Source organism: Bradyrhizobium sp. CW1 (assembly GCF_023100665.1).
Lineage (GTDB): Bacteria > Pseudomonadota > Alphaproteobacteria > Rhizobiales > Xanthobacteraceae > Bradyrhizobium > Bradyrhizobium canariense_D.
In genome coordinates, this window is record NZ_CP064684.1 from 2,574,078 (window position 1) to 3,030,458 (window position 456,381).

The 456,381-nt window shown below is 63.3% G+C and carries 426 protein-coding genes, 14 pseudogenes and 1 riboswitch (1 of these 441 cut by a window edge); of the genes and pseudogenes, 241 read left to right on the forward strand and 199 right to left on the reverse strand.

Annotated features, from left to right (window positions below; translation table 11 throughout):
• Positions 1-1,203: 1,203 nt before the first annotated feature.
• Positions 1,204-1,509, reverse strand: a complete 306-nt coding sequence (locus tag IVB54_RS12450) for a hypothetical protein (RefSeq protein ID WP_247489107.1) — start codon at positions 1,507-1,509, stop codon at positions 1,204-1,206.
• Between the two features lie 342 nt (positions 1,510-1,851).
• On the opposite strand from IVB54_RS12450, the gene IVB54_RS12455 reads away from it, so the two are divergent.
• Positions 1,852-2,064 (forward strand): hypothetical protein, encoded by a 213-nt coding sequence (locus IVB54_RS12455; protein ID WP_247489108.1) that lies wholly within the window; start codon positions 1,852-1,854, stop codon positions 2,062-2,064.
• A gap of 61 nt (positions 2,065-2,125) precedes the next feature.
• Positions 2,126-2,335, forward strand: a complete 210-nt coding sequence (locus IVB54_RS12460) for a hypothetical protein (protein WP_247489110.1) — start codon at positions 2,126-2,128, stop codon at positions 2,333-2,335.
• A gap of 412 nt (positions 2,336-2,747) precedes the next feature.
• Here IVB54_RS12460 and IVB54_RS12465 read toward each other — a convergent pair whose 3' ends face one another.
• Positions 2,748-3,281, reverse strand: coding sequence for a septal ring lytic transglycosylase RlpA family protein (locus IVB54_RS12465; protein ID WP_247489112.1), 534 nt, complete (start codon positions 3,279-3,281; stop codon positions 2,748-2,750).
• Positions 3,282-4,072: 791 nt separating this feature from the next.
• Between IVB54_RS12465 and IVB54_RS12470 the strand changes: the two genes are divergently transcribed.
• The gene (locus tag IVB54_RS12470; RefSeq protein WP_247489114.1) at positions 4,073-4,465 is read left to right on the forward strand and encodes a hypothetical protein; all 393 of its coding nucleotides are present in this window, start codon (positions 4,073-4,075) and stop codon (positions 4,463-4,465) included.
• On the opposite strand, the gene IVB54_RS12475 is transcribed toward IVB54_RS12470, so the two are convergent.
• Together IVB54_RS12475 and IVB54_RS12480 are read right to left on the reverse strand one after the other, a co-directional pair.
• Entirely contained in the window at positions 4,441-4,782 is a 342-nt protein-coding gene (locus tag IVB54_RS12475) for a hypothetical protein (protein ID WP_247777242.1), read from the reverse strand. The two genes, IVB54_RS12470 and IVB54_RS12475, sit on opposite strands and share 25 nt — an antisense overlap.
• Positions 4,783-5,139: 357 nt before the next feature.
• Positions 5,140-5,343, reverse strand: coding sequence for a hypothetical protein (locus tag IVB54_RS12480; protein ID WP_247777243.1), 204 nt, complete (start codon positions 5,341-5,343; stop codon positions 5,140-5,142).
• An 826-nt stretch (positions 5,344-6,169) separates the two neighbouring features.
• On the opposite strand from IVB54_RS12480, the gene IVB54_RS12485 reads away from it, so the two are divergent.
• Both IVB54_RS12485 and IVB54_RS12490 read left to right on the forward strand, forming a co-directional pair.
• Positions 6,170-6,382 carry a hypothetical protein gene (locus tag IVB54_RS12485; RefSeq protein WP_247777244.1) on the forward strand — a complete coding sequence of 71 codons (213 nt, stop codon included), beginning with the start codon at positions 6,170-6,172 and terminating at the stop codon, positions 6,380-6,382.
• Positions 6,383-7,620: 1,238 nt separating this feature from the next.
• Positions 7,621-8,043 carry an HAD hydrolase-like protein gene (locus IVB54_RS12490; RefSeq protein ID WP_247777245.1) on the forward strand — a complete coding sequence of 141 codons (423 nt, stop codon included), beginning with the start codon at positions 7,621-7,623 and terminating at the stop codon, positions 8,041-8,043.
• Positions 8,044-8,260: 217 nt separating this feature from the next.
• On the opposite strand, the gene IVB54_RS41620 is transcribed toward IVB54_RS12490, so the two are convergent.
• Together IVB54_RS41620 and IVB54_RS12500 are read right to left on the reverse strand one after the other, a co-directional pair.
• Entirely contained in the window at positions 8,261-8,521 is a 261-nt protein-coding gene (locus tag IVB54_RS41620) for a hypothetical protein (protein ID WP_346658850.1), read from the reverse strand.
• A gap of 431 nt (positions 8,522-8,952) precedes the next feature.
• The gene (locus tag IVB54_RS12500) at positions 8,953-9,183 is read right to left on the reverse strand and encodes a hypothetical protein (RefSeq protein ID WP_247777246.1); all 231 of its coding nucleotides are present in this window, start codon (positions 9,181-9,183) and stop codon (positions 8,953-8,955) included.
• A 1,084-nt stretch (positions 9,184-10,267) separates the two neighbouring features.
• Here IVB54_RS12500 and IVB54_RS12505 point away from each other — a divergent pair.
• Entirely contained in the window at positions 10,268-11,233 is a 966-nt protein-coding gene (locus IVB54_RS12505; protein ID WP_247777247.1) for a TIGR03885 family FMN-dependent LLM class oxidoreductase, read from the forward strand.
• A gap of 526 nt (positions 11,234-11,759) precedes the next feature.
• On the opposite strand, the gene IVB54_RS12510 is transcribed toward IVB54_RS12505, so the two are convergent.
• Together IVB54_RS12510 and IVB54_RS12515 are read right to left on the reverse strand one after the other, a co-directional pair.
• Positions 11,760-11,972: a hypothetical protein gene (locus IVB54_RS12510; RefSeq protein WP_247777248.1), complete on the reverse strand. Its 213-nt coding sequence runs from the start codon at positions 11,970-11,972 to the stop codon at positions 11,760-11,762.
• Positions 11,973-11,974: 2 nt separating this feature from the next.
• Positions 11,975-12,259 (reverse strand): annotated as a pseudogene (locus tag IVB54_RS12515) (DNA ligase); the annotation flags it as partial.
• A gap of 440 nt (positions 12,260-12,699) precedes the next feature.
• Between IVB54_RS12515 and istA (IVB54_RS12520) the strand changes: the two are divergent.
• Together istA (IVB54_RS12520) and istB (IVB54_RS12525) are read left to right on the forward strand one after the other, a co-directional pair.
• A complete protein-coding gene (istA, locus tag IVB54_RS12520) occupies positions 12,700-14,232 on the forward strand; it encodes an IS21 family transposase (protein WP_247777507.1) in 1,533 nt (510 codons plus the stop codon).
• A gap of 11 nt (positions 14,233-14,243) precedes the next feature.
• Positions 14,244-14,987, forward strand: a complete 744-nt coding sequence (gene istB / locus IVB54_RS12525) for an IS21-like element helper ATPase IstB (protein ID WP_247454818.1) — start codon at positions 14,244-14,246, stop codon at positions 14,985-14,987.
• A 343-nt stretch (positions 14,988-15,330) separates the two neighbouring features.
• Here the strand turns inward: istB (IVB54_RS12525) and IVB54_RS12530 are convergent.
• A pseudogene (locus tag IVB54_RS12530) lies at positions 15,331-15,539 on the reverse strand (cold-shock protein).
• Positions 15,540-16,013: 474 nt separating this feature from the next.
• Between IVB54_RS12530 and IVB54_RS12535 the strand changes: the two are divergent.
• The 4 genes from IVB54_RS12535 (at position 16,014) to IVB54_RS12550 (ending at position 18,943) form a co-directional block, all read left to right on the forward strand.
• The gene (locus IVB54_RS12535; RefSeq protein ID WP_247777250.1) at positions 16,014-16,241 is read left to right on the forward strand and encodes a hypothetical protein; all 228 of its coding nucleotides are present in this window, start codon (positions 16,014-16,016) and stop codon (positions 16,239-16,241) included.
• A 270-nt stretch (positions 16,242-16,511) separates the two neighbouring features.
• Positions 16,512-16,985, forward strand: coding sequence for a transposase (locus IVB54_RS12540; RefSeq protein ID WP_247297715.1), 474 nt, complete (start codon positions 16,512-16,514; stop codon positions 16,983-16,985).
• The gene (gene tnpB / locus IVB54_RS12545) at positions 16,966-17,319 is read left to right on the forward strand and encodes an IS66 family insertion sequence element accessory protein TnpB (protein WP_148750250.1); all 354 of its coding nucleotides are present in this window, start codon (positions 16,966-16,968) and stop codon (positions 17,317-17,319) included. The genes IVB54_RS12540 and tnpB overlap by 20 nt, the downstream gene beginning before the upstream one ends.
• 52 nt (positions 17,320-17,371) lie before the next feature.
• Complete coding sequence (locus tag IVB54_RS12550) at positions 17,372-18,943, forward strand: IS66 family transposase (RefSeq protein ID WP_247384585.1); 1,572 nt, start codon at positions 17,372-17,374, stop codon at positions 18,941-18,943.
• A 206-nt stretch (positions 18,944-19,149) separates the two neighbouring features.
• Here IVB54_RS12550 and IVB54_RS12555 read toward each other — a convergent pair whose 3' ends face one another.
• The 4 genes and pseudogenes from IVB54_RS12555 to IVB54_RS12570 all read right to left on the reverse strand — a co-directional run.
• On the reverse strand, positions 19,150-19,302 hold the full coding sequence (locus tag IVB54_RS12555) for a hypothetical protein (RefSeq protein WP_247777251.1): 153 nt from the start codon (positions 19,300-19,302) through the stop codon (positions 19,150-19,152).
• A 404-nt stretch (positions 19,303-19,706) separates the two neighbouring features.
• Complete coding sequence (locus IVB54_RS12560) at positions 19,707-19,949, reverse strand: hypothetical protein (protein ID WP_247777252.1); 243 nt, start codon at positions 19,947-19,949, stop codon at positions 19,707-19,709.
• Between the two features lie 14 nt (positions 19,950-19,963).
• Complete coding sequence (locus IVB54_RS12565; protein ID WP_247777253.1) at positions 19,964-20,152, reverse strand: hypothetical protein; 189 nt, start codon at positions 20,150-20,152, stop codon at positions 19,964-19,966.
• Between the two features lie 695 nt (positions 20,153-20,847).
• A pseudogene (locus IVB54_RS12570) lies at positions 20,848-21,215 on the reverse strand (transposase); the annotation flags it as partial.
• A gap of 2 nt (positions 21,216-21,217) precedes the next feature.
• Here IVB54_RS12570 and IVB54_RS12575 point away from each other — a divergent pair.
• Positions 21,218-21,751 (forward strand): annotated as a pseudogene (locus IVB54_RS12575) (transposase); the annotation flags it as partial.
• Between the two features lie 94 nt (positions 21,752-21,845).
• Here the strand turns inward: IVB54_RS12575 and ftsZ are convergent.
• The 4 genes from ftsZ to IVB54_RS12595 all read right to left on the reverse strand — a co-directional run bounded on the left by ftsZ (position 21,846) and on the right by IVB54_RS12595 (position 25,956).
• Positions 21,846-22,910 carry a cell division protein FtsZ gene (ftsZ, locus tag IVB54_RS12580; RefSeq protein ID WP_247777254.1) on the reverse strand — a complete coding sequence of 355 codons (1,065 nt, stop codon included), beginning with the start codon at positions 22,908-22,910 and terminating at the stop codon, positions 21,846-21,848.
• Positions 22,911-23,484: 574 nt separating this feature from the next.
• Positions 23,485-25,134: a chaperonin GroEL gene (groL, locus tag IVB54_RS12585; RefSeq protein WP_247777255.1), complete on the reverse strand. Its 1,650-nt coding sequence runs from the start codon at positions 25,132-25,134 to the stop codon at positions 23,485-23,487.
• A 140-nt stretch (positions 25,135-25,274) separates the two neighbouring features.
• Positions 25,275-25,592, reverse strand: a complete 318-nt coding sequence (locus tag IVB54_RS12590) for a co-chaperone GroES (RefSeq protein WP_247777256.1) — start codon at positions 25,590-25,592, stop codon at positions 25,275-25,277.
• Positions 25,593-25,695: 103 nt separating this feature from the next.
• A complete protein-coding gene (locus IVB54_RS12595) occupies positions 25,696-25,956 on the reverse strand; it encodes a DUF1488 domain-containing protein (protein WP_247777257.1) in 261 nt (86 codons plus the stop codon).
• Positions 25,957-26,827: 871 nt separating this feature from the next.
• Here IVB54_RS12595 and IVB54_RS12600 point away from each other — a divergent pair.
• Positions 26,828-27,472, forward strand: coding sequence for an NYN domain-containing protein (locus tag IVB54_RS12600; RefSeq protein WP_247777258.1), 645 nt, complete (start codon positions 26,828-26,830; stop codon positions 27,470-27,472).
• Positions 27,473-28,881: 1,409 nt separating this feature from the next.
• On the opposite strand, the gene IVB54_RS12605 is transcribed toward IVB54_RS12600, so the two are convergent.
• The 4 genes from IVB54_RS12605 to IVB54_RS12620 form a co-directional block, all read right to left on the reverse strand.
• Positions 28,882-29,238 (reverse strand): response regulator, encoded by a 357-nt coding sequence (locus tag IVB54_RS12605; protein WP_247777508.1) that lies wholly within the window; start codon positions 29,236-29,238, stop codon positions 28,882-28,884.
• A 209-nt stretch (positions 29,239-29,447) separates the two neighbouring features.
• Positions 29,448-29,831: a hypothetical protein gene (locus IVB54_RS41625; RefSeq protein WP_346658851.1), complete on the reverse strand. Its 384-nt coding sequence runs from the start codon at positions 29,829-29,831 to the stop codon at positions 29,448-29,450.
• 43 nt (positions 29,832-29,874) lie between these two features.
• A complete protein-coding gene (locus IVB54_RS12615; protein ID WP_247488357.1) occupies positions 29,875-30,069 on the reverse strand; it encodes a hypothetical protein in 195 nt (64 codons plus the stop codon).
• A gap of 140 nt (positions 30,070-30,209) precedes the next feature.
• Positions 30,210-30,446, reverse strand: coding sequence for a PilZ domain-containing protein (locus IVB54_RS12620; protein ID WP_247361381.1), 237 nt, complete (start codon positions 30,444-30,446; stop codon positions 30,210-30,212).
• A gap of 468 nt (positions 30,447-30,914) precedes the next feature.
• On the opposite strand from IVB54_RS12620, the gene IVB54_RS41445 reads away from it, so the two are divergent.
• Positions 30,915-31,049 (forward strand): hypothetical protein, encoded by a 135-nt coding sequence (locus IVB54_RS41445; protein ID WP_256465323.1) that lies wholly within the window; start codon positions 30,915-30,917, stop codon positions 31,047-31,049.
• A gap of 204 nt (positions 31,050-31,253) precedes the next feature.
• Here IVB54_RS41445 and IVB54_RS12625 read toward each other — a convergent pair whose 3' ends face one another.
• The 3 genes from IVB54_RS12625 to IVB54_RS12635 all read right to left on the reverse strand — a co-directional run bounded on the left by IVB54_RS12625 (position 31,254) and on the right by IVB54_RS12635 (position 33,287).
• Positions 31,254-31,952 carry an outer membrane beta-barrel protein gene (locus tag IVB54_RS12625; RefSeq protein ID WP_247777259.1) on the reverse strand — a complete coding sequence of 233 codons (699 nt, stop codon included), beginning with the start codon at positions 31,950-31,952 and terminating at the stop codon, positions 31,254-31,256.
• A gap of 519 nt (positions 31,953-32,471) precedes the next feature.
• The gene (locus IVB54_RS12630; protein WP_247370328.1) at positions 32,472-32,726 is read right to left on the reverse strand and encodes a hypothetical protein; all 255 of its coding nucleotides are present in this window, start codon (positions 32,724-32,726) and stop codon (positions 32,472-32,474) included.
• Positions 32,727-33,077: 351 nt separating this feature from the next.
• On the reverse strand, positions 33,078-33,287 hold the full coding sequence (locus IVB54_RS12635) for a hypothetical protein (protein ID WP_247777260.1): 210 nt from the start codon (positions 33,285-33,287) through the stop codon (positions 33,078-33,080).
• Positions 33,288-33,711: 424 nt separating this feature from the next.
• On the opposite strand from IVB54_RS12635, the gene IVB54_RS41630 reads away from it, so the two are divergent.
• Positions 33,712-35,148, forward strand: a complete 1,437-nt coding sequence (locus tag IVB54_RS41630; RefSeq protein WP_345946531.1) for an alpha/beta fold hydrolase — start codon at positions 33,712-33,714, stop codon at positions 35,146-35,148.
• Positions 35,149-35,298: 150 nt separating this feature from the next.
• Here the strand turns inward: IVB54_RS41630 and IVB54_RS12650 are convergent, their stop codons facing one another.
• From IVB54_RS12650 to IVB54_RS12665, 4 genes and pseudogenes are all read right to left on the reverse strand, one after another.
• Positions 35,299-35,733 (reverse strand): hypothetical protein, encoded by a 435-nt coding sequence (locus tag IVB54_RS12650; RefSeq protein WP_247370331.1) that lies wholly within the window; start codon positions 35,731-35,733, stop codon positions 35,299-35,301.
• A gap of 260 nt (positions 35,734-35,993) precedes the next feature.
• The gene (locus IVB54_RS12655; protein ID WP_247541981.1) at positions 35,994-36,494 is read right to left on the reverse strand and encodes a hypothetical protein; all 501 of its coding nucleotides are present in this window, start codon (positions 36,492-36,494) and stop codon (positions 35,994-35,996) included.
• A 1,797-nt stretch (positions 36,495-38,291) separates the two neighbouring features.
• Positions 38,292-38,700: pseudogene (locus IVB54_RS12660) on the reverse strand (hypothetical protein).
• Between the two features lie 360 nt (positions 38,701-39,060).
• Positions 39,061-39,339: a hypothetical protein gene (locus IVB54_RS12665; protein ID WP_247372800.1), complete on the reverse strand. Its 279-nt coding sequence runs from the start codon at positions 39,337-39,339 to the stop codon at positions 39,061-39,063.
• Positions 39,340-39,568: 229 nt separating this feature from the next.
• On the opposite strand from IVB54_RS12665, the pseudogene IVB54_RS12670 reads away from it, so the two are divergent.
• A pseudogene (locus tag IVB54_RS12670) lies at positions 39,569-40,392 on the forward strand (ribonuclease HII).
• A gap of 30 nt (positions 40,393-40,422) precedes the next feature.
• On the opposite strand, the gene ligD reads toward IVB54_RS12670, so the two are convergent.
• From ligD to IVB54_RS12710, 8 genes and pseudogenes are all read right to left on the reverse strand, one after another.
• The gene (gene ligD, locus IVB54_RS12675) at positions 40,423-41,370 is read right to left on the reverse strand and encodes a non-homologous end-joining DNA ligase (RefSeq protein WP_247454832.1); all 948 of its coding nucleotides are present in this window, start codon (positions 41,368-41,370) and stop codon (positions 40,423-40,425) included.
• Between the two features lie 12 nt (positions 41,371-41,382).
• Positions 41,383-41,942 (reverse strand): annotated as a pseudogene (locus IVB54_RS12680) (MOSC domain-containing protein).
• A complete protein-coding gene (locus IVB54_RS12685; RefSeq protein ID WP_247777261.1) occupies positions 41,942-43,624 on the reverse strand; it encodes a DNA polymerase/3'-5' exonuclease PolX in 1,683 nt (560 codons plus the stop codon). The pseudogene IVB54_RS12680 and the gene IVB54_RS12685 overlap by 1 nt, the downstream one beginning before the upstream one ends.
• A gap of 1,553 nt (positions 43,625-45,177) precedes the next feature.
• Positions 45,178-45,420, reverse strand: a complete 243-nt coding sequence (locus tag IVB54_RS12690; protein WP_247372811.1) for a hypothetical protein — start codon at positions 45,418-45,420, stop codon at positions 45,178-45,180.
• Between the two features lie 66 nt (positions 45,421-45,486).
• The gene (locus IVB54_RS12695) at positions 45,487-46,440 is read right to left on the reverse strand and encodes a DUF72 domain-containing protein (protein WP_247372813.1); all 954 of its coding nucleotides are present in this window, start codon (positions 46,438-46,440) and stop codon (positions 45,487-45,489) included.
• Between the two features lie 199 nt (positions 46,441-46,639).
• A complete protein-coding gene (locus IVB54_RS12700) occupies positions 46,640-46,897 on the reverse strand; it encodes a hypothetical protein (protein ID WP_247372815.1) in 258 nt (85 codons plus the stop codon).
• A gap of 56 nt (positions 46,898-46,953) precedes the next feature.
• Positions 46,954-47,457, reverse strand: coding sequence for a ferritin-like domain-containing protein (locus tag IVB54_RS12705; RefSeq protein ID WP_247409418.1), 504 nt, complete (start codon positions 47,455-47,457; stop codon positions 46,954-46,956).
• A gap of 280 nt (positions 47,458-47,737) precedes the next feature.
• A complete protein-coding gene (locus IVB54_RS12710; RefSeq protein WP_346658852.1) occupies positions 47,738-48,124 on the reverse strand; it encodes a hypothetical protein in 387 nt (128 codons plus the stop codon).
• Between the two features lie 344 nt (positions 48,125-48,468).
• On the opposite strand from IVB54_RS12710, the gene IVB54_RS12715 reads away from it, so the two are divergent.
• Positions 48,469-48,714: a PilZ domain-containing protein gene (locus tag IVB54_RS12715; RefSeq protein WP_247409420.1), complete on the forward strand. Its 246-nt coding sequence runs from the start codon at positions 48,469-48,471 to the stop codon at positions 48,712-48,714.
• A gap of 96 nt (positions 48,715-48,810) precedes the next feature.
• Here IVB54_RS12715 and IVB54_RS12720 read toward each other — a convergent pair whose 3' ends face one another.
• On the reverse strand, positions 48,811-49,011 hold the full coding sequence (locus IVB54_RS12720) for a hypothetical protein (protein ID WP_247454836.1): 201 nt from the start codon (positions 49,009-49,011) through the stop codon (positions 48,811-48,813).
• 303 nt (positions 49,012-49,314) lie between these two features.
• Between IVB54_RS12720 and IVB54_RS12725 the strand changes: the two genes are divergently transcribed.
• Positions 49,315-49,725 carry a hypothetical protein gene (locus IVB54_RS12725; RefSeq protein ID WP_247454860.1) on the forward strand — a complete coding sequence of 137 codons (411 nt, stop codon included), beginning with the start codon at positions 49,315-49,317 and terminating at the stop codon, positions 49,723-49,725.
• Here IVB54_RS12725 and IVB54_RS12730 read toward each other — a convergent pair.
• The 4 genes and pseudogenes from IVB54_RS12730 to IVB54_RS12745 all read right to left on the reverse strand — a co-directional run bounded on the left by IVB54_RS12730 (position 49,617) and on the right by IVB54_RS12745 (position 53,711).
• Positions 49,617-49,931: pseudogene (locus IVB54_RS12730) on the reverse strand (PilZ domain-containing protein). The gene IVB54_RS12725 and the pseudogene IVB54_RS12730 sit on opposite strands and share 109 nt — an antisense overlap.
• The gene (locus IVB54_RS12735; protein WP_247454838.1) at positions 49,931-50,485 is read right to left on the reverse strand and encodes a diguanylate cyclase; all 555 of its coding nucleotides are present in this window, start codon (positions 50,483-50,485) and stop codon (positions 49,931-49,933) included. Before IVB54_RS12735 ends, IVB54_RS12730 begins: the two are co-directional and overlap by 1 nt.
• Before the next feature lie 441 nt (positions 50,486-50,926).
• Positions 50,927-51,757 carry an alpha/beta hydrolase gene (locus tag IVB54_RS12740; RefSeq protein ID WP_247454840.1) on the reverse strand — a complete coding sequence of 277 codons (831 nt, stop codon included), beginning with the start codon at positions 51,755-51,757 and terminating at the stop codon, positions 50,927-50,929.
• Positions 51,758-51,914: 157 nt separating this feature from the next.
• The gene (locus IVB54_RS12745) at positions 51,915-53,711 is read right to left on the reverse strand and encodes a POTRA domain-containing protein (RefSeq protein ID WP_247454841.1); all 1,797 of its coding nucleotides are present in this window, start codon (positions 53,709-53,711) and stop codon (positions 51,915-51,917) included.
• 130 nt (positions 53,712-53,841) lie between these two features.
• On the opposite strand from IVB54_RS12745, the gene IVB54_RS12750 reads away from it, so the two are divergent.
• Positions 53,842-55,128, forward strand: a complete 1,287-nt coding sequence (locus tag IVB54_RS12750; RefSeq protein ID WP_247454843.1) for a FecR family protein — start codon at positions 53,842-53,844, stop codon at positions 55,126-55,128.
• A gap of 59 nt (positions 55,129-55,187) precedes the next feature.
• A complete protein-coding gene (locus IVB54_RS12755) occupies positions 55,188-57,926 on the forward strand; it encodes an EAL domain-containing protein (RefSeq protein ID WP_247454845.1) in 2,739 nt (912 codons plus the stop codon).
• Positions 57,927-58,123: 197 nt separating this feature from the next.
• On the opposite strand, the gene IVB54_RS12760 is transcribed toward IVB54_RS12755, so the two are convergent.
• The 6 genes from IVB54_RS12760 to IVB54_RS12785 all read right to left on the reverse strand — a co-directional run bounded on the left by IVB54_RS12760 (position 58,124) and on the right by IVB54_RS12785 (position 62,112).
• The gene (locus IVB54_RS12760; protein WP_247372835.1) at positions 58,124-58,867 is read right to left on the reverse strand and encodes a hypothetical protein; all 744 of its coding nucleotides are present in this window, start codon (positions 58,865-58,867) and stop codon (positions 58,124-58,126) included.
• Positions 58,864-59,280 (reverse strand): phage holin family protein, encoded by a 417-nt coding sequence (locus IVB54_RS12765; protein ID WP_018454880.1) that lies wholly within the window; start codon positions 59,278-59,280, stop codon positions 58,864-58,866. The genes IVB54_RS12760 and IVB54_RS12765 overlap by 4 nt, the downstream gene beginning before the upstream one ends.
• Positions 59,277-59,876 (reverse strand): hypothetical protein, encoded by a 600-nt coding sequence (locus tag IVB54_RS12770; RefSeq protein ID WP_247296978.1) that lies wholly within the window; start codon positions 59,874-59,876, stop codon positions 59,277-59,279. Before IVB54_RS12770 ends, IVB54_RS12765 begins: the two co-directional genes overlap by 4 nt.
• A gap of 92 nt (positions 59,877-59,968) precedes the next feature.
• Positions 59,969-60,952: a DUF3618 domain-containing protein gene (locus IVB54_RS12775; protein WP_247361406.1), complete on the reverse strand. Its 984-nt coding sequence runs from the start codon at positions 60,950-60,952 to the stop codon at positions 59,969-59,971.
• 454 nt (positions 60,953-61,406) lie between these two features.
• The gene (locus tag IVB54_RS12780) at positions 61,407-61,592 is read right to left on the reverse strand and encodes a hypothetical protein (RefSeq protein ID WP_018454877.1); all 186 of its coding nucleotides are present in this window, start codon (positions 61,590-61,592) and stop codon (positions 61,407-61,409) included.
• A gap of 259 nt (positions 61,593-61,851) precedes the next feature.
• Entirely contained in the window at positions 61,852-62,112 is a 261-nt protein-coding gene (locus tag IVB54_RS12785) for a hypothetical protein (RefSeq protein ID WP_247335302.1), read from the reverse strand.
• Between the two features lie 267 nt (positions 62,113-62,379).
• Here IVB54_RS12785 and rocF point away from each other — a divergent pair, with 267 nt between their 5' ends.
• The 4 genes from rocF to IVB54_RS12805 all read left to right on the forward strand — a co-directional run bounded on the left by rocF (position 62,380) and on the right by IVB54_RS12805 (position 65,709).
• Entirely contained in the window at positions 62,380-63,357 is a 978-nt protein-coding gene (gene rocF, locus IVB54_RS12790) for an arginase (RefSeq protein ID WP_026232832.1), read from the forward strand.
• A 161-nt stretch (positions 63,358-63,518) separates the two neighbouring features.
• Positions 63,519-64,781, forward strand: a complete 1,263-nt coding sequence (gene soxC / locus IVB54_RS12795) for a sulfite dehydrogenase (RefSeq protein WP_247567119.1) — start codon at positions 63,519-63,521, stop codon at positions 64,779-64,781.
• Positions 64,768-65,310, forward strand: coding sequence for a cytochrome c (locus IVB54_RS12800; RefSeq protein WP_247335291.1), 543 nt, complete (start codon positions 64,768-64,770; stop codon positions 65,308-65,310). The genes soxC and IVB54_RS12800 overlap by 14 nt, the downstream gene beginning before the upstream one ends.
• A gap of 102 nt (positions 65,311-65,412) precedes the next feature.
• Positions 65,413-65,709, forward strand: coding sequence for a hypothetical protein (locus tag IVB54_RS12805; RefSeq protein WP_247469649.1), 297 nt, complete (start codon positions 65,413-65,415; stop codon positions 65,707-65,709).
• 6 nt (positions 65,710-65,715) lie between these two features.
• Here the strand turns inward: IVB54_RS12805 and IVB54_RS12810 are convergent, their stop codons facing one another.
• Entirely contained in the window at positions 65,716-66,930 is a 1,215-nt protein-coding gene (locus IVB54_RS12810) for a mandelate racemase/muconate lactonizing enzyme family protein (RefSeq protein WP_247777262.1), read from the reverse strand.
• Positions 66,931-67,097: 167 nt separating this feature from the next.
• Between IVB54_RS12810 and IVB54_RS12815 the strand changes: the two genes are divergently transcribed.
• Positions 67,098-67,286 carry a hypothetical protein gene (locus tag IVB54_RS12815; protein WP_247335286.1) on the forward strand — a complete coding sequence of 63 codons (189 nt, stop codon included), beginning with the start codon at positions 67,098-67,100 and terminating at the stop codon, positions 67,284-67,286.
• Between the two features lie 148 nt (positions 67,287-67,434).
• Here IVB54_RS12815 and IVB54_RS12820 read toward each other — a convergent pair whose 3' ends face one another.
• On the reverse strand, positions 67,435-68,721 hold the full coding sequence (locus tag IVB54_RS12820) for a divalent metal cation transporter (RefSeq protein ID WP_247335282.1): 1,287 nt from the start codon (positions 68,719-68,721) through the stop codon (positions 67,435-67,437).
• 274 nt (positions 68,722-68,995) lie between these two features.
• Positions 68,996-69,181, reverse strand: a complete 186-nt coding sequence (locus tag IVB54_RS12825) for a hypothetical protein (protein ID WP_247372849.1) — start codon at positions 69,179-69,181, stop codon at positions 68,996-68,998.
• A 256-nt stretch (positions 69,182-69,437) separates the two neighbouring features.
• Between IVB54_RS12825 and IVB54_RS12830 the strand changes: the two genes are divergently transcribed.
• The 5 genes from IVB54_RS12830 (at position 69,438) to IVB54_RS12850 (ending at position 71,848) form a co-directional block, all read left to right on the forward strand.
• On the forward strand, positions 69,438-69,653 hold the full coding sequence (locus tag IVB54_RS12830) for a hypothetical protein (protein ID WP_247454853.1): 216 nt from the start codon (positions 69,438-69,440) through the stop codon (positions 69,651-69,653).
• Positions 69,654-70,122: 469 nt separating this feature from the next.
• Complete coding sequence (locus IVB54_RS12835; protein ID WP_247335279.1) at positions 70,123-70,314, forward strand: SANT/Myb-like DNA-binding domain-containing protein; 192 nt, start codon at positions 70,123-70,125, stop codon at positions 70,312-70,314.
• A gap of 107 nt (positions 70,315-70,421) precedes the next feature.
• Positions 70,422-70,598 (forward strand): hypothetical protein, encoded by a 177-nt coding sequence (locus IVB54_RS12840; protein WP_166517529.1) that lies wholly within the window; start codon positions 70,422-70,424, stop codon positions 70,596-70,598.
• 565 nt (positions 70,599-71,163) lie between these two features.
• Positions 71,164-71,412: a hypothetical protein gene (locus IVB54_RS12845; protein WP_085350655.1), complete on the forward strand. Its 249-nt coding sequence runs from the start codon at positions 71,164-71,166 to the stop codon at positions 71,410-71,412.
• A 166-nt stretch (positions 71,413-71,578) separates the two neighbouring features.
• Positions 71,579-71,848 carry a hypothetical protein gene (locus IVB54_RS12850; protein WP_085361079.1) on the forward strand — a complete coding sequence of 90 codons (270 nt, stop codon included), beginning with the start codon at positions 71,579-71,581 and terminating at the stop codon, positions 71,846-71,848.
• Here IVB54_RS12850 and IVB54_RS12855 read toward each other — a convergent pair.
• Both IVB54_RS12855 and IVB54_RS12860 read right to left on the reverse strand, forming a co-directional pair.
• Entirely contained in the window at positions 71,842-72,048 is a 207-nt protein-coding gene (locus tag IVB54_RS12855) for a hypothetical protein (protein ID WP_085361080.1), read from the reverse strand. The genes IVB54_RS12850 and IVB54_RS12855 overlap by 7 nt on opposite strands.
• A complete protein-coding gene (locus tag IVB54_RS12860; RefSeq protein WP_018454858.1) occupies positions 72,045-72,245 on the reverse strand; it encodes a hypothetical protein in 201 nt (66 codons plus the stop codon). Before IVB54_RS12860 ends, IVB54_RS12855 begins: the two co-directional genes overlap by 4 nt.
• 474 nt (positions 72,246-72,719) lie before the next feature.
• Here IVB54_RS12860 and IVB54_RS12865 point away from each other — a divergent pair, with 474 nt between their 5' ends.
• Together IVB54_RS12865 and IVB54_RS12870 are read left to right on the forward strand one after the other, a co-directional pair.
• Complete coding sequence (locus IVB54_RS12865) at positions 72,720-73,556, forward strand: DUF4261 domain-containing protein (protein WP_247777263.1); 837 nt, start codon at positions 72,720-72,722, stop codon at positions 73,554-73,556.
• Between the two features lie 294 nt (positions 73,557-73,850).
• Positions 73,851-74,321: a DUF1629 domain-containing protein gene (locus IVB54_RS12870; protein WP_247454858.1), complete on the forward strand. Its 471-nt coding sequence runs from the start codon at positions 73,851-73,853 to the stop codon at positions 74,319-74,321.
• A gap of 208 nt (positions 74,322-74,529) precedes the next feature.
• Here IVB54_RS12870 and IVB54_RS12875 read toward each other — a convergent pair whose 3' ends face one another.
• Entirely contained in the window at positions 74,530-74,967 is a 438-nt protein-coding gene (locus IVB54_RS12875) for a hypothetical protein (protein ID WP_247777264.1), read from the reverse strand.
• A 38-nt stretch (positions 74,968-75,005) separates the two neighbouring features.
• On the opposite strand from IVB54_RS12875, the gene IVB54_RS12880 reads away from it, so the two are divergent.
• Positions 75,006-75,320 carry a hypothetical protein gene (locus tag IVB54_RS12880; protein ID WP_247361431.1) on the forward strand — a complete coding sequence of 105 codons (315 nt, stop codon included), beginning with the start codon at positions 75,006-75,008 and terminating at the stop codon, positions 75,318-75,320.
• A gap of 488 nt (positions 75,321-75,808) precedes the next feature.
• Here the strand turns inward: IVB54_RS12880 and IVB54_RS12885 are convergent, their stop codons facing one another.
• Positions 75,809-76,927: an acyltransferase gene (locus IVB54_RS12885; RefSeq protein ID WP_247777265.1), complete on the reverse strand. Its 1,119-nt coding sequence runs from the start codon at positions 76,925-76,927 to the stop codon at positions 75,809-75,811.
• A 593-nt stretch (positions 76,928-77,520) separates the two neighbouring features.
• Between IVB54_RS12885 and IVB54_RS12890 the strand changes: the two are divergent.
• Positions 77,521-78,002 (forward strand): annotated as a pseudogene (locus IVB54_RS12890) (transposase); the annotation flags it as partial.
• Positions 78,003-78,263: 261 nt separating this feature from the next.
• Here IVB54_RS12890 and IVB54_RS12895 read toward each other — a convergent pair.
• The 3 genes from IVB54_RS12895 to IVB54_RS12905 all read right to left on the reverse strand — a co-directional run bounded on the left by IVB54_RS12895 (position 78,264) and on the right by IVB54_RS12905 (position 80,673).
• On the reverse strand, positions 78,264-79,802 hold the full coding sequence (locus tag IVB54_RS12895; RefSeq protein ID WP_247452931.1) for an FAD-dependent monooxygenase: 1,539 nt from the start codon (positions 79,800-79,802) through the stop codon (positions 78,264-78,266).
• A 244-nt stretch (positions 79,803-80,046) separates the two neighbouring features.
• The gene (locus IVB54_RS12900) at positions 80,047-80,391 is read right to left on the reverse strand and encodes a response regulator (protein ID WP_085384639.1); all 345 of its coding nucleotides are present in this window, start codon (positions 80,389-80,391) and stop codon (positions 80,047-80,049) included.
• A gap of 81 nt (positions 80,392-80,472) precedes the next feature.
• On the reverse strand, positions 80,473-80,673 hold the full coding sequence (locus IVB54_RS12905; protein WP_247452929.1) for a hypothetical protein: 201 nt from the start codon (positions 80,671-80,673) through the stop codon (positions 80,473-80,475).
• A 352-nt stretch (positions 80,674-81,025) separates the two neighbouring features.
• On the opposite strand from IVB54_RS12905, the gene IVB54_RS12910 reads away from it, so the two are divergent.
• The 5 genes and pseudogenes from IVB54_RS12910 to IVB54_RS12930 all read left to right on the forward strand — a co-directional run bounded on the left by IVB54_RS12910 (position 81,026) and on the right by IVB54_RS12930 (position 85,294).
• On the forward strand, positions 81,026-81,325 hold the full coding sequence (locus IVB54_RS12910; RefSeq protein ID WP_247452927.1) for a hypothetical protein: 300 nt from the start codon (positions 81,026-81,028) through the stop codon (positions 81,323-81,325).
• A 62-nt stretch (positions 81,326-81,387) separates the two neighbouring features.
• Positions 81,388-81,817 (forward strand): annotated as a pseudogene (locus tag IVB54_RS12915) (GNAT family N-acetyltransferase).
• 238 nt (positions 81,818-82,055) lie between these two features.
• Positions 82,056-83,324: a CoA transferase gene (locus IVB54_RS12920; RefSeq protein WP_247452938.1), complete on the forward strand. Its 1,269-nt coding sequence runs from the start codon at positions 82,056-82,058 to the stop codon at positions 83,322-83,324.
• A gap of 185 nt (positions 83,325-83,509) precedes the next feature.
• A complete protein-coding gene (locus IVB54_RS12925; RefSeq protein WP_247452925.1) occupies positions 83,510-84,739 on the forward strand; it encodes an acyl-CoA dehydrogenase family protein in 1,230 nt (409 codons plus the stop codon).
• Between the two features lie 9 nt (positions 84,740-84,748).
• The gene (locus IVB54_RS12930) at positions 84,749-85,294 is read left to right on the forward strand and encodes a flavin reductase family protein (RefSeq protein WP_085349517.1); all 546 of its coding nucleotides are present in this window, start codon (positions 84,749-84,751) and stop codon (positions 85,292-85,294) included.
• A 25-nt stretch (positions 85,295-85,319) separates the two neighbouring features.
• On the opposite strand, the gene IVB54_RS12935 is transcribed toward IVB54_RS12930, so the two are convergent.
• A complete protein-coding gene (locus IVB54_RS12935; RefSeq protein WP_247452923.1) occupies positions 85,320-86,246 on the reverse strand; it encodes an NAD(P)-dependent oxidoreductase in 927 nt (308 codons plus the stop codon).
• 176 nt (positions 86,247-86,422) lie between these two features.
• Here IVB54_RS12935 and IVB54_RS12940 point away from each other — a divergent pair, with 176 nt between their 5' ends.
• The 6 genes from IVB54_RS12940 to IVB54_RS12965 all read left to right on the forward strand — a co-directional run bounded on the left by IVB54_RS12940 (position 86,423) and on the right by IVB54_RS12965 (position 92,775).
• Positions 86,423-87,406 carry an ABC transporter substrate-binding protein gene (locus IVB54_RS12940; protein ID WP_247335234.1) on the forward strand — a complete coding sequence of 328 codons (984 nt, stop codon included), beginning with the start codon at positions 86,423-86,425 and terminating at the stop codon, positions 87,404-87,406.
• 78 nt (positions 87,407-87,484) lie between these two features.
• Positions 87,485-89,179 (forward strand): dihydroxy-acid dehydratase, encoded by a 1,695-nt coding sequence (gene ilvD, locus IVB54_RS12945; RefSeq protein ID WP_247452921.1) that lies wholly within the window; start codon positions 87,485-87,487, stop codon positions 89,177-89,179.
• 120 nt (positions 89,180-89,299) lie between these two features.
• The gene (locus IVB54_RS12950; RefSeq protein ID WP_247452920.1) at positions 89,300-90,142 is read left to right on the forward strand and encodes an ABC transporter ATP-binding protein; all 843 of its coding nucleotides are present in this window, start codon (positions 89,300-89,302) and stop codon (positions 90,140-90,142) included.
• Complete coding sequence (locus IVB54_RS12955) at positions 90,142-90,927, forward strand: ABC transporter permease (RefSeq protein WP_247452919.1); 786 nt, start codon at positions 90,142-90,144, stop codon at positions 90,925-90,927. Before IVB54_RS12950 ends, IVB54_RS12955 begins: the two co-directional genes overlap by 1 nt.
• Positions 90,924-91,691 (forward strand): ABC transporter permease subunit, encoded by a 768-nt coding sequence (locus IVB54_RS12960; RefSeq protein ID WP_247452918.1) that lies wholly within the window; start codon positions 90,924-90,926, stop codon positions 91,689-91,691. Before IVB54_RS12955 ends, IVB54_RS12960 begins: the two co-directional genes overlap by 4 nt.
• A gap of 37 nt (positions 91,692-91,728) precedes the next feature.
• A complete protein-coding gene (locus tag IVB54_RS12965; RefSeq protein WP_247452916.1) occupies positions 91,729-92,775 on the forward strand; it encodes a peptidase M29 in 1,047 nt (348 codons plus the stop codon).
• On the opposite strand, the gene IVB54_RS12970 is transcribed toward IVB54_RS12965, so the two are convergent.
• From IVB54_RS12970 to IVB54_RS12990, 5 genes are read right to left on the reverse strand one after another with little or no spacing between them, the layout of a single operon-like run.
• Complete coding sequence (locus IVB54_RS12970) at positions 92,772-93,764, reverse strand: 3-hydroxybutyryl-CoA dehydrogenase (RefSeq protein WP_247452915.1); 993 nt, start codon at positions 93,762-93,764, stop codon at positions 92,772-92,774. The genes IVB54_RS12965 and IVB54_RS12970 overlap by 4 nt on opposite strands.
• Positions 93,765-93,767: 3 nt before the next feature.
• A complete protein-coding gene (locus tag IVB54_RS12975) occupies positions 93,768-94,856 on the reverse strand; it encodes an NAD/NADP-dependent octopine/nopaline dehydrogenase family protein (RefSeq protein WP_247452913.1) in 1,089 nt (362 codons plus the stop codon).
• Complete coding sequence (locus IVB54_RS12980) at positions 94,853-96,376, reverse strand: AMP-binding protein (RefSeq protein WP_247452911.1); 1,524 nt, start codon at positions 96,374-96,376, stop codon at positions 94,853-94,855. Before IVB54_RS12980 ends, IVB54_RS12975 begins: the two co-directional genes overlap by 4 nt.
• Positions 96,377-96,378: 2 nt before the next feature.
• Positions 96,379-97,668 carry an acyl-CoA dehydrogenase gene (locus IVB54_RS12985; RefSeq protein WP_247452909.1) on the reverse strand — a complete coding sequence of 430 codons (1,290 nt, stop codon included), beginning with the start codon at positions 97,666-97,668 and terminating at the stop codon, positions 96,379-96,381.
• 12 nt (positions 97,669-97,680) lie between these two features.
• A complete protein-coding gene (locus IVB54_RS12990; RefSeq protein WP_247398460.1) occupies positions 97,681-98,478 on the reverse strand; it encodes an alpha/beta hydrolase in 798 nt (265 codons plus the stop codon).
• A 214-nt stretch (positions 98,479-98,692) separates the two neighbouring features.
• Between IVB54_RS12990 and IVB54_RS12995 the strand changes: the two genes are divergently transcribed.
• The 4 genes from IVB54_RS12995 (at position 98,693) to IVB54_RS13010 (ending at position 104,086) form a co-directional block, all read left to right on the forward strand.
• The gene (locus tag IVB54_RS12995; protein ID WP_247375016.1) at positions 98,693-99,454 is read left to right on the forward strand and encodes an SDR family oxidoreductase; all 762 of its coding nucleotides are present in this window, start codon (positions 98,693-98,695) and stop codon (positions 99,452-99,454) included.
• 43 nt (positions 99,455-99,497) lie between these two features.
• On the forward strand, positions 99,498-100,334 hold the full coding sequence (locus IVB54_RS13000; protein ID WP_247452905.1) for an enoyl-CoA hydratase family protein: 837 nt from the start codon (positions 99,498-99,500) through the stop codon (positions 100,332-100,334).
• A gap of 94 nt (positions 100,335-100,428) precedes the next feature.
• On the forward strand, positions 100,429-102,780 hold the full coding sequence (locus tag IVB54_RS13005) for a bifunctional salicylyl-CoA 5-hydroxylase/oxidoreductase (protein ID WP_247452898.1): 2,352 nt from the start codon (positions 100,429-100,431) through the stop codon (positions 102,778-102,780).
• Between the two features lie 55 nt (positions 102,781-102,835).
• Positions 102,836-104,086 carry a flavin-dependent oxidoreductase gene (locus tag IVB54_RS13010; protein WP_247369609.1) on the forward strand — a complete coding sequence of 417 codons (1,251 nt, stop codon included), beginning with the start codon at positions 102,836-102,838 and terminating at the stop codon, positions 104,084-104,086.
• Between the two features lie 9 nt (positions 104,087-104,095).
• Here IVB54_RS13010 and IVB54_RS13015 read toward each other — a convergent pair whose 3' ends face one another.
• Positions 104,096-104,551: a cupin domain-containing protein gene (locus tag IVB54_RS13015; protein WP_247452890.1), complete on the reverse strand. Its 456-nt coding sequence runs from the start codon at positions 104,549-104,551 to the stop codon at positions 104,096-104,098.
• Positions 104,552-104,580: 29 nt separating this feature from the next.
• Entirely contained in the window at positions 104,581-105,756 is a 1,176-nt protein-coding gene (locus tag IVB54_RS13020; protein ID WP_247335202.1) for an ABC transporter substrate-binding protein, read from the reverse strand.
• A 250-nt stretch (positions 105,757-106,006) separates the two neighbouring features.
• Here IVB54_RS13020 and IVB54_RS13025 point away from each other — a divergent pair, with 250 nt between their 5' ends.
• The 3 genes from IVB54_RS13025 to IVB54_RS13035 all read left to right on the forward strand — a co-directional run bounded on the left by IVB54_RS13025 (position 106,007) and on the right by IVB54_RS13035 (position 108,838).
• Complete coding sequence (locus tag IVB54_RS13025; RefSeq protein ID WP_247777266.1) at positions 106,007-106,525, forward strand: MarR family transcriptional regulator; 519 nt, start codon at positions 106,007-106,009, stop codon at positions 106,523-106,525.
• Between the two features lie 143 nt (positions 106,526-106,668).
• Entirely contained in the window at positions 106,669-108,360 is a 1,692-nt protein-coding gene (locus IVB54_RS13030) for a benzoate-CoA ligase family protein (RefSeq protein ID WP_247541602.1), read from the forward strand.
• Positions 108,361-108,373: 13 nt separating this feature from the next.
• Entirely contained in the window at positions 108,374-108,838 is a 465-nt protein-coding gene (locus IVB54_RS13035; protein WP_247335199.1) for a RidA family protein, read from the forward strand.
• Between the two features lie 51 nt (positions 108,839-108,889).
• On the opposite strand, the gene IVB54_RS13040 is transcribed toward IVB54_RS13035, so the two are convergent.
• Both IVB54_RS13040 and IVB54_RS13045 read right to left on the reverse strand, forming a co-directional pair.
• Positions 108,890-109,861 carry a CHAD domain-containing protein gene (locus IVB54_RS13040; protein WP_247452885.1) on the reverse strand — a complete coding sequence of 324 codons (972 nt, stop codon included), beginning with the start codon at positions 109,859-109,861 and terminating at the stop codon, positions 108,890-108,892.
• A 12-nt stretch (positions 109,862-109,873) separates the two neighbouring features.
• Complete coding sequence (locus tag IVB54_RS13045; RefSeq protein WP_247452883.1) at positions 109,874-111,406, reverse strand: bifunctional aminoglycoside phosphotransferase/ATP-binding protein; 1,533 nt, start codon at positions 111,404-111,406, stop codon at positions 109,874-109,876.
• A 192-nt stretch (positions 111,407-111,598) separates the two neighbouring features.
• On the opposite strand from IVB54_RS13045, the gene IVB54_RS13050 reads away from it, so the two are divergent.
• From IVB54_RS13050 to IVB54_RS13070, 5 genes are all read left to right on the forward strand, one after another.
• Positions 111,599-112,429 (forward strand): universal stress protein, encoded by an 831-nt coding sequence (locus tag IVB54_RS13050; protein WP_247777267.1) that lies wholly within the window; start codon positions 111,599-111,601, stop codon positions 112,427-112,429.
• 69 nt (positions 112,430-112,498) lie between these two features.
• Positions 112,499-115,192: a bifunctional acetate--CoA ligase family protein/GNAT family N-acetyltransferase gene (locus IVB54_RS13055; protein WP_247452879.1), complete on the forward strand. Its 2,694-nt coding sequence runs from the start codon at positions 112,499-112,501 to the stop codon at positions 115,190-115,192.
• 103 nt (positions 115,193-115,295) lie between these two features.
• Positions 115,296-116,432: an ABC transporter permease gene (locus IVB54_RS13060; protein ID WP_247452877.1), complete on the forward strand. Its 1,137-nt coding sequence runs from the start codon at positions 115,296-115,298 to the stop codon at positions 116,430-116,432.
• A gap of 2 nt (positions 116,433-116,434) precedes the next feature.
• Entirely contained in the window at positions 116,435-117,202 is a 768-nt protein-coding gene (locus tag IVB54_RS13065; protein WP_247452875.1) for an ABC transporter ATP-binding protein, read from the forward strand.
• 3 nt (positions 117,203-117,205) lie between these two features.
• A complete protein-coding gene (locus IVB54_RS13070) occupies positions 117,206-118,309 on the forward strand; it encodes an ABC-type transport auxiliary lipoprotein family protein (protein WP_247452874.1) in 1,104 nt (367 codons plus the stop codon).
• 6 nt (positions 118,310-118,315) lie between these two features.
• On the opposite strand, the gene IVB54_RS13075 is transcribed toward IVB54_RS13070, so the two are convergent.
• Positions 118,316-118,633: a c-type cytochrome gene (locus tag IVB54_RS13075; protein WP_247452873.1), complete on the reverse strand. Its 318-nt coding sequence runs from the start codon at positions 118,631-118,633 to the stop codon at positions 118,316-118,318.
• A 148-nt stretch (positions 118,634-118,781) separates the two neighbouring features.
• Between IVB54_RS13075 and IVB54_RS13080 the strand changes: the two genes are divergently transcribed.
• Positions 118,782-119,492: a helix-turn-helix domain-containing protein gene (locus IVB54_RS13080; protein ID WP_247452871.1), complete on the forward strand. Its 711-nt coding sequence runs from the start codon at positions 118,782-118,784 to the stop codon at positions 119,490-119,492.
• A gap of 496 nt (positions 119,493-119,988) precedes the next feature.
• Complete coding sequence (locus IVB54_RS13085; protein WP_018454810.1) at positions 119,989-120,717, forward strand: Crp/Fnr family transcriptional regulator; 729 nt, start codon at positions 119,989-119,991, stop codon at positions 120,715-120,717.
• Here IVB54_RS13085 and IVB54_RS13090 read toward each other — a convergent pair.
• The gene (locus IVB54_RS13090; protein WP_018454809.1) at positions 120,714-121,490 is read right to left on the reverse strand and encodes a cyclase family protein; all 777 of its coding nucleotides are present in this window, start codon (positions 121,488-121,490) and stop codon (positions 120,714-120,716) included. The genes IVB54_RS13085 and IVB54_RS13090 overlap by 4 nt on opposite strands.
• Positions 121,491-121,813: 323 nt before the next feature.
• Between IVB54_RS13090 and IVB54_RS13095 the strand changes: the two genes are divergently transcribed.
• The 4 genes from IVB54_RS13095 (at position 121,814) to IVB54_RS13110 (ending at position 125,533) form a co-directional block, all read left to right on the forward strand.
• Positions 121,814-122,785: a TRAP transporter substrate-binding protein gene (locus IVB54_RS13095; protein ID WP_085349491.1), complete on the forward strand. Its 972-nt coding sequence runs from the start codon at positions 121,814-121,816 to the stop codon at positions 122,783-122,785.
• A gap of 86 nt (positions 122,786-122,871) precedes the next feature.
• The gene (locus IVB54_RS13100) at positions 122,872-123,420 is read left to right on the forward strand and encodes a TRAP transporter small permease (protein ID WP_026232817.1); all 549 of its coding nucleotides are present in this window, start codon (positions 122,872-122,874) and stop codon (positions 123,418-123,420) included.
• The gene (locus IVB54_RS13105; RefSeq protein ID WP_018454806.1) at positions 123,411-124,703 is read left to right on the forward strand and encodes a TRAP transporter large permease; all 1,293 of its coding nucleotides are present in this window, start codon (positions 123,411-123,413) and stop codon (positions 124,701-124,703) included. The genes IVB54_RS13100 and IVB54_RS13105 overlap by 10 nt, the downstream gene beginning before the upstream one ends.
• A 23-nt stretch (positions 124,704-124,726) precedes the next feature.
• Positions 124,727-125,533, forward strand: a complete 807-nt coding sequence (locus tag IVB54_RS13110; protein ID WP_247372927.1) for an SDR family oxidoreductase — start codon at positions 124,727-124,729, stop codon at positions 125,531-125,533.
• A gap of 9 nt (positions 125,534-125,542) precedes the next feature.
• On the opposite strand, the gene IVB54_RS13115 is transcribed toward IVB54_RS13110, so the two are convergent.
• Genes IVB54_RS13115 through IVB54_RS13130 form a run of 4 tightly spaced genes read right to left on the reverse strand, consistent with a single transcriptional unit; the run spans position 125,543 to position 129,812 of the window.
• The gene (locus tag IVB54_RS13115) at positions 125,543-126,241 is read right to left on the reverse strand and encodes a substrate-binding domain-containing protein (RefSeq protein WP_247452867.1); all 699 of its coding nucleotides are present in this window, start codon (positions 126,239-126,241) and stop codon (positions 125,543-125,545) included.
• The gene (locus tag IVB54_RS13120; protein WP_247452865.1) at positions 126,238-128,373 is read right to left on the reverse strand and encodes a molybdopterin cofactor-binding domain-containing protein; all 2,136 of its coding nucleotides are present in this window, start codon (positions 128,371-128,373) and stop codon (positions 126,238-126,240) included. The genes IVB54_RS13115 and IVB54_RS13120 overlap by 4 nt, the downstream gene beginning before the upstream one ends.
• The gene (locus IVB54_RS13125; protein WP_247452864.1) at positions 128,370-128,840 is read right to left on the reverse strand and encodes a (2Fe-2S)-binding protein; all 471 of its coding nucleotides are present in this window, start codon (positions 128,838-128,840) and stop codon (positions 128,370-128,372) included. The genes IVB54_RS13120 and IVB54_RS13125 overlap by 4 nt, the downstream gene beginning before the upstream one ends.
• Positions 128,841-128,855: 15 nt before the next feature.
• The gene (locus tag IVB54_RS13130; protein ID WP_247452936.1) at positions 128,856-129,812 is read right to left on the reverse strand and encodes a tripartite tricarboxylate transporter substrate binding protein; all 957 of its coding nucleotides are present in this window, start codon (positions 129,810-129,812) and stop codon (positions 128,856-128,858) included.
• Between the two features lie 250 nt (positions 129,813-130,062).
• Between IVB54_RS13130 and IVB54_RS13135 the strand changes: the two genes are divergently transcribed.
• A complete protein-coding gene (locus IVB54_RS13135; RefSeq protein WP_247777268.1) occupies positions 130,063-132,153 on the forward strand; it encodes a molybdopterin-dependent oxidoreductase in 2,091 nt (696 codons plus the stop codon).
• 131 nt (positions 132,154-132,284) lie between these two features.
• Positions 132,285-133,067, forward strand: a complete 783-nt coding sequence (locus tag IVB54_RS13140; protein WP_247452861.1) for an enoyl-CoA hydratase/isomerase family protein — start codon at positions 132,285-132,287, stop codon at positions 133,065-133,067.
• A 48-nt stretch (positions 133,068-133,115) separates the two neighbouring features.
• Here the strand turns inward: IVB54_RS13140 and IVB54_RS13145 are convergent, their stop codons facing one another.
• Positions 133,116-134,240, reverse strand: coding sequence for a hypothetical protein (locus IVB54_RS13145; RefSeq protein ID WP_247777269.1), 1,125 nt, complete (start codon positions 134,238-134,240; stop codon positions 133,116-133,118).
• Positions 134,241-134,348: 108 nt separating this feature from the next.
• Here IVB54_RS13145 and istA (IVB54_RS13150) point away from each other — a divergent pair.
• From istA (IVB54_RS13150) to IVB54_RS13200, 11 genes and pseudogenes are all read left to right on the forward strand, one after another.
• Positions 134,349-135,839: pseudogene (istA, locus tag IVB54_RS13150) on the forward strand (IS21 family transposase); the annotation flags it as partial.
• Between the two features lie 8 nt (positions 135,840-135,847).
• Positions 135,848-136,711: an IS21-like element helper ATPase IstB gene (gene istB / locus IVB54_RS13155; RefSeq protein WP_346658833.1), complete on the forward strand. Its 864-nt coding sequence runs from the start codon at positions 135,848-135,850 to the stop codon at positions 136,709-136,711.
• A gap of 33 nt (positions 136,712-136,744) precedes the next feature.
• Positions 136,745-137,206 (forward strand): porin, encoded by a 462-nt coding sequence (locus IVB54_RS13160; RefSeq protein ID WP_247777510.1) that lies wholly within the window; start codon positions 136,745-136,747, stop codon positions 137,204-137,206.
• 345 nt (positions 137,207-137,551) lie between these two features.
• The gene (locus IVB54_RS13165) at positions 137,552-138,010 is read left to right on the forward strand and encodes a cache domain-containing protein (RefSeq protein WP_247777270.1); all 459 of its coding nucleotides are present in this window, start codon (positions 137,552-137,554) and stop codon (positions 138,008-138,010) included.
• Positions 138,011-138,128: 118 nt separating this feature from the next.
• The gene (locus tag IVB54_RS13170) at positions 138,129-139,823 is read left to right on the forward strand and encodes a HAMP domain-containing methyl-accepting chemotaxis protein (RefSeq protein ID WP_247777271.1); all 1,695 of its coding nucleotides are present in this window, start codon (positions 138,129-138,131) and stop codon (positions 139,821-139,823) included.
• A 270-nt stretch (positions 139,824-140,093) separates the two neighbouring features.
• Entirely contained in the window at positions 140,094-140,294 is a 201-nt protein-coding gene (locus IVB54_RS13175; protein ID WP_247777272.1) for a hypothetical protein, read from the forward strand.
• Positions 140,295-140,378: 84 nt separating this feature from the next.
• A complete protein-coding gene (locus IVB54_RS13180) occupies positions 140,379-140,648 on the forward strand; it encodes a hypothetical protein (protein ID WP_247452635.1) in 270 nt (89 codons plus the stop codon).
• Positions 140,599-141,591 (forward strand): IS4 family transposase, encoded by a 993-nt coding sequence (locus IVB54_RS13185; RefSeq protein WP_247777512.1) that lies wholly within the window; start codon positions 140,599-140,601, stop codon positions 141,589-141,591. The genes IVB54_RS13180 and IVB54_RS13185 overlap by 50 nt, the downstream gene beginning before the upstream one ends.
• 673 nt (positions 141,592-142,264) lie before the next feature.
• Positions 142,265-142,506, forward strand: a pseudogene (locus IVB54_RS13190) (carbohydrate porin); the annotation flags it as partial.
• A gap of 1,183 nt (positions 142,507-143,689) precedes the next feature.
• The gene (locus tag IVB54_RS13195; protein WP_247452634.1) at positions 143,690-144,442 is read left to right on the forward strand and encodes an outer membrane beta-barrel protein; all 753 of its coding nucleotides are present in this window, start codon (positions 143,690-143,692) and stop codon (positions 144,440-144,442) included.
• Positions 144,443-144,643: 201 nt separating this feature from the next.
• Positions 144,644-145,225 carry an ATP-dependent DNA ligase gene (locus IVB54_RS13200; RefSeq protein WP_256465327.1) on the forward strand — a complete coding sequence of 194 codons (582 nt, stop codon included), beginning with the start codon at positions 144,644-144,646 and terminating at the stop codon, positions 145,223-145,225.
• A gap of 84 nt (positions 145,226-145,309) precedes the next feature.
• Here the strand turns inward: IVB54_RS13200 and IVB54_RS13205 are convergent, their stop codons facing one another.
• From IVB54_RS13205 to IVB54_RS13230, 5 genes are all read right to left on the reverse strand, one after another.
• Positions 145,310-145,555 carry a hypothetical protein gene (locus IVB54_RS13205; protein WP_247452632.1) on the reverse strand — a complete coding sequence of 82 codons (246 nt, stop codon included), beginning with the start codon at positions 145,553-145,555 and terminating at the stop codon, positions 145,310-145,312.
• Entirely contained in the window at positions 145,537-145,899 is a 363-nt protein-coding gene (locus IVB54_RS13210) for an SGNH/GDSL hydrolase family protein (protein WP_247452631.1), read from the reverse strand. Before IVB54_RS13210 ends, IVB54_RS13205 begins: the two co-directional genes overlap by 19 nt.
• A gap of 2,299 nt (positions 145,900-148,198) precedes the next feature.
• Entirely contained in the window at positions 148,199-148,777 is a 579-nt protein-coding gene (locus IVB54_RS13220) for a DUF2939 domain-containing protein (RefSeq protein WP_247455230.1), read from the reverse strand.
• Between the two features lie 1,034 nt (positions 148,778-149,811).
• Positions 149,812-150,240, reverse strand: coding sequence for a heme-binding protein (locus IVB54_RS13225; RefSeq protein ID WP_247455228.1), 429 nt, complete (start codon positions 150,238-150,240; stop codon positions 149,812-149,814).
• Complete coding sequence (locus tag IVB54_RS13230; protein ID WP_247455226.1) at positions 150,233-153,244, reverse strand: FAD-binding and (Fe-S)-binding domain-containing protein; 3,012 nt, start codon at positions 153,242-153,244, stop codon at positions 150,233-150,235. Before IVB54_RS13230 ends, IVB54_RS13225 begins: the two co-directional genes overlap by 8 nt.
• 212 nt (positions 153,245-153,456) lie before the next feature.
• Here IVB54_RS13230 and IVB54_RS13235 point away from each other — a divergent pair, with 212 nt between their 5' ends.
• The 6 genes from IVB54_RS13235 to IVB54_RS13260 all read left to right on the forward strand — a co-directional run bounded on the left by IVB54_RS13235 (position 153,457) and on the right by IVB54_RS13260 (position 159,895).
• Positions 153,457-154,656, forward strand: a complete 1,200-nt coding sequence (locus tag IVB54_RS13235) for an aminotransferase class V-fold PLP-dependent enzyme (RefSeq protein WP_247455225.1) — start codon at positions 153,457-153,459, stop codon at positions 154,654-154,656.
• Positions 154,657-154,699: 43 nt separating this feature from the next.
• Positions 154,700-155,497 carry an enoyl-CoA hydratase/isomerase family protein gene (locus IVB54_RS13240; RefSeq protein WP_247777273.1) on the forward strand — a complete coding sequence of 266 codons (798 nt, stop codon included), beginning with the start codon at positions 154,700-154,702 and terminating at the stop codon, positions 155,495-155,497.
• A gap of 139 nt (positions 155,498-155,636) precedes the next feature.
• The gene (locus IVB54_RS13245) at positions 155,637-156,611 is read left to right on the forward strand and encodes a tripartite tricarboxylate transporter substrate-binding protein (protein ID WP_247384946.1); all 975 of its coding nucleotides are present in this window, start codon (positions 155,637-155,639) and stop codon (positions 156,609-156,611) included.
• Positions 156,612-156,797: 186 nt separating this feature from the next.
• Positions 156,798-157,340 (forward strand): tripartite tricarboxylate transporter TctB family protein, encoded by a 543-nt coding sequence (locus tag IVB54_RS13250; RefSeq protein ID WP_247455222.1) that lies wholly within the window; start codon positions 156,798-156,800, stop codon positions 157,338-157,340.
• Positions 157,341-157,351: 11 nt separating this feature from the next.
• Complete coding sequence (locus IVB54_RS13255) at positions 157,352-158,869, forward strand: tripartite tricarboxylate transporter permease (protein ID WP_247455221.1); 1,518 nt, start codon at positions 157,352-157,354, stop codon at positions 158,867-158,869.
• Between the two features lie 177 nt (positions 158,870-159,046).
• On the forward strand, positions 159,047-159,895 hold the full coding sequence (locus IVB54_RS13260; protein ID WP_247455219.1) for an outer membrane beta-barrel protein: 849 nt from the start codon (positions 159,047-159,049) through the stop codon (positions 159,893-159,895).
• 129 nt (positions 159,896-160,024) lie between these two features.
• Here the strand turns inward: IVB54_RS13260 and IVB54_RS13265 are convergent, their stop codons facing one another.
• Positions 160,025-161,218, reverse strand: coding sequence for a CoA transferase (locus IVB54_RS13265; protein WP_247455217.1), 1,194 nt, complete (start codon positions 161,216-161,218; stop codon positions 160,025-160,027).
• Positions 161,219-161,352: 134 nt separating this feature from the next.
• Positions 161,353-161,667: a hypothetical protein gene (locus IVB54_RS13270; protein ID WP_247455216.1), complete on the reverse strand. Its 315-nt coding sequence runs from the start codon at positions 161,665-161,667 to the stop codon at positions 161,353-161,355.
• 199 nt (positions 161,668-161,866) lie between these two features.
• Between IVB54_RS13270 and IVB54_RS13275 the strand changes: the two genes are divergently transcribed.
• From IVB54_RS13275 to IVB54_RS13315, 9 genes are all read left to right on the forward strand, one after another.
• Positions 161,867-164,488 carry a M10 family metallopeptidase C-terminal domain-containing protein gene (locus IVB54_RS13275; protein WP_247777274.1) on the forward strand — a complete coding sequence of 874 codons (2,622 nt, stop codon included), beginning with the start codon at positions 161,867-161,869 and terminating at the stop codon, positions 164,486-164,488.
• 136 nt (positions 164,489-164,624) lie between these two features.
• Complete coding sequence (locus IVB54_RS13280) at positions 164,625-165,791, forward strand: acyltransferase (protein ID WP_247455213.1); 1,167 nt, start codon at positions 164,625-164,627, stop codon at positions 165,789-165,791.
• 327 nt (positions 165,792-166,118) lie between these two features.
• A complete protein-coding gene (locus IVB54_RS13285; RefSeq protein WP_247455211.1) occupies positions 166,119-167,666 on the forward strand; it encodes an oligosaccharide flippase family protein in 1,548 nt (515 codons plus the stop codon).
• 3 nt (positions 167,667-167,669) lie between these two features.
• Complete coding sequence (asnB, locus tag IVB54_RS13290) at positions 167,670-169,508, forward strand: asparagine synthase (glutamine-hydrolyzing) (protein ID WP_247455210.1); 1,839 nt, start codon at positions 167,670-167,672, stop codon at positions 169,506-169,508.
• A gap of 3 nt (positions 169,509-169,511) precedes the next feature.
• Positions 169,512-170,600, forward strand: coding sequence for a glycosyltransferase (locus IVB54_RS13295; RefSeq protein WP_247777276.1), 1,089 nt, complete (start codon positions 169,512-169,514; stop codon positions 170,598-170,600).
• Positions 170,601-170,640: 40 nt separating this feature from the next.
• The gene (locus tag IVB54_RS13300) at positions 170,641-171,246 is read left to right on the forward strand and encodes an acyltransferase (RefSeq protein ID WP_247777277.1); all 606 of its coding nucleotides are present in this window, start codon (positions 170,641-170,643) and stop codon (positions 171,244-171,246) included.
• A gap of 28 nt (positions 171,247-171,274) precedes the next feature.
• On the forward strand, positions 171,275-172,087 hold the full coding sequence (locus tag IVB54_RS13305; RefSeq protein ID WP_346658853.1) for a class I SAM-dependent methyltransferase: 813 nt from the start codon (positions 171,275-171,277) through the stop codon (positions 172,085-172,087).
• A gap of 3 nt (positions 172,088-172,090) precedes the next feature.
• Entirely contained in the window at positions 172,091-173,020 is a 930-nt protein-coding gene (locus IVB54_RS13310) for an SDR family oxidoreductase (RefSeq protein WP_247777279.1), read from the forward strand.
• Positions 173,017-174,183, forward strand: a complete 1,167-nt coding sequence (locus IVB54_RS13315; RefSeq protein WP_247777280.1) for a glycosyltransferase family 1 protein — start codon at positions 173,017-173,019, stop codon at positions 174,181-174,183. Before IVB54_RS13310 ends, IVB54_RS13315 begins: the two co-directional genes overlap by 4 nt.
• 12 nt (positions 174,184-174,195) lie before the next feature.
• On the opposite strand, the gene IVB54_RS13320 is transcribed toward IVB54_RS13315, so the two are convergent.
• Complete coding sequence (locus IVB54_RS13320) at positions 174,196-175,473, reverse strand: hypothetical protein (protein ID WP_247777281.1); 1,278 nt, start codon at positions 175,471-175,473, stop codon at positions 174,196-174,198.
• Positions 175,474-175,717: 244 nt separating this feature from the next.
• On the opposite strand from IVB54_RS13320, the gene IVB54_RS13325 reads away from it, so the two are divergent.
• The 3 genes from IVB54_RS13325 to IVB54_RS13335 all read left to right on the forward strand — a co-directional run bounded on the left by IVB54_RS13325 (position 175,718) and on the right by IVB54_RS13335 (position 177,793).
• On the forward strand, positions 175,718-175,912 hold the full coding sequence (locus IVB54_RS13325; RefSeq protein WP_247378132.1) for a hypothetical protein: 195 nt from the start codon (positions 175,718-175,720) through the stop codon (positions 175,910-175,912).
• Positions 175,909-176,325, forward strand: coding sequence for a hypothetical protein (locus IVB54_RS13330; RefSeq protein WP_247777282.1), 417 nt, complete (start codon positions 175,909-175,911; stop codon positions 176,323-176,325). The genes IVB54_RS13325 and IVB54_RS13330 overlap by 4 nt, the downstream gene beginning before the upstream one ends.
• 304 nt (positions 176,326-176,629) lie before the next feature.
• Complete coding sequence (locus IVB54_RS13335; protein WP_247547799.1) at positions 176,630-177,793, forward strand: O-antigen ligase family protein; 1,164 nt, start codon at positions 176,630-176,632, stop codon at positions 177,791-177,793.
• Positions 177,794-177,849: 56 nt separating this feature from the next.
• Here the strand turns inward: IVB54_RS13335 and IVB54_RS13340 are convergent, their stop codons facing one another.
• A complete protein-coding gene (locus IVB54_RS13340) occupies positions 177,850-179,157 on the reverse strand; it encodes a hypothetical protein (protein WP_247547798.1) in 1,308 nt (435 codons plus the stop codon).
• 214 nt (positions 179,158-179,371) lie between these two features.
• Here IVB54_RS13340 and IVB54_RS13345 point away from each other — a divergent pair, with 214 nt between their 5' ends.
• The 8 genes from IVB54_RS13345 (at position 179,372) to IVB54_RS13380 (ending at position 188,843) form a co-directional block, all read left to right on the forward strand.
• Positions 179,372-180,433, forward strand: a complete 1,062-nt coding sequence (locus IVB54_RS13345) for a Gfo/Idh/MocA family oxidoreductase (RefSeq protein WP_247378123.1) — start codon at positions 179,372-179,374, stop codon at positions 180,431-180,433.
• On the forward strand, positions 180,430-180,897 hold the full coding sequence (locus tag IVB54_RS13350) for an acyltransferase (protein ID WP_247378121.1): 468 nt from the start codon (positions 180,430-180,432) through the stop codon (positions 180,895-180,897). The genes IVB54_RS13345 and IVB54_RS13350 overlap by 4 nt, the downstream gene beginning before the upstream one ends.
• A 3-nt stretch (positions 180,898-180,900) precedes the next feature.
• Positions 180,901-182,001, forward strand: coding sequence for a DegT/DnrJ/EryC1/StrS family aminotransferase (locus IVB54_RS13355; RefSeq protein ID WP_247547797.1), 1,101 nt, complete (start codon positions 180,901-180,903; stop codon positions 181,999-182,001).
• A gap of 203 nt (positions 182,002-182,204) precedes the next feature.
• Positions 182,205-183,203 (forward strand): NAD-dependent 4,6-dehydratase LegB, encoded by a 999-nt coding sequence (locus tag IVB54_RS13360; RefSeq protein WP_247547796.1) that lies wholly within the window; start codon positions 182,205-182,207, stop codon positions 183,201-183,203.
• A gap of 47 nt (positions 183,204-183,250) precedes the next feature.
• Positions 183,251-184,450 (forward strand): LegC family aminotransferase, encoded by a 1,200-nt coding sequence (locus IVB54_RS13365; RefSeq protein ID WP_247777283.1) that lies wholly within the window; start codon positions 183,251-183,253, stop codon positions 184,448-184,450.
• A complete protein-coding gene (locus IVB54_RS13370; RefSeq protein WP_247378114.1) occupies positions 184,450-185,838 on the forward strand; it encodes a hypothetical protein in 1,389 nt (462 codons plus the stop codon). Before IVB54_RS13365 ends, IVB54_RS13370 begins: the two co-directional genes overlap by 1 nt.
• 49 nt (positions 185,839-185,887) lie before the next feature.
• Positions 185,888-187,225: a polysaccharide biosynthesis C-terminal domain-containing protein gene (locus IVB54_RS13375; RefSeq protein WP_247777284.1), complete on the forward strand. Its 1,338-nt coding sequence runs from the start codon at positions 185,888-185,890 to the stop codon at positions 187,223-187,225.
• Positions 187,226-187,283: 58 nt separating this feature from the next.
• On the forward strand, positions 187,284-188,843 hold the full coding sequence (locus IVB54_RS13380; RefSeq protein ID WP_247547794.1) for a hypothetical protein: 1,560 nt from the start codon (positions 187,284-187,286) through the stop codon (positions 188,841-188,843).
• A gap of 2 nt (positions 188,844-188,845) precedes the next feature.
• Here IVB54_RS13380 and IVB54_RS13385 read toward each other — a convergent pair whose 3' ends face one another.
• Positions 188,846-189,805, reverse strand: coding sequence for an NAD(P)-dependent oxidoreductase (locus tag IVB54_RS13385; RefSeq protein WP_247455188.1), 960 nt, complete (start codon positions 189,803-189,805; stop codon positions 188,846-188,848).
• 161 nt (positions 189,806-189,966) lie between these two features.
• Here IVB54_RS13385 and IVB54_RS13390 point away from each other — a divergent pair, with 161 nt between their 5' ends.
• Positions 189,967-190,761, forward strand: coding sequence for an FkbM family methyltransferase (locus IVB54_RS13390; RefSeq protein ID WP_247455186.1), 795 nt, complete (start codon positions 189,967-189,969; stop codon positions 190,759-190,761).
• A 23-nt stretch (positions 190,762-190,784) separates the two neighbouring features.
• On the opposite strand, the gene IVB54_RS13395 is transcribed toward IVB54_RS13390, so the two are convergent.
• From IVB54_RS13395 to IVB54_RS13405, 3 genes are all read right to left on the reverse strand, one after another.
• Positions 190,785-191,939, reverse strand: coding sequence for a hypothetical protein (locus IVB54_RS13395; protein ID WP_247378099.1), 1,155 nt, complete (start codon positions 191,937-191,939; stop codon positions 190,785-190,787).
• 89 nt (positions 191,940-192,028) lie between these two features.
• Positions 192,029-193,222, reverse strand: coding sequence for a UDP-N-acetylglucosamine 2-epimerase (gene neuC / locus IVB54_RS13400; protein ID WP_247777285.1), 1,194 nt, complete (start codon positions 193,220-193,222; stop codon positions 192,029-192,031).
• Positions 193,219-193,962: an acylneuraminate cytidylyltransferase family protein gene (locus IVB54_RS13405; protein ID WP_247547792.1), complete on the reverse strand. Its 744-nt coding sequence runs from the start codon at positions 193,960-193,962 to the stop codon at positions 193,219-193,221. Before IVB54_RS13405 ends, neuC begins: the two co-directional genes overlap by 4 nt.
• Positions 193,963-194,143: 181 nt before the next feature.
• On the opposite strand from IVB54_RS13405, the gene neuB reads away from it, so the two are divergent.
• Genes neuB through IVB54_RS13445 form a run of 8 tightly spaced genes read left to right on the forward strand, consistent with a single transcriptional unit; the run spans position 194,144 to position 201,070 of the window.
• Positions 194,144-195,226 carry an N-acetylneuraminate synthase gene (gene neuB, locus IVB54_RS13410; protein ID WP_247455184.1) on the forward strand — a complete coding sequence of 361 codons (1,083 nt, stop codon included), beginning with the start codon at positions 194,144-194,146 and terminating at the stop codon, positions 195,224-195,226.
• On the forward strand, positions 195,223-195,849 hold the full coding sequence (locus tag IVB54_RS13415; RefSeq protein WP_247378094.1) for a NeuD/PglB/VioB family sugar acetyltransferase: 627 nt from the start codon (positions 195,223-195,225) through the stop codon (positions 195,847-195,849). Before neuB ends, IVB54_RS13415 begins: the two co-directional genes overlap by 4 nt.
• A gap of 12 nt (positions 195,850-195,861) precedes the next feature.
• Positions 195,862-196,902 (forward strand): nucleotidyltransferase family protein, encoded by a 1,041-nt coding sequence (locus tag IVB54_RS13420; protein ID WP_063995627.1) that lies wholly within the window; start codon positions 195,862-195,864, stop codon positions 196,900-196,902.
• Positions 196,899-197,711, forward strand: a complete 813-nt coding sequence (locus IVB54_RS13425; protein ID WP_247378093.1) for an SDR family oxidoreductase — start codon at positions 196,899-196,901, stop codon at positions 197,709-197,711. Before IVB54_RS13420 ends, IVB54_RS13425 begins: the two co-directional genes overlap by 4 nt.
• Positions 197,712-197,748: 37 nt before the next feature.
• Entirely contained in the window at positions 197,749-198,930 is a 1,182-nt protein-coding gene (locus IVB54_RS13430; RefSeq protein WP_063995629.1) for an N-acetyl sugar amidotransferase, read from the forward strand.
• 44 nt (positions 198,931-198,974) lie between these two features.
• On the forward strand, positions 198,975-199,613 hold the full coding sequence (gene hisH / locus IVB54_RS13435) for an imidazole glycerol phosphate synthase subunit HisH (RefSeq protein WP_247378092.1): 639 nt from the start codon (positions 198,975-198,977) through the stop codon (positions 199,611-199,613).
• A 10-nt stretch (positions 199,614-199,623) separates the two neighbouring features.
• Positions 199,624-200,400, forward strand: coding sequence for an imidazole glycerol phosphate synthase cyclase subunit (locus IVB54_RS13440; RefSeq protein ID WP_063995631.1), 777 nt, complete (start codon positions 199,624-199,626; stop codon positions 200,398-200,400).
• Positions 200,401-200,404: 4 nt separating this feature from the next.
• Positions 200,405-201,070: a hypothetical protein gene (locus tag IVB54_RS13445; RefSeq protein WP_247378091.1), complete on the forward strand. Its 666-nt coding sequence runs from the start codon at positions 200,405-200,407 to the stop codon at positions 201,068-201,070.
• On the opposite strand, the gene IVB54_RS13450 is transcribed toward IVB54_RS13445, so the two are convergent.
• The 8 genes from IVB54_RS13450 to IVB54_RS13485 all read right to left on the reverse strand — a co-directional run bounded on the left by IVB54_RS13450 (position 201,071) and on the right by IVB54_RS13485 (position 209,139).
• Positions 201,071-202,384: an aminotransferase class III-fold pyridoxal phosphate-dependent enzyme gene (locus IVB54_RS13450; RefSeq protein ID WP_247455176.1), complete on the reverse strand. Its 1,314-nt coding sequence runs from the start codon at positions 202,382-202,384 to the stop codon at positions 201,071-201,073. It abuts the gene before it with no gap.
• A gap of 235 nt (positions 202,385-202,619) precedes the next feature.
• Positions 202,620-203,831: a glycosyltransferase family 4 protein gene (locus IVB54_RS13455; RefSeq protein WP_247378089.1), complete on the reverse strand. Its 1,212-nt coding sequence runs from the start codon at positions 203,829-203,831 to the stop codon at positions 202,620-202,622.
• Between the two features lie 22 nt (positions 203,832-203,853).
• On the reverse strand, positions 203,854-204,825 hold the full coding sequence (locus IVB54_RS13460; protein WP_276577067.1) for a GDP-L-fucose synthase: 972 nt from the start codon (positions 204,823-204,825) through the stop codon (positions 203,854-203,856).
• Positions 204,806-205,891, reverse strand: coding sequence for a GDP-mannose 4,6-dehydratase (gene gmd, locus IVB54_RS13465; RefSeq protein ID WP_247455175.1), 1,086 nt, complete (start codon positions 205,889-205,891; stop codon positions 204,806-204,808). The genes IVB54_RS13460 and gmd overlap by 20 nt, the downstream gene beginning before the upstream one ends.
• Positions 205,892-206,104: 213 nt before the next feature.
• Positions 206,105-206,623 (reverse strand): HAD family hydrolase, encoded by a 519-nt coding sequence (locus tag IVB54_RS13470; RefSeq protein WP_247777286.1) that lies wholly within the window; start codon positions 206,621-206,623, stop codon positions 206,105-206,107.
• Positions 206,624-206,713: 90 nt separating this feature from the next.
• On the reverse strand, positions 206,714-207,076 hold the full coding sequence (locus tag IVB54_RS13475) for a hypothetical protein (protein ID WP_247777287.1): 363 nt from the start codon (positions 207,074-207,076) through the stop codon (positions 206,714-206,716).
• A gap of 14 nt (positions 207,077-207,090) precedes the next feature.
• Positions 207,091-207,795, reverse strand: coding sequence for a hypothetical protein (locus IVB54_RS13480; protein ID WP_247777288.1), 705 nt, complete (start codon positions 207,793-207,795; stop codon positions 207,091-207,093).
• 120 nt (positions 207,796-207,915) lie between these two features.
• The gene (locus IVB54_RS13485) at positions 207,916-209,139 is read right to left on the reverse strand and encodes an AMP-binding protein (protein WP_247378082.1); all 1,224 of its coding nucleotides are present in this window, start codon (positions 209,137-209,139) and stop codon (positions 207,916-207,918) included.
• Positions 209,140-209,225: 86 nt separating this feature from the next.
• On the opposite strand from IVB54_RS13485, the gene IVB54_RS13490 reads away from it, so the two are divergent.
• The gene (locus IVB54_RS13490) at positions 209,226-210,365 is read left to right on the forward strand and encodes an AGE family epimerase/isomerase (protein WP_247547788.1); all 1,140 of its coding nucleotides are present in this window, start codon (positions 209,226-209,228) and stop codon (positions 210,363-210,365) included.
• 65 nt (positions 210,366-210,430) lie between these two features.
• On the opposite strand, the gene IVB54_RS13495 is transcribed toward IVB54_RS13490, so the two are convergent.
• The 6 genes from IVB54_RS13495 to IVB54_RS13520 form a co-directional block, all read right to left on the reverse strand.
• Entirely contained in the window at positions 210,431-211,270 is an 840-nt protein-coding gene (locus tag IVB54_RS13495) for an ABC transporter ATP-binding protein (protein ID WP_247547787.1), read from the reverse strand.
• Positions 211,271-211,450: 180 nt separating this feature from the next.
• Positions 211,451-212,734 (reverse strand): ABC transporter substrate-binding protein, encoded by a 1,284-nt coding sequence (locus tag IVB54_RS13500; RefSeq protein WP_247386204.1) that lies wholly within the window; start codon positions 212,732-212,734, stop codon positions 211,451-211,453.
• Between the two features lie 46 nt (positions 212,735-212,780).
• Positions 212,781-213,854 carry a branched-chain amino acid ABC transporter permease gene (locus tag IVB54_RS13505; protein WP_247547785.1) on the reverse strand — a complete coding sequence of 358 codons (1,074 nt, stop codon included), beginning with the start codon at positions 213,852-213,854 and terminating at the stop codon, positions 212,781-212,783.
• Positions 213,855-213,857: 3 nt separating this feature from the next.
• Positions 213,858-214,751, reverse strand: coding sequence for a branched-chain amino acid ABC transporter permease (locus IVB54_RS13510; protein WP_247386207.1), 894 nt, complete (start codon positions 214,749-214,751; stop codon positions 213,858-213,860).
• Positions 214,752-214,971: 220 nt separating this feature from the next.
• Positions 214,972-216,903, reverse strand: coding sequence for a long-chain fatty acid--CoA ligase (locus IVB54_RS13515; protein WP_247547784.1), 1,932 nt, complete (start codon positions 216,901-216,903; stop codon positions 214,972-214,974).
• The gene (locus tag IVB54_RS13520) at positions 216,900-217,721 is read right to left on the reverse strand and encodes an ABC transporter ATP-binding protein (RefSeq protein WP_007601963.1); all 822 of its coding nucleotides are present in this window, start codon (positions 217,719-217,721) and stop codon (positions 216,900-216,902) included. Before IVB54_RS13520 ends, IVB54_RS13515 begins: the two co-directional genes overlap by 4 nt.
• Positions 217,722-218,052: 331 nt before the next feature.
• Here IVB54_RS13520 and IVB54_RS13525 point away from each other — a divergent pair, with 331 nt between their 5' ends.
• The 3 genes from IVB54_RS13525 (at position 218,053) to IVB54_RS13535 (ending at position 222,899) form a co-directional block, all read left to right on the forward strand.
• Positions 218,053-218,730 (forward strand): Crp/Fnr family transcriptional regulator, encoded by a 678-nt coding sequence (locus tag IVB54_RS13525; protein ID WP_026233339.1) that lies wholly within the window; start codon positions 218,053-218,055, stop codon positions 218,728-218,730.
• A 143-nt stretch (positions 218,731-218,873) separates the two neighbouring features.
• Positions 218,874-222,197, forward strand: coding sequence for an adenylate/guanylate cyclase domain-containing protein (locus IVB54_RS13530; RefSeq protein WP_247455160.1), 3,324 nt, complete (start codon positions 218,874-218,876; stop codon positions 222,195-222,197).
• Between the two features lie 21 nt (positions 222,198-222,218).
• The gene (locus IVB54_RS13535) at positions 222,219-222,899 is read left to right on the forward strand and encodes a redoxin domain-containing protein (protein WP_085359998.1); all 681 of its coding nucleotides are present in this window, start codon (positions 222,219-222,221) and stop codon (positions 222,897-222,899) included.
• A gap of 16 nt (positions 222,900-222,915) precedes the next feature.
• On the opposite strand, the gene IVB54_RS13540 is transcribed toward IVB54_RS13535, so the two are convergent.
• A complete protein-coding gene (locus IVB54_RS13540; RefSeq protein WP_247455158.1) occupies positions 222,916-223,755 on the reverse strand; it encodes a uroporphyrinogen-III synthase in 840 nt (279 codons plus the stop codon).
• 141 nt (positions 223,756-223,896) lie between these two features.
• Here IVB54_RS13540 and purU point away from each other — a divergent pair, with 141 nt between their 5' ends.
• Positions 223,897-224,760, forward strand: coding sequence for a formyltetrahydrofolate deformylase (purU, locus tag IVB54_RS13545; protein WP_085348724.1), 864 nt, complete (start codon positions 223,897-223,899; stop codon positions 224,758-224,760).
• 39 nt (positions 224,761-224,799) lie between these two features.
• Here purU and IVB54_RS13550 read toward each other — a convergent pair whose 3' ends face one another.
• Complete coding sequence (locus IVB54_RS13550; RefSeq protein ID WP_247455156.1) at positions 224,800-225,084, reverse strand: hypothetical protein; 285 nt, start codon at positions 225,082-225,084, stop codon at positions 224,800-224,802.
• 442 nt (positions 225,085-225,526) lie between these two features.
• On the opposite strand from IVB54_RS13550, the gene IVB54_RS13555 reads away from it, so the two are divergent.
• From IVB54_RS13555 to IVB54_RS13580, 6 genes are all read left to right on the forward strand, one after another.
• A complete protein-coding gene (locus IVB54_RS13555; RefSeq protein ID WP_247378061.1) occupies positions 225,527-226,717 on the forward strand; it encodes an ABC transporter substrate-binding protein in 1,191 nt (396 codons plus the stop codon).
• A 165-nt stretch (positions 226,718-226,882) separates the two neighbouring features.
• Positions 226,883-227,752: a branched-chain amino acid ABC transporter permease gene (locus IVB54_RS13560; protein ID WP_007601971.1), complete on the forward strand. Its 870-nt coding sequence runs from the start codon at positions 226,883-226,885 to the stop codon at positions 227,750-227,752.
• A gap of 8 nt (positions 227,753-227,760) precedes the next feature.
• Complete coding sequence (locus IVB54_RS13565) at positions 227,761-228,789, forward strand: branched-chain amino acid ABC transporter permease (RefSeq protein WP_085348722.1); 1,029 nt, start codon at positions 227,761-227,763, stop codon at positions 228,787-228,789.
• Positions 228,786-229,541 carry an ABC transporter ATP-binding protein gene (locus IVB54_RS13570; RefSeq protein ID WP_085394522.1) on the forward strand — a complete coding sequence of 252 codons (756 nt, stop codon included), beginning with the start codon at positions 228,786-228,788 and terminating at the stop codon, positions 229,539-229,541. The genes IVB54_RS13565 and IVB54_RS13570 overlap by 4 nt, the downstream gene beginning before the upstream one ends.
• On the forward strand, positions 229,534-230,250 hold the full coding sequence (locus IVB54_RS13575) for an ABC transporter ATP-binding protein (RefSeq protein WP_247378056.1): 717 nt from the start codon (positions 229,534-229,536) through the stop codon (positions 230,248-230,250). Before IVB54_RS13570 ends, IVB54_RS13575 begins: the two co-directional genes overlap by 8 nt.
• A 19-nt stretch (positions 230,251-230,269) precedes the next feature.
• Positions 230,270-231,388, forward strand: a complete 1,119-nt coding sequence (locus tag IVB54_RS13580) for a cobalamin-independent methionine synthase II family protein (RefSeq protein WP_204511800.1) — start codon at positions 230,270-230,272, stop codon at positions 231,386-231,388.
• Between the two features lie 141 nt (positions 231,389-231,529).
• Here the strand turns inward: IVB54_RS13580 and IVB54_RS13585 are convergent.
• Positions 231,530-233,236, reverse strand: a pseudogene (locus IVB54_RS13585) (caspase family protein).
• A gap of 170 nt (positions 233,237-233,406) precedes the next feature.
• On the opposite strand from IVB54_RS13585, the gene IVB54_RS13590 reads away from it, so the two are divergent.
• From IVB54_RS13590 to IVB54_RS13605, 4 genes are all read left to right on the forward strand, one after another.
• Complete coding sequence (locus IVB54_RS13590; protein WP_247455153.1) at positions 233,407-234,762, forward strand: hypothetical protein; 1,356 nt, start codon at positions 233,407-233,409, stop codon at positions 234,760-234,762.
• Between the two features lie 59 nt (positions 234,763-234,821).
• Entirely contained in the window at positions 234,822-236,018 is a 1,197-nt protein-coding gene (gene metK, locus IVB54_RS13595; protein ID WP_018457295.1) for a methionine adenosyltransferase, read from the forward strand.
• Between the two features lie 126 nt (positions 236,019-236,144).
• Positions 236,145-237,566: an adenosylhomocysteinase gene (gene ahcY, locus IVB54_RS13600; protein ID WP_007601979.1), complete on the forward strand. Its 1,422-nt coding sequence runs from the start codon at positions 236,145-236,147 to the stop codon at positions 237,564-237,566.
• Positions 237,567-237,721: 155 nt separating this feature from the next.
• The gene (locus IVB54_RS13605; protein WP_247442476.1) at positions 237,722-239,182 is read left to right on the forward strand and encodes an NAD(P)/FAD-dependent oxidoreductase; all 1,461 of its coding nucleotides are present in this window, start codon (positions 237,722-237,724) and stop codon (positions 239,180-239,182) included.
• A gap of 19 nt (positions 239,183-239,201) precedes the next feature.
• On the opposite strand, the gene IVB54_RS13610 is transcribed toward IVB54_RS13605, so the two are convergent.
• Positions 239,202-240,437: a YbfB/YjiJ family MFS transporter gene (locus tag IVB54_RS13610; RefSeq protein ID WP_247455149.1), complete on the reverse strand. Its 1,236-nt coding sequence runs from the start codon at positions 240,435-240,437 to the stop codon at positions 239,202-239,204.
• A gap of 29 nt (positions 240,438-240,466) precedes the next feature.
• Positions 240,467-241,177: an SDR family NAD(P)-dependent oxidoreductase gene (locus IVB54_RS13615; protein WP_204511795.1), complete on the reverse strand. Its 711-nt coding sequence runs from the start codon at positions 241,175-241,177 to the stop codon at positions 240,467-240,469.
• A 214-nt stretch (positions 241,178-241,391) separates the two neighbouring features.
• On the opposite strand from IVB54_RS13615, the gene IVB54_RS13620 reads away from it, so the two are divergent.
• The 3 genes and pseudogenes from IVB54_RS13620 to IVB54_RS13630 all read left to right on the forward strand — a co-directional run bounded on the left by IVB54_RS13620 (position 241,392) and on the right by IVB54_RS13630 (position 243,682).
• Positions 241,392-242,315, forward strand: a complete 924-nt coding sequence (locus IVB54_RS13620; protein WP_247297099.1) for a LysR family transcriptional regulator — start codon at positions 241,392-241,394, stop codon at positions 242,313-242,315.
• Between the two features lie 146 nt (positions 242,316-242,461).
• Positions 242,462-242,617, forward strand: coding sequence for a hypothetical protein (locus IVB54_RS13625; protein WP_007612486.1), 156 nt, complete (start codon positions 242,462-242,464; stop codon positions 242,615-242,617).
• 134 nt (positions 242,618-242,751) lie between these two features.
• Positions 242,752-243,682, forward strand: a pseudogene (locus IVB54_RS13630) (aspartyl/asparaginyl beta-hydroxylase domain-containing protein).
• Between the two features lie 6 nt (positions 243,683-243,688).
• Here IVB54_RS13630 and IVB54_RS13635 read toward each other — a convergent pair.
• Positions 243,689-244,231 (reverse strand): hypothetical protein, encoded by a 543-nt coding sequence (locus tag IVB54_RS13635; RefSeq protein WP_247442479.1) that lies wholly within the window; start codon positions 244,229-244,231, stop codon positions 243,689-243,691.
• A gap of 130 nt (positions 244,232-244,361) precedes the next feature.
• Between IVB54_RS13635 and IVB54_RS13640 the strand changes: the two genes are divergently transcribed.
• Positions 244,362-244,820 carry a nuclear transport factor 2 family protein gene (locus tag IVB54_RS13640; RefSeq protein ID WP_247455146.1) on the forward strand — a complete coding sequence of 153 codons (459 nt, stop codon included), beginning with the start codon at positions 244,362-244,364 and terminating at the stop codon, positions 244,818-244,820.
• A 145-nt stretch (positions 244,821-244,965) separates the two neighbouring features.
• Positions 244,966-246,306 (forward strand): MFS transporter, encoded by a 1,341-nt coding sequence (locus IVB54_RS13645; protein ID WP_247455145.1) that lies wholly within the window; start codon positions 244,966-244,968, stop codon positions 246,304-246,306.
• Positions 246,307-246,370: 64 nt separating this feature from the next.
• On the opposite strand, the gene IVB54_RS13650 is transcribed toward IVB54_RS13645, so the two are convergent.
• From IVB54_RS13650 to galE, 3 genes are all read right to left on the reverse strand, one after another.
• Entirely contained in the window at positions 246,371-247,072 is a 702-nt protein-coding gene (locus IVB54_RS13650; protein ID WP_247455143.1) for a fumarylacetoacetate hydrolase family protein, read from the reverse strand.
• Positions 247,073-247,107: 35 nt separating this feature from the next.
• Positions 247,108-248,910: an ABC transporter ATP-binding protein gene (locus IVB54_RS13655; RefSeq protein WP_247455142.1), complete on the reverse strand. Its 1,803-nt coding sequence runs from the start codon at positions 248,908-248,910 to the stop codon at positions 247,108-247,110.
• Positions 248,911-249,028: 118 nt separating this feature from the next.
• Positions 249,029-250,042: a UDP-glucose 4-epimerase GalE gene (gene galE / locus IVB54_RS13660; protein ID WP_247455139.1), complete on the reverse strand. Its 1,014-nt coding sequence runs from the start codon at positions 250,040-250,042 to the stop codon at positions 249,029-249,031.
• A 125-nt stretch (positions 250,043-250,167) separates the two neighbouring features.
• Between galE and IVB54_RS13665 the strand changes: the two genes are divergently transcribed.
• Positions 250,168-251,205 (forward strand): glycosyltransferase family 4 protein, encoded by a 1,038-nt coding sequence (locus IVB54_RS13665; RefSeq protein ID WP_247455138.1) that lies wholly within the window; start codon positions 250,168-250,170, stop codon positions 251,203-251,205.
• A 173-nt stretch (positions 251,206-251,378) separates the two neighbouring features.
• Here the strand turns inward: IVB54_RS13665 and waaF are convergent, their stop codons facing one another.
• Entirely contained in the window at positions 251,379-252,449 is a 1,071-nt protein-coding gene (gene waaF / locus IVB54_RS13670) for a lipopolysaccharide heptosyltransferase II (RefSeq protein ID WP_247455136.1), read from the reverse strand.
• Positions 252,450-252,621: 172 nt separating this feature from the next.
• On the opposite strand from waaF, the gene rfaD reads away from it, so the two are divergent.
• The 6 genes from rfaD to IVB54_RS13700 all read left to right on the forward strand — a co-directional run bounded on the left by rfaD (position 252,622) and on the right by IVB54_RS13700 (position 260,586).
• Complete coding sequence (gene rfaD, locus IVB54_RS13675; RefSeq protein ID WP_247455134.1) at positions 252,622-253,602, forward strand: ADP-glyceromanno-heptose 6-epimerase; 981 nt, start codon at positions 252,622-252,624, stop codon at positions 253,600-253,602.
• 11 nt (positions 253,603-253,613) lie between these two features.
• Positions 253,614-255,098: a D-glycero-beta-D-manno-heptose-7-phosphate kinase gene (rfaE1, locus tag IVB54_RS13680; protein WP_247777289.1), complete on the forward strand. Its 1,485-nt coding sequence runs from the start codon at positions 253,614-253,616 to the stop codon at positions 255,096-255,098.
• Positions 255,095-256,381 (forward strand): O-antigen ligase family protein, encoded by a 1,287-nt coding sequence (locus IVB54_RS13685; protein WP_247455130.1) that lies wholly within the window; start codon positions 255,095-255,097, stop codon positions 256,379-256,381. Before rfaE1 ends, IVB54_RS13685 begins: the two co-directional genes overlap by 4 nt.
• Before the next feature lie 124 nt (positions 256,382-256,505).
• Positions 256,506-258,419, forward strand: coding sequence for a nucleoside-diphosphate sugar epimerase/dehydratase (locus IVB54_RS13690; RefSeq protein WP_247455129.1), 1,914 nt, complete (start codon positions 256,506-256,508; stop codon positions 258,417-258,419).
• A gap of 2 nt (positions 258,420-258,421) precedes the next feature.
• Positions 258,422-259,642 carry a glycosyltransferase family 4 protein gene (locus tag IVB54_RS13695; protein WP_247455127.1) on the forward strand — a complete coding sequence of 407 codons (1,221 nt, stop codon included), beginning with the start codon at positions 258,422-258,424 and terminating at the stop codon, positions 259,640-259,642.
• Positions 259,639-260,586: an NAD-dependent epimerase/dehydratase family protein gene (locus IVB54_RS13700; protein ID WP_247297116.1), complete on the forward strand. Its 948-nt coding sequence runs from the start codon at positions 259,639-259,641 to the stop codon at positions 260,584-260,586. Before IVB54_RS13695 ends, IVB54_RS13700 begins: the two co-directional genes overlap by 4 nt.
• Here IVB54_RS13700 and IVB54_RS13705 read toward each other — a convergent pair.
• Together IVB54_RS13705 and IVB54_RS13710 are read right to left on the reverse strand one after the other, a co-directional pair.
• A complete protein-coding gene (locus IVB54_RS13705) occupies positions 260,574-261,593 on the reverse strand; it encodes a glycosyltransferase family 4 protein (RefSeq protein ID WP_247297117.1) in 1,020 nt (339 codons plus the stop codon). The two genes, IVB54_RS13700 and IVB54_RS13705, sit on opposite strands and share 13 nt — an antisense overlap.
• Entirely contained in the window at positions 261,590-262,549 is a 960-nt protein-coding gene (locus IVB54_RS13710) for a lysylphosphatidylglycerol synthase transmembrane domain-containing protein (RefSeq protein WP_247297118.1), read from the reverse strand. The genes IVB54_RS13705 and IVB54_RS13710 overlap by 4 nt, the downstream gene beginning before the upstream one ends.
• Positions 262,550-262,849: 300 nt before the next feature.
• Between IVB54_RS13710 and IVB54_RS13715 the strand changes: the two genes are divergently transcribed.
• From IVB54_RS13715 to IVB54_RS13760, 10 genes are all read left to right on the forward strand, one after another.
• Positions 262,850-263,041: a hypothetical protein gene (locus IVB54_RS13715; protein ID WP_247297119.1), complete on the forward strand. Its 192-nt coding sequence runs from the start codon at positions 262,850-262,852 to the stop codon at positions 263,039-263,041.
• Between the two features lie 7 nt (positions 263,042-263,048).
• Positions 263,049-264,461: a mannose-1-phosphate guanylyltransferase/mannose-6-phosphate isomerase gene (locus IVB54_RS13720; protein WP_247297120.1), complete on the forward strand. Its 1,413-nt coding sequence runs from the start codon at positions 263,049-263,051 to the stop codon at positions 264,459-264,461.
• A 184-nt stretch (positions 264,462-264,645) separates the two neighbouring features.
• Positions 264,646-265,650 carry a Gfo/Idh/MocA family oxidoreductase gene (locus IVB54_RS13725; protein WP_247455124.1) on the forward strand — a complete coding sequence of 335 codons (1,005 nt, stop codon included), beginning with the start codon at positions 264,646-264,648 and terminating at the stop codon, positions 265,648-265,650.
• 39 nt (positions 265,651-265,689) lie between these two features.
• Positions 265,690-266,841, forward strand: a complete 1,152-nt coding sequence (locus IVB54_RS13730) for a DegT/DnrJ/EryC1/StrS family aminotransferase (RefSeq protein ID WP_247455238.1) — start codon at positions 265,690-265,692, stop codon at positions 266,839-266,841.
• A 43-nt stretch (positions 266,842-266,884) separates the two neighbouring features.
• The gene (gene murJ, locus IVB54_RS13735) at positions 266,885-268,411 is read left to right on the forward strand and encodes a murein biosynthesis integral membrane protein MurJ (protein ID WP_018457510.1); all 1,527 of its coding nucleotides are present in this window, start codon (positions 266,885-266,887) and stop codon (positions 268,409-268,411) included.
• Positions 268,412-268,574: 163 nt separating this feature from the next.
• Positions 268,575-268,991, forward strand: coding sequence for an SRPBCC family protein (locus IVB54_RS13740; RefSeq protein WP_085348818.1), 417 nt, complete (start codon positions 268,575-268,577; stop codon positions 268,989-268,991).
• A 285-nt stretch (positions 268,992-269,276) separates the two neighbouring features.
• Positions 269,277-269,555: a DUF1127 domain-containing protein gene (locus tag IVB54_RS13745; RefSeq protein ID WP_247455123.1), complete on the forward strand. Its 279-nt coding sequence runs from the start codon at positions 269,277-269,279 to the stop codon at positions 269,553-269,555.
• A 278-nt stretch (positions 269,556-269,833) separates the two neighbouring features.
• Positions 269,834-272,143: a xanthine dehydrogenase family protein molybdopterin-binding subunit gene (locus tag IVB54_RS13750; RefSeq protein WP_204511774.1), complete on the forward strand. Its 2,310-nt coding sequence runs from the start codon at positions 269,834-269,836 to the stop codon at positions 272,141-272,143.
• Between the two features lie 88 nt (positions 272,144-272,231).
• Positions 272,232-272,678 carry a cytochrome c gene (locus IVB54_RS13755; RefSeq protein ID WP_247297131.1) on the forward strand — a complete coding sequence of 149 codons (447 nt, stop codon included), beginning with the start codon at positions 272,232-272,234 and terminating at the stop codon, positions 272,676-272,678.
• Positions 272,679-272,966: 288 nt separating this feature from the next.
• On the forward strand, positions 272,967-274,262 hold the full coding sequence (locus IVB54_RS13760) for a cystathionine gamma-synthase family protein (protein WP_247455121.1): 1,296 nt from the start codon (positions 272,967-272,969) through the stop codon (positions 274,260-274,262).
• A gap of 78 nt (positions 274,263-274,340) precedes the next feature.
• On the opposite strand, the gene IVB54_RS13765 is transcribed toward IVB54_RS13760, so the two are convergent.
• On the reverse strand, positions 274,341-274,757 hold the full coding sequence (locus IVB54_RS13765) for a CHRD domain-containing protein (RefSeq protein ID WP_007602019.1): 417 nt from the start codon (positions 274,755-274,757) through the stop codon (positions 274,341-274,343).
• A 155-nt stretch (positions 274,758-274,912) separates the two neighbouring features.
• On the opposite strand from IVB54_RS13765, the gene IVB54_RS13770 reads away from it, so the two are divergent.
• Positions 274,913-275,842 (forward strand): cytochrome c, encoded by a 930-nt coding sequence (locus IVB54_RS13770; protein ID WP_247455118.1) that lies wholly within the window; start codon positions 274,913-274,915, stop codon positions 275,840-275,842.
• A gap of 24 nt (positions 275,843-275,866) precedes the next feature.
• On the opposite strand, the gene IVB54_RS13775 is transcribed toward IVB54_RS13770, so the two are convergent.
• Complete coding sequence (locus IVB54_RS13775) at positions 275,867-276,112, reverse strand: Lrp/AsnC family transcriptional regulator (protein ID WP_007602021.1); 246 nt, start codon at positions 276,110-276,112, stop codon at positions 275,867-275,869.
• Between the two features lie 129 nt (positions 276,113-276,241).
• Here IVB54_RS13775 and thiD point away from each other — a divergent pair, with 129 nt between their 5' ends.
• The 4 genes from thiD (at position 276,242) to IVB54_RS13795 (ending at position 280,165) form a co-directional block, all read left to right on the forward strand.
• Positions 276,242-277,042 carry a bifunctional hydroxymethylpyrimidine kinase/phosphomethylpyrimidine kinase gene (thiD, locus tag IVB54_RS13780; protein WP_247361715.1) on the forward strand — a complete coding sequence of 267 codons (801 nt, stop codon included), beginning with the start codon at positions 276,242-276,244 and terminating at the stop codon, positions 277,040-277,042.
• A 206-nt stretch (positions 277,043-277,248) separates the two neighbouring features.
• Positions 277,249-278,061, forward strand: a complete 813-nt coding sequence (locus tag IVB54_RS13785) for a UDP-2,3-diacylglucosamine diphosphatase (protein ID WP_085348823.1) — start codon at positions 277,249-277,251, stop codon at positions 278,059-278,061.
• A 13-nt stretch (positions 278,062-278,074) separates the two neighbouring features.
• A complete protein-coding gene (locus IVB54_RS13790) occupies positions 278,075-279,118 on the forward strand; it encodes a glycosyltransferase family 1 protein (RefSeq protein ID WP_247392539.1) in 1,044 nt (347 codons plus the stop codon).
• Positions 279,119-279,181: 63 nt separating this feature from the next.
• Positions 279,182-280,165: a threonine/serine dehydratase gene (locus IVB54_RS13795; protein WP_085348824.1), complete on the forward strand. Its 984-nt coding sequence runs from the start codon at positions 279,182-279,184 to the stop codon at positions 280,163-280,165.
• Positions 280,166-280,237: 72 nt separating this feature from the next.
• Here the strand turns inward: IVB54_RS13795 and IVB54_RS13800 are convergent, their stop codons facing one another.
• A complete protein-coding gene (locus IVB54_RS13800) occupies positions 280,238-282,040 on the reverse strand; it encodes a caspase family protein (RefSeq protein ID WP_018457524.1) in 1,803 nt (600 codons plus the stop codon).
• A 163-nt stretch (positions 282,041-282,203) separates the two neighbouring features.
• Between IVB54_RS13800 and IVB54_RS13805 the strand changes: the two genes are divergently transcribed.
• On the forward strand, positions 282,204-282,647 hold the full coding sequence (locus tag IVB54_RS13805) for an RbsD/FucU domain-containing protein (protein WP_018457525.1): 444 nt from the start codon (positions 282,204-282,206) through the stop codon (positions 282,645-282,647).
• Between the two features lie 30 nt (positions 282,648-282,677).
• Here IVB54_RS13805 and IVB54_RS13810 read toward each other — a convergent pair whose 3' ends face one another.
• Positions 282,678-282,995 (reverse strand): antibiotic biosynthesis monooxygenase, encoded by a 318-nt coding sequence (locus IVB54_RS13810; protein ID WP_007602028.1) that lies wholly within the window; start codon positions 282,993-282,995, stop codon positions 282,678-282,680.
• A gap of 88 nt (positions 282,996-283,083) precedes the next feature.
• Here IVB54_RS13810 and IVB54_RS13815 point away from each other — a divergent pair, with 88 nt between their 5' ends.
• Positions 283,084-283,479, forward strand: a complete 396-nt coding sequence (locus IVB54_RS13815) for a hypothetical protein (protein ID WP_247455116.1) — start codon at positions 283,084-283,086, stop codon at positions 283,477-283,479.
• 222 nt (positions 283,480-283,701) lie between these two features.
• Here the strand turns inward: IVB54_RS13815 and IVB54_RS13820 are convergent, their stop codons facing one another.
• Positions 283,702-285,084: a hypothetical protein gene (locus tag IVB54_RS13820; protein ID WP_247777290.1), complete on the reverse strand. Its 1,383-nt coding sequence runs from the start codon at positions 285,082-285,084 to the stop codon at positions 283,702-283,704.
• A gap of 75 nt (positions 285,085-285,159) precedes the next feature.
• Between IVB54_RS13820 and IVB54_RS13825 the strand changes: the two genes are divergently transcribed.
• Complete coding sequence (locus IVB54_RS13825) at positions 285,160-286,356, forward strand: major facilitator superfamily domain-containing protein 6 (RefSeq protein ID WP_247455114.1); 1,197 nt, start codon at positions 285,160-285,162, stop codon at positions 286,354-286,356.
• Here IVB54_RS13825 and dgcA read toward each other — a convergent pair.
• Positions 286,326-287,321, reverse strand: coding sequence for an N-acetyl-D-Glu racemase DgcA (gene dgcA, locus IVB54_RS13830; RefSeq protein WP_204511766.1), 996 nt, complete (start codon positions 287,319-287,321; stop codon positions 286,326-286,328). The genes IVB54_RS13825 and dgcA overlap by 31 nt on opposite strands.
• Positions 287,322-287,464: 143 nt before the next feature.
• On the opposite strand from dgcA, the gene IVB54_RS13835 reads away from it, so the two are divergent.
• From IVB54_RS13835 to IVB54_RS13845, 3 genes are read left to right on the forward strand one after another with little or no spacing between them, the layout of a single operon-like run.
• The gene (locus IVB54_RS13835; RefSeq protein WP_085348830.1) at positions 287,465-288,598 is read left to right on the forward strand and encodes an ABC transporter permease; all 1,134 of its coding nucleotides are present in this window, start codon (positions 287,465-287,467) and stop codon (positions 288,596-288,598) included.
• A gap of 2 nt (positions 288,599-288,600) precedes the next feature.
• A complete protein-coding gene (locus IVB54_RS13840; RefSeq protein WP_027518968.1) occupies positions 288,601-289,371 on the forward strand; it encodes an ABC transporter ATP-binding protein in 771 nt (256 codons plus the stop codon).
• Positions 289,372-289,387: 16 nt separating this feature from the next.
• Entirely contained in the window at positions 289,388-290,254 is an 867-nt protein-coding gene (locus IVB54_RS13845) for an MlaD family protein (protein ID WP_247338281.1), read from the forward strand.
• A gap of 260 nt (positions 290,255-290,514) precedes the next feature.
• Here IVB54_RS13845 and IVB54_RS13850 read toward each other — a convergent pair whose 3' ends face one another.
• Both IVB54_RS13850 and IVB54_RS13855 read right to left on the reverse strand, forming a co-directional pair.
• On the reverse strand, positions 290,515-296,355 hold the full coding sequence (locus tag IVB54_RS13850; protein WP_247455113.1) for a negative regulator of septation ring formation: 5,841 nt from the start codon (positions 296,353-296,355) through the stop codon (positions 290,515-290,517).
• A 143-nt stretch (positions 296,356-296,498) separates the two neighbouring features.
• Positions 296,499-296,753: a hypothetical protein gene (locus tag IVB54_RS13855; RefSeq protein ID WP_247566452.1), complete on the reverse strand. Its 255-nt coding sequence runs from the start codon at positions 296,751-296,753 to the stop codon at positions 296,499-296,501.
• A gap of 28 nt (positions 296,754-296,781) precedes the next feature.
• On the opposite strand from IVB54_RS13855, the gene IVB54_RS13860 reads away from it, so the two are divergent.
• Both IVB54_RS13860 and IVB54_RS13865 read left to right on the forward strand, forming a co-directional pair.
• A complete protein-coding gene (locus IVB54_RS13860) occupies positions 296,782-297,126 on the forward strand; it encodes an Hpt domain-containing protein (RefSeq protein ID WP_247777291.1) in 345 nt (114 codons plus the stop codon).
• A 165-nt stretch (positions 297,127-297,291) separates the two neighbouring features.
• Positions 297,292-297,612, forward strand: coding sequence for a 2Fe-2S iron-sulfur cluster-binding protein (locus IVB54_RS13865; protein ID WP_045008721.1), 321 nt, complete (start codon positions 297,292-297,294; stop codon positions 297,610-297,612).
• Positions 297,613-297,624: 12 nt separating this feature from the next.
• On the opposite strand, the gene IVB54_RS13870 is transcribed toward IVB54_RS13865, so the two are convergent.
• Positions 297,625-298,092: a thioesterase family protein gene (locus tag IVB54_RS13870; RefSeq protein ID WP_085357942.1), complete on the reverse strand. Its 468-nt coding sequence runs from the start codon at positions 298,090-298,092 to the stop codon at positions 297,625-297,627.
• Positions 298,093-298,271: 179 nt separating this feature from the next.
• Between IVB54_RS13870 and IVB54_RS13875 the strand changes: the two genes are divergently transcribed.
• From IVB54_RS13875 to IVB54_RS13885, 3 genes are all read left to right on the forward strand, one after another.
• A complete protein-coding gene (locus IVB54_RS13875; RefSeq protein WP_247455112.1) occupies positions 298,272-299,300 on the forward strand; it encodes an NAD(P)/FAD-dependent oxidoreductase in 1,029 nt (342 codons plus the stop codon).
• Between the two features lie 115 nt (positions 299,301-299,415).
• Positions 299,416-300,018 carry a DUF2147 domain-containing protein gene (locus IVB54_RS13880; RefSeq protein ID WP_204511761.1) on the forward strand — a complete coding sequence of 201 codons (603 nt, stop codon included), beginning with the start codon at positions 299,416-299,418 and terminating at the stop codon, positions 300,016-300,018.
• 378 nt (positions 300,019-300,396) lie between these two features.
• Entirely contained in the window at positions 300,397-300,753 is a 357-nt protein-coding gene (locus tag IVB54_RS13885) for a hypothetical protein (protein ID WP_247455111.1), read from the forward strand.
• A 55-nt stretch (positions 300,754-300,808) separates the two neighbouring features.
• On the opposite strand, the gene IVB54_RS13890 is transcribed toward IVB54_RS13885, so the two are convergent.
• The 9 genes from IVB54_RS13890 to IVB54_RS13930 form a co-directional block, all read right to left on the reverse strand.
• Positions 300,809-301,078, reverse strand: coding sequence for a hypothetical protein (locus IVB54_RS13890; protein ID WP_018457539.1), 270 nt, complete (start codon positions 301,076-301,078; stop codon positions 300,809-300,811).
• 260 nt (positions 301,079-301,338) lie between these two features.
• Complete coding sequence (garD, locus tag IVB54_RS13895; protein ID WP_247398549.1) at positions 301,339-302,880, reverse strand: galactarate dehydratase; 1,542 nt, start codon at positions 302,878-302,880, stop codon at positions 301,339-301,341.
• Positions 302,881-303,009: 129 nt separating this feature from the next.
• A complete protein-coding gene (locus IVB54_RS13900) occupies positions 303,010-304,458 on the reverse strand; it encodes an aldehyde dehydrogenase family protein (RefSeq protein ID WP_018457541.1) in 1,449 nt (482 codons plus the stop codon).
• A gap of 15 nt (positions 304,459-304,473) precedes the next feature.
• Entirely contained in the window at positions 304,474-305,817 is a 1,344-nt protein-coding gene (gudD, locus tag IVB54_RS13905) for a glucarate dehydratase (protein WP_247455110.1), read from the reverse strand.
• A gap of 24 nt (positions 305,818-305,841) precedes the next feature.
• On the reverse strand, positions 305,842-306,786 hold the full coding sequence (kdgD, locus tag IVB54_RS13910) for a 5-dehydro-4-deoxyglucarate dehydratase (protein ID WP_007602056.1): 945 nt from the start codon (positions 306,784-306,786) through the stop codon (positions 305,842-305,844).
• Between the two features lie 124 nt (positions 306,787-306,910).
• Positions 306,911-307,816 (reverse strand): LysR substrate-binding domain-containing protein, encoded by a 906-nt coding sequence (locus IVB54_RS13915; protein ID WP_018457543.1) that lies wholly within the window; start codon positions 307,814-307,816, stop codon positions 306,911-306,913.
• 122 nt (positions 307,817-307,938) lie between these two features.
• A complete protein-coding gene (locus IVB54_RS13920) occupies positions 307,939-309,279 on the reverse strand; it encodes an MFS transporter (RefSeq protein WP_247455109.1) in 1,341 nt (446 codons plus the stop codon).
• A 299-nt stretch (positions 309,280-309,578) separates the two neighbouring features.
• Complete coding sequence (locus IVB54_RS13925) at positions 309,579-311,531, reverse strand: hypothetical protein (RefSeq protein WP_247398560.1); 1,953 nt, start codon at positions 311,529-311,531, stop codon at positions 309,579-309,581.
• A gap of 154 nt (positions 311,532-311,685) precedes the next feature.
• Positions 311,686-312,768 (reverse strand): YbhN family protein, encoded by a 1,083-nt coding sequence (locus IVB54_RS13930; protein WP_247297161.1) that lies wholly within the window; start codon positions 312,766-312,768, stop codon positions 311,686-311,688.
• 416 nt (positions 312,769-313,184) lie between these two features.
• On the opposite strand from IVB54_RS13930, the gene IVB54_RS13935 reads away from it, so the two are divergent.
• Both IVB54_RS13935 and IVB54_RS13940 read left to right on the forward strand, forming a co-directional pair.
• The gene (locus IVB54_RS13935; RefSeq protein WP_007612365.1) at positions 313,185-313,691 is read left to right on the forward strand and encodes a ferritin-like domain-containing protein; all 507 of its coding nucleotides are present in this window, start codon (positions 313,185-313,187) and stop codon (positions 313,689-313,691) included.
• Between the two features lie 154 nt (positions 313,692-313,845).
• On the forward strand, positions 313,846-315,249 hold the full coding sequence (locus tag IVB54_RS13940) for an MFS transporter (protein ID WP_247455108.1): 1,404 nt from the start codon (positions 313,846-313,848) through the stop codon (positions 315,247-315,249).
• Between the two features lie 14 nt (positions 315,250-315,263).
• Here the strand turns inward: IVB54_RS13940 and IVB54_RS13945 are convergent, their stop codons facing one another.
• Positions 315,264-315,698: a hypothetical protein gene (locus IVB54_RS13945; RefSeq protein ID WP_018457549.1), complete on the reverse strand. Its 435-nt coding sequence runs from the start codon at positions 315,696-315,698 to the stop codon at positions 315,264-315,266.
• A gap of 79 nt (positions 315,699-315,777) precedes the next feature.
• Between IVB54_RS13945 and IVB54_RS13950 the strand changes: the two genes are divergently transcribed.
• Both IVB54_RS13950 and IVB54_RS13955 read left to right on the forward strand, forming a co-directional pair.
• A complete protein-coding gene (locus IVB54_RS13950; RefSeq protein ID WP_247455107.1) occupies positions 315,778-316,365 on the forward strand; it encodes a hypothetical protein in 588 nt (195 codons plus the stop codon).
• Between the two features lie 62 nt (positions 316,366-316,427).
• Complete coding sequence (locus IVB54_RS13955; protein WP_247455106.1) at positions 316,428-317,027, forward strand: YdcF family protein; 600 nt, start codon at positions 316,428-316,430, stop codon at positions 317,025-317,027.
• An 18-nt stretch (positions 317,028-317,045) separates the two neighbouring features.
• Here IVB54_RS13955 and IVB54_RS13960 read toward each other — a convergent pair whose 3' ends face one another.
• Complete coding sequence (locus tag IVB54_RS13960) at positions 317,046-318,389, reverse strand: PLP-dependent aminotransferase family protein (protein ID WP_247398570.1); 1,344 nt, start codon at positions 318,387-318,389, stop codon at positions 317,046-317,048.
• Positions 318,390-318,573: 184 nt separating this feature from the next.
• On the opposite strand from IVB54_RS13960, the gene IVB54_RS13965 reads away from it, so the two are divergent.
• Positions 318,574-318,810: a DUF1127 domain-containing protein gene (locus tag IVB54_RS13965; RefSeq protein ID WP_027566875.1), complete on the forward strand. Its 237-nt coding sequence runs from the start codon at positions 318,574-318,576 to the stop codon at positions 318,808-318,810.
• 913 nt (positions 318,811-319,723) lie between these two features.
• Here the strand turns inward: IVB54_RS13965 and IVB54_RS13970 are convergent.
• From IVB54_RS13970 to IVB54_RS13985, 4 genes are all read right to left on the reverse strand, one after another.
• On the reverse strand, positions 319,724-320,560 hold the full coding sequence (locus tag IVB54_RS13970; protein ID WP_247377958.1) for an outer membrane beta-barrel protein: 837 nt from the start codon (positions 320,558-320,560) through the stop codon (positions 319,724-319,726).
• Between the two features lie 202 nt (positions 320,561-320,762).
• Positions 320,763-321,158: a hypothetical protein gene (locus IVB54_RS13975; protein ID WP_247377955.1), complete on the reverse strand. Its 396-nt coding sequence runs from the start codon at positions 321,156-321,158 to the stop codon at positions 320,763-320,765.
• A gap of 71 nt (positions 321,159-321,229) precedes the next feature.
• A complete protein-coding gene (locus tag IVB54_RS13980; RefSeq protein WP_007602088.1) occupies positions 321,230-321,655 on the reverse strand; it encodes a universal stress protein in 426 nt (141 codons plus the stop codon).
• Positions 321,656-321,725: 70 nt separating this feature from the next.
• Positions 321,726-322,259 carry a histidine phosphatase family protein gene (locus tag IVB54_RS13985; RefSeq protein WP_247377952.1) on the reverse strand — a complete coding sequence of 178 codons (534 nt, stop codon included), beginning with the start codon at positions 322,257-322,259 and terminating at the stop codon, positions 321,726-321,728.
• Between the two features lie 194 nt (positions 322,260-322,453).
• Between IVB54_RS13985 and IVB54_RS13990 the strand changes: the two genes are divergently transcribed.
• The 9 genes from IVB54_RS13990 to IVB54_RS14030 all read left to right on the forward strand — a co-directional run bounded on the left by IVB54_RS13990 (position 322,454) and on the right by IVB54_RS14030 (position 336,530).
• On the forward strand, positions 322,454-323,911 hold the full coding sequence (locus tag IVB54_RS13990) for an FAD-binding oxidoreductase (protein ID WP_247377950.1): 1,458 nt from the start codon (positions 322,454-322,456) through the stop codon (positions 323,909-323,911).
• Positions 323,912-323,996: 85 nt separating this feature from the next.
• On the forward strand, positions 323,997-324,509 hold the full coding sequence (msrB, locus tag IVB54_RS13995; protein WP_026233843.1) for a peptide-methionine (R)-S-oxide reductase MsrB: 513 nt from the start codon (positions 323,997-323,999) through the stop codon (positions 324,507-324,509).
• Positions 324,510-324,687: 178 nt separating this feature from the next.
• Entirely contained in the window at positions 324,688-326,943 is a 2,256-nt protein-coding gene (locus IVB54_RS14000) for a flagellar hook-basal body complex protein (RefSeq protein WP_018459565.1), read from the forward strand.
• A 35-nt stretch (positions 326,944-326,978) separates the two neighbouring features.
• Positions 326,979-328,862 carry a flagellar hook-associated protein FlgK gene (gene flgK, locus IVB54_RS14005; protein WP_247377942.1) on the forward strand — a complete coding sequence of 628 codons (1,884 nt, stop codon included), beginning with the start codon at positions 326,979-326,981 and terminating at the stop codon, positions 328,860-328,862.
• 21 nt (positions 328,863-328,883) lie between these two features.
• A complete protein-coding gene (locus tag IVB54_RS14010; protein WP_247777292.1) occupies positions 328,884-331,286 on the forward strand; it encodes a flagellar hook associated protein in 2,403 nt (800 codons plus the stop codon).
• A gap of 71 nt (positions 331,287-331,357) precedes the next feature.
• Complete coding sequence (locus IVB54_RS14015; protein ID WP_018459568.1) at positions 331,358-332,140, forward strand: hypothetical protein; 783 nt, start codon at positions 331,358-331,360, stop codon at positions 332,138-332,140.
• A complete protein-coding gene (locus IVB54_RS14020) occupies positions 332,130-333,779 on the forward strand; it encodes a hypothetical protein (protein WP_247361793.1) in 1,650 nt (549 codons plus the stop codon). Before IVB54_RS14015 ends, IVB54_RS14020 begins: the two co-directional genes overlap by 11 nt.
• Before the next feature lies 1 nt (position 333,780).
• Positions 333,781-335,034, forward strand: a complete 1,254-nt coding sequence (locus IVB54_RS14025; protein ID WP_026233845.1) for a hypothetical protein — start codon at positions 333,781-333,783, stop codon at positions 335,032-335,034.
• The gene (locus IVB54_RS14030; protein WP_018459571.1) at positions 335,031-336,530 is read left to right on the forward strand and encodes an aspartate aminotransferase family protein; all 1,500 of its coding nucleotides are present in this window, start codon (positions 335,031-335,033) and stop codon (positions 336,528-336,530) included. Before IVB54_RS14025 ends, IVB54_RS14030 begins: the two co-directional genes overlap by 4 nt.
• Positions 336,531-336,634: 104 nt before the next feature.
• Here IVB54_RS14030 and flbT read toward each other — a convergent pair whose 3' ends face one another.
• A complete protein-coding gene (gene flbT / locus IVB54_RS14035) occupies positions 336,635-337,075 on the reverse strand; it encodes a flagellar biosynthesis repressor FlbT (RefSeq protein ID WP_018459572.1) in 441 nt (146 codons plus the stop codon).
• A 321-nt stretch (positions 337,076-337,396) separates the two neighbouring features.
• Between flbT and IVB54_RS14040 the strand changes: the two genes are divergently transcribed.
• The 5 genes from IVB54_RS14040 (at position 337,397) to flaF (ending at position 347,975) form a co-directional block, all read left to right on the forward strand.
• Positions 337,397-339,640 (forward strand): DUF1522 domain-containing protein, encoded by a 2,244-nt coding sequence (locus tag IVB54_RS14040; protein WP_247377939.1) that lies wholly within the window; start codon positions 337,397-337,399, stop codon positions 339,638-339,640.
• Positions 339,641-339,997: 357 nt separating this feature from the next.
• Positions 339,998-342,241 (forward strand): DUF1522 domain-containing protein, encoded by a 2,244-nt coding sequence (locus tag IVB54_RS14045; protein WP_247483142.1) that lies wholly within the window; start codon positions 339,998-340,000, stop codon positions 342,239-342,241.
• Positions 342,242-342,561: 320 nt separating this feature from the next.
• Positions 342,562-344,805 carry a DUF1522 domain-containing protein gene (locus IVB54_RS14050; protein WP_018456436.1) on the forward strand — a complete coding sequence of 748 codons (2,244 nt, stop codon included), beginning with the start codon at positions 342,562-342,564 and terminating at the stop codon, positions 344,803-344,805.
• 230 nt (positions 344,806-345,035) lie between these two features.
• A complete protein-coding gene (locus IVB54_RS14055; protein WP_018456435.1) occupies positions 345,036-347,321 on the forward strand; it encodes a DUF1522 domain-containing protein in 2,286 nt (761 codons plus the stop codon).
• A 285-nt stretch (positions 347,322-347,606) separates the two neighbouring features.
• Positions 347,607-347,975: a flagellar biosynthesis regulator FlaF gene (flaF, locus tag IVB54_RS14060; protein WP_007612319.1), complete on the forward strand. Its 369-nt coding sequence runs from the start codon at positions 347,607-347,609 to the stop codon at positions 347,973-347,975.
• A gap of 137 nt (positions 347,976-348,112) precedes the next feature.
• Here the strand turns inward: flaF and IVB54_RS14065 are convergent, their stop codons facing one another.
• The 4 genes from IVB54_RS14065 to IVB54_RS14080 all read right to left on the reverse strand — a co-directional run bounded on the left by IVB54_RS14065 (position 348,113) and on the right by IVB54_RS14080 (position 350,630).
• The gene (locus IVB54_RS14065; protein ID WP_026233177.1) at positions 348,113-348,472 is read right to left on the reverse strand and encodes a hypothetical protein; all 360 of its coding nucleotides are present in this window, start codon (positions 348,470-348,472) and stop codon (positions 348,113-348,115) included.
• A 159-nt stretch (positions 348,473-348,631) separates the two neighbouring features.
• Positions 348,632-349,129 (reverse strand): hypothetical protein, encoded by a 498-nt coding sequence (locus IVB54_RS14070; RefSeq protein ID WP_247361803.1) that lies wholly within the window; start codon positions 349,127-349,129, stop codon positions 348,632-348,634.
• A gap of 11 nt (positions 349,130-349,140) precedes the next feature.
• On the reverse strand, positions 349,141-349,506 hold the full coding sequence (gene flgJ / locus IVB54_RS14075; protein ID WP_247361805.1) for a flagellar assembly peptidoglycan hydrolase FlgJ: 366 nt from the start codon (positions 349,504-349,506) through the stop codon (positions 349,141-349,143).
• Positions 349,506-350,630 (reverse strand): flagellar basal body P-ring protein FlgI, encoded by a 1,125-nt coding sequence (locus tag IVB54_RS14080; protein WP_026233176.1) that lies wholly within the window; start codon positions 350,628-350,630, stop codon positions 349,506-349,508. The genes flgJ and IVB54_RS14080 overlap by 1 nt, the downstream gene beginning before the upstream one ends.
• Before the next feature lie 270 nt (positions 350,631-350,900).
• Here IVB54_RS14080 and IVB54_RS14085 point away from each other — a divergent pair, with 270 nt between their 5' ends.
• The gene (locus IVB54_RS14085; RefSeq protein ID WP_018456429.1) at positions 350,901-351,314 is read left to right on the forward strand and encodes a flagellar assembly protein FliX; all 414 of its coding nucleotides are present in this window, start codon (positions 350,901-350,903) and stop codon (positions 351,312-351,314) included.
• A gap of 5 nt (positions 351,315-351,319) precedes the next feature.
• Here IVB54_RS14085 and IVB54_RS14090 read toward each other — a convergent pair whose 3' ends face one another.
• Positions 351,320-351,691: a helix-turn-helix domain-containing protein gene (locus IVB54_RS14090; RefSeq protein ID WP_026233175.1), complete on the reverse strand. Its 372-nt coding sequence runs from the start codon at positions 351,689-351,691 to the stop codon at positions 351,320-351,322.
• A gap of 147 nt (positions 351,692-351,838) precedes the next feature.
• On the opposite strand from IVB54_RS14090, the gene IVB54_RS14095 reads away from it, so the two are divergent.
• The 3 genes from IVB54_RS14095 to IVB54_RS14105 all read left to right on the forward strand — a co-directional run bounded on the left by IVB54_RS14095 (position 351,839) and on the right by IVB54_RS14105 (position 354,328).
• Positions 351,839-352,450 carry an NAD(P)-dependent oxidoreductase gene (locus IVB54_RS14095; protein WP_247777293.1) on the forward strand — a complete coding sequence of 204 codons (612 nt, stop codon included), beginning with the start codon at positions 351,839-351,841 and terminating at the stop codon, positions 352,448-352,450.
• Between the two features lie 215 nt (positions 352,451-352,665).
• Positions 352,666-353,031, forward strand: a complete 366-nt coding sequence (dksA, locus tag IVB54_RS14100) for an RNA polymerase-binding protein DksA (protein WP_018456426.1) — start codon at positions 352,666-352,668, stop codon at positions 353,029-353,031.
• Positions 353,032-353,548: 517 nt separating this feature from the next.
• Positions 353,549-354,328, forward strand: a complete 780-nt coding sequence (locus IVB54_RS14105; RefSeq protein WP_018456425.1) for a fumarylacetoacetate hydrolase family protein — start codon at positions 353,549-353,551, stop codon at positions 354,326-354,328.
• Between the two features lie 292 nt (positions 354,329-354,620).
• Here IVB54_RS14105 and flgH read toward each other — a convergent pair whose 3' ends face one another.
• The 4 genes from flgH to flgF are packed head-to-tail and all read right to left on the reverse strand — an operon-like array spanning position 354,621 to position 358,108.
• Positions 354,621-355,388: a flagellar basal body L-ring protein FlgH gene (gene flgH / locus IVB54_RS14110; RefSeq protein ID WP_018456424.1), complete on the reverse strand. Its 768-nt coding sequence runs from the start codon at positions 355,386-355,388 to the stop codon at positions 354,621-354,623.
• 3 nt (positions 355,389-355,391) lie between these two features.
• Positions 355,392-356,531, reverse strand: coding sequence for a flagellar basal body P-ring formation chaperone FlgA (gene flgA / locus IVB54_RS14115; RefSeq protein WP_026233173.1), 1,140 nt, complete (start codon positions 356,529-356,531; stop codon positions 355,392-355,394).
• Between the two features lie 10 nt (positions 356,532-356,541).
• A complete protein-coding gene (gene flgG / locus IVB54_RS14120) occupies positions 356,542-357,330 on the reverse strand; it encodes a flagellar basal-body rod protein FlgG (protein WP_007602131.1) in 789 nt (262 codons plus the stop codon).
• A gap of 16 nt (positions 357,331-357,346) precedes the next feature.
• Positions 357,347-358,108 (reverse strand): flagellar basal-body rod protein FlgF, encoded by a 762-nt coding sequence (flgF, locus tag IVB54_RS14125; protein WP_018456422.1) that lies wholly within the window; start codon positions 358,106-358,108, stop codon positions 357,347-357,349.
• Between the two features lie 379 nt (positions 358,109-358,487).
• On the opposite strand from flgF, the gene fliL reads away from it, so the two are divergent.
• The 5 genes from fliL (at position 358,488) to IVB54_RS14150 (ending at position 365,258) form a co-directional block, all read left to right on the forward strand.
• On the forward strand, positions 358,488-358,988 hold the full coding sequence (gene fliL / locus IVB54_RS14130) for a flagellar basal body-associated protein FliL (protein WP_018456421.1): 501 nt from the start codon (positions 358,488-358,490) through the stop codon (positions 358,986-358,988).
• A gap of 19 nt (positions 358,989-359,007) precedes the next feature.
• Positions 359,008-360,210, forward strand: a complete 1,203-nt coding sequence (gene fliM, locus IVB54_RS14135; protein ID WP_018456420.1) for a flagellar motor switch protein FliM — start codon at positions 359,008-359,010, stop codon at positions 360,208-360,210.
• Positions 360,207-360,653 carry a DUF6468 domain-containing protein gene (locus IVB54_RS14140; RefSeq protein ID WP_026233172.1) on the forward strand — a complete coding sequence of 149 codons (447 nt, stop codon included), beginning with the start codon at positions 360,207-360,209 and terminating at the stop codon, positions 360,651-360,653. Before fliM ends, IVB54_RS14140 begins: the two co-directional genes overlap by 4 nt.
• 9 nt (positions 360,654-360,662) lie before the next feature.
• A complete protein-coding gene (locus IVB54_RS14145; RefSeq protein ID WP_247368200.1) occupies positions 360,663-361,421 on the forward strand; it encodes a flagellar protein FlbB in 759 nt (252 codons plus the stop codon).
• A gap of 102 nt (positions 361,422-361,523) precedes the next feature.
• On the forward strand, positions 361,524-365,258 hold the full coding sequence (locus tag IVB54_RS14150) for a tetratricopeptide repeat protein (protein WP_247777294.1): 3,735 nt from the start codon (positions 361,524-361,526) through the stop codon (positions 365,256-365,258).
• 277 nt (positions 365,259-365,535) lie between these two features.
• On the opposite strand, the gene IVB54_RS14155 is transcribed toward IVB54_RS14150, so the two are convergent.
• The 3 genes from IVB54_RS14155 to IVB54_RS14165 form a co-directional block, all read right to left on the reverse strand.
• Entirely contained in the window at positions 365,536-366,741 is a 1,206-nt protein-coding gene (locus tag IVB54_RS14155; protein WP_247368195.1) for a multidrug effflux MFS transporter, read from the reverse strand.
• Positions 366,742-366,939: 198 nt separating this feature from the next.
• Positions 366,940-367,701 carry a flagellar type III secretion system pore protein FliP gene (gene fliP / locus IVB54_RS14160; protein WP_026233171.1) on the reverse strand — a complete coding sequence of 254 codons (762 nt, stop codon included), beginning with the start codon at positions 367,699-367,701 and terminating at the stop codon, positions 366,940-366,942.
• Positions 367,698-368,669, reverse strand: coding sequence for a flagellar biosynthetic protein FliO (locus IVB54_RS14165; protein WP_247368192.1), 972 nt, complete (start codon positions 368,667-368,669; stop codon positions 367,698-367,700). The genes fliP and IVB54_RS14165 overlap by 4 nt, the downstream gene beginning before the upstream one ends.
• Positions 368,670-369,019: 350 nt before the next feature.
• On the opposite strand from IVB54_RS14165, the gene flgB reads away from it, so the two are divergent.
• The 9 genes from flgB to atzF all read left to right on the forward strand — a co-directional run bounded on the left by flgB (position 369,020) and on the right by atzF (position 378,062).
• Positions 369,020-369,424 (forward strand): flagellar basal body rod protein FlgB, encoded by a 405-nt coding sequence (flgB, locus tag IVB54_RS14170; RefSeq protein WP_247361815.1) that lies wholly within the window; start codon positions 369,020-369,022, stop codon positions 369,422-369,424.
• An 18-nt stretch (positions 369,425-369,442) separates the two neighbouring features.
• Positions 369,443-369,868 carry a flagellar basal body rod protein FlgC gene (flgC, locus tag IVB54_RS14175; RefSeq protein ID WP_247361817.1) on the forward strand — a complete coding sequence of 142 codons (426 nt, stop codon included), beginning with the start codon at positions 369,443-369,445 and terminating at the stop codon, positions 369,866-369,868.
• 16 nt (positions 369,869-369,884) lie between these two features.
• The gene (gene fliE / locus IVB54_RS14180; protein ID WP_007612285.1) at positions 369,885-370,193 is read left to right on the forward strand and encodes a flagellar hook-basal body complex protein FliE; all 309 of its coding nucleotides are present in this window, start codon (positions 369,885-369,887) and stop codon (positions 370,191-370,193) included.
• A 152-nt stretch (positions 370,194-370,345) separates the two neighbouring features.
• Entirely contained in the window at positions 370,346-370,609 is a 264-nt protein-coding gene (fliQ, locus tag IVB54_RS14185; protein WP_007612284.1) for a flagellar biosynthesis protein FliQ, read from the forward strand.
• 17 nt (positions 370,610-370,626) lie between these two features.
• Positions 370,627-371,397 carry a flagellar biosynthetic protein FliR gene (gene fliR / locus IVB54_RS14190; RefSeq protein WP_007602155.1) on the forward strand — a complete coding sequence of 257 codons (771 nt, stop codon included), beginning with the start codon at positions 370,627-370,629 and terminating at the stop codon, positions 371,395-371,397.
• Positions 371,398-371,408: 11 nt separating this feature from the next.
• Positions 371,409-372,488 carry a flagellar biosynthesis protein FlhB gene (gene flhB / locus IVB54_RS14195; RefSeq protein WP_247377919.1) on the forward strand — a complete coding sequence of 360 codons (1,080 nt, stop codon included), beginning with the start codon at positions 371,409-371,411 and terminating at the stop codon, positions 372,486-372,488.
• Positions 372,489-372,642: 154 nt separating this feature from the next.
• On the forward strand, positions 372,643-375,225 hold the full coding sequence (locus IVB54_RS14200) for a PAS domain-containing protein (protein WP_247377916.1): 2,583 nt from the start codon (positions 372,643-372,645) through the stop codon (positions 375,223-375,225).
• Positions 375,226-375,516: 291 nt separating this feature from the next.
• The gene (locus tag IVB54_RS14205) at positions 375,517-376,509 is read left to right on the forward strand and encodes a Tim44-like domain-containing protein (protein WP_085349406.1); all 993 of its coding nucleotides are present in this window, start codon (positions 375,517-375,519) and stop codon (positions 376,507-376,509) included.
• 152 nt (positions 376,510-376,661) lie between these two features.
• Positions 376,662-378,062 (forward strand): allophanate hydrolase, encoded by a 1,401-nt coding sequence (gene atzF / locus IVB54_RS14210; protein WP_247777295.1) that lies wholly within the window; start codon positions 376,662-376,664, stop codon positions 378,060-378,062.
• A gap of 10 nt (positions 378,063-378,072) precedes the next feature.
• Here the strand turns inward: atzF and IVB54_RS14215 are convergent, their stop codons facing one another.
• From IVB54_RS14215 to IVB54_RS14230, 4 genes are all read right to left on the reverse strand, one after another.
• Complete coding sequence (locus tag IVB54_RS14215; RefSeq protein WP_247297215.1) at positions 378,073-378,798, reverse strand: Crp/Fnr family transcriptional regulator; 726 nt, start codon at positions 378,796-378,798, stop codon at positions 378,073-378,075.
• 86 nt (positions 378,799-378,884) lie between these two features.
• Positions 378,885-379,724, reverse strand: a complete 840-nt coding sequence (locus tag IVB54_RS14220; RefSeq protein WP_247361826.1) for an ABC transporter ATP-binding protein — start codon at positions 379,722-379,724, stop codon at positions 378,885-378,887.
• A 20-nt stretch (positions 379,725-379,744) separates the two neighbouring features.
• Positions 379,745-380,383, reverse strand: coding sequence for an ABC transporter permease subunit (locus tag IVB54_RS14225; RefSeq protein ID WP_247377911.1), 639 nt, complete (start codon positions 380,381-380,383; stop codon positions 379,745-379,747).
• Between the two features lie 179 nt (positions 380,384-380,562).
• Entirely contained in the window at positions 380,563-381,576 is a 1,014-nt protein-coding gene (locus IVB54_RS14230) for an NrtA/SsuA/CpmA family ABC transporter substrate-binding protein (RefSeq protein ID WP_247361830.1), read from the reverse strand.
• 365 nt (positions 381,577-381,941) lie between these two features.
• Here IVB54_RS14230 and IVB54_RS14235 point away from each other — a divergent pair, with 365 nt between their 5' ends.
• The gene (locus tag IVB54_RS14235) at positions 381,942-382,619 is read left to right on the forward strand and encodes a lectin (RefSeq protein WP_247297222.1); all 678 of its coding nucleotides are present in this window, start codon (positions 381,942-381,944) and stop codon (positions 382,617-382,619) included.
• Positions 382,620-382,803: 184 nt separating this feature from the next.
• Entirely contained in the window at positions 382,804-383,511 is a 708-nt protein-coding gene (locus tag IVB54_RS14240) for a glutathione S-transferase (RefSeq protein WP_247297224.1), read from the forward strand.
• A gap of 78 nt (positions 383,512-383,589) precedes the next feature.
• On the opposite strand, the gene IVB54_RS14245 is transcribed toward IVB54_RS14240, so the two are convergent.
• The 3 genes from IVB54_RS14245 to IVB54_RS14255 all read right to left on the reverse strand — a co-directional run bounded on the left by IVB54_RS14245 (position 383,590) and on the right by IVB54_RS14255 (position 385,312).
• Positions 383,590-384,264 carry an isoprenylcysteine carboxylmethyltransferase family protein gene (locus IVB54_RS14245; RefSeq protein WP_247297225.1) on the reverse strand — a complete coding sequence of 225 codons (675 nt, stop codon included), beginning with the start codon at positions 384,262-384,264 and terminating at the stop codon, positions 383,590-383,592.
• A gap of 116 nt (positions 384,265-384,380) precedes the next feature.
• The gene (locus IVB54_RS14250; protein ID WP_007612258.1) at positions 384,381-384,554 is read right to left on the reverse strand and encodes a hypothetical protein; all 174 of its coding nucleotides are present in this window, start codon (positions 384,552-384,554) and stop codon (positions 384,381-384,383) included.
• Positions 384,555-384,838: 284 nt separating this feature from the next.
• Positions 384,839-385,312 (reverse strand): hypothetical protein, encoded by a 474-nt coding sequence (locus IVB54_RS14255; protein ID WP_026233168.1) that lies wholly within the window; start codon positions 385,310-385,312, stop codon positions 384,839-384,841.
• Between the two features lie 246 nt (positions 385,313-385,558).
• Between IVB54_RS14255 and IVB54_RS14260 the strand changes: the two genes are divergently transcribed.
• Positions 385,559-387,214 carry a fumarate hydratase gene (locus IVB54_RS14260; RefSeq protein WP_247361835.1) on the forward strand — a complete coding sequence of 552 codons (1,656 nt, stop codon included), beginning with the start codon at positions 385,559-385,561 and terminating at the stop codon, positions 387,212-387,214.
• A gap of 134 nt (positions 387,215-387,348) precedes the next feature.
• Here the strand turns inward: IVB54_RS14260 and IVB54_RS14265 are convergent, their stop codons facing one another.
• The 6 genes from IVB54_RS14265 to IVB54_RS14290 form a co-directional block, all read right to left on the reverse strand.
• A complete protein-coding gene (locus IVB54_RS14265) occupies positions 387,349-388,269 on the reverse strand; it encodes an SH3 domain-containing protein (RefSeq protein WP_018456403.1) in 921 nt (306 codons plus the stop codon).
• Positions 388,270-388,283: 14 nt separating this feature from the next.
• Positions 388,284-388,580 carry a hypothetical protein gene (locus IVB54_RS14270; protein ID WP_007602176.1) on the reverse strand — a complete coding sequence of 99 codons (297 nt, stop codon included), beginning with the start codon at positions 388,578-388,580 and terminating at the stop codon, positions 388,284-388,286.
• Positions 388,581-388,684: 104 nt separating this feature from the next.
• A complete protein-coding gene (locus IVB54_RS14275) occupies positions 388,685-389,239 on the reverse strand; it encodes a septation protein IspZ (protein ID WP_085349396.1) in 555 nt (184 codons plus the stop codon).
• A gap of 12 nt (positions 389,240-389,251) precedes the next feature.
• Entirely contained in the window at positions 389,252-389,827 is a 576-nt protein-coding gene (locus IVB54_RS14280; RefSeq protein ID WP_018456401.1) for a hypothetical protein, read from the reverse strand.
• Positions 389,828-389,904: 77 nt separating this feature from the next.
• Entirely contained in the window at positions 389,905-390,174 is a 270-nt protein-coding gene (locus IVB54_RS14285) for a hypothetical protein (protein WP_026233167.1), read from the reverse strand.
• Positions 390,175-390,214: 40 nt separating this feature from the next.
• A complete protein-coding gene (locus tag IVB54_RS14290) occupies positions 390,215-391,612 on the reverse strand; it encodes a carotenoid oxygenase family protein (protein WP_247361838.1) in 1,398 nt (465 codons plus the stop codon).
• Between the two features lie 107 nt (positions 391,613-391,719).
• Here IVB54_RS14290 and IVB54_RS14295 point away from each other — a divergent pair, with 107 nt between their 5' ends.
• Positions 391,720-392,445, forward strand: a complete 726-nt coding sequence (locus IVB54_RS14295; protein ID WP_018456399.1) for a TetR/AcrR family transcriptional regulator — start codon at positions 391,720-391,722, stop codon at positions 392,443-392,445.
• An 18-nt stretch (positions 392,446-392,463) separates the two neighbouring features.
• On the opposite strand, the gene IVB54_RS14300 is transcribed toward IVB54_RS14295, so the two are convergent.
• The gene (locus tag IVB54_RS14300; RefSeq protein WP_018456398.1) at positions 392,464-393,084 is read right to left on the reverse strand and encodes a hypothetical protein; all 621 of its coding nucleotides are present in this window, start codon (positions 393,082-393,084) and stop codon (positions 392,464-392,466) included.
• A gap of 165 nt (positions 393,085-393,249) precedes the next feature.
• On the opposite strand from IVB54_RS14300, the gene IVB54_RS14305 reads away from it, so the two are divergent.
• Complete coding sequence (locus IVB54_RS14305) at positions 393,250-393,810, forward strand: SET domain-containing protein (RefSeq protein ID WP_018456397.1); 561 nt, start codon at positions 393,250-393,252, stop codon at positions 393,808-393,810.
• A gap of 140 nt (positions 393,811-393,950) precedes the next feature.
• Here IVB54_RS14305 and IVB54_RS14310 read toward each other — a convergent pair whose 3' ends face one another.
• Together IVB54_RS14310 and IVB54_RS14315 are read right to left on the reverse strand one after the other, a co-directional pair.
• Positions 393,951-394,349, reverse strand: coding sequence for a hypothetical protein (locus IVB54_RS14310; protein ID WP_018456396.1), 399 nt, complete (start codon positions 394,347-394,349; stop codon positions 393,951-393,953).
• 38 nt (positions 394,350-394,387) lie between these two features.
• A complete protein-coding gene (locus IVB54_RS14315) occupies positions 394,388-394,618 on the reverse strand; it encodes a hypothetical protein (protein ID WP_026233166.1) in 231 nt (76 codons plus the stop codon).
• A 101-nt stretch (positions 394,619-394,719) separates the two neighbouring features.
• Here IVB54_RS14315 and IVB54_RS14320 point away from each other — a divergent pair, with 101 nt between their 5' ends.
• Together IVB54_RS14320 and IVB54_RS14325 are read left to right on the forward strand one after the other, a co-directional pair.
• The gene (locus IVB54_RS14320; RefSeq protein ID WP_018456394.1) at positions 394,720-395,541 is read left to right on the forward strand and encodes a helix-turn-helix transcriptional regulator; all 822 of its coding nucleotides are present in this window, start codon (positions 394,720-394,722) and stop codon (positions 395,539-395,541) included.
• Between the two features lie 40 nt (positions 395,542-395,581).
• On the forward strand, positions 395,582-396,406 hold the full coding sequence (locus IVB54_RS14325; protein ID WP_085384313.1) for a helix-turn-helix transcriptional regulator: 825 nt from the start codon (positions 395,582-395,584) through the stop codon (positions 396,404-396,406).
• Here IVB54_RS14325 and IVB54_RS14330 read toward each other — a convergent pair.
• Positions 396,394-397,194, reverse strand: a complete 801-nt coding sequence (locus IVB54_RS14330; protein WP_018456392.1) for a thioesterase family protein — start codon at positions 397,192-397,194, stop codon at positions 396,394-396,396. The two genes, IVB54_RS14325 and IVB54_RS14330, sit on opposite strands and share 13 nt — an antisense overlap.
• A gap of 168 nt (positions 397,195-397,362) precedes the next feature.
• On the opposite strand from IVB54_RS14330, the gene IVB54_RS14335 reads away from it, so the two are divergent.
• Complete coding sequence (locus tag IVB54_RS14335; protein WP_026233164.1) at positions 397,363-398,028, forward strand: DsbA family oxidoreductase; 666 nt, start codon at positions 397,363-397,365, stop codon at positions 398,026-398,028.
• A gap of 8 nt (positions 398,029-398,036) precedes the next feature.
• Here the strand turns inward: IVB54_RS14335 and IVB54_RS14340 are convergent, their stop codons facing one another.
• A complete protein-coding gene (locus IVB54_RS14340) occupies positions 398,037-399,200 on the reverse strand; it encodes a GNAT family N-acetyltransferase (RefSeq protein WP_018456390.1) in 1,164 nt (387 codons plus the stop codon).
• A 171-nt stretch (positions 399,201-399,371) separates the two neighbouring features.
• On the opposite strand from IVB54_RS14340, the gene IVB54_RS14345 reads away from it, so the two are divergent.
• Both IVB54_RS14345 and IVB54_RS14350 read left to right on the forward strand, forming a co-directional pair.
• Positions 399,372-399,800: a YeeE/YedE family protein gene (locus tag IVB54_RS14345; RefSeq protein ID WP_026233163.1), complete on the forward strand. Its 429-nt coding sequence runs from the start codon at positions 399,372-399,374 to the stop codon at positions 399,798-399,800.
• Between the two features lie 5 nt (positions 399,801-399,805).
• Positions 399,806-400,273, forward strand: a complete 468-nt coding sequence (locus IVB54_RS14350) for a DUF6691 family protein (RefSeq protein WP_018456388.1) — start codon at positions 399,806-399,808, stop codon at positions 400,271-400,273.
• Between the two features lie 57 nt (positions 400,274-400,330).
• Here IVB54_RS14350 and IVB54_RS14355 read toward each other — a convergent pair whose 3' ends face one another.
• Positions 400,331-400,660, reverse strand: a complete 330-nt coding sequence (locus IVB54_RS14355) for a hypothetical protein (RefSeq protein ID WP_018456387.1) — start codon at positions 400,658-400,660, stop codon at positions 400,331-400,333.
• A gap of 110 nt (positions 400,661-400,770) precedes the next feature.
• Positions 400,771-401,175, reverse strand: a complete 405-nt coding sequence (locus IVB54_RS14360; protein ID WP_018456386.1) for a hypothetical protein — start codon at positions 401,173-401,175, stop codon at positions 400,771-400,773.
• Positions 401,176-401,405: 230 nt separating this feature from the next.
• On the opposite strand from IVB54_RS14360, the gene IVB54_RS14365 reads away from it, so the two are divergent.
• Positions 401,406-401,639: a hypothetical protein gene (locus tag IVB54_RS14365; RefSeq protein ID WP_018456385.1), complete on the forward strand. Its 234-nt coding sequence runs from the start codon at positions 401,406-401,408 to the stop codon at positions 401,637-401,639.
• A gap of 33 nt (positions 401,640-401,672) precedes the next feature.
• A complete protein-coding gene (locus IVB54_RS14370) occupies positions 401,673-403,688 on the forward strand; it encodes a pyrroloquinoline quinone-dependent dehydrogenase (protein WP_018456384.1) in 2,016 nt (671 codons plus the stop codon).
• A 46-nt stretch (positions 403,689-403,734) separates the two neighbouring features.
• On the opposite strand, the gene IVB54_RS14375 is transcribed toward IVB54_RS14370, so the two are convergent.
• Positions 403,735-403,977 carry a PilZ domain-containing protein gene (locus tag IVB54_RS14375; protein WP_018456383.1) on the reverse strand — a complete coding sequence of 81 codons (243 nt, stop codon included), beginning with the start codon at positions 403,975-403,977 and terminating at the stop codon, positions 403,735-403,737.
• A 180-nt stretch (positions 403,978-404,157) separates the two neighbouring features.
• Between IVB54_RS14375 and IVB54_RS14380 the strand changes: the two genes are divergently transcribed.
• A complete protein-coding gene (locus IVB54_RS14380) occupies positions 404,158-404,451 on the forward strand; it encodes an HdeA/HdeB family chaperone (RefSeq protein ID WP_007602202.1) in 294 nt (97 codons plus the stop codon).
• 117 nt (positions 404,452-404,568) lie between these two features.
• Here IVB54_RS14380 and IVB54_RS14385 read toward each other — a convergent pair whose 3' ends face one another.
• Positions 404,569-405,033 (reverse strand): PaaI family thioesterase, encoded by a 465-nt coding sequence (locus tag IVB54_RS14385; protein ID WP_018456381.1) that lies wholly within the window; start codon positions 405,031-405,033, stop codon positions 404,569-404,571.
• A gap of 360 nt (positions 405,034-405,393) precedes the next feature.
• Here IVB54_RS14385 and IVB54_RS14390 point away from each other — a divergent pair, with 360 nt between their 5' ends.
• Complete coding sequence (locus IVB54_RS14390) at positions 405,394-405,705, forward strand: hypothetical protein (RefSeq protein ID WP_026233159.1); 312 nt, start codon at positions 405,394-405,396, stop codon at positions 405,703-405,705.
• Positions 405,706-405,810: 105 nt separating this feature from the next.
• Positions 405,811-406,065 carry a hypothetical protein gene (locus tag IVB54_RS14395; protein WP_007612182.1) on the forward strand — a complete coding sequence of 85 codons (255 nt, stop codon included), beginning with the start codon at positions 405,811-405,813 and terminating at the stop codon, positions 406,063-406,065.
• An 8-nt stretch (positions 406,066-406,073) separates the two neighbouring features.
• On the opposite strand, the gene IVB54_RS14400 is transcribed toward IVB54_RS14395, so the two are convergent.
• Entirely contained in the window at positions 406,074-406,307 is a 234-nt protein-coding gene (locus tag IVB54_RS14400; protein ID WP_018456379.1) for a hypothetical protein, read from the reverse strand.
• A gap of 140 nt (positions 406,308-406,447) precedes the next feature.
• The gene (locus IVB54_RS14405) at positions 406,448-406,636 is read right to left on the reverse strand and encodes a hypothetical protein (protein WP_026233158.1); all 189 of its coding nucleotides are present in this window, start codon (positions 406,634-406,636) and stop codon (positions 406,448-406,450) included.
• Between the two features lie 259 nt (positions 406,637-406,895).
• Here IVB54_RS14405 and IVB54_RS14410 point away from each other — a divergent pair, with 259 nt between their 5' ends.
• Entirely contained in the window at positions 406,896-407,153 is a 258-nt protein-coding gene (locus IVB54_RS14410) for a DUF2798 domain-containing protein (protein WP_018456377.1), read from the forward strand.
• 637 nt (positions 407,154-407,790) lie between these two features.
• Here the strand turns inward: IVB54_RS14410 and IVB54_RS14415 are convergent.
• Complete coding sequence (locus IVB54_RS14415; RefSeq protein WP_018456375.1) at positions 407,791-407,958, reverse strand: hypothetical protein; 168 nt, start codon at positions 407,956-407,958, stop codon at positions 407,791-407,793.
• Positions 407,959-408,222: 264 nt separating this feature from the next.
• Here IVB54_RS14415 and recA point away from each other — a divergent pair, with 264 nt between their 5' ends.
• The 3 genes from recA (at position 408,223) to IVB54_RS14430 (ending at position 411,403) form a co-directional block, all read left to right on the forward strand.
• A complete protein-coding gene (gene recA, locus IVB54_RS14420; RefSeq protein WP_026233157.1) occupies positions 408,223-409,311 on the forward strand; it encodes a recombinase RecA in 1,089 nt (362 codons plus the stop codon).
• A gap of 103 nt (positions 409,312-409,414) precedes the next feature.
• On the forward strand, positions 409,415-410,401 hold the full coding sequence (locus tag IVB54_RS14425; protein WP_018456373.1) for a hypothetical protein: 987 nt from the start codon (positions 409,415-409,417) through the stop codon (positions 410,399-410,401).
• Positions 410,402-410,410: 9 nt separating this feature from the next.
• Positions 410,411-411,403 carry a hypothetical protein gene (locus IVB54_RS14430; protein WP_018456372.1) on the forward strand — a complete coding sequence of 331 codons (993 nt, stop codon included), beginning with the start codon at positions 410,411-410,413 and terminating at the stop codon, positions 411,401-411,403.
• Positions 411,404-411,536: 133 nt separating this feature from the next.
• On the opposite strand, the gene gcvP is transcribed toward IVB54_RS14430, so the two are convergent.
• From gcvP to gcvT, 3 genes are all read right to left on the reverse strand, one after another.
• Entirely contained in the window at positions 411,537-414,401 is a 2,865-nt protein-coding gene (gene gcvP / locus IVB54_RS14435; RefSeq protein WP_026233156.1) for an aminomethyl-transferring glycine dehydrogenase, read from the reverse strand.
• A gap of 162 nt (positions 414,402-414,563) precedes the next feature.
• Positions 414,564-414,932, reverse strand: coding sequence for a glycine cleavage system protein GcvH (gene gcvH / locus IVB54_RS14440; protein ID WP_018456370.1), 369 nt, complete (start codon positions 414,930-414,932; stop codon positions 414,564-414,566).
• Positions 414,933-414,943: 11 nt separating this feature from the next.
• Positions 414,944-416,092, reverse strand: coding sequence for a glycine cleavage system aminomethyltransferase GcvT (gcvT, locus tag IVB54_RS14445; RefSeq protein ID WP_018456369.1), 1,149 nt, complete (start codon positions 416,090-416,092; stop codon positions 414,944-414,946).
• A gap of 143 nt (positions 416,093-416,235) precedes the next feature.
• Positions 416,236-416,325, reverse strand: a riboswitch (glycine riboswitch).
• Positions 416,326-416,547: 222 nt separating this feature from the next.
• On the opposite strand from gcvT, the gene alaS reads away from it, so the two are divergent.
• Together alaS and IVB54_RS14455 are read left to right on the forward strand one after the other, a co-directional pair.
• Positions 416,548-419,241, forward strand: a complete 2,694-nt coding sequence (alaS, locus tag IVB54_RS14450) for an alanine--tRNA ligase (RefSeq protein WP_247377908.1) — start codon at positions 416,548-416,550, stop codon at positions 419,239-419,241.
• 4 nt (positions 419,242-419,245) lie between these two features.
• The gene (locus IVB54_RS14455) at positions 419,246-420,472 is read left to right on the forward strand and encodes a cyclic nucleotide-gated ion channel (RefSeq protein WP_247377906.1); all 1,227 of its coding nucleotides are present in this window, start codon (positions 419,246-419,248) and stop codon (positions 420,470-420,472) included.
• Between the two features lie 4 nt (positions 420,473-420,476).
• Here the strand turns inward: IVB54_RS14455 and IVB54_RS14460 are convergent, their stop codons facing one another.
• Positions 420,477-420,971: a DUF3455 domain-containing protein gene (locus IVB54_RS14460; protein WP_018456366.1), complete on the reverse strand. Its 495-nt coding sequence runs from the start codon at positions 420,969-420,971 to the stop codon at positions 420,477-420,479.
• Positions 420,972-421,070: 99 nt separating this feature from the next.
• Complete coding sequence (locus IVB54_RS14465; protein WP_018456365.1) at positions 421,071-422,285, reverse strand: NADP-dependent isocitrate dehydrogenase; 1,215 nt, start codon at positions 422,283-422,285, stop codon at positions 421,071-421,073.
• A 359-nt stretch (positions 422,286-422,644) separates the two neighbouring features.
• Between IVB54_RS14465 and IVB54_RS14470 the strand changes: the two genes are divergently transcribed.
• Positions 422,645-423,844, forward strand: a complete 1,200-nt coding sequence (locus IVB54_RS14470) for a TrmJ/YjtD family RNA methyltransferase (RefSeq protein WP_018456363.1) — start codon at positions 422,645-422,647, stop codon at positions 423,842-423,844.
• A gap of 99 nt (positions 423,845-423,943) precedes the next feature.
• Positions 423,944-425,626: a tetratricopeptide repeat protein gene (locus tag IVB54_RS14475; RefSeq protein ID WP_247777296.1), complete on the forward strand. Its 1,683-nt coding sequence runs from the start codon at positions 423,944-423,946 to the stop codon at positions 425,624-425,626.
• 99 nt (positions 425,627-425,725) lie between these two features.
• Here IVB54_RS14475 and IVB54_RS14480 read toward each other — a convergent pair whose 3' ends face one another.
• The 4 genes from IVB54_RS14480 to mddA form a co-directional block, all read right to left on the reverse strand.
• Positions 425,726-426,475 carry a hypothetical protein gene (locus IVB54_RS14480; RefSeq protein ID WP_018455515.1) on the reverse strand — a complete coding sequence of 250 codons (750 nt, stop codon included), beginning with the start codon at positions 426,473-426,475 and terminating at the stop codon, positions 425,726-425,728.
• Positions 426,476-426,503: 28 nt separating this feature from the next.
• Positions 426,504-427,439 carry an NADPH:quinone oxidoreductase family protein gene (locus IVB54_RS14485; protein ID WP_018455516.1) on the reverse strand — a complete coding sequence of 312 codons (936 nt, stop codon included), beginning with the start codon at positions 427,437-427,439 and terminating at the stop codon, positions 426,504-426,506.
• 38 nt (positions 427,440-427,477) lie between these two features.
• Entirely contained in the window at positions 427,478-428,110 is a 633-nt protein-coding gene (locus IVB54_RS14490; protein ID WP_231190569.1) for a LuxR C-terminal-related transcriptional regulator, read from the reverse strand.
• Between the two features lie 65 nt (positions 428,111-428,175).
• Positions 428,176-428,979: a methanethiol S-methyltransferase gene (gene mddA / locus IVB54_RS14495; RefSeq protein WP_018455518.1), complete on the reverse strand. Its 804-nt coding sequence runs from the start codon at positions 428,977-428,979 to the stop codon at positions 428,176-428,178.
• 148 nt (positions 428,980-429,127) lie between these two features.
• Here mddA and IVB54_RS14500 point away from each other — a divergent pair, with 148 nt between their 5' ends.
• Both IVB54_RS14500 and cynS read left to right on the forward strand, forming a co-directional pair.
• Positions 429,128-430,672, forward strand: coding sequence for an alpha/beta fold hydrolase (locus IVB54_RS14500; protein ID WP_247377899.1), 1,545 nt, complete (start codon positions 429,128-429,130; stop codon positions 430,670-430,672).
• 138 nt (positions 430,673-430,810) lie between these two features.
• Entirely contained in the window at positions 430,811-431,299 is a 489-nt protein-coding gene (cynS, locus tag IVB54_RS14505; RefSeq protein WP_018455520.1) for a cyanase, read from the forward strand.
• Between the two features lie 55 nt (positions 431,300-431,354).
• On the opposite strand, the gene IVB54_RS14510 is transcribed toward cynS, so the two are convergent.
• On the reverse strand, positions 431,355-431,678 hold the full coding sequence (locus IVB54_RS14510) for a DUF1476 domain-containing protein (RefSeq protein ID WP_018455521.1): 324 nt from the start codon (positions 431,676-431,678) through the stop codon (positions 431,355-431,357).
• A 310-nt stretch (positions 431,679-431,988) separates the two neighbouring features.
• On the opposite strand from IVB54_RS14510, the gene purC reads away from it, so the two are divergent.
• Positions 431,989-432,756: a phosphoribosylaminoimidazolesuccinocarboxamide synthase gene (gene purC, locus IVB54_RS14515; protein WP_008974302.1), complete on the forward strand. Its 768-nt coding sequence runs from the start codon at positions 431,989-431,991 to the stop codon at positions 432,754-432,756.
• A 12-nt stretch (positions 432,757-432,768) separates the two neighbouring features.
• Entirely contained in the window at positions 432,769-433,011 is a 243-nt protein-coding gene (purS, locus tag IVB54_RS14520; RefSeq protein ID WP_026232966.1) for a phosphoribosylformylglycinamidine synthase subunit PurS, read from the forward strand.
• A gap of 10 nt (positions 433,012-433,021) precedes the next feature.
• Here purS and IVB54_RS14525 read toward each other — a convergent pair whose 3' ends face one another.
• A complete protein-coding gene (locus IVB54_RS14525; RefSeq protein ID WP_018455523.1) occupies positions 433,022-434,038 on the reverse strand; it encodes a magnesium and cobalt transport protein CorA in 1,017 nt (338 codons plus the stop codon).
• A 163-nt stretch (positions 434,039-434,201) separates the two neighbouring features.
• On the opposite strand from IVB54_RS14525, the gene purQ reads away from it, so the two are divergent.
• Complete coding sequence (purQ, locus tag IVB54_RS14530) at positions 434,202-434,903, forward strand: phosphoribosylformylglycinamidine synthase subunit PurQ (protein WP_018455524.1); 702 nt, start codon at positions 434,202-434,204, stop codon at positions 434,901-434,903.
• Positions 434,900-435,871, forward strand: coding sequence for a tripartite tricarboxylate transporter substrate binding protein BugD (locus IVB54_RS14535; RefSeq protein WP_018455525.1), 972 nt, complete (start codon positions 434,900-434,902; stop codon positions 435,869-435,871). The genes purQ and IVB54_RS14535 overlap by 4 nt, the downstream gene beginning before the upstream one ends.
• 45 nt (positions 435,872-435,916) lie before the next feature.
• Here IVB54_RS14535 and IVB54_RS14540 read toward each other — a convergent pair whose 3' ends face one another.
• A complete protein-coding gene (locus IVB54_RS14540; RefSeq protein ID WP_018455526.1) occupies positions 435,917-436,315 on the reverse strand; it encodes a RidA family protein in 399 nt (132 codons plus the stop codon).
• 154 nt (positions 436,316-436,469) lie between these two features.
• Here IVB54_RS14540 and IVB54_RS14545 point away from each other — a divergent pair, with 154 nt between their 5' ends.
• A complete protein-coding gene (locus IVB54_RS14545; RefSeq protein WP_085349363.1) occupies positions 436,470-437,066 on the forward strand; it encodes a TetR/AcrR family transcriptional regulator in 597 nt (198 codons plus the stop codon).
• A gap of 31 nt (positions 437,067-437,097) precedes the next feature.
• Here the strand turns inward: IVB54_RS14545 and IVB54_RS14550 are convergent, their stop codons facing one another.
• Both IVB54_RS14550 and IVB54_RS14555 read right to left on the reverse strand, forming a co-directional pair.
• On the reverse strand, positions 437,098-438,054 hold the full coding sequence (locus IVB54_RS14550) for a DMT family transporter (RefSeq protein ID WP_026232967.1): 957 nt from the start codon (positions 438,052-438,054) through the stop codon (positions 437,098-437,100).
• Positions 438,055-438,129: 75 nt separating this feature from the next.
• Positions 438,130-438,609, reverse strand: coding sequence for a PaaI family thioesterase (locus IVB54_RS14555; protein ID WP_085384292.1), 480 nt, complete (start codon positions 438,607-438,609; stop codon positions 438,130-438,132).
• 183 nt (positions 438,610-438,792) lie between these two features.
• On the opposite strand from IVB54_RS14555, the gene purL reads away from it, so the two are divergent.
• Positions 438,793-441,003, forward strand: coding sequence for a phosphoribosylformylglycinamidine synthase subunit PurL (gene purL / locus IVB54_RS14560; RefSeq protein WP_018455530.1), 2,211 nt, complete (start codon positions 438,793-438,795; stop codon positions 441,001-441,003).
• Positions 441,004-441,104: 101 nt separating this feature from the next.
• On the opposite strand, the gene IVB54_RS14565 is transcribed toward purL, so the two are convergent.
• Positions 441,105-442,283 carry an acyltransferase gene (locus tag IVB54_RS14565; protein ID WP_018455531.1) on the reverse strand — a complete coding sequence of 393 codons (1,179 nt, stop codon included), beginning with the start codon at positions 442,281-442,283 and terminating at the stop codon, positions 441,105-441,107.
• A gap of 188 nt (positions 442,284-442,471) precedes the next feature.
• Here IVB54_RS14565 and IVB54_RS14570 point away from each other — a divergent pair, with 188 nt between their 5' ends.
• A complete protein-coding gene (locus IVB54_RS14570; RefSeq protein ID WP_007602280.1) occupies positions 442,472-442,645 on the forward strand; it encodes a DUF1328 domain-containing protein in 174 nt (57 codons plus the stop codon).
• Between the two features lie 187 nt (positions 442,646-442,832).
• Here IVB54_RS14570 and IVB54_RS14575 read toward each other — a convergent pair whose 3' ends face one another.
• Entirely contained in the window at positions 442,833-443,192 is a 360-nt protein-coding gene (locus IVB54_RS14575) for a DUF427 domain-containing protein (protein WP_018455532.1), read from the reverse strand.
• A gap of 210 nt (positions 443,193-443,402) precedes the next feature.
• On the opposite strand from IVB54_RS14575, the gene IVB54_RS14580 reads away from it, so the two are divergent.
• A complete protein-coding gene (locus IVB54_RS14580) occupies positions 443,403-443,639 on the forward strand; it encodes a BolA family transcriptional regulator (protein ID WP_007602284.1) in 237 nt (78 codons plus the stop codon).
• Positions 443,640-443,663: 24 nt separating this feature from the next.
• Positions 443,664-444,857 carry a low temperature requirement protein A gene (locus tag IVB54_RS14585; protein WP_085358889.1) on the forward strand — a complete coding sequence of 398 codons (1,194 nt, stop codon included), beginning with the start codon at positions 443,664-443,666 and terminating at the stop codon, positions 444,855-444,857.
• Between the two features lie 25 nt (positions 444,858-444,882).
• On the opposite strand, the gene egtD is transcribed toward IVB54_RS14585, so the two are convergent.
• Positions 444,883-445,854, reverse strand: a complete 972-nt coding sequence (egtD, locus tag IVB54_RS14590) for an L-histidine N(alpha)-methyltransferase (protein ID WP_085384329.1) — start codon at positions 445,852-445,854, stop codon at positions 444,883-444,885.
• 52 nt (positions 445,855-445,906) lie between these two features.
• Positions 445,907-447,187: an ergothioneine biosynthesis protein EgtB gene (gene egtB / locus IVB54_RS14595; protein WP_247777297.1), complete on the reverse strand. Its 1,281-nt coding sequence runs from the start codon at positions 447,185-447,187 to the stop codon at positions 445,907-445,909.
• A 240-nt stretch (positions 447,188-447,427) separates the two neighbouring features.
• Between egtB and grxD the strand changes: the two genes are divergently transcribed.
• The 4 genes from grxD to IVB54_RS14615 are packed head-to-tail and all read left to right on the forward strand — an operon-like array spanning position 447,428 to position 450,906.
• A complete protein-coding gene (gene grxD / locus IVB54_RS14600; protein ID WP_007602294.1) occupies positions 447,428-447,754 on the forward strand; it encodes a Grx4 family monothiol glutaredoxin in 327 nt (108 codons plus the stop codon).
• Positions 447,755-447,757: 3 nt separating this feature from the next.
• On the forward strand, positions 447,758-448,309 hold the full coding sequence (locus tag IVB54_RS14605) for an O-acetyl-ADP-ribose deacetylase (protein WP_018455537.1): 552 nt from the start codon (positions 447,758-447,760) through the stop codon (positions 448,307-448,309).
• A 46-nt stretch (positions 448,310-448,355) separates the two neighbouring features.
• Positions 448,356-449,642, forward strand: coding sequence for a serine hydrolase domain-containing protein (locus IVB54_RS14610; RefSeq protein ID WP_247456848.1), 1,287 nt, complete (start codon positions 448,356-448,358; stop codon positions 449,640-449,642).
• A 1-nt stretch (position 449,643) separates the two neighbouring features.
• Positions 449,644-450,906: a serine hydrolase domain-containing protein gene (locus IVB54_RS14615; RefSeq protein WP_247456849.1), complete on the forward strand. Its 1,263-nt coding sequence runs from the start codon at positions 449,644-449,646 to the stop codon at positions 450,904-450,906.
• On the opposite strand, the gene IVB54_RS14620 is transcribed toward IVB54_RS14615, so the two are convergent.
• The 6 genes from IVB54_RS14620 to murI form a co-directional block, all read right to left on the reverse strand.
• The gene (locus tag IVB54_RS14620) at positions 450,907-451,974 is read right to left on the reverse strand and encodes a threonine aldolase family protein (RefSeq protein WP_247456850.1); all 1,068 of its coding nucleotides are present in this window, start codon (positions 451,972-451,974) and stop codon (positions 450,907-450,909) included.
• 90 nt (positions 451,975-452,064) lie between these two features.
• Positions 452,065-452,682 (reverse strand): 30S ribosomal protein S4, encoded by a 618-nt coding sequence (rpsD, locus tag IVB54_RS14625; protein WP_007602315.1) that lies wholly within the window; start codon positions 452,680-452,682, stop codon positions 452,065-452,067.
• Between the two features lie 196 nt (positions 452,683-452,878).
• Positions 452,879-453,646: an acyltransferase gene (locus IVB54_RS14630; protein ID WP_247777298.1), complete on the reverse strand. Its 768-nt coding sequence runs from the start codon at positions 453,644-453,646 to the stop codon at positions 452,879-452,881.
• Positions 453,647-453,751: 105 nt separating this feature from the next.
• Positions 453,752-454,135: a cupin domain-containing protein gene (locus IVB54_RS14635; protein ID WP_027518835.1), complete on the reverse strand. Its 384-nt coding sequence runs from the start codon at positions 454,133-454,135 to the stop codon at positions 453,752-453,754.
• Between the two features lie 62 nt (positions 454,136-454,197).
• Positions 454,198-454,971, reverse strand: a complete 774-nt coding sequence (locus tag IVB54_RS14640) for an aldolase/citrate lyase family protein (RefSeq protein WP_247456852.1) — start codon at positions 454,969-454,971, stop codon at positions 454,198-454,200.
• A gap of 61 nt (positions 454,972-455,032) precedes the next feature.
• Complete coding sequence (gene murI / locus IVB54_RS14645; RefSeq protein ID WP_247777299.1) at positions 455,033-455,830, reverse strand: glutamate racemase; 798 nt, start codon at positions 455,828-455,830, stop codon at positions 455,033-455,035.
• Positions 455,831-456,003: 173 nt separating this feature from the next.
• Between murI and IVB54_RS14650 the strand changes: the two genes are divergently transcribed.
• Positions 456,004-456,381: the 5' portion of a cytochrome b gene (locus IVB54_RS14650; protein ID WP_247456854.1), read on the forward strand. Its footprint extends 174 nt past the window's final position; only the first 378 of its 552 coding nucleotides appear in the window; it begins with the start codon at positions 456,004-456,006; the stop codon falls past the right edge of the window.

Genomic DNA, 456,381 nt, shown 5'->3' on the forward strand with positions numbered 1-456,381 from the left:
CGATGGAATTCCACCGCCCGCTGTTTCAGAGAAACTCTGGCCGCGAAGCCTGCCTGCAGCCACGCCATGGCCTGCGTGTGCCCCGCTTTGCGCGAACCTCATTTTCCCACCAGGCACTGAACTTGTAAGCTGACGGCGGTAACGGCCTCCCGAGAATTTCCTCGATGTCCGAGAACGTGAGCCGAATAGTGTGCGTCCTTGTGCGACCCAGCTCCCTCGATAGCGGATCGTAAACGGACATGACGCTCGGCTCGTCACGTCGGTCTGTCATCGCCGCTCGCGGGGATGTTGAAGCCCCGGGCGGCAACTTCTAGCTCGAGCTCAGTGATCCGTTCGAAGATGCGAGCAGTAATAGCCTCGCAATCTTCAGCGCTTATTGATCGAACGCCTGTTAGAGATAGCTCGTCCCTGAGAACCTTCGCCACAAGCAATTGGATTGCCATTGGATTAAATCCTAAAAAGACGATCCAACCGCAACCGACGGGCGAACGCAAGTGGTTAGGTGGTGCTGCCGTGCTTCGGCTAGTTGTCTCGGCCCGGAATTCTGAGCTGCGCAGCTGCTCGCACAAACTTTTCTGCCGCAGGATTAACAGCAAACCCGTGTGCCTCATCGGGTGTCCTACCCTGCGTGGTCTGTAGGCGATTAGCCGTCTCGCTTTGCTTGAGCACGAGTCGTTAGCTTATCCAGCTTCCATTGCTCCTCGCTCAGACGTCTTTCGACATACTGCCGTTCGAACTCCGTCAGAGTGGTTTGCAATAAGAGGTGGTAGCGTTGAATATTGTTGCGATGTGCCCGGACCAAATCGTCGTCAATCATCGTCGTCGGCTTTCCGGGAGTGAAACGGACAAAACAATTCATCATCAAGCGGGATGGGCAGGCGACCGAGCAAGAGCAGGCCGGAGCATCTCCGCCGCTCTCTCCATGGTAGTAAGCTTTTCTTTCCCAATCTGTGAACTATTTCACACGGCCTTGCGATCGTCGCCTAGGTGGCAGCAGACACAGTGCAGTGGTTTAACGGGCGTCGGTCGGCTTCATCCAGCCCGATGACCGCGGTATGGATGCCTAGCACAGTGGGGCGGCTCATCGAGCTTGGCTGAAGGCCGCAAGGTTTCTTATGGAGTCCAAGTCCATCAAAAGCGCAGGAAAAGAGCTGCCAAGTCTATGCGTCGGAAGACTGCGGCGACAATGGCATGGCGGTTTGATCACTGCATTTTATGCCCGAGGTCTCTCAGCCGCGTGCGAAGAAAGTCGCTGGCATGGTCGTATTGCGCGTTGCCGTTCGTGATTTGGCGGACGCGTGGATCCATTAAGCGACCAACGGTTTCGGAGCCGAGCAACTCAACTCTGTCCGACCACTGCCGTAGCAACGTATCGGGTATATCGTCCGCAGATCCAAACATCCGCAAAAGGGAATGTTCGGCTTCGGGCTTGTGGTCGTGATGAGTCTTCGCCGCATAGAAAGCGAATAGTCCCCGGAAGGCATCACGGGAAACGCCAGGTTTTCCCATCGCAATATCCCTGAAAAAATCACGTTCTCAATGGACGCAAGTTTGACGCCTCCGTTCGGGAAAAGCTAGAAAACCAAAACCCTGTGCCCACGTTTTTCGAAGAGTTTGCGGTTGGACGCTGAGTGGAATGCCAGCCCGTCAATGATCGTAACCAATTTTGACGAAGGCCAGGTTGGACCTTTGAGGCGCCCTCTGGCTCTTGTTGCTCCCCAGCCGCGCCATTGGCTGAAGCGCGAGCCGGCGGAGGGGCCAGCGTGTAGAAGCCAGCATAGAAGTTGCGCCGACCGCGCGGCTTGCACTAAGCTCATTCGATTGTACGAATTGTTTTTGTGGAGTAGCGTCATGTCGAGTGCGATTGAGTTGATTGTGGACGGCTACGCAAGACTTAAAGACCGCCAGTCGCTTGAAGAGCTGAAGATGCACCGCCGGCGCCTTGCCGGAGACCTGAAAGCCTGGGTGGGCTTTGACTGCAGGTTGTCGATCGCGCAGATCGAACAGGACATCGCGGCAATAGAGGCGGGACTGGAGACGTTGTCGGGGCCGGTCGGCGGCTAAGCTAAGGAGCCAGCCCGACGGCGGCGTGCGCGCAAGGAGGCAAGTGCTGCGATCTTTCGTCATGGCTGCCCTCATTGAGGTTTGGCCGTGCTCGTTTGCGCTGTGCCTGCCGTCGGAGGAGATTGTCGCTAAGCTTCGCGCCGCAGGCTACTCGCAGATCCAGGAGGTGCCGGCCGGAAAGATCAAGACTTACAAGGCCGTCAAAGAAGGTCCCGCGCGCTCGGTGGTCATCGACAGGACCGGCCACATCGCAGACGTGGGAGATAGCTAGACGGGCAGACGAAGCCAGACGTCTTTACTGGATAGCGTGCCGGTTGGCGTCGCATCTCCATATCGACGACGCGAAACGAGCCATGACTTTCGTAAACGTAGCGAAGGTGCCAGACCGGGCCGAGTTCCGGCGAGATGGCGAAGTCGTCTAAGGCAGACGCGACGTACCGAACGGCATCGCGTCGCTCAACCGGTGCGGAGAACATCGCCTCTATCAGCGCGGCCAGGCTCACGCCGCCGACTAGCAGGCTCGTGCAGCTTCGTCGCCGTCAGTAAGCCGGAGGGAGGTCACGATGACCCGCAATACCGGCGGGGTTCTTCAGAGCCACGGCACGGTTCAGACCCAAAACCGGACCGTTGATGTAAGGGCGCGGGGCGGCGGTTGGGTATTTTCGCAAGGTGATGGACGACTGCTACAACACTTCAGCACGAACCGGAGCCACGCCACGATCCGTAATCCCTAAGGTGCGCGCGGCGGCGAGCGAGAGGTCGAGGACGCGGCCTCGGACCCATGGTCCGCGGTCGGTGATACGAACCACCACCGACCTCTTAGTCTCAAGATCAATGACCCGGACTCTCGTGCCGAACGGCAGACGGCGGTGCGCCGCGGTTAGTGAATTCCGGTCGTACGATGAACCGTTCGCCGTCTTGCCCTTTGAGTACGAGTAGAATGAGGCCCTTCCGGAGAACACTCGGTCGAGGGAGCGAGAGGCTGAACGGTCTTTCAAGGGTTCTTGACGATCTTTCAATGTTTGTTGTCCGTTCGGAGCTTGCACTTGCGGCTCATCCTTCTTTGTCTGTTCGAGCCCATCAGGAGCCGGCTCAGCACGAGCCTTTGGAATGATGGACCACCGCTCATTGAAATCCTCTGCTGCAGCGGTGTTCGCATTCAATCCAATCCAAGCAGGGACTGTCGCAATCGCAACCATTCTGAGGAGAAGACGCATCGTTCGGCCTCATTAAACAATTGAAGCACAAGTCAACAATGCAACCCACCAGCCAGTGTTCCTGAACATGTATTCGCGTCTCGCACATAGGTGATTGCATACCGACGTTGCGAGGATGTGCGTAGGAGCACCGCAGCAAGTCAATTATCTCGCTGCGATGCATCGCGCCATTTAGCGCCACCGGCCGGGGCCTAGGGGCGGCCAGTCTTCCCAGCGCGCACTACATACGAGCGGCCCATGGGAAAGTTGCGTATCCCCAAAATGAGAAATTTCAACCCGCCTACTGACAAAGGGGCAGAGTTGTTGGTGGCCGTACGCCCGCCGACGCCAAGCCCGGCGAGCGGTGCTTCGCGCTGGTCTTAGTGGACGAGCAGCGGCCCCCAGCTTGAGGGGCAATCGCCAAGGCCGAACACGACGACCACGCCGCGGCGGGTGCCGAACGAACTGTGTCGGGCAGCTTGATTCGCGGCAGAGGGGGTTATTCGAGGTACTTAGGAGCCTACGGTTGGCGCTCGCTAAAGGACCCCGCAATCTTCTGTTCGGCGATTTCGAAGACCGGACGAGCGTTGGCAATTGACCACAGTACCTTCCCAAGACTTCCGATTGCTTGCTCGGCTTCCTCAGTCCGGTCAGCCGGCTCTTCCTTCAATGCCTCTCGCTCTGCACGCTTGGCTGCCGCAGACTTGCTCCTTTGAGCCCGCACAGCATGTTGCAGGCAACACAGGGGCGGCGGTCGCAACTAAGTCCGATTCAGGGTGTATGACGGAGTTGCGTTCCTCCTAGGAGCCGTGATGGAACCAACAGAATCTGCCCGCACGCACCGTCAGGTGTTGCCTTGGCTCGTGGTCGCGTTGATTGTTGTGTTGGCTGGAGGCATGTTCGTTTGGATGAGTAACAGAATTGATGCCCTACAGGCAGCGACTGCTATTCGTCAAGATTCTGGCGTCGAACAAACAAAGAGGGCGGTAGCAGCTCTTGAGCAGACGGTGAAAGACATTCAGTCAAGCCAGCAAAGCCTTGTGGACCGGATTGCGGAGGTCCAGCGCAAAATTGCCTCGGAAGGCAGTAATCGCAAGCTAATGTCAGATCAACTAGGCGCACTAGGCGCACGCGTTGATGGGCTGGCATCGGCGAACGCGGAGAGCGCCGCGACTGCCCGTCAGAACTCACGCACAAAGCGATAGATGTTGGCGCTTAGTTCAGTGCCGGAAATTTCTTTCCGAAAGTGGGAAAAACCTTTCGCGAACATCTTCAACACAGAGAACGAAACAGCGACGCGCGTCAACGTTAGTGGACCAATTAACCTGCCCTTGAGAGTGGTCCTCTCAACGCGATTTGGGACTCGCCTCCGGTCCGACGGCCAGTTGATCAGTACTGCGGGGTTCTCGCACTTCTTCCGCCGCTTGCGGTTTCTTTGAAACGCCCATCCGATCAATCGCGCCAGCCCGAGGACAGCTCCTGCGACGATCACCCAGTGGGGAGATCCGGTCTTGGAAAACATCGCTGTTCTCGCTAGTGCTCAGCGCTCACCCTCGTGCCGCAACGGCCTGGGTACGAACCGCTTTTGAGAGCAATTTTTCGACGACTGTTTGCTCTTTGGTCGGAAAGTACGTCGCAACCAACGACAGGACACCAGCGATGCAGACGGCCGTCAAAGCGGCGCCTGCAACGCTTACCGCACCTCGCAATAGCAACTGCCTCAACGCGTGAAACATGATATCTGCATAGTCGGAAATGCTTAACGAACATACTGCGCGCGATCGACGGCGCCCAGAAACGCACGTCGCATCGCGCGCATCCTGTCAGATCGAGGTTGCGTGGAGCGAGAGCACTGTCGGATGACCGAGTAGGTGCCGGTCTATTGCGTGAGCGACAAGCCAAGAACAAATGCCTTAGCCGCCGTCGCGCCCGGCGTTCGCTTCAATTTCTTTGCGATCTTCGTGACACCAGTCTTTTGCTTCGCAAGTAACTTCAGCGTCTTCAGGTCGTCTTTCGTCCACTCGCGACGAACACTTTTTTCTTCTTGGCCAACTTGGCGCTCCTTCGTTGATAGGAGCGCCAACACGTGTCGCGCAGTTCGCAAATGCCTCGTGAATGGCGCTGTTTGACGGACGCTGTCCTTTTCGACAGATGTAGGCCGTCCTGAGCCGTGTACATGATCGCGCTAAAGGACGAGGGCCGCGGTTATGCGACGTTACTACTTCCCGATTTTTCACAAGGGAGAGACACATGCGGACGATGTGGGGGAGCTATTTGGCTCGGCTCAACTAGCCGTCCAATACGGCGCGCGCGTCGCTCGGGACATCGCCAGCGACCTCGACTATGGTTTTAGCCAAGCGGCGTCGTCGTCAGAGTCAATCGTCAACGCTAGGGAAGCGCAACGTTGGCGAACAATGCCCACCAATTCGTGCCGGCGGGCCTCCTGCACACGGCTGTGATGCGCATTGTGTGAAGTAGTTCACAACCGGCAGGGTATCACCGAGCGTAGCGTGCGCGCTTCCACTGGAGGGAAGCGCAATGAAGTGGAACTTGGCAACCTATCGAATGCTCGCGCTGACCGCCGCTGTTCTGGCGGCGGCTGGTACTACTATGGCCATCGGTACTCCTCGTGGAGTCCCTGAACCAATGTTGGGATCCAATTGGCAATGCAGCCGGACCATGCTGCTCGTGACCACGTGTGCGCACTGAAGCATTGATCGGATAGCCGCAGACGCGCGCTCGGCAAAGCTAGCGGGTGCTCGTTCACACATCTCGGCCTTCACGAACGTCGGCCTAACAATCGGTTAACGAAGAACCCATAGCGTGTTCCGCCGTTGACCTGCATCCCGTCACGCATGACGAGGTAGGTCTAGGACGGGGCCGATACCATGGCGGACCTAAGGGAAAAATTGGACAAACTCCGCGCCGATGCCGCGGATTTGGTCCTTATGAGCAGACGATCGAGCGACCCGCAAAAGCGCGCACTTTTCGAACGCTTGGCAGATGAGCTCGCCATAGAGGCTCTCGAACTCGAGCAGGTGGTGAAGCTGCAAAGCCGGCGCTCCGGTCACAGCGACATGGATAAAGTCGTGCTCCTCCACGTGCGTCCAGATCGTCGCTGACCCAATCCCTTTCCATTTGTGGGCGTCGATACCAACCCCTCCGACCCATGCGGCGGCCGCCCGATCTATGTAAGGCCCGAGCTCGCCGCTCGAATGGCGCGACCAAGCAGATAGATAGCTCGCCGCCAAAAAGCCAATCCCCGGCTCGCTCCACTAGGGGATCGGCGGCTTGCAATCGTTGCAAATGTCGTCCGATTAACCATTAAATAATAAAACGGAAATTAAATAAATTAAATGATGGACGAGGTTTAAATTTGGATTAGGATGCGAATGCTTGGCGCCGGACGAACGCGTCAAGGACCTCCTGGAAGCGGCCCCATCATCGTGCCCCCTGCTTACGCCGTCCAAAGGATGTAGGGGCCGCTTCTTTTCTTTGGCAAATTGGGAGGCGAATCATGCAGTTCCTGTCATTAGGTGATTGGTTTTTCATCTCCGCAGCAACGGGTACGCTCCTACTGGTTGAGGTCGGAGTTTTGATCATTGTGGGCGTGATCTGAGCCGGACGTTTTCCCTCAATTTAATTTCAGCGCTCCCAGCGCGGACTGCACTTTATGCCCTCCATAGTGTCTACGCACTTCAGCACAGAGCTTTCCGAGCAACGCTCCCATGGTCGCGGGCGTGCGCCTGCTGCCTGCCTCTCTTCCACTCCTACTGAGGGGGCGAGTGGGCGGAGAACCATCAACGTCATGCCTGAGGTCGCGAATGACAACGCGGGCACCTGGCCTCTGCTACCGTTTTCGGATGGTTGGTACGCCACCTGTTGATCTGTGATGCGGCTCGGTCCTGCGGTTGCTCAGCACGTAGCAGGCGGGCGCATTTTGAAAGCTTTCGATTGCCCACCATCCGCCGGCTCCCAGGTCGGCGGGCTTTTCATTCGAGCGAAAGCCGCCCGTTGCACCCAGTAGAAGCACCTTGACGCCACTTAATGCAAAGGCTGTACTGGCTATATTCTACCGCGTTAGCGGCCTCGCAGTTTTTGTGTGTGATTATTTTAGGGGCGTTCCATGCGTAATTTTGCTCGCGCAGATGTCCTGCGCCGCCAGTATCTCGATGCACTCATCTCTGAACTTTCCGAACTCGAAGCCCTTCGCAACCGCGTGCTCGAAGCTGAGCAAAGAAGGATTGGCACGCCGCACCGACGGCGGAGAGGATCAGTCAGAAGAGCATATAAAGTTCGCGGGCGCCTCTAACCTTCCGCGCTCCGCAGACGATTAGTTGCCAGCTAAGGCGTTCGTGACGTGTTTCGCGTGCTCACGGAGATGGGTGGGCGCGTCGCGCTCGCGACCGACTGCAGGGGGATTCCGTTCAAGCGGTATCTCTCGCTTCTGGATGCGAATGACTACATCGCGGCGACTGCCTGCGGGGATGACGTCGAGCATGGCAAGCCAGACCCGCGCCTTGTCGGCATCGCGCTGCGCAAGCTTGCGCTGCCAAGCGCGCAGTCGGTGATGGTGGGCGATACGCCTTATGATGTCGAGGCCGGGCTCGAAGCTGGCGCGAAAGCGGCCGGCGTTCTTACAGGCGGCTTCAGCGAAGAGACTCTCTCGCAGGCCGGATGCTTTGCCGTCGCCCACGATATTCGAGCGTTGCTGGCGCATCTTCTGCGTGGCGAGCCCGAGCCGAAGCGGGTCCAGCTGGATCTGCTGCGAAAATCAGCCTGATGTCGGCGCGCGGGTAAACTCATACAATCGCTGATACTGCGCCGCAAATAGGCCACCGCGTCTCTAAAATAATGTTTCTCCTCACGGAAATGTCTGTCAGCTGGCGGGTTGTCAGGCATAAAACCAGGAGAGGAAAGTCCATGCGAATAGCAACCTTGACGATCTCCGTCCTTCTTGCGGCAACAGCGTTGCCAGTACATGCACAGCAAACATCACCTCAGGCAATCCAAGAAGAAGCGGACAAGGGCGTAAAAACGCGCAACTCCGGAGCATCCGGCGTTGTCGGCGAGCAGAAAGCGGGCTCCGCGAACATGCCCGGCCAGATGGGGACCGGCGATTCATCATCGCAGCCGAGCGCGCAGAATTCAGGGACGGGCGTCAGCGGCGCGCCGGGCAACAAGAACGGCCCGCCCGCCAACGCGACGACGACGGGGTCTTCCAACTCGGCTGTCCAGCAGCAGGACAGTTCGGGGGTCAAGGGTCTTCCTGGAAACAAGAGCGGCCCGCCTGCCAGGAGATAAGCCTCATCTCGCGCCTGCCTGGCGCAGCGCTGCTTTTGCTGCGCCGGGACCGCATCGAATGCAGCTGCTCCGCGCATTAGCGAGGCTGCCGTGAGGCCCAGGACGACGGCAACTTTCGAAGCTGCACGAACGAGGGGCCGCCGCTTCAGCGTGATTCCGGATCTAACCTATCCATCGACACTTAATATGCGAAGGAAGTTGCCGAGCCGCTCGCATCGGCCAAGATGTGCAGCACCGGACATTGCTCTCGTCCGGGACCAGCGTGGCGAGGCCGTCCGGGGATCATACTCCGCCCGGCGGCTCCGTTGCGATGGGGGACCTGCTGCAACTTACAGCGGGCTCACAGCTCTTCATGGTGGGATCCCGATGGGACAGCGTAATCGTTGATTTAGTTGACATCTATCGCTCGCAGACCCTGCTTTGTCGGCTCGTAGCGTTGGCCCTGCTGCTCGAGCCAGCCGCCTTCGACCATCTTCCGCGCCAGAGACATCGTGCATATCGGCTGAGTGCCGCCGGGATGGTAGAGCGCGTCTCCGTCCTGAATCAGGTAGCCGTATATGCGGGCCGCTCGCAGCGGCTCAATCATCCCGGGAAAGAGAACGAAGGGCTTGTCGGTCATTGCTTGTCTCAGGCGCGGGTACTCCCGCGTCGCGCTCCACTGACGCGTCGCGCCGCTCGTTCGATAGCCGCGCCCAAGGTCAGTCCAAGCACGACATCGGTCGTCCAGTGCGCAAGCACGGCCACTCTGGTTGCCGCCAACGCGCCCCCAATCGCCAGGAATACTGCAGCTTTTCCTGGGATAGGCCCAACTCAGAGCCGAGACGATCGCACCAATTTGCACACTATGGCCAGAGGGAAAGGAGTCATGCGGCTGGCCTGACGTCTTAACCCCACGCCGATCCGGGCCTACGACGACCCGGTCCGGTCGTGTTCGATCGAACACTCGCTTCATGATCTTCGGCAACATGACTGCTGCCGCGAGCGATATAGCTACGTGATCTGCGACAAGGCGTTGCCGCCGATCGCCTCCACGCGACATGATCCAACCTACGGCCGCCAACGTACCGAGGACACGAGCATCAGCAGCCCATGTCATAGATCTCCCAAAGTCCTGAATAACGGGGTTGGTGTGGCGGGCTGCTGAAGTCGCTATCGCTGCATCGATTGAGGTAGGCGGTATTAACAAATGTTTCATGGGCTCTGTTGGTTGATGGGGAGTGCGAGCAACGCGCACCTGTGACGACGCGCGCACGCACAGGCGTTCCTACTTGCCAGCGCCAGCAAGACGGTGGAGGGGAAGTAGAAGCGAACACCGCCTTCTATTCGCTGTGGACGCCCGGTGCGAGTGATCCGGTGCGCTGCTTACGCCGCGGATGGCGGCATTCCTCTTCTCGGAGGCATTTCGCCGCGAGACTGGCGACCAGCGGATGCCAGAGTGCCAGTTCCAGAACATCACCCAAGTTCAACGGGCGAGTGCGCGGTCACGTCCCAAATGCAAACCCGAACTCGCTGATTTCAACCAGGCAGGTGATATCGAATCCAAGAGTTCGCGCTCTCCCTGGCTTAGGAACGGCCGCTTTCGCTGATGAGTTGAAGGCTCACTCCGGCTGCACACGGTCCGCATCTGCATCAGGTCTGCTGTACCAGCAAACTGATGTCCTGCCGACGTGCCGACGGATCTCATCTGCAAGGACCGAGAAAAGATGGCGCGCTTCGGATACCACGTTTCGCACGAGCAGTTTGCGCCTTCGGATCTGCTGCGTTGGACCAAGCGCGCGGAGGAGGCGGGCTTCGACTGCGCGATGTCGTCCGACCATTTCCATCCGTGGAGCGAGCGACAAGGCCAATCCGGGTTCGCCTGGTCGTGGCTGGGGGCCGCTTTGGAAGGGACCTCGCTACCTTTCGGCATCATCTCGGCCCCCGGGTATCGTTATCACCCCGCCGTATTAGCTCAGGGCGCTGCAACGCTGGCGCAGATGTACCCTGGTCGCTTTTGGCTGGCGCTCGGCAGCGGTGAGGCGATCAACGAATCTATCACTGGTCTGCCATGGCCCGAAAAGCAGGAGCGCAACGCACGCCTTCTTGAATGTGTAGAGATCATCAGGGCGCTTTTCGCGGGCGAGACCGTTACTCATCGTGGCCGCGTCACTGTCATCGAGGCAACGCTCTACAGCCGCCCGGAAGAGCCGGTCACGTTGGTCGGTGCCGCCGTGAGCGAGAAGACGGCAGAATGGCTGGGCGGCTGGGCCGACGCTCTCATCACCGTCCAGGCGCCCCCAAAGCAGCTTGGAAAGGTGGTAGAGGCGTTCCGCCGTGGCGGCGGGCACGGCAAGCCCGTCATCTTGCAGGCGGCGCTATCATGGGCACCGAGCGAGGAGGAGGCTGAAGCCGAGGCACTCCACCAATGGGCTCCAAATATCGCCGGCGGAGAGGTGAACTGGGACCTCCGTCGGCCACAGGACTTCGACACAGTCGGCCGCCTTGTGAAGGGCGAGGACATTCGTCGGTCGGTCCTGGTCTCCGCGGACCTCGGACAGCACCGAGCGTGGCTGGCCGAGTACGCCGAGATGGGGTTCGCCGAAATCCACCTTCATCAAGTCGGGCGGCGGCAACTGAGCTTTATCGACGCATTCGGGGCGCACGTGCTGCCGGCCTTGAGAGAGGTTTAAGAGGGCTCGGCTTCGTGTCGGCTGCAGGCGTCATCGAGCTTCGAGAGTCACGGTACGCCAGGTCCTTGCCCCCGCACCGTTCGCCGCACCTGATGCATCGATACAGGTTCGACCACCTTGCCCCGCCCGGCGTTGAGCATGGGCGTGGACAGGCATGGGTGCGCAGCGCAACTCGGGCACGCGCGAGTTTCATCATCATTTGTGACCGTCATCGTAATGGCCGTCTCTCGCCTACAAATACTAAGCGGCTCATGCGGGGATGCGCATTCCATTAAGCCCAAAAATGAGACCACGCCGCCGCGTTGCGGGACTGCAGTATACCGACTGTCTGGTGCGGGGGTTAGGCCTCGAGACGCTATGCCACTGCTACGCTAACGGCGGCGTCGGTCTTGCTGCCCATACGCGAAGCGCGGGTTGATTTTACGATCGACAAGGCGACCCGATGCTGCGGCCATACATTGGCGGCGCGTCAGATGCGCAGCGCCTATCAGTTTCTTGCACTTATTCGGCATCCGCCTGGGGCGGCTCACACGGGTTCGTCCGACTTTGATCTCGGGTGAACCCGGGAGTCGACCAGGACCTCGGTAATTGCATCGCGGAGGGCGTCGCGATCGAGGATTCCGATAAGGCGGTCGACGGTTGCAGCAGCATCGTGCTGGTGCGTGAGGTAGTCAGCCAGAGCCATCATGGCCCGATCATAGCTCTGCTCGATCTTTTCAGCTGGTGTCTGGCGATCCATTGTCAGAGATCCTCCCGTTGGCCTTTGAAGAATGGATGCCCCACCTGGCCCTCGGCCGACTTGGCGCGATATTCGATCTCCGCGAGCAGCTTCGGTTCGACCGAGATGCCCTTGTGCGCGATGCGCTTTGTGTAGGGCTGCGTCTTCCGTTTGAGTGGCTCCAGACGCTTGCGGAGCTCGGCCGCCGACGTCTTGTCGAAGCCGTGGTCGACCTTGCCGGCATAGGTCAGCTCGTTGCCCTTGCGCCTGGCCAGGTACATTCCATCCCACTTGCCGTTGTCGAGGGAGCGCGAGATCCGCTCGTTCGCTGAAGCAGAGACAAATCGGTAGTGCTGCAAGCTCGCGATGCTTAGGACGAAAATTGCGCCGATGACCGTCGCGGCCATCACAAGAGTGAAGCTGGGGGTGCCTGGAAGCCCGGACGCGCCGCCGCCCTCATCTCTTGCGGTCACAGCGAAATCCATACTCCGGGGACAATCCCTCAGCTGAGTTCGCCCGTCCGCCGGCCATTCTCGTTCGCCCCCTGCGGATTTCGATCGATGTCGCCCAGGATTCCGAGATGATCTCGCCCACCATTCCGATTTGAAGTCGCCCACCCATTCCGAGATGATCTCGCCCACCATTCCGGGATGATGTCGCCCGGGTGACGAGGCCTCTTCTGGCTCCCATAGGGTCAACTCTTTCGGCTTTGCGAAGGGGACCCTGGATGCTGACGGAGAGGCTTGCGATGCGCCGTGTGCGCGATGTGATCAGAATGAAGGCGGCCGGGCTGCCGAGCCGCGAGATTGCGCGACGGGTGGGCGCGGCGCCCTGGACGGTGCGACTGGCGCTCCGGCGGTTCGAGGCCGCGGGCTTGAGCTGGCCGTTGCCAGACGACGTCACCGACACGGTTCTGGAACTTCGCCTGTTCGCGAAGACCGGCAATGGCAACCGTCAGGGTCACCGCCGCATCGCCGAGCCCGACTGGGCGACCGTGCACCGCGAGCTCAAACGCAAGCACGTGACGCTGTCGATCCTGTGGGAGGAATATATCGCCACCGAGCCCGGCGGATACCGGTACTCGCGCTTCTGTGAGCTCTACCGCGCCTGGGAGGGCCGCCTGTCGGTGACGATGCGCCAGGCCCATGCGGCCGGCGACAAGTTGTTCGTCGACTATGCCGGCGATGGCGTGCCGGTGGTGGTCGACCGCCTGACCGGTGAGCGCAGAACGGCGCAGATCTTCGTCGCCGTGCTCGGCGCATCGAGCTTCACCTACGCGCAGGCGACGTGGACGCAGGGGCTCGCCGACTGGATCAGCGCCCATGTTGGCGCCTTCGCGGCGATCGGCGGCATACCGGCGCTGGTGGTGCCCGACAACACCAAGGTCGCGGTCATTAAGGCGAGCCTGTACGACCCGCAGATCAATCGTACCTACGCGGAGATGGCGGCGCATTACGGCACCGCCATCTTGCCGGCGCGGCCGCGCAAGCCGCGCGACAAGGCCAAGGTCGAGCAGGCCGTCCTCATCGTCGAGCGCTGGCTGCTCGGCCGCCTGCGTCATCGCACCTTCTACAGCCTGGCCGAGGTCAATGCGGCGATCGGCGAACTGCTCACGAGGCTGAACGAGGAACGGCCGATCCGGCGGATAGGCGTGACACGCCGCCGGTTGCTCGAGGAGGTCGACCGGCCGGCGCTCAAGCCATTGCCGGGTTCCCCCTACGTCCCCGCCGAGTGGCGGATCCGCCGCGTCAGTCTCGATTACCACGTCGAGGTGGAGAAGCATTACTACAGCGTTCCGCATCGCTTCGCCCGCGCCGAGGTCGAGGTGCGGTTCACGGCCCGCACCGTCGAGATCTTCCACAAGGGCGAGCGGATCGCCGCGCATCAGCGCATGAGCGGCAATCACAAACACACCACCGTGCCGGAGCACATGGCCTCCAGCCATCGGCGCTACGCCGGCTGGACCATCGCGCGTATCCGCCAGGACGCCGCCGCGATCGGGCCGGCGACCAGCGCGTTGTGCGACCTCATTCTCGACGAGCGCTCGCACCCCGAGCAAGGCTTCCGCGCCTGTCTCGGCATCCTCAGGCTCGCCGCCTCCTATGGACGCGAACGGCTGGACGCTGCGGCTGCGCGGGCGATCGACATCGGCGCGCGCACCTATGGCTCGGTCAAGTCGATCCTCGCCAACAATCTCGATCGGCGTCCTGCTCACCAGCGCTCCGCGGACGATGCGCCGATCCTGCATGCCAACATCCGCGGACCGCGCTACTACAATTAGGAGATCATCCCTTGCTCACCCATCCGACCCTCGACCGCCTCAACGCCCTCGGCCTCCATGGCATGGCCAAGGCCTTCGCCGACATCGAAGCCACCGGTGAGGCCGCAAGCCTCGGTCACGCCGAATGGCTCGCGCTGCTGCTCGAACGTGAAGCCTCGCTGCGGCACGACAAACGGCTCGCCACCCGCCTGCGCTACGCAAAGCTGCGCCAGCAGGCGTGCGTCGAGGACATCGACTACCGCACCCCGCGCGGTCTCGACCGCCCGCTGTTCGCTAAGCTTGTCGAGGGCCGTTGGATCGACGACCACGTCAATCTCCTGATCTGCGGCCCGGCCGGCGTCGGCAAGAGTTGGCTCGCCTCGGCGCTCGGCCACAAGGCCTGTCGCGACAATCGCTCTGTGCTCTATCAGCGCGTCCCGCGACTGTTCGACGATCTGGCGCTCGCCCGCGGCGACGGCCGCCATCCACGCCTGTTGCGCGGCCTTGGCCGTGTCGATCTGCTGATCCTCGATGATTGGGGACTCGAGCCGCTCGACGCCGGTGCCCGTCACGACCTCCTGGAAATCCTCGAAGATCGCTACGGTCATCGCTCCACCATCGTCACCAGCCAGCTCCCCGTGGACCAGTGGCATCTGCTCATTGGAGATCCCACCTATGCCGACGCCGTGCTCGATCGTCTCGTCCACAATGCCCATCGGCTCGACCTCACCGGTGAGAGCCTGCGGCGAACCCGGCAATCCGCCCGAAAGACCTGAGCCCGTGGCGCTGTGGACATGCCGCTGCGCTTGGACGACGCAATCGCGTTGCCCACATGCCCACAGCAACCGCAGAAGAAGAAAACAGGTCGAAGTCGCGATTCCAGATTGACCACGCGGCTGGACCGATGCCAGAGAACCAGCCGGCCAGAACGCCTCGCCGCTGGGCGAGATCAAATCGGAAAAGGTGGGCGACATCGTCTCGGAATCCACGGGCGACTTCATATCGGTACGCCTGGGCGACTTCGTCGGAATCCGCACCCCGATGACCCGGTGGCGGGGCAGGACCACAAGCTCTGCCAGTACATCCGTGGCTGGACCGACAGGTCTGTTGTGCTCTTAATTAAGCAGCACGAAGATTTTCGGCAGCGGACTTGCCCGAACGACCGTCTGCGACGACGTCACGGACAGCGTCTGACCTTCGCTCAGAGTATCCATACCGACGCGTTCGACCGCGCTGATGTGAACAAAAACGTCATTGCTACCGTTTGTCGGCTGGATAAAACCGAACCCCTTTTGGGTGTTAAACCACTTCACTGTACCTGTGTTCATCAGGTCTGCCTTTCCTAAGCGCGCAGGACCCGGCGCGCATAGTTGCGGCCAGTGTTCCGGTTAGTCGATGTTGGAGGATGTCTGAAACGTGCGCGCCGCCAGGATCTGAGGCGAAGTTCGGCCAGTATCGATGCTTGAGACAATAGACCAGCAGTTGCGAGACTTCAAGAAGAACGCCAACGGTGCCTCCCATCATGGTTGGTGTATTCGTTGCGTAGTTAAGAGCCCGTCGAACCCGGCGACTGGATGACGCCAACCTGAGGGCTCCAGTATGGCGCCACAGACCAATAGCTGAGTCGTCCCTGGCAGACGCCACGAGGGTGCAAACCAGTGCGTCACGGTCCTTGACCAGGCATTCGACCGCTGGGCAGTTGCCGAATTGGTTGTGAACGTACTCCGTTCCGAGTTGCGGGACATCCCTCTCGAAAGCGCCCATTCGCCTTACTATATGAGCTGGGGCGGCTAGGAGGAAATATGTCAGACCGACGAGAACTATATCGCAGTCCAAATGGCGACACTTGGTTCATCGCGCGCGAGCCGACCAGCGGTCATGCTTTTATTATTCATCAGCCCAATGCCCCATCTGGTGGCCGCCTTTCTCACATTGAATTGGGCGACTTCTTGCGTGACGGAAATGGACCCGAACAGCAAGCGTTGTTGAGACTGATCGGAACACTGGTGGAGGTACCGCCGTTTGCCTAGGTCCGGAAGTGCTGCCAAGCTTAGCAACAGGCCCACCGTTGCTCAGTTCGCTAAATTTGAACGAAGCCAGTCCCGGAGTTTGGCGCGCTGAACAATCTCACCAGCTCAACAGCGGCTTCCATGCGTTTGTACCGGTTGTAAGTTGGATCCTCGGCAGCGCGCTCGGCAGTTCTCTGTATTGTCTAAGGGTAAGCGCGAATTTCCCTGCACCTTTTGCTTTTGAGTGCTCTGATGCATGAGGTGTCCACCAAAATAGGTGGACACCTTGTGATGGCAGACGATGATCAGAAACTGCGGGTCAGGCTTGTTGGTCGGAACGGTCGCCGGCGCTACGAGGCGGCATCGAAGGAGCGTCTTGTCGCGAGTTGTCTTGAGCCTGGCGTTTCGGTATCGAGACTTGCGCTCGAACACGGGGTCAACGCGAACCTGCTTCGGAAATGGATCAAGAAGCACACCGCGACCAGGTCTCTCCCGCGGTCTCCCCCATCGGCGTTCATCCCGGTTCAACTTGAGGGGGCTTCCGATCGCGCCCTGTCGCGGGGGAGCAGCGTGGCGATGGTGGGTTTGCCGGCGGCTTGCGATGAAGTGCGCGGGTCGGAACCCAAGGGGACTACAGCTTTTTGTTCTCCGGCCAAAGTGAGCGCGTCGCTGCCGAACGGCGTGAAGGTCGCGCTGGAATGCGGCGATGTGGATGCATTGACGGCGATCATCGGAGCCCTGGGCCATGTTCAGACTGGGCGGTGACCTGCAGGTCTATCTGCACCGTGAGCCGATCGACTTCCGGGCTGGCATCAACAGCCTTGCGGTTCTGGTCCAGGAGACGATGGCGCTCGATCCGTTCGCTCCGGCGGTTTTTGCGTTCTGCAATCGCCGTTGCGACCGGATGAAGTTGCTGTTCTTCGACCGGTCCGGCTTTGTGCTGGTCCTGAAGCGGCTGACCGAGGACAAGTTCCGATGGCCGCGCCGCCAGGAGGCGGTCGTCACGCTGACGACCGAGCAATTGCACTGGATCCTTGACGGCATCGATATCGATGCGATGGTCCGCCATCCGGTGCGGCAATATCAGGTTGCCGGCTGAGCTCTCGACTTGAGCGGTTGACGCGTCGGTACGGTTCAGATTCAAGAATCCGATGAATCGAACCGGCGAACCGAGTGTCGAAGCGCTGTTGGCGCGCATTGCTGCGCTGCAGGTGGAGAATCGTCAGCTCACGGAGCGCGTCGTCAGGCTCGAGGAAGAACTGGCGCTGGCACGCCTGCATCGTTTTGCGCCGCGCAGCGAAAAGCACGTCGACCGTCTGTTCAATGAAGCCGAGCAGGCCGCCGACGAGGATGATGCCGGCAGCGAAACGGACAATATCGCCGAACTTCCGGACACGGGCTTGCCACCCGTCGAAAGCACAACGGGAAAGAAGCGCGGCCGCAGACCGCTGCCGGCGAACCTGCCGCGTGAGCGGGTCGAGTATGACCTGCCCGACGATCAGAAGGCGTGTCCTTGCTGCCGTGGCCAGATGCATCGCATGGGCGAGACTGTCACCGAGCAACTTCATATCGAGGTGAAGGCGAAGGTTTTACAGAATGTGCGCTTCAAATATGGGTGCCGCCATTGCGATCGCACCGGGATCAATGCCCCTGTCGTGACCGCGCCGATGCCGACGCAGCCCTTGCCGGGCAGCGTTGCCACGGCCTCAACGCTGGCGTTCGCGCTGGTTCACAAATATGTCGATGGCACGCCGCTCTACCGTCTGGCGCAGGCCTTCGAACGCGCAGGTGTTCCTGTCAGCCGCGGCGCTTTGGGTCACTGGGTGATCGGCTCGAGCGAGAAGCATCTGCATCGCATCTCAGACGCCCTGAAGCTGCGGCTCAGACTGCAACCTCTCATCCATGGCGACGAGACGACGGTTCAGGTCCTCAAGGAGAAGGACAAAAAAGCCACCAGCACATCGTACATGTGGGCTTATCGCAGCGGCCAGGGCAGTCACGAGCCCATCGTTCTTCTGGATTATCAGCCGGGCCGCGGCCAGATCCACCCGCAGGCCTTCCTCGGCGATTACCGTGGCATCGTGATGAGTGACGGCTATACCGCATGGCGCACGCTGGAAGGGACCACCCACATTGGATGCATGGCCCACTCCCGACGGCGCTTTGTCGATGCCCTCAAGGCGAGGAAGAAGGGCGGCGGCCCGCCAGAGCAGGCGCTGCGGTTCTTCGAACAGCTTTACCGGGTTGAAAGGCAGGCGCGGGACGAAAAACCAGACAGAGGCGAAACGCCAGATCAATGCATTCGCCGCTTCCGCCAGCAACACAGCATTCCCGTCCTGAACGCCCTCAAGGAATGGCTCGATCAAATCGCCCCGAAGGTCTTGCCCGACAGCAAGCTTGGCGATGCCGTATCCTACACTCTGAACCAATGGTCATATCTGACGCGCTACACGCAAGACGGCAGGATGCCGATCGACAACAATCTCCTGGAGCGCGATATCAGAATCTTTGCCACTGGCAGAAAGAGCTGGCTGTTCAGCGACACCGTCGAGGGAGCCAGGGCCAGTGCCGTCGTCTACAGTCTGATGCTGACCTGCCGCGCCTCACGCGTCGAGCCGTTAGCCTGGTTGCGCCACGTGCTCACCGAATTGCCTCAGCGCGCCGACGACGCCGATATCACCGACCTGCTGCCCTTCAACTTCCCCAAAACCGCCGCTGCCTGAACGGGTCAGATGCCGCCCTCGATACGAAGGCCATCCGTCAAAAGCGCGGGCGTCATCGTGCGGAGAAAATCGCGCTTACGTCTAAGGAAGGTTGCGATTGCTTCATGCGTCCTCCGTTAGCATGGACATGGGATTCCAGCCCGCCATCAATGCAGTCCGGCCTGACCATTCTCCACATCAGGGGCAGTAGAATCGGCCGAGCGACGCTAGGTACGGAAGAAACCGAACCAGACAACGGCCATAGCGATCACCGCGACACTTTGGCTGATGAGAAGCAGCCAAAGGATCGAGGGCCCGGGTTCGGCTTGACGCGCTTCCGTGGGTGTTTCGATAATGATGCCGTGCTTTTTTCTCACCATGATTGCACCTAAATTTTCGGTGCTAAGTCGGCGCGGTCAAATACCGGGACAATCTCAACATCCTCCGGCAAGGCACCGATGGCGTGTCTTCCGCAGCATGGCGCAACGCTTCGGTGCTTGCATCGAATCCATCGGTAGTTTCGTTCGCGCCGCTACCCGCGTCGTGACGACCTGGCGGGACTTGATGGCCCGCATCGGATTCTGTGTTCGGTATCTTTGCGGACATAAGATATCCTTTCGTTTTGCATACCAAGCTGTCCCAACGGGTATGGTTCCTACCCTCGCTGAGCGTCGAGCAAGCGCAGGCGTCTTTGCGCACACGGGAGGTTACGCACAAGGTTGAGTACAAATACGTATCATGACACCTGTTGTGCGCTGCCAGCGCACGATGAAAGTCAGGTTGGCTACCGCCGAAGAAGCAATTCCTCATTGGCAGCAAGTGAGATTGTGCGCGTCATGAGTGTAGCGCGGATGAATTTGGTCTGCCTACCGGCGGGACCTCCCGTCCAGCCACTGGTGCTCCCCGGCAAGCGCGCGCCCGCCGCCTCCATGCGCTGATAGCGGCGCGCGGCGGGCGCCGTTTGGGCCTGCTCCGCGAGCTGCGCGCAGTTCTCGGCGCACTCAAGATATTCGCGGGTCCGGTACATGATGCTGCTCCTAACTAATGGGTGTTGCTCTCCTGCCATTTCTCCAGGTCAAAATCCGGTCGGTCGGGTGGGATTTGATCCTTCTCAGGATTGCCCTTCCACGGCTCGTTTGTCTGCCTGTGATTGGGTGCGTTAGTCTGCTGCCGGGGATCATCCAGCGGCGTCTCGCGTGGGTCTTCGTCTTGTGGGCGTTTGTTTTCCATGAAAGGTAACGGGCGCCGGGCGCTATCCGTTCCTAAGTAACACAGCAACAAAGGCTCCAAAAATGCGTTTAGGGGCATGCAGCGCATAGCCTATTCGCCTTCATCCGTGCCGCGGTGGTGATGCTCGCCCGCATGATCGGAGAGGGCGGCGCGCGTGTGGCGACCCCATACCGATGAAGGGCAAAAGTGTGGAGTAGCGGACTGCTTCGCCTCTCCCACTCTGGTGAATTGCGTTTGCAACAGCTCGCTCTGCGAGCGTGCATGCTTCAGTGAATATGTGGCGAGCTTCACTAACGTCAGCGATCCCGCCGTGAGCCTCTGTGACCAGAGCGCCGTTGACATTTGTATGGGTCGAGGATTGACCGCGCGATTTACTCAATCCGAAACACTGACCTCCACTGTCATCGTTGAGAAAGCCGATCCCGCATAGCTTCCAGACACCGGCTTGGCGGATACCGCTGCTGAGGTGCTGAAAGCCACGGGGCGCGACAGCATTCCCCAGCCCGCGCCGGGATGGTCAAATCTCGCAGTCTACATTCCGCAAAGACAGCGAGTTCCATTGAAACCTAAGGGGATCGCGGCTTTGGTCGATGGTTATCGCGGCTTCGGATTTGGCCCGAGCAGCTCGCCGGAAGCGCCCCGCGCTCGGTCATGCTGCTTCGGGGCTGGATGATATCCGATCTTGATCGGGCCAACGCGCTTACGGGATTCTTCCGACTGAGCTTGATGCCACGGATTGATCGTTCGACCGTGTTGTTGTCGAGTTTGATGCGGTCGTCATCGATAAAGCGCGTTGAGCCTTGCCAGCGCGAGAGGGCGTAGCGGATGGCCCCGGCGAGCTTGATCTTCTCGCTGATGAGAGCCAGCTTGGCGCGCAGCCATACCTCGAAGGCGTCGGCCAATGGTAGGCTCTTCTGCTGCCGCACGCGAGGCGCCGCTCCTCCGCACTGGGGCCGCGGATCTCCTTCTCGATCGCATAGAATGCGGCGATGTGCTTCAGCGCCTCACTCGCGATCGGAGCGGGGCCGGTTGTCGCGAGTTCGTAGAAGTTGCGCCGCATGTGCGGACGCCCAGTGGGCTTCAGGCCATTATAACGGTGCCGACCTGTGGCGTCGCCTTAAGGTGCTAGGCTTTAGGGGCTCTGAGCGAGTTATTAGAGAGTGGACGACACGCCCGCGCGCCGAAACGCCCGATGCTCAAAGTCTACAGCGCGTGCCGTCTGCCAGAACCATCGCCCGCCTGATGACCGATGGCCGCGATGCGCTATCAAAGTCTGAGACCGTTACCATCGCGGCGATCGAGAAGGGCGTTCCTCTGCTGGTGGAAGCTCGCGAAATCATCATCGCTTTCCACGCCATGATCCGCAAGAAGACTCACGTGGATCTTGATCCATGGCTGGAACGAGCATGCGCAAGTCTCGTCGCATCCTTCGCCAACGGCATCACCAAAGACAAGGCCGCCATCAACGCTGCGATTACAACATCTTGGTCTAACGGGCAGACCGAAGGTCAGATTACCAAGCTCAAGCTCGTCAAGCGTCAGATGTACGGGCGCGCCAAGCTCGATCTTCTTCAGGCGCGCTTGATCGGCGCTACATGATCACCAATGCACCAAAATTGCGTCAGAGCCAATGTTGGAAGCCGATGGGGGTCAAAGTTTGGCGCTTATTCCCAGCGAATGCGGTGCGCGTCGGTCAGCGGTGTATTATGCCCGATCCGGCGATCTGACGGCTGTCGTTGCGCAGCCTGCCGGCGAGTTCCGTAAGTGCGCTTTCCGCTGGTTGCGCGTGCGGCGCGGAGTCGAGATTATCGATGCCGGTCGCCACTACCGAGACGCGGACGATACCTTCCAAGCTTTCATCGAACGATGCCCCAATGATGATATTGGCGTCCTGGTCGGCCTCGTCGCGAATGCGGGTAGCAGCTTCGTCGACCTCGAATAACATCAGGTCCTTGCCGCCAGTGATGGAGATTATGAGGCCGCTGGCACGCTTGATCGAGGGGTCCTCGATCAATGGATTGGAAATCGCGGCCATGGCGGCGGTGAGCACGCGGTTTGCGCCAGAAGCCTCGCCCCTGCCCATCATGGCCTTGCCCTTCTCGCGCATTACGGCGAGAACGTCGGCAAAATCGAGGTTGATCAGACCTTCCTTGACTATGAGGTCGCTGATGCAGGCCACACCCGAATAAAGCACCTGATCGGCCAACGCGAAGGCATTGGCGAACGTGGTCTTCTCGTTGGCCACCCGGAATAGGTTCTGGTTCGGGATGATCAGCAGAGTGTCCACCACCTTCAGCAGTTCCGCGACGCCGGCCTCGGCAAGGCGCATGCGGCGCTGGCCCTCGAAGTGGAATGGCTTAGTGACTACACCGATGGTGAGAATGCCAAGCTCACGCGCAGTCTTGGCGATAATGGGCGCTGCGCCGGTGCCGGTACCGCCGCCCATGCCCGCAGTAACGAACACCATGTGTGCGCCGGTCAAATGATCCCGGATCGCGTCGATCGTCTCTTCGGCTGCAGCGCGCCCCACTTCAGGATGCGAGCCAGCGCCGAGACCTTCCGTCACCCGCGTGCCCATCTGGATGAGACGCTCGGCCTTCGACATGCTAAGCGCCTGTGCATCGGTATTGGCGACGATGAAGTCGACGCCTTGCAGCCCGGTCGCGATCATGTTGTTGACAGCATTGCCACCGGCACCGCCGACCCCAAACACGGTAATGCGCGCCTTCATCTCGCGAATATCGGTAATGCTGGTCATTTTTGCCTCGCAATTGCTCTACCGAGCTGGGGAATGAGAGGACACGGATTGCTATACGCCAGGACTTTGCTCCGAAAGTGAGCGCGGCAAGCGCAGTCGGCGACGAGCGACCACCGGCGAGATTTTCAGGCACGCACCTAGCGCGGCATATGCCAGCGTCTCGCCGGACACCGGCTGTTCTCCTAGAACGAACCGAGCGGCAATCAGCTGATGATGACCGGGCAATGACGGCAGGCTAGGCCGCGATGGTTAACGAACTCCTAAGGGCGAGCAGCGGTCTGCACTTGAGCGTAACCGGTTGTGAATGCTGATCGAACACTGACCCCCATCGGCGTCCTCGGGACCCCTTCAGGCCCTTGATTTCATGGAATTCAGATGATGGGACCCCACGCCGATCATGGCTGAGACCCCAGGCCGAAACACAGTTAGCGTGCGGGTCGGTCCTCATGCCCTCATGGTCGCCACCTTGGCTGGCTCTCGATCGAACTCAACAGCGTTGCGGCCGCTTCAAGACGTGGAGGGCCGGCTTCATCTTGTTGACGGAGTACAGGCGCAAGAATGAAGCCGGTCGCAACTAGAAATCCATACCACCCATGCCTCCCATGCCGCCGCCACCCGCAGGCACGCCGCCGCCTGCATTCCTCTTCGGCACCTCGGCCACCATGGCTTCAGTGGTAATCAAGAGAGCCGCGACCGAGGCCGCGTTCTGGATCGCCACGCGAACCACCTTGGTCGGGTCGATGATGCCCTTTGCGACCAAATTGCCGTACTCACCGGTCTGCGAGTCGAAGCCGTAGGAGTACTGCTCCTTTTCCAGGATCTTGCCGACGATGACCGAGCCGTCTTCACCGGCGTTGATCGCGATCTGGCGGGCGGGGTAGGACAGTGCCTTGCGCACAATCTCGACGCCGGTCTTCTGGTCGTCGTTCTTGGTGCGCAGGCCCTTGAGCTGCCCGGAGGCACGGAGCAGTGCGACGCCGCCGCCCGGGACGATGCCCTCCTCAACCGCCGCGCGGGTCGCATGCATCGCGTCATCAACGCGATCCTTGCGCTCCTTGACCTCGACTTCGGTCGCGCCGCCGACGCGGATCACGGCGACGCCGCCCGCGAGCTTGGCGAGACGCTCCTGCAGCTTCTCACGATCGTAGTCCGAGGTGGTTTCCTCGATCTGCGCCTTGATTTGATTAACACGCGCCTCGATGTCGGCCTTCTTGCCGGCGCCACTGACGATCGTGGTGTTCTCCTTGTCGATCATCACCTTCTTGGCGCGACCCAGCATTGCAAGCGTCACGTTCTCCATCTTGATACCGAGATCTTCCGAGATGGCCTCGCCGCCGGTCAGAATCGCGATGTCCTGCAGCATGGCCTTGCGGCGATCGCCGAAGCCGGGAGCCTTGACGGCCGCAACCTTCAGGCCGCCACGGAGACGGTTCACGACCAGGGTCGCAAGCGCTTCGCCTTCGACGTCCTCGGCGATGACAACCAACGGCTTGCCGCTCTGAACGACCGCTTCGAGCAGCGGAAGCAGCTCGTTGAGCTGAGACAGTTTCTTTTCGTTGATGAGGACGTAGGCGTCGTCCATCTCAACGCGCATCTTGTCTGCGTTGGTGACGAAGTAGGGCGAAATGTAGCCGCGATCGAACTGCATGCCCTCGACGACCTCGAGTTCGGTCTCGAGCGACTTGGCTTCCTCGACGGTGATGACACCCTCGTTGCCGACCTTCTTCATGGCGTCGGCGAGGAACTTGCCGATCTCCGCGTCGCCGTTGGCCGAGATGGTGCCGACCTGGGCGATCTCCTCGTTCGAGGTGACCTTCTTGGAGTTCTTCTGGAGGTCCGCAACGACGGCTTCGACCGCGAGATCGATACCGCGCTTGAGGTCCATCGGGTTCATGCCGGCGGCAACCGCCTTGGCGCCTTCCTTCACGATCGCGGCCGCGAGCACGGTCGCGGTGGTGGTGCCGTCGCCGGCCGCGTCAGCGGACTTGGAGGCGACTTCGCGCACCATCTGCGCGCCCATGTTCTCGAACTTCTCTTCGAGCTCGATTTCCTTGGCGACGGTGACGCCGTCCTTGGTGATGCGGGGAGCGCCGAACGACTTGTCGAGCACGACGTTGCGGCCCTTCGGACCGAGGGTCACCTTTACCGCGTTGTTAAGAATTTCGACGCCGCGCAACATGCGGTCACGGGCATCGACGCCGAACTTGACTTCTTTGGCTGACATAGTGATCTCCGTTTCAACTGGTCAAATCCCAAAGACCGCGCAACTGGCGAGCTTTTGAGGGATGAGATTTGAATTGCGGCCTCATCCTTCGGAGAGCCCGGCTACGCCGAATCCCTAGGGTAAGGAAAACTGGCTGGCGCTTACGCTGCCTTCTTCTTGGCAGCGGGCAGATCGTTGAGAACGCCCATGATGTCGCTCTCTTTCATGATCAGCAGGTCGACATTGTCGATCTTGACCTCGGTTCCCAACCACTTGCCGAACAGCACGCGGTCGCCGACCTTCAGGTCGATCGGGATCAGCTTGCCAGCTTCGTCGCGGCCGCCCGGGCCGACGGCAATGACTTCGCCCTGGGAGGGCTTCTCCTTGGCAGTGTCCGGGATGATGATGCCACCAGCGGTCTTGTCCTCGGGCTCAATGCGCTTGACCACGACACGGTCATGGAGCGGACGGAATTTCATGCGGTTCTCCCTGGCTTTTGTAATTATTTCTAAATTGGCGGTCGGAATGAACTACGTGGCGTAAATCGAGCCTTCCGCGTCCACTAAGACGTGGGTCTTCGTTTCAAAAATTAGCGGCGACCAGATCGTAAGAACCCCTGCTGCCGCGGACGTACACCCTGGCAGCGGCGACACATATCGCATCACGATTGAAATCGAATGCGTTCAGGAAACCCGATTCATTAGGGTGAGCATCCGGTTGAAGTCGCCTCAGCGCTTTTTCCTCTATGAAAAACGACGCCTCTAGCGCACTATCGTATCCCCAAAAACGCACGGCATGCCGCGTTCGGTCATATGAACGACTGTGATTTGGAAACTCGATCATGGTGGGTCCGATCAAGTTTGCGCACGGGGAAGAGATGCTGAAAGCAATCTGGCGGCGCTAAGCCTTAGATGGCTACTCTGGAATCGGATTACAACTGCCCGCGCCAATTAAGTCTACGACCAGCCTCGTGAATTGGGCCATGCTGCACGCGCTGGATCCGCCCTCCATGCTCGTCACCGTCAGTCTTGGCGGCGCCACCAACGCTCCTGCCCAAGCGCAGCCGACCGGGCGCTCTACGCGGCCAAGGAGGGCGGGCGCGATTGCCTGGTCATGTCCGGACCGGTGGTCGTCTGGCCGAGGACGAAGCGCGTCGTCGGGGCTTGGCTCAGTTGGCTGAACGGCTCCGCCGCGGGCCGGCTCGGCTCGTGTCGAGGCCACCGTCCGACTGAGGCTCGGCGAACAGCAGCACCTCGAATAGCGCCCGATTTGCCCGATATCTGGCTGCGGAACGCTTGCCTTCCGACCCGTGCATAAGCGTGCGGCCGTCGGCCGTGCACAAGAACCACCACCACGTGCGGCCGCGCTTTCGCACGTGGGTCTCGAAAACAGGAAATCGCATCGCACCGCCAACCGTCAGGGGGACTTCCCATTGTGCTTTGTCTTACCGATGTTGCCGCGGGTTCAGATCTGCGTGCCCAAGCTCGCTCCTGGCGATCGACGGATAATCCTTCGTTGAAGGAAAAATGCTTTGAGGCAGAAACAATTGCGCGTAGCCTCCGACCTGTCGGAGCTGGGATTCCGCCGGAATGAGGGTGAGCGGAAGCGAGACCCAGGCCGCCCGACCTTACCTAAACCTTTTTGCTTCAATGACCCAGAGCCCGGATGGAAGCGCCTGTTTCCGTCCTGGAAACCAATTTCCGGCAGCGTCCAAATGTCCGCACCGAGCAGGATCGCGTTCTTCATCGATGGCGCCAATCTCTACGCCACCGCAAGGACGTTGGGATTCGACATCGACTACAAGCGCCTGCTGAAGGCGTTTGAGGGCCGCGGCACCCTGGTTCGCGCCTACTACTACACGGCCGTCATCGAGGATCAGGAGTATTCGTCGATCCGCCCGCTCGTCGACTGGCTCGACTACAACGGCTACACCGTCGTCACCAAGCCGACCAAGGAGTTCGTCGACGCCGGCGGCCGCCGCAAGGTCAAGGGCAACATGGACATCGAGCTCGCGGTCCACGCCATGGAGCTTACCGGACACATCGACGAGATGATCCTGTTTTCCGGCGACGGTGACTTCCGCTCGCTGGTCGAGGCCGTGCAGCGCCGCGGCGTCCGGGTCACCGTTGTCTCCACCATGGCCAGCCGGCCACCGATGATCGCCGACGAACTCCGCCGCCAAGCCGACGTCTTCACCGACCTGGCGGAGCTGCAGTCCACGGTCGGCAGAGATCCCTCCGAACGCGGCGACGTGCGCCAGAATGGCGCGCCGATGAGGCGCGGCGCCTCGCGACCCGGCGGAGCTGAGGATTCGATCGTCAGCACGCGCGAGCCCAGCGAGAAGCCGAGCGACGACTAGCGGTGTACCCGTGAAGTTGATGACGCGACGATGTCGCGCCCGCATTGCTCGCCAGACGAACCGAGGCCATCCAGCGGCGTAACACTCGCGGCGAATTTCGAGAGAGATCGCGCCCCGGTGAGCGCGACCGAAGGCCGCCGATCTGTCATCCGAGAGCGAAGAGACGCCTAAAGACAGCGCACAAGCCCGACGTGGAGCAGCCGCAGAGCTGACCACTCCCAAGGGGCCGCCTCGGGCGGCCTCTTTCTTTTGCCGGTACACGCCCACGGCGTGCGGTGGGGCGACCAGCCTCTCACCTATCTCCGGAATGAGCGATCGATGTCGCGCAGGAGAGCCACGGCCGCATCCGTATAGCGCCCGTAGGACAACTGCTGATCTGCAAGACTGGCACACGCCAGTACAAGAGCAGCTATGGCCACGCCCTTGATCATGTCGGGATATGATGCCCGGAGCTGGTTAAGGACCGGCTAAATGGCCTTGCAGCCCCAGGCAGCCCCGGCCTGCGGTCCTCGTGGGCCTGCGCTCCGCCACTCGCCGCAAAGAGAGTGAACCTTGCCGCTGAGCGTCGAGACCAATGAATATCCGGGATTTTGCTTATCCCTCTCGGGGCTGGAACGCCGCCGCCTACGCTTCATTTTAAGCGGGCGGCGTTTTCCGGGGCGGATCCTTGCTAGCCTATTTCGGCGTGCTGAATGTGCTCCCCGTGCATTCGGCCCGACGGACCGCCGGCCCAACACCCGCCGCGATGCCGCCTAGGCCGGCGGTCCAGGCCTTTCCAGTCAGATGGGTGACCCGTTCGTGTAGCAGCAGCACCGATCAACGCTCTCGCCGACCAGTGGCCCGACCACGTCCGGCTCTCCGATCTCGAACCCCGCTTTGTCTGCAAGGCGTGCGGAGTCGCCCTGCCAATGTCAGGCCCGGCAGCGAGCCCAGTGAAGCTGAAAAACAACTCAGCCGATACGCAGCCAAGCTCGGAACGAAAGTGCGTCATGCGCCGTCGATCGCGCCGATGAGTCGATCGGGACATCTATGTGGTGCTGAGGCGAGAAACGCTGCGTGACATTGCCAAGAGTATGACGATCTAGCCCGCCGCGCCGAGCAAATCCGCACCGTCCAATCTGAGCAAGCAGCCGTAGGGCGAGTTCGGGAGCGTCCTGATTTCGATTGAAAGCCTTGTGTGCTGTTTGGTACGTAAGCGCCCGCAATGAAGCCGGATTTATCTCAGTGACTGATGACCGATTAGCATCCAGTGGAGCTGGGCGACCGCCCCCGATTACTTTCGTCCCATGCACACGGTGCCGAGGGGGCAGTTCACCCATGGCTATCCTTAATACCCGGCGAGACAAGACCGTCCAGCTATTCCGCTGCTCAAAATGCGAGAATATGGATCGGCGCGAAAACAAGTAAGGCTAGCCGTCACCTGGTGCTTTGGGACTCAAGCAGCCGTTGAGGAGGTCGGAAACTGCCGTCACGAGCTGCACGGGCGCGAACGGTTTATGAAGCATTATGCTGTTGGGAACCCCTAGTACCAGCCATTCGTCAGCGGCCACGCGGGACATATAGACCACGGGAAAGCTCGGATCGACCTCACGTGCTGCGCGCGCTACCTCCCAGCCGTTGAACCTTCCCAGCAGATTAATGTCAGTCACGAGGCCGCCGTATGTAACGAGCCCCCCTTTAAGGAGGGTCACGGCTTCCTCGCCGGTACTTGCGACGGCGGTCTCGAAGCCTCCCTCGTTCAGCGCATCCTCAACAAGGCTCTGGATCGCGTTTCATTAAGCCGGAGATTTCGTCGCCTTGGACTTTTGGCGAAGGAAGCTGACCTCCAATTCCTCGCCATTCAATCGGTCAAGCTGGCATCGGCGATAGGCAAGCCCCGTCGCGGAGAGCAGAAGAAAGAACTCCTTCAAGGCTAGCCCCTCAATCGCTTGGTTCAACTTGAAGGGTAGCACCTACTTCAGACACATCTTTGCGACTACACGAACGACGCCAAGGTGCCATCGATCGCCATCATTTGCGCTGGCAAGCTGTGCTCAAAGGTCACCCGTCGGCTTTCTTGTTCTTTGGTCTTGACGCATGGGCAACTGAACCGTTGCCTCGCAACGTAGTGAGAAGCAACCACAGTCGTAACCACGATGGGGAAATTCGGCAAGTTGGTACTAAGGCGAGAAAAACCAAAGATGAAGATGAGCTTGCCGCGTGAACGGTCTGCTTCTGGCCCGTCTTGGACCAACTGGGCCGGTTCGATTACCTCGGCGACAGTATCGCGCGGGCGGTCGTCCTGAACAATGCGGATCAGCCAGCCGCTCGTGGTGGTGCCCGCGTCACGCTCGCGCGTCAGGTGCGCCAGCACTATCACGGCGAGGTCGTAGCTCAGCTCGATCTGCTCGGCGGATCAGAGGTTAGCTTGCGAGCGGCTTCAGCCTTAATTGCGAGCCGGTAATCTCCGCGCGGCCACTGGCGAGGAGCCGCTCGACGATGGCATCGCTGATTACCTTGACACCGAAGCGCCAGCCTCCGCGCGGCCGCCGCTCAAACGGGCCATGTTGGAGCAAGCGCAGGAAGTAGCGCTCGTTGTAGTTCTTCTGGTCGTTCATCACTTAGCCCCGCCTCTTGCCGGCGAGGAGGACCGTGATTTAGAGCTTGCGATAAGTCAACGGGTTGCCGGATCATGGGCCAGCGTCTTGGCCTGAGCCCATATAGCCTCGGTAACCAACCGCCAGCACCAGGATGATGATCAGGAAAACGCAACCCCGATCCGTCGCTCCGAGCGCCACACCGCTCGACAGGAAAGCTGGGACTGCGCACTCGGAATGACGAGTGTGAACTCGTGCGGAATGCCAGATGCGCTGGGCACGTCCAGATTGGCGCCCAGGTCGGAGAAGTTTCGGACGACGCAACTGAAGGCGCCCCCGGGAAACTCGATGATTGCCGACTTAAATACACGTTGACGGCGTGCGGTTCGCTTTTCCATGGGGACAAAGTTTAAGCCAGATTTTCTTACAGATCGATAAAGCTGTCGTGGAAAGGCGGGAGTACATTCTGCGGGCAAATAGAGAAAGCATTTACCGTGGGCTGGCCCAGCGAGAGTCTCCTTCCAGTGGACCTGATGTCTTCACGCGGGCATCGGAGGTTGTGCGAGCGAGCGCAGAAAACCTTACGCCTGCAGTGTTCCGGAAGTGCAACGCCTTGTCCGCCGTCCAGGTCTGCTCACTAAGAGGGATTGGCAAGCTGGGGATGCCGGAGCGATGGCACAGTCACGGTTATCGTTGGTGCCAAGGGGGACGCCGCAGGAGCATCAACAACTGCTGGCGATGGCGGCGGCTAGGCGGCGACCAGATGAGATCGCCCGCGCGCTCGGCAGTACAGAGCCAGTCGTGCGAGGCCGCGCGCATCTCCATAACATCCCGTCGCGACTGGTCATGCAAAAGCGGAAGAGGCCATGATCAAGGGCGTGGCCATAGCTGGTCTTGTATTGGTGGCGGCCGGTCTTGCGGACCAACAACTATCCCAAGGACGTTATACTGACCGCGCCCTGGCTATGCTGCGCGAGATCGAGCATTCCTTCCGGCGATAGGTGAGAGCCGGCTAAACCCGCGCCACGGCACGAGCACGGCCTTGGTGCTCCAGTCCCGCCGGACGTCCGCCCCGCGCACCGCAGGGCGAGGAGACGAAGCGCCCCTCGATGTCCGATAAACACGCGATCCTGGCGCAAGTCATTCCGGCTCATGAAAAAGGGCCAGCCCCGAGGCTGACCCTTTTAAGTATATTATGTAAGCCGTCAGTAACGAGAAGCCGAGGCAGCACCCCAATTGAAACGATAGTTCAGGCCGGCCTTGATGGTGTGCTCGTCATTGCGGAAGCCGACGGCGGTAACAACACCAGCGGCGCTGGTGAAGAGAGCGTTCCGGGTGCCGAAGTCATAGTACTGGTATTCGACCTTGCCCGACCAGTTCTGGGCGAACAGGTATTCGAGACCACCGCCTACGGTGTAGCCGTCGCGACCACCGCCGTTGTTGGTGAAGGTGCCGCCGCCGAAGCCGTTCGTAAGGCGGGAGTCAGCCCAGGCATAACCGCCTTTGACGTACACCAGCGCCGGACCCCAGGTGTAGCCGAGGCGACCGGTGACCGAACCGAGCCCACGGTTGACGAAGGGATTGTTATTGGTGTCGAGGAAGCTGTAGTTCGCTTCAATGCCCAGCACCCAGTTCGGTGAGAACTGATGGTCGTAACCGACCTGCGCGCCGCCCATGAACACACCGTCGTTGCTATTGGTGCCGGTGAAGCCGGGGGCCAGAATGTTGTTGTTGCCGCCGAATGCGCCGCCGACGTGACCGCCGATGTAAAAGCCGGTCCAGTTGTAAATCGGCGAGGGCTGCATCGCCGGGGCTTTGGTGTAAGGACGCGCGGCCATATCAGCGGCCGATGCTGTACCCGCTAGGGCGGCAAAAGCGACAGTAGCGAGAAGGAACTTTTTCATTTCGAGTCTCTCAGGTTTCAAAAGCTGTGCCAAAAGCTACCCCAATCCACCGAATTTGCTGTAGCGCGGCAGACACACAGCGCACTGGAATGCTGAAGCGCACCATTTTTCGCGCGCGACCGCAGGCAACGGCGCCAGCTTGATTGCGGAACATTCCACCCTCAATCGCTGCCACTACACGCTTGCGAAGATCAAGAGAGTAAGGCTTGCCTATCCATGTTGGCCTCCGCCCAGCCAGCATGGCGGCGAGACACTCTGATTTGGGCATGCCAAATGGATTCCGCCTAACCCCGTCGCGCTTGAGTTTATCGAGTTATGCGCTTAACCATCTTAATGCCCGCAAGGCGATCACTGGTCATCCTCGAGCGGTTCTGACGATTTAATCGCTGCGCCTCTTCCGGGGTCAGGAGCACGAGACGAAAGTGCTTCTTCACAAAATGGCGAAGGCGTCGTCGTCTAGCTCATCGATCCTGTTGATTGCTATTCGCGTGAGGTCTCTGACCGGGGAGACGTGCTCGATCAGAACCTTGCCACCACGGTCGAACGCTGCTCGCGCGGCAACAGAGAACTCGGCTCTGTCATAGTTGCGGAGATGTTAATGTGGCTCAGCTCCGGGTAGACCAGATACTGGCCGAGGATGTTCAGTATCCGCTCGGCGCTGTGAATGGCTCCGCCGTTGTCGGCGAAGCCCGTCGCGCGCATTTGCTTGCACAGCTTCGAAGCCAGCCGGAACATCGGGATCAAGTTGCCGGGATGATACTTACGCCGCTTCATGGAGGGGGCTCTCTCGATGGAGCTGCTATCATGGGTCGTGATACTGAGGCACGCAGGGCGGCGGGACTATCTATTTCATCCGATAGGACAGCAGCACTGGCTTGATCCGCATCGTCGCCGCTGACACATCATAGTCCATCGGGGATACGTTGGCCCCGACATACAGGCAACGCATCGACTGCCTCATGCGATGACGTATCCACTGCCTCATTCATGAAGGTTGTGCGTCCTGTGGGTGGCAGGCTTGGGCCACGTTCGAGCACCGCTCGGCGCGGCAAACCTCTACGCAAACGCAACGCAACGACACAAGCCGCTGAGGGAAACCTTGGCGGCTTTTGCGTGGAGGCACTATCAGCGGTCGTCTTCATGGCCCAACAGCAGCTTGTGCGTCACGCGATTGATGAAATGGTTTTTGCCGCAGCCTTGGCATTGCACGAGGATGAAGGAGGCGCGTGCCGCATTCGACTCAGCGTCGAACCGGTGCTGAACGTACTCGCCGCTTGTCGCGCAACGAACGTGTCCATCATAGCCCAGCATCGGCCATGGCAGCGCCCGGCCCATGACCTAGGTCAATGTTCCCGGTGCACTTACCGCGGCCGCGCTTGCCACGGTTGATATCCTCCGCCTGTGCAGAGGCAGGTCCGGAGCCCCATCATGAGGTGATGGCGATCTAAGCCAAACCTCATCCGAGTTTGCGACAGAGAAAATGCATGGAACGGATCAATGACCGCATCCAGAGTCTGGCCCGTCGGCCGCATCGGCGATCGCGCCGTTACAACGAACTACCTCCGGCCTTTGTCAACGCAATCGGGCCTTTTGCGAAGTGGCCGCCGACACCGACTACGTCCGATCATCGGGATAGACCGGAAGTGCGCGGCAAAATCAAAACGGCGCTTTGATCCGAGGCGGATTCCACCGGCCCGCTTCAGCCTTGTCGCGGCCACTGATTGCGGGCAGACTAGCAGTGGCAGAAAGGGCAAGAGCTATGCAACGTCGGCTTGCGGCCATTCTAGCGGCGGATGTGGTCGGCTACAGCCGCCTCATGGGCGCCGACGAGGTGGGGACCCTCAATTCCCTCAAGTCGCACCGCCGGGAACTGGTCGACTGCGGCATTTCCGAGCACCACGGCCGCATCGTCAAAACCACCGGCGATGGGATGCTGGTGGAATTCGCCAGCGTCGTGGATGCGGTCGGCTGTGCGGTCAAGATTCAGCGCAGCATGGTGGGGCGCAACGCAGGGATCGCTGCGGAACGGCAGGTCGTGTTCCGGATCGGGATCAACGTCGGCGATATTATCATCGACGGCGACGATATCTTCGGCGACGGCGTCAACATCGCGGCACGCTTGGAAACGCTCTGCGAGCCCGGCGGCGTATGCATATCCAGGGCGGCGAACGACCAGATCCGGGACAAGCTGTCGATGGCTTTTGCTGATTTGGGCGAGCAGGCTGTGAAGAACATCTCGCGCGCGGTCGGCGTGTTCGGGCTCACTGCCAAGGACATCGAGGCAATTCCAGACGCCGCGATTCCCTCGTCTGCGGAAGACACCGTGGCGGCGTCAACCGTCCAACACAAGCAGGAAATTCACTTCTGCCAGACCGGCGACGGCGTGCAGCTGGCCTACGCCCGGATGGGCCAAGGGCATCCGCTGGTGAAGACAGGGCACTGGATGACCCACATCGAATTCGACTTCGAAAGTCCGATCTGGCGGCATCTCTACCAGGAATTTTCCCGCGAGCACCTTTTCATCCGATATGACGCAAGGGGAAATGGGCTTTCGGATCGTGACATCCCGGACGTAACATTCGAGCGGTTCGTCGACGACCTCGATGCGGTGGTCGACGCCGCGGGCATCGAACGGTTCGCGCTGCTCGGCATATCCCAGGGGTGCGCGGTCTCGATTGCCTACGCGGTCCGGCATCCGGAGCGAGTGTCGCATCTGATTCTCTACGGAGGTTATGTCGTCGGCTGGAAGAAGCGCGCCAGGACCGAGGCGGAGAAGGCGGCCGGGGATGCGATGCTGACGCTGATGCGGCTAGGATGGGGTCAGGAAAACCCGGCCTTCAGGCAGATGTTCACGTCCCAGTTTATTCCGGACGCTAACAAGGAGCAGGCCGACTGGTTTAACGAGCTACAGCGTATCTCGAGCTCGGCCGAAGACGCAGCGCGCAATTTACTGGCAAATGGCGAAGTGGAAATCAGTTCACTACTGCCGCAGGTCAAGGTGCCGACCCTTGTCATGCATTGCCGCAACGACGCGAGAGTGCCGTTCGAGTCGGGCCGTCGGCTGGCCGCGGGGATTCCCGGCGCCCGCTTTGTCCCGCTCGAAGGCCGGAATCACATCATGCTGGAGGGCGAGCCGGCTTTGGCACGCTTTCTCGACGAGCTACGATCATTTCTCGCCTCCGATACTCAACACTAAAGGTACTGGATACGGCGGCTCCGTTCGCCGACCAATATGCGCCACGGGTTTCCCCTTGATGTCTGTTCTAGGCCAAGCGAAGTGCACGATGTCCGCTATTTGGGTCGCTATCGGGGGAAAGCGGACGTCACACACAATCCGCGGACGGTCTTACTGCGCTAAAAATCCGAATGCGACAACCAGTGCCACCATGCTTGCGAAAATCAGCAGTGCCGGGAGGGATTTTCGGGTCATTGGCCTCGTCGAATGGCGCGCAGCCGATTGACCGGGTTGAGGTCTAGGCGGTCTCTGGGACCGCACGGCTTTGCCCTCTGTCGTTGGCGTCCGAGCCTTTGGTTCCGGCGCTGCGCCTACGCCTCCCATCTCGCTGTAATAAGCGCTGTAGACCTCGCGAACGGCTAGGGCCATGGACTCGGCCTCGCTCATTGTCTCGAGCCGAGTTCGATAGTTAGTCAGAAAGCTTTGGGCGCTGGACGGCAGGTCATCGAAACCACCGAGCTTGGCCATCATGAGCCAGGTGGCAAAATCCGCCTCAGCCTTCGTGCGCGCTCTCTTGGCGATACTGGCGTTGGAGCTAGAGGACATGGTGGTCCGATTGGTTTGAACCCGGCCGCGAAGCGCGGCGGGAAAGGCAATTGGCAATCCAATCACAGTAATGACGGCGCGGGAGAGTTCAAACGCAAACCTTACGAACTAGTCGGCTCCTGACCTGGTTGAAGGGACTAAGCAGGCTAACTAGGGACCCAACCAGCTGAAGTTGATTATCCATATTGGGACGTGAGCTATGTCGACGGTCGTCCCTGGCTTATGGCACGATTGGGCATGAACCCAACCCGCAAGAACCGTTAGACATCAGATGCAGCCGTCCAGCGCTCGATCAGGCGTAAAGCTATGCTGGCGAGCAAAATCCCGAGCAACCCGCCGACCACCTTTTCGGACGCATCCAGCAATCTAGCATGGCGATCTGGCGTCAGCTTTTGCAACAATTCCAGCACCACTGCGCTACCAAGCACGAGGCTGCACACCAGCGTCATCCGGTCCCGGTACGCGGCACAAAATGCCAAACCTAGGAACGCAAAGGCCGCGACGTGTTCGATATTGGCCGAACTGCTCAGTTGAGGCCTGTCGTGGATTGGAGACAGACTTGCGTAGGTGATAAAGGCAAGAGAAGCCCACGCCACGGCAACTGAAATTCTATACAGCATAGTAGCGACTGACCCCGAGTAGTTGCCGCAATATACTTCAGCGCCAACCGGATCCAGCGGCTCGCATTTGCCAGGGTGGTGGCTGCGGTTCTTCACCTGATCCAGAACTTCTGCCGCCGCGCGGCAGGGCAGTACGACCAATGGTAGGCGCACCAGAACGTAACTTTTCGTGATTGAACAATTAAAGGATTTAATTTATTTAATTTGCTTTAAGTTAAATAGTCGCAGTTAGCCCGAGGGGGAATACCTGATGCCCACAACAGAAGAAGACGAAGACCGCCGGGAGTTCTTGAAGATGTGTGGCAGGTTTGCTGCCATAACCCCGCCAGCGATGACTCTACTCCTGTCGACGTCGTTGACGTCAACAGCCATCGCACGTTCCGGCGCCCAAGACGGAGCAGGATATAGCGGCGGCGGCAGCAGTCATTCAGCCTTCGACAATGATCCACACAGCGCGACCGAGGATCACTCGACCAAGGAGTATTCATCAGCCGGCGGCGGTGGTGGGGGCTCTGGCGGGGTGGCGGCGAGAACTCCGGTGGCGCAAAGGGGTCCAAGGTCGCGCATTCCGGAGAGGAAGGCTCCCGATCTGGAGGTGGCGGCGGTAACAAGGGCTCCTCGGGCTTTGGCGGCCAGGATGGAGATGACAAGAAGAAAAAGAATGAGCGCGATTGAAAAGGACAAGTGGAGCGCCGCTTAGCTGCTGTCTGGTGGGGGAACATGCGCCGTCTCAAGGTGACAATCCTGGTCTTGGCATATGCGGTGATATCGCCCGCGTCTGCGCAAACCTGTTGCCCCACCGGCTGCGCGCCAGACGCCAATCGGTGCGTGAGCAGCGGTCCGCTGTGGACCAGATGCCTTCCTATCGCCTGCGCCGAAGATTCTCGAGGGCCGTCACGTGGGTCCGCGGTGAGCAAGCACAGAGCCGCCGTGCTCGCCCGCCGGCCAGCGCGTACCTACGTGGTCCCAGCTCAGATTCCCCCAGAGTGCCCATTGGTGAAACCGACCAAGGCGCAGGTCGGCGACGCGACCACTCAATGCGTGAACGTGTTGACTCGAAATGCGCAGTTGCGGGATTGCTTTTTTGAGGACGACGCCGGGAGGGCCGAAGACGAAAGAACCGGCCTGAACTGCCCCGATCGCCAAGCTGCGCTGGCGAGGCAGTGTCTAAAGCGCTGCGTCAACTATGCATCCGATACGACACATTTGGTTTGCGCCGGCAGCTATCCGAACACCGTCTGGCGTGTGTCTTTTGGAGCTATCTCGGGCTACGCTCTCGGTTCCGAGCATGTCGACCTTTGCGGCCCTCCGCTAAGAACGCTGCGGCCAGCTCCAACGCGCTGAGGTGCGCTGGACTGAGCCCTTGGCTGCCATCAGGGGCAGACAAGGGGCCGCCAACTGGCCCTGCTGGGAGCGCAGCGGCAGTGAAAGCCGCGGACGTCGCACAGTGCCGGGCGGCCCCAGCGCCGCGGCGAACGGCCTTGATGGCCCACGGCAGACCCTACATGATCTCACGGGGTCATGGGTTTGAGAGCTCCATGGTGTGATGACGCCCTGCATCCGCGACGGCTGCTCACCTCGGCGTGGTGCATTGATCGTGCGCGGACCGGCAGCCTCAGCAGCCGGATCAAGGCTGATGCGGCTCGATCGAATGGCGCGACCCGCGGGCACTTTTGTTGTCCACAGTGTGAGTTGCGACACACGGTATTGGCGCGACTCGTTATAAGTTTAACCCGCGCCTTCATGGCGCCTTTCCTCCCTGACCTTGAGCCCGTCGCAAATGACGGGCTTCCTTCTAGGGGCATTACAGGGACGCTAGATCTGCTGCGACGGAATCCGACTGGGCCTGGACAGTTGCAATCAAGTCCGTGCGGCATAGATCCCGCACGGACTTGATTCATTGGGAACTGGGCTACCCAATCATCAACTCCGCGGCCATCACAGCTCTCGATCGATTGCTGGGTGCCTGCGGTTCTTCACCTTGATCCAGTGCTTTTGCCTGCCGCCGCGGTAGGGCCGATCGCGATGCTTCGAGACGAGACCTTCAAGGCCCATGCGGCAGGCCGCCCGGAAAAGCTCCGGTCCGATAGTGCAGCCCATTGAAGTCTGAAACCCCATCAACGCCAAGGATCACCGCCTCGCCGTCAATGACGAAATGCTTCTGCCGGTTCTTCAGAGCGGCCTCGGCAATCCAGGCATAGCGCTTGGTCCAGTCGGTGCCATTGCGGGAGAGCAGGCGCACACGGTCGTTCTCCCGAATGACCAGCATCCGATAATACCCGTCGTGCTTTACTTCGTGGATCCAGTCCGGCTCCGAAGGGACCTGCTTGCACGGATCTCCTGGCAACGCGCTTCCTGGCCATGCACACCGGCTCGCCAACCACCTTTCAGCCGACCTAGGGTGGGATTGTCATTTGGCCTGCAATATTTGACCCCCCGTATTGCCGCATCTGCGAATGTTACCCTGATGGCGCCATTGTCCGTCCCATGACATCCGTCCAATGGGACACCAGACAAATTTGTCCGCCGTGCGTTGCGGGACGCCTTGCAAATCCTCTTTGCTGCTGCCGAGTGAGATGTAGGCGAGCGAGCCCAGCAATTCGAATTCTTCAAAGAAGGGGGTGTAACCTTCTGACGAAAACAAATAGTCGCCGGTCCAAGTCTGAAAGATATCATGCAGCGGTCGCTGAGGGCCGTCTTGCGCCGCTCAAGGCCGGGCACAATTTGCCACACGTTGTTCTCCCCGCCGGCTCATGCTGAGGAACAGGTGACCGACCACGTTTGAGGTGGTGTCGCGGTCGGTTACCAGCGGGAAGGTGAACAGTTTGAAGAGGTCCGCATATCGTCGAGCGGCCAGCAAGCCGAGGCCGTAAGCATAGCCGGGCGCGGAGTCGCTGACATGCCGAAGCCCTTCTTCCGCGATGGTGGCCGCCACTTCGGCGGTGCGGTCCAGAACCTGTTCTTCGTTGCCGGTCTCTCGGAGCATGGACCTGTCCCTCGGAAGCACCCTGGGATCGAGGCTCCACTTCTCCTAAAGGGATGAAGACACCAGTTAGTTCCGTTCTGAGATCGGTGGATGCAATCCATCTCAGGTGAAGGCCGGGCCGGTTCCTTTTCGACAACGCGCTGCCAGTCGTTGAGCGGCGTAGCTTAACTTCAGACAATCGCCACAAATTTCACCGACACCACCCCACAGTCAATTCACGATGGCCGCTATGTCCCAGTATTCACTAAACGTATTGCGTCAGCGCTATGTCGTTGAGAAAAGACCACTCGAGGCCAGCGTCGAGCAGATATTGCGGGCCGACACCCGCGCGGGAGCCGGTGCCATCCTGGCTTCAATCGATAAACGGCGTTTCGAAAACAGGTCCGAAGGGCAGCGCCTCCGCAAGATGCTCAGTTTCGAAACCTCTCTCTGGGAGAGCGGCCTTCATGCCGTGGCGGGCGTGGACGAGGCTGGAATGAGCCCTCTCGCCGGGCCAGTCTCCGCTGGCGCCGTGATCCTGAAGCCCGGTACGCGGATAGTCGGGATCGACGACTCGAAGAAACTCGACGCTGCCGCTCGCGAGGAACTCGCGAAGGAGATCAAGGCAAAGGCAGAGAGTTGGTGTGTGGCTTTCGTGGAGGTCGAGGAGATCGACGCGATCAACATTTATTGGGCGGGCATCCAGGCCATGCAGCGCGCGGTCAGGGGACTAGGATTGACGCCGCGGCATTTGCTGATTGACGCGAAGCGGTTGAAGGAAATCGACATCCCTCAGCAAGCCATCATCAAGGGCGACGCCAAGTCCGCCAGCATCGCTGCTGGTCGATCCTGGCGAAAGTCGAGCGCGACACGGTCATGCGGACGCTCGACGTGCGCCACCCCGGGTACGGATTCGCGGATCACAAAGGCTACCCGGTGCCGGCTCATTATGAGGCGCTCGCCAAGCTTGGTGCGTGCGCAGCTCACAGGAGGTCGTTCGGACCTGTACGCAAGGCTCTCGGGTTGCCGCCCCTGCCGCCGTGGTCGTCAGCATCCGAGCGCGAAGCCGGCTGAGCCCAAGTCTTTTGCTCCGCCGCAGCGGCCTTATTTTCGCGACCAACTCTTTTCGCGAACGATGTCCTTGGCCTTTTTGTCGGACCGCAGGCCGAGATAGACCGGCTGGCGCAGCTCGCCCTTGCTGGTCCACTCGGCGAACTTTACTTCCGCGACCAGCGAAGGCCGCACCCAGGTCGTGACCTGCTCATCTTTCACCTTCGCAGGAAAGGGCGATTTGGCCGTCTTGAGCCTCACGAGCTTGCCGTGAAGCTCTTCGAGAACCTGGTGGCTGAAGCCCGTGCCGACGTGGCCGATGTACCGCCATGCATCCCCTTCGCGTACCGCCAGCACGAGCGCGCCGAAGAAGGGCCGAGTTCGCCTCGGCGCCGTGAAGCCGGCAATCACGACCTCCTGCCGCTGCGCGGTCTTCACCTTCAGCCAATCGGCGGTCCGGCGTCCCGACGCGTACGGGCTGTCGGCGCGCTTGGCCATAACGCCTTCGAGATGTCTCCGCTCGGCTTCCGCGAAGAACTTCGTTCCCTTGCCTTTGCGGTGGTTGCTGAACGCGATCAGCTTGTGGCGCGGCAGGATGGCCTCTAGCCGCTTCTTGCGCTCAAGGAGCGGCAGCGCACGCAGGTCCTCGCCGTCTGCAAACATGAGGTCGAACGCGCAGTACAAGAGCTTGGCCTCATGGCGCAGGGCGTTCTGTAGCAACTGGAAATGGGATACGCCGTCCTCACCGATCGCGACCAGCTCTCCATCGATCACAGCGTTCGCCTTCACGCCCTCTAGCGCTTTCGCGACCTCCACGTAGGAGTGGCTGATGATCTTCCCGTTACGGCTGTAGAGCGCGACCTGATCACGCCGGATCTCCGCGACCATGCGGAAACCATCGAATTTGTCCTCGAAGACCCAATCTGGATCGTCGAATGGCGCATCCGTGAGCGTGGCCAACATGGGCTGCAGGCGACGAGGCAGGGTCGATTTGCGGGCCATGATAGGGTCTTTCTACACGGCCGGCAGTGGCCGAAAGGGGGAAGACGGGACGCGAGCCCGGGCGGTATCACCGGCCGCGACCATCCCGCCGGCCCGTACCACGCCGAGCACCCCGGATTTGAACGGAGGGCCCGTTTCCGCCGACGAGAGCACCTGTCGCTTCAGGCCGGCCCGAAAGCGGTCGATAAGGAGACAGGGCGTCCGGAGACCGGTCAGCTCGACGATGGCCGAGGGGCCCAACTCGATGAAGGTGCCGAGCGGCATCCGCTCCAGGTCCAGGCCAGTCGTTGTTTCTCACCCATATCCCCCGCTGACACCTCGAAGCCGGCTTCCGAGAGGAATGCAAAAAGCTCGGCCGGGATCAGGTGGACCTGCCGGAGATTGGGCAGGCGAGGTCGGCGGCGGGCGAGATAGCGGTGCCGGACGAAAGGGCCGGCGTGGGCGTCGCCTTGGACGCCGTGGCCCTCCACCAGAACGATATGGTCCTGGACTGGTTTGCTGAAGTGGTGCCCAGGGTCGGCGGCGACCGCCGTCACCTTTCCCTCGAGCGAGAGATCGTGCGCCTCCGGCATCAGGCGGCGCGGGCGAGCGAGCGCCGCTTCTGGCGGAAGTAGCGCGTGATCTCGGGAAGCTTCATCGCGTTCAGGACCCGGTCGGCAGGGACGCCGCCCTTTCGGGCCATCAGGACGCCCCAGTGCATGTGGTCGAGTTCGGGGATCGAGTGCGCGTCCGGATTGATGCTCAGCATGCAGCCGAACTCGAGGGCGGCCTGGTGCCAGCGCCAGTCCAGATCGAGCCGCCATTGATGAGCATTGATCTCGACAACGACGTCATGCTTGGCGCAGGCGCGCAGCACCTTCTCGACGTCGATGTCGTAGCCGGGCCGCCGCTGGAGCTGCCGCCCGGTCATATGACCGATGATGGTGGTGTAGGGGTTGGAAATAGCCCGAAGCAGGCGCTGCGTCTGCGCCTTCCGGTCCAGTTTGAAGCGACCATGGATGCTCGCGACCACGAAATCGAAGCGCTCCAGCACGTCGTCGTCATAGTCGAGCGACCCGTCCGCCAGGATGTCGGACTCGATGCCTTTGAGGATCCGGAAGTCCTTGCCGAAGCGCTTGTTCAGTCGATCCGCTTCGCGGTGCTGCTGCGCGATCTCCTCAACGGAGAGACCGCCGGCATAGTGGGCGGACTTGGAATGGTCAGCCACGCCGAAATACTCGAAGCCTCGCTGGCGCGTGGCCTTGGCCATGGTCTCCAGGGTCTCGGTGCCGTCGGAGGCATCGGTGTGGCAGTGAAGGATGCCGCGCAGGTCCTGGTCGGTGACGAGCTTCGGGAGCTTGCCTTTCAGAGCCGCCTCGACCTCTCCGCGCCCCTCCCGCAGTTCAGGATCGATGAACGGCAGGTCGAGGGCGCTATAGATCTCGGCCTCGTCGCCGGCGATCAGGGTGCGATCCTTGTGCAACCCGTCGTTCTCCAGCCGTATTCCTTTCTCCGCGGCCAAAGCCTGGAGCTGCTCAAGGTGAGCGGCAGAGCCGGTGGCGAAAAGAAGGGCGGCACCGAAGTGCTTGCGGTCGGACAAGCGGATTTGCAGTCCGTCCGCCGCCGAAGCATTCGGCGCCTTCTCGATTTTAGCAGCCTCCGCAACGATCGTGAGATCGCCGACGAGTTCGCAGCCGCGGCGGAAGTCGCCTGCAATCGTCACCCGCTTGAGCTCCGGCCAGGCCTTCCGAAGCGAATCCTTAGCGTGCGAGAGCAGGGCGGCCGCACGGTGCAGATGGAGGCGACCTTCTCCGCCTTTCGCGATGGCCAGGTTCTGCAGAATCTTGGTCTGCAGTGCCGCGCCGAGTCCTTTCGCCTTCTTGATGCGGTCGTCCTTCGCCGCCGCCTCCAATTCCGCAAGGGACGTGATGCCGAGATCCTTGTATAGACGCAGCACCTTCTCGGGGCTGAGGCCGGGCACCGACAGCATCTCGAGCACGCCCTCCGGAATCTCCTTGCGCAGCGTTTCGAGACTCGGATGAGTGCCGGTCTTGTGGAGCTTGGTGATGATGTCCGCTATCGCATCGCCGACGCCGGGGATCTCGGTGAGCCGGTCTTCGGCGACAAGTACATCGAGTGGGACGGCAAGAGCTGCCAGGCTGTCAGCGGCCCGGGAATAGGCTTTTGTCCGGTAGGGGTTGCCGCCACGCAGTGCCGTGCGCTGCGCGTATTCTCGCAGGAGGCTTGCTACACCGCGGGCATTGAGAGAAGGCACTCAACAAGCCTCCCGTCGCGCGTCCTGAAACCTCGGCGGACCAGAACGGTTTCCAGCGCTCGAGCCTTCCCCGGGAGGACAGTCGAGAGACCTCTCAAGCTTCTGGGCTGCCCGGAAGTCCTCAAGGTGCTGTGCATTCGGGCCGTAAGCGGCTTCTTTCTTGAGGAGATTAAACATCCGCCCGCCCGGCAGCTGCAGATGCCTCATCCTGCCGTGCGGAATGGATCGAGCCTTACACGGAGCGCGGACAGCATAAGCCCGGAAGTAATCGAAAGCGTCTGACATGATGTCGATAACGCCTGGTCTCGCCTATAGTTCGGTCGCCGGCCTTCACCCCCTGGGGCGCGCCCCCAAAAGTGTAGGCCTATCCCTTTTGTAGAACTGATGCTGCACCTTTGCACGACCGACTTGGCCCGTACTGGATCTCGGGCAGCGGAAACGGCTTCAACAACGCCTAGGAACGAAACGCAGCCGCGTGGCTTGGTCGCGAAAGGAGCCGCGCCATGAAACACTCCGGCATTGCACTTGCGTTAGCTCTCGTCATCCCCTGCGCAGCCTTTGCTCAAGGTGGGGGGGGTGGCGGTGGCGGCGGTGGCGGTGGCGGCGGGTCTGCCGGTGGAAGCGCTGGCGGTGCGTCGTCCTCTGCAGGTGCAGGTGGTTCGACTGCGGCATCTCCGTCCGCTACAGGAGCAGCGGGCGCTGCGAACTCGGGCGGGACTGTAAGCCCATCGGCTACCGCCCCAAATGCAAATACAAATCCAACGACGGGCACCACGAATGCGATAACCGGTATCGCCAATGGTACACCGGGCCCTCAATCCGGGCGCGATCAGGGGGCGGTCAACGGAAATAGCACGAACCCGGCAAGCCCCGGCACCAACGCTGCGGGAACCGCAACTTCATCGGGAACGCCTGCGACTAACACACAGGGAGCCGCCGCGGGCGGCATCGGTCGGCCGACGACCACTGATCAACACGATAGTGACGCCAAGATCGATCAGGAGAACAGCAAAGTCGACCAGACCGTCAAAAAGATATGCAAGAATTGCTAAATCAACGGCGACAAAGGTGATGGATACAGAACCTTGAGGTAGGGCGCGGCGATGGGAGGAACAGAGCGCAGCAATGGAACGCTCTCAATCTTTACCCCCAGAATAAGATAAGAATAGAATGACCGAGAAGTTTGATCCCGTCCCGCTGGACAAACACGCGCAGATCCCAAGCGCAACCCCGAGGTATTTTTGATAGATACGATTAGCATTCCGAACAGGCCGTCGCAGCTCACCACGGCCTCTAAAAGCAGGAAGGGCTGCCGGTCGAGCGGGCAAGAATATCGTACGCTCCGTTGGAACCGAGTAGCGCTAGTCGCGAGCGTAAGAAGAGACCATTCGGGTCACCTGGTATTTGGTACAGGCACCGCCGCGACCTCGTTGAGAAATCATCAATTGTAGGTCACGCGTTTCTTTGAGAACCCAAGAACAGACGGGTTTGGTCTCCCACTACTGTCATGAGCCGGAAAAGCGCCGGCGAGAAGTAAGACCCCACCCGGTTTGTTACCTGGCCGATAATCTCTCAATATTCGCGGCAACCACTTTGCGGTAGTGATCAAGGACGTGACTGCAATCGCCACCGCGGATGAAAATGGTGCGAGCCTCTGCAGCAGCCTCGAGCTTCTCCGTCACCATAAGAAACATTTCATCGGAGGTGCCATTACCCGCCGCAAGCTGGCGAAGCCGCATATCCATCACCTGGAGAGCATCGGCCATGAGTATCAGCGCTGAATACCAGAAAAACATGCGAACTCCGCTTGAACCCCTTGCGACCGAGGCGTTCGCGGAGGGCATCTTCGCGGAACGCCCAGGTTAAGCGTCCTTGGCGCCGCAGGTTCCTAGGTGGAAAGGGCGGTCTGCCGCTTGGGGGTGGGAAGAAGAGAGCATGCGGTGCAGCGTTCTTGCGTTTCGCGGCGCATGGGCGTCGTAGTCGTTGTTGAAATAAATCCACGCTCTCTTTGCGGCGCTCGATTTGATCCTGCTGGCCCACTTCAAAAGCTCCTCGTCTGAGTAATTGTGCCGGTACCAGCGCTCAGGTCCATGGAGGCGGACATAGACCTCGTCAGCCGTCTGGACGAGCTCGTCAGGGAGACGCGGACCGCTGCAAGAGCAGAAGATGATCCCCGCTTTGCGGAAGGCACCGTAGACATCTTCGTTCCACCAGCTCTTGTGACGGAACTCAACCGCATTGCGGCGGGCCGGATCGAGCTGGCTGACGATCGAATTCAACCGGGCTTTGGTATAGCGGAAGCTCGGCGGCAGCTGGAAAAGAAAGCAGCCCATCCGCTCGCCGAGAATATCCGCGATGATGCCGAAATCCCGGATCAGCGTTTTTGTACCTTTGAATTTTTTGACGTGTGTGATGAGCTCGCAGACCTTGACTGTGTAGACGATATCCTTGCCGCCCGGCTGACGGCGCCACGCCTGAACATTCGCGACGGTCGGCCATGAATAAAAGGAAGCGTTGATCTCGACCGTGTCGAAGGCAGATGCGTAATGCACGAACCAGTCCGGCTGTGGCACTTCCGCATAAAATGAGTCCCGCCATTTCCAGTAACGCCAGCCGGAACACCCTACGAAGACGGTCTTCTTCAAAGCCGGCGCGGACTTCAGTCCCTCGCTCTCCATTTTGAGCCGGCTTCGGTGCATCTTCGCTGCGCGAGCGATATTGCTTTCGCGCTGTTTCTCGCGCCGAAGCTGACGCCGTTCGCGTCTTTCCTCGGGCGTCAATTCTTTGATCACGGGAGCTGCAGCCGGACGCGGCATCGGTCAGTCCTCCTCCTTGGCTTCCAAGCGGCGCTGCACGGCTCCAGATCCTTCGCGAGAGCTCGGCCCTTTCCTCATGCTCCATTTCAGCTTCGAGAACTGCAGAACGATCGGCGCCTTGACGGAAGCAGGGGAAGCGCCGCTTGCCCGCTGCGACCGCCGACACAAAACAAGCCTGTCGATTAAAAGCGTCGCAGGTTTAGATCGCGCCGGCTTCCTTGCCAGCGCGCGGCAGCCAGCGCCACACGCCCAAAACGTTGATCAGGAGAAGCACGACGTTCTGGACGACAAGCGAGGTTTTGCCTTCAAGCACGCCGTCAGCAATCCAGGCAATGGAAGCCACAGTAAAGATGGCGAAGCCGCACACGGTAATCCGCGCGTTCAAATTAGCCGCGACCATCGTGGCCGCAATTATCGTGATGGCCGCAGCTGCCGCTCTGAGAATTTCGGGGTCCATCTTTTCCTGCTAAATGGCTAGCCGCCCGCATGCGGGCGGCCTCGCTTGCTAACGGCTCACGCTGCTTTCTGGTTCACGCTGCGCAGTGCCATAGTGTTAAGCTTCTGATCCGTCGCTTTCTCCTCGTCGAGGTTCTGCTGCAGGACCGCTGCGCAATCGTCGCGGCCCAGCATTTTGGCCCAGGCGATCAGAGTGCCGTAGCGCGTGATTTCATAGTGCTCGACGGCCTGCGCCGCCGCGATCAGGGCTGCATCGAGAACTTGTTTGTCGTCGATGTCGCCTGCGACTTCACTCGCTTCCTTTAGGATGCCATCGATGGCAGGGCAGTCGACCCCCTTGGTCTCGACTCGGTGCATCTCGAACACCTTTTCCAGCCGCGTGATTTGGCCCTTGGTCTCGGAGAGATGCATCTGAAAGCCGTTCCTGAGGCCTGAATCGGTCGCCTTCTCGATCATGTCCGGCAAGTTCTTCGCGATCTGCTGCTCAGCGTAATAGATATCCTGCAGCGTATGCACGAAGAGGTCGTTGAGTGTTTTGATGTCTTTAGTGAAAAAGCCCATGGCATCCTCCGGAGTGGTTTCCGGACAGGAAACACGCAGGGCTGTCCGGGGGTTCCCGGCGAACGATCGCGGGAGATGACTTCATCGGCGCGATAAAATCCGGTGGATGTCTCTCAATGTCAGTGCTCGTAATAGTGCGTCCACATGCTCGGGCCCTGGCCCGGCTTTTTGGGGGTGCCGCGGTTGCGCTTGACAATATTCGGAAGCACGCGCGGCAGCCGACGGCGTCTTCCATTGGCGTCACGGGGCTTCGCGATCTTCTTCTGCGACGCGGTTGGAGCTAAGCCGGCATTGTCGCTTTCAAAGTTTCGGGACCATGGATTGAGATCGCTGCTGGCGACCGGCTCTTAACCGGACGACCGATCAGGGTCCCGCGATCGTTCGAAGCTCGATGACGCCGGAAGTAGTCGCGGTCGCTGTTGTCGAGGCCGGCGAGGTCGACTTCTTCAGTCGTGGCAAGCCAGCGGCCGGTCTCGTCGTAGACGAAGATGCCGCGGATACGTTGCCGATTGTACTTCCTGGCTTGCAGGAAAGTCTGGATCTTGGCGACGGCCGCCGGGGTCGTTCCGCCGATCTCCATGCGGTCGACCATTCCTGTGAGGATAGTGTCCGCGAGATCGAATGTGTCCTCTGCGTGCTGCGTCAGCGACCTGGCGAGGTTGGCCATGTCGACTTCCGCGTTTCGAAGATCGACCTCCCGGGACTCCCACTCGCGCCATCCGCTGAGCGCCAGGATGGCGAGGCAAGCCAACGCCACGAATCCTGCGACCCGCAATGGGACTAGGGCTTTGCCGAGTTCGCGGCGGCGCATGCTCGCACGCAGGTCTTAATGGCGGATGGCGCTTCCCGGGCGCCACCGCTCGATAGTAAACAATCCATCACTACGTTGTGGAAAATCAGCGAAGCGACGGAACGACACATTAACCAGGGTCCGCGCAAGCTCGCCGAGGGAGAGCCCCGAACCAGCCAGCTCGCGCGTTAACGCGGGTCTCGGCAGTCCCGCACGTACCTATGCAAGAACATCGGGCGGCACAGCGGCGGCGAATCCTGAAAGCGGCTTCGATCTCGTTCGGCGGGGGCGCGATCGATTGCACCATCCGCAATCTGTCGGAGACGGGCGCCTCGCTCGACGTGATATCACCCGTCGGGATTCCGGACCGGTTCACGCTTATCGTGGACGCGGATCGAAGCAAGCTGCCCTGCCGCATCGTGTGGCGGAAGGAGATGCGCATCGGCGTTCGGTTCGAGGCGAGTTAGCGCTTCGACGCCTGAGCCCTGGCCCGAAAACCGTCCAAGAATCAACTCGGCAGTACGACGCGGAGCGCAGGCCGATTGACGGGGATTGCCAGCGTTTCAGGCTTCGCCAGCGCCGGAGAACAGCACCGTCGGTGGCGTGGCGCGCTGCGGCGGAAGGGACCACCCGCTCGCGGCGCCTGGTCGCCTCTTGAGATCGTACCGCTGGGCTAGGTCAAGCAGCCGCCGCTTAGTGAAGGGATCGGCATTCTCCGCCAGATCGCGCGCCCGTTGCGCGAAGCCCCTGTAAAACTCTTCCATGACGCACCCCCGCAACATCACCGAAAGCCCGATTTCAATGGCTTGCGGGACCCACGTCAAGCCTGATGGATGCAGTTGCGTAGATGTCGAGAGCGAGATTACGATTGGGCGGTAGGGAAATCCAATGGCAGTGCCCTATTCCGTCCGGAAGGCGTGCCCGGCGTGCGGTAGGCCGATGAAGATTGTGCCCGACGTAGCTCTGGAAGGGGGATGAGCGGATGCCTGGAGTATCCCGCAAGCAGCACCATCGCTATCTCATCAACACAGCCGGACGCGAGGCTTCAGCCTGTACGACGGGGATGATTGGGCCGGCTACGTTGCGTCGACACCGTCGGCCATATCGGACCAGTCGCGGTCCTGCAGTTCAGCGCCGCTGCCACCGCCCTCACGACAGCGCTCCGCCTGGCCGTCGAGAGTGGCGGACCGCAAGTATCGGCATTTCTGCCGGGCGCCAGCGAAGCCGGCCTGACGATGGCCTTCGAGCACGGCATGCGGCTTAAGTTTCCGATGCTGCTGATGTCATCCCGCGATTTCGGCAGTTGGGCCCAGTACCTGCCCCGGGCTTTATGTGAAGCGACCAAGCTTTCTTCGCCATCCAGGTTTGGTCAGCGGGTGCCAGTAGGTTGGGCTTTCATCGGTCTTTTGTGGTCCTGTCTGATGAAGGTCACGCCGACTTCGCCGCCGTTTACCCACCCCAGTTCGCATCGGCGATAAGCAATGCCCGGTGGACGAGAGCACCAGGAAAAACTCCTTCAAAAGCGGCCCCTCCACGGAGCCCTCAATGAAAGCTTGGCTCCGACGTCAGATACGTCTTTCAAAGTGCAAGCGCGCTGCCGCGTTCCGTCGATCGCCATCATGCTCGCCGAAATGGCCCGCTCGAACTCAACTCGCCATGTCCCTCGCTTGTCCGGTGCTCTCATCACGCGCCCTCCAGATCAGGCAGTGAGGGCACCAGCGACGGCATTTCCAGGCGCGAGGATACCAGCGAGGAGTCTGCGACCGAGCAGTCCCGGCCCTGTTCCTTTGCGTGGTACAAGGCGATGTCAGTGTCACGGGTGAGCGCCAACTCATCCGTGGTGGCGTCGCCCTTTTCGGCAACGCCCAGGCTTATCGTCACGTACTTTCGTGGCGAGCGCGGATGGTGGATCTGCAAACGAGCGACCAGCATCCGAATCGCGTCGGCCACCTTCACCGCCGTTTCTTCGTTCACGCCGGGCAGGATCACCGCGAACTCCTCGCCGCCATACCGCGCCGACAATCTTCCCGTGTTTGCGGTGGCGCTTCCGATCACCTCGGCAATGCGCTGGAGGCAACCGTGCCTGGCCTGGTGGCCCAGGGCGCCCTTGAACTGGTCGATGTCGATCAGCAGCACCGATAGAATGGCGTGCTTGACATAGGCCTCCCGCAGGAAGGCATCGAAGCTGCGCCGGTTCGCGAGCCTCGTCAGACCATTTGTGGTCGCGAGCTGCGCCAATCTGAGGTTGGCCGATGACAGCGCGCCAGAAGCGGACGGGACAAGAGTACTTCCTCCATTTCAAAATTACGCTAGGCAGGAGCGGACGACGTGCCCGCGCTTGAGGGCACTGCAACCAGCAGGTAAATTCGTCTTAAATGCCGGTGCATAGGGAAGCCCTGCGTGTTGTTGGCTCGCGACGCCGTCCTCATCCGCAACACGAACCCGGAAACTGCGAGAGGTCGATGCGGGCGATGATCGACCGCAGCAGCTTGCGAGCCGAACGATAGAGATGCCGGGCGAATCTCGGCGTCCTTGCCGCGGGCAGGCCAAAGCTTGTCGTATCGAGTCTTTTTGTATCAAGGCTTTCGATGGAGTGCGACACGTGCCTCTCCGAGATGGCGAGGCCCTTTCTATCGTGGTCGGCTCGCGGCAGCCTTGATCTGCCGCAAAGGGGCCGGACTAATAGTCGCCGGGGTTCATGATCATCGGGCTTCGTGTATCGGCCGGGGCGAGCGCGCTGCTGGCGCTGTCGCGCAGGAAGCGGTCGAGTGTCGCCTGGATCTTCTCCTTGACCGCATCGGGACCGCGATCGCTCATCTCGGTATGCTGTGCGCCAGTGTGGATAATGTCAATGCCGCGCGCCTTGGCCTCTTCCGGCGTCGGCAGCACGCCGGGATCGGTTACAAAATGCGGATCCTTCGAGCGGAACGACAGGATCTTCATGTTGTCGCTAAGCACGAACGGCACCCGCAGATTGTCCAGCGTGATCACTTTCGACACCAGCTCCGGGTGCTGATGGGCGACATACATCGAAACGTCGCCACCGTTGGAATGGCCGACGAGCGTGACGTGGTCGTAGTCGGCGTTCTCCTGCCGCCGCTTCAACTCGCCCAAGGTGAAGAGGATGTTGGCCTCGCAGCGGATATAGACATCGCGCCGGCCGACATATTGCTGACCGGCCTTGGTCATCAGCGGCGGATCGCTCGGCAGATCCTGCTGGATGCTGGCGACGAGATAACCGCGTGCGGCGAGCACGTTGGCTAGGAAGGAATATTCAGTGGCCTTGACGGTATTGCCGTTGCTGATGATGGCGAGCGGGAGCTTCCAGAGGCCGAGATTGGCCTTGGTCTCGTAATCGCGCCGTACAGCGATTTCGACCGCAATCGGCCGCTGGCGGGCGGCGTCGAACAGGGTCAACACCTCATGGCGGATCGCGAACCGGCTGACCACGAAATACTGGCCGACGCCGAGGACGCAGAGAAACGCCAGAACTGCAAACACCCTTTTCATGGTTCCGTCTCAAATCACTTTTGACTGAACATGGCCATTGGGAACTCCCGGATCGAGCGATCGTGAGCAGGTTACGGGATTAAATTTAGGCAAGGCTGTGGGCCTGGGCCCAAAAAGGGGCCGCATGTCGCGGGCGACAGCGCGAAGGACAAGGGGTTTACAGACAACCGCCCTTGCCGCGTTCGGAGCAGAGCCGCAACGCGCTTGACAGGGTAAACAGGAAGCGCGGGCTGCGGCGCTCGTTGTCGGGCGCCCGGTAGCTCAGGGGGACGGCCACGCCGAGATCGGCCTGGAAATCGTCCGGCAGGAAGAACCGTACGCCAGCTCCGGCGGAGGTCAGCGACAGGCCCTCGCTCAGGCGGTAACCGTGGTTCCAGACTGCGCCGGCGTCACCGAAGGCGTAGAGCTGATAGCCGGTCCAGTAGCGGAAATTGAGCTTCTGGTCGAAGCGCAGTTCGAGCGAGCCGGCAAGACCGTTGTCACCGCTGATCTCGGCTGCGCCATAGCCGCGCCCGAAGGCGGCGCCGCCGAGATAGAATTGCTGCGAGGTGAACAGCGGCCGTGACGCCGTCTGGCTCGCAGCCGAGAGCTTGAGCGACCAGACGTCGTTGAGCGTCTGGTAGCGCGTGAACCAGAGGTTCAGCACGGAGAAGTTCGATGACGCGCCGTCGCGCGACAACAGGTCGTCGTCGAAATGCGAGGCACCGAAGATGTCGAGCCCCTGACGGTAGGTCAGCGTCGCGAAATTGGTGCCGCCGAAATGATCCTGGAGCCGGTAGTCGGCGGTCAGGCTCGCGGTCCTGATGTGGTCGTTGTACCAGGGGCCGTAAAGGTCATGCTCGGACACGTTGCTGAAGGTCGTCGCCGTGGTCAGGGTCAGCGAGGAGGATTGCGACTGCAATGGGACGATGCTGGCACGCAGCTCGAACGCCTCGGTCGTGGTGATGTCGCTGTCGAGGCGGCGGGCATCGCCCGGCCTAACCGCGCTATACAGCACGGACCCGCCGAGACGCACGCCGTCGACACCGACCGGTGCATCGTAGGACAGCCGTGCGAAGCCGAGCTGGCGGGGGTCATTGGCGATGGTCGACAGGTTGACCCCCAGCGTGTCGCCGGGCGTGAGATAGGAATTGAACGCGCCGGTCGCGTAGGTCTGCCACGGACCGACTGATGATGAGCCGAGATTGTCCAGACCGAATGAGGAGAAGACGTGCCATGTCTTCAAATAGACGATGAGGCGGAAGCGGCCGGTTGCACCGCCGATCTCCTCCAGTGCGGTATCGGTGATCCGGACGCCAGGTCTGCCGCCAATGAGAAAGAGCTGGCGTTCCAGCGTTGCTAGGCGCGACGGTTGCTCGGCCAGAACCGGCCCAAGCATCGGTCTAACGCCGAACTGCTCGGCGCCGTCGCCTTTCAGCTCTGCCTGCACGATGGCGCCTTCGATCACCTGGATCCGGAGCAGGCCGTCGGCAATGTCCTGCGTCGGCACGATCGCACGGCTCAAGTGAAAACCATCGGCGCGGTAGAGATCACTGATCGCGCCGGCGATCGCGGCGAGATCCGCCTGCGAAACCTTCTTGCCGACATAGGGCTGGTAGACCGCGGCGATGCGATCGCGGGAAATGGCCCGGGCTCCGCTGACCTCGATGCCGCGCAGCACGAACTGAGGCTTGGTATCGCCGCCGGTGTTGGGCTGGTCGACTGTCGGGAGCCTGACCGGCGGACGGTTCAGCGATTCCCGCTCGGCTTGGTTTTCAAAATATTTCTGAGGTTGGCGCGGATCGAACCCTGGCTGGTTCGCCTGCTGCGCGAAAGCCTGAGGAACTCCCGCGAAGATCGGCGCCAACAGCACCGCTGTGGTAACGACATGCCGCTTCCCAACGCGCGCGACTCGCTTGTCCCCGTAGTTTGACGGAGATGCGCCCGTGAAGCGGTAGGGGTTCGTTAGCCACATGATTTTTCATAGTTTTTTATGGTCAACGAATGGTTAACGCGACCGCTCCGGTGGCCGCTTCCTGCTAACCCTATGTTGAGTGATTTCGGATACCCCTCAAGGCCGGCTGTAACGGGGACTGAGGATCGTCATGCTGAGCAAAATTGGAATGCGGTGCGCCTTCGCGGCTGCGCTGATCCTGGGAACGGCCTCCGTCGCATCCGCCGCGGACGAGGGCGTCTGGTCGGTCGGCAAGGCCAGCGGCGAGGTCTGGGTCGCCACCAGCGGCGCGCAGCAGGTTTCGCTGAACCAACAGGAGGCACTCAGGCCCGGCGATACCATTCGCACCGGACGAAATGGCCGCGTGCTGCTCGTCCGCGGCGAGGAAACGATCCTGATCTCTCCCAACTCGGTGGTGGGTTTACCGACCGAGAGCAAGGAAGGCCTTTCGACCACCATCATCCAGCAGGCAGGTTCGATCCTGCTCGAGGTCGAGAAGCGCAACGTCAAGCATTTCGAGGTCGAGACGCCCTATCTCGCCGCTGTCGTCAAGGGAACGCAGTTCAGCGTTACCGTGAATGCGGGCAGCACCAAAGTCGGCGTGCTCCGCGGCCAGGTCGAGGTCTCCGACTTCAAGACGGGACAGATCGCCCAGGTCCTGCCGGGGCAGGCCGCCACCGTCTTCGAGCATGGCAAGCCCGGCCTTTCTCTCAGCGGCTCCGGGACCTTCAATCCGATCGAGCACGGCAAGCCGCGCGCCTCGAGCATCGAGCGCGTCCCCGTGCCGAAATCGGGCCTGTCGGCCCCGCGCAACGCCGCGAACGGCCATGCGATCCATGCGCTCGGTCCGATCGACAAGGGCGCCAAGGCGGCCGCCGCGCCCAAGCCATCGCAACAGGCGGCCGGAGCTCACGCGCCCAAGGGCGGTGCTGCCAAGGCTGATGCTGCAAAGCCCGGCGTCGTGCGCATCTCGAGTTCGCTGGGCGAGGTCAAGCTGAACGTCCACAAGGTCACGCACGGGCTCGCCCACGGCGGCGGTGCCCCCGGACAGGCGCGCAACTCTTACGCCAGCACCGAGACGGTCTGGGGCGACTCGAAAGCGGGCACAACGGCATCCAACGGCACCGCCCAGACTGCGGTGACCACGAGCAGCGGCGTGACGGCTGGCACCAGTTCGTCGGCTGCGAGCACGACAATAGCCGCCACCACGGCCGGTGCATCCAGCGACGGCTCTGGCGGCGGCAACGGAGACTCCGGTGGCAAGACCAAACCGGACAAGGGCAAATCCGGTAACGGCAATTCCGGCAGTGGGAATTCCGGCAATGGTAACGGCAACAACGGCGCCACCGGTAACGGCCGGGGTAACAATGGCAACGGCAATGGCGGCGGCAACGGCAGCAATGGTCACGGCAATGCCCTTGGCCACAACAAGCACTGAGGCGATGTCTTAGGGGATGAGGGGGCGCACCTGCGGAAGCGGGTGCGCAGGAGGATCGGGTGGGACGCTTTCGGCCGCATATTCTTGTCGTGACAGCGCTGGCGATCGTGCTGTCCACGGGGTGGCATGGTGCGCTTCGCAACGCGCTGACCGACCTGCGGTTCGCCTGGCAATCGCGTGCCGCGACCGGCAATGTCGTCGTGGTGGCCATCGACGCGCCCTCGATCGATCAGATCGGGGTGTGGCCCTGGCCGCGCCGGCTGCACGCGGAACTGTTGCACAGGTTAGAGGCCGCGGGGGCGCAGGACGTCGCTTTCGACGTCGATTTCAGCTCGCCATCCGATCCGGCCTCCGACGAGGCTTTCGTCAAAGCGCTGCGTGAGGCCGGGGGCTCGACCATCCTGCCGTCCTTCAAGCAGCCCGCGCCGAATGGCGGCGCAGCTCACATCAATCGCCCCCTGAAGCCGTTCGGCAACCAGTCGTGGCCGGCGCTGGTCAATGTCGCGATCGAATCCGACGGGCTCGTTCGCCGCTATCCGTTCGGCGAGAAGCTCGGCGAGGCCGTGATGCCGTCGATGGCCGTCGTGCTGGCCGGGCAGGACGCCAATCGGCGGCCGCCTTTCCTGATCGATTTCAGCATTCGGGCGGGCTCGGTTCCGAGTGTCTCCTACGTCGACGTGCTCCGCGGCGAAACCGCCACTCTCGACAAGCTGAGAGACAAGAAGATTATCATTGGAGCGATGGCGCTCGAACTCGGCGACCGCTTCAGCGTTCCGAATGGCCGCATTATCTCCGGACCCATCCTCCAGGCGCTGGCAGCGGAATCGATCCTCCAGAACCGGATGCTGCGCTGGACCTCTGATACCGGCATGATCCTGGGTCTCGCTGGGATCTGCCTGCTGATGGTGTATTCGTGGCGCCGCTTGGGACCGGGAATTCGCGCCGCAATCCTGATCTCGGTCGGGGCGGTTTTCGAGCTGGTGGCGGTCCTCGTGCAGGCAAGATGGCCCTTCATCATCGACACATCGCTGTTCCACATCGCGATTGTCGCCTATCTGACGGCAATTGCACTCGACGAAATCGATTTCCGAGGTCTCCTGGGGCGCATCGCCGAAAGCCGCTTTCATCGTATCGCGATGTCACTCGGCGATGCCCTCATCTGCACCGACGAAGATCAGCTCATCACCGTGTGGAATCCCGGCGCCAGTGCGATCTTCGGCTATCTGCCCGCCGAGATCATCGGCCGCCCGTTCGAAACGTTGTGCGCCGTGGCGGGGGACGGTGACGCGAGGCCGTCCATGCGCGACGCCGCGCGCCAGGCACTCCTGGTCCCTGGCGGGGCGGTCGTCGTCGAGTTCGAAGGGCGGCGCAAGAACGGTGAAACTTTCCCGGTCGAGGCGAGCTTCTCGGGCTGGCAGGGAACGGACGGCTTCCAGTACGGAGCCATCCTGCGCGATATCTCGGTCCGCAAGCGTGAGGCCGAACGCGTCAGATATCTCGCCGAGTACGACGCGCTGACCGGTCTTGCCAACCGCAACACGCTGCATGCAGGACTGGTCGGCATGATCGCGGATGCGGGGCAGCGCCCTTGCGAGGTCGCGCTGCTCGTGATCGGGCTCGACGGCTTCCAGAGCATCAACGACATGCTCGGTCATTCCGCCGGAGATCTCGTGCTGCAGGCGGTCGCTGGTCGCCTGAGAGCCGAGGCGTGCGGCGCTGTCGTTGCCCGGCTTGGCGGAGACGAATTCGCCATTGCGCGCAAAGGCGCCGATGGCGACGAGCCGATCGCGGAGTACGCCGAGCGCATGGCGCGCGCCTTCGAAGCGCCGCTTGCGACCGGCACGCGGCAGCACCGCGTCAGGCTCAGCATCGGCGTCGCCATCCATCCGGAAGGTGGCCACAACGCCGACGATCTCCTGAGCAATGCCCATCTCGCTCTGAGCAAGGCAAAGCTGACGCGGCGCGGCGGCCATGTGATCTTCGAGAGCGCGATCCGGGAGGAGCTGGAGAACCGGCTGACGCTGGAAAGCGAATTGGCACTTGCCGCCGATCGCGGCGAGTTCGAGCTGTTCTATCAGCCCCAGGTTCGCCTGATCGACGCCAGCCTGGTCGGGGCCGAAGCGCTGATCCGTTGGCGGCATCCCGTGCGCGGCTACGTTTCGCCCGGAGAGTTCATGCCCGTGGTCAATAGCTCGGCCCTGTCCGAGCGGATCGGCAACTGGGTAATGGAGACCGCCTGCCGGCAGGCACGCGCCTGGGAATTGTCCGGCGACAGCGTGCGCGTCGCGATCAATTTGTCGCCCTCGCAGTTGCACTCCGGCGATTTGGCGCATTCGGTTGCGGGGATGCTCGAAGCGACGGGGCTCACGCCGTCGCTGCTGGAGCTCGAGGTCACCGAGGACATCCTGCTTCATGACGAAGCCCGCGTGCTCGACATGTTCAAACGCATCCAGCAGCTCGGCGTCCGCGTCCTGTTCGACGATTTCGGTACCGGGTATGCGAGCCTGAGCTATTTGAAGAAGTTTCCGCTCGACGGGCTCAAAATCGACCGCTCGTTCGTGCTCGGTCTGCTCGCGGATTCCGACGATGCCGCGATCGTCGGGTCGACCATCGGTCTCAGCAAACAGCTCGGTCTCACGGTCGTGGCCGAAGGCATCGAGAACCGCGCGACGGCCGATTTCCTGGTGAGCATGGGATGCGAGGAAGGCCAGGGCTATTTCTTCGGCCGTCCGATGCCGGCGGAAGCATTCGAGCGGCAATTCTTCGCAGCCGAGTGCGCCGCCGTCAGTGCCGCCTGAACACTTGAGCTTCGCGATCAAGATCCCATAAGGTCGCTTTCAACAGCCACTTCTGAGCGATGCGAAGCAGATCTACTGCTACGAGGAGCGCTGATCACGAATCGGGAGCGCGAGCTGGGCCCCTAGATGATGCGCTGATGTTGTACGCGGAATAATTCGGAAGAGTCGCCGCGGACGTCGCGACGACTCTTCAGTGGTCACAGCACATTAGGCGACTTGGCCCTTTCACGGGCTGCTTCGACTGCATCCATCCCGGTCTGCCTGATTCGATCCAGAGCCTCGCCGCCGGTATCGGAGACCTCTGCTAACAGCGTGTCGGAGTTTTCGCGCAACGCCTGCGAGACGGCACCAACACGGCTGTTCAGGTCGGCCTTCACAGCATCGCTGGTCTCTCCGACATACTCATTCTCAATGTCGGTGGTTCTAAATGCCCCTGCGACTGCGGCGCCAATGGCCAAGCCGACGACGCCAAGCACCAGCGGTTGCTTTTCGAGCACATCAGACAATGACGACTTTGCTTTTGAGACGGCTTCGCCGCCCGGAATCTGGTCGCGCACTTTAGCGAAGCCGTCCCGCGCCATCTCTAGGCCGTCCTCGAACTGAGCCCTCATCTTGTCCGCGGTTCCTGACAGAACGCCGGATGCAGCGTCCTTGGCTGACTGCAACGTGTCTTCGCCATCGAGGGACCCTATGTGATCCATTTCGGGCGCCGTGGGCGGCGCCGCAGTGCGCTGGATCGCCGATGCCGCAGTCCGCATCGTGCTCACCCCGCCATCGACCACACCGGACGCGGCGGCCGCCGTCGACCGAGCTGCGCCCTTGATCCTGTCGTCACCAGCCATAAGCCACAGCGCGCCGCCTCCAATTAGAACGGCGGCAAGGGGATTTTCCTTGGCCGCTGCGACCAGATTGTCGAAAAAGCCGGTTTGCGTGCTCCTCATCGGACCATTCCCTTCACGGTGTCCTTGTCCTTTTCCAGCTGCCGGATGGTCTCCCGCGGCGCAAGATTACGGGCGTCCATCCGATTGATGCCGACCGCAAACAGCACGCCCGCAATGGCGCCAGCGAGGATCGCGGATGTCAGGTAGGAAAGCGGTTGCGACCATCCCGCGGAGATCAACGCCGCCGACAATGCGAACAGCGCCATCACAATGGCGGGGGTCACCAGAAGGGCGCCACCGGCAATGAAGCCTGCTGCTCCCGTTATCTTCTGCACTCTGTCGCTGAGTTCAGCCTTGGCCAAGTCGATTTCGTTCTGGAACAGCTTGGCGAACTGCCCCATCGCGTCCGCTACAAGCGTGGAGATGGTCCGAAGATCGTTCTGGCTTGTCTTGATATCGTGCTGAATGGTCATGATACGCTGCCGCCTTTGAAGGACGTCGTTCGCTGCGGATTGTTGCCGGATACCGATGAGCCCTGCATGGAAGCCTGCCCGGCTCCCGTGGAAGACGTGCTTCCGCGCCACGTGTCGCCCTGCGTCGACGACGTTCCACTACTCATCCCAGGTCGCGATGAAGGCGAGTCACCGCCGGAGGCCTTCAGGAAACGGACGGCGGCGAAACCGGCGAGCACCGAAACGCCAAGGAAAGCGGCAGGCTGACGCTTTGCGAAATCGGTTGCGCCATCGAGGAGATCGCGGAAGCTGCCGTTGCGGATCTTCTCGGCGGTATCTTCAACATAGTCCGCGGCGGAGTTGATGCCGCGGGCGGCAAAAGGCACATCGCTCTCGAAGGCGCGAGCCGCTTCCCGAACATTGCCGGCAAGTCGCTCAATGAACTCGGCTCCAGTCCGCTGCTGCTCGCGTGCCTGGCCGCGAATCTGGTCCATGGTCCCCGAAGCGAGGTCCTTGGCCGCATCCCCGGCTTCCTTGAACTTGTCCTGGGCGATGTCAGCGGTTGCCCGGAAGGCCTCGTCGGCCCGCTGCTTCACAGTCGCTCCAGCCTCCGCCATTTGGTCCTTCAGGTTCTTCGGAGAACCCGCGTTCCGATCTTCATTTGAATTCGTGCCTCTGCTCAGGTCTAGATCGCTCATGGTGTGTTCCTTCAGGTATTGGAATTGCGGGAGGGATTGAAAGCGGCTCCGACGACGTCGTCGGCGGCTGTCTTGAGCGAGTCAGCGAGGTTCTGAGTCATGCGGCTGGCATGCTCACCGAGGCCGGCCTCGGCGACTCTGCTTGTTGCCGCGTCGGCTGCCGACATTGCGGCATCTTTGGCGGCGTCAAATCCGGACTGAGCGGCCTCGGCGGCGGCCCGCTTCACGCCGTCGCTCGCCTGGCTCATGGCCTTGGCTTCAACCTTGGTTTCCGGAAGAGCGGCTGCGATAATGGCTCCGATCGCCACCCCAAGACCGGCGATTAGCGCGGCATTATCGCTAATGATCGCGCGAGCTTGTTCGGGCGCCCTTCCGGCAGCGTCCTTAGCTGCGGAGGCACTGTCCTTCGCCGCATCCACCCCGCTCTTGAGCTTTTCGCCAATCGTCTCGGCGGCCTGGGAGGCCCGTGCGCGTAAATCCGCCGCGAGACCGGCAGTCGAATCTTGCGCCTCGTCGGCCATGCTCGCGGCCTGATTGCGGGCGGAAGATAGTTGATCCCTGAGATCGCCTTGCATGGCGCGCGCTCGATCCGCCATGTCCTCGAAAACCTCGTTCGCCTTGTCCATCGCAGGGCCGGAAACCTCGGCGGCGCGGTCTCGCACGGTTTTCGAGGTGAGCGCCAAGCCGGCACCGATCATCAAAAGCGGCAAGGGGACACCACGCGCCAAGCGTAGGAGTGGAACCACCACGGCGGTCCCGGCGGCCACGCTCCGCATCGGGTTGTCCATAACTTGCTGTTTCAGTCCGTCCACCCAGCTCTTCGTCGTGTGGGTGACATAGTCGGATACTTCCGACTTGATGTGCTGCGGCGACACCTTATGGCGGATGTCCTCGGCCGTCTCCGAGACCTGCTCTTTCAGCCGATCGACCGTAGCGGCCAACTCAGCGCGACTTCGCTCGGACTCACGCCTCAATTCTTCCACGGACCGCGTCATCACATCCCTCTCTCGCTTTTCGGATTTCTTGTATTCAAACTCACGGTTTTTTGAATTGTTCCTATGAGCCGCTTCGCAGTGGATTCGATCCACAGAGCGCACCTGGGATGGGCGAGAGCGCGACCTGATCTTCGTCAAAGTCGAGACCGCAATACAACTCAGGAGCCATTAGCGGCAGCTGCGATAGGAGTAGATATCAGCCAACGGGCGCAGGTGGCCTTATGGTCTACCCCACGTGCGGCCCGGGGCGTCGACCGTCGTCCGTGGTGTGCACCGCTACTGCAAGCCCTTCTTGTCATAAGCAGCAATTCTGGTGCCGAAGAGGATCGAAAGAGCCGGAGCTGTGATTGAGGACCCAACTGGCTGAGCGCCAGGAACGAACCAGCTGAACGACAGCCGATCTCCGGTCAGGAAGAGTGGCGCACATGAGCTCTGGACGATCGCCCAGCGGCATCTAGTCAGCTTCTGGACTCGCCGGATCGGGGGCAGAAATCTGCAGTCCCGCCTCGTTGAGAGCATCCGCAATTTGCTTCGCGAGCAGCTTGGCTTCTTCAATTCCTATTTTTGCGTCTGGGTAATGTGCAAAAAATGCGCAAATGGTCGTGGAGATAATCGTATTCACCTGGTGCGGATCAATCATTCTACGGCACTCGAAAATGCCGCTGCTTATCGGCGACAATTAGGATGAGATCAGTGAGGAAAAGTCCGGCTCTCATTGCGATGATGATCCCAATCGCGGCAGGTCGCCTCTTTCTGCGGTGACCGAAAGGGACACGCCTGCTGGGTGTTTCTGAAAGAACGCAATCCCACTCCCAGAAGCGCTATTTGCCCCCAACGCTAAAGACGTTGTGCGGAAGCTCTCAGGCGCCAAGCCGAAGTAGGGCAAGTTTGATGTCTTTCTAGCGCCGACGTGCCACCGCGACGCCGAACAGGAAAGCAACGAACAGGCTGGCAAGCGGTGCTTCGCGCGTGATCGCGGCGACGGTCGCGAGGGGTTTTCCGGGCTTGCGCGCGTCGTCGATTGCGGAGGTCATGCGGTCGACAGCTGCGTGCAGGCCACCTGCGACTTCACCGATGGTGCGGGATACGTCCGTCGCGACATCAATGGCGCGCTCGGCCATGCCGGGATGTGAGGTGGACTGCGGGATCTCCGTGCTCAAGTGCGCGACCTCCGGGCTGATCAAGTGACGGAGGCCGATACCTTTGGCTATCCGCGCGAGCGCTCGTTCTGAACAGCGGGTCGCATGACCTTTGGCTATCCGCGACAGGCGCCGTGGTTTTACGGCGGGTACCGGCCTTGCATGAGCAATTCGGCGCGCGGGCTTTTGTTCCGAGACGATGCGCCCCCCGCGCCGACCGCCCCCGTGAAACGACGGATGCGAATCTCTGTTAGGCTGGCTCAAGCTTGCTGATCTCAGGAGACAGCTGTGACCGACCGGACCACGACGGATCGAGCCCGGCGCATCGCCTTGCTCGGCGCTCCCATCGACATGGGGGCTTCGCAGCGCGGTACCCTGATGGGCCCTGCGGCGCTCCGCACCGCCGGCCTTGCGACATTGCTCGAGAGCCTGGATTTCGAGGTCGTCGATTACGGCGATCTCTCGGTGGCCGAGCTCCGGGACCTCGCAGACAGGCCCCCCGACAAAGCCAATCACTACCGCGAAATCCAGCGCTGGACACGCGTGCTGAGCCGCAGAGGCTACGAGATCGCGAAAACCGGCGCGCTGCCGATTTTTCTCGGCGGCGATCACACGTTGTCGATGGGATCGGTGAATGCCATGGCCCGTCACTGGCAGGAGCGCGGACGCGAGCTGTTCGTGCTCTGGCTCGATGCACATGCCGACTACAACACGCCGGAGACGACGATCACCGCCAACATGCACGGCATGTCGGCGGCATTCCTGTGCGGCGAACCCGGCCTCGACGGATTGCTCGGCGATGACCCCCGTGCTCCGATCGGTCCCGACCGGCTCGACTTGTTCGGCGCGCGCTCGATCGACAAGCTCGAAAAGGAGTTGATGCGCACGCGCCGGATCAGGGTTGTCGACATGCGCCAGATCGACGAGTTTGGCGTCGCCGTGCTGATCCGCCGCGTCATCGAGCGCGTCAGGGCCAGCAACGGCGTCCTGCATGTTAGCTTCGACGTCGATTTTCTCGACCCCTGCGTCGCACCCGGCGTGGGCACGACGGTGCCGGGCGGCGCGACCTATCGTGAGGCGCATCTGATCATGGAGCTTCTGCACGATTCCGGCGTGGTCGGATCAGTCGACATCGTCGAGCTCAATCCGTTTCTCGACGAGCGTGGCCGCACCGCGCGCACCGCGGTCGAACTGATCGGCAGTCTGTTCGGCCAGCAGATCGCCGACCGGCCGACCCCGAGCAATGCGATCGCGCCGGGCGAGTGACGGACGAGCCGTTTGTGCATTGCGAAGAAGAGAACTGCCGTCGCCGCCACCGGATTTAGATCAGTCCAGATGGAAATCGACTGTTTTTGAAACAGGTGCGAATTGCAAATGCTCGTCGCAGAATGTTTCATGCGGGTCGCGCTTCAGCCGAGGATCCGCCAATGAGCAGAACATTCGACAAACCCGCGGGGACGACTCGCCGCCGCTTTCTGCGCGGCGGTGCTGCGGTGGCGGGTGGTACCGTCCTGGGCGCCCGCGCATCGGTTGCCGCCGAGACCGACAACCTTCCACCCAACATTCCCGAATGGATGAAGGCGCCCGGCGAACCGATGGGAAGCCAGCCCTACGGCGCCCCGTCACCGTTCGAGAAAGGCGTCGTCAAGAACATCTCGAAGACGCTCAAGCAGTACATCTCGGCCTCCAGCCGGACGCCATTGCAGGAGCTCGACGGCATCATCACGCCGAACGGACTGTTCTACGAGCGGCACCATGGCGGCGTTCCGACCATCGATCCGGCCCAGCACCGGTTGATGCTGCACGGGCTGGTCGAGCGCCCACTGATTTTTACAATGGATGATCTCAGGCGTTTCCCGTCGGAATCGCGCGTCCACTTTCTCGAATGCTCCGGCAACCCAGGCTACAGCAAGCCTTACGGCAAGACCGCGTCGGACCTTGTAGGTCTGGTGAGTTGTGCAGAATGGACTGGCGTCAGCCTCAAGCTGGTGCTCCAGGAGGCCGGATTGAAGCCGGATGCCAAATGGATCGTCGCCGAAGGTGCCGACGCGGCTGCGCTGACCCGCAGCATCCCGATCGAGAAATGCCTCGAGGACGCCATGCTGGCCTACAGCCAGAACGGAGAGCGGCTGCGCCCGCAGCAGGGCTATCCGCTGCGGCTCTTCCTGCCGGGCTTCGAGGGCAATATGAGCGTGAAGTGGCTCCGCCGCCTGCATGTGACGGCTGAGCCGGTTTACTCGCGCGAAGAGACCTCGAAATACACCGACCTGCTGCCGGACGGCACCGCGCGTGAATTTTCGTTCTACATGGAGGCGAAGTCGATCATCACGCGGCCTTCGGGCGGCCAGCGTCTGAACGGGTCCGGCTTCCACGAGATCACCGGTATAGCCTGGAGCGGGCATGGCAAGATCGCGCGCGTCGAAGTGTCCGTCGACGAGGGAAAGAGTTGGCAATCCGCGCAATTGCAGGAGCCGGTGCTGACGCGAGCGTTGACGCGCTTTCGCCTGCCCTGGCAGTGGGACGGCAAGCCTGCCGTGATCCAGAGTCGTGCTATCGACGAGACCGGCTACGTGCAGCCGACGCTCTCCGAGTTGCTCGCGGTGCGCGGCGAGAACTATTTCTACCACAACAACGCGATCTGGCCTTGGCGCATCGCGGCTGACGGCGAGGTGACCAATGCGCTGGCGTGAGACTTGCGGCATTGCTGTCGTCATCGTGCTGTGTGCGTTCGCGAGTGGCGCGCAGGCGCAAGCCCCGTACGGCCTCGGACGGCCCGCGACGGCTGCGGAGATTGCGGGCTGGAATATCGATATCGGACGCGACGGCAGCACTCTGCCGAAGGGAAGCGGCTCGGTGAGCCAAGGGCGCGAGGTGTTCGCCCAGCAATGTGCATCATGCCATGGCGACAAAGGCGAGGGCGGGCTCGGTGACCGGCTCGTCGGTGGGCAGGGCACGATCGCAACGCCAAGGCCGATCCGCACGGTCGGTAGCTATTGGCCGTATGCGCCGACGCTGTTCGACTACATCCGCCGCGCGATGCCGCAGAACGCGCCGCAATCGTTGAGCGATGAGGAGGTTTATGCGGTGTCCGCGTACATCCTGAACCTGAATGGACTGGTGGGAGCGGATGCGACGCTCGATGCCAAATCGCTTGCGGCGGTCAAGATGCCGAACCGCGACCAGTTCGTCGGCGATGCGCGGCCGGATGTGAAACACTGAGCGCCTGGGGGCGATCAGGTTCCCGTATCGGCCTGGAACTTGCCTTGGCCAAGGGCGGAACTCGCAGGACGCGATTGCATTAACCTGTGAGAGGAAAAGCCTATGGATTCCACGATGGCAACGGATCGCTTCGCAAACTCCATGTCCTCAGCGCTTCGCCATCCCGGCGTAATCGCGTTGATTGTGGCCGCGGTGACGATTGCTGCGATGCTCATCGTCGATCACGGACCATGGAATCGCGCCAAGACGCAGCCCGCCCACGTTGCGATGTACGCAACCACGGGTGAAGCCGCGCGCGCCGCTGGTGCCAAAATTCTCCCGACCGAACCGCACTCCCCGATCGAGCCGGAGCGGCCGGGGCCGAAGACGTCCCCAACCGTCAATCCAGTGACGCCGTAAGACGCTCTAGCCCTTCCGGCCGTAGTTGAGCAATCCGCCGGTGGTCTTCGGCGGATGCGCGCGCAGGGCTTCCTCGTTCGGATCGGTGCCCCAGCCGGGCCGGTCCGGAATGACCAGATGGCCGTTCTGAATTTCGGGCTCATGCGTGAATAGTTCGCGGTCCCACGCCAGGCGATCGATGTCGATCTCCATGATGCGCAGGTTCGGCACGGCGGCGCAGAAATGCGCGTTCATCATCGAACAGAGGTGGCCGTAGAAATTGTGCGGGGCAACGTTGACTTCGAACGCTTCCGCGGCGGCTGCGATCTTCATCGACTGCCAGACGCCGTTCCAGGGCGTGTCGATGATCGCGACGTCCATGGCCTGCTCGCGAAAATAGGGCAGGAATTCCCGCAAGCCCAATAGCGTCTCGCAGGACGAGATCGGATGCGGGCTTTGCCTGCGGATGTAACCGAGCGCTTCCGGATTGAAACTGTCGATCTCGATCCAGAACATGTCGAGGTCCGCGATGGTGCGCAGGATCTCCAGATAGCCCTCGGTCTTGGCGTTGAAGTTGCAGTCAAGCAAGATGTCGACGTCGGGGCCTGCACCGTCGCGGATCGCTTCCAGATGCATGCGCAGATCGCGCAGGATTTTGCGATCGACGTTGATCTCGGGAGCGAAGGGCGAGCCGAAGCCCGGTCGCCAACCGGTCGGTTTGCCGTTATCATAGGAGAAGATGTTGGTTTTGAGCGCGGTGAACTTCTTCTCGCGGACCTCGCGTCCGATTGCCTTGACGCCGTCGAGGTTCTCAATCGGCGGCTTGTACCAGGACGGATGATTGATCCGCCACGTTGCGCAATGCGACCAATAGACCCTGACATGGTCGCGGATCTTGCCGCCGAGCAGTTCGTAGCAGGGAACACCGAGACATTTCGCCTTGGCATCGAGCAGCGCATTCTCGATTGCGCCGAGCGCCTGCGCCACCACGCCGCTGGCGGCAGGGCGGGTGGCCGCGAACAGCTCGGCGTAGATGCGCTCGTGCCGGAAAACGTTCTGCCCGATGACGCGGGCAGACAGGCGCTGGATCGCAGCACCGACGCCGGGCGAGCCGAAGCCCTCGTCGAACTCGCTCCAGCCGACGATGCCGTCCTCGGTCGTCAGCTTGACGAAGTGGTAGTTTCGCCAGCCGGCGTCGCAGGCGAGAATTTCGAGACTTGTTGCTTTCGACGATTGGGTCATGTCGCTCCCTGTTGCCCGGCTGGGCTTTTTTCTTTGGCCGGCGCAAGCCCGGCTCCAGCCACGATTGTTAGGCTAACGGCCCTGCGCAGTGAAGCCTGGCGAGGTGTGCAGGGAAGCCCCTTCCGAACGTTCTATTGGAAAACGCGGGGAATCCGGTGGGGACAGCCATGATCTTGCCCGGGATCGTCCTGAAAAGGCGCCATGCTCTGACTTTTTTGGCCACAATCGGCATCGACCCTCCGGCCATGAGATTTCTGGCTGTGATTTCGATCCTGGCGCTGCTCACGATGAGTGGAGCCGCCATTTCCGATCAGTTTCTGACGGCCGATCAGCACGCCGCGCACGGGGTGGAATAGCGCGGCGGGCGTATACGTTTTTGTCTTGGGGGAGACAGCGATGCTTTCGATCGACCAATTCCTGCGCTTCATCAGCGTGCCGGCTGTGTTTGCGACCTTCATCATCGCCTCGCAGATCTCGGCAGCCTTGTCGCAAGGCAAAGGCTAGTCAGCCGATCAATGACGAGCCGAGCAGGGCGAGCACAGCCAGCGCCATTAGCGCGGTGCCGAGCCAGCCCAGCGCGACGAGCCACGACCGGCCCTTGAAGCGACCCATGATCGCCTTGCTCGAGACGATCAGCATCATCATGGCCATGATCGGAACGGCGACGATGCCGTTGAGCACGGCGCTCCAGACCAGCATGTGGATCGAGTCGATGCCGGTGAACCCGAGACCGAAGCCGATGATGGTGGCGGCGGCGATGATGGTGTAGAAGCCGACCGCCTCGTCGGGCTTCGCCTCCAGCGTCGCGCGCCAGCCGAAGATCTCCGCCACGCCGTAAGCGGCCGAGCCCGCCAGCACCGGAATTGCGAGCAGGCCGGTGCCGATGATGCCGATCGCGAACAGGGCGAAAGTGAAGTCGCCGGCGAGCGGCCGCAGCGCTTCGGCGGCCTCCGTCGCCGAGTTGATGTTGGTCACGCCATTCGCGTGCAGCACCGACGCGGTGGTGAGGATGATGAAGAAGGCGATGCCGTTGGAGAGCAGCATGCCGGAGAGGGTGTCGGCCCGGATGCGCGCCAGTTCCGGACTGCCGCCGCGCTTCAGCTCGCGCAGCGGCTTGTCGCGCTTGCCCTGGTTCATCTCCTCGACCTCCTGCGAGGCCTGCCAGAAGAACAGATACGGGCTGATCGTGGTGCCGAGCACGGCGACGACCATCATGAAATAGTCGGCGCTGACATTCGTCTTCGGCCACACCGCCGCGAGCAGCGCCGTGCTCCACGGGATCTTGACGGTAAAGGCGGTCGCGACATAGGCGAACAGCGCCAAGGTGAGAAATTTCAGCACCGGCGAATAGCGCCGATAGGGCAGGAACACCTGCAGCAGGGTCGAGCCCGCCGCGAAGATCAGCGCGTGCTCGTGGTTGAGGCCGCCGATCACCAGCGAGAGCGCCTCCGCCATTGCGGCGATGTCGGCGGCAATGTTGAAGGTGTTGGCGGCAACGAGCATGGCGACGAGCGACAGCACCGCCCAGCGCGGCGCGATCTGCATGACGTTGGCCGCCAGCCCCTTGCCGGTGACGCGGCCGATCCGGGCGCTGACGAGCTGGATCGCAATCATGAACGGCGTGGTCAGAAATACCGTCCAGAGCAGTCCGTAACCGAATTGCGCGCCGGCCTGCGAATAGGTGGCGATGCCGGACGGATCGTCGTCGGCGGCCCCGGTGACGAGACCCGGCCCCAGCCTCTGCAACAGCGACGGTGCGGATTTCGTGGGGCTGACGGCATCGTCGGTCATGGCAGGAGGGTCTCGGTCGGGGCGCGTCCTTCACAAATGCTAATGAGGGAACAAGGTTCCCGGGCTGCGGGTAGGGCGCGCCTCGCTGATTTCTGATAAAGCTAATTTCGTTTGACCTCGTCGGGCAAAACACCTGTATAAGTGCATCATCGAAGAATATCCGGTGCAGCGTTTGCACGCATTCCGAGCGTGGCCGGACTGCGATGGCCGGCCAGTGCAACCCGCGCACCGGACACCGGCGAGATGTTTATTTCCTGAGCGCGTGCGGTCGGGACTATTTGATGCTGACGAACATGCCCCAGGCGCCGGCCAGCGCGGCGCCGGCAAAGACGATCAGCGGGTTGTTGCAGAACGCACTGCCATAGGTGCACATGGTGACGCCGAACGAGCCGATCTCGTGATGGCTCGCGGAGTAGAACAGTCCCGACAGTACCAGCAACGCGGCGGCGACGAAATACATCGACGATCTCTCCGAGTTATCCCCGTTGCGTTGGTCGCAAGGGACGTGTTCCAGCATGGCGCGAACCCATTGCATCCTGCCGAATCCGCCTTGCTGCATTTGAACTAAAGTCGACCGCCCGCGACATGCTGTCCAGCCGGCCGCGGTGTTTTGCAATCGGGACGTGTGATCGGAACCGAAACTCTGCGCGGGAACTCCTGGACGTGCTCATCATTAAGCGAACGCGAACGGTTGGACCAAATGCAGGGAGTGGCCCATGGGCGCCGAGCGGATGCACCCTCCGCGGTACTGGCGGATGCGGGCGGAAGAATTTCGCACCAAGGCGGACAATTGCGAGTATCCCGAGACGCGGGACGTGCTGCGCAAGGTGGCGGATAATTACGACGAACTGGCCCGCCGCGCCGCGCGCATCTGCACCGTCGAGAGCCTGGACGGACGCGGGGGGGAGCCCGCCAACACCAAGCCGGCTTGATCGTTCAGGACAAACCCGCTTGATGGTTCAGGACAAAGCCGACGACCACCGCGCGCGATCATGGGGCGTCTAGGTCCTCGCTTTTATCAGAAGCGCTGCCCGCGTGATTGGAACGAATGTCCACTTTGGTACTTAGGAACTCAGTCCTCCAACGAGGGATGAGATGAGCAGTGAACAGCAAGCAGGCCCGGCAACGCGGCCGGATCAGCATTACAGGCCCGGGCCGGCGTGCCCCAAATGCGAGAGGGGCACCCGCTGCCTGACCTCGATCTTCGACGTAAGGCGCGATTGCTCGATCCTGATCTATCGGTGCGATTCGTGCCGCGAGGACGTCTGGATTTGAGCGAGCGCCGTCGTCGGCCCTTCTGCGGGACGCCCATCGCAGATCATAGCAGCGTCGCATAGGAACTTCGCCTTTTTCGCCCGCTTGTCGCCTGCATCGACCACGCAGGCGAAACAACTTCTAACCATGCAATCACGCTACCCGTTGTTGAAGAAGTGGACAGCGGAAGAGCACGAGCGGCTGAAGGCGTTGGCCGAAGCCGGCTCGCGGCCGGACGAGATCGCCGGCGAACTTGGTCGCAGCGAAGCCGCGGTGAGGGTGCGCGCCTGGCAGCACGGCATCGCGCTTCGCCTGGTCACGCAGAAGCGCGGACCCTGAAGACCGGCTGGGTCGAAGGCGGGCATCCCGTCGTGTGTTCACTTATGAACGGTCCTCAATCGTCTCTCGACGTACTCTGCGGATGGGCAGCAACACGGGAGCTTGTCATGCTCACCCGCGAGGACTTCGAGACGGATCTCGACCGGCAGAAAATGCACCAGCTCGATGCAAGCCAAACGACACGACAATTGCTGCGCCGTTCGCGGGAGCAGATCGCGGCATCGATCTCACTGCTTCAGCAGCAAGTTCCGAAGATCTGGCACCCTGAACCTCCAGAACGATAGAAACCTCTGCCGCCGTTCCCGCGTTTGCGCGCATGGCGGATCAAGACACCAGGCAGCGGCCGATTTGTGCTGCGTGCAACAAACCCATGACATTCATCGACGCGGTGAGTTCACCGGACGGCGCGATGGCCATCTTTCGGTGCTCCCAGTGCAACAAGCTGTTCTGGGAGACGCCCAGGCGAGACCAAAGCCAAAGCCAAAGCCAAAGCCGAAACTAAGGCGTCGAAAAGAAACGGCCCCAGCCCGGGGGGCGAGCTGAGGCCGTGGGGGGCGCCGGTCGTGCATCCGGACCGACGCTCGAATAACTTTTTGATCCCAAAAGCTGTTCCTATTTCAGGCGAGCGTGGACATCGCGCGCCGCGACGAAACACGCCTGAAACAGTGCTGAAACCAGATTGTCTCGAACGCCCCGCCCATTGCGCCCGACCAACCTAGCGAAAAGGAGATCATCATGATCCAGGTCGGTTCGAAGGAAGAAGTCGCGTTTTTGCTGGCGCTGTTCGGCACACACACCCAGCCGGTGAAGCGGCCGGCGAAATCACGGCAGGCGTGAGGCGCTGATCCCATGCCAGGCTTGGCCGAATGCCAGAGCCTCTTGCGGCTTCTGATCGCAAGGGGCGACCCGAAGGCCATCCCGCTCGCGACCGGCGCCATCGATCAATATCTGAACACCGCGCCGGTGTGCATGCGCGGCCGTGGCCTGCGCGTGCTCCAGCGCGACGCGCTCGACCAGCATGGCACTGCGGTCGGCGTGCAGCGCTCGTTCGCGGAAACGGTGGATGCCTACATCGTCGGGAAGCTTGCGGAGGAGTGAGGGGCCGAATGTCGTTTCGCCCTGTCGCTTTCGGCTTCCTGAAGAGGCACGAACGCGGCAGGAGGGAACCGCGAAGTTCCCGGAACCCATTGATCCCCCATAGATTTTTTCGCGACTTCCGGAAACCTTTGTCCGCTTCGGACCTATTAGGGCAAAGGATGCTGCAATGCCCCGATATTATTTCGACCTGCGCGACGACACCGGTGTAGCGCTCGACGAGGAAGGCTTGGAGCTGGCCAGCTGGCGCGCCGTTCAGGCGGAGGCCGCCAAGTCGGTCGCGGACATGGCGCGCGATGCCATCCTCTCCGCGCCTGCCGCGGGCGGCAGGCAGACGATGGCGATCGACGTTCGCGATGCCAGGGGTCCCGTGATGCAGGTCAAGTTCTCGTTTGCGATCGAGACCTTCAGGACGCCTGCGGCATCACGCGATCATTGACGCGTGAGAACGCCCGGCGGGGATGACTCGGGCTCGAGCACGGCGATCTTGCGGCCGAGCTGCCAGACCTCGACCTTGCCGTGCCGCGTGAACTGCTGCGCGAAGGTGAGGGCGATCGCATCCGACGCGGCCTCGAACGCTTCGGCGGAGCGGAACACGCCGTTGTCGCCGACCAGGTAAGCGCGATATTGCTGGGTCATGTCGGCGGCCTCAGCCCCGGCGATTGCAGCCAGGCGGCAATATGCATGGCGGTCTCGTCCTGCCGCGCCTGGCGCAGCAGCATCTCGCGGCGGCGCCCCGGCGCGAGCGTGCGCGCCTCCTCGCGCAGCCGCGCGGCCTCCGCGGCGAGCCGTTCGTCGAGTGTCGTGGTCTGCTTGAATCGTCGTCGCTTCTGCATGCACGTCTCCCTCGTTCGCGTCGGGCGGGAGCGCTGTTGGGCGTTCTCATCACCGGCAGATGCCAATGGATAAAGCTTACAGCCGTCGTCTGAGAAGAAGACATATCATATGATATGTCGGTGGACTAAATTGCGAGAGCGGGTTCAGTGGTTTGAGCGGGTTACTCAAGTTGAGGCAATGTTCACTTTTGGACAGAAGCGAGCTGAGCTGGCGCGGGAAGGGACGCGCCGGATGATCAGCGTGGAATGTGTGGTCTCTGCGCCGGCTCGAGCGCTGCCCAGCTCAGCGCAGCAAAGCCGATGTCATCGTCACGCGCGAGAAGATTTCAGAACAACGTGCGTGTGGCTCGCCACCCGATGCGGGCGAGAGGATGAGTTGACAGTGTTCGCGTTTGTTCTAGCAAGGCAAAAATTCACCTCGGGGCGAAGAGCAGTGTATCTGATCTCGCTCCCAAAATTTGAGCGGGGTAGCCGATGAGCAATTCACTGCTCGCTTTGGTCCTTTTGGACACGCCGGCAACGCCGGACATGGCGGCGCTTGCGAAGGCCCTCCGCGCTCGACATCCTGAACTGGCAACTGAGGTTGCAGAGAATGGAGACGCGCAACAGGCTCAGGCAAACTCGCCGCTCATTCGCTGTGGCAACGAGCTTGTTGCCGTCATGTCGATGCCGGCGCCCATTCCTGACGATCTCGGCTTGTGGTCGCGCGCTTCCACGACATGGCCGCAGGCCAAGGCGGCCGCGGCGCGACATCGAGGGCATCTGATCGTCTCTGTGCTTGGCCAAAATCAGCGTCCGTTGCCCGCCGCTCGTCTCACGACTGCCGTTATCGGCGCATTGATTGCGACGGTGCCGGAATGTTGCGCTGTTGTATGGAATAGCAAGGTCGCACGATCCGCCGATCTATGGTTGGACATGTCCAGCCGATCGTTTGCGCCGTATCCAGACTATCCTTCCTCACTGTGGGTGGACATATTGCCGTTCCGATCAAAGACAGGCATCGGAGCGGTAACGATGGGGCTGTCAGCATTCGCTGAGCGTGAAATCGAGTTCGAGACCCACAAGCTGACACTTCCCACGCTGGTCAATAAGGTGGACGGTCTTGCCGTATATCTGGTTGAGCACGGGCTTGTGGTCAAAGACGGCGATACGTTTGGTCGCGACTCGCGCGAGCGCTTCTCGGCTCGTTATCAGGCCTCCGATCGATTCGAAGGCTTGCCCGTTCTTTTTTTGTACCGATGGTTCGGCATAATTGACTGTAACGATACGCGGAGAGAGTTGCGCGCGTCCCATTCAGGATACGTCATTTGACACGTCGGGCAAAACACTGGCAGAATGGCATGATCGAGATGAATTTGGATCGAGCCCGCGGGGGTTGCCGCGGGCTTTTTTGTTGGCAGTTGATGGCCGTTCTTCGTCGTGCCCCGATGGGCATGATGTTAATTGGGACGTAGTCATGGGCGCGGATAGGGCAGTTTCTATTGCGAAACGACCCAGAGCGCGAAACCACAGCTTTTACGAAATGGGTCGCTACTACAGCGTGGGAGGCAAAGGGGGTATTGGCTCGAGGACGAAAGTATCCTTCCTCCGTACAGGGTATTCCGTCTGCCGGCTTCTACCGCGCCTGCGCGGTTCGTGTTTGATAAATCGGCCGGCAGCTTGCCAATTGACCTGGAGCCCTACTACGGCTGGTGGCTCATTTCGGGTCGGACAAAAGCAGTATTGGAGTGGCTTGATCCGGAGGCCTTTGTGTTTGTGCAGTGCACGGTGCGAGTGCCGCATGGTAGCTACGATGGCCCGGACTATTGGCTCTGCGATGTTGTTCGCGTCCTTGATGCACTTGATGAAGCGCAATCGCGTTTGACCATCCGAACTGAGGACGATCCTCGCTCCCTCAAATTTGGAAAGAAGGTCTACTTGACCATGCTTGGCTCCAAGCTGGTCTTTACAGAGGCTGCAGTCGGCAAAACGATCTTTCGTATGGCTCATAGCGAGGCTGACGTCGTATGCGATCAAGACATGAAGGATGCCTGCAAGTCGGCCGGTCTGATGCATAGTCAGTGCAGGCCATACTAAACTGTCGGGGCAGCTCAATCCTGGGGACACATACCGTGCAGATTAAGCTACCCGAAACGGACCTCAAATCAGCCCAGAGCCTCCTAACCATTGAACTCAAGGATGGGAGCGGCCAGCACGTGGGCCAATACTTCTTCGGAAAGGGACACGGCCGAACGGTTTTCCTGTTCGGCAAGTACAAGGGCGCCTTCAAAACGCACGCTGAGTGTCAGGCCTTCGTCGACGGCGTTCTTGCAGTGCTCTTCCCCTGAGAGTGGGTAGCAGCGACTGCCCCGAAAGGAGTGGAATGCTGGCGAAGGAAGCTCGCCGAAGCGGAGATACCAGATCGATAGAGGTTTGACATGATGCCTCCAGAACAGACGGGTGCGAACCCTTTACTGCGCGACCACACCCTTGACGCCCACATGGCGGCTTCTTCGACCTTGGTCTTGGAAAGGTCGAGCTCGCGGATCGGGTTGCCATTGGGCGCGAGAAAGGCGATCAGATCGAGGAACGCGGCCTCGGCCGCCCTGATCTCGCCTATGCGCGGGCGCTTGCGGTCGTTGAGTTCGACGCCGCCCAGCTCGGTCACAGCCTCGCTTGCGTCTGCCGGCGGCGCCTGATCGGCCCGCATCTCCGGAGGCTTGGCGTTCGTCTTCGCGTTCATGGTTGCCTCTCGTGGGATTAGAGGAAGTCACCGCCGAAATGATCTTCGAGCTCGTTGTCGCGGCGGTCGTAGATCACCAGCGTTTTGAGTTTCTTGGGCCGGACTTACTTCTGACCAGCAGCGGATCGACGCGATTATCCAACGACGACGTGATGAAACCGGCGCGCATCGAATGTCCGGAGAAGGCCGCCTCGTCGAGGCCGGCGGCCACGATCGGGCTTCGCGATCCGCGCGACGGATCTGTGGGACTGGGCGCCGACGGGGCCGTGTCAATCGACTTCGCGGAAGACCGAGCTGCCATTGGCCGAAAGGCGGGCAATCTCGCATCGATCGTCAAGGAGAGCTGTTTGTAAGTCCGCCCCATGGCAACACCTCCAGATGGAAGTGTTGCACTTCGTTTGTGAACTCAGGAGACCTTTCCGCCTCGAGATAGGCCCGCACCGCGGCCATCGGGTCGACGAAAGCGCCAGGAACCACTAGTCTGCAACTTCAGTCGAGGATCTCACCGGGACCGCCCTCGGAAAGAAAATAGCCGTGAGGTTGCCGATCAACAAAGGACTCGATCTGACGCCTGCGCAGTGGACTGCAGCTGGTGCCGGGCTTTTTTAGTGGTCGTGGCTCGAATACTTGTCTTCGAAGGCTACATCCCGCGAAACTGGGCGATAATCCTGGTCATCATTGGATTTGGTGTGCCGCCCGCTTTGATCGGCTGGCCCAGGAAACGCACGATCTCCCAGGCTCAATGAGGCGGAGGCAGGCCACCGCCGCCGGCTGGAGTCCGTTAAGGGCGGACCCATAGCAGACCTCAGACATAGCTGCCCCTGAGGTAGCGGACAGGATTTCAATGCGTATGCGGCGCCGCCGAACCCGTTTTAGATCGCACGATGTAGGCCTTCCGCAGTCGTAGAAGCGGTTTCTCGAAGAACTCGAATGACAGCCCCGCCAACGGTGCGAATGCCGCGAAAAGCACGCTCGCAGCTGGGAGTGCCCACCAAAAATTGGCGTCTTGGCCGGCACGGTCTTCGATGAGGGGTATCGAGACTTCGCGCAGGAAAAAATGCAGGAGATAAATCGAATATGACCACTCTCCGACCTTGCGAAGGCAGAGATCAACCTTTGGAGGAACGCTTATTCCTGAGTTGTCGTACCACGCCACGAAACTGCCAAAGGCGACGGCCTGCGCCGACGGTATTATTATCCACAATGCTGAGGGAGACGGATAGGCCCCATCGAGGTTGAAGAAGCCGCCCTTGGCATCGAATATTTGCCAGAAGACCAGGAACAGCAGCCCACACGTGAAAGCCAAGATGCGACGTGCCTTTACGCCAAGTCCAGCCGTTGCGAAGAACATGCCCATAAGAAATTGGTCGATCGCCCCGACAATGGTCCAATACGCCACGAGCTGGACCTCTCCGTATTTTACCCAGAGGAGCGCACGCAGGCAGAGGCTTAGACAGATGCCGATGAGTAGGGCACAAGGCCCAAAGCGGTTGCTCAGCGCAAGTAGGTACGGGAACAGCAGGTAGAAGTGAAATTCGACCGTGATTGACCACGCTCCGTTCGGCAATGTCGGCAACAGGACTCCGCGCCAGATCTGATTAAAGTAAATTGGAGACCCAACGTGAAGCTTGCCAAGAATATACCAAGCGGCCAAAGACCCGGCGAGCAGAGGTACTAATCTTACTGCTCGACTCCAAAGAAACGCGGGATAGTTGATCGCTTGCCCGTTGACCAGCTTGGCGAATAGGTAGCCACTCAGTGTCATGAAGAGCCCAACGCCAACGTGGCCCTCTTCCACCAGCGCGAAAGGGAACGGCGGCACGGTCGAGAACGGCACCGGAAATTGAGTAGTTAAATGGGTGAAGTGCCACACGAAAACGAGGTAGGCCGCCAGAGCTCTTATGTGATCGAGGCGAGAAAAATATAAGCCACTGCTGGATTTCATGAAATCACGAACCATGCTCGGTCTAAATTGACCAGATATGCTAGAACCAAGTCTTCGGTCTGAGCCTGGAGTGCGGCGTTCCGATAGATGACAATCTCGGACTCGTCAGCCCTGCGAACTATCAACTTCGCCGTCGAGAAGCAAAGCGGCACGCCGAGTTCGTGGGCAACGTCTCGTTAGGCCTGATGCAAGAGGCCGGGATCGGCCGACGTGCCGATAGTGTCGTTTTTCACGCGATCGCTTTTGCTGTTGAGGTCTTTGAAGGCGCTGCGACTTCATTTTTGTGATCAACCTAGACGAGCAATCCTTCCAGTTTCATAAGGAGCGGTTCTGCCATGGGCAATTTCTCTCAGAATGGATTGTTTGGTTAGCAAAGCCTTAGTGGAACTGATGATCGTTTAAAGTGGCCGGCCGCAGGGACGCGAGTTCGCATTGGGCCGCCTTCATGGTCCTCTGGTCGCCGAATGCGCCCGTGGAAGATGCGTTGACTGCTTGGTCGCCGGTGAGCATTAGTTGCGCCTCCTCGTATGGATTAAAGGCCGCGCCGGTCGCAAGGCCGTTCGCGTGATCTCAGGGGCCATCGGCGAGCTACCGCGTATGTCTGCTCAATGAAGCGCTTTGTTAAAAGGGCAGATCGCGAGCAAAGCATGCTGTTTCCGGCATCGCTCGATGACTATGTGACCGTGGATAATCCAGTGCGGCGGTCGACGTGTTCGTCGAGAGTCTAGATCTCGGCAAGCTCGGGTTAATCGGCGTCCAGCCATGGGCCGACCCAGCCATCACCCGGGTACGATGCTCAAGCTTACATCTACGGCTATCTTAATTAGGTTCCGTCGAGCTGACGCTTGGAGCGGGAATGCCAGCGCAATATCGAGATGATCTGGTTGACTGGCCAGCTGGCGCCGGATTTCAAGACGATCTTTAAGTTCCGCAAGGACAATGGCAAGGCCATTCGTGAGGTCTGTCGCGAGTTCGTAGCGTTGTGCCGAAAGCTTGAGCTGTTCAGTGCGGCGGGCATCGCCATCGACGGGTCAAATTCAAGGCCGTCAATTCGCGGGACAAAAACCTCGCAGGGGCCAAGATGAAGAGGCATGAGCACGGAAGCGAAAGGGCGTCTAAATCGCGTTGAAGCAGGTAGGGGCACCGGATGGCCACAATGGATCGCCAATGGGCTAGCATATGAATCGGAAAGGCCAGCTCTGGAATTTGGCTTGCCCGGAAACGCAGCCGCACCGGAAGCCGACGAGCGGCGCAACATCCGAATCTTGAGTCGGGTTGCAAAAACCTGATACTCAACAGCCTGCGGCGAACCGCGGGCTGTTTGTTTCGGCGGCGGGTGCACTGCTTCTCGTTACGCCGCAGGCGCCCCGAACCACCTCGTCAGCGCGTCCGCAAGTCCGTGATGACTTTGATCTCTCACCCAGGCCACGTGCCCGTCCGGCCGCACCAGCACGGCGCTTGGTACTGCGACTTGTCCGATGTTCGGAAGCTCCCAGGCGCCGTCGTGTTCGACATCCACTGTTTTGATGCGATCAGCCCATGGTGCGGTATCGAAGCTATTCTTCTCGCCAAAATTGAACAGCAAGCCCCGCGCGTCGTGCAGCAGCGTGAATAGTCGCAGCGGACGCCCTTCGACTGTCAAATCGAGATCGGGGATGCGGCGCCCGAGCAGTGCGTGTCCTTTGCCGAGATCATAGTGCACGTCGAGCCCGCTCATCATCGCGCCAAAACGCTTACGCGGCTCGTCCATGCCGAGCAGTTCGGAGACGACCTCACGCGCGGCCTTGAGGCCGTCCTCGCCGCGGCGGAGCAAGGCGATTTGCGCCATGGTGTTGCGCAAGGTCCGCGCGCCGACGGGATGGCGCTCGGCATGGTAGGTGTCGAGCAGGGTTTCGGGCGATAGGCCCTTGACCACTTGCGCGAGCTTCCAGCCGAGATTGACGGCGTCCTGCACGCCGGTGTTGAGGCCTTGTCCGCCGACGGAGTGATGGATATGCGCGGCATCGCCGGCGAGCAGCACGCGTCCGCTGCGATAGGACGCGGCCTGCCGTGCCGCATCGGTGAAGCGGGAGATCCAGGACGGGTTTTGGAGCCCGAAGTCGGTGCCGTATACGGCGACGAGGGCTTCGCTGAGATCGCGGGGGCCGGGCGCGCCCGTGCGATCGAGCGTCGCTTCGGTCACGACCACCAGCACGCGCCCACTCGCGGTCTTGCTGAGGCCGTGAAAGCCGAGTGCGTCGTGGCGCAGGCCCCATTCCGGCTCCACTCGCATCTCGACTTCGGCCATGAGGTTGCTCAGCGTCGGACCTGTGCCGATGAAGTCGATGCCGGCGGCCTTGCGCACCAGGCTGCGGCCGCCGTCACAGCCGACCAGATAATTTGCGCGCAAGGTCTCGCCGCCGGAGAGCGTCACGTCGATGCCGGTCTCGTCCTGCGCAAAACCCGTCACCTCGCGGTTGCGATAGATCGGCACCGCGAGCTCGCTGACCCAGTCAGCCAGGATGCGCTCGATGTGGCTCTGCCGCAGGGCGAGCCCGTAAGCGTGGCGGGTGGGGAGGTCGCTGATGTCGAGCCTGGTCCAGGCGAAGCCAGCGAGCTGGGTGATCTGTCCTTCGCGCAGGAAGCGATCCGCGACGCCGCGCTGGTCGAGGATCTCGATGCTGCGCGCGTGCAAGCCGCCGGCGCGCGTGCCTGTTAGCTCCTGGTCGGCGCGCCGTTCGACCAAGGCGACGTCGACACGCGCGAGCGCGAGCTCCGCGGCCAGCATCAAGCCGGTCGGGCCAGCGCCGGCGATCACCACCGCGTGGTCTTTCACTTGGTCTTGCGCGTGGCGGGCGCCAGCCCCTTTGGCGTGGCCGCGCGTCCGGGACGTCGGAAGCAGTACAGGCATGTGATGACCCTTGGTGTTGAATGGTGTTCGGGTCGAGGGTTCTACGGCAGGGTCGGGGGCTTGAAGCAAGCCCGTTGCACACCACATATCTGAGTGGGGAGAGAGAATCCTTTGTCCGCGTTCGCCGCGTTGACACGTCGGGCAAAACACCGGCATAATGCCATCATCGAAAAAGAGTTTGGTTCAACCCGCGCGGACGCGATCCGCTGCGGGTTTTGTTTTGCGTTTTCTGGGCTTGCGACCTTCAGCAGATGCCGGTGGTCCGCTGCATGGTGCTGGCGAGTTCCTCGAACGAAAACGGCTTTCTGATCATGGGAAGGCCGTCGCGCCGGGGTTCACGCCCGGACAATTGCAGGATCTTCAGTTCCGGGCGGTCTCGCCTGGCCCGCTCGGCCAGTTCATGACCGTCCATGCCAGGCATGTTGATGTCGGTGATGAGGATGGAGATATCCTGGTTCTGCTTGAGCCGGTCGAGCGCATCGTGGCCGCTCCGGGCGCTGATGACTTCGCAGCCGAGATCTTCCAGCATGTCAACGATGACGTCGAGCACGCTGGGATCGTCGTCAACAACCAGTACGGTATGGCTCATCGCACAACGTTCCTTCTGAAGGAATAAACGCGGCCGCCGTGGCGTAAGTTCCGGCGAGATGCGCCCCGTCTGCGGAGCGGCCTAATCGTCCTTCGACAAATCGCCGGCCTTGGTGGGAAGGTCGATGGGGCCGCCCTCGCCATTCACGAGATCGCAGTCCTTGTCCTCCATGTCGCCGGCGTCCTCAACGACGGCTTCCTGCGTGTCCCGCTCCTTGTCGCTGCGCGGCTTTCGTCCAGGAAGATTTGGCGACGTGTTTTGTGAGGTCGTCTTGAGTGTCATCTGCCGGCCCTCCTGATCGCCTAACGCGGCTTAAGCGAATTCGTTCGTTTGACACGTCTGCGAAAACACTGGCAGAATGGCATCATCGAAACGAGTTTGGTTCACCCGCGCGGAAAGCTTCCGCCGCGGGTTTTTTCGTCTCGATCGAGATCGGACGGCCGCGGCGCGTTGCGGCCACGCACTCGTCGAACCTGGTGCGCCGCCGGCCGTACCATTGCTGGCCGCGTACGCGCGAACGTGCCGGCCCACGGCGCTGGGCCAGTGCTCGCGCCGCTGCGGTCTCCGGAGCCAATCTGGTTGTCTCCTACTTCGCTACGCGCGGCTTCGAGAACTTTGAAAGGATCATCAAGCGGTGAAGATGGCGGATGACGAAATCAGGGCGATCGTTGCCGAGACGCTGGCTGAGCAACAGAGGCTTCAGCAGGCGAACATCGATGCCATCGTATTGAGGACGGTGGCATCGGTGCTGGCGTCCTTCGGAATCGAGGATGACGACCGAAAAGAGCTGAGGGCCGATTTTCAGCACCTGCGCCGATGGCGAACGAGCGTGGAGCAGGCGCAGAGCTACACGCTCAAGGCCGTGATTACGGTGATCGCCACCGGTCTGATGGGTGTGGTTGGGCTAAGCGTCAAGGTCGTGCTCGGCAAGTGAGCCTCAGCCGCGACGACATTGCTGCATTCCACTCACGTCGTCCTTACCCAACGGACCGTCTCATGCACAGAATTCGCATCGTCGATGCACCGATGGCGACATCGCCGATACATTGGTTGACCTTCACCGGTTGACGTACTTCAATGCGGCTCCCTTGCCACAATTCAAGTTAGGGGCGTGGTGGCTTGCCTATCACGGCGATGAGCCAGTAGCCTTCGCCGGTTTCGTGAACGTCAACGCACATTCGAAATGGCGGCTATTTCTCCAGGGTCGGTGTGTTGCAGCGGCACAGGGGACGTGACCTCCAGTGCAGGATGATGCGGGTGATCGAGGCAAGGGCACGGCGTATTGGATGGGACAGCATCGTCTCGGATACGACGGACAATCCGGTGTCTGCCAATAATTTCATCCGGGCGGGCTATCGACTCTTTGAACGCCCATGTGCCCTGGGCTTGGCCGCATACGCTTTACTGGCGAAAGCGGCTTCGCTGAGCGAGTGGAGCCAGGTTTCCCGTGGTGCGGAACGCGATTCACGCAACGCAAAAATGGTTCGCGCGAGATGAAGCGCAACACGGAACGTTCAAGGGCCCGGCAGCTTGACAGCTGCCGGGCCCTTTTTGCGTATTGAAGCGATGCGGGCGAAGGACTTGCGAAGTCAGCGGTGCCGGGCTTTAAGTTTGCTCCTGCGGGAAATTCGGCAACCATAAGCCGATGTAAGGGAGCGCCGTCGATGCCCACCAAACCTCAATTGCCGGAACGTTCGTCGCGGGCGACGGGCGCGCCTACCGCGCTCGATGGTCTGCTGGTCGTCGATTTCACGCGTGTGGTTGCCGGCCCGGCCTGTACGCAGACGCTTGCTGATTTCGGCGCGCACGTCATCAAGATCGAGAATCCGGACGGGGGCGACGACACGCGCGCGTATGAACACGCCGAGATCGGTGGAGAGAGCGCTGCCTATCTCAGCCTGAATCGCAATAAGCGCGGCATCGCGCTCGACCTTACCGTGCCGGAGGCTCGTGAGATCGCGCTGGATTTGATTCGCAAGGCCGACGTGGTCGTCGAGAACTTCTCCAGCGGGGTCATGAAGAAATTTGGCCTCGACTATGAAGCTGTTGCGCCGCTCAATCCGCGGCTAGTCTATTGCTCGATCTCCGCCTACGGGCGCACCGGACCGTTTGCCTCGCGTCCCGGTTTTGATCCGATCACGCAGGCGGAAAGCGGCTTCATGTCGCTCAACGGATTTGCCGATGGCCCTGCGGTTCGCACCGGCCCGCCCATCGTGGACATGGCGACGGGGATGTCTGCCTGCAACGCCATCCTGATGGCGCTGTTGGCGCGGGATCGGCTCGGTCGCGGCCAGCATGTCGAGGTCGCCCTGTTCGACGTCGCGATGGGCATGACTGGTTTCTATGGCATGGCCTATCTGATCAACGGCGAAAATCCCGGTCGGTTTGGTAATTCGCCGAGTGGCTCACCTACCGTCGGCGTCTACGAGGCCTCCGATGGACCGCTTTACATGGCCTGCGCGAATGACCGGCTCTATCGCCGGCTGGTGGTTGAAGTGCTGAACAGGCCCGATCTCATCACCGATCCGCAGTTTGCAACGCGCAAAGCCCGCTCCGAGCACAAGGAGCTTTTGCGAGCAGCCATCGCGGAGGTCTTTGCAAGCGATACCCTCGAGAACTGGATGGCGAAGATGAAGCTGGCCAATATCCCGGTCGGCTATCTCCGGACGGTCGAGGAGGGGTTCAATGCACCGGAGGCGCGAGCGCGCCATCGCTTGAACCGGATTCCGCATCGTACGGCGGGGTGGGTCCCGAACATCGAGCCGCCGATTGCCATGAGCTTGACCGGCCCGGTTGATCCTGTGGCTGCTCCGTTGCTGGGCGAGCACACGGAGCAGGTCTTGCGTGATACGCTGGGTTATGACGAGCGTCGGCTATCGCAGTTCACCCAAAAGGGCGTCTTCGGATCGGGCAAACCCTCGACGTCGGGCTGAGCCTGGAGGGCGATCCTACAGGCCAGGCCTCGCGCGGCTGGCGGATCATGGCTTGGCAATGCCGCCACCTTCGCGGTATCGCATCCTTCCGGCGCCTTGTTCAGGACCACCATACTCCGACAGCGCTGCCTCGGCTTGATTTGGCAAGGGTCTCGCCGCATAAATGCATAAAGCGAGGGATATGAATGGCGCCTGGTCAAGAGCCGAGCGTGGGCCGGCCCGCGGCGGTGCAATCCGATGAACCTGCCCATGCGGCAATGGTCGCGAAGGCCCGGGCCCTTCTGCCGCGGCTGCGAGAGCGGGCGGCACGGACGGAGGAGTTGCGGCATTTGCCGCCGGAAACCGAGAAGGATCTGCACGACGCCGGCCTGTTCCGAATGCTTCAGCCCAAGCGCATTGGCGGCGCAGAACTCGATTATGTCGCCTTGATCGACTGCGCGGACCTGCTCGGACAAGCAGACGCCTCGGTGGCATGGAATCTGGCCAATCTGGCGAGCCATCATTGGATGCTCGGCATGTTCCAGCCGACGGCGCAGGATCTGGTCTGGGGCCGTGACCCGGACGCGCTAATCGCGTCCTCGTTCATTTTTCCGGCCGGACGTGCCACGCGAGTTGAGGGCGGATACCGGCTCCACGGCAGCTGGCCGTTCTCCTCGGGCGTTGCCTCCTGCGCGTGGAACATGCTTGCAAGCGTGGTCTACTCCGACGACGAGGCAGACGGCATCGAGTATCGGATATTTCTGCTGCCGAAAGCCGACTACAAGGTCCTCGACACATGGAATGTCGCGGGGCTGCGCGGGACAGGGTCCTGCGACGTGGAGGTCAGGGACGCTTTCGTGCCCGACGACATGACAGTCGCGGTCGGCGATCTTGACGGCGGTCCGACGCCGGGAAGCAAGCTCAATCCCAACCCGCTGTATGCGCTCCCGGTGTTCTCGCTGTTTCCCTACGTTCTCTCCGGCGTCGCGCTGGGGAACGCGCAGGCGTGTCTCGACGATTATGCGGAGGTCGTCCGTCATCGCATTTCCACCTACAACCACGCCAGGCTGAGCGACTTTCAAAGCACCCAGATCAAGATCGCTGAGGCCTCGGCGAAGATCGACGCTGCACGCCTGATCATGCGCTCGGCCTGTCTGAATGCCATGCAGGATGCAAGGCGGGGTCATATCCCCGATATGGCGACCAAGACCCGATATCGGCGCGACGGGGCTTTTTCAGTGAACTTCTGCACGGATGCGGTGTCGATGCTGTTTGCCGCGAGCGGAGCACGCGGCCTGTTCACGACGGGCGCGCTGCAGCGGCAGTTCCGCGATGCGCACGCGATCAATTCGCATCTCGCGTTCAATTTCGATGCAGCCGGGACCAACTATGGACGCGTGGCGTTGGGCCTGCCGTCCGAGAATCTCACGCTGTGAGGCCGGCCGATGAATGATCTGCCGAAGCAGCCGGCCGTTCCCGATCCGGCCAACGAACTCGCGAGCGACAGCTCGCCGATCGATCCCCGTGATTTCCGCAGTGCGCTAGGCACCTACGCCACGGGGGTGACGATCATCACAGCCGCGGCTCCTGACGGCAAGCCCTATGGCCTGACGTGCAATTCGTTTGCCTCGGTCTCGCTGAATCCGCCGCTGGTTCTTTGGAGCCTGGTCGTCTATTCCTCCAGCTTGACCATCTTCCAGAACGCCAGTCATTTCACGGTCAACGTTCTTGGCGTTTCGCAACAGGCGCTTGCGAGCAAATTCGCTAAATCGTCTGATGACAAGTTCACCGGTGTCGAGTGGACGCCGGGCCTCGGCAACGCCCCGGTGCTCGCCGAGAGCGTCGCCAATTTTCAATGCCGCTCGGTCAATCGCTACTACGGCGGCGACCACGTGATCTTTCTCGGTGCGGTCGAGGCCTATACTTACAATGCGAAGGAGCCGCTGCTCTTCGCGCGCGGCGCGTTCGGCCGATTTCTCGCCGACGGCTAGCGCAAGCAGTCACAGCCCGCGTGCTTCAGTTCGCGCTCGACGGTTCAGCGCTCCCCGCCGAAAGCTTGTAGATTTCGAGCGCATCCGCATCCGCGCCTCGCGCGGCCTTGGCGAGCCTGAAAAGTTGTCCGGCAAGCGAGGCCATGGGCACCGGGGTCGACGTCGTCTGCGCGACATCGGCGACGGAATCGAGGTCCTTGAGCATTGTAGCGATGTGACCAAGCGGGGGTGAGTGAATGCCCTGGACCATCCGCGGAACGAACAGCTGCAACGGAATGGAGTCAGCAAAGCCGCCGGCGAGTGCTTCGGGCAATCGGTTGGCATCGATTCCGGCGTTCACGGCAAGGCGTGTTGCCTCCGCAAGAACAGCCATCGCGCATCCGACGATCACCTGGTTGCACAGCTTTGTGGTCTGCCCCGCGCCGGTCGGGCCCATGTGGGTGAACCTGCGTGCCATAGCCAGCACGTAGGGGCGGACCCGCTCGATGTCGCTGGCTCTTCCGCCGGCCATGATGGCAAGCGTGCCTTCCTCAGCGCCCTTGCTACCACCGGACACCGGCGCGTCGATCCAGCCAGCGCCATTCGCTGCTAACAATCGCGTTGCAAGGTCCCGTGCGGCGTCAGGATGGATCGACGAGAAGTCGACCACGAGCTTGCCCGCGCCGGGCGCAGTTGAGATGCTCGCGGGCCCGAAGATCACCTCTTCCACGGCGGCCGCATCCGTCACGCACATGAAGACGATGTCCGAGCTCTCCATCAAGTCGTGTGGGCTGGCTGCGCGTCTGGCACCGGCCTCGACGAGCGCGGCCATCTTCCCTTCCGAACGGTTCCAGACAGTGATCTGATGGCCGGTGTTGAGCAGGCGCCGGCTCATCGGTGTCCCCATCAGCCCAAGGCCGAGATAGCCGAGCCGCTCGACGCCTTGCGGGTTTGTCTTGCTCCCTTCAGCCATAGGTTGCCTCCATCTATCCCTCCACGACGCCGCGCGACGTTGCACTACCATACATGGTGTATCCCACGACGAAACCGCGCGGCCTGCATGGCTTGCTTGATTGTTTGAACCATGAAACATTTGCCACGGTCGGGTTGGATGGCGCCGGTCGGCGCCTGGGCAGCGGAGTGGGCACGATGCGAACCGTTTCGAAGTGGATCCTGGCTTTGGGGGCGGCAGCCGCCGTGAGCGCGGGCGCAGGCTCGTCATGGGCGCAGCAGACAATTCGCGTCGGCTGGACGATTCCGGCCGAGGAATCCAAATACTGGATGATGCGCCGCCCGGCTGAGTTTCCCAACATCGGCAAGGCCTACAACATCGAATGGACCCAGTTTCAGGGCACCGCTCCGATGACGCAGGCGTTGGCGGCGGGCGCGCTGGATTGCGCGACCCAGGCGCCGCTGTCGCTCGCCAACGGCGTGGTTGGCGGCAACCTCAAGGCCTACATCGTGGCGCAGCATGTCTTCGAGAAGGCCGGTGGTTTCTCGGTCTACTGGGCTGTCATGGACGACTCCCCGATCAAGACGATCGCCGATCTCAAAGGCAAGACGGTCGGAATCTCCGTGATCGGCGGCGGCACCCAAGGCCCGTTCAATCTGTTGCTGAAGCAGAATGGCATCGATCCGGCCAAGGACATCAAGCTGGTCGAGGTCGGCTTTGCCGTCTCCGAAGATGCGTTGCGGCAGGGCCGCGTCGATGCGGTCAACATGAACCAGCCATTTGCCGCGCGCGCGGAGGCAAAGGGCGGCACGCGCAAACTGTTCTCGCTGTCGCAGGCGATGCCGAACATCGTGCACATCCTGGAAGCCTGCCGTGCCGATTTCGTCGACAAGAACCCGGAACTGGTCAAGGCTTACGTGCGTGACATTACCTCCGGCATGAAGAAAGCGCTGGCGAACCGCGAAGAGACGTTGAAAGTCGTCAACGAAGTTCTGAAGGCACCTATTCCGGTTCTCGAGACCTACCTGCTCAAGGACAATGATTTCGGCCGCGATCCCGGTGCGGCACCGAATTTCCCCGCGATCCAGAAGATGCTGGACATCTACGCGGAGACCGGGATGCTGCCAAAATTGGATGTCGCGCAATTCAAGCATCCGACGATTGTCGCTCCGCTTCAATAGGCGATCGGGCGAATGAACCGAGCGAGAAGGTCGCGGCGTCCGGGATGATCCGGGACGTTGCATGAAGAAGATGCACGTATGAAGAAGCTCCGATCTCGGATCACGACGGATGGTCTCGACCGGGCCCCGCACCGCGCATTCATGCGCGCGATGGGGCTCGACGACGCTGCGATTGCCAAGCCGATGGTCGGCGTCGTCAGCATGAAGGGGGAACAGACGCCCTGCAACATGACGCACGACTTTCAGGTCGCAGCGGCCAAGACGGGAATCGAGGAGGCCGGCGGCACGCCACGCGAGTTTTCGACCGTGTCGGTTTCGGACGGTATCAGCATGAATCACGAGGGGATGAAGTTCTCCCTTTTTTCGCGGGAGCTGATTGCCGACTCGATCGAAGCCGTCGTCCATGGTCTCGCCTACGATGCGCTGATCGGATACGGCGGATGCGACAAGACGCTTCCCGGCGTGATGATGGGCATGGTCCGCTGTAACGTGCCGGCTATTTTCATCTATGGCGGCAGCGCGCTACCGGGCCGCGTAGACGGGCGAACCCTCACCGTGCTCGACTCCTACGAGGCTGTCGGCAGCTTCATGACCGGAGAGATCGACGGCGCCACGCTCGAGCGGATCGAGCGGGCCTGCCTGCCGACCATCGGCGCGTGCGCCGGCCAATTCACTGCCAATACCATGGGGATGGTGTCGGAGGCGATGGGCCTCACCATTCCAAATGTGTCGATGGTGCCAGGTGTCTATGCCGAGCGCGCGCAGATATCCAGGCGGGCCGGTCGCCTCATCATGGAGATGCTGGAGCGCGGCGGACCGTTGCCGCGCGACGTCGTGACGCGGAAATCCCTGGAAAACGGTGCGGCGATCGTGGCTGCCACGGGCGGTTCGACCAATGCTGCGCTGCATCTGCCGGCGATCGCGAACGAGGCCGGCATCGCATTCACGATCGATGATGTCGGCGAGGTTTTTGCCAGGACGCCGCTGATCGGAAATCTGCGGCCGGGAGGCAAATATACGGCAAAGGATGTCTACGATATCGGCGGCGCTGCCGTGGTGATCCGGGAGCTGATCCAGAGCGGGCATATTGATGGCAGTTGCCTGTCGATCACGGGCCGTACACTTGCCGAAGAGTATGGCGCCGCCAACGCTCCTGACGGAGAGGTCGTTTACGCGGCTCGCGCGCCGATCATGCCAGATGGCGGTGTGGCCGTGCTGAAGGGAAACCTCTGTCCCGATGGTGCGGTGATCAAGGTCGCGGGCCTTAAGAACCAATTCTTTGAAGGCGTGGCGCGCGTTTTCGAAGACGAGGAGGCCTGCGTCGCGGCGGTTCGTGATCGCACCTATCAGGCGGGCGAGGTTCTCGTGATCCGCAATGAAGGGCCGGTGGGCGGTCCGGGCATGCGCGAGATGCTCGGCGTTACCGCGCTGATCTATGGCCAGGGCATGGGCGAGAAGGTGGCCCTGATCACGGATGGGCGGTTCTCCGGCGCCACCCGCGGAATGTGCATCGGCTATGTGTCTCCGGAGGCCTTCGTCGGCGGTCCGCTGGCGCTGGTACGCGATGGCGACAGGATCCGGATTGATGCCGCGAACCGGCGGATGGATATGCTGGTCGACGAGCAGGAACTCGCTGCTCGCCGGCACGATTGGAAGCCGCGTCCACCTCGTCACCGTGCCGGCGCGCTGGCGAAATATGCCCGATTGGTTGGCCAGGCACCGGGCGGGGCCGTGACGCATGAGGGGCCCGCAGAATGGCCCTGGTTCGGATGACGCGGCGAACCTGCCGGAAACAGCCACTGGTCTGGCAAGTTTCTTGCTAAGCTCGCGTCGCTGACGGAGGATGTTCAGTAAGCCTGTTGCGCAGGGGTCGCGCGAATGAAGTGAGACGAGATGAAGGTAGTGCCTTCGAGATCGAGCGAATGGGTGAGACCGGTGACGCCGCAAAAACCGGCTTCTGCAATCATCGAGATCGAGAACGTCTCGCAGGTATTTCAGACCTCGGCGGGCAAGGACCATGTGGCGCTATCGGACATCTCGCTGGCGATCGAGGAGGGAGCCTTCGTCTCCATCCTTGGTCCATCCGGCTGCGGCAAGTCGACATTGCTTTACGTCGTCGGCGGCTTCGTCAGCCCGACCAGCGGCTCAGCAAAGATCAGGGGACGGACGATCACGGGACCAGGGCCGGATCGCGGTCCGGTGTTCCAGGAGTTCGCGTTGTTTCCGTGGAAGACCGTGCTGGGCAATGTGATGTACGGCCCTCGCCAGCAGGGCGTGCGCACCACCGAGGCGGAAGCACAGAGCCGGGCTTTGATCGAAATGGTCGGGCTCAAGGGCTATGAGAACTTCTATCCCAAGGAACTGTCCGGCGGCATGAAGCAGCGCGTGGCATTGGCTCGAACGCTGGCTTACCATCCTGAGGTTCTGTTGATGGACGAGCCGTTTGGCGCACTCGATGCTCACACGCGAACGCGCCTGCAGAACGATCTGTTGAGTATCTGGGAGCGTGATCGCAAGACGGTGCTGTTCGTCACGCATTCTGTGGACGAAGCGGTTTTCCTCTCAGACAAGGTCGTGATGATGTCGAAGTCTCCCGGCCGCATCCGCGAGGTCATCGACATCGATCTGCCCCGGCCGCGCCGACGCCGCGAGCTGCTGCTCGACCCTCGCTACCAGAAATACGTTGTCGATATCGAGCGGATGTTCGACGAGGTCGAAGATACGGGATCGGCGTGATGACATCGCTGACGGCCCTTGCCAAGCGTGCCGCGCCGGTGTTTGCCTGCATCGGGCTTCTTGCGGCATGGCAGGTTGCGTCACTCGCGCTGAAGAACGACAGCTTCCCGACGGCGATCGAGGCAATCCGTGCAATCCCGGACATCCTCGGAGATAAGGAAGCGCTGATCAACATCCTGGCCTCGCTCCGCCGCATGGCGGTCGGGTTTGGCATAGCGGTATCGGTTTCGATCCCACTCGGCTTGTTGATGGGCCGCAGCCGGGCCGTCGCGGCTTTCTTCAATCCGCTCCTGATGGTGATCTACCCGGTGCCGAAGGCCGCCTTGATGCCGATCATCATGCTGTGGCTAGGCGTCGGTGACATCACGAAGACGCTGGTGATCTTCCTTGGCGTCAGCCTGCCCGTCATCTATCACAGCTTCGAGGGCGCCAGGGCGGTGGAAGAGAAGATGCTGTGGTCGGGCGCAGCGATGGGACTTTCGCCTGCGCAACGGCTGGTCCGGATCGTACTGCCGGCGGCGCTGCCGGAAATTCTGACCGGTTGCCGCACCGGACTCGTGCTGGCGCTGATCACGATGATTACCAGCGAGATGATCGCCCGTCAGTCCGGCGCCGGCAACATCCTGTTCAATGCACTCGACATGGGCCAATACGACACCGTCTTTGCCATGATCATCATCGTCGGCGCGATGGGAATTTACCTGGATGCGATCTTCGAGCGGGTCCGCGCAAGGCTGGTGCGCTGGTCTGAGCCTCAGTTCGACATGCCGCTGAGCTTCTCATGATGCCGCAGCTTCGCTCTACCAACGTCATCCTCGGGCTCGCGCCGATCGTGCTGGTGATCGCGCTGTGGCAAGGCCTCGTATCATTTGGCTTTGCGCCTGCGGTGTTGCTGCCGCCGCCGGGATACGTCTTCAGCAGGCTGCTTCAGCAACTCGTGACATGGTCGTTTCAGCAGGAGATCGCGGCGACCCTGATCCGGTTGTTTGCCGGCTTCGCGATTGCGGTCGTGCTCGGTGTCAGCATCGGCATCGCCGCCGCCGCCAGTCCGGCTATCAACGCCGTGGTCCGGCCGATCGTTCGCGTGCTCGCGCCGTTGCCCAAGGTCGCGCTCTATCCAGCATTGCTGCTGCTGCTCGGCTTCGGTCACGGATCGAAGATCACGCTGGTCGCGGCGGATGCACTCTTTCCCATTTTGCTCTCTACTTATTACGGCGCTTCAACGGTGGAGCAGAAGCTGATCTGGTCGGCCATGGCGGCGGGAACGCCGCGCTATGAGATTCTGTTCAAGGTGGTGCTGCCGGCAGCGATGCCGTCGATCCTGACCGGTTGCCGGATCGGCCTTGTCATTTCCTGCATCGTGGTGTTTCTGGCGGAGATGATCACGTCGAGCGACGGGCTCGGACATGTCCTCGTCACGGCGGCTCGGACCTTTCAGGCCGTCGATATGTTCGTGCCGCTGATCACGATCTCGCTGCTGGGCCTGATCCTCAATGGCCTGCTGGGGGCAGTGCGCGCGTATCTGCTGCGGGGTTTCCCCGAAGCATGAACTGACGAAGAAGAAACAGGAAGACCGGGAGTAGACCATGCTGGCTGATCGCATCGAGGCAAAATGGATCGACGCATTTTGCGAGATTTTTGAGCGATGCGCCGTCAAGGCCCGCGATACCGCGGCGATCCTCTCGGAAACCCAGTCACGTGCGTTGAATGTTCACCTGGCGGAGCTCGCGCTGCTGCGCATGGGCGCGCGACCGTTTCACGTGGTGATGCCGACCCCGCGTAACCGGAATATCGTTCCGGTTCGCTCGACAGGGGCGAGCGAGGCGATCCAGCGGCTTGGCCCGGTGATCACCGCGCTTCAACAGGCCGGCTTTGTTGTGGATTGCACCATCGAGGGCCTGATGCATGCGGTGGAGACACCCGAGATCCTGAAAGCCGGGGCGCGCATCCTGGTGATCTCCAACGAGCATCCCGAGGCGCTGGAACGTATGGTGCCGGATCCCGCACTCGAGAAGCGCGTTCGCGCGGCGGCGAAGATGCTGCGCGGGACCAAGCGGATGCGGGTGACTTCAAAGGCCGGCACGGCGCTCGACGTCGATATGGTCGGCGCGTCCACGGTCGGCGTGTGGGGGTGGACGGACAAGCCCGGTACGCTGGCGCATTGGCCTGGAGGCATCGTCGTCAGCTTCCCCAAGAGCGGAACGATCAATGGCACGCTGGTGATGGCGCCCGGCGACATCAACCTGACCTTCAAGCGTTACCTGACATCGCCGGTGAAGATGACACTGAAGGACGATTATGTTGTCGAACTGGAAGGCAAGGGCACTGATGCCGCAATGATGCGTGCCTATCTTGCCGCCTGGGGCGATCGGGAAGCCTATGCGGTCTCGCATGTCGGGTTCGGCATGAATCCGGGTGCGCGCTACGAGGCGCTGTCGATGTATGACCAGCGCGACACCAACGGCACCGAAATTCGTGCCGTCTCCGGCAACTTCCTGTTCTCGACCGGTGCCAACGAATTCGCCGGCCGCTACACGGCCGGCCATTTCGATCTGCCGATGATGGGGACGACGATTGAGCTCGATGGCGTCGCGGTGGTGCGTGACGGGGTGCTGCAGGACGTCTTCGGCTAGTTCCGATCGAGCACAGGCGGCCGCGCCAGATCGAAGTGACGGAGCAGGTCGACCATGGCCTGAAGCCGCTTTGTCCGGTAGGCGTCGACGTCCATGCCTGAATAATCCAGAAAGCCTGCGCCCGTGCGCAGGCCGATCCGGCCTTCGTGCATGTTGCGGCTAATGACGTCCGGTGCGCGATAGCGGTCACTGCCAAGTGCGCCCTCGAGATACCGGCTGGCGTAGTACAAAATGTCGCCGCCACCCCAGTCGATGAATTCGAGCAGCCCGAACACGGCGTAGCGGAAGCCGAAGCCGTAGCGGATCGCCTTATCGATCTCCTCGGCGCTGGCGACGCCTTCCTCGACCATGCGCGCGGCCTCATTCATCGCCAGCGCCTGAATGCGCGGGACGATGAAGCCGGGTGTCGCCGCGCAGACCACCGGCACCTTGCCGATGCCTTCGAGTAGCGCCTTGACCTCCTCGATGATGGCGGCGTCGGTGACCTTACCGGGCGAAACCTCCACCAGCGGGATCAGATAGGCCGGATTGAGCCAGTGCACATTGAGGAAGCGGCGAGGATTCACGATCGCGCCCGAGAGATCGTCGACAAGGATGGTCGACGTCGTTGATGCGATGATGGTATTGGGCCCGACTTGCTTTGAGGCGGCCCCCAGCACATTCCGCTTGAGCGCGACGACTTCGGGGACCCCTTCGAAGACTATTCCCGCATCGGACAGTGCCGCCGCGCTCTGGCTGCCCGGCACCACCGAGACCCGCGCGATCAGCGGATCGACGTCCGCCTCAGTCAGTAGCCCCAGCTTCGCCAGGCTGGCAAAGATCTTCCTGACTTCGCCGAGCGCATCTGCCTCCAGCCTGACGAAATCTTCCGCTGAACGGGCCTTGACGTCGATCATCGTGACCGTATGCCCCGCGTAGGCAAACGCGACGGCGATGCCGCGCCCCATGCGGCCGGCTCCGAGACAGGCGATGGTGGCTCGGCTGGCCATCGGTCAAAATCCCTTGCGAAGAAGCGTCTGCAAAGCGGCCTTGTCGAGATTGCCGAGCCCCAGCGTCTCGAGCGTCCGGCCGCCTTGCGCGAAATCCTCACCGCAGATTGCGCCGCCGATGGCCAGGAATGCCTTGGCCAGCGGCGTAGCCACGCCTGCCAGGCCGGCGACGGAGACCAGCAGCGACAGCCCAAGCCGCAAATCTTCTCTCATATAGCGGTGCTCGGTCAGTAGGATCCGCTCGCGCCAGTCGCCGGAATCGGTCAGCCGGTCATGCGAGCCGCGGCCATACATCCAGATCTCGCCTTCCCTGGCATAGTGATGGGCGAGCGGAAAATGCGGTGCGCCATATCCAAGCGCTTCGCGGACGGCGATCCGTTCGGCGTCGAGCGCGTCGGTGACCCGGCGGATCGCGGCTTGCGTTCCCTCCTTGTGAATGTCCCACTTTTCGAAATGCGCGATCGGGCCTGCATTCATCACGATCAGCGGCGGATGGATAATCGGGCCTGCGTTCATCAGCGCACCGGAGAGAGCATCTCCGCACGGCTCGATTGCGCCGGGGAAAGCCTGTCCAATCACCTCAAGTGCGCGCGGCGCCTGATCGAGCGGGAAAACGCCGACCGGCAGTCGCTTGGCGCGGATGGTGATCGCCACCTCGAAGGATCCGTGCTTGCGGGTCAGCCAGGGCAAGGTCCCGGTTTCGGCAAAGCACGCCTTGGCGTGGTTGCCGGAATCCCGCGCAGCCTGGGCGAAGATCATCGAGCCGAACGTGGCCGGCGGCAGAAACACGACCTGTCCATCCCGCAGATGTGGAGCAAGCAGGCGCGCGATATCAGGCTGCGCGAAGGCGGGGGCAGGGCACAGGATCAGCTCCGCGCCGTTGACGGCCTCGGCGATGCCGGTCGTCGCCAGCGCCAGTTTCACGTCGTGACGGCCGTTATGATCCTTCACCAGGACGCGCGAGCCGGCGGCGCGATGGGCTGCGACCTGACCCGCGTCGCGGCGCCAGAGCCGGACCTCATGTCCCGACAGAGCAAAATCGCCCGCGGCCGCGAAAGAGCCGTTTCCCCCGCCCAGAACCGCAATCTTCAAGATGCTTCTCCTTGCGCGCGCGATTGCGCATCAAGCTGCTTCAGCAGGAAATGCTGGACCTTGCCCAGCGCTGTGCGCGGCAGGTCCGTGACGAAAATGATGTCGCGCGGAACCTTGTAGCGGGCGAGCTGGGCCTGGAGATGCACTTTCAACGCGTCTGCTTCCAGTCGACCGCCGGACCGCGGGATCACGTAGGCGATGGGCACCTCGTCCCAACGTGGATCGGGCCGGGCGATCACGGCGCATTCGCTGACATCGGGATGTTCGAGCAGGACGCGTTCGACCTCCGCCGGATAGATGTTCTCGCCGCCGGAAATGATCATGTTCTTCTTGCGGTCGCGCACCCAGAAATAGCCGTCCGCGTCGCACAGGCCGATATCGCCGGTACGATACCAGCCGTCGTGCAGCGCATCGCGCGTGGCGTCCGCATTGCCCCAATATTCGAAGAACACGTTGGGGCCGCGCACCGCGATCTCGCCCGGTGCGCCCGCCGGCACCTCGTTGCCGGCCTGATCAATCACTTTCGCTTCGCAGCACAGGCCGGCAAGCCCGGTCGATCCCGCGCGCGAGAGATCGCCACCAAGCCGGGTGTAGACTGCAATGGGGCATGTTTCCGTCGAGCCATAGACCTGGAGCACCGGGACGCCACGCGCGACGAAACGGTCGATCAGATGCGGCGGCACGATGGTCGAGCCGGTCGCGACGGCTTTGAGTGATGAAAGGTCGGTCATGGTCCAGGCGGGATGCTCGCTTACGGCCTGGATGATCGCCGGCACCATCACGGTCAAGGTCGGCCGCTCCCGTTCGATGGCTGCAAGCGCGGTGACCGGCGTGAAGCGTGCGTGAACCGTGACCATCGCGCCCAGCTGGAGCGCCGCTGTGGTCTGGATGTTGAGGCCACCGACGTGGAAGAATGGCAGCAGTGTCAGCACATGGTCGTCAGACGTCATGTTGTGCATGTGTTGGCTCATGACGCCGTTCCACAACAACGCCTCCTGGCGCAGCACCGCGCCTTTCGGTCGTCCGGTCGTTCCCGATGTGTAGACAATGAGGAGCGGGCAGGAGAGATCGGTGTGCGGGTTGCGGCCGGTGCCCCGGCTCCGAGCCAACAAGTTTTCGAACGTCGTGCCGCGAGGCGGTTCGAAATCGAGCCCGACAATTGCAGTGCCCTCGAGTTCGGCAAGAATTCCCTCAAATGCCTGCTCGAGCACCAGGACCTTGGCGCCGGCATCATTGAGGATGAAAAGCTGCTCGGCGACAGCCAGACGCCAGTTCAGGGGCACCAGCATCGCGCCGAGCCGCGCGCAGGCATAGAGCAGAACCAGATAGTCCGGCCGGTTCAGACTGAGGATGGCAACGCGGTCGCCCCGGCCTACGCCAAGCTCCTGCTTCAATGTCGCGGCGGTCCGTTCGATCCGCGCAGCGAACGCTGCATAGCTCAACCGTTCGCCTTCGAAGGCAATGGCTGTCTTGTCTGGCGCGAACGCCGCGTTGCGATCGATCAGACTACAGAGGTCCACCGTCAGTCGTCCGTTTCGCCGGCCTCGTACAGTGCCTCGCGCCCGATCCGGTCGAGGCAGAGCTCGGCTGTCCAGGGCAGCATCAGCGAGCCGCAGCGGCTGTCGCGATAGATCCGCTCGAGCGGCAGCGAGCGGAGCATGGCCTGACCGCCGCAGGTGCGGATCGCGAGCGCGGCGAGCTCATTGGCACCCTCCATCACCGAATATTGCGCGGCATAGGCGCGCAGCACCTGCTCCTTGCTCGGGTTGGCGCGCGCCTCGGTGACCGCCTGGAACCAGATTGCCTTGATCTGCTCGAGCTTGATCTGCATCTGCGCGACCGCAATCTGCTTGGTCGGATACATCCTGCGCTTGACAGGCGGCATGCCCGGTACTTCGCCGCGCAGATATCGCACGGTGAAGTCATAGGCGGTTTGAGCAAGGCCCATATAGGTCGGCGACAGCGTCAGGAACATGTGCGGCCAGCGCATCGCGGCCTGGAAATAGACACCCCGCGGCATCAGCGCCGAATCTGCCGGCACGAAGACATCCTTGAACAGCAGCGTGCGCGAGACCGTTCCGCGCATGCCGAGCGGATCCCAGTCGCCGACGACCGAAACGCCTTCCGATTTTGAAGGAATGGCGAGGTAAAGCGTATTGCGGCGCGAAGCCTTTTCGCCTTCCTCGATCTCGGTGCAGAGAACACCGTAATAGTCGGCATGGCCGGAGAGCGATGCAAAGATCTTCTTGCCGTTGACGACCCAGCCGCGCTCGACCGGCCTTGCTTCCGTGCCGAAAGCGACGCCGCCTGCCGCTGCCGCACCGCCCTCCGAGAACGGCTGCGAATAGATCGCGCCGTCCTCGATGATGCGCTTGTAGTGGACTGCACGCCGCCGCTCGTGCTCGGCGCGGGTCTCTGCATCCATGTCGAGATCGTCGGCGAGTGGGCCCGACCACAGCGTCGAACAGACATGCATGTTCCATGTGAGCGCAGTCGCGCCGCAATAGCGGCCGATTTCGGCTGCCGCGAGGGCGTAGGTTTGATAATTCGCTCCGAGGCCGCCATGCTTCTTGGGCACGGCAATACCGAGCAGGCCGACGCGATGCAGGTCGCGATAATTCTCGGACGGGAAAATCGCCTCGCGATCGTAAGTCGCGGCGCGGTCGGCGAACACGCTCTGGCCGATCTCGCGCGCCCGGGCGATGATGCCGGCCTGCTCGTCGCTCAGTCGGAATGCGACGGGATCGAAGATCGGTGCATCCAGCGCGACCTTGTCACTCGCGCCGATGGTCTTGCTGACTTGCATGGTCATGGCGCAGTCATCCTACGTGTTGATCGCGACGGAGTTCAGGAACCGGCCGAGGGCCTCGTCAAAGGCATCGGGGCGCTCAAGGTTTGCAAGATGGCCGACACCGGCCAACTCGACATACTCGGCAGATGGAATGTAGGTCGCCGTCTTCGCCATCATTGGGGCTGGTGCGTTGTTGTCCTTAGAGCCGGACAGCAGCAGCGTCGGGATGGAAATGTCCTTGAGGGTGCTGCGTTGGTCGAAGCCAATCAACGCCAGCATCATGGCGCGATAGCTCGCCTCGGGCACGCTTGCCATGCACTCGCGTGCAAGCTCCATTCCCCTGGGATCAGGATCGTCGCCCACCAGTTCCTTCACCAGAGAGGGCGCCAGCGACTTCATCGTTTCGCCGCGATCGAGCGGCCCCAGCCGTGCGGCGATAAACGATGTCTGCCAACCGCCGTCGGCCTTGCCGAAGGCGGGGCTGGTCTGCGCCAGCACGACCGCGCGCGCCGGTTTCGCGGATTGCACCAGCCATTGCTGAACGATCATGCCGCCGATGGAATGCCCGACCAGAATTGGCTTGCTCGCACCAAGCTGCTCGATGAATCGCTGAAGCGCATCCGCCAGGGCAGCGATGCTGACGCTGGAGAGCGGCGCCGATCCGCCATAGCCCGGCATGTCCCATGCAATCGCGTGGAAGCGGTCGCCGAATGTGGCAAGCTGCTGCCGCCAGGCCCGTGCCGCACCCCCGATGCCATGCAGGAAAATCAGAGGTGTCCCGCCCGGATCGCCCGCTGCTTCATAGGCGAAGCGGCCGTCCTTTGTTATCATTGGCGCAGGCTGCGACACGCGACATCCTTTTGTCCGGCCCTTCGATGCTAACAGGCCTGTGAGGGATGGGAAGAGATAATTTTATACTTAAAGCAATTTTCGGGCCGGGGTCCGGCGTGCGGCTGTTTGCGGCCGAGTCGAGCTTTGTTTGCAAAAGTTTGAAGGTTAAAATATATCGAGAGAGCGATTAGCTGAATGCAAGGAAGGCCAGCGCATGTCCGGATTACCGCATTCGCCGCACGCGCTGGTGACCGGTGGCGGTCGCGGCATTGGTCGCGCCATCGCAGCAGCGCTCGTCGAGGCCGGTGCAACGGTGACCGTCCTTGGGCGGAACGCTGCGACGCTTGAAGAGGCTGTCAGCGCAGGGGCAGCGCATTTTGCGGCCGTCGCCGACGTCTCGGACGAAACCTCATTGAAAACGGCCATCGCTGACGCGAGCGCGCGGAAGCCGATCGATATTCTGATCGCCAACGCGGGAAGCGCCGAGTCTGCGCCGTTCTCCAAATCCGACAGCGCCCTGTTCGCGCGCATGATGGATGTCAATTTCATGGGCGTGGTCCATGCTGTCAGCGCTGTGCTGCCCGGGATGAAGGACCGTCCCTATGGTCGTATCGTCGCGATCGCGTCCACGGCGGGGCTCAAGGGATACGCCTATGTCAGTGCTTACACCGCGGCCAAGCACGCTGTGGTCGGTCTCGTGCGGTCTCTCGCTCTCGAGATGGCCGGCAGCAACGTGACCGTCAACGCGGTGTGTCCCGGTTTCACCGACACCGATCTCGTCGCCGGCAGCATCGAGAACATCATGAAAAAGACGGGGCGGAGCCGCGAGCAGGCCATTGCTGAGCTCGCGAAACATAATCCGCAAGGGCGATTGATCTCTCCTCGGGAGGTCGCGGATGCCGTGCTCTGGCTGTGCGGCGAGGGCGCCGGCGCAATCACCGGGCAGGCAATCGCTGTTGCCGGTGGTGAGATTTAGCGCGCATGGCAAAGGCGCGGAGCAAGGAAGTCAAGGAGATCGTATGAGCAGACCAGCCAATCCCGTGACCTTACCGCTTGCGGACTATTCGCCGCAGCACTTCCTGCTGGCCGTCGTCGATGGTGTTGCAACCGTGACGCTCAATCGTCCGGAACGAAAGAATCCGTTGACCTTCGAGAGCTATCGCGAACTGACCGATTTCTTTCGCGCCTGCGCGTTCGACGATGCGGTCAAGTCCATCGTCATGACCGGCGCTGGCGCCAATTTCTCGTCCGGCGGCGATGTGTTCGAGATCATCGGTCCGCTCGTGAAGATGGACACCAAGGGGCTGACGGCGTTTACGCGGATGACCGGCGACCTCGTCAAGGCGATGCGGGCCTGCCCGCAGCCGATCGTTGCCGCGGTTGAAGGCATCTGTGCCGGCGCGGGCGCGATCATCGCCATGGCGTCGGACATGCGGCTTGCGGCGAGCGGGGCCAAGGTAGCATTCCTCTTCAACAAGGTCGGCCTTGCCGGTTGTGACATGGGCGCCTGCGCGATCCTGCCGCGGATCATCGGACAGTCCCGCGCTTCCGAGTTGCTCTACACCGGCCGGTTCATGACCGCGGAGGAGGGCGAGCGCTGGGGCTTCTTCAGCCGCCTCGTCACCCCGGAGCAGGTGCTGCCCCAGGCACAAGTGCTCGCCAAGCAAATCGCGGAGGGACCGACCTTCGCCAACACCATGACCAAGCGGATGCTGGCCATGGAATGGGCGATGTCGGTGGAGGAGGCGATCGAGGCGGAGGCTATTGCTCAGGCGCTGTGCATGACGACGGCCGATTTCGAACGGGCCTTCGAGGCCTTTGCCAACAAGGTCAAGCCGGTCTTCAGGGGCGACTAAGCCGGGCTTTGCCGGCAGCCTGCCGCAATGGGGACTTGCGCGCAATTAGTTTAGGCTTAAAATAGTTTCGGCGGGTTGAATTGGCGAGGCTCCCATGAAAGTCGCGATCATCGGTGGCGGACCTGCGGGTCTCTACGCTGCAATCCTGCTCAAGAAGCAGCGACCGAGCGCCGAGATCGCGGTATACGAGCGCAACCGCGCCGACGACACCTTCGGCTTCGGCGTGGTGTTCTCGGACGCCACGCTCGATAATTTCGAGAAGCACGACCTTCCGAGCTATCGCCGCATCACCCAGGAATTCGCCTACTGGGACGACATCGCAGTGCACTTCCGCGGAACGGTCCATCGGGTCGGCGGCAACGGCTTTTGTGGCTGCTCGCGGCAGAAGCTGCTCCTGATCCTCCAGGCGCGCGCGCGCGAACTGGGCGTCGTCCTGAATTTCGAAGCGGACGTCGAAGACGAATCCCGCTTCGCCGACGCCGATCTCATCCTGGTCGCGGACGGCATCAACAGCCGCTTCCGTGACAAATACGTCGATCATTTCGCGCCGGAAGTCGACCTGCGTGCCAACAAGTTCGCCTGGATGGGCTCGACCAGGCCGCTGGATGCCTTCACCTTCATCTTCCAGGAGACGGAGTGGGGGCCGTTCATCGCCCATGCCTATCAATATGAAGCCGGCCACTCGACCTGGATTTTCGAGACCGATCCGGAGACGTTCGAACGCGCCGGGCTGACAGGGCTGAACGAGACCCAGTCGGCTACGCGAATGGCGGAGATTTTCGGCTGGTTCCTCGACGGTCACCAACTGCTCACCAACCGCTCGACGTGGCGCAACTTTCCGATGATCCGCAGCAAGCGCTGGGTCAAGGACAACATGGTTCTGCTCGGCGACGCCAAGGCGAGCGCGCATTTCTCGATTGGCTCAGGCACCAAGCTCGCAATGGAAGACGCGATCGCGCTGGCCGAGGCGATGGACAAGGCGCCCAGCATCAAGGCGGCGCTGGACGTCTATGAGCACGGGCGGCGCGAGGAGGTCGAGAAGACGCAGCACGCCGCCGACGTTTCGCTGGTCTGGTTCGAGCATGTCGACCGCTTCTGGGATTTCGATCCGGTGCAGTTCGCCTTCGGCGTGATGACGCGCTCGAAGGCGATCACCTATGACAATCTGAAACTCCGCGCTCCCGACTTCGTGGCCGAGGTCGAAAGATCGTTTGCCAAGCGTGTTCGTGACAGCGGTTTCGACGTCGACACCGAGAAGCCGATGGTGCCGCTGTTCCAGCCATTCCGGCTGCGCGAGATGGAGATAGCCAATCGCGCCGTGGTGTCGCCGATGTGCATGTATTCGGCGAAAGAGGGCGTGCCGACCGATTTCCACCTGGTGCATTACGGATCGCGTGCGATCGGTGGCGCCGGTCTGATCTTCACGGAGATGACCTGCGTTGCCCGCGACGCCCGCATCACGCCCGGCTGCACAGGACTGTGGAATGACGAGCAGGAGGCATCCTGGCGGCGCATTGTTGATTTCGTCCATGCCAATTCAGCCGCAAAAATCTGCCTGCAACTGGGGCACGCCGGGCGCAAGGGTGCGACCAGGCTGATGTGGGACGGCATGGATCGTCCGCTCGAGGAGGGTGGCTGGGAGGTGTTTTCGGCATCGCCGCTGCCCTATTTCCCCGACAGTCAGGTTCCGCGCGAGCTCGATCGGGCCGGCATGAACGTAGTGAGAGATGCTTTCGTCGCGGCGGCCGAGCGCGGCGAACGCTGCGGCTTCGACATGCTCGAATTGCACTGCGCCCACGGCTATCTGCTTGCGAGCTTCATCTCGCCGCTGACGAACACCCGCACGGATGAGTATGGCGGCTCGCTCGCCAATCGTTTGCGCTTTCCGCTCGAAATCTTCGAGGCGCTGCGGGCCGTGTGGCCGTCGCACAAGCCAATGTCGGTGCGCATTTCCGCGACCGACTGGGCCGAGGGTGGCATCGGCGGCGACGACGCGGTGGCGATCGCGCGCGCCTTTGCCGAAGCCGGCGTCGATCTCGTCGACGTCTCGACCGGGCAGACCGTGCGCGATGCGCAGCCGATCTATGGCCGCATGTTCCAGACCCCGTTCTCCGACCAGGTCCGCAATGAGGCGCGCGTGGCCACGATGTGCGTCGGCAATATCACGACGGCGGACCAGGCCAACACCATCCTGGCTGCGGGCCGGGCGGACCTCGTTGCGCTCGGGCGGCCGCATCTAGTCGATCCCTTCTTCACCATGCGGGCGGCGGCTTGGTACGGGGCGGACGACGCGTTCTGCCCGCCGCAATATCTTCCCGGAAAAGATCAGATTTTCCGCAACAGCGTGCGCGACCGGCAGGATCTCGAGGAGCTGAGAATTAAGGCTAAGCCCAAGACCCGGGCCGAGCTCAAGGCGGAGGCGACAAAGCCGCTTGCGGCGGAGTGACCGCCCGTGCGAATTTGGCCGCGTTGCCTGGTGTGTACCGAGTGGAGTGAGGGCGATGAAGGCGATTATCGTCGGTGGCGGTATCGGTGGTCTCACCACCGCATTGATGCTGCGCTCGCGGGGCCTCGCTTGCGAGATCTTCGAGCAGTCCGACACCATCCGCGAGCTTGGCGTCGGCATCAACACGCTGCCGCATGCCATGCGCGAGCTGGCAGGCCTCGGTTTGCTCCAGCAGCTTGACGATGTCGCGATCCGCACCGACCAGCTCTATTACCTCAACCGTCACGGCCAGGAAGTCTGGCGCGAGGCCCGCGGCATCGACGCCGGCCACGATGTGCCGCAATTCTCGATCCACCGCGGTCGCCTTCAGGGCGTCATCCATCGGGCTGTCGAGGAGCGGCTCGGGCCGGAGGCCATCCACACCGGCTGCCGCCTCGGTGCCTTCACGCAGGACGAGAGCGGCGTCACCGCGTACTTCTTCGACCGCTCAGGCGCGCACATCCATACCGCGCGCGGCGACATCCTGATTGGTGCCGACGGCATCCATTCGCGGGTCCGCGACACGCTGTTCCCGAGCGAGGGGCCGCCGTGCTGGAACGGTCTGATGCTGTGGCGCGGTGCGCGGGATTGGCCGCTATTCCTTACCGGCAAGTCGATGATCGTCGCCGGTGGCCTCAACGCCAAGGTGGTGATCTATCCCATTGCGGAGGGATCGAGTCCGGCGAGCCGCCTCACCAACTGGGCGGTGCTGGTGAAGGTGGGCGAGGGCAATGCCCCGCCGCCACGCAAGGAAGACTGGTCGCGGCCGGGCCGTCGCGAGGAGCTGATGCCGCATGTGGCGCGCTTCTCGGTGCCTTACGTCGACGTGAAGAGCCTGATTTCGGCCACGCCCGAGTTCTACGAATATCCGACCTGCGACCGCGATCCGTTGCCCTATTGGTCGTCGGGCAGAGTCACGCTGCTCGGCGATGCCGCGCATCCGATGTATCCGGTTGGCTCCAACGGCGCTTCGCAGGCCATCCTCGACGCGCGCTGCCTCGCTGACGCGCTGGTGCGCGCCGAGCATCCGCGCCAGGCATTACTTGAATACGAAAAGAAGCGCCTGCCGATGACCGCGGATATCGTCCGCTCCAATAGGCGTGGCGGTCCCGAAGGCGTCATCGACGCCGTCGAGCAGCTCGCGCCTGATGGTTTCGACAATGTCGACAACGTGCTGAGCTATTCCCAGCGCGAGGCGATCGTGCGCGGCTATGCCACCAAGGCCGGCTTCGCCGCAGTGCCGGGACTTGCGGCGGTGCGGGCTTAAGATGCCCTGCTAGCCGCCGGGAGGTGGCGGCAGGAAGTGGATGTTGAACTCGGCGGCCATCGCCACCACGTCCTCGGGCTTCTGTTCCTTCATGTTGTGGAGGCCCCAGAACAGGTCGAACAGCTTGCGGGTCGGTGACACCCAGAACAGCACCTTCGCGGTCTGCTCCGATTTGTTGAAGATGCCGTGCGGCACACCCATGCCGAGCCGGATCAGGTCGCCCGCGGTCGCCTGCGCCTCGGAATTGCCGAGCATGAAATCGAGCTTGCCCTCCAGCATGTAGAGATATTCATCCTGGTCGGGATGAATGTGTGGCGGCACGAACGTACCCGGCGGCAGCGTCGCATGCCAGGAGAAGCTGTGCTCCGTGTTGCTCTTCGGCACATAGGTCTGGCCAAGAATGTTCCAGGAGATGCCCTGGATTCCCTCATTGGCCCGTGTAATGCCGGTGATTTCGCTCTTCATTGTGATCCTCCCTCAACGAGACGTGCGGCTTAGTTCGCCGCCTTGCAGTCCTTGGCGTAGCGGTCGCCGTAATTCTCGAAGACTTTCTGAACGATCTCGGTCTGGAACTTGCCGTCCGCGCGCTTGGCGACCTTGGTCAGATAGAAATCCTGGATCGGATAACCATTGGTGTTGAACTTGAAGGCGCCGCGCAACGAGGTGAAGTCGGCCTTTTTCAGCGCGGCCGCGACCGCGTCCTTGTTCGAGAGGTCGCCCTTCACGGCTTTGACGGCGCTGTCGATCAGCATCGCGGCATCATACGCCTGGAAGGCGTAGGTGCCGGGCACGCCGTTATAGGCGGCCTCGTAGGCGGCGACGAACTTCTTGTTCTGGGGATTGTCGAGATTGGGCGCCCAGTTCGCGCCGCCGAACATGCCGACCGCCGCGTCCTGTTGCGCCGGCAAGGTCGATTCATCCACCGTGAAAGCCGAGAGCACCGGAATGCTGTCGGCGAGGCCGGCCTGCTTGTATTGCTTGACGAGATTGACGCCGAGACCGCCGGGCATGAACGTGAAGAGCGCATCCGGTTTCTGCGATGAAATCTTGGAAAGCTCCGGCTGGAAGTCCAGCGTGTTGAGCGGCATGTAGGATTCCTCGACGATCTCACCCTTGTAGTCGAGCTTGAAGCCGGCGACCGAGTCCTTGCCGGCCTGATAATTCGGCACCATCAGATACATGCGCTTGTAGCCGCGATCCTGCGCGACCTTGCCGAGGATTTCGTGCACCTGATCGTTCTGGTACGAGGTCACGTAGAAGAACGGGTTGCAATCCTTGCCGGCAAAAGTGGATGGGCCGGCATTGGGGCTGATCAGGAAGGTTTTCGATTCCGTCACCGGCCGGTGGATCGCCTGAAGGATGTTGGAGAAGATCGGGCCGACCACGAAGTCGACCTTGTCGCGCTCCAGCAGACCCTTGACCTTGGTGACCGCAGCGTCCGGCTTCAATTCGTCGTCGACCACGACGACCTCGACTTCGCGACCGCCCATCTTGCCGCCGAGATCCTTGACCCCGAGCGCAAAACCGTCGCGAACCTGTTGGCCAAGTGCAGCGGCGGGTCCCGACAGGGTCACGATCACACCCAGCTTGATTTTTTCCTGGGCGAGGGAAGGGCTCACCGCGGTGCCAAGCAGCAAGGCCGCTGCGGCCAACGTCATTTGCGTCTTCATGATCTGTCCCCCGTGATAACAGGACTTGCGCTGCAAGCCGCTACTTCAATCCAAGTTTATGCCGATGATTGCTGCCGCGGCAAGCGAGCTCAAAGTGTCGTCATCCGGCGGGCAGCGGTGCATGCAAGTGGCGCGCCAATTATTTGAAGCCTAAAGAAATCGGCATGCGGTCGATTGTTGCGGCTTTACGCTTGCAGCCGGCGTCGATTTATTTGAAGCTCAAAACGTGGGGGATCCGTGCCGGGCGCCAATGCCGGCCGTGAGTGACTGCATCAACATGCTCGATTCCGAGACCAAGGCCGTCGAAACTCCGGAGGATCACGCCGAAGAGCTTCGGCTGTGGCTACGCCTCTTGACCTGCACGACCCTGATCGAGGGCGAGGTTCGTGGCCGGTTGCGGCAGCGCTTCGACGTCACATTGCCCCGTTTCGACCTGATGGCGCAGCTCGACAAGGCACCCGACGGCATGACGCTGTCCGACGTCTCCAAGCGCATGATGGTCTCGAACGGCAACGTCACCGGTCTGGTCGAGCGCCTCGTGGAATCCGGTCATCTCGACCGCCGCACGTCGGAGACGGACCGCCGCGTCCAGGTGATCCGGCTGACTAAACTCGGTCGCGCCGAGTTTCGCAGAATGGCCGCGGAACACGAAACTTGGATCGCCGATCTCTTCGCCGATCTGACGCCGAAGGATGTGCGCGAATTGATGCGGCTGCTCGCCAAGACCAAGGCATCGGCGCAGAAATCGGCCGCTCGCCGCCCGATTTAGGTCCGCGGCTGAGGCACCCACCAATCCCGTTTGCCGCCGGAAAAAGCACGGGATGCCCAAAATCCGCTATTGCGCGAAATTGCTTTAAGCCTAAAATGTTTCCGAGTGCTGCCAGGTGCTTTCCATGCTGAAAGGAGCGTGCGATGGCCAACGCCGCCAAGGTTCAAATCTCGGGCTCGCATGGCGACAATGCCGCGACAGCCCATGTCGATGCGTTCGCGCGGCAGCATCTTCCGCCACGCGAGCTCTGGCCGGAATTCATCTTCACACGACCGGAACTGCAATATCCGCCCCGCCTGAACTGCGTCAGCTATTTCCTAGACCGCTGGGTCGAGCAGGGACATGGCGACGCTGCCTGCGTGATCAGCCCCGCCGTCAGCTACACCTATCGTGAGCTGCAAACGCTCGTGAACCGCATCGCCAATGTGCTGGTCGGCAAGCTTGGTCTCGTCACCGGCGGGCGCGTGCTGCTTCGCTCGGCCAACAATCCGATGATGGTCGCGACCTATCTGGCGGTGATCAAGGCCGGAGGCATCGTCGTGGCGACGATGCCGCTCTTGCGCGCCAAGGAGCTGTCCTATCCGATCCAGAAGGCGGAGATCACGCTCGCGCTCTGCGATGGCAAGCTCGCCGAGGAAATGGAGAAGGCGAAAGCCGCAGCCCCAGGCCTCAAGCGCGTGGTCTATTGGGGCAACGGCAGCGGCGACTCGCTCGAGGCGCTGATGGGGGATGCAAGCCCGGAGTTCAAAGCCGTCGATACTGCATCCGACGACGTCTGCCTGATCGCGTTCACGTCGGGCACGACCGGCGATCCCAAGGGCACCATGCATTTCCACCGTGACATGCTGGCGGTCTGCGATGGTTATGCGCGCAACATCCTGCGGGCGGAGCAGAAGGATCGCTTCGTCGGCTCGGCACCGCTCGCCTTCACGTTCGGCTTCGGCGGCGTGCTGTTTCCGATGCACATCGGCGCCTCCTTTGTCGTTCTGGAGAAGACGGCGCCCGACGACATTCTGAATGCGATCGAGCAGTACAAGACCACGGTCTGCTTCACCGCGCCGACCGCGTACCGGGCGATGATTGGCAAGCTTCCGGGCCGCGATATTTCCTCGCTTCGCAAATGCGTGTCCGCCGGCGAGACGCTGCCCAAGCCGACATTCGATGCCTGGCTAAAGGCGACCGGCATCAAGCTGATGGACGGCATCGGCTCGACCGAGCTGCTGCACATCTTCATCAGCGCGACCGAGGACGAGATCCGCCCCGGTGCGACGGGCAAGCCGGTGCCGGGGTATGAAGCGAAGATCGTCGACGATTCCGGCAATGATTTGCCGCCGGGCACGATGGGACGGCTCGCGGTCCGCGGGCCGACCGGATGCCGCTATCTCGCCGACGAGCGGCAACGCAAATACGTCCAGAACGGCTGGAACATCACGGGCGACACCTATCTGATGGATAGCGACGGCTATTTCTGGTATCAGTCGCGCTCGGACGACATGATCGTGTCGGCCGGCTACAACATCGCAGGCACGGACGTCGAGGCGGCGCTGCTCACGCATCCCTCGGTCGTCGAATGCGGGGTCGTCGGCGCGCCAGACGAGGCGCGCGGCATGATCGTGAAGGCCTATGTCGTTGCCGCGCCGGGCGTAACGCCGGATGCCGAGCTCGTGGCTGCGTTGCAGGAGCATGTCAAACGCGAGATCGCGCCCTACAAATATCCGCGCGCGATCGAGTTCGTGACGCAGCTACCGAAGACCGAGACCGGCAAACTAAAGCGCTTTGCCCTGCGGCAACTGGCGCAGACCGCGCTGCCGTCCTCCGGCGTCGCGGCGGAATGAGAAGGATAGAAAATTGTCAGTGACCACGCCGAAAGGCCCGCACCTCGCGGTGCTGCCGACAACAGCCGAGGATAAAACCCGCTCCAGGGCGCAGGTGCTCCAGCCGTCCGGTTGGCCGGTACCGAAAGGCTATGCCAACGGCATGGCCGCCGAGGGACGCATCGTCGTCACTGGCGGCGTCATCGGCTGGGATGACGAGGAGCGTCTCGCGGAGGGTTTTGTCGCGCAAGTGCGCCAAACCCTAGGCAACATCGCGGCGATCCTCGCGGAGGCCGGCGCGCAGCCAGAGCATCTGGTGCGCCTGACCTGGTACGTCGTCGACATGGACGAGTACCTGACGAACCTGAAAGAGCTCGGCAAGGCCTACCGCGCCATCTTCGGCGCGCACTACCCGGCGATGGCGCTGGTTCAGGTCGTCCGGCTCGTCGAGAAGGCGGCGCGCGTCGAAATCGAAGCCACCGCCGTCATTCCGCGCTGAACCGACGGCTTGTCCAGCTCGCCTTTTTTAGGTTCGCCTTGGCGAGATCACCTAGTCCTCAGGCTCCGCATCCGGCGCAAGATCGGCGGAGCGGAACGGCTTGGCCTTGTCGAGTTTCCGGTAGGCGCGCGAGGCGGTCCGCAACAGTTTCTTTTCGCGCTTGCGGTTGCGGAAGCGAATGCCCGCCTCGGGGACGGCCTCGTTCAATGACGCCGCCAAGGTTTGCCCTCGCGCATCGTCATTCAATCGCCCGAGGGACTTTTGCGCCTTGCGCAATTGCTTGAGGATCGACTGTTGCTTTGTCAGCGACTCGTCTGCGAACAGGTCCTCGAGCGACTCGATCGAATAGGTCAGCCGCTTGTTGAGAAGCCGCAGCTTGTGCCGTTTCTCGACGTCGAGCTCGCGCAATTTTCGCGCTTGCTTGAGCAGCGTCTTTTCCCATTCCGTGAGTTTCGCTGTTGCGTGGTCGGCGAGCGTGCAGCGGCGTAGCCTGATAGCTTCCTTGCTGCGCCGGGTCGACCAGGGGCCGCTCTCGATCCAGGCTGACGTCTGCGCGACGAGATGGCGATACCGCGCGGATTGCAGCGCGCGCGCCAACTGGCGATGGCTCTCGGCGCGCTTCTCGTCCCAGTGCTGGAGCTCGGCAATCACGGTCAACTCGCCGCCACTTTCGGCGATGACCCGCTCGATCGCCACGTCGAGGTCCCGCACCATGCCGAGCTGGCTATTCAGCCATTTCAGTTCGGTCCAGACCTCCGGGCGAAGGGCGTCATCGACCATCGGCGAGAAGAAGCGGATGGCGGTGCGCAGATGCGTCAGTGCAATCCGGATCTGGTGCAGTGCCTCGGGATCGCCGCGGCAAGTGCCGTCATGCTGGGCGCGAACGGCGGCGAGGTGACGGCGGGCGACGATCCGGAACGCCGTGTCGCAGACCATGCCCGGGCTGAGGCGGCCGGGCAGGTCATTGCGCCTCGCAGCAGGCTTGACGCGCGAGGCCGTCGAACTCGTGCTGGGTCGCGCCATTTGCAGATTGCCTTACTTGCTCTCGGCGATCGCGTCCCGGCAGTTCTGGAGCGTCTGCTCTTGCGTCCCGGATGCATCGATGGTCGCCCAACCGACATGGCCGATATTATAGTGCTCTTGCAGCGCGGCAACCTCTTGCGTGGCGTCGGATGCGTCGCCCCGGCGGCCCCCGATCCGCGCCTGCCGAGTCGCGAGGTCTGCAACCAGAAAGAGGCCGCTCAGCGGCACGTTGCGCTCGCGCGCCAGGGCGGTGACCGCGTCTCGTTCGTCCTCACGGGCGAACACGCCGTCGATGATCGCTGAGTGGCCTTGCGCCAGCACCCGCCCGGCGTGCTGAGCCAGCATGTCGTAAACGCGGGCCGTGACCTCCGGCGTGTATGCGGATGCCGGCAGGCGGCCCGTTTCCTCGACCCCTAACGTCTGCTTGCGGACGAGGTCGCTGCGCAGCACGACGGCCCCCGGCTGCGGCGTAACGTCCGGCGCGAGCGCGCGTGCCAAAATCGTCTTTCCGGTGCCTGACAATCCGCCGATTGCAATCAGTCGGGGAGCGGGAGGATGGATCAGCGCGCGGGCGAGGCCAAAATAGCGCCTTGCCTCGTCGAGAATACTGGGATCATCGGAATGCGGCGGCTTCAGCCGTGCCAGCGCGACCTGGGCGCGGATCGCCGCCCGGATAGACATGAACAGCGGCAGTGCGGAGAGCGCGTCGAGATTTTCGACTGGCGTCGCGGCGAGATAGCGGTTCAGCACGATGTTGGCCGCGCGTGCCTGATCGTGGTGCAACAGATCCATCAATCCGAATGCGAGATCGTAGAGCACGTCGGTGGTTGCCATCCGGGCGTCGAACTCGATGGCGTCGAACAGCACCGGCCGCTCGTCGATCGACACGATGTTCGCAAGATGCAGGTCGCCATGGCAGCGGCGCACGAAGCCTTGACGGCCGCGCTCTTCGAGCAAAGGCCGGAGGCGGAGGAACATTGCTTGCGAGTCTCTGCCGAGTTCTGCGATCTCTTCGGTTTCGAAATGATTGCCGGTCCGCAGGCCATTGCTGTTGCCATCGATCAGGCCGGGGATGGAGGAAACCCATGGGCTGCCGTCGGCGCGAACAGCCTGCGCATGCGAAGCGGCGATCGCGTCGGCGACAGCCGAAGCAAAAGTGTCATCCAGCGCTCCGGCCTTGGCCAGATGATCCAACGTCCGGCTTTCGTCGAAGCGCAACATCTCGACCGCATACTCGATCGGCCGGCCGCTTCCGTCGACCTTCACCGATCCATCGGGCTCTTCCGTGATCGCCACGACGCGGTGATAGATCTGCGGCGCCAGCGGCCGGTTGATCCTGATCTCCTCCTCACACGCCGCCTTGCGCTTCTCGAGCGTCGAATAATCGAGGAACGGAAACTGCACGGCGCGCTTGATTTTCAGAGCACGCCTGCCTTCGAGAAAGACCGAAGCTGCGTGCGTATCGATCCGCCTCACGTTCGGATGACCCGCGGAATTGGTGAGCGCCGCAAAGATCCGGTCCTGGGTCGCAGAATCGTCTGTCATTCCAGCTGGTGCGTCCAGATGCGTCGGAAGGCGGCCCGCCGGCAATCAGGGTAATCCATAGAAGCAGATCGCGACCAGTCCTTGACTTCGGTCAACGCCTGTCTCCTTCCGACCGCTCGGAGTTCCCGGGCTTGACGAGGATCAAGCGTCCCGACCAAAGCCGGCCTATTCTGGTGCCTGAGGAGAATCCCGATGCCCATCAAGGACGTCTTTCTGCCGCTCGTCGGCCAGCCACGCGGTCCGGCCCTTGCTGCGATCGAGACATGCGTGGCCGTTGCCGCCGACCTCGGCGCCAGGATCACCGCGCTGGCACTCGAGGAGGATGCTTTCGTGCGACCGACGGTGATGCTCCCCGATGCGGCCGAGGCAAACGGGTCGGTTGGCGCGGGCGACAGTCAGCACCTCCTGGATGCGTTCACCCGTGCAACCTCCCGCACCGGCATTCGCGCTCAAAGCCGGTCGGCCAAGGTGCCGGCAGACCAGATCGCGTCAGTCCTGGCCGAACACGGGCGCTTCAGCGATCTCACGCTGCTCCCCGTGACGCCACACGACAGCCGAACCGAGCACATCATCGAGACGCTCCTGTTCGAATCCGGGCGGCCAGTGCTGCTCTGCCCGGAGCAGCATGTGGACGAACTGCGCCCGGAATTCGAGAACGTCATGATCGCCTGGGATCACTCCGCGCGTGCGGCGCGGGCGGTCGGCGACGCGCTGCCTATCCTTCAGGCAGCAGCCCTAGTCCGCGTGGTGACCGTGGCGGACGACAAGTCCGACGCGATCGTGCAATCCGGCACGGCTCTCGTCGATCATTTGAGGGAACACGGGGTCTACGCCTCGTTCGAAACCGCGAAGGGCAACGGCAGCTCGATTGGCAAGGTGCTCGGAAGCTGGGCGAATTCCCATGCCATCGATGCGATCGTGATGGGCGCCTACCATCATTCGCGCCTGAACGAGATCGTTTGGGGCGGTGTGACAAAGACCGTCATTGGCGAACCACCGTGCTGGGTTATGCTCTCGTACTAGGCGGGTCGCCAGTTCATCAGCCTGATCGTCAACCATCGGAACCGCCACCGACCGGGCGCATTTGCTTTCATGTCAATCTATCGTCTGAAGAACCTGCTGTCGCCGCGTTCGGTCGCGCTCGTCGGTGCGAGCGCCCGCCCGGCCTCCGTTGGACGCGCCGTTCTGGAGAACATCCGTAAGGCTGGATTCACGGGACAGTTCGGCCTCGTCAATCCGCGCCATGCCGAGATCGGCGGCGTCGCGGCCGTAGGCAGCCTCGATCAATTGCCGTTCGTGCCCGAGCTTGTGATCATCACCGCGCCGGCGCGCGCGGTTCCCGGCATTGTCGATCAAGCCGGGCGGCGCGGCTCGGCGGGTGCCCTGATTGTCTCGGCTGGGCTCGGCCACGGACCGGGATCCCTGCACGAGGCTGCCATCACTGCGGCCCGCAAATACGGCATGCGGCTGATCGGGCCGAACTGCCTGGGCATCATGATGCCCGGCGTGAGCCTCAACGCGAGTTTTGCCGCGCACATGCCGGGGCCCGGGAATCTCGCGCTGATCTCGCAATCGGGCGCGATCGCGGCCGGCATGGTCGATTGGGCCGCGCAGCGCGGCGTTGGCTTCTCCGGCATCGTCTCGATCGGCGATCAAATCGACGTCGATCTTGCCGATCTGCTCGACTATTTCGCGATGGATCACAAGACCCGCGCGATCCTGCTCTATATCGAGGCCATCAAGGACGCGCGCAAGTTCATGTCGGCCGCGCGCGCCGCGGCGCGCGTGAAGCCCGTTGTCGTGGTGAAGTCCGGCCGAATGGCGCAGGGCGCGAAGGCGGCCGCCACCCATACCGGTGCGCTCGCGGGCGCCGACGCCGTCTATGACGCGGCGTTCCGCCGCGCGGGCGTCCTGCGGGTCTCCGATCTGCGCGAGCTGTTCGATTGCGCCGAGACGCTCGGCCGCGTCGAGTCGCCGGCGGGAAAGCGCCTCGCCATCCTGACCAATGGCGGCGGCATCGGTGTCCTCGCTATCGACCGGTTGGTCGAGCTCGGCGGCATTCCGGCGACCATCTCGGCGGATGCCCGCAAGAAGCTCGATGACGCGCTGCCGCCGACCTGGTCCGGCGCAAATCCCGTCGACATCGTGGGCGACGCCGATGCGTCGCGCTATGCGGCGGCGCTCGACGTGTTGCTCGCCGATCTCGACAACGATGCGGTCCTCGTCCTCAACGTGCAGACCGCGATCGCCTCGGCGGCCGATATCGCAACGATGGTGACCGAACGTGTCAAGGCATATCGCGAGAAGCACCGCAGTTGGGCCAAGCCCGTGCTCGCCTCGTGGATCGGAGCAGACCAGAACATCATCGAAACACTGTCCGGCGCGGGCATCCCGAACTATCCGACCGAGGATGATGCCGTGCGCGGCTTCATGTACCTCGTGAGGCACCGCGAAGTGGTGGAGGAACTGAGCCAAGTTCCACCGGCGATGCCCGAGACTTTCGTGCCGGACGCACGTGCTGCGAAGCAGATCGTAGCTGCTGCCATCGCAGACGGCCGCCAATGGCTCGAACCGGTCGAGATCAAGCACCTGCTCGAAGCGTACGATATCGCGATGGTGCCCACTTACGCCGCGGCGGATGTCGAGCAGGCGGTGGCCTACGCGAAAGAAATCTTCGCGCAAGGCGCCACCGTCGTGCTGAAAATCATGTCGCGCGACATCGTTCACAAATCCGATGTCGGCGGCGTCGTGCTCAATCTGACGACGGTCGAGGCGGTGCGCGCCGCCGCTACCGATATTCTCGCCCGGGCGCGCAAGCTGCGCCCGCAAGCCCGCATCGAGGGGGTCATCCTGCAGGCGATGGTCGTGAAGGCGAAGGCGCGCGAGTTGATTCTGGGCCTCGCCGACGATCCGACCTTCGGGACCGTCGTGGTGTTCGGCCGCGGCGGGACCGCGGTCGAGATCATCAACGACAAGGCGCTTGCGCTGCCGCCGCTCGATCTGCAACTGGCCCGCGACCTGATCGACCGCACGCGCGTGTCCCGGCTGCTTCGCGCTTACCGGGACGTGCCGGCGGTGAAGCCCGACGCCGTCGCCATGGTCCTAGTCAAGCTGGCGCAGATGGCCGCCGACATTCCCGAGATCCGCGAATTCGACATCAATCCGCTGCTGGCGGATGAAACCGGCGTGACCGCGGTCGACGCTCGCGTCGTAGTCGGGCCGCCGCAACGGAAGTTTGCCGGCTCCGGCGCCGCCAACTTCGCCGTTCGGGCCTATCCGTCGCAATGGGAGCGCCGCCTCAAGCTCAAGGAGGGCTGGCGGATCTTCGCGCGGCCCCTGCGTCCGGAGGACGAGCCGACCATCCACGCATTCCTGCGTCATGTCACGGCGCACGACCTTCGTCTGCGTTTCTTCGCGCCGATGAAGGAGTTCACCCACGAGTTCATCGCGCGCCTGACCCAGCTCGACTACGCGCGGGCGATGGCCTTTATCGCATTTGACGAGGCGACCGGTGAGATGGTCGGCGTGGTCCGGCTCCATTCGGACTCGATCTACGAGAGCGGTGAATATGCGATCCTGCTGCGGTCCGACCTCAAGGGCAAGGGTCTGGGATGGGCCCTGATGCAGCTGATCATCGACTACGCGAGATCGGAGGGCCTCAAAGCGATCTCGGGTGATGTTCTCAGGGAGAACACCACCATGCTGGAGATGTGTCGCCAGCTCGGCTTCGATGTGAAGCCGGATCCGACCGAGCCGGATATATGCGATGTCAGGCTGAAGCTCTGAGCGCGCCGCTACAGCTGGCCTTGAGACAGGTCAAGCCGGCCGCCCCATGCTGGCCTAGAACTGCCGGCTGAACGGGACCCGGTTGTCCCGATGAGGTGGAAGCGTGAATTCCGAACCGCTGTTGCTGGCAACGCCCTCCGGCGAAGAGCTGAAATTGTGCCCGGAAGGCCCGTGGATTGCCGCGAACGTGTCGATGCTTGAGACGTTGTCCCGGTCGGTCGGGGCGGATGTCGATCGATCCAGAGCCGTGACGCTGGACATGTCGGGCGTCAGCGCGCTTGACACGCTCGGCGCCTGGGTCCTGGAAAAGCTGTCGCGCAGGGCCTCATCATCCGGTCAAGCGGCCGAGTTTATCGGTGTCGCCGACCATTTCAGTGGCCTGATGGACGAGGTGCGTCAGGTCAACCGCCAAACGCCGCTGCCGGCGCCTGCACCCAACCCTGTTCTGCTCAGGCTGAACGATCTCGGCAAGTCCACGGTCGGCGCGCGCGAAGACATCACGATCTTTCTTCAAATGCTGGGCGCGCTGTTCATGGCCCTGATCGGCGTGCTGCGCCGGCCGCGCTCGCTGCGACTGACATCGCTGATCTATCAGCTCTACCGCATCGGCTGGCAGGCCATCCCCATCGTCGTGCTGATCACCTTCCTGATCGGCGCTATCATCGCCCAGCAGGGATTTTTCCATTTCCGCAGGTTCGGCGCGGAGTCCTACACCGTCGACATGGTCGGCATCCTGGTGCTGCGCGAGCTCGGCGTGCTGATCGTCGCCATCATGGTCGCCGGCCGCTCGGGAAGCGCCTACACCGCCGAGCTCGGCTCGATGAAGATGCGCGAGGAGATCGATGCGCTTTCGACCATGGGCCTCGATCCCGTCCACGTCCTGATCCTGCCGCGGGTTGCGGCCCTGGTGATTGCGCTGCCGATCCTTGCCTTCATCGGATCGATTGCCGCACTCTATGGCGGCGGCCTAGTCGCGCAGTTCTACGGCGGCATGGCGCCGGCGATCTACATCGCGCGGCTGCACGAGGCGATCTCGGTCACCCATTTCGAGGTGGGCATCCTGAAGGCGCCGTTCATGGCGCTGGTGATCGGAGTAGTCGCCTGCAGCGAGGGCTTGCGCGTGAAGGGCAGCACCGAATCGCTGGGACGACAGACCACGACGTCGGTGGTCAAGTCGATCTTCCTGGTGATCGTGCTCGACGGCCTGTTCGCGATCTTCTTCGCCTCGATCGGAATGTGATCATGGGCGAATCGCAAGAGCAGTTCGCGATCAGCGTCCGCGACCTCGTGGTCGGCTTCGGTCGGCAGACCGTGCTCGATGATCTGTCGCTCGACGTGCGCCGGGGTGAGATCCTCGGGCTCGTGGGGGCGTCCGGTGGCGGCAAGTCGGTGCTGATGCGAACCATCATCGGCCTCATCTCGCGCCAAGGCGGGACCATCGAGGTTACGGGACGGCCAATCGGCGGCCGCACCGAAGGCGCGGCCACGACCTGGGGCATCCTGTTCCAGCAGGGCGCGCTGTTCTCCTCGCTGACGGTCCGGCAGAACATCCAGTTTCCGCTCCGTGAAAATCTCGTCCTGTCGCAGGAGCTGATGGACGAGATCGCGATCGCCAAGCTCGAAATGGTCGGGCTGCGGCCCCAGGATGCCGATAAATATCCGGCGGAGCTATCCGGCGGCATGACCAAGCGCGTGGCGCTGGCGCGCGCGCTCGCGCTCGATCCGCCGATCCTGTTCCTGGACGAGCCGACCTCAGGCCTCGATCCGATCGCGGCGGGCGATTTCGATGCGCTGATCGGGACGCTGCAAAAGACCCTCGGCCTCACCGTGTTCATGGTCACCCATGATCTGGCGAGCCTGACCACGGTCTGCGACCGCGTCGCCGCTCTCGCTGACGGCAAGATCGTGGCGATCGGTCCGATGCGCGAGCTGCTGCAATCCGAGCATCCCTGGGTGCGCGCCTATTTCCACGGTAAGCGCTCGCAGATGCTGCAACACGAGATGAGATGAGACATGGAAACCCGCGCTCCCTACGTGCTGATCGGCAGTTTTGTCCTGGCCGCGATCCTCGCGGTGTTCGGCTTCGTCTATTGGCTGAACAACACCGGCGGGATCGGGCCGCGCACCAGCTATCACGTGCAATTCCAGGGCCCGGTGCCCGGTCTTCTGGTCGGCGCCGGCGTGCTGTTCAACGGCATCCGCGTCGGCGAGGTCACCCAGCTCGGGCTTGCGCCGGATAATCCACGTTTCGTCAATGCGACGATCTCGGTTGCTTCAACCACGCCGGTGCGTGCCGACAGCAGGGTCGGGCTCGATTTCCAGGGGCTGACCGGCGTGCCGGTGGTGACGCTGGAGGGAGGCGTCATCGTCACCAAATCCGGCGAGCCCCCGACCTTGATTGCCGAGGCCGGTGCGGGCCAGAGCATGACGCAGGCCGCGCGCGATGCACTGCGGCGGGTCGACACCGTGCTGGAGGACAATTCGGGCCCGCTGAAGGACACCATCGCCAATCTCAAGACCTTCTCCGACGGGCTTGCGCGCAACACCGGCAAGATCGACGGCATTTTGGCGGGCCTGGAGAAGATGACCGGCGGCGGAACGCCGGCGCAGAAAGTCACCTATGATCTGCGCACGCCGCAGAACCTCGGTCCGGGCGGCAAGACGCTCTCGGCGTCACTGGCCATCCCCGAGCCGACAGCGGTCGCCATGCTCCAGACCCAGCGCATGCTGTTCGCGCCGGGCGGCGATAATCCGGGCTTTGCGGACTTCCTCTGGGCCGACAGCATTCCCAAGCTGATACAGGCGCGTCTGATCGACAGTTTCGAGAACTACGACATCGCCCATGCGCCGTTGCGCACGGCCGATCTCGGGCAAGCGGACTATCAGCTGCTGATCGACATCAGGCGCTTCCGCATCGCCACCGAGGGAGAGACACGGGTCGAGATCGGCCTGTCGGCACGGATCGTCGACCAGAACGGCAAGGTGGTCGCCTCGCGTCTCGTCGAGACCAGCGAAAAGCTCGACAAGGTCGAACCGGCCGCGGCGGTCGCGGCGTTCGATACGGCCTTCACCCGCATCGCGAAGGAGCTGATCGGCTGGACGGTGCAGGCGGTATGAGGGCGGCTATTCCAGGGTCTTGAGGTAGGACAGGAGATCGTGAATCTGGTCCGGACTGAGCTCGAAGGCCGGCATGTCGGCGTGGCCGGTGTTGATGCCCTCGGCCAGCGCCTCCCCAAGGCTCTCGATCAGATAGCGCTGGTGCAGGGCTCGCAGCGGCGGTGCGATCTTGAGCGGACTGTTCGACGTACGGTCGATCGCGTGGCAACGAGCGCAATTGCCGCGCGCAAAGGCCTTGCCGCGTTGTTCGGCGGTCGGGGCCGCCAGGGCAGGCGTCATCAGAAGCAACCCGACCAACCCGTGACGCAGCGTGCCTTGCAGCATGTAAAGTGACCCCGTTTAAGCCCGGGAGAACAATAGGGCGGGGATTCCCTCCAAAATTGATCTGGGTCAACCGGCTTTGGCGCAGTGCAGTAAAATGCATCCGCGCGACGGAGTGGGCCTGATGGGCAGCCGGCGCTTGGAGCGGTCGATGAAGCCCGTAGTCACGATTGAGCCGAACTGGCAGCTCTGCAGCGATTGCGCCGTCCGCGCATCAGCGGTTTGTTCGTCGTTGGATGCGGTCGAGCTTCGGGAATTCGAGCATCTCGGCCGGCGCGTCCATTTTTCCTCAGGCGAGACTGTGTTCTCCGAGGAGGACATCACGACCTCGTTCTACAATCTCCTCGAGGGCGTCATGCGGCTGTACAAGCTGCTGCCCGACGGCCGCCGGCAGATCGTGGGCTTTGCCTTGCCCGGCGATTTCCTGGGGATGAATATTTCTGGCAGGCACAATTTTTCGGCCGATGCGATCGGCGCGGTGACCGTATGCCAGTTCGCGAAGTCACCCTTCGGCCGTTTCATCGAGGACCGGCCGCATCTCCTCAGGCGGATCAACGAGCTGGCGATTCGCGAGCTGAGCCAGGCCCGGGACCATATGGTCCTGCTCGGCCGCCGTTCGGCGGACGAAAAGATTGCGGCCTTTCTGCTCAGCTGGCGCGAGCGGCTGGTCTTGCTGAAGCGGGCGTTGGAGACGGTTCCGCTTCCAATGAGCCGCCAGGACATCGCCGACTACCTCGGTCTGACCATCGAGACCGTCAGCCGCACCTTCACCAAGCTGGAGCGCCACGGCGTGATCGAGATCATTCATGGCGGGATCAGCCTGCTCGATCCGGCGAAGGTCGAGGCCTTGGCCGCAGCCTGATTCCGACGCAGCGCGGCTCGATTTTGATCGGCATCAATGCATTCGGCCGGGTGCCCCGAATAATGCTCAAAATCACAGGGGAGAGCATCATGCCGGCTGACGCGTTGCTTATGAGCACCATTGTCGTGGCAATCTTTGTCACCTTCGCCGGGGCTCTGGCCTGGGCAGACCGGCAAACCAGTCCAGGCCGGCCTGAGTCGGATGTCAAGCGTCGAAGCTTCTGAGATCACCGTCCCATCTTGCGGCGTCCGCGGGGCGGGCTATGCCGTGCGAGTTCGGGACGGTTGGCAGCGCCTCAACGCAAGGTGGCGTGCGCACTTGCAACTCTGCATCGACTGGGACGCATTGGCTCATCCTTCGGCTGCTGGCTTCACCCCTGACCGCGGCATTTTCGCCGCGTTTGCCTCAAATGGGGCGCATGCTTTCCGGTTGAAAAACTGGGCTACACTGACTACGCAGGGACCCCAGTGCCTCGCAGTCTTAGGAGCCCAGTGGCGTGCCTCAGGACAAGACCGGCGACGACCCCCGACAAGCGGCGGGGAATAAATTATCGGTCCTGCGCAAGCACCCGATCTTTGCGGATCTGGAGCCGGAGGCGCTGGATCAGCTCTGCCGCTACGCCAAGCACACCACGGTGAAGCGCGGCGCGACGATCGCCGCCAAGGGCGATCCCGGCAACAATCTGTTCGCGGTGATCACAGGGACGGTGAAGATTTCCTCTTCGTCGCCCGACGGCCGCAACGCCATTCTCAATCTGATCGGGCCTGGAGAGATCTTCGGCGAAATCGCGGTGCTCGACGGCGCCCCCAGGTCGGCCGATGCGACCGCCAACACCAATTGCGAGCTCTACATCATCGATCGCCGGGACTTCCTGCCGTTCGTGAAGAGCCAGCCGGCGCTCGCAATGAAATTCATCGAGCTGCTCTGCGCGCGCCTGCGCTGGACCAGTCAGCAGGTCGAGCAGGTGATCCTGCAAAATCTGCCGGGCCGGCTTGCGAGCGCGCTGCTCGGCCTCACCGAAGAGCGCAAGTTCGACTCCGGCAGCGGCACGCTCGCCATCACGCAGCAGGAGATCAGCGAGATGGTGGGGATGACGCGCGAGAGCATCAACAAGCAATTGCGCGCCTGGGCGGGCCGCAACTGGGTTCGCCTCGAGCACGGCGCCATCGTCGTGCTCGACATTAATGCCTTGCGCGAACTCGCCGAGAGCGGGCTCGACAGCTAGCTGTCGATGATCGCGACGGCGCGGGTCCAGCCCGCGGAGGCCCGCTCGATCTTCACCGGAAAGCACGAGACCGTGAACCCGGTCGAAGGCAGCTGGTCGAGATTGTGCAGCTTCTCGAGATGACAATAACCGATGTGCCGTCCCGCCTTGTGGCCCTCCCAGATCAGACCGGCATCTTTCGTTTCGGCATATTTCTTCGCGGTGTGGACGAACGGCGCGTCCCAGCTCCAGCCGTCGGTGCCGGTCAGCCGCACGCCGCGTTCGAGCAGATACATGGTGGCCTCATAGCCCATGCCGCAGCCTGAGCTGACATAATCGGCTTGGCCGAACCTGGCGCCGGCGCCGGTGTTGACGACGACGATCTCCAGCGGCGACAGCGCATGCCCGATCCGCCTCAACTCCTTCTCGACGTCGTCGGCGCTTGCCACGTAGCCGTCGGGCAGATGCCGGAAGTCGAGCTTCACGCCGGGCTGAAAACACCATTCCAGCGGGACCTCGTCGATCGTCCATGACCGCTCGCCGCGATTCATGGTTGGATGGAAGTGCCAGGGCGCATCGAGATGCGTGCCGTTATGGGTCGACAGCGAGACCTGCTCGACGGCCCAGCCCTGGCCGTCCGGCAGGTCCTGCGCCGTGAGGCCGTCGAAGAACTGCAGCATCCGCGGCAGGCCCTGCTGGTGATCGATGTACTGGATCGTCGGGTGATTGCCCGGCGGATCCGCCGTCACGTCGTTTCTGAGCGGCACGGAGATGTCGATCAGCTTCCGCGGCATAGGCATTCCTCGGGATGGTCCGTTTTGCTTCGCAGCATCTTGAGGGGGCCGCACCGGCGGCGTCAAGCAACGCGCATGAGCGCTTGCCGCGTCAGACGACAGATGATTTCGGAAAAACTGGACGAGGAGCCGGCTGTCTGCCCAAAGCCGGTCTGATCCATCGATGCAACTCTAGCATTGATCGATGCCGGATTTGGCTTGGACAGAGAATGCCGCGCGCCCTAGGGACGACGATGGCGCTTGACTTCACACCGGAAGTGGAGCGACCCAAGGCGGCCCGCAGCATCTGCCCAACGATATAATCACCTCAGGAGGAAGCCCAGATGAAGATACTCACCGGCGTCATCGCAGCCGCTCTGCTGGCGGTCTCAGCCCCCTTGGCGACCGCACGCGATTTCCGTTCCGCCGACATCCATCCCGCCGATTATCCAACCGTCGAGGCCGTCAAGTTCATGGGCAAGCAGCTCGCCGCGGCGAGCGGCGGCAAGCTCGGCGTGAAGGTGTTCCCCAACGGTGCGCTGGGCTCCGAGAAGGACACCATCGAGCAGCTCAAGATCGGCGCCCTCGACATGATGCGGATCAACGCATCGCCCTTGAACAACTTCGTGCCGGAAACCATCGCGTTGTGCCTGCCCTTCATCTTCCGGGACACGCAGCACATGCGCACTGTCCTTGACGGCCCGATCGGCGACGAGATCCTGGCGGCCATGGCGCCCGCAGGCCTGATCGGCCTTGCCTATTACGACAGCGGCGCCCGGTCCATTTACACCGTCAAGGCACCGATCAAGTCGCTCGCGGACGTCAAGGGTCTGAAAATTCGCGTCCAGCAATCCGATCTGTGGGTCGGCATGATCCAGAGCCTCGGGGCCAATCCGACCCCGATGCCCTATGGCGAGGTCTATACCGCTCTCAAGACCGGTCTGGTGGACGCTGCCGAGAACAACTGGCCCTCTTACGAGTCCTCGCGCCACTTCGAGGCCGCCAAGTTCTACAACGTCACCGAGCACTCCTTGGCGCCCGAAGTTCTCGTGATGTCCAAGACGGTCTGGGACACGCTGAGCAAGGAGGACCAGGCGATGGTCCGCAAGGCGGCCAAGGAATCGGTGCCCGTCATGCGCAAGCTCTGGGACGAACGCGAGCAGGCCTCCCGCAAGACGGTCGAAGCGGCCGGCGTTCAGGTCGTGACGATCGCCAACAAGGCGGAATTCGTCGACGCGATGAAGCCGGTGTACGACAAGTTCGCGGGTGACGAGAAGCTGAAGAGCCTCGTCAAGCGTATCCAGGACACGAAGTAAGGCCATAGCGTCGGTCCGGCGTTGCCGACTGGCGACGCCTGACCAACGCATTGGAGCCGCGCAAGGAGACTTGCAAGGAGACTTGGATGACAGACCCTCACGTCGCAGACCACGAACTGGACGTAGCCGGACGCCCGTCCACCGGCTTGCTGTCCCGGATCAATGCACCCGTCGCTCGGCTAGGGATGTACCTGTCGGTGACCGGGCTGCTCGTCATCGTCACCATCGTCTTCTACCAGGTGTTCGGACGTTACGTGCTCAATTCCAGCCCGACCTGGACGGAGAACCTTGCGTTGGTTCTGATCCTGTATGTCACGTTGATCGGCGCCGCCGTCGGCGTGCGCGATGCCGGGCATATCGGCATGGACAGTTTGCTGGTGATGCTGCCGGATCGCGCGCGGGAGAAGATCGAGCTTGTCATCCACGTCCTGGTCGCCGGCTTCGGCGTCGCGATGGCCTATAACGGCTGGATCCTCGGAGCCTCGGTCGGAACCGTGAAGATCCCCAATCTCGGGCTGCCCGAGGTCATCCGCTACGTGCCGCTGATCGCCTCCGGCGTCCTCATCGTCTCCTTTTCAATCGAGCACATCATCGCTCTCCTGCGCGGCGAAGAGGTCGTCCCCTCATGGAATTGATCATCCTCGGCGCCACTTTCTTCGGCTTCCTGGTCCTCGGCGTCCCGGTCGCGTTCGCGATCGGCCTCTCGGCGATTTGCACCATCCTCTACGAAGGCCTGCCGGTCGCGGTCATCTTCCAGCAGATGATGTCGGGGATGAACATCTTCTCCTTCCTCGCCATCCCGTTCTTCGTCTTCAGCGGTGAGCTGATGCTGCATGGCGGCGTCGCCGACAAGATCGTGCAGCTTGCCAAGAATCTCGTCGGACACATCCGCGGCGGGCTCGGCATGTCGAACGTGGTCGCCTGCACGCTGTTCGGCGGCGTCTCCGGCTCGCCCGTTGCCGACGTGTCGGCGATGGGGGCGGTGATGATCCCCATGATGAAGAAGGAAGGTTTCGACACCGACTACGCCGTCAACGTCACCACCCATGCCTCGCTGGTCGGAGCGCTGATGCCGACCAGCCACAACATGATCATCTATGCGCTCGCCGCCGGCGGCAAGGTCTCGATCGGCGCGCTGATCGCCGCCGGCCTCCTGCCGGCCCTGGTGCTGATGGTGTGCATGCTGGTCGCCGCTTACGCGGTCGCGGTGAAGCGAGGCTATCCGGCCGGCAAGTTCCCGGGCTGGCCCGCGGTTTTTCGTTCGTTCGCAGCCGCTCTGCCCGGCCTTTTGATCGTCGGCATCATCCTGGCGGGCATCCTGTCCGGCGTGTTCACGGCAACCGAATCCGCAGCCGTCGCGGTCACCTATACGATCCTGCTGACGTTCTTCATCTACCGCACCATGACCTTGCCGAACTTCCTGCGCGCTGCGGCCAAGGCGGTGAAGACCACGGGCGTGGTGCTGCTGCTGATCGGCGTGTCCACCATGTTCCAGTATCTGATGGGGCTTTATGAGGTCGCCGACTTCGCCGGCGAGATGATGAGCAAGGTCTCGACGCAGCCCTGGGTCATCTTCCTGCTCATCAACGTCATCCTGTTCGTGCTGGGCACGTTCATGGACATGGCAGCGACCATCCTGATCTGCACGCCGATCTTCCTGCCGATCGCGATGAAGGCGGGCATGGATCCGGTGCAGTTCGGTATGTTGATGCTGATCAACTGCGCGCTCGGGCTGAACACCCCGCCGGTCGGGACGACGCAGTTCGTGGGCTGCGCCATCGGCGGCATCTCGGTGGGCGCGGTGATGCGCACCATCCTGCCGTTCTACGCCGCCCTGATCGCAGCTCTGATGTTCGTGACCTACGTCCCCGCCTTCTCGCTGTGGCTGCCGCGCCTGCTGATGGGCTACAAGGGATAGCAGCAATACAGGAGAATCTATCCGTGACTGACTATCGCAAGCTCTTCGATCTCACCGGCAAGACGGCCGTGGTGCTCGGCGCCGCCTCCGGCATCGGCAAGTCGTCCGCCGAGGCGCTGGCCGGGCTCGGCGCCCGTGTGGTCTGCGCCGATCGCGCGATTGACGCCGCCGAAGCAACTGCCGCCGGCATTCGTGAGAAGGGCGGCTGGGCCGAAGCGGCTGCGTGTGACGCCGCGTGCGCGGCCGACGTCAACGCGCTGGCCAAGACCGTGATGCAGAAATTTTCGCGGCTCGACATCGCGGTGACGACGCCCGGGCTCAACATCCGCAAGACCATCCTCGATTACACCGAGGAGGATCTCGACCGCGTCCTCAACCTCAATATCAAGGGCACGGTCTGGTTCTTCCAGGCCTTCGGCCGCATCATGGTCGAGCAGAAGGGCGGCAGCATCATTGCCTGCTCCTCAGTGCGGGCGGTGACGATCGAGCCGGGCCTCGGCGTCTACGGCTCGACCAAGGCGGCGATCGGCCTGCTGGTGAAGGGCTTTGCTTCCGAGGTTGGACGCTCCGGCGTGCGCGTTAACGCGATCGCGCCGAGCATCGCCGAGACCGCGCTGACCGGCCCGTTCAAGCAGCGTCCCGACATCTACAATCTCTACGCCGGCCACACCGTGTTCAACCGCTGGAGCAGCGCCGACGAGGTCGCGACCGCCGTCGCCTATCTCGCCTCGGACGCCGCGAGCTATGTCAGCGGCAGCACGCTGTTCGTCGATGGCGGCTGGACTGCCGTCGACGGGCCGCCGACCGGCCTCACCCAGTTGCACACGTAGGGCGCTTACCTACCCGGTGAAGCCGGCGCGCTGGCGAAGCCCCTTGCGGTTTGCGCCGGTCAGCAACGCGATCAGCGCGGCCGCCTCTTGCGGATGTGCGGCCCGCGTGGTCACGCCGGCCGTGTACATCGTCACGAGCTCGCAGCCCGGCGGCAGCGCTCCTGACAGTGCGATGCCGTCGGTCGCGATGATTTCGGTGGCCTGGGTGCAGCCGATCGGATGCGCGGCGCTGGATGCCGCAAGCTCCCGCATCGCGGTCGCGCCGTTGGAAAAGATCTTGAGGTGCGAGGCGACCTCGTAGGCGATGCCGAGCTGATCCAGCACCTTTGCGACATGCTGTCCGGCGGTCGAGGCTTTCGTGTCCGGTACGTAGATCGCGTCGGCGCTGCGCAGTACTTCGCGCAGATCGGCTTCAGTCTTCACTGTCACCCTGGGATCGCGGCTGCGGAGCGCCAGCGCGGTTTCGACTCGCCCGACATCCGAGATCGAGGCGGGGATGACGAGCTGCTCTTCGGCAAGCTTTGCAAGCAGCGCCTGCGTCAGGATCACCAGATCGGCCGCCGTCCCCGCGCGCAGCTTGTCGGCCATGATGCCGACCGCGCCGAACTCGCCGTCGATGCCGAAGCCGGTCTGCGTCTTGAAGGGATCGCTGAGGCCGCGCACCAGGCCTTGCGCCGCGCCTCCGCTCAAAATGCTCACTGTCGTCACGATGCCAGCTCCATGGCTGCAATGATCTTGTCGCGGGTGATCGGCAGGTCGCGCACGCGCGCGCCGACGCAATCGTAAACGGCATTCGCGATCGCCGCCGTCACCGGGCCGTGGGCGGCCTCGCCGGCGCCGACCGGCTCGATCTCCGGCCGCTGGACGATCTCGACATCCACCATTGGCACCTCGCTGAAGGTGAGGATCGGATAGTCGGTCCAGGACGTCGATGTGATTCGCGTCCGGTCGAAGCGGACGCGTTCCTTCAGCACCCAGCTCGTCGCCTGGATCGCGCCGCCCTCGATCTGGTTGATGACGCCGTCGGGATTGATGGCCTCGCCGACATCGACCGCAAGCGTCAGCCGCTTGACGCGAATGTCATCAGTGCCTTCGATCTCCGCAATGGCGGCGCAATAGGCCCCCATGTTCTTGTAGCGGGCGAAGCCGACGCCATGACCGATGCCGGACTGCTTCTGCGGTTTCCACTGCGCGCGTCGTGCCGCGGCGCGAATCACCTCCTTTGCCCGTTCGTCGCGCAGATGACGCAAGCGGAACGCGATCGGGTCTTCGCCGCGGAGGGTGGCGATCTCGTCGAGCAGGGACTCGATGGCGAACACATTGCCTTGTCCGCCAAGTGTCCGCAGCGCCGAGGTCCGCACCGGCATGGTCAGCAGCCGGTGGCTCGTGACCGTCCAGGCCTTGAGGTCATAGAGCGGAACGGAGTTGCGGTCGCCGCCGCCGCCATTGGCCGCGGGCGGATTGGTCGAGACCATGCGCGGCCAGGGAGTCGCAATCTCGGTTGCGGCGAGCAGCGCGGGCTGGGCCGCGCGCCCCGGCCGCGCCGCGTGACCGTTGCTCCAGATCGCATGGCGCCAACCGACGATCTCGTTGTCGGCATCGAGATCGGCCTCGATCTCGATCGCCATCGCCGCGCCAAACGGCGCGTGGGACATCTCGTCGTGGCGCGACCACTGCGCCCGCACCGGACGGCCGCCGGCCGCTTTCGCCAGCAGCACGGCATCGAGCGCGACATCGTCGGCAGCATTGTGTCCGTAGCAGCCCGCGCCCTCCATGTGCTCGACCACGATGCTCTCGGCTGGGAGCTTGAGCACGATCGCGAGATCGGCGCGCAGCAGGTAGACGCCCTGGCTGTGCGTCCACACGTGGACGCGATCGCCGTTCCATTGGGCCATCGCACAGGATGGAGCGATCGAGGCATGCGCGATGTAGGGACGGATGTATTGCCGGCGGAGGGTGCGAGCAGCTTTCTTTATCGTTGCCGCAGAGGTCCTGGTGTCGATGACAGTGGTCTCGACCGGCTGGCTCTTCAGGAACCCGGCGAGATCATCTTCATCGGGCAGCGGCTCGCCGGCCGACCATGTCGCCCCCTTGCGCAAGGCTTTCAGCGCGGCTTCCGCCGCTGCCTCGCTGTCGGCGACCACGCCGGAAAAACCGCCGTCGCGGATGATCGCGACGAGGCCGGGCACGGCTCGTGCAGCCGTCTGGTCGAGCGCGATCAGCCTGGCGCCCGCGATGTCCGGCCGCAGCACGCGTCCGTGCAGCAAGTCCGGCAGCGGACAGTCATGGATAAAGCGCGGCCGTGCGAACACCTTGTCTGGAATGTCGACGCGCTGGACCGAATGTCCGGCCACAGTGCGCATGGCGACGATCTTCGCCGTCGCGCCCGCAATGGCGTCGTGGTCGAGCGAAACGTCGCCGGCCAACTCCCAATAGCTGGTCCTGACATTGCCGGGGCCCGAGATCGTGCCGTCCTGGATCTCGAGCAGTGATGCATCGACGCCGAGACGTTCGGATGCCGCGGTGAGGAAGCGCCGGCGGACCTCGGCACAGGCGTGGCGCAGCGCGCGGCCGGACTGCTGAATCGAAAGGCTGCCCGAGGTGACGCCCTCGTTCGGGCTTGCCGCCGTGGAGGCGCGGATCATCTCGATGCGGCCAATATCGACGTCGAGCTCGTCGGCTGCGATCTGCGCCAGGGCCGTGACGATGCCCTGGCCGATCTCGACCTTGCCGGGCGAGATCGCCACACGGCCCTCGCCGATGAGCTTCACCCAGGATGACAGCTTTGGATTGGCCGCAAGGCTGACCGGCAGTGTCGGGGCAGGGGACGGCACAGTCATGATGTCGCCATCTCCGCGGCCGCCCGCAACACGGCGCGGACCATGCGGTTATGCGATCCGCAGCGGCACAGATTGCGGTCAAGCGCGGTTTTCACCTCGGCCTCCGTCGGCGACGGATTGCGCTTCAGCAGCGCCGCCGCGCTGATCAGGATTCCCGAGACGCAATAGCCGCATTGCATCGCCTGCTCGGAGATAAAGGCACGTTGCAGCGGATGCGGTTGCTCCGCCGTGCCGAGACCTTCCACCGTGACGACCTCCTTGTCGGCGACCGACCACATCGGCATGTCGCACGAGGCCATCGCGCGATCACCGATCATGACATGGCAGGCGCCGCACTCGCCGGCCCCGCAGCCGAAATGCGGACCGGTGAGGCCGAGCCGGCCGCGCAGCACGTCCAGCAGCGTCTGATCCGGATCGGCATCCACGGCCGCCGCCGTGCCGTTGAGCTGGAATTGAATGGTCGGCATTGTCGCTCTGCGGCCTCAGGACTTGTCGAACTTCTTGACCACGTCGGCCCATTTCTCGATGTCGCCGCGCAGGAACTTGTCGAATTCTTCCGGCGTCATCGACATGGGCACCGCGCCCTGCGCAGTCCAAAGTTTGACGATGTCGGGACGCTTCACCATTGCGTTCACGGCGGCATTGAGCTTGTCGATCACGGGTTTCGGCGTCCCGGCCGGCGCCATCAGGCCGAGCCAGATCGTGGCTTCATAGCCGGCTACGCCCGCCTCGATCGCGGTCGGCACGTTCGGCAGCACGGCTGAGCGCTGCTTGCCGGTGGTCGCGAGCGCGCGGACCTGGTTCTCGCCGATGTTCGGCGCCATCGCCGGCACCGCGTCGATCATCATCTGCACCTGCCCGCCGATCACGCCACTGCGGGCCTCGCCACTGTTGCGGTAGGGGACATGGACGAGATCGATGCCGGCCATCGCTTTGAACAGCTCGCCGGCCATGTGATAGGGCGTGCCCTGGCCGGAGGAGGCGTAGTTCAATTTGCCCGGCTGCGACTTGGCGAGGGCGACGAACTCCTGCAGCGTCTTCGCTGCGACTTGCGGGTTCACCACGATGACGAGATCGGAAGAGTTCACCGGTGCGATCGGCGCGAGGTCGCGCATCAGCTCGTATTTGCGCTTGTCCGGCGTCAACAGCGATTCGTTCGCGGTCTGCGTGTTGGACATCATCAACAGCGTGTAGCCGTCGGCGGGCGACTTCGCCGCTTCGACCGTGCCGATGACGCCGCCCGCGCCGGTGCGGTTCTCGATCACGAAGGGCTGGCCAAAACTCTCCTGGAGCGCATTGCCGATCTGCCGGGCGGCCACATCGGCCGGCCCGCCGGCGCCGAAGGGCACGACGATCCGGACCGAATGGTTGGGATAGTCCTGCGCCAGGGACGGTGCTGCGTAGCATGCGCTGAGCAGGCCGGCGGCCAGCGCCAGCATGAATTGTCGGGCCGTCACACCCACCTCCCTGTTGTCGTTCTTGTTGGCCGGCACTGTAGCGGGAGGGGAGGCGGACTGTCGACGCCTCACAAAGCCGATGGTACCTGGAATATCCGGCGGTTTTCGGTGTGGCGGCGCCGCTCTTCGCGGTCGCGGCAGGAACCGGCGGCGCGCGATTTGAGCAAATCGCATGGGCGTTGCCGGATAAATACCCTCGGCTGAGGGGTATTTTGGTGTTACCAAATTGGACATGAACCAGCACGCCAAGATCGAAATCCGCCATTCGACCTGTCCGCATGATTGCCCGTCGGCCTGTGCCCTCGATATCGAGGTGGTCGAGGGACGCAGTATCGGCCGTGTCCGCGGTTCGAAAAAGCAGACTTATACGGCCGGCGTGGTTTGCGCCAAGGTCGCCCGGTATGCCGAGCGCATCCATCATCCTGAAAGGCTGATGTATCCGCTGCGCCGTACGGGTGCGAAGGGCTCCGGCCAATTCGCGCGGATCAGCTGGGACGAGGCGCTGGACGAGATTGCGGATCGCTTCAACCGGGCCGAGCGCGAATTCGGCGCGGAGTCAATCTGGCCCTATTATTACGCCGGCACGATGGGGCTGGTGATGCGCGACGGCCTCAACCGCCTCACGCATGTGAAGAAATATTCGCGGTTCTATCAGACCATCTGCGCCAATGTCGGCCGCATCGGGTTCGCGATCGGCACCGGCAAGATCGCCGGTGTCGATCCGCGCGAGATGGCGCTGTCCGATCTCGTGGTGATCTGGGGCACCAACCCCGTCAACACGCAGGTCAACGTGATGACGCACGCCGCCCGTGCCCGGAAGGAGCGCGGCGCCAAGATCGCGGCCGTCGACATCTACGACAACGAGACCATGAAGCAGGCGGATATCAAGATCATCCTGCGGCCCGGCACCGACGGCGCGTTCGCCTGCGGCGTGATGCACGTCCTGTTCCGCGACGGCTACGCCGATCGCGCCTATATGGACAAGTACACCGATTGCCCTGATGAGCTCGAGGCGCATCTGAAGACGCGTAACCCCGAATGGGCATCCGCGATTTCAGGCGTGCCGGTGGCGGAGATCGAGGCTTTTGCCAAATTGGTTGGCCAGACTAAGCGGACCTTCTTTCGGCTCGGCTACGGCTTCACTCGATCGCGCAACGGTGCGGCGCAGATGCATGCCGCCAACTGCATTCCCGCGGTAACCGGCGCCTGGCAATATGAAGGCGGCGGCGCCTTCTTCAACAATTACGCGCTGTGGCACTTCAACGAATCCATCATCGAAGGCCATGACGCCATCGATCCAACCATCCGCGCGCTTGACCAGTCGCAGATCGGCCGCATCCTCACCGGCGATTCCAAGGCGCTGCACGGCAAGGGTCCGGTCAAGGCGCTGCTGATCCAGAACACAAACCCGATGACGGTGGCACCGGAACAGGCACTGGTGCGGCAGGGTTTTGCGCGCGAGGATCTGTTCGTCGCGGTGCACGAGCAGTTCATGACCGAGACGGCCGAGATGGCCGACATCGTGCTGCCGGCGACAATGTTCATGGAACATGACGATCTCTATTACGGCGGCGGCCACCAGCACATCTCGGTCGGGCCGAAGCTGATCGACCCACCCGGGGAATGCCGCTCCAATCATGAGGTGCTGCAGGCACTGGCGCCGCGGCTTGGCGCCAGCCATCCCGGGTTCGAGCTGACGCCGCGCGAGTTGATCGAGGCGACGCTGAAGCTGAGCGACCACGGCGACGTTGCCGGCCTCGAAGCCGACCTCTGGCGCGACCTGCAGCCGGACTTCCGCACGTCGCATTATCTCGACGGCTTCGCCCATGCCGACAGGAAATTCCATTTCAAAGCGGATTGGGCGCATCCGCCGTTCGGCCAGACGATGGGTGACTTCGACAAGATGCCGTCGCTGCCGGACCATTGGGCGGTGATCGAGCATGCCGACCAGGCCCATCCGTTCCGGCTTGCCACGAGCCCGTCGCGCAGCTTCCTCAACACGACCTTCAACGAGACGCCGTCCTCCCAGGCGCGCGAGGGCAAGGCGAGCGTGATGATCCATCCCCTGGATGCGGCCGCGCTCGACATCGCCCATGGCGACGCCGTGACGCTCGGCAACACCCGCGGCGAAACCACGCTGATCGCCACGCTGTTCGAGGGCGTGCGCCGCGGCGTGCTGATCGCGGAGTCCGTTCATCCCAACAAGAACCATATCGGTAACCGCGGCATCAACATGCTGACGGGCGCGGACACCATCGCGCCGATCGGCGGCGCCGCTTTCCACGACAACAAGGTCTGGATCAGGAAAGCGGTCGCGGGCTGAGCCCACGCTGCGATCGCGCTACAAGCTTGTGTCGAGGCGCTAAAGCGGCGCCGCGCCGCAGTTTGCCCTTGCACCTTCCGCCCGAGCTGCCGCAAATGGCTGCAAAACGGAGAGAAGGAAGCGAGGGTGCCATGACCGACACTACAGCTGTGATCACCGAGAAGCGAGGGCAGGCGCTCTGGATCACCATCAACCGGCCCGACAAGCGCAACGCGCTGAATGGCGAGGTCATCGCCGGCATCGCGCGCGGCTATCGCGACGCGCATGACGACAGGGATGTCCGAATCATCGTGCTGACGGGCGCGGGCGACAAGGCGTTCTGCGCCGGCGCGGACCTGCAGAACTCCGGCGCGGCCTTCGCGATGGATCATTCGAAGCCGAATGTCGACTATGCCGATCTGTTACGCTTGTCGCAGAACGCGACCAAGCCCGCGATTGCGCGCCTCGGTGGCGTCTGCATGGCAGGCGGCATGGGCCTGCTCTGCATGACCGACATGGCCGTCGCCGCCGATCACGTCGTCTTCGGCCTGCCGGAAGTGAAGGTCGGCGTGTTCCCGATGCAGGTGTTGAGCCTGTTGCAGTCGATCGCGCCACCGCGGCTCGTCAACGAATGGGCGCTGACCGGCGAGCCCTTCGACGCGAAAGCGGCATTGGCAGCAGGCCTGCTGAACTACGTCGTGCCCACGGCCGAGCTGGATGCCAAGGTCGACTGGCTGATCGGCCGCATCGTCGACAAATCCCCGACCGCGATCCGTCGCGGCAAATACGCGATGCGCGCCATCGCCTCGATGTCGTTCGACGAGAGCATCGCCTACACCGAAAGCCAGATCGCGCTGCTTGCCATGACCGAGGATGCCAAGGAAGGGCTGAAGGCGTTCAGCGAGAAGCGCAAGCCGGTGTGGACGGGAAAATAGACGAGCCTTTCAGCGCATTCATCGGTTTTGCCGTCGGCCGACGTGCCTTTATTCCGAGGGGAGATTGGCGTTTAGCCGAATAAGGAGAGATCTTGTCCGCTCTTCGCGACGCTTTTTTGTGGCAATGATCAACTGCCTGGCCGTACGCTTGGCGTAGGTTGGCAGTTGGCGACTTGATCTATGACGACCAGCCGCGCGCAACTCTGCATCCGTGAGATCGCTGTCGGCGCCCTCGGTAAATCCTCCGTGTCGGAAAGACCTAAAAGAAAGCTCCTGACGTAGGCCAGCCTCTGTGATGATGGTTTTTACCACACTACGTAGATAGCGGAGATCCTTGCGTGGGGTAATCCATGGTAGCGGGATTGCCGACTGACGATGCGCATGATCACGACGGAATACCAGACCGGAGAGGGTGGTCCTCTTGATCTCGTCGAGTTCCTCCATAAGCTCAGGAAAGAGAGGGGTGCCCGTTTCGTCCGATAGTGGCCACCAGGCCTCCTCTCCATTCTTCGGATGCACGATTCTGACGCTATTTGGCCGCTCGCGAGGTCGATAATGCGAAATGTCGAAGGCGCCAAACACGTGCTGCTCTCGTTGCAGCCACTCCCACGACAATAAAGCAGCTGTTGCGATCGAGCGGTAATCAAGCTTTATCGCGGCGGCTCTGAAGGCGACGAGCTCATCCCAAGTTGCGGTCGGTGTGGGCCGTATCGGCCGCCCAGGCGGATGAGATTTTAATCCCATCCGGGAAAACGGATTGGTCGCTGGTACGATCCTTTCTTGAGCACGCTGACCAACGAACCAAGCACGGCGACAGGCCGCCATAGCCATAGTTACATAGCGACGACGCTCGCGAACGACGACCTCTCCACTGTTATTGACTTTCGTCACAAACAATAATTTTCGATAAACTGCGTCGACGAACGCTTTGGTGAAATCGGACAACTGTTTAGACCCAACGCGACTTCCATCTTTCAGCTCGTGATTGGCGAACAGTGCGAGACTTTTTGTGTAGTGCCGCTGTGTAGCGCTTTCGATTTCGGTCCACTTCTGGTGAGCTTGGAAGACGCCGACGAGCCAATCGAACGTGCCGGGTTCGATCGTCGCCGGCATGATGTCGCTTAGACCCCGTGAGTGCCAACTGTCGAACGCCGGCAGGAGGACTTTTGTCATTCGGCCTGCAATATTGACCCCCTAAGCCGGGGGATCGGCGTCCAAAATTGACCCCCTACAGGTTGGTCTGTTGCGCTGCCTGCTTCGTCATGAAGCAGGTGGTCGGGGATGCTGATCGTGGAGACAATCGCCCGGATACGGCGCGAGCACTTCATCAAGGGCAAGACGATCAAGGAGATCGCCCGTGACCTGAAGGTGTCGCGGAACACAGTCCGGAAGGTGCTGAGATCGGGAGAGACCTCATTCGAGTACGAGCGTGTTGTCCAGCCGCGGCCGAAGCTGGGACGATGGGCAGCAGAACTCGACGGGTTGTTGTCAGGGAACGCGGGCAAGTCCGCTCGCGAGCAACTGACATTGATCCGGATGTTCGAGGAGCTGCGTGAGCGCGGCTATGACGGCGGTTACGACGCCGTGCGGCGCTACGCCAGGCGATGGAGCAAGGAGCGCGGACAATCCACGGCCGCTGCCTACGTCCCGCTTAGCTTTGCGCCCGGAGAAGCTTACCAGTTTGACTGGAGCCACGAGGTCGTCCTGCTCAATGGCGTGACGGTGATGGTGAAGGCCGCCCATGTCCGGCTCTGCCACAGCCGGATGCTGTTCGTGCGTTGCTATCCGCGCGAGACACAGGAGATGGTGTTCGACGCCCACGACCGGGCGTTCGCCCTGTTCAAGGGCACCTGCGTGCGCGGCATCTACGACAACATGAAGACGGCGGTGGAGACGATCTTCGTCGGCAAAGGGCGTCTCTACAATCGCCGCTTCATGCAGATGTGCAGCCACTACCTGGTCGATCCGGTTGCCTGCACGCCAGCGTCGGGTTGGGAGAAGGGCCAGGTCGAGAACCAGGTTGGGCTTGTCCGGGAGCGCTTCTTCACGCCGCGGCTGCGGTTCAAAACCCTCGACGAGTTGAACGCGTGGCTGCTGGACAAGTGCATCGCCTACGCCAAGGCGCACCGGCATCCAGAACTGGCCGAACAGACGGTCTGGGAGGTGTTCGAAGCCGAGCGGCCGAAGCTCGTTCCCTATGCCGGCCGGTTCGACGGATTCCACGCGGTGCCGGCATCGGTCTCGACGACCTGTCTGGTGCGGTTCGACAACAATAAATACTCGGTCACGGCCAACGCTGTCGGGCGGCCTGTCGAGGTTCACGCCTACGCCGACCGCATTGTGATCCGTCAGGACGGACGCATCGTTGCCGAGCATGCTCGCTCGTTCGGCCGCGGCGAGACGACCTATGATCCCTGGCATTACGTGCCGGTACTGGCTCGCAAACCCGGTGCCTTGCGCAACGGCGCTCCCTTCAAGGACTGGGTGCTTCCGGCTGCGATCGAACGTGTGCGGCGTAAGCTTACCAGTGCCGACGATGGCAACCGGCAGATGGTCGATATCCTCAACGCGGTTCTGACCGACGGCTTGCCGGCCGTCGAAGCAGCCTGCGCCGAGGCGATCGCTCACGGCGTTCATTCCGCCGATGTCGTGCTCAACATCCTGGCCCGCCAGCGTGATCCTGCGCCGCCAGCCAACATTCTCACCCCGGCCGCACTGACATTGCGCCACGCCCCGATCGCCGACTGTGCCCGTTACGACAACCTCAGGAGAACCATCTGATGGAACGTACTCAACTCTTCGACCTCATGGGCGAGCTCAAACTCTACGGCATGAAGGCTGCCTTCGACGAGATCATGGCGACCGCTGTCAAACGCCAGCACGAACCCCAGCGCATTGTCGGCGACCTGCTCAACGCCGAGATCAACGAGAAGCAGGCCCGCTCGATTAAGTACCAGCTCACCATCGCCAAGCTGCCGCTGGCCAAGGATCTCGAGGACTTCCAGTTCGAAGGCACACCCATCAACCAGACGCTGGTCAATGATCTCGCCGGCGGCGGCTTCATCGCCCAGCAACGTAACGCCGTGCTGATCGGCGGTACCGGCACCGGCAAAACACATATGGCCATCGCAATCGCCAGAAGCTGCATCCGATCCGGTGCCCGCGGCCGCTTCTACAACGTGGTCGACCTCGTCAACCGTCTGGAGATCGAGACCCGCAATGGACGGCAAGGTCGGATTGCCGAGCATTTGACCCGGATGGACTTCATCGTCCTCGACGAACTCGGTTATCTACCGTTCGCCCAATCCGGCGGCCAGCTCCTGTTCCACCTCGTCAGCCGGCTCTACGAGCGCACGTCCATCGTCGTCACCACCAATCTCGCGTTCGGTGAATGGCCCAGCGTCTTCGGCGACGCCAAAATGACCACCGCGCTTCTAGATCGCCTGACCCACCATTGCGACATCGTCGAGACCGGCAACGACAGCTGGCGCTTCAAAAGCCGCGACGACGATCACGCAACCCGCGCTCGCACCGTCTCCGCAACCCCGACCAGCTCCGACGGTGCGAGCGCTACCGCCAAAACCCGCCGCTCGAAGGGGTCAAAATTGGACGCCGATACGGGGTCAAATTTGAACGCCGATTGACATGCAGGATCCGCACAGGCCACCGGGACGGCCATTCAGAAAACCCAGTCATTTGGCTTCCGTGGCGCCTTTAACCACAATTGGAATCCACAATGGTCGACGTCCATGTTCGGTTCCGCATCGTGGGTCAGATATCCCGGCAACGGCAATACCGATCCGCTCAACGGCATCGTTAGCGCGGCCGGACTGGTCTGCAACAAAATGTTGAGCGGAGGCGCTCTTACGGGAGCCCCGTTGTTGGCCGCGGCCAGCGCAAACTATAGCTGCAACCCCAACTTCGCGATCTACCAGCTCGGTACGGTAACACGCTGGACTCCGGTGACGAACCTGACCTTCAGCGCGGAGGTCCTGTGGACCAAGCTCGACCAGAACATGCAGGGGACGGTCGTCCCGGCGGCCGTTCCGGCTACCTTGGCAAAGCCTGCAGGCGTTGCTTACGAATTCCGTGACCAGAATACGATGTCCCTCAACGTTCGCGTCCAACGCAATTTCTGATCCCATCCGCAGCAAAGGAGACGACAACTAACTACCGAACGTAAACCTCCAAGGCCTCCGGCAATGCCCTGCCGGAGGCTGTTCGGTTCGTGAGATCGGCCGAGGCGGGCCCTTTTTGAAGATCAAGGGATGACAGGACGATCCGCATACCGGCCCCTTCCATGACTGTGAGCTACGTCAATCCTGTGCCGCGGACGGCGGAGCTACTAGGCATCGGACACCAGTGATCGGATCCGCGCGCCCGAGCCTTCCGAGTCTTTCGAAGTGATCCGGCTTCGTCACCTGATCGCTCTTGATAAAAACGTTACGTCCACTTTTCACCCACACTGCTCTGAGGAGATCGACATGAAATCGATGTTGCTAGGTGCTGCCGGGCTCTTGTTGTTCGTTGCCTTGTCCTTCGGCGATGCGGCATCTGCAACTGACAAAGGAAGTACCGAACAGGCGAAGGCGATGGCGGAAAGGGCGGCGGACCTGCTGCGTAGAGAAGGGCCAGAAAAGGCCTACGCGGCGTTCTCCGAGCCGGCTGGGCCCTTTCGGGAGCGAGATCTCTACGTGTTTGTGTGGGATTCAGCGGGCAAGTGCGTTTTCAATGCCGGTCTTCCGACGATCGTAGGCAAAACCCTAATCGACCTGAAAGATCCCGACGGAATCATGTTCGTACGGAGCTTCATCGCCGTCAAGGAAGCCGGGTGGGTCGAGTTCAAGGGATCGAACCAGGTCACCCAGAAGATCGAGCGCAAACTCAACTATATCGTTGCTGTCGGCGATCTACGCGTCGGGGTTGGCGCATTCCCGGATTGAACCGGCGACGAATGCCGAGATGGCTTTGCATCCAAGCTAACCGAAACCCCGAGAGGGGGGTGGATCGTTCGCGCCAAAAGATTCACGTACATCTGACCAGATCGAAGAGGTCGCTGCCATGCTCTCACCACTGAGAGATCTTCCCATACTTCTCAAGTCGCTGCTAGCGCCGCTGTTCGCGGGGGTGGTACTCGGGGCGGCCATATTCGATCTATCGATTTCACGGCATCGCATAGAAGCGGCCGAAGCCGAGCTGCAGTCGGCGGCAGCATTGACCAGCGAAATCGACAAGGTCGTGCTGCAATTCTCGCAGGCGCACAACGCGGTATTCCGGGCTCTGACATGGGCCTCGCTCGGTCTCAGCGGTGAATCGCTGCAAAAGCACGTTCGTGCGGCCATCGAGAGGATTGGCGAGCTTCAGACCGCAGGAGACCACATTCACCACGGCAATTTGCGCATAGACCCGGAGCATGTTTCAGAGCTTGTAAGCCAGCTCCGTTCGTACGGAGACCACGCGATCCAGGCCGTAGATACGATCTCGATTGCCCCCAGCCTTGCAACCATGATGATCACAGAGGCGGACAGCCGCGCAGCCGCAGCGGAGGAGAGCGGCCGCACGTTGATCACCGAGGCCCAAACATTGAGACTCCAGCTCCAGACCAAAGTTGCAGCAGCGATCAGCGAAGGCATCGTACGGACGATTATAGGGGTTCTCGCGGCCTTGTTCATTCTCACAGGTGGGGCCGTCGTCAACGGTCTCGTGGTCGTCTCAAGACCAATCCTACGCATGACGAATGCAATGAAGGCGCTCGCCGGCGGCAATCTTGAAACCGAAGTCCCGGATAGCGGACGCACCGATGAAATCGGCGCCATGGCCGCGGCCGTGCAGGTATTCAAGGACAACATGTGTTCCCGGGAGAGCTTGAGCCGCGAGAAGGAGGCGGATGTCGAGGCACGAACGCATAGGACCGCGCAGATTGAGTCCATGGCTCAGACTTTCGAGCACAAGGTCGGAGCGCTGGTCGAGATGCTCTCAACGGCGTCGACTGAATTGGAGACTACAGCAAGATCGATGACGGCGACGGCTGCGCAAACGAGCGAGCGTGCAGCATCAGTTGCAGGCGCGGCGCAGGCAGCGAGCTTGTCCGTGAACAACGTCGCAGAAGCTACGAACGAGTTGACCAGATCCATTGATGAAATCACCAGGCAGTCGCAAGAATCTGCGGCAATTGCTGGGAAGGCCGTTCACGACGCTCACCAGATGGATCTGGCGGTGCGAACTTTGGCGCAGCGGGCGCAAAGGATTGGAGACGTTGTCGATCTCATCAGCGGCATATCGGGTCAAACCAATCTTCTGGCGCTAAACGCCACGATCGAGGCGGCACGTGCAGGTGAAGCTGGAAAGGGGTTCTCGGTCGTCGCTTCCGAGGTCAAAAACCTGGCAAAGCAAACCGGAGCGGCTACCGAAGACATCGGCCAGCAGATCGCCGAAATACAGGCAGCAACGCTCGAAGCTGTCAGTGCTATACAGCACATCGGCGAAACGATCCAGAATCTTGGAGCCAGCGCCGGAACAATCGCATCGGCTGTCGAATTGCAGAGTGTCGCTGCCGCGAACATCACAGCCAGTGTCAAGCAAACCGCTCGTTCTGCAAACGATGTCTCGACTACGATAGTCGACGTAAGCAGCGCCACCGAGGAGACGGGGGCCGACGCAGGCCAAGTGTTAGCCGCAGCGAGCGAGTTGGCAAAGCACGCCGTGCAACTCAATAGCGAGGTCAACCTATTTATTTCCGCGATCCGCGCGGCTTAAGCTAAGTCTTGTTCGCACGAGTGCCGACCTCGGGCGAGGCGAGGATCTGCTGATCAAACGATCATCTTGATTGGCAACTATACAAGTTTGATGCTGATCGACTGTCATTCGGCCCATGTTGCAGGCCGAATGACACCCCAGCCGCCAAAAGGCGGGGCCACGCTCAATCCTCTCCGTCTTTCCGCAGAATTTTTCGTTGACCATAACTTGCGTGAATCCCCGGCTGGCTGGGTTCAGGCAGAAGGCTGCTTTCGCTGGGGGAGACCTCCAATGTTCGATGCTGAAACCACCGCGCTTTTGCGCGCGGTCCTCGATGAGGTGTGCGAGAGCGTGTCTCGCTACGAGACCTCTGCCCGCACCTACGTAGCCTGCATGATCCTCGAAGCCGCCAGCAAGGGCGAGACATCGGTCGACGGGCTGAAGCAGATCGGCAGGAGTGCACTTCGGCAGGCCCCCATCCTGCGGAATTGACCTGCTCTTAACGCAGCGCGCCGCGGCCGCCCGGCCTCGAGATCGCACACGGTTTGCGGCATCCTGATGCACTCGAGCCTGGCGGTGACAACCGAAGGGCTGCCGCTTGGATTGACGGCCGTCAAGTTCTGGACCCGGAGGAAATTCAAGGGGACTGCCGCGCTTAAGAAGAAGATCAATCCGACGCGCGTTCCCATCGAGAAGAAGGAGAGCATTCGGTGGCTGGACAATGTCCGTCAATCCACAGAGCTGCTGGGCGATCCGGGACGATGCATCCATGTCGGTGATCGCGAGAGCGACATCTATGAGCTGTTCTGCGCGGCCCGGGAAGCTGGAACGCATTTTCGTGATTAGGACTTGCGTTGACCGTTTGGCTGGGGATGGAAATCACACGATCGCCGACGAAATGGACGAGGTTGCCGTCAAAGGACTGCATCGCATCAACCTCAGAAACAACAACGGCGATCCCGATGAAGCCATCCTCGAGATCAGATATCGCAAGCTTCGCGTCCTGCCGCCGATCGGAAAGCAGAAGCGCTATCCCGCGCTGACCTTGACGGTGATCCATGCCGAAGAACGCATGACGCCGAAGAATAGAAAGAAAATCGAGTGGAAGCTGATCACAAATCTGCCTGTTAGCTCCCGCACCGAGGCCATTGAGAAGCTCGAATGGTATGCTTTGAGATGGAAGATCGAAGTGTTCCACAAGATCCTCAAATCACGCTGCAAAGCTGAGGAGTCAAAGCTCAGGACCGCCCAGCGTCTGACCAATCTGATCTCGCTCTTTTGCATCCTGAGTTGGCGGGTCTTTTGGATGACGATGCTCAACCGTTCGGCTCCAAACGCACCGCCAATCCGCACGTTGACCGCGACTGAAATCGGCGTGCTCGATCGCCTCGTCAAAGACAGACCAAAAGCAAGACGGAAAACGCTGTCGCACTATCTGATCAAGGTCGCCCGGCTCGGCGGTTATCTCGCCCGCGCCAGCGATCCGCCACCCGGCAATACCGTCATGTGGCGCGGGCTGTCACGCCTCACCGACATAGCGCTAGGTGTCATGCTCAGCTGCCGAAGCGCACATCTGCAGAGTTCGTTAGCAGGCGAACTGCGGCAAACTTGCGCAGTTGAACTCGGTGTCCGCTTCTATAGCGCCGGCGTATCGCGGGATTCCTCGCTTCGTTACTGCGCAGGTGCGCAAGGCGGGGCCGAACGTAGCGCTTATGGTTCATCCAGTTCGACAAGATATGCGAGGACCAACGCATCGTCAGTTTGCGCTTGCAGCGCCGCGTCTCGATAGGTGAGCGTTTCGGCTTCGTCTGCTCTACGAACCGTCAACTTGGCATTTGCAGAGCAGAGGGGAACGCCATTCGAAGTGATCGTAGTCAAGTCATCTCGGACCCAACTCTCTTTGGTTAACTCCAGCGCTTGCCGGAAATTCTTTGCCTCGAACGCGAAAGCGGCTTTGCCATCAAGTTCCATCGCAAAGATGGACCCCTTGAATGTGGTCATTAGCTCTCCTGTTCACCTGGCAATGGGCTCGCTGCCTCGTGCCCGTCCAGCATACCAAAAATTGTATCGAGCACCGCGGACGGTTTCCGCCGCCGTGTTTGATCCGGGAGTATTTATAGACGCGTCGTGTCACTCAGGCCAGTGCCGGGCTGCAGACATCGGCCCGGTAAATTCGATGACAGCTTTGGCGGCGAGGTTCGAGACGTTATTGGCGCGGTGAAATAATCCTAGGCGGCCGAGCGCAATCGCAACGAACGTTCGAGTAGCTCGATGTCCCTCGGCCGAAGCGGAAGATTGTCGAAGATTCTGTGTGTAGTCATTGCCCCGGGTCCAAGCGACGCCCCAGACGTGTCGAATGGTGGACTTAGATCCTAAGATTAGGCAAGGCCGCTGAGCCACGTCCACTGTGAGGAGTTCCCGTGCTGCGGCCAAAGAGGGTATACCGGCAAGCGGCTCTTTCGATGTCGATCGTTTTGCTTCTTGCACCAATGTCATGGCGGAAGAGGACAAAAGGACCGACGACGACAAGCCGGCCGATCGCGACACGGGAGAGAGCGCCGTGGAGGAGAAGACGCTCGGTGTTCTGCCCAATCCGCTACAGAGATACGGCGTGAAATTTGCCGCGACCTACATCGGCGAGGTGCTCGGCAACGCGTCCGGAGGATTGAAGCGGGGCGCAATCTACGAAGGCCGCGCTTCTATTTTCGATGCGGGCACGCCGCCCTGATTCCGGCGGCACCCGCCGCGGATCTTCCCACCAGCCAGCTCACGCCCGAGCACCCCGTGCCGGCCCACGTTGACGTGGAGAAGCTTGCCGCGACCGCGCGAGCCGACTCACCTCCAGCTATGCCGCTGGGCGCGCGCAATGAAGAGGTGCGCGGCGAGCCGCGCAGCTGGACTAGGTATGTTGCTGATAACGCTGGGGGACTTTTCGACCTTAAGCTCGAGCCGCGCGCTTCGGCAGACGGTCAGATTACGCCAGTGGAGCGCGCTATACTGGGAGGTTAGCTGATGCGGCGGCCGCGATCGATGAGTTCACGGCGGTATAGCCGAATTGGCACACGTACAAGGGTTCCACGCGCGCGTCGAGCCGAGCAAATGTGTGGCGAGCACGACGTGGAGCTTTGGGAAGGTGATCGGTTCGTTGCTGTTTTTCAAGGTGCAATGTCGAACGCAAATCGCTGCGACCGCCCCGTCCGGAATAGCAGGCCGGTCTCGCCGCCGAGTTAATTCATGGCTCTTACTCTGCTGCCCGGCTTGCCACGCCGGCGTCTGACGATTGTTGTCGCTTCGACATGTCGGGGGCTTGCTTCGAAGCTTCTCCACCTCTCTAAGCTCCGCCACAAGCGCTTGGAGTCTTTCATTCAGAACAGCACAAGTATAAATCTGACGCATAGCAACACGAATATCCGGCGCTTGTGAGCAAGCATCGCAATGTCAGAATCCGAACCGACTAGACCCGAGAAATCTTCTCTACTTCGCCTGTTGCTGAGGACCTGAATCATATTGGCGATCAGCCCGGCGCAAATGCCGGCTATGTCGGTGTTCGCTGCCGTGGTGCTGCTTTCGGTTGGCATCTGGATGCATGGGTATTCCACCCGTGGCGTTGACAAGGAGTCTCGCGAAGTTGCGGCCGGCAATCCCACCCTTCAACCGCGCATGTCCGAGCCTGTCATGCAGGCGGGCGCCTGTTCCGGAAGACCACGAGACTTGGAACCCACTCAGGTTTCCCATGGAACCTAAGTACCTACTCTGCATCACGGATTTCCGTCGATCTTCACCGGGTGTTGCAGGCTCGCTACAGCAAAGACAGACGGAAAGGCTAAGGTTTTGGCGGTAGGTGGGGAATGCGCCGTGCTTTCAACTTTTCTTTGGGGAGACACTCTATGAAAAAACTTCTAGTTACTGCGGCGGCCGGGGCACTGGCCCTCGGCTTATCGGCTCCCGCCAGCGCGGCGGATATGGCAGCGCGTCCCTACACCAAGGCGCCTCCAATGGTCGCCGCGATTTATGACTGGAGTGGTTTCTACATCGGCGCCAACGGCGGTTGGGGCTCAAGCCGCAACAGCTGGGATTCGGTTGCCCCCTTCCTGGTGGGTCCTGAAGGTTCGCACGATGCAACCGGCGGGGTTGCTGGTGGCCAGGTTGGCTATCGCTGGCAGAGCGGCACCTGGGTGTACGGCCTCGAAGCGCAGGGCGACTGGGCCGACTTGCGAGGCAGCAACCTGAGCACCCTGTTCGGACCGGGCTTCCGCAACGATTCACGGATCAATGCGTTCGGTCTGTTCACGGGTCAGCTCGGCTGGGCCACCAACAACGTCCTGTTCTACGTCAAGGGCGGTGCTGCCGTGACCGATAATCGCAACCGGATCTATTCGACTGCGACTGGCGCTGTGCTTGCCACCACCGGCGATGACACCCGTTGGGGCGGCACCGTCGGGGTAGGCCTGGAATACGGCTTTGCCCCCGGCTGGTCGGCTGGTGTCGAATACGATCATCTGTTTATGCAGGATCGTACCCTCGCATTCACGGGTCCCGCGGGCGTAGCATTCGGTGCGGATCGCATCCGTCAGGACGTCGATCTCGTCACGGTTCGCGTGAACTACAAGTTCGGCGGCCCGAGCATCGGCCGGTACTAAACCGTTCAGCTCTCCCGTTCCAGTCAACTGGCCCGGCCGCACTGCGGTCGGGCTTTTTTCTTGCTGCTTGGTTGCTTGGGTTTGCCAATACAAGCCGAACTGAGCCGCCTTCAGATTCAGCAGCGAATTCGTCATCGTTGTACTACCGCGATCGTGCTCGGAGCCGGCTAGGCGGGCCTTGGTAGAGGCAACCAGGACCGGCTGGTTTACTTCGCCTTCGATCTCCTGTGGCTGGACGGCAAGGACCTTCGCAGAATGGCTCAGCATGCCCGCAAGGAGCTGCTGAAGCAGCTGATAGACGAGAACGGGCTGGAAGCACCGATTTTCTACAGTGAGCACCATGGGGGAGACGGGCAGGCGCTGTTCGAGGGGGCCAGCAAGCTCAACTACGAGGGCATCGTCTCCAAGCGGGTTGATGCGCCGTACCGGTCGGAGCGGTTTGAGGCCTGGCAGAAGATCAAGACGGTGCAGCGCGAGAAATTCCCGGCGGTTGGTTTCGTCAAGGACCCGTCTGGCGTCGCGGCGCTCTACCTCGGCAAGCAGCAGGGGAAGGAGCTGCGCTACATGGGGAAGGTCGGCACAGGCTGGAGCCGGACGAAATCAGCGGAGATTCGTAAGGCGCTCGATACCGTTGTCAGCCCGAAGCAGAAGCTGACCGAACCCGTCAAGAAACCGAAGGCCACATGGGTCGAGCCAAAGTTCTACGCCGACATCGAATACCGGGACATCACCTCTGAAGGCCTGCTTCGCGCCAGTTCGTTCAAAGGGTTATCCAAGAAATAACTCATGTACAATCGACACCTCTGCATGCGGGGCAGTGATACCTCCGCCTGAGCGATGAAGATGCTGTGGCCTTGCTATTCCAAGCTAATCTGGCCCGCCGTCATTGCAGCCAGTTGCACGTTTAGCGCCAGACACAAGCGCAGCCGTCCACAGTTTATAGCCATCGCCATTGAGGTGGATACCATCAACCGTGACGTCGCCAGAAACCGCGCGATGCAGGTCGATCAATGTCTTCCCAGCCGCAAGTTCACGGATCGCGCGGTTGAACTTCCCAACGGCGTTATTGTCGATGAGCGGACTGGTGGCGGCAACTACCGTGGCAAGGGCCATCGGAAAATGGATGGGCTGTAACGCGCCGCGTAGGCCGAGCGAAAGGCCTTTTCATCAGCACCCTTGCCGGCATCGTTGATTCCAACCGCCAAGACCACCAGGCTGGGATTAGCATCATCAGCGATGATTGAAGCGTACCTCGCGAAAAAGCCAATTGTCGCTCCGCCGACTCCCGCATTGATAATAGGTCGGCCGCATAATGAAGGAGGCAAAAGCGCCGATTCAACAAGACTGTCCCCGATGACGATGATGGGCTTCTCGACGCGCGAAAGCTGGGACCGGATCACAGCGAATCTTGCTTCAAAATGCTCGTGACTGGCCGAAATGCTGGGCAGTCGCGCCATGTCGGAGCTTAGCCCGGCCATCTGCCTACGAAGATTCTCGTAGGCGAACGCGAGTGCAACGACACCAGCAAGGGCGATGCAGCCACAACAAGGGCGAAAATGCTGACATGAGATCGGCGCATAGCCGTCCCTCGCACGGCGTTTGCTCAGTGCCCAATGAACCGCCTGCCGGTTCACGCCGGCGGGCCTTTCCTTCGTGCTTCCCCGGTCGATGTAGAGTCGCGAAGAATCGGCAATCGAGGGGCCATCCTGTCCAGCGCCGGGGAGTGCCTCGGGACGAGCTCCGAGCCGTGGGCGCCTAAGCTACGCACTATCACCGGCAGTAGAGTTCCAGATTCGGAATTCGTTAACCATGATCAGGCACACTTAAGTGCATGGAAAATCGCAACCCATTCCCCTCGACCAAAGAGCGGTTGGAGCCAAGAGTTAGATCCTCGTCTTGGCCATGAACGCAGCATAGCGGTTGGAGCCGCCAAGGCCCTGCGGCGGCGCGTTAGCTCAGTGGCGCAGGCAAGCAGGGGAGCTCGGGATTCTGCTCTACAGGAGCAAGGCTTCTTCTTAGGAACTCGGTTCCAGCTCCGGCGTTTCCGGACATGCCCGAGGAAATCAGGATAACATTGTGGTCATTGGCAGCCGCCTGCTTGGTGGTCTTTAGCGTGGCGGCTATCGTCTCTCCCCACTGACCTGCCTGCAGGCGTTCGAGGTCGCAAATTGCGGCGGCCTGCCGCTGCTAAAATCCGGTCTAACTTGAGCCCCTCGGTTGCCGCATCCGGCGCACACCAACCGCGGCTCGACATCAGAGAAGCGAACGTGGTCCGGCCCAACGATCGGCCCTTAGTGCAACGTGATGGCCGCAATGGCAGTGGACAGGACATTCGCGTAGGCCCATCTCGCGCATCTCGCCGAAGTTGCCTTCTGAAGCCGCATGCCGGTATCCAAGTGTCGTGGCGGCGAGCGTCAATTGGCCTGGCGCGGCCAGGGAAGGTATTCGGCTTCAGGTCTTTCCCGTCCTGGGGCCGCTTTTTGGCAAACCTGACCGAAAGCTGAGTCACACACTGAAATGCGCACCCGTGGAAGGGGGTGGCATCGCCCCGAATGTCGCGGCTTCGATGCTGCCACTCTGACGGATACCCTTGGTACGGAGCCCGCCGGCTCCTTGAATCCTGGCGTCCAAGGGGAGGGCTCCGGGGCGGGCTGGCGGACCGTCCTTGACGCGGCACGGAGGGCTTTCTTACGCAGCCGCCCTTCTCTCATTGGCGCACAAGCTTGGACCGCATACCGGTCAGCATCGTGTAGGCAAGGTGCCGCCAGATCAGGTTCATCAGGATTAGCATGTAGCATCCCCCGTGTTCGATGCCGGCACCTTCGACCCCCTCTGTTTCAGCGAGATTTCGCCGGGGCTGGGAAATGGCTTCGTGCAAGATTGCGATGGCGGCGGGTTCAGCTCTCACCGATATGATCTGTTCACAGCCGGCAGAAGGCCTTCACCCCAGGCAAGAGGAGCCCGGCGGTTTACGTTGCCCGGCCTTTCAGCTTGGGATTAGCTGTGCCACGACCGCCCCTCAAGGCCGCTTCGATGGTCTTGAGCCGCGTACCTCGGCGGGATCTTCCGCTTTGCTGCTTAGGCGCGGATGATCGGGACACTCGCGTAACTAGCCACAGATCGCTGCGGCAGCTGGCGCATTCATAACCCTTCAGTTCGTAGCCTTTGGTCACGGCGAAAACAGCTTTGAGGAGTCGAGTTTGGCTACAAACGGTGCATCCGGCTTCGCCGTTCACGATCACCCCCGCAAGCAATTTGGCCGCAATGATCGAAATCAGAACTGAGTCTCAGTTCAGGAGCAATAGCGGCTCACGCTGGTGGGGCCTATTTTCGATACAGCCGCCCGGTAGTCGTCCGGAGGTGTAAACGCCGGCCATTGGAATTACCGTTCTCACCTTTTGGCGGACCAGCCATGGCGCAAGGCGGTGGCACGGACAAGGTACCAACCCTCATCTGCAACAGATGTCAGCGTCCAATGGAGTTTCTCGCGTTCCTGCCGGCAATTGCAAACCTGCCCGCCGCCTACGCCTACAGGTGCATGCCCTGCCTGAGAGTTGAAACTATCATTCTGGGCTGAAGGAAGGCGCCGCCGGAGGACTACTTGGCTTGAGCTCGAAAGTCCGAGGCGAGCGTTTCATCTGCCAGGAGACGAACTCGTCTCCGGCATCAAAGGCCTTCCCCGCACACCAGCAATGGCTGGTTGTCGACGTGGCGCAAAGTAGAGCGCGAACCTCGTTCTTTCTGAACGTGGTTGGCTCAGCGCGTCGGTAGCCGGTCCACTATGCTGGACAAGACCTTTGGCGGCAACGTGATACCGGATAGCTTCCAGGTCGCCCCTTCATAATGCAGGCTAACGCTCCCGGCGTCCTGATTTTCTCCGAGCTTCACCGCAAACTCGACCGGCTTCACTGGCGTTATCCGTCCCGCGAAAACAAAGATGTTCGAAACGTCGAGCTCGGCCAACGACGACATCGTCCCAAACGTGATGTTTTCTGCCGCGGTGCGGACGTTGCCACTCCTCAACAGGACGGACAAGTTTTCTGGTGTCATGAGCTTGACCGCGAGATCGTCGGCAATTGTCGCACCGAATGCGTTGATTGCCATCCGTTCGAATGGCCGCACCGGCCGCCTTTGGCCAATCCGATCGAGGTAGGCGGACACAACCTGGTCGACGATTGAATGGCGGAGCCGCGGCAAATTCGTACGGACCATAACCTCAGCGGCGTCTCCGCTTCGCACGGCCGAAACAAGGCCCAAGACGGAAACGAAGGCGGACCCGGCATAGATGAAGAGGCAGATCAGGAACGCCGCCACGATGCCAATGAGCCACCTCATGGAGCGGCAATCATGGTGGAAGGGCATTGTTCCAAGATGCGATCGGCAAGGAGCTCTGACGCCTCTTGCGCGGCTGTCAGCCGAGAAGTTTAATCATCTCGATCGCTGGAGGTTGGCAATGCACAAACTGATCGCTGTAGCCGCAATGAGCGCTGCGTTCGCACTTGCAGCGTGTGGGAGAGACCCAGGGCCTAAAGGAGATCCAGGGGCGCAAGGTCCAGCCGGCCCGCAGGGAGCCCAAGGCATCCAAGGAGTGCCCGGACCCCAAGGTCCCGCCGGCGCGCAGGGGCCTCAAGGGCCGCAGGGTCCGAAAGGCGAAAAGGGAGACAAGGGAGATCCGGCGACGGTCAAAATCCGAGCGGTTCAGGCCGACGGCGCAATTAATTGCGACAGCAGCGAAGCCCTAGTGTCCGTGTTCTGCCCGAGTGGCGGTGCCGCGGACGGGGCGAAGTGCGGGACGTCCCCAACGATTGGGCTTTGCATGAAAAAGTGACTGAGCGTCGCCCACGATTATGGTGGAAGTACTTCGGCCAACCCCGCGATCGTTTTAGTCGCCGCCGGCGTCTCCCGCAAAAGGCTGCACCCGCAATCGATATTGCTATGTGCTCGACAGCCCGTCCGAGCTAGAATTGGCACGACCCGCCGGTGCTGCTCATAAGGTGGCGCGATGTGAAAGCCTTCAAGTTCGATGAAATTCCACCGCCCGCTGTTTCAGGGAAACCCTAGCCGCGAAGCCTGACTGCAGCCACGCCATGGCCTGCCTGTGCAAAGTTTTGCGCGAACTCTCGTTTCTGCTGACGGCGGTAACGGCCTGCCGAGAATTTCTTGATTTCCGAGAACGTGAGCCGAATGCGCTTCACTCTTTCCAGTGCAGCTTGGCGCAGTTAGGGCATTGGTACACCCCGACTTCGCGACTGGACTGGGTATCGAGAACGAAGGTTCTCAGAGTGGGTTGAGCCCCCGACAAGCGATCCTACGCGGCGCACTCCATAACGTCTTTTGAAGCGCAGGAGCTCTGGGTGCGTGGACGATCACTATCCCGCGTTGGCCTTCAACCCTGCGGCCTGGATGCCGGCCACCGCGCACGCCTCGTCATTGTCCGAGGTGTCGCCGGAGACGCCGACGGCGCCGAGCAGCGTCGCGCCGTCCATGATCAGCACGCCGCCGGGGACCGGCACCAGCGCACCCTTAGCCATCGTGTTCACGGCGTCAATGAAATAGGCCTGCTCCTGCGCGCGCTGGAATAGGGCGCGTGAACCCATGCCCAATGCGAGCGCGCCATAGGCCTTGCCGTGCGCGATCTCGGCGCGCATCAGGCTGGTGCCGTCCTGCGCCGCGGCGATCTTGAGCACCCCGCGGGCGTCGAGGATGGTAACCACCAGCGGCTTCAGCTTCAGCTCGGTGGATTTCGCGAAGGCGGCATCGAGGATCTTGCGCGCGGTGTCGAGGGTGAGGTCAGCCATGGCTGGTTTCCTTTGCAACGGGAGGGATGGTGGATTGGGTCTTCGCACGATCGAGGCTCACCGCCAGCACGCGCGCAACGTGAAGCGCCTCGCGCTGGGCGCCGTCGTGGATCTGGTGTCGGCAGGAGGTGCCGTCGGCAACGACGAGCGTATTCTGGTCCGCGCGCCGCACGGCGGGTAGCAGCGAGAGCTCGGCCATCTCGATCGAGGCATCGTAGGTGTCCGCGCCATAACCGAACGCGCCGGCCATGCCGCAGCAGCTCGACTCGATGGTCTCGACCTTCAGGCCGGGGACGAGGCGCAGCACCTGCTCGACCGGCTTGAACGCGCCGAAGGATTTTTGATGGCAATGGCCGTGCACAAGAGCTTTGTCGGCAACGCTGCCGAGCGGCAGTTGCAGCCGGCCGGCCTCGGCCTCGCTCACCAGGAATTCCTCGAAGGTCAGCGCGTGGGCGCCGACGGCTTTGGCGTCATCGTCCTTGCGCAGCGAGGCGAGCTCGTCGCGCAGCGTCAAAAGGCAGCTTGGCTCCAGGCCGACGATCGGCACGCCGCGCGCGGCAAAGGGCGCGAAGGCGGCGACGAGACGATCGAGCTCGGACCTGGCTTCGTCGACGAGACCCGCTGACAGGAAGGTGCGGCCGCAGCACAGCGGACGGCTGCCGCTTGCAGGTTTCGGCAGATGCACGCGAAAGCCGCCGGCTGTGAGCACGCGCAACGCGGCCTCAAGGTTTTCGCGCTCATAGATGCGGTTGAACGTGTCGGCGAACAGCACGACCTCGCGCCCGGTTTCCGGCCCGACCGCCTCGGCCGGCGGCACGAACACGTCGCTGCGGAACGCGGGCAGCGCGCGGCGCGCACTGATGCCGGCAAAGCGCTCGAACAGCTTTCGCAGCAGAGGGCTGCGGTTGCGCAAATTTGCCAGCGGCGCGAAGCGCGACGCGAGGCCGGCATAGCGCGGCAGATAGCCGACCAGGCGATCGCGCAAGGTCAGACCATGCGAGGCCGCGCGCGCGGCGAGCACCTCGATCTTCATCTTGGCCATGTCGACGCCGGTCGGACACTCGTGGCGGCAGGCCTTGCAGGATACGCAGAGCTTCAGCGTTTCCATCATCTCGTCGGAGGAGAGCGCGCCTGCGCCGAGCTGGCCGGAGATCGCGAGCCGTAGTGTGTTGGCGCGGCCTCGCGTCACGTCCTTCTCGCTGCGCGTCGCGCGGTAGGACGGACACATCACGCCGCCCTCGAGCTTGCGGCAGGCGCCGTTGTTGTTGCACATCTCGATCGCGCCCTGAAAACCGCCGCCGGCCCCGGGATAAGCGGACCAGTCGAGTTTTGTCTCGAGCTCAGCGACGCGATAGTCAGGCTTGAAGCGAAACAGCGATCGATCGTCCATTCTGGGGGCGTCGACGATCTTGCCGGGATTGAGCACGCCCTCGGGATCGAAGCGCTGCTTCACTTCCCTGAAGTCGGCGACCAAGCGCTCGCCGAACATCGTTGCGTGGAATTCGGAGCGCACCAGGCCATCGCCGTGCTCGCCGGAATGCGAGCCCTTGTATTCGCGCACCAGTTCGAAGGCTTCTTCGGCGATGGCCCGCATCGCCTTGACGTCCTTCTCCAGCTTCAAGTTCAGCACGGGCCGCACATGCAGGCAGCCTTCGGAGGCGTGAGCATACATCGTGCCGCTGGTGCCGTGCTTGGCAAACACCTCGCTCAGCCGCGCGGTGTAATCGGCGAGATGCGGCAGCGGCACGGCGCAGTCCTCGACGAAGGAGACCGGCTTGCCCTCCTGCTTCATCGACATCATGACGTTGAGGCCGGCGGCGCGGAAATCGGCGATCCCGCTCTGCAGCGCGGGCTTGGTGATTTCCACCACGCCGCCCCATTTTCGCTTGTCGTTGTTCCAGCCGAATCCGAGATCGCCCATCAGCTCGCCGAGCTGCTTCAGGCGCACGCGGTTGTCCGCCTGATCCTCCTCGGCGAACTCGACCACGAGCACCGCATCCGGATCACCCTTGATCGCGGTGGAGATGATGGGCCGGAACATCGCGATGTCGCGGCCGAGCGCCAGCATGGTGCGGTCGACCAGCTCGATCGCAATCGGCTTCAGCTTGACCAGATGCTGGGCCGCGTCCATCGCCTCGTAAAAACTGCCGAAATGGCAGATACCGAGCACCTTGTTGCGGATCACGGGCCACAGCTTCAGCTCGACCTTGGTTGTGAAAGCGAGTGTACCCTCGGAGCCGACGAGAAGGTGCGCCATGTTGTTGCGCGCATTGCGCGGCACCAGCGCATCGAGATTGTAGCCGCCGACACGGCGCTGCACTTTTGGGAAACGCGCCGCGATCTCCCCGGCTTCGCGGGCGCCAAGATCGAGCATGTCGCGGAACAGGGCGCGGGCGCTGTCGTTCGCATCGAGATCGGAGAGATCGCGCGAGACCTCGCCGAAGCGGCTCAGCGTGCCGTCGGCGAGCGCGGCCTCCATCGACAGCGTGTTGTCGCGCATGGTGCCGTAGCGCAGGCTGCGGCCGCCGCAGGAATTGTTGCCGGCCATGCCGCCGATGGTAGCGCGCGAGGCCGTGGAGACATCGACTGGAAACCAGAGGCCGTGCTTCTTCAGCTGGCGGTTGAGGTCGTCGAGCACGATGCCGGGCTCGACCACGCAGGAGCGCCCTTCGACGTCGAGCGACAGAATCCGGTTGAGGTGCTTGGAGAGATCGACAACGAGGCCGTCATTGACGGTCTGGCCGCATTGCGAGGTGCCGCCGCCGCGCGGGGTCACCTTCAGTCCCTCGTCGCGTGCGATCGCCAGTGCCTTGAGCGCCTCGTCCATGGTGCGCGGCACCACCACGCCGTAGGGCATGATCTGGTAGAAGGACGCGTCCGTGGCGTAGCGGCCCCGGCTGAAAGCGTCGAACAGGACGTCGCCGGTGATTTCCCGGGCCAGACGCGCCGCGAGGCCGTCCTTTTTGGCCGATTCCTGTGATTTTCCGGGCACTTCCGCCGCCATGGTCCGCTCTTGCCTGTTCGCTGCCCCCGTCTTGCCTCCGGTCACGGCCCTTGGCAAGGCGAGCCCTGCTTCTTGTGCATTGACGGACCCCGCCGGGCGAGGGACAAGCCCGGCGAATAGTGATATTCGAGCAGCTCGCTCAGCCTCCTTCAGCCAACGGGCTCGAAGTCGAGCTAGGCTCAAGACAGACTCAAAGACCGGGAAGGACGCCGATGACCGTGCATACTGGAAGGCATTTTCTCCAGATTCCAGGACCGACCAACGTGCCCGACCGGGTGCTGCGGGCGATGGATATGCCTACGCTGGACCATCGCGGTCCGGAGTTCGCCGAGCTCGGTTTCGCCGTCCTCGCCGGCATGCAGCGGGTGTTCCGCACCAAGCAGCCCGTGATCATCTTCCCCTCGTCCGGCACCGGCGCCTGGGAAGCTGCGATGGTCAATGTGCTGGCGCCCGGCGACAAGGTGTTGATGTGCGAGACCGGTCAGTTCGCCGTGCTGTGGCGCGGTATCGCCGACAAGTTCAAGCTCGACGTCGACTTCATCCCGGGCGACTGGCGCCATGGCGCCGATCTCGCCGAGATCGAGAAGCGCCTTGTGGCCGACAAGCAGCACACCATCAAGGCGGTCTGCGTCGTCCACAACGAGACCTCGACCGGCTGCGTGACGCCGCCGCTGGAGGTGCGCAAGCTGCTCGACCGCGTCAAGCATCCGGCGCTGCTGATGGTCGACACCATCTCCGGCCTCGGCTCGATCGAGTACGAGCACGATGCCTGGGGCATCGACGTCTCTGTCGCGGGCTCCCAGAAAGGCCTGATGCTGCCGCCGGGCCTGGGCTTCAACGCCGTCTCGGAGAAGGCGCTCGCGGTGGCCAAGGCCAACCCCGGCATGCGCTCCTATTGGGACTGGCAGGAGGTCATCGGCTTCAACAAGCTCGGCACCTTCCCCTATACGCCGGCCACCAATTTGCTCTACGGCGTGCGCGAGGCGATCAAGATGCTGGAAGAGGAGGGGCTCGAGAACGTCTGGACCCGCCACAAGCGCCACAGTGCGGCGACCCGTGCCGCGATCAAGGTCTGGGGCCTGGAGACGCAGTGCGCCGATCCTGCCGCGCATTCGCCGGCGCTGACCGGCGTGCGCGTGCCTGATGGCCACGATGCCGACGCCTTCCGCAAGGTGGTGCTGGAAAACTTCGACATGTCGCTCGGCACCGGCCTGAACAAGGTCAAGGGCAAGGTGTTCCGCATCGGCCATATCGGTCATTTCAACGATCTGATGCTGATGGGCACGCTCGCCGGCGTCGAGATGGGCCTCGATCTTGCAAAGATCCCGCACAGGAGCGGCGGGGTGTTGGCGGCCATGGACGTCCTGAAGGGACGCGACGCGGTGCCGATGTCCAAGGCTCAGGTTGCCTGAAGGCTCAGGTTGCCTGAGCCAACTCGAGAAAAGAGAGCGCGCGATGAACGCACCGACGACCGCCAACGAAGACCTGCTCTACTCCGTCACGGACGGCATCGCGCGGATTACCTTCAACCGCCCGCAGGCGCGCAACGCACTGACCTTCGCCATGTACGAGCGCATGGCGGAGATCTGCCAGGAGATCAACGCCGACCGCTCGATCAAGACGCTGATTCTGACCGGCGCCGGTGACAAGGCGTTTGCCTCCGGCACCGACATTTCTCAATTCCGTGCGTTCAAAACCGCGCAGGATGCGCTCGACTATGAAGCGAGGATCGACCGCGTGCTCGGCACGCTGGAGCAGTGCCGCGTTCCCGTGATCGCCGCGATCGCGGGGGCCTGCACCGGCGGCGGCGCCGGAATTGCGGCCTGCTGCGACCTCCGCATCGGGACTGAAAGGACGCGCATCGGGTTTCCGATCGCGCGCACGCTCGGCAACTGCCTGTCGATGTCGAACATCAGCCGCGTCGTCTCGCTGGTCGGCCCCGCCCGCACCAAGGATCTGATCTTCAAGGCGCGCCTCGTCGAGGCACCGGAAGCACTGGCCCTCGGCCTCCTCAACGAGATCGTTCCCGACGTCGAGACGCTGCAGCGCCGCGCCGACGAGACCGCCAGGCTCGTGGCGAGCCACGCCCCGCTGACGCTTGAAGCCACCAAGGAGGCAGTGCGCCGTATCCGCCGCACGCTGTCGCGCGAAGAAGGCGAGGATCTGATCCTCAAGGCCTATATGAGCGAAGATTTCCGCGAGGGAATGGACGCCTTCCTCAACAAGCGCACACCGAACTGGAAGGGCAAGTAGCGCATCTGCGGCTTGGCTTCGTCAGCCGAAAGTCATAGGCACCGGGATACCCGCGTGCTTGAACTCGCTCGCATTAGTCCGCACAATGCGTGGAGAAGCAAAGCTAATAATCCAGGGGACGAAACTCGTGCGAATTCTAATGCAAGCTGGTGGCGTCGCAGCGGCGCTATCGTTGAGCACGCCGGCCTTTGCGGGATGGGAGCCGACCAAACCGGTCGAGATCGTGGTCGCGGCTGGCGCGGGCGGCGCCTCCGACCAGATGGCGCGGATGATGCAGGCCGCGATCCAGAAGAACAGTCTGATGAAGCAGCCGATTGTGGTCTCGCTCAAGGGCGGGGCTTCCGGCGCCGAAGCGCTGATGTACATGAAATCCAGCGAGGGCGACCCCAACAAGGTGCTGATCGCCTATTCGCTGATCTACATGCTGCCGCTGTCGGCAAAGATCCCGTTCAACTGGCGTGAGCTGACCCCGGTTTCGGTGATCGCACTCGACCAGTTCGTGCTGTGGGACAACAGCGCGGGTCCCAAGACGGTGAAGGAGTTCGTCGCCGCCGCGAAGGCGGCGAGCGCACCGTTCAAGATGGGCGGCACCGGCTCCAAGCGTGAGGATCATGTGCTGACCGTGTTCCTCGAGCAGAAGACCGGTGCGAAATTCTCCTATCTGCCCTACAAATCCGGCGGCGAGGCCGCGACCCAGCTCGTCGGCAACCACACCGAATCCAACGTCAACAATCCATCCGAAAATCTCGAAGTCTGGCGCGCGGGCCAGGTGCGTCCGCTTTGCGTGTTCGACAAGGAGCGAATCTCCTACACCAGTAAGGTGACGGAGACGCAGTCCTGGGCCGACATCCCGACCTGCAAGGAGGAGGGTGTCGATGTGCAGTATCTGATGCTGCGCGCGATGTTCCTGCCCGGCAAGGTCACGGCGGAACAGCAGGCGTTCTATGTCGAGCTCTTCCACAAGGTGACGCAGACCGCGGAATACAAGGACTACATGGAAAAGCAGGCGCTGAAGCCGATCTTCCTCACCGGCAAGGACATGGTGCAATTCCTCGAGGAGGACGATGCAGTCAACAAGTCGCTGATGACGGAAGCCGGATTCGTCGCGAAGTAGCGGCCTCTTCTCGCTCGCCCCGTTCTTGCGGGGCGCGACGAGCTTCGCTCGCGCGGGAGGGTTGGGGCGACGGCTCTCTCCGCGAGTCCAATCCTCACCGTCATCGCGGACACTCCCCCTCACCCCAACCCTCTCCCCACAAGCGGGGAGAGGGGGGAATTGAACTTACTCCATCCCCAACGGCTCATGCCCCAAACCGATCTTGAAATCGTCGTCGACGATCCGACCGCGCCCGAAGACGACTCGCCTTCCGTCGTCTCCTCCGGCACGATCGAGGTACTCGTCTGTCTCCTGCTGCTCGCGCTGGCCGCCACGCTCGGCTACGACAATTGGCGCACCGGCGCCTCCTGGGATTCGACCGGGCCGGAGCCCGGCTATTTTCCATTCTACCTCTCCCTCATTCTCGGTGGTGCCAGCCTCTACGGCCTGATCGTGGCGCTGATTGCGCACCGCGCGGCACCCGAAACCTTCGTCACGCGCGCGCAGGCCCGCCGCGTCATGGCGGTGTTCGTGCCGACGCTGCTGTTCTGCCTGGCGACGCAATTTCTCGGCCTCTATGTCGCGAGCTTCCTGCTGATCGCCAGCTTCATGCGTCTCGTCGGCAAGATCGCGCTGTGGAAGTCGCTACTCACCGCTGTCGTATTCACGGCGATCATGTTCGTTACCTTCGACATCGCCTTCGACGTCATCATGCCGAAAGGGCCGCTTGAAGCGGCCTTCGGCTACTAGGCGGGCCCGCCATGGAAGCTTTCGGTCTGTTGCTTCACGGCTTTGCGGTCCTGCTGACGTGGAAGACGCTCGTGCTGATGATGGTCGGGCTGGTGCTCGGCATCTTCGTCGGCGTTTTGCCCGGACTCGGCGGACCCAACGGCGTCGCGATCCTGTTGCCGCTCACCTTCACGATGGACCCGACCTCGGCGATCGTGATGCTGTCCTGCATCTATTGGGGCGCGCTGTTCGGCGGCGCGATCACCTCGATCCTGTTCAACATCCCGGGCGAGGCCTGGTCGGTCGCGACCACTTTCGACGGCTATCCGATGGCGCAGCAGGGCAGGGCGGCGGAGGCGCTGACGGCTGCGTTCACGTCCTCTTTCATCGGCTCACTGGTCGCGGTGCTCCTGATCACCTTCCTCGCCCCGATGATCTCGTCCTTTGCCTTGAAGTTCGGCCCGCCCGAGTTCTTCGCGGTGTATCTGCTGACCTTTTGCTCTTTCGTCGGGCTAGGGCGCGAGGCCAAGCACAAGACCGTCATCTCGATGTCGCTGGGGCTGTTGCTCGCCGGCATCGGCATGGACACGGTGTCAGGCAATCTGCGCATGACCTTCGGCTCGTCCGAGCTTTTGCGCGGCATCAACTTCCTCGTCGCCGTCATCGGCCTGTTCGGCATTAGCGAGATCCTGCTGACGATGGAGGAGCGCCTGGCGCTGCGCGGACACGCGGCGAGCATTTCGTTGCGCGTCGTGCTGAGTGTGTGGAAGGATCTGCCGAAATACTGGGTGACGCTGCTGCGCTCATCCTTCATCGGCTGCTGGCTCGGCATCACCCCGGGCGGCGCGATCGCTGCCTCTTTCATGGGCTACAATCTCGCTAAGCGTTTCTCCAAGGATCCCGAGAGCTTCGGCAAGGGCCGCATCGAGGGCGTGTTCGCGCCCGAGACGGCGGCGCATGCCTCCGGCACCGCGGCGCTGCTGCCGATGCTGGCGCTCGGCATTCCCGGCTCCGGCACCGCCGCCATCCTGCTCGGCGGGTTGATGGTGTGGGGGCTCAATCCGGGACCGCTGCTGTTCGTCGAGCACAAGGATTTCGTCTGGGGCCTGATCGCCTCGATGTATCTCGGCAATGTCGTCGGCCTTGTGCTGGTGCTGACGACGGTGCCGATCTTCGCCTCGATCCTGCGCGTGCCGTTCGCCGCGGTGGCGCCGATGATCGTGGTGTCCTGCGCGATCGGCGCTTATGCGATCCAGAACGCGATGTTCGATATCTGGCTGATGCTGGGCTTTGGCGTCGTCGGCTACGTCTTCAAGAAGATCGGCATTCCGCTCGCACCGTTCACGCTGGCGCTCGTGCTCGGCAACCGCGCCGAGGATGCCTTCCGTCTGTCGATGATCGGCGCCGGCGGCGACCTCAAGGTGTTCTGGTCGAACGGCCTGGTGGGCTCGATCACAACCTTGGCGATCGTGCTGCTGTTTTGGCCTGTGATCGACGGCTTGCTTGCCCGTGTCGGATTGACGCAGCGGTCCAAGCAGGCGCCCAGCTAGGTAGAATATCCCCTGGATTCAGATACATAGCGGTGATGTCGCTCTTGGCTTGGGCGTTGCACGCCCCGATTGTTTCCGGTTGTTGCTGGCGCGGCACAGCCGTTGGGCGCTCCTCCGCGTATATTTTCATCATCAAATTGGGGCGGAGGAATTGCCACGAAGCGGATTGTGATTGGAATGGCGGCGGCGATGTCGCTGTTCGCGACCGGCGCATTGGCGGCCGATCTGGCCGCAAGGCCCTACGTCAAGGCGCCGGTCATGGTCGATCCGGTCTGGAGCTGGACCGGATTCTACGTCGGCGCCAGTGGCGGCTACAGCTGGGGCCGCTCGCGCACCGACGTCTCCTACTTCAACTCGGCAACCGGTGCTGCGATCGCGCCGCCGGTCGGCTCCATCACCAATGCGTCGTTCGACATGAACGGTGGCATCGCCGGTGGCCAGGCTGGCTACAACTGGCAGAGCGCCAATTGGGTCTACGGTATCGAGGGAGACCTACAATGGTCCGGTGAAAAGGGCAGCGCCGGTTTCAATTGCGCCCCCACCGGACCTGCAGGAGGAGCCTGTCTTCCGGGCCTTACCTTCCTTCCCGCCGGCGCCGCTGCCGGCACCTCGCTGACGATCGACCAACATCTTCAGTGGTTCGGTACGGTCCGCGGCCGCGTCGGCATCTTGGCGACGCCGAAGGTGCTGTTCTACGGCACCGGTGGTCTGGCCTTCGGAGAGATCAAGACCACCGGCACGATGTCCGGCTTCACGCCCGCGGGTGTGGCGGTCGGCTCGGTCGGCTCGAACTCGACGACGCGTGCCGGCTGGACCGCTGGCGTGGGCGTCGAAGGCAAGCTCACCCAGAACTGGAGCGCCAAGCTCGAATATCTCTACATGGACCTCAGACGCTTCGGCTCCGGTCCGTTCACGCTGGCACCGCTCTCCGCGATCAGTACCAACGTCTCGTCGCGCTTCACCGACCACATCCTGCGCGCCGGCATCAACTACCAGTTCGGTGGCCCGGTGGTGGCCCGGTACTAAGAACAACAGAGGCGTCAACAAGAAGCAAAGCCCGGCTCACGCCGGGCTTTGTCGTTTCCGGCCTGGTTATTCGACCCGGGTTGCCTGTTCATTGCTCCGCGAGTCGCCGGCCAACCTCTAACGAGGCACTCACACCACTTTGGCGTCCCTGAGCTTGGCGATCTCGTCCGCGCCGAAGCCGAACTCCTTCAGCACTTCGTCGGTCTGCTCGCCGAATTCCGGCGGCCGCGCCACCATCCTGCTCGGCGTGCGCGACAGCGTCACGGGCTGGCCGACCAGACGGATGTTGCGACCCTCCTCATTCGGCACCTCCTGCGCAATGCCGAGATGCTTGACCTGCTCGTCTTCGAACATCTGGTCGATGGCGTAGATCGGCCCGCAGGGCACGCCGGCCTCGTTGAGTTCACCGACCCAGGTCTCGGTGGACTTCGTCAAGGTACGCTTTTCGATCTCGGCATTGAGCGCGTCGCGGTTCTTGGAGCGGGCCGGCGCGGTCAAATAGTCGGGATGGCTGTAGAGTTCCGGCGCGCCGATCGCCTGCGCGCAGCGCTCCCAGATCCGGCCGCCCGTGGTGGCGATGTTGATGTAGCCGTCCGAGGTCTTGAACACGCCGGTCGGAATGCTGGTCGGGTGGTTGTTGCCGGCCTGCTTTGCCACTTCCTTCTCCATCAGCCAGCGTGCGGCCTGGAAGTCGAGCATGAAGATCTGGGCCTGCAGCAGCGAGGTCTGCACCCACTGACCCTTGCCCGAAACCTCGCGCTCCAGCAGCGCGGTGAGGATGCCGATGGCACAGAACAGACCGGCGGTGAGGTCGGCGACCGGAATGCCGACCCGCATCGGGCCTTCGCCCGGCGCGCCGGTGATCGACATCAGCCCGCCCATGCCTTGCGCGATCTGATCGAAGCCCGGCCGCTTGTGGTAGGGCCCGTCCTGGCCGAAGCCCGAGATGCTGCCGTAGACGAGGCGCGGATTGATCTTGGCGAGGCCCTCATAATCGATGCCGAGCTTCTTCTTCACGTCGGGGCGGAAATTCTCCACCACGACATCGGCCTTGGCGGCGAGGCGCTTGAACACGGCGAGCCCGCGCTCCTCCTTCAGGTTCAGCGTCATCGCCCGCTTGTTGCGATGCAAGTTCTGGAAGTCGGAGCCCCGCCGCGGCCCGCCCGGCTGCTCGCCGCCGGCATCCTCGGTGAGCGCGTCGATCTTGATCACGTTGGCGCCCCAGTCCGCGAGCTGCCGCACGCAGGTGGGCCCGGACCGGACGCGGGTCAGATCGAGCACGGTAAAGCGTGACAGGGCTTCCGAGGCATGCGGAAAGGGCATCTTGATGGGCTCCGGGACAGATTGCGGGCCTACCATAGTGCTGAAAGACCATGCAGCAAGACATCACGCGGCAGGTCAGGGCCGCGCGGATGCCGCCTGTCGAAATCCAATGCCTGCGGGGCGCCCGCGAAGGATCAGCGCGCCAGCTGTTTCAGCTCGGCGCGCGCCTGCTCGGCCAGCGGGTCATCGCCGTGGCGCGCAATGAACAGCTCGAACGCCTCCCGCGTTCCCTTGCGACGGGCGGATTCGTACTCCTCCGCGACCGCAGCCGAGGGGTCGCGGGCCATTGGAACGGAGGGCGCGCCCCCCCCTGTGCCGCCTCGTTTGCTGCTCTCATCCGCATTGGCTTTTCCGACCATGACAGGCAGTCCTCCGAACGAAAGATGGCTCGGCCCGGCGAGCGCCATCAGGGCGCCGAACAGACCGGCGGAGAGGGAACGTGGATTCATGATTTCACTCGCAAGAAGTAGTCGCTGGAACCGACATCCCTTGGTCTGGCCCGTATGACTACGGGACCTGATGGCTAACACGGCCTTATGGAAGGAGTCTGGATCGGTTCGTCAAAATTAAACCAAACGTTTACTCCTCAAGCTAGAATCACCTGTCGCGCCCCGAATCGAACGGGGTTTGCTGCTTCGGAGATTTCCCTTGGCTACCGACGTCAATGTCAGTGCGACCAACAACGCCGAAATCGACGGCCTGCTGTCGGGCTACAAATGGTCCGGCACGATCACCTACAGCTTTCCGGACGCTGCAAGCGACTACGCCAGTTCCTATAGCGGCGGCAGCGGGGAGCCGACGAAGTCGGGCTTTGCCTCGGCGCCGAGTCAGATGCAGACTGCCATCAATTACGCAGTTGGACTGATCCTCGGCTACACCAACGCTAGCATCCAATACGCCGGGACGAACGGCGCCGACATCATGGTCGCGCAGTCACCGGCGGCCAATCCGACATCTTACGCCTATTACCCCGGCAACTATGCAGCCGGCGGTGACGTCTGGTTCGGGACTGGTTACGACTACACCCAGGCGAGGCTCGGCAACTACTTTTTTACGACCGCGCTGCACGAGCTCGGACACGCCTTTGGCCTCAAGCACAGTCAGGAAACCGGGGGCCCCGCCAACGTCGCGGTGCCGAGCGCGCATGACGACAGCGAATACACCGTCATGAGCTATCGCAGCTATGTCGGTGCTTCGACGACGAGCGGCTACACCAACGAAGCCTATGGGTATCCACAGACCTATATGGCCAACGATATTCTCGCGCTGCAGACGATGTACGGCGCGAACTACACCACCCAGGGCGGGACCACCGTCTATACATGGAGCCCGACCACCGGGCAAGAGTTCATCAACGGCGCTGGCCAGCCGGCCGACAATGGCGGTGTCGGTGGCTCGGCCAATCGCATCTTCGAGACGATCTGGGATGGTGGCGGCGTCGATACCTACGACCTGTCAAACTACACGACGAACTTGAGCATCAACCTTAATCCAGGTGCGTCGTCGCTGTTCTCGTCGGTTCAACTCGCCAATCTCGGCAACGGCCATTACGCGTCGGGCAACGTCTACAATGCCTATCTCTACAACAACGACGCGCGTTCCTACATCGACAACGCCATCGGCGGCTCCGGCAACGACACGATCATCGGCAATGCCATCGCCAACGCACTGACCGGCGGTTCCGGTAACGATACGCTGACCGGCGGCGGCGGCAACGACACCATCACCGGCGGGTCGGGCACGGATACGGCGGTGTATTTGGGCGACCGAACCAATTACACGATATCGTACAATTCTGCGACGCAGACCTTCACACTAGTGGATCAGCGCTCCGGCTCGCCCGACGGCACCGATACGGTGGCGGGAGTAGAGATTTTCCAGTTTGCTGATGGCACGGTCTCGAACGGCACGCTGGTAGACCAGCTTACAGTATCGGTGATCGAGTCGTTGGGGTCGACAAGTCTCGTACAGGCGGGCGGCAATTACTATTTCAACCCTATCGCAGGCGGGACCGGGCCGACACTCAAATACAACGGTTCGGTCGTCGTCGTCGGCCAGTACGGTAGCTGGACCTACATCGGGGTGGAAAAGACAGCCAGTGGGTACGAGGTTGCGCTGCATGTGCCTGGCAGCGATCAATATACGGTTTGGAATACCGACTCGAATGGCACTGTCGTTTCTAACGGCACCGGCGGCGTGGTCGTCTCGGGCTCGAGCTCGGTGCTGGAACTGTTGGAACCCAGCTTTTACCAGGATCTGAATGGGGACGGTGTGATTGGGCTTCCACCTTCTGCAACATCTACTGTGATTGAGTCATTTGGATCGACGAGCCTTGTCCAATTGGGCGCCAACTTCTACTTCAATCCTGCATCCGGCGGGACAGGGCCAACGCTTAAATATAGCGGCTCGGTGGTCACTGCGGGCCAATACGGCAATTGGACCTTCATCGGCGCGGAACAGACGGGCAGTGGGTACGAGGTTGCGCTGCATGTGCCTGGCAGCGATCAATATACGGTTTGGAATACCGACTCGAACGGCACTGTCGTTTCTAACGGCACCGGCGGCGTGGTCGTCTCGGGTTCGAGCTCGGTGTTGGAATCGCTCGAACCCAGCTTTCACCAGGATCTGAATGGGGATGGCCTGATTGGGCTTCCACCTTCTGCAACATCTACTGTGATTGAGTCATTTGGATCGACGAGCCTTGTCCAATTGGGCGGCAACTTCTACTTTAATCCTGCATCCGGCGGGACGGGGCCAACGCTTAAATATAGCGGCTCGGTGGTCACTGCGGGCCAATATGGCAACTGGACCTTCATCGGCGCGGAACAGACGGGGAGTGGGTACGAGGTTGCGCTGCATGTGCCTGGCAGCGACCAATATACGGTTTGGAATACCGACTCGAACGGCACTGTCGTTTCTAATGGCACCGGCGGCGTGGTCGTCTCGGGCTCGAGCTCGGTGTTGGAATCACTCGAACCCAGCTTTCACCAGGATCTGAATGGGGACGGCTCGATTGGGGTCCCGACCTCTCCAGCCGGCTCTTCTGGTCACCTCGATGTTTACGCAGCAGTATGGCCGGAAGAGGCGTCAGGGGCCGCCAGCTCCATCTCTGGGGCCAGCGTTTTTGCCAACCTATTGAAAGAAAGTGCGAATAAATTGGCTAGTCCTCATCTGAACATTGTGCCGGAGACGACTGTGCTCGAGCTCGGCGCAGAAGCTTCTCACGACTGGACTATTGCGGCCCAATCGGGCTACCTGATATTTCATTAACCTCTTTGATCTTGTTTATGTTGCGATCGGGATTGCGAACGGGCGACCGCAATTCGAAAACACTTTTTTCGCTCATACGGCCAGTACTTGGGTAGATAAGTCCTTGCCTTTTTACGCGCAGTTAATGGACTATTGGGTGGCCAAGAAGGGTGACATCGAGGTCGATCTTAGGACCTCTCAACTGATGGACTGGCTTCGCGGACTTAGCGCTTTGATTGTTGCGTATGTCCATGGCTTCCAAATATTTGTCCTTCCCTATTTTGGAGCCGGCACACCGAGTCATGTTCTGACTAGCCTGATCGCTACGTACGCGGTTAATACCTTCTTTGTTGTCAGCGGCTTCATGATTTGCATCAGCACGCTACGTCATCGAAATTTGGACGGCTCTTTCCGTTCCGCCGAATTCGCGAAGGCCCGGGTGATAAGAATTTATCCTCCTCTACTTCTCGCGGTTGCCGTCACACTGCTGGTCTACTTCGTGATCTCAGGCCTTGGCCTGCACGGATCAGAGAGCTTTCGCTTGGGCGGCGAACTTCTCCTCGTGAGAGAGCGCATCCAAGTGGAATGGACTGCGCTGCCCAGTACCCTTCTTCTATTATATGGAGCGGTACCATCTGTTCCGCCGCCGATCAACATGGATGGGCCACTATGGACATTGAGCTATGAGTGGTGGTTCTACGTCTCGACTTTCTTGATCGCTCGGCTTTGGAACGGCTTGTCTTTTTCTCGCGTAGTCCCGATAGCGCTTTTGCTCGGGATGCTGATTTACGGGCGGAATAGCCTCTTTCTTTGGTTCTTGCTCATATGGCTCGGCGGATTTTGCCTCGCAATTGCGTATGTAGGTCACTGGCTCCATACGAAGTACTTTTTCCCCGTCGTCGTCGCACTTGCAGGTATCTTGTTGATCGCCCTTTTCGTGATCGGAAACGGACACCTTTGGAGCGATATTCTTCTGCCCTTTGACTCGTCATCGGCTCAGAAAATTATGGTCGTGAATTCAATGCTGGCTACGCTCGTACTGTCGGGCGTCGTCCGCCGCGTATCGATTTCCCGGCACGAATTCGCACGCCCGGCTACCCGGCTGGCCAGTTTTTCCTATACCCTTTACGTGATCCACTATCCCCTCTTCCTTCTGGCCTTCAGTCTCTTGCATCTGCTTCTCCACAACTTCAATTGGATGGTGTCGTTGAGTACGGCGACACTCGTCCTCATCTTGATAACTTACACGTCTTCTCGCGCAGCCAAGGTTGTGGAAGACAGGAAGCTTCTTAGGCACATGGCATCTCGTTTGCTTAGCAATTGAGCCTTGGGCCGGTCACGGATGACTTTGCTGGTCGTCGATATACGCTACCCCGACGCGTCGGCTTGAAGTCATCACGGAACGGGCTGTCGCCTTGACGCAAATGCCGCGGATGCCAAGGATCTGGGCGGAGCGGCGACTGCCTTACCGGTCTCAGGTGCTGGCGAACTGGCCAGTGCGCCGGGCAAAGCAGCACCCGATGGCATTGCCTAAGCTGTCCAACCATCTTAAGACGCGCGTTCCGGCCTAATCCCGCAGCCGGGGAACCGCTGCTTTCTTGTCTGGATTCGATAGCCGATCGGGCATGGCATTTGAAATGGTTGAAATGGCGTGAGAAAAGGTTCGTCTGATCTGCTCGGAAACTCGGCTTGGAACGCAGCGGCGTTTGTCGTGGCAGTTGGCCTGAATCTAGCCGTCCTGCCGTTTGCGCTCTTTCGCCTCGGGCCGGGTTCGTTTGGTGTTGCGGGGCTCGTCACAGCTTCGATCGCGCCGGCCCTCGTGTTCAGCAGTTCCCTGGCGTTGTCGACGGCGCGGGAGCTGGCGCGTCGACTGGCGCCCTGCGATCGTGAAGACGCTCAGCGATTGTTTGCAACTGCCGTGGCGCTAGCGCTCAGCGTGGGCGGCGCAATCGCGGTTTTCTTCTGCCTAGCCGGCGCGCCGCTCGCGCGTCTCGCTTTCCGTCTCAGCGGGGCGGTCGCAGATGATCTCGGGCTTGCCTTTATGTTGGCGGGCTGTGGCTGGCTGTGCCAGTGCGTGTCTGCTGTATTACTCACCTTGTTCACAGCGCGCCAGGATTACAAGCGGATCGCCTCCATCAGCATCGTCAGCACGGTCTGCGCAACCGCGGCCATGCTGATCCTGATCCCATCCGCGCCGCGGGCCTCTACGTTTCTCGGCTGTCAAGCTTTTGGTTTTGCGGTCAGCCTGTTCGTGACCTTTTGGTGGTCGCGCCACGCTCTGGGAGAGTGGCTGGCACGGCCGGCGTTCCATCGTGACGCCTTGCGCAGGCTGGTGCGTCCGGGCGGCTGGCAGTTGGTCGCACAGGGCGGTGCGCTGTTCGCAACGCAGGCCGACCGGTATCTCATCGGTGCATTGCTGCAGCCGCAATTCGTCGGCTTCTATACTGTTGCACAGCGGTTAGAGGAGGCGATGTACATTGGGATTCTGAAGATCGGCGAAACCCTGTTTCCGTTCTTCAGCTCACTGCACCAGGAGACGGAAGACCGCAAGGTCGATCTGCTGCTTCGCTCGTCATGGATCCTCAACTTGCTCGCTGCCAGCGCGCTGGGTGGACTAATTCCGGTGGCTGGGCCACTGCTTCATCTCTGGACCGGTGCCGAGGTCGCGGCCGAGGCTCAACAAGTGCTGGTGGTGCTGTCCGTCGCGGGGATCTTGGGATCGAGCGCAAACGTATTCGCGTTCTACCTGCTCGCGCAGGGACGATCCCGCGACACGGCGTTGATCTCTCTTGTCACTGGTATGTTCACGCTTGCCACCAGCACAATCGCGTTGCAGATCTTCGGGTGGCGGGCGGCTGGCTGGAGCGCCTGCGTTGGAATGATCGCGCAGATGGCCGTGACCGTCTTCCTGCTCAGGCGCAGTTCGAGCCTCGCCGGCATGGGGGCGCGCGTGTTTCATTTCGTGTTGATGCCGCTCGGCGTCGGGATCGCGACGGCGCTGCTGCTGCGCTATGGCCTCGACAGCACCAACCTCGATCTTGCTGCGGCTTGGTGGTCCGTCGGAGCCGCTGCGTTACTTTCGGCCGGGGCTATCCTTGTCGTTGCGGTTGTCGCGTCGCAGCTCGGTCCCTATCGCGCCCTCTGCCGACGGGATCTCCGCGCCATTGTCACCCGCTTCGCGCCGTTTGGGGCAGTGTAGTCCATGTGCGGAATTGCCGGCATCCTGAACCTCCGAGGCAGCGCCCTCGTACCTGGCGATATCGAAGGCGTGACTCGCCGGCTCGCGCATCGCGGTCCGTTTGGCGAGGGGACCTGGTTCAGCGCGGACCGAAGCCTCGCATTCGGGCACCGTCGCCTGGCGATCATCGATCCCGGCCAGGGCGGCTATCAGCCCATGCTGTCTGCGGACGGCCGCCATGTGATCGTGTTCAATGGCGAGATCTACAACTTCCTCGAGCTTCGCCGCGAGCTCGAGGCGCAAGGCGCGGTGTTCCGCAGCCAATCCGATACCGAAGTGATCCTGGCCGCCTGGCAGGCGTGGCGGGAAGACATGCTGCTCCGCTTCAACGGCATGTGGGCCTTGGCGATCTTCGACACCAGCACCCGCGAACTGTTTCTTGCGCGCGACCGCTTCGGCATCAAGCCGCTGCTCTATGCCGCGTCGCCGGAACGATTCATCTTCGCCTCCGAGCAGCGGGCGCTGGTGCGGAGCGGACTGATCGATGCTTCCGTCGACGTGGAGGTTGCACGCCGGCTGCTGCTCGATGCTTTCGGGATCGAAGGAAGCGAGCGGACCCTGTTTCGCCAGGTTCGCCGCCTGCAGGCCGGCCACTGCATGTGGCTTCGCCAGGGCAAGGTCAGTGTCAAGCGTTGGTGGCGGACCGTGGATCATCTGCCGCCCGTGCCTGCCACCGAAGCCGAGCGTGTCGCGCGCTTTCGCGAGTTGTTCCAGGATGCCGTGGCCCTGCGCATGCGCAGCGATGTGCCGATCGGAACATGCCTGTCCGGCGGTTTCGATTCATCGGCGGTGATTTGCGCCATGGCGGCGCATGAGAAAGAAGGCATGGGACCGCGCGACAGCACGGCATGGCGTCACGCCTTTGTTGCGACGTTTCCCGGCGCCTTGAACGACGAGAGGCCGATGGCTGAGGAGGCCGCCGTCTGGGCCAATGTCGCGCCTACTTTTCTTGAAATCGGACAGGCCAATGCGCTGACGGATATCGATCAGATTCTCGACGATCTCGACGACGTCTATATCGCGTTGCCTAGCGCCGTATGGTTGCTCTATCGGCAATTGACGCGAAACAGCGTAACGGTGTCACTCGACGGTCACGGGGCGGACGAGCTGATGGGCGCCTATTTGCAGGAAGGGCAAGCGCGCGCATTCCGAATACGGAACGCGGCTGAAGACCTCGCTTCGCGTTCGAAACGGGCCCGACGCTGCGTGGATGTCCTGCGCGCGTTGGCCCTCAAGCGGAAGGGCATGTATTTTCTGCGCGGCGGCCTCCGCGATCTTCCCGCCCGGCTCCCACTGACAGCGGAGGACGATGTGCTGCCGCGTGAATGGGGTGGCTTGAACAAGCGCCTCTATCGGATGTTTCACAGCACGGTGCTGCCCACCATCCTGCGCAACTTCGACCGCCTTTCGATGGCGCACGGCGTCGAAGTCCGCATGCCCTTCATGGACTGGCGCCTGGTGACCTATACGATGGCGCTTCCTGAAAGCAGCAAATCGTCAGACGGCTATACCAAGGCTGTTGCACGGCGGGCGATGGCCAATTTGATGCCGGAATCCATTCGCACCGCGCGCCGCAAGGTCGGCTTCAACTCGCCGATGCCGGAATGGTTGAACGGACCGCTGGCCGGCTGGACGGCCGACCTGCTGGACAAGAATGTGCCGGCGTTTGTGGAAATGGTGGATGAAGCGAGTCTGCGCGCGGCGGTCAGCCGTTTGACGGCGTCGAAGTCCTGGGATTGGGAGTCCACCGGGCGGATCTGGCCGTATCTGAACATGAAATGGATGTTGGCGAGGTACGCGTAAACGATGCGTCTGTTCCAGAATAGCGCCCTATATCCGTCCTATCTGCCGCGGTTGAACCAGCTCGCGGCCAGCACGCAAACCTTCGCGGAGCGGCGGCGCGTATTTCTGGACGACCGTTTCGGCGCACTTCACCTTCTGAAACCCGTGCTCGACGGTGACGCGGATGCCTTTCTGACCTGTGCTAACGATAGCCGTCTACAACGCCGCTGGGCACGCGAACATGGCGTTCGCCTGGGAGCTGCGCCGGAAGACATCTTCCTTGCACAAATCGAGCACCACAGAACCGAAGTGCTCTACAATCTGGATCCGGTCGCATATCCAAGTTCCTTCGTTCGCAGGCTGCCAGGCTGCGTGAGGAAAGCACTATGTTGGCGCGCGGCACCGTCGGGAAACGCAGACCTGACCGCCTATGGAGCGGTGCTTGGAAATTTCTCGTCAATTCTGCAGTCGTGGCGCAACAACGGGTGCCGGGCGGAATGGTTTTCTCCCGCGATTGATCCTGCAATGAGCGAGTACGTGCAGGAGGAGCGCCCCATTGACGTTCTGTTTGTAGGCGGCTACTCGCGGCATCATTCGGCGCGTGCAAGAACGCTCGAGAAGGTTGCTGCCCTCGCCGGAAGCCGCAACATCGTCTATTGTCTCGATGCGTCGCGGCTGACAAGGCTCGCGGAGAGCTCGATCGGCTACTTCCTGCCGCTCCAGAAACATCGACGCCCGAGGACAGTTGCGGGGATCGCCAAACCCCCGGTGTTTGGGAGAGAGCTCTACGAGTTGATCGGACGATCCAAGATCGTCCTCAATGGCGCGATTGACATGGCCGGCCAGGATCGCGGCAACATGCGCTGCTTCGAGGCTATGGGATGCCGCGCACTGCTCGTTTCCGACGCCGGTAGCTATCCGGCCGGTATGGAGGAGGGCGTGACCCTCGAGACTTACGGTACCCCGGAACAGGCCGTCGAGGTCATTTCACGCCGTCTGCAAGACTGGCCCAGATCGGCGGAGATCGCTGCGCGTGGTCGGGCTCGCATCCGTGAGATCTACAGCAAGGACGTGCAATGGAAGCAGTTCGGCGACCTCGTCGGGCGGATTTAACCGTGCTAGCGTCCAGGACGACGCGATTTCAGTTGATTGCATGAACCTCAACTTCCTGATCCAGCGGCTCACCGGCCGCAATACCGACTACCTGATCCAGCGCATGATTGGCCGGGCGACTTGCCGTCTCAATGACGGGGCAGCGCTCGGAGCCGGCGCGAGGATCAGGAACATCCGCGGCGACTCCGACAGGATCGTCGTCGGCCCACAGAGCCGGATCCTGGGCGAACTCATGACCTTCGCCCATGGCGGCGAGATCAAGATCGGCGAATGGTGCTATGTCGGGGAGGGGACGCGGATTTGGTCGGCGGGCTCTATCGAGATCGGAGACCGGGTCCTGATCTCCCATTCGGCAAATGTCTTCGACAGTCTGACCCATCCTATAGGGGCGGCCGCCCGGCACGCGCAGGTCCGGCAGATATTCACAAGCGGTCATCCCCGCGAACTCTCGCTTGACGAAAGCCCGGTCCGAATCCGCGATGATGCCTGGATTGGCGCGGGAGCCATGGTGCTACGGGGCGTGACGGTCGGGCAGGGGGCCGTGGTGGCGGCCGGCGCGGTCGTAACCAAGGACGTACCGGCCTACTCAATCGTGGCGGGAAATCCAGCGGTGCTGGTCAGGGAGCTCCGGTCCGATGAGCGGTGACGGCAAGTTCACGACGTGGGAGGATGCCGTGGTCTGGCTGCGCAATCAGCCGGATCAGGGTCAGCTCGTGCGCGACGCCTTCTACGATGATCCGCTAACCGCGGCCGCCGAGCGCTATTTTCAGAGCTCCGAATGGCAAGCGGTTACGGCGCTCTTGGCCGGGCGCTCCGGCTCGGCACTCGATGTAGGCGCTGGTCGCGGCATTGCCAGCTACGCGCTGGCCCGCAGCGGATTCGAGGTGACGGCACTCGAGCCCGATGGCAGCGCTATCGTTGGAGCTGCGGCAATCCGGGCTCTTGCGGCGAGCACGCAGCTGCCCATCCAAGTGGTCGAGGAGTTTTCCGAGCGCCTGCCGTTCGCCGACAACACTTTCGATCACGTCTTCGCGCGCGCGGTGCTCCATCATACGCGCGACCTTGATGGTGCCTGCCGCGAGATGTTTCGCGTGCTTCGCCCTGGCGGTATGCTGATCGCGGCGCGTGAGCACGTGATCAGCAAGGAAGGCGATCTTCAGGCATTCCTGGATCAGCACCCGCTGCATCACCTCTACGGGGGCGAGCATGCTTACTTGCTCGACCGTTATACCGGCGCGCTGAAGTCGGCCGGCTTCGCCACTGTCGAGACACTGGCTCCGCTGCAGAGCGCGATCAATCTGTTCCCCTATACCATGCCGACGCTGCGATACGCGGTCGTTGAAGAACTGACGCGGAAGATTCCCGTCGGTCCGCTGTGGCGGGCCGCCTTTGCTTCGCAGCATGTCTTCGCGTCCCTGCTCTCGTTTGCCGAGCGTTTTGACCACCGGCCCGGCCGGCTCTATTCGTTCGTCTGTCACAAGGTCTAGGACATGTCCAATTGGGTTACCGGTGCGAACGGATTTATCGGACGTCATCTCGTTCGTGAGTTGGCGGGCGCCGGGCATGCGGTCCATGGCGTCGGTCACGGTGCGCTCGATCCGGCCCAGGTCCGGGCACTCGGTTTGCAGACGTGGATCAACGGCGAAGTTGACGCGGCCAATCTGAACGCGCTCGCAGCCTTGCACGGGCTGCCGTCGCAAGTCTTCCATCTGGCTGGCGGATCGTCGGTCGGGCTGTCGATCGCGCGCCCGTTCGAGGATTTTTCGCGGACCGTGACGAGCACGGCGCGGCTGCTCGAATGGCTTCGCAGTTTTGCGCCGAATTGCTTGCTGGTGGTCGCCTCGAGTGCTGCGGTCTATGGGATCGGTCAGGCGGGGCCGATACCGGAGGACGCGCCGCTGACGCCAATGTCACCGTATGGCGAGCACAAGCTAATGATGGAGCAGATGTGCAGAAGCTACGCGCGGAGCTACGGGCTCGGCTGCGTCATTGTGCGGCTGTTCTCGGTCTATGGACCGAATCTTCGGAAGCAGTTGCTTTGGGACATTTGTTCGCGGCTCAAGGATGGCGAACCCGCGCTGACCCTCGGAGGAACGGGGGCCGAAATCCGGGATTGGACCGATGTGCGCGACGTCGCCCGATTGCTGGCGCGGGCAGGGGAGTTTTCGCAGCAACGGGCCGTGCACATTATCAACGGCGGCTCCGGCCTGGGCACGAGCGTGGCTGCGATTGCCGCCAGCCTTGTGAGGCATTGGGGAGGCAGCACTTCGGTCGATTACAGCGGCGTTGCGCGCCCGGGCGATCCGACCAGCCTACTTGCGAACCCGGGGCGTCTGCACGAGATTGGTTTCGACTGGCGTATTCCACTCGATCACGGCCTGGCCGACTACGTCTCCTGGTTCAGGGAGCAGGCGAGATGACGGGGCATGGGCCGCTGCGGGTAGCCTTCACTCATATCTCCCGAGCGCAATGGGCAGGGGGCTATAACTATCAGGCCAATCTGTTCGCCGCATTGAACCGGTATTGTCCTGGTGAAGTCGCTCCCGTTCTGTTTGCAGGCACCTGCGCAGAGCGCGAGGAAGTGGAGACGCTCGCCGATATACCGAACGTTCAGGTTGTGAGGTCGGCGGCTTTCGATGGCCGGCTGGGCCTGCTCGCAGCGCTCACAATCGGTATCGATCGGAACGCCGCCGACGAATTCAGCAGGCATGGGATCGATGTCGTTTTCGAATCTGCCCGCTTCTTTGGCTGGCGCCTGTCCCTCCCGGCGGTGGCCTGGTTTCCGGATCTGCAGCACCGCAAGCTGCCCGAGCTCTTTTCCGCCGCCGCGCGATGGCGTCGCGAAATTGGCTTCCGCATGCAAATCGGATCGGGCCGAACCATCATGCTATCCAGCAAGAGCGCGCTGGGCGACTTTAGGGAGTATTACGCCGGAGCTGCCAACGAGATTGCCCTGGTGCGCTTTGCGTCACAGCCGCCGCTCCCCCTTCTGCGCACCAATCCGATCGACGTCATCGCGCAGTATCAGTTACCTTCCAAATATTTCTACCTGCCCAACCAGTTCTATCGACATAAGAACCACCAGATCGTCGTCGATGCGCTGGCGATCCTGGCGGAAGCGGGACCGCGTGTTGTCGTATGCGCGTCTGGCAGCATCAAAGATTCGCGCGAGCCGGGCTATTTCGATCGAGTCATGGCGCAGGTGCGAAGCCGCGGCCTTGAAGCGCAGTTTCGTCACCTCGGGACGATCCCGCTGCGGCATGTGTTTGCTTTGTTGCGGGCTTCTGTCGCTCTGATCAATCCATCACGATTCGAAGGCTGGAGCACGACCGTCGAAGAGGCCAAGTCGTTCGGCGTCCCGATGATATTATCCGATCTCGACGTACACCGAGAGCAAGCCGAAGGTGCAGCGCTCTTCTTCGGCACAGAGGACCCTGCCGTCCTTGCACACCACCTCATGCGTGTTTCGCAGGAGAGTAATGAGTTTGTTGTTCGCGATCTGATCCCGCAGCACGAGGTCCGCGTCGCCGCCTTTGCGTCTGACTTTGCGGGTATGATCCGTCGGGCCGTCGACCGCGGATGAGGACGCGCCGTTTCAGCCCTTCCTCTCGGCGGCGTCGCGCGGCATCACATACCACAGGAGAAACAAGACCGCGGCGCCATATGTCAGCATCGCCGTTGTGAAGGGAACGTTCAGCAGCATCTGCGGCAATAGCGCTCCGGATATGAGAATGGTGCGTTGGGCGACGCCGACGGCCATGCCGTTCGCAATGGCGATGACGACGCCGCAGACAAAAGCCGGAATCGGAGCGAGCAACGGGCCGACCGATGCGACGCCTTCGGTGGCGAACAGGGACGCGTTCATGTTGCCGCCGATGCCGAAGAATTTGTAGATGACGACCGCGAGCTGGTCCTCATATCCGCAGGGCACCAGCGGCTTCAGAAAGTTGATCTGGCAGAAATAGGTCACAGCGTGGGCGAAGAAGAATTCGTTGTAGTAATCCATCGCAAGCGACGGGACTGCCATCATGCGGAGGTTCACGAGCTGGAAAAAGGGCCTCGCAAACCGCTCCGGAAACAGGCCGTACTTGAACAGGGCAAACAGGATTAGCCCTGTCGCGGCCGGCACCAGCACCGACAGGACGACGGTGAGCCGCAGGTCCAGATACCTCGTCATCGCCAGCATCAGGAGGAGCCAAGTCGGCGCGAAGAAGGCCTGTTTGCTTAATGTGACGGGATAGAACAACAACAGTAGGACGAGGACGGCGCCCGCCCGCCAAAAATTTCCGCGAAGCGCGTAGCAGGCGAAGCCAAAAGGCAGCAGGGAAGTCGACGTGATGCCGACCAGGTAGTTCACGAATGTCGGCGCGCTCAGTTTGTCGCGATAGGTGTAGATCTCCTCGAGCGAGACCAGGCGAAAGTTGTAGCAGGCGCCGATCGCCACGACGGCGGCGCCGAACGGCAGGATCAGGGCCAGAAGCCGCTCGAAGGCCTGCGGCGACAGCGTCAACAACCGCGGCACTGTCGGTTGATAGAGCGCGGGCAGCAGGAAGGCGGCTGCGGCAGTCGCGGCTGACAGACCACTCAGGCGATGGTTGTAGCCGAACTGGGAAAAGCTGTTCAGCCAGAGATAGCCGCCGATCATGAGGAAAAGGTAGTAGCCAGCGAAATAGCCAAAGCTGAAATGGGCGCGCGCGAACATGACTGCCAGAATCGCGAACGCAGCTATCGCGGCGACCGCGGTGGGCAGCATTTCCTTGCGGAAGAAAACATGGTACTCGGGATAGTCAAGCGCTACGCAGACCAGCGAGATGCATCCGACGGCGAGATGACAGAGGATCAGCGCGGTCGCGACGCGATTTTCGTCGCGCAAGCGGATCCCGCCCTCAGCCTCGTGCTCCGTGTTATCGACAGGAAGACCCATTGGACGGCTGGCATATCTCATTCACGTTAGGGACACAACGTCGTGGGGCTCGCTTCGGTACAGCCCTCGACGGGCGAGCCAGTCAGACGAGATATAACCTGTCAAGCGCCATTGAAATTACACGTAGGGCGCATAGTATGAAACGCTTCTAACGAGAGTTGCCTTAGCTGTGTGAGCAATGGTGTGGCTGTTAATGTCTGAACGGGTCGATCCCCGCATAGAACCGGAGACGAGGCGGATCGCATCGGAAATGGGAATTCCGACGCTGACCGATGTCGAGTGGGATATCTTCTTCGGCCGTAGCGCCGGAACGCTATCGCTGCAGGCCTCAAACAAAATGATTGCCGCGTATACTGCCGCGGAATCCCTCGCGCGGGATAAAAAATGATGCGCGTCTTCTTTGTCGTTCTCGCTCTGCTGGTGCTTTACTTTCCTATCGCTCTCGTTCTGAACAAGAGCTCGCAGCCGGACCCTACGCTATTGTCCGGACCCTTTATCCGGTTCGCAGACTCGAACGCTTTTATCTCATATCCGGTAATACCTGGCGCTACCCCGGACGATGAGGATCATCCAGAACAGTCGACTTTGTCATTGTTTGAGGATGGAAGGCAGTTGGGGCCGGCTCATAGCGTACATCGCGATGTGACTGTCGAAGGTCGGGGACGCTATTCATTCTGGCGTGACAATGGGACGATGTTGATCTTCTCGACCAGCGACAATAGCGATCCCAATACCAACGGGCGAACGTACCGCGCGTCCGATCCCGGCGCACGCGATCCGTTTGAGGCCCAGCGTCGGTAGGCGGAGCTGAATTCCCGGGGCTATTTCAAGGGAGTTGATCCTCGGAATCACTTTCGAACATCGCTCACGGCATCGGATAAAAACCAGGATCGTGAAGCTCGCTCCAGTATCGTCGCAAGCGGGACGCGACAACGCTGGTAAGAATTGGTGAAGGCGCACGGGTCCGCTCGTTCCTACCCTTAGGGCGCAAGCGCATGCCGGCTAACGGTTGTGGTGTGTTCAATTGACGTTGCGGCAATCCGTTGGTTGTGGCAATCTTGCCCGTAAGGAGGAATAATCGTTGAACGTCAGTAGGTTAAGGCCAGTGCTGATTGGCGTGATGCTGTCCGCTGGTCCTATTGCGGTCCTTGCCCATGGCATCCTTGGCGCAGGATCTGTTGCCACCGGGTTCTTGCTGGCCCTCCCAATCGCTTTCCTCATTGTCCTCGGCGACTGGCGCTCCCTCCGTCTGAACGTTTGCGACGCCTTGTATGCGGTTTTCGTGTGCTGTGTAGCCGTATCGCTGCTGGTGGTCGGATACGCTGACCGGAAAGAGGTTGTTCTCTTGACTCTCAGTGTTGCTGCCTATCCCGCCGGACGTCTTTCAGGCTCCGACATACTCAGCCGCGGAGCGCTTTCTGTAGTCATTCCAGTCCTCATTGCCGGCACTTTCGCGACGGCGATCGCTTTAGTCGCACAGTGGTCTGCCCCCCATGGAAAGCCGCTCGTTTTCGGCCAATTTGATGCGGCTCCGGCTCAGTTCACTATGCTGCTCGCCACCCTAATTTTGATGGCTGCGACTTCAGACAGGATCAGCCTTCGGCAAATGATGCTCTTTGGAGCTGCTGCGGCGGTTCCTGCCGTCATTTTCGCCGCTTCCATGGTGCGATTTGTCTTCGTCGCCCTCGTCGCGTCCCTGGCGGTCGCAGTGCTACTAAATCCATCGACTGGGAACCGAAAGATCATTCTCTCTGTGTTGTTCGTTGGCGTTCTTGTCATTGCAATTGGCCTGGCAACGCGCTGGCAGACAACGTCTGCATTCCTTTCTCACGCGATAGCCAGCGCTGGCAATAACGTTTCATGTCAAGAAATCGATACGGATAACTCAATTGCCATCCGAAAACAGCTGTACGCTGATGCCATCACCATCTTTCCCAATTCTGGTCCCCTCGGCATCGGTATGGGCAAGTTTGCGCAACGCGGCTGCCTCAAAGGCTATGAAATTCACAATACGTTTCTACAAGTCGCGATTGAATTTGGATGGCTGACGGGAATTGTCTTTGCTGCCCTGATCATACTCTCAATTGGCGCCTCAACAATTTCTATGGCTTTCATCTCACAGGAGTTTCGCTTCGTTACCTGTTACATAATATTCAACATCTTGCTGAGCTTTACATATGGCCGGGTGAGTCGAGAGGTGATCCTGTTCTTCTTTGTCGGATATGCTGTCAGGCTTCGCGAGTCTCGCTTTGAAATCGCGAAGGAATGATGACTTTCGAAGCCGTTCTGATGAGGGCGCGTTTCGACCGCCCGAATTCCTGAGGGCTATTGGCATAGGTCTTTGGAATCAGGTTCGAACATCTTTCGCGGCATCAAGTACCAAAGCAGGATCATGAAGCCCGCTCCCTGAGAGAGGAGTGTCGTTGTAAACGGGATGTTCAAGAAGGCCTGGGCGAGAACTCCGCTTGAGAGCAGGATAAAGCGGTCCGGCAATCCGGCCGCCAGGCGATTGCCGATTGCGATGAAGAGGCCGCACGCTAATGCCGTGAGAGGTGCGAACGTCGGGCCCACCGAAGCAATGCCCTCCGTAGCGAATAAGGATGCGTTGAAATAGCCGCCGAAGCCGAAGAATTTGTTCATCACCGTGCCTAACGCTTCCTGGTAGGGGCAGCCGATCAGCGCGCTCAGCAGACGGATTTGACAAAAGTTGGTGAGTTCGTGCGTCGCAAAGAAGAAGTTATAGTAATCCATGGCCAAGGACGGGATCGCCGCCATCCGGAAATTGACCAACCCGAAGTACGCACTCGGCGCATCCAAGGCCTGCAGTCCTCTATCGCCAAGCGCGAAGAACAGCACGCCGACGGAGATTGGCACCAGGAGCGACAGGATGACCGTCGCTCTTGACTCGATGAGCCTGGATGCGATTGTGAGGACAACGAGCCAAATGGGCCCGAACAAGGTCATTTTGGTGAGCGTGATCGGATAGAGCAGCAGCATGAGGACTATGACGAGTCCTGCGCGCCAGAAGCTGCCGCGCAAGGCGAAGCAGGCATAAGCGAACGGCAGCAGCGCGGTCCCGACAATCCCCATCGCATAGTTGAGGGCCGTCGGGAACGCCAGCGCTCCACGGAACTGATAGATGTTTCCAATCTCGACGAATTTGAAGTTGTAACTTACGCCGGCGGCGATCGTTGCGATCGCAGCCACGAGAATTGCAGTGAGGAGTCGATCGACGCTGCGGATCGATAATGCGCACATCTGCCGGAGAGGAGCACAGATGAACAGGGCCGGCAGCAGGAAAGATGCAGCCGAGGCGGCCGCGGATGCGCCGGTCAAGGCGTGATTGTAGGGAAGCGGCGAAAACGAGTTGAGCCAGAGATAGCCCAGGACCATAACGTAGAGGTAGAATCCGATCAGATAGCCGAAGCTGAAGCGCGCGATGGCAAAGAGCCACGAGAGGCTGGCGAAGGCGAGAGTGGCCAAGGCTGCCCTAAACAGCCATATAGGGTGATTAGTAATATGAAATGCTGGATAGCGGGCGGCGACGCAGAAAAGGGATATGCAGCAGATAGTGCTGCAAGCATACAATAGAATAGCGCGCTGCCAGACACCTAGCTCGTAGGGGATGATCATGCGTCGTTACGGGCTAGGAATTTGTGACCCAGTGTGCTCGCTAACGCAATTTCCACGTGTGTTCAAGTTCTTTCATGAAAGCGGAAGTCCGCCGGCTCATCTTCCCCCTTCGGCAAACTGTAATTTACAGGGACTTCATTTGGTGTAGAAGTGTCCGCCGTCTTGATCTGGTCGGGACGTTGTATGCAAACGACTCAGATGCCGAGGAGCTTCTGTGATTAGATTTGGCCTGCTCGGGTGCGGGCGCATCGCCAAGCGCCATTCCGACCTTCTGGGCGGGAACCACATCAAGGGTGCGCGCCTCGTTGCGGTGTGCGATTCCGATCGCGCGCGGGCGGATGCGATTGCCACGAAATTCAAGGTCTCGGCGCATAACGATCTCGACGCGATGCTCGCGCGCGACGATATCGACGCCGTCGCCGTGCTGACGCCGAGCGGGATGCATCCGCAGCACGCGATCGCCTGCGCGCGGGCCGGCAAGCATGTCGTGGTCGAAAAACCGATGGCACTGCGGCTGCAGGACGCGGACGACATGATCCGCGCCTGCGACCAGGCAGGCGTAAAACTCTTCGTCGTCAAGCAGAACCGCTTCAACGTGCCGATCGTCAAGGCGCGCGAGGCGCTCGATGCCGGCCGCTTCGGGAAGCTCGTGCTCGGAACGGTCCGCGTGCGCTGGTGCCGGGACCAGGCCTATTATGACCAGGACGCCTGGCGCGGCACCTGGGCGCAGGACGGCGGCGTGCTGACCAACCAGGCCAGCCACCACGTCGACATGCTGGAGTGGTTCTTCGGCGATGTCGTCAGCGTCCATGCGCGCAGCACCACGGCGCTGGTGAAAATCGAGACCGAGGACACGGCGGTCGCGACGCTGAAGTTTCGCAGCGGCGCGCTGGGCATCATCGAGGCGACCACTGCCGCACGCCCGGCCGATTTCGAAGGCTCGCTCTCGATCCTCGGGGAGAAGGGAACGGTCGAGGTCGGCGGCTTCGCCATGAACCAGATCCGCCACTGGCGTTTCGTCAACGAACTGCCGTCGGACAAGTTGGTGATCGACAAGTTCTCGGTCAACCCGCCGAACGTCTATGGTTTCGGCCACCAGGCCTATTACCAGCATGTCGTCGAATGCCTCGCTAATCGCGGCGCGGCGCTGGTCGATGGGCTGCAGGGGCGTAAGAGCCTGGAGCTGATCTCCGCGCTCTACGAATCAATCGAGACCGGGCAGGAGGTGTCGCTCCGCTTCATGCCCCGTCGCAGCCGCCTGGGCGTCGCCTCGTGAGCAGCCCCGAAAGCCACCAGATCGGGATCCGCGACGTCAGCTTTGGGGCGGGCGTCAAGGTGGTCGAGCCCTGCAATCTCTATGGCTGCACGATCGGCGACGGCTGCTTCATCGGGCCGTTCACCGAGATCCAGAAGGACGTCGTCGTCGGCGCCCGCACCCGCGTGCAATCGCACAGCTTCGTCTGCGAGCTCGTCAGCATCGGCGAGGACTGCTTCGTCGGCCACGGTGTGATGTTCATCAACGACACCTTTGCGAGCGGCGGCCCGGCAAGGGGGCGCAAGGAATTGTGGCGCGAGACCAGGATCGGCAACCGGGTGTCGATCGGCTCGAATGCGACGATCATGCCGGTCACGATCGTGGACGATGTCGTGATCGGCGCGGGCTCGGTGGTGACGAAGGACATCAACGTTGTCGGCACCTATGCCGGAAATCCGGCCCGGCTACTGACCTTGCGGAAGTGACGAATGGCGGTTCCCTTCGCTGATCTCCAGCTCCAATACCAAAGCATCAAGGGTGAGATCGACGCAGCGATTGCCGCCGTCATTCGCGACAATGCCTTCATCCGCGGGCCCTTCGTCGATGAATTCGAGCGCGACTTCGCCAAGGCCGCTTCCGTCAGGCATTGCGTCTCCTGCGCCAACGGGACGGATGCGCTCTATCTCGCAATGGCCGCGCTGAAGGTGAAGCCGGGCGACGAGGTCATCACGACCGCGCATTCCTGGATCTCGACCTCGGCGATGATCACGCATGCGGGCGCGAACGTTAAATTCTGCGATACCGACGGGGTGACCTTCACGATCGATCCTGCGGCGATCCAAGCCGCGATCACGCCGCGCACGGTGGGCATCATCCCGGTGCACCTATACGGCCAGCCCGCAGACATGGACGCAATCATGGCGATCGCGAACAAGCATGGATTGTGGGTGATCGAGGATTGCGCCCAGGCGCATCTGGCGCGCTACAAGGGGCAGATGGTCGGAACGTTCGGCGCGGCCGCGACATATTCGTTCTATCCCGGCAAGAATCTCGGTGCGATGGGCGATGCGGGCGCCGTGGTCACTAATGACGCTGTGCTTGCAGAGCACATGACCCGCCTGGCGCGTCATGGCGGCCTCGTGAAGCATCAGCACGAGATCGAGGGCGTCAACAGCCGGCTCGATGGCATGCAGGCCGCCATTCTGTCAGCAAAGCTTCCGCATCTTGCCGCCTGGACCGAGGCGCGGCAGCGCGCGGCCGCGGTCTATGATGCCAGCCTCAATCAGATCGAGGGCGTGAGCGTGCCGCAGGTCGCGCCCGGCCGCGATCACGTTTATCACCTCTACACGATCAGACATCCGAGGCGCGATGCACTGGCGGCTTACCTCAATGCCAATGGCGTGCAGACCGCCATCAATTATCCGACCGCGCTGCCGCTACTTCAGGCCTACTCAAGATTGAGTCACACAGCGGCACAATTTCCGCATGCATACCGGGATCAGACCAGCATCCTGTCGCTGCCGATTTTTGCCGAAATTACGCAATCGCAACAAGACAGCGTGATCCGGCTCCTGCGCGAATTTGCATAGCACAGGCGGACGGTACCCGCCCGCCAATTATAGATCAATCTCAATAGCTTACGCGCCCCAACGCGGGTGCATGTCGTGCGGGGCGTCCGGACCCTGTCAGCCTTCGGCGTATTCAAACTGGCCTCCAGCGGCTGGAATGTTTAGAAGCGGCCGTGCCGGGTCGGCAGGCGGGCAGTTGGCCCAGTCAGAGGGGAACTGGAACTGTGCGAAAAGTACTTTTGACGGGCGCGGGCGGGTTTATCGGATCGCACCTTGCGGAAGAGCTAGTCCGGCGCAATGTCGCGGTGCGTACCTTCGTGCACTACAACAGCATGGGCTCGCATGGCTGGCTTGATTCCTCCCCGCCCGACATCCGCAAGGAATTCGACGTCTTCGCCGGCAATGTGTGCGATCCTAATGGCGTGCGCACCGCTATGAAGGGATGCGACGCTGTCCTGCATCTGGCTGCGTTGATCGCGATTCCTTACTCCTATCACTCACCTGACACTTATGTTGAAGCCAACATCCGCGGTACACTCAACGTGCTGCAGGCGGCGCGCGATTTCGGCGTCGAGAAGGTGATCCACACCTCCACCAGCGAGGTCTACGGCACAGCGCAATTCGTCCCGATCACCGAGGAACATCCACTCCAGGGCCAGTCGCCTTACTCCGCAACCAAAATTGCAGCTGACCAACTCGCTCTGTCGTTCGAGCGCTCGTTCGGCACGCCGGTGTCGGTGGTGCGGCCGTTCAACACCTACGGGCCGCGCCAATCGGCGCGTGCGGTCATCCCGACCATCATCACCCAGGTCGCGGCGGGCGCGCGAAAGATCAAGCTCGGCAGCATCCACCCGACTCGCGATTTCAACTATGTCGCCGATACCGTCTGCGGCTTCCTTGCGGCGCTCGACTCCAATGCCGGCATCGGCGAGGTCATCAACATCGGCAGCGCCTTCGAGATCTCAATCGGCGACACTGCACGGCTGATTGCCGAGCTGATGAAGGCGGAGATCGAGATCGAGCATGACGACATTCGCGTGCGCCCCGAGCGCAGCGAGGTCGAGCGGCTCTGGGCTTCCAACGTCAAGGCGCAAAAGCTGCTCGGCTGGTCGCCGCGTTTTGGCGGTGTCGACGGCCTGCTTAAAGGTCTTGAGCAGACCATTGCCTGGTTCACTAAGCAGGAGAACCTGGCTCGCTATCGCCTCAATGCCTACACTCTGTGAGCAAGATGAGCATGTTACCCGCACAAGCGAGCCAGAATCGTCCTGGCGTGTTTGATCTCAAGCCGGTGCTCGACGCCATCGATGCGGCGCTCGGGTTGGTGCAGCGTCCGGTGGAGCTCCACGAGCCGCGTTTCGGGGACCGCGAGCGCGAGCTAGTGCTCGACTGCATCGACACAAATTGGGTCTCGTCAGCCGGCAAATACGTCACGCGTTTCGAGGAGATGGTGGCGGCCGCGACCGGCTCGCGCTACGCAGTTGCGATCGTCAACGGCACGGCCGCGCTGCATGCAGCATTGGTGCTCGAAGGCGTCGGGTCGAACGACGAGGTGCTGCTGCCCTCGATCACTTTCGTCGCCACCGCGAACGCCGTGAGCCACGCCGGCGCCATGCCGCATTTCGTCGATTCGACCTGGGACACGCTAGGGCTCGACCCGCGCGCGCTCGAGGCGCATCTCGACGCGATTGCCGTGCGGCAGAATGGCGCCTGGGTGAACAAGCACACCGGACGACGGCTTCGTGCGGTCGTTCCCGTGCACATCTTTGGACATCCCGTCGATATGACCGCGCTCCGCGCGGTAGCCGCCCGCTACGACCTTGTGATCGTCGAAGATGCGACCGAGTCGCTAGGCTCGACCCTGAACGGTAAGGGTTGCGGTACCTTCGGACACTCGGCCGTGCTCAGCTTCAACGGAAACAAGATCGTCACCACGGGCGGCGGCGGCATGATTGTGACCGACGATGAGGCGCATGCCCGCCAAGCTCGCCACTTCACTTCGACTGCAAAAAAGGCGCATGCCTGGGCCTTTGAACACGACGAGATCGCCTACAACTACCGCTTGCCCAACATCAATGCGGCGCTCGGCTGCGCTCAAATGGAGCGGCTTGAGAGCATGGTTGCGAGCAAGCGCGTGCTTGCCGAACGCTATCTGAGCGCTTTCCGCGATTTTCCTTGGGCGCGCATCTATCGTGAGCCGAAGGGATCCAAGAGCAACTACTGGCTCAACACGCTGGTGCTCGACCGCGAACACGCCTCCGAGCGCGACCGTCTGCTCGAAGCCCTACACGGCCACGGCATTCGCGCCCGGCCGCTGTGGACGCCGATGCATCTGTTGCCGATGTACCGCGATTGCCCGTGCGCTTCGCTGCCCGTCGCCGAAGACATGAACACGCGCTGCATTAACTTGCCCAGCAGCCCCTTCCTCGGCGGAGTGGCTCAAGGAACCGCCAAAGGCGCGAGCCAGAGCTGATGCCCCGGATCGTCTTCTTCACCATCCACAGCACGACGGCCTGGTGGAAATACCTGGCCTCGCGCATGGAGTTTGCCGACGCGGTCGTGCTCAGCGACCTGCGCGACGACGGCGACTATTCGCTGGTCGATGACTTCTATCGCTTTGTCGACAGGGGCGATGCCGCGGTCGCGGCGCTCACGCGTTTCGGGGAGGATGGGTGCGCCGACATCATCCTGCGCTGCCGCGTGCTCAGGAGCCTCGATCGCGATCTTGCGCTCAAAATGATCGGCGGCATGACGCAGGCGATCGAGCAGGCTTTTGACAAGCTTGCCCCCGATCTCGTCCTGACCTTCACCATCGACCGCTACGTTATGGACGTGATGGAGCGTACGGCGCGACGGCGCGGCATCGATTTCCTGGAGATGACGACCTCGATCATTCCGGACCAGATCATGCTGATGCGCCGCGGAAAGCCGGTCTGGCTGCGCGAGCCCTCCAGGGAGAACATCGATGCGGCGGTCGGCCAGCTCTGCAGGGACGATTTTGCGCCGGCCTATGTCCGCGACGCCAAGCGTTTTTCGCTGGCCAGGTTCTGGCGGATTTTCGGTTACTACGCGCTGCGGGGCGCCTTTTTTAACGTTTGGCGGTTCATCAAGCGCGACCGGTACAACTGCCACTATCTTGACGCGCTGAAGCGGCTCAAGCACAAGGTCCGCATGCGCGACGTGGCCGTGCTTGGCCTGCTGGATCATGGCTGGGACAGGCGGCTGGCCGAAGTGCCACGCGAGCGTCGGGTGTTCCTCGGGCTTCAGCTCTTCCCCGAAGCTTCGATGGATTACTGGCTCGAGCCGCAAGACATGCTCGCGCATGACGACGTCGTCGTGCGCTATTGCGAGGTGCTCAGCGGCATCGGCTACCGCATTTTCGTCAAGGATCATCCGCTGCAGTTCGGTTTCCGCCAGCGCGAGTTGTTCGCACGCCTGGCGAAGCTGCCGTCCGTGGTGCTGGTGCCTTACGACGTGCCGGCGAATCTCTTGATCAGGAAGTGTGCGGTGTCGGTCACGTTCACCGGCACCATCGGCTTCCAGGCGGCGCTTGCCGGGTTGTGCTCGGTCGCGACCGAGCCGTATTATGCGACCGAGCAGCACTTCTTGCACGTCCGCGACACCGACGAGGTGGACGGGCTCGCCGAGCGGCTGTCACGGTGGCAATCCCCTGACGATCTCGACACGATCCGGCGCACGATTATATGGCACTTGGCGTCGATCAGCCTCGAGGGCGACTATTTCGGCTGGCGCAAGTTCGATGTCGAGAGCGCGGCCGCGCGGGCCTCGGTCGAGCCGCTGGCGCGTTCGCTGAACGCGCACCTGCCGCGATTCCTGAAGTCCTGCAGAACCGCCGCCTGACGTTACAAGTGAGGCACGCGTCTGCAACCGATGCTGAGGGACGGCGGAGATGGAAAGCGCGATGCGATCTCGTTTGCTTGACCTCGTGACGCGCCCGGCGGTCGCCGGCACGGTCGCGGCACTAGTCTTGCGCGCGCTGACGCTCGCAAGCCGCTTCCTTCTATCGTTGCTTCTGGCGCGTATGCTGTCGCCGGCCGAGATTGGAGCATACGGCCTCCTGACGGCGGCACTGGCGTTCGCGCTCCTCGCGGTAGGCTTGGAGTTCTATTCCTTCACGCTGCGCGAACTGGTGCCGGCGACGCCCGAGCGGCGCGCGCGCATCATTGCCGACCAGATGGTGCTCGGGACGGCGGCGCTCGTGGCGGTCGGCATCGTGGTGACCTCTGCGATCGCCACGGGTTCCTTTCCGGCGCGCCTGGCACCCTGGTTTATGGTGATTCTCGTCACCGAGCACATCTCGCTGGAGGCGACGCGGATCCTGATCATCACCTGGCGACCGGTGCGGGCTTATATCGGCGTGTTCCTGCGCGGCGGCATCTGGGTGTACGCCATTGCTGTGCTGATGTTAGCGGCGCCCTCGATGCGGACGCTTGAGACGGTTCTGGTCTGGTGGGCGCTCGGCGGCGTGGCGTCGATCGTCTTCTCCGGGTTCTCGCTCTCGGAGTTGCCCTGGCGCGAATTGAGGGGGTACGTGCCGGATCTCAAGAACATCCGCGAAGGTCTTTGGACCGCGCGCCCGTTCATGCTGACGGCGGCGGGGGCCCTGGTCATCTCCTATGTCGACCGTTTCGTCATTGACGCGTTCGTCGGGCGCGACGCCCTCGGCATCTATACGTTCTATTCGACGATCCTCATCGGCCTGCTGTCGTTGGGTAGCTCGGTATCGCACCAGTTTCTGCCAAAAGTCATTGCGGGCTATGCTGCTGGCAGGGACGCCTATCGCTCGGCCCTGCGCTCCTTCTTCTGGTCCATGCTGGCGCTGGTCTGCGCGACGATGATCCTGTCGGCCTTTGCCATGGGTCCAATGCTGGCGGTGCTCGGGCTGTCCACCTATACGGCGAGCATCGGCGTATTCTATGCCATGCTGCCGGGCGTATTCCTGCGCATGCTCGCGGATGTTCCATCCTACGCGCTCTACGCGGCGCGGGCTGACAAATATCTGCTGATCTGCAATCTCGGTTCCGCTGCGGTATCGACATTGCTGAACGTGGCGCTGATTCCTGTGCTGGGCATCTACGGGGCCGCACTAGCCGGCGGCATTACCAGCGCCGGGTTGTTCCTTTCGCTGGTGGGTTTCGCAATCCACAGGATGCGCGGAAGTTTCAGGAAACCGGGCGCGACCGAATCCATCGGCCTTCCCACCGATCCGGACATGCTCTACCCGTGAAGGACGAGCTCATGCGAAAGCGTCGAGCCCATCCCGCGTCGTAACCGAGGGGCGCTTCTTGAACTTCAATGTGCAGCAGCGGCTTGTTCGATTTTTCGGCGCTCTCGCGTCGCCCGCGCTTCTGATGACCGTGATCTGGCTCGGAGCGCTCTTCGCCGTTGCCGTCGGGCCCATCGAATATCCGGGACAGCCTTCGGCCGCCGTGCTGACTTTGGTCGCACTTGGACTGGCGACCTTTCTGTTGTCCTATCGGGGCGGCAAGTTCGTCTTTGATCGCTGGTTCACTCGCCAGGTCCGTCCCCCGGAGCTCTCTGTGCCGACTCTTAACAACGTCATGATGGCCGTGTCGCTGTTCGGCATCGTCGGCATTGCGCTTGTGGCGCTCGATCGTACCATGCTCAGCGGCATCAGCAACGGTAGCTATGCCGAACTGCTGCGCTGCGCGCCGGGGCTCGTTGACACGATCGCGATCAAGCGCACGCCGTTGCTCTATGCCGGTTACGCGATGTTCTCGTTCGGCTTCGCTTCCGTCGTGCTGTTCCTGCTGAAGGGGGAGGAAATCAGGGGATGGCCGGCTGCGCTGGCGCAAGTGTCCATGGTCTCACCGGTGGGGTATGCGCTGCTTTATTCGGGGCGGATGCCGATTCTGTTCGTTCTCGTTCTGGTCGCGATGGCGATGCTGGTGCGCCTCATGGAGGGGCGAACGCTATTGCCGCGTGGCCATTATCTTCTGCTCAAGACTGTCCTCGCCGTGGGCCTGTTTGTGGTCTATTCCAGCGCGATCTGGGCCAGCAGACAGAACTTTTGCATCCAGATGGCGCCGCTGATCACCGAATTGCAGGATAAGAACCTGCGCGATGCATCCGCGGCGGGCCGTCCGGCCTTATCAGGCGAACTTGTCCCCCCCAAGGCCGACGCCATGGCCGCAATCGAGCTAAACAAGCGTGTTGCCGAGGCGCGCGCCGCTTCGCCATCGACGCCTAGCACGAGCTCGACAGAGGCCGTTCTGGCGATGATGCTGGAAGCCTGGGACGTGAAGCCGCGCGGCTATGTAACCTCAGCGATCGAATCCGGCCGCGTGTCTGGGCACGGAGCCATGATCGGCCTCAGCACCTACTTCTATCTGACCCACGGTGTGCGGACCGTGGACATCGTCTGGAAGGCACGCAACAGGTTCACACCCCAGTGGGGTCTATACGAGGTCGGTGTGCTTTCGCCGTTGTTGCGTATATTTTTCCCGGGTACGGATCGAGTGGCGCTCATGGAGGCGCAGCAGCGGGCCGAGCTGATCTACGGCTTCTTCCCGAGTGCTTGGGCCGCGGCCTTCATCGATTTCGGCCTCGTCGGGGCAATCCTCTACATCGCGATCTGGGGAGGCTTGGCCGGCTGGAGCGCGGCAGGAACACGGCATTCCCTTCGGATGACGCCTGTGCTTCTGCTAGTGTTCGTACTCGCCAGTATCGTTCTCAGTCCGGTTCAGGGACCTCTCGGCATCGCAAATTCGGCGCTGGTGCTGGTGTCGATGCTGGTGACCGGGCTGATGCTGGATTTTGCCAATCTGCGCGAGAGGGCGGCGCACGAACCCGGTCAACAGGGAGCCAACGGGCCAGCGACCTGATATTAACGTGCGGAGACGTTGTGCAGCCACGCGACCGTCGCCGAGACGCCTTGCTCCATGTCGTAGGGGAGCGGCCCGCAGACTGCCGCAGTCGGTGCGAGATCGAATTGATACTCCGTGAGCACGTTGTTGAGGCGGAACGAGTTGAAGGGAAATCGCTTCAAGCCGATCGCGTTTACCGCATCGCCACAGAACGCCAGCGTGCGGGCGACACCGGTTGATAGGTGCGGAATCGGGCGCGAACCGAAGTTGCGCTGAAACGCATCGCACCACGCTATGAGATCGATTGGCGTGTAGTCGGCAAGATAAAACGTCCGGCGATGGATATGTTCGGCTGGCGCGTCCAGCAGGCGCCAATACTGAAAGGTGATGTTGTCGATATAGCTGTACGATTTCCAGAGCGGGGCGTGGCCGACGTGGAAATATTGGCCGCGCTCGATCATACGAAGGAAGCGCTGGTAGTGCGCGCTCATGCCGGGGCCCCAGACGGTCGTGGGACGCACCAAGCACCATTCGCGCCCCGCTCCGTCGGCGCTGCGGACGATCTCTTCAGTGCGCACCTTGCTCTTTCCGTACAGAGTGTCAGCCTGGTAGTCGGTCTCGCTGGCTGGCACGTAGCCGACGCGGCAGACGAGTTGTGACGAGGTCCAGATTGCGCGCCGCACCGATGGCGTCTGCCGCACGGCCTCGACCAGGTTTTCGACGCCCTCGATATTGGCGGTGTAGCCGGAAAGGTTGACCTTTTCGTCGAGATCAATCCGTGCGGCAAGATGGACCACCGCATCAGGCGAGGCGCTGGTCAAAGCTTTCGTCAGGCGATCGGCGTCCAGGATGTCGCACACGATTTCGGTGGTGCCGGCGGGGGCCTTGTCGAGCCCAACGACTGCGCAATGCTCGGTGCGTAACCGCCGCACCAATGCTTGGCCGATGAAGCCGGAGCTTCCGGTCACGAGTACTTTCATGCTGATGTCGCTGTCATTGCCGAGGGAACCGTCGCTTGACCGGCCGGTCGGGCTGATCTACCAAAACGACCAGGCGATTGCAAACTGCGCCAAATCCAACGTTCGCAGAGCACTTTGCGATCGCTTTCACCTCGGCTCTAGCCCCAACCGGCATTCGCTTCATGAAGGCATTCGTCTCTGCCGCGTTCCAGGCCATCAACAACGTCCTGGAGCCAATTGGCCTCCGCCTGATGCGCACCAACGCGCCGGTCAGGAACTTTGGCCTGTTCTTCAAGCATCTGAAGGCGCTTGGCTTGGATGTGAAGACGGTGATCGATGTCGGCATCGCCTTCGGCACGTCGCCGATCTACGACGCATTTCCGCGTGCCAAATATTTCCTGGTCGAACCCGTGGCGGAATGCCGCCCTATCCTCGAACAGCTCAAGCAGCGGCTTGATGCCGAGTATTTCCTGGTCGCGGCCGGTGCCGAAAACGGCGAGATTACCTTTAACGTCCACGACGACATCTCGGGCTCGAGCATTTTTGCGCAGGTCGAAGGCAAGGCCCTCGATGGCGAGGCGCGCAAGACGCCGATGCGGCGGCTCGATTCGCTGTTGCCGGAGACGCTGGAGCATCCGGTGTTTCTGAAGATCGATACGCAAGGCGCCGAGATCGAAGTGCTGAAGGGGCTCGGTTCGCGGATCGGCGAAATCGATCTCATGATCCTCGAGACCACGATGATGCCGATGCGGCACGGCATCCCGCAGTTCGCCGACATCGTGCGCTTCTGCGACGAGGCGGGCTTCGCGGTTTACGACGTGCTGGAGGGACACATGCGCTCGCTCGACGGTGCCTTGGCCCAGATCGATCTTGCCTTCATCCGCAAGGACAGCCCGCTGCGCCGTCAGGCGGCTTATTTCAGCCCCGAACAGCTTGCCGAATATCTCAAGCGTCCGAGCAAGCTGCGCGGCGCCTGAGGCGTGCAGCCGGAAGCTTTGCGTCAGATTTCCGCGAGCAGGATGAACAGGCAGCGGCGCTCGCCCTTGTTAACCATGCCGCCGCGATGCATGCCGTTGCCGTCGAACAGCACGCAATTGCCGTAGTTCGAGGTCGCGGCGAAGTGGCCTTCGCGCAGACGCGCCACCTCCGGCGAATTGTCGAGCAGGTCGCCGCCAAAGTCGGCCTTCCTGCGCAGGAACGCAGGCAGCGCCATGAACTTCTTGCGCGCATCGGGCCGGCGGCCAGAGAAGCCTGAAAAATCGTTGGTGCGGCGGATCATGCCTTCGAACCAGCCGATCTTCGCGTTCTGGCTGCCGCGGATGTAGCAGAACGGGCCGCCATCCGGACCGATGTCATGGACGTAAATCGCGCATTTCAGCATGCCGTAGGTGGCATCGATATGCAGATAGCTGCCCCAGGGATCGGCAAGCTGCGTGTCCGGGAATACGCGCTTCCAGAATGCGAGATCCTGATCGTTGATCTGCGCATTGACGTGCTTCACGCCGGCGGGGCGGCCGAGATAGGCGCTCGCCGCTTCCATGATGCCGTAGCGCTTGAAGATGGACTCGACGGTCGCGAACGCCTGTGGATCAGCCGAGCGCGTGCACCAGTAGACGTTGTCGTCGAACTTGCGCTTCTCCGGCGGAATGTTGGCGCGGCGGTCGTCGAGCTTGGCGAAGCCCGGATTGGTCACGCCGCGGATCTGCTCGATCTCGTCGGGCGTGAGGTTCAGGCAGACAATGCCGTCGGATTTGATCTTGTTGAGCAGCGCCGGGTTCGCCGGCTGCGCGGGACGGCGCGCACCGGTCAGCCAGCCGATCGCGCGGCTTGCACGGATGCTCGCGAACATCGAGATGTAGCGCAGCGCCGTCTTTGCATTGAGGCCGCTGAAGCCCGCCTCCTTGCTCAGCAGCGGCATGTTGTCGTAGTCGACGATGCGGCGAATGGTGACGAAGGCGAAGGTGCGCGCGAACACGTTCAGCGCATGGAGGCGCTCGCGGAAGGTCGGCTTCGGCAGCATGCCGCCATAGGCCGGATGCGCATCATAGTCGATCGCCGGAAGCGTGTTGCCGCGATAGGGCGGAATCGGAAGTTCACCAATCTCGCCGGCGCGTGCCATCGGCGTCACGTCGGAAAGTGAATCGATCGTCGTCATGTCGCGTACTCCCGGAACGAGCGCGGTTTGTCTCAATCTCGCCCGATCTATACAGCCTAGGGCGCGGCACTGGCAACAATGGCCAGGACTTATAAGGCCGGTCCGGGCGGTTCCAGCGTGGCCGCTAAGTCGTGGAAATACTTCGGGAAAGCGCGCTTGAGCTCGATCTTTCGAAGGGTTGCAGCGATGGCCTCGGAGGCGCCCCCGCGGCCGTAGGGCGGCACATGGGCCGGATCGGGCTGGAACCGGCCCTCGAAGATGCGCCGGAGGCTTGCCAGGATGAGGTGCGAATTGGCCGGGCAGTCGATGATCGAGGCGGCCCGCAGCCGGCCCTTCTGGCGATCGCCGATATTGATCGTGGGCACACCGACGGCCGGGGCTTCCAGGATGCCGCTGGAGGAGTTGCCGACCACGGCATCCGCAAGCCGCAGCGCGGACCAGTAACGCTCGCTGCCGAGCGAGGTGAAGAGATGGGCGCGATCGGGTCGCGCAGCGACGAACCTCCTGATCGCATCGTCGATGGCGCGATAGCCGGGATCGGCGTTGACCCCGGTGAAGATGAAGCTCCGGTCCTCGATGTAGGCAAGCGCGCCGAGAAGGGCCGTGACGTTGGCGGCGTCGGCTTCCGGCTGCGCCGTCGTCGGATGCAGCGTCACCAGCAGGAAGCGCTCGGGACCGCCGATGCCGAGCTTTGCGAACAGCTCGGCGCGGGTCAGTGTCGGCGTGCTGTCCGCCAGATCGAGGCCCGGCGCGCCGACATTGAACACGAAATCGGGCTGCTCGCCCATCTGGATCACGCGACGGCGATAAGGTTCGGCTGCAACGAAATGCAGACAGGCCATCTTGGTGATGGCATGACGGATCGCGTCGTCGAAAGCGCCCGCGGTGATCTCACCGCCATGGATGTGTGCGATCGGAATGTTCAGCAGTGTCGCCGCAACGGAGGCGGCCAGCACCTCGTACCGGTCGCCGAGCACGACGAGGACGTCGGGTGCGAGCTTTGGCAGCGCCTCGGCAAAACCGCTGACGCCGATGCCGGTGCCGCGCGCAATCGTTTCGGCACGATCGTCGTCAAGCGCAAGATCAATTTTCGCGGCGATCGGAAAGCCATCGGCCTCGATAATCTTCCAAGTCTCGCCGAAGCGAGGCACCAGATGCATGCCGCAGCCAATCACGCTCAGCGCGACGTCGTGGGCCGCCCTGAGCCGCGCCAAAATGCCCCGCAGCAATCCGTAGTCGGCGCGCGAGCCGGTGACGACGGCGATCCGGCGGCGTGCGCTCATGCCTTCCGCCATGGCGAACCATCGAGCATACCGTGCTCGATGACATAGGAGGCATAGGCGAGGTCGGCCGCGCTCTCGATCTCGATCGAATGCATGCGGTCCATCATGATGCCATAGCTCGCGAACGGGTCGGCGTAGATCTTACGATGCTTGCGCATCGCGTCCCAGCCGACAAGATAGAGCGCGCCGTTCATGGTGACTTCGATGGCCTGGTCCTGTCGCCGCTGGGCCGTCGTCGTCAGCATCTTCTCGACGATGCCGCCGATGGAGCCGTCCGTGCCGAGCGTGCCCACGAAGATCGAGGAGACCTCGGTCTCGCGCATGCCGACCACGAGGCTCGCCTTGCGCGCGGCGAACAACTCAACGGCCTCGTCGAAATGCTTGGGCGTCGCGAAGGGCGAGGAGGGTTCCAGCAGCATGATGGCGTCGTAGCGCCGCTTCTCATGCGTCTCGATCCAGTCCATGGCGTGCAGCACCACGTCATTGGAGGAGGCGGTGTCGGTCGCGAGCTCGGCCGGCCGCTCGAACAGCATTTCGGCGCCGTGCCGCGTCGCCTCGGCGCGGATCTCGGGGCTGTCGCTAGACACGATTAGGCGCGAGCAGTAGCGGGACTGTTTTGCGGCAATCGCCTTGTAGCCGGTCAGGCTGAGGCCGCCGATCTCGCGCAGGTTCTTGCCGGGCAGGCCCTTCGATCCACCGCGGCCGACCAGCAGGAACAATATCTCAGGCGAGTTCGTCATAAGCTCTGACTATCCTGTGTCTCGTCGTCGCGAATCGGCGTAATTCGTCGCTCAACGGGCTGTTGCGGGTCACCCTGGGGAACGCTGCAAACCGTCCGCTTGCGTTGCTTTTACCAGCGCGCTCCACTAAGACAACTGCTTGATTGGCGGCCGATTTCGCTCCGCCCAGCGACGAAACCCCATGCATCGCAAAACCCTGATCATTGCTGAGGCCGGCGTCAACCACAACGGCGACCGTGCACGGGCGCTGGCGCTGGTGGCGGCGGCGGCGCGGGCCGGGGCCGATGTGGTCAAGTTTCAGTCGTTCCGAGCCGATAAGCTCGCAACCGCCGAGGCCGCAAAGGCGAGCTACCAGCGGGCGACCACCGGTGCGGCGCAGTCGCAGCTCGACATGCTGCGCGCTCTGGAGCTCAGCCCTGAGGACGAGGAGCAGATCGCCGCAGCCTGTGCGTCTGCCAATATCACTTATATGTCGACGCCGTTCGATGTCGACAGCGCCATGCATCTGGTCCGCCGCGTCGGCGTGTCCACGCTGAAGGTCGGCTCGGGCGATCTCACCAATGCGCCGCTGCTGCTGCATCTGGCGCGGTTCCGGCTGCCGATCATCTTGTCGACCGGGATGGGGACGCTCGCCGAAGTGGAGCAGGCGCTCGGCGTCATCGCCTTCGGCTATCTTCGTGACGCGACGGTGCGGCCGACGCGCGTCGCGTTCGCAAATCTGCTGCTGGACCGCGCGACCTGGACGGAGTTGCGTGCCAAGATCACGCTGCTGCATTGCACTACGGAATATCCGGCCGACCCGCAATCGATCAATCTGCGGGCTATGGCGACGCTGCGCGATGCGTTCGGCTTGCCTGTCGGCTTCTCCGACCACAGCCGCGGCATCCACATCGCATCCGCCGCCGTAGCGCTCGGTGCCACCGTCATCGAAAAGCATCTGACGCTCGATCGCAATTTGCCGGGTCCCGATCACCGCGCCTCGATCGAACCTAACGAGATGGCGGCGATGATCGCCTCGATCCGTGATGTCGAGGCCGCGCTCGGCGATGGCCGCAAGGTGCCGGCGCCGGAGGAGATTCCAAACCGAGCGGTGGCGCGCCGCAGCCTCGTCGTGTTGCGCCCGGTGCGCGCCGGCGAGCGCTTTACGGAAGACAACCTCGGCGTCAAGCGCCCGGGTAGCGGCGTTCCGCCGATCGAATATTGGAGCTATCTCGGCAAGACCGCCCCGCGCGACTATGCGGCCAACGAGGCGCTCGAGCCATGAGCCTGATCGTGCTCTGCGCCGGCGGTCACGCCCGCGTCGTCATCGAAGCATTACTGAGCCGTGGTATCCATCCCGCAGCCGTCGCCGATTGCGACGCCGCGCGCATCGGTGAGACCATCGGTGGCGTTGAGATCACCGGATCAGACGACGACGTTTTGAAGATGCCCGCCGACACGGTCGAGCTTGCCAATGGTCTTGGCAATCGCGCCTCGCGCCGCGATTCGGGGCTGTCGGGCCGGAGCGCGCTGTTCGAGCGGTTTGCCGCGCAGGGTTACAAGTTTCCCGTGATCGCGCATGCGTCTGCCGTCATCGCTTCCGATGCACAACTCGGAGACGGGGTGCAGGTGATGGCGGGTGCTGTGATCCAGCCGGCGGTGCGGATCGGGCGGAACGTGCTGGTGAATACGCGCGCGGTGGTGGAGCACGATTGCATTGTCGGCGATCACGCCCATATCGCGCCGGGGGCGGTGCTGTGCGGGGGCGTGTCGATCGGCGAGAGCGTCCATGTCGGCGCTGGCGCCGTGGTGTTGGTCGGCGTCAAAGTGGGCGCCGGAGCCGTCGTCGCGGCGGGCGCGGTGGTTACAAAGGATGTCGCGGCCGGCGGGTTCGCCGGCAACGAATAGGATTGGTTTGTCATGAAGGGCGCGTTCGTCGTCAATGAAGATACACCTCTGATCGAGACGCTGCGGCGGATCGATCAGGGCACCCTGCAACTCGCCATCGTCGAGCGAGACGGCAAAATCGTCGGCACCGTCACCGACGGCGACGTGCGGCGCGCGCTGCTCGGCGGCACCGGTCTCGACGCCTCCGTCAGCCTGGTGATGAACCGCACGCCGATCACGGCGCCCGTCGGCATCTCGAATCCGGCTGCGCTCAATTTGATGCGCAAACATTTGATCCACCAGCTTCCGCTGGTCGATGCGGAGGGGCGGGTGGTCGAGGTCCGTCTGATCGACGATCTCGCGCTCGCGCAGCAATCCGATCATTGGGTCGTGCTGATGGCCGGCGGCCTCGGCTCGCGGCTGAAGCCGCTCACCGACGACATCCCGAAGCCGCTGATCCGAGTCGGCGACAAGCCGATCCTGGAGACCGTGCTGGGCGGCTTCGTCAAGGCCGGCTTCGGCAAGTTCTTCATCTCGGTCAACTACAAGGCCGACATGATCCAGGACTATTTTGGCGATGGCTCGGCCTGGGGTGTCGAGATCAACTATCTCCAGGAGAATGCGCGGCTCGGCACCGCAGGCGCGCTGTCGCTATTGCCGGAGCGGCCCGCGCAGCCGTTCTTCGTCATGAACGGCGACCTGCTGACCACCGTGAATTTCGAGCAGATGCTGAAATATCATCGCGAACATCAGGCCTTCTCCACCGTCTGCGTGCGCGAGCATTCGGTGACCGTGCCGTTCGGCGTGATCGATTTCGACGACCATCGCCTGCTCGGCATCCGCGAGAAGCCGACGCAAAAGTTCTTCGTCAATGCCGGCGTCTATCTGCTGGATCCCGGCGTGCTCGATCATCTTGACGCCAACGAAGCCGTGGACATGCCGACCCTGATCGAGCGCACCATCGCCAAGGGCAAGCCGTCGGTCGTATTCCCGTTGCGGGAATACTGGATCGACGTCGGCCGTCTCGACGATCTGCAGCGTGCCTCCGACGAATTCCAGAGGATCTTTGGATGAGCACCGAACGTTCGCTCCGCGAGATGATGTCGCTCCACGGCCGCGTCGCTGTTGTCACCGGCGGCGCCGGTCATATCGGCCGCGCCATCGCGTCAGGTCTTGCAGAGCTTGGTGCCAGCATCGCACTGGTCGATATTGCGACGTCCGCGGGCACCGAGGCTGCGGCGAAGCTGGCCACCGATCACACCGTCAAGGCCACGATGTTCGACTGCGATTTTGAGCAAGGCGACGCCGTGAAGAATCTGCCGCGCCGGGTGCTCGAGGCATTTGGGGGCATCGACATCATCGTCAATTGTGCGGCCTTCGTTGGCACCAGCGGACTCGACGGCTGGGCGGTCCCGTTCGAACAGCAGTCGGATGTGACCTGGCGCCGGGCGATCGAGGTCAACCTTACCGCGCCCTTCGTGCTGATCCAGGCCGCGGCCGACGACCTCGCCAAATCGGGCCATGGCAGTGTGATCAATATTTCCTCGATCTACGGCCTCGCCGGACCCGACTGGCGTCTCTACGAGGGGACGGCGCTGGGGAACCCGGCGGCCTACGCCGCGAGCAAGGGCGGGCTGATCCAGATGACGCGCTGGCTGGCGACCACGATGGCGCCAAAGGTCCGGGTCAATGCGGTCGCGCCTGGCGGGGTCTTCAGGGCCACGGCGGAGCCGTTTTTCAGCCGCTATGTGGCCCGGACGCCCCTTGCCCGCATGGCGCGCGAGGACGATATGAAGGGCGCTGTGGCCTACCTTGCGAGCGACTTGGCAGCCTATGTGACGGGCCAGTGCATTGCTGTCGACGGAGGCTGGACGGCGTGGTAAGCCGACAGCAAATCATGCAATTGCGAGAATCTCCGAAATGTTGAGCTGTAGCAAGTGCTTATTGCCGGAAACGGCAGAGGCCACATCGTTCGACGACGCCGGTTCGTGCAGCGTCTGTGCCCAGATCGAGGTCCGTGACACCCAGATCAATTGGGACGAGCGCCATGACCAAATGATGGAACTGGTCGCGCAATACCGCGACAAAGGCCTGTACGACTGCATCGTGCCCTATTCGGGCGGCAAGGACAGCGTCTTCCAGCTTTGGTACGTCGTCAAGAAGCTCGGTCTGAAGCCATTGGTGGTGCGCTTCGATCACTGGTTCTACCGTCCGCTGATCGAAGAGAACAACACCAGCGTGTTCAAGCAACTCGGCGTCGACGTATTGAACTTCACGCCGAACTGGCATGTTGTGCGTGAGCTGATGCTGGAATCGCTGAAGCGCCGAGGCGACTTCTGCTGGCACTGCCACACCGGCATCTACGCGCACACCATGCAGATCGCGATCCGCTACGAGACGCCGCTGCTGTTCTGGGGCGAGAGTCTGGCCGAATACCAGTCATTCTATTCCTACGACGAGATGGAAGAGGTCGACGAGAAGCGCTTCAACCGCGCGATGAATCTCGGCATCACCGCCGACGACATGTACGAGTTTCTGGGGGGCCGCGTGGCCAAGCGCGACCTGTATCCGTTCGTCTATCCGCCGCGCAAGGAATTGATGCGGATCAAGTGCCGTTCGATCTGTCTCGGCAGCTACATCAAGTGGGACACCAAGAAGCACGTTGAGATCATCAAGCGCGAGCTCGGCTGGAAAGGCCAGGAGGTCGAGGGCATTCCGCCGGAGTACGATTACGAGAAGATCGAGTGCTTTTTCCAGGGCGTGCGCGATTACCTCAAGTACATCAAGCGCGGCATGGGCCGGACCAACCATCTCGCCAATATCGACATCCGTAACAAGCGCATGACCCGCGAGCAGGGCGAAGCGCTGGTGCGCGAGTTCGATGGCAAGCGGCCGCCGAGCCTCGATCTGTTCCTCGACTATCTCCAACTCACCGAGGAGCAGTTCCTGGGGATTGCGATCAAGCACGAGGTCAGCCCTTGGCAGTTCTCGCCGAACACGGTCGAGCCGGGACGCCGCATGCCGGACATGGACAAGTGGAACAACACGCAAGTGCCGTGGCCGAACCATCCCGGCGTCGAGATCGGCGGCGGCAAGGGCTAGGCGAGGATTGACGGGCGGCGCGTCGAAACGCCGGGGAGCAGGCGATGTCAGGCGTAGCGATCGTCGATTACGGCATCAACAATGTGCGCTCGGTGAAGAACGCCGTCGAATATTGCGGCTTCGATCCGGTCGTAACCCATGATGCTGACGCGATCGCGGATGCTTCCCACGTCATCCTCCCCGGCGTCGGTGCGTTCGGCGATGCGATGAGTAACATCCGCGCCCGTGGCATCGACGAGATGCTGGAGCGCCACGTCCGCGAGAAGGGCAAGCCCTTCCTAGCCGTGTGCCTCGGGATGCAGCTGCTCGCCAACACGTCCGAGGAGCATGTCGACGACGGCGTGGCGCATCGTGGGCTCGGCTGGTTCGATGCCGACGTCCTGCGGCTGATGCCGGACGATCCCGCTTTGAAGATCCCGCATATGGGCTGGAACATGGTGGCGAAGGAGCGCGACCATCCGATCCTTGCCAACATCCGCGAGAGCAATCTGGCCTTCTATTTCGTGCACTCCTTCGCGATGCGTTGCAGGGATGCGGGCGATGTGGTCGGCTTCGCCCAGTACGGCCAATCGGTGACCGCAATCATCGCACGGGACAATATCGCCGCCACGCAGTTCCATCCCGAGAAGAGCCAGGACACCGGGATCGAGCTGATGAGCAATTTCCTGCGCTGGAATCCCTGAAGTTCTCGCGATGTTGAAGAAGCGCCTGATCCCGAAATTTCTGCTGCGCGACGGCAGACTCGTCAAATATGTCCGCTTCTTCGAGAACGAGCGCGCCGCCGGCAATCCGGTGACGACCGCTAAAGTCTATAACGACTACGGTGTCGACGAGTTGATCGTGCTCGACATCGTGCCGAGCGCGGCCTCGCGCGGCCGCGTGGTCGACATCATCGAACGGATGTCGGAAGAGATTTTCATGCCCTTCACGGTGGGCGGCGGGGTCAAGACGCTCGACGACGTCAACATGCTGCTCCGCGCCGGCGCCGACAAGGTGTCGGTGAATTCGGAGGCCGTGCGGCGCCCGGAGTTCTTGCGCGAGGCAGCACGCACATTCGGCGACCAGTGCATGACGGTGTCGATCGACTACAAGCGGATCAGCCCCAACCACGCCAGCGTTTTTATCGACGGAGGCCGCGAGCATGTCGCGCTCGATCCGATCGAATGGGCGCAGCGCTGCGAAGACCTGCACTGTGGCGAAGTGCTGTTCGGCTCGATCGACCGCGATGGCACCATGAGTGGTTACGATCTCGAACTGATCCACAAGGCGGCAAGCGTCTTGAGCGTGCCGCTGATCGTCTCCGGCGGCTGCGGTTCGCTCCAGCATGCGATCGACGCACTCGAGGCTGGAGCGTCGGCGGTGGCGATCTCCTCGATGTTCCTCTTTACCGATCACAGCCCGATAAAGTTGCGTAGTCATTTGTTCTCGCGCGGTCTCGACGTGCGCGCTAGCTTCTCGAGCAGGAATTAGCACCGTGCAGCTTTCCCTGGCCCGCACCGATCTTGCGATCTATGTGCGAAAGCAGTTCGAGAACCTATTTCCTGATCGCGCAGACCTCGGCGACCTCCCGAAATTCGTCGAACTTGCACTCGGCCGGGTCGACCATTGCTTTTCGCGGCTGCGGCTGAAAGGGTTCTTTTCGAACGGCGAGGCTCGATTCTCGCACTGGCACTCCGACCAGTATGCGATCTTCCTCTATTTCCTTGCCAATTCAGCCTTTCGCGAATGGCCGGGCCACCCCATCGCGGACAAGGCGTATGCATTGAACAAGGCGCTGCACGCGCTCGACGCGTTCTACGAGGTGGAGCTGCCTGACGTGTTCGCGGTCCAGCATCCGGTCGGCACCGTGCTCGGCCGCGCCAGCTATTCGGACTATTTCATCTGCTATCACAATTGCACGGTGGGGGCGAACCTCGACAACGACTACCCGTCGTTCGGCCGCGGCATCGTGATGTATGGCGGCAGCCGCGTCATCGGCAAGACCGCCGTGGGCGACAACACTTTCGTGTCGACCGGCGCGATCGTCATTGACGGCGGTGCGCTTGCCGCCGACAGCATCTTGCACGGAATCTATCCCAAGGCGGCGCGATCGAAGACCTCGCGCAACGTGGTGCGGGATATCTTTGGCGTTGGGACCTGATCAGGTCAGCCGCTTGAATCCGGAATGCGCCACCGGGCCGCGCAGCAGCTGCTTGACGGCCTTCTGGTCTACGGCGGTGCGCAATTCGCGGAACACTTCCGTCACCGTTTCCAGATAGCGGTCGACATGGGCGTCGGTATGCGACCACATCGCGTAGAACGAGCCGGTGGCGAGGATGCCGCGGTCCAGCATCATCTGCGTGAAAAGAGTGCGCACCTCCTGCGCGTCGGGCAGATCGAAGGCGAAATGGCCGAGCGGCGAGATGCCGGAGACATGCAGTGACAGTCCGGTAACCTGCGACGCCTCAGTCCAGCCCTTCTGGATGCGAGTGCCGATCCGCATCAGGTGGCGGGCGACGTTCTGCTCGCGATGCTTGCGCAGGGTGGCAAGCGCTGCGACCGGGCCGACGCGCTCGGTCCATGCCGTCGAGCTGACGAAGGTCTCTTGGGCGGCGTCCATCACCGAGGCGCGGCCGACGATCGCAGCCATCGGGAAACCGTTGGCGATGGCCTTGGCGAACACGGCGATGTCGGGTTCGATGCCATAGGCGAGATGTGCGCCGCCGGAATTGATGCGGAAGCCCGACGTCACTTCGTCGAAGATCAGCGCGGCGCCGCTGCGGTGGGCGAGGGCACGGATGCCCTTGATGAAGGCGGGCTCGGGCTCGCTGGAGCGTACCGGCTCCATCACGATCGCGGCCAGCCGCTCGCCATGAGCGGCGACGATCGCCTCGATCTCGTCGAGCTTGTTGAAGTGGAACGGGTGCATCAGGCCGGCGAGGCCGCGCGGCACACCCTTGGTATCGAGGCCCGGCAGCAGATGTCCGTCCAGTGCGGTGGTCTCGCCGAGATTGGCGCTGAGGTACCAGTCGTGCCAGCCGTGATAGCCGCAGAACGCCACCATGTCGCGGCCGGTCGCGGCGCGAGCGATGCGCACCGCGATCGCCATGGCCTCGCCGCCGGCGCGGCCGAAGCGCACCATGTCGGCCCAGGGATGCAGCTCGACCAGGAGTTCCGCGAGCTCGATATCCTCGGCGCAGTTCAGGGTCGACATCGAGCCCATGTCGATCGCGGTCTTCACCGCGGCATCGACGTCGGGATCGGCAAAGCCCAGAATCGTGGCGCCGATGCCGCAATAGCTCATGTCGAGATAGGTCTTGCCGTCGAGATCTGTAACCTCGGCGCCCTTGGCCGATTTGAAATAGGTCGGCCACTGTTCCGGCAGGAACATTTCCGGCCGCTTTGAGAGCAATTGCGTTCCACCGGGCATGACCCTGCGCGCGCGTCGATAAAGCGTCTGGCCGGTGCTCGACATTGGATTCTCCTGCGCGGAAGGCAAGCGGTGGATACCGCAAGCCCACCGGACAGGCAAGGTGCCCAGGAAGGGCTGTGCATGCTTGAAATCCGCGCGCGGCGCTGCAAGACGGACGGGCGGCTGATCGTGCCGGGGAGAGGGACCATCATGGTGGCCTCGACGCGCGCACGCCGCTTGCCGTCGAACTCTACAAGCGCGTTCGCCGCGGCAGCGACTGTCTCGGCGAGTGACGCACTCACCGGCGGGTCTTTCCCTGGCTGACGACGCTGACGACCTCGCGATAGCGGGCCAGAGCAACATCCTCGCGATATTTCTCGGCGACGCCGGCCGCATGAACGCCCTTGTCTATCGTGGCCTGTCGATCGCGCGCCGCCTCGCGAATGGCGCATGCAAGCTCGGCGGGATTTTCCGGCGGGACGACCCATCCGATCGCCTCTTCACCGAGCACGAGCGCGCCTTCCGAATTCGCTTCCGAGGTGACGGCCACCGGCCGGCCAACGGCGAGGACGTTGTAGAGCCGGCTCGGGATCGATACGCCAGCGATATGCCGGCGATAGGGAATGACCCACAGATCGGCGGCCGCCAGGAATTCGACGAGCTCGTCTTCCGGCACCGGTTCGAGCATCGTCACGTTCTCAAGCCTGTCCTTGGCATGGAGGTCGTTTAGCACGCCCCAGCCAACGCCCCAGCCGGACAGGACGAAATGAATGTCCGTCTCGTCGCGCAGCAGGCGGGCCGCTTCGAAGACGGTGACGGGGTCGTGGGTGAAGCCGAGATTGCCCGACAGGCCGACGATGAATCGGGAAGGATCCGGTGCGCGGAAGCGGTTGGCTGGATCGATCTCGCGATAGCCAATCGGGATCAGCGCCCAGTTCGGAATGAAGTGGAGTTGATTGGCGACGACCCCGCTATATTTTTCGATGAGCGGCGGCACGTCGCGGCCGATCACGACGATCGCGTCCAGACGCCGGAATAGCAGCGTGTTGGCAAAGCGGATGAGCCGGACCGCAAGCGAGTTGGAGCGAACCATGCCGGCTGCTTCGAGCGCTTCCGGGTAGAGGTCGTAGATGAGCAGCATGGTCTTTGCGCCCCGCAGCTTGGCTGCGAGGAGCACCGTGTAGGGCAGGGTGAACGGCGTGGTGACGCAGAAGACGATGTCTCCTGGCCTTGCCCGCCGCAGGACGGAGAAGAACATCTGGGCCGCAAGCAGGCAGATGGCCGCCGCGCGCTGGACAATCGCGGCCTTGCGCGGATTCCAGCTCTTGAGTTCGACCACCTCGGGCTTGCCGGGTTGACCGGCTGCGCGCGAGCCTGGTGTCGCGGAGATCACGACCACCTGACGATCCCTTGCGAGGCTTTCGGCGATCTTGCCGACATAGACCGCAGTCGTGGACGCATCGGGCGGGTAGAACTGGGCCGCGATCATCAGTCTTGCGGGAGTATCCATGTGCGAGCACGATCCTCGCCGGTCAGGCGTGAGGCTGTGAGAGCCCTTTGGCCTGGCTCTCCGCCAGATAGGCCGCATAGGCGCTGCGGATGCCGTCTTCCAGCGAGGTCCTGGGGCGCCAGCCGAGCTTGGCGAGGCGGCTGATGTCGAGCAGCTTGCGCGGCGTGCCGTCGGGCCGCGAGCTGTCGAAAGTGATCTCGCCGCTGTAACCGACGATGTCGGCAACCAAGCGCGCGAACTCGGCGATGGTGATGTCCTCTCCGGTGCCGATGTTGACCAGCTCGGCACTCGAATAGGTCTTCATCAGGTGCACGCAGGCATCCGCCATGTCGTCGACATAAAGGAACTCGCGCCGCGGCGTGCCCGTGCCCCAGACCACGACGCTCTTCGCGCCCGTAAGCTTGGCCTCGTGGAAGCGCCGGATCAGGGCCGCGACCACATGGCTCATTTCGGGATGATAGTTGTCGCCGGGGCCGTAGAGATTGGTCGGCATCACGCTCATGAAGTCGCTGCCATACTGGCTGCGATAGGCCTCGGCCATCTTGATCCCGGCGATCTTGGCGATCGCATAGGGCTCGTTGGTCGGCTCAAGCGGGCCCGTCAGGACCGAATCTTCTCGCAATGGCTGCGGCGCCATTTTCGGATAGATGCAGGATGAGCCCAGAAACATCAGCTTCTCGGCGCCGTTCTGATGCGCGGCCTGGATCACGTTGGTCGCGATCGCGATGTTGTCGTAGATGAATTCTGCCCGCAGTGTGTTGTTGGCGGCGATGCCGCCGACCTTTGCCGCGGCAAGGAAGATCACCTGCGGCCGCGTCTTCGCGAACCAGTCGAACACCGCGGCCTGGTTGCAGAGATCGACCTCGCGCCGGTCCACGGTGACGAGCTTGACCTCCTCCCGTTCGAGCCGGCGCACAAGCGCGCTGCCGACCATGCCGCGATGGCCAGCGACGTAGACGCTTTTGCCTTTCAGCTCAAACGGTGCGTTTGCCACTCGCCGCGTCCCGTTTTGCGTCCGCCAGATCGCTTGCCATCATCTCCGCGACGAGCTCTGCAAAGCTCCGCTTCGGCGTCCAGCCAAGCACCTCGCGCGCCTTGCTGGCGTCGCCGACGAGGAGATCGACCTCGGTGGGGCGGAAATAGGTCGAATCGATCTTCACCACCGTCTTGCCGGTCTTGGTGTCGACGCCGGTCTCGTCAACACCCTCTCCGCGCCATTCGATGCGGCGGCCAACCTGCGCGAACGACAGCTCGACCATCTCGCGCACGGAGTGCATCTCGCCGGTGGCGAGCACGAAATCGTCCGGCTTGTCGGCCTGCAGGATCTTGTGCATGCCTTCGACATAGTCGCGGGCGTGGCCCCAGTCCCGCTTGGCCGAGAGATTGCCGAGATAGAGCGTCTGTTCGAGGCCGACCTCGATGCGGGCGACGCCGCGCGTGATCTTGCGGGTGACGAAGGTCTCGCCGCGGATCGGGCTCTCGTGGTTGAACAGGATGCCGTTACTCGCGAACATGCCATAGGCCTCGCGATAGTTCACCGTGATCCAGTAGCCGTAGAGTTTTGCGACGCCGTAGGGCGAGCGCGGATAGAACGGCGTGGTCTCCTTCTGCGGGATCTCCTGGACGAGGCCATAGAGTTCGGAGGTCGAGGCTTGGTAGAACCGCGTCTCCTTTTCCATGCCGAGGATGCGGATCGCTTCCAGCAGGCGCAGCACGCCGATGCCGTCGGCGTTAGCGGTGTATTCCGGGCTCTCGAAGCTGACGGCGACGTGGCTCTGGGCGGCAAGATTGTAGATCTCGGTCGGCCGGATCTGCTGCACCAGGCGGATCAGATTGGTCGAGTCGGTCATGTCGCCGTAGTGCATCAGGAACGGCACGTTCCCCAGATGCGGGTCCTGATAGAGATGATCGACCCGCGCGGTGTTGAACGAGGACGAACGCCGCTTGATCCCGTGCACAACATAGCCGAGCGACAGCAGATACTCGGCGAGATAGGCGCCGTCCTGGCCGGTCACACCGGTGATCAAGGCGACGCGCTGTTTGGAGTCTTGCGCAGTCATAGCTGTTTCCAGGCACCCGGCTTGGGATTGAGGGAGGTTGCGTATCCTACTTTTCTTGCGGTGTCTTGTTTTCCAGCAAGACGCGATTGCCAACTAAATTCCTTCGTATTTCCAATTGGTTAAGGGAGTTTGAGCGGGCGGGGAGGGCGCCTGCCGAGGCCTGGCAGACGAATCCCCGGTTCCGGCCGCTCCAGCCGAACGGGAGCGGGTGCCTCAGGTGAGCTTCAGCGCCTCTCCCACGAAAGTCGCGAGATTGCCTTCTTGAAACAACAGGCCGCGGACGCCGGCTGCGCGCGCTGCCTCCAGGTCGCGGTCCTGATCGCCGATCAGGAGGCTTCTGTCGGCTGCGACGGGGAAGCGCTTCATCAGGTCAGTGATCATACCGGGTGCGGGCTTGCGCCGGCCGCTGTCGCGACGGTAGCGCTCGACGGCGGCCTCGGGATGGTCGGGACAATATTCGAACGCATCGATATGCGCGCCGACCGCGGCGAGTTCCTCCGCCATCCAGCGGTGGAGGGCGTCAACGTTGCTCTCCGAATAGAAGCCGCGGGCGACCCCGGACTGGTTGGTGATAACGAAGGCGAAATAGCCGGCCTCGTTCACGAGCCTGACCGCCTCGCGCGCACCGTCCATCCATTTGAACTTGCTGGCCTCAAAAAGGTAGCCCACGTCGTGATTGAGGACGCCGTCGCGGTCGAAGAAGACGGCCGGGCGTCTCGATGTCGTCATCATGGGGTGCCACAATAGTTGTTTGCGGCCCTTGTTCGCCGTCCTGGCGGCGGATTGTCAAGGATGTCGGCGAATTCCGACCGGGCTTGGCGGTTACGTCGGCTCCGTCAGCATCATGGTCACCGCTAGCCTGCGGCGGTCGCGCACCATGCCGCCGCGGTGGATCCCGAACGGATCGAACAGCACCGCGTCGCCCTGGTCGCTGGTCAGGCGCCATTCGTTGCCGAGGATAGTGTCGGCATATTCGTTGCCAGCCGGCAGGTCGACGCCGAACGCTGCCTTACGCTGCAGGAACTTTGGGAACGCATTGAATAGCCGGCGGCTTTGCGGCTTGGTCCAGGACAGGCCGGCATAGTCGTTGGCGCGCCGGATCAGGCCGTCCCAGAAGTTGCGGCTCGCGCGATGCGTTCCCCGAACATAGGTGAACGGGCCGTTGTCGGGCCCGACCTCGCTCACATAGATGATGAACTTCAGGAGATTGTAGGTCGCATCGACGTGACAATAGTCACGGGCGAGTCGGCAACGCCAACGTCGCTGAAGTGATTCGACCAGAACGCGTCGTTCGGGTCATTGATCTGCGGCACCACATGGGCGATCGCCACCGGACGACCGAGATAAGCGCTAGCTTCGATGACGCCAAGCTCGGCCGCCAGTTGGTTGAAATAGGCATAGACTTCCGGGCAGACGTCCTTGTCTAGCCACAGCCGCGTCTCGTCAAAATGGCGCTGATCCGGGGTCTTTTGCGCGAGCCTTGCTTCCAGCGTGCGGTAGTGCGGGGAAAGCAGGTCGCGGACGCGGCCGAGCTGTTCCGCCGGCAACCGCAAACCCGCGATGCCGTCGAGGTTAAGCGTGTTCAGCACGCTGGTCCCGGCCGCCGTCACCGGCTCCGCCGGCCGGCGCATCAGTCGCCGCAGCTTCTGTGTCGCGATCAGCCCCAGATAGGTCGGCGAGCGCCGGATCAACTCGGCGACCTTGTTCGATCTGTCCTTGGGACGCGGCAGATGCTCGTAATCGGCCACCAGGCGCGCCGCGATGATCGCAAAGCCCGATGCGAATTTCGCTAGCGCGGCGACGCGGTCGCCGAGGCTCGGCTTCGGGAAAGCGGTGCCGTAGGCGGGGTGGTGAGGATAGTTGATGACCGGCAGGTGATCGTACGAATACGGATGCGATGTCATGGCTCCGCCTTTAAGGACCGCTGCCTTATTCGGATGGCAGGCGCCAATCGTCATTGACGTCGATCAATGACGACTCACTTCGTCGGCAGGAGCAGTCGGAATCGTCCGACCCGGCAGCGGTTAGCGCTCGTCGGAGATTGCCTTGCCGTCGTTCGGCAGCGCGCCCGGGCTCACCAGCTCGACGGCGCCGCCAAGCTTGGTCACGGCGCGCAAGCTGGCCGCGAGTTCGTCGCGCAACGCCTCGCTCGCCGCAGCCGTCTCCGCCCTTAGCGTCATCGCGTCGCTTTCGCCATGGCGTGACACGACAAGGCGCAGGCGCCCGAGCGCGGGGTGGCGCCTGGCGATGTCGGCGACCTGCTCGGGGCGGACGAACATGCCCTTGACCTTGGTGGTCTGGTCGGCGCGGCCCATCCAGCCCTTGATGCGCATGTTGGTACGCCCGCACGGGCTGGTGCCCGGCATCGCCGCGGTGAGGTCGCCGAGAGCGAGCCGGATCCAGGGATGGTGCGGGTCGAGCGAGGTCACGACGATCTCGCCGACGTCGCCGGGTGCCACGGGATCACCGGTACCGGGCTTGACGATCTCCATGATCAGGTCCTCGTTCACGACCATGCCCTCGCGCGCCGCGGTCTCGAAGGCGATGAGGCCGAGATCGGCGGTCCCGAAGGCTTGGTAGGCGTCGATGCCGCGCCCCTTGATCTCGGCCTGGAGCGAGGGCGGGAACGCCGCGCCCGAGACCAGCGCGCGCTTGATCGAGGAGACGTCGCGGCCCGAGCTTGCAGCAGCATCGAGCAAGATCTTCAGGAAGTCCGGCGTGCCGCTGTAGCCGACGGGACGGTAGGCCTCGATCAGCTCGAATTGCTGCTCGGTATTCCCTGGACCTGCCGGGATCACGGCGCAACCGAGCGCGCGGGCCGACGCATCGAAGATGAAGCCGCCGGGGGTGAGATGATAGCTGAAGGTGTTGAGCACGATGTCATCGGGCCTGAACCCGGCCGCGAACAGCGCCCGTGCGCCGCGCCAGGGGTCAGCCTGCCGCCCCTCCGGCTCGAAAATCGGCCCTGGGGAGGTGAAGAGGCGGGCGAACGAACCGGGCGCCGCCGCGACCAACCCCCCAAAGGGCGCGGAGGCCTTGTGCAGGGCCGGCAGTTCCGACTTGCGCAGCACCGGCAGGCCCGCCAGGGCCGCCCTGGAGGTCACGGCGGCCGGATCGACGCCTTTCAGCCGATCGGCATAGGCGGGCGCGGTCATCGCAGAGCGCAGCACGCCTGGCAGGCGGGAGAACAGATCGGCCTCGCGCGCGGCTTGTTCGCGCGTCTCGAGGGCGTCGTAATGGGCGGTCATGGCTGATCTTTCCGGGTTGGCATCCGTTGCGCGCCGCCGCCGGCATGGGTATCAGACGGCCATGGACGAGGTTTGAAGAGGACGCGATGGCGGACGAGGGAATCAGTGCGGCGGACGTCGTCGCACGCCTGAAGCGCCGCATGATCGACGAGGCGCTGCCGCTGTGGTCGACGGTCGGTTGGGACCATGGCGCGGGTGGTTTCATGGATCGGCTGCATCGTGACGGCACGGCGGACAGCGCCGCGCCGCGGCGCGTGTTCGTGCAGGCCCGCCAGATCTGGTGCTACGCCAAGGCTGCGCAGATGGGCTGGTACCCTGAGGGGCGCGCCGTCGCACTGAAGGGGCTCGAGCATCTGCTTGCCAAAGCAAAGGCCCCCGACGGCCGGCCCGGCTACGTGCACCGGCTGACGCCGCAGGGTGCGGTGCTGGACGCCCGCCGCGATGCCTACGACCACGCCTTCATCCTGTTTGCGCTCGCGACCGTCTACGCGCTCGACCAGGATGCACAGGTTCGCGCCGAGATCGACGCGCTGCTCGCCTTCCTCGACGGCCATCTGCGCTCGCCGCACGGCGGCGTCCACGAAGGCCTTCCGGTCTCGCTGCCGCGCCGGCAGAACCCGCACATGCATCTGTTCGAGGCGATGATCGCCTGCTTCGACGCGACCCACGATTTGTCTTTCCAGAACCGTGCCGGCGAGTTCTTCGCGCTGTTCCTCGCCAATCTCTACGACAAGCGGACGCGCGCGCTCGGCGAATATTTCGAAGAGGACTGGTCGAAGATCGCGCCGGTCAGCGTCGAGCCGGGCCACCAGGCGGAATGGGTCTGGTTGCTGAAGGGGTTCGAACGCATCACGGGCTGCCCGACCGGACAGCGGCGCGCCGAGCTGCTGGAAACCGCGCTGCGATATCGCGACGAGGCCACCGGCTGCCTGATCGACGAGGGTGACGACGCAGGCAACATTCGCCGCACTACGCGCCGGCTGTGGCCACAGACCGAGATTGCGAAGGCGTGGATCGCGCAGGCCGAATCCGGCGAGGCGGGCGCGGCGGACGAGGCGCGCATGGCGCTGGCGCGGCTCGAACGGCATTATCTCAGCCATCCCGTGCGGGGCGGCTGGTACGACCAGTTCGAGCGCGATGGCAAATCGCTGATCGACACCATTCCTGCGTCGTCGTTCTATCATGTTCTCTGCGCAGTCACGGAGGCGGAACAGGTGCTGCAGTAAGAGTGTGTTGTGTTGACGCGTTTGCTTCACGCGAACCGGTCCCCACTTCGCTCGAAAACGACATGTCAGAGCCAGCGCTTGCGTCGCTTGAAGCTTTTGAGGTTCTTGAAGCTCTTCCGCTGGTCGCCAGCCCCGCCGAGGTAGAATTCCTTGACGTCCTCATTGTCGCGCAACTCGTCGGGGGTTCCGTCGAGCACGACCTTGCCCTGCTCCATGATGTAGCCGTGGCTTGCCACCGACAGCGCGGCGCGGGCGTTCTGCTCGACCAGGAGAATGGTGACGCCGAGGTCACGATTGATCTTGTGGATGATCGAGAACACCTCTTTCACCAGCAGCGGCGACAGGCCCATCGATGGCTCGTCCATCAGGATCATCTTCGGGCGAGCCATCAGCGCGCGACCGATCGCGAGCATCTGCTGCTCGCCGCCGGAGAGATAACCGGCAAGCCCGGTGCGCTCCTTCAGGCGCGGGAAATAGTCGAAGACCATATCGAGATCGGCGCCGACCTCGCGGTCCCTGCGGGTGAATGCGCCGAGCTTGAGGTTTTCCAGCGAGGTCATGTCGGCAACGATGCGCCGGCCCTCCATCACCTGGAAGATGCCGCGGCGGACGATCTTGTCGGGATCGATGCCGTTGATGCGCTCGCCCTCGAACAGGATCTCGCCGCGCGTGACTTCGCCGTCCTCGGTCTTGAGCAGCCCGGAGATCGCCTTCAGCGTCGTCGACTTGCCGGCGCCATTGGCGCCGAGCAGCGCCACGATCGCGCCCTTGGGCACGTCAAGGCTGAGGCCGCGCAGCACCAGGATGACGTCGTCATAGACGACCTCGATGTTGCGCACGGCAAGGAGGGGCGGCGCGGGTACAACGCCGGGGGAGGGGCGCTCGATGTGAGCCGCTTCACTCATGGTCAGTTACTCTCTCGATGTCGTCACCCGCCTTGTGCGCAATCGCACTGGGGCGGGTGACCCAGTATTCCAGAGACGCCGGAGATTCACCGGGAAGCCGCGGCGGACTGGATCCCCCGCTCCAGTGCGCGCTGCGCACAAGGCGGGGGATGATAGTTGTGCGGAGGGCGAAAGCGAGGCTCACCAGCCCAGCAATTCCGGCTTGCGCGGGAGCTCGACGGTCTTGACCTTCTCGAGCTTGATCGCGCCCTTGGCCATGAGGTCGTTGAGGTCGCCGTCGGTCGCGCCCGCAATCTTGGTGCGGTAGAGGTCGACCTTCAGCGTGCCGCGGTGGTCCTTGTCGGTCCAGGTCGAGGGATTGCAGACGCCTTCCATGCCGGCTGGCACCCAGTCCTTCTTCTGGTAGAAGCCCTTGGCGACGTTCTCGCCGGTGGCGCCGCCGTTCTTGGCGGCCCAATCGATCGCCTCCTTCATGTAGAGCGCCGAGCACACCGCCGCGATGTAGTGCACGGGCCGATAGACCTTGCCGGTCGGGTCGGACATCTTCGAGATCTCCATCACGGTCTTCATGCCGGGCGCATCGCCGCCCCAGCTCACAGCGGTGCGCAGCGGGAAGATCACGCCATCGGCGGCATCGCCGGCGGTCTTGGCGGCGTTCTCGTCCATGCCCCAGACATTGCCCATGAACTGGATGTCGACTCCGGCCGTCTTGCAGGCCTTCATCACCGAGATGTTGGACGCGGCGGTGTTGCCGAGATAGGCGTAGTTGGCGCCCGAGGATTTCAGGCTCAGGCACTGCGCGCTGTAGTCACCCGGCGCGAGCGCGAAAACCAGCGGCGGTAGCACCTCGAAACCGAGTTCCTGCGCCATGGCTTCGCCGGCGGCTTTCGGTGCGTTCGGATAGGGGTGGTTGGCGCCCATGTGGACGAATTTCGGCTTGCCGGGCTTGCCCTTGGCCTTCCAGTCCTCGGCCGCCCACATCAGCATAGCGCGGAGCGAGTCCGAATAGCTCGGGCCGTAGAAGAAATTGTACGGCGCGGGCTTGGCCTTGCCGCTGATACCTTCGGGGTCGGTGAGCGCGGCGGCATAGGAGCCGGACATGTCAGGGATCTTGTCCTGGGCGAGGAAGCCGGTCAGCGCCTCGGTGTCCGCGGTGCCCCAGCCCATGATCGCGGCGACCTTGCCGTCAGGCGCCGACCATTTCTTGTAGAGCGCGATCGCGCGCGGCACCTGGTAGCCGTAATCGTTGGTGTCGACATTGAGCTGCTTGCCGCCGACGCCGCCGTTCTTGTTGACCCAGGCGAAGGTGTCGGCGACGGCCTGGCCATAGGGTGTGCCGACGTCGGAGGTGCCGCCGGAATAATCGGCGAGGTGCCCGATCGCGATCTGCGCCTGCGCGCTTGCCGAGAATGCGGCGATCGCCAGCGCCAGCGACGCGGTGCTCAAAAGGGATTTTGTCTTCATGGGTTGCCTCCTCCTGTTTATTTGTTGGTTAGCGAGTTGCCCGCGCTCAATGCGAGAACGGGTAGAGTTTCCAGTACGCCTTGATCTGTCGCCAGCGATGGGCGAGCCCGTCGGGCTCGAACATCAGGAACGCGATGATGATCACCCCGATCGCGATCTCGCGCAGGAAGGTGATGTTGTTGTTGAGCGACAGCGCCTTGTCGATTGCGCCGCCCTTCAGCGCAACGCTGAGGAACTCCATCGTCTCGGGCAGCAGCACCACGAACGCGGTGCCCATCAGCGTGCCCATGATCGAACCGGTGCCGCCGATGATGATCATGGCGAGGAACAGGATCGAACGTTCGATGCCGAAACCCTCTTGCGATACCACGAGCTGGTAGTGCGCATAGAGCGCGCCGGCGATGCCGGCGAAGAACGCGGCAAGGCCGAACGACAGCGTGCGATACTTCGTGAGATTGATGCCCATGATCTCGGCGGAGAGATAATGGTCGCGGATCGCCACCAGCGCACGGCCATCGCGGGTACGCATCAGGTTGGTGACGAGGATGTAGCTCGCCAGCACATAGGCCAGCACAACGTAGAAATACTGCCTGTCGCCGCGCAGCGTGTGTCCGAAGATCGAGAATGTATTTGCGCTCGCCGGCACCGAGCCGCCGGTGAACCACTCAGCGCGGGAGAAGAAGTCGAGCAGGATGTATTGCGCGGCCAGTGTCGCGATCACTAGGTAGAGCCCCTTCAGGCGCGCCGCCGGGATGCCGAAGATCAGCCCGACCAGCGCCGTGATGATGCCGGCAAGCGGGATCGCGAAGAACACCGGGATCGGCGCGTTGTTTGAGATGTAGGCCGAGGTGAAAGCGCCGAGCAGGAAGAAGGCGGCATGGCCGATCGAGATCTGGCCGGTAAAGCCGACCAGGATGTTCAGCCCCAGCGCCGCGATCGAGAAGATGCCGATCTGGATCAGGATACTGAGCCAGTAACCGCTGAAGAACTGGGGCGCGAAGCACAGCAGCAGCACGCCGACGATCGCAAAATTGCGGCTGCTCGTGGTCGGAAAGATCGTGGTGTCGGCCGCATAGGAGGTGCGGAAGTCACCAGCAGGGATGAGGACAGGGCCGGCCATGGATCAGATCCGCTCGATGTCGTGGGTGCCGAACAGGCCGTAGGGCTTGATCATCAGCACGATGATGAGGACGTAGAACGGCGCGATCTCGTAGAGATTGCCCCAGTGAAGGTATTCGCTGTCGATATATTGCGCGATGTTCTCGAGCAGGCCGATGATGATGCCGCCGAGCACGGCGCCGCCGACGGAATCGAGTCCGCCGAGGATCGCCGCCGGAAACACCTTAATGCCGTAGCCGGCCAACCCGGACGAGACGCCGTTCACCACGGCAACGACGACGCCCGCGACTGCGGAAACCGTCGCTGAGATCGCCCAGGCCATCGCGAACACGCTTTTCACGGAAATGCCGAGCGACTGTGCCACCTGCTGGTTGAACGCGGTGGCGCGCATCGCAAGGCCGTACTTCGAGGCGCGGAAGAACCAGGCCATGCCAATCATCATCGCGACCGAGACCACGAGACTCATGACATAGACCGTTTGGATCTGGAGCCCGAGCAGGCTGACGGACTGGCTCTCGAACACGCGCGGGAACGGCTGTGGATTGACACCGAACATCCATTTCAGCGTCGCCTGCAGCACGGTGGAGAGGCCGATCGTCACCATGATGACCGAGATGATGGGTTCACCGATCATCGGTCGCAGGATCAGGACCTGCACCGCGATGCCGAACACAAACATGAACACCAGCGTCATCGGCATGCCGATCCAGAACGGCACCTGGTATTTCGCGAGCAAGGTCCAGCACACCCAGGCGCCGACAAGCAAGAGCTCGCCCTGCGCGAAATTGACGACTTGGCTAGCCTTGTAGATCAGCACAAAGGACATCGCGACTACGCCATAGAGCGTGCCGACCACGAGGCCGTTGACCAGGAGCTGGATGAGGAAGGCGGTGTTCATGAAGTGGTGCTCGCTGACCAATCCGGCGCGCTCTTCCCCTCTCCCCTTGTGGGAGAGGGTGGCTTCGCGAAGCGAAGACGGGTGAGGGGTTGTCTCAGCAGTAAGGGCGGGGAGAGAGGACCCCTCACCCGAGGGAGGTCTTGGCTAATAGCGTAGATGCCCTCTCCCGCAAGGGGAGAGGACGCATCGACCCGCATCGCGCTCTCGGTTCGAAGTAGGCTCACTCCGCGGCCTCCGCCATGTGCCCGGGTCCGCCCAGGTCCACGACCCTCAGCGTTGTACGTACGCGCTGCGTGCTGCCGTCCTGGAAGCGGATCACGGTGTCCACGGGGATGTCGGCCTGGCCGCGGTAGATCGCGTCGATAATGCCTTCGTATTTTTCGTTGATGACGCTGCGGCGCACTTTCCGCGTGCGGGTGAGTTCGCCGTCGTCGGCGTCGAGCTCCTTGTAGAGCAGCAGGAAACGGGAGATGCGCTGTGCCGGCGGCAGAGTCGCGTTGACGGTCTCGACTTCCTTCTTGAGCAGCGCATAAACCTCGGGCCGCGAGGCCAGGTCGCTGTAGGTCGTAAACGAGAGCCGGTTTTTCTCCGCCCATTTCGAGATGATGGAGTAGCGGATGCAGATCATTGCGACGAGCGCGTCGCGCCCCGAGCCCAGCACCACGGCTTCGGCGATATAGGGCGAGAACTTCAACTTGTTCTCGATGAATTGCGGCGAGAAGCGCTCGCCGCGCGAGGTCTCGGCGAGATCCTTGATGCGGTCGATGACCACGAGCTGGCGATTCGCGTTGAAATAGCCGGCGTCGCCCGACAGCATCCAGCCGTCCCTGACGTCGGCGACGCTCGCCTCCGGGTTCTTGTAATAGCCGAGGAACATGTTGGGATGCCGCACCACGATCTCGCCGACGCCGTGGACGTCGGCATTGTCGATGCGGATCTCGACGCTGTCGGCCATCGGCACGCCCGTCGTGTCGGGGTCGACCTTGCCCGCAGGATGCAGCGTGTAAGCCCCCAGCAGCTCGGTCTGACCGTAGAGCGTGCGCAGCGGCACGCCCATGGCCTGGAAGAACTTGAAGGTCTCGGGGCCGAGTGCCGCGCCGCCGGTTGCGGCTGAACGCAGGCGGGTGAAGCCGAGGCGGTCGCGCAATGCACGGAACAGGATCGCGTCGGCAAAGCCGGAACGCTCGCCCTGTTCGAGCGCGGCAAGCCCGCTCTTCATGCCGATGTCGAACAGGCGCTGCTTGAACGGCGTTGCGTCCATCACCCTGGCGCGGACGTCGGCGGCGATCGATTCCCAAACGCGCGGCGCAAACAGGACAAACGTCGGCGCGATCTCGCGCAGATCGTTCATCATGGTCTCGGGCTCTTCGACGAAGTTGATCTTCATCCGGCACAAGAGGCCTTTGCCGAGTACATAGACCTGTTCCATGATCCAGGGCAGCGGCAGCACCGACACGTATTCGTCGTCCGGTCCTTTCGGGTCGAAGGCGAGATAGGTCGCGCAATGGCCGAGCACGCGGCCGGCGGCGAGCATCGCAAGCTTTGGATGCGAGGTGGTGCCCGATGTCGTGCAGAGGACCGCGACGTCCTCGCCCTTGGTCGCGTCCACCAGCCGGTCGTAAAGTTCCGGTTCGCGCGCAGCCCGCGCCCGGCCGAGTTCGGTAAACGTCTCCGCCGACATCAAACGCGGATCGTCGTATTTCCGCATGCCGCGCGGATCGGAATAGATGATGTGCTTCAGCTTCGGCACGCGGTCTGCGAGGGTGAGCAGCTTGTCGACCTGCTCCTCGTCCTCGGCGAAAACGAGCTGCGCCTCGCCATAATTGAGGAGATACGAAGCTTCTTCGTCGAGCACGTCGCGGTAGAGCCCGAGGCTCAAGCCTCCAACCGCATGAGTGGCGATTTCCGCCGCGACCCAGTCCGGCCGGTTGTCGCCGATGATGCCGATGACGTCCTGGCGTCCAAGGCCCAGTTCGATGAGGCCGAGCGCGAAGTCGCGCACCCGTGCCTGGTAGTCATTCCAGGTGAACGGGCGCCACAGCCCGAGATCCTTCTCGCGCAACGCAATCTCGTTGCCATACTCCTTCGCATTCAGCCGAAGCATTTTGGGATAGGTATTGGCCTGCGCGACGCGGCCTGCGTAATCCATCATGCCGCGCTCTCCTGCGCCGGCGGCGCATCGTCAGGGTCGACCAGCACCTCGTCCTCTTCGCCGAGATAGGCGCGCCTGACGTGGGGATCAGCGAGCACGGCGGCCGGATCGCCCTCGGCGATCTTGCGGCCGAAATCCAGCACCATGACGCGGTGGGAGATGTCCATCACCACGCCCATGTCGTGCTCGATCATCACCACGGTCATGCCGAACTCCTCGTTGAGATCGACGATGTACCGGGCCATGTCCTCCTTCTCCTCGAAGTTCATGCCGGCCATCGGCTCGTCGAGGAGAATGAGGCGCGGCTCCAGCGCCATGGCGCGGGCGAGCTCGACGCGCTTGCGCAAGCCGTAGGAGAGGGTGCCGGCCGGCGCCTTTCGCACCGACTGGAGGTCGAGGAAATCGATGATTTCTTCCACCTTGCGGCGGTGCTCGAGCTCTTCCTTGCGCGCGCCGGTGAGCCAGTACAGCGAGCCCGTGAGAAAATTGTTCTTCAGGAGGTGATGGCGGCCGACCATGATGTTGTCGAGCACGCTCATGTGGTGGAACAGCGCCAGGTTCTGGAAGGTGCGGCCGATGCCGAGCGAAGCGCGCGCGTTGGGCGTCAGGCCGGTGATGTCGCGGCCCTGGTAGAACAACTGGCCTTCGGTCGGCTTGTAGCGGCCGGAAATACAGTTCACGATCGAGGTCTTGCCGGCGCCGTTGGGGCCGATGATCGAGAACAGCTCGCCTTCCCTGATGGCGAAGCCGACATCGGTCAGCGCACGAACGCCGCCGAATCGCAAGGACACGCCGCGCACTTCAAGACTGGTAGCCACCAAACAGATCCCTCCCGGTGATGGCGCTTTCAGTGGCGCTCTTCGTCCGTTCCTGTCGTGCGATCCTAGTACGACCGTGCCGGTTAGGCCATGCAGCAGATGGTCTCGACCAGAGCCGCGCCGCTCTCGTTCCCGTTTGGGACAAAAGCCGCATCGCCCGAGGTGGTCCTCAATAGGGGAAAGCGCTATTTTGAAATGTCTCCCGCCTGACAATTCTGCGACAAAGTTTTTGGATGGGGAATCATCCATCTTTCGTCGGATGGTGGTCGAAAGGGTCATGCTGCGTTGCAGCAGAACAGGAGTGACGAACGGTGCGGCTGGCTTCGGGATCATGATTTCAGAGGATCAGCTGAAGCGCGTCGCTGCCTGGTCGCGCGAGCTCACGCAAGCGGAGATCGAGGTCGCTCGTACGGGGATCACGGAGCGGTCCTACGGCACTGGCGAGACCGTCTTCATGCGCGGCGATACGTTCGACTATTGGGCCGGCATGGTCTTCGGCCTTGCCCGGATGGGAGGGGTCTCGCGCGACGGCAAGGAGACGAGTCTTGCCGGGCTGACGGCAGGGGCCTGGTTCGGCGAGGGCAGTGTGCTCAAGAACGAGCCGCGCCGCTATGACGTGGTCGCGCTGCGCAACAGCCGCGTCGCGCTGATGGAACGCAGCGCCTTCATGTGGCTGTTCGAGAACAGCGTCGGCTTCAACCGCTTCCTGGTACGCCAGCTCAACGAGCGGCTCGGCCAGTTCATCGGCATGCTCGAGGTCAACCGCACGTTGGATGCAACTGCGCGGCTTGCCCGCAGCATTGCTTCGCTGTTCAATCCGATCCTCTATCCGGAATCCACCGCGCATCTGGAGATCACCCAAGAAGAGATCGGCGCGCTTTCCGGCATGTCCCGCCAGAATGCCAACCGCGCGCTGAACCGGCTGGAGAAAGAGGGCTTGCTCCGGTTGGAGTATGGTGGCGTGACTATTCTGGATATCGAACGGCTAAGGGGGTACGGGGAGGAGTGAAGCCGCGTTCGCGGCCGCAACTGCGAGCGCCGCAACCCACCGCTTGCTCTTCCGGCACGACGAGCCCATCCTTGCCGAGATCCTGGGCCATCTGACCGGGTCCAGCAGGCTGCGCCATCGCGGCGCCCGCGGGGTCTCGACCCATGAACTGCTCCTGTTGCGGTTCCGAGGTTCAGAGCGGCTTTGCCTTCTGCCCGAAATGCGGCACGAAGCAGCCGAACGCCTGCCCCGGCTGCGGCTATGCGTGCGCACCGGATTTCGCGTACTGCCCGAAATGCGGCGCCCTCGTCAGTGAAGCCTCCAAGTCAGGCGGGCAGGCATCAATGCGGGCCAGCCGCGTGACAGTCCCGACCAGTGCGTCCTCGCCACCGCTGGCGCCGACGGCCGAAGCCCAATACGGGTTTCGATCGCAGCCGGACAAGATCGACAGCGAAGCCAACCGCCGCACCATTACCGTGCTGTTTGCTGACCTTAGCGGCTTCACCACGATGAGCGAGCGACTCGATCCTGAAGTCATGCAGGCGCTTCAGAACGAATTGTTCGAGGAGCTAACGGCGGCGGTGCATAGCTTTGGCGGCTTCGTGGACAAATTCATCGGCGACGCGCTGCTTGCGCTATTCGGAGCGCCGGCCGCGCACGAAGACGACCCCGAGCGGGCCGTCCGCGCCGCGCTCGACATGATCGGCCGAACGGCGCAACTCAGCGAACGTGCAAAGGCGTATGCCGGGTCACCGCTCCTGCTTCATGTCGGCATCAACACCGGGCACGTGGTTGCTGGCGGACTGGGCGTTGGAGTTGCCAAATCCTACTCGGTCACAGGCGATACGGTGAATACGGCTCAACGATTGCAGTCGATGGCTTCCACGGGCGAGGTGCTGGTCGGGCCGCTGACCTACCGTCTTACGCGGCATGCATTCTCATATGAATCGCTTGGCGAGGTCTCGCTGAAGGGCAAGATGGGCAGCGTCCTGGTCCATCGCTTGAACGCACCGCTCGACACGCCCCGTGCGGCACGCGGCCTCGATACGCTGGGCCTCAGTGCGCCGGTGATTGGGCGCGACGCCGAGCTCGCCCGTCTAGTCGACAATCTTGATCTCGCGTGTGGCGGCGCGGCGCAGCTGGTGCGGCTGGTCGGTGAAGCCGGCATCGGCAAAACGCGTCTGGTGGACGAATTCGTTGCCCACGCCCGCGATGAGGACCGTTTCGCCAGCGTGGCGATCCGGCGCGCTGTCTGCTCGCCGCTGGGCGAACAGTCCTATGGCACCCTTGCCGCTGTGCTGCGCAGCGCCTACGGCATCGCGCAGAAGGCGACTGTGGCGGAGGCCCAGGCCAAGCTGGCGACGGCACTGTCGGAGCTCGGCCTTGCGGTCGAAGAGGCCGATCGCCTGATGCCCCTTTATTTCCACGTTCTCGGCCTCGGCGATCCGGACGCCGCGCTGCAGCACGTCGAGCCCGAGCAGCTTCGGCGGCAGATATTCTTTGCGATTCGTACCGTGTTCGAACGGCGCCTGGTCCTGTCGCCGCTCCTGATCATTGTCGAGGATCTGCACTGGGCCGATGCCGTATCGCTTGAAGCGCTGCGGTTCCTGATGGATCGGCTGGAGCGTACGCGGCTGATGCTGTTGTTTACGCATCGGCCTATGCTGGAACTGGATCAGTTCGGCTCGGGGCGGATCAGCCATACAACCCTTCGATTGCTTCCGCTTGGTGATGCAGACGGACAAAAGCTGCTCGCGGCCTACTTCAGCCACGGTTGGAGTGAACCGCCGGGAAATCTGTTCAGTCGAATCCTGGAGCGCGCGGGCGGCAATCCACTCTTCTTTGAGGAAATCATCCGCGGTCTCATCGAAGCTGGCGCCTTGGAGCGTGACGGCTCACGGTGGCGGATCAAGTCAGATGAAGCCGCCGCCGATATACCGGCAAGCATTCAGGCCCTGTTACTGGCGCGCCTGGACCGGCTGCCGCATGAGGTGCGCCGCTTGGCCCAGGAGGCCGCGGTGATCGGCCCACGCTTCGATGCGGCTCTTCTCGGTGCGATGGCATCGCAGCGGACGAAGGTGGAAGCGGGGCTCGAACTTCTGTGCGATGCCGAGATTGTCGAGGAGGTCGCGGGCGCGAACTCGATCTCGCTGCGATCTTATCGCTTTACGCAAACCATGCTTCAGGACGTGATCTATCAAAACCTGCTCTTGCAGCGTCGGATCGAGCTCCATGGACAGATTGGTGCCGCGCTGGAGCGGCTCTATGGCAATGAGCCCGAGCGCCTCGAGGACCTCATACTGCTCGGACATCATTTCAGCCTGAGCGCGAGCAAGCCGAAAGGTGTGCGCTATCTGCGCGCGGCCGGCGATCGCGCCCGCGCGACCTACGCCAATGACGATGCCATCCGCTTCTACCAACAGGCTCTCGCCGTGTTGTTGGCCGGCGGGGAACGGGAGCCCGAACGCCTGATCCTCTGCGAGCGGATCGCGGAGCTGTGTGCCGCGGCCGGCCGGAGGATCACGGCTGAGGAGCACTACCAGAGTGCGCTGGAAGGTCATCGCAATGCGGAGGACCGCATCGGCGAAGCGCGAATTCTCCGCAAGCTTGGCCGATTGTTGTGGGACGCCGGCAAGCGGATCAAGGCAGAGGCGCATTATGCCGAGGCGGCCGAACGGCTGGGAGGGACCGACGCGCCCATCGAGTGGGCGCACCTCCTGCAAGAGCGCGGCCGTCTTTCGTTTCGCACGGGCGATCACGTGGCCGCAGCGAGATGGGCGGACGAGGCGCTTGGCTACGCCCGAAGCGTACCGGCGGACGCCGACAGGCAAGTCGGATTCGAGGCGGCGCGCGCCATTGCAGAGTCGCTCAACACCAAGGGGGTGGCACTGGCGCGGCTTGGCCGACACCAGGAGGCGGTGCGCGAGGTGGAGCAAAGTGTCGCAGCAGCGGAGGCCGCCGGGCTCCTCAACGTGGCCTGCCGCGGCTACACCAATCTCGGTGTGCTCTACACGATTGTCGACCCGGCGAAATCCGTGGAGGTTTGCCGGCGCGGACTCGATGTCGCGTGTCGGATCGGCGATCTCGGGTTCCAGGCGCGCCTTCTTGCCAATTTTGCTGTTGCCTGTTGCACCTTCACGGACAAATGTACTGAGGAGGGGGTGCCGGCCGCCGAAAAGGCGATCGAAATCGATCGCGCGCTTGATCAGCGCGAGCATCTCTCCGTGCCGTTGATCGTGCTCGGGCAAATCCATCAATGCCATTTCCGGCCCGATCTGGCTGCTCGTTGCTACAATGAGGCAATCGAGGTGGCGAGCGAAACCGGCGAGCCGCAGCAGCTGTTTCCATGCTATGATGGTCTTGCGACGCTGAACCTTGATCGAGGCGACATGCCCGAGGCCGAGCGATATTTCGCGCTGGCACAGGACGTCTGCACGCGGTACGGGCTTGATCCCGCAGGGCTGATCGTACTGCCGTTTCTTGACTAGATCATGTGAAGGAGTGCCATCATGTCTGAACGTCACGTCGAGGGACCACTTCAACCGGGCGATCGTGCACCGAACGTCGTGCTGGACGCGATCACACGCGACGGAAAGATCGCGCTCGAAGACTTTCGCGGACAAAGCCCGATATTGGTTGGCCTGTATCGGGGGCTGCATTGCCCGTTCTGCCGCCGCCATATCGCGGCACAGGCGCAACTTGATGCCGCCTTGCACGAGAAAGGCGTCGAAAGTCTCACGGTGGTCAACACGCCGATCGAGCGCGCGCGACTCTATTTCCGTTACCATCCGTTGCCCAACCTGCTCGCTGCGTCCGATCCCGAGCGGCTCTCGCACCGCGCGTTCGGCCTGCCCAATCTCGAGTTCACGGAGAACGAGACCGAGTGGCCGCACAAGGTCGGCATGAACGTGGTCATGAGCATGCAAGTCGACATGCCCGGCGAATTGCCCGGCCCGATGAACCGGCCCGCGGCCGCGGAGTACCTCAATAACAAGGACGGCTATGAGATAACGGAAGCCGATCAGCGCATGGCGGCAACCGGCCAGGGCCAGCTCTTCGGGCAGTTTCTGCTCGACCGCGAGGGTGTTGTGCGCTGGAGCTTTACCGAGGTGCCCGAAGGCGGCCATCGCATGTTTGCCGCGCCGAGCCCGCAGGAGCTGATGTCGGCCGCCTCGCAGATGGCAAGCTAGGCACCGCGTCAGGCGATCATTCCGCCACCTTCGGCCGCTTGTCCACCAATGCTGCCGCCATCGCCGAGATCAGCGGGCGCATGAAATAGTGGTCTTCCACCGGCGAGACGTCCGTGCGCAAACCATGCGCGGTGAGCTCGCCCGAGACCGCCGGTCCGATCGACGCGATCAGCGTCCGCTCGAGGCCCGCGCGCAGCTTCGCCTCGCTGCCGTGGGCTCTCGCAGCTTCGATCAGCCGTCGGACCTGGCCGAGATTGGTCAGCGCGATGGAATCGATCCGCCCTTCGGCCATGTCATCAATGGCGGCGACGATGTTGGCGTCCGCCGCCTTGGTGTCATAGGCATAAGGCAGCACGGTATCGACTTCGGCACCTTGCGCCGACAGCGCACCGGTCAGCGCGCTGTGATCCTTGTCGGGATAGAGCTGAAGGCCGAGGCGGTGCCCCTTCAAATCGAGCTTGCCGAGCATCTCGATCACGCCCTCGGTGGTCGGCTTTTCCGTGGTCTGCTGCGCCTCGAGCCCGACTTCGCGCAGTGCCTTGCCGGGCTTCGGGCCGCGGGTGAATTTTCGCGATCTGGCAAGCGCCGCCACGAGGGCCTGATCGAGCCCTCGTGCGACGGCGAGCTTCATGATCCGCCGCAGCCCTTCGCCGGTCATCAACACGAGGTCGTCGAAGGGCTTGTCGATTGCGCGCCGGATCCAGGCCTCGACCGGCGTGGGGTCCGGTGCATCCTGGATGGTGAACATGGGGCATTGCACGACCTCGGCGCCTTGCTCGGCCAGCAGCTTCGAAAACTGCGCCTCCTCGCGCGTTTCCAGGATCAGGATGCGGGTGCCGATCAAGCGGTGGGCCATGAGCCTACTCCGGTCAGTCAAAGCAATCGTGCGTTCATCCTGACTCCACGGTCGGGATTGGCGCAAGGTAGGGGCGGTGATAGAGCAGGGCGCAAATCGCGGGTCGTTCCGCAGCCGCTGCCCAAACCTTCATCAAGGCCCATGCCAGATCATCAATATGTCCTGACCCTGTCCTGTCCGGATCGTCCCGGCATCGTCTCGGCGGTGTCGACCTTCCTGGCGAATTCCGGACAGAACATCCTCGACGCCCAACAGTTCGACGACACCGAGACCAACAAGTTCTTCATGCGCGTGGTGTTCACCGCTGCCGATCTCGCCGTGGAGCTGTCGGCGCTCCAGACCGGCTTTGCCGCGATCGCCGAGCGCTTCGGAATGGAATGGCAGATGCGCGATCGCGCTGCGCATCGCAAAGTGATGCTGCTGGTGTCGAAGTCCGATCACTGCCTGGTCGACATCCTCTATCGCTGGCGCACGGGCGAGCTGCCGATGACTTTGGCCGCAATCGTCTCCAATCATCCGCGCGAGGTCTATGACGGGCTCGATTTCGGCGGGGTTCCGTTCCACTATCTGCCTGTTACGAAAGAGACCAAGCGCGAGCAGGAGGCGCAGATCCTCGATCTCGTCGCCAAGACCGGGACGGATCTCGTCGTGCTCGCCCGTTATATGCAGATATTGTCCGACGATCTCTCGGCAAATCTGTCGGGACGCTGTATCAACATCCACCACTCGTTCCTGCCGGGTTTCAAGGGCGCAAAACCCTATCACCAGGCCCATGAGCGTGGCGTCAAGCTGATTGGCGCCACCGCGCACTACGTCACGCGCGACCTCGACGAGGGCCCGATCATCGACCAGGACGTCGAGCGCATCAGCCATCGCGACACGCCTGAGGATCTCGTCCGAAAGGGCCGCGACATCGAGCGCCGCGTGCTGGCGCGCGCGATCCGCTACCATCTCAACGACCGCGTCATCCTCAATGGCCGCAAGACCGTGGTGTTCGTGGATTGATTTGCTTCACCCTCACCGCAAGCGGGGAGGGGGCGCGTCCTACCGCACCGCGGTGCCGGACGCCGAGCCCGTTGCGCCCTTCTGCGCCTGCTCTTCCTTTTCGCGATCCGCTGCCGGCATCAGTCGCTTGCGCTCGCGCTCCTTCATGTAGGCATCGTATTGCGGCGTGCCCGCCCGCGGCGGGGCGTCCGCGGGCAAGCCGCCGGCCCATTGCGGGACGTAGTCGCCCATGCCGGAGGAGAGCTTTTCGTTGACGGTGCCGCAGCCGGACAGACCCGCGGAGAGCGCGAGGAGGATTAGGAGGGAACAACAGGATCTGGGCATTGTACGGGGGCGCGAGGTCAGTCGTGTTGGACGCCAGCTTAGGCTGTCGCCGGTAGAGTAGCCTTCAACAGGTAAAATAGACTTATTCGAGGTGGGTAATTTGATACCGGATTGTGCCGACAAGAACTCGCGACAAAGTGCCTTGATCGGGAGATAGGGCTTTCTCGTTGACAAGTCCATTTTGTTTGTACAATCGTACAAATGATGGCGACCAAAATCACGATGCCGTGGTTATCCGGACGTGACCCGATATCGCTTCTGCCGTCGGCAATTCGGAACGCCCGGCTTGCGCCGAATGGTCGCCAAACGTCCGATTGACAATAAGGGCGCGAAAGACGCCATGTTGCGCGCGGCATCACGCGTCCGTGAGCTAAACTAAGGGCAAGGATCGGGCACTCGGTCCGGCGCACAAGAGATCAGGAATGAAGGGGAGGGACATCTGATGTTCGAACGCAAACAACTGTCTCGTAGGACTATTTGGGCCGCAGCAGCTACCGCCATCGCGGGCCTTGCGACCGTCGCTCCGGCCAAGGCCGAGGACAGCGTCAAGGTCGGCCTGATCCTGCCGATGACCGGTGGTCAGGCTTCGACCGGCAAGCAGATCGAGAACGCGATCAAGCTCTACATGCAGCAGAAGGGCGACACCGTCGCCGGCAAGAAAATCGAGATCATCCTCAAGGACGATGCTGCGATTCCCGACAAGACCAAGACCGCCGCGCAGGAGCTGATCGTCAACGACAAGGTCCATTTCATCGCCGGCTTCGGCGTGACGCCGGCCGCGCTCGCGGCGGCGCCGCTCGCCACGCAAGCCAAGATCCCGGAAGTCGTGATGGCGGCGGGCACCTCCATCATCACCGAGCGCTCGCCCTATATCGTGCGCACCAGCTTCACGCTGGCGCAGTCCTCCACCATCATCGCCGACTGGGCGGTGAAAAACGGCATCAAGAAGGTGGCGACGCTGACCTCGGACTACGCGCCGGGTAATGACGCGCTCAACTTCTTCAAGCAGAACTTCACCGCCGGTGGCGGCGAAGTGGTCGAAGAGGTCAAAACGCCGCTTGCAAATCCTGATTTCGCACCGTTCCTCCAGCGTATGAAGGATGCCAAGCCTGACGCGATCTTCGTGTTCGTGCCGGCCGGCCAGGGCGGTAACTTCATGAAGCAGTATGCCGAACGCGGGCTCGACAAGGCCGGCATCAAGGTGATCGGACCGGGCGACGTGACCGACGACGATCTCCTCAACAACATGGGCGACGCCGTGCTGGGCACGGTCACCGCTCACCTCTATTCCGCGGCGCATCCCTCGCAGATGAACAAGGATTTCGTCGCGGCCTACAAGAAGGCCTACGGAAACCGGCCGGGCTTCATGGCGGTGAGTGGCTATGACGGCATTCACCTGATCTACGAAGCGCTGAAGAAGACCAATGGCGACACCGACGGCACCAAGCTGGTCGAAGCGATGAAGGGCCAGAAGTGGGAGAGCCCGCGCGGCCCGATCTCGATCGACCCCGAGACCCGCGACATCGTGCAGAACATCTACATCCGGAAGGTCGAGAAGGTCGACGGCGAGCTCTACAACGTCGAGTTCGCGACCTTCGAAGCCGTCAAGGATCTCGGCAAGACCAAGAAGTGACGCACGAAAGTGCGCCATCCCGGCGCGCGCATTAGCGCGCATCGGGGATCTCGCCCTCCACTCTCGTCATGCCCGAGCTTGACCCCGGCATCTACGCGAGAACCGAACCAAGAACGGGGATGACCGGGACAAGCCCGGCCATCACGATAACGCCAAGCTGAGACGATGACCTCAATCCTCACCAACCTGTTCGATGGCGTCGCCTACGGCATGCTGCTGTTCGTGCTGGCTTGCGGGCTCGCGGTTACGCTCGGCTTGATGAACTTCGTCAACCTCGCCCATGGCGCCTTCGCCATGGCCGGCGGCTATGTCTGCATGGTGCTGGTCAACCGGATGGGCTGGCCATTCTTCGCGGCATTGCCGCTTGCATTCGTCTCCTCCGCTGCGATCGGCATCGTGCTCGAGCGCACGCTGTACCGACACCTCTATGCGCGCAGCCATCTGGACCAGGTGCTATTCACGATCGGCCTCACGTTCATGTCGGTCGCGGCCGTCGACTACATCCAGGGCTCGTCGCGGGTGTTCATCAACCTGCCGGCGGCGCTCCAGGGTCAGTTCGACCTGTTCGGCGTTGGCATCGGCCGCTACCGGCTGATGATCATCGTGATCTGCGGGCTGCTCACCATCGGTCTCCAAATGGTGCTGGCCAAGACGCGGTTCGGCAGCCGCCTGCGCGCCGCGGTCGACGATCCCCGCGCCGCGAGCGGCCTCGGCATCAACGTGCCGCAGGTGTTCGCCTTCACATTTGCTTTTGGCTGCGGCCTGGCCGGTCTCGGCGGCGCGCTGAGCGCCGAGATCCTCGGCCTCGACCCGTACTTTCCGCTGAAGTTCATGATCTACTTCCTGATCGTGGTCACCGTCGGCGGCTCGTCCTCCATCACCGGCCCGTTTCTGGCCTCGCTGCTGCTCGGCATCGGCGACGTTGCCGGCAAATATTACGTGCCGAAGATGGGACCTTTCGTGATCTACACCATGATGATCGTGATCCTGATCTGGCGCCCGAACGGTCTGTTCGGCCGCACGGCCGCGCGTTGAGTTCGCCGATGAGCGCCTCCTCCGACGTCGGCTATCACGCCCAGCGCCAGGCACGCTGGCACTATGGCGAGGCCGCTTTCTGGCTGATCGTGCTGGCCTGCGGCTTCGTATTTCCCTCGCGCTACTTGATCATGACGGATATCCTGCGGCTCGCGCTGTTTGCGATGTCGCTCGATCTGATCCTCGGCTACGCCGGCATCGTCTCGCTCGGCCATGCCGCCTTCTTCGGCGTCGGCGCGTACGCGGCGGGGCTTCTTGCGCTGCACGGGATCATCAACGAGCCCGTGCTTGCGCTTGTCGTCGCCGGCGTTGTCGCGATGGTGCTCGGCTTCGCTACCAGTTTCCTCGTGATCCGCGGCGTCGATCTGACGCGACTGATGGTGACGCTCGGCATCGCCTTGCTGCTTGAGGCATTGGCCGAACGCTTCTCCAACATCACCGGCGGCACCGACGGTCTGCAGGGTATCGAGATGCAGCCGATCTTCGGTGAGATTCCGTTCGACATGTTCGGCAAGACCGGCTTCTTCTATTCGCTCACCGTTCTGTTCCTGTTGTTCCTGTTCGCCCGCCGGGTCGTGCATTCCCCGTTCGGGCTGTCATTGCGCGCGATCAAGAACAATCCGCTGCGCGCGGCCGCGATCGGCATCCCCGTCAACCGCCGCTTGATTGCGATCTACACGCTCGCGGCGTTCTATGCCGGCATCGCAGGCGCGCTGTTCACCCAGACTACCGCGATCGCCTCGCTCGATGTGTTCGCCTTCGAGCGCTCGGCGGACCTGATGCTTGTGCTCGTGATCGGTGGCACCGGCTATCTCTACGGCGGGCTGATTGGCGCGGTGCTGTTTCGCATGCTGCAGGAATTGTTCTCGACCATCACTCCGCAATACTGGCAGTTCTGGATCGGCCTCGTGCTGGTCGTGATCGTCCTGGTCGGCCGCCAGCGCCTGCATCGCTGGATGCTGTATGTGCCCAATCTGGTCATCAGGCAGATAGCGGGGCGCAAGGCCGTCGTCGCCGTGCCGGAGAGCGACGCATGACCATCGTGCTCGAAACCCAGAATCTCGAAAAGCAGTTCGGCGGTCTGCGCGTCACCCGCGACTTGTCGCTAAAAATCGAACAAGGCGCCCGCCACGCGCTGATCGGCCCCAACGGCGCCGGCAAGACCACGGTGATCAACCAGCTCACCGGCGTGCTCAAGCCGAACTCGGGCCGCATCCTGCTCGAAGGCCAGGACGTCACGGATCTGCCCGTGCACAAGCGCGTGTTGCGCGGCCTGTCGCGCACCTTCCAGATCAACCAGCTCTATCCCGACCTGACTCCGCTCGAGACCATCGGTCTCGCTGTCTCCGAGCGCCTCGGCCATGGCGGCGACTGGTGGCGGCGGATGGGCACGCGCAGCGACGTCAACGGCGAGATCGCCGACCTCCTGACGCGCTTCCACCTGCTCGACGTCATGAACGAACAGACGGTGACGCTGCCTTACGGCAAGCAGCGCCTGCTCGAGATCGCGGTCGCGATCGCCGCCAAGCCGCGCGTGCTGCTGCTGGACGAGCCCGCCGCCGGCGTGCCCGAGAGCGAGCGCCACGACATTCTCGCCGTCGTCGGCAGCCTGCCGCGCGACGTTACCGTGCTACTGATCGAGCACGACATGGACCTCGTGTTCTCCTTCGCCGACCGCATCTCTGTCCTGGTCTCCGGCGCGCTGCTCACCGAAGGCCCGCCCGAGCAGGTCGCGCGCGACCCGCAGGTCAAGGCGGTCTATCTCGGCGAGGAGGCGGTCAATGTCTGACCTGCTCGCGATCGACTCACTTCGCGCCGGCTACGGCGAGGCCGTGGTGCTGCCGAACATGTCGCTGCGTCTCGCCGAAGGCCAGGTGCTGGCGCTGTTGGGGCGCAACGGTACCGGCAAGACCACGCTGATCAACTCGATCGTCGGCGTCACCCGTCGCTTCTCCGGAACTGTCAGGCTCGCCGGTACCGACGTCACGACCTTGCGGCCCGACCAACGGGCGCGCTCCGGGATCGGCTGGGTGCCGCAGGAGCGCAACATCTTCCGCTCGCTCACGGTGGAGGAGAATATGTCCGCAGTGGCCCAGCCCGGTCCCTGGACCGTCGAGAGGGTCTACGAGATGTTCCCCCGGCTGAAGGAGCGGCGGAGCAATTTTGGCAACCAGCTCTCCGGCGGTGAGCAGCAGATGCTGGCGATCGGCCGCGCGCTGACCCTCAATCCGAAAGTGCTTCTCCTGGACGAGCCGACCGAGGGCCTTGCCCCCATCATCGTCGAGGAGCTCTTGAAAGCGATTGGGACCATCACGCGGGCGGGCGGCATCTGCTCGATTATCGTCGAGCAAAATGCCCAAAAGATTCTGAGGCTGGCCGACCGTGTTGTGATATTGGAGCGCGGAACGATCGTCCACGACTCCCCGAGCGCCGCGCTGAAGGCCGACCCGTCGGTCCTCGAGCGCCACCTCGGCGTCGCAGGGGCGGCGACCCACTAAAAATAACTGGGAGTAAGAAATGCAGCGAACCAAAGCCCCCTTCCGCGCCGACGAGGTCGGCAGCCTCCTGCGTCCCGCCAAGATCAAGGAAGCCCGCGCCAGGCTGGAGAAGGGCGAGATCTCGGCCGACGATCTGCGCAAGATCGAGGACTTGGAGATCGAGAAGGTCGTGCATAAGCAGGCTTCGCTTGGCCTGAAGCTCGCAACCGACGGCGAATTCCGCCGCTCCTGGTGGCATTTCGACTTCCTGGCCAAGCTCACCGGCTGTGAAATGTTTCACCCCGACACCGGCATCCAGTTTGCGGGCGTCGAGACCCGGCACGACGCGGTGCGCGTGATCGGCAAGCTCGATTTTCCCGATGACCATCCGATGCTGGATCACTTCCGCTTCCTGAAGAAGGTCGCCGACCAGGCCCACGTCACCGCCAAGATGACGATCCCGTCGCCGGCGGTGCTGCACTTCCGCGGCGGCCGCAAGGCGATCTCCAAAGACGTCTATCCGGATCTCGATGCTTTCTACGAAGACCTGGGCAAGACCTACCGCAAGGCGGTGAAGGCGTTCTACGACGCCGGCTGCCGCTATCTCCAGTTCGACGACACGGTGTGGGCCTATCTCTGCTCGCCGGACGAGTTGCAGAAGGCGCGCGAGCGGGGCGACAATCCCGAGGGTCTCCAGCAGATCTATGCGCGCGTCATCAACTACGCGCTGGCTGAGAAGCCTGCCGACATGGTGGTGACGACGCATGTCTGCCGCGGCAATTTCCGTTCGACCTGGATTTCGTCAGGCGGTTACGAGCCGGTTGCCGAGACCATGCTCGCCGGCACCAATTACGACGGCTATTTCCTCGAATACGACAGCGACCGTGCCGGTGGCTTCGAGCCGCTGCGCTTCCTGCCCAAGGGCAACAAGGTCGTCGTGGTCGGCGTCATCACCTCGAAGTTCGGTGAGCTCGAGAACAAGGACGCGATCAAGCGCCGTCTCGAGGAAGCCGCCAAGTTCGCCCCGCTGGAGCAGCTCGCGCTCTCCCCGCAATGCGGCTTTGCCTCAACCGAGGAAGGCAACATCCTCTCGGAGGAGGAGCAGTGGGCCAAGCTCAGCCTCGCCGTGGAGATCGCGAAGGAAGTGTGGGGCCAATAAGGCTCCACTCGTTCACTGTCATTCCCCGCGAAGGCGAGGAATCCAGTACGCCGCTGCTTCTCGGAGAATCGCTGACTTCTCGGCGTACTGGGTCGCCCGGTCAAACCGGGCGATGACAGCTGAGGGTGAGGCACACGCACCTCACTTCTCCGCCAGATAAACCTCGCCCAGCAGCGACGAGTTCGACCACGGTACCTGCTTGTTCTTCGTGGTCGAGACCACCTCGGCCCGCACCCGCGTCAGGATCTGCTGCACTTCCGGGCCGGGCGTGCCGAGATGGCGCGAGAGCGCGGCGGAGAACGGCGAGTTGGCGCCTTCCCGTCGAGCGCGACGTGGCCCGGCGCAGTGGCGAAGGCGATCAGCGTGCCGGCGCCGAGCGTCGCGCCGGCTCCGAGACTCGTTGGCGCTGCGAGGCCCGAGGCAGCTTCGATGGCGCGGTTGGTGCCGGCTGATGCGACCTGCTGTGCCATCGGATTATTGCGGCAGGCATCGAAGATCAAAATGTTGGTGCGGACCTGGTCGTCCAGGCCGGCCATGATCGTGTCCATGTCGATCATCGCGTCCGTCATCCTCGCGCCCGCCTTGAGTTCGACGTCGACGGGAATCAGATAGTTGCGACGGTCGACCTGCACGCCGTGGCCCGCATAGTAGACCAATACGACCTGCGCCCGCGCCGCCTCCCGCAAGAAGTCACGCGTCATTTCTTGCATCGCCGCACGGTCGAGATCGACGCCTTCCGACACGATGAAGCCGGTGTTGCGCAGGCTCTTCGCGACAGCGCGCGCGTCATTGGGCGGATTGGGCAGCGCCTTGACATGCGCATAGGCGCCGTTGCCGATGATCAGCGCCATGCGCGTGCCGCGCGCGGCCGGAGCAGGCGAGGGGGGCGGCGCGGCACCGGTCTGCTGGGGAGCCGGTGCCTTCCGGCTCGGTCGTCGGTGACGGCGAATCGCGCGGGATCGGTGCGCTTGCGTCGGTGATCAGCGACAGCCGCACCTTGCGGTGGCTTGATTGGCCTTGCTGCCGGCATCGGACGCCGCGATCGCCAGCGTTGCCTTGTAGTCGTCGCTCGCGTGCGCGTAATCGCCTTTCGCCTGATAGCCAGCGCGCGATGGGTGTAGCCCGAGATCAGCACGCTGTTCGGCGGCGTCATGATGTTGACCGGCGGCTTCTCTTTCGCGAGCCGAATCGCTTCGCTGCCGTCGGCAATCGCGCGTCCGGAATCGCCTCTGACACGCCAGATCGCGGTCCGGTTGATCAGCGGCTGCGGCAGCGTCGGGTCGAGCCCTGGTTGATGTCGGTCAGCGCGCCGTCGAGGTCGCCGAGCGCCTCCTTGGAGATGCCGCGGTTTTGGAATGAGAACGCCGATTTTGGATTGGCCTTGATCGACATATCGTAGTCGGCGATCGCGTTGGCGTAATCGCCTTTGCCGCGCCAGGCATTGCCGCGATTGTGGAAGATGATGCCAACAGGCGGGCCAAGCTTCAGCGCATCGTCGAAATCAGCGATCGCGATCTCGTAGTCGCCTTTGTCGTAATACGCCGAGCCGCGCAGGTTGTAGACCGCCTGGCTCGGCTGGAGCCGGATCGCTTCCGTGGCGTCAATGATGACCTTGGCGTAATCGCCCTTCTTATTCCAGCCCACTGCGCGCCAGAAGTAGACCGTCGCGAGCTGCTCGCCTTTGAACACCTTCAGCGCGACGATCTTGCTGCAGGCATCGATCATCTGGTCTGCGGGCGTCGTGTCGGTGGTGCAGAGCGGCCCAAACTGGTTGCGCGCCTGCGCAAAAGCTGGCGCCGACCACAGGGTTGCGGCGAGCAGGCAGAGCGTGATGAGCAGGCGACGCATTGGAGGTGGTTCCCGTAGAGGAGCGGCGTCTGTTTGGGCCCGGCAGGGAGGGTGGTTCACGGCTGCCTGTTCTACACACGGCAAACGGGGCGGCTCTACCCCTATTCCCTCGGTGGGCAGATTTTGCTAGGAGGCATTACCCAATCCCTCTGCCCACTGCGTCCCACTCCATGAAGAATGACGAAATCCTGAGCCAAATCACCGAGTTCTGCCGTAAGGCGGACATGGCGGAGTCGACGTTCGGCCGGCGCGCGGTGAACGATGGGAAGCTCGTGCACCGCTTGCGCGAGGGCAAGCGCATCACGATCGACACGCTGGACCGGATCCAGGCCTACATGGCTGCATCGGTGGCCGGCGGCGTGCCGCCGCCGCGGGGGCTTCAGGTGCCCCCGGAAAAGCGCGATCCGCGCGGCAATTTCCGCTTTTTTGAGAACCGGCAGAAATACCTGCTGTTCGTCCACACTTGCAGTGAGAAGCGGGTGGTCGCCGAGCGTGTGGCGCTAGAGCTTGCCAGCATCCATCCCCGGCCCCCGGCGCTGCGCGTGTTCGATGCCGGCGTTGGCGACGGCACGGTACTGGCGCGCGTGCTGCGCTCGATGCACCAGCGCTTTCCGCACATGCCGTTCTATGTTGCCGGCAAGGAGCTCAGTCTCGAGGACCTCCGCCTGACGCTGGACAAGGTGCCGGATCGCATTTTCGAGCACCCGGCCTCGGTGTTCGTTTTTACCAACATGCTCTACGCGGAGGCGCCCTGGCTCACGCCGGCATCGCCCGCGGCGGCCGCCGCGACCGTTTGGCACGAGGTTCCCCTGCGGGGGGCTTCCTCCGGTGAGTTCGAGACGCAAATCGCGGAGTTGAAGCCGTTTTTGGAGCAGAACTGGCGCGCGGCGGTCAGCCCGCGCACGGGGATGCCGCTCTATGAGCGGCCTGTCGTGCTGGTGCTCTACCGTGAAGATCAGCGGTTTCTGCTCGATTCGACCATTCCACGGCCGGGTCAGGCCGAGGCCAATTTCGACCTCGTTATCGCATCCCAGCCATACCGGGCGCTGTCCTCGGTCAATTTCAGGGCAAAACGGATCATAGCGCCCCTGGCGCGGGCCTTGCGGGCAGGCGGCCGCCTGATCGGTATTCACTCCCACGGCCAGGATCCCGGCATGGAGATGATCCAGGCGATCTGGCCCGGAGAAAATCCTTTCTCAGTGAGCCGTCATGAGCTATTGCGCGCGGTGAAGTACGAGCTCGGCTCGGTGGGCCGCGACTTAAATTTTAATGCTTACGCAGATAACCGCTCGATCTTCAGGTATGATATGGAAGCGCTGCCCAACGAGGTGACGGGCACCATCGGAACCTCGACGGCCTTTGCAGCCTGGAATGCGGCGGTGTATGTCGCTCAGATTGAGGACGACCGGTTGACGGAAATGACTCAAAACGGCCGCACTCTGGACGCCGCCAGGGACGTGCTGCGAAAGTACAATGGGCTCTGGTTTCTCGACGAATCCTACGTCATCTCGCGCCGGCGTGATTGACATCATTCAAAGCTAATATCGCAACGCCCGCCAGCTAGCGGCGGAACAAGGGGTTACTGATGCGCGCGTCCTATCTCTTCACCAGCGAGTCCGTGTCCGAAGGCCATCCGGACAAGGTGTGCGACCGGATCTCCGACGAGATCGTCGATCTGTTCTACCGCGAAGGACCGAAAGCCGGCATCGATCCCTGGCAAATTCGTGCCGCCTGCGAAACGCTCGCGACCACGAACAAGGTCGTGATCGCCGGTGAGACCCGCGGTCCTGCATCCGTCACCAATGAGCAGATCGAAGGCGTCGTGCGCGCCGCGATCAAGGACATCGGCTACGAGCAGGAAGGTTTCCACTGGGAGAAGGCGGACATCGAGATCCTGCTGCATCCGCAGTCGGCCGACATCGCGCAGGGCGTCGATGCGCTGCAGCCGGGCGAAGTCAAGGAAGAGGGCGCGGGCGACCAGGGCATTATGTTCGGCTATGCCACTAACGAGACGCCGGATCTGATGCCGGCGCCGATCTTTTACGCCCACAAGATCCTGCGCCTCATCTCGGAAGCGCGCCACTCCGGCCGCGAGAAGGTGCTGGGCCCGGACTCCAAGAGCCAGGTCACCGTGCAGTACGAGAACGGCAAGCCGGTCGGCGTGCGCGAGATCGTGGTGTCGCACCAGCATCTGATCGAGGACATCTCGTCCAAGCAAATTCGCGACATCGTCGAGCCCTATGTGCGCGAGGCGCTGCCGAAGGACTGGATCACGGCGAAGACCATCTGGCACATCAACCCGACCGGCAAGTTCTACATCGGCGGTCCCGACGGCGATTCCGGCCTGACCGGCCGCAAGATCATCGTCGACACCTATGGTGGCGCGGCTCCGCACGGTGGCGGCGCGTTCTCCGGCAAGGATCCGACCAAGGTCGACCGCTCCGCGGCTTACGCTGCCCGCTATGTCGCCAAGAACATCGTCGCGGCCGGTCTTGCCGACCGCTGCACGCTGCAGCTCGCCTACGCCATCGGCGTGGCGCGTCCGCTGTCGATCTACATCGACACCCACGGCACCGGTAAGGTGTCGGAGGATCAGCTCGAGAAGGCCGCAGCCAAGGCGATGGATCTCACCCCGCGTGGCATCCGCAGCCATCTCGATCTCAACCGCCCGATCTACGCGCGCACCTCCGCCTATGGCCATTTCGGCCGTACTCCCGACAACGAGGGCGGCTTCTCCTGGGAGAAGACCGATCTCGTCGAAGCGCTCAAGCGCGCGGTCTGATCACCGACGACATTTCGGGGCGCCGCGCCAGCGGCGAACCCGGAATTCCTAATCGATCGCATCGAGATTCCGGGCTCGCCCTCCAGGGTGACCCGGGATGACCAATTCAACAACAGGACGCCCGCAATGAACGCGAAGCCCGGCTTCACCGATTACATCGTCAAGGACATTTCGCTCGCCGATTTCGGCCGCAAGGAGCTCTCGCTCGCCGAGACCGAGATGCCCGGCCTGATGGCCACCCGCGAAGAATATGGTCCGAAGCAGCCGCTGAAGGGCGCGCGCATCGCCGGCTCGCTGCACATGACGATCCAGACCGGCGTGCTGATCGAGACGCTGGCCGCGCTCGGCGCCGACATCCGCTGGGTCTCCTGCAACATCTATTCGACGCAGGACCACGCCGCGGCGGCGATCGCAGCCGCCGGCATTCCGGTATTCGCCGTCAAGGGTGAGAGCCTTACCGAGTACTGGGACTACACCGCCAAGCTGTTCGACTGGCACGGCGGCGGTCACCCGAACATGATCCTCGACGACGGCGGCGACGCCACCATGTACGTCCATCTCGGCCTGCGCGCCGAGAACGGCGACACCAAGTTCCTGGACAAGCCGGGTTCGGAAGAAGAGGAAGTCTTCTTCGCGCTTCTGAAGAAGCAGCTCAAGGAGAAGCCGAAGGGCTACTTCGCCGAGATCGCCAAGAGCATCAAGGGCGTTTCCGAAGAAACCACCACGGGCGTGCATCGTCTCTATGACATGCAGAAGGCCGGCACGCTGCTATGGCCGGCCATCAACGTCAACGACAGCGTCACCAAGTCGAAGTTCGACAATCTCTACGGCTGCCGTGAATCGCTGGTCGACGGCATCCGCCGCGGCACCGACGTGATGATGTCCGGCAAGGTCGCGATGGTTGCGGGCTTCGGCGACGTCGGCAAGGGTTCGGCCGCCTCGCTGCGCCAGGCCGGCTGCCGCGTCATGGTCTCCGAGGTCGATCCGATCTGCGCGCTGCAGGCGGCGATGGAAGGCTATGAAGTCGTGACCATGGAAGACGCCGCGCCCCGCGCCGACATCTTCGTCACCGCGACCGGCAACAAGGACATCATCACGATCGAGCACATGCGCGCGATGAAGGATCGCGCCATCGTCTGCAACATCGGTCACTTCGACAACGAGATCCAGATCGCGGGTCTGCGTAACCTGAAATGGACCAACATCAAGCCGCAGGTCGACGAGATCGAATTTCCCGACAAGCATCGCATCATCATGCTGTCGGAGGGGCGCCTCGTGAACCTCGGCAACGCGATGGGCCATCCGTCCTTCGTGATGTCGGCCTCCTTCACCAACCAGACGTTGGCGCAGATCGAGCTTTTCGCCAACAACAAGGACGGCAAGTACAAGAAGGAAGTCTACGTGCTGCCGAAGTCGCTCGACGAAAAGGTCGCGCGCCTGCACCTCGCCAAGATCGGCGTCAAGCTCACCGAGCTGCGCAAGGACCAGGCCGACTACATCGGCGTCAAGCAGGAAGGTCCGTACAAGTCGGACCATTACCGCTACTGATCCGCTGATCGTATCTATTTTCGACGCAAAGCCCCGGAGCGATCCGGGGCTTTATTGTCTTGAGCGTGACGCACGCGTCTCCTCGAGGTCGTGTCAGGCCGATTGCCAGTTGACGAGCAATGATCCCGGTCAGACAATCCTTGGCAGAGGAAACAATGGCTCAAGACCATTTCGACGTGCTGATCGTCGGTGCCGGCCTGTCCGGGATCGGCGCGGGCTATCATCTTCAGACCAAATGTCCGACCAAGAGCTACGTCATCCTTGAGGGACGCGACTGTATCGGCGGCACCTGGGACCTGTTTCGCTATCCCGGCGTCCGCTCCGACAGCGACATGTTCACGCTCGGCTATTCCTTCAAGCCCTGGACCGATCCGAAGGCGATCGCCGACGGCGCGCAAATTCTCAGCTACGTTCGCGAAACCGCAGCCGAGAACGGCATCGAGAAGCACATTCGCTTTCACCATCGGGTCAAGCGTGCGGCGTGGTCGACGAGTGAAGCGCGCTGGACCGTCGAGGCCGAGCGCATCACCGGCGAGGGCGTGGCACAAACCGTGCGCTTCACCTGCAATTTCCTGTTCATGTGCTCGGGCTATTACAAATACGAGGCGGGCTACACGCCGGAGTTTCCGGGGTTCGCGGATTTCGCCGGCCGCATCGTGCATCCGCAGAAATGGACCGACGACATCGACTGCGCGGGCAAGCGCGTCGTCGTGATTGGCTCGGGCGCGACCGCGGTGACGCTGGTGCCGGAGCTCGCCAAGACGGCCGCGCAGGTCACCATGCTGCAGCGCTCGCCGACCTATGTGGTGTCGCGCCCTGCACAGGATCCCGTCGCCAACAAATTGCGGCGCAATCTGCCGACGCGGCTTGCCTATCACCTGATCCGCTGGCGCAACGTGATGTGGGGGATGTTCTTCTTCCAGCTCAGTCGGCGCCGCCCTGCGAAGGTGAAGGAGCTGGTTCTCAAGGGCGTGCAGATGGCGCTCGGCCCCGACTACGACGTCGCGACCCATTTCACGCCGCGCTACAATCCGTGGGACCAGCGGCTCTGCCTCGTGCCGGATGGCGACCTGTTCAAGGCGATCCGCGAGCAGCGCGCCTCCGTAGTCACCAAAGAGATCGACACGTTCACGCACGATGGTATCCGCCTGAAGGACGGCAGCGAGCTTGCGGCGGACATCATCGTGACCGCGACGGGACTGGTGCTCCAGGTCGTCGGCGGTCTTGACATCAGTGTCGACGGCCGCGCCGCGGATTTCGCCAACACGCTGACCTACAAGGGCATGATGTATGCCGACGTGCCCAACATGGCTTCTGCGTTCGGCTACACCAACGCATCATGGACGCTGAAATGCGACCTCACCTGCGAATATGTCTGTCGGCTCATCAACTACATGGACCGGCGCAATTTCCGGCAGTGCATGCCACATAATGACGATCCCACGATCACGGCGCAGCCGTCGCTCGATTTCACCTCGGGTTATGTGCAGCGCTCGGTCGCAAAGATGCCAAAGCAAGGCTCGAAGCGGCCGTGGCGGCTCTACCAAAACTACGCGCTCGACATCGTGTCCTTGCGGTTCGGCCGGATCGACGACGGCGTGATGCAATATTCCTGATCGCGACGACCGCGGCGTTCTAAGCCTTGCGCGTGGCAAGCGGCAGGGCGAGATCAATTGCGAGTGCGAGCACCACGGCGCCGCCGCCCAGCGCGAACAAGACGAGATAATCGCCGCCGGTCTGTGCGTAGATCCAGGAGAAGCCGTAGGCCGCGGCCGCCTGGAACAGCGCAAAGCTGGTCGTGGCATGGCTCCATGTCGTGCGCTGCTGCTCGGCAGAATGTGGGACCAGCTCATGGATGCGTCCGAGCACGAGCGGTACGATGCCAGGTGTGAAGCCGCCGACCACCACGCTCGATACGATTAGCGGGAGAGGCGCGGTACTGACGGTCGGGAGCAACACGGCGGCCGCTTCGATCAGGAAGGCGGCGCGCAGCGCCGGTCCAAACCCAGCGCGGTCCCCGAGATGACCGGTGACCAGCGGGCCGACGATTGCGCCAAGGCCATAGAGCACCCAGTAGTGCGATCCCGCAACAATACCCTGGCCGAGGCCGCGCGCGACGAAATCGACGATGAAGACCATGTGCGGCACCAGCGCCACCGCGTTGAGGCCGTATTGGAGGAGCAAGCCGCGAGCAGCGGGCGAAGCGTGCTTCGCCCGCTGCGATGACACGGTATTGGCCTTGGCCTCAGCGGGCCAGTTCCACCAGCTCACCAGCGTGAGCGTGCCCGCGAGCACGCCAAGACCATACCAACTCTGTTGCAAGCCTTGCTGCAGCAACAGCGGCACCAGCGTGCCGGATGCGGCGACACCGAGCCCGACGCCCGCAAAGATCACGCCGCCGACGATGCCGCGCCTCGCCGCCGAGATATGAGGCAGAATGACGGAGGCCGCCAGTACCATGATGATTCCGCCGGTGAGCCCCGACAGGAAGCGCCAGGCGAAGAACCAGGTGAACGACACCGGGGTCGAGCTGGCAAAAAAGGAGAGGGTCGCGAGCAACATCATCGCCCGCAAGCCGCGAACGGCGCCGATGCGCGCGGCCACGGTCCGCGCCGCGAGCGCGCCGGCAAGATAGCCGACTAGGTTCGCTGCACCGAGATAGACGACGTCGGACGGGTCGAACCATTTTGCGGCGATCAGGGCCGGGATTAGCGGCGTGTAGGAAAAGCGCGCGAGGCCAAGCCCGACCAGCGATGCGGACAATCCTGCTACCGCATATCGCCAGGTGTGCTGTGAGCAAGTCTGTGATGTCGAACCCGACCGCTGATGCGATCGGGGGTGGACTTGCTGCTTGGCATCTGCGTCTGTCATATCGTCCTCGTGCGCGAAGGCGCTAGCGTTCAGTGGCCGGCGCTCTGGCCGCCGTCGACATGCAGGATTTCGCCGGTGACGAAGGAGGCGCCCTCGAGATAGAGCACGGCATCGACGATGTCGGACATCTCGCCCATATGGCCGACGGGATGCAGCGCATCGAGCTGGGCGTGCGTCGCGATGGGATGCATCGGCGACTTGATGATGCCGGGCGACACCGCGTTCACGCGGATACCACGCTTGGCATATTCGATCGCCAGTGACTTCGTCGCGGCGCTCAACCCACCCTTGCTCAGCGAGGCCAGCACCGAGGGCACGTTCGAATTGGCCTGGTCGACCAGCGTCGTCGTGATCTGGACGACGTGGCCGGACCTCTGCTTTTCCATCTCGGCGATGCCAAGCTGCGTGACGTGGAAGAAACCAGCGACGTTGGTGCCCATCACCGCTGCATAGTCCTCCGCCGTATACTGCGTGAACGGCTTTGCGACGAAGATACCGGCGTTGTTGACCAGAGTGTCGACGCGGCCGAAGCGGGCGACGGCTTGCGAGACCACGCGCTCGGCGGTCTTCCGGTCGGCGATGTCGCCGGCAATGGTGAGGACATCTTCATCGCCCGACGGCTTAATGGAGCGCGCCGTCGCGACGACGCGATAGTTGCGATCGCGGAAACCCTGGACCAGGGCGGCACCGATGCCCTGCGAAGCACCGGTGATGATGGCAACCTTCTGTTCGATACCCATGATGGGCTCCTGTTGTTGGCTTTCAGAACCTGCGCCAGCAGCGGCTGGCTTAGTCGATGAGGTACGCCGCAGCGGGCCGGCTGCGAATACGCGCTGTCCGGCAGACACTCTTTCGCGGCGCGAACGAATGCCGGGCGGGCTCCCTGCGGTGGTTGTCGCGGCAGGAGCGAACGCCTAGCTTCCAGTCTGACCTCGATGGGCTGGCGGGAAACCTATGGATCGTCTGGATGCGATGAAGGTGTTTGTCCTTGCGGTGGACGAGGGCAGCCTCGCGGCCGCGGGCCGCAAGCTCGGCCGTTCGCCGGCGGCGGTCAGCCGCGCCATTGCTTTCCTGGAGCAGCGGGTCGGTGCCGAGCTGCTGCACCGGACCACACGCTCCATCAAGCTGAGCGAGGAGGGCGAGCGCTATGTCGCGGTCTGTCGCCGCGTGCTCACCGAGTTGGAGGAGGCCGACGACATCGCGGCCGGGCCGCGCACGGCCCCCCGCGGCCTGCTCACGATCACTGCGCCTGTGGTGTCGGGTGAGATGGTGCTGCGGCCGATCCTCGATGCGTTTCTCGACGCCTATCCGACCGTCTCGGCAAAACTCCTGCTGTTCGATCGCGCGGTCAATCTGATCGAGGAGGGGGTCGACGTCGCGCTTCGCATCGGTCATCTCGCGGATTCGGCAATGGTCGCAATGCGGGTCGGTGAGATCAGCCGCGTCGTGGTAGCATCACCGCGCTATCTGAAGCAGCATCCGCGCATTACCGAGCCCGGCGACCTCGCCAAGCACCAGATCGTCGCGATGGCGCACCTTCCCAATTCCTGGACCTTTGCACCGCAGGCGGGGTCGTCAGCCGCCCGCACGGTGCAGTTCACGCCGCGGCTCGTCGTCAACAGCACCTATGCGGCGGTGGCCTCGACCGTCGCCGGCCGCGGTGTGGCGCGAATGTATTCGTACCAGGTAGGTGAGCAGGTCGCGCGCGGCGAACTCGAGATCGTCCTGGCCGGCCACGAGGATCCCGAGATGCCCGCGCATTTGATCTGCCCGCAGGGCCGGCTCTCGGTGCCGAAGGTGCGGACCTTCACGGACTTTGCGGTGCCGCGGCTGAAGAAGCAGTTTGCTCGGCTCAAGAACGGCATCACTGCCCGGTGAGCCGCTGCGCGCACGGGCAATGCGTTGTTTTGCGTATACGGCGGGTCGGGTGAATCGGCCATGTTGCCCGAACGGTTAACGCCGGATTAACCGCGGAGTCCTAGCCTGTCTCGGCCGGGGTTACTTGCAAGGCCGAGGTGAGCCCAATGGAAGCCCAGAGAATCGCGGTCGACGCCGTCGTCGCGTTGACCGATTGCGATCGCGACGCCGTCATCGCGTTCATCCGCCGCCTGTATCTTGCCGGCGTCACCGACCCCAAGCGCCTGACCTTCAAGGGCCTCCAGGCCCTGTCACGGGCCTGATTCGGCTCGGTTCGGCCTCAAGTTCCCAGCCCTGATCTCCGGAGCGTGATTGCAACCCACCGGCGAATATCTTGCCGCTCGGGCCGCGTCGGGATAGATCACGTCCCCGGTTGAATCACCGGGGAACGGGGGAGATGTTAAAACAGCTTTTTGCGCCGCAACTCGTCATTCTCTATGTGCTGGCGGCATCGACGATCTACGTTCATTTCCGCGGCAAGCAGCGGCTGCGCTTAGCGCGCCAACTCGGGGACCACTCCACCTATCTCGCGCCCTACAATGTGTTGATGTACGCGGCCTCGGCGGTGCCGAACAGGCCGGTGATCCCGGTGGAGCAGTTTCCGGAGCTGAAAGCCCTCAGCGAAAATTGGGAGACCATTCGCGACGAGGCCGTTCGCCTGTTCGACGAAGGCTTCATTCGCGCGGCGGCGAAGAACAACGATTGGGGCTTCTATTCGTTCTTCAAGAGCGGCTGGAAACGCTTTTACCTGAAATGGTACGATGACTTCCTGCCTTCGGCGCGCACGCTGTGCCCGAAGACGGTGGAGCTGCTCAACTCCATTCCGAGCGTGCATGGTGCGATGTTTGCGATGCTGCCGCCGGGCGGCAAGCTCGGCGCCCACCGCGATCCCTTCGCCGGTTCGCTGCGCTACCACCTCGGTCTTGTCACGCCGAGCTCGAACAAGTGCCGCATCCTGGTCGACGGCATCGAATGCGTCTGGCGCGACGGCGAGGCCTTTATGTTCGACGAGACCTTCATCCACAGTGCGGAGAATGCCACCGACGTCAACCGCATCATCCTGTTCTGCGACGTCGAGCGTCCGATGAAATACGGCTTCATGACCGCCGATCAACCGTTGGGTCAGTCACCACATCGTCAAGGCCTCTGCAACCCAGAACGTCGACGGCGAGAGCGTCGGCCTGCTCAACAAGGTGTTCGGCAAGCTGTACGAGATCCATCTTGCGAGCCGCAAGGTCAAGGAATGGAATCGCAACGTCTACTACACGCTCAAATATTCGCTGACGGCGGTGATCCTCGGTCTCATCGTGCTGTCGGCATTGCGGTGATCGCCTTTAGTGACGGTGCTTGTGTTCTTCGGAGCCATCAGGGCGTTGGTAACCGCGCAGCTCCGCGTATCGCTGCATTTGGCTCTGATCGAGCAAGGCAGTTGTCGATAGATGGTATTTGAGGTGGCTTTCGCGGAGCAGTGCCTGGGTTTCCGAAATGGCCCCGAGGGCCGCCTTGAGTGACTCCGATGTCACGACGCGGGCGGAGAAGAAGCGGTCCAACTCCGTTTCCTGCTCGACCAGCTTGTTACCTAGCGGGACCGCCTCTTGCTTCATGGCATCGAAGAGGCGCTGAACCCGGATGCGCTGATCCGCAGTCAAATCAAGTCGATCGCCGAACTCGAGAACATGGCTCGGGCCGGGATATCCATTGAGTTCGGCGGCAAGCGCCAGGCCCATGCCACGTCCGGCTCGCAGATCGTCGATCTGCTGCTGCGACAGCGCCTTGATGGGGCGATGCTCAAGACCGGCATAGGGCTGAACGGCCTGCGCGCTGGCAACGTTGCACGAGACGATAAGCGTGGCTGCAAGCAAGAGAAGGCGTCTCATGAGTCTGGCTCCATGAAATCGGCCCGGCTGGTCGATCGATCTCCACCGGTGCTCTCCACATATCTTGCTGGACGGTTCGCCTCATGGCAACAAAGATTGCGGCGATTGAGTTGCGAACATGGAGCAGACGATGGTGTCTTTGCCGACCGCGAATACCGAGATCACGCAGTTCTTTCGCCACTGGCTGGAGACCTTCGCGGGCTATGTCCGCGAGGTCGACTATGCTTCGGCGCGGCCGCTCTTCCATCCGGATGTGCTGGCGTTCGGCACGCACAACGACGTCATTCCCGGCCTCGACCAATGGGTCACCACGCAATGGGACAACGTCTGGCCGAAGACGTCCGACTTCCGTTTCGTCATCGACCAGGCCTCGATCCTGGCATCGTCCGATGGCACAATGGCGACAGTGATCGTGCCGTGGACGAGCACGGGCTATCATCCCGACGGCAGCGCGTTTCCACGCCCCGGCCGGGCCACGATGGTGTTTTCAAGACATGGCGATAGCTGGCTCTGCGTGCATTCGCACATGTCGCTCAATCGCGGTGTGCCGCAGACAAGCCACGCCAATCGGCCGGTGAAGGCTTGGTAGTGCCCCCCTCGCGGGGCTTATCGACCGACTAAAGTTTTAGCCTCCCATTTCACGTCGGTTGGAACCCTTGGAACCCAACGTCGTTTTTCGGCAACAACAACAGGTGAAAACACGCAAGCGGGGGCCTATCTGAGGATGCGCTCCCATGGCAACACTTGATCTCGACGCCACCCGACTTACTGCCCCCGAGCATCAGCGCCAGCTTCGCCGCGCCGTGATCGCCTCCACAATCGGGACCGCGATCGAGTGGTATGACTTCTTTCTTTACAGCACCGTCACGGGTCTGGTTTTCGCAAAGCTCTTCTTTCCTCACTCCGATCCCTGGGTCGGCACGCTGGAGGCGTTTGCGATCTACGCGGTCGGATTCGCCGCGCGGCCCGTCGGCGCGGCAATCTTTGGCCATTATGGCGACCGCATCGGACGTAAATCCACGCTGATCGCGACGTTGCTCTTGATGGGACTGGCGACCGCCGCGGTGGCGGTGGTACCGACCTATGCGAGCATCGGTATTTGGGGCGCCGTGATTCTGACCGTGCTGCGGTTCATTCAGGGCGTCGGCGTCGGCGGTGAGTGGGGCGGCTCGGTACTGATGTCGATGGAATGGGCGCGCAACGACCGATCCCGTGGATTGATCGCATCATGGCCGCAGTTCGGTGTGCCCTGCGGGCTTTTCCTCGCCAATCTTGCCGTGCTGGTGTTCAGCCAGATGGCGGGTGATCAGTTCCTGGCATGGGGCTGGCGTATTCCCTTCGCGCTCAGCATCATCCTGGTCGGCGTGGGCCTCTATATCAGGCTCGGCATTCTCGAAACCCCGGTGTTCTCCAAGCTCGTGGCCGAACGCCAGCTCGATCGCACGCCGATGCTCACGGTGATCCGAGAATACCCGAAGGAGATTCTACTGTCTGCCTTTGCGCGCATGTCGGAGCAGGCGCCGTTCTACATCTTCACGGCCTTCGTGTTCTCCTATGGCATCGGCACCCTGCACGTATCGCGCGACTTCCTGCTGACCGCGGTGCTCTCGGCCTCGGTGCTGTCGTTCGTGTCGATCCCGCTGTGCGGACATATCTCCGATCAGATCGGCCGCAAGAACATGTATATGCTCGGCGCTGCTGTGACGGGCATCTTCGGCTTCGTCTATTTCGCCATGCTGAATACGGGGTCGCTGACCATCATCTTCCTCGCGATCATCCTGTCGCTGATTCCGCACGACATGCAGTATGGACCGCAAGCCGCCTTGATCGCCGAGAGCTTCACCGGACGCCTGCGCTACAGCGGCTCCTCGCTCGGCTATCAGCTCGCATCCGTGATCGCCGGCGGCCCTGCACCGCTGATCGCCACCTGGCTGTACGGCACGTTCCACTCGGCGACCGCGATCGCGGTCTACATCGCGATTTGCGCGGTCGTGACGCTGGTCGCGACCGCGATGATGACCGATTACACCGGAAAGGACATCAACGCGGCGGGGGCGTACGAGCGACGAACTTGAATCCGTAAAAAAGCCCCGGACGCGATGCCCGGGGCTTTGCAGTCCCGTGATCTCGAGCTCAGCCTTATTCCGGCTGACCGATGCTCACCTTCAGCGTACCGACGCCGTCGACGCCGCATTCGAGCTTGTCGCCCGGCTGGAGCTGCGACACGCCGGCCGGCGTGCCCGTCATGATGATGTCGCCGGCGGCGAGCTTCACCTGCTGCGAGAGCTGCCAGATGATCTCGGGCACATTCCAGATCAGCTCGGTGAGGTCGCCCTTCTGCGCCTCCTTGCCGTTGACCGTGAGCCAGATCTTGCCCTTGGCGGGATGGCCGATCTTCGATGCCGGCTGCACCGCGGAGCAAGGCGCCGAATAGTCGAACGACTTGCCGACCTCCCACGGACGCTCCTTCTTGCGCGAGGCGATCTGCAGGTCGCGGCGGGTCAAATCGATGCCGACGGCATAGCCGTAGACATGGTCGAGCGCCTTCTCGGCGGAAATGTTGAGGCCGCCGCTCTTCATTGCGACGATCAGTTCGACCTCGTGATGAAGATCCTTGGTCAGCGGCGGATAGGGAATGGTGGCGCCGTCCGGCACCAGCATGTCGGCGTGCTTGGCGAAGAAGAACGGCGGGGCGCGCTCGTCATTGCCCATCTCGCGGATGTGCTCGAGATAGTTGCGGCCAACGCACCAGATGCGGCGCACGGGATAACGGCCGCTTTCCCCGACGACGGGAAGCGAAGCCTGGGTCGGAAGCGGGATGACATAGGAGGCGGCGTTCATGGTGCGATCTCGCTGCTCGTGAGGTGAAAGGAACTCTATGCGGTTGCGCTGATCGGCGCCAGAGCGCCGGCGTCGTGATGTTGCAGGCGGAAGAACGAGGCGTAGCGGCCGCCGCGGCGGAGCAGTTCGTCATGCCGGCCCTGCTCGACGATCTCGCCGCCCTCGACCACCAGGATCGCATCGGCGTGCATGATGGTGTGCAGGCGATGCGCGATCACGATGGTGGTGCGGTTCTGGCAAAGATGCTCGATCGCCTCCTGCACCTGCCGCTCGGACTCGGAATCGAGCGCGGCGGTGGCTTCGTCAAGCAGGATGATCGGTGCGTTCTTGATCAGCGCGCGCGCAACCGCGATGCGCTGGCGCTGGCCGCCGGACAGTTGCGTGCCGTGCTCGCCGACGGGAGTGTCGTAGCCGAGGGGGAAGCCCATGATGAAATCATGCGCGCAGGCTGCTTTCGCAGCATCGATGATTTGTTCTTCGGTCGCGCCCGCGCGGCCGAAGGCGATGTTGCTGCGGATGGTGTCGCGGAACAGGTAGACGTCCTGGCCGACATAGGCGGTCTGAGCCCGCAGCGATTTTCGCGAGACGGCGCCGATCGACTGGCCGTCGATCACGATGTCGCCTTGCGTCACCTCGTAGAAGCGCAGCAGCAACCCCAGCACGGTCGATTTGCCGCCGCCGGAGGGGCCGACCAATGCGGTAACCTTGCCGGGCTCGGCAACAAAGCTCATGCGGTTGAGGACGGTCTCACCGTTGCGATAGGAGAAGCTGACGTCGCGCAGCTCGATGCGTGCAGTCGACAGTTTCAGCGCCGGCTTGTCGTCGTCGGAATGCTCGCTCGCGGGACTGTCTACGACTTCGAGCAGCATGCGGGCGCCGACGAGCTGGCTGTTGAGGTCGATGTTGAGCCGCGCCAGCCGCTTGGCCGGCTCGGTCGCCATCAGGAAGGCGGTCATGAAGGAAAAGAACGCGCCGGGCGTGGCGTTGAGGGCGACCACGCTATAGCCGCCATAAAGCAGGCAGCCTGCGACCGCGAAGCCGCCGAGCATCTCCATCAGCGGATTGGAGCGGTTGGCGACGCGGGCCATCTTGTTGGCGTTGCGCTCGACAATCGCGATGTTCTCGTCGATGCGATTCTGCATGGTGTCTTCGAGCGTGAACGCTTTTACGGTGCGGATGCCCTGCAGCGATTCCTGCATCGTCTCCAGGATGTCGGCGGTGCCGGTGAACTGGTTGTAGGCGAGCCCCTTGATGCGCTTGACCAGCTTGCGCAGCACCAGCATGGCCGGCGGCACGGCGACGAGGCCGATGAACGACATCACCGGATCCTGCCATACCATTACGCCGATCATGGCGAGCAGCATCATGAGGTCGCGCCCGACCGCATTGACCAGCATGTTGAGGACATCGGTGATGGACTTTGCGCCAGCGGTCAGCCGCGCCAGGAATTCCGACGAATGCCGCTCGGAGAAGAATCCGACGCTCTCGCGCATCAGCTTGGCGAACAGCTGGCGCTGGTTGGTGGCGAGGATGGCGTTGGAGATCTTGGTCAGGATCACCATGTGGCCGTAGGTCGCCACGCCCTTGATGAAGAGCAGGATCACGGTGATGCCCGAGAACATCGCGATGCCGGGGATGTTCTTGTCGACATAGGCCTGGTTGATGACCTGGCCGAGCACGTAGGTCGCGCCCGCGGTCGATCCGGCGGCAAGCGCCATCAGCGCGAAGGCGACGAGGTAGCGCCGCCAGTAGAGGATCCCCTGTTCCGTGACCAGGCGGCGAATCAGCACCGCTGCCGCATAGGGATCGTCGGTGATTTTCTTTGGAAACTGAGCCATCCGCAGTCCATTGACGGCACAGGAATAAGCCTGCCCGCGCGTCAGGGATCGAACGGCCTCTGTGCCCGCTAAGCCAGCGCTTTTCAAGCCCAATTAAGGGCTTGCGCTGGAATGGAATCTAGGCCGAGGCGGCGTGGCGGAGCTCGCCGTGACGCTCGCGGAACAGCTTGTCCTCCCAGGCCAGCGCATGGGCTGCGATGGTCTCGAGGTCGTCGTATTGCGGCTTCCAGTCGAGCAGGCCGCGGATGCGGCTGGTGTCGGCGACCATGGTCATGATGTCGCCGGGCCGGCGCGGGGCGTATTGCACGGCGAAGCTGCGGCCCGAAACACGGCGCACCGCGTCGATGGTTTCCAGCACCGAATAGCCGCGGCCATAGCCGCAATTGAGCGTCGTCGAGGCGCCGCCGTTGCGCAAATAAGCGAGCGCCGAGCGATGCGCCTGCGACAGGTCCGTGACATGGATGAAGTCGCGGATGCAGCTGCCGTCCTGGGTCGGATAGTCGGTGCCGAACACGTCGATCTTGGCGCGCTGGCCGGTCGCGGCTTCCACCGCGATCTTGAGCAGGTGCGTGGCGCCGACGGTGGCAAGGCCGATGCGGGCCTGCGGATCGGCACCCGCAACGTTGAAATAGCGCAAGGTCACGTATTGCATGCCGTAGGCGGCGGCGACGTCGTGCAGCATGATCTCGGTCATCAGCTTCGACGAACCGTAGGGCGACAATGGCCGTGTCGGCGCGTGCTCGGGCACCGGTACCTGGTCCGGATCGCCGTAGACCGCCGCGGTCGAGGAGAAGATGAAGCGGTCGATGCCGCGCTTGACCGCGACATTGAGCAGGTTGCGCGCGGTCGTGAAATTGTTGCGGTAGTAGCCGAGCGGATCGCGCATCGAATCCGGCACGACCACCGAGCCCGCGAAATGGATGATGCTCTCGATGTTGTGCTGGGCGGTCACGCCTTCGAGCAGGTTCTCGTCGCCGGCATCGCCAATGAACAGCGGCACGCCTTCGGGCAGATAGGCCGAGAAACCGGTGGAGAGATCGTCGATCACGACGACGTCCTCGCCGGCTTCCGCCAGCGCCAGAACCGTGTGGCTTCCGATGTAGCCGGCACCGCCGGTGACAAGCACAGTCATGATCTCACCCGTCTTCGATCAACGCTCCAAGCTAACGTTTACGTGGTGAAGAGTGGGTATCGGCGCGGCTGAACTGGTCACTATGCTTAATGTTGCGTATAGGGACTTTCGAAACGGAGCGTGGCGTGGCGAATTCCCCAGGCGATCTCGAAGTGATCGTGCCAAATCTGCACAGGCGCTATTCCGGGGTCACCGCGACCAACCGGATGGTGGCGCCGCGGCTGGCAAAGCTGTTTCGCGCCGCGTGGTTCGGCTCCGACGCGCCGGAGGGGATCGCGCGCCTGGGCGGTGCCGATCTCCTGAGATTGTGGCGCCGCAAGGCGCCGGTGATCTGGCACGCGCGCCGCAACAACGAGATGATCGCGGGCGTGCTGTTGCGCGCGCTCGGTTGGCCACTGAAGCTGGTCTTCACCTCGGCGGCACAGCGGCACCATAGCTGGATCACGCGCTGGCTGATCCGGCGCATGGACGCGATTATCGCGACATCAGATCTTTCGGCCTCGTTCCTGAAAGTGAAGCCGACCGTGATTCCGCACGGCGTCGACACTGATGTCTATGCACCGCCGCTCGACCGCACTGCCGCCTTCGCGCAAACCGCACTGCCGGGCCGCTACGCGATCGGCTGCTTCGGCCGCGTGCGCGCGCAGAAGGGCACCGATGTGTTCGTCGATGCGATGTGCCGCCTGCTGCCGCGCTATCCGGATTTCACCGCAATCATCGTCGGTCAGGTCACACCGGAGCAAACCGTTTTTGCAAACGACCTGAAGAAGCGGATCGAGGCCGCCGGCCTGCAATCGCGCATCGTCATCACTGGCGAGCTGCCGATCGCAGACGTGCAGCGCTGGTATCAGCGGCTGACCATCTACGCCTTCACCTCGCGCAACGAAGGTTTTGGCCTGACGTTGATCGAGGCAATGGCGGCCGGCAACGCGCTGGTCGCCGCGCGCGCCGGCGCGGCCGAGCTCGTGGTCGAGGATGGCGTGACCGGCGTGCTGATCCCGACCGGTGATGCGGATGCGCTGTCTGCAGCGCTGGAGCCGCTGATGCGCGATGTGGCTGCCGCGATCGCGATGGGCGAGCGCGGGCGGGCACGGGTGCTCGAACGGTTCAGCCTCGATGCTGAGGCGGCGCGGATCGGGGGCGTCTATCGGCCGCTGCTTTGAGCACCGCCTTCAGGGCAGCAAAAAAATCGTAAAACAACCCCATGCACAGTAGCCGGGGCCAACGAAATCAATGGTTTGGTCGCCATCCCGAAGCTGCGGATTTTACGAAGCCGATTTGACTCGTCGGGCAAAACACCGGTATGATGTCATCATCGGCGTAGCCTCGACGGCCTTCACGTCGAAGCCCTTGCCCCCGCCTCACCCAGCACCCGCTGCGCAATCTCCACCACCTCGCTTGCCGCGATATCTCGCATGCAGCGGTGGTCGTTCATCTTGCAGATCGTGCTCTGGCAAGGTTGGCAGGAGAGCACGCTCTTGTTCTGGACCACGGTCGCGGCGAGGCCGTTGAGGGGGGCCCAGAGGTAGGGGCTGGTGGGCCCGAAGATGCCCATCGTCGGCGTGCCCAGGGCGGCTGCGATGTGCATCAAGCCGGAATCGTTGGAGATCGCGACGCCGGCCGCAGCCATGGCCAGCACGCCGTTGCGCAGATCATTGCCGGTAAGGTCCCGCACCCCGGCGCCGCCGGCCGCGACGATCTCCTGGGCGAGGCCCTTTTCCCCGGGGCCGCCGACAACCCAGACCTCGAGGCCGCGCTCGGCGAGCAAGCGGGCGGCCTCGGGATAATAGGTCCAGCGTTTTGACACCCCGACCGAGCCGGGGGCGAGCGCTACGGCAGCGCCGGCGCCGAGGCCATTGGCCTGCCGCCAGCGGACGATGTCCTCGGCCGGGACCCGCAACTGCGGCACCGGCCATTCCGGCGGCAGCGGGGCGCCATCGGGCTGGGCGAGGGCGGCGTTCTTGTCGATGAAGCGGGGCAGCTTCTTTTCGCCCCAGCGCCAGCGATTGAGCAGGCCGAACCGGAACTCGCCGACGAAGCCGACCCTTTCCGGAATCCCGGCCAAAGCGGGCGCAATGGCGGCCTTCCAGGTCCGGGGTAGCACCAGGGCGGTGCCGTAGTTCCGCTCGCGCAGGAGCTTCGCCAGGCCGAGCTGGCGGCCCACGGCGAGCCGGCCGCGCGGCAGGTCCCAGACGATCGCTTCGCGCACGCCCGGCATGTAATCGACCAAGGGCGCGCATAGAGAGGTCGTGAGCAGATCGACCGGCCGGTTCGGCCAGCGCTCGTTCAGAACCCGCACGACGGTGTGATTCCGGACGAAATCGCCGATCCACATGTAGGGGACGATCAGGATCGGGCGCGTGTCGCCCCGATCTACCTCGCCACTAAATTGCGAATCTTGGTTCATTCGTTAATGAGGCCGGGTGCGCTGATGTGGCGGTTCGGTTAGCCGCTCCGGGCCGGCAGGTAAAGCCGGCCGAGCGGCAATCCCAAAACCGCTTACACTTTGGCGGATCATGCGCTAGGGCAGAACCGGGCCGCAAAACTTCGGGCAGGCAAAATCTGGCAGGGAAGTTGGAATGTTGCTGGTGACCGGCGGGGCCGGTTTTATCGGATCGAATGTCGTCGCCGCGCTGAACGAGTCCGGCCGGGGCGACGTCGTCGTCTGTGATTTCCTTGGCAACGAGGGCAAATGGCGCAACCTCGCCAAGCGGCAGCTTTTGGATATCGTGCCGCCGGCTGAGCTGCCGGACTGGCTGAAGGGCCGCAAGCTCGATGCGGTGATCCATCTCGGGGCGATTTCCGCGACCACTGCGACCGACGGCGACCTGGTGTTCGAGACCAATTTCCGCCTGTCGATGCGCCTCCTGGACTGGTGCACGGCGAATGCCGTGCCGTTGATCTACGCCTCCTCGGCGGCGACCTATGGCGACGGCGAGGCAGGATTTGACGACGACAGCTCCGTGCCTGCGCTGAAGAAACTGCGGCCGATGAATCTCTACGGCTGGAGCAAGCACCTGTTCGATCTCGCCGTCGCCGAGCGCGCAGCGAACGGCGAGAAGCTGCCGCCGCAATGGGCCGGGCTGAAATTCTTCAACGTGTTCGGCCCCAACGAATACCACAAGGGCTCGATGATGAGCGTGCTGGCGCGCCGCTTCGACGACGTTAAAGCCGGCCGCGTCGTGCAATTGTTCAAGTCGCATCGCGAGGGCATTGCCGATGGCGATCAGCGCCGCGATTTCATCTATGTCGACGACGTCGTGCGCGTGATCATGTGGCTGCTGGCGACGCCCTCGGTGTTCGGCATTTTCAATGTCGGCACCGGCAAAGCGCGCAGCTTCAAGGATTTGATGCTGGCGGCTTATGCCGCGCTCGGCGCCAGCCCCAACATCGAATACATCGACATGCCCGAGCAGATCCGCGGCAGCTACCAGTATTTCACCCAGAGCAAGGTCGATCGCCTCCACCGCGCCGGCTATAATGGCGGTTTCACGACGCTCGAGGACGCGGTGAAGGCCTATGTCGGGGATTATCTCGACCGGCCCGACCGCTTCCGCTGAGGCCCATCACCATGCCGACGCCCATTCTCGATTTCGATGCCCTCGCACAAGCCATCTCAGGCCGCACGGTGCTGTGCATCGGCGACATCATGCTGGACGAGTTCGTCTATGGCGAGGTGTCGCGGATCTCGCCGGAAGCGCCGGCGCCTGTCATCGCGGCACAGCGCAGCGCGATCCATATCGGCGGCGCCGGCAATGTCGCGCGCAACGTCGCCGCGCTCGGCGCGCGCTGCATCTTCGTCGGCCTCGTCGGCGAGGACGAGGCGGGCAGGCAGCTCGCCTCGGCGCTTGCGGGGCAGGGTGCGATCGAAAGCGTGCTGGTGTGCGATCCCTCGCGTCCGACCACGCGAAAGGTCCGTTTCGTCTCCGAGCATTTTTCCACGCACATGCTGCGTGCGGATTGGGAGCAGTCACAGCCCGCTTCCGATACGATCGAGACCAAGCTGATCGAAGCGATCCTGCCGCAGATCGCGCGCGCCGACGTCGTGCTGCTGTCCGACTACGCCAAGGGCGTGCTCACCGCCCGCGTCATCCGCCACACCATCGACGCCGCGCGAAAACTCGGCAAGCCCGTGATCGTCGATCCCAAAAGCCTGAACTGGGCGATCTATCGCGGCGCCACGCTGCTCACGCCCAATCGCAAAGAACTTTCGGGAGCGACCCGAAGCCGCGCCGACACGCCGCAGAGCATCGTCGATGCCAGCGAGGACGTGATGCGGCTCGCCGATTGCGAGGCGATCCTGGTCACCCAAGGCGAGCACGGCATGACGCTGGTGCCGCGCAATGGCGAGGCCGTTCACGTTCCGGCGTTTCCCGTCAAGGTGCGTGACGTCTCCGGTGCCGGCGACACCGTTGCCGCGGCGCTCGCGGTCTCGCTCGCCACGGGCGCGGACTGGGACACGGCGCTTCGCATGGCCAGTGCCGCGGCCGCGGTCGCCGTCGGCAAGCAGGGCACCGCCAGCGTGAGTGTGGCCGAGCTGAAGCGAAAGATATTGCCGCATGCCTATCTCGCGGCCGAAGAGAAGATCGTGCTCGAGCCCGGTGCGCTCGACGCGCAGCTCGCGGAATGGAAGAAGCAAGGCCAGCGCGTCGGCTTCACCAATGGCTGCTTCGACATCCTGCATCCCGGCCACGTCAAGGTGCTGACAGCGGCGCGCTCCGCTTGCGACCGCCTGATCGTGGGCCTCAACAGCGACGCCTCGGTGCGGCGGCTGAAGGGCGCCGACCGCCCCGTTCAGGGCGAGCGAGCGCGTGCGGAAGTGTTGGCGGCGCTCGAAGCGGTCGATCTCGTCGTTATTTTCGATGAGGATACGCCGATCGACCTGATCACCCGCATCAAGCCGAGCGCGCTGATCAAAGGGGGCGATTACACCCGCGAGCAAGTGGTCGGCCATGAGGTCGTCGAGGCCGCGGGCGGGACGGTGGTCCTGGTCGACATTCTCCAGGGCTTCAGCACGACGGCGCTGGTTCATCGCGCGCGGGGAGAGGGCAAGTGACGACGCTCGCCGGGGAGACGACCGGCCAGGTGCTGTGGCGGCGTCTGCGCAGTCCGGCGGCTTGGTCCGAGACGGTCGATCTGTTCGCGATCCTGACCGCGGCTTCGCTGCCATGGTCGACGTCGCTTGCTGGCATCTTCAATGCCTTGATGCTGCTCTGCATGGTGCCGTTCCTCGACGTCCGTGAGTTCCTGCAATCGCTCAAGCGTCCGATCTGTGCGGCGCCGATTGCGCTGGTCCTGCTCGCGCTGGTCGGCACGCTGTGGTCGGACGCGGCCTGGGGCGCGCGCTTCTACGCGGTCAATCCGACCGTCAAGCTGCTGGTGCTGCCGGTCCTGCTCTATCATTTTGCGCGCTCGCCGCGCGGACATTGGGTGTTCGTCGCCTTCCTGGTGTCCTGCGCGCTGTTGTCGGTGATGTCCTGGCTCGTCGCCTTCTACCCAGACCTCGCGCTCAAATCCGACCGCGTCGAGCGCGGCATCTTCGTCAAGAACTACATCGACCAGAGCCAGGAGTTCACGCTCTGCGCGGTCGCGCTCGCCTATCCGATCGTGCGGTTGCTGCGCCAGAAGCGCTACTGGATCGCCGGGCTGCTCACGGCGCTTGCGCTCGCCTTCTTCGCCAACATGGTGTTCGTGGTGGTATCGCGCACCGCGCTCGTCACGATCCCCATCCTGTTCGGTGTGTTTGCGTTGCTTCATCTGAGATGGCGCAACATCGCGATCATCTCCGCGGCCCTGCTCGTGGGCGCGGTTCTCGCCTGGCAGGCCTCGCCGCAATTGCGCAAGACCTACGACACTTTCGCCAGCGACTACACACGTTATGTGGAAAAAGGCGCGCCGACCTCGGCCGGATTGCGGCTCGAATTCTGGCGGAAATCCCTCGGCTTCTTCTCGGAGGCGCCGATCAAGGGGCACGGCACCGGCTCGACGCGTGGATTGTTCGAGCGGGCCGCGACGCCCGGCGATCAGAACCTGGCGTCCGCCGAGGTGATCGGCAACCCGCATAACCAGACGCTGAACGTGGCCGTGCAATGGGGCATCATCGGCGTCGCCGTTCTCTACGCCATCTGGATCCTGCATCTGCTGTTGTTTCGCGGCGACGGGCTCGCAAACTGGGTCGGCCTCCTGGTCGTGGTCCAGAACGCCTTCACCTCGTTGTTCAACTCCCATCTGTTCGACTTCCACGAGGGCTGGATGTACGTCATCGGCGTCGGCGTTGCCGGCGGCATGGTGATCCAGGCCCAGCAGGCCGAGGCGAAGGCGACAGTAGCCGGTTCCTGAACGGCCGCCCGGATCGCCAAACTTTCACCGGCAAACCTTGACCGGCAAGCCTTGACTGGCATGTCCGGCCGAGATGGGTTATCAGCGCGATCAGGTTGCATTAAACTGGATTTTCGGTCAGCGGATGACGCGTCTTTCGCATCTCACCTTGCGCAATTTCATGATCGCGCTCCACGACCTGCTGGCGACGACGGCGGCGCTGTTCGCCGCCTTCTATCTGCGCTTCGAGGGCGGCGACGGCTTCTTCGATCGCCTCCCGCTGCTAATCCAGATCCTGCCCTATTTCCTCGCCTTCAGCTTGGTCGTGTGCTTCGTCTTCAACCTGACCACGACGAAATGGCGCTTCATCTCGCTGCCCGACGCGCTGAACATCATGCGCGTCGCGACCGTGCTCACGGTTGCACTCCTGGTGCTCGACTACATCTTTGTCGCCCCCAATGTCCGCGGCGCCTTCTTCCTCGGCAAGGTGACCATCGTCCTCTACTGGTTCCTCGAGATCTCCTTCCTCAGCGCGTTGCGCATGGCCTACCGCTATTTCCGCTATACGCGGGTGCGCCGTCACGCCCGCACCGGAGATGCCGCGCCGACGCTGCTGATCGGCCGCGCCGCGGATGCCGAGGTGCTGTTGCGCGGAATCGAGAGCGGGGCGATCAAGCACATCTGGCCGGTCGGCGTGCTCTCGCCGTCGAGTTCCGATCGCGGCCAGTCCATCCGCAACGTCCCGGTTCTGGGCGGCGTAGACGACATCGAGGATGTCGTCGCCGACTTCACCAAGCGCGGCAAGGGGATCGCGCGCGTCGTGATGACGCCCACGGCATTCGAGCCGGAGGCACATCCCGAGTCGATTCTGATGCGGGCGCGCAAGCTCGGCGTGATCGTGAGCCGCATGCCCTCGCTCGAGAGCGGCGATACGCCACGGCTCACGGCCGTCGCCGTCGAGGATCTGCTGCTGCGGCCGAGCGAAAAGATCGACTATGCGCGGCTCGAGGCCCTGATCGAGGGCAAGGCGGTGATCGTCACCGGCGGGGGCGGCTCGATCGGTTCGGAGATCTGCGAGCGTGTCGTCGCGTTCGGCGCCGCGCGCCTTTTGATCGTGGAAAATTCCGAGCCGGCGCTCTACGCGATCACCGAAACGCTCGCGGCGCTCGGCTCCGCTGCTTCGATCGAAGGGCGCATCGCCGACATCCGCGACCGTGAGCGCATCATGCGCCTGATGGCCGAGTTCAAGCCGGACATCGTGTTCCATGCCGCCGCGCTCAAGCACGTGCCGATCCTCGAGCGCGACTGGAGCGAGGGCGTCAAGACCAACATCTTCGGCTCGATCAACGTTGCCGATGCCGCGCATAGCGCCGGCGCCGAAGCCATGGTGATGATCTCGACCGACAAGGCGATCGAACCGGTGTCGATGCTCGGCCTGACCAAGCGCTTCGCCGAGATGTATTGCCAGGCGCTCGACCATGATCTTGCGGCGGGTCACGGCGGCGCCAGGCGGTCGATGCGGCTGATCTCGGTCCGGTTCGGAAACGTGCTGGCGTCGAACGGCTCGGTGGTGCCGAAGTTCAAGGCCCAGATCGATGCCGGCGGTCCCGTGACGGTCACGCATCCCGACATGGTCCGCTACTTCATGACCATCCGCGAAGCCTGCGATCTCGTCATCACGGCGGCAACGCATGCGCTCGGAACGCAGCGTTCGGATGTGTCGGTCTACGTGCTCAACATGGGTCAGCCGGTGAAGATCGTCGATCTCGCCGAGCGCATGATCCGTCTCTCGGGCTTGCAACCCGGCTACGACATCGACATCGTGTTCACGGGCATGCGGCCCGGCGAACGCCTGCACGAAATCCTGTTCGCCTCCGAGGAGCCGACCCGCGAGATCGGCGTCGCCGGCATCATGGCCGCGCAGCCGAACGAGCCGCCGATGCAGACGCTGCGCAAATGGATTGCGGCGCTGGAGCAGGCGATCGCGCGCGACGATCGGGCGACCATCAGGACCATCCTGAAGGACGCGGTTCCGGAATTCGGGTCGACCGCGGCCTGATCATGCAGCCTCGAGGCAAGATCGTCGTGGCGAGCCAGCATTACCCGCCTGATCCGAGCACGACGGCGGCGATCATGGCCGAGATCGCCTGCCGCATCGCCGGGGATCACGAGGTCGTGGTGTTGTCGGGCTCATCAGGCGCGTTGCCGGCCTCGCAGGCCGGCCCGGGCAAGCCGCGGATAATCGCCGTCAAGAACCGGATGGCGGGCAAGGCGGCGCTGGTGCGGCGCGGCGCCTCCGAGCTGCTGTTCGCGGTGCGTACGTTTCTGGCGCTGACACGGGAGCTGAGGCGAGGTGACGTCGTGCTTACCGTCACCGCACCGTTCATGCTGCCTTACGCGGTCGCGGCGGCGGCGAGGCTGAAGGGCGCGCGCTCGGCGCTGATCATGCACGACCTCTTCCCGGACGTACTGGTGATGGCGGGCCTGCTGAAGCCCGGTTCGATCGTGACCATGACGATGCGCGCCGCCAACAGCCTGATGTTCCGCGCGCTCAATGCCGTCATCACCATCGGCCGCGATGCGGAACGGCCGCTGCTGAGCTATTCCGGCATGACGCGGAACAAGATCCGCTTCATCCCGAACTGGGGGACGCTTGTGGCCGCACCCCGGCCGGTGACGGCGGATAATCCGTTCCGCAAAGCGCTCTCGGCGGATTTCGTTGTCGGCCTGTCGGGCAATCTCGGCTTCACCCATGATCCGGAGATCGTGTTCGAGGCGGCGCGTCTTTTGAGGGCCGAGCCTGATATCCACTTCCTGCTCTCCGGCTGGGGCATCGGCTTCGAGCGGTTGAAGCAGTTGCAGGCCGACGCGAACTTGCCCAATGTCTCCTTCGTCGGGCGGGTCGAGGATGCCGAGCTCGAGGCATTGCTGGCGGCGGCCAATCTCTGGATCATTCCGTACCGGAAGGACGTTGCGGGGGTATCGGTGCCGAGCCGGTTCTACAATCTGCTGGCGGTCGGCCGTCCCGTGGTGCTGGTCTCGGAGCCGGAGGCCGAGGCCGCGTTGACGGTGGTGGAGAACGGGCTGGGCTGGGTGGTGACGCCGGGCCGTGCCGATCAACTGGCCGAGGCGATCCGCGCGGCGTCTCGCTCCGACGGTGTCGCCATTGCGGATCGCGCGGTAAAGGCGGCGGCGAAATTCGATCGCGTCACCGCGATGAACGCCTACGCTGCCCTGGTCGACGAATTGTTGCGCAACCCCGAACTGGCGGAGCAACGATGAACAAGCGCAAGCCAGTCGTGCTGGTGACGGGTGCGAGCGGTTTCGTCGGCCGTCATGTCGTGCCCGCACTGGCGCACGAGGGGTGGTCGGTCCGCCGCGCGGTGCGCAGATCGGAAGGCATGGACGACGAGGTCGTGATCGAAACGATCGGGCCTGAAACCGACTGGCAGGCGGCGCTTGAAGGCGTCGATGCCGTGGTTCATCTCGCCGCCCGGGTGCATCACAAGCACGAGGAGCATGCGGTCCAGCTCTATCGCAACGTCAACATTGCCGGCACGCTGCACCTGGCGCGCAGCGCGGCGACGGCCGGGGTGCGCCAGTTCATCTTCATCAGCACCGTTCTCGTGCACGGTCGCACCAATGACGGCCGCGCGCCGTTCAGCGAGGACGATGTCCTGACGCCGCGCGGTCTCTACGGCATGTCCAAGGCCGCGGCCGAAGCGGGCTTGAAGACGCTGGCGCGCGACAGCGCCATGAAGATCTCGGTGATCAGGCCGCCGCTGGTCTATGGTGCGGGCGCCAAGGGCAATTTCGCGCTGCTGACGCGTGCCGTGAGCCTCGGGCTGCCGCTGCCCTTTGCCACGATCCGCAATCACCGCGCCTTCCTTGCCGTGCAGAACCTGTCGTCGTTCATCCTGCGCCGGCTTTCTCATCCAGATCCCGCGAGCAATTTCGAGATCTTCCTGGTGGCCGATATCGAGCAGGTCTCGACGCCCGAGTTCATCGCGCGTCTGGCCAAGGCTGCCGGCAAGAACTCGCGGCTGTTCGGCATGCCGCCGGACCTGCTCGGGACGCTGCTGAGAGTGATGGGCCGGCAGGATACGCATGACAGCCTGATCGGCTCGCTCGAGCTCAACCTCGCCAAGGCGATTGCGACCGGGTGGCAGCCCCAGGTGTCTCTCGACGAGGGGCTGCGGCTGGCGCTGGTGGCTCAGGACGCCTGACGGCGGGAGAACCGCCGCAGCACGATGCCGGTCGCGATTGCGCCCGCCAGCAGCGCGGTCAGCGTGATCGTCAGCGAGCCGGCGCGAGCGGTGGCGATGGCAAGCCCCGCGAGCACGAGATTGAGCGCGAACACCTCGCCGATCACGCGGGAGACCGTGAAGCCGTGGTCGGTGGCGCGCTGGTAGAAATGCGAGCGATGCGCCGACCAGAATTGCTCGCGCCTGGTGATGCGCCAGAACAGCGTGATGGTGGAATCCACGAGGTAATAGGCCGGCAGCAACAGCGCCGCGGCGGGCTGCCCGCGCCAGGCGAGCTCGAGCAGGCACCAGCCGAGCAAAAGGCCGATCGGCAGGCTGCCGACATCGCCCAGGAAGACTTTTGCGATCGGCTTGTTGAACGGCGCAAAGCCGAGCATGGCGCCGCACAGCGCCGCGGCGATCAGCGCGGCCGGCCACGACAGATCGCCGAGCAGTCCCAGCAGCAGCAGCGCCGCGGTGACCGGCACCACTTCCGCCACCGTCATCAGGTCGAGCCCGTCCATGAAGTTGACGAGGTTCACGAACCACACGCCCGCCAGCAGGATCAGTCCGCGCTCCAGCCCGAGCGGCAGCGCCGGCACTATGCGCGCGGTCTCGGGCGTGGTGAACACGACGGCGCCGACGGCTGCGGCCTGCAGCACGAGCCGTACCAGCACCGGCAGCGACTTGATGTCGTCGGCAAATCCGACCACGGCGATCAAGACGGTCGCAGCGATCAGCGCCGGCGGAATCGCGACGTTCGCCCAGACTGCCCAGGCTGATGCGACCAGCAGCGTCGCTGATATCACGGCGATGCCCGCACCCTGCGGGGTCGGGATGCGATGAGAGGACCGCGCGTTGGGCCGCGCCAATGCGTAACGCTGGAGCAGGGGGCGGCTGGTCCAGGTGATGACGCCCGACACCAGCGCGGCAATCGCAACGGCAAGCAGCGAGGGGACGGCGCCGAGCGCATCGATGGCCGCGCTCACTGCGGCACCCCGAGCGGCGCCGATCCCTGCGCGGCTTTCTCGGCGCTGAGGATCCAGACCAGACCGCCGATCGCGCCGACGATGAAGTACACGGCGCCGAACAGCAGCGAGACGTTGACGCCCTCGTTTGCGGCCAGGCCCGCGAAGCCGAACGCGAGGCCCATGGTGGCTTCCCGCACGCCCCAGCCGGCGATCGAGATCGGCATCATCGTGATCAGCATCACCGGCGGCACCAGCATAAAGACGTCGCTGAATCCGACCGGCGCGGCGATCGACTGCACGACGCACCAGGCGACCACGACGGCCAGCACATGCACGGCGAGCGACAGGATCACGACGGCCGGTCCGCGCGAGCGGCTGAAGATCACGCGGTTGGCGATCACGGCACAGGCGTGGATGTGATGCGTGGCCCACCAGGTTTTCAGCCAGTGCCATTTCAGCGCGCCGAAGACCAGAAAGCCGAGGCCACCCGCGAGCGCCGCGAGGTCGACGAGCAGCAGCGCCGAGCGCCCGTGCGGATCAGCGATGAGGCCGTAGCTCCAGGGCAGGCTCGCGACGATCATGATCGCGAGCGCGATCAAACCGATCGCGCGGTCGACGAAGATCGAGTAGGTCGCAGCGCGCCAGCCGGCGCCGGCGCGCGCGACGAGCCACAGCCGGACCGCATCGCCGCCGATCGCCGAGGGCAAGGTCTGGTTGAAGAACGATCCGATTACGTTGTAACGCATGGCCCGGCCGAGCTCGAGCGGGGCGCCGCATGCGGCGCTGATCTCGCGCCAACGCAACACGCCGACGAAGATTTGCAGGAACGTAACGGCGATCGCCAAGCCGATCCAGAACAGGCTGGTCACGGTGAAGCGCGAAAACAGTTCGGACAGATCGACCTTGCGCAGCGCCAGGTATAGCAGCGCTCCGGAAATCAGGATCTTGGCCGTCGACAGCAGGATTCGGCGCATTTCGCCCGCATGAACAAGGGTTTTGAAGCAACCCGACGCAAGGCGCCGAATTCGGCCGCTTTGGTATGGTTTTGGCGCCGATCTTGCAATAGCGGTGATCAGGAGCCCGCATGCAGGGCGGCCGGCTATTGCGGCCCCGTCGATGCGGAGGCTAAAGAGGCGCCGCGGGCGAAAGATCGAGCGACGGATCGGGCGAAGCGGTCCTGGGGAACAGGATGAGGGATCACCGCAGATCGTCCGGCTGCCGCAAATGCGCCGTCTAAGGTCTACAATGTCGGCGACCACCACCCGGAAGAGCTGATGCAGGTCGTCGGAGTTCTGGAGCCGGAGCTGGGTCGGACGGCGATCAAAGAATTGCCGCCGAGAGACCTTTTGGAAACGTCCGCGGATGTCGAGGATCTGATGCGCGATACCGGCTTTGCACCGTCAACGCCGATCGCGCACGGAATTCGTAATTTTGTCACCTGGTATCGGAACGACCTCAAGGTTTGAAATGACGATGGACAAACGCATTATCCCCCTGATCATGTGCGGCGGTGCCGGAACGCGGCTGTGGCCGGCTTCGCGCGAGGTGCGGCCCAAGCAGTTCCTGCCGCTGTTCGGCACGCGCTCGACCTTCCAGGATACGCTGTTGCGCGTCTCGGAGGCCTCGCTGTTCGATCGCCCGATCGTCATCACCAATGCCTCCTACCGCTTCATGGTGCTGGAGCAGCTCGCCGAAATCGGCATTGAGGCCGACGTGATCCTCGAGCCGATGCGGCGCGATTCCGGGCCTGCGATCGCAGCTGGCGCGGTGTTCGCACAGAACCGCGCCAGTGAGGCGATCGTGCTCGCGCTCGCCGCCGACCATGTGGTGCAGGACAATGCGGCCTTCGTCGCGGCGTGCCGCCAAGGCCTCACCGCCGCGAACGCCGGGCGCATCGTCACGTTTGGCGTCAAGCCGGAGCGGCCGGCGACCGAATACGGTTATATCAGCCCGGGCGAGGTCATCTCAGGCGAGGTGCACGCGGTCGCGCGCTTTGTCGAGAAGCCGGATGCGGTGAAGGCAGCCGACTACGTCAATTCCGGCTATCTCTGGAACAGCGGCAACTTCATGTTTCCGGCCAGCGTCCTGCTGGACGAATACCGCAAGGTCGATGCGGCGAGCGTGGAGACCATCTCCAATGCCGTGACCAATGCCGGCCGCGATCTCGGCTTCGTGACGCTGGAGCCCGAGGCGTTCGGCGCGGCCAAGGCGATCTCGATCGACTATGCGGTGATGGAGAAGACCGCGCGCGCCGCGGTCGTGCCGGTGTCCTGCGGCTGGTCCGACGTCGGCTCCTGGCACGCGGTGTGGGAATTGTCGGACAAGGACGCGCAAGGCAATGCTTCGCATGGCAGTGCGGTGTTCGAGGATTCCCGCAACTGTAACGTCACCACCGACTCTGCGCTGGTCGCGCTCGAAGGTGTCGACGATCTCATCGTGGTGGCGACCGCGGACGCAGTGCTGGTCTCGCGTCAGAAGGATGCCAACGGGCTCAAGCGGCTGGTCACGAAACTCAAGGCGGTCGCGCCGAAGGTCACCGAGGAGCACCTCAAGGTGCATCGGCCCTGGGGCAGTTACCAGTCGGTCGACAATGGCGAGCGCCACCAGGTCAAGCGCATCGTGGTGAAGCCGGGCGGACGTCTGTCGCTGCAGAAGCACCATCATCGCGCCGAGCACTGGATCGTGGTCCGCGGCACCGCCCGCGTCACCGTCAACGACACCGTCAAAAGCGTGCACGAGAACGAGTCCATCTACATCCCGATGGGCGCGGTGCACCGGATGGAGAATCCCGGTAAAATCATGCTGGAGCTGATCGAGGTCCAGACGGGAAGCTATCTCGGGGAAGACGACATCATCCGGATTGAAGACGACTATCAAAGGTCGTAACCACCACACTCCGAATCACGCGACCCGGGCCAAAAGAGTGGTCTCTTCCAGAGGCTTAAGGCCCGGGAAACGTGTAACTTTTTGAATCAAATCGTGTCCGGACCGCTAGCTCCGCACTCGCCACAAATGTGGCGTCCGTGCTAGAAGCCCCCCGGGGATTTGCGTTGAATCGGGGTTTGCTCACATGAGTTCCACAGGATCTGCACCGGCAAAGGCCGGCTTGCGCGTCGGCGTCATTGGCGCCGGCGTGATGGGCAGCAACCACGCGCGCGTGCTCGCGGGTCTTCCCGGTGTCAGCCTCGTCGGCGTCGTCGATCCTTCGCCGGCACATCGCACGCGGGCGATGGAGCTTGCCAATTGCGCGAGCTTCGAGACGCTCGACCAGCTCTTGGCCGAAGGCGTCGATGCCGTCACCATTGCGGCGCCGACTCATCTGCATCACGAGATCTCGCTCGCCTGCATCGCCAAGAACATCCACGTGATGGTCGAGAAGCCGATTGCGTCCACGGTCGCGGAAGGCCGCGAGATCGTCACGGCTGCGCAAAAGGCCGGCGTGACGCTGATGGTCGGCCATGTCGAGCGCTTCAATCCAGCCGTTGCCGCCGTCAAGCAGGCGATCGCGGGCGAGGATATTCTGTCGATCGCGATCACGCGCGTCGGCCCATTCCCGCCGCGCATGTCCAATGTCGGCGTCGTCATCGATCTTGCCGTGCACGACATCGATCTCATCCGCTGGTTCACCGAGTCCGACATCGTCGAGGTGCAGCCGCAATTGTCGAGCGCGGTCGCCGAGCGCGAGGACATCGCGCTCTTGCAGTTCCGCACCGCCAACGGCGTGCTCGCGCACATCAACACCAACTGGCTGACGCCGTTCAAGGCGCGCAGCGTCACGGTCGCGACCCGCGGCAAATACGTGATGGGCGATCTCCTGACGCGCCAGGTCACCGAATGTTTCGGCTTCAAGCCTGACGGCAGCTATTCGATGCGGCATCTGCCTGTCGGCCATGACGAGCCGCTCCGCGCCGAACTGATCGCGTTCCTCAAGGCCGTGCGCAACGGCGAGACGCCGGCGGTCACCGGCGACGAAGGCGTCGCCAGCCTCGAGATCGCGACGCAGTGCCTGGAAACGCCGTCGCGGCCCGCCGCCAAGTCGTCCGCCCTCAAGGGCCCGCGCCGCGTCGCCGGCTGATCCCATTCCATGTTGACCGATCAAAACCCGCAAGGCGCCATGAACCAGCATCTGCGTTCCGAACCCATTCCCTTCATCGACGTCGCCTCGCAGCGCCGCCGGCTCGGCGACTCGCTCGATGCCGCCGTGAAGCGCGTTCTCGATCATTGTCAGTTCGTCAACGGCCCTGAAGTCGCCGAGCTCGAGAAGCAGCTTGCGGCCTATTGCGGCGCCAAGCACGTCATCGGCTGCGCCAGCGGCACCGATGCGATCCTGATGGTGATGATGGCGAAGAATGTCGGGCCGGGCGACGCCGTGCTGTGTCCGTCCTTCACCTTCATCGCGACGGCTTCGCCCGTGGCCCGGACCGGCGCGACGCCGGTTTATGTCGACGTCGACGAGACCACCTTCAACATGAGCCCGGAATCGTTCAAGCGCGGCATCGCGACCGCCCGCAAGGCCGGCCTCAAGCCGGTCGCGGTGATTCCGGTCGATTTGTTCGGCCAGCCGGCCGATCACGACGCCATCGCGGAGATCGCCAAGGCCGAAGGCCTGTTCGTGCTCGATGACGCTGCGCAGGGTTTTGGCGCGAGCTACAAGGGCCGCAAGCTCGGCACCTTTGGGCTCGCCACTGCGACCAGCTTCTTTCCCGCGAAGCCGCTCGGCTGCTTCGGTGACGGCGGCGCGATCTTCACCGATGACGACGAGCTCGCGGCGACGCTGCGCAGCATCCGCGTGCACGGGCAGGGCGTCGACAAATACGACAACGTCCGCCTCGGCCTGACCGGCCGGCTCGACACCATGCAGGCCGCGATCCTGATCGAGAAGCTGAAGATCTTCGACGACGAGATCGCCGCCCGCAACAAGGTCGCGGAGCGCTACGCACGCGGTCTCAGCAATGTGGTCACGGTGCCGCGCGTGGCGCGCGGCAATACGTCGGTCTGGGCGCAGTACACGATCCGCCTCCCTGAGGGTACCGACCGCGACGGCTTTGCCGCCGCGCTGAAGGCCCAGGGCGTGCCGACGGCGATCTACTACGGCAAGTCGATGCATCAGCAGACGGCCTACAAGCAGTACCCGGTCGCCGAGGGCGGCCTGCCGGGCTGCGAGAGCCTGTCGCAGGACGTCATCAGCCTGCCGATGCATGCCTATTTGACCGAAGCCGATCAGGAGCGAATGATCGCGGCCGTGCGCGGCGCGCTTTCAGCCTGATTTCCCCGTTTTGCTGCGCGAGCTCTTCCTTTAGAAGGGAACGATGCTCGGACGTATCTTCACGGTTGGTGGCTACACGCTGCTCTCGCGGCTGACGGGGTTTGCCCGCGACATCATGCTTGCCGCGATTCTCGGCGCCGGCCCCGTGGCCGACGCCTTTTTCGTGGCGCTGCGGCTGCCCAACCATTTCCGTGCGATCTTCGCCGAGGGCGCCTTCAACGCCGCCTGGGTGCCGGCCTATGCGCACGTGCACGGTGAGCGCGGGGAGGGGGCGGCAAGATTGTTCGCCGACCGCATCTTCACGCTGCTGCTGGCCTCGCAGGTGGTGCTGCTGATCGTCGCCTGGGTGTTCATGCCGCAGGCCATGAGCATTTTGGCGCCCGGCTTTTCCGAGGACGCCGAGCAGCGCAAGCTCGCGATCGAGCTGACCCGGATCACCTTTCCCTATCTGCTGCTGATCACGCTGGTGACGCTCTACGGCGGCATGCTCAACGTGATGCAGCGCTTCGCGAGCGCCGCAGCCGCGTCGATCTTCCTCAACATCTCGATGATGATGACGCTGGCGCTCGCCGCATGGTTTCCCGGCGCGGGCCACGCTGCCGCATGGGGTGTCCTGATCTCGGGTTTTTTGCAGTATTTCCTGCTCGCCGGCGATCTCGCCCGCCATGGCGGCCTGCCGCGCTTTGCGCCGCTCAAGCTCGACGAAGACGTCCGCGCATTCTTTAAAGCACTCGGGCCGGCGACGCTGGGCTCGATGGGCACGCAGCTCGCGCTGTTTGCCGACACCATCATCGCGACTTTCCTGCCGGCGGGCGCGCTGTCGGCGCTGTATTACGCCGACCGTCTCAACCAGCTCCCGATCGGCGTGATCGGCATTGCCATCGGCACGGTGCTGCTGCCGGAGATGTCGCGGCGGATCACGGCCAACGACCAAGACGGTGCGATGAAGGCGCAGCGCCGCGCGTTCGATTTCACGCTGCTGTTCTCGGTGCCGTTCGTCGCCGCCTTCCTCACCGTGCCCGACGCGATCATGCGCGCGCTGTTCGCCCGTGGTGCGTTCTCGAAAGCCGATGCCGCCGCTGCCGGCGCCACGCTCGCGGCCTATGCCATCGGCCTGATCCCCTTCGTACTGATCCGCAGCGCGGTCGCGACCTTCTACGCGCGCAAGGACACGGCGACGCCGGTGCGGGCGTCGCTGACGGGCATCGCGGTCAACGTCGCCTTGAAAATTGCCTTGATGGGATCGCTGGCCCAGATCGGGCTTGCGCTGGCCACTGCCGTCGGCGTCTGGACCAACCTGCTACTGGTGCTGTTCTTCGCGGTGCGGCGAGGCTTTCTCGTGCCGGACCGCGCCTGGCTGTTGTCGCTCGCCAAATTCCTGCTGACCGGGCTCATCCTGGCCGCCGCCTTCTGGCTCATCGCGCGCTTCAGCAGTCCTTCGTTGGGCTCGATGCACTTCCGGGACGAATTGACGCTGCTTCTGCTGGCCGTCGGAGGTACGATCGTCTATGCGCTCGCCATCCTTGCGCTGTTCGGGCGCCGCTGGCTGGTCTCACTGGTGCGGGGTTAACTTTTTCATATTTTCAACGCATTGACGGCTCGAGCTTGTCGGCACGGGCCAGTCTGGATCGTCCTTGGATGGACACATCTCGGAAGTGCGGCGGATGGACCCTGCACACGTGACGTGATGCCGTCACCTCGAGCCGGCAAAATTCGAACCAGGAGCACTGTTTATGAGGATCACCGTCGAAACCAACGTAGCAGCCCCTATCGATCAGGTCTGGCGCGCTTATACGACGCCTGCCGACATCATGAAGTGGAACGCCGCGTCCGACGACTGGCATACGACCAAGGCGACCGTCGACCTGCGAGAAGGCGGTGTCTTCTCATCGCGCATGGAGGCCAAGGACGGCAGCATGGGCTTTGACTTCGCCGGTACCTACACGAAAATCGTCGAGCACAAGCGTATCGAATACGCGTTCGGCGAGCGAAATGCCGAAGTCGAGTTTGTGCCCGGCCCGAAGGGCATTCTGGTTCGCGTGGTCTTCGATGGCGAATCGACGCACTCGGTCGAGCAGCAGCAAGGCGGTTGGCAGGCAATCCTCGACAACTTCGCACGATACGTGGAAGCGAAGCAGACGAAGTCCTGAGGCGTGTGTAGGGGCAAGAAAGCGCCAGAATAAGGGGCTCGCTTCCAGGGTGCAACCGACCTCCACACATCTCTTGATTTTGCGCGATTGCTATGATAATCGCAACGCATGATCAAATCAGTGCGCAAACTCAACCGCAACCACATGACCCGCTTCGGCCGGGCCGTGGAAGGAGTCGCGCGCTAGAAATTCGACGACGACATCTTTTCACCAGGCCCCGCCGGCATCGGACGGGGCCTTTTGTTTGGCCACGCTTCCCTGCCGGCACAACAGCAGGAGCGTCCCATGCCACCCCAACAGACGATCATGACATCCGAGACGGAGAGGCTCCCCCTCGAGCTTGCCTCGACGTGGAGCATCCCAGGCTTGCTCGCGCGATACTGGCGTGCGCTCCAGGACTGGCGCTGGCGGCAGGGCCCACAAATCGCCTTGCGGGACCTGAGTGACCGGGAGCTGATGGATATCGGCCTGACGCGCGGCGAGATCGACTACATCTCGCCGGAACGGGCTATCGATAGGCTGAGGGATCACGCCAGAGATCTATGGAGCCGCGGGGGGATGTAACTGATGAGCCATCCGAAGCGGAGATGCGCTTTGCGAGCAAGCAGCCGTCAGCACGGCTGCTTGTTCTCAGGCGTGGACTGCGGGCGGGTTCGGCAACTATCATGCCATCAAGCGGACCGTTCCTCACGGCGAAATGACCGAGTTGCGGCGCTCCCGTTCCATCCTGCTCTGACAGGTGAGGGCGGTGGACGGTTTTCGCATGGCTAAACCCGTTTGCCTTGCCAGTTTTTCCACGGCAATATGCCGGCAAAACAACCATGAGAAACGGGACGAGAAAAATGGCGGCTCCCATCAAGTTTGGCGTTGGCCAAAGCGTGTTGCGCAAGGAGGATGACGCGCTCATCCGCGGCAAGGGCCGCTATACCGACGATTATGCGCCGCAGGCCGTGCTTCACGCCCTGATGCTGCGCTCGCCGCATGCGCATGCCAAATACACCATCGATGCGAGCCGCGCCCGCACCCTTCCCGGCGTCGCGCTGATCCTGACCGCCGATGACGTTGGGGATCTCGGCAATCTGCCCTGCCTGTTCAATCTCGAGACCGATCCCTTCACCGGGCCGCCTTACCCGATCCTCGCCAAGGACGAAGTGCGCCATGTCGGCGATTCCATCGCCTTCGTGGTCGCCGAGACCATCGACCAGGCCCGCGACGCGATCGAGGCGATCGAGGTCAAATGGAGCCCGCTGCCGGCGGTGACCGGTGTCGTCAATGCCGTGAAGAAGGGCGCGCCGCAGGTCTGGCCGGACAAGCCCGGCAACGTGCTGTTCGACGTCTCGATCGGTGACAAGAAAGCGACCGAAGCGGCGTTTGCCAAAGCGCATGCGGTGGCCGAGATCTCGATCGTCAATCCGCGCGTGGTCGCGAACTTCATGGAGACGCGCGCGGCGGTGTGCGAATACGACGCCAAGCGCGACCATCTGACGCTGACGGTCGGCAGCCAGGGCAGCCATCGCCTGCGCGATATCCTCTGCCAGAACGTGCTCAACATTCCGACCGACAAGATGCGGGTGATCTGCCCCGACGTCGGCGGCGGCTTCGGCACCAAGCTGTTTCCCTATCGGGAATACGCCCTGTTGGCAGTCGCCGCGCGAAAGCTGAAGAAGGCGGTGAAATGGGCCGCCGACCGTACCGAGCATTTCATGGGCGACGCGCAGGGCCGCGACAACGTCACCACCGCGAAGATGGCGCTGGCCGAGGACGGCAAGTTCCTGGCGATGGATTGCGACCTGATGGGCGACATGGGTGCCTATTTGTCGACCTTCGGGCCCTATATCCCGCATGGCGGCGCCGGCATGCTGCCGGGCCTCTACGACATCCAGGCGTTCCACTGCCGGGTGCGTACCATCTTCACCAACAGCGTGCCGGTCGATGCCTATCGCGGCGCCGGGCGGCCCGAGGCTGCTTACGTCATCGAACGTCTCGTGGACGCCTGCGCGCGAAAACTCGACATGACGGTGGATGCCATCCGCCGCAAGAATTTCATCCAGCCGAAGGCGCTGCCCTACAAGACCGCGACCGGCAAAGTCTACGATTCCGGCGACTTCGCCGCGCATCTGAAGCGCGCGATGGAGATCGCCGATTGGAAGGAGTTTGGCAAGCGCGCCAAGGCGGCCAAGAAGAACGGCCTGATCCGCGGCATCGGACTTGCGAGCTATGTCGAGGTCTGCGGCACCATGGGCGAGGAGACCGCCAATGTGCGGATGGACCCCAATGGCGATATCACGGTCCTGATCGGCACCCAGTCGAGCGGGCAGGGCCACCAGACCGCCTATGCGCAGATCGTTGCCGAGCAGTTCGGCGTGGCGCCCGAGCGCGTGCACGTCCACCAGGGCGACACCGACATGATCGCCACGGGCCTCGGCACCGGCGGCTCGGCTTCGATCCCGTCGGGCGGTGTCAGCGTCGAGCGCGCGACCCGCGAGCTCGGGCAGAAGCTGAAGGAAATCGCGGCCCAGGCGCTGGAAGCCAGCGCCGGCGACCTCGAGATCACCGACGGCATCGTGCGCATCGCCGGCACCGACCGCTCGATCTCGTTCACTGATCTCGCCAAGCGGCCCGGCGCGGATCCCTCGAAGCTGAACGCGAGCGCGACCTTCGCCAGCGCCGACGGCACCTATCCCAACGGCACCCATGTCGCCGAGGTCGAGATCGATCCGGCCACCGGCATCATCAAAATCGTCAACTACGTGATCGTCGACGATTTCGGCATGACGCTCAATCCGCTGCTGCTGGCCGGCCAGGTCCATGGCGGCGCCATGCAGGGCATCGGCCAGGCGTTGATGGAGCAGGTGGTCTATGGCGCGGGCGATGGCCAGCTCGTCACCGCGACCTTCATGGACTACGCGCTGCCGCGCGCCGCGGACGGGCCGGCCTTCGTGTTCGAGACCGCCAACGTTCCCTGCAAGACCAATCCGCTGGGGGTGAAGGGCGCGGGCGAGGCCGGTGCGATCGGGTCCTGCCCGGCGGTCGTCAACGCCATCGTCGACGGGCTCTGGCGCGAATACAAGATCGACCACATCGACATGCCGGCGACCCCGGAACGGGTGTGGATCGCCATCAACGAGCACCATCGCCGTCACAGCCTGTGACAATCTTCCACGGGAATGAAATCTGCCGAGCGGTGTTGGCCCATTGAGGGGTCAGCACGATCCTGCATCAAGGAAAGGGATTTTGCGAATGAAGCGAGTGTTGGTGGTTGGGGGTGCGCTCCTGCTCGGTATGGGCGCGGTTTGGGCACAACAGGACGCCGTCAAGGAAGTGCAGACTCTCATGAAGGGCAACGGCAAGAACGCCGGCGCAGTGGCGGCCATGGTCAAGGGCGAGAAGCCCTATGATCAGGCCACTGTGGACAGCGCGCTGGCGCAGTTCGAGGACACCGCCAAGAAGCTGCCGCACCTGTTTCCGGCGAGCGCAAAGGGCATGAAGCCCGAGGGCGACTACAGCGCCTCGCCGAAGATCTGGGAGGACAAGGCCGGGTTCGATGCGAAGGTCGCGAGCTTCGCCAAGGTCGTCGGCGAGGCCAAGGGCAAGATCAAGGATCTCGACTCGCTCAAGGCGAATTTCCCCGCGGTCGGCAAGGAATGCGGCGGCTGCCACGAGACGTTTCGTGTGAAGAACGGTTGACGGAAGAAAAAGATTCGTAGCCCGGATTGCGCTTCGCTCCATCCGGGCTACTGGGAATCGGGAAAAAGCGGTTGCGAAAGCAGCCGCTTTTTTCATGTCGGCGCGCAGCGCTGCTGGAAATTCTATCCGCAAGGCCTGACGGATCGCTACCGGAGCAGCTATCTTTGCTCCAGCCGCCGCGGCATTGGCGTGAGCTTTGACGCTGACGCATCTCGCTCCTGACTGCGTCACGACATCAGGAGTTCCAACCCGCGGCGAGCGCCTCAATCAGCAACAGCGAGACAAGCCATGGTAAAACCGTTCCCGTCTAAGACGCACATCGGCAACCATATGCTGCATCCGGAAACGCTAATGCTGACCTATGGCTACGATCCTCAATTGTCGGAAGGCGCGGTCAAGCCGCCGGTGTTCCTGACCTCGACCTTCGTGTTCAAGACGGCCGAGGACGGGCAGGACTTCTTCGATTTCGTCTCCGGCCGGCGTGAGCCGCCGGAAGGGATGGGCGCGGGCCTGGTCTATTCGCGTTTCAATCACCCCAACAGCGAAATCGTCGAGGACAGGCTCGCGATCTACGAGCGCACCGAGAGCTGTGCGCTGTTCTCATCCGGCATGGCGGCCATCGCGACCACGATCCTGGCGTTCGTCCGCCCCGGCGACGTCATTCTGCACTCCCAGCCGCTCTACGGCGGCACGGAAACGCTGCTGACGAATACGCTTGCGCGTCTGTCGATCGGCGCCGTCGGCTTCGCCGATGGCGTCGATGAAGCCGTGGTCAGCCAGGCCGCGGAGGAGGCCATGCGCAAGGGCCGGGTTTCGATGATCCTGATCGAGACCCCGGCCAACCCGACCAACGGGCTGGTCGACATCGCGATGATGCGGCGTGTCGCCGACACCATCGGAAAGGCGCAAGGACACGTTCCGATCATCGCCTGCGACAATACGCTGCTCGGGCCGGTGTTTCAGCGACCGATCGAGCACGGCGCCGATATTTCCCTGTACTCGCTCACGAAATATGTCGGCGGTCATTCAGATCTGATCGCGGGCGCCGCGCTCGGCGCGAAGGCGGTGGTGAAAGGCATCAAGGCGCTGCGGGGCGCCATCGGCACCCAGCTCGATCCGCATTCCTGCTGGATGATCAACCGCTCGCTCGAGACGCTGAGCCTGCGCATGGAAAAGGCGGATGCGAATGCGCGCCTCGTGGCGGACTATCTGCGCGATCATCCCAAAGTGGCCAAGGTGCACTATCTCGGTCATCACGACGCGGCGTCGCCGGACGGACTTGTGTTTGCACGGCAATGCTCGGGGGCGGGGTCCACGTTCTCGTTCGACATCGTCGGCGGCAAGGCCGCCGCCATGAAATTCCTCAACGCGCTGCAAATCCTCAAGCTGGCGGTGAGCCTTGGTGGAACGGAGTCGCTTGCGAGCCTGCCTGCCACCATGACCCACTCCGGCGTCCCCGCTGACATCCGCCGGAAGATCGGCGTGCTCGATTCCACGATCCGGCTGTCGATCGGCATCGAGCACCCGTCGGATTTGATCGCCGACCTCGCGCAGGCGCTGAACGCAGCCGAACCTGAGGTGTGACGCCTGCGCCAGCGCTACGCGGAATCGAAAAGGGCGGTTGCGCAAGCAGCCGCCCCTTTTGTTGGATCGCTCGAAAGCTTACTTCGTCACCTGACCGCGGATCTCGCCGCCCGGATTGGCCGCGGTGTGGATGTTGACGTAGAGTTTGCCGCCGAGCAGATCGGCGGCCTGCGCGTCGGTCAGCGTCGCCGAGCCCTCGGCCGGGCTGGTGGCAGCGCCTGGGATCGGGATCGCAACGCCGGCGTTCTTGCCGGGCTCGGCAGGTCCGTGGAAATGCGCGGCGGTGGCGGGCCCGGACAGGCCGGAATAGGTGACCTTCCAGGACAGCTTCTTGCTGGCGGCGTCGTAATCCAGATCGGCCGTTCCGGTGCCGCTGCTCGTCGTTGCGGGGACCTCGGACTTGGCGTCGAGCGTTGCTTTCAGCTTTTCGGCGCTGGCCGAACCCGCAAAAGCAACGGCGCCAAGCACTGACATGGCGATGACGATCTTGTTCATGATTTTTCTCCCTGCTGAACCCGTTTGGGCTGCCAAACTTCCAACAGCCGGTATTGCAGTTTATTCCCGTTTCATGCTGCGGTGGGCTAAATTCTTCGTGGCTGGAGCCGCGAGGACATCGGTCATAAGCTTCGCCGCGACGACGAAAGGACCGCATGTTGCGACGAACAATCTCCGTGGCGCTGCTCGCCGCACTCGCCACAGCCGGCGTCTATTGGTGGCTCAGCGCGCCGGTGGGGGCGGCGGTCGGCACCGCGCCCGCCCGCGTCCCTGATCTTGCCAATGGCCAGCTGATGTTCAACGCCGGCGGCTGCGCCTCATGCCATGCCGTCCCCGACCAGCCCGATCGTCTCAGGCTCGGCGGCGGCGTCGCGATCAAGTCGCCGTTCGGAACGTTCTATGCGCCGAACATCTCGTCCGATCCGACCGACGGCATCGGCAAATGGAACGATGCCGAATTCGTCAATGCGGTGATGCACGGGGTCTCGCCGGACGGAGGGCATTATTTTCCGGCCTTTCCCTATACGTCCTATCAGCACGCCAGGCGCGAGGACGTGCTCGATCTCTTTGCGTACCTGAAAACGCTGCCGGCCGTCGCAGGCAAGGTGCGCGACCACGACGTGCCCTTTCCGTTCAACATCCGGCGCAACGTCGGCATCTGGAAATTCTTATTTCTGGACGACAAGCCCTTCGTCCCCGACAGCGCGAAGTCGCCGCAGTGGAATCGCGGCGCCTATCTCGTCAACAGTTTTGGCCATTGCGCGGAATGCCACAGCCCGCGCAACACGCTTGGCGGCATCATGGCCGGACAACGCTTCGCCGGCGGTCCCAATCCGGAAGGCGAGGGATGGGTGCCCAACATCACCCAGAAGGGCCTCGGCGAGTGGAGCGCGAAGGATATTACCTATTTCCTGAAGACCGGCGAATTGCCCGACGGCGACAGCGTCGGCGGCGCGATGACGCGGGTGATCAAGAACACCTCGCAACTGCCGGACGACGATCTCGCGGCGATGGCGGACTATCTCAAATCGCTGCCGCCGGTGGACGGTCCGCCGCGTCCCAAGCGCAAGGAGGGCGGCACCTGATCGGGCCTGCCCTTTTTCGGACGGTCAACTCGCGCCAAACGCCTTGAAGGTGATGATGGTGAGGGTGTCCTGGATGCCGGGCAGCACCTGCACCTTCTCGTTGACGAAGTGGCCGATATCGGTGTCGTTGTCGACGTAGAACTTCACCAGCAGGTCGTATTGACCGGCCGTGGAATAGATCTCGGAGGCGATCTCGGCTTCGGCAAGCGCATTGGCGACCACATAGGATTGGCCGAGCTTGCATTTGATCTGGACGAAAAAGGGAACCATCGCGGTCACTCCGAAAGCATATCTGACGGCTAATAGGCCAAACCCGGCCGGATTTAGCAAGCGAACTTGCTGGGCTGGGAGAGGCGCGCTAGGACGGGCCATGGCTTCGAAAACGCTGAAGAGCGCCCCATGACGACACCCGTAGCGCTGACCATTGCCGGCTCCGATTCGAGCGGAGGCGCCGGCATCCAGGCCGACCTGAAGACCTTTGCCGCGCTCGGCGTTTTTGGCGCTTCCGCCATCACGGCGCTGACGGCGCAGAACACCCGCGGCGTCACCGGCATTCACGCCGTGCCCGCCGAATTCGTCACCGCGCAGATCGACGCGGTGTTTTCCGATCTCGAGGTCGGCGCGGTCAAGATCGGCATGGTGGCGCAAGCCGCCAGCATCGATGCGATCGCGGCCGCGCTGTCGCGCTGGGCGCCCGGGCATATCGTGCTCGATCCCGTGATGGTGGCGACGTCGGGCGATCGCCTGCTCGCGTCCGATGCCGTCGATGCCCTGCGCATCAAGCTGATGCCGCTGGCCTCGGTGATCACACCCAATCTGCCCGAGGCCGCGGCTCTGCTCGACGAGCCGGTCGCGGCCAGCGAGGCCGAGATCGAAAGCCAGGGGCGCCGGCTGCTGGCGCTCGGCAGTCGTGCGGTCCTGATCAAGGGCGGCCACGGCGAGGGCGCCGAGAGTATCGATTATCTCGTCGATGCCAGCACCACGATCGCGCTCGCCGCGCCGCGCGTTGCCACAAGCAACACCCATGGCACCGGCTGCTCGCTGTCCTCGGCGGTCGCCGCAGGGCTCGCCAGAGGCGAAGATCTCGAGCGCGCCGTGCGCAACGCCAAGACCTGGATCAGCGCGGCGATCGCCGCCGCCGACCGCTTCAGCGTCGGCCACGGACACGGCCCGATCCATCATTTCCATAAATTTTACTGAACGCCGCTCGCGAGCGCGCCACCGCTAGTCCGTCCCGCCATGCAGCTCCGGGTTCTTGCGGAGGGCGCTGCGACGCCATGTCGCCTGATTGTCGCATGCGACTGATATTCGCGGGGTGGGCGAGGCAAGCGCGATTCGTATCTGAGGGTGCCTCAAGGGTTCGATTGGTCATCCCCCTGTCACGGGACATTGTTACAGGCTGGCGCATGGGAAGTTACGATGTGAGTGACGAGAGCCCGGAGCGGCGCTTTCGCACGTTGTTCATCTCCGACGTTCATCTCGGAGCCCGCGGTTCTCAAGCCGATCTTCTGCTCGATTTCCTGCGTTTCCATGATGCCGACACGATCTATCTCGTCGGCGATATCGTCGACGGCTGGGCGCTGAAATCGAGCTGGCATTGGCCGCAATCGCATAACGACCTCGTCCAGAAGCTTTTGCGCAAGGCGCGCAAGGGCGCCAAGGTCATCTACATCCCCGGCAATCACGACGAGTTCCTGCGCAACTATTACGGCACGCATTTCGGCGGCATCGACGTGGTCGAGAACACCGTCCACACCGGCGCGGACGGCAAGCGGTATCTCGTCATCCACGGCGACATCTTCGACCTCGTGGTGCAGAACGCACGCTGGCTGGCCCATCTCGGCGACAAGGCCTACGATTTCGCGATCCAGCTCAATCGTTTCGTCAACTTCTTTAGGCGCATGTTCAAGGTGCCGTATTGGTCGCTGTCGCAATGGGCCAAGCAGAAGGTCAAGAACGCGGTCAACTATATCGGCGCATTCGAGCAGGCACTCGCTGCCGAGGCACGGCGCCACGACGCCGACGGCGTGATCTGCGGCCACATCCATTACGCGGTGATCCGCGACGAGGGCGGCATCCGCTACATGAATTGCGGCGACTGGGTCGAGAGCTGCACGGCACTGGTCGAGCACGACGAGGGCCATTTCGAGATCATCACCTGGGCGAACCAGGCCGAGAAGCCGGCACAGGTCCCGCAGATCGCAGCCAAAGCCGCATGACAAGGGCAGCCTGATGCGCATCCTGGTCGCGACCGACGCCTGGCACCCGCAAGTCAACGGTGTGGTTCGGACGCTGACCAAGCTTGCCGACGCCGCCAAAAGTCTCGACGTCGAATTCTCGTTCCTGACGCCGCAATGGTTCCGCACCTTTGCGATGCCGAGCTATCGGGACGTGCGGGTGGCCATGCCGCGCCCGGGCAGAATCGCGAAGCTGATCGAAGAGGCGCGCCCGGACAGCATCCACATCGCGACGGAGGGGCCGATCGGCCTGATGGTCCGCCGCTATTGCCGGCAGCGCAAGCTGCCCTTCACGACCAGCTTCCACACCCGCTTTCCCGAATATGTCCGCGCCCGCGTGCCGGTGCCGGGCTCGCTGATCTGGCGGGCGCTGCGCCGATTTCACAGCCCCAGCCGCGCCGTGATGGCGGCAACGCCGGCGCTCGCCAGCGAGCTGACCGAGCGCGGCTTCCACAATGTCGTGCTGTGGCCTCGCGGCGTCGACACCCATTTGTTCCATCCCCGAGCGATCGATCTCTGCCTGCCGGCGCCGGTGTTCCTCTCGGTCGGCCGCGTCGCGGTGGAGAAGAATCTCGAGGCATTCCTCGACCTCGAGCTGCCCGGCACCAAGGTGATCGTAGGTGACGGCCCGGCGCGTGTCGCGCTGGAGGAGGCCTATCCGGACGCGATCTTCCTCGGCGAAAAGCACGGCGAGGAGCTGGCGGACATCTATGCTGCGGCCGACGTCTTCGTATTTCCGAGCAAGACCGACACGTTCGGCCTGGTCCTGCTCGAAGCGCTGGCGAGCGGCCTGCCGGTCGCGGCCTTCCCGGTGAAGGGCCCCCGCGACGTGATCGGCGATGCGCCGGTTGGCGCGCTCGATCACGATCTGCGCAGCGCCTGCTTTGCCGCGCTCGACATCTCCCGGCAGGACTGCGTGGAATTCGCCGCCAACTACACCTGGGAGGCCTCGGCCCGGGCTTTTATCGACAGCATTTTGGCCGTCGGCGCGGTGCTGCCCGGCCGAAACGGGGCAGAGCCGGCGCGATTCGTCGCCTGAGAGCCCAAAGCCTCGCGCGGAGATGCCTTGCCCGCGCCTCATCCGGCGCGATAACATTCAGGCATGACAGAACAGCTTCTCCCGATCGGCCCTGCCGATATCGACGCCGCAGCACGCGTAATCGCACCCTTCGCCGTCCGCACCCCGCTGTTGTCCTTTCCCGTGCTCAACGAGCGTGTCGGTGCAAAGGTCTATCTCAAGCCGGAGATGCTCCAGCGCACCGGCTCGTTCAAGTTTCGCGGTGCCTTCAACAAGGTCGCCTCGATCCCGCAGGACAAGCGCGCCGGCGGCGTGGTCGCGTTCTCCTCCGGCAACCACGCCCAGGGCGTGGCGGCGGCGGCAAAGATCCTCGACATGCAGGCGACCATCGTGATGCCCGCGGATGCGCCGTTGTCAAAGCGCGAGCGTACCAAATCCTACGGTGCCGAGGTCGTGCTGTACGACCGCGACCGCGACGACCGCGAGGCGATCTCGCGCGGCATCGCCGAGAAGCGCGGCGCGACGCTGGTCAGGCCCTATGACGATCCCTTCGTGATCGCCGGTCAAGGCACGGCCGGCCGCGAGATCGCCGAGGACATGGCGGCACTCGGTCTCGCTCCTGACATCGTGGTAGCGCCGGCCTCCGGCGGCGGTCTGATCGCGGGCGTCGCGACGGCCGTGAAGGCACGCTTTCCGTTGGCCCAAATCGTCGTCGCCGAGCCCGAGGCATTCGACGATCATAGCCTTTCGCTGACCGCGGGCCATCGCGAGCCGCACGCACCCGCCGGCCGCACCATATGCGATGCGCTGATGGCCCTGATCCCCGGCGAGATGACGTTTGCGATCAACAGCAAGCTGCTCGCGCGCGGCGTCACCGCCTCGGACAAGGAAGTCGGCGCGGCCGTCGCCTTTGCCTATCGCGAGCTGAAGCTCGTGGTCGAACCGGGCGGAGCGGTCGGCCTGGCGGCGCTGCTTGCGGGACGACTTGATGTTGCCGGCAAGAATGTCGTCATCGTGCTCTCCGGCGGCAATGTCGACGCTGATCTGTTTGCCGAGCTGGTGGCCTGATAATCAATCTTCTGACATCAAGAAGGGCAGAGCGTCACCGCTCTGCCCTTTGTCGTGTGTGGCCGACCGCGATCAGTGCATGAAGCCGCGGTGGTTGTTGCCGCCGTTGCCACCCTGGCTCTGGTTCATCGACTGCCGGAAATTGTTGCTGCCGTTGTTGACGATCCGGTTGGTCTCATTGAACTGCGGGTGGTTGTTGTTCTGCACCTGCACCTTGTTCACGGGGTTGTTGCTGATCTTCGCCCCGTTGTTGATGCGGATCGGGTTGTTCTGCGTCTGAACGTTGACGGGCTTCGTATCGATGGTCGTGCCGCCCTTGCCGACATTGACCGGCATGCTCACGATCTTGCCAGGATTGCCACTGGTTGTGCCGTTGGCAGTACCATTCGGCGTCTTGTTGGTCGCAGGCAGCGTCACGATCTTGCCGATGCCGCCATTGTTGTTGGTGGTGTTGGTCGGCGCAGGCAGGGTCACGATCTTGCCCGGGGTCTGCGACGGCGTGCCGTTCTGCTGGTTGGGCTGGTTGTTGCCCGCGGGCAGGTTGACGATCTGGCCGACATGTCCGAGCTTGCCGATGCCGTTGTTGTCGCCCGACTTCTGCACGATCGGCAAATTGCCGTTCACTTGCGCGCCGCCATTACCCTGCTGCAGCGGCATGTATTTGGGCTGGCCGAGATTGCCGATCTTGAAGGTCGGGGCGATATTCTGCGGCGCCAGGAACTTGGTCGCCTGCATCAAGGGGATCTGCTTCGGCTGCATCTGGAGCTTCAGCGCGACCTGCGCATAGGGCGTGTTGCCGTAGCTGTCGTAGAAGTTCTTGTAGCCGAGCGGCGAGTTCGCGAGCACCGCCTTGTGCCAGGCCTGCGTGAGCAGCAGGTTGTTGAGCAGCCAGCGGACGTGATCGCACAGCGGGTCGTGCGGATACATCGTGATGAATTCCTGATAGTACTCCGGCCGTGCTTCGGACACGACGTAGTCATAGGCCTGGCGCGTCGAGCGGCTCGGCAGATTGGAGGCCATCTGCACCACAGGCGCATTCACCGGTGCGCGGCTGGCGGCAACCGCGGTGTCGCCGAAGAAGGTGAAGTCGGACGTGAGCGACGAGCTCTCCCACGGGATCTGCGCGCCGCTGGTGGTCTGGTTCACTTCGAGGCGCACGCGCTTGAACAGCTGCTCGATCGGCACGTTGGGCTCGCGCGCGACGTTCAGGAAGGCCTGCGTGTAGGGGCTGTGGCCGCCGGTGCCGTCCTGCGCTTCGGCGCCCGGCGCGGTCGAGTAGCCGACGATCGAGCCGTTCGGGGCATCGACGATGGCTAGGCCGCGGCCGGCATCGTTCACGTTCGGGAACGGGTTATTGCGGCAGGCATCGAGAATGACGATGCGCATACGGCTCGGGATCGTCTCCAGCGTCGACATCACGTCGACCAGGCGGACGGAGTTGTTGACGAGTTCGGTCTGGCTCGAGACCTTGGCGTCGACCGGAACGAGGTAGTTCTCGCCGGCGAGTTGCACGCCGTGGCCGGCATAGTAGACCATCGCCACCGTGTTCGGACCACGCGCCGACACTTTGGCGGAGAAGTCCTGGACGACGCGGAGCATGTCGTTCTGAGTCAGGTCGGTCGCGGCGACCACTTCGAAGCCGGCGGAGTTCAGGAACTTCGCCATGGACTCCGCGTCGTTGTCCGGATTGGCGAGCTGCGGCGCGTTCTGATAGTTCGAATTGCCGATCACCAGCGCGACACGCTGTTCCGGGCCTTGCAGCGCGGTAGGGGCCGGCTCGACCGGGGCGACTTGCGCGGAAACTGGGCCGCAGGCAAAGCCGAACAGGCTCCCCAGCAGGCTAGCCGTCATCAGGAAAGGTTTTAGGCGGAACATGGCGTGCTCCTTTGGCACTGATCTCGATACGAGATTGGTTGCCGGCAAACTTGGCCGCGTTCGAGTTTGATGTCCGTGATCCCCATCACCATGGTAGGCTGCGTGATCTGAATCACGCTTGGACCTGCCGAGGTGGGCGCCCAATGGGAGGACAGTCCGTCACATGCTGAAATCGATCGATCCGATCCTCACGCCCGACCTGCTTTGGCTGCTGGCTTCCATGGGCCATGGCGACGATCTCGCTTTCGTCGATGCCAATCACCCCTCGGCGCGCATCGCGCAGAGCACGCATTCGCAGCGCTTGATCCAGTTGCCGGGCATGAGCATGGAGACCGCGATTCGCGCCATCATGTCGGTCTATCCGCTCGACGATTTCGATCCCGATCCGGTCCGCGTGATGATGCCGGTCGACGATCCCGACCGCGTCCCCGACGTGCAGCGCGCGGTGCTCGCCGAGATCGAACGCGCCGCTGGCCGGCCCGTCACGCCCGGAAAACTCTCGCGGCCGGATTTTTATCGCGCGGCGGCGGCGAGCTTTGGCGTCGTGCAGGTCGGCGACAGCAGCAGTTACGGATGCTTCCTGATCAGGAAGGGTGTGATCAGCTAGCAGCGCACGATCGAACGATGCGGGACGGCGTCACGCGTGCTCGAATGGTCCGACCTCGCGGATCACCTTGCAGATCTGCAGGAAGCCGCTGGCGTAGAATTCGGCATGTCCTCGCTTCATCGTCTCGACATGTTCGGGATGGGTGCGCCAGGCTTCGAGCGCTTCCTCAGAGGCAAAACGGAACACGGTGAGCTCCTCGCCGTCGTCGGCCTTGAACGACTTGACCGATACAAAGCCGGGAAGACGGCTGACGATGTCGTACATGCGCGCGCCGAGTCGGTCGTGTTCGTCGACAGAGGCGCCGTCACGCAATTGCAGATCGCCAATGACAATCACTTCGCCAATCATGTTTCCTTGACCTTAATCAATAGGATTCCTGCCGCTCGATCTGCTATTCGATTTCGTGAGGGCTTTGTTACTTGGCACTCGAAATTGAATGGTCATTCCGCAAGCGGCCGTCTATCGTCCATCCATGTCACGCTTTTTATGTCTATCTGTCGCTATCGTCCTATCGCTGCTGCCGGCTGTCGCGCCGGCTGCTTCGATCCAAAAGCGTCCCAAGCAAGCTTGGCATGGTTACGGCTTCCTGCCGGGCTATCGCCAGCCGCTGAGCAACAGCATTCCGCTCTACAAGCAGAAGGAAGCGATGCGGCGGATGTCGCCTAGCGCCCGGCGCCATTGGTATATCGATCCGGTCCCCCAATATTACGGCTGGGACGGCGAGTGGCGCTATTTCGGCCGGCCCGGCTTCGGCGGCGGCCGCTACAATGGCGGCAGTTTTGGGCCGTGCTGGACGCGGACGCCGATCGGTGCGGTGTGGAATTGCGGGTGATCGGCTGAGCATCCGTCATTGCGAGCGGAGCGCGCTGCGCTCGCAATGACGTTGAGGAGAGAGTGTTTTCCTCATTCCGCTCTCGTGCCGCGGACGCAGCGTGGCGTCTCTTCGACGGTGCGCTGCAGAGCCGGGGCCATGTGGCGACGGAAGCTGTGGCTCGTGGGTCCCGGATCTGTGCTTCGCTTGTCCGGGACATGAGACGGAGCAGGCCGCATCCCCTTACGAGAAGAACGCGATCTTCTCGGCCTGGGTCATGCGGCGGATTGGCGCCATGGGATCGTTGGCGGCGGCGCGGGGCTTTTGCAGGATGCCGCTGGCGAGGATGGTGGCGCCAAGCGAAGCTTCCGGAACCGGCGACGTCATCGGGAGCGTCGTGGCCTGCGCCGCGCCGAATGTCGCGGATGCTGCCATGACGGGCGCCGGCTGCTCCATCACTTCGGCGGCGGCTTCCGCAATGGCGTTGGTGAGGCGCGCCAGCGATTCCATCGCGATCGGCGCTTCCTCTACGGGCTCCTCCACCACCGCTGCGGCGGCGACTGGCTCGGCTGCGGCCGGCTCCGGTATCTCGGCTGCGATGGGCGCTGCAGCCTCCGCAACCACCGGTTCCGGAACGGTCGCTTCCATCTCGACCGGTTCGATGATCTCGTCGAATTCGGGGTCGGGCGCGGCCATCTCCAGCGCGATGGCCTCGAGGATGGCTTCGTCCTCGGCTTCGGCGGCGGCATCGAGCGAAAATTCGTCCGTCACCTCCGCGAAAGCCTCAGTGGCCGGCTCTTCAAAAGCGATGTCTTCAGGCGCGATCCGGCTCTCGGCGACGGTCTCCGGCTCGAGCGCGGCGTCCGTCGCCTGCTCGGCAACGGAGAAGGCCTCGGAGACGATTCCGGCCGCTTCCGCGGCGGCTTCGGGCTCGATCGCCTCTGCGATGTCCTGCGGCGCCTCCGTAAAAGCCACGGGTGCTTCGCTGGCCATCGCCGCAGGCGCGGCCTCCGCCAGCGGAGCTTCCGCAGCGGACGACGGTGCCTCCTGCACCGGAGCCGGCGAGGGGCGCGCGGCCTGCGGTGTTGCGTCAGCGTCGGTTTGGTCGATCCGGTCCTTGAGCAGATCGAATGCGGCCTTGAGGTCGGCGCGGGGGTCGATGGTCGAAACCTGCGCGCAGGCCGCCTCGATCGAGGCGAGCTGCGAATCAATCAGGTCGCAGATTCGGCCGTCGGCACCGATCTCGCGCCAGCGCCAGGAGATCTCCTTGATGATGCGCAGGCCGCGCGGGATCGGTGCGAGCCTCGCCTCGATCGCAGCAGGATCGAACGCCGCGATTGCGATCGTCTCGGCTTCACGAATCGCGTGCCGGATGGCGCCCAAGGCTTCGGGGAGGCGGTCCTCGACGACGGGTTGGCGCTGTGCCGCAAGGGCTTCTTCGATTTTCGCGACCGCGTCGAGCACCATGCGGGTATCGGCATTGCGGTTGCGCTTGGCGTATTCGCCGAGGAACCAGCGGCCGCGCGCGGTCTCCATGAAGGCTTCGCGGATCGCGTCGTAATCCTGCTCGTTCGGCTCGGCCGCACGGGCAGACATAGGCGAGAGGGCGAATGCTTCGTTGGCCATGTCAATCTCGTCGCGCAAATCAGTACGCGTTACTGTAACGATCACCACGATATTGGCCGAATCGCAATTGGTTTGATGGCAGGCGAATCACAAATCCCCATCGCAGCAGCTCGGAAGCGGCGATTCGCCGTGAGCCTCGCGCTGTTCTATTCGGCGGTGTTCGCGGTCTCGGGTACGCATCTGCCGTTCTTTCCGGTCTGGCTGAAGGCGATTGGCATCGACGCGGCCTGGATCGGCCTCATCAACGCGCTGCCCGCAATCACGCGCTTCACCACGCTGCCGCAGGTCACCGCCTTTGCCGAAAAGAGACATGCGATTCGCGCCGGCATGATGGTGTCGGTGCTGGCGACGGCGATCGGGTTCACGGCGGTCGGCTTGCAGCAGCAGCCGCTGGCGCTGTTCCTGATCTATGCGCTGACCTGCATGATGTGGACGCCGACCATGCCGCTGACCGACGCCTATGCGCTGCGTGGCGTCGCCCGCTACGGGCTCGATTACGGGCCGGTGCGGCTGTGGGGTTCGGCAGCGTTCGCGGCCGGCTCGCTCGCCTGCGGCTATCTCGTAGACCACATCGCGGCGCGCGATCTGATCTGGGTCATCGTCGCCTGGGCCGTGGTTGCGGTCGCCGCCGGCATGCTGCTGCAGCCGCTCGACGATGTCAGGCGAAGGACGACGGCGATGCACGCCGGCAAGGCGCTGCTGCGCGATGCCGGCTTCTGGGCCATCATCGTTTCGGCCGCGCTGATCCAGGGCAGTCACGTCGCGTACTATACGTTCTCGGCCATCAACTGGCAGGCCCACGGCCTCGGCGGGCTGACGATCGCGGGCCTCTGGACGTTAGGGGTGATCGCGGAGATCGTCGTGTTCGCGCTGTCGCCGCGCTTCTCGCTGCACCCGTCCTCGCTCATGGCGATCGGGGGCGCGAGCGCGGTCGTGCGCTGGGTCGTCACCGCGTACGACCCGCCGCTCGCGCTGCTCGCGGTCGTGCAGCTCGGCCACGGCCTCACCTTCGGGATGACCATTCTCGGCACGATGAGTCTGCTGGTGCAGCGCGTGCCGTCGCATCAGATCGCGCGGGGGCAGGGCTATTACGCCGCGTGCAACGGGCTGCTGGGTGCGACCACCTCGATCGCGTCGGGCGCGATCTACGCCCGCATCGGCGACGGCCTGTATTACGTCATGGCCGCGATGGCCGGTGTGGGTGCGCTTTTGATCTGGTCGGCGCGGCACCGGCTGAAAGCTCATCCCCAGAGCGACGAGTCCGGCGGGTAGACCAGGCTGTCATCATAACGCAGGCCATGATCGCGGTCGCGCGTCAGCAGCAGCGGGCCGTCGAGATCGACGAAGCGCGCCTGCGGCGTCACCAGCATCGCAGGCGCCATCGACAGCGAGGTCGCGACCATGCAGCCGATCATGATCTCGAAGCCGAGCGCCTGCGCGGCATCGGCCATCGCCAGCGCCTCGGTGAGGCCGCCGGTCTTGTCGAGCTTGATGTTCACGGCGTCGTAGCGCTCGCGGAGCGACGCCAGCGAAGTGCGGTCGTGCACGCTCTCGTCGGCGCAAACCACCAGCGGCCGCTTGATCCGCGCCAGCGCGTCGTCTTGGCCCGCGGGCAGCGGCTGCTCGACCAAGGTGACGCCGACGGCCTCGCAGGCCGCAAGATTCTGCTCCAGATTGGCTTCGGTCCAGGCCTCGTTGGCATCCACGATCAGCTCGGATTCGGGTGCGGCGTTGCGCACCGCGGCGATCCGCTCCCCGTCGCCGTCGCCGCCGAGCTTGATCTTGAGCAGCGGCCGGTGCGCCGCCTTGGCAGTCGCCGCCGCCATGGCCTCGGGCGTGTCCAGCGAGATCGTGTAGGCCGTGGTGCGTTCGCCCGGCGCCGGGCGGTCGAGCACGCTCCAGGCCCGCAATCCGGCCGCCTTGGCTTCCAGATCGATCAGGGCACAATCCAGGGCATTGCGGGCCGCCCCGGGCGGCATGGCGGCTTGCAGGGCCTGGCGGGTGAGGCCGCCGGCCACGGCGTCCTGCATGGCCTTGATGGCGGCAAGGGTCGCCTCCGGCGTCTCGCCATAGCGGGGATAGGGCACGCATTCGCCGCGGCCGGTCAGGCCCTTCCGGCGGACCTCGGCCACAACGGTGACGGCCTCGGTCTTGGCGCCCCGGCTGATGGTGAAACTGCCTGCGATGGGAAAGCGCTCGATTCGCGCAGCGAGGGCAGGAACTTTGCTGGAAGTCATTTTAAACTCTGGCGAAATCTGAACCTGCTGGTTACCTCTAGCAACTAAGGTTAACCAGTTGGGGATACCTTCTCCGGGTAAGGGCGCGTGCGCAACCATCTGATTTCAACCGTTTCTCGCGCCCCGGCACGGGAGCGGACATCTTGAACGGCGATCCGAAGCTGGAACGGATTGCGAAGGGCAATGCGCTGGCACTCTGCGCCACCGGAACCTGGACCGCGAGCTTCGCGCCGGTCCTGGAGCGGATGGTGGCTGACGCCGAGAAGCTCGCCGGCGGCCCACAAAGCATCTTCATCGACGTGTCCGAGGTCTCCAAGCTCGACACCTTTGGTGCCTGGCTGATCGAGCGGCTGCGCCGCAGCCTGACGCAGGGCGCCGTCGAGGCGCAGATCGCCGGCCTCTCCGCCAATTATTCCAGCCTTGTGGACGAGGTGCGGCGGGTCAGGGCGACGCCTGTCATCGACAGCAGCACGATCACCATCACCGGCATGCTGGAGCAGATCGGCCGAGCCGTGGCCGGCGTTGCCGGCACGGTCGCAGGCCTGATCGACATGCTCGGCGCGGTGCTCGCGGCGGTCGCGCGCACCCTGATTCATCCGCGCTCGTTCCGCCTGACCTCGACCGTGCATCATCTGGAGCAGGTCTGCTGGCGCGCGGTGCCGATCGTGGTGCTGATCACCTTCCTGATCGGCTGCATCATCGCCCAGCAGGGCATCTTCCATTTCCGCAGGTTCGGCGCCGACCTGTTCGTCGTTGACATGCTCGGCGTGCTGGTGCTCCGCGAGATCGGCGTGCTGCTGGTCGCGATCATGGTCGCGGGCCGCTCGGGCAGCGCCTACACCGCCGAACTCGGCTCGATGAAGATGCGCGAGGAGATCGACGCGCTGCGCACCATGGGTTTCGACCCGATCGAGGTGCTGGTGCTGCCGCGCATGCTCGCGCTCGTTCTCGCGCTGCCGATCCTGGCCTTCCTCGGCGCGATGGCCGCGCTCTATGGCGGCGGCCTCGTCGCCTGGCTCTATGGGGGCGTGCAGCCGGAGGCTTTCCTGCTGCGGCTGCGCGACGCTATCTCGATCGACCATTTCATCGTTGGCATCGTCAAGGCACCTGTCATGGCCGCGGTGATCGGCATCGTCGCCTGCGTCGAGGGGCTCGCGGTGCAGGGCAGCGCGGAATCGCTCGGGCAGCACACGACGTCGTCTGTCGTGAAAGGCATTTTTTTCGTCATTGTCATGGACGGCGTGTTCGCCATCTTCTTCGCCGCGATCGGGATGTGACGATGGCTCCCGAAATTCAGAACCCGATCATTCGCGTCCGAGACATCACCGTGCAGTTCGGCGCGACGCGCGTGCTCGACGGGCTCGACCTCGACGTCAGGCGCGGCGAGATTTTGGGCTTCGTCGGCCCTTCCGGCGCGGGCAAGTCCGTGCTGACACGCACGATCATCGGCCTCGTGCCTAAGGTCGCAGGAAGCATCGAGGTGTTCGGCGTCGACCTGGATGCCTCCAATACGTCGCAGCGTCGCAACGTGGAGCGGCGCTGGGGCGTGCTGTTTCAGCAGGGCGCGCTGTTCTCCTCGCTCACGGTGCGGCAAAACATCCAGTTTCCGATGCGCGAATATCTGCGGGTGTCGCAGCGGCTGATGGACGAGATCACGATCGCCAAGCTCACCATGGTGGGTCTGAAGCCTGAGGTCGCCGATCGCTTTCCCTCGGAACTGTCGGGCGGCATGATCAAGCGCGTGGCGCTGGCGCGCGCGCTGTCGCTCGACCCGGATCTCGTCTTCCTGGACGAGCCGACCTCGGGCCTGGACCCGATCGGCGCCGGCGACTTCGACGAACTGGTCAGGACTCTGCAGCGTACTTTGGGGCTGACCGTTTTCATGGTAACCCACGACCTCGATAGCCTTTACACAGCATGTGACCGCATCGCCGTTTTAGGCAACGGTAAGATCATTGCGGCAGGGTCGATCGCCGACATGCAGGCCTCGCAGCATCCCTGGCTGAGGCAATATTTCCATGGCAAACGCGCTCGCGCGGTGATGGGCTGAGGTGCCGGAGTAGCTGATGGAAACGCGGGCAAATTACGTGCTGATCGGGTCGTTCACGCTGGCGGTGATCGCCGCCGCGATCGGCTTCGTGCTGTGGTTTCAGTCGCTGCACACCACCAAGCAGCGCAGCCCCCTGCGCGTCGTGTTCGAGGGCCCGGCCGCGGGCCTGCGCAACGGCGGCAGCGTCAATTTCAACGGTATCCGGGTGGGCGAGGTGGTCTCGGTGAAGCTCGACAACCCGCGGCGGGTTGTCGCACTCGCCATGGTCGAGAATAACGCCCCGATCCGCAAGGACACCCTGGTCGGCCTCGAATTCCAGGGCCTGACCGGCGTTGCCGCGATCTCGCTCAAGGGCGGCGAGGAGGCAGCGCCTGCGCCACCGCTCGACGAGGACGGCATTCCGACGCTGACGGCCGATCCCAACAAGCTCCAGGACGTCACCGAGGCGATCCGCGGGACGCTCCAGAACATCAACAAGATCGTCGCCGACAATCAGGAGTCGGTGAAGAACTCGCTGAAGAACCTCGAGACCTTCACCAACTCGCTCGCCCGCAACTCCGAGAAGATCGACGGCGTGATGGCCAAGGTCGACGGCGTGATGCTCAAGGCCGATAGCCTCATGCTCGGCCTCAACACGCTCGCCGGCGGCAAGGACGGCGGCGAGCTGTTCCAGGCGGTGAAGTCGATCCGCGAACTGGCCGACGATTTCGACAAGCGCTCCGGCGCATTGATGACCGACGGCCGCCGCACGCTCGGCGACATCAGCCGCGCCGTCAACAATTTCGACCGCAACCCGACCCGCGTCCTGTTCGGCGCCAGCAACAACGCGCCGCCAGCCGCGCCGCCACCGCCGCCCGAGCCGCCGAAGCCGAGGCGGCAGTAAGGGTCCCCGATGTCGTCCTGGCGAAAGCCAGGACCCATACCGCGAGGTCCATCGATTGCGATCGATGGGAGTACCGAACGACTGATCTTCGCCAAACTCCTCCCTGGGGTAATGGTCCTGGCTCCCGTGCGCAATTGCGCACTAGGCCAGGACGACATCGAGTGTTTGGTCGATCGCTTCGGTCCTGATGACACCCAAAACAAAACGGAGCCCGCGGGGGCTCCGTTTTTCATTCGCTCTTCGCTATCGCTGCGAACCGCTTATCCCAGCCGGCCCGCTGCGTGCGCGAGTAGCGTGTACACCAGGCCCGTCTCCGAGGTCAGGTGGTTGCGCAGCTCCTGCGGGCCGCGTCCGTCGCGGGCGACTTCGTCGAGCAGGCGTTCGAACTCGGCGACATAGCGGTCGACCGTGGCCTTGAAGTTGCGGTCGGAGCGATACTTGCGGGCGACCTCGTCAAAGGCCTTCTGGCCGGCGGGCGTGTAGAGGCGCTTGGTGAAGGCCTTGTTCTCGCCGCGCTGGTAGCGGTCCCACATCTCGGACGCGAGGTTGCGGTCCATCAGCCGGCCGATGTCGAGCGACAAGGATTCCAGCGGATTGCCGCCACCTTGCGGAGCCTGCGGCTGCGGAGCCGGTGCAGCCTGGCGGCCGCGCTGGGGCTCACGTCCGGTGGGCGCACCCTGGTTGGCGTCCGTGCGGCTCAGCAGGTCGGACAGCCAGCCGTCGCGGCCCTGGTCGTTGCCGGCCGGCGCCACCGGCGGCGCTTCGGTGCGGCGCGAGGATGCCGGCATGCCGAGGTCCGGCGGCGGCAGCGTCGAGGCGCTGGCGCTCTCGCGCATGCGCGTCTCGGTGCTGCGCGCGCCGACGGCCGCCAGCATCGGCTCTTCCTGCCGCTGTACGCTGGCGCGGCCCGTCGTGGAGACGTCGAGACCGCGGCCGTGCTGGGCCACGATGCGGTTGAGCTCGGCGAGGGCCTCGATCTGGTCGACGATCACCTTGCGCATCTGCGCAGTGCTCTCGGCGGCCTCCTGCGGCATCTCGAGCACGCCGCGGCGCAGCTCGTTGCGGGTGGCTTCGAGCTCGTTGTGCATCTCGAACGCCATCTGCTTCATGCTGGAGACGAGGTTGGTGAACTTCTCGGTCGACTGCTTGAACATCGCATCCGCCTCGTCGGTGGTCTGGCGGTAGATGTCGTGCATGGCCTCGACGGTCTGCCGATGCTCCTCTTCTGAGGCCGACCGCACCGCTTCGAACTGGCGGGTGATCGCGGCGGAACCGGCGCCGGCGGTCTCCGCGACGACGCGGGCGATGTCGCGGGCACGCTCTTCGGCGGCCGCCAGCGATTCATCGAGCAGGCCGGTGAAGCGAGACAGGCGCTGGTCGAGATCGGCCGTGCGCAGGTCGATCGTGGTGACGAGCGATTCCAGCGCCTCCTTGCGTTCGGCGAGCGAGGCGGTGGTGTTCTTGTTGCTCTGCTCGACGACCTGCGCGGCCTCGACCAGTGCCTTGCCGTGCGCGTCGAACTGGGTCGACAGCTCGCCCAGATCCTGGAGCGCCCGCGTGGTCTTGCTGTTGAAGACGTTGAGCTGGTCTTCCAGGTTCTGCGTCGCAGCGCCGTTGCGCGAGGTGACGTCGTTCATCGCCGAGACGAAGTCGGCGACGCGCGTCACCAGCGCCCGCTCGAGCGAGTTGAGGTTGTCGTGCGCACCGGTCAGCACCTCCTGGAGCAGGATGTTGCCTTCGCGCAGTCGCTCGAACAGGGCGACCGTGTCGGTGCGCAGGATCTTGCTGGTCTCCTGCATCTCGGTGACGGCCGCGATCGAGACCTGGCGCGACTGGTCGATCGCCGCGCGCGAGGCCTGCTCGAGGTCCTTGAGCGACTTGTTGACGGCACCGGTCGCCATCTCGCTCGCCGAGTTGATGGTTCGCGCCACCTCGGAGCCGTTGCCCATCATGGTCTGCGAGAACGCATGTCCGCGCGTCTCGATCGACTTCAGCGCGTCGGATGTGACGCGGTCGATGTCGAGCGTGAGCTGGCTGGTCTTCGAGCCGATCGCGTCGACGAGCGAGCCGCGCTTGGCGTCGATCATGTTGGCGAGGCGATCGGACTGCTGCTGCACGTAGGTGACGATCTCGTCAGTCTTGCCGGTCATGGCCTGGCCGAAGCTGCTGCTGGCGGCGAGCACCGAGCGCTCGACGTCCGCCGAGCTCGACTTGACCCGCGAGCTCGCCTCGTTGGAGGCGTTGATCAACGCGTTCTGGGCGTTGAGCGCGCTGGTCTGGATGTCGTTGGTCGCGTTCGCGGTGGCGGTGCTCAGCGTACGCTCGATCTCGCTCGAGATCGTGCGGATCTGGCTTGCGGCATCCGCCGAGGTCGAGGTCAGCGAGGTCTGCGCCTCACGCGCGCTGTTGAGGATGGTCGAGGCGGTGTCGGCGCCGACCGAGGTCAGCGTGCGCTCGATGTCCGTGGTCAGCGACTTGATCTGGCTCGCAGCGTCCGTCGAGGCAGAGATCAGCGTGCCCTGGGCCTCGCGTACGCCGCTGGTGAGCGCCTCGATGGTGGCGCCGCCGGCGGTCGCCAGCGCGCGCTGCATCTCGGCCGCCAGCGAACGAACCTGGCCGGTCTGTTCGGCGGAGACCGCCAGCAGGGTGCTCTGGGCATCGCGGGCGCTGGTCGTGATCGTCTCGGCGGTCGACTGGCCGACCTGCGAGAGCGAGCGATGCACTTCGGCGGCGAGAGACTTGACCTGGCTCGCCGCATCCGAGGACGCGTTGACGAGCGTGCTCTGGGCTTCGCGGGCGCCGGTCATGATGGTCTCTGCCGTCGCGGTGCCCGCCATCGAGAGCGAGCGCTGCACGTCCGAGGACAGCGCCTTGATCTGGTTGGCGGTCTCGCTCGAGGCCGCGATCAGCGCGCTCTGCGCATCGCGGGCGCCGGCGGTGATCGATTCCGCCGTGGTGGTGCCGGCCATCGACAGCGAGCGCTGCACGTCGGCGGTGAGGGTCTTGACGTGGTTGGCGGCGTCCGAGGACGCCGTGACGAGCGTGGTCTGTACCTCGCGGGCACCGGCCAGGATCGAGGCGGCGGTCGCCGAGCCTGCCGACGACAGCGTGCGTTCGACGTCGGCGGTGAGAGACTTGACGTGGTTGGCCGCATCCGAGGACGCCGTCACGAGCGTGGTCTGCACCTCGCGGGCACCGGCCAGGATCGAGGCGGCGGTCGCCGAGCCTGCCGACGACAGCGTGCGTTCGACGTCGGCCGCGAGCCCCTTGATCTGGTTGGAGGCATCGCCCGACGCGGCGACCAGGGTCGACTGGGCTTCGCGGGCGCTGGTCAGGATCGAGTTCGCGGCACCGGTGCCGACGGCGGTCAGCGCACGCTCGACCTCGGCGGAGGTCATCTTGAGCTGGGCGTTGACGTCGGAGGAGACCGTCATCAGCGACTGCTGCGCGGTGCGCGCACCGGTCTGGATGGTCTCGCTGGTGTTGACCACGAGGTTGGTGAGCGAGCGCTCGGCGTCCTCGACATGCGAGCGAATCGCGGTCGAGATCATCTCGGCGCGGGACATCATGTCGTCGCTGGCCTGGCGTCCGCTGCTCTCGATGCGGCCGGCGACGGCCTCGACGCGCGAGCCGAGCAGGTCCTCGAACTGCGCCACGCGCACGTCGATGTCGCTGGCGACCGCACCGACCTTGGTCTCGATGGCCTGCTGGATGTCCTGGAAGCGCGCCGTGACCGTGTCGGTCAGGTGCATGCTGCGGCCATCGATGATCTCGGCGACGCCGGTGATGCGTCGATCGACCGCCTCGATCGCCTGCGCGGTGCCGTCCGTGAGTGTCGAGGTCAGCAGGGTGAGGCGGGAATCGATCGACTGCACGGCCTGCGAGGCGCCGTTCGTCACCGCGCTGGTCAGGTAGGTGAGGCGCGTGTCGATGGATTCGAGCGCCTGCGACGCGCCGCCGGTGAGGGTGGTCGTCAGATGCGTGAGGCGCGTGTCGATCGTCTGGATGGTCTGCGACGCGCCATCGGTCAGCGAGGTCGCGAGGTGGTTGAGGCGGTTGTCGATGGTCTCGACAGCCTGAGACGCGCCGTCGGTCAGCGACGTCGTGAGGTGGGTGAGGCGGGAGTCGATCGACTGGATCGCCTGCGCGGCGCCGTCGGTCAGCGACGAGGCGAGGGTGTTGAGCCGTCCGTCGATGGTCTCGGTAACCGACTTCGCACGGGTATCGAACGACTGTTCGAGCGCGGCGACGCGGCCGACGAGCTGCTCGTCGAAGGTCTTGATGTGACCGTCGATCGTGGAGTCGAGGCTCGAGATCTTGCCGTTCAGCGAGGCATCGAGGTTGCTGACACGTTCGCCGATCGTGGTCTCGAACTGCACCAGGCGCTGGTCGAGCACGGCGGTGATCGCGCCGCCATTGGCGGTGAAGCGAGTGTCGAAATTATCGACATAGGTCTTCAGCGATTCATGGATGTCCTGCGTGCGCTGGCCCATCCGATCGACGATCTCGCCGCCGAAGGTCTTCACGGTGCGGTCGAACTCGGAGATGTGGCGGGTGATCAGCGCGCCCAGCGTGCCGGAGTCGCGGGCGAACTTCTCGACCAGCTCGGTGCCCTGGTTCTTCACCAGCTCGTCGAAGGCGCTCATCTGGAGCGACAGCGAGTCGTGCGCGGTCTCGGTCTGGCTGACGACCTTGGCGACCAGCGTGTTGACGGTGGCGTCGAGCGCTTCGCTCGCCTTGTCGCCGGAGGTCATGATCTGGCCGGCGAGGCGGTTGCCGGCGTCGTCGATCTTGGCGGAGAGGTCGTTGGAGCGCAGCTCGAGCTCGAGCAGCAGCGAGTCCGAAGAATTCTTCAGGCTGTCGTGCACCTGCTCGGTGCGCTCGGAGATGCCGTCGACGATCGCGGCGGAGCGCTGCTCGAACTCGCCCGTGATGCGGTCGATGCGCTCGTTCAACATCTCGTGGACGCGGTTGGCGAGGTCGACGAACTCGTCGTGAACGTGGCCGGTCTTGAAATTGAGGCTGGTGGTCAGCCGCTCGCTGGCGTCGAGCACGGCGCGGGTGGTCTCGTTGCTGGCCTCCTCGAGGCGGTCGAGCAGGTCGCCGCCGCGCTCGCCGAGCGCGAGGATCATGTTGTCGCCGGCGTTGCTGAGCGCACCGGTGATGTGGGCGCCGCGCTCTTCGAGTGCGCCGGTGATGGACTTGGCGACCTCGTCGACGCGCGAGGCGATCGCGTCCGAGATCAGGGCGATGTCATGGCGCAAATCGATCTGCACGCCGGAGATGGCGCTGCGGACCTGCTCGGCCTGGCCGACCAGATTGTCGCGCTGATGCGCGATGTCCTGGAGCAGGGCGCGGATGCGCACTTCGTTGTCGGAATAGGCGCGCTCAAGCGCCGCGACCTCGTTGGCGACCAGCGTCTCGAGTTCGCCGGCGCGCGCGATGGCGCGCTCGATGCCGTCGCCCATCGCCGCAACCTCGCGGCGGATGGCCTGGCCGACGGTCACCATGGAATCCGAAGCCGAGCCTTCCGGCTCGGAGAAGCGGATCGCAACCTGGGCCATAGCCTGCGCGACCGAGCTCATTTGTTGGCCGCGCCAGACGAGGCTCGCCAGGAAGAAGAACAGCATGATTGGCGCGAAGAACATCGTGACGAGGCCGGCAATGGCCAACACGCCGCCGCTCTGGCCCATCGCCGCCTGGATCGAAGGCAGGAAGCCGACCGTCAGCGCGGCGCAGGCGGCCAGCCAGATGACGGTGAAGATTGTCGCGCCGGTGTAGATGTTGCGGGTCGGGCGTCCCGTCTGCAACGTCTGCAAGAGCTGGCCGATGGTCGCACGGTCGTCATTGGCGGCGCGGCGCGAGGAGCGCGGCTCCTCGATCTGGTCGAACACCGCGCGTTCGTTCGCGGCGGGGCGCGCGTCGAAGCTCGGTTCGTCGAACATCGGGGGAGCCGGTGGCGCGACCGGGGGCGACGCTTCGCTGCGCATCGAGGCGTTGCGGCTTGTGTCCGCGGCCGTGTCGCTGATGTTCAGGGCTTCCTGGATTGCAGAAAGCGCATCTTCTGTGGGGTCTTTGACCTTTTTCGGAGTGTTTGCCATGTTCAGTCCGAGCCCTCGTTACTTGTACGCGTCCCCCCGCGAGCTCTGCGCGCTACGCAAGCCCACAGTCCGGATCATGCCGCTTACGCGGATCTCCGAGCCATCCCCACCCGGACGGCTTGTCCGCCAATTTCTCCAACATCCTATTGGCAGAGCGTCGCGAATGAAATGCCCGCGATTAAGACATTCTTAATCATCGTTAACAGGATCGTGCCGTAAGGCCTTAGCAATAAATGGAATTCTCCACCGGACTCGCCGGATTGCGGCAACTTTTCGTCAATAAACAGGCAGATTTGCGCAAAACGGCCGGAACATTTCGTTAACCATTTCCGTGCTTGGGTGGAGGGAACTTGACCGCCGGACCGGCGGACATCGCGCGATGCCGGGGCCTGCGCCATGATACCTGAACTGCAACGGATGGACTGGATGCCCTCGCCCCCGCTTGCACCCATCGACAGCCCGCTCGACCTCGATCATCTCTCCCGCATGACGCTCGGCGATTCCGAGCTGAAACAGGAAGTGCTGGCGATGTTTGCCGAGCAGGCGGTGCGCCTGATCGCGGCGATGGCAGCGCTCCCGGCCGAGGCCGGCGCGCTCGCCCACAAGCTCAAGGGATCGGCGCGCGGGATCGGCGCCTTTGCGGTGGCGGACGCCGCAGCCAGCCTGGAGACCGCGATCGAGACCGGGCAGGGCCGGCCTCACGCCTTCGCCGCGCTGAAAGAGGCGGTGACCGAGGCGCGCGCCGCCATCGAGGCGATCCTCAACCCTTAGGCGATAACACCAGACCTGTAGTCTAGTCTTTTGTTTTGACGGGTTTTCTTCCCGCGAAGAGGTATTCGCGACTTCATCAAAACGCTATGGCGCCGGGCTGACCGACCCGTTATAGGACAGCCCGGACCCTCCTTCATTCCCTAGATCGCGGCAGCACGAGCACACATGGCCAAAATCCACTTTGTCGATCACAAGGGCGAAACCCGTACGGTGGACGTCGAGAACGGCGCGACTGTGATGGAAGCCGCCATCCGCAACAGCATTCCCGGCATCGAGGCCGAATGCGGCGGCGCCTGCGCCTGCGCCACCTGCCATGTCTATGTCGACGAAGCGTGGCGCGAGAAGGTCGGCAGCCCGACGCCGATGGAAGAGGACATGCTCGACTTCGGCTTCGACGTGCGCCCGAACTCGCGCCTGTCCTGCCAGATCAAGGTCTCCGACGAGCTCGACGGTCTGGTGGTGGCGACGCCGGAACGGCAGGCCTAACTCTCTTAGCTATCATGTGCTCGGCGGCGCGACCTGGATGCCGCGCTTGTGCCAGGGGCTGAGCTTCTCAAGCACTTCCGCGATCAGTGGCGTCGGCCGGCGCGACGCTTCGTCGATCATCACGGCGACCGATGTCGCCGATGCAATGCACTTCCCTTCCGAAAACACCACCTGCTCGAACGTTACCGACGTTCGTCCCAGCTTCACGACGCCGAGACCGAGCTCGATCGTGTTCGGCCAATGCAGCTCCGCGCGAAAATGGATGTCGAGCCGCACCATGATCCAGGCAAGTCCGGGCGGCGTCAGGCCGTATTCCGGGAGCTTCATCAGCGTGACACGGCCGGTCTCGAAATAGGTGGCGTAGACCGCGTTGTTGACGTGCTGGTTAGGGTCGAGATCGCCGAAGCGGACATTGTCGCTGAGCCGAAAAGGGTAGTCCTCCAGGCGCGGCGTCGTATCGAGGCGACTTGGTGCGTTCACCGATTGATCTCCGTCATATCGTTGCTGGTTACAGCCCAGTTATCCTGACCCGGCAAGTGGGCGCGGCCGCGGGGCGCTCCCGCTTTTATGCCTTCCCTGATCCATCCCCGTTGGCTAGACAGGCAGGGTCACCTCGGCCCGAAGGGCGCCGTCCCACCGACGACCGATAAAGAGACGACATGAGCGACGAGATCAAAACCGATGTGCTGATTATTGGTGCCGGCCCCTGCGGTCTGTTCGCCGCCTTCGAGCTGGGCCTTCTCGACATGAAGACGCATTTCGTCGACATCCTCGACAAGGTCGGCGGCCAGTGCGCAGAACTCTATCCGGAAAAGCCGATCTACGACATTCCCGGCATTCCGCAGGTTTCGGGGCAGGGCCTCACCGACGCGCTGATGGAGCAGATCAAGCCGTTCCATCCGACCTTCCATCTCGGCGAGATGATCGAGACCGTCGAGAAAATCGGCGATCCGCTGTTCCGCTGCACCACGGACGCCGGCAAGGTGTTCGAATGCAAGGTGCTGGTGATCGCTGCCGGCGGCGGCTCGTTCCAGCCCAAGCGTCCACCGGTGCCGGGGATCGAAGCCTATGAAGGAAGCTCGGTGCACTACGCCGTGCGCAAGATGGAGACGTTCCGCGACAAGAACGTGCTGATCGTGGGCGGCGGCGATTCCGCGCTCGACTGGACGCTCAATCTGCATCCGATCGCCAAGCGCATCACGCTCTTGCACCGTCGCGACGATTTTCGCGCCGCCCCCCACAGCGTCGAGCAGATGCGCGCGCTGGTCGCTGCCGGCAAGATGGATCTGCGCCTCGGCCAGGTCACCGCGCTGTCAGGCAGCGAGGGCAAGCTGAGCGGCGCCACCGTGAAGGGCAACGACAACAGCGTGAACGAAATCACCTGCGACACCATGCTGCCGTTCTTCGGGCTGACCATGAAGCTCGGTCCGGTCGCGAACTGGGGCATCGCGCTTGAGAACAATCTGGTGCCGGTCGAGACATCCGCGTTCGAGACCAACGTGCCAGGCATCTTCGCGATCGGCGACATCAACACCTATCCCGGCAAGATCAAGCTGATCCTGTGCGGCTTCCACGAGGGCGCGCTGATGTCGCAAAAAGCCCATCGCTACGTCTATCCGGAGAAGCGGCTCGTGTTCCAGTACACGACGTCGTCCTCCAGCCTGCAAAAGAAGCTCGGCGTCAACTGATGGCGGCGGGCGATGCCCCATGTTTCTGGTGCTGGAACAGTTCGCGAAATCGCCGTAGTCTGCGGTCATTGCAGTTGGCGGCTTAGCAAGGCGATTGGCTCGCAAGGTGATGATAATGCGGACTCTCTTTTCCAGCTTTCGGCTGTTCTCACTCCTCGCGCTCGCGATGACGCTCGGTGCGGTGAGCCCGGTTGTGGCGCAAGTGCAGCAGCCGACCGCCGCAGGCCTCTGGCAGAAGGTCGAAGACGGCAAGACGGTGGGATGGTTTCTCTTCATCGACCACAACGGTGTGTTCGAAGGAGTTATCGCAAAAACCTTCCCGCGGCCCGGCGACGACCCGAACGAGGTCTGCGCGAAATGCACGGACGATCGCAAGAACGCGCCGGTGCTTGGGCTCTCCTTCATCCGCGACATGAAGCGCGACGGCCTGAAGTATGACGGCGGCAACGTGGTCAATCCTCGCGACGGCAACATCTGGAAGGCCAAGATGACGGTCAGCCCGGATGGGCAGACGCTGACGATGCGGGGTTTCCTCGGCATCTCCCTGTTCGGCAAGGACGAGACCTGGACGCGTCTTCCCGACGCCAACATCGCGCAGGTCGATCCCGCCATCGTCGCCAAATATCTCCCGGCGCAAGCAACCGCCGCGACCAAGCCCGTGCCCGTGCCCGCGGCGAAGAAGGGCGGCGCGATGATGGCGCCGGTGCCGAAGCAGTAGGGTCTACGTCACGCGCTGTGCCGCCTGAACTTCCGTAGCTCCACACACCGCCGTCATTGCCCGCGAAGGCGGGACTCCAGTACGCCGCAGCCTCTCGGTGTTCTTGCGCGGTGTCCGTGGACCCCGTGCGCAATCGCGCATGCGGCCGGCCGAGACAGCGGAGAACTTGGCGCGCGAGCAGCGGTCATACCCGTCGAATGACCAATGCGTGCCGGACGCGCGCCAGTAGTTCCCCGGAATGCGCGGTGGCGCCGGATTTGCATAGCTATCCGCAAAGCTGTTGGGGGATGAGTCGCCGTCCTTGACGCCTTCGCCGAGTCGCGGAAGGCGGACGGCAGCTATCGCCCCGCGGCGATGATCTCGATCCGCGGAGACGACATGAGACGTGCAATATCGTGTGCCGCCATGCTGCTGGTCCTGACGGTGCTGCTGACGGTCCCGATGATGGCGCGCGACGACGGGCGCTACGCCAACTCGCCATTAAAACCCTGGTTCGAGAGCCTGCACAGCGAATACGGCCAATGCTGCTCGGATGCCGACGGCTATATGGTCGCCGACGTCGACTGGGAATCCGACAAGGGCCGTTATCGCGTGCATCTCGAGGGCGAATGGGTGGTCGTGCCCGACGGCGCCGTCATAACCGAGCCGAACAAGATCGGCCGCACCATGGTGTGGAAGCACTATATCGACGGCCATCCGCGGGTGCGCTGCTTCATGCCGGGCAGCATGACGTAGAGTGAAACGTCATCCCGGGCGACGCGCAGCGTCGAACCCGGAATGGCGTCAAGGCTTAGCGCGCCTCGTTGTTCGCGCTGACGCTCGCAAGCCGCTTCACGCGTGGCGACAGCACCGACATCTGCGCGGGCGAGGCGGGCATGCCGGCGACGATCATCGCGGGCGCAGTCGACTGCTCCTCGATGCCTGGGCCGCCGAGCACCTGGACTTGCGTCGCCGAGATCGGAAACGACGTCACTTCGTAAGAGGGAAGCTCGCCGGCGAACGCGCCTGACGAGTTGGCAATCATCGCTGCGGCAACGGCAACCATCGAAAGAACGCGCATTGGAAAATCTCCGTGAGAAGTGCCAATCGGAGGTTAGGTCGCGGTGATGCCGCAACAGGTTCGCCTGTGTGCGAACATTAGATCGCGGTCGCTGATCTATTTGATTGCGTGATGTCGAGCGACGAAGCGCGAAGGAAGTTTTCCGCGCCAATGTTTCCGGGCGGTTTAGCGGAAGTGGTCGCGCGGTGACGCGTCGGTGCCCTGCGTGCCGAAACGGCACCAATGCATCCACGCGGCGAGGCAGCGTCCGCGCGCGGCGCTCAGGTCACTGGCGCCGGATTGAACAGCGTCAAATCGTTGTGGATGCCCCAGCGATCCGACCAGGGTTTCGTGCGGCCGCTGGCGACGTCGAGGATCAGGCGGAACAGGTCCCAGCCGGTTTCCTCGATGGTCTTCCCGCCGGTGGCGATGCCTCCCGCATCGAAATCGATCAGGTCCTTCCAGCGTCGCGCCAGCTCGCTGCGGGTCGAAACCTTGATCACGGGCGCAGCCGCAAGGCCGTAAGGCGTGCCGCGGCCCGTGGTGAACACCTGCAAGGTCATGCCGGAGGCGAGCTGGAGCGTGCCGCAGATGAAGTCGGACGCCGGCGTTGCCGCAAACAGCATGCCCTTCTGCGTCGCCTTCTCGCCGGGCGAGAGGACGCCGGTGATCGCGCTTGATCCGGACTTGACGATCGAGCCGAGCGACTTCTCGACGATGTTGGCGAGGCCGCCCTTCTTGTTGCCGGGCGTGGTGTTGGCGCTGCGGTCCGCGCCGCCACGGGCCAGATAGGAATCGTACCAGGCCATCTCGCGGACCAGCGCGCGGCCGACGTCCTCGTTGATGGCGCGCCGCGTGAGCAACTGGATCGCGTCGCGCACTTCGGTGACTTCCGAGAACATCACGGTGGCGCCGGCGCGCACCAGCAGGTCGGCGGCGAAGCCGACCGCAGGGTTCGCGGTGACGCCGGAGAACGCGTCGCTGCCCCCGCATTGCAGGCCGATGACGAGATCGGCGGCCGGGCAGGTCTCGCGGGTGCGCTTGTTGAGGATCTTGAGGCGGGCCTCTGCCTGGGTCATGATTGCCTCGACGATGGCGCCAAAGCCGTCGAAGGCTTCATCCTGCATGCGCACGATGGCATTGCTGACGCCTTCCGGCACCAGACGCTCGGGCGCAAGCTTCTCGCAGCCGAGGCTGATGACCAGTATCTCGCCGCCGAAATTCGGGTTCTGTGCGATGTTTTGCAGCGTGCGGATCGGAATCACGGCATCAGGCGCGTTGATGGCGACGCCACAGCCATAGGCATGCGTCAGCGGCACGACGTCGTCGACATTCGGATATTTCGGCAGCAGCTCGGCGCGGATGCGCTTCACCGCATATTCCATCGTGCCCTTGACGCATTGCACCGAGGAGGAGATGCCGAGGATGTTCTTGGTGCCGACCGAGCCGTCGGAATTGCGAAAGCCTTCGAACGTGAAACCTTCGAGCGGCGGCAGCGGCGCGGGAACGGCGGTGGAGATTTCCAGCTTGTCGAGGGCAGGGGCCTCCGGCATACGGATGCGCGCTTCGTCCACCCATTCGCCGGCCAGGATCGGCGCGAGCGCATGGCCGATTACCTCGCCATAGCGGATGATCGGGGCGTCCTGCGGGATGTCGACCAGCGCCGTCTTGTGTCCCTGCGGCACGAAGGCGCGCAGCGTCAGCCCGCTGGCGAAGCGGGAGCCGGCGGGAAGCCCGAAATCATTGACAACGATCGCGACGTTGTCGCGCTCGTTGAGCTTGATGTAGCGAGGCTGCTCTTTCGCTGCGACTGACTGGTCCATCTGCTTTACCTCGGAAACTCAAGTCGTAGGGTGGGCAAAGGCGCAAAGCGCCGTGCCCACCATGCTTCGTGCCGAACGTAAGCGGTGGGCGCGCTTCGCTTTGCCCACCCTACGATATCTTGCCCGTGGTTAGCCGGGATAGGTATAGGCGGTCTTCACCGTCGTGTAGAACTCGCGGGCATAGGAGCCCTGTTCGCGGGCGCCGTAGCTCGAACCCTTCCGGCCACCGAACGGCACGTGATAGTCGACGCCGGCCGTCGGCAGATTGACCATCACCATGCCGGACTCGCTGTTGCGCTTGTAGTGCGAGGCGTATTTCAGGCTGCTGGTGCAGATGCCGGAGGCGAGGCCGAACTCGGTGTCGTTGGAGATCGCGAGCGCCTCCTCGTAGTTCTTGGCGCGAATGACGGCGGCGACCGGGCCGAAGACCTCCTCGCGCGAAATGCGCATGTTGTTGTTGGCCTCGGTGAACAGCGCCGGCTGGAGGTAGTGGCCGGGCGTTTCGCGCTTGAGCAACTCGCCGCCCCAGGCGAGCTTGGCACCCTCGTCCTGGCCGATCTTGATGTAGCGCAGGTCCTGGTCGAGCTGGCTCTGGTCGACCACCGGGCCGATATGCACGCCGGCCTTGAGCGCGTCGTCCACCGTGAGGCCTTTCAGGCGCTCGGTCACCGCCGCAACGAAACGGTCGTGAATACCTTCGGTGACGATCAGGCGTGAGGACGCCGTGCAGCGCTGGCCGGTGGAGAAATAGGCGCCGTTGACGGCGACTTCGACGGCGGTCTTGAGATCGGCGTCGTCGAGCACGACCAGCGGGTTCTTGCCGCCCATCTCGAGCTGGAATTTCTTCATGTTGCTCGAGGTCACGCAAGCCTGCGCGATCTTGCGCCCCGTCTGCACCGAGCCGGTGAAGGTGATCGCGGCGACGTCGGGATGCTCGATCAGGGTCTGGCCGACCACGGAGCCCGAGCCGACAACGAGGTTGAACACGCCGGCCGGGATGCCGGAGCGGGTGATGATCTCGGACAGCGCATGCGCCGAGCCCGGCACCAGTTCGGCAGGCTTGAACACCACCGTGTTGCCATAGCAGAGCGCGGGGGCGATCTTCCAGGCGGGGATCGCGATCGGGAAATTCCAGGGCGTGATCATGCCGACGACGCCCATCGGCTCACGGGTGAGCTCGACGTCGATGCCGGGACGCACGGAAGCGCCCTTCTCGCCGATCATGCGCAGCGCCTCGCCGGCGAAGAATGCGAAGATCTGGCCGGCGCGCGCGACCTCGCCAATTCCTTCCGGCAGCGTCTTGCCTTCCTCGCGGGCGAGCAGGCGGCCGAGATCTTCCTTACGGGCGATGATTTCGAGAGAGATCTTGTTCAGCGCGTCATAACGCGCCTGGGGTGTCGACTGCGCCCAAGCGGGGAAGGCGGCCTTGGCGGCTGCGATCGCCTTCTCGGTCTGGGCCTTGTCGGCCTTGGCGTATTCGCCGACGACGTCGTTGGTGTTGGAGGGGTTGATGTTCTTGGTGACGGCGGAGCCATCGACCCATTCGCCGCCGATGAAGTTCTTCAGGATCGCAGTCATAGCTTCCTCCACTTTTTAACGAACCAGGCAAGGACGCTTGTCGTCGAAGGTCCAGCCGGGGATCAGGTCCTGCATGGCAATAGCGTCATCGCGGGCGCCGAGTCCATGCTGCTTGTAGAGGTCATGCGCGGCGTCGATGGCGGCCCTGTCGATTTCGATACCCAGGCCCGGCCTATCCGGCACCGCGATCTTGCCGGCCTTGATCTGGAGCGGCTCCTTCGTCAGGGCCTGACCGTCCTGCCAGATCCAGTGTGTGTCGATCGCGGTGACCTTGCCGGGGGCGGCGGCGCCGACATGGGTGAACATGGCGAGCGAGATGTCGAAATGGTTGTTGGAGTGCGAACCCCAGGTCAGGCCGTTGTCGCGGCAGGTCTGGGCCACGCGCACCGAGCCTTGCATGGTCCAGAAATGGGGATCGGCCAGCGGAATGTCCACCGCGCCGAGGCGCAGCGCATGGGACAATTGCCGCCAATCGGTCGCGATCATGTTGGTCGCGGTGGGCAGGCCCGTTGCGCGGCGGAACTCGGCCATGATCTCACGGCCGGAGAAGCCGCCTTCGGCGCCGCAGGGGTCCTCGGCATAGGCGAGGATGCCGTGCATGTCCTTGCAGAGGCTGATGGCCTCGTCGAGCGACCATGCGCCGTTCGGATCCAGAGTCACGCGCGCATTCGGAAAGCGCTTGGCGATCGCGGTGACGGCCTCGATCTCCTGCTCGCCGCGCAGCACGCCGCCCTTGAGCTTGAAATCGGCGAAGCCGTAATGGTCGTGGGTGGCTTCCGCGAGCCGCACCACGGTCTCCGGCGTCATCGCCTCCTGATGGCGGAGGTTGAACCATTCCGCCTTGCCGGTCTCGCCGCCGACATAGTCGAGCTTGGATTTGCGGCCGTCGCCGACGAAGAAGAGATAGCCCAGCGTCTCGACGCTGGTGCGCTGCTGGCCCTCGCCGAGCAGGGCTGCGACCGGCAGGTTGAGATGCTGGCTGAGCAAATCGAGCAGCGCGGACTCCAAGGCCGTGACGGCGTGGATCATAACGCGGAGATCAAAAGTCTGCTTGCCGCGGCCGCCGGCATCGCGATCGGCGAAGGCGGTCCTGATATCGGCGAGGATGTTGTTCATCGCGCCGACGGTCTTGCCGATCACGAGATCACGGGCGTCCTGCAGTGTCTGCCAGATCTTCTGCCCGCCAGGCACCTCGCCGACGCCGGTGTGACCGGCATTGTCGGTGAGGATGACGATGTTGCGGGTGAAGAACGGCGCATGCGCGCCGCTCAAATTGAGGAGCATGCTGTCACGGCCTGCGACCGGGATCACCTGCATCGCGGTGACGACCGGTGCGCCAGTGATCTCGGTCTTGACCATCGCAGGCTCCTCCCTGTGTTGTTGTTATTCTGCAGCCTGTTGTGACGATCGGATGGCGGGCAGATTCTTCACCAGCGCCGTGACTTCCGCGATCTCCTGCTCGGTGAGGTCGGTCAGCGGCGGGCGGACCGGGCCGGAATCGCGGCCGATCACCTTCATGCCGGCCTTGATGATCGAGACCGCATAGCCCTTCTTGCGGTTGCGGATCGCGATGAGGGGCAGGATGAAGTCCTTCAGGCCGGCGTGGATCGTCGCGTGGTCGCGCTTGCGCACGGCGGCGTAGAAATTGGTGGCGAATTCCGGAACGAAGTTGAATACCGCCGAGGAGTAGGTGGTCACGCCCATGTCGAGGTAGGGCAGTGCGAAGGTCTCAGCGGTCGGCAGGCCGCCGATATAGGTCAGGCGGTCGCCGAGCTTGGTGTAGACGCGGGTCATCAGCTCGATGTCGCCGATGCCGTCCTTGTAGCCGACGAGGTTCGGGCAGCGTTCGGCGAGGCGGGCGAGCGTATCGGGCTGGAGGATGGCGTTGTCGCGGTTGTAGACGATGACGCCGATCTTCACGGAGGCGCAGATCGCTTCCACGTGGGCAGCAAGGCCGTCCTGCTCGGCATGGGTGAGATAGGGCGGCAGCAGCAACAAGCCGTCGGCGCCGGCCTTCTCCGCGCCGATCGCGATCTCGCGCGCGGTGGCGGTGCCGTAGCCGGTGCCGGCGAGGACGGGCACGCGGCCCTTGGTCTCGTCCACGGCGATCTTGACGACCTGCGGAACCTCGGCCGCCGTCAGCGAGAAGAACTCGCCGGTGCCGCCTGCGGCAAACAGGCCTGCGACGTCATAGCCGCACAGCCAGTCCATGTTGGCGCGGTAGGTCGCCTCGTCGAAGGAGTAATCCGCCTTGAACGGCGTGACGGGGAAGGACAGGAGGCCGGATCCGATCTTCTGGGCCATTTCCTGCGGGGTCATCTTGCTCATGGGCGCTGCTCCCTGGTCTCGTGTTGTGGAGGACGCAAAGGCTGCGCGTCCATGCGACCTGGTTTAGGAGACCGTTCGATGCGGGTCCAAGCCAAAGCCTATATCGACCAATGCGAAATCAGCATCAATCTTCCATCGCCTCCGCCGAGGACAATTCGCTCGCGATTTTGACGAGCGCCGACAGCAGCGGATTCTCGTCATCGCGTCGCCAGACCATGAACAGCTCGACCGGGACGCGGGTGCGCAGCTTCAGCGGCCGCAGGCGGACGTCCGCGATCTTCAGGCTCGCGGCCGCCGCCGGCACGATGGCGAGCCCGAGGCCGGCGCGCACCATGGCGAGGATGGAGTGGATCTGACTCAGGTGCTGCACATAGCGCGGCAGGATGTCGGCGCGGGTGAACAGCGCCACCAGCACGTCGTGAAAGTAGCGGCTCTCATAGGGCGAATACATCACGAAGGGCTGGTTGTCGAAATCCTTGATCGTGACGCTCTCGGCATTCGCCAGCGGATGCTTTTTCGGGATCGCGGCGAGCAGGGGCTCGGCGACGACGCGGCGGCTGGCGATTTCGGGGCGCGCGATCGGCGGCCTGAGCAGGCCGGCATCGATCTGGCCCGAGGTCAACGCCTCGAACTGGTCGCCCGACACCATCTCCTTCAGCGAGAAGTCCACCTCGGGCAGCTTGGCGCGGCAGGCGGCGACGAGCTCCGGGAGGAAGCCGTAGGCTGCGGCTGCGGTGAAGCCGATCTTCAGCGAGCCGGACTTGCCGAGCGCGATACGGCGGGCGACCTGCGAGGCGCTTTCAGCAAGCTTCAGGATGCGCCGCGCTTCCGGCAGGAAGCTGCGCCCGGCAGGCGTCAGGCGCACCGAGCGGCTGGTACGCTCCAGCAGCGGCGCATCGATGATGTGCTCGAGCACCTGGATCTGCCGGGACAGCGGCGGCTGGGTCATGTTCAGCCGCGCTGCGGCGCGGCCGAAATGCAATTCCTCCGCTACCGTGACGAAACAGCGGAGCTGGTTGAGGTCGAACATCGATACATGCCTTAGATGGATAAGGCGTTTCCCCGGCGCTTCTAGCATCGATTACTCCCAAAACAAAGACGGCGGCCGTGAAGCCGCCGTTAAGTTGCCTGGTCAAGCCCCATGGGGAGCCCTCAGGAGGAACGTTTGAGCACCACGCGCTGGATCTTGCCGACAACCACGAGATAGGCGAATGCGGCCACCAGCGCATTGGCGCCGACGAATATCAGCGCACCGTTGAAGGAGCCGGTCGCGGCCAGGATGTAGCCGATCACGATCGGGGTGCTGATCGAGGAGAGATTGCCGAAGGTGTTGAACAGGCCGCCCGAGACGCCGCCGGCTTCCTTCGGCGAGGTGTCGGAGACGACAGCCCAGCCGAGCGCGCCGATGCCCTTGCCGAAGAAGGCGAGCGCCATGAAGCCGACCACCAGCGCCTGGCCGTCGACATAGTTGCAGGCGATGATCGACATCGACAGCAGCATGCCGCCGACGATCGGGATCTTGCGCGCCATCGTCAACGAGCCGGTCTTGCGCAGGATCGCGTCGGAGATGACGCCGCCGAGCACGCCGCCGATGAAGCCGCACAGCGCCGGCAAGGTCGCGACGAAGCCGGCTTGCAGTATCGACAGGCCGCGCTCCTTGACGAGGTAGACCGGGAACCAGGTCAGGAAGAAATAAGTCAGCGTGTTGATGCAGTACTGGCCGAGATAGACGCCGAGCATCATGCGGTTGGAGAGCAGCTGGCGGATATGGTCCCATCCGGAGCCGGCCTCGGGCGCGCGCTCTTCCTTGGGAGCGTCGAGGTCGACCAGCGCACCACCTGCCTTGATGTAATCGAATTCGGCCTCGTTGACACCGGGGTGCTCTTTCGGCCCGTAGACGGTCTTGATCCAGACCAGGCCCATGACGATTCCGAGCGCGCCCATCACGAAGAACACATAGCGCCAGCCGTAGTCGTGCGCGATCCAGCCCATCAGCGGCGCGAAGATGACGGTTGCGAAATACTGCCCTGAATTGAAGAACGCGGACGCGGTCCCTCGCTCGTTGCTCGGAAACCAGGCCGCGACGATGCGAGCATTGGCGGGGAATGAGGGCGCTTCGGCGATGCCGACAAGGAAGCGCAGGCCGAACAGCACGGTGATCGCGGTGCCGGCGCTGAAGAAGCCGACCCAGCCCTGCATCGTCGTGAACAGCGACCAGACGATGATGCTGAAGGCATAGACGACGCGGGAGCCGTAGCGGTCGAGCAGCCAGCCGCCCGGCACCTGCGCGATCACATAGGACCATCCGAACGCCGAGAAGATGTAGCCCATCGCGACGGGATCGAGATGCAGCTCCTTGGAGAGCGCGGGGCCCGCGATCGACAGCGTGGCGCGGTCGGCATAATTGACGGTCGTGACCAGGAACAACATGGTCACGATGAACAGCCTGACGCGAGACCTTCTCACATCCGCTGCGGACATCACTGCGCTCATTGCGCGCCTCCTTAGAACTCGAAACGTTTCCCCACTGCGACTCCTAGAGGTGCGCGCGGCAAAGTGTCCAAGTTCAAGGCAGTATCGATCGATGCTGCTTTTGGATTGATGGAACGGCAGGTGGGAGGAACGACTGAGGTGATGGCGAACCCGATCGCACCACGCACGCCGTTGTCATTCCCCGCGAAGGCGGGGAATCCAGTACGCCGCGACGTCTCGATTCAATCACGCCTGTCACGGAGTACTGGATCGCCCGCCTGTGCGGGCGGTGACAGTGTGCGGGTAGAGGCTGCGCGCGTCTACTGCCGCGCGCCCGGCAGCAGCGGCGCGAGCAGCCCGCGTGTCACGCCCGGCGGTGCCGCATCCAGTCCCAGCACGGCGCTTGCGGCCGGCAGTGCCGCGTCCGCCATCGCGGCGTGGCCTTCGGCGCTCGGATGCACGGCGCCGCCATAGACGGCGGAGAGCACGCCCCAGGTCGCGTCGTGGATGTCGGTGGGCTGGCTCGCCGCCGGCAAGCCTTGCGGATAGGTCATTGCAGCGAAATAGCTGTCGTTGGCGTCGCGGATCCAACGCGCGCGCGGCAGATAGGCGCGGAATTCGGAGGCGCCGCGGCCGCACAGCATCGGCTGGCTCGCCGCGCTCACGATGTCAGGATTGAAGCTCTGGCCGTTCTCGGCAAAGCAGGTGCGGTCGAATTCGGGATCGTTGCCCGAATGCGCGCAGAAGCCGTGATCGGCGAACGCCGCCTGATGCGAATCCACGAAGGTCATGCGGTCGGCCTCGGGATCGCGGCACAGCGCGCCACGGGTGCAGGTGGCGAGCCCCTTGAGTTGCGGCAGGAATTCAGTGTCGACGAAGGTCGAGACGCGGGCGAGGCGCTGCGGATCGGCGTTGAAGGACGGATGAATGTCGAAGCCGGCGCGGCCGCCGCGGCAGGGCACGCCGCCATCGGCGAGCGCCGGGTTGGCATAGGAGACGTAGACCACATGCGAGAGGTCGCCGCCGACCAGCGGCTTCAGCGCCTCGCGCAGCTTGACGAAATTCTGCGGCAGTTCGCGCGCCAGCGCATCGCGGGAATCATCGACGCTCGCCATGACGCCGGAGCGGCGGAATATCGCGCGCTCGGTTGCGGTCTCGACGATCACGTCGGCGACGAGGCCGGAGAAATAGACGTCGTTCGCGCCGACCGAGAGCAGCACGAGGTCGAGCGTGCGCTCGGGCTGGCGTTTCCTGGCGGCGGTCAGCGCCTCGCGCAGCTCGGCGACCTGCGCGTTCACGCTGATGTTGCAAACGCCGGTCTTGCCGGGCGGGCATTCGCGGGCGCGTTGCGAGCCGAGCAGCCCGTCGCTGATGCTGGCGCCGGTGCAGGCGAGCGGCAGAAAGGTCACCGCGACGTGGGTGTAGCGTACCGCAAGCGCCAGCGCGGTGCGGGCCTGGTAGCTGTAGAGCGATCGGTGGCAAGGCGAGTTGAACCAGAGGGCGCTGTAGCGCTGCCAGTTGGCAAGCGTATCCGGCGCTTCGCAGGCGCGGCCGCCCTTGAAGCCGGCGCGGCTCGGCCGGTAATACTGCGCGCCGGCGGTGCCGAGATAGGACCGGAAGCAAAAACCTTCGTCCGACAGCGCCAGCGGCCGGTCCGGATTGCCTTCGCCCGAGGCGATGCTGTCTCCGAGGCCAGCGACAAAGATGTCCCGGACCTGGATCTCGGTCTGGACCCGCTGGGTCGGATCGGAGCCGGAGGACACATCGACGCTCGCGACCGTCTGTTTGCCGTAGCGGACCCGCAGATTGATCGGCTCGGCGCAGTCGAAGGTGGATTGTTGCGGCCCGTCGCCGTCGTCGAACGACCAGGCGCAGGTGGCGCCGACCGGCACCGCGCCGGCGAGGCGCACGGTGACGGGATGGTCGATGGGGGTGAGGTAGTTTTCCTTCGTGTTGTCGCGGGTGCAGGGCTGGTTGACCCGGCCTTGGAGGTCGATGCAGAGCCGGTTGACCATGTTGCGGGCCCAGCCGCGGCCCTCGCTCTGGAGCTCCAGCGATTGCTCGGCGGCGAGGATGCTGCGGTTACGCGCGTTCTCGACATGGAGCAGGAAGTCGCGCTCTTCGCGGAACAGCCGGAAGCGGTTGCGTACCTCCCAGCTGATCTGCATGGCGCCCGCGTCCTGCGCGGCCGCCCGCTCCGGCGGCAAGGCGGTGAGGAGCCCGGCGAGCAGCAGGGCACCGGCGAGGAAACGGCGATGGAATAAAGGGATCATGGCCCGCGTCTTCAACGGCAAAGTTGAGGCGGAAATAAGAGAGCTAGTCTCCGCCTGCAACATTGGTCTGACGGTTTTGCCGGCCGGCGTCTAGCGGACTATCGTGGGAGCATGATCTTTTCGGAAAACCACTTCGCACTTTTCCGGATCACGCTCAGCGTTTGCTGGCCTGCCGCAGCGAACGCTCGCGCTCCATCGCTGCCACCTGCTTGGGCAGGTTGGCCTGCGCGCAGGCCTCCGCCAGCCGTCGGCGCTCCTGCCAGGGCTCCACCACATTCATCCAGAGCTCGCGTGCGCCCATGATGGAGATGGCAAGACCGAACGGGATCACGAAATAGAGGATGCGGAAGACGAGGAGCGTGGCCAGAAGCTGCTCGCGGCCGAATTCGGGCAGCGCCACCAGCATGGCGGCGTCGAACACGCCGAGCGAGCCGGGAGCATGGCTGGCGAAGCCGAGCAATGTCGCCAAAATGAACACCACGGAGAGCGACAGGAAATCGATCTGCGGAGTGGCCGGCACCAGAAGGTACATCGCCAGCGCGCAGAATCCGAGATCGACGACGCCGATCAGGATCTGCACCAACGTCAGCGGCGCTGACGGCAGCACCACCTTCCAGCCTTTCTGGCCGAGCTCGCGGCGCTTCTCGCCCATGCACAGCCAGACCAGATAGGCGCCGATCGAGGCGAGGCCGCCGATCGCAATCAGCCGGTTGATCGACGACGGCAGCTGATCCATGTAGGAGGCGGCATCCGGATGGATGGCCATGCCGATCGAGAGCACGAAGATGTTACCGAGCCAGAAGGTCAGGCCCGACAGGAAGCAGATTTTTGCGACGTCGATCGCATTCAGCCCGTAATCCGAATAGATCCGGAAGCGGATCGCGCCGCCGGTGAAGACGGTGGCGCCGATATTGTGGCCGATCGAATAGGACGTGAAGCTGGAGAGCGCTGCGATGCGATAAGGCACGTGCCTCTTGCCGATCGTTCGCAGTGCAAAAAAGTCGTAGAAGGTCAGCGTACAGAACGCGAAGCATACGCAGATCGCCGCCAGCCCGATATTGCCGCGGGGGATCTCGGTCAACGCGGTCAGGATGACCCCGGTGTCGATGCCCTTGAGCGTCCGCACCAGCGTGGTGATCGCGAACGCGATGATGAAGACGCTCGCCGCAACGCCGAGTCGCCGCCAGCCGATCCATCTCTTGAAGCCGCGCTTCAGCGCGGTCAGCAGTCCGTGCATTCATCCTCCCGGCGGGGGGCAAGACCGACCAGGCCAGACATTGGCCGGTCGGATGCGATCAGTGCCCGATGTGGGCTTGGATCGCTAGGCATGATGTAGCTCATTTAAGGCAAAAACAGTGACTTGTGCAGCCCTTGACAAGGATTGGTTCTGCCTTGGACCAGCTACTTTGTCATACGCGGTTCACATCGGACGCGCGTTAAGCATATGAGTCGTGGCACCGGTCGCGTCCGTCCGTGACATAGTCTCAGACCCTGCATGGCCGGCATTGTTCCAGCGCAAGGGATGCGGGCTTTTTTGGAACGACGATGCCGTGCGCTGGTTAGTGCCCCATCAGCAATCGAACATGGCGGAATAACCGGCTTCTCCTGCGAGCCGGTGCCTCCGTGTTCCCACAACCCGAGAGGATCGGACCGATGGGATTGTTCACAAAAGACATCAAGACCATGAACGACCTGTTCGTGCATCAGCTCCAGGACATCTATTACGCCGAGCAGCAGCTCACCAAGGCTCTGCCTAAAATGGCGGATAAGGCGACCGATCCGCAGCTGAAGCAGGGCTTTTTGACGCACCTCGAAGAAACCAGGGAGCACGTCAAGCGCCTCGAGGAAGTGTTCAAGATGCACGGTGCGCAGGTGAAGGCGGTCGATTGCCCCGCGATCGACGGCATCATCGAGGAAGCCGACGAGACCGCCGGCGAAGTCGCCGACAAGGCGGTGCTCGACGCCGCGCTGATCAACGCGGCACAGGCGGCGGAGCATTACGAGATCGTCCGCTACGGCAGCCTGATCGCCTGGGCCAAGCAACTCGGCCGCAACGACTGCGCCAGCGTGCTCGCCAAGACGTTGGAAGAAGAGAAGGCGACCGACAAGAAGCTGACCACGATCGCCGAGAGCAAGGTGAATCTGCGCGCTGCGAGCTGAGGGCCAGGCGTAGCCAGGATCGAGCGTCGCGCGGTCATCCGCGCGACGCTCGAACATGACGCATCCGTCCCGCATCCATCATTCGACCCTTGTCGTAACATGACGAGGGGCAGGAAGCGTATCGTTCGCATGGGGCTGCAACCGAGATGGCAGCATGCGAGTAAGCACCGCCAGATACGAAGCCTTCGAAGCCGGCGCGCCGCATTCCGGCTCCCGCCTTGCGACGTCCCTCACCCTTGCCGCGATGAGCCTTGGTTATGGCGTGGTGCAGCTTGACGTCACCATCGTCAACACCGCGCTCGACGCGATGGGCAGGACGCTCGGCGGCGGCGTCGCCGAGCTGCAATGGGTTGTCAGTGCCTACACCATTGCGTTTGCCGCCTTCATCCTGACGGCCGGCGCGCTCGGCGACCGCATCGGCGCCAAGCGCGTCTTCATGGCGGGTTTCGCAATCTTCACCGCCGCATCGCTCGCCTGTGCGTTGTCGCCCAATGCGACCGTGCTGATTGGGGCGCGCCTGGTCCAGGGTCTGGCGGCGGCGATCCTGGTGCCGAATTCTCTTGCCCTGCTCAATCATGCCTATCCGGACGACCGCGAGCGCGGCCGCGCCGTCGCGATCTGGGCCGCCGGTGCGAGCCTCGCGCTCACCGCGGGCCCCTTCGTCGGCGGCGCGCTGATCACGCTGGTCGGCTGGCGCGCGATCTTTCTCGTCAACCTTCCGATCGGCCTCATCGGCCTTTGGCTGAGTTGGCGCTATGCGACCGAGACCACGCGCGCGCCCTCACGCGAGATCGATCTGCCCGGCCAGCTCGCGGCAATTGGTGCGCTGGGGGCGCTCGCCGGCGCGATCATCGAGGGGGGCGCGCTTGGCTGGCAGCATCCGGCTGTGCTCGCGGCGTTCGCTTCAGCCGCTTTCCTGGCGGTGCTGTTCGTCTGGCGCGAGAGCCGCGCGACGCAGCCGATGCTGCCCCTGTCCCTGTTCGATCACCGGCTGTTCAGCCTGACCGCGCTCGTCGGCCTGCTCGTGAACGTCGCGATTTACGGGCTGATCTTCGTGCTCAGCCTTTACTTCCAGAGGATCAACGGCCTGTCGGCGTGGTGGACCGGTCTCGCCTTCGTGCCGATGATGGCGGTGGTGCTGCCGGTCAATCTGCTGGCGCCGCGTCTCGCCGAGCGCATCGGGGCGTGCCCGACCATCGTCGTCGGCGCCTGCGTCTCGGCGCTCGGCTGTCTCGGCCTGCTGTGGATCGAGGCCGGCACAAGCTATTGGGCGATCTTTGCGCAGATGATCGCGATCAGCAGCGGGCTTGGGCTGCTGGTGCCGCCGCTGACCTCGACCTTGCTGGGCAGCGTCGAGAAGGCACGCTCCGGCATCGCGGCGGGCGTCCTGAACGCGACGCGGCAGACAGGCAGCGTGCTCGGCGTTGCGCTGTTCGGTTCGCTGGTGGCCTCGGAAGGCGCGTTCATGACCGGCCTGCACGCATCGCTGGTGGTATCGGCCGCCGTCCTCGTGCTTGCTGCCGCCGTGATCGGGATCGGCGCGCCGTCGCGCGGATGAACTGTGCGGAGGAATTAGCCGCGGCGCAGTGCGAAATGCGCGCCGCAGAACGCCATCACGGCACCGAGGCCCAGCGCGGCAATCCCGGCCAGCACGCCTGAGACCGTCGGGACCGGGCTCGGCGCCGAGGCCACCTGGCCAGCCCCCGCAAGCAGCAGCACGCCGACCGCGATCAGGAATTGCCGCATCCGTTGCGGGATCTGGCCCGAGACGGCGCTCTGCATCAACGTCGCCGTGAAATAGCCGCCGGAGAAGCCGACGGAGGCGATCAGCCACCAGGCGATCGCCGCGCCCGCCGGTATGAACTCGTGCGAGTCCGAGTGCCAGAGGCCGCCGAGATCGAGCCCGTAGCGCGCGCCCAGCATGTGCACGGCGAGCGCGAGCAGCACGCCGGAGATCACGGCGGCGCCGAGAATCAGGCGGCGCGGAAAAAAAATCGTCTCAGCCATGTCTCGCTTGTAGGATGGGGCAGGGCGCTCACGCAAGCGGGCCGCAGACTGGATCGCCCGGATAGGATCGATTGTGAAGATGCGGGATTCGGGAGTTGAGCCGGCTGCGGGTGCGAGCTATGCCTACAAGGCGTCGCTGATCGGCTCGGCGCATCGCTTCGAACTGACCGAGCAGGGGCTGTCCTGGCACATCGCCGGCCGTTCGGGCCTGTGGCGTTATGACGAGATCAGTGCAATTCGGCTGTCGTTCCGCCCCGTGTCGATGCAACAGCACCGCTTTCGCGCCGATGTCAGCCATGCCAGTGGCGGCCGCATCGCAATCCTCTCGACGAGCTGGCAGACCGCGGCCCTGATGGCGCCGCAGGACAATGGCTTTCGCCACTTCATCGTCGCGTTGCATGCGCGCATGGCGCAGGCCGGCAGCCACGCCGAGTTGACCGCGGGGCTTGGCCGCAGAACCTACGTGACAATGCTGGCTTTTCTTGCGGTGCTTGCAGTGGCGATGACGGGGCTCCTGATCCGGGCGCTTGCGATCGGCGAATTCGCCGGCGCGCTGTTCATCATCGGCTTTGCCGCGCTGTTCGTCTGGCAGATCGGCGGCTTCGTGCGGCGTAACCAGCCGCGGAGCTACAGCTTCGATCGCGTGCCGAGCGCCTTGCTGCCCTAGGTGCAATGGGCCGCAATCAAACGTGACTTCGCGCCGTTGCGGCGGTGTCGCATCGTGCTGCCATGTCAACCCTGGATCGCAGCACGCGAGGGCCTTCGGCGGATGAGATCTCCGAGATCAATCGCGTGCATCTGATCAATACGCCACTGCAGCCGGCGGACCTCCTGTTTATGTTCGGCACGCGAGAGGACGTGGCGCTGCGGGCCGATACGGCGGGACGACTGTGGCGCCAGGGCTATTTCCGCTGGTCGATTGTCAGCGGCGGCGTGACGGCGGGCTCGGAGCAATCCGAGTGCACGATCATCAAGGCGGCGATGGTCGCGGCGGGCATTCCGGCTGAGCGAATCCTCGAGGAACATCGTGCCCAAAACACCGGCGAGAACGTGATCCTCTCGCTGCCGATCATTGACGCGGCGCTCGGGCTGCACAATGTCCGCAGCGTGATCTGCCTCGGCAACACCTGGACCGCGCGGCGTTATCCGATGACGCTGCACCGGCACTGGCCGGAGGTCGAGAAAATGCTGCTCACAGTCGACAGCTTTGCGACGCCGCGCGCGCTCTGGCACACCGATCCCGAATTTCGCCGCCGCATGCTGCACGAATGGGACAAGATCGAGCCTTACAAGGCGAGGGGCTTCATCGCGGAATGGCCGGAGGCCTGAGCTTGGGGCAAGCGCGCGTTACTCCGTCGAGTCGAAATCCTCTTCCTTGGTGCCGAGCAGCGATGCGATCGTGCGCAGGCCGGAATCGAGCTGCTCGAACGAAGGCGGGGCGAGCGCGAGCCGCACTGCGTTCGGTGCGTGGCCATGCGCGATCGCGAAGGTCGAGGACGGTGTCAGCGCGATGCCGCGCCGGGCTGCCGCGGCGACGAAGGTCTGCGAGCGCCAGTGTGCCGGCAGCGTGAGCCAGAGATGATAGGAGCGCGGATCGGCGGCGAGCTGGTAGCCGGTGAGCAGCCTTGCCGCGGTCTGCTGGCGGCGCGCGGCGTCGATGCGTTTCAGCCGCGTCAGCTCGGCGACGGTGCCGTCTGCCATCAACCGCTGCCCGGATGCGAGCGCATGGCCGGACGCGATCCAGCCGCCGGTGCGGACCGCGCTCATGACGCCCTCGCGCAATCGCTGCGGCGCGACCAGGATGCCGAGCGCGAGGCCCGGCGCGACCTTCTTGGACAGGCTGTCGATCACGATGCAGCGGTCGGGGCCGAGCGCGGCCAGCGGCGTGTCGTCGGCCAGGAAGCCGTAGACGGCGTCCTCGATGATGGTGAGATCGAGCTTCTCGGCGACGCGCATGATATCGGCGCGCCGCGTGGCGTTCATGGTGACGCCGAGCGGGTTCTGGATGATGGGCTGGAGATACAGCGCCGACAGATGCGCCTCGCGATGCGCCTTCTGGATGGCGTCGGGGCGCGCCCCAAATTCGTCGATCGGTATCGGGACCAGCGTCACGCCAAGCCGCGCGGCGATGCTCTTGACGTAAGGGTAGGTCAGCGCCTCGACGCCGCAGCGGCCGCCGGTGGGAACGAGGGCTGCGAGGGCGGCCGCGAGCGACTGCTTGCCGTTGGCGGTGAAGACGATCTGCTCGGCCTGCGGGGCGAAATCCTTGCGCGCGAGATAGGCGGCGGCTGCATTGCGCGCGCTCTTGGTCCCGGTGCTGGTGGAGACGCGCAATGCGGATTCGAGCGCCTCGACACGCTCGAGGCCCGCAAGGCTTTTGGCGATCATTGCCCATTGCTGCGGCAGCAGCGGGTAATTGACCTCGAAATCGATCCGCGCGTCGCGCGGCTCGCTCAGCGCCTCGACCTCGCGCCTGATGGCGCCGGAGATGAAGGTGCCGCGGCCGACTTCGCCGACGACGAGGCCGCGGCGGAGCAACTCCGTATAAACCCGGCTCGCGGTCGAGACCGCGATGCCGCGGTCATAGGCAAAATTGCGCTGCGGCGGCAGCCGGTCGCCGGGCCTTAACGTGCCGTTAGAGATATCCGAGGCAATGGCATCGGCAAGCTTCACGTACTCGAACTTGGACATTATTGCACCGAGAGCAATGTTTCACTTGCTCCGAGTAGTGTACTGGAGCATTTAGGTTCCATCAAGCTTCACGATTGAGCCGAGGAGAGCGAGAGCAATCCAACGGCAAATGAGGTGCATGCGCTCAGGCGCTTGCGCCAACGGCATCCGCTTCGCCGCGTGGACAACAGGCCGGAGAAGGACAATGACCACGATCTCGCAGACCGCCGGGCGGAGTTTACGCTCATCCTCGTCCGACGGATTTTTCCGCAAGCTGGCCAACGGCGCCTATGCGCTGTTCGACCGCCTGGAGCAACGCTCCGCCGTCAAGACGCTGAACGACCTCGATGACCGCGCCTTGCGCGACATCGGGATCACCCGCAGCCAGATCGAGGACGCGGTCTACGGCCAGGCCAAAGCAGAGCTGACGCGGTATCTGTAAGCGCTTCGCTCTTATCCTAGGACGCGCTGCAGCGTTCTGACGGTGGTGCGCGGAGCCGACGAGACTGGAGTTTCGGGCACACCCGCTTCGGCATCGTCATTGCGAGCGCAGCGAAGCAATCCAGAATCCCACCGCGGAAAGACCCTGGATTGCTTCGCTGCGCTCGCAATGACGGCGTTTGTGGACAGCACTGTCGCTCCTTTAGCTCGCGCTTTCATTGCAGACACACCTTCGCCCTCTCGCGGCTTGTTCGCCCGAGCTTTGCTCGATCGCCTCACCCTCGAATGAAAGAGGGCGCAGGGAAGACCGGGCGCCGGCTGGCACCCGCGGTCCACTGTGCGAAGTTGCAGTAAAAAATCTGCACAGCGGCATACAGGTGAAGCCAAAACGTCCGGCCTTCCCTGCGCAGCGGTTTTACGGCTTATGCCGTGCTCTCCCCGGGGAGCGATGCACTATTGCCCCCGTCGCCTCATGGATGGCTGATGCGCGAACCCGGTCGGGCCGCCACATCACCACAAGACTTGACGCACAGACCCCGGGCGTCAGGACGACACCGTTTTGCCGTACGCTGTCAGCACCGGTCGTGTGCGCGACGCCTTCGCTCACGGTTGCCCGCCCTGCGAAACCATTCGCGCCGGTGTGGCCCAGCGTCCGCCGCTGTCCGGCCCGCGTTCGTGACGATCGCGATACGCCCCTCTTCCTTGGGCCGGGTTGCGGCGACACATACGCCGTTTCCGAATTTCGGTAAAGTGGAATATTTTCAGCGGCGGGCGTTGACCTGCCGCTCGCGTGTTTTGCCCGTCGGGCAATGCAAGGGCTTGTGCGCCGAACGGAGCGCAGCGCAATCCGGGATTCCATCCATGCGGGCACAGCGGCCCCGGATTGCGCTCTGCTCACTTTTGAGACTTGCCGATCAGAAACGATAGTTTACGCCGACACGAGCGATGTCGACGCTCGACTTGATATCGACGCGACTCGTGATGACGCCAGTTAAACCGGCCGGTGATTGAAGCGAGCCAGTTAAGTTATAGCCGTTCGTGCCGAAGCCCATGTGCAGATACTCGCCCTTGACGGACCAACCTGCCCCAAGGGAATATTCGAGGCCGCCGCCAACCACGTAGCCCACCAAAATGGCGCGGTCAGAAGCGTTCATGGAGCCTAACGGTCCATAGGTAAGCGGGAAAAGGCTGGTGGGGATACTGCCCGTAGCACTCGCGCTCAGCTTGGTTTCAGCCAACGCTATACCGCCAGTCGCATAGAGCAAAGCCGGCCCAAACGCATAACCCACTCGGCCGCGGAACGTCGCGTACCAATCGGTGCTGACGGAAGCGCTGCCGTTGAAATTGCTGCCGATGGCGGGGAGAATGGCAATGGCCGAATTGCCGATGCTAGTCTTTGAATTGAGATACTGCCAATCAGCCTCGATGCCGAGCACCGTCTGCTCGATTTGCCAGTTGTAGCCGGCCTGGATACCGGCGGTGATGCCATTACCGTTGTCAGATACAGCGTTGAAGCCATATGGGGCCGAACCGCCGTTCGAGTTCACGAACGTCCCGATGACGTTTGAAGCGCCGTAGTTGCCCCAACCATAACCAACGTTGCCGCCGATATAGAAGCCCGTCCAGTTGCCCACCTGCTGGGTGATAGCCGGAGCCTTCGCTGGCATACGGATCGGCGCCAAGTCGGCAGCCTGGGCCCTGATCGGGCCGAGAGCGACGGTCGAGAGCAACGCGAGCACAAACTTTCTCATCTAATAGAATTCCCTATGTTGGGCCGCCCCCTGCGGCGCGCCCCTTATGAGGCAAACCGAGACAGCATCAAAGCGCGATCGAATGCGCAACTTGAGTTATCCTTGCCATAGTGCTGGAGACCTTTTGCAACCCAACTGCTCGGCTCGGTGAAGCGGAGCCGAGGGCCTCTTGGCCCAGTTGCCTCGCGCTGCGGCGATCGGCTTAGCGCGTCGGCAGCGGTCCCGGCTTTCGAAAGCCGCGCACCTCGGCAAAGCGGAGCACCTCGCCGATTCTCTGGCGAACCCGATCCATGGTCTGCGGCGCGCTCTTCCACTCCACCTTGATCACCTTGACGACCACCACGAAGTCAATTCGCCGACCGCCACGTCGAACAGCGACTTCGCGTAGGTGGTCATGCTGTTGCGGTATTGCGTTGCGTGCTTGTGCCGCCATTGTCCCCGTGGTTTTCAAGCAGCTGGTCCAGCACCGTGCTTGAAGGTCGCGGTGTGCAATTTGGCGGCGCGGGCCGCCGCCGTCGACGTATTTCCCTGGCATTTTAGGCCGCGCAAGAATGTCGCTGACAGCCGATCCCAGGTCCGCATGATCGGTCGGCAGCAACCGGAAATAGGGTAGCTCGGACGCTCCATCCGGGCTACGAGTTGCGCCAAATGACGAAGTTGGTGTGGTGCCTAGTGCCTGACCACCAGCACGGAGCATTTTGCGTAGCGCACGACATGCCCGGCATTGGAGCCGAGAAAGTAGGTGCGCATCGCCGGCCGGTGCGAGGTCATCACGATCAGCTCGGCCTTCATGTGCACGGCTTCCTCCAGGATCTCGTGATAGATGCCGCCCTGGCGCACCACGCTGGAGATGCGGGAAGGCTCGATGCCGGACTCGCGTGCGACGATGGCGAGGGCTTCTTCCGAGGTCTGGCGCTGCTGCTCGTCGAAATCGGCCGGCACGTATTCGGCCAGCATCACCGGCGTCATCGGCAGCACGTTGAGCAGGCGCACCACGCCGCTCCAGGTCTGCGACAACGTTGCGGCGGTCGCGATCGCCGGCTTGGCGAGGTCGGTGTCGGCGAGGTCGATGGGCACGAGGATGGACTTGAACATCTGCGCCTCCAAATCTTCCAGTCAGGACGTCTTGCCGGCACGTCGCGCGATCAACCCGATCGAAGTAGCCTTAGCTTCGAAGTAGCCTTGGGCTGACGAACAGCACCAGCTTGCCGCGGCGGTAAGCCACGTCACCCCAATCCTTGACGGCAAAATCGAAGATCGCAAGCCCCGACGTGGGCAGGTTGTCGGCGAGCGCCTTGGCGGCGGCCGGATCGCCGCCGCCCGTCAGCATCAGGGCGATCTCGTGCATGCCCGGATTGTGGCCGACCAGCAGCAATTGCCTCGGATCAGCCGGAATGGTTGCAGTGCGAATGGATTCCAGGATCTGGGCGGGATCGGCGGCGTAGAGTTCCGGCAGGACCTCGACCTGCGGCGCTGCGACGCGGTCCTTCATGGTCTCCCAGGCAATGTCCCAGGTCTGCCGAGCCCGGACGGCATGCGATACCAGTACGGCCTCGGGAAAGGGGGGATGGGAGGCCATCCAGTCGCCGATCTCGCCGGCATCCTTGTGGCCGCGGTCGTCGAGCCGGCGGTCCTGGTCACGGCCGCTCGGCGCGTCAGTCTCGGTCTTGGCGTGACGCAGCAGCATCAAACGGCGCATGGCACTCTCGAATCGTTACGCGTTCCAGAATAATCTACAGGTGCCGGTTGAGGGCAAGGTGACAAGGGCCTGCACAGTCCTCTAAAGCGCGATGAGATTAGGACAATCCCCATAGCGCTTTAAATTTTTGTTTTGAGCATGATCTTTTCGGAAAACCGCTGCACACTTTTCCGGATCATGCTCTAAGAAACGACATGAGCGAGACTTTCACAAGCGTGTCCCAGGAAGAAGCCGGCTTTCGTGAACGCGCGCGACTGTCGTTTGATCTCGACGCCGACATCTGCGTGATCGGGGCGGGGCTTGCAGGGCTCTCCATTGCGCTCGAGGCGGCCCGGCTGGGGGCCAGCGTCGCGGTGCTCGAGGGCCGCCACATCGGCTGGAACGCTTCCGGCAATCAACTCGGCACCGTGATGCCGGGCTTCGCGCTGCCGCTCGCCGAGCTGATCGAGCGCATCGGCTTCGAGGATGCGCGGGAATTGTGGACACTGTCGAAAGAGGGCGCCGAGTTCGTCCGGGCCAACGCCACCGAAGAGAACATGCCCGGGATCGGCCGGACCGACGGCGTGCTCGAGGTCTCCAACGTCGATGCCGGCGACCGGCTGATCAGCCGCTTGCAGATGCTGAACGAGGATTTCGACACCGAGGCCGAGGGCTGGCAGGTCGATCGCGTCCGCGCGGCACTCAAGACCGATCGCTACTTCCACGGCGTGTATTATCCGAAGGCGTTCCAGGTCGACGGGCGCAAATATGTGCACGGCCTCGCGGCGCTGGCGCGGCGCGCAGGCGCCCGCATCTTCGAGGACACGCCGGTCGTCAGCATCGATCATTCCGGCATCCGCAAGCGCATCGTCACGCCGTCGGCGCGGCTGCGCGCCACCCATATCGTGCTCGCCGGCAACATCCATCTCGGCGCGCCGTTGCGGCGCCTGTCGGAAACGCTGCTGCCGGTCTGGCGCTATGCCGGCATCACCGCGCCGCTCGGCGAGCGCGTGCACGAGATCATCGCCTTCAAGGGATCGGTGATGGATTCCGACGGCGTCGACCATTTCCGGATCGTCGATGGCGACCGGCTGATGTGGGAAAGTCCGGAGACCACCTGGGCCGCACGCCCGCAGCGCTTTGCAGGCAGCGTCAGGCGGCGGATCCGGTCGATCTTCCCCCAGCTCGGCAATGTCGAGATCAGCGAGATGTTCGGCGGCGTCACCGGGCAGACCGTGCATGGCATGCCGCAGATCGGCCAGTTGCGCAAAGGCCTCTGGGTCGCAAGCGGCTTCGGCCGCCAAGGCATGAACACCTCGGCCATGGCCGGGCAGATGATCGCCCGCAGCATCCTGTGGGGCGACGAGCGCTGGAAGCTGTTCTCGCCGTTCGAGCTGGTCTGGGCGGGGGGAACGACGGGGCGGGTTGCCGGGCAACTGGTCGGAATCTGGGGCAGGGCGAGTTCCGCCGCCGCAGGCTCGCTTGCCCGCTATCGCGAGCGTGCCAGGGTCAAGGACCGGGAACGCGAGGCGCGCCTGGCCGAAGCCAACCGGGCCGCCGGGACCGGTCCGCGCCGTCCGCCGCCCGGGGTTCGGCCCCGGCCGGCCCCACCGCCGAAGCCTGTGGCGGAAGCCGTGGAACCAGTCCCGCAGGACGACAGCGCCTCGCGATAAGGTGAGAAAAACTCCGCCCGGAAGTGTAACGTCGACGGTTAGAGCCCGTATCTCAGGGCGTAGACGCTCCCGCATGGAGAATGAGATGTTTGACCGCCGCATCCTGTTGACGACTGTCGCCGGCCTGTTCGGCCTTGCGGCCTTCCGCTGGCTCAGAGCATCGCCCGCGGAGGCTGGAGAGAAAGCCGCGCAGAAATTCGAGATCGAGAAGACCGACGCCGAATGGCGTGCCCAGCTCACGCCGCAGCAATATGAGATCCTTCGCAAGGAGGGCACCGAGCGGCCGGGCTCCAGCCCGCTGCTCAAGGAGCACCGCAAGGGCGTCTTCGCCTGCGCCGGTTGCGACCTGCCGCTGTTCGCCTCCGACACCAAATTCGAGAGCGGTACGGGCTGGCCGAGCTTCTACCAGCCGATCGAGGGCAATGTCGGCAAGACCGAGGACCGGACCTACGGCATGCTCCGCACCGAGGTGCATTGCCGGCGCTGCGGCGGCCATCTCGGCCACGTCTTCGACGACGGTCCAAAGCCGACCGGATTGCGCTACTGCATCGACGGTTTCGGGCTGGTCTTCCATCCCGCGGCGGCGTCCGCAACCTAGCTTTTGTCCCGGCAATTGTTGCCGGTCCCGGCAATTGTGCCCCGGTCATCAGGCCGGGGCTTTTTCGTCAAGCCATTGATTTGATGAGAAAACCCGCATTGGCATAGCCCTTGCGACAGTCTCCTCCGACTGCGGCCGTGGTCGACCGGCCGCCGAGATCGGATCTGGAGACAAAGTTATGGGTATCTTCGATGCAATGAACACCTCGGTGGGTGGCCTGCAGGCGCAGTCCTACGCGCTGCAGAACATTTCCGGCAACATCGCGAACTCTTCCACCACCGCTTACAAGGGCATCGGCACCAGCTTCGTCGATCTCATTCCCGACTCCTCGGTCCCGAGCAAGCAGGTCGCGGGCGGCGTGACCGCCAACGCTAAGGCCACCATCACCACGCAGGGCACAATCTCGGGCTCCAGCGTCGCCACCAACATGGCGATCACCGGTGATGGCTTCTTCTCGATCCAGAAGGCCACGGGCGTCGTCGACAATGCGCCGGTGTTCAGCGGCGTCACCTATTACACACGGCGCGGCGACTTCCAGCTCAATGCCAACGGCAATCTGGTCAACGGCGCCGGCTATTACCTGATGGGCGTCACGGTCGACCCGAAGACCGGCAACCCGCAAGGCAACGTTGCGACGGTCCTGAAATTCCAGAACAACTTCATCCCGGCGCAGGCGACCACATCGATCCAGTACGCGGCCAACCTGCCGACCCAGCCGAACACCGTGGCGAGCACGACGGCGGCAACCAAGACGCTGCTGGCGGCCGGCGGACTGAACCCGTCGGACTTCGCGGCCAACCCGCTGCCGGTCGGCACGCCGCCTCCGCCTTATGCAAACGCCACAACGTCCGGCGCTGCCGCGACCGGCAATGTCCGCTCGCCATACTCGTCGACCACTGCGACCGGCACAACGGCGCTCCAGAATAACTCCGCGGCGGTGGCATCGAGCACCACCTCGCTCGACAACTCCTTGGGTACGCATCTCGCCTCCAGCATTCTCGCTCAGCTGAGCGGCCAGACGCTGGTCGTCAACGGTCACAATATTGTCTTCGATAATAGCTTGACCAGCACTCCCGACGGTCTTGGCGGCACGGCGATTGGTCTCGGCTCGGGTACTAACACAACGGTGGCCAGCATCATCTCCGCTATCCAGTTGGCCGGCGGCCCCGGCGTCACCGCATCGCTCAGCCCCAGCGGCAACATCGTGATCTCCAGCGGCACCACCACCGACGTACCGGTTGGTAGCGGCCAGGTGGCCACGGCGCTTGGCATCAGCAGCGTGACGCGCGGCGGCAACGTGCTGTCATCGCCCGCGATCTCGGGCGCCACGGTGCTGAGCGGCGCGGCGGCTGCCGGCGGCGCCGAGGTGCTCACATCGGGCTTCTCCGCCGGCGACGTCATCACCGTCAATGGTCAGTCGCTGACCTTCATGGCCTCCGGCGCGTCAGGCCCGAACCAAATCAACGTCACCGACAACATCACGATGCTGCTCGGTAAGATCGACACTCTCTCCGGTGCAACGGGGTCGTCAGTCAGCAGTGGGGGCGTGATCACGCTGAACACCGGCACAGCTTCCAACCTTTCGGTGGCGAGCTCCAACAGCGCCGCCTTCGCCGCGCTCGGCTTCACCTCGACCATCATCAAGAATCGTGACGGTGGTGGCGTTGCCGGCACCGGCGGCGTGATCGGCAACGACATCGCCACCTTCACCAAGGAATCGATCAGCGGTGGCGCGGTGACCGCTTACAACGCGGCCGGCACGCCGGTGAACCTGCAATTGCGCTGGGCCAAGACCGACAGCGCCTCGCTCGGCGCGGGCCATGCCGATACCTGGAACATGTTTTACCAGACTGACCCGAATGCGACGGGCACGACCGTCGGTTGGGTCAATACCGGCCAGGCCTTCACCTTTGCCGCCGACGGCTCGCTCACTTCGCCGAGCGGCTCGGGCATCACCATCAACAACGTCAGCGTCAGCGGCCAGTCGCTGGGCTCGGTCTCCTTCAACATCTCCTCGGGCGGACTGACGCAATATGCCAGCACCAGCGGCGCCGTCACCATCAACACCATCACCCAGAACGGCTACGCCGCCGGTCAGCTCCGCTCGGTCGCCGTCAACAACAACGGCCTCGTGGTCGGGACCTTCTCCAACGGTCAGAACCTCGACCTCGCACAGGTCTCGTTGTCGCACTTCAACGGCACCAACTACCTGAAGGCGCAGGACGGCGGCGCTTACGCCGCGACTGAACAGTCGGGCCCTGCCATCGACGGTGCTTCCGGTTCGATCAGCGGCTCGTCGCTGGAAGGCTCGAACACCGACATCGCCGACGAATTCACCAAGCTGATCGTGACCCAGCAGGCCTATTCGGCCAACACCAAGGTGATCACGACGGCGAATACGATGGTGCAGGATCTTTTGAACGTGTTGCGCTGATTGGTGCGTGACGTAACCAGAGGCGGCAAGCCAACATGGGTTTGAGTTCAGCCCTCGCCAGTGCGATGAGCGGTCTGCGTGCCAATCAGGCTGCACTCTCGATCGTTTCGTCGAACGTCGCCAACTCGCAGACGCCGGGTTACGTCGTCCAGACGCCGAACCAGATCGAGGTCACCACCGGCGACTTCGGCTCGACGGTGACGACGACCGGCGTCAGCCGCGAGCTCGACACCTATGTGCAGAAACAGCTGCGCACCGAGACCGGCGGCGGCGGCTACGCCGACCAGATGGCCAACATCCTGAAGCAGCTTCAGAATGTCTATGGCACGCCCGGCAACAGCGGTACGCTTGAAACCGCGCTGAACAGTTTCACCACCGCGCTGCAGGCGCTGTCGACCAACGCGGGCTCGCCCTCGGCGCAAACAGTTGCGCTCGGCGCGGCGCAGACGCTGGCGCAGCAGCTCAACCTCACCACCAAGGGTATCCAGTCGCTGCGCTCCAACGTCGAGCAGGATCTCAGCACCTCGGCCCTAGCTGCCAACGCGGCGATGCAGCAAGTCGCCGACATCAACTCCAGACTTCAGGGCCTGTCGGAACACGACCCCTCGGCTGCGACGCTGATGGACCAGCGCGACCAAGCCATCAATAACCTGTCGAAATATGTCGACGTCCACGTCACCACCGACGGGTCCAATCAGGCCAACATCTATACCACCACCGGCATCCAGCTGGTCGGCGCAGGCCTCGCCTCGCAATTTACCTTTGCGTCCGCTGGCACGCTGTCGGCGACCTCGCTCTACAACATTGATCCGGCCAAATCCGGCGTCGGCGCGTTCAATATCAAGCTCCCGAACGGATCGTCGGTCGACGTCATCGCCAACAACGTGGTGTCTTCGGGGCAGATCGCGGCCGATCTGAAGCTGCGCGACCAGACGCTGGTGCAGGCGCAGAATCAGATCGACGAGTTCGCGGCGACGATGTCGAGCGCGTTGTCGGACAAGACCACGGCCGGCAGCACGGTCACCGGCCCGCCGGCCGGCTTCGATCTCGACCTTGCCGGGGCGGCGCCGGGCAACAGCGTCAACTTCACCTACACCGACACGACCACCAATACGAAACGACAGGTCACGCTGGTCAACGTGACCGATCCGGCGGCGCTGCCGCTCCAGAACGCCACCAACGCCAATCCGATGCAGATCGGCGTGAACTTCTCCGGCGGCATGGGCGCGATCGCCTCGGCGCTCAACACCGCGCTTTCCGCCTCGCATCTGTCGTTCGCCGCCGCCCCGTCGCCGGCGACGGCCACCACGTTGCGGGTGACCGACGACAACAGCGGCCTCGCCAAGGTCAATTCGGCCTCGATCACCAAGACGATCTCGTCGCTGACCTCGGGCAATCCACAACTGCCGCTGTTCACCGACGGCGGGCAGGCGCTCTACACCGGCGCGATCACGGCATCGGGTTCGCAGATGACCGGCCTTGCCGGACGCATCGCCGTGAACACTCAGCTTTCCTCGGACCCGACCAGGCTGTCGATCTACAACACCTCGCCGGTGACTCCCACCGGCGACACCACGCGCTCGGACTATCTCTATTCGCAGCTCACCTCGGCGGTGTTCTCCTATTCGCCGCAATCCGGTCTGGGCTCGGCCAGCCAGCCCTTCACCGGCAGCGTCTCGAACTACCTCCAGCAGTTCCTGAGCGTTCAGGGCAATGCCGCGACCCAGGCGACTCAGCTCCAGCAGGGCCAGAGCGTCGTGGTCTCGACGCTGCAGGCCAAGTTCAACTCGACTGCCAGCGTCAACCTGGACTCGGAGATGTCGAACCTGATCCAGCTCCAGAATGCCTATGCCGCCAACGCCCATGTCATGTCGGTGGTGCAGAGCATGATGAATACGCTGCTCCAGGCTCAAGTGTAACAAGTAACAGGGCTCTGAAACATGTCGATCAGCAGCATCAACTACTCCTCGTCGGTTCTCGGCTCGCAGATCCGCAACATCAACCAGCAGCTCACCGACCTGTCGACGCAGCTCTCGACCGGCAAGCTGTCGCAGAACTATTCCGGGATGGGCACCAACGAGGGCTTTGCGATCGCCGGGCGCGCGCAGCTCTCCAACATTGCCGCCTATACCGACACGATGACCAACGTCAACGTCAGCATCAACCTCGCCAATACCGCGTTGCAGTCGCTGACCACGATCCGCAACACGGTGCAGACGGGCTCGGCCAACACCGCGCAGGATCTCAACGTCGACGGCCAGACGGTTGCGCAGAACACTGCGGCTGCGCAATTCGGCTCGATGGTCGGCGTTCTCAACACGCAGTCTGGCAACCGCTATCTGTTCTCCGGAACCGCCTTCAACACGCCGTCGGTCGCGAACGCCGGCGACATCATCAACGGCACCACGACGCAGGCGGGCTTCAAGACCGTCATGGCGGAGCGTCAGGCCGCCGACCTCGGCGCCAACGGCATGGGCCGGCTGGTGCTGACGACGCCACAGCCGACGCCGAGCTCGGTGAAGGTGTCCGAGGACTTCGCGGCATCGCCATTCGGCCTGAAGATCGCCGCGGTCTCCTCGACGCTGACCGGCGCGACGGTCACCGGCCCGAGCGGCTCGCCGGTGTCGTTCTCGGTCGACCTCAACGGCGTCAATCCGAAAAATGGCGACAAGCTCAGCGTGCAGTTCACGCTGCCCGATGGCTCGACCGAGCAGATCGACCTGACGGCGTCCACCGCGACGCCGACACCTGTCGGCAGCTTTGCGATCGACCCCGGTAATCCCAATGTCGTTCCGGTCGTTCCTCCGGACCCGAACATCACGGCGACGAACCTCAACACTGCGCTGAATACCGCGATCAAGAAGCTCGCCGGCACCTCGCTGGTGGCGGCGTCCGCTATCAGGGCCGGTGACAATTTCTTCAATACGGCGGGATCCGCCACCGCGAATGTGGCGGCCACCGGCAATCTGCGCTCCTATACCTCCACGACCGGGACGGGCTCGGTCGCGTTGCAGGACAGCGCATTGGCGATTGCGTCTACGACCACGTCGCTCGACTCGTCGGCGACACCCCATCTCAACGGGACCATTCTCAACGCGCTCGCCAACGCTCCGACCGGTACCACACTGACCATCACCGGCGCGAGCGGCGCCCACACGATCACCTTCGACCCTACCGTCACTACCGTCACCACAACGGCCAGCGGCAATACCACTATCGGACTGGCTTCGGGCAGCGCCGCGAAGGTGTCTGATATCTTGAATGCGATCGCGACGGCCGCCGGCATCCCCGCCGCCAACGTAACTCTGAGCGCCGGCGGCAATATCCAGATCGCGACCGGCACCGGCACGGACGTGGCGGTCACCGGCGGCGCGGCGGCCACGGCGCTCGGTCTCAGCAGCGTGACGCGCGGCAGCGTGGCGTCGACGCCTCAGATCACCGGTTCAACTGTGCTGAGCGGCATTGCGACTACGGGCGGCCCGGAAGTCCTCTCGGCGGCGTTCCAGGCGGGGTCGGCGGGTCCGCCTGCCGTTAATCCCGATACGATCACGGTGAACGGTCAGACGCTGACTTTTGTCGCCTCGGGCGCCAGCGGCCCAAACCAGATCAACATCACCGACAACATCACAACTCTGCTTGGCAAAATCGATCAGATCACCGGCACCACGAAGCCGTCGACGATCCATGGCGGCGTGATCACGATCAACACGGACGATCCCGGGAGCCTCAATATCACGAGCTCGAACAGCACGGCGTTCGCGGCGCTCGGCTTCACGACCTCCCCGGTCACGGCGGCAAAGGCTCCGCTGCGCGTCGGCTCGTCGCCCCTCGGCTCGGCGACGACGCTGGTGAACGGCTCGGCCACCACCGTGCAATGGTACCTGGGCAATGACGGCCCCGGCTCGCCGCGCTCCACCGCGATGGCCCGGGTCGACGATTCCGTCACGGTGCAGTATGGCGCGCAGGCGAACGAGGACGCGATCCGCAAGGAGCTGCAGGCGGTCGCCGTGTTCGGGACGTTCTCGACCTCACCGACCGGGCAGTATTCGGGCGGGCAGGTCGCCGCGCTGAGTCTGCGGGTGACACAGGCCCTGACGAAGCAGCCAGGCGAGCAGCGAATCGAGGACATCCAGACCGACATCGCGATGGCCCAGAACACCATGAAGGACGCAGGCACGCGTCAGACCCAGGCCAAGGCGCAGCTCCAGACCATCATCGACCAGGCGGAATCAGCCTCGCCGGACCAGGTCGCGAGCGAGATCCTGTCGCTCCAGAATGCGCTCCAGGCGTCCTACCAGGTGACCTCGAACCTCGCGCAGCTCTCGCTCGTCAAGTTCCTGTAAGCAGGCGTTAAGGCGCCGTTAACCATGCCTCTTTACCTCTTGGTGAGGATTGCAGCGGGGCGGAGCTGACGATGTCGGAGAAGATGAAACTGGTGGTGGCCACGCCATGTTTCGGTGGGCAGGTGACGAGCATCTATGCGAGCTCGATCTTCGCGCTTCAGCGCGCCGTGCACGGCATGGCCAATCTCGAGCTCAAGGTGCTGCTGCGCGACGGCGATGCGCTGATCACGCGCGCGCGGGCCAATCTGGCCGCGATGTTCCTGGACGATCCCGAAGCGACGCACTTCCTCTTCATCGATGCCGACATCGGCTTCAAGCCGGAGCAGGTGTTCCGGCTGATCGAGTGCGGCGCGGACGTCGTCGCCGGCTGCTATCCAATCAAGCGGATCAACTGGGACAAGGCCGCGCGGGCGATCCAGTCCGGCCGCGCCGACGTGCCGGCCGCATCGCTCGACTACGTGCTCGAGATCGAGGACCCCGACCGCATCGTGGTGGTGGACGGCTTCACCCGCGTGCGCTACGCCGGCACCGGCTTCCTGATGATCCGGCGCTCCGTGCTGGAGGCGATGTGCCGCCATCCGGACTACGCCGCCCTGCAATTCTTCCGCGAGCATTCGCACGATACGCTGGCGGCGAGCCAGAACCGGTTTGCCCTGTTCGAATGCATGATCGATCCGGCGACCGGCACCTATCTGTCCGAGGACTTCGCCTTCTGCAAGCGCTGGACCGACATCGGCGGCGAGATCTGGGCCGACATCGAGAGCTCGCTCGATCACGTCGGACCGTCGGTGTTCCACGGCGACATCACCTCGCAATTCGCACCGGCGCCGGCGGCGGCGGCCGATGCGGCGTGAGCCTTTCGGGATGAGCGCCGGCGCATCCCGTTTGTCAGCCAGCGAGCGCGCGTCCGACGGCGGCTCGCGCTATCGCCTGCGCGATCTCTTCACACCACTGGATACGCTGCTTGCCTCCGGCGGAGATCCGCGGCTGGCGCTCGATCCGAACGACCGTGTCAACGCCTATGGCTGCGCGGCTTCGCCGGAGCCGGAGCTCTGGAATTTCGCCTCCGCGACCGCGTCGACGATCTCGCAGATGGCCTACGACCGCGCCGCGCTGGCGCGCGAAGAGCTGATGCACAAGTGCCTGTTCGACGAGGTCGAAATCGCCTTCGACGCCCGCTGCGAGGACATGCGCGAGGAGCTGCGCGGCCACCTTGCGCTCTCGTCGCGGATCGACGTCGTGTTCTCGCCGTCCGGCACGGACTCCCAGCTTCACGCCCTGTTCGTAGCGCGCGCGGTGCTCGGCGCGGCGCCGGTGACGATCGTGGTCGGCGCCGACCAGACCGGAAGCGGGACGCCGCATACTGCACGCGGCCACCATTTCAGCACGATGACGGCAGGCGGCATGGCCGTGCGCAAGGACGGCGCGGTGACGGGGCTCGCCGGCGACAGCATTGCGGTGCCGCTGATCGACATGGCGGCCGGCATTGCGATGCGCACCGATGCCGATGCCGCGGTGCTGCATGCGGTCGAGACCAGCCTCGCGCAAGGCCGGCGCGTTTTGTTGCAGATCATGGATTCGTCAAAACTCGGTTGGCGTGCCCCAAGCGAGGCGTGTCTCGACGAGATCGCGCGGCGCTGGCCGCGCAAGGTTCAAATTGTCGTCGATGCCTGTCAGGCGCGGCTCGGTCGCCGGCGGCTGCGCGCCTATCTCGACCGTGGTTACATGGTGCTGATCACCGGCTCGAAATTTTTCGGCGGACCGGCCTTCAGCGGTGCGCTGCTGTTGCCGAAAGGCCTGTCGCGGTCGATCGGCCGGATGAGCCGGATCGCGCCTGGCATCTTCGACTATGCCGGTCGCTGCGACTGGCCGGTGGCGTGGACGATGCTGCGCTCGCGCTTTGAGCGCCGGCCGAATTTCGGTCAATGGCTGCGCTGGGAGGCCGCGCTCGCCGAGATCGGCAGCTACTACGCCGTGCCCGGGGCCTTCCGCGCCAGGATGCTGGCCGAGCTCGCAGCCGGCATCGACAGCATGATCGCGTTGTCGCCGTCGCTTCGTGCCATTCCAACCGCGATCGACAAGTCCAGAGCAGACGACGGGGAATTCGTGCAAGCCACGATCTTTCCGTTCACGCTGCTGCGCGGCGGCAAGCCGGTCTCGCTCGCCGAGACCAGCGCCGTGCATCGGGCGCTGGCGTGCGACATGGCCGAGGAGATCAGCGGCAGCGCGGCGGACCGGCAAGTGGCCGCCCAGCGCTGTCTCGTCGGCCAGCCGGTCCGACTGGAGCGGCAGGACGGTGCGCCGCAGGCCGTGTTGCGCCTCTGCGTCGGCGCACGATTGGTGACCGAGGCATGGTCGCCGGATACAATGCAGGCGCAACGCAATGTGCAGCACGTTCTTGATCGCATCGCCCATGTGCTGGTGAAGATCGAGCTGCTGCTTGACCGTGGCGCGGTTGCGGCCGTGCCGACAAAGTCCGCGTTCGAGGTGTGAGATGCAACATCCAGTTTCCGCGCCGAGCGGCGTGACCGCGCCGACCTATGCCGACCGCATCGGCTTTGCGCAGTTGACGCGCCGCGCCTTCGAGGGAGGTGACCTGCATCCGTTGCGCGAGCGGCTGCTGGCGCGGATCGAGGAGGGAACGGCGGAGGCCGGCGAAGGCCTCGATCTCTCGCTGATTGCCCAGCTTCTCGGCGAGAAGGAGGCTGGGCTGGTGATCCAGACCGAGGTGCTCTCCTTCCACCAATTGTTTCGTACGCCTTGCGCGGCTCCAAAACCCCGCCTGCGCGTGCTCGCGCTCGCCGCCGATATCGACATGGGCGGCAACACGCCGATCGACTTCCTGCTTGAAGATTCCGACATCGAGCTGTTGACGCTCTACGTTGTCAAGGGCATCGGCCTGCCGGAGACTCTGCCCGAGCACGACGTCGCCATCGTGATCGCATCCGATTCCGAGGAGTGCCGGGAGGCGCTCGCGCTGATCGAGAAGGCCGCGCCGCACTGGCCGAAGCCGCTGCTCAATCGTCCCGATCTCATTGGCAATCTCGATCGCGACAAGCTGTATCGTCTGCTGACGGGCGTGCCAGGCCTCGACATTCCCGTGACCGCCCCAACGACGCGTGCGCAATTGTCGGAGCTTTCGCAAGGCAGGATCGTTTGCGAGGAGATCACGGGCGAACTGCGCTTTCCAATGATCGTGCGGCCGCGCGGTACGCATGCCGGCGTCGGTCTCGCGAAACTCGACGATGCTGGAGCGCTCGCGGCCTATCTCGCGGAGCGACAAGAGCAGGACTTCTTCGTCGCACGTTTCGTCGACTATGCGAGTCCGGACGGGCTCTACCGCAAATATCGTCTCGCGATGGTCGACGGCGAACCTTATGCCTGCCACATGGCAATCGCCGATCGCTGGGACATCTGGTATCTCAACGCCTTCATGGCGTTCAGCGAGGAGAAGCGGGCCGAGGAAGCCGTCTTCATGCTCAACTTCGACCATGCGTTCGCGGCGCGCCACAAAATCGCGCTGGACGAGATGAGCAGGCGCGTCGGCCTCGACTACTTCATCGTCGATTGCGCCGAGAACCAGAACCGCGAGCTGCTGGTCTTCGAAGCCGACAATACCGCCGTCGTGCACAACATGGATCCGCCGGCCGTGTTTCCGTACAAGTCGCCGCAGATGCGCAAGATCTTTGCGGCATTCACGGCGATGCTGTCGCGGCATGCACAGGCCAGAGAAGAGAGTGCGGCATGAACGAGCTCATCCGCAACACGCAAAGCTCCGTCACGCACACCTCGCTCGATCCGCAGGACTGGAGCGATTTCCGCGCGCTCGCCCATCGCATGCTGGACGAGACGATCGACGGCATCGCCAATATTCGCGCGCGCCCGGTGTGGCAGCCGATCCCCGACGAGGTCCGTGCGGCATTCAGGACGGACGTGCCGCGCGATGCCAGCGATCTCGCCGATGTCTACCGCGAATTCGCCGAGCATGTCGCGCCTTATGCGACCGGCAATGTTCATCCGGGTTTCATGGGCTGGGTGCATGGCGGCGGCACGGCCGTCGGCATGATCGCCGAGATGCTCGCCGCGGGCCTCAACGCCAATCTCGGCGGGCGCGACCACATGCCGATCGAGGTCGAGCGCCAGATCGTCGACTGGATGCGCCGCCTGTTCGCGTTTCCCGAGAGCGCGAGCGGCATCTTCGTCACGGGCACGTCGATGGCCAATCTGATGGCGGTGCTGGTCGCGCGCACCGCTGCGCTCGGCGCGCTGGCGCGGCAGTACGGCATCGGCAACGATGGCGCGCTGCTTACGGCTTATACTTCGCGGGCCGCGCATGGCTGCATATCGCGGGCGATGGATATCGCGGGATTTGGGAGCGACGCCCTTCGCAAGATCGGGGTCGACGCGGATCATCGCATCGACGTTGCCGCGCTCCGTGCGCAGATCGCTACCGATCGCGAGGTCGGCTTCAAACCGTTCCTCGTCGTCGCCTCCGCCGGCTCGGTCGATGTCGGCGCGATCGACGACCTCAAGGCCGTCGCCGCGCTGTGCCGCGAGGAGGGACTTTGGTTTCACGTCGACGGGGCGTTCGGTGCGCTCGCAATTCTTTCGCCCGAGCTCGCACCGCTGCTCGGCGGCATCGAGCTTGCCGATTCCATTGCGCTCGACTTCCACAAATGGGGCCAGGTGCCCTACGACGCGGGCTTCCTGCTGGTGCGTGACGGGGAGCAGCACCGGCGGGCCTTTGCCCAGCCGGCGGCTTATCTGAGCCGCGAGGCGAGGGGGCTTGCGGCCGGCGCGGTCTGGCCGTGCGATCTCGGCCCCGATCTGTCACGCGGCTTCCGCGCGCTGAAGTCCTGGTTCACGCTCAAGACGTTCGGTACCGACAGGCTGGGCGCGGTCATCGCGCGCAGCTGCGCGCTGGCGAAATATCTGGAGACGCGTGTTCTCGCCGAGCCGCGGCTGGAACTGCTCGCACCGGTCAATCTCAATATCGTCTGCTTCCGTTACCGCGCCGCAGAAGAGGTCAATCGCGAGATCGTCGCCGACATCCAGGAGTCCGGCATCGCAGCGCCGTCGAGCACGACGCTGGACGGCAAGTTCGCGATCCGCGCCGCGATCGTCAATCACCGCACCGACGAGACTGACATCGATGCACTGGTCGCGGCCGTGCTGGAGTTCGGCGGTCGGCGCAGCCGCGACGCTGTGATCGAGGTCGAGGCGCCGCCGCTCGCGGCACAGTAGCTCGACGCATGTCTGAAACGACAACGGCCCCCGGAGACGATCCGGGGCCGTTGTCGTTCGGCGTCCTGGTCGTTCGCGCCGGCGTGGCTGCGCGAACGCGTGGATCAGGCGGCGGTGCTGACCTCGGCCTGGATTGCTTCCGTCTTGGGATGGGTGGCCTCGAACTGGCCACGCAGCTTCGCTTCATAGGCGATCAGCTTGCGGGCGTCCTTGAGTGCCCGGTAGAGGTCGCCGTTGAGGATGTTATTGTTGATGCCTTCGATGATCGGCCAGGAGCTTGGCACCGCGGTGACGATGTCGCGCACCAGGTTGAAGTAGGTACCGTGCTGGGTCTGCGGATCCGGCGAGATGTACATGAGCTGGACCGCCAGATAGACGAGCTTGGCGGGCGTTTCGGCGGTCTCCGGCGTGAGGATGTCGCGCTCGCGCAGGATCGGCACGTTGTCGCCGTCGATCAGAAGGCGGGCGCGCTGGTCGGTGTTGGTTATCACGCAGTTGCCGACGATGATGCGTTCGTGCGGTCTGAGCTCGACCTTGAGGGCCATGCCTGTTCTCCATCAACGCTTTCGTAACCGAGCGTGTGTTGCGGCGGGTCAGGGCGCAATACTCCATCAAGACTAGTTAACGAGTTGTAAATCCCGGCCATTGCGGCGGAAAAGATCAATCATATCAACGCCGAAATTAACAGGCGGAGCGGCGTCACGGGCCTGCTTATCGGCCGAATCGCGCGCCGACTCAGCAAAAGTGCCGATTTCATTTCATGTTTCGTTAGAGGACTCCGCCCCACGGTCCGCCGGTCGCTGGGTCAATCTCGATCCAAGCAGACGCGTAACAGTAGCGTCGTTTACCAGAAAGGTAACAGAGTCATGTCCGGTATCGTCCTCTCCTCATCGGTTCGTCAGAACCTGCTCTCCCTCCAGTCCACCGCTGATCTCCTCGCCACCACGCAGAACCGTCTGTCGACCGGCAAGAGCGTCAACTCGGCCCTGGACAATCCGACCAACTTCTTCACCGCACAGTCGCTCGACAACCGCGCCAGCGACATCAACAACCTGCTCGATGGCATTGCCAACGGCGTGCAGGTGCTGCAGGCCGCCAACACCGGCATCACCTCGCTGCAGAAGCTGATCGACAGCGCGAAGTCGATCGCCAACCAAGCGCTGCAGACCACCGTCGGTTATTCCTCCAAGTCCAACGTCTCGACCACGATCTCGGGCGCGACGGCTTCGGACCTGCGTGGTACCACCAGCTTCACGAGCGCGAGCGCGCTGAGCAGCGTATTGTACGACGGTACAGCTGGCGGTACGCACGCTGCTGGTTCGGGCATCACGCTGGGCGGCGTTGTCGGCACCGATACTGGCACCGTCATCAATGCGGCGACGACTGCTGCCAAGCTTCTGAACGGTGCGGCTGCTGGCGATGCCAACGCTGGCGTTGCGGCAGGTGACACGCTCACCGTCAACGGCAAGACCGTCACGTTTGTTGCCGGCGACCAGCCGGCCACGGTGCCGACGGGTCTCACTCAGGTTGCCGCCTCTGCCGGCGTCACGACCGGCAACGTCTACACGGATGCCAGCGGCAATGTGTCGGTCTATCTCGGCTCCACCACGAAGGCCTCGATCGGCGACGTGTTGACGGCCGTCGATCTGGCGAGCGGGGTGCAGAGCAACGTTGCCGGCACTTTGACGCTCAACGCAGGCCAGACCGCATCATCCGTGAACGGCAGCGGTGCGCTTCTCTTGAAGAGCACGACAGGTTCTGATCTGAGCGTGACCGGCAAGGCCGACATTCTGAAGGCCCTTGGCCTGACCTCGGCGACCGGCGCAGGCAACGTCACGGCCACGGCGACCCGCACTACGAGCTCGGCGACCTTGTCGTCATTCGTTTCGTCGGGTTCGACCCTGAACGTCGATGGCCATGTCATCACGTTCAAGGATGCGCCGACGCCGGCTGCGGCTTCGCTTCCCTCGACGCAGGGCGTGTCCGGCAACGTCGTCACCGACGGCAGCGGCAACTCGACGGTCTATCTGCAGAGTGCGACGATTGCCGACGTGCTGAAGGCTGTCGACTTTGCCACGGGCGTGCAGACCTTCACGCTGAACGGCAGTGGCGGTGGTGCGCTTGCAACGGCAACGGGCCAGACCAACTCGTCGATCAACGCCTCCGGCCAGCTCAAGATCTCGACCGGCGTCAACGCCGACCTGTCGATCACCGGCACCGGCAATGCACTGCAGTCCCTGGGCCTCGCCGGCAACACCGGCACGTCCTCGGCGTTCACGGCGGCCCGTACTTCCGGCACCGGCGGCATCAACGGCAAGACCCTGACCTTCAGCTCGTTCAACGGCGGCACGGCGGTCAATGTCACCTTCGGCGACGGCACTAACGGCACGGTCAAGACGCTCGATCAGCTCAACACGCAGCTCCAGGCCAACAACCTGTCTGCGACGATCGACGCCAACGGCCTGCTCACGATCACGGCGACCAACGACTATGCGTCCTCGACGCTTGGGTCGTCGGCTGCCGGTGGTGCAATCGGCGGAACGCTGACCACTGCGTTGACGTTCTCGACGGCCTCCGCGCCTACGGCAGACCCGGTTGCCCAGACCGCCCGTTCGAACCTGGTCAACCAGTACAACAACATCCTGAACCAGATCGACACGACCTCGCAGGACTCCTCGTTCAACGGCGTCAACCTGCTCAACGGCGACCAGCTCAAGCTGGTGTTCGACGAGACCGGCAAGTCGAGCCTCAACATCACCGGCGTGACCTACAACTCCAAGGGTCTCGGCCTCGCGGCGTTGACCAGCGGCGTCGACTTCATCGACAACTCCGCGACCAACAAGGTGCTATCGAACCTGAACGCGGCGTCGAGCACGCTGCGCTCGGAAGCCTCCGCTCTGGGTTCGAACCTCTCGGTGGTGCAGGTTCGTCAGGACTTCAACAAGAGCCTGATCAACGTGCTGCAGACCGGCTCGTCCAACCTGACCTTGGCCGACACCAACGTCGAAGCGGCCAACAGCCAGGCGCTGTCGACCCGCCAGTCGATCGCGGTCTCCGCGCTGTCGCTGGCCAACCAGTCGCAGCAGAGCGTGCTGCAGCTGCTCCGCTAATAAGCGGACAACATCGCAAGCAGAACAGGGCGGCGGGGCTTCGGCTCCGCCGCTTTCTTTTTTGCCGCGATGAAGACGTCGTGCAGTGAGACGTAGGCGATGCATTCGAATGCAGCCAATTGCTCACTCTGAGTTATGGTTGACAAGTAGCAAACACGCCGGCGCTGCACGAAAAAGCATCATTCTATCATGACGATACACGATGGCGTGATCCGGCTTTGATCGCGCATATGGTGAATCTGCACAAGGAGTGCCGCGACACGCTTCATGCTTTGTTAGCCCCAAACGTTCACCGTTCCGGCATCGATTAATCCTAATCGAAGTTTGTTGCGTTGCGTACCAGAAGGGTAACACTCAATGTCCGGTATCGTTCTCTCCTCATCGGTTCGTCAGAACCTGCTCTCCCTCCAGTCCACCGCTGATCTTCTCGCCACCACGCAGAGCCGTCTGTCGACCGGCAAGAGCGTCAACTCGGCCCTGGACAATCCGACCAACTTCTTCACCGCACAGTCGCTCGACAACCGCGCCAGCGACATCAACAACCTGCTCGATGGCATTGCCAACGGCGTGCAGGTGCTGCAGGCCGCCAACACCGGCATCACCTCGCTGCAGAAGCTGATCGACAGCGCGAAGTCGATCGCCAACCAAGCGCTGCAGACCACCGTCGGTTATTCCTCCAAGTCCAACGTCTCGACCACGATCTCGGGCGCGACGGCTTCGGACCTGCGTGGTACCACCAGCTTCACGAGCGCGAGCGCGCTGAGCAGCGTATTGTACGACGGTACAGCTGGCGGTACGCACGCTGCTGGTTCGGGCATCACGCTGGGCGGCGTTGTCGGCACCGATACTGGCACCGTCATCAATGCGGCGACGACTGCTGCCAAGCTTCTGAACGGTGCGGCTGCTGGCGATGCCAACGCTGGCGTTGCGGCAGGTGACACGCTCACCGTCAACGGCAAGACCGTCACGTTTGTTGCCGGCGACCAGCCGGCCACGGTGCCGACGGGTCTCACTCAGGTTGCCGCCTCTGCCGGCGTCACGACCGGCAACGTCTACACGGATGCCAGCGGCAATGTGTCGGTCTATCTCGGCTCCACCACGAAGGCCTCGATCGGCGACGTGTTGACGGCCGTCGATCTGGCGAGCGGGGTGCAGAGCAACGTTGCCGGCACTTTGACGCTCAACGCAGGCCAGACCGCATCATCCGTGAACGGCAGCGGTGCGCTTCTCTTGAAGAGCACGACAGGTTCTGATCTGAGCGTGACCGGCAAGGCCGACATTCTGAAGGCCCTTGGCCTGACCTCGGCGACCGGCGCAGGCAACGTCACGGCCACGGCGACCCGCACTACGAGCTCGGCGACCTTGTCGTCATTCGTTTCGTCGGGTTCGACCCTGAACGTCGATGGCCATGTCATCACGTTCAAGGATGCGCCGACGCCGGCTGCGGCTTCGCTTCCCTCGACGCAGGGCGTGTCCGGCAACGTCGTCACCGACGGCAGCGGCAACTCGACGGTCTATCTGCAGAGTGCGACGATTGCCGACGTGCTGAAGGCTGTCGACTTTGCCACGGGCGTGCAGACCTTCACGCTGAACGGCAGTGGCGGTGGTGCGCTTGCAACGGCAACGGGCCAGACCAACTCGTCGATCAACGCCTCCGGCCAGCTCAAGATCTCGACCGGCGTAAACGCCGACCTGTCGATCACCGGCACCGGCAATGCACTGCAGTCCCTGGGCCTCGCCGGCAACACCGGCACGTCCTCGGCGTTCACGGCGGCCCGTACTTCCGGCACCGGCGGCATCAACGGCAAGACCCTGACCTTCAGCTCGTTCAACGGCGGCACGGCGGTCAATGTCACCTTCGGCGACGGCACCAACGGCACGGTCAAGACGCTCGATCAGCTCAACACGCAGCTCCAGGCCAACAACCTGTCTGCGACGATCGACGCCAACGGCCTGCTCACGATCACGGCGACCAACGACTATGCGTCCTCGACGCTTGGGTCGTCGGCTGCCGGTGGTGCAATCGGCGGAACGCTGACCACTGCGTTGACGTTCTCGACCGCTTCCGCGCCTACGGCAGACGCGGTTGCCCAGACCGCCCGTTCGAACCTGGTCAACCAGTACAACAACATCCTGAACCAGATCGACTCGACCTCGCAGGACTCCTCGTTCAACGGCGTCAACCTGCTCAACGGCGACCAGCTCAAGCTGGTGTTCGACGAGACCGGCAAGTCGAGCCTCAACATCACCGGCGTGACCTACAACTCCAAGGGTCTCGGCCTCGCGGCGTTGACCAGCGGCGTCGACTTCATCGACAACTCCGCGACCAACAAGGTGCTGACCAATTTGAACTCGGCGTCCAGCACGCTGCGCTCGGAGGCCTCGGCGCTCGGTTCGAACCTGACCATCGTGCAGGTGCGTCAGGACTTCAACAAGAACCTGATCAACGTGCTGCAGACCGGCTCGTCCAACCTGACCTTGGCCGACACCAACGTCGAAGCGGCCAACAGCCAGGCGCTGTCGACCCGCCAGTCGATTGCGGTCTCCGCGCTGTCGCTGGCCAACCAGTCGCAGCAGAGCGTGCTGCAGCTGCTCCGCTAATAAGCGGACAACATCGCAAGCAGAACAGGGCGGCGGGGCTTCGGCTCCGCCGCTTTCTTTTTTGCGAGCGTTCTAGGGGCCCTGATGAAGTTCCGAAAAGTAACCCGCGGTTATGGTTAATGGAGCGTAAGCACGAAAAATCGCCAGTAGATTCAGTCGGATTTCAGGGCGCGCCAACGCCTCCATTCGGTTTATGGTGAGCCTGCGCTTATGCAGACCACACCCGTTTCACCCTTTGTTAGCCATGTCCGCGCAGGCTGTGCGCGTCACTCGATCCGAAGCGATCGAACGAAGACGCGTAAACCAGAAGGGTAAGAGTTATGTCCGGTATTGTTCTCTCTGCGTCGGTTCGCCAGAACCTGCTGTCTCTCCAGTCCACCGCCGACCTCCTCGCCACCACACAGAACCGTCTGTCGACCGGCAAGAGCGTCAACTCGGCCCTGGACAATCCCACCAACTTCTTCACCGCGCAGTCGCTCGACAACCGCGCCAGCGACATCAACAATCTGCTCGACGGTATCGCGAACGGCGTGCAGGTGCTGCAGGCTGCCAACACCGGCCTGACCTCGCTGCAGAAGCTGATCGACAGCGCCAAGTCGATCGCCAACCAGGCGCTGCAGACCACCGTCGGCTATTCCTCCAAGTCGAGCGTCTCGACCACGATCGCCGGCGCGACGTCATCTGATCTGCGCGGCACCACGAGCTTCGCCAGCGCAGTCGCGAACAGCAACGTGCTGTACAGCGGTGCTGCGGGTGGTGTGACCGCCGCGACGTCCGGCGCCACGCTGGGCGGCATTCCAGGGACCGATACCGGAACGGTCATCAACGCTGCGACGACTGCTGCCAAGCTTTTGAATGGCGCGGCCGCGGGCGATGCCAACGCTGGCGTTGCGGCAGGTGACACGCTCACCGTCAATGGCAAGACCGTCACATTCGTTGCGGGCGATCAGCCTACAACGGTGCCTACCGGTCTCACTCAGGTTGCCGCCTCTGCCGGCGTCACGACCGGCAACGTCTACACAGATGCCAGCGGCAACGTGTCGATCTATCTCGGCTCCACGACGAAGGCCTCGATCGGCGACGTGCTGACGGCGGTCGATTTGGCGAGCGGCGTGCAGAGCAACGTTGCCGGTACCCTCACCGGCAATGCGGGCCAGACTCCCTCGTCGGTCAACGGCAGCGGCGCGCTCGTGTTGAAGAGCACGACTGGTTCCGACCTGACCCTGACCGGAAAGGCCGACATCCTGAAGGCTCTTGGCCTGACCTCCGCCACCGGTGCCGGCAGCGTCACGACCACGGCTTCCCGCACCACGAGCTCGACGACGGTGTCCTCGCTCGTCTCGTCGGGTTCGACGCTGAACGTCGATGGCCATGTCATCACCTTCAAGGACGCGCCGACACCGTCCGCTGCTTCGCTGGCCGCCACCCAGGGCGTGTCCGGCAACGTTGTCACCGACGGCAATGGCAACTCGACCGTCTATCTGCAGAGCGGTACGATTGCCGACGTGCTGAAGGCCATCGACTTCGCCACGGGCGTGCAGACCTTCACGCTCAACGGCAGCGGTAGCGGCACGCTCGCGACGGCCGCCGGCCAGACGGCTTCGTCGATCAACACCTCCGGCCAGCTCAAGATCTCGACTGGCGTCAATGCCGACCTCTCGATCACCGGTACCGGCAATGCCCTGTCGGTGTTTGGTCTGGCCGGCAACACCGGAACGGCCTCGGCGTTCACCGCGGCCCGCACCTCCGGAATCGGCGGCCTCGCTGGCAAAACCCTGACCTTCACTGCCTTCAACGGCGGCACGGCGGTCAACGTCACCTTCGGCGACGGCACCAACGGCACGGTCAAGACACTCGATCAGCTCAACTCGCAGCTCCAAGCCAATAACCTGGCTGCGACCATCGACGCCAACGGTCAGCTTACCATCACCGCGTCCAACGACTACGCGTCTTCGACGATTGGCTCGACGGCAGCTGGCGGTGCGATCGGCGGAACGTTGACGACCGCGCTGACCTTCACGACGGCCTCCACTCCGGTGCAGGACGTCGTGGCCCAGTCGACCCGCGCTAACCTGGTCTCGCAGTACAACAACATCCTGAACCAGATCGACACCACCTCGGTCGACTCCTCGTTCAACGGTGTCAACCTGCTCAACGGCGACCAGCTCAAGCTGGTGTTCGACGAAACCGGCAAGTCGAACCTCAACATCACCGGCGTGACCTACAACTCCAAGGGCCTCGGCCTGGCGTCGCTGACCGTCGGTCTCGACTTCATCGACAACGCCGCGACCAACAGGGTGCTGACCAATCTGAACTCGGCCTCGAGCACGCTGCGTTCGGAAGCCTCGGCGCTCGGTTCGAACCTCTCGGTCGTGCAGATCCGTCAGGACTTCAACAAGAACCTGATCAACGTGCTGCAGACCGGCTCGTCGAACCTGACGCTGGCCGACACCAACGTCGAGGCGGCCAACAGCCAGGCGCTGTCGACCCGCCAGTCGATCGCGGTCTCCGCGCTGTCGCTGGCCAACACCTCGCAGCAGAGCGTGCTCCAGCTGCTCCGCTAATAAGTGGCTGAAATAACAAGAAAAGTTGGAGCGGCGGGGCTTCGGCCCCGCCGTTTTCTTTTTGGCGCGAGGCCCGTGGAAAACCGGGGAGGGGGCGCTAACCGCGCATTAACCCTGTCTCTTAAGTGGCCGTTAACCATACTTTAAAGGACAGGCCCTAAGACTGGACGAAAGCCCGCTTCCAGACCCGCGTGGCCGATTCGTATCCGGTTCAAGAGGAAGACCTGCCAATGTCCAACATCGTTCTCTCGGCGTCCGTTCGCCAGAACCTGTTGTCGCTGCAGTCGACGGCCGACTTGCTGGCCACGACGCAGGAGCGGCTGTCGACCGGCAAGAAGGTCAACACGGCGCTCGACAATCCCACCAACTTCTTCACGGCGCAGGGGTTGGACAACCGGGCGAGCGACATCAGCAACCTGCTCGACGGCATCAACAACGGTGTGCAGGTGCTCCAGGCCGCCAACACCGGCATCACCTCGCTGCAGAAGCTGATCGACAGCGCGAAATCGATCGCCAACCAGGCGCTGCAGACCACGGTCGGCTACTCCACGAAATCGAACGTCTCGACCACCATTCCCGGCGCGTCGCCGGCCGATCTGCGCGGCACGACTTCCTATGCGAGCGCGACCGCCAACAGCAACGTGCTCTATACCGGTGCGCCCGGCGGCGTGACGCCGGTCACGTCGGGCGCCTCGCTCGGCGCGTCGCTCGGATCGACCGCGGGCACCTTGACCGGCGTGGCCGCCAAGGCTGCGGACGGCGCCACCGCACTTGTCGGCACCGACACGCTGATCGGGGCTACCGCCGCGACCACGTTCGCATCGTCGCCGGCAGATGGCGACTCGATCACCGTGAACGGCAAGACGGTCACTTTCCGCACCGGTGCCGCACCTTCGGCGCAGCCGACCGGATGGGGACTCGACCCGAGCGGCCATATCGCCACCGATGGCAGTGGCAATTCGATCGTCTACATGGGGACGACCGGCGCTCCCACGGCTACGGTCAACGACCTCCTCACGGCGGTCGACCTCGCGAGCGGCGTCAAGAGCGCTGCAATCAGCGCAGGAGCGGCGACCATAACCGTGAGCGGTACGACCGTCGGTACGCTCCAGACTGCATCGTCCATTGCAGGCACCGGCGTGGTGACGCTGAAGAGCTCGACCGGCGCGGATCTCGACATTACGGGCAAGGCCGACTTCCTCAAGGCTCTCGGCGTGACCTCGGCGACAGGCGCCGGCAATGCCAGCGTCAGCGCGGACCGGTCCACCACCGCAGGTTCGCTCGGCACCCTCGTTCAGGACGGCTCGACACTCAACATCGACGGCCACACCATTACCTTCAAAAACGCCCAGACGCCGCAATCGGCAACGAGCGTGACCTCCGGTGGCGTCAACGGCAACATCGTTACTGACGGCAACGGCAACTCGACTGTCTATCTCCAGAGCGCGACGCTGACCGACTTGCTCAATTCGATCGACCTCGCCACCGGCGTGAAGACCGCCAGCATCTTCCTTGGTGCCGCGACGCTCTCGACAACCGCAGGCCAGATCCCGTCGTCGGTCAATACCAGCGGCCAGCTGGCGCTTTCGACCGGCGTCAACGCCGACCTTTCGATCACCGGCACCGGCAATGCGCTCGCCGCATTCGGTCTCAGCGGCAACACCGGGACGGCGACGGCCTTCAGCGCGGCGCGCACCTCCGGCGTCGGCGGCGTCAGCGGCAAGACGCTCACCTTCAGCTCGTTCAACGGCGGCACGCCGGTGAACGTCACCTTCGGCGACGGTACCAACGGCACGGTCAAGACGCTGGACCAGCTCAACGTGCAGCTTCAGGCCAACCACCTGACGGCGACGATCGACGCCAACGGCGTACTCACGGTGACCACCGTCAACGAATACGCCTCTTCGACGCTCGGTTCGACGGTCGCGGGCGGCGCGGTCGGTGGTACGCTCACCAGCGTGCTCGCCTTCACCACCGCACAGCCCCCGATCCAGGATCCCGTCGCGCAGACGGCGCGCTCCGGCCTGGTCAGCCAGTTCAACAACATCCTGGCGCAGATCGACACGACGTCGCAGGACTCCTCCTTCAACGGCGTTAACCTGCTGAACGGCGACACGCTGAAGCTGGTCTTCAACGAGACCGGCAGCTCCACGCTCGGCATCAACGGCGTGGTCTTCAACGCAGCGGGTCTCGGCCTCAGCAATCTCGTTCCGGGCACGGACTTCATCGACAACGGCGCCACCAACAAGGTGCTGAGCAGCCTCAATGCGGCCTCGAGCACGCTGCGCTCGGAAGGTTCCGCGCTGGGTTCGAATCTCTCGATCGTGCAGGTGCGCCAGGACTTCTCGAAGAACCTGATCAACGTGCTGCAGACCGGCTCGTCCAACTTGACACTCGCCGACACCAACGAGGAAGCGGCCAACAGCCAGGCGCTGTCGACCCGCCAGTCGATCGCGGTCTCCGCACTGTCGCTGGCCAACCAATCGCAGCAGAGCGTACTCCAGCTGCTCCGCTAATCTCGCAGCGCAAGATACTGAATCGGAATATCGCGGCGGGGCTCATGCTCCGCCGTTTTCATTGAGATCGGTAAGGCAGGATTAGCCGAGATTGATGCGCATCATGGAAGCGTGTTTACAGCATGCATCCGCGCATCTAGCTTCACGACGAAGGACTCCGGGCCCGTATTTATCCGGAGCCCTTCCAAGCACTCACGTAAGCAAATCTTAAGCGGTGCTGCCTAGGGTCGGGAAAGAAATCCTTAAGCGCGTTCAACGGGCTAGGTAACCTCCAGGGTGTGATTGATGTCGAATTCCGCTGCCTCGGCCTACGCGCGTGTTGCAACGACCACCGCATCTCCTCGCGACATCGAAGCGCAGACCCTGCTCAAGGCCGCGAACAAGCTTCAGGATGCGATCAACAGCGCCGAGCCGTTCAGCGAGCAGACCACGCAGGCCCTGATGTTCAATCGCAAGCTCTGGACGATTTTCCTGAGCGAGGCCATGCGCGAGAACAATCCGCAGCCGATCGACGTCCGGCAGAAGATCGCCAACATCAGCGTGTTCGTGCTGAGCCAGACCGCCGCACTGCAGATGAGCCCGCAGTTCGATCACTTCCGTCCGCTGATCGAGATCAACCGCAATATCGCCGCCGGTCTGTCCGGCCGTCCGTGATCGAGCGCGGCTCGTTCCTTCAACACCAAATTATGCTGACGAATACCGACAAGACGCAGATCAGGAACGTCGTCACCGGTCCCGCGACCGGTTCGAGCGATCTCGATGTTGCCGTTGCGACGCTCGACGCCTGATTGTCAGGCGCTGCGGTCCGTGCTGGCCGGACGCGAGGGCTCGGATTTCAAATCCTGCGCATGGAAATAGGCCCGCCGGCGCAGCATTGCTTCGTCGGGGAACTGGTTGACCACCGCGTCGGTCCTGTCGTTGACGACCTGGAAGACGAACGACGCCGCCGCCTGGTCGAACACGACCTGGCGTGAGACGTTCTCGTTGCTTCGCAAATCATTGCGTGGAGGCGCGCTCGCCTCGCCAGCGGCCACTGTCTGGCTCACGGGCAGATCGGTTTGCACGGCCTCGTTCGCCGCCGCATTCGACGTCGTTACGATCTGCACGGCAACCGGTATCCCCACCGGCCTGATGCTGAAATCTGTACTCATGGCAGCCTCCTGGTTGCCTCACGTGAGTCAAATCCCAACCCCTCTCAATACGCAACCATGGAACACCGGGATTGAACATCCGGTAAGGAAACGTGCCTAACCGCGCGACGATGTTGCCGCGCGGTTTTTCGTAAAATTGTCGCTTGTTGTTGCGCGCGCTCAGAGCGAGCGGCTGACCGCGAGCGGCGTGATGTGGCGCGGGCCCGGCGTGGCGCGTCGTCCCGCGGCCGTATAGGTATTCGGCACGTTGCGCTTCTGGATCTCGGCGTTGACGCCGCGCACGACGCTCTCCGAGACGGCGTGAGCGGTTGCGAGCACGGTGAGGTTGACCTGGAGCATCGCGCGGAATGCATCGTGGTGCCGTTGAAGCGTCGAGAGCAGCTCGGGCGCGGATTTGGCGAGCTGGGCCTGGTTCGCCTTCAACTGGGTGACGGCGCCGACATAGTTTCGCGACAGCTCCTGCTTCTTGCTCTCGAGGGTCATCGCCTCGCGGACTTGGCCGGCGCGCACCAGCTCGGTCTCGCGCTCGATCAGACCGAGCAGGGCACTCATCGCATCCATCAACTGCTCGGCGATCTTGCGCGCCTCGGCGCTGCCGGGAGCGGTGTTCGGGCGCTGCGCTTGCACCGGCTGACGCGAGGTGTTGAAGTGGTTCATCTCGTTTGACCTTATGCCGTGCGGATCGTTTTTGCCTGCTGCATGATCAGGGTGCGATAGACGTCGGTGGCGATGCCGACGCCGCCGGCGTTGGCGAAGTTCTTGGAATATTGCTCGGTCAGCATCGAGCGCCACACGCCGGTGCCAGGGGTGTCGCCGAACGGGCCTTCGCCCTTCAGGCCCGAGGTCATCTGCGAGAACATGCTGTTGAGGAACATCGCCTCGAAGTCGGTGGCGATCTTCTGCGCTTTGGCCTGCTGCTTCGGCGAGACCTTTTGTAATGCCGCGGCGAGATCGAAGTCCGGCCGGCCCTTGCGGCTCTCTACCGAGAAGGCGGAGCTGGCGAGCCGTGCGGTGTTGACCATGCCGGTCTGCATCACATCACCTCGATGTCGGCTTCGATCGCACCGGCGGCCTTGATCGCCTGCAGGATGCTGATGAGATCGCGCGGGCCGATGCCGAGACCGTTAAGGCCGTCGACGAGCTGCTGAAGCGAGACGCCGTCCTTGACGACGGCGAACTTCTTGCCGTCCTCGGTGACGCTGACGCTGCTGCGTGGTGCGACCACGGTCCGCCCCCGTGACAGCGGGTTGGGCTGGCTGACCTGCGGGCTCTCGGAGATGGTGACGGTGAGGTTGCCCTGTGCGACCGCAACCGTGGCGACGCGGACGTCGCGACCCATCACGATGATGCCGCTGCGTTCGTCGATGATGATCTTGGCGGCGAGATCCGGATCGACCTGGAGCTGCTCGATCTCGGTGAGAAAGGCGACGACGTTACCCTTGAACTCCGGCGGGATCGCAAGCTGCACGGTCGATGGGTCGATCGGCTCGGCGGTCTTGACGCCGAGATAGTCGTTGATCGCAGCGGCGATCCGCTTGGCCGTGGTGAAGTCGGCATTGCGCAGCGCAAGCCGGACGTTCGGCAGACGATTGAGCGCAAATTCGATCTCGCGCTCGATGATGGCACCGTTGACAATGCGTCCGACGGTCGGCACGCCACGCACGATTTTCGCCGCCTCGCCCTCGGCCTGGAAGCCGGAGATCGCGAGCGAGCCCTGTGCGACCGAATAGACGTTGCCGTCGGCGCCGAGGAGTGGGGTGACGAGCAGGGTGCCGCCCTGGAGATTCTTGGCGTCGCCGAGCGCGGAGACGGTGACGTCCATGCGCGTGCCCTGGGTGGCGAAGGCCGGCAGATTGCCTGTCACCATCACGGCGGCGACGTTGCCGGTGCGGATGGTGGCGCCGCGGATGTTGACGCCCATGCGCTCGAGCATCGCTTGCAGCGACTGCTTGGTGAAGGGGATGTTGTTGAGGGTATCGCCGGTGCCGTTGAGGCCGACGACGAGCCCGTAGCCGATGAGCTGGTTCTGCCGCACGCCTTCGATGTTGGCGAGATCCTTGATGCGCGATGTCGCGCTTGCAGAATTGACCGAGAGCGCCAGCGCTGACAGCGCGGCGCAGGCCACCCCCACAAGTCTCACCCAACGAACGCTTGGCATCCTCTGCTCCCCGAGGCTCCTCAAATCAAAGGACCATCACGACACTCCCATGACGAGCTGGTCCGACGCTGTCCTTGCGAGCACTGTGCCAAGTCGGGGCAGCGGGGGTAGGTCGCTGAATAGGTTGAATAAATCTGTTTCGAGCGACCTCAGCCTGCGTTGTCCCTGAGGAGCGAAACTGCCGCCTGTCGGCAGATTTTGCCGGGCTGTTTACGGGCCGTTAACCATAAAACGGCGAATGTGGCGCATCGATCACCCGGATTGCTTCCGATGCGCATCTACGGACCGAACGGCACCACGCTTGGAACGCCGGCCAGCCAGGCCAGGCGGACGAGCTCCAGCACCTTCGTGCTACCCGACACCTCGTCGGCGCCGGAGACGCGAGGCGCCGCCGCACCGAAGGCGGCCGCCAACATCGACGGGCTGCTGGCGCTGCAAGGCATCGAGGAGGATCCGGTCGAACGTCGCAAGCGCTCGGTCGTGCGCGGAAAGACCGCGCTCGACGTGCTCGACGATCTCAAGATGGGGCTCCTCTCCGGCAAGCTTGATGCCTCGACCGTGATGCGGCTGCGTGACGCTGCGACGAACCTTAAATCGTCCTCCGGCGATTCCGGCCTGGATTCGGTGCTGTCCGAGATCGAGCTGCGCGTCGAGGTCGAGCTCGCCAAGGCCGGGCAGGCGTAGCGTCTTTACGCCGCTTCATCCTTCAACTGCGCGTCATAGCGGCGCTGGGCGGCGAGCACGTCCTTTAGATTCTGTTCGGCCCAATCGCGCAGCGGATCGACGGCGGCGGCGAGCGTCACGCCGAGCTGCGTGATCGAATATTCCACGGTCACCGGCACGGTTGCGATGGCGTGACGCTTGATCAATCCGTCGCGCTCGAGCGACTTGAGAACCTGGCTCAGCATCTTCTGCGAAATGCCTTCGATCGTGCGGCGCAATTGATTGAAGCGCATCGGATCCTCGCGCAGCAGCAGCAGGATCAGCACCGCCCATTTGTCACCGACGCGGTCGAGGATCTGTCGCGTGGGGCAGTTCGCTGCATAGACGTCTGGCTTCATCGTCGGGTCCTCACGATCCATTCGCTCATTGCCGGCCGCCGCCGGTTACTCCTGCGTAATCAGGTAAGCACAAAGTGCTCTCTTAACACCAGCGCTCTTTGCGATATCTAGTCACCGTTGGTTACTACAGAAGCAAAGGAGCCTTCCATGAAAATCGCAGTTGCCGGCGCCTCGGGCCGGGCCGGGTCGGAGATCACCAAGGAACTGTCCCGCCGCGGCCACGCGGTTACGGCGATCGCCCGCAACCCGGAGAAGATCTCGGTCCTGCCGAACGTCACGCCGACCAACGGGGATGTGCTTGACCAGCCAGCGCTTGCCAAGCTGTGGGCCGGGCACGACGTCGCCGTGAGTTCCGTGCACTTCCTGGCCAGCGACGCGCTCAAGCTGATCGGCGCGGCCAAGGACTCCAAGGTCGGCCGTTACCTCGTCGTCGGCGGGGCCGGCAGTCTGGAGGTCGCTCCGGGCGTCAAGCTGGTGACAACTCCCGGTTTTCCGGCTCAGTACAAGGCTGAGGCGGAGGCGGGTTCAGCCTTTCTCGACCTGCTGCGGCAGGAAAAGGAGCTGAACTGGACCTTCATCTCGCCGTCGGCCCTGTTCATCGAGGGAGAGCGCACCGGCAAATTCCGGCTTGGGACGGATCAGCTTCTCGCAGATGCGAACGGGAAGAGCTGGATCAGCTTCGCGGATTACGCCATCGCGCTCGCCGACGAGATCGAGCGGCCGGCCCATGAGAGGCAGCGTTTCACGGTCGGCTACTAGGCCGTCGGCCGCTCCCGGGCCCTCCAGGATAAACCTTCCTGTGCAAGGGCTTGGGGGCGCCGGTCGGGCGATCAGGGAAACATTGTCTGTCACAGGAGGCCGCTATATAACGCCCCGCTCAGCGGACCCCGTTCCGTGTACGAGTCGTTGCTTAGACAGATAGGCCGCCCTTGGAAAAGTTGAAAAACTACCGACCGACCGAAAAAGAGCCTTTCATGAACGAGAGGCAGAAGGAGTACTTCCGCCTGAAGCTCCTCGCCTGGAAGGATGAGATCCTCAAAGAGTCCAAGCTCACCCTGCAAGCCCTGCAGGAGGAGAATGTGAACCACCCCGATCTCGCCGATCGGGCATCGTCCGAAACCGACCGCGCTATCGAACTCCGTGCCCGCGACCGCCAGCGCAAGTTGATCGCCAAGATCGACGCCGCGCTCCAGCGTATCGAGGACAACACCTACGGCTATTGCGAGGACACCGGCGAGCCGATCTCGTTGAAGCGGCTCGAGGCCCGTCCCATCGCGACGCTTTCGGTGGAGGCGCAGGAGCGCCACGAGAAACGCGAGAAGGTCTATCGCGACGAATAGAGCCGAGCCGCAGCAATGCGGCTCTTTGTTTTTTGAACGCAAGGTGCGCCTTTTCGCGCCGTGATCAGCATTTTGCTTGTCGCTTGCGCGCGCGTTTCGGCGCGCGGGCGCAATCGCGAAAAGTGAATCGCAATCAATGAGCTAGACTCAACTCCTCCGAGCTCACGTGAGTTCGGATGAGAAACAGCCTTCACTTCAGGTGCGACAGGTTTTGCGAGTCGCATCAAGGACATCGACTCGAATGCTGAGGCGCTGATCCAGCAGCTTCACACATTGCTGCAATCAGGCCTGTTGCGACGCTACAAGGCGTGCATCCCCATAAAGCCCGGACCAGCTCAATATTTCCTTAAACGCCGGCGCCGCCCGTGAGGCTTGCCATGATGTGGACGATCAGCGTCCGCAGCTCATCCAGCTTGGGCTGTCATGACGTGCTGCCGCGCGGCGCCCTGCGCTTGTCACGCCCCGGCGGGGATGCTGAAGTGCCGCCCTCGATTGTGGTGTGTAGGAGTCGGCGCTGATGGACAGAATTCTCGCAGCCGCAAAGGCGATCGCGCTGGCGCGCCGCAACCATGCGCCGCTCGCGGCGCTCGAAGTTCCTCCGGCCGATGAAGCCGAGGGCTATCAGGTCCAGCGGGCGCTGCACGATCTGCTGCTGCCGCATGCCGGCCCGCTGGTCGGTTACAAGATCGGCTGCACCAGCCAGGTGATGCAGGATTACATCGGGATTCCACACCCATGCGGCGGCGGCGTGTTCCAGAAAGGCGTGCACGACAGCGGCGTGCAGCTCGCGGCTGCCGACTATGTCCGCGTCGGCGTCGAATGCGAGATCGCGGTGCGGCTGAAGCGCAATCTCGCCGCCGGCGAGGCGCCGTTCACGGCCGAATGGGTCGGCGAAGCCGTCGAGGCCTATCATCCCGCGATCGAGATCGTCGACGACCGCTATGTGAAGTGGGAAACGATGGGCGCGCCGACGTTGATCGCCGACGATTTCTTCGCCGCCGGCTGCGTGTTGGGCGAGATCGTGCCGCGCTCGTCGGTGCCGGACCTGAAGGCCGTCAAAGGCCGCGCCATCGTCAACGGTGAAGAGGTCAGCCACGGCACCGGCGCCGACGTGCTCGGCCATCCCCACAACGCACTCGCCTGGCTCGCCAACCATCTCGCCGCCGAGGGCAAGGGCCTTCACGCGGGACAGCTCGTGCTGACGGGGAGCCTGGTCAAGACGCTGTGGCTGAAGGCCGGCGACAAGGTGCGGATGGAGCTGGACGGGCTGGGCGTGGTGGAGGCGGAGTTTACGTAGGCTCTGCGGGCACCGCGTCGTCATTCCCCGCGAAGGCGGGGAATCCAGTACGCCGCGGCTTCTCGGTTCATCGCTGACGTCTCGAAATACTGGATCGCCCGCCTTCGCGGGCGATGACAGTCGAGGGGGCGGCGAGGGGATAGCGGCGTCGCTACAATCGCGCGTCGCTGAGCGCTGTATGCAGCCATCGCCAAAATACATGCGGCCCTCGCCAGGGGAGCTAGCGAGGGCCGCGTCGTACATCGTCGTCCGCGCCTAGGTTCGCGAACACGATGTGGGAGCTCGGGAGAAGCTAGAAGGGCAGCAGCACGTCCATGACTTGCTGGCCGTAGCGCGGTTGCTGCACGTCCATGATCTGGCCGCGGCCGCCGTAGGCGATGCGGGCCTGCGCGATCTTGGTGGAATCGATGGTGTTGTCGCTCTGGATGTCTTCGGGACGGACGATGCCGGCGACGATGAGTTCGCGGATTTCGTAGTTGACGCGGATCTCCTGCTTGCCCTCGACCACGAGGTTGCCGTTCGGCAGGACCTGGGTGACGACCGCCGCGACGTTGGTCTGCAACGCTTCCTTGCGGTCCACGCTTCCTTTGCCCTCGCTGGACGCGGTCGAGTCGGCGGTGAGGATGCGGCCGGGCAACACCTTCTGCGCTTGGGCCCCCAATGTCTTGGCGCCGATGAAGTCGGTGATACCGGAATCTTCCTTATTGGTGCGGCTGCGCTGGGTGTCGTTTTCGATATTCGCCTTGTCGGTGATGTTCACGGCCACCGTCAGGATGTCGCCGACCTGATGGGCGCGCTGGTCCTTGAAGAAGGCCCGGCTGCCGCTGCGCCACAGCGAGTTCGGATTGTAGGAGGCGACCTCAGGCTTCGGCATCGGCATCTGCACCGGCTTGTAGCCGGGCTGCGTCGTCGGATTGTCGATCGCCGACAATTTCGGCTGCTCGCCGATCTGCGACAGACGGTCGATCGAGGAGCAGCCGCTCGCCAGCGCGCACGTCGCCAGCAGCAGGGCAGAGATCGCGATGCGACGGGGACGAAAAGCCGAACTGAACGTGGACATGACTTACTCTGACTTGGCTGGAGCTTGCGAGACGCGAACTTGCGGGATCTGGGCTTGCGCGATCTGGGCCGGGGATGCCGGGGTCTGGACCAGATTCCGGACGAGGGCTGCGGTATCGACGGGGGCGGGCGCCTCGTCGCGCTTGAGCGAGGAGGTCTGCTCGACCGCAGCCGGCATCGGCGCGGCCTGGCTGGCGCCCTGGACCGTCACCTGGCCGCGGCCGGTGACGACGCCGCTCAGCGTGCGCTTGGTCTGCAGGTTGAGCACGCTGATGGTATCGCCCTCGGCGCCGCTCTCGATCGCCTTGCCGCGCGTGGTGAGATAGATTCCGGGAACCTGGTAGATGACGGTGACGTTCTGGTCGCGCTGCACGAAGTCGGGCTTGACGATGTCGGCGACGCGGATCGGCGTCCCCGCCCGCATCGGCCGGCGGAGCTGCATGCCGAGCGTGCGGTCGCGCGAGGCGGCCTCACCGGTGACCTCGGCCTTCGGCCGCCGCTCCATAGCGACGTCGGAGGCCTTCAGGAGATCGACGCGGTCGATGTCGCGCGTCAGCACGGCCACTTCCACCGTTTCGATCGCGGTGCCGGTGAAACGCAGCTTGGTCGGTGCCGGATTGTTGTCGTTGTTGATCTCGAAGGCGATGTCGAAACGCCCGCTGCGGGCGTCGTAGCGGGTTGCCACCGGCTGCAGCACGCCGGTGTTGGAGGCATCCAACCGCATGTCGGCGATGCCGCGGTCGAACGTGACGGTGATGTTGGCGGCATCGCCAAGTCCAAAGCGGCGCTCGAGCGCCGAGGCGACCGCGGTCTCGAGGTCCTTGTTCACGAGCGTGCGGGCGAGACGGGTGACCTGGACCTCCTTGATGTCGCCGGTCATCACGCCGATCACCTGCTTTGCGCGCAACACCGCCAGCACGTGGGCGACCGGCAGCGCACCGGTGGTGCCGAGATCGGGCGAGCGGTAGACCGGGATCAGCGCGGCCGAGCCGGCATTGTCGATGAGATCGCCGACCCGCACCACGTCCGAGGTCACGGTGATGCTCGCGCGCAGCGTCGGCGTCGCGATGAAGTCGTCGGCGGCCCGTGCGGGCAGCGCCAGCACGAGGAGAGCGGAGATCGTGGCGAGGGTGGTGCGCATCATCGTCATCACCTCAGCGGAACAACGCCGTGGTCGACTGCATCATCTGGTCGGCGGCGCTGATCACCTTGGCGTTCATCTCGTAGGCGCGCTGGGCGGCGATCAGGTCGCTCATCTCCGAGACGACGTCGACATTGGCCTGCTCGAGGCTGCTCTGGGTGATGTTGCCGAAACCTTCGGAGCTCGCGGTGCCGTCCTGCGGCGGGCCGGAGGAAGGCGTCTCGGTGAACTGATTGTTGCCGACCGGCTGGAGGCCCGCCTTGTTGATGAATCGGGTCAGGCCGATCTGGCCCTGGACGGCCGAGGTCGAGGAACCCGGCAGCGTCACCGAGACCTGGCCCTGCACGTTGATGGTGAGGCCCGAGGCGTTGTTGGGGATCGTGATCGTCGGTTGCACCGGGTTGCCCTGCGCCGTGACGATGCGCCCCTGATTGTCCATCTGGAAGGTGCCGTCGCGGGTGTACTGGTAGCTGCCGTCGGGCATCAGGATCTTGAAGAAGCCTTCGCCCGTGATGGCCATGTCGAGGTCGTTGCCGGTCTGCGACAGCGTGCCCTGGGTCATGCTGCGCGGCGTGCCGACGGTCTTGACGCCGCCGCCGATGTCGACGCCGACCGGCAGGATGGTGCCCTGGTCGGACGACTGGGCGCCGACGCGGCGGACGTGTTCGTAAATCAGATCCTGGAACGCCGCGGTCTGCTTCTTGAAGCCGGTGGTGCGCAGGTTGGCGATGTTGTTGGAGATCACCTGAACGTTGAGTTCCTGTGCCGCCATTCCGGTTGCTGCGGTGTGAAGCGCCTGCATGTCAGTTCTCCCTCAATCAGGCCGGAACGTCGGCGAGCTTCTCGATCGCCGACTTGTGCATGTCACTCTGCTGCTGGAGCAGGTTGGCGATGGCGGTGTAGCTGCGCATGACTTCGACCATGCGGCTCATCTCACCGACCGAGTTCACATTCGACTTCTCGACATAGCCCTGCTGCACGGTCGACTTGGTGTCGGCCTGCGGGACCGCGGAGCCGATGTCATAAAGGTTGGCGCCCAGTTTGGTCAGCTTGGCCGGATCGTCGAACGAGGCCATGCGGATCTTGCCGCGGATCGAATCGTTCTTGGCCGTGCCCTCGAGCACCGTGACGGTGCCGTCCGGCGCGACGTTGATGTCGTGGTCGGTCGGCTGGAAGGTGATCGGGCCGGCGGTGCCCAGCACGAGGTTGCCGTCGAAGGTGACGAGCTGGCCGGTGCTGTTGAGCGAGAATTTGCCGTCGCGGGTGTAGCGCTCGGCGCCATTGGCCTGCACGGCGAAATAGGCGTTGCCGCTGATCGCCATGTCGAGCGGATTCTTGGTCGGCTCCATCGGCCCCTGGCCGACGTCGCGGAAGGTGCCGCGGTCCTGCACATAGGAGACCCGGCGGTCGGAGCCGACGAAATTGTCCTCACGCGCGTTCGAGTTGAGGTACTCCTCGAACAGCGAATGATCGGCCTTGAAGCCGTTGGTGTTGGCGTTGGCGACGTTGTTGGCGATGACATCCATCTGCCGTTCCAACGTCATCTGTCGTGACAAGCCGATCAGAAGCGCGTTCTGCATCGGAAATCTCCCCTGAGTGAGATCTGCCAGCTCGCTCTCCCAAGCGCATTGGCCGATCCCGTGAACGAGACCTCGGGTTCTCCCAAACCTTGGGTCTCGGTCCTTTCTCAGCGAAACTCGTGCCAGGCGTGAAAATTATGTACTTTCAATACCTTATCTGTTTTTCGAGGATGCGGGGAGGCGGCAGAAAGGGTCTGTTAGCCATGTTTGCCCGGCAGATTTTTCCTAGCGAAGGCCCAATCGAAAGGTTCCGTTAACCATTATTACCGTAGCGTTTGCGGGTAAGAGGAGCACTGCGCTGGGGCATTTGTATCGCGTCACTGTCTGCGAGGAGCTTCGCTCTTTCGACCCCTTTGAGAGATGAGCGAGCGCGGCGATCATGGCAGAGAATGAAGCGGAAGGCGGCGCAGCCGCCGACGGCGCGGAAGCCGCTCCGCCCAAGAACAAGTTCAAGCTGATGATCATGGTGGTGGGCCTGCTCGCCGTTCTCGGCGGCGGCGCCGCGACCTGGTTCTTCTTTTTCCGTCACGGCGACGACGAGCATCACGCCGAGGCGGCGCCTCCGCCGAAGCCGCCGTCTTTCGTCGAGGTTCCCGACATCATGGTCAACCTCGCCGGCGCGCCGGGCGAGCGCGTGCAATATCTGAAGCTCAAGATCGTGCTGGAGCTGAAGGAAGAGAAGCAGGTCGAGGCGATCAAGCCGACGATGCCGCGCATCACCGACATCTTCCAGACCTATGCGCGTGAGCTGCGCTCCTCCGACCTCAACGGTTCCGCCGGCATCTTCCGCCTCAAGGAAGAGCTGACCAAGCGCGTCAACGCCGCGGTCGCTCCGGTCCAGGTCAGCGCGGTGCTGTTCAAGGAAGTCGTGATCCAGTGAGCATGACGGGCTAGGGATCATGGCAGGCACCGACCAACCAGACCAGGATGCAATTGCCGCCCAATGGGAGGCCTCGCTCGATTCCGAGGATCCCGCTGAGGCCGCGAAGGCTGCTGCCGAAAACGAACTATCCGAGACCATGGCCCTGCAATGGGCGGCCATGGTCGAGGATGGCAGCCGCGATCTCGGCGCCGGCAAGAATTCCGGCGAACGCGTGCTGTCGCAGGAGGAGATCGACAACCTCCTCGGATTCGCGGTCGGCGACGTCACGCTCGACGACCATTCCGGCATTCGCGCCATCATCGATTCGGCGATGGTCTCCTACGAGCGTCTGCCGATGCTCGAAATCGTCTTCGACCGCCTGGTGCGGTTGCTGACGACGTCCTTACGCAATTTCACCTCCGACAACGTCGAAGTCTCGCTCGACCGCATCACCTCGGTGCGCTTCGGCGACTATATGAACTCGATCCCGCTGCCCGCCGTCCTCACCGTCTTCAAGGCCGAAGAGTGGGACAATTTCGGCATGGCCGTGGTCGATTCCAGCCTGATCTACTCGATGATCGACGTGCTGCTCGGCGGCCGCCGCGGCTCGAGCCAGCTGCGCATCGAGGGCCGGCCCTACACCACGATCGAGACAGAGTTGGTCAAGCGGCTGGTCGAAGTCGTCATGGCCGATGCCGAACAGGCGTTCCGGCCGCTGTCGCCGGTGACCTTCACCATCGACCGGCTCGAGACCAACCCGCGTTTCGCCGCGATCAGCCGTCCTGCCAACGCAGCGATCCTGGTGCGGCTGCGCATCGACATGGAAGATCGCGGCGGCAACATCGAGCTGTTGCTGCCTTACGCGACCATCGAGCCGATCCGGGGCGTCCTGCTCCAGATGTTCATGGGCGAAAAGTTCGGCCGCGACCAGATCTGGGAAGGCCACTTCGCCACCGAGATCGTCCAGGCCGAGATCTCCGTCGACGCCGTGCTCTACGAAGCCGACATTCCGCTCAAGCAACTGATGCGGCTGAAGGTCGGGGACACGCTGCCGCTGGACATGCGCGCGGATGCCAGCGTCACCGTTCGCTGCGGCGACGTCACCATCACCGAAGGACGCATGGGCCGGGTCGGCGACCGCGTCGCGATACGGGTGACGAAACCCTTGCGCAAGCCAAGTACGACACTTGCGATGTTCGAAAAGGTCGACGAGCAGAACAAGATGATGGAGGCCCCATGAACCACTCCCTGGGAATGGCGATCGAGACGCTGGTGGCTATCCTGCTGATGCTGACCATCGTCTACTGCGTCACGCTCAACAAGCGACTGACGCGGCTGAAGGCGGACGAGCATTCGCTGAAGGCGGTCATCGGCGAGCTGATCACCGCAACCGAGATCGCCGAGCGCGCGATCGGCGGGCTGAAGCTCGCCGTGCGCGACGTCAACGAGAACCTCGGCAGCCAGCTTGCGGCGGCGACCCAGATGTCCGAGCAGCTCTACAAGCAGCTCGGCGAAGCCGACAACGTGGTGCGGCGCCTGTCCAAGATCGCAATCGCTGCGCGCCCCGTGACGAACCCGGAAACGGTCGCCGCGCCCGCAGCCAAGCCTTCATCGGCGAAGGCGGTGGCGGCTGCGGCCGAAGCCTTCTCCGAGCGCCGACGATCCAACGGTCTTGCGGCATAAAGTCAGGGTATGAAGTCTTTTCGCAACATCCGCGTCATTCCGATCGTGCTGGTTGCCGTCGCTGGCCTGGCCACGCTGAAGGTCACGGGTCTTGTGATCAACGGCGGCTATGTCTTCGACTATAAGCCGAGCCAGACCAAGAAGTCGTGGGCGCAGGAGAATCTGAACTTCCCGGCCAGCCGCGAGGATCCCGATATCACGGGCTCGACCCATGGTGCGCCGAAGGAGGCGCCGAAGCCGGCCGCACCCGACACCAAGTCCGAAGGCGCCGCGGTCAAGGAGGAAGCCCAGCCGCAGATCTCCGCCTCGGAGCGCGCGATCCTGGAACGCCTGCAGTCGCGTCGCCAGGAGATCGAGGCCCGCCAGCGCGAGATCGACATCCGCGAGAGCCTGTTGAAATCCGCCGAGAAGCGCATCGAAAACAAGGTCGAGGAGATGAAGGCGGTAGAAACCCGTATCTTCGCGACGCAGGCCGAGCAGAAGGCCGCCGAAGCCCAGCGCATGAAGGGCCTCGTCACCATGTATGAGGGCATGAAGCCCAAGGACGCCGCGCGGGTCTTTGACCGGCTCGAGATGGGCGTGCTGATCGAGATCGCCTCGCAGATCGCGCCGCGAAAAATGTCGGACATCATGGGATTGATGTCCCCGGAGGCCGCCGAGCGGCTGACGGTCGAGATGGCCCGCAGGGCCAATGGCGGCGGCGATCAGTCCGCCTCGGCCGGCGAGCTGCCCAAGATCGACGGCAAGCCGACGCAAAAGCCGAATTGAGGGCTCATACTTAAGAAGTCCTTAATTGCCAAAATCTACAGTCTGGGGCAGGGGCCGGCAGCAATGCCGGCGTGGACCGTCGAACCGGAAGTAATGCCGCCAATGGCGCGAGACGCTGCCGCTGGATTTGTGTCGCGAGCCCGCGCCCTGGCGCGGAGGCTGTCGCGTCATGTCCGCGCGGCGCCGCTGCTGGCAGCCAGCCTGCTGATCGGCTTCACGGCGCCTGTCCGGGCGGCCGATGCCGTCAGGGGCGAGGCGACTTTCTCGGCCAGCGGCGGCTTTGCCCGGCTCGTAATCAAGCTCGGAGAGGACGTTCCGTCAGAGGTGACGACGGCCGGCTCCATTCTCGTCATCCGTTTCGACCGGGCGGTCGACGTTCCCGTCGATCGCGTCCCGGAAGGCGCGCCCGACTACGTCAACTCCGCCCGCCGCGATCCCGATGGCGGCGCCATCCGCCTGTCGCTGGCGCGGCGCGTTACCGTCAACACCATGAATGCCGGCGAACGCACCTTTATCGACCTCTTGCCGGAGGGTTGGAAGGGGCCGCCGCCAGGCCTGCCGATGGACGTCGTCAAGGAACTCGCCGAGCGCGCGCGCGTCGCCGAACGCGCGTTGCGCGCCCAGCGCGCCGCGGCGGAGAGCAAGAAGCGCCCGCAGATCCGCGTGCGCGCCTCGGTGCAGCCGACCTTCGTCCGCTTCGTGTTCGAGATGCCGGATGGCGTCGGCGTATCCTCCGTGCTCAATGAACAGAAGCTCACGCTCGCCTTCAACGCCAACCTGAATTTCGATCTGGCGGACGCGGTCGTCGCAGCGCCGCCGAACGTCGCCTCGATCAAGCAGAAGGCCGACATCGACCAGACCAGTGTCGAGATCGCGCTGATCGGCGATTCCGACGTGCATTCGTTCCGCGACGAGAAGAACTACGTCGTCGACATCTCCTTCCAGCCGGACAAGGGCAAGATGGCCACGTCGGCGGAAGCTGCGATCGCGCAGGCCAAGCCCGCCGCTCATGGACCGGCGCCTGCGCCTGAAAAGCCGGCGGCCGAGAAGCCCAAGGACGCGCATCGCGAGATCGCGCCGCCGACGTCCGAGACGATCGCGCGCGAAGCCAGGATCGATGCCAAGCCCGAGGTGAAGCCGGAAGCGCCCGCCGCCATGCCGCCCGCTGAAGCGCCGAAATCGGTGCCGGCTCCTGCATCCGAAGCCGCGCCCGCTGCGCAAGCGCCCAAGGAAATGTCGAAGCCTGCGCCTCCTGCGGCGGAAGCCGCGGTCGTGCCTGCCAAGCCGGTCATGGTCGAAGCGCCTCAAGAGGTCGTGAAGGAAGCTGCCAAAGAGCCAGTCAAGGAGGCCGTCAAGGCCGCGCCGGCGGAGGCGCCCGCCGCGCCGCAGCCGACTGGTGCCAGCGTCGATGTCCGCCGCGACAGCGACGGCCTGCGCGTGACCTTCCCGCTTCAGGTCGCAACGCCTGCGGCGGCGTTCCGCCGCGGCGACACCGTCTGGCTGGTGTTCGATACCGCAAAGCCCATCGACGTCGAGGCGATCCGTACCAAGGGCGGTGCGATGATCGGCGAGGTCGGCCGCGTCCCGCTCGAGAAGGGACAGGCGGTGCGCATCCGTCTCACCCGGCCGCTGGTCTATTCGCTGTCGAGTGAGGAGGTCGGCAAACAGACCAACTGGCTCTTGACCCTCGCCGACAAGATCCAGGCGACGCCGCTGCCGCTGATGATCTCGCGCAACATCACCGACCCGGCGCTTGCCAACATCGCGATCCCCTTCGCCAATCCGGGGCTCCTGCACAAGCTCACTGATCCCGATGCCGGCGACACGCTCTATGTCATCACCGCGCAGCGGCCGGTGCGCGGCTTCATCAAGCGGCAGGACCTCGTTGATCTCGCGCTGCTGGAATCCGCACATGGCATCGCGATCCGGCCGAATTCCGACGAGGTCGGCGTCGAGGTCGGGGCCGACAAGGTCATCCTCGGCAAGAAGGGCGGGCTGACGCTGTCGCCGGTCGACATCTCGGCCGAGCGTGCGCCGACCGCAGTGCGGCCGGTTTTCAGCCCCGAAGGCTGGCGCAAGGGCCAGTCGGAAAATTTCATAGTGCGCCAGAACGAGCTGATCACGGCGATCGCCAACCTCGAACCGGCGATGCGTTCCCTGCCGCGGCTCGACCTCGCGCAATTCTACATGTCGCGCGCGATGTATCACGAGGCGAAGGCCATCACCGAATTGATGCTCGCCGATCCTCTCAACAAGGAGGAGAGCGGTGCGCTGATGATGCATGCGATCGCGAGCATCCTGATCGGTCGGCCGGCGCAGGGCCTGAAGGACCTCGCCAACCCCGTGATCGGCAACAGCCACGATTCCCAGCTCTGGAAAGCGCTCGCCTATGCGCGCCAAGGCAAATGGGCGGACGCGCGCGAGAAGTTCAAGAACGTCGAATTCGCCATCGCCTCGCTACCGCTCGACATCCAGCGCATCGTGACGATGGAGGCGATGCGCGCTTCGCTCGAGGTGAAGGACTATGCCGGCGCCTCCAAGCGCCGCAGCGAGCTCGAGGTGGTCGGCGTCTCGCCCGAGGCCGCGCCCGGCTTTGCCGTGCTGCGCGGCCGGCTTGCCGAGGCGCTCGGCCACGACAAGGACGCGCTCGACGACTACAAGTTCGCCGTCGGCTCGTCCGATCGGCCGGCTGCGGCCGAGGCCAAGCAGCTCGAGGTCGCGCTGCGGCAGAAGCGCGACGAGATCGGCAAGGAAGACGCGTTGCGCGAGCTCGAAACGCTCGCGATGACCTGGCGCGGCGACTCGATTGAGGTCAAGACGCTGCAGATGCTGTCGCAGATGTTTGCAGAGAACGGACGCTACCGGGACGCGCTCACCGCGGCGCGCACCGCGACAAAGCTGCAGCCGAACGCGGAAGCCTCGCGCCAGGCGCAAGACCTCGCCTCCGACCTGTTTACGCAGCTCTTCCTGGGACCCAAGGGCGACGAGCTGCCGCCGATCGAATCGCTCGGGATGTTCTACGAGTTCCGTGAGCTGACGCCGATCGGCCGCCGCGGCGACGAACTGATCCGACGCCTCGCCGACCGTCTCGCCTCGATCGATCTGCTCGACCAGGCCGCCGAGCTCCTGCAATACCAGGTCGACCATCGCCTCGAAGGCGCGGCGCGTGCGCAGGTCGCCGCGCGCCTCTCCATGATCTATCTCGCCAATCGCAGACCCGACATGGCGATCACGGCGTTGCGCGCGAGCCGGATCAGCGACCTCTCAGGCGAGCTCAGGCAGCAACGCCTGCTGCTGGAGGCGCGTGCACAGAGCGACGTCGGCCGCCACGATCTTGCGCTCGATATCGTCTCCAACGTTACAGGCCGCGAGGTGCTGCGCCTGCGCTCGGATATCTTCTGGGCGGCGCGGCGCTGGCGTGAATCCGCCGAGCAGATCGAGCTCTATTACGGCGAGCGCTTCCGTGACTTCAAGCCGCTCAACGCGGTAGAGAGAAGCGACATCATCCGCGCCGCCGTCGGTTATGCGCTCGCCGACGACTCGATCGGCATGTCGCGCTTCCGCGAGAAATATGCGCCGCTGATGAGCGAGAGCGCCGATCGGCTCGCCTTCGATATCGCGAGCAAACCGACCGGCGCCTCCAGCGCCGAATTTGCCGATATCGCCAAGCTGGCTGCCAGCGTCGACACGCTCGACGGCTTCCTGCGCGAGATGAAGCAGCGCTTTCCCGACGCCACCGCCCGCGCGCCGGCCTCTCCACAGGCCAAGGACGAGTCCGATCACACCGGCTCGCTGCCCACGATCCCCGTCGTGCGCCAGATCAAGATGACGCGGTAGGATCGCCGCTCCTTCTTGGCCTCGCGACAGGTACCCGTGAGCCAGCTCTCGAGTGACGGGCAGGGCCGAAGACTATCGCCCGCGTACTCATCAACCCGATCAGTCCGCGAGGACCTAGGCCTTGTCCATTCAGTCTTTGAGACCGGACATGGCCCGTTTGCCTTTGCTAGTCGGCTGAGGGCTCCAGGTCCCTTGTAAGAAACATATGCCCCCTGAACCGATCGTAGGGCGTGGAAACAGGGGAAGCCGCTAAGGCCAGCAAGCGACGTTAACGGGCTTAATTGAGCTTTACCCGCACCTGATAAATTGCCGAGCCCAAGCTCGAGGCAAGCACTAGCACAAGACCAAGCCCGATCATGGGGTTCCTTGCGATCACCGCCGCAAGCGATACGCCCAGCGCCGCGGCCAACATCTGCCAGAAACCCAACAGGGCCGAGGCAGCACCGGCGCGATCGCCGAATGGCGAAAGAGCTTGCGCGCTGCAGAGCGGATTGACCATGCCCATGCCTAGCAGGAATACGCATGCGCCGACAAGAAATGGCAAAAAGCGCCCGTCGAAAAGCGCGAATAGCAACACCATGCCGCCACCGACACAGGCCAGCGCGAGGCCGATGCAAATCGATCGGTCGAGACCAAGGTGCGGAACAATTTTTGTAGCGATAATGCCAGCGCTAAAGACGATCATGACAGTGCCTGCGAAGAACAGGCCGAGTTGCATGGGTGTGAAGTCGAGGCCTTCTATCAAGACACGCGGCAACGCCGAAAACATTGCAAACAGCGCACCTAAGATGAGGCTAACAGTTGCGGCAGGAACCAGGAAACGGCGGTCAGTCGATAGCGACCAGTAATTCTTGGCGATCGTCGAGGAATTGAATTCGGCGCGTGGCGCGTGGTGCGTTTCTCCGAAAGCCGCAAGAAATGCTGAAGCGGCGACGACGGCGAAGATTCCGACGAACACAAATGCTGAACGCCAGCCAAAAAAATGATCCAGCGCGCCACCGACCAGGGGCGAGAATCCAGGCGCCGCTGCCATCGCAACCATAACAAAGGTGAGCACGCGCGCTAGCTTTTCGCCCTGGAAAAGATCTCTTGCGATAGCTCGCGAAAGGACAGACGTGGCACATGCGCCACCGGCCTGCACAACGCGACCAATCAATAGTGCCGCCAAATCATTGGCTAACGCGCACCATATGCTACCTGCGAAAAATACAGCAAACCCGATCATCACGGGTATGCGCCGGCCGAAACGATCCGATAACGGACCGACAACGAGTTGTCCGACCGCGAACATGGCGAGGAATATGGTGATAGCTGACGTTACCTGAGCGCTGGTGACGCCCACCGCGACGGCGATACTCGGTAGCGAAGGCAACAGAATGTTGGTGGCCAACGTGCCACTCGCAGACAACGCAGCAAGAACGGCGACCTGAAGACCAAGCGGCACGACCCGAGCGAGTAGATGGTTTTCGATGTTGCTGGTCATAAGCCGCTTCGGATCTAGGGATGATGACCATCATATCAATGACCCATTGAATGCGCAACCTGAGCATATTTCCGATATGTCACGAGCCGCCGAACGCGCTGACGATGGCAGGCTTCCGTCTTGCGCTGGTAAGCTCAAGTGCACGCCTACAAGCATCGGGCTAGAGAGGATGGGGTCGCTGACCGCTGCCCAGGACCGCTACCCCCCGTAACTCTGCACCAGACTGCCTGCCACCAGCGACCAGCCGTCGACCAGCACGAAGAAGATCAGCTTGAACGGCAGCGAGATCGTTGCCGGCGGCAGCATCATCATGCCCATCGACATCAGCACGGACGCGACGACGAGGTCGATGATCAGGAAGGGAAGGAACAGCAGAAAGCCGATCTCGAAGGCGCGCTTCAGCTCCGAGATCATGAAGGCGGGGACGAGGATGCGTAAGCCTAGATCGTCGGGGGTTGCCGGCGGCGGCTCGCCGGAGAGATCCAGGAACAGCTTGAGGTCCTTCTCGCGGACGTTCTTCTGCATGAAGCCGCGCAGGGGGACGGAGGCGCGCTGGAGCGCGTCCTCGACGCCGAGCTGATTGGCGACCAGCGGACGGATGCCTTCGTCGTAGGATTTTTGCAGGACGGGTCCCATCACGAAGAAGGTGAGGAACATCGCTAGCGCGATGATCACCGAGTTCGGCGGGGCGGTCGCGGTGCCCATTGCGGTGCGCAGCAGCGACAGCACGACCACGATGCGCGTGAACGACGTCATCATGATCAGGATCGACGGGGCGATCGACAGCACCGTGAGCAGCGCGATCAGCTGGATCGCGCGCTCGGTGACGCCGCCACCGCCAGCGCCTCCGCCGCCGAGATTGATGCTGATGTCCTGCGCATGTGCCGGCATCGCGAGCGAAGCCGCGCCGATCAGGACAGAAAGAAGAAAAACTCTACGCGGGAGGGCCGGCAGCCTCACGAAGACGGCTTCGGACGGCCGAGTAACGAGGCCATCTCGTCTTCGAGATTTTCAAAGCTGGTCTTTTCCGGAGCCGGCTTTGCGGCAGGCGCCGGTGGTGCCGGCGGCTCGCTGCGGGCCACACGCGGAGGAGCGGCAGGGGGCTCCGGGGCGACCGGAGGGGCAAGCGTCTCGCCGGCGGGGCGGCGCAGCGCAGCTTCGAGCCGCTGCGCCATCTCGGCGAGATTCTGCTCGGCGCTCGATGGGGCCGCCGGAGCGGGCGCCGGCGGCGGAACGGGCGGAGCCTGCGGCACAGGCGGAGGTGGCGCGGCTGGGCGCTCGGCGCGCACCGGAGGCGCCTTAACCGGCTCGCTCTGGCGCGGCGGACGCGGCATCAGAGGGGGTTCGTTGCGCGCAACGCGCGGCGGAACAGGTTCGGGACGCAGCTCGCGCTCGGGGCGCGGCGCGATCGGCTCGGGGTTGAAGCCGGCCAGTGGCGGTTCGTTGCGGCGTTCGGCCAGCGCGGGAGCCGGCCGGCGCACTTCGTCGGCAAAGGAGGGGCGCGCGGGCCGCGGTGGCGGCTCGGGCATGTGCGGCTCGGGATGATCGAGCAGCTCGGGCCGCGGTGCTTCGTCGGCCCAGCTGCTGGTATCATGCATCGGCGCGAGACGCGGCGGCTCGGCGGCATTGGGACGCTGCGGGAGCTGGTCGCGGCCGGGGGCTGCGCGCACGATGTTGGGTTCGACGACGATGTCGGTGGGGCCGCCGATCATCAGAAGATGCTCGACATTGTCACGCCGGACCAGCACCAGGCGGCGGCGGCCGTCGACCGCGGCGGCATCGATCACGGCGAGCCGGGGCATCCGGCCGCGCTGGGTGTTGGCGCCGAGCCGGCTGGTGGCGAATCGGCGAACCAGCCATGCAGCGACGCCGATCAACGCCAGAACGACGATGAACGCGACGATGAAGGTGATAGGGCTGCCTTGCATACTTGTCCCCGACAAATGGCGCTTTTCTCGGGCCCGTGGTCAGATGCGCCAACCACCGGCTTACGTTGCCCCAAACTGCGATTTCTTAACGTGCCACGGCAAGTTTTGCCGTCCCCAACTCTTAATAACCCATGAATCGCTCGATCCAAAACGACTTCTTGACCTGTGAATGCGCCGCCAAGCGGTTGGGTTAATGCCGCTTTTGGAGGCGTAGAATCACGGGGCACGCGCAGTGGTGTCCCGCCGGGGGACAACTGCCTGCGACCTCCTTAACCGGCTGTTAACCATACAGGCGGCAAATTCTGCCTAGCTTCGGACCTGGGTCCTGCGAGGCGGAAGGAGCCGCAACGATGTCCATCAACGATCTTCCGGTGCTATCGGCGCTTCGCACCAAGATGCAATGGCACCAGGAACGCCAGCGCGTCCTGTCCGAGAACGTCTCCAATTCCGACACGCCCAAATTCCGGCCGCGCGACCTGGTGGAGCCGAAACTGGACAAGGCCGGGGCCGTCACGGGTTCGATGGGGCCCTTGACGCTTACCCGCACCAGCGGTTCCCACATGGCGCCGTCAGGCGCGGCCTCCGGATTCGACCAGAACAAGAATGCGGGTTTTGAGACCCGCCCCGCGGGCAACGCCGTCAATCTCGAAGAGGAGATGATGAAGGCCGCCAGCAACCAGATGGACTATGCGGCGGCGACCTCGCTCTATTCGAAGAGCCTGCACCTGCTCAAGACCGCGATCGGCAAAGGCTAGAGCTAGAGGAAGCGCATCATGGCGAATGACAGCAGCGACTTTGCCCGTTCGATGGCGATCGCGACCTCCGGTCTGCGGGCGCAGGCCGGGCGCATGCGGGTGATCTCGGAGAACATCGCAAACGCGGATTCGACCTCGCAGACCGCCGGCGGCGATCCTTACCGGCGCAAGGTGCCGACCTTCTCCTCCGCGCTCGACCGTACACTCGACGCGCAGGTCGTCACCCTTGGCAGGATCAAGCCCGACCAGTCCAATTTCCGCACCAAATACGAGCCGAACAATCCGGCGGCGGATGCGACCGGCAACGTCAAATATCCCAACGTGAACTCGGTGGTCGAGATGACCGACATCCGCGACGCGCAGCGGTCGTACGAGGCCAATCTCAACATCATCAGCGCGACGCGCCGGATGATCCAGCGCACCCTCGACATCCTCAAGAGCTGAACAGGACATTTGAGCCATGGCAACACCGACAATTGCCGCCAACGCCTATGCAAACCTCGCTCGCGTGCTGGAGAACAGCGGCGCCGGCAAGGGCAGCGAGCCGAGCGGGCAGTCCTTCGCCTCTCTTCTGAAAGACACTGTCGGCAGCGTCCTGGAATCCGGCCGCAAATCCGATGCGCAGACGGTGGCGATGGCCGCCGGCAAGGCCAACGTGATGGACGTGGTGACGGCGGTCGCAGACACCGACGTCGCCGTGTCGACGCTGGTCTCGGTCCGCGACCGCGTGATCGCGGCCTATGAAGACATCATGAAGATGCCGATCTGATTTTATCCATCGTCATTGCGAGCGTAGCGAAGCAATCCAGAATCTTTCCGCGGTGGCAGTCTGGATTGCTTCGCTTCGCTCGCAATGACGAGGAGAGGTTCGTGTCGTCCTCATCAAGCGGTGGGGATGAGACTTGAATAGAGGACTGTGCAATGACCGGACCGGAAACCCTCGACGTCGCGCGTGATGCGATCTGGACCATCGTGATCGTGTCGTCGCCCCTGATGGTGGTTGGCCTCGTTGTCGGCGTCGTCGTGTCGCTGTTCCAGGCGCTGACGCAGATCCAGGAGCAGACGCTGATCTATGTGCCGAAGATCCTGGCCATCTTTGCCACGATGCTGTTGGCATTGCCGTTCATGGCCGACGCACTGCATTCCCACATGCTGCGGATATCGTCGCGAATCATCGGCGGCTGAGGCACTATGCGCCCATCATGCGCATCGACGTCTCGCTGCTGCCGGCGCTTGCCGCCTCCTTCATGCTCGCCTTTGCCCGGGTCGGCGCGATGGTGATGCTGTTGCCGGGGCTGGGCGAGACCAATATCCCGACACGGATCAAACTGTCGATCGCGCTGCTGCTCACGCTGATCATCCTGCCGCTGCATCGCAACGCCTATCAGGTCGATATGGGCTCGATCGCGCCGCTGCTGGTCCTGATGCTGCATGAGATCGTGATCGGCATCGTACTGGGGGCGACCGCGCGGGTGACGTTGTCGGCGCTGCAGGTCGCCGGTGCCGTGATCGCACAGCAGATGGGGCTCGGCTTCGTCACCTCGGTCGATCCGACGCAGGGACAGCAGGGCGTGCTGGTCGGCAACTTTCTGACGATACTGGGGGTGACGCTGCTGTTCGCCACCGATAGCCATCATCTGGTCATCGCGGCACTGAACGACAGCTATACTATCTTCGCGCCCGGCGAGACCGTATCGAGCGGCGATGTCGCTGCGCTTGCGACGCGCGCCTTTGCCGCCGCGTTCCGCCTGGGTTTGCAACTTTCCGGCCCGTTCCTGGTGTTCGGCCTCGTCTTCAACATCGGGCTCGGCGTGCTGGCGCGGCTGATGCCGCAGATGCAGGTCTATTTCGTCGGCGTGCCGCTCTCGATTTTCGCCGGCTTCCTGGTGCTCGCCGTGGTGCTCACGGCGATGATGGGCACCTATCTCGACTACTTCATCGGTGTCATGCACCAGATGATGCCACTCAAGTGACCAGGTGATCGATGGCGGAAGACAACGATCCAGAGAGTCAAACAGAAGACCCGACGCAAAAACGTCTCGAAGAGGCGCTGGAACGCGGTGACGTCGCCAAGAGCCAGGAGATCAACACCTGGTTCATGATCGCGGGCGCCACGCTCGTGGTTTCGAGCTTCTCGGGATCAGTCGGCAGCGGGCTGTTGGCGCCGATGCGCAACCTGCTCGCCAATTCCTGGATGATCAAGACCGACGGCAGGGCGCTGCTCGCCCTGATGCAGCAGATCGAAGTCGCGGTGCTCGCGGCGGTGGGCGTTCCGCTGCTGATGCTGGTGCTGGCGGCAATTGCCGGCAACATGCTGCAGCACCGCCTGGTCTGGTCGGCCGAATCCCTCAAGCCCAAGTTCAGCAAGCTGTCGCCTGCCGAAGGCCTCAAGCGCATCTTCGGCAAGCAAGCGGCGGCGAACTTCCTCAAGGGTCTCGGCAAGCTGATCGTGCTCGGCGCGGTCATGACCGTGATCCTGTGGCCGGAGCGGCATCGCATGGAGGCGATGGTCAGGCTCGATCCGGCCGCCCTGCTCGGCGCCTCCACCAGCCTGACCATTCATCTGCTCGGCGCGGTAGTCGCGGCGCTCGCGATCATCGCCATCGGCGACTATTTCTTCCAGTATCGCAGCTGGTTCCAGCGCCAGAAGATGTCGCTCCAGGAGATCAAGGAAGAGTACAAGCAGTCCGAAGGCGATCCGCACATCAAGGGCAAGCTCAGGCAGCTGCGCCAGCAGCGCTCCAAGAAGCGCATGATGGCGGCGGTTCCCAAGGCCTCGGTGATCATCACCAACCCGACCCACTATTCGATCGCGCTGTCCTACGAGCGTGGCATGTCGGCGCCGATCTGCGTCGCCAAGGGCGTCGACAACCTCGCTTTCAAGATCCGGGAGATCGCGCGCGAGCACGACATCCCGATCGTCGAGAACGTTCCGCTCGCCCGCGCGCTCTACGCCACCGTCGAGATCGACGAGGAAATCCCGACCGAGCATTACCATGCGGTCGCCGAAGTCATCGGCTACGTCATGCGTCTGAAGAGCGGATTCGGTGCCAGCCGGCAATAAAACCCCTGAAAAGTACTGGAAATGGCCGTAATCTGGGAATCAGCGTACCTTTCGCCCATGCTGCCCTTGCGCCTGCGGGTCCGATTCAGGCAGGGAGGACCCTGCGCGCCCTGTAGCGCGTTGATTCTCTGCCGACAGGCTGTGCCAGCTTGAGATGACTGCCGAGACCGACCACGACCTCACACGCGAGCCCGTTGCGGCGCACGAGCCGTCGCCGCGCTCGGGCAGCATTGCGCTGGTGCTGCTGGTGGCCGCCGGCCTCGTCGCCGTTGCCGTCGGGTTGATGACGCTCGGGCGCGCGCAGGCCCAGCCCTATATCCTCGGTATCCTCGCCGTGCTGGCGATGGTCGGCCTGTTCAACCTGTTCGCCTTCGCCGCCGGCATCATCCGCTTCGCCGATCGCAATCTCGACGATCCCGTGATGGGGCGCATCGCCGACCACGCCTTCGACGGCCTCGCCGTGACCGACCCGCGCGGCCATGTGGTCTATTCCAATGCGGCCTACCTGACGCTGACCGGCGCCGCCGGTCCGCAGGACGTGCGCCCCGTGGAGCGCGTCTTCATCGGCAACCCCGACGTCTCCGAGGCGGTGTTCCGCCTGTTGAAAGCCGCGCGCGAAGGCAAGCGGCAGCAGGAAGAGGTCCGCATCTCCGGCAATGACGGCAGCCAGGGCCGCTGGCTCCGCATGCGGGTGCGGCCCCTCGGCACCGGCAAGCGCGAGACGAGATACGCGGTGTGGTCGATCGCAGACATCACCCGCGACCGCGAGCGCCAGGAGGACGTGTTCCAGGAACTCCAGCACGCGATCGAATATCTCGATCACGCGCCTTGCGGTTTCTTCTCGGTCAATCCGGCCGGCGAGCTCGCTTATGTCAATGCGACGCTGGCGAACTGGCTCGACTACGACCTCGCCGAGATCGGCTCGGGCGGGCTGAAGCTCACCGACATCGTCTCCGGCGACGGTGCTTCGCTGCTCACCGCGATCGTGGCGGTGCCGGGCGAGGTCAAGACGGAAGTCTTCGACATCGACCTGCGCATGCGTACCGGCAAGACCATGCCGGTTCGGCTCTATCACAAGCTCGCCTTCGGCGCCGACGGTGCGCCGGGCCCGTCGCGTACGCTGGTGATCAGCCGTGCCCGCGACGAGCGCAGCGATCCGGATCGCGCCGCCGAAGTGCGCTTCATGCGCTTCTTCGACCATACCCCGATGGCGATCGCGACGGTAGACCGTGGCGGCAATGTCGTGCGCGCCAATGCGCGCTACGCCAAGCTCGGGCAGGCACTGGGGCTCGACAGCGCCAGCAAGTCGATCTTCCGCGCGGTCAATTCGCGCGACCGGCACCTTTTGATCGCGGCCATCAACCAGGCTGCGGAGGGCCAGGCCGACGTCGCGCCGGTCGAAGTGGCGCTCGAAGGAACCAGAGAGCGCTGGGGCCAGTTCTTCGTCACGCCGGTGGATGCGGCCGAGAACGACGCCGAAGTCGCCATTGTGCACATGCTCGAGACCACCGAGCGGCGCGCGCTGGAGAACCAGATCAACCAGTCGCAGAAGATGGAGACCGTCGGCCAGCTCGCGGGCGGCATCGCCCACGACTTCAACAACGTGCTCTCCGCCATCATGATGGCGAACGACTTCCTGCTGAACGCGCACAAGCCGACCGACCCGTCGTTCCAGGACATCATGCAGATCAAGCAGAACGCGACGCGGGCCGCCACGCTGGTGCGGCAGTTGCTGGCGTTCTCGCGCCGGCAGACGCTGCGGCCGCAGGTGCTCGACCTCGGCGATGCGCTCTCCGATCTCGCCATGCTGCTGCGCCGGCTGATCGGCGAGAAGGTCAAGCACGAGACCATCCACGGCCGAGATCTCTGGCCGGTCAAGGTCGACGTTTCCCAGTTCGAGCAGGTCATCGTCAACCTCGCGGTCAACGCGCGCGACGCCATGCCCGACGGCGGCAAGCTGATCATCCGCACCGCAAACGTCACCACCGAGGAAGCGGCCAGGCTGGCCTACAAGGGCATGCCAGCCGCCGACTATGTGCGGATCGAGGTCGCCGACAGCGGTACCGGCATTCCCGCCGACATCCGCGACAAGATCTTCGAGCCGTTCTTCTCGACCAAGGAGGTCGGCAAGGGCACCGGCCTCGGGCTCTCCACCGTCTATGGCATCGTCAAGCAGACCGGCGGTTTCATTTACGTGGACTCCGAGCCCGGGCAGGGCACCTCGTTCCACATCTTCCTGCCGCGCCATCATGCCGAGCCGGAGGTGCAGGTCGAGCAGCCGGCGCCGGTCGTTGGCGCCAGCAATGGTGCCGCGAAGGAGGCCGGGTCCGTGGCGGACGCCAAGCCCCGCACCGATCTCACCGGACAGGGCACCATCCTCCTGGTCGAGGACGAGGAGGGTCTGCGCGCGCTCAACGCACGCGGGCTGCGCTCGCGCGGCTACACCGTGGTCGAGGCCGAGAACGGCGTCGAGGCGCTGGAGGTGCTGGAAGAGCAGAGCGGCGGAATCGATCTCGTCGTGTCCGACGTCGTGATGCCGGAGATGGACGGCCCGACATTGCTCAAGGCGATGCGCGAGAAGAACCCCGACATCAAGTTCATCTTCGTTTCCGGCTACGCCGAGGACGCGTTCGAGAAGAGCCTGCCCGAAGGCCAGCAGTTCGACTTCCTGCCCAAGCCGTTCACACTTAGCCAGCTCGTGGCGGCCGTGAAGGAGACGATGGCGAAGGCGGGGTGAGGGCGCGGGCTCCACATTCTCCGTCATTGCGAGGAGCGAAGCGACGAAGCAATCCAGTTGCCTCCGCGGAAACAGCCTGGATTGCTTCGCTTCGCTCGCAATGACGGAAAAAAGCTGAACTGCTGTCGCCAAACCGACCGGTAGCCGGCGACCGCGGCTCCTTTGCACACCCGGCCAAGCCGCCGCCAAATATGGGCTTTTGCCACATCCCCGCGACTGAGGGCCGCAGCCATAAGTTCCGATAGTGGCTTCCTTTTTACGGAAGGCTGCCCATCTTAGGGGCACATCCCCATGCCGGGGATCTGGGAAACCAACATGAATTTCTCGCAACGCTCCCGCAGTCTCTTCAAGACGATTGCCGTCGTGCTGGCGCTTGCGCTGCCGACTGCGCTGGCGATCTCGTCCGCCGACGCGCGCGTCGGTGGCGGTATGTCGTCGGGTTCGCGCGGTTCGCGCACCTATTCGGCCCCGCCATCGACCACGACCGCGCCGGGCTCGACCTCGCAGTTCAATCGGACCTACACCCAGCCGGGCGCAGGCATGAATTCGGCTGCCGCCGCACCCGCGCGTGGCGGTCTGTTCGGCCGGGCCGGCGGCTTCATGGGCGGCCTTGCGGCCGGGTTCCTCGGCGCGGGCCTGCTCGGCATGCTGTTCGGCGGTGGCCTGTTCGGCGGCCTCGGTGGCCTGTCGTCGATCATCGGCCTGATCATCCAGATCGTCCTCGTGGTGCTCGTGGTTCGGCTGGCGATGTCCTGGTGGCAGCGCCGCCACACCCCGCAGGCGGCCTATGCCAATGCTGACGCCGGTGCCGGTCCGGGACCGCAGGCGAACAATCGTAGTGGTCTTGGCGGTGGCTTCGGCTTCGGCGCCAACAACGCACCGCTCGAGATCAAGCCGGACGACTATGAAGCGTTCGAGCGCCTGCTCAGCGACGTCCAGTCGGCCTGGTCCAACGAGGACGTGGCCAAGCTGCACACGCTCGCGACGCCGGAAATGGTCTCCTATTTCGAGCAGGACCTCGGCCAGAACCGCGCGCGCAATGTCGTCAACAAGGTCAGCGGTGTGAAGCTGTTGCAGGGCGACCTCGCGGAATCCTGGCGCGAAGGCGAGACCGATTACGCGACGGTGGCGCTGCGCTTCGCGCTCACCGACAAGACGCTCGACCGCAATACCGGCGCGATTGTCGCCGGCAGCGAGCAGCCGGGCGAGGCCACCGAAGTCTGGACCTTTGCCCGACGTCCGGGCGGCACCTGGGAACTGTCGGCGATCCAGCAGACCAACTGATCGCCCGTATAGCGACAAACGAGGGCGTCGTGCTTCGGCACGGCGCCCTTTTTGTTTGAGCGGTGCGTTTCCGGTCAGGCGGCCATTTGGGCGAAGCACTTAATTGCTTGTTGGCCGCGCAGAGCTGCCGCAATTTCGCGCCTGCCGGTTGGATGAGGAGATATTCCGCGAGCCAGTGTGTCGCGCGCCTCAGGACAAACTACGAAGGCATTGCCAGGAGTTCGTCCCTGCTGCTGGAGGCGATCGGAACGGCGTATGACCGGATCGAGGCCGAGCGCGACCGCAATTGCTGGATCTATCTTCGCCCGCGGCAGGAGGCACTCGAAGAATGCCATAAGCTGGTGGCGCGCGCGCGGACGGGCGAAAATCTTCCGCTGCTCGGCATTCCATTTGGTGTGAAGGACAACATCGACGTCGCGGGAATGCCGAACACTGCCGCATGTCCGGCGTTCAGCTATACGCCCTGGCATTCCGCGCATAGCGTCGAACGCCTCACCGCAGCCGGCGCAATTTGCCTCGGAAAGACCAATCTCGATCAGTTCGCCACAGGCCTGTCCGGCGTGCGCTCGCCCCATGGCCCTTGCGCGTCGGTTGCCGATGCGCGCTATGTTGCGGGCGGTTCCAGTTCCGGCTCCGCGGTCGCCGTGGCGGCGGGGCACGTCGCCTTTGCGCTCGGCACCGATACCGGCGGCTCGGGGCGCATACCTGCCGGGTTCAACAACATCGTCGGAATCAAGCCCACCGTTGGGCTGGTGTCATCACGTGGCCTGGTGCCGAATTGTCCGACGATCGATTGCGTGTCGGTATTCTGCAATACCGTCAGCGACGGCGAAGCAATCCTCGACATCATCGAAGGGTTTGATTTCGAAGATCCGTACAGCCGCCTGCCCAGAACCTTTTTCCCCGCCAACGGGGCGGCGGCATCATTCCGGTTCGGCCGCGTTGCGCCAGCAGATCTCGAATGCTTCGGCATGTCGGAATGCGGCGAACTCTACGAGAGTGCCTGCGAACGTCTTGCTCATATCGGAGGAACGGCGATCGAGGTGGACTTCGCCCCATTCCGCCAGGCCGGGGAGTTGATGTTCAGCGGTCCCTGGGTCGCGGAGCGGCACTCGGCCATCGCTTCGCTCATCGACGTCGAATCCGGCGCCTTGCTTGATGTCACGAGGACCGTGCTGGGCTCAGCCGCCGGGTATTCGGCGATCGACACGTTTGGCGCCATTCACCGGCTGCACCGGCTTCGCCGCGACGCCGAAGCAATCTTTGCCGGCATCGATGCCCTGGTGGTTCCGACTGCACCGCGGCCGTTCACACTGGAGGAGATGCATCGTGATCCGATCACCCTCAACAATCGTCTGGGCTACTACTCGTACTTTGCCAATCTGCTCGATCTCTGCGGCGTCGCCGTTCCGAATACGAAATTGCCGAACGGCATGCCCATGGGCGTGACCCTGCTGGCGCCGGCCTGGCACGATCGCGCGCTGATCGGACTCGCACGGCGGTTCGAGGCCGGCGCAGACGGATCGGCATTCGAATTGAAGTCTGCCGGCTAACGGGCGGACATTATCCCATCGCCTGCCCGAGTGTAGAAACATCCAGGATCGAAATCACGGATCTTTCGTATCTGATCACGCCTTCGTCCTGGAGCCGCGCGAGTTGCACGGTCACCCATTGGCGGGTGGATCCGATCAGATTGGCAAGGTCGCCGTGCGTAAACGGCATGCCGACGACGATCTCGCCGTCGCGTTTCACGCCGTAGACGTGCGACAGGAAGATCAGCAGGCTGTGCAGCCGCTCGGTGACCGAGCGCGTCCCAAGCATCTGGGCCATTGCCGAATAGCATCGCGCCTTGAATGCGAGGGCATCCAGCAAGGCGACGGCGATTGCCGGCGATTCGAGCGCAAGCCGCCGCAATGCCAGTCCGGGCATGAACGTCAACCGGCTGCGCTCGGCCGCAACCGATGTCCACATGTGCGGGCCCGTCCCGAATATGTCGGGCCCGCCGACGAAGTTGCCGGGAAACCAATAGGCGAGCGTGACTTCGCGCCCCGACGGTGCCGCATAGTAGCTGCGTATGCGCCCCTCGCTGATCAGGTAGATTCCGGCCTGTGCGTCGCCCTGAGACCAAACCAGTTGGCCGGCTTCCAGGATCTTTTCGCGTCCGATCGCACGCAAGCGATTGCAATCAGCCCGGTTGAGACCATCCAGCAGGCCGGGCAGCGGTCTGACGAGATCGTCCGACTCCGCGAGCATCACACCTGCCGCTATCGCGCTGTTCGCCCTGTGCATGGCCGGCTCCGCATGTGAGACCCGGCATCGGCTATTCAAGAACCATGCCAGCCCGCTGCGTTCGCCTCAGACGCGCGGGCTCCGCGTCAGTCCGCGTCCGACTGATTGAACGCCCGCAACCCTTCTGCGCGGATGACGTCGAGACAATCCTTCTTGAGCGAAAGATATGCTGGCTCGACCATGACAGAACTCGACCGTGGGCGCGGCAGCTTGACCGCGACTTCGCGCAGGATGCGGCCGGGTCCCGCGCTCATGATGAGAACGCGGTCGGCCAGCACGATGGCTTCATCGATGTCATGCGTCACGAACACGATCGTCGCCTTGATCCGGTCGCGCAGCGCCAGCAGATTGTCCTGCATCACCGCGCGGGTCTGCGCGTCGAGCGCCCCGAAGGGCTCGTCCATCAGCAGCACACGGGGCTGATTGGCCAGCGCTCGCGCGATCGCCACGCGCTGTTGCATGCCGCCGGACAGCGTGTTCGGATAAGCGTCGGCGAAACGCTTGAGGCCGACCATCGCGATCAGATCGTCGGCGATGGCATACGCTTCCGTCGTGGACTTGCCGAGCATCCTGGGACCGTGGGCGATGTTGCTGCGGACGGACCTCCAGGGGAAGAGATGCGGCTGCTGGAACACCATGCCGACATCGGGACGCGGACTGTAGACGGGCGCGCCCTCGACCAGGATCTCGCCTTCGAACGGCACTTCCAGCCCGGCGATCGTATTGAGCACCGTCGACTTGCCGCAGCCGGAGGGACCGGCGATGCAGACGAACTCGCCAGGCGCCACGTCAAACGAAACGCGATCGACCGCGATGATTTGCCCGCGCTTGGTGTCGAAAACGATGCTCAGGTTCGAGACTTGAATGGCCGGTTGTTTTCGCGCCGATTCGACGGAGGCAGGCGAACTTGCCAGTGCCAGTTTCATGCCCGATCGAGATCCCGACATCAGCGCCACCAGACGATACGTTCGGCAAGAGCCGCAAACAGCCGGTCGGCGATGAACGACATCAACCCGAGCGCTGCGAGCCCGCCCATGACCTGGCCCGTTTGCAAATTCTGCTGCGCAATCTCGATCCTGTACACAATGCCGGCGAAAGCGCCGGCCAGTTCAGCCGCGACGAGCGTGTAGAAGGAGATGCTGACGGCGGTGCGCAACCCGACGACAATGTAGGGAAGCGCGCCCAGCAGCACGATCTCCTGCAGCATCTGCCGTCGGGGCGTGCCGAGCATCAATGCCGCCCGGATCAGGCCACGGTCGACCTTCTGCACGCCGAGCCATACCGTGAAGAATACGCCCCATACGACGAGGAACAATTTTCCCGCCTCCGACAGGCCGAACCAGAGGATGACGATCGGCACGAACGCAATCGGCGGAATTGGCCGCAAGATATGGAATAGCGGGGACAGCAAGCTCGAGATAACGGGGAATTGGCCGGTGAGAACACCGAGCAGGATGCCGAGCGTGCCGCCTAATCCCGTGGTGACGCGAAAGAGGCTGGCCAACAGATCGCTAAAGAACTGTCCGCTTCGTATCCACTCAAGCACGGCCGCAGCAACCACCGTCGGCGGTGGAAACAGCACCATGTTGACGGTCCCGGAACGGGAGACCAGTTCCCAGAGCCCAACGAACAAGGGAAGCGAAAGCGCCCCGACCAGAATATTGAGGCGGCGAAGCCGAACTGAATTCGGCCGAGCGCGACCGCCAGTGCGGATGGCAATATCGCGTCCTGCTGAAATGGCTTCCTGCATGGCCGCGCGGGTGCCTATTTCCACGACAGGGTGACGCGTGCGGGATCGACCTTTTTCAGTGGCTCGGTGACGACGACCTTGCTGAAGTCGGGCATCGCCGCTCCCGGAGGATGGTTGCCGCTCTCGAGGCGCCATGCGGAATGGGTCTTCAGAATCTCGATCAGCCGGTCGTCGAGACGCACCCGGTAAACATAGTCGGCCCAGATGGGGGCGAGTTCGTCCCGCTTCATTCCAACTGCGTCCGCGACTGTCGTGATTGCTTCATCCGGCTGTGCCTTCATCCAGATCTCGGCATCGATCAGTGCGGCGATGAATTTCTCGACCAGCACCGGGTTGGCGTCCAGGTAGGGCTTCATGACGACGATATTGAACGTCTCGGAGTAGGTGCCCTTTGTATCTACCTCAGTGACGGCTTCGCCCAGGGCTTTCTTCGCGTTGGCGACGTGGGGCTCCCAGGTGTCGATCGCGTCGATGCTTCCGGCTGCAAGTGCCGGCAGCATCTCCTGCGGCCGCAGATTGACGAGGGTGACATCCTTGGGCGTCAATCCCGCCGACTTCAGCAAGGTCGCCGTGTAAACCTCGCTACCGGTGCCGGCAGTGAAGGCGATTCGCTTGCCGCGAAGATCTGCCTTGGTCTTGACGCCGGCCTTGGCCGCGACGAGCGTCTTGAGATCGGAGTATTCCATCCCGGCGACGAAGGCGATGGGCTGGTTTGCCATCGTCGATGCGGTGACCGGCGCCTCCGCCGTGGTCGCGATGTCGGCACCGCCCCCGATCACGGTGTCCAGGCACTGCTTGCCGGACGTGAAGTTCGAAACCGTGATGTCAAGTCCGTGCTTTTCGAAGATTCCCTTCGACTTGGCGACGATCGCAAGGCCGGAGATCGGTGCGAGATTTTGCGCCAGCCGGGCTTTGAGCAGTTCCGCGGCCAAGGCGCAGTTCGGACCCAGGGCAAGACCGACGGCAAGGCAGCAAAGGGTGGCGCGGCCGGCAATTGTCGTGATTGGGCGGATTGTGGTCCGGTGCATGAACGATCTCCCCTTGCGCCGCGCGCTACGCAGCCCCGATGTGATCGCGGATACCGCCCTGAACGGTCCCGCCACAGTCCCCCGCGTCCTCCCCTGGACGATCACTTGAGGATCGGCCCATTTGGTATGCTCGCCCGGCACCATTGTCCCGGGAAGCAATTAATCGACATGGCAGTCGGGAAGCGGCTGGGAATCGTCGGCGATCCCGTCGACCAACTGATCGCAGACGACATGAAAAAACCAGGGCATCGTGCTTCTTGCACGGGGCCTTTTTCTTTTGGGCGTCTCGCATCGCGGCATCGGAATAAGCGGGCCTGCGTCGGGTTGAAATCTGGCGGCCAACGACAACACAAATGGAGGACAGGATGATCCGCATTGAGAGAACCATGACGATTTCAGGCCTCGCGCTCGCTGCGGCCTTGCTTGCGGCGCCATCGGCGCAGGCGCAGTCGGCCAACATGACGTTCTTCGTGACTTCCAACGGTCCTGGCAAAGGCGCCGATCTCGGCGGTCTGGAGGGGGCCGATGCGCAGTGCCAGAAGCTGGCCCAGGCCGGCGGCGCCGGCAGTAAGACCTGGCGCGCCTATCTCTCCACGCAGGCCGCCGACGGCAAGCCGGCCGTCAACGCGCGCGACCGCATCGGCAAGGGACCGTGGCAGAACGCCAAGGGCGTGGAAATCGCCAAGGACGTGGCCGATTTGCACAGCGCCAACAAGATCAGCAAGGAGACAGCGCTGACCGAGAAGGGCGAGATTGTAAACGGCTATGGCGACCAGCCTAACCGGCACGACATTCTCACGGGATCGCAGTCCGACGGCACCGCGTTTGCGGGTCCCGACGACCGCACCTGCAAAAACTGGACGTCGAGTACGCAAGGCGCGGCGATGCTCGGCCACTCCGACATCAACGGCCCTGCGACCAACCCGACGGTCAAATCCTGGAACACCGCACACCCCTCGCGCGGACCCGATGGCGGCTGCTCGCAGGCCGATCTGAAGAGCACCGGCGGCGGCGGCTTGCTCTATTGCTTCGCATCGAATTGAGGCTTCCGTCATTGCGAGGAGCGCAGCGACGAAGCAATCCAGAGTCCCTCCAGGGTGACAGTCTGGATTGCTTCGCTGCGCTCGCAATGACGGAGCGTGTGGTGCCGCCCTTCAGCCCCATCCTGACGGAACCTTGTCGCGCGTGATAGATTGGTCCTGTCGCTTCCACGCTCACGGACCCTCCATGAAATACGAGCTCTATTATTGGCCCGAGATCCAGGGCCGCGGTGAATATGTGCGGCTGGCGCTGGAGGAGGCGGGCGCGGCATACGTCGACGTGGCGCGTGGCCCACGCGGCACAGCCGCGATGATGAAGATGATGGACGCGCACAGGGGCACGCCGCCCTTTGCGCCGCCGTTCCTCAAAGCCGGCAAGCTCGTCATCGGCCAGACCGCGAACATCCTGCTCTATCTCGGCGCCCGCCACGCCCTCGCCCCGAAGTCGGAGGCGGGTCAACTCTGGGTGCATCAGCTCCAGCTGACGATCACCGATTTCGTGGTCGAGATTCACGACACCCATCACCCGCTCGGGCCCTCGCTCTACTACGAAGATCAGAAACCGCCGGCAAAGAAGCGCACCGCCGACTTCTGGGGCGAGCGCGTGCCGAAATATCTCGGCTATTTCGAAGAGCTTCTCGCGGACAATGGCGGCGCCTATGTCACCGGCCGCAAGCTGACCTATGTCGATCTCTCGCTGTTCCAGCTCGTCGCGGGACTACGCTATGCGTTTCCGAAGCGGATGAAGGCGTTCGAGACAGATATCCCAGGCCTCGTCGGCCTGCACGACCGCGTGTCGGCGCGCCCGAACATCAAGGCTTATCTCGAAAGCGAGCGCCGTATTCCCTTCAACGAGCAGGGCATCTTCCGCCGCTACCGCGAGTTGGATGGCTAGAGCGCCTGCGAACGCTTCGGGCGACGTCAGTCGATCGGAGGAAACGCTTTTCCGCAATTTGCAGACTGATGCGTGCGCTCACCACACGCCAGGCAGCAGGCGATAGCGCACGCGCGTCACATAGTCGGCATAGCCCGGCAGGCCCTCGCGCAGCGTACGCTCCTCGATGCGAATGCGGCCCGCAAACAAGACGAGGAATAGCGGCACCATCATAAGTCCCCACCATGAGCCCAGAAGCAACGGCACGCCGGCGAAGAACAGGATCATGCTGCTGTACATGGGATGACGTACATGGGCATAAGGCCCCGTCGAGATCACGCGCTGCGCGCGCTCGGCTTGCAGCTTCACCACGGGCGCCGCGAACGAGTTCTCGCGGAAAACGCAGAGGATGAACAGCGTCGAAAGCAGGAACAGGGCGAGGCCGAGCATCTGCAGCGCCCTCGGCATGTCGGAGGACAGCGTACGCCGGTCGAGCCCCATCGCCGCCAGCCAGACCAGCATCGCGACGACGAAGACGGTCATGAACACCTTGTCGGCAGCGGGCTGGTCTTTTTGCAGGACCGGCCGCAGGCGTTCGGCGAGCAGTGCGGGGTCGACCTGGTAAAGCCACCAGCCGCCGAGCGGGCCGAGCAGGGCGGAGGTCGCGAGAAACACCCAGGCCGAAGGCCAATGCAGGGTCCCGGCGGACGCGAACAGCAGCGCGCCCATGGCGGCGGTGGTGATCGTGCTCTGCAACAGGAGTCTTGCGATCATGCGCAGGTCTCAGGGTAGCCGCGCATGATATTGGTGCAGCTATCCGGCGAAGATGCGGCCGGACACGCGAAAAGCCCGATCGACCGGATCGGGCATTTCATCTTCGACGCGGCTGATCAGGCGAGCTGATCGATCCGCGTGCCCTGACCCGGCGGCAGCGGCGCGGGCGGCGGCGGCTTATAGGTCGGGTCGTTGTCCTTGGTCTTGATCTGATCGTCCTGCTGCTTGGTCGTGTCGTAGCTCGGCACCACGATCGCGATCGGCGGCGGCGAAACGGTAGAAACGCTCATCCACAAATCCTCACACATGGAAACAATTGACCCTGCGCCGCGAGGAGCGAAATTTCATTCAAGCCAATCGTTAAAATGCGAGGGATGCGGTGCGGTGGAGGAGGCCGCTTTCGTGTCGCCACAAGCGCTGTTTCCGCGAGAGGACAGACCTCTCCTCGTCATTGCGAGCGCAGCGAAGCAATCCAGTCTGTCTCCGCGGAGGGATTCTGGATTGCTTCGCTACGCTCGCAATGACGGTCCGTAGTGGGCGGTGTGCTGTCAGGCGCACACCGCGCGGGGACCGCCTATTCGTCCTTGCCGCGCGTGATCGCGATGGACGCATCCGTCTTGGTGCGGGCGCATTCCATGTTGAGACGCCGGTAACGCATGCTGATCTTGTCGCCGCGCAAGAGCCCCATCCGCTTCAGGCAGCGTGTCGCGCCCGTCGTCGTATCGTCCTTGGTCACGGTGAAGACGATCGCCGCCATCGACCCCACCAGCGCAAAGAACTCAGGCTTGGGCTTGCGATCGCCCTTTGCATAGAGCTCGATCGAATATTTGTCGCCACGGCAGGCCACGGACAATTCCTTGGCCGCCGGATGAGTCAGGTAGACGACGTTGGCGGCGCGGAAATTCACCTTGAGGCGATCGACCTGGTTCGCCAGCTCCTTGGCGCTGTCATCGCAGCGGTCCGCGCGGGCGGGCGAGGCGATGGTCACAAGGCCGGTGATGGCGGCGGCGACCAGGATCGCGCCGCGGACGTGCAAGTTCAATGTCATGATGAAAAGCCCCTTAGCGGGCGCATTCAACCGTCGTCGGGCGCGTAGCGCAAGGGGTGCACCCAGGGTCTTCACCGGCATCATGAGAGCTTGGTGTCCGCCGACAGCCGCCGAAAATAGGTCGCCGTGTCGCCGAATCGGGATGCCCCGACCGCACCAGAGCGCCTTCCCTTTGCAGCAAAAAAGCTTAGAACGCTTCTATGAAAGGGGCCCATGCGAGGGCTCCAAAACCCCGAGATTCCCGCCATGAACGCTCCTACCGCCTTTCCCGATCCCGCAAAGCCCGTTCCGCCCTACAAGCACACGCCGCTGTTTCCGCTGGGCAAGGACGAGACGCCCTACAAGAAGGTCTCGTCCGAGGGCGTCAGGGTCGAGAAGGTTTTGGGGAAGGACATGCTGGTGGTGTCCCGCGACGCGCTGCGGGCCCTGTCGGAAGCGGCCTTTGGCGACATCAACCACTATCTGCGACCGGGTCATCTGAAGCAGCTCCGCGCGATCCTGGAGGATGGCGAGGCGAGCCCGAACGACAAGTTCGTCGCGCTGGACTTCCTCAAGAACGCCAACATCGCTGCAGGCGGCGTGCTGCCGATGTGCCAGGACACCGGCACCGCGATCATCATGGGCAAGAAGGGTTGCAACGTCATCACCGATGGTGACGACGAGGCGGCACTGTCGGAAGGCGCGCGCGATGCTTACCTGCGCCGCAATCTGCGCTACTCGCAGGTCGCGCCGTTGTCGATGTACGAGGAGAAGAACACCGCCAACAACATGCCGGCGCAGTGCGAGATCTACGCCGAAGGCGATGACGCCTACAAGTTTATGTTCATGGCGAAGGGCGGTGGCTCCGCCAACAAGAGCTTCCTGTTCCAGGCGACGCCCTCGGTGCTGACCAAGGACCGGCTGCTCGCCTTCCTGAAGGAGAAGGTGTTGACGCTGGGCACCGCGGCGTGCCCGCCCTATCACCTCGCGATCGTCATCGGCGGCACCTCGGCCGAGCTCTGCATGAAGACGGTGAAGCTGGCGTCGGCTCGCTATCTCGACGCGCTGCCGACCCACGGCTCGCCCGACGGCAACGCGTTTCGCGATCTCGAGATGGAGCAGGAAATTCTGAAGATGACGCAGTCGCTCGGCGTCGGCGCGCAGTTCGGTGGAAAATATTTCTGCCACGACGTCCGCGTGATCCGCATGCCGCGTCATGGCGCCTCGCTCCCGATCGGGCTCGGCGTGTCCTGCTCGGCCGATCGCCAGGTGCTCGGCAAGATCACCAGGGAGGGCGTCTATCTCGAGGAGCTCGAGCACAACCCGGCGCAGTATCTGCCTGAGGTCGAGCAGTCGCTCGGCGGCGAGGTCGTCAAGATCGACCTCAACCAGCCGATGAAGGATATCCTTGCCACGTTCTCGAAGTACCCGACCAAGACGCGGGTATCGATGACCGGCACCATGATCGTCGCGCGCGATTCCGCGCATGCCAAGCTGCGCGAGCGGCTCGACGAGGGCGAGCCGCTGCCGGACTATTTCAAGAACCATCCGGTCTATTACGCCGGCCCCGCCAAGACGCCCGAGGGCTATGCCTCCGGTGCGTTCGGCCCGACCACTGCGGGCCGTATGGATTCTTTTGTCGATCAGTTCCAGGCCGCCGGCGGCTCGATGGTGATGGTCGCCAAGGGCAACCGCGCGCCGGCCGTGCGTGAGGCCTGCAAGAAGTATGGCGGCTTCTATCTCGGCTCGATCGGCGGTGCCGCGGCGAATCTTGCCGAGCACTGCATCAAGAAGGTCGAGGTGCTCGAATATCCCGAGCTCGGCATGGAAGCGATTTGGCGCATCGAGGTCGTCGACTTCCCGGCGTTCATCATCATCGACGACAAGGGGAACGACTTCTTCAAGGAGTTGAATCTGGGCTGAGGCCGCGTTCCCCGGACGCTGCGCAGCATGAAATGATGCGCTGCTGATCCGGGGTCCCCGTGGCGGGCATGGGTCCCGGCTCTGCGATGCACCGCTTCGCGCTGCGTCGCGTCCGGGACACGAGACTTACTCGCTCAACTACAATTTGTGACCTGGTTGGAGCACAGCCCGCGCCACCAGCCGCGGATGCCGTCCTGGCTCTCGACCAAGCCCCAGAGGCCACTGCAGGCAAAGATGCGCTTCGGGCCGCCATCGGTGTCGATCGCGCCGCCGAGTTCGCGCTGGGCGGGCATCCATTTCGCATCAACGAAGGGCGCCTGGAACAGACCGCCCATGCGTGTCGCGCCATTGGCGTAGGACGCGCCGACCTTGTTGGAGGCGACCCAGCCGCGTCCGGCATAGGGCTTTGGCGCGCTGCGCGGATATTTCTTGTCGTCCTCGTAGTCCTTGCCCGGCGGCTTGGCGCCTTCGATCAGAAACCAGCCGTTCTTGAAGCCGATGATGCGGAATTCGGTGAGCCAGCCGCCATCGGGCGTGTTCTCGCTGCCGCCGAGCTTGAGCCGGTAGGGCGGCGGAAGCGTGCCGAGCACACGCGCCTTGATCGATGGTTCGGCACGCACGTTGAGGCCATCAGGATCCTTGTCGACGGACCAGGCGCCGAAATCGCAGGGCTCGGTACCGTCGGGAAGCGTCGAGCGCTTCGCGGCGAGATCGGCATGCAGCTTTGGGAAGTCGGTGTCGTCGGTGTCAGGATCGGGCCCGCTACGCGGTTTCAATGCGACCGAGACTGCGCGCGTCGCATCCGGCGTCAGCGCGACCACGAGAGCCTGGCGCGTGGCGAACACGCTTGCAGGTGACTTCGGATCGTTCGACGAGATCGGATAGACGGCGAGGTAGCCCGTCGACCCTTCGGTTCGATAGGCCGTGCCGGCGACATAGCCTGCCGGTAGCATGGCGAGCGCGCTTGCCCGCCACGCCGGTTCGGCGTCGTCCGCGCTAGCCGCTTGTGTCGCGACACACAGGATCGTCGCCGCGATGAGACCGAGCGCGCGCACCGTTGCCGCGCGGCTTAGGCGCGCGTGCCGGTGAACGGGAAGCTGCCCATCGGGCCGATGCCCATCTCACCGCTCATGCTGTCGCCGGAGACGGTTCCGATGAATTCGAGCGTCAAGGGCATCGGATTGGTGATCGAGACCTTCCAGTTGACGGCATCGCCGCTGACGGTGCCATCGAAAATCTCGGCTGTATCGCCTTCCGCGCCCTGCGTCCCCGTGAGCGTGCCGCCGGCAGCCGTCAGGCTCAGCGTCGCCTTGCGCTCGCCCATGGGGGTCGTCAGGGTCAGAGTCCAGTTGCCGTCGACGGCCATTCGCGTCTCCCAAGATCCCGGCGGACCGCGACGATCCGCGGGCCAGTCCCGGCCGAGCGTATAGCGCAACTCGCCGCTCGCGCCTAACGCTCCGTTGGAGGCATTTAGGCGCGGGCGGCGGCGCGTCGTCGGCTGGTGACGATGAGGCGAAGCACGACGTATTGCACGGCGAAGGCGAGGATCTTGGCGCCGCCCGCGACCACCGTGATGTAGAACGCCCACAGCTTCAGATCGCCTGTGGAGGCGACGGCGATCATGCCGGCGCCGATTACGAACATCAGCGCGGCCCAGGCATAACCTGCAGCCGTCACATATTCCGGAACGGTCTCGACGACGATCGGCGGCATGTAGCGCAGCATCCAGCCCCGCTTGAGCATGATGGCGCCGATCGCGAAATGCGCGATCGAGGGCTTTGCGAGCATGAAGCGGGGATCGTTGGTCAGCAGCGTGACCGTGCCGAGCACGACGACGAGCGCGACGCTCGCATAGGTCATGTAATTGAGCTGCTGCCCCTTGACGCGCGCGTAGATCACCTGCGCGATCGCTCCGGCAATCGCCACCGACGTTGCCAGGACGACGTTGTCGGTGATGATGTAGATGACCAGGAAGACGATGGCAGAGAAGAGGTCGGAGGCGAGGCGGGCGAATACGTCCTTCATCGTCGATCCTGTTCAGCGGGAGTTGGACATTGGGCTGGCCGGCGCACCGTACTTGATCTGCCGATATTCGGGATACCATTTTGTGAAATAGATCGCGCTGTTGCGGGCGGCGAAGGCGACCGCAAGGCTCGACCAGAGCGGCAGGCCGGGGACATAGAGCAGCACGAGATTGGCGGCCGCCATCAGCAGCGCAGCCGCGGTCCAAGCGCCCGTGATGACGTAATTGGCATAGAGAAAGCCGGGCATTGCCGCGATCTCGGCCGGCACGGATTCGACCGCGTATTGCAGCGTGAAGGGACGCCGCACCAGCATCGAGCCGAGCGAGATGACGAAGATGCCGATGTCGACCGACAGCTTGACACCGAGCGTGCCAAGCGCCGGGTCGAACAGCGCGAGGTGGAGGCCGATTGCGGCGAATAGCAGCGCCGAGCCCATAGCCAGGATCTTCACCGAGCGACCGCGCACGACATCGATCGCCACGGTGGCCAGACAGGTTGCCGAGGCTACGAATACGCTGATCGTGGCAGACGTCATCAGCATCAGGAAAGTGAAGGCGCCGTAGGGCGCGAGGATCAGGAAAATCGCCATGGTTCGCCTCGGTCAGGCCTTATCTTTACGATGTAAAGATCAATATGTCAGGAGCGAGGCGGGGTCAAGTAGAATCTTTACAGTGTCAAAATGACGTAAGCGACTTCCAAAAATCGAATTGCTGCAACGGCTTGGTCGGCCATCTCATCGATGAAGCCGGCCCAGGACAGGTGCGGCAGCACAGGTAACGCACAGGCGATCGAGAGGACGAAGGCGAGCAAGATACCACCGTTGAAGATGGTTTGGCCGCTCCGCCGCGGCCGGATCATCGGGAGCGTGATCCCGGCGCAGATCAGGAACAGGATCAGGACAGCGAGGCGGTCCGCGGTGATCGAGGGCATATGCATGAGAGACCTTTTGGTGACATCAGCGATGTCGAGAGGAGAGCTACCGCGCGCCGACCCAACTGCCGTGAAAACCGTCGGGCACGCGATGGCCGAGCTGCACCAGCGCGACGGGGCCGGCCTCGACATCCTTGGCATTGAACACGGCGAGGTCGCTGCGGTTTTCCCGCGCGCGCCAGACCACCGCCAGCAGCCAGCCGTCGCCTTCCGCCGCATCTTTCGACCGCTCGACGAAGACCGGCTCTGAGATGGTGTCGCCGGCCGGCAGCAGATAATGGCCGAGGCGCGTTCCATTGCCATCGACATGGACGACGCCGGACAGCGCGCCGAACATCGGCAGCTTCGGATTGGCGCAGGCGTACCAGCCGTGACGGCTCTTCAATCCGGCGCGGCGGTCGTCGATGCGCGGGAATTCGCCGGTGAGATCGTCGAGATAGGTCTGCTGGAAGCGGTCGGTCTTCCCGGCAAGATTGAAGGTCCAGCGGCAGTGGCGAGCGAAGGATTTCTCGGGATTGGTGGGCGTGCCGTCGGGATGCGTAAATAGTGGTGCTTCCTCGAACTGCATGACGTCCGCGATGATGCGGTCACTGTCCTCCCAAGCATTCATGACGTGGAAGACGTAGCAGGCTTCAGCACGAAACCAGACGATGTCCTTCGCGCTGCCCTTGCGCTTGATCACGCCGACATAGGCGCCCTTGTCCGGCTCCCAGGCATAGGGCGGCCGCCCGCTGATCGCGCGCTCCATGCTGCCGGTGATGGGCAGGATCGGAAACAGCACGTGGTTCTCGGTGACGATGAAGTCGTGCACCATGCTGGCATAGGGCGCCTCGAAACGTTCGAAGCGCGTCGCCTTGCCGGACGCGTCGATCGAGCCGTAGGAGAGGGCAGGCGTCAGCGGACCCGCGGCGTTGTAGCCGAAGAACACCAGCTCGCCGGTGACGGGATCGATCTTCGGGTGCGCGGTGAAGCTGCCGGCGACACGGCCGTGATAATTGTGATAGCCGCGGGTTGCGAGCGTGCCCGGATCGATCTCAGTCGGCAGATGGGCTTCTTCCAGCGCAAGCAGCTTGCCGGCATGGAAGATGATGTTGGTGTTGGCGACGCCGCCGTCGGTGAGATCTTGCGGCGCATCCGGCAGCTTGCGGCCGAAGCCCCCGAACAACGCGCGGCCGGCATCGTGCTCGGCCAGCCATTTCGGCGTACGGACCCAGCGATTGCGATGGCTGGCGCGGCCGTTCTCGAGGTGAAAGGTGTGCAGCATGCCGTCGCCGACGAACCAGTGCGCGCCGGGCGAGTCGAACTGCGGATTGGGGCCGTTGCGATAGAGCGTGCCGTTCAGTTCGCGCGGCAATTCACCGATGATTTTCAGGAAGGGCGCGTCGGCCTCGAACGGAATCGGACCGAGGTTGTGGCGGCGTTCGGCAACGGCGTCCTGCTGCACGGCGTATCCCTTCCTTATCTTTACATCGTAAAGATCAAATAGCCGTACGAGGGGTTCTGGTCAAGTGAAATCTTTACACTGTCAATATTGCATCCTATAGCTGGCCCATGGGCAAGAGTGAGATCAGGACAGAAACCGCGCGCGGTGCGCGTACTTCAAAGAAGGCGAGCGCGCCGGCGCGTCCCGCGCGACGACCGGCGAGCGTCAAGTCCGAGGCGCCCTATCACCACGGCGCGCTGCGCGAGGCGCTGCTCCAGGCCGCCGAACGGGTGCTGGAGCGTGACGGGCTCGCCGGCCTGACATTGCGCGCGGTGGCGCGCGAGGCGGGCGTCTCGCACGCCGCGCCCACCCATCATTTCGGCGACCTCACCGGGCTTCTCAGTGAGCTCGCGGCCGTCGGCTTCCGCCAGTTCAATGCGGCGATGGCGTCGTCCTCTGACACCGCCACCACCCCGCTTGAGCACGCGCTGGCGCGGCCGAAAGCCTATGTTGCCTATGCCCAGGCTCATCCCGGCATGTACGGCATCATGTTCCGCACCGAGCGCCTCGACTATTCCAGGCCGTCGCTGCACGAGGCCGCCGAGGCGTCCTTTGCGGGACTCGCCAATGCCGTCGGCATGATGCGGCAGGAGCAGATCCGCGGCGACGCGCTGACGCTCAATCAGGGCGCTGCGATCGCGCGCGCCTGGTCGATGGTGCACGGTTTTACGATGCTGCTGCTCGATGGACGGCTGGAGGATATTCTGGGGCGTCTGCCCGAGGGCACGACTCCCGAACGCCTGCTCGAGGCCATGCTGATGTCGCCCGTGACGGGGAAGCCGCCGGGCCCCTGATCGATTGCCGGCGAGCGCCTAGCGCATCGTCGCGAGCTCGACCGCGCGGCCGCGTGCGCCTATGATCTTCACCTCGTCCTTGCCGCAGGTAAAGCTGCGGGCGAACTCGTCCGCGGCCTTGCGCGCGAGCTCATTGGCGTTCGGGTTGGCGATCGCGTCGACATAGGCGACGTGGCAGACGGGGCCGGGTGGCAGCCGGGTCACGATGAGCATGGCCTTGGTGTTCGGCCGCCCCTGCTTGTCGGGATCGGTGCCATCGGCGATGTGCCAGCGCTGGATCATCGCAAACGGCTTGGCCCCAGCGGTGCGCCATTCGACGGTGGTTTCGGACGAGCTGAACGGAGCGAACCAGACTTTAGCAGCCGGTTCCTCGGCCGCGGCCTCGCGATTGCGGCCGACGGAGACGATTTCGCGAAGATCGTCTTCGGCGATCAGGACCACGAGGCCATCCTTGCCCTTGCAGACCCGCGTGGTGCTGCCGTCGAGCTCGCTGGGCTTTCCGATCTGGCGGCAATCCTTCGGGGCCGTCGAGGTATATTGGCTGCCCACGGATCGGGCGTCGGCTCGGTCGAGACCACTGCACATCAGCAACATGGCCAAGAGCAATAAGGCCAAGCCTGCGGTGGTGATGCGGAACATGACGACGCCTTTGATCGAGTGGGAACTCCGTACCATCAGACGTCTTGATTGTGGGCAAGGTTCAAACGGGGTCAACAGACACCTGACAGCGGCGCGGAATCGTTCTAGAAGAGCGGCTTCGCTTGGGCTCTTTCAGCCTCGTTCGCGTCCTCGTTTTTCGTGATCATGCCAGCCACCTCGTCCAGCAAACCTTATCGCGTCGGCCGCTCGAAAACCGGGCTCGGCCTCTTCGCCACCAAGCCGATCAAGAAGGGCACCCGGATCATCCGTTATTACGGACCGATCCTGGACTCCCGGATTCCCGAGCACGACGACATCGAGAACAAATACCTGTTCGAGCTCAACGGTCGCTGGACCATTGACGGCTCCGTGCGCAAGAACCTCGCGCGCTACATCAACCATTCGTGCAGGCCCAACGCCGAATCCGACGTGCGGCCGCGCGAGCGCAAGGTTTTCATCCGCGCCATCAAGAACATCGAGCCGGGCGACGAGATCAATTACGACTACGGCACCGATTATTTCAAAGCCTACCTGAAGCCGATCGGCTGCAAGTGCGAATCTTGCGAGAAGAAGCGCAAGAAGCTGCGCGCCGAGGCGCGGGCCGAACGCGCCAAGGTGAAGGCGCGCGCGGAGCGCAAAGCCGAGAAGGCGAGCGTGAAGTCCGCCAAAAAGAAGAAGCTTAATGGTCATGCCGTCGGCAAGGCGAAGGGCCGCGCGCGGGCCTAGCCTGAGTTCGAGCTTCTGGCATAACTGTCATGCCCCGCGAAAGCGGGGCATTCAGTACGCCGCAGCTCCGTATGCGACGACTACCTCTGGAATACTGGGTCGCCCGGTCAAGCCGGGCAACGACAGCGAGTGATGTGGCCTCAGGCAGCCAGCACACTCCCGCTCCTGCGCAATCCCACATATTGCAGTTCGGCAAACACGCCGGTCGCGATCGCCTGCGCCACGACCATGAGCTCGCCGGCAAGGTTCGGCGACACCGCGCCCGAGAGCAGCAGCGCAATGCTGCCGACGGTCCAGGCCGCGTTGCCGACCACGACCAGCAGCACGAGCGGCTTTGCCACGGAGGCGCGTGAGGCGAGCCAGCCGACCAGCGCCGTGTAGGCGATCAGGAACAGGCCGGTCTCGCGCAGCAGCGCTTCGGGTAGGTTGAACAGCGAGGCGAACGCGCTGGCGCCGAACGTGAAACCGAGAGCGGCCACGCCGCTGAAGATCGCGTCGGCAAGAAGCGCGCGGCGAAGGAAGGTGGATGCGTCGATCATCGTGGGTCTCCATGGTTGGGGTGGGCTCGAGGTGAAACTCAGTGCAATCCACGCCACCAGGCGCGGAGCAGGCGGGCGAGGCGGAACGGGCAGAGGCTCCTGCCGACGCTGTGCTCGAAGGCCGTGACCTGCGCGACGACGTAGTCGCCGGTCGAATGCACCAGCGGCTCCGGCATGTTGAGGCTGCGCGCCAGCATCCGGGTTGCGAGCGCCATGGCCCAGGGAACTAGCTGGTCTGTGACGGTCCGGTAGAGCAGCAATGCGATCATGGTCGTCTCCTGTTGCGACCCAAGATGCGCCGGCCCGAGCCCCAATTCGATTACCTCCGACGTAATGGAAGGGCCGAAATCTGCGTGCTAGGTTTTCGACCATGAACGCACATGCATCCACGGCACAGGCCGAACGCAGCCAGCCGGTCCATATCGGCGACCATTTGCGCGAATGGCGGCAGCGCCGCCGCATGAGCCAGCTCGATCTCGCCGGTGAGGCCGAAATCTCGGCGCGGCATTTGAGCTTCGTCGAGACCGGTCGCGCCGCGCCCTCGCGCGACATGGTGCTCAGACTCGCCGAACGTCTCGACGTGCCACTGCGCGAACGCAACGTGCTGCTGGTCGCCGCCGGCTATGCCCCGGCCTTTCCGCAACGCACGCTGGAGGATCCCGCCTTGAAATCAGCCCGCCAGGCGATCGACCTCGTCCTCAGGGCGCATGAGCCGAATCCGGCGCTGGCCTATGACCGGCACTGGAATCTGGTCTCCGCCAACCGCATGCTGGCGCCGCTGCTCGCCGGCATCCCGCAGCGGCTGCTCGGTCAGCCCTTCAACGTGCTGAGGCTTGCCTTCCATCCCGAGGCGCTGGCGCCGCGCACGGTCAATCTCGCGGAATGGTGCGGACATCTCCTGGAGCGGCTGCACCGGCAATGCGAGGCCACCGCCGATCCCGAGCTGATCAAGCTGTATAACGACTTGAAGGGTTATCCGATCCCGGCGCGCGCGGCGCCGCTGTCGAGCGACAATGTCGCGATCCCCTTCAAGCTGCGCCACGAGGGGGAGATACTAAGTTTCTTCTCCACCACCATGGTATTCGGTACGCCCGTCGACATCACGCTGTCGGAGCTGGCTCTGGAAACCTTCTTCCCGGCCGACGAGCGCACTGCCGAGCGGCTGAAGCAGATGGCGGCTGGCTTGCAGTAGTGCCGTTTACAGGAGGCGGTGGCGCTCGCATAATCCCCGGATGGACACACGCTCGTCCCGGCCATTACGGTCGGCCAATCCGGTCGGCGACCTTTTGCGCGGCTGGCGCATGCGCCGTGCATTGAGCCAGGCGGAGCTGGCGTTCGAGGCCGGCATTTCGATCAAGCATCTGAGCTATGTCGAGACCGGCAAGTCGGCGGCAAGCCGGGAGATCCTCCTGCAGCTCGCGACCGCCCTCGGTTTGTCGCTGCGTGATCGCAATGCGCTGCTGGAGGCCGGGGGTTTCGCGCGACTATACGGCGAGCGCGATCTTTCAGCGCCGGAGCTTGCCGACGCGCGGCGCGCGATCGATCTTCTGCTCCGGCGGCACGAACCGTTTCCCGCGATTGTGACCGATCGGCGCTGGAACGTGATGGAGGCCAACTGCGCCGCGTCGCGGCTGATGACGATGCTGCTTGGGCAAGAACGCATGCAGCGGCCGCTCAATCACATGCGCATGTTCCTCGCGCCGGACGAGCTCAAGCCGTTCGTCGAGAATTGGCCCATCGTCGCGACCGCGTTGTTGTCGCGTGCGCGGCACGAAGCGATGGCTGCACCGCTCGACGAGGCCCTGCAATCGACGTGGCGCGAATTGACGCGGCTGCCGGAGCTTCCCGCACTCAGGATCGAGGACAACGTCGCGCCGGGGCCGCTCTGCGAAGTGCGCTTACGAAAGGGCGACGCCCGCATCGGTCTGATCGGTGCGGTGCTGACGCTCGGGACCCCGCAAGACGTGACGCTTCAGGAGCTTCGCGTTGAAATGTTCATGCCGGCGGATGCCGTGTCCGAGGCCACTCTGATCGCGCTTGCGGCTCAGGAGGCCTGAGCTCGCTCGGCGTCGCGGCGCTCAAAGCTCACGGCTTGCATCACCTCCGCAAACGGACCTTTGAGATCGCTCAGTGTCGCCATGGTCAGGCCCGCGCCGTTGGTGCCGACGCGCGTGGCGGCGCGGATCAGGATCCATTCGCTCTCCGGCGGTCGGAAGAAGTAGAGGCTGATCTCGGGATTGATAAAGGTCCAGTTGCGCATGTCGACGATCTGCGCAACGCCGCTCGAAAAGTCCGCGGCCTGCACCGCTTGGAGCAGTGGTGTGTTCGGTTCGCCCTCCACCAGGGGTGCATCAAGTCGCATCCAGGCGGCGGCCGGGCCGGGCTTCTCCAGCGCGCCCTCGATCAGCCGCACCGACACGTTCTGGAAATACCGGCTCCATTTCTGCGCGAAGGCCGGCGGTGCTGCGCCTGTCTCAGGCGTCTTGTCGATAGTCGCGGGCCTGGTGAAGGGATCGACGGGCGATTCTCCGCTCGGCGCCGTCAAGAGCGCTGTGCAACGGCCGATCTCGGTCTCTCCGTCCATCAGCCGCACCTGGGCGGTCTTGGCCTTGCGGCCGTCGCGCAACAATTCGGTGGTGGTCTGGAAGACGCGCAGGCCCGCCGGTCGCCACAGGTCGAAGGTCAGGCGCCGCACCGCGAAGCCGGATTCGGTGGCGAGACGGTCGATGTCGCGGGTCATCAGGGCGGTGGTGGCGCTTCCCTGCAACATGTCAGGCGACCACGGGCCGCCGGCATGCTCCGTAGCCCGGAACTGCTGGCCTTCCGGCTTGAAAATAGCGGTCATCGCGGTTTCCCCTCGTGCTTGATCGTGGCCGCGAGTATCGGGTCGGGTGAGGCCTGTCACAATAACCGCAGAGGTGAAGTCGTGAGCCATGCAGGACCGGTGCCTTGCGCCGCCTCCGGTTCGGTTTATCTTCCGACGAACCCGTACCGTCCGAAGGAGACGTCCGACATGAGCATGTTGAAACCGCTTCAGATCGACGTCGTTTCCGACGTGGTGTGCCCCTGGTGCTATATCGGCAAGCACCGGATCGAGAGTGCGCTGGCGCTGGTGCCCGATGTTCCGGTCAAGCTCAATTTCCGTCCCTTCTTCCTCAATCCCTGGGTGCCGTCCGAGGGCATCAGCCGGGAGGAGTATCTCACCAAGAAGTTCGGCTCGGTCGAGGCCTACAAGGGCATTGCGGGACGCGTCGTTGCGGCCGCGGGCGAAGAGGGGCTCGTCTATCGGCCCGAGCTTGTCGCGCGTCAGCCCAACACCACCGACTGCCACCGCCTGATCCTCTGGGCCGAGGCGATCGGCAAGGCGCCCGAGATGAAGCAGCGCCTGATGGAGCTCTACTTCCGCGACGGCGGCGACCTCACCGATTTGAACGTGCTTGTGCAGGCGGCTGCCGATGTCGGCCTCGATGCCGACGACGTGCGCCGGCGCCTCGCCACCGACGAGGACGTCGCGCGCGTATCGGCGGACGCGCAGGAAGCCGCCGAGAAAGGCATCTCCGGCGTGCCGACCTACGTGTTCGCGCAAAAATACGCCGTCTCCGGCGCGCAGGATCCCAACATGCTCGCGCGCGCCATCCGCGAGGTCTCGGCGGAGATCAACGCCGAGGCGGCGGAGTAGGAGCTATCCTATTTACGAAGCAGGCGAACTGCGCGACGCGCCGCCGCGTAGGCGATGCCGTGCGCCGCGAGCGCTCCGTGAACCAGCGCCACGATGGGGTCGTTCCGCCGCAACGGTATCAACACGTCCCCGACGGCGAAGCGCCCGCGCCAGATCGGATTGATCATGGGGTGATCGGCGCTCGCCGTGGAATCCGCGCTGGCGATGGCTGGATCGGCGCAGAGGCGGCGGGTGAGCTCGAGTGTAAGCTGCACGCCCGGCGAATATCTTGCGAAGCGCTCGTCGATGCCGAGCTTGAAGAAGAAGGCGCGGTCCTGGTGGCGCAGCACGATGCCGGCGGCCACCGGCGTCGCGCCGGCGCGAAGGCTGACGATCTCGCATTGCGCGGTTTCCGCCAGCGCGCGAGCGGCGCGGCGGATGAAGGTTGCATCGCCCGCGTGCTGGACCAGCGCGGTTCCGCGCTTCCCCTTCCAGCCGCTGGCTTCGAGCTGCAAAAATGTCTCGAGCGCCGGCCCGATCTCGTCGGGGCTGCGCGCGACGTCGAACACGATTGCGCCGTGTTCTTCGAGGCGATGCCGTTGGCGGCGTAGCTCCTTGAGCTTTTTGGTGCCGAGCGCGTCGCGTAGCAGCGTCTCACCGTCCTGGGTCGCGTCGAGGCTGGCGCGGATGTAGGAGTTGAGGAGGCGCGGCTTCAGGCCGTCGCGATTCAGAACCTGGCTGAGGGCGGTCATTGCCGCCCCAGCGAGCGCGACATCGTTCAGCACGAGCGCATGCGCCCCGTTTGCGCGGGCCTGCTGCAACAGGCGCGCCGCTGCCTCGATCGGGGCATCGCGGTCGATCAGCGGGCTGCACAGCGTACCATAGGGATGCGCGCTCACCAGCGCGGGCAGGGGGATCTTCCATGCCCGCCAGAGCGAGATCACCGGCATCAGCCCGATCAGCCGCGATCCATCGTATGCGGAAAGCGCCGAGGCATCGGTGCGGCCGCGCGCGGTTGCACTGACAGCGAGCTCCCAGCCCGGCAGGTAATATCCGTTCGGCTCGATCGCGCGCTGCGCGAGTGCGCGCCACTGGCCGGGTTCGATCGCGGTGAGCGGGACGCGCGCGCGCGCCGTCGCGGCATGCTTTGCCGATGCCGGATTGATCGCAGCCTGGTGCGCGATATCGACCACGTCCCGTCGTCCCCGTTCAGGAGGCCATGCTTAGCGCAAAGATTGGAAAATACAGTTGGGACACCGCTTCAATTCGAGTGGTAATATTAACGTCTCATTGAGCATCCGGCCGCGAGCCGGCAGGATGCGCCGATGGATACGCCAGAATTGCTCTCGACCCGGAGGATCATCATGGTCGCCACACCTTTTACGCCGATTGCGTCGCTCCTTGGCGGCGCGTTGATGGGCCTGTCCGCTGTGCTGCTGATGTGGACGACGGGGCGAATCGCCGGGGTTAGCGGTATCGCGGCGCGACTATTTCCGCCTTACGAGGATCGGCAATTCGCCGGCCGGCTCGCCTTCGTCGCGGGCCTTATCGTCGCGCCCGTCCTGACGCGCCTTGTCACGGGAGGCCTGCCGGCGCAAACGATCGGCGCCGGAACGCCGCTTCTGATCGTCGCGGGATTGCTCACCGGCTTCGGCGCGGTGTGGGGCAGCGGCTGCACCTCGGGCCACGGCGTCTGCGGCTTGTCGCGGCTGTCGGCGCGATCGCTGGTTGCGACCATGACCTTCATGGCGGCGGGAATGGCGACCGTTTTCGTGATGCGGCACTGGAGCTGACCGCGATGACAATCCTCATTCAATTCGGGATCGGTGTGGTCTTTGGGCTTGGCCTCATCGTCTCAGGTATGTCGAACCCGGCAAAGGTCCTGAATTTCCTGGACGTTGGCGGCATCCCGGCAGGAACGTGGGACGCAAGCCTCGCATTCGTGATGGCCGGGGCGGTCGCAGTGACCTTCATCGGCTTCAGCCGCGTCCTGAAATTGGCGCGGCCTGCCTTCGCCGACCGCTTCTATGTCCCAACGCGAAACGATATCGATCCGAGAATTATCGCCGGTCCCGCCATCTTCGGTATCGGCTGGGGCCTCGTAGGCTTTTGTCCAGGCCCGGCATTGACCGCGCTCGGATTTGGCTCGGCCTCCGCCTTCATCTTCGTCGTCGCGATGTGTGCCGGCATGGTGCTCGCCCGCTTCATCGCGCAGCTCCCGTCGGCAACGCGTATTGTCACGCCGGGAAAACCGCTCGAGATCTGACATGGACAGGACCGGGCGAGTTATCTCGTCCGGTCCTGCATTTCATGGCTTCATCGACTACCAGCGATCGCCGACACCAACGCCAACACTGACGCCGGGTGCGCGGATGCCGACGCCGCCGCGCGGACCATCGTCCCAGTCGCGATAGGTGCGGCGCTCATAGTAGCGGTCACGCGGCATGGTCGCGTAGGAGTCGCGCACGATCACACGCGAGCCGCCGCGGGTGCGATAGCAATTGCCGGAATCGTCGCAGACCAGCCGCACTTGCTGGACGAGATCGGGGCTGGTGTATTCGCTGGTCGTATAGACGTCGGCGGCCTTCGCGCCGCTCACCGCTGCCAAGGCTCCGACGCCAGCCAGCAACGCAATCGTGAATGTCCTCATCATGTCCTCCTCGAAACTGCCCTCGGCGGTAACAAGAAGGGGAGGCCATGATCGTTCCGGCAAAATTACAGGTTTTTCCCGGAACCGGATCGGACGTCGGCTTGATCCGTTTCCTAGATCGGCTCGTAGCTTTCCGATCCGCAGATATCGTCCGCTTCGGCGCGGCGGCGATCGACCACTTTTCCGCCTGATATGGTCACGATGTAGGTCTGTGGCCCGAGCGGCGATCCGGTCGCCGAGGTGAGCTGGGCGCGGACGCAAGCTGTCCAGCCCGGTCCTCGTACCTCACGATGGGGTGTGGCGACATGCACCTCACGCGGATAGGACGTGCTGAGGAAGACGACTTCGATCTGCTCGCGCACGACGCGTTTGACGTCGGGGGGCGATTCGGGCGGCGGCTGCTCGGCCTCCTTCATGCGCATGAACTCGGGCACCGGTGCGCGGCTGTCGGCAAACCCGCAGGCCCCGAGCGCGAGCGCGCTGGCCAGCAGCGCGGCATGAGCAATAATCCGTAACATCCGTGAAGGTCCCCTGCGGGCCAAAACATAGGCACGAATGCGATCCGACGAAGACCCGGCCGATCAAAATTTGCTGAAGCCAGAATTCCTTGGAGCCACGATCCTTGGAGCCAGGATTCTTGGAGCCAAGATTTCCTGAAGCCAAGATTTCCTGAAGCCCTGGAGCCCGCGGCATTGGCTATTCCATAATTGCCGGCTAGTTTGTACCCCAGACGAGGGGGATTGCGCCCATGAGGATTTTGGTCATAGCGGCCGCCGTGCTTGCGCTGGCGGTTGCCTCCGCGCAGGCGCAGATGGGCGGTGGCAGGCGTCAGCCTAACGAGGGCGGCCAGAAGGCGGACAACAAGCCCAAGGTCGACGAGAAGGCCTACAAGGCCGCACTCGAGCGCATTCCCGAGTCCAAGGAGAAGTACGATCCGTGGAGCGGGGCGCGTCCGCCTGAACCTGGCAAGAAGCCGAAATAGGTGAGGCGGGCCTTGGCGACCCGCTCCTGCTATTTGGCCGCTCTCATCACGCTCCTCTTGTTTTCGTCGCGGCCAGGCATCGCCTGGGAGAGCTGGGGTGGCGATCCCGGTGGCTCGCGCTTCTCGCCATTGCGAGAGATCACGCCCGACAATGTCGGCAAGCTGGTTCGGGCCTTCGAATTCCACACGGGCGATCTCGCGGCGCGGCCGCCCGGGGTGATGCGGCGAACCAAATTCCAGGCGACGCCGCTGTTCGTCGAGGACAGCCTGGTCTTCTGCTCGCCTTTCAACGAGGTGATCGCGCTCGATCCCGGTACGGGCGCGCAGAAATGGCGCTACGATCCCAGGATCGCGATGAACCAGCGTCCCGCCAACCGCTACGTCTGCCGCGGCGTCACTTACTGGATCGACGATGAGGCGCCTGTAGATGCCGCATGTCGATCGCGCATCTTTATGGGCACCAACGATGTTCGCCTGATCGCGCTCGATGCGAAGACGGGTATCCCCTGTGCCGGCTTCGGCGAGGGCGGTGAGGTCAGGCCCGACATTGGCATGAAACTGGAATGGCCCGGCGAATTCCAGATCACCTCGCCGCCGGCGGTCGGCCGCGGGGTCGTCGTGGTCGGCTCCGCGATTGGCGACAACCGCCGCGTCGACGCGCCGAGCGGTGTGGTGCGTGCGTTCGATGCGCGTAGCGGTCAGCCGCGCTGGACGTTCGAGCCGCTCAAGCGCGACGGCATCGAAGCCGGTCACGCCAATGTCTGGGCGCCGATGTCGGTCGACGCGGCGCGCGGACTGGTATTCCTGCCGACGTCCTCGCCGTCGCCGGATTTCTGGGGCGGCAAGCGGCCGGGCAACAACGAGCATGCCAATTCGGTGGTCGCGCTGCGCATCGAGACGGGCGAGCTCGTATGGGCATTCCAAACCGTGCATCACGACGTCTGGGATTACGATCTGCCGGCGCAACCGACGCTCACGCGCATCGACATCGGCGAAGGTCAGCGCGATGTCGTGATCCAGCCGACCAAGCAAGGCTTTGTCTTCGTGCTCGATCGCGACACCGGCAAGCCGGTGTGGGCGGTCGAGGAGCGCAGCGTCCCGCAGGGGGCCGCGGAAGGCGAACGGCTGTCGCCCACGCAGCCATTCCCGACGCATGTGCCGCCTCTGATGTCACAAAAAATCTCGACTGAGGATGCGCTCTCGCTCGTTCCTAGCCTGCGTCGCTCAGCTTGCGAGAAGCAGTTTGCGGAGGCACGCAACGAGGGCCTGTACACGCCACCCTCAACGCAAGGCACGCTGGAGTTTCCCTTCACCGGCGGCGGAGTGAACTGGGGCAGTGCGGCCTTCGATCCCGTCAACCAGGTCCTCTATGCCAACACCAGCCGGGCTGTTCATCTCATCAAGCTGATTCCGCGGGCGGAGGCGGCCGGATTCGATCCTCCGCCCGGTCATGATTTCGGCCAGCAGACGGGTGCGCCGTTTGCGATGTCGCGTGCGGTGGCAATGTCGCCGCTCGGGCTTCTTTGCAACAAGCCGCCCTGGGGCGAGATGGTCGCGGTCGATCTGAAGGCCGGCAAGATCCTCTGGCGTTCGACGGTCGGCACCACCGAGGATCTCGCCCCGCTCGGCGTGCCGCTGCCGTGGGGTGCGCCGCTCGTCAACGGGCTCGCGGTCACGGCAGGCGGGCTCGTCTTCACCGGAGCGATGGACGCCTATTTGCGCGCCTTCGATGCGCGCAGCGGCAGGGAGCTGTGGCAGGGTCGGCTGCCCGTGCCCGGCGTCGCCAATCCCATGACCTATCTCTGGAAGGGCGAGCAGTATGTCGCGATCGGCGCCGGCGGCCACTCCGAGGCAGGCACCTCGATCGGCGACAGCGTCGTTGCGTTTCGCCTGTCACGGCCGGGCGAGGCGCCGTCGCTGTGGTCGCGTACGATCGATCGCCCCGGTGGACGATTTTTTGCGGCATCATCGGCGATCGCGGTCGCGATCGTCGCGCTCGTGGTTGCAAGCCTGCGCTGGCGTCGCCGACGTCGTGTCGCGCGAACATGACGCAGCATCGCGCGCGCGATGCGAATGATCGTTCACATCGTATGCACTACTGTACGAAAGCGAGGCCGATGCGCCTGTCGCTACGCCAGACAGGGCGGCATTTGCGCACGAAATTGTCGCGCGCGATTGCGAGCGTGAACGATTGCGGCAATGTGACGAGGGCATCGAGGTCGATTGCGGCGCCGTCCGCCGACATGTTTCGCACCGTGCACGTGATGCGGCTGTTTTCAAAGGTGATCTTTCCACCCTTGAAAACACGGTAACGCTGCGCTGCACGCTTCTCGATCATCCGCGTCAATCCATAATGATCTTTGTGAAGTAGTGCATAGAAATTACGTTGAACTAAACTCAATACTGGCGCTACTTGCACAGCGCTTCAGATTTCGTTTACGACGTCGAAGCGGAAGTCACTCCGCGGATTTTTCCCCAAGCCGTTCCTTTGTGGCGCTACGCGCCGATGGAGATATTGATGAAGACCACGTTTTCGCTTCTGTTCGCCGCAGCGCTCTCGCTCTCGTCCATGCCCGCCCACGCCACCAAGCTCGATCTCGCGACTATGAGCTGCAAGCAGTTCCTGGAGAGCGGCGACGACACCATCAAGATGGTGCTGACCTGGATGGACGGCTGGTACAAGGGCGACGAAGAGAATGCGATCATCGACACCGACGTATTCGTCGAGAACGCCAAGCAGTTCGGCAGCTATTGCGGAAAAAATCCCAACGTCAGCATTGTCACCGCGGCTGACGAAGTGCTCGGCAAGTAATTTCTGCCGCGTGTCGGCACGACGCGCGATCACAACCGCGCTTCCCGTCTCGACATGACGCCATTGAGAGCCGCGGTGCGCTTTGCGCTCACGCGGCTTTCTTCTTTCGGATGATGCTCATCCCGGCAGCATCGCGAACGCACTCGACACCATTGCCACCGGCTTGTTGTCGGTGGCCGAGAGCAGCGTGACCCGGCCAAAGCTCATGGTGCGTCCGAGTCGCACCACGCGGGCGTCGGCCAGCACGTCCGACGAGGAGACGGCGCGCATGAAATGCGTGGTCTGGTCGACCGTCGTCATCGGACGATAGCCGCGGTTGGCGGCGAGGTTCGCGATCACCATCGCGGTGTCGGCGAGCGCCATCAGCGCCTGGCCGCAGACCACACCACCGTTGCGGCACAGCCGCTCCGAGAACGGCATGCGCAGGAGCGCTGCCGGCTGCCAGTCCGGCACGTCCGGCGGCGGCAGGTGATCGATGCGCTCGACCGACAGGTTGAGATCCTGGACCCAGGGCGCAAAGACTTCGCCGAGGATGCGTCGGGCCTCACTGATGCCGAACTCGGCTTCTGGCTGCGATGGCATTGCTGTCGTTCCCTCCTGTATTGCCGGATGTTCGGCATTTCGAGCGGACCGGCGCGGCAAAGTCGCCGGTCTGCCGCGGGTCCCGTCGGCTTGAAAATGCCTGACTTCGCCAGGTATGATGCCATGGAGTGGGTATGGGTGGGTGATGTTGCGTAGGTATGTCCTCGTGTTTTGTCTGGCCGGGCTCGGCCTGTTGCTGAACGGGTGCACCAAGTGCGGCCCGATCTGGGACGACTGGCTCCACGCGCCGAAATCGTGCAGATCGGACCGGCTCTAGCGGGCCGAGCGGCCCCTGCGGTTGTGGCAGGGGTGACAAGGCGCGGCCGACCCGCGCCGCCATGGATGATCAAGGAGTCAATGATGAAGCTTTTCCGTATGGCCGCGGTGCTGGCTGTTCTGGCGGGACCGACCGTGCTGGCGGGACCGGCTTATGCGCAAATGCCCAATCTCAATTTGCTGCAGGAGGGGCCTGGCAAGACCCCCGAGGAGAAGGCCGCTGAGGCCGAGCGTGACAGGGCTTACAAGGAAACGCTGAAGAAGATTCCGGACTCCAAGGCGTCCAACGATCCCTGGGGTGGCATGCGCTCCGACCCGCCGAAGCCGTCGGCGGCGCCAAAGGCGTCGGCCGCAACCGGTGCGCCGAAGAAGAAGTCCGGCACGACTGCCAATTGACCTTCCGCCCGAGCGGCGGCAGTTGATGCCTCCGGCCGGGACTCCTCTTTGATCGGCCTGCTTCCTACATTGCGCGGGAGTGTATCGCGTCGAGGAGAGCAGAACATGGCCGATCGTCCGCGGGATCTCGCCGAGCGGATGGCGCGCCGGCGCAAGATGGGGGGCAAGCCCGGCCCGACGGCCGGCGACGGCTATCTGCGCGAGACTTTCACGCTGCCGCGCGCGGCGGCACGGGAGAGGGCACAGGCTTTCTTCGCCCGCTACCCCAAGGCCGGCTATATGAGCGCGGTCGAGACCTGGCGCGAGCTGCCCGGCGGCGACATCGAATTCACGATGCGGCGGCTGCCCAGCGCGGATTAGGGCCGGCCCTATTCGAAGGTTTCGGATGTGATGCGGATCCGGAATACGGGCTCCTTGGCCTCGTCCAGCAGCTCCATATTCCATTCGGAATTTTCCTGGAGCTTGCGGGCGATGCCGGCGGCCATGTCGGCGCAGACGCTTGTCATCTCCTTCCAGGCCAAATCGCGATCGGCAAATTCCGACGCCTGGTCGGCACAGCCGGAATAGCGGCCGTTCCGGATTCGAAAGAAGTAGAGCGGCATGGTTCGCACCGATCGCGCCTGATGGCTCCGTCCCCACGGCCATAATCCCGGCAGTCCAATCCCAAACCGTCGGCAGATCAATTCCGGTCGGCTACGGAATAGCCCCATGGACGCCAGCCCACCGATCTCGGTCCGACGGCTCAGGCCGTGTCGCGTCCGATCGCCTTCAGCTCCCGATCGATGCGCCGCTGCACCCGTCGGATCGCCAAGAGATCGATCTTGGTCTCAGTCTTGCCGGTCTTGATCTGCTCGCCGATCCGGAACTGCCACTGCCAAATGCCGGGAATTGCCGTCTTGGCGACGGTGAACTCGATGCCCCTGTGATTCATGGCCATCTCCCATGATTCACTTCCATCACTGAGAACATGCTGGGCGGCATAATATTCCAAGAAAGCCAAACCTGTCGGTAAGCCCCGGATCGCTCACGGCTATCGCGCAAACGCACGCGCGCCGCCCAGCGGCGGCGCGACCTCATGCCCGTGGTTCTCCGGCCAAGAACAGAGTTCCTGGGATGGGTAAGGGCACCTTCCGGAACGCGGCGGCATGTGCCTTGCTTGGCCCGATGCGGCTAAGCAACATGGACGCGTCATGCCGGGCATTCCCCGCCGCTATTCTCATTTCGTGTTCGGAATCATCCAGTCCGGACTGACCTCGCTGATCGCCGCGGGCATCGCCAGCTTTCCCGCAGGGAACGCGCTGGACTTCCTGGCGCACTGGATGGTGTCGTGGCTGATCGCATGGGCGGCGATGCTGCCGATAGTGCTGCTCGCAGCGCCGGCGATCCGCGCCTTCTCGCTGCGGCTGACGCAGGAGGAGGGCGGTTCGCAAACCGGTCGGCCGGCATGAAAATCGGAATGAAAAAACCCCGCTTGGGAGAACCAAGCGGGGAGAAGGTTATTGGAGGCTGAGGTGCTGGGCTGCAACACCATAGCCGGGCGACCCTAGCCGGTTCAGCTTACGACAGCCTGACAAGGCCCAATGATGGCAGCAAAAGCCGGAGCGCGGGGGCCGCAGACTGGCCCCGCACCGGTCCCAATTTCGACATCCGTTCGCACAACTCAGGACACAACCGCAGGCGAGATTTCGCGGCGACGGTGCTGCCATGGGGGAAAACGTGGCGTGCCGGCAACGGGGTGGCATCATGGACAACGTAGAGCGGTCATTCGCCGCCGCGACGGCGGCTGGCTTCGTCGTGCTGGTAATCGGCATCGGGTTGCTGGTTCTGCTGTAGGCGCTGTTGGGTGCGGGAGATGGCTCCGAAAGTGGAAAGGCCCGTGCGCGCCTTTCAAAAACGCGAAAACAACCCCATGCACAGTAGCGTGCCTACAAATTTCCCCGCCCAGTCAATGGCTTACTGGTAGTATTTAGTACCATATCGGCTCGGATTCGCCTTTCACGGCCATCCGAATCCCGATTCCCGTGCCGATTCCCTGAGATCAACGGGCGGCCGCTCCGGCACCGTCGCCAGCGCGGTCCCAGCGGCCTAATGAACCTTGATCGCGTCCAGCGGCAAACGGAGTTCGGCGGCACGCTCTTCGCGGTCTTTCTTGCGGAACTCGTTTTCCTTACGCTCGAACTTGCTCAGCTCCTCCCGCGCCGCCTCCAGCAGCGGAGTGCGCCGGGCCGTATCGTGATGCGTGTTGTTCGTCATGACTGAAGTCCCCAGAGTTGCGGTCTCGTCCAAGAGGCTATCCAGGAGAAGGCCGCAGACCACGAAAGGTTCGGTGCCGCAGGATGACGGAATTCTGACGGTGTGCGGGTCATCCGTCTTTGATGCGCGTCAGCCAGAGCGTGCAAATTCCCAAAAGAACATATTGCGAACCTAGAACAAATAGGGTACATTGTTTTTATCGCCGCGCCGCCTCGCCAATCGTTTGTCCCTCACGCGAATCCTCGTCATAAGGAGCACGACCCGATGTCCACCACTGCCCTGCGTATCGTCGAAGGATCCTCCATGGACAAGAGTAAAGCTCTCGCCGCCGCGCTCTCCCAGATCGAGCGTCAGTTCGGCAAGGGCTCGGTGATGAAGCTCGGCAAGAACGACCGTTCGATGGATGTCGAGGCGGTCTCTTCGGGCTCGTTGGGGCTCGATATCGCGCTCGGGATCGGCGGCCTGCCGAAGGGGCGCGTCGTGGAGATCTACGGGCCGGAATCCTCGGGCAAGACCACGCTGGCGCTGCACACGGTGGCGGAAGGGCAGAAGAAGGGCGGCATCTGCGCCTTCATCGACGCCGAGCACGCGCTCGACCCGGTCTATGCGCGCAAGCTGGGCGTCAATATCGACGAGCTCCTGATCTCCCAGCCGGACACCGGCGAGCAGGCGCTGGAAATCTGCGACACGCTGGTGCGCTCCGGCGCGGTCGACGTGCTGGTGATCGATTCGGTCGCGGCGCTGGTGCCGAAGGCCGAGCTCGAGGGCGAGATGGGCGATGCGCTGCCGGGTCTGCAGGCGCGTCTGATGAGCCAGGCGCTGCGCAAGCTGACGGCGTCCATCAACAAGTCCAATACCATGGTGATCTTCATCAACCAGATCCGCATGAAGATCGGCGTGATGTACGGCTCGCCGGAGACCACCACCGGCGGCAACGCGCTGAAATTCTATGCTTCCGTCCGCCTCGACATCCGCCGCATCGGCGCGATCAAGGAGCGTGACGAAGTGGTCGGCAACACCACGCGCGTCAAGGTCGTCAAGAACAAGCTGGCGCCGCCGTTCAAGCAGGTCGAGTTCGACATCATGTACGGCGAGGGCGTCTCCAAGATGGGCGAGATCCTCGATCTCGGCGTCAAGGCCGGCATCGTCGAAAAATCCGGCGCATGGTTCTCCTACGACAGCCAGCGTCTTGGCCAGGGCCGCGAGAATTCGAAAGCGTTCCTGAAGGCCAACCCCGACATCACCGCCAAGATCGAGACCTCGATCCGCCAGAACTCCGGCCTGATCGCCGAGCAGATTCTCGCCGGCAGCCCCGAGCGTGACGCCGACGGCGAGGAGCCGGCGGACGAGTAAGCTTCAGCAGTAAAGTTTTTCGCGAGGAGCGGGCGCTGAGGACGTTGAGTTGCCGACGTCTTCGGCGCCTGTTTCGTTTGGCGTGGGGGCACCGGGTGGTGCGATGAAGCGTCTGATCTTGACCAGTTCGTCCGGAGGCCAGCTCGCACGATCCGGGTTGGCGGAGCTTGTCATCTCATCCTCGTTTCACTTTGAGTGGGGACCGCTGCCCTCACCCGAGAAGCTCGCAGCCTATTTCGCGGCGCGTTCGGCGAATCTCGGGCCGGGTGATCATTGGTCCGATTGGGGCATCCGCTGGCCCAAGGGTATCAAGGACCGCAAAGACTTGTCCCTGGCAGACTTCTGCGAGCGATATGACGTGGTTGAACTTTGGTTCGACCCAGCTCCCCGGGATCAATTGCAGCTCGTCTGCCTGCTGGACCACCTCAGCTCCTGCTCCTCGCTGGTGCCAAAGCTTCGACTTCGACTTGTGTCATCCGAGCTGACGACAGCACACGGCGAGGATCTCGCTGCGTCCGAGCCGCACATCCATGTCGTGCCTGTTAGGGCCCAGGAGTTCGAGACTGCCCGGTTGGCGTGGTCGGCCTACCGTGCGATGACCCCTGAGGCGTGCGTCGATCTCCTTCACCAGGATCTCAGTGCATTGCTGATGCTGCGCCCGGCCTTGCTCGATCTCTTGGCAGAACTGCCGTCGCCTTTCACGGGTCTCGGTGCGACCGAGATGCGATTTCTGGAGCTCCTTGCCAGAGGGTTTGCAAACACGAATGCGTTGTTTCACCTGCGCTCGCAACGGCGCACATATGGGTTCGGAGAATTTGAGTTGGGTTCGTTGCTCGAGGGGCTCGCGCTCGGCCCCAAGCCCGTAGTGGCCGGGTTGGGCGACGAACTGCGCACGATCGATCGCGAAAATTTAAGAGCTCGGCACGAGGTCTATCTCCGCAGCCGGTTGTCGTTGACCGAGTTCGGCAGGGCCGTCCTGGCCCATCAGGAAGATTTCAGTCGCCACAATCCGATCGACCGCTGGTGGGGCGGCACGCACCTGACCAATGATCGGCTGTGGCGTTACGGTAATGTTTTGACGAAGCCTTGAGGCCACGGCATGACGCGGCTCATTGTCACGACCGACTCGTCCATCGCCGGCGCTATTCAACAGGCGGGCCTTGCCGACCTCGTGATTGCCATCGAGCGCCGGCTGGTCTGGGGACCGTTGCCAGCCGATGCAGAGCTGGACGCATTCTTTGCGCCGCGTACGACACAGCCCCGCGGGCTTCACTGGCTCGACGATACGCCGTCCTGGCGTCTCGAGGAATCAGGCGTGAAGGATCGAGGACTGATTGAACTGCTCGCGGAATATGACACGGTCGAGTTTTGGCGAGGGCCGGAGCCAAATGCGCAATTGATCCTGCTCTGGCTGCTCGATCATTGGGGCCGCCAACACGATGCAAATCCCGACTTTGTCGTGCGCTCCCTGTCCTTGGGTGTCAGGGATGTCGACCCACCGCGAAGCGAACTCTACCCGCCGGCTGTTGCGATCACACCTCGTCAACTCAAATCGGCCAAGCGTGCATGGCGGGCCTATCGCGCGCCGACCCCGCAAAGTTGGAGGGATCTCTTCAAGACCAATTTGAGCTGTTTGCCACAACTCGCCCCTCACGTGAGGGCTCTGCTCAACGAACTTCCGCGTCCCGCCTCAGGCCTTGGAGCCACGGAAGCGCGGATACTCCAGCTCATCGCGCGAGGCGGCATGCAGCCTTTCGATGTCTTTCCGGGCCATCAGAAGTGCAACGGGCTGGATGTGTATGGTTATTGGGAAGTTGGAGCGCTGCTTGACGGCCTTGCGCGGTGCGAGAGGCCGGCCGTGTCGGGACTGGATCAAGGTCCTTTTTCGCTAGAGATGCACGACGATTCAAGTCAGTTCGATCGGTACGAGCGGTCGCAATTGACGCTGACCGAGTTCGGAAAGGCGGTGTTGGGAGGCGACCAGGATTTTCGCCGGCACAACCGGATTGATCGCTGGTGGGGCGGCACTCACCTGACCAACGAGCGACTCTGGCGGTGGGACCCCGAGACCCGTTCGTTGGTTGCGCCCTAAATGCGTGTTCCGTGCCGGAGGGTGGGTTAGCGAAGTGTAGCCCACCTCTTCCATTTCGCCAGAGACAGAAGTGGTGGGTTACGCCAGCGACTGCGCTTCGCGCAGCCGGTGGCTAACCCACCCTACAAAACGGTTACTCCGCCGCCTCCGCGTAATCGCTCACCGGCGGGCAGGAGCACACCAGGTTGCGGTCGCCATAGACGTTGTCGACGCGCCCGACCGGGCTCCAGTATTTGTCGGTGCGCGAGGTGCCCGCGGGGAAGCAGCCCTCGGCGCGGGTGTAGGCGCGCTTCCAGTCGTCATCCGCGATGTCGTGCACGGTGTGCGGGGCGTGGCGGAGCGGCGACGCCTCGATCTTGAAGCGGCCGGCCTCGACCTCGGCGATTTCCTTCCGGATCGCGATCATGGCATCGCAGAAACGATCGAGCTCCGCCCTGGATTCCGATTCGGTCGGCTCGATCATCAGCGTGCCCGGCACCGGGAAGCTCATGGTCGGCGCGTGGAAGCCGTAATCGATCAGGCGCTTGGCGATGTCGTCGACGGTGACGCCTGAGGTCGTCTTCAGCGCGCGGGGGTCGACGATGCACTCATGCGCGACGCGGCCTTTCTCGTTCTTGTAGAGCACCGGGAAATGCGCATCGAGCCTTGCAGCCACGTAGTTGGCGTTGAGGATCGCGATCTCGGTGGCGCGCTTGAGGCCTTCGCCGCCCATCATCAGGATGTAGATGTAGGAGATGGTGAGGATCGAAGCCGAGCCGAACGGCGCGGCCGAGACCGGCCCCACAGGCGCTTTCCCATCCGTCGCCGGATGACCGGGCAGGAACGGCTTGAGGTGCGCCTTGACGCCGATCGGGCCCATGCCCGGGCCGCCGCCGCCATGCGGGATGCAGAAGGTCTTGTGCAGGTTGAGATGGCTGACATCGGCGCCGTAATCGCCGGGCCTGCTAAGGCCGACCTGCGCGTTGAGGTTGGCGCCGTCGAGATAGACCTGCCCGCCATGGCCATGCACGATCTCGCAGATCTCGCGGATGTGCTCCTCGAACACGCCATGGGTCGAGGGATAGGTGATCATGACCGCGGCGAGGTCGTTCGAATGCTTCTCGGCCTTGGCGCGGAGATCATTGACGTCGACGTCGCCGTTCTTCTCGCAGGCGACCACCACCACGTCCATGCCGACCATCGCGGCCGAGGCCGGGTTGGTGCCGTGCGCGGAGGAGGGGATCAGGCAGATCTTGCGATGCGTCTCGCCACGCGCCGCGTGATAGCCGCGGATCGCGAGCAGCCCGGCATATTCGCCTTGCGCGCCCGAGTTCGGCTGCAGCGAGATCGCGTCATAGCCGGTGATGTCGCACAGCCATTTTTCCAGCCGCGCGAACAGCGCGTAGTAGCCCTTCGCCTGCTCAGGCGGGGCGAACGGATGCAGGCTGCCGAATTCCGGCCAGGTCAGCGGCATCATCTCGGTGGTCGCGTTCAGCTTCATGGTGCACGAGCCGAGCGGGATCATCGCGCGGTCGAGCGCGAGGTCGCGGTCGCTGAGCTTGCGCATGTAGCGCAGCATCTCGGTTTCCGAGCGATGCGCGTGGAAGACGGGGTGGGTGAGGAAAGAGGTCGCACGCTTGAGCGTCTCCGGCAGCGCCTCGCGCGTGGTGGCGTCGATCTCGGCGTATGCAAGCTGCCCGCCGAAGGCGCGCCAGACTGCTTCCACCGTTGCGGGCGTGGTGGTCTCGTCGAGCGCGATCCGCAATGCAGTTTCGCCAGCGCCGAGATTGATCTTCTCGGCCGCCGCGCGCGCCACGATTTCGGTACGCTTCGCCCCTGCATCCACGCTGAGCGTGTCGAAGAAACTGTCGGACTGCAGCGCAAAGCCGAGCTTGCGCAGGCCGGCCGCCAGCACCGCGGCGCGGCGATGCACATTGCGCGCGATCTGCGAAAGGCCTTCGGGGCCGTGATAGACTGCATACATCGAGGCGATCACGGCGAGCAGCACCTGCGCGGTGCAGATGTTGGAGGTCGCCTTCTCGCGGCGGATGTGCTGCTCGCGGGTCTGCAGCGCGAGGCGATAGGCCGGCATTCCGCGCGAATCCACGGAGAGGCCGACGATGCGGCCGGGCAGCGAACGCTTCAGCGCATCGCGCACCGCCATATAGGCTGCGTGCGGCCCGCCATACCCCATCGGCACGCCAAAACGTTGCGCCGAGCCGATGGCGATGTCCGCGCCGAGCTCGCCGGGCGAGGCGAGCAGTGTCAGCGCCAGCAGATCGGCGGCAATGATCGCGAGTGCGCCCTTGGCCTTCAGGCTGGCGATCGCGGGCCTGAGGTCGCGCACAGCGCCTGAACTGCCCGGATATTGCAGCAGCGCGCCAAGCACGTCGGTCTTGTCGAGGTCGGTGAGGGGATCGCCGACGACCAGGGTCCAGCCCAGCGGCTCCGCGCGGGTGCGCATCACGGCGAGCGTCTGCGGATGCACGTCCTTGTCGACGAAGAAGGCTTTTGCTTCAACTTTCGAGTGCCGCTCCGCGAGCGCCATCGCTTCGGCGGCAGCGGTGGCTTCGTCGAGCAGCGAGGCGTTGGCGACGTCGAGCCCGGTGAGATCGCAGATCATGGTCTGGAAGTTGAGCAGCGCCTCGAGCCGGCCCTGGCTGATTTCAGGCTGGTAGGGCGTGTACGCCGTGTACCAGGCCGGGTTCTCCAAAATGTTGCGCTGGATCACCGCGGGCAGGATCGTGCCGGAATAGCCTTGGCCGATCAGCGAGGTGAAGACCTGGTTCTGGGCGGCGAGTTCGGCCATATGCGCGATCGCTTCGGTCTCGCTCAAGGGCTTGCCGAGATCGAGTGGGGCGGTCTGCCGGATCGAGGCCGGCAGCGTCTGCGCCATCAGCGTATCGACGCTGTTCGCGCCGACGGCCTCGAGCATCGCGGTGACGTCGCGCGCGGAGGGGCCGATGTGGCGGCGAACGAAGCTGGTGGTGTCGCCGTTGGATTTGCGGTGCGCGGTCATCATGGGTCCTCGCTTCAGATGTTCTTGTCGCCGTCATGCCCCGCGAAGGCGGGGCATCCAGTAAACGCAGCCGCTTCGGCTAGGGCCGATGGGCCGCGGCGTACTGGATCGTCCGCCTTCGCGGACGATGACACCGAATATGAGGTCAGAGTTCGCATCATCTCACGCGGTGTGGGCCTTGTAGGCGGCTTCGTCCATCAGACCGCCGAGCTCGCTCTTGTCGGCAATCTTGATCTTGAAGAACCAGGCCGCGCCTTGCGCATCCGAGTTCACCAGTGCGGGCTCGGCGGCGAGCGCGGCGTTGGTCTCGAGCACTTCGCCCGTCACCGGCGCGTAGACGTCCGATGCGGCCTTCACCGATTCCACGACCGCGGCGGGTTCGGCCTTCTTCAGCGTGCGGCCGAGATTGGGCAATTCGACGAACACGACGTCGCCGAGCTGCGATTGCGCGTAGTCGGTGATGCCGACGGTGGCGACATCGCCGTCGATCGCGAGCCATTCGTGGTCGGAGGTGTACAGCGTCGTGGTCATTTTCTCGGTCCTCAGCGTTTGTAGGTGTTTTTCACGAAGGGCATGGCGGCGATTTGCACGGCCAGGCGTTGGCCGCGCACCTCGGCGAAGAGTTTTGTGTCGATCGCGCTCGATGCGGTGGGCACATAGCCCATCGCGACCGGCGCATTCAGGCTCGGGCCGAAACCGCCCGAGGTGACCTTTCCGATCGGCTCGGCGGAGGTCGCATCCGCAAACAGCAGCGCGCCTTCGCGCACCGGCGCGCGGCCCTCGGTGCGCAGGCCGACGCGGCGGCGGGATGCGCCATGGTCGAAATGGGCGAGAATCTTTGCCGCGCCGGGGAAGCCCCCGCCACGCGCGCCGCCGGTGCGGCGGCTCTTCTGCACCGACCATTCCAGTGCCGCCTCGACCGGCGTGGTCGCGGTGTCGATGTCGTGGCCGTAAAGACAAAGCCCGGCCTCGAGCCGCAGGCTGTCACGGGCGCCGAGCCCGATCGGCATGACGTCAGGATTGTCCAGCAGGGCCTTGGCGAGCCGTTCGGCATCGCCGGCAGGAACCGAAATCTCGAAGCCGTCCTCGCCGGTATAGCCGGAGCGCGAGACGAAGCAGTCGAGGCCGGCAACCTTGTGCGGGCCGGAATCCATGAATTTCATGGCGGGTGCTTCTGCACACAATTTCGTCAGCGCCGATTCCGCCTTCGGCCCCTGCAGCGCGATCAGCGCGCGGTCGGCAAGCGAATCGATCATGCAGTCGTCCGAGAGATTCGCGCGCAGATGCGCCTCGTCCTCGGCCTTGCAGGCGGCGTTGACGACCAGGAAGAGGTGATCGCCGAAATTGGCGACCATCAGATCGTCCAGAATCCCGCCCTCGGCATTGGTGAACTGGGCGTAGCGCTGCCGGCCCGGCGCGATCGCCAAGATATCCTGCGGCACCAGTCGTTCCAGCGCGCGGGCGGCGTCCTCGACCTTGCCGGATTTCGGCCTGAGTGCGATCTGGCCCATGTGGGAGACATCGAACAGGCCGGCTGCGTTGCGGGTATGAAGGTGTTCCTTCAGGACTCCGGCCGGATATTGCACGGGCATGTCATAGCCCGCGAACGGCACCATCTTGCCGCCGAGCGAGACATGCAGGTCGTAAAGGGGGGTGCGTTTCAGGGAGTCTTTGTCGTCGCGCGCAAGCATCGGGGGGCCCTCGGCGGTTCCCCGGGAACGATTTCCCGTGGACACCAGTCGAAGCCCCATCTGTCGCTGTGCCTGAGAGTATTATCCCGTCGGCGGACGCTGTCCGGACCTAAACCCGTCAGCGCCTCTTTCCAGATGCTGTCAAAGCCACGCGGTCCTTTTGCCTGAGAGTTTCCGGGGCGGTTGCTCCTTCGGCGCCGGCTACCAGTGCCGGTCTCTCCCGACGTGGCCGTACGATACAGATAGGTAAAGACCACAGGCCGGCCAAGCCTGTCAACGCGGCATCGGCGGCTTTCCAACGGATTACGCGACTGCGGCAACGCCTTGATCTGGCTGCACAGTTTCTGGACAGCCAAGCTGGCCTTGTCTAAAAGCGCATTGGCCCGCAGATATCAGCCCAAACTTGCGGTTTGGGTGGCTGGAAGGCGGGTGCAAGCACACCCGATTGGATGAACATGAGCGGCGTCAACGAGATCAGGTCGACCTTTCTGAATTTCTTTGCCGAGAACGGCCACGAGATCGTGTCGTCCTCGCCATTGGTGCCGCGCAACGATCCGACGTTGATGTTCACCAATGCCGGCATGGTGCAGTTCAAGAACGTCTTCACCGGCGTCGAGAAGCGGCCCTATCAGCGCGCCACCACCTCGCAGAAATGCGTGCGCGCCGGCGGCAAGCACAATGACCTCGACAATGTCGGCTACACCGCGCGCCATCTCACCTTCTTCGAGATGCTCGGCAACTTCTCCTTCGGCGACTATTTCAAGGAGCGCGCGATCGAGCTGGCCTGGACGCTGATCACGAAGGAGTTCGGGCTCAAGAAAGACAAGCTGCTCGTCACGGTCTACCACACCGACGACGAGGCGGCCGGGCTGTGGAAGAAGATCGCGGGCTTCTCCGAGGACCGCATCATCCGCATCCCGACCTCGGACAATTTCTGGGCGATGGGCGACACCGGCCCGTGCGGGCCGTGCTCGGAGATCTTCATCGATCGCGGCGAGCACATCTGGGGCGGGCCTCCGGGCTCCCCGGAGGAGGATGGCGATCGCTTCCTCGAATTCTGGAATCTCGTCTTCATGCAGTACGAGCAGGTGACGAAGGAGGAACGCGTGGCGCTGCCGCGTCCCTCGATCGACACCGGCATGGGGCTGGAGCGCATGGCCTGCATCATGCAGGGCGTCGACAGCGTGTTCGAGACCGACCTGTTCCGTCATTTGATCGACGCGACGGCGTCTGCGCTCGGAAGCGGACCGGACGAGAAGACCGTGGCCTCGTTCCGCGTCATCGCCGACCATCTGCGTTCGTCGGCCTTCCTCGTCGCCGACGGCGTGCTGCCCTCGAACGAGGGCCGCGGCTATGTGCTGCGCCGGATCATGCGCCGCGCGATGCGCCATGCGCAGCTGCTCGGTGCGCAAGAACCGCTGATGCATCGCCTGGTCTGGGCGCTGGTGCGCGAGATGGGCCAAGCCTATCCGGATCTGATGCGCGCGGAAAATTTGATCGAGGAAACGCTGCGGCTGGAAGAAACCCGCTTCCGCAAGACGCTGACGCGCGGCCTCGCCATTCTCGACGAGAAGAGCGCGTCCTTGAAGAAGGGCGACATGTTCGACGGCGACGTCGCCTTCACGCTGTACGACACTTACGGCTTCCCGCTCGATTTGACGCAGGACGCGCTGAAGTCGCGCGGCATCAGCGTCGACCAGGCTTCCTTCACCGACGCGATGGAGCGTCAGAAGGCCAAGGCGCGCGAGTCCTGGAAGGGGTCGGGCGAAGCGGCTTCCGAGGCGATCTGGTTCCCGCTGCGTGAGAAGCTGGGCGCAACCGAATTCCTGGGTTACGAGACCGAGAGCGCTGAAGGCGTGGTGACTGCGCTGGTCAAGGACGGCAAGGAAGCCACGAGCCTCAAGGCCGGCGAGACGGGCGCGATCGTGCTGAACCAGACGCCGTTCTACGCGGAGTCCGGCGGCCAGGTCGGCGACACCGGCGTATTGACCGGCGAGGGCGGCATCAAATTCCGCGTCACCGACACCCAGAAGAAGCTCGGTGATTTCTTCGTTCACGTCGGCACATTGGAGAGCGGCGAGCTGAAGCTCGGCACCGCGCTGCAGCTCGAAGTGAATCACGGCAGGCGCTTTTCGATCCGCGCGCATCATTCGGCGACCCATCTCATCCACGAGGCGCTGCGCCAGGTGCTCGGCGACCACATCGCCCAGCGCGGCTCGATGGTCGCGCCGGATCGTTTACGTTTTGACTTCGTGCATCCGAAGCCGATCACGGCGGAAGAGCTCGCGCGCGTCGAGGACATCGCCAACGAGGTGGTGCTGGAGAATGACGAAGTCTCGACCCGCGTCATGGGCGTGGACGAGGCCCGTGAGGCCGGCGCACGCGCCCTGTTCGGCGAGAAATATGGCGACGAGGTTCGCGTCGTCTCGATGGGCCGGACCGCGCGCGAGCGCGGCGCCAACGCACTCGGCTGGTCGGTCGAACTTTGCGGCGGCACGCATGTCAGGCGGACCGGCGACATCGGGCTGATCACGCTGACGGGCGAGAGCGCGGTCGCCTCCGGCGTGCGCCGCATCGAGGCGCTGACCGGCAACTACGCGCGAAAACACGCCAACGACACCATGGCGCTGGCGAAGACCGCGGCCCACGAGCTCCGCACCTCGATCGACGACGTCCCGGCGCGCATTGCCGCTCTGATGGAGGAGCGCAAGAAGCTCGAGCGCGAACTCTCCGACGCCCGCAAGAAGCTGGCGATGGGCGGCGGTGCAGCTTCGAGCAACGGCGCGGCCTCAGGTGTGCGCGAAGTCGGCGACGTCAAGCTGATGGCGCGCGCGGTCGAGGGCATCGAGATGAAGGATCTCAAGAGCCTTGCCGACGACGGCAAGAAGCAGATCGGCTCCGGCGTCGTCGCTATCGTCGGCGTCACCGAGGATGGCAAGGCCGGCGTCGTGGTCGGCGTCACCGCGGACCTCACTTCGCGTTTCAATGCGGTCAATCTGGTGAAGGTCGCCTCCGAAGCGCTCGGCGGCAAGGGCGGCGGCGGGCGGCCCGACATGGCGCAGGCCGGCGGCCCTGATGGCGCGAATGCGGCCGCGGCGCTCACGGCGATCGAAAAAGCCATGGCTGAACAAAAATCGGCCGGCGCGTAGGCAGGTGCGCCCCGTTCCGCGAGGAATTGGGCTTCGCGATCCCAATCTGAGGGATCGCCTCTACGAATTGCTGGAGCATGATCCGCTGGCCTACTCGGTCGGGTCGCGCTTCATCCAGCTGATCATCGGCGTCATCGTGCTCGATGTCGCCGCGATGATCCTTGCCTCGGTGCCGGAGCTGGACGCGCAATTCGGCGCGCTGTTTTCGGCGATCACCATCCTGTCCGTGATCGTGTTCGCGCTGGAATATGCGGCGCGGCTGTGGACGGTGGCGGGCCATACCCAGCGCCCGGCGTCCGCGCTGTCCGACCGGCTCAGCTATGTCTTCTCCGCACTCGGCATCATCGATCTGCTCGCGTTCCTGCCGGCTGCGGTCGTGCTCGCTACGGGCCGGCATGCGACGCTGGCAGCGCTCGGCGTGCTGCCGTTCTTCAAGCTGGTGCGCTACTCGCCGGCGATGCGCTCGCTGCTCGCGGCCGTGCACGCGGAGCGGCGGGCGCTGATCGGCTGCATCGTCATCCTGATCGGCGCGGTGCTGACCTTTGCCTCGCTGCTCTATGCCATCGAGCGCGACGTGCAGCCGGACAAGCTCGGCACCATTCCGCAGGCGATGTGGTGGGCGATCGTGACGCTCGGCACCGTCGGTTACGGCGACGTCGTGCCGGTGACGGCGCTCGGAAAGTTCATCTCCGTCTTCACCATCATCAGTGGATTTGCCATGATCGCGCTGCCGGTCGCGATCATCTCGACGGCCTTTGCGGAAGAGGTGAAGCGGCGGGACTTTGTCGTCACCTGGGGCATGCTGGCGCGGGTGCCGCTGTTCTCGCATCTCAGCGCATCCGAGATCGCCGACATCATGCGGCTGCTGCGGGCGCGCACGATCGAGCAGGGCGAGATCCTGGTGCGGCGGGGCGATGCGGCTTCGTCGATGTATTTCATCACCGCCGGCGAGGTCGAGATCGCGCTGCCGAACCAGCAGGTGCGGCTCGCGGATGGCACGTTCTTCGGCGAGATCGCGCTGCTGCATAAGACAAAACGCAGCGGCACGGTGACGGCGACACGCAAGACCCGGCTGCTGGTGCTCGACGCCCAGGACTTTCACGCCCTGATCGAACGCATGCCGACGCTGGCCGCGCACGTCCACAAGACCGCAAAGGCGCGACTGGAGGGCAGCGGTGACCTTGCGGTGGCGGAGCTGGCGCAGGCGGAGCGCGACGGCACCGACCGCTAAGCGCTCAGCCCTTCTTCAGGAAGACGTAGTCGGCTGAATAGGGCGCGCTCTTGAAGTCGCCGGCCTTGTCGCACGCGCCGTCGAGCTTGCCGCCATGGGTGTTGATACGCTGAACCGTGGTAACGGGCGTGAGGACGCCGCTGCCGCGGTGGGCGGTCACTTCCAGCTTCAGCCAGGGAATGTCGGCGGCGGTGGTACCCGGCGCATTGCCGGCGGCCTTGGCGGCTACGGCGCTGCCGTCGGCATGCTCCCAGTTCGGTCCGGCATAGTGACGGCCGATCGTCTTGCCCTCGGACAGCAGCGTCGCGATGGGTTCGCGAAAAGCCCAGGCGAGCTTCCCGTCGCTGCCGGCTTTGCACTCATAGACCTGCGCGCCCTCGGCGTGGACGCTGAGCACGATGCTCTCGCCGGGCGCGGCGATGGCGTCGGGAAGCGGGTCGGCGGCCACAGCCGGTCCAGCGAGCAGCAACAGGCAGGGGACGGCAAGCTTGATCGACATGGTCGCATCTCCGCGCAAAGGTCCAAATAAGCGAACGGGCCGCGTTTGCGACGCGGCCCGTGATGATGTCCGGCCCAGTCGGGCGAAATTGCGGACGGCTTACGCCGCCAGCGCCTTGCCGAGGTTCTCGGCGACCTTGTCGAGGAAGCCGGTGGTCGAGAGCCAGCGCTGGTCGGCGCCAACCAGGAGCGCGAGGTCCTTGGTCATGTAGCCTTCCTCGACGGTGTCGACGCAGACCTTCTCCAGGGTGTTGGCGAACTTGGCGAGCTCGGCATTGTTGTCGAGCTTGGCGCGGTGCGACAGGCCACGGGTCCAGGCGAAGATCGATGCGATCGAGTTGGTCGAGGTCTCCTTGCCCTTCTGATGCTCGCGGTAGTGGCGGGTGACCGTGCCGTGGGCAGCTTCGGCTTCTACCGTCTTGCCGTCGGGGGTGAGGAGAACCGAGGTCATCAGGCCGAGCGAGCCGTAGCCCTGCGCCACCGTGTCGGACTGCACGTCGCCGTCGTAGTTCTTGCAGGCCCAGACATAACCGCCGGACCATTTCAGCGCGGAGGCGACCATGTCGTCGATCAGGCGGTGCTCGTAGGTCAGGCCCTTGGCGTCGAATTCCTTCTTGAACTCGCGCTCGTAGATGTCCTGGAAGATGTCCTTGAACCGACCGTCATAGACCTTCATGATCGTGTTCTTGGTCGAGAGATAGACCGGGTAGTTACGCAGCAGGCCGTAATTCAACGATGCGCGGGCGAAGTCGATGATGGAATCGTCGAGATTGTACATCTGCATCGCGACGCCGGCGCCCGGGGTCTTGAACACTTCTTTCTCGATGACGGTGCCGTCCTCGCCGACGAACTTCATCGTCAGCGTACCCTTGCCCGGGAACTTGATGTCGGTGGCGCGATACTGGTCGCCATAGGCGTGGCGGCCGATGATGATCGGCTTGGTCCAGCCAGGAACCAGGCGCGGCACGTTCTTGCAGATGATCGGCTCGCGGAAGATCACGCCGCCGAGGATGTTGCGGATGGTGCCGTTCGGCGACTTCCACATCTGCTTGAGGTTGAACTCCTTCACCCGCGCTTCGTCCGGGGTGATGGTGGCGCACTTGACGCCCACGCCAACCTTCTTGATCGCCTCGGCGGCGTCGATCGTGACCTGATCGTTGGTGTGGTCGCGGTACTCCATTCCCAGGTCGAAATATTGCAGCTCGACATCCAGGAACGGGTTGATCAGCTTGTCCTTGATGTACTGCCAGATGATCCGGGTCATCTCGTCGCCATCGAGTTCGACGACGGGGTTGGACACCTTGATTTTTGCCATGATCGGGGAAGCCTCTTGGGAACGGCGCTTGTGGCGCGCCACGGGAATATCCGCCGCCTCTTAGCACCGGGACGCGGCCGGCGAAAGCCAAGGGATTATGCACTTTTAGCTCATCCAGCCTCCGCAGATGGGGGGCGGGAGCAGCCCTGCCGCGGGGACCGGGCTGAGGTTTCAGGCGAGATTCAAAAGTCGAATCCAACCCGTTATTTCCCTTGAGAATTTTGTCAGGACAGGCAAACGACAGGCGAACGGGCAGCCGGCCCAAGACCGAAGTCAAGACCAGGTCGGGACCGGCCTTGAATCAGTTCATGAAGAGCGCCTGCCCAAGACCTTGAGAACCAGTGTGAAAGCGAAGCGAGATGTCCGGGACTGACAAGAGCAAAGCGGGCCTTTCCCTCGACGGTCCCATCGTGATCCTGGTCGAGCCGCAGCTGGGCGAAAACATCGGCATGGCCGCGCGCGCCATGGGCAATTTTGCGCTTGGCGCCTTGCGCATCGTCAACCCTCGCGACGGCTGGCCGAACGTCTCCGCCCAGCGCGCCGCCGCCGGCGCCGACCATATTCTGGATAGGGTCGAATTGTTCGACACGGTCGGTGAGGCCGTCGCCGACCTGGACCTGCTGTTCGCCACCACCGCGCGCCCCCATGACCAGGCCAAGCCGGTGGTGGGGCCGGAAGCCGCAGCTAGCGAGATTTCCGGGCACGTCGCGGCCGGCGGCAAGGCCGGTATCCTGTTCGGCCGGGAGCGCTGGGGCCTGACCAATGAGGAGGTCGGGCTCGCCAACCGCATCATTACCTTCCCGGTCAATCCGGGCTTTGCCTCGCTCAACCTCGCCCAAGCGGTGCTGCTGGTCGGCTACGAATGGTTCAAGCGGGCGACCTCCGGCGAGCTGCCGCACGCCATGCCGGAGCGCTCTGAGCGCGCCTCGCAGCACCAGATGCAGGCCTTCTTCGACAATTTGATCCGCGAACTCGACCGGGTCGAATTTCTGCGCCCGGCCGAGAAGCGCGACACCATGCTGGTGAACCTGCGCAACATCTTCACCCGGATGGAGCCGACCAAACAGGACATGCACACCCTCCATGGGGTGGTGATGGCGATCGCGGAAGGGCGCAAGGGCCCGGCCAAAGGCGGCGTGCTCGACGGCGAGCAGGCAACGCGGCTGCGTGCGCTTTTGGCCGAGCACGGTCAGGGCGGCGGCGTCCCCGACAGCGGCTCCACCGTGCGCGGCCTCGCCCGTCTGCTCCGCCGCAACCCAACCGATGCCGAGCGGCTGCTTTGGCAGGCCCTCACACGCGACCGCCGCTTCGCAGGCCAGTTCAAGCGCCAGACTCCTGTGGGGCGGCATATCCCGGACTTCGTCTCGTTCCCGCACCGGATCGCGATCGAACTGGTGAACACGGGCGAGAATGAGACGATCGTCGCGGATCGCGCGTCGCGGCGGGCGTGGCTCGAGGCGCGCGATTATCGCGTGATCGAGATGCGGGCTGCGGACGTGGAGCGGGATCTCGAGGCGGAGCTGGTACGGTTGCAGGGGATGATGGCGGAAACAACATAACTTTGGGCACGCCGCCGGTTTGCGAGCGCTGCAACCGAGGGCTGTGCAAGAGCATGACCGGTTGCTAAAGTCGTCCCCGAGAATTGAGTTGGGGACTGCATGTTCGGAATGACAGGCCGCGCGCTCGTTTGTGCGGCAGCAGGCGTAAGCGCGTTGGCGTTGGCGACCTTGCTCGAAATATCGGGCGCTCGTGCGGAAATGGCCTTGAGCGCCAAGTGCAACGCGGCCGGCAATTTCAGTGTCGATGACCGCATTGCGGGCTGCACTGCCATGATCGAGGCAGCGACCGGTATGCAGCCAGCTGTGATCATGGCGCATTTCCGCCGCGCCATGTTCTACCGCCAGAAGGGCGAGATCGACTTTGCGATCGCGGACTACAATCAGATCATCGAGCGCGATCCGGGCAATCTGAACGCCCGTATCGCGAGGGCGTCTGCGTTTATTCAAAAGCGACAGCCCGAGGCCGCGCTGTCAGATTACGCCAAGGCAATCGAGCTCGATCCGAAGAGTACCTACGCATATATCGGACGTGCTCACGTCTATTCGGCGAGACGCGACTTCGTCCGCGCCATCGCCGACTATGATCAGGCTCTCGTGATCCATCCGGACAATGTCATAGCGTATGTCGAGCGAGGCCTTGCTTACATTCGCAAGGGGGATCCGGATCGGGCCATGGCCGACTGTGATCGAGCGGTCGAGATCAGCCCCCAAACCGGCGGCGGCCAACTGTGCCGGGGTCGGGTTTACTTCGCCAAGGGCAATAGAGAACGTGCATTGGCCGAACTCGATCAAACCGCGCCGATCAGGCCGACGAAGGAGAATTTCTACTACTTCCGAGCCGAGTCCTTCTCTCAGCTGGGCGAACTCGACCGCGCTATCGCCGACTACGACCGGGTCATCGAGCTGAATCCACAAAGCCGGACTGCCTACGGCTGCCGCGGTGTCGTCTATGCTCAAAAGGGCGACTATGATCGCGCCATCGCCGATTACGACCAGGTGATCCGGCTGCTACATCAGGATCAAGGGATCTCGGGTGGTCGGCAGACGCGGATTCAAGGTCAGGCCGGTGACCCCATTTCCACGTCCGTCGCGGGTGAATCAATTGCACTCGCTTCAGGGGACGGCCCTGTGCTCCGCGCTCGCGGGGTAGCCTACTACGCGAAAGGCGATCTTGACCGCGCTATCGCAGATTACGATGAGGCGATTCGCCTAAATCCCAAGGACAAGGATGCAATATCGTCTCGCGGCAACGCGTACAGGGCCAAAGGAGACTTCGACCGCTCGCTTGCGGACTACGATCAACTTGTACGACTCGATGCCAGGGATGCGCGCGCCTACTTTCATCGTGCAAGGGTCTATTGGCAGAGCGCTTCTTTTGCAAGATCGTTGGCTGACCTCGATCAGTCAATCCAGCTCAATCCAAAGGATGCCTATCCGGTTTTATGGCGCGAAATCGTTGCAAAGCGCAGCGACCAACAGAGCCGGCTGAGCGAGGCTGCGAAGCAGCTGGACGCGACGAAATGGCCCGCGCCGATCGTCAATCTCTTTCTCGGCAAGATGACGCCGGAGCAAGTGCTCAGCGCGGCGGACGACGCCGACCCGATGAAGAGAAAGTGGCAGTTCTGCGAGGCAAATTTCTATATTGCCGAGCGCGCACTGAAGGGCGGCTCCAAGGAAGAGGCGCTTAGGCTGTTGGATCAGGCGGCGGCCGATTGCCCGAAGACCTTCATCGAGAAGCAGGCGGCCGACGTTGAGCTCCTTTCGCTGCGAGCGAGCCGCTGACCTCGATCAGGCTTCCTAAGGCGGGCAAAGCGAAGCGTGCCACCATCTCACGTACCGAGACGGAAGTGCTGGGCATGGCGCTGCGCGCCTTCGGCCACCTTACGAAGGACGTCCGAGCTGCACTTCGCGCTGGACCGCAATCCATGTCGCTCGCGCCACCGCCAGCAATCTCCCGGCTTCATCGTGAAGCGCAGCTTCGGCCGCGCGTTTGCGGCCGTCGCGGCCGATGGGCCAGGCCGTGATGATGCAGCGTTCTCCCGGGCGCGGGCGGGCTTCGATCCGTGCTGACATTCGCCCCAGCAGCAGCGGTGCCTTGTCGAAGCCGCCGCTCTGTGGATCGCAATTGCAGGCAAAACCGGTGGGGCAGTCGAGCGCCGACCAGAGGAATTCCGGCGCGACGAGGCCGTCGTCGGCGGCGAGATTCTGATCCGGCGTCCAGCTCGCCGCGAGAACGGCGTTGTGACCACGGAGCGAGCCGGCAAAAATGCGCAAGCCGTCGCCTTTCGCCCTTGCCGGACCGCACACGAAACATGTCGGCAATGGATGCTCGTGCGGCTTGACCGGCGTCAGCAATTCGGCGGCGCAGGCGTCCTCGAAGCTGGCTGTCTCCAGTCGCGAAAGCTCCACGCTTGCCGGCTGCCCGGTCGCGACGATCTTGTTGCCGTCGCGAAGCTCCCATGTGCCGTCGTCGGTTGCGACCGCATCGAGCGGAGTGTCCAGCGGCGGCGGCGCGCGCAGCGTTATCTCCGCGGCGCCGGGAATGTGGCGGGCGAGCCGGCCGCAGACATAGCCGCCGTTGCCGGAGTTCGGAGGACCGCAAAAGCGTTTGTCGATGATGATCTGTGTCATCGGTTTTGTTCTCTCTTTCCGGCTCACCTTACCTGATCTTGAGGACAATTCGCCCCTGAACCGTTCGGTTGGCCACGGCGCGCATGGCTTCTCCGGCCTCCTCCAAACGAAGGACGCGATCGATGTGCGGACGGATTTTTCCCTCGGCCAGCAATTGCATCAGCGTGGCGTTCATACGCGCGGCATCAGCTGAGAATTTCTCCGCCCAGGCGCCGACGAAGACGCCGAGGATGGAATAGTTCTTCAGCAGCGGAAGGTTCATCGGGAGCTGTGGAATTTCGCCGCTGGTGAAGCCGATCGGCATCAGCCGTCCGCCCCATTTCATCGACCGGGCCAACTGCTCGAATATCGCGCCGCCGACATTGTCGAAGCCGATGTCGATCCCTTCGCCACCGGTGATCGCCTTGATCCGGTCGCGCAGATTCTCTGTGCGATAGTTGATGACCTCGCTGGCACCGTAGGCGCGCACCAGGTTCGCCTTGTCATCGGAGCCGATACCGGCGACGACGCGCAGGCCCAGGTGGCGGCCAAGGTCGACCGCGGCAAGGCCAACTCCGCCGGCCGCACCGGTGACGAACAGCGTTTCGTCGCGCTGCGCCCGGGCCCGCTCGACCAGCGCATAATAGGCCGTGCCGTAATTGTGCAGCACCGTCGCCGCGGCTTCGAATGCGACGCCATCCGGCAGTCGCACGGTTTTCGATTCCTTCGCTATCATCCGTTCGGCGTAGCCGCCGGTCCAGGCGCTGCACGCCACGCGGTCGCCAGGCGCGAATCCCGTGACCTTGTCGCCGACCGCGACGACGACACCGGATGCTTCCGTGCCGGGCACGAAGGGCGTCGGCGGCCGCATCTGATAGAGACCCGAGACCACCAATTGGTCCATGAAACTGACCGAGGCCGCATGGACGGCGATCAGAATCTCGTCGCCGGACGGCTTCGGCTCGTCGATTTCACTAAGGCGCAAGTCGCCGGGTCCGGTGAATGAGCTGCATAGAATTGCTCTCATCGTGTCGCTCCAACGGATTGTCTGCATTCGGCAGGTTTGCGTAACGGCGTCGCATATCCCGCGACAAGCTTGACGAAATCTGCCTGTCGCGCTGCACCGGTCTTTTCAAACAGGCGCCGGACATGCGTCTTGATCGTCGTATTGGCGACGCCGAGTGCCGCCGCCACTTCGGGAACGCCGCCGAGTTCGACGATCGCGAGCATCACACGCAGTTCGGCTGGCGTCAGTTTGAACGCGTTACGGAGAGCTTCCGAACGAGGCAATATTGTCAGCGCCGCCTTGCGGACGAACAGTGCGGCAACCGCGCTGCAGGCGGCAGACGCATTGCGGCGCATGCCCGATGTGAGCGACAGGACATGGGCGACGTGGCGTTCTCCGTCCAGCCCGATCATCGAGATCGCGAGTCCGTTGATGCCATGCGCCTGGTCGCCGCGTCCCGCTGCCGCGAAGACTTGCCGCAACGTCTGGCTGACCGTGCTATCGCAGGCCATCAGAACCCCACGGAGCTCGAGGAGGACGTCGCTCGCATCGAGCATGGCCTGCCCGGCGGTATTGGCGTGAATCAGACGTCCGTCTGTGTCGACGAGAAATAGGCTGGCGTCGAGCCCATCGAGGGTATCAGCGAACACGGCGGCGTTTGCTGCCACCTGAACGGGCCCCCGCTCGACCGCAAATGCGCGGCATGGCACTGCGCTCATCGGGGTGCACCAGCGGAGCGAGGGGGCTGGCGCTCGTCCGCCGGGCGGCGCGTGAAGAGACGCGGCACCAGCATCGGAACGCGGTGGCGATATTGCTGATAGGTCATGCCGAACTCGGCGATCAGATCGCGCTCCTCGAACTGCAGGGCGATCAGGATGTAGGCCGTGTTCGCGAGCGCGAACAGCAGATGGCCGGCGGTCATCTCGGGCGTAGCCCAGAACGCGAGCAGGAAACCCAGCATGATTGGGTGCCGCACGATCTTGTAGAGCAGCGGTGTTCTGAACGATTGACCTGGTATCTCGCTCCCGCGGAACGCGACGAAGGCCTGGCGGAGGCCGAACAGATCGAAATGATCGATCATGTGGGTGGAGGCGAACGCGATCAGCCAGCCGAGCCAATGCACGCCGATCAGCAACCAGGCCGCTATTCCGCTCGTTTGCCAGACCGGCGTCGGGATCGGACGCCACTGCCAGAACAGCAACAGCAGGATCAAGCTGGAAAGCAGCACATAGGTGCTGCGCTGGCAGGCCGCGGGGAGGAATTTGGCCGACCATCGTTTGAAGGCCGGCCGCGCCATCACGCTGTGTTGGATCGCAAACAGGCTCATCAGCAGCAGGTTGACGACGACGGCCACGCTCAGGTCCGTCGGGCTGCCGACATCGATCGACTTATCGATCGACATATCTATCGATTTGGGCACGACACAATTGCCGACGAAACCGAGCGCATAGAGAAATGAGACCGTGAAGATGACGTAGCTCACGATGGCGTAGAGCAGGATCAGGAGGCGCGAGATCATGTTTTTTCCTATTGTGCCTAATGCAGCCGTGCCGCATTCAGGAGCCTGAATTGCTCGCCCGCGAGCAGGCTCGATCTGCCCCGACTGCTATTGCCGGACCGTCCCCTGTGCGTCCCCCGGGGGCGCCGCAAGGGGAGGGAGGACTTTCATGACGGCTTTCTCGCTGGGGACATTCGGGTTCCCTGAGGTCCACGCCGACGGCCGCCCGATCAAGTTGGCCTTGCGCAAGGGCCTCGCGCTGCTGGTCTATCTCGCGGAGGCCAAGGGCGCTGTGGCCCGCGAAATCGTGGCGACGCTGCTGTGGCCTGAAACTGACCGCGAGACCGGCCTTGCGCGGTTGCGGCGGCTGCTTCACCGAATCGAGCTGACGCTCGGTCAGCAGGTGTTCGAGACCGACCGCACCAGTCTGCGATGGTCTCCGGCAGTCGCGCTGCAGGTCGATGCACATCTTTTCGAGAGCGCCTGCGATCGCGGTGACTTTGACGAAGCCTGCCAGATTTATCGCGGAGATTTCCTCGCAGGCTTCTCCCCGGAGGACTGTCCGGAATTCGACGATTGGGCGTTCTTCCGCCGCGAGGCGCTGCGGGGACGGCTGATGCACGCGCTGGAGCGTCTGGTGCAGGACAAGACCGCTGCCGGAGACTACTTCGCCGCGACCGCGCATGCGACCCGTCTGGCCGAGCTCGATCCTTTGAGCGAGGTCTATGGCCGGCATCTGATCCGCAGCCTGCTGCTGGCGGGCGACCGCAGCGCGGCAGAGCGGCACCATGCGGCACTGACGCGGCGGCTGCGTGACGAGCTTGGTGTTACGCCGGAAGCCGAGACCGCGGCGTTGATGAGTCCTGCGGCGGCACACTCCGTACCAGCGACGCGCTACGTCAAGGGCGCCGGTGTGCATCTGGCGTATCAGACCTATGGCAGCGGTCCGCTCGACATCCTGGTCATGCCCGGCTTCGTATCGCATGTGGAACGCGCCTGGGAGCATCCGGCGAGCCGAACCTTTCTGGCCTCACTGACGAAGCTGGGGCGTCTGATCGTGTTCGATCGTCGCGGGATCGGGTTGTCCGACCGGGTTGGGTCGGCGCCTGATATCGACGTCACCGCGGAGGATATCGGCACCGTGCTACGCGCCGCGGATGCGCGCCGCGTCGTGCTGTTCGGCGCATCCGAGTGCGGGCCGGCCTGCATCAAATTCGCCGTCGACGAGCCGCGTCTCGTGGCCGGACTCATCCTGTTCGGTGCATTGGCCAAGGGCTGCTGGTCGCAGGACTATCCGCACGCGTTGCGCGCCAGCCAGTACGACGCCTGGAGCAAGCACCTCATCGCGCAATGGGGAGATCCGGTGGGGATTGAGACCTTCGCACCCAGCCTTGCCGGCGATCCCCAGGCCCGCGCATGGTGGGCGGGGCTATTGCGCGCGGCCTCCAGTCCCGGCGGCATCTCGGCCGTGCTCAAGGCGTTTCGCGACGCCGACGTGCGGCAGCTTTTGCCGCAAATTGCCATGCCGACATTGGTGTTGCATCGTCGGGACGACAAGGCCGTGCGGATCGCGGCCGGCCGCGATGTGGCGAGCCGGATCAAAGGTGCGCAATTCGTCGAGCTCGACGGCAACGATCACTGGTTCTTCGCGGGCGATCAGCAGCCGGTGCTCGATGCGATCAGGGGATTTACGGAAGCATTGCCGAGGCGATGAGGCGAGGCACGTAAATCCGTAGCCTCGGTCATTGGCACGTTTCGTGCCTGCCAAAGTGGCACAAAAAAGCGTCGCGTCTATCCGCTGCCTCGAGGAAATGAGCCGGCGCGACATAGTCTTAGCCAAGGAGACCCTGACATGAAACGCGAAGACCTCACCGAGAAGCTGCTCGACATCAAGCGCGAGAAGGGCTGGAGCTGGAAATATATCTGCGAGAAGATCGGCGGCTATTCCGAGGTGCTGATAACAGGCGCGATCCTCGGCCAGATGAAACTGACGAAGCCGCAGGCGGCCAACGCCGGCGAACTGTTCGGCCTGTCGAAGGCGGAGACCGCCATGCTGAACGAGGTGCCGATGCGCGGCACCGGCACGCCGATGCCGCCGACCGACCCGCTGATCTACCGCTTCTACGAGATGGTGATGGTCAACGGCCCGGCCTGGAAGGCGCTGATCGAGGAGGAGTTCGGCGACGGCATCATGTCGGCGATCGACTTCGACATGGCGATCGAGCGCGTGGCGAATCCGAAGGGCGACCGCGTCAAGTTCACGATGAGCGGCAAATTCCTGCCGTACAAATATTACGGCGCCAGCGGCAACGTGCCGGAATATGGGTTCAAGGAGGGATAGCTGGTTGGCATTCCGGGGGCGCGTCGCAGACGTGGCCCCGGAATGATGCTTCGCCTTATTTCCCGGCCTTCACCTCGGCCGCCGCCACCGCGATCAGCTCGTTCATCTTGGCGCGAATTGCCTGTTCGGTGACGGCCACGTTCTTGGCGGCGAAATCGGCCATGACCTTGCGCAGGACGTCGGCGTCACCGGCTTCCTCGAAATCGGCCGCGACCACCTCCTTGGCATAGGCCGTGGCGGCATCACCCGTGATGCCGAGCTTTTCGGCCGCCCACAGCCCGAGCAGCCGGTTGCGGCGGGCTTCCGCCTTGAATTTCTGCTCCTCGTCGAGGGCAAACTTCTTCTCGAAGCCTTCCTCGCGCTTGTCCAACGTGCTCATGCCTTTTCCAATTCCCTGCTGACTGGACCCGGCTGGCCCTCGTTGCGAGAGCCCCGGTGCATGCCTAGATAGGGGGCAGGAATCGGCAAAACAACGAGCCGTTAAGCCGCAGGCAAGGCGGTATAAGTTTGATGCCGGACGGCCGGATCGATTGTGCTGGGACAGCCAATCGGATAGGTTGCCTCAGGCTGGGTTCCCGTTCTGTTTTCTAGGGGTTCCGGGCCGTTCACGGCAGCTCCGCTGTGGGTCGTAGTCTCGTCAACCGGAGCACACCAAATACATGGATTTCAACAAAACACGGTACATCCCCATGAGCCGTCGGCGTCGCATTTATGAAGGCAAGGCAAAGGTTCTTTACGAGGGCCCGGAGCCCGGTACCCTGATCCAGCACTTCAAGGATGACGCCACCGCGTTCAATGCGAAAAAGCATCAGGTGATCGAGGGCAAGGGTGTCCTCAACAACCGGATCTCGGAGTACCTGTTTCAGCACCTCAACGACATCGGGGTGCCGACCCATTTCATCCGCCGCCTCAATATGCGCGAGCAATTGATCCGCGAAGTCGAGATCGTGCCGCTGGAAGTGGTGGTGCGGAACGTTGCCGCCGGCTCGCTGTCGCAGCGCCTCGGCATCGAGGAGGGCACGCAGCTGCCCCGCTCGATCATCGAGTTCTACTACAAGAACGACCAGCTCAACGATCCCATGGTGTCGGAAGAGCACATCACCGCTTTCGGGTGGGCGACACCGCAGGAGATCGACGACATCATGGCACTTGCCATCCGTGTCAACGACTTCCTCACCGGTCTCTTCCTCGGCATCGGCATCCGCCTCGTCGACTTCAAGATGGAGTGCGGCCGGCTGTTCGAGAACGAGATGATGCGGATCATCGTCGCCGACGAGATCTCGCCGGATAGCTGCCGCCTGTGGGACATCAAGTCGAACGAGAAGCTCGACAAGGACCGTTTCCGCAGGGATCTCGGTGGGCTGCTCGAGGCCTATACCGAAGTCGCCAAGCGTCTCGGCATTCTCATGGAGAACGAGCGTCCGGCCGGCTCCGGCCCGGTGCTGGTGAAGAGCTAAGAGGAATCTGACGTGAAGGCACGTGTTACCGTGACGTTGAAAACGGGCATCCTCGATCCGCAGGGCAAGGCGATCGAGGGTGCGTTGAAGTCGCTCGGCGTCGACGGCGTCGCCAGCGTCCGGCAGGGCAAGGTGTTCGACATCGAGCTCGCGGGCACGGACAAGGCGAAGGCGGAGGCGGCGTTGAAGGATGCCGCCGACAAGCTGCTGGCGAATACCGTGATCGAGAACTACCGGGTCGAGCTGATCGGGTGAACGGGATGGCTCACAGCCATCCGACCCGACGAAAACGCCAATATAGCGCGCCGCACGCCGTCAGCATCACGCCGAGCAGCGTGTAATAGCCGTACTCCCAGTCCAGCTCCGGCATGTGCTTGAAGTTCATGCCGTAGATGCCGGCAAGCGCGGTCGGGATCGCGATGATCGCGAGCCAGGAGGCAAGTTTCTTGGAGACCGCCGTCTCCTGGGCCTGGCCGACCAGCAGGCTCGCTTCGAAGGCGAAGGCCAGCACCTCGCGCATGGAATCGATCCGCTCCTGGATGTTGCGGACGTGGTCGGTGACGTCGCGGAACAGCGGCTGCATCGTCGCGCGCACCATCGCAAGCTCGTCGTGCTCCAGACGGCGGCAGACCTCCACCAGCGGCCCGATCGCGGTCCTGAGCCGCAAGAGGTCGCGGCGCAGCATATAGAGCCGCTCGATCTGCGCCTTGCTGATCGCCTTGGAGAGCACGTCATCCTCGATGCTCTCGACCTCTTCGTGAATGCTCTCGAGCACGGGCGAGTAGTTGTCGACGATGAAATCGAGGATGGCGTAGAGGATGTAGTCCTCGCCGCGCGCGAGCGCTCGCGGGCAGCTTTCGCAACGTTCGCGCACCGGCGTGTAGGATGTCGACGCGCCGTGGCGCACCGAGACCAGATAGCCTTCGCCAACGAAGATGTGCGTCTCGCCGAAGGCGATCCGGCCCTCGATCAGTTGCGCGGTTCGCGCCACGATGAACAGGGCCTCGCCATATTGCTCGATCTTCGGTCTCTGATGGGCGTGGTTGGCGTCCTCGATGGCAAGCTCGTGCAGGTCGAACTGCTTCTGCACCGCGCTGAGCAGCGCCATGTCGGGCTCGTGCAGCCCGATCCAGACCACGTGGCCGGGCTTCGCCCGCCAGCTCGAGGCCTCGCTGATGGCAATATTGGCGACGCGCCGGCCGTCGACATAGGCACCGGCGGCGATCACGCCCTCGGTGGACACCGGCTCGGAGAGGGATGCGGGCAGCGAGGGGACATTCATGGCTTTAATCCCGGGCGAATCGATCGGCCGATGGCGGGCTATGGCCTGTGCACAACGCTCGCGGCCGAGGCTAGCACTGGTAAAATCCCCGTCAAATGGATATGTCTGCTCACGATTTGGCAGCCGTGCCAGCCCCATTCAATCTTCGTTCGGAACCTCTGCCATGAAAGCCGCCATCCTCGTCTTTCCCGGAATCAACCGCGAGCGCGACATGGCGCGTGCCTTGAGGCTGATCTCGGGCAGCGAGCCCGCGATGGTGTGGCATGCCGAGACGTCGCTGCCTGATGGCACCGACCTCGTGGTGGTGCCCGGCGGGTTCTCCTATGGCGATTATCTGCGCTGCGGCGCGATTGCGGCGCGGGCGCCGGTGATGGACGCGGTGCGCGACTATGCGGCCAAGGGCGGCCTCGTGCTCGGCGTCTGCAACGGTTTTCAGATCCTCTGCGAGTCCGGCCTCTTGCCTGGCGTCCTGATGCGCAATGCGCGGCTGAAATTCATCTGCCACGACGTGCATCTGCGCGTGGAGCGCTCCGACACGCCATTCACGCGCGGCTACAATGCCGGGCAGGTGATCCGCGTGCCCATCGCGCATGGCGAGGGCAATTATGCGGCGGACGCGGAGACCATCAAGCGGCTCGAAGGCGAGGGTCGCGTCCTTTACCGCTATTGCTCGGCTGACGGCGCGATCGACGATATCAGCAACATCAACGGCGCCGCGCAATCCATCGCCGGCATCGTCAACGACAAGGGCAACGTGCTCGGCATGATGCCGCATCCGGAAAACCACGTCGAAGACATCATGGGCTGCACCGACGGTCGCGGCCTGTTCGCCGGCCTCACCGCGCATCTGGAAAAAGCCGCGTGATTGCGTTCGTGCTGAAGCGGCTGCCGGCCGCTGTCGCCGTCGTTGCGTTCGCGACGGCCGCGTTCGCACAGGATTTCCCCAAGCGTCCCGTCACCATGATCGTGCCGTTCGCGGCCGGCGGCACGTCCGACGTGATCGCGCGCACGGTTGCCGAGCAGATGGGCATCGCGCTCGGCCAGACCATCGTCATCGAGAACGTCGCCGGCGCCGGCGGATCGACCGCACTGGCGCGCGCCTCCCGTGCCGAGCCTGACGGTTACACCATTGCGATCGGCAATGCCGGCACCAACGCCGCGACCTATACGATCTATCCAAAGCTGCCGTTCACGCCGGACTCCTTCGTGCCGATCGCCATGGTGGCGAAGACGTTCGGCATCATCGCCGTGCGCAAGGATTTTCCGGCAAAGGACCTGAAAGAATTCATCGCCTACGCCAAGGCCAATCCGGGCAAGATCAATCTCGGCCATGCCGGCGTCGGGTCCTCGAACTACCTGATCTGCAAGAGCTTCGTCACAGCCGCCGGGATCGACGCGACGCTGGTCGGCTATCGCGGCGCCGCCCCCGCGCTCACCGATGCGATCGGCGGCCAGATCGACGGCGTCTGCGATGCGGCAGCCTCCGTCTCGCAGTCGATCAACGAGAAGCTGGCGCGCGGGCTCGTGGTCGGCTCGACTGTGCGGCTCGCGACCCTGCCGGATCTGCCGACGTCGGCCGAAGCCGGCCTGCCCGAATTCGAGGCACAGGGCTGGAATGGTCTGTTCGCGCCCAAGGGTACTCCGCCGGCGGTCATTGCCAAGCTGAATGCCGCCGCGCGTACGGCCGTGGAAACCGACGCGGTGAAGAAACGGTTCGCCGACCTCTCGACCGTTGCCCCCGATCCCGACGAGCACACGCCCGAGGTGCTGCAAAAGCTCGTGACGCGCGACGTCGAGAAGTACCGCAAGATGCTGGCCGACGACGCCAAGTAATAGCGCGAGGCTCCTGACGGTTGGCATCATCGCCACCGAGAACGCTTACCCCGCAGCAGGAATGCGGGCGATCACCTTGATCTCGAAGTCGAACCCGGCAAGCCAATTCACTCCGACTGCCGTCCAGTTCGGATAGGGTGCCTCCCCGATCTCCGCAGCGCGAATTGCCATCACCTTCTCGATCTGCGTGGCCGGATCGGTATGGAACGTGGTGACGTCCACCACATCGTCCAGCGTGCATCCGGCCGCTGCGAGAACGGCACGCAGATTGGCAAACGCGCGTCGGACCTGGTCCTCAAACACCGGTTCGGGCGAGCCGTCCTCGCGACTTCCAACCTGCCCGGAGACGAAGAGCAGGTCGCCGGACCGGATCGCGGCCGAATAGCGGTGCGCTTCATAGAGGGCGTGGCGGCCGGCCGGGAAGATTGCGTCGCGCTTGGGCATGTCTGGATCCTTGATTGATGGAATGGCGGTCGCAGCTGTGGTGGGCAGGGCCTGCCACTGGATTTTCACGAGCTTTTCATATACGTAGCGTATGTGGAATATGGCTCACATACGGACCGTATGTCAATAGGGTTGGCAAATGGAGTTGGGAAGCATGGCGAAGGGCAAGCGCGCCGAGGCGATGGCGGAAAGTCGGGCCAAGCTCATCCGGGCCGCGCGCAGGGCGTTTGCCACACAAGGCTATGCAGCCGCGTCGATGGACGAGCTGACTGCTTCCGTCGGACTGACGCGGGGCGCGCTGTATCACAACTTCGAAGACAAGAAGGGGCTGCTCTGGGCCGTCGTTGAGCAGATCGACAGCGAAATGGCGGAACGGCTCCGCACGGCCCGCGAGCAAGCGCCGAGCTTGTGGCAAGGACTGCTTGCAGAGGGGACCGCCTATATCGAGATGGCGCTCGATCCTGAAATTCAGCGCGTCATGCTTCTGGATGGACCGGCCGTGCTCGGTGATCCATCCAAGTGGCCCGGCGAGAATGCCTGTCTTGAGATTACCATGCGAACCATTCGGTCGCTGATCGAACAGGGGATTGTGAAGCCCGTCGATGTCGAAGCGGCGGGACGCTTGCTGAACGGGGCTGCGCTGAGCGCAGCGCTGTGGGTCGCCGCAGCCGACGATCCGCCAGGCGTCCTGACCAAGGCCGTTGACGCCTTCCAAGCGTTGGCGAGCGGATTGTTGCGCAAGCCGCATTGAGCGCCTCGTGCCGAACGGCGGAAGCAGCGGGTCACCGCAGCTTCAACCGCTCCGTCGGCACCGTCATCGCGGCGACGCCCGCCATGACCAGCACCAGTCCCAGCGCCAGGTTCGAGGGCACGCTCTCGCCGAGCAGCAGCACGGAGAGGCCGACGCCGATCGGGATGCGCAAATAGCCTTGCGCGTTCGTCGTCAGCGTGCCGAGCCGTCCCAGGCACATGTAGAACAGCATCAGCCCCAACGCGCTGGAGACTATGCCCATGACAATGGTGGCTGTGATCGCGGTCGGCGTCGGGTGCAGCGTCCAGGGCTGGTCGACGATCAGCGAAGGCGGCAGCAGCACGAGGCCGCCGAACAGCAGCGAGCCGGCTGCCACCACCATCGGATCGTATTCGGACAGCCGCAGGCCGAAGATCGTGGCGCAGGCGAACGAGATGGTGGCGAGCAGGATGGCGATCTCGGCCACGATCTCGCTGCCGAAGCCGCGCAGCGCATCCAGGCCCACGATGACGATTGTGCCGGCGAGGCCGAGGAGCGCGCCCAAGAGCTTCAACAGCGTTGCCGGTTCGTGACGCGTGATCAGCGAGGTGATCAGGAAGGCGAAGATCGGCGTGGTCGAGGCCAGCACCACCGTGTTCGACGCCGGCACATATTGCTGCGACCAGGTGATGATCAGGAACGGAAAGGTCGAGTTGATCAATTGCTGGGTGGCGAACAACTTCCACGCCTTGGCGTCGGTCGGGATCCTGACGCCGCGCATCCACAGGATCGCGAACAGGAAGGCGGCCGCGATCAGCGAGCGCGCCGAGATGAAGGTCACGGGCGGGATCGTATCCAGCGCGAGCTTCGCCAGCGGATAGGTTGAACTCCAGCAGCAGGCCAGCGCGAACAGCAGCGCATAGTCGCGCCAGTTGCGCGCGCCTGTGGCGGGCATGGACGGCAATTGCGAGACTGTGGCCCGCCCCGTCGGCGATGTGCTCTGCGGCACCTTGATGTTGCTCCCCGGCGCGACAGCGCTGGACACAAGTCTGGGCGAGGGGGCGCCAAAAGGGAAGGCGGCGAGCTATGCGTTTGGCTGCGGTGCCGGCTTCCGCTTCACCCGCTTGATCGTACCGGAGAAGGTGAAGAGAGGCCGCCCGCCCGATATCAGCTTGCCGCGCAGGAAGATCAGCGAGCCGCCGGCGCGGGAGACCTCGCCGACGCATTCGATCAACTCGCCTTCGCGCGCCGCGTCGAGGAAGTCGCAGGCGAAATTGGTGGTCACCGCCGGCCCATCCAGTTCGTGGGTGGCGATCGCGAACAGGCAATAGTCGGCAAACGCCATGAAGCAGCCGCCATGGACGTTTCCGGAGCCGTTGAGGTGCTTTTTCTCGACCCGGAACGCCGAGCGGACGCTGCCGTCGTCCTCGATCTTGTGCCAGAACGGGCCGATATGGCTCTCAAAACTGTCACGAATCCAGGTTCGCCAGCCCTGGAATTCCCCATCGGTCGCGACGTGGAGGTCGGGGCGGCGAGGCGGGGGCGCTTTGGTCAATTCATGCAAGGAAATGGGCCTTCAATTGCGGGTCTTTTGTCCTTAAATCCGATCTGTCCGCGCTGTGCAATTCCTGTTCCCGCAGCCCCCGGCCGCAAAACGTGGGACAGCGGGAAAATGCGCCATAAAGGGCTTTTCCAAGCCGTCCGATGTTCCTAAGAACGGCCAACCGCCGTCGAAAGCCCAAATTCCATGAAGAACGAACCCAAGATCACCCCCGAGCTGATTGCCGCCCACGGGCTCAAGCCCGACGAGTATGAGCGCATTCTCAAGCTGATCGGGCGGGAGCCGACCTTCACCGAGCTCGGCATCTTCTCGGCGATGTGGAACGAGCACTGCTCGTACAAATCCTCGCGCCTCCATCTGAAGGGCTTGCCGACCAAGGCGCCCTGGGTGATCCAGGGCCCGGGCGAGAATGCCGGTGTGATCGACATCGGCGACGGCCAGGCCGTGGTCTTCAAGATGGAGAGCCACAACCACCCGAGCTACATCGAGCCTTACCAGGGCGCGACCACCGGTGTCGGTGGCATCTTGCGCGACGTTTTCACCATGGGCGCGCGGCCGATCGCCTGCCTCAACGCGCTGAGCTTTGGCGCACCGGAGCATGCCAGGACGCGGCATCTCGTCTCCGGTGTCGTCGCTGGCGTCGGCGGCTACGGCAACTCGTTCGGCGTGCCGACGGTCGGCGGCCAGGTCCGTTTCCACACCCGCTATGACGGCAACATTCTCGTCAACGCGATGGCGGTCGGCCTCGCCGATACCGACAAGATCTTCTATGCCGCCGCCTCCGGCGTGAACATGCCGATCGTCTATCTCGGCTCCAAGACCGGCCGCGACGGCATCCACGGCGCCTCGATGGCCTCGGCCGAGTTCGACGACAAGTCCGAAGAGAAGCGTCCGACCGTGCAGGTCGGCGATCCCTTTGCCGAAAAGCTGCTGTTAGAGGCTTGTCTCGAGATCATGGAGAAGGGCTGCGTCATCGCGATCCAGGACATGGGCGCGGCGGGCCTGACCTGTTCGGCGGTGGAGATGGGCGCCAAGGGCGACCTCGGCGTCGATCTCGATCTCGACGCGGTGCCGACGCGCGAGATCGGCATGAGCGCCTACGAGATGATGCTCTCGGAGAGCCAGGAGCGCATGCTCATGGTGCTCAAGCCCGAGAAGGAGAAAGAGGCCGAGGCGATCTTCAAGAAGTGGGGCCTCGATTTCGCCGTGGTCGGCTACACCACGCCGAGCAAGCGCTTCGTGGTCAAGCATGGCGGTGACGTCATGGCCGATTTGCCGATCAAGGAGCTCGGCGACGAGGCGCCGCTCTATGATCGCCCGCATGTCCCCTCCGCCGCGCTGCCGGTCGTGCATGCGCGCGAGGTGGCGGCGCCGATGGGTCTCGGTGCCGCGGTCGAAAAGCTGATCGGCACGCCCGATATGTGCAGCAAGCGCTGGGTCTGGGAGCAGTACGACCACGTCATTCTCGGCAACACCATGCAGCGTCCCGGCGGCGATGCCGCGGTGGTGCGCGTGCAGGACGGCCCGAAGGGCTTGGCGCTGACCGTCGACGTGACGCCGCGCTATTGCGAGGCCGATCCGTTTGAAGGCGGCAAGCAGGCGGTGGCGGAAGCCTGGCGCAACATCACCGCGGTTGGCGGCAAGCCGCTTGCGATCACCGACAATCTCAATTTCGGCAATCCTGAGCGGCCCGAGATCATGGGCCAGTTCGTCGGCTGCCTGAAGGGCATCTCGGAAGCCTGCCGTACGCTCGACTTCCCGGTCGTGTCCGGCAACGTCTCGCTCTACAACGAGACCAACGGCCGCGCGATCTTGCCGACGCCCTCGATCGGCGGCGTCGGCCTGCTCGATGATTTCACCAAGTCCGCGTCGCTCGCCTTCAAGGCCGAAGGCGAGGCGATCCTCCTGATCGGCGAGACCCATGGCTGGCTCGGCCAGTCCGTTTACTTGCGCGACATCTGCGGTCGCGAGGAGGGCGCGCCGCCGCCGGTCGATCTCGCCGCCGAGAGGCGCAACGGCGACTGCGTGCGCGGCATGATCCATGCGGGCACCGCGACCGCCGTGCACGATCTGTCCGACGGGGGCCTGCTGATCGCGCTGGCCGAGATGGCGATGGCGAGCGGCATCGGCGCCAAACTGCTCGCGGCGCCGACCTCCTTGGTGCCTCAGGCCTATTGGTTCGGCGAGGACCAGGCGCGCTATCTCGTCACCGTGCCTGAAACCGAGGCCGGCCGCGTGCTCGCCAAGATGCGCGGCTGCGAGGTGCCCTGCGTGCGGATCGGCACTACCGGCGGCGACGCGATCGCGATCGCGGGCGAAGCGCCTGTAACGATCGAGGCGCTGCGGACCTCGTTCGAGCGCTGGCTGCCGGAGTATATGGGCGGCAAGGCGGCCTGAGGGGCTGAACCGGTAGCCCGGATGAGCGAAGCGATATCCGGGTCTTTGTCGTGAGGTTTCCCGGATATCGCTACGCTCATCCGGGCTACGGGTATCGCGCCTCACAACACGTGCGACGCCCCCGGAATCTTCCGTAGGGCCGCCGTCAGACCCCAACTCAGGATCACCGTAAGCACGAAGCCGATCGTGGCTTTCACGATCGCCGGCAGGCTGTAGTCGAACAGCGCGTACTGGATCCACAACGCGATCGGGTAGTGCACCAGGAAGATGCCGTAGGCATCCGCCTGCATGCGGTCGAGCAGGTTCGGGCCCGGCGACTTCTGGTGCAGGAAGAACGCGAGAATCGCGAGCAGGATCGAGCCTGAGAACAGCACGAAGAACGTACCGTAGATCGCCTGATACCAGTGCGGTTGTGGGTCGGGATTACCGAGGATCTCGCGCTTGATGTAGATCATGCCCCACATCAGGCAGTAGGGGATCAGCGTGGCGATCACCCACAGCCAGCGCTGTTTCGGCAACTGCCCGCCGGCGCTGAGGATGCCGCGATCGAAGTTGGCCGCTCCAACGCTGACGCCGATAAAGAAATAGGCGAAGTAGAGCAGGATGCGGCTCGCCTGCACCGAGAACGGCCCGAGCTCGAACCATTTGCTGCCGCCGAAATAGAGCAGCGCCGGCACGTAGGCGATTGCCGTGACGACGACGAGCAGCAGCCAGAATACGGCCGGCTGGTCGAATCCGCGCAGCGACACCCGGTTGCCCGGGTCGACCAGATGCGCGGAGACCCGGTAGAGCAGGCTCGCGGTCAGGTCGAATGCCAGCAGCACCCACACGAACCAGATCGGGCCGCTCGGCCACGGGCCAACCGTGATCGTCTTCCACCAGAACGCCGTGAAGCTCAGCCCGGGATCGTGCCGCAGCGCGATCGCGTAATAGGCGAGCGGGATGACGGTGAGCGCCGCGATCGCGAACGGCAGCCCGAGCCGCAACAGGCGGTCGCGGAGAAAAACTGACGGCGCCTTGCGCGCGATGCCCGGCCAGGTGAACAGTCCCGACAGGAAGAAGAACATTGCCATGAAGAAGCTGTCGGTGGCCAGCACGACCACGTCGAAACCGGCCCAGGACGCCGGATCGGTGTGCCCGAAATAGGTGTAGGGAATCACGGCGTGGTGCAGCAGCACCACCAGCGTCAGGAAGGTGCGGGCGCGATCGAGCGACAGATTGCGCGCCTTGGCCCTCGGCGCCGCGTGCGCCTCTGCCCCGATCGTCGCTGAATGTGACATCGTCATCGTGGCCGCCCCGGTCGCGCTTCTGTCCCGCCCGGACTTTGCCGCCGGGAACCGGATTCAGCAAGGGTCGTTTGGGACGCCCGCAGGCCTGAGACCGCCAGGAACCAGTTCCCTGCGACGAAGTTAGCGTTCGCCAAAAGGGCTTGAGGACCGCGGCAGGCGGTACAATTTCGGAGCTGGCGATGACGATCCTGAAATGGGCACTGATCTTCTTACTTGTCTCGATCGTAGCCGGCGTGCTCGGCTTCACCGGGATCTCGGCCGCCTCCGCCGACATCGCCCGCTTCCTGTTCTACGTGTTCGTCGCGATCTTCCTGGTGCTGCTGATCCTGGGGCTGACGATATTCAGGGCGTAGCGGGGGCGCTGCCCACGCACACAGTCGTCATGCCCGGGCTTGCCGTCTTCGCTGAAGCTTCGCCGGCCCAACATTATAGCCCGGCGAAGCCTCGGCGGAGCCGGGTCCCGGGCATCCACGTTGTTCTGTATCCGCGATTGCCCAAAAACGTGGATGGCCGGGACGAGCCCGGCCATGACGGAAGCAGCTACCCCAATTCCTCGATCTTCACCTTGTCCGGATAGAAGGCGAGATGGCCCGAAATCTCGGTCATCGCGGGAAAGGGTGCCTCATAGGTCCAGATCGCGTTGTCCAGTGTCTTGCCGTCCGCCTTGACGCTGTAATAGCTCGCATCCCCCTTGTAGGGGCAGTGGGTGACGCGGTCGGTGCGCTCCAGCAGCGCCATGTTGGCGTCCTGCCGCGGCACATATTGCACCGCCGGATATTTCGCCTCTTTCAGCGTCAGCGCTTTGGTGGTCTCGGCGATCACGATATCGCCGGCTGTGACGCGGACGCGCCGGGGATTTGGGGTGATGGTGATGGGGTGGTCGGGCCCTGGAAGCTTCATGATTTCACGCCTTTTTCGATCACTCTGCCGCGCGCGGCACTTTGTCGTGGCTTTATCCAGATCGGATCACCGATATAGTGCCGGAAGGCGTGACGTAGAAGGCCGTTCACGCTAAGTTTGGCCGCGCCGGAAGGTTGGCTTTGTAGAACCGAACCCCGGCAGCGATTCGACGACAAGACTGATTGCAGCCGAGACAGGAGCACGACCCGAATGCCAATGGACGCCCACGATATCGAGGCGATGATCAAGGCAGCGATCCCCGATGCCGAGGTGACCATCCGTGACCTCGCCGGGGACGGCGATCACTATGCCGCGACCGTGATCTCGGAGACCTTCCGCGGCAAGTCCCGCGTCCAGCAGCACCAGATCGTCTATCAGTCCCTCCGCGGCCAGATGGGCGGCGTGCTGCATGCGCTGGCGCTGCAAACCGGGGTGCCGGGCGCTTGATCTGATCGTGACGGGGTGATGACGATGGCTGCGGACAATCCGCGCGGCGCGATGTTTCGCGTCATCCTGCCAAACCAGCACAGCCGCGTCACCAATGCCGAGCTGTTCTTCGACCTGGTCTTCGTTTTCGCGATCACGCAGGTCTCGCACACACTCCTGCACCATTTCACGCCGCTCGGTGCGGTGCACGTCGCGGTGCTGTTTCTCGCGGTATGGTGGGTGTGGGTCTACACCGCCTGGGTCACCAACTGGCTCGATCCCGAGCTGACGCCGGTCCGGATCCTGCTCTTCCTGATGATGCTGGGCGGCCTCGTGCTGTCGACGACGATCCCGACCGCCTTCGAGGGGCGGGGCCTGTGGTTTGCGATCGCTTACGCAACGATGCAGGTCGGGCGCACCGCCTTCTGGATGATTGCCACGCCGCGGCATCGAACTGCGGTCCGGCACAATGCAATCCGCATCCTGACGTGGCTCTCGTTCTCCGCGATCTTCTGGATCCTCGGCGGCCTCGCCCATGACGAGGCGCGGCTATGGTTCTGGATCGTGGCGCTGACGATCGAATATGTCTCGCCGGCGGTGCGCTTCTGGGTCCCCAAGCTGGGCTTCTCGTCGGTCGAGGCCTGGGCGGTCGAAGGCGGCCACATGGCCGAGCGCTGCTCGCTGTTCGTCATCATCGCGCTTGGCGAGGCCGTTGTCGTCAACGGCGCGACGTTTGCCGAGCTTGACTGGACCGCGGACAACATTTCGGCCTTCGTCTCCGCGCTGGTCGGCAGCATCGCGATGTGGTGGGTCTATTTCCACAAGGGCGCCGAGGCCGGAGCCGAGCGCATCTCGAGATCCGCCGAATCCGGCCGCTTGGCGCGGCTCGCCTACACCTACCTGCATATGCCGATCGTCGCCGGCATCATCCTGACCGCGGTCTCCGACGAACTCGTGCTGAAGCATCCGGTGGGGCATTCAGATGTCAGGATCATCGTGAGCACGATCGGCGGGCCGCTGCTGTTCCTGGTCGGCACCATCCTCTTCAAGCACGCGATCCGCGGCTTCCTCCAGCTCTCGCACGGGATTGGCATCATCGCGCTCGCGGCACTGTGGTGGTTTGCCGCCGAACTGTCGCCGCTATGGCTGTCGGTCGCCGCGACGGTGATCATGATCGTTGTTGCGGTATGGGAGTCGGTTTCGCTGGGATCGACGCCGGAAGAAGCCGAGGAGCATTGAGCCGCCGCCGTTGGCGCCGGAGCGCTTACTCCGCCACCTCCAGCGCGTGCACCGAGAACATCTTCGCCGCATCCGTCCAGCTCTCGCGCACCCGCCAACCCGCGCCTTGCGCCAGCGTCGCGAAGCGCTCGATGCTGTATTTGTAACTGTTCTCGGTGTGGATGCTCTCGCCGGCGCGGAACGAAAAGCTGGTGCCGAGCAGGCGCACGGTCTGGCTCTTCTTGCTGATCAGGTGCATCTCGATGCGGTGCCGCTCGCGATTGTAGATCGCGCGATGGGTGAAGGCGGAAAGGTCGAAATTGCCGCCGAGCTCGCGGTTGATCCGCACCAGCACATTGAGATTGAAGCGAGCGGTGACGCCGGCGGCATCGTTATAGGCGTCGTGGAGCAGGCGCTCCTCCTTCTCGAGATCGGCGCCGATGATCATCTGCGCGCCGCGGCCCAGAATGGCGCGTGCGCTCTTCAGGAAGGCCTGCGCTTCATGCGGCTCGAAATTGCCGATGGTCGAGCCTGGGAAGAACCCGACCTTGGGCATGGTCGCCACCGCCTTGGGCAGCTCGAACGGCGTGGTGAAGTCGGCCGCCACCGGGTAGATGCCGAGTGACGGAAAATCCCGCTTCAGTCCGTTTGCCTGCGCCGTCAGGAAGTCGCCGGAGATGTCGACGGGCACATAGGCCGCGAACTTGCAGTGGTTGAGCAGCAGGCGGACCTTTGTGGTCGCGCCTGCGCCGAATTCGACGAGGGCCGCGTGCTCCGGAATGATTTTCGCGATCTCGCTGCCGCGCTCCTTCAGGATCGCTAGCTCCGTGCGAGTCGGGTAATATTCCGGCAGCCGCGTGATGGCCTCGAACAATTCAGATCCGGCCGCATCGTAGAAATATTTCGGCGACAGCTTTTTAGGCTGCTGCGACAGGTCCTCGATGGCCTCGCGGGCAAAGGCGGTGGTCTGTTCGTCGGGAAGATGGGCTTCGGCCAAGGCGCTAGCGTGCACATTCATGATACTCTCCTGAACGCGCTGTCCGGCGCGCATTTGTCGTCGGATGAGAATTTTACTCGTAGTCGGCGAGCCGCAGTCCCGTGAATTGCCAGCGGTGGTGCGGATAAAAGAAGTTGCGATAGGTGATACGGCTGTGCCCCTCCGGAGTTGCAAGCGAAGAGCCGCGCAGCACCAGCTGGTTGACCATGAACTTGCCGTTGTATTCGCCGATCGCGCGATAGCCGGGATAGGGCGAGTAGGATGATCGCGTCCACTGCCAGACGATGCCGAAGGCATCGTTGAGCTGGCCCGAGCGGGCCGCGACCTCCCATTCCATCTCGGTCGGCAGATGTTTTCCGGCCCAGCGCGCAAAGGCGTCAGCCTCGTAATAGCTGACGTGGCAGACGGGCGCGTCGGGATCGACCGGCTTGAGGCCGGCCAGCGTCATCACATGCCATTGGCCGTCGATCTCGCGCCAATGACCGGGGCAGTCCCAGCCCTCGTTGTTCACGGCCGCAAAACCGTCCATCAGCCACAGCGTTGCGGTCCGGTAGCCCCCGTCACGCATGAAGGCGAGCCATTCGCGATTGGTGACGAGATTGCGTGCGAGCTTGACCGGGCCGACGAGGGCGCGGTGCGCCGGCTTCTCGTTGTCGAAATGAAAACTATCATCGACGTGACCGACGGTGTGGATGCCTTCGTTCAGCGTCAGCCAATCCTCGCTGGCCGGCGTCGCGGCCGGGAAGCGCCAGTCCGGATCATAGGCCGGCGGGATCGGGTTCTGCGCGAAGGCGTGCAGGATGTCGGTGAACATCAATTCCTGATGCTGCTGCTCGTGATTGAGGCCGACCTCGACCAGCGGCGCGATCTCGCGAAGCTTGTCCTCGCCGGCGTCGCGGAAGAATTTCACGACGGCAGCGTCGACATGTTTTCGATAAGCGCCGACCTGATCGGCGCTCGGACGGGTGATGTCGCCGCGGTGATTGCGGGAATGGCGCGGACCGGCGCTGACATAATAGGAATTGAACAGGAAGGCGAAGTCAGGGTGAAAGGGCCGGTAGCCCGCACAGTGCTCGCCGAGCACGAACTGCTCCCAGAACCACGTGGTGTGCGCCCTGTGCCATTTCGTCGGGCTCGCATCCGGCATGGACTGGATCTGCTGGTCCTCCGGCGACAGCGGCGCGGCCCGGCGCTCCGTCTCGTCGCGAACGGCGAGAAACGCGTCTTCCAGCCTCTGGGCAAGGCCGCCCAAATCGACCGACAGTGACGGAGCGGGGGCCGGAGCGGAGGCTTGTTTCGTCACGTTTTTCTCCAGACAGGACAAGAGAACGTTGTTGGTGTGGACGGGTTCCAAAACGCCGGGTTCGTCCTAGATAGGGGCTCCGTGACGGTATGAAAGTCCTCCCTGACGATGATATTCGTGGCATCATGCAATGGGCCGGTGCAACCGAGAGCGGTCCACAAGAGGCAGCTCGCCGCCATTTTACTTTGGATGCACAACGGTTTGGGCTACATATATACCCAGGTATCGGGTTAGATCGGCGCAGCCAGCCCGAAGCAATTGGAGTGGGCTCCGCCCCATAAGGACACGGATATGAGCATCGAGGAATTCATCGCCAACGAAGTGAAGTCGAACGACGTGGTTCTGTTCATGAAGGGCACACCGCAATTTCCGCAGTGCGGGTTCTCCGGCCAGGTCGTCCAGATCCTCGACCACATCGGCGTCGGCTATAAGGGCCTCAACGTTCTCGAATCCGCCGAACTGCGCAACGGCATCAAGGACTATTCGAACTGGCCGACCATTCCGCAGCTCTATGTGAAGGGCGAGTTCGTCGGCGGCTGCGACATTGTCCGCGAGATGTTCCAAGCCGGTGAATTGCAGCAGCTCTTCTCCGAAAAGGGCGTCGCTGTCGCGGCCTGATACGTGACCCAGCTGACGCGCCGGATCGGCGGCGCGGAGCTCAAGGTCATCGTTGCTGACATCACCACGCTGAGCGTTGACGCCATCGTCAACGCGGCCAACACGTCGCTCCTGGGTGGGGGCGGCGTGGATGGCGCGATCCATCGGGCGGCCGGGCCCGAGCTTCTAGCCGCGTGCCGGAAGCTCGGAGGATGCCCGACCGGCGATGCCAAGATCACGAAGGGCTACCTTCTCCCTGCGCGTCATGTCATCCATGCAGTCGGTCCGGTCTGGCACGGCGGCACTCGCGGTGAGGCAGAGGCGCTGGGCTCCTGTTATCGCCGTGCGCTTGAGCTCTGCGGGGCCAATCAGCTGACCTCCGTGGCGTTCTCCGCGATTTCGACCGGGGTTTACGGCTTTCCAGCCGACCAGGCCGCGAAGATTGCGGTCCATGCGACCATTGAGGCCCTGCCGGCCGCGCCGTTGGTCGTCGACGTCATATTTTGCTGTTTCTCGGAAAAGAGCGCGGCTCTGCACGCGGACGCTTTGGCGCGGTACGGCGGCCCTTGTGCCTGATGACGTGGTCGGTACACTCCGCCGGGCCATGTTCCGGGGAGGGGATATGATTTCACAGTCTGGACTGCGCGCGCTTGTCTGCGCCGCGCTTGTATCGTTAGGTACGATGTCGTTCGCGCGGGCGGAGGGCACCTACGAGATTCCGGCCGGCGCGCATTTCAATCCGGACAAGCTCGCGAGGATCACCGAGTTCTTCAAGAACGAGGTCGCGACCGGCAAGATCGCAGGGGCAAACGTCCTCATCAAGCAACATGGCAAGCCCGTCTACCACGAAGTCTTCGGCGTGCAGGACGCCGTCAGCAAGGCGCCGATCACCGACAAGTCGATCTTCCGCCTGTTCTCGATGAGCAAGGCGATCACTTCCGTCGTTGCAGTGAAGTTGATCGAGGAAGGTACGATCAAGCTCGACGATCCCGTCTCGAAATACATTCCCTCCTTCGCCAATATGAAAGTCGGCGTCGAGAAGAAGGCCGAGGACGGCACCAAGTCGCTCGAGCTCGTGCCGCCCAACCGGCCGATGACGGTGCACGATTTGATGACGCACACCTCGGGCGTCACCTACGGCTTCTATGGCGACAGCCTGGTCCGCAAGGCCTATCGCGACGCCAACATCTATGCCGGCGATTTCGACCTCGCGGAGTTCGCCGAGCGCATCGCAAAACTGCCGCTGCACAACCAGCCGGGCGCGCTGTGGCAATACGGCCATTCCACCGACATCCTGGCGCGGGTCATGGAAGTCGCGGCCGGCAAGCCGCTCATCGAGATCGAACGGGAGAAGCTGCTCGACCCGCTCGGCATGGTCGACACCGGCTTCTTCGTCACCGATCCCGAGAAGCAGAAGCTGCTGGCGCAGCCGGTGCCGAACGACAGCGATTTCCGGGTCGGGCGGATCAACGATCCGACAGTCGTCAAGAAGATCCAGTTCGCCAGCGGCGGTATGGTCACGACCATGGCCGATTATGAGCGCTTTACGCAGATGCTGCTCCAGGGCGGCAATCTCGACGGCAAGACGATTCTCAAGCCCGAGACGTTCAAGCTGATGGTGACTGACCAGATCGGCCTCAAGTCGGGCGTCGATCGCGATTATTTTTATTTCCCCGGTGACGGTTTTGGTTTCGGTCTCGGACTTGCGGTGCGCACCGACCCCGGCAACGCAAAACCGCCGCCGCCCGGCGATCTCGGCGAATTGAAATGGGATGGCGCCTCCGGCTGCTATTTCGTGGTCGACCCCAAGCAGGACATGTTCTTCGTGCTGCTGGAGCAGACCCCGACCGAGCGCCAGCGCGTGCAGCGAACATTGAAGCAGCTGGTTTATGAAGCGATGGAGAATTGACATGTTCGGGCGCCGCGCAGTGATCGCGGCGCTCGTCCTTCTCGCCGGCGGCATCGTTGCGAAGGCAGGTTCCGAGAGACCTGCGGTCCACACGCTCTCGCCCGCGGGGCTGGCGAAGGTTTCCGACTACATCCGCAACGAGGTGGCCACCGGCAAGATCCCCGGAGCCATCCTGCTGCTTCAGCAGCACGGCAAGCCGGTCTATTATCAGAATTTCGGCGTCCGCGACGTCGCGACCGAACTCTCGATGAGCGCGGACACGATCTTCCGCCTCTACTCGATGTCGAAGCCGGTTACCTCAGTCATGGCGATGATGCTGGTCGAGGAGGGCAAGCTGTCGCTCGACGATCCCGTCTCGAAATACATTCCGGCCTTCGCCGGCATGAAGGTCGGCATCGAGAAGAAGGCCGAGGACGGCAAAGTCGCCCTGGTGCTGGAGCCGCTGGAGCGACCCATCACGATCAAGGATCTGCTGCGCCACACCTCGGGGCTGCCTTACGGCTATTACGGCGGCGGCATGGTGCGCGAGCTCTATGCGAACGCCAATCTCTTCAACAGCGATCTGACCAACGCCGAATTCGCCGCCAAGATCGCCACGCTGCCGCTTGTCGAGCAGCCCGGCACGGTGTGGGATTACGGCTATTCCACCGACGTGCTCGGCTGCGTCGTCGAAATCATCGCGGGAAAGACGCTGCTGCAGTTCGAGAAGGAGCGGCTGCTCGATCCGCTGGGCATGACCGAGATGGCTTTCTTCGTCGCCGATCCCGCCAAATTCCCGCGCATCGCCGAGCCGATGCCGAAGGATCGCAACATCAATCCGACGACACAGGTCCGCGACATCAGGCGGCCTGCGACCTGGGAATCGGGCGGCGGCGGCATGGTCGGTACGATCGGCGACTACGCCCGCTTCGCCCAGATGCTGCTGAATGGCGGCACCTATGACGGCCGACGCTATCTCAAACCGGAGACCATTGCGCTGATGGCCTCGGATCATATCGGTCCGGAGACGAAGATCGCGCGCGACCAGAACTATTATCCGGGCGGGTCTTCCGGCTTCGGCCTCGGCTTCGCCGTGCGCACCTCGGTGCCTCCTGGAACAACGTGGCCGCTTGGCGAATATCGCTGGGACGGCGTCGGCGGCACGTTCTTCTTCATCGATCCCGAGGACGATCTGTTCGGGATCTTCATGGTGCAGACCCCGACGCAGCGCGGCCGGATTCAACTGGCGCTGAAGACGCTGATCTACCAGGCGATGGGGCGGTGATTACGCTCCGCGCACGATCTCGCGGATATATCCGATCGTCTCCTCGACCTGGCTCGCATTGACGTCGAGATGCGTGCAGGCGCGGATGCGGCCCTCCATCATCGCAAGCGTCACGCCGCGCTGGCGCAGCGCCGCGACCATCTTGTCGCCGGGAACGCCGGTACCATCGGGCTTGAAGAACACCAGGTTGGTTTCGGGCTCCTGCACCTCGATGCCTGCGATCTGCGACAGTCCGCGGGCGAGCGCGCGCGCGTTGGCGTGATCGTCGGCGAGACGATCGACATGATGGTCGAGCGCGTAGATGCAAGCCGCCGCGCAGATTCCGGCCTGTCGCATCGAGCCGCCGAGGCGCTGCTTCCACTGCCAGACCGCATCGATGAAGGCGCGCGAGCCCGCGAGCACGCCTCCGATCGGCGCGCCCAAGCCCTTCGAAAAGTCGATCCAGGCCGAATCCCACCCCGCGGTCATGTCGCGCGGAGAGATGCCGCTCGCAACTGTGGCATTGAGCAGGCGCGCGCCGTCCATGTGGGTGACGAGGCCATGTTGTTTCGCGATCGCGACGATCTCGTCGAGCGCGGCCTTCTTCCAGACCGTACCGCCGCCGATATTGGCGGTCTGCTCGACGCTGACCACCGTCTGCGGCGGCTGGTAGCGGGTACGCGGATGCAGCGCTCTGCGAAAGGTCTCCGGCGTGAACTGGCCGTCGGGTCCCTTCAGCTGCGTGACCTGAAAGCCGCCGATCGCGGCATGCGCGCCGCCTTCGCGCGCGATGATGTGGGCGCTCTCATGGGCGAGGATCTCGTCGCCGGGGCGGCAATGCACCAGCGTCGCGGTGACGTTGCACATCGTGCCTGACGGCATGTACACCGCGGCTTCCTTGCCGAGCAGCTCGGCCACGCGCTCGCACAGGGCGTTCACGGTCGGATCGTCGCCGACCTGCTCGTCGCCGACCTCCGCCCGCGCCATCGCCTCGCGCATCGCAGGTGTCGGCTTTGTCTGCGTGTCCGAGAGCAGATTGATGCGCACCGGCGGCGCCTTGGGATCGATCGGGGGAGGGGTATAGAGCATGCGACGCCTCCTGAAGGTAAACGGCCACTGAAGTGTGGCTCTTTAAGCAAAAAAGGCCCCGGCGAACCGGGGCCTTTCGATATTCAGATCTTAGCGCGAATAGAATTCGACGACCAGATGCGGCTCCATCTGCACCGGGAACGGCACGTCGGAGAGGTGCGGGATGCGAATGTATTTCGCGGTCATCTTGCCATGGTCGACTTCGAGATAGTCGGGGGTGTCACGCTCGGAGAGCTGGCTGGCTTCGAGGACGTGGGCAAGCTGCTTGGATGATTCCTTGACCTCGATCACATCGCCGAGCTTGACCAGATAGCTCGAGATGTTGACCTTGCGGCCGTTCACCTTGACGTGGCCGTGGTTGATGAACTGGCGCGCGGCGAAGATCGTCGAGACAAACTTGGCGCGGTAAACAACCGCGTCGAGACGGCGCTCGAGCAGGCCGATCAGGTTCTCGCCGGTATCACCCTTGAGGCGGCTGGCCTCGACATAGATGCTGTGGAACTGACGCTCGGAGATGTTGGCGTAGTAACCCTTCAGCTTCTGCTTGGCGCGGAGCTGCACGCCGAAGTCGGAGAGCTTGCCCTTGCGGCGTTGGCCGTGCTGGCCGGGGCCGTATTCGCGGCGGTTCACGGGGCTCTTTGGGCGGCCCCAGATGTTTTGGCCCATACGGCGATCGAGCTTGTACTTCGCCTCACTGCGCTTAGTCATCGCGTCCTCTTCAGGTACTTGGTTTGAGGAAACGCGCCCTCCTGTGTGACGGGCTAGCCCGGCACTGACAGGTCCGATCCCAAAGCTTAAGGGACAGGACCACGGGTCGCGAAACGCTTCGCGGGCCGAAATCGGCCCGCGAGCAAGCGGCTTTTAGGGGGATTTGGGGCTCGCTGTCAATGCGAATGGCGGGGAATCACATCCCGACCGCCCGGATCGACTTCGACCCGGGCGCACGCAATTCGGCAGCGATTTCAGTGTTCAGGACCTGTTCCAGCCGGGTCAGGACCCGGGCGATCGGGGCGGCGTCGGTGACCCGGTGATCCCAGCGGATCACGACATGGATGGTCTGGTCAGGCCCGACCACCCCATAGCTGACGATGAAGGGGCCGGGCGTGATCGGGTGAAGCTCGCCGCCGCCATAGGCGGCCACCGAGCTCACCGCGAAGCTGCCGAACCAGTTGCCGCGCTGCCGGCCGAAATTCAGCCCGATCGCCCAAGACAGCCGCCGCAACGGCAGCGGCAAGCGGGTCGCCCGCATGATCTTGCGAAACATGGGAATTTCGTCGATCGGGGCGGTCTTGGCGTGCCGGATATCGGCGTCGACCGCAGTCAGCGTCATGGCCTCGGGAGCCGCGATTCGCTGCGGGATCACGCATTCCTCGCCGCCCTCGACCCGCGCAATGGCCACCGACGCCACGCTCTTCGGCAGCTCGTAAAGCGACGGCCAGGGCCATTTGGCATAGACGGTACGCAGGACCGGCTCGTCCCTGGCGACGAGGGCAAAAGCCTTGACGAACATGGCGGCCCAGCCGGCTGGCGCCATCGCGCTCGCGCGGGCCTCCAGCAGGGGGCCGATATAGAGCGAACGGGACAGGGACACGAAGGGCACGCCCATCGAGGCGTGCATGAGGTCGATAATCAGGCGACGCGGCAGCAAAATGGTCTTGGGCGTCCCGCGCATCGCTCTTTGGTTTCCCCTGATTAAAGTTTGTGCAGCGAGCGGGGTTCCCGCTCGCCGCCTGCTCTAGCACGAACCAACCCGCATGGGGCCGGTCGGTTCGCCGCATCAGGGCGCCGGCGAGGCCAGCGGCTTGGTCTTGTCGACGACGTAAACTCCAAGCACTTTCATAGCCTTATCGCCGTGGGCTTTGGCGTCATGCACGACGCCCGCCGGGATTTGGTAGGAATCGCCGGCTTTCAGCGTCTTTTCCGGCTGCCCGTCGATGAGGAGATTCAGTTCGCCTTCGAGCACGTAGCCGGTCTCGATGCCCGGGTGGGTATGACGTCCGGCCGCGCCGCCCGCCGGAACCTCCGCGATGGCCGTGATGGTGTTGTAGCCATCGGGAAACTCGACCTTCTGGAGCGGGGTGCGCTTGATGCCGGGCTGCTGGGCAAAGGCCGCAACAGCGAGGCCGGTGAAGGCGAGAGCGAGCAAAGTCTTTTTGAGCATGGTTTTTCCTCCCTGGAACGACTGACCCTAGCAGCGCCGCGGTTCCCGGCAAGACTCAATGGCTAGCGCTTGATCCCCTCGAACGCTGCCATGATGCCGCGCTGGAATAGCGACCAGTCGAAGCCGAGCGCGATCGCGCGGTAGCCGCGGTCGACCAGCTGGTTGGCCTGATCTGCGGTCCGCGCCACGCCGCCGATCGGCACACCGCTTCTGAGGATGCCGGCCTCGGCCCGCGCCACCAGCTCCAGCAATTCCGGATCGTCCATCTGGCCGCGCCTGTTGATGGAGGTGGCGAGATCGCCGGGGCCGATTACGGCTACGTCGATGCCGGGCGTGGCCATGATCTCGTCGATGCGGTTGACGGCGTCGACGTGCTCGATCGTGATCATGCAGATCATCTCGTCGTCGGCGCTGGCCATGTAGTCCGGCATCGATTGGCCCCAGCGGAATGGCGCATGGAACGGACCCCAGAGCCGATCGCCGCGTGGCGGATAGCGCACGCTGCGCACCGCTTTCTCGGCCTCCGCGCGATTGGTGATCATCGGGAAGTTGATGCCGAAGGCGCCGATGTCCATCGGTGCCTTCGCAAGCCATGGCTCGTTCGCCGCGATCCGCACCAGCGGTATGCATGGTGTGCCGGTGGTGGCCGCGATCATCGCATGTGCTTCGGTCAGTCCAATTGGACCATGCTCGAGATCGACGATGATCCAGTCGAGAGAGCGCGCCATGATCTGCACGGTCTGCACGCTCGGGATCGTCGCGATCGCGCCGAAGGCAGGACGACCCTCGCGCCAGAGCTGGCGGAGACGGTTGAGCGGCGTGGTCGGGACGGACATGGGAAGAACCTGTAGGAAACGACGACGGCGGAGCCTAGCAGCGCGCTGTCGAGGCGCAAGATCAGGCCGGAATGCGGCCGCCGAAGAACGGCGTCAGCATGGCCGAAAGGCCATGCACGCGGTTCGAGGTGAAGATCATTTCGGCGCTGGCTTGCGCGATGCCACCGGTGTGCGGGCCGAGCAGATCCGAGACGCGGCGGGCGATCGCGGGCGCCGGATCAATCCAGTCGACCCGCCAGGGGGCGAGCTTTTTCAGCCGGTCGAGCAGCAGCGGGTAATGCGTGCAGGCGAGCACCACGGTATCGGTGCGTGCGCCTGCGTCCCCGGCATCGCCCACGAAACACGGGGCGAGCTCGGCGAGGATGGCGTCGTCGCTGACGGGGGAGCCGCTGAGCTCTGCCTCAGCCAGCGCGGCCAGCTCGGGCGAGCCGACCAGTGTCACCTCGCAACCCTGTGCGAAATCGCGGATCAGCGCCTTGGTGTATTCGCGCTTCACGGTGCCCCTGGTGCCGAGCACCGACACGCGCCGGCTCCTCGATTGCGCGCAGGCCGGCTTGATCGCCGGCACGGTGCCGACGAAGGGCAGGGAATAAGCGGCGCGCAGATGCGATAGGACCAGGGTGGACGCCGTGTTGCAGGCGATCACGACGAGGTCAGGATCGTGCGTGCCGATCAATTCCCCCATCAGCGGCACCACGCGGGCGATGATCTCGTCCTCGCTATGGTGACCGTAGGGGAAGAAGGCGTCGTCGGCGACGTAGACGTAATGCGCGTCGGAGCGCGCGGCCACGACCTCACGCAGGACCGTGAGCCCGCCAAGGCCGGAATCGAACACCAGAATCGTCGGAGAATGGGTCACGTGAACACTCTAGCCCGCCATGGTTACCATTCGGTTTTTGGGGCGGTTTTGCGGCAAGGGCACTTAGGGCTATTTTGGAGCGATTCAATTTCGCGACGGCCACATGTTCCCGGTGTCAGCTGCCGTACGGCGGTGCGGATAGGGACAGGCCCGCAAAACTCCGGAGCACCGACATGATCAGAAATACCAGTCACGGCTGGGGCAGCATTTCCCGATGGCTGCACCGGAGTCTGGCGCTGACCATCATCGGCATGATCGGCTTCGGGTGGTGGATGAACCACATCCCGGCGCGTCCCGACCGCTTCTTCTACCGCTCGATCCACGCCGATATGGGCTATGTGATCCTGCTGCTCACCGTGCTGCGCCTGGTGTGGCGCCTCGTCAACCCGACGCCGATCATGCCGGCCGGGACCTCGCGCTGGCAGAAGGTCGCCGCCCATGTCAGCCACGGCGCGCTCTACCTCGCCGTCATCATCGTCACCATGCTCGGCTGGGCGCATTCCGGTGCGCACGCACCTGATTATTCGAACTTCTTCGGCCTGTTTCACGTG

Coding starts and splice junctions, on each gene's coding strand:
- IVB54_RS12450 (WP_247489107.1), bottom strand. CDS start 1,509: ATGGGAAAACCTGGCGTTTCCCGTGATGCCTTCCGGGGACTATTCGCT.
- IVB54_RS12455 (WP_247489108.1), top strand. CDS start 1,852: ATGTCGAGTGCGATTGAGTTGATTGTGGACGGCTACGCAAGACTTAAA.
- IVB54_RS12460 (WP_247489110.1), top strand. CDS start 2,126: ATGGCTGCCCTCATTGAGGTTTGGCCGTGCTCGTTTGCGCTGTGCCTG.
- IVB54_RS12465 (WP_247489112.1), bottom strand. CDS start 3,281: ATGCGTCTTCTCCTCAGAATGGTTGCGATTGCGACAGTCCCTGCTTGG.
- IVB54_RS12470 (WP_247489114.1), top strand. CDS start 4,073: ATGGAACCAACAGAATCTGCCCGCACGCACCGTCAGGTGTTGCCTTGG.
- IVB54_RS12475 (WP_247777242.1), bottom strand. CDS start 4,782: ATGTTTTCCAAGACCGGATCTCCCCACTGGGTGATCGTCGCAGGAGCT.
- IVB54_RS12500 (WP_247777246.1), bottom strand. CDS start 9,183: ATGACCGACAAGCCCTTCGTTCTCTTTCCCGGGATGATTGAGCCGCTG.
- IVB54_RS12505 (WP_247777247.1), top strand. CDS start 10,268: ATGGCGCGCTTCGGATACCACGTTTCGCACGAGCAGTTTGCGCCTTCG.
- IVB54_RS12510 (WP_247777248.1), bottom strand. CDS start 11,972: ATGGATCGCCAGACACCAGCTGAAAAGATCGAGCAGAGCTATGATCGG.
- istA (WP_247777507.1), top strand. CDS start 12,700: ATGCGCCGTGTGCGCGATGTGATCAGAATGAAGGCGGCCGGGCTGCCG.
- IVB54_RS12535 (WP_247777250.1), top strand. CDS start 16,014: ATGTCAGACCGACGAGAACTATATCGCAGTCCAAATGGCGACACTTGG.
- IVB54_RS12540 (WP_247297715.1), top strand. CDS start 16,512: ATGGCAGACGATGATCAGAAACTGCGGGTCAGGCTTGTTGGTCGGAAC.
- tnpB (WP_148750250.1), top strand. CDS start 16,966: ATGTTCAGACTGGGCGGTGACCTGCAGGTCTATCTGCACCGTGAGCCG.
- IVB54_RS12550 (WP_247384585.1), top strand. CDS start 17,372: ATGAATCGAACCGGCGAACCGAGTGTCGAAGCGCTGTTGGCGCGCATT.
- IVB54_RS12555 (WP_247777251.1), bottom strand. CDS start 19,302: ATGGTGAGAAAAAAGCACGGCATCATTATCGAAACACCCACGGAAGCG.
- IVB54_RS12560 (WP_247777252.1), bottom strand. CDS start 19,949: ATGTACCGGACCCGCGAATATCTTGAGTGCGCCGAGAACTGCGCGCAG.
- IVB54_RS12565 (WP_247777253.1), bottom strand. CDS start 20,152: ATGGAAAACAAACGCCCACAAGACGAAGACCCACGCGAGACGCCGCTG.
- ftsZ (WP_247777254.1), bottom strand. CDS start 22,910: ATGACCAGCATTACCGATATTCGCGAGATGAAGGCGCGCATTACCGTG.
- groL (WP_247777255.1), bottom strand. CDS start 25,134: ATGTCAGCCAAAGAAGTCAAGTTCGGCGTCGATGCCCGTGACCGCATG.
- IVB54_RS12590 (WP_247777256.1), bottom strand. CDS start 25,592: ATGAAATTCCGTCCGCTCCATGACCGTGTCGTGGTCAAGCGCATTGAG.
- IVB54_RS12595 (WP_247777257.1), bottom strand. CDS start 25,956: ATGATCGAGTTTCCAAATCACAGTCGTTCATATGACCGAACGCGGCAT.
- IVB54_RS12600 (WP_247777258.1), top strand. CDS start 26,828: ATGTCCGCACCGAGCAGGATCGCGTTCTTCATCGATGGCGCCAATCTC.
- IVB54_RS12615 (WP_247488357.1), bottom strand. CDS start 30,069: ATGAACGACCAGAAGAACTACAACGAGCGCTACTTCCTGCGCTTGCTC.
- IVB54_RS12620 (WP_247361381.1), bottom strand. CDS start 30,446: ATGGAAAAGCGAACCGCACGCCGTCAACGTGTATTTAAGTCGGCAATC.
- IVB54_RS41445 (WP_256465323.1), top strand. CDS start 30,915: ATGATCAAGGGCGTGGCCATAGCTGGTCTTGTATTGGTGGCGGCCGGT.
- IVB54_RS12625 (WP_247777259.1), bottom strand. CDS start 31,952: ATGAAAAAGTTCCTTCTCGCTACTGTCGCTTTTGCCGCCCTAGCGGGT.
- IVB54_RS12630 (WP_247370328.1), bottom strand. CDS start 32,726: ATGAAGCGGCGTAAGTATCATCCCGGCAACTTGATCCCGATGTTCCGG.
- IVB54_RS12635 (WP_247777260.1), bottom strand. CDS start 33,287: ATGGGCCGGGCGCTGCCATGGCCGATGCTGGGCTATGATGGACACGTT.
- IVB54_RS41630 (WP_345946531.1), top strand. CDS start 33,712: ATGCAACGTCGGCTTGCGGCCATTCTAGCGGCGGATGTGGTCGGCTAC.
- IVB54_RS12650 (WP_247370331.1), bottom strand. CDS start 35,733: ATGTCCTCTAGCTCCAACGCCAGTATCGCCAAGAGAGCGCGCACGAAG.
- IVB54_RS12665 (WP_247372800.1), bottom strand. CDS start 39,339: ATGCTCCGAGAGACCGGCAACGAAGAACAGGTTCTGGACCGCACCGCC.
- ligD (WP_247454832.1), bottom strand. CDS start 41,370: ATGGCCCGCAAATCGACCCTGCCTCGTCGCCTGCAGCCCATGTTGGCC.
- IVB54_RS12690 (WP_247372811.1), bottom strand. CDS start 45,420: ATGTTTTTCTGGTATTCAGCGCTGATACTCATGGCCGATGCTCTCCAG.
- IVB54_RS12695 (WP_247372813.1), bottom strand. CDS start 46,440: ATGCCGCGTCCGGCTGCAGCTCCCGTGATCAAAGAATTGACGCCCGAG.
- IVB54_RS12700 (WP_247372815.1), bottom strand. CDS start 46,897: ATGGACCCCGAAATTCTCAGAGCGGCAGCTGCGGCCATCACGATAATT.
- IVB54_RS12705 (WP_247409418.1), bottom strand. CDS start 47,457: ATGGGCTTTTTCACTAAAGACATCAAAACACTCAACGACCTCTTCGTG.
- IVB54_RS12710 (WP_346658852.1), bottom strand. CDS start 48,124: ATGGCCAACCTCGCCAGGTCGCTGACGCAGCACGCAGAGGACACATTC.
- IVB54_RS12715 (WP_247409420.1), top strand. CDS start 48,469: ATGCAAGAACATCGGGCGGCACAGCGGCGGCGAATCCTGAAAGCGGCT.
- IVB54_RS12720 (WP_247454836.1), bottom strand. CDS start 49,011: ATGGAAGAGTTTTACAGGGGCTTCGCGCAACGGGCGCGCGATCTGGCG.
- IVB54_RS12740 (WP_247454840.1), bottom strand. CDS start 51,757: ATGAAAAGGGTGTTTGCAGTTCTGGCGTTTCTCTGCGTCCTCGGCGTC.
- IVB54_RS12745 (WP_247454841.1), bottom strand. CDS start 53,711: ATGTGGCTAACGAACCCCTACCGCTTCACGGGCGCATCTCCGTCAAAC.
- IVB54_RS12750 (WP_247454843.1), top strand. CDS start 53,842: ATGCTGAGCAAAATTGGAATGCGGTGCGCCTTCGCGGCTGCGCTGATC.
- IVB54_RS12760 (WP_247372835.1), bottom strand. CDS start 58,867: ATGAGGAGCACGCAAACCGGCTTTTTCGACAATCTGGTCGCAGCGGCC.
- IVB54_RS12765 (WP_018454880.1), bottom strand. CDS start 59,280: ATGACCATTCAGCACGATATCAAGACAAGCCAGAACGATCTTCGGACC.
- IVB54_RS12770 (WP_247296978.1), bottom strand. CDS start 59,876: ATGGCGGAGGCTGGAGCGACTGTGAAGCAGCGGGCCGACGAGGCCTTC.
- IVB54_RS12775 (WP_247361406.1), bottom strand. CDS start 60,952: ATGACGCGGTCCGTGGAAGAATTGAGGCGTGAGTCCGAGCGAAGTCGC.
- IVB54_RS12780 (WP_018454877.1), bottom strand. CDS start 61,592: ATGATTGATCCGCACCAGGTGAATACGATTATCTCCACGACCATTTGC.
- soxC (WP_247567119.1), top strand. CDS start 63,519: ATGAGCAGAACATTCGACAAACCCGCGGGGACGACTCGCCGCCGCTTT.
- IVB54_RS12800 (WP_247335291.1), top strand. CDS start 64,768: ATGCGCTGGCGTGAGACTTGCGGCATTGCTGTCGTCATCGTGCTGTGT.
- IVB54_RS12805 (WP_247469649.1), top strand. CDS start 65,413: ATGGATTCCACGATGGCAACGGATCGCTTCGCAAACTCCATGTCCTCA.
- IVB54_RS12810 (WP_247777262.1), bottom strand. CDS start 66,930: ATGACCCAATCGTCGAAAGCAACAAGTCTCGAAATTCTCGCCTGCGAC.
- IVB54_RS12815 (WP_247335286.1), top strand. CDS start 67,098: ATGATCTTGCCCGGGATCGTCCTGAAAAGGCGCCATGCTCTGACTTTT.
- IVB54_RS12820 (WP_247335282.1), bottom strand. CDS start 68,721: ATGACCGACGATGCCGTCAGCCCCACGAAATCCGCACCGTCGCTGTTG.
- IVB54_RS12825 (WP_247372849.1), bottom strand. CDS start 69,181: ATGTATTTCGTCGCCGCCGCGTTGCTGGTACTGTCGGGACTGTTCTAC.
- IVB54_RS12830 (WP_247454853.1), top strand. CDS start 69,438: ATGGGCGCCGAGCGGATGCACCCTCCGCGGTACTGGCGGATGCGGGCG.
- IVB54_RS12835 (WP_247335279.1), top strand. CDS start 70,123: ATGCAATCACGCTACCCGTTGTTGAAGAAGTGGACAGCGGAAGAGCAC.
- IVB54_RS12840 (WP_166517529.1), top strand. CDS start 70,422: ATGCTCACCCGCGAGGACTTCGAGACGGATCTCGACCGGCAGAAAATG.
- IVB54_RS12845 (WP_085350655.1), top strand. CDS start 71,164: ATGCCAGGCTTGGCCGAATGCCAGAGCCTCTTGCGGCTTCTGATCGCA.
- IVB54_RS12850 (WP_085361079.1), top strand. CDS start 71,579: ATGCCCCGATATTATTTCGACCTGCGCGACGACACCGGTGTAGCGCTC.
- IVB54_RS12855 (WP_085361080.1), bottom strand. CDS start 72,048: ATGACCCAGCAATATCGCGCTTACCTGGTCGGCGACAACGGCGTGTTC.
- IVB54_RS12860 (WP_018454858.1), bottom strand. CDS start 72,245: ATGCAGAAGCGACGACGATTCAAGCAGACCACGACACTCGACGAACGG.
- IVB54_RS12865 (WP_247777263.1), top strand. CDS start 72,720: ATGAGCAATTCACTGCTCGCTTTGGTCCTTTTGGACACGCCGGCAACG.
- IVB54_RS12875 (WP_247777264.1), bottom strand. CDS start 74,967: ATGAACGCGAAGACGAACGCCAAGCCTCCGGAGATGCGGGCCGATCAG.
- IVB54_RS12880 (WP_247361431.1), top strand. CDS start 75,006: ATGATCTTCGAGCTCGTTGTCGCGGCGGTCGTAGATCACCAGCGTTTT.
- IVB54_RS12885 (WP_247777265.1), bottom strand. CDS start 76,927: ATGGTTCGTGATTTCATGAAATCCAGCAGTGGCTTATATTTTTCTCGC.
- IVB54_RS12895 (WP_247452931.1), bottom strand. CDS start 79,802: ATGCCTGTACTGCTTCCGACGTCCCGGACGCGCGGCCACGCCAAAGGG.
- IVB54_RS12900 (WP_085384639.1), bottom strand. CDS start 80,391: ATGAGCCATACCGTACTGGTTGTTGACGACGATCCCAGCGTGCTCGAC.
- IVB54_RS12905 (WP_247452929.1), bottom strand. CDS start 80,673: ATGACACTCAAGACGACCTCACAAAACACGTCGCCAAATCTTCCTGGA.
- IVB54_RS12920 (WP_247452938.1), top strand. CDS start 82,056: ATGCCCACCAAACCTCAATTGCCGGAACGTTCGTCGCGGGCGACGGGC.
- IVB54_RS12925 (WP_247452925.1), top strand. CDS start 83,510: ATGGCGCCTGGTCAAGAGCCGAGCGTGGGCCGGCCCGCGGCGGTGCAA.
- IVB54_RS12930 (WP_085349517.1), top strand. CDS start 84,749: ATGAATGATCTGCCGAAGCAGCCGGCCGTTCCCGATCCGGCCAACGAA.
- IVB54_RS12935 (WP_247452923.1), bottom strand. CDS start 86,246: ATGGCTGAAGGGAGCAAGACAAACCCGCAAGGCGTCGAGCGGCTCGGC.
- IVB54_RS12940 (WP_247335234.1), top strand. CDS start 86,423: ATGCGAACCGTTTCGAAGTGGATCCTGGCTTTGGGGGCGGCAGCCGCC.
- ilvD (WP_247452921.1), top strand. CDS start 87,485: ATGAAGAAGCTCCGATCTCGGATCACGACGGATGGTCTCGACCGGGCC.
- IVB54_RS12950 (WP_247452920.1), top strand. CDS start 89,300: ATGAAGGTAGTGCCTTCGAGATCGAGCGAATGGGTGAGACCGGTGACG.
- IVB54_RS12955 (WP_247452919.1), top strand. CDS start 90,142: ATGACATCGCTGACGGCCCTTGCCAAGCGTGCCGCGCCGGTGTTTGCC.
- IVB54_RS12960 (WP_247452918.1), top strand. CDS start 90,924: ATGATGCCGCAGCTTCGCTCTACCAACGTCATCCTCGGGCTCGCGCCG.
- IVB54_RS12965 (WP_247452916.1), top strand. CDS start 91,729: ATGCTGGCTGATCGCATCGAGGCAAAATGGATCGACGCATTTTGCGAG.
- IVB54_RS12970 (WP_247452915.1), bottom strand. CDS start 93,764: ATGGCCAGCCGAGCCACCATCGCCTGTCTCGGAGCCGGCCGCATGGGG.
- IVB54_RS12985 (WP_247452909.1), bottom strand. CDS start 97,668: ATGACCATGCAAGTCAGCAAGACCATCGGCGCGAGTGACAAGGTCGCG.
- IVB54_RS12990 (WP_247398460.1), bottom strand. CDS start 98,478: ATGATAACAAAGGACGGCCGCTTCGCCTATGAAGCAGCGGGCGATCCG.
- IVB54_RS12995 (WP_247375016.1), top strand. CDS start 98,693: ATGTCCGGATTACCGCATTCGCCGCACGCGCTGGTGACCGGTGGCGGT.
- IVB54_RS13000 (WP_247452905.1), top strand. CDS start 99,498: ATGAGCAGACCAGCCAATCCCGTGACCTTACCGCTTGCGGACTATTCG.
- IVB54_RS13005 (WP_247452898.1), top strand. CDS start 100,429: ATGAAAGTCGCGATCATCGGTGGCGGACCTGCGGGTCTCTACGCTGCA.
- IVB54_RS13010 (WP_247369609.1), top strand. CDS start 102,836: ATGAAGGCGATTATCGTCGGTGGCGGTATCGGTGGTCTCACCACCGCA.
- IVB54_RS13015 (WP_247452890.1), bottom strand. CDS start 104,551: ATGAAGAGCGAAATCACCGGCATTACACGGGCCAATGAGGGAATCCAG.
- IVB54_RS13020 (WP_247335202.1), bottom strand. CDS start 105,756: ATGAAGACGCAAATGACGTTGGCCGCAGCGGCCTTGCTGCTTGGCACC.
- IVB54_RS13025 (WP_247777266.1), top strand. CDS start 106,007: ATGCCGGCCGTGAGTGACTGCATCAACATGCTCGATTCCGAGACCAAG.
- IVB54_RS13030 (WP_247541602.1), top strand. CDS start 106,669: ATGGCCAACGCCGCCAAGGTTCAAATCTCGGGCTCGCATGGCGACAAT.
- IVB54_RS13040 (WP_247452885.1), bottom strand. CDS start 109,861: ATGGCGCGACCCAGCACGAGTTCGACGGCCTCGCGCGTCAAGCCTGCT.
- IVB54_RS13045 (WP_247452883.1), bottom strand. CDS start 111,406: ATGACAGACGATTCTGCGACCCAGGACCGGATCTTTGCGGCGCTCACC.
- IVB54_RS13050 (WP_247777267.1), top strand. CDS start 111,599: ATGCCCATCAAGGACGTCTTTCTGCCGCTCGTCGGCCAGCCACGCGGT.
- IVB54_RS13055 (WP_247452879.1), top strand. CDS start 112,499: ATGTCAATCTATCGTCTGAAGAACCTGCTGTCGCCGCGTTCGGTCGCG.
- IVB54_RS13065 (WP_247452875.1), top strand. CDS start 116,435: ATGGGCGAATCGCAAGAGCAGTTCGCGATCAGCGTCCGCGACCTCGTG.
- IVB54_RS13070 (WP_247452874.1), top strand. CDS start 117,206: ATGGAAACCCGCGCTCCCTACGTGCTGATCGGCAGTTTTGTCCTGGCC.
- IVB54_RS13075 (WP_247452873.1), bottom strand. CDS start 118,633: ATGCTGCAAGGCACGCTGCGTCACGGGTTGGTCGGGTTGCTTCTGATG.
- IVB54_RS13080 (WP_247452871.1), top strand. CDS start 118,782: ATGAAGCCCGTAGTCACGATTGAGCCGAACTGGCAGCTCTGCAGCGAT.
- IVB54_RS13090 (WP_018454809.1), bottom strand. CDS start 121,490: ATGCCGCGGAAGCTGATCGACATCTCCGTGCCGCTCAGAAACGACGTG.
- IVB54_RS13095 (WP_085349491.1), top strand. CDS start 121,814: ATGAAGATACTCACCGGCGTCATCGCAGCCGCTCTGCTGGCGGTCTCA.
- IVB54_RS13100 (WP_026232817.1), top strand. CDS start 122,872: ATGACAGACCCTCACGTCGCAGACCACGAACTGGACGTAGCCGGACGC.
- IVB54_RS13105 (WP_018454806.1), top strand. CDS start 123,411: ATGGAATTGATCATCCTCGGCGCCACTTTCTTCGGCTTCCTGGTCCTC.
- IVB54_RS13120 (WP_247452865.1), bottom strand. CDS start 128,373: ATGACTGTGCCGTCCCCTGCCCCGACACTGCCGGTCAGCCTTGCGGCC.
- IVB54_RS13125 (WP_247452864.1), bottom strand. CDS start 128,840: ATGCCGACCATTCAATTCCAGCTCAACGGCACGGCGGCGGCCGTGGAT.
- IVB54_RS13130 (WP_247452936.1), bottom strand. CDS start 129,812: ATGCTGGCGCTGGCCGCCGGCCTGCTCAGCGCATGCTACGCAGCACCG.
- IVB54_RS13135 (WP_247777268.1), top strand. CDS start 130,063: ATGAACCAGCACGCCAAGATCGAAATCCGCCATTCGACCTGTCCGCAT.
- IVB54_RS13140 (WP_247452861.1), top strand. CDS start 132,285: ATGACCGACACTACAGCTGTGATCACCGAGAAGCGAGGGCAGGCGCTC.
- IVB54_RS13145 (WP_247777269.1), bottom strand. CDS start 134,240: ATGACAAAAGTCCTCCTGCCGGCGTTCGACAGTTGGCACTCACGGGGT.
- istB (WP_346658833.1), top strand. CDS start 135,848: ATGGAACGTACTCAACTCTTCGACCTCATGGGCGAGCTCAAACTCTAC.
- IVB54_RS13165 (WP_247777270.1), top strand. CDS start 137,552: ATGAAATCGATGTTGCTAGGTGCTGCCGGGCTCTTGTTGTTCGTTGCC.
- IVB54_RS13170 (WP_247777271.1), top strand. CDS start 138,129: ATGCTCTCACCACTGAGAGATCTTCCCATACTTCTCAAGTCGCTGCTA.
- IVB54_RS13175 (WP_247777272.1), top strand. CDS start 140,094: ATGTTCGATGCTGAAACCACCGCGCTTTTGCGCGCGGTCCTCGATGAG.
- IVB54_RS13185 (WP_247777512.1), top strand. CDS start 140,599: ATGAGCTGTTCTGCGCGGCCCGGGAAGCTGGAACGCATTTTCGTGATT.
- IVB54_RS13195 (WP_247452634.1), top strand. CDS start 143,690: ATGAAAAAACTTCTAGTTACTGCGGCGGCCGGGGCACTGGCCCTCGGC.
- IVB54_RS13205 (WP_247452632.1), bottom strand. CDS start 145,555: ATGGCCCTTGCCACGGTAGTTGCCGCCACCAGTCCGCTCATCGACAAT.
- IVB54_RS13210 (WP_247452631.1), bottom strand. CDS start 145,899: ATGGCGCGACTGCCCAGCATTTCGGCCAGTCACGAGCATTTTGAAGCA.
- IVB54_RS13220 (WP_247455230.1), bottom strand. CDS start 148,777: ATGAGGTGGCTCATTGGCATCGTGGCGGCGTTCCTGATCTGCCTCTTC.
- IVB54_RS13225 (WP_247455228.1), bottom strand. CDS start 150,240: ATGGCTGACCTCACCCTCGACACCGCGCGCAAGATCCTCGATGCCGCC.
- IVB54_RS13230 (WP_247455226.1), bottom strand. CDS start 153,244: ATGGCGGCGGAAGTGCCCGGAAAATCACAGGAATCGGCCAAAAAGGAC.
- IVB54_RS13235 (WP_247455225.1), top strand. CDS start 153,457: ATGACCGTGCATACTGGAAGGCATTTTCTCCAGATTCCAGGACCGACC.
- IVB54_RS13240 (WP_247777273.1), top strand. CDS start 154,700: ATGAACGCACCGACGACCGCCAACGAAGACCTGCTCTACTCCGTCACG.
- IVB54_RS13245 (WP_247384946.1), top strand. CDS start 155,637: ATGCAAGCTGGTGGCGTCGCAGCGGCGCTATCGTTGAGCACGCCGGCC.
- IVB54_RS13250 (WP_247455222.1), top strand. CDS start 156,798: ATGCCCCAAACCGATCTTGAAATCGTCGTCGACGATCCGACCGCGCCC.
- IVB54_RS13255 (WP_247455221.1), top strand. CDS start 157,352: ATGGAAGCTTTCGGTCTGTTGCTTCACGGCTTTGCGGTCCTGCTGACG.
- IVB54_RS13260 (WP_247455219.1), top strand. CDS start 159,047: ATGGCGGCGGCGATGTCGCTGTTCGCGACCGGCGCATTGGCGGCCGAT.
- IVB54_RS13265 (WP_247455217.1), bottom strand. CDS start 161,218: ATGCCCTTTCCGCATGCCTCGGAAGCCCTGTCACGCTTTACCGTGCTC.
- IVB54_RS13270 (WP_247455216.1), bottom strand. CDS start 161,667: ATGAATCCACGTTCCCTCTCCGCCGGTCTGTTCGGCGCCCTGATGGCG.
- asnB (WP_247455210.1), top strand. CDS start 167,670: ATGTGCGGAATTGCCGGCATCCTGAACCTCCGAGGCAGCGCCCTCGTA.
- IVB54_RS13295 (WP_247777276.1), top strand. CDS start 169,512: ATGCGTCTGTTCCAGAATAGCGCCCTATATCCGTCCTATCTGCCGCGG.
- IVB54_RS13300 (WP_247777277.1), top strand. CDS start 170,641: ATGAACCTCAACTTCCTGATCCAGCGGCTCACCGGCCGCAATACCGAC.
- IVB54_RS13310 (WP_247777279.1), top strand. CDS start 172,091: ATGTCCAATTGGGTTACCGGTGCGAACGGATTTATCGGACGTCATCTC.
- IVB54_RS13315 (WP_247777280.1), top strand. CDS start 173,017: ATGACGGGGCATGGGCCGCTGCGGGTAGCCTTCACTCATATCTCCCGA.
- IVB54_RS13325 (WP_247378132.1), top strand. CDS start 175,718: ATGTCTGAACGGGTCGATCCCCGCATAGAACCGGAGACGAGGCGGATC.
- IVB54_RS13330 (WP_247777282.1), top strand. CDS start 175,909: ATGATGCGCGTCTTCTTTGTCGTTCTCGCTCTGCTGGTGCTTTACTTT.
- IVB54_RS13340 (WP_247547798.1), bottom strand. CDS start 179,157: ATGATCATCCCCTACGAGCTAGGTGTCTGGCAGCGCGCTATTCTATTG.
- IVB54_RS13355 (WP_247547797.1), top strand. CDS start 180,901: ATGGCGGTTCCCTTCGCTGATCTCCAGCTCCAATACCAAAGCATCAAG.
- IVB54_RS13370 (WP_247378114.1), top strand. CDS start 184,450: ATGCCCCGGATCGTCTTCTTCACCATCCACAGCACGACGGCCTGGTGG.
- IVB54_RS13375 (WP_247777284.1), top strand. CDS start 185,888: ATGGAAAGCGCGATGCGATCTCGTTTGCTTGACCTCGTGACGCGCCCG.
- IVB54_RS13385 (WP_247455188.1), bottom strand. CDS start 189,805: ATGAAAGTACTCGTGACCGGAAGCTCCGGCTTCATCGGCCAAGCATTG.
- IVB54_RS13390 (WP_247455186.1), top strand. CDS start 189,967: ATGAAGGCATTCGTCTCTGCCGCGTTCCAGGCCATCAACAACGTCCTG.
- IVB54_RS13395 (WP_247378099.1), bottom strand. CDS start 191,939: ATGACGACGATCGATTCACTTTCCGACGTGACGCCGATGGCACGCGCC.
- neuC (WP_247777285.1), bottom strand. CDS start 193,222: ATGAGCGCACGCCGCCGGATCGCCGTCGTCACCGGCTCGCGCGCCGAC.
- IVB54_RS13405 (WP_247547792.1), bottom strand. CDS start 193,962: ATGACGAACTCGCCTGAGATATTGTTCCTGCTGGTCGGCCGCGGTGGA.
- neuB (WP_247455184.1), top strand. CDS start 194,144: ATGCATCGCAAAACCCTGATCATTGCTGAGGCCGGCGTCAACCACAAC.
- IVB54_RS13415 (WP_247378094.1), top strand. CDS start 195,223: ATGAGCCTGATCGTGCTCTGCGCCGGCGGTCACGCCCGCGTCGTCATC.
- IVB54_RS13420 (WP_063995627.1), top strand. CDS start 195,862: ATGAAGGGCGCGTTCGTCGTCAATGAAGATACACCTCTGATCGAGACG.
- IVB54_RS13425 (WP_247378093.1), top strand. CDS start 196,899: ATGAGCACCGAACGTTCGCTCCGCGAGATGATGTCGCTCCACGGCCGC.
- IVB54_RS13430 (WP_063995629.1), top strand. CDS start 197,749: ATGTTGAGCTGTAGCAAGTGCTTATTGCCGGAAACGGCAGAGGCCACA.
- hisH (WP_247378092.1), top strand. CDS start 198,975: ATGTCAGGCGTAGCGATCGTCGATTACGGCATCAACAATGTGCGCTCG.
- IVB54_RS13440 (WP_063995631.1), top strand. CDS start 199,624: ATGTTGAAGAAGCGCCTGATCCCGAAATTTCTGCTGCGCGACGGCAGA.
- IVB54_RS13450 (WP_247455176.1), bottom strand. CDS start 202,384: ATGTCGAGCACCGGCCAGACGCTTTATCGACGCGCGCGCAGGGTCATG.
- IVB54_RS13455 (WP_247378089.1), bottom strand. CDS start 203,831: ATGGATACTCCCGCAAGACTGATGATCGCGGCCCAGTTCTACCCGCCC.
- gmd (WP_247455175.1), bottom strand. CDS start 205,891: ATGACTGCGCAAGACTCCAAACAGCGCGTCGCCTTGATCACCGGTGTG.
- IVB54_RS13470 (WP_247777286.1), bottom strand. CDS start 206,623: ATGATGACGACATCGAGACGCCCGGCCGTCTTCTTCGACCGCGACGGC.
- IVB54_RS13480 (WP_247777288.1), bottom strand. CDS start 207,795: ATGACATCGCATCCGTATTCGTACGATCACCTGCCGGTCATCAACTAT.
- IVB54_RS13485 (WP_247378082.1), bottom strand. CDS start 209,139: ATGACCGCCCATTACGACGCCCTCGAGACGCGCGAACAAGCCGCGCGC.
- IVB54_RS13490 (WP_247547788.1), top strand. CDS start 209,226: ATGGCGGACGAGGGAATCAGTGCGGCGGACGTCGTCGCACGCCTGAAG.
- IVB54_RS13495 (WP_247547787.1), bottom strand. CDS start 211,270: ATGAGTGAAGCGGCTCACATCGAGCGCCCCTCCCCCGGCGTTGTACCC.
- IVB54_RS13500 (WP_247386204.1), bottom strand. CDS start 212,734: ATGAAGACAAAATCCCTTTTGAGCACCGCGTCGCTGGCGCTGGCGATC.
- IVB54_RS13505 (WP_247547785.1), bottom strand. CDS start 213,854: ATGGCCGGCCCTGTCCTCATCCCTGCTGGTGACTTCCGCACCTCCTAT.
- IVB54_RS13510 (WP_247386207.1), bottom strand. CDS start 214,751: ATGAACACCGCCTTCCTCATCCAGCTCCTGGTCAACGGCCTCGTGGTC.
- IVB54_RS13515 (WP_247547784.1), bottom strand. CDS start 216,903: ATGATGGATTACGCAGGCCGCGTCGCGCAGGCCAATACCTATCCCAAA.
- IVB54_RS13525 (WP_026233339.1), top strand. CDS start 218,053: ATGATTTCAGAGGATCAGCTGAAGCGCGTCGCTGCCTGGTCGCGCGAG.
- IVB54_RS13530 (WP_247455160.1), top strand. CDS start 218,874: ATGAACTGCTCCTGTTGCGGTTCCGAGGTTCAGAGCGGCTTTGCCTTC.
- IVB54_RS13535 (WP_085359998.1), top strand. CDS start 222,219: ATGTCTGAACGTCACGTCGAGGGACCACTTCAACCGGGCGATCGTGCA.
- IVB54_RS13540 (WP_247455158.1), bottom strand. CDS start 223,755: ATGGCCCACCGCTTGATCGGCACCCGCATCCTGATCCTGGAAACGCGC.
- purU (WP_085348724.1), top strand. CDS start 223,897: ATGCCAGATCATCAATATGTCCTGACCCTGTCCTGTCCGGATCGTCCC.
- IVB54_RS13550 (WP_247455156.1), bottom strand. CDS start 225,084: ATGCCCAGATCCTGTTGTTCCCTCCTAATCCTCCTCGCGCTCTCCGCG.
- IVB54_RS13555 (WP_247378061.1), top strand. CDS start 225,527: ATGTTCGAACGCAAACAACTGTCTCGTAGGACTATTTGGGCCGCAGCA.
- IVB54_RS13560 (WP_007601971.1), top strand. CDS start 226,883: ATGACCTCAATCCTCACCAACCTGTTCGATGGCGTCGCCTACGGCATG.
- IVB54_RS13565 (WP_085348722.1), top strand. CDS start 227,761: ATGAGCGCCTCCTCCGACGTCGGCTATCACGCCCAGCGCCAGGCACGC.
- IVB54_RS13570 (WP_085394522.1), top strand. CDS start 228,786: ATGACCATCGTGCTCGAAACCCAGAATCTCGAAAAGCAGTTCGGCGGT.
- IVB54_RS13575 (WP_247378056.1), top strand. CDS start 229,534: ATGTCTGACCTGCTCGCGATCGACTCACTTCGCGCCGGCTACGGCGAG.
- IVB54_RS13580 (WP_204511800.1), top strand. CDS start 230,270: ATGCAGCGAACCAAAGCCCCCTTCCGCGCCGACGAGGTCGGCAGCCTC.
- IVB54_RS13590 (WP_247455153.1), top strand. CDS start 233,407: ATGAAGAATGACGAAATCCTGAGCCAAATCACCGAGTTCTGCCGTAAG.
- metK (WP_018457295.1), top strand. CDS start 234,822: ATGCGCGCGTCCTATCTCTTCACCAGCGAGTCCGTGTCCGAAGGCCAT.
- ahcY (WP_007601979.1), top strand. CDS start 236,145: ATGAACGCGAAGCCCGGCTTCACCGATTACATCGTCAAGGACATTTCG.
- IVB54_RS13605 (WP_247442476.1), top strand. CDS start 237,722: ATGGCTCAAGACCATTTCGACGTGCTGATCGTCGGTGCCGGCCTGTCC.
- IVB54_RS13610 (WP_247455149.1), bottom strand. CDS start 240,437: ATGACAGACGCAGATGCCAAGCAGCAAGTCCACCCCCGATCGCATCAG.
- IVB54_RS13615 (WP_204511795.1), bottom strand. CDS start 241,177: ATGGGTATCGAACAGAAGGTTGCCATCATCACCGGTGCTTCGCAGGGC.
- IVB54_RS13620 (WP_247297099.1), top strand. CDS start 241,392: ATGGATCGTCTGGATGCGATGAAGGTGTTTGTCCTTGCGGTGGACGAG.
- IVB54_RS13625 (WP_007612486.1), top strand. CDS start 242,462: ATGGAAGCCCAGAGAATCGCGGTCGACGCCGTCGTCGCGTTGACCGAT.
- IVB54_RS13635 (WP_247442479.1), bottom strand. CDS start 244,231: ATGAGACGCCTTCTCTTGCTTGCAGCCACGCTTATCGTCTCGTGCAAC.
- IVB54_RS13640 (WP_247455146.1), top strand. CDS start 244,362: ATGGTGTCTTTGCCGACCGCGAATACCGAGATCACGCAGTTCTTTCGC.
- IVB54_RS13645 (WP_247455145.1), top strand. CDS start 244,966: ATGGCAACACTTGATCTCGACGCCACCCGACTTACTGCCCCCGAGCAT.
- IVB54_RS13650 (WP_247455143.1), bottom strand. CDS start 247,072: ATGAACGCCGCCTCCTATGTCATCCCGCTTCCGACCCAGGCTTCGCTT.
- IVB54_RS13655 (WP_247455142.1), bottom strand. CDS start 248,910: ATGGCTCAGTTTCCAAAGAAAATCACCGACGATCCCTATGCGGCAGCG.
- galE (WP_247455139.1), bottom strand. CDS start 250,042: ATGACTGTGCTTGTCACCGGCGGTGCCGGCTACATCGGAAGCCACACG.
- waaF (WP_247455136.1), bottom strand. CDS start 252,449: ATGAACCAAGATTCGCAATTTAGTGGCGAGGTAGATCGGGGCGACACG.
- rfaD (WP_247455134.1), top strand. CDS start 252,622: ATGTTGCTGGTGACCGGCGGGGCCGGTTTTATCGGATCGAATGTCGTC.
- rfaE1 (WP_247777289.1), top strand. CDS start 253,614: ATGCCGACGCCCATTCTCGATTTCGATGCCCTCGCACAAGCCATCTCA.
- IVB54_RS13690 (WP_247455129.1), top strand. CDS start 256,506: ATGACGCGTCTTTCGCATCTCACCTTGCGCAATTTCATGATCGCGCTC.
- IVB54_RS13695 (WP_247455127.1), top strand. CDS start 258,422: ATGCAGCCTCGAGGCAAGATCGTCGTGGCGAGCCAGCATTACCCGCCT.
- IVB54_RS13700 (WP_247297116.1), top strand. CDS start 259,639: ATGAACAAGCGCAAGCCAGTCGTGCTGGTGACGGGTGCGAGCGGTTTC.
- IVB54_RS13710 (WP_247297118.1), bottom strand. CDS start 262,549: ATGCGCCGAATCCTGCTGTCGACGGCCAAGATCCTGATTTCCGGAGCG.
- IVB54_RS13715 (WP_247297119.1), top strand. CDS start 262,850: ATGCAGGTCGTCGGAGTTCTGGAGCCGGAGCTGGGTCGGACGGCGATC.
- IVB54_RS13720 (WP_247297120.1), top strand. CDS start 263,049: ATGGACAAACGCATTATCCCCCTGATCATGTGCGGCGGTGCCGGAACG.
- IVB54_RS13725 (WP_247455124.1), top strand. CDS start 264,646: ATGAGTTCCACAGGATCTGCACCGGCAAAGGCCGGCTTGCGCGTCGGC.
- IVB54_RS13730 (WP_247455238.1), top strand. CDS start 265,690: ATGAACCAGCATCTGCGTTCCGAACCCATTCCCTTCATCGACGTCGCC.
- murJ (WP_018457510.1), top strand. CDS start 266,885: ATGCTCGGACGTATCTTCACGGTTGGTGGCTACACGCTGCTCTCGCGG.
- IVB54_RS13740 (WP_085348818.1), top strand. CDS start 268,575: ATGAGGATCACCGTCGAAACCAACGTAGCAGCCCCTATCGATCAGGTC.
- IVB54_RS13745 (WP_247455123.1), top strand. CDS start 269,277: ATGCCACCCCAACAGACGATCATGACATCCGAGACGGAGAGGCTCCCC.
- IVB54_RS13750 (WP_204511774.1), top strand. CDS start 269,834: ATGGCGGCTCCCATCAAGTTTGGCGTTGGCCAAAGCGTGTTGCGCAAG.
- IVB54_RS13755 (WP_247297131.1), top strand. CDS start 272,232: ATGAAGCGAGTGTTGGTGGTTGGGGGTGCGCTCCTGCTCGGTATGGGC.
- IVB54_RS13760 (WP_247455121.1), top strand. CDS start 272,967: ATGGTAAAACCGTTCCCGTCTAAGACGCACATCGGCAACCATATGCTG.
- IVB54_RS13765 (WP_007602019.1), bottom strand. CDS start 274,757: ATGAACAAGATCGTCATCGCCATGTCAGTGCTTGGCGCCGTTGCTTTT.
- IVB54_RS13770 (WP_247455118.1), top strand. CDS start 274,913: ATGTTGCGACGAACAATCTCCGTGGCGCTGCTCGCCGCACTCGCCACA.
- IVB54_RS13775 (WP_007602021.1), bottom strand. CDS start 276,112: ATGGTTCCCTTTTTCGTCCAGATCAAATGCAAGCTCGGCCAATCCTAT.
- thiD (WP_247361715.1), top strand. CDS start 276,242: ATGACGACACCCGTAGCGCTGACCATTGCCGGCTCCGATTCGAGCGGA.
- IVB54_RS13785 (WP_085348823.1), top strand. CDS start 277,249: ATGGGAAGTTACGATGTGAGTGACGAGAGCCCGGAGCGGCGCTTTCGC.
- IVB54_RS13790 (WP_247392539.1), top strand. CDS start 278,075: ATGCGCATCCTGGTCGCGACCGACGCCTGGCACCCGCAAGTCAACGGT.
- IVB54_RS13795 (WP_085348824.1), top strand. CDS start 279,182: ATGACAGAACAGCTTCTCCCGATCGGCCCTGCCGATATCGACGCCGCA.
- IVB54_RS13800 (WP_018457524.1), bottom strand. CDS start 282,040: ATGTTCCGCCTAAAACCTTTCCTGATGACGGCTAGCCTGCTGGGGAGC.
- IVB54_RS13805 (WP_018457525.1), top strand. CDS start 282,204: ATGCTGAAATCGATCGATCCGATCCTCACGCCCGACCTGCTTTGGCTG.
- IVB54_RS13810 (WP_007602028.1), bottom strand. CDS start 282,995: ATGATTGGCGAAGTGATTGTCATTGGCGATCTGCAATTGCGTGACGGC.
- IVB54_RS13815 (WP_247455116.1), top strand. CDS start 283,084: ATGGTCATTCCGCAAGCGGCCGTCTATCGTCCATCCATGTCACGCTTT.
- IVB54_RS13820 (WP_247777290.1), bottom strand. CDS start 285,084: ATGGCCAACGAAGCATTCGCCCTCTCGCCTATGTCTGCCCGTGCGGCC.
- IVB54_RS13825 (WP_247455114.1), top strand. CDS start 285,160: ATGGCAGGCGAATCACAAATCCCCATCGCAGCAGCTCGGAAGCGGCGA.
- dgcA (WP_204511766.1), bottom strand. CDS start 287,321: ATGACTTCCAGCAAAGTTCCTGCCCTCGCTGCGCGAATCGAGCGCTTT.
- IVB54_RS13840 (WP_027518968.1), top strand. CDS start 288,601: ATGGCTCCCGAAATTCAGAACCCGATCATTCGCGTCCGAGACATCACC.
- IVB54_RS13845 (WP_247338281.1), top strand. CDS start 289,388: ATGGAAACGCGGGCAAATTACGTGCTGATCGGGTCGTTCACGCTGGCG.
- IVB54_RS13850 (WP_247455113.1), bottom strand. CDS start 296,355: ATGGCAAACACTCCGAAAAAGGTCAAAGACCCCACAGAAGATGCGCTT.
- IVB54_RS13855 (WP_247566452.1), bottom strand. CDS start 296,753: ATGGCGCAGGCCCCGGCATCGCGCGATGTCCGCCGGTCCGGCGGTCAA.
- IVB54_RS13860 (WP_247777291.1), top strand. CDS start 296,782: ATGCCCTCGCCCCCGCTTGCACCCATCGACAGCCCGCTCGACCTCGAT.
- IVB54_RS13865 (WP_045008721.1), top strand. CDS start 297,292: ATGGCCAAAATCCACTTTGTCGATCACAAGGGCGAAACCCGTACGGTG.
- IVB54_RS13875 (WP_247455112.1), top strand. CDS start 298,272: ATGAGCGACGAGATCAAAACCGATGTGCTGATTATTGGTGCCGGCCCC.
- IVB54_RS13880 (WP_204511761.1), top strand. CDS start 299,416: ATGCGGACTCTCTTTTCCAGCTTTCGGCTGTTCTCACTCCTCGCGCTC.
- IVB54_RS13885 (WP_247455111.1), top strand. CDS start 300,397: ATGAGACGTGCAATATCGTGTGCCGCCATGCTGCTGGTCCTGACGGTG.
- IVB54_RS13890 (WP_018457539.1), bottom strand. CDS start 301,078: ATGCGCGTTCTTTCGATGGTTGCCGTTGCCGCAGCGATGATTGCCAAC.
- garD (WP_247398549.1), bottom strand. CDS start 302,880: ATGGACCAGTCAGTCGCAGCGAAAGAGCAGCCTCGCTACATCAAGCTC.
- IVB54_RS13900 (WP_018457541.1), bottom strand. CDS start 304,458: ATGACTGCGATCCTGAAGAACTTCATCGGCGGCGAATGGGTCGATGGC.
- gudD (WP_247455110.1), bottom strand. CDS start 305,817: ATGGTCAAGACCGAGATCACTGGCGCACCGGTCGTCACCGCGATGCAG.
- kdgD (WP_007602056.1), bottom strand. CDS start 306,786: ATGAGCAAGATGACCCCGCAGGAAATGGCCCAGAAGATCGGATCCGGC.
- IVB54_RS13915 (WP_018457543.1), bottom strand. CDS start 307,816: ATGTTCGACCTCAACCAGCTCCGCTGTTTCGTCACGGTAGCGGAGGAA.
- IVB54_RS13920 (WP_247455109.1), bottom strand. CDS start 309,279: ATGAGCGCAGTGATGTCCGCAGCGGATGTGAGAAGGTCTCGCGTCAGG.
- IVB54_RS13925 (WP_247398560.1), bottom strand. CDS start 311,531: ATGATCCCTTTATTCCATCGCCGTTTCCTCGCCGGTGCCCTGCTGCTC.
- IVB54_RS13930 (WP_247297161.1), bottom strand. CDS start 312,768: ATGCACGGACTGCTGACCGCGCTGAAGCGCGGCTTCAAGAGATGGATC.
- IVB54_RS13935 (WP_007612365.1), top strand. CDS start 313,185: ATGGGATTGTTCACAAAAGACATCAAGACCATGAACGACCTGTTCGTG.
- IVB54_RS13940 (WP_247455108.1), top strand. CDS start 313,846: ATGCGAGTAAGCACCGCCAGATACGAAGCCTTCGAAGCCGGCGCGCCG.
- IVB54_RS13945 (WP_018457549.1), bottom strand. CDS start 315,698: ATGGCTGAGACGATTTTTTTTCCGCGCCGCCTGATTCTCGGCGCCGCC.
- IVB54_RS13950 (WP_247455107.1), top strand. CDS start 315,778: ATGCGGGATTCGGGAGTTGAGCCGGCTGCGGGTGCGAGCTATGCCTAC.
- IVB54_RS13955 (WP_247455106.1), top strand. CDS start 316,428: ATGTCAACCCTGGATCGCAGCACGCGAGGGCCTTCGGCGGATGAGATC.
- IVB54_RS13960 (WP_247398570.1), bottom strand. CDS start 318,389: ATGTCCAAGTTCGAGTACGTGAAGCTTGCCGATGCCATTGCCTCGGAT.
- IVB54_RS13965 (WP_027566875.1), top strand. CDS start 318,574: ATGACCACGATCTCGCAGACCGCCGGGCGGAGTTTACGCTCATCCTCG.
- IVB54_RS13970 (WP_247377958.1), bottom strand. CDS start 320,560: ATGAGAAAGTTTGTGCTCGCGTTGCTCTCGACCGTCGCTCTCGGCCCG.
- IVB54_RS13980 (WP_007602088.1), bottom strand. CDS start 321,655: ATGTTCAAGTCCATCCTCGTGCCCATCGACCTCGCCGACACCGACCTC.
- IVB54_RS13985 (WP_247377952.1), bottom strand. CDS start 322,259: ATGCGCCGTTTGATGCTGCTGCGTCACGCCAAGACCGAGACTGACGCG.
- IVB54_RS13990 (WP_247377950.1), top strand. CDS start 322,454: ATGAGCGAGACTTTCACAAGCGTGTCCCAGGAAGAAGCCGGCTTTCGT.
- msrB (WP_026233843.1), top strand. CDS start 323,997: ATGTTTGACCGCCGCATCCTGTTGACGACTGTCGCCGGCCTGTTCGGC.
- IVB54_RS14000 (WP_018459565.1), top strand. CDS start 324,688: ATGGGTATCTTCGATGCAATGAACACCTCGGTGGGTGGCCTGCAGGCG.
- flgK (WP_247377942.1), top strand. CDS start 326,979: ATGGGTTTGAGTTCAGCCCTCGCCAGTGCGATGAGCGGTCTGCGTGCC.
- IVB54_RS14010 (WP_247777292.1), top strand. CDS start 328,884: ATGTCGATCAGCAGCATCAACTACTCCTCGTCGGTTCTCGGCTCGCAG.
- IVB54_RS14015 (WP_018459568.1), top strand. CDS start 331,358: ATGTCGGAGAAGATGAAACTGGTGGTGGCCACGCCATGTTTCGGTGGG.
- IVB54_RS14020 (WP_247361793.1), top strand. CDS start 332,130: ATGCGGCGTGAGCCTTTCGGGATGAGCGCCGGCGCATCCCGTTTGTCA.
- IVB54_RS14025 (WP_026233845.1), top strand. CDS start 333,781: ATGCAACATCCAGTTTCCGCGCCGAGCGGCGTGACCGCGCCGACCTAT.
- IVB54_RS14030 (WP_018459571.1), top strand. CDS start 335,031: ATGAACGAGCTCATCCGCAACACGCAAAGCTCCGTCACGCACACCTCG.
- flbT (WP_018459572.1), bottom strand. CDS start 337,075: ATGGCCCTCAAGGTCGAGCTCAGACCGCACGAACGCATCATCGTCGGC.
- IVB54_RS14040 (WP_247377939.1), top strand. CDS start 337,397: ATGTCCGGTATCGTCCTCTCCTCATCGGTTCGTCAGAACCTGCTCTCC.
- IVB54_RS14045 (WP_247483142.1), top strand. CDS start 339,998: ATGTCCGGTATCGTTCTCTCCTCATCGGTTCGTCAGAACCTGCTCTCC.
- IVB54_RS14050 (WP_018456436.1), top strand. CDS start 342,562: ATGTCCGGTATTGTTCTCTCTGCGTCGGTTCGCCAGAACCTGCTGTCT.
- IVB54_RS14055 (WP_018456435.1), top strand. CDS start 345,036: ATGTCCAACATCGTTCTCTCGGCGTCCGTTCGCCAGAACCTGTTGTCG.
- flaF (WP_007612319.1), top strand. CDS start 347,607: ATGTCGAATTCCGCTGCCTCGGCCTACGCGCGTGTTGCAACGACCACC.
- IVB54_RS14065 (WP_026233177.1), bottom strand. CDS start 348,472: ATGAGTACAGATTTCAGCATCAGGCCGGTGGGGATACCGGTTGCCGTG.
- IVB54_RS14070 (WP_247361803.1), bottom strand. CDS start 349,129: ATGAACCACTTCAACACCTCGCGTCAGCCGGTGCAAGCGCAGCGCCCG.
- flgJ (WP_247361805.1), bottom strand. CDS start 349,506: ATGCAGACCGGCATGGTCAACACCGCACGGCTCGCCAGCTCCGCCTTC.
- IVB54_RS14080 (WP_026233176.1), bottom strand. CDS start 350,630: ATGCCAAGCGTTCGTTGGGTGAGACTTGTGGGGGTGGCCTGCGCCGCG.
- IVB54_RS14085 (WP_018456429.1), top strand. CDS start 350,901: ATGCGCATCTACGGACCGAACGGCACCACGCTTGGAACGCCGGCCAGC.
- IVB54_RS14090 (WP_026233175.1), bottom strand. CDS start 351,691: ATGAAGCCAGACGTCTATGCAGCGAACTGCCCCACGCGACAGATCCTC.
- IVB54_RS14095 (WP_247777293.1), top strand. CDS start 351,839: ATGAAAATCGCAGTTGCCGGCGCCTCGGGCCGGGCCGGGTCGGAGATC.
- dksA (WP_018456426.1), top strand. CDS start 352,666: ATGAACGAGAGGCAGAAGGAGTACTTCCGCCTGAAGCTCCTCGCCTGG.
- IVB54_RS14105 (WP_018456425.1), top strand. CDS start 353,549: ATGGACAGAATTCTCGCAGCCGCAAAGGCGATCGCGCTGGCGCGCCGC.
- flgH (WP_018456424.1), bottom strand. CDS start 355,388: ATGTCCACGTTCAGTTCGGCTTTTCGTCCCCGTCGCATCGCGATCTCT.
- flgA (WP_026233173.1), bottom strand. CDS start 356,531: ATGATGCGCACCACCCTCGCCACGATCTCCGCTCTCCTCGTGCTGGCG.
- flgG (WP_007602131.1), bottom strand. CDS start 357,330: ATGCAGGCGCTTCACACCGCAGCAACCGGAATGGCGGCACAGGAACTC.
- flgF (WP_018456422.1), bottom strand. CDS start 358,108: ATGCAGAACGCGCTTCTGATCGGCTTGTCACGACAGATGACGTTGGAA.
- fliL (WP_018456421.1), top strand. CDS start 358,488: ATGGCAGAGAATGAAGCGGAAGGCGGCGCAGCCGCCGACGGCGCGGAA.
- fliM (WP_018456420.1), top strand. CDS start 359,008: ATGGCAGGCACCGACCAACCAGACCAGGATGCAATTGCCGCCCAATGG.
- IVB54_RS14140 (WP_026233172.1), top strand. CDS start 360,207: ATGAACCACTCCCTGGGAATGGCGATCGAGACGCTGGTGGCTATCCTG.
- IVB54_RS14145 (WP_247368200.1), top strand. CDS start 360,663: ATGAAGTCTTTTCGCAACATCCGCGTCATTCCGATCGTGCTGGTTGCC.
- IVB54_RS14150 (WP_247777294.1), top strand. CDS start 361,524: ATGGCGCGAGACGCTGCCGCTGGATTTGTGTCGCGAGCCCGCGCCCTG.
- IVB54_RS14155 (WP_247368195.1), bottom strand. CDS start 366,741: ATGACCAGCAACATCGAAAACCATCTACTCGCTCGGGTCGTGCCGCTT.
- IVB54_RS14165 (WP_247368192.1), bottom strand. CDS start 368,669: ATGCAAGGCAGCCCTATCACCTTCATCGTCGCGTTCATCGTCGTTCTG.
- flgB (WP_247361815.1), top strand. CDS start 369,020: ATGTCCATCAACGATCTTCCGGTGCTATCGGCGCTTCGCACCAAGATG.
- flgC (WP_247361817.1), top strand. CDS start 369,443: ATGGCGAATGACAGCAGCGACTTTGCCCGTTCGATGGCGATCGCGACC.
- fliE (WP_007612285.1), top strand. CDS start 369,885: ATGGCAACACCGACAATTGCCGCCAACGCCTATGCAAACCTCGCTCGC.
- fliQ (WP_007612284.1), top strand. CDS start 370,346: ATGACCGGACCGGAAACCCTCGACGTCGCGCGTGATGCGATCTGGACC.
- fliR (WP_007602155.1), top strand. CDS start 370,627: ATGCGCATCGACGTCTCGCTGCTGCCGGCGCTTGCCGCCTCCTTCATG.
- flhB (WP_247377919.1), top strand. CDS start 371,409: ATGGCGGAAGACAACGATCCAGAGAGTCAAACAGAAGACCCGACGCAA.
- IVB54_RS14200 (WP_247377916.1), top strand. CDS start 372,643: ATGACTGCCGAGACCGACCACGACCTCACACGCGAGCCCGTTGCGGCG.
- IVB54_RS14205 (WP_085349406.1), top strand. CDS start 375,517: ATGCCGGGGATCTGGGAAACCAACATGAATTTCTCGCAACGCTCCCGC.
- atzF (WP_247777295.1), top strand. CDS start 376,662: ATGAGGAGATATTCCGCGAGCCAGTGTGTCGCGCGCCTCAGGACAAAC.
- IVB54_RS14215 (WP_247297215.1), bottom strand. CDS start 378,798: ATGCACAGGGCGAACAGCGCGATAGCGGCAGGTGTGATGCTCGCGGAG.
- IVB54_RS14220 (WP_247361826.1), bottom strand. CDS start 379,724: ATGAAACTGGCACTGGCAAGTTCGCCTGCCTCCGTCGAATCGGCGCGA.
- IVB54_RS14225 (WP_247377911.1), bottom strand. CDS start 380,383: ATGGTGCTGTTTCCACCGCCGACGGTGGTTGCTGCGGCCGTGCTTGAG.
- IVB54_RS14230 (WP_247361830.1), bottom strand. CDS start 381,576: ATGCACCGGACCACAATCCGCCCAATCACGACAATTGCCGGCCGCGCC.
- IVB54_RS14235 (WP_247297222.1), top strand. CDS start 381,942: ATGATCCGCATTGAGAGAACCATGACGATTTCAGGCCTCGCGCTCGCT.
- IVB54_RS14240 (WP_247297224.1), top strand. CDS start 382,804: ATGAAATACGAGCTCTATTATTGGCCCGAGATCCAGGGCCGCGGTGAA.
- IVB54_RS14245 (WP_247297225.1), bottom strand. CDS start 384,264: ATGATCGCAAGACTCCTGTTGCAGAGCACGATCACCACCGCCGCCATG.
- IVB54_RS14250 (WP_007612258.1), bottom strand. CDS start 384,554: ATGAGCGTTTCTACCGTTTCGCCGCCGCCGATCGCGATCGTGGTGCCG.
- IVB54_RS14255 (WP_026233168.1), bottom strand. CDS start 385,312: ATGACATTGAACTTGCACGTCCGCGGCGCGATCCTGGTCGCCGCCGCC.
- IVB54_RS14260 (WP_247361835.1), top strand. CDS start 385,559: ATGAACGCTCCTACCGCCTTTCCCGATCCCGCAAAGCCCGTTCCGCCC.
- IVB54_RS14270 (WP_007602176.1), bottom strand. CDS start 388,580: ATGGCCGTCGACGGCAACTGGACTCTGACCCTGACGACCCCCATGGGC.
- IVB54_RS14275 (WP_085349396.1), bottom strand. CDS start 389,239: ATGAAGGACGTATTCGCCCGCCTCGCCTCCGACCTCTTCTCTGCCATC.
- IVB54_RS14280 (WP_018456401.1), bottom strand. CDS start 389,827: ATGGCGATTTTCCTGATCCTCGCGCCCTACGGCGCCTTCACTTTCCTG.
- IVB54_RS14285 (WP_026233167.1), bottom strand. CDS start 390,174: ATGCATATGCCCTCGATCACCGCGGACCGCCTCGCTGTCCTGATCCTG.
- IVB54_RS14295 (WP_018456399.1), top strand. CDS start 391,720: ATGGGCAAGAGTGAGATCAGGACAGAAACCGCGCGCGGTGCGCGTACT.
- IVB54_RS14300 (WP_018456398.1), bottom strand. CDS start 393,084: ATGTTCCGCATCACCACCGCAGGCTTGGCCTTATTGCTCTTGGCCATG.
- IVB54_RS14305 (WP_018456397.1), top strand. CDS start 393,250: ATGCCAGCCACCTCGTCCAGCAAACCTTATCGCGTCGGCCGCTCGAAA.
- IVB54_RS14310 (WP_018456396.1), bottom strand. CDS start 394,349: ATGATCGACGCATCCACCTTCCTTCGCCGCGCGCTTCTTGCCGACGCG.
- IVB54_RS14315 (WP_026233166.1), bottom strand. CDS start 394,618: ATGATCGCATTGCTGCTCTACCGGACCGTCACAGACCAGCTAGTTCCC.
- IVB54_RS14320 (WP_018456394.1), top strand. CDS start 394,720: ATGAACGCACATGCATCCACGGCACAGGCCGAACGCAGCCAGCCGGTC.
- IVB54_RS14325 (WP_085384313.1), top strand. CDS start 395,582: ATGGACACACGCTCGTCCCGGCCATTACGGTCGGCCAATCCGGTCGGC.
- IVB54_RS14330 (WP_018456392.1), bottom strand. CDS start 397,194: ATGACCGCTATTTTCAAGCCGGAAGGCCAGCAGTTCCGGGCTACGGAG.
- IVB54_RS14335 (WP_026233164.1), top strand. CDS start 397,363: ATGAGCATGTTGAAACCGCTTCAGATCGACGTCGTTTCCGACGTGGTG.
- IVB54_RS14345 (WP_026233163.1), top strand. CDS start 399,372: ATGGTCGCCACACCTTTTACGCCGATTGCGTCGCTCCTTGGCGGCGCG.
- IVB54_RS14350 (WP_018456388.1), top strand. CDS start 399,806: ATGACAATCCTCATTCAATTCGGGATCGGTGTGGTCTTTGGGCTTGGC.
- IVB54_RS14355 (WP_018456387.1), bottom strand. CDS start 400,660: ATGATGAGGACATTCACGATTGCGTTGCTGGCTGGCGTCGGAGCCTTG.
- IVB54_RS14360 (WP_018456386.1), bottom strand. CDS start 401,175: ATGTTACGGATTATTGCTCATGCCGCGCTGCTGGCCAGCGCGCTCGCG.
- IVB54_RS14365 (WP_018456385.1), top strand. CDS start 401,406: ATGAGGATTTTGGTCATAGCGGCCGCCGTGCTTGCGCTGGCGGTTGCC.
- IVB54_RS14375 (WP_018456383.1), bottom strand. CDS start 403,977: ATGATCGAGAAGCGTGCAGCGCAGCGTTACCGTGTTTTCAAGGGTGGA.
- IVB54_RS14380 (WP_007602202.1), top strand. CDS start 404,158: ATGAAGACCACGTTTTCGCTTCTGTTCGCCGCAGCGCTCTCGCTCTCG.
- IVB54_RS14385 (WP_018456381.1), bottom strand. CDS start 405,033: ATGCCATCGCAGCCAGAAGCCGAGTTCGGCATCAGTGAGGCCCGACGC.
- IVB54_RS14390 (WP_026233159.1), top strand. CDS start 405,394: ATGAAGCTTTTCCGTATGGCCGCGGTGCTGGCTGTTCTGGCGGGACCG.
- IVB54_RS14395 (WP_007612182.1), top strand. CDS start 405,811: ATGGCCGATCGTCCGCGGGATCTCGCCGAGCGGATGGCGCGCCGGCGC.
- IVB54_RS14400 (WP_018456379.1), bottom strand. CDS start 406,307: ATGCCGCTCTACTTCTTTCGAATCCGGAACGGCCGCTATTCCGGCTGT.
- IVB54_RS14405 (WP_026233158.1), bottom strand. CDS start 406,636: ATGAATCACAGGGGCATCGAGTTCACCGTCGCCAAGACGGCAATTCCC.
- IVB54_RS14410 (WP_018456377.1), top strand. CDS start 406,896: ATGCCGGGCATTCCCCGCCGCTATTCTCATTTCGTGTTCGGAATCATC.
- IVB54_RS14415 (WP_018456375.1), bottom strand. CDS start 407,958: ATGACGAACAACACGCATCACGATACGGCCCGGCGCACTCCGCTGCTG.
- recA (WP_026233157.1), top strand. CDS start 408,223: ATGTCCACCACTGCCCTGCGTATCGTCGAAGGATCCTCCATGGACAAG.
- IVB54_RS14425 (WP_018456373.1), top strand. CDS start 409,415: ATGAAGCGTCTGATCTTGACCAGTTCGTCCGGAGGCCAGCTCGCACGA.
- IVB54_RS14430 (WP_018456372.1), top strand. CDS start 410,411: ATGACGCGGCTCATTGTCACGACCGACTCGTCCATCGCCGGCGCTATT.
- gcvP (WP_026233156.1), bottom strand. CDS start 414,401: ATGACCGCGCACCGCAAATCCAACGGCGACACCACCAGCTTCGTTCGC.
- gcvH (WP_018456370.1), bottom strand. CDS start 414,932: ATGACCACGACGCTGTACACCTCCGACCACGAATGGCTCGCGATCGAC.
- gcvT (WP_018456369.1), bottom strand. CDS start 416,092: ATGCTTGCGCGCGACGACAAAGACTCCCTGAAACGCACCCCCCTTTAC.
- alaS (WP_247377908.1), top strand. CDS start 416,548: ATGAGCGGCGTCAACGAGATCAGGTCGACCTTTCTGAATTTCTTTGCC.
- IVB54_RS14460 (WP_018456366.1), bottom strand. CDS start 420,971: ATGTCGATCAAGCTTGCCGTCCCCTGCCTGTTGCTGCTCGCTGGACCG.
- IVB54_RS14465 (WP_018456365.1), bottom strand. CDS start 422,285: ATGGCAAAAATCAAGGTGTCCAACCCCGTCGTCGAACTCGATGGCGAC.
- IVB54_RS14470 (WP_018456363.1), top strand. CDS start 422,645: ATGTCCGGGACTGACAAGAGCAAAGCGGGCCTTTCCCTCGACGGTCCC.
- IVB54_RS14475 (WP_247777296.1), top strand. CDS start 423,944: ATGTTCGGAATGACAGGCCGCGCGCTCGTTTGTGCGGCAGCAGGCGTA.
- IVB54_RS14480 (WP_018455515.1), bottom strand. CDS start 426,475: ATGACACAGATCATCATCGACAAACGCTTTTGCGGTCCTCCGAACTCC.
- mddA (WP_018455518.1), bottom strand. CDS start 428,979: ATGATCTCGCGCCTCCTGATCCTGCTCTACGCCATCGTGAGCTACGTC.
- IVB54_RS14500 (WP_247377899.1), top strand. CDS start 429,128: ATGACGGCTTTCTCGCTGGGGACATTCGGGTTCCCTGAGGTCCACGCC.
- cynS (WP_018455520.1), top strand. CDS start 430,811: ATGAAACGCGAAGACCTCACCGAGAAGCTGCTCGACATCAAGCGCGAG.
- IVB54_RS14510 (WP_018455521.1), bottom strand. CDS start 431,678: ATGAGCACGTTGGACAAGCGCGAGGAAGGCTTCGAGAAGAAGTTTGCC.
- purC (WP_008974302.1), top strand. CDS start 431,989: ATGAGCCGTCGGCGTCGCATTTATGAAGGCAAGGCAAAGGTTCTTTAC.
- IVB54_RS14525 (WP_018455523.1), bottom strand. CDS start 434,038: ATGAATGTCCCCTCGCTGCCCGCATCCCTCTCCGAGCCGGTGTCCACC.
- purQ (WP_018455524.1), top strand. CDS start 434,202: ATGAAAGCCGCCATCCTCGTCTTTCCCGGAATCAACCGCGAGCGCGAC.
- IVB54_RS14540 (WP_018455526.1), bottom strand. CDS start 436,315: ATGCCCAAGCGCGACGCAATCTTCCCGGCCGGCCGCCACGCCCTCTAT.
- IVB54_RS14545 (WP_085349363.1), top strand. CDS start 436,470: ATGGCGAAGGGCAAGCGCGCCGAGGCGATGGCGGAAAGTCGGGCCAAG.
- purL (WP_018455530.1), top strand. CDS start 438,793: ATGAAGAACGAACCCAAGATCACCCCCGAGCTGATTGCCGCCCACGGG.
- IVB54_RS14565 (WP_018455531.1), bottom strand. CDS start 442,283: ATGTCACATTCAGCGACGATCGGGGCAGAGGCGCACGCGGCGCCGAGG.
- IVB54_RS14570 (WP_007602280.1), top strand. CDS start 442,472: ATGACGATCCTGAAATGGGCACTGATCTTCTTACTTGTCTCGATCGTA.
- IVB54_RS14575 (WP_018455532.1), bottom strand. CDS start 443,192: ATGAAGCTTCCAGGGCCCGACCACCCCATCACCATCACCCCAAATCCC.
- IVB54_RS14580 (WP_007602284.1), top strand. CDS start 443,403: ATGCCAATGGACGCCCACGATATCGAGGCGATGATCAAGGCAGCGATC.
- IVB54_RS14585 (WP_085358889.1), top strand. CDS start 443,664: ATGGCTGCGGACAATCCGCGCGGCGCGATGTTTCGCGTCATCCTGCCA.
- egtD (WP_085384329.1), bottom strand. CDS start 445,854: ATGAATGTGCACGCTAGCGCCTTGGCCGAAGCCCATCTTCCCGACGAA.
- grxD (WP_007602294.1), top strand. CDS start 447,428: ATGAGCATCGAGGAATTCATCGCCAACGAAGTGAAGTCGAACGACGTG.
- IVB54_RS14610 (WP_247456848.1), top strand. CDS start 448,356: ATGATTTCACAGTCTGGACTGCGCGCGCTTGTCTGCGCCGCGCTTGTA.
- IVB54_RS14615 (WP_247456849.1), top strand. CDS start 449,644: ATGTTCGGGCGCCGCGCAGTGATCGCGGCGCTCGTCCTTCTCGCCGGC.
- IVB54_RS14620 (WP_247456850.1), bottom strand. CDS start 451,974: ATGCTCTATACCCCTCCCCCGATCGATCCCAAGGCGCCGCCGGTGCGC.
- rpsD (WP_007602315.1), bottom strand. CDS start 452,682: ATGACTAAGCGCAGTGAGGCGAAGTACAAGCTCGATCGCCGTATGGGC.
- IVB54_RS14630 (WP_247777298.1), bottom strand. CDS start 453,646: ATGCGCGGGACGCCCAAGACCATTTTGCTGCCGCGTCGCCTGATTATC.
- IVB54_RS14635 (WP_027518835.1), bottom strand. CDS start 454,135: ATGCTCAAAAAGACTTTGCTCGCTCTCGCCTTCACCGGCCTCGCTGTT.
- IVB54_RS14640 (WP_247456852.1), bottom strand. CDS start 454,971: ATGTCCGTCCCGACCACGCCGCTCAACCGTCTCCGCCAGCTCTGGCGC.